The organism is Cohnella endophytica (assembly GCF_003628305.1).
GTDB lineage: Bacteria > Bacillota > Bacilli > Paenibacillales > Paenibacillaceae > Cohnella > Cohnella endophytica.
In genome coordinates this window covers 115343-576715 of sequence record NZ_RBZM01000005.1, presented here as the reverse complement: position 1 = coordinate 576715, position 461373 = coordinate 115343, and the positions used below count along the sequence as shown (strand labels likewise).

Sequence of the window (461373 nt, the reverse complement as noted above, 5' to 3'; positions counted from 1 at the left end):
TCGAAACGGGCCGTCGTCGCGTCGATCTCCGTGAACTTGGCCTCCGAGCGGAACGGAGACATCTTGTTCTTCTTCGCTTCCTCCAGAATGACCCGAGCGGCTGCCGTTTTCCCTACGCCGGGAGGTCCATATACGATTACGTGCTGCGGATTGCTGCTGCACAGAGCCGCCTTGAGCGCGCGCAAGCCTTCCTTCTGCCCGACGATATCGGTAATCGAAGCGGGCCTCGTCTTCTCCGAGAGCGGCTTCGTCAACGAAATCGATCGAAGCTTGCGCAGCTTATCCATTTCTTTGCGCGACTCCCGGTCCACCGCGCTGCGATTGTTTTTCTGATTACGCAGCAAATTCCAAAAGTAAATGCCGATGACGACGGCAAAAAACACTTGTACGAGCATAAGCACCATGCTTAAGGTCATCCTTTTCATCCTCCCCGGTCATGCCCTCGGGTAAGATAAAAAAACCGGTACCCGGGCTCTACTTGGTAGTATTGCCCGAATCCCGGCACAATTAGTCACCATGGCGCGCTTTTTCCTTCTGATTGCAGTATTCGATCGCGAAATCCCGAAAGAGCTTAACCGCGGGCGATAAATAGCGTTTATCTTTCCTTACCAGCACGACGTCGCATTTACAATCCTTGTCCTTTATGGCTATCCAATGCATGTTGGGCAGTTTTAGTCCGGCCGAAGCAGGCAGCAACGCAACCCCGAAGCCCGCTGACACAAAGCCGGCGACCGTCTGCAAATCTTCCGCGCGGTATTTGACGCTCGGTTCGAATCCGGTTCGGCGGTAAGCAAGCTCCAGCGATGCCCGAAACCCGCAGTTAGAGCTTTGTTCGATGAACGGTTCGCCTTCCAATTCCGCCAAATGCACTTGCTTGCGTCCATCCAGATGGTGTCCGGAAGGAACGACGGCGTACATTGGCCTCGTGAACAAGGGGAGTTGCGATAGGCCGATTTCGTTCGATCCCGGACAAGTCATGCCAAGATCGCTCTCTCCGGATTCCAAGGATTCGCGGATCATCTCGTGATTGCCTTGTTCTAACCGGAACCGTATGCCCGGATGAGATTGCTGGAAGGCGCGGATAAGCTGAGGCACCACTTCGCTGCCTAGAATATTCAAATAAGCTAGGGAGACGAGTCCGGTGTCCGGGTCCGCAAGCTCGGCGAGCTCCCGTTTCCCGATCCGAATCTGCTCGAGGGCGGCCTCCACCCTTCTTGCGAACAGCTTGCCGTAACGATTCAACTGAACGTTCCGCCCGCTTCGCTCGAACAATTGAACGCCGAGCTCCTCCTCTAATTTCGCCAAGGAATGGCTTAACGCCGGCTGCGTCATATTGAGCGCTTCCGCCGCCCGGGTAACGTGCTCGGAACGGGCGACGGTCAGAAAGTACTCCATTTGGTTCAGTTCCATTCGCGATCGGTAGCCTCCTATTGAACTCATGCACAAGATTAATTTATATGATGAGAACAATAAATTAGACATTATGTATTGTCAAGTTTTACAATCAATCCACGGATGGACGCATCCGATCGCCGATAGGTTGGAAGGATGGAATGAATATGAGTTTGAAAGCAGCGGATACTTCGAATTCGCATGGGGAACGCAAGGGTTTCTCTCTGTTCTTATTGTGTTTCGGGGTATTCATGATTTATTTGGACGGTACGATCGTCAATGTCGCTTTGCCGAACATCCAACGGGATCTCGGCACGGGAATGCACGAACTGCAATGGGTCATCGACGCCTATGCGATCGCGTTCGCCTGTTTACTGCTTACGGCCGGTACGATCGGAGACGCCTTAGGACATAAAAAAGTCTTTCTCGCGGGCTTAATCGGCTTCACCCTAAGTTCCGTCCTATGCGCGGTCGCTCCTTCCATAGACGTCTTGCTCATCGGACGCGCGCTGCAAGGCGCGTTCGGTTCCGTCGTTATCCCGGTATCGCTTGCGGTCATACGCGGCATGTACGACGAACCGGCGGCGCGAGCGAAAGCGATCGGCATATGGGCTGCGCTCGGGGGCGTCGCGCTCGCCGCGGGACCCGTCGCCGGAGGTTGGCTAGTCGAAGCGCAAGGCTGGCAAAGCGTATTCTGGGTCAACCTTCCGATCGGGGCGATCGTTAGTCTGGCCTTGATCGCCAAGATGAAGGCAACGCCCGCGGACGGCTCCCGATCGATCGACTGGCTTGGGCAAAGCTTGATCATTCTCTGCATTGCCGCTCTAACGTTCGGGATGATCGAAGGCAATTCGCGCGGTTGGAACGATTCGATTATTATTGGCTCATTCGCTTTGTCCGCTCTATCGTTACTGGCATTCGTCGCCTGGGAGCTTCGGCATCCCTCGCCTTTGCTGCCTTTAAGGCTTTTCCGCAACCGCATATTCCTCGCGGCATGCTTAGTCAACTTCACTGCCTTCTTCGGGTTATTCGGCGTCCTCTTCCTGCTCACGCTCTACTTGCAGAACGTGAATGGTTTGTCGGCGATCGATACGGGCGTGCGGTTCCTGGCGCTTACCGTCAGCATTATGATCGCCTCCAGCTTTGCAAGCTCGCTAGCTCAGCGTATTTCACCGAGAACGCTGGTCCCATTCGGGTCATTGCTCGCGGCCGCTGCCCTGTTCGCTATGACAGGAATCGACGCGGACAGCGGGTACGCTAGTTATGGTTGGGCTCTTGCCTTGCTAGGTATCGGGGTTGCGATCGTCGGCACGTCGGCGACGATCGCGCTTATGACGTCGATGCCTCCGGCGAATGCCGGAGCAGCTTCGGGCATCGCCAACACGTTCCGCCAACTCAGCGCGGTCGTTGCGGTCGCCCTGTCGGGTTCGTTGATCGCGGGACCGCATAACGCCGGGGCTGTCACCGGTGCAGCGGATGCCGCCGTATCCCCGTTTATCGACGGGATGGGATCCGCGCTTTTTCTTGCGTCGGTCGTCTGCCTAGCCGGCGGCGTCATCTCCGTTTTCCTGCTTCGCAACAATTCTGCCGCTTCGCGATCGACATTGGCCGCAGCAGAGACAAATCGATCTTAGCTTGTAACGAGAAAAAGCTGTCCGCGGACTTTACGTCGCGAACAGCTTTTTTCTCCTATCTTCGATTAGCCTCGTTTAATCTCCAGCAACTCGCGAATATCGTCCTCCGACAGCGTCGAAAGCGCGGTCTCGCCCGATTGAATTACTTCGTCTATGAGATCCTTCTTCCGTTGCTGCAGCTCCAGCATCTTCTCTTCGATCGTCCCTTGAGCCACGAGCTTGATAACTTGAACGACCTTCTTCTGGCCGATGCGGTGCGCCCTGTCCGCCGCTTGTTGCTCTACCGCGGGATTCCACCATAGATCGAACAATACGACCGTATCCGCCCCCGTCAAGTTAAGTCCAGTTCCGCCCGCCTTCAAGGAGATAAGGAAAATATCTTTCGCTCCTCCGTTGAACTCGTCGCACATCGCCAACCGTTGGTCTGCCGGGGTCGAGCCGTCCAAATAGAAATAGGGCAGCTCGCGACTTTCCAGCTCTTGGCGGATGATGCCCAGCATCGAAGTGAATTGGGAGAAAATGAGCATTCGCTTACTGCTTCCTTGGCATTCCTCGATAATCTCCAGCAACTGCTCCAGCTTGCCCGAAGTTCCTTCGTAGCCTTCGAGGAACAGCGCGGGATGACAGCACAGCTGCCTCAGACGGGTGAGTCCCGCGAGTATTTTCATGCGGTTACGCTGGAACCCGCCTTCTTCGGCCAAATCCTTGACGATGTCGGACTGAAGTTTCTCCAGATAAGCTAGATAGAGCTGCTTCTGTTCCGTCGTAAGCTCGGACGGCTGAACGCTCTCGATCTTATCCGGCAGTTCCTTCAAGACTTCGCTCTTCAGCCTGCGCAGAATGAACGGCCGAACGATGCGCGCCACCTTGTCCCGGGACAGCTCGGAGAAAGATTTCTTCCCGCTGAATAATCCCGGGAATATCGCGTCGAAGATCGACCATAACTCGTCGAGCGAGTTTTCGATCGGGGTTCCCGTCAGCGCGAACCTTTGCCCCGCCCGCAGACGCCTTACCGCGTTCGAGGTCAAGGAAGCATGGTTCTTGATGGCCTGCGCTTCGTCCAGGAATAACGTGCGGAATTGTTGCTTCTCGTACCATTCGATGTCTCGGCGAAGAAGCGGATACGAAGTAATCCATACATCCGCATCCTTCATGTCGGACATGAGCTCGCTTCGCTCTTGGCGATCTCCGGCCGCGACGACCGTCCGAAGCTCCGGCGCGAACTTGTGGCATTCCCGCTCCCAGTTGTAGATCAGGGACGCTGGCGAGACGATTAACACGGGAGAAGGCTCGACGCCCTCCTCCTCGGCCGAATTTTTGCCGGATAGGATATAGGCAATGCTCTGAATCGTCTTCCCTAAGCCCATATCGTCGGCGAGAATTCCGCCCAGACGGTAGTGGGACAACGTCTTTAACCATTGAAAACCGTACTTCTGGTAATCCCTCAGCACAGGTTCCAATCCCGAAGGAATATCGAAATCCAGATTGTCGGGATTCCGCAGATTATCCCACAGCTTGCGGAGCGTCTTGCCTAGCGCAATGCCGGACGATCGCTTTCCGAATTGGTCCATCAGTTGAAAACCCCTGACGGCAGGCATCTGAATCCGGTTGCCGCTCATATCCGGCTTCTTTAAGTCGAGCTCGTCGAACAGCCGGTTGATTTCCCGGAAGCTCTCCTGCTCCAGGGACAAAAATTGCCCGCTAGGCAAACGATAATACTTTTTCTTCTCCACAAGATTACGAAGCAAATGCTGGATTTCCTGCTCTTCCATGCCTTCCATGTCAAAGGACACTTCCAGCCAGTTCGTCCCGACGTCGACGTCCAGACGCGCCTTCGGCTCGTATGCGACCGTACGCATGACCGTCTTGACGGAATCCGTCGCGAGCACTTCGACGTCATCGCCTAGCTGCGGCAATATTCCGTACAAGAAATCGTATAAGTCGTCTTCTTGGTCCAAGTACACGTCTTTGCCGTTGAACTTAAACGAAGCCCGTTCGATTAACGCCATAATGCGATTCTCCCGATCGAGATCCCGCATGAGAATGACGTCGTCCCTCGCGTTCTTCATCGCCCGTTGCGGCAAAGGCGTGATGACGATATCCCCGTATACGTATTCCAGCCGCGCAAGCAGCCTATCGTCTTCGAATTCCAAATAGAGACGTGCATTCAACGGCGGATTAACGATCCTGTCCGCGATTTGCGGCGAGATCTCCACGTTGACGAATTGCTTTAAACCGCGAACGACGCGGTCGATAAACGGCTCGATCTGATCCGAAGTGATGAGCAGACGCGTGCTTTTCTCGTAGTGGAACATTTTTTTCAAATCCGTAATCCGTTTCAATTGCTCCGGATCGGCTTTGAAGAGCAGCCCGCCTACGACGGCCACCCCGTAGTTGTCCATGAAGGTCGAATGCTTAAGTCCTTCGATTTCCAGCTGGTAGCCTTGGCTTCCCGCTTTGTTAAGCTGCGCGGCTATGGGGAGCTTCCCGTCCATTAACTCCATGCGATGAATACCGGCATGCTTATCCTCGAAGCTGATGTTCACGCGCTCGAGCAGCGGCATTATTTTCTCCCAGATGGCCGGAGGAATGACGAGCATCCTTTCTTCCCTGTAAGAATAAGAAGAGAAGGAATGGAACAGATCCTTGTACAGCTCCTCGGCGCGCATGGCTTCGATCAATAACCGGATAAACTGTTCATCGTGCTCCTTGAACACGTGCTCCGAGGGGTCGTACGAAAAATGCTTCGCAAACGACATCGAAGTGCCCGAATCGACGTTCTTCAGGAAATCTTTGATCTTCTGCACGATATACATTCTGGATAATCCGATCTTCAAAGAAACCGCGAACATAGGCTTGTTCGAGAAGCTCTTCATGATCTTGCACGCATATTCCACCTCTAGAGGCGTCGCGTCCATCAGATCGTCCTCGTACTCCTCGGGTTCGCTGTTCGCCGCCTGCCTGGACAAGACGCGGTCGTATAGAAAAATAACCTGCTTCGTCAGATGGGCGTCCTTCTCGGTTATGGCCTCATCCTCATCCGACTCCTGCCCCTCCGCATCGTCGGAGAGCTTCAATAGCACGGCTGCGATATGTTTGCAATACGCGAGCGGCGCATAGGCCGAGCATTCGCAGGAAGCCGCGATCTCGCCGGAATTATGGCTTGCGATTTCCACGCCGTAACGATTACCGTTGGTGCCTTTGACGACTGCCCGGTAACCGGATTCGCCGGGTTCCTTCTTCACGGACACGACTTGACCCGCGCGCAAATACGCTTCGCCTCTCATGAAAGAAGCCGGTCCGCATAACTCTTGAATCGTTTGCTTATCGAGCGAGAACTCTCTCGCGTCGCCTGTACGAACCATTATTCATCATCCCGCATTTCGTTCCGATTAGCTCAGAGGCATCGGAGTGTCCGTCGGAGCGGCGTAACCCTTGCTGTATTTGCTGTCGATATATTGTCTGATCTCCAAGTTCGACTTGCCTTGTTCTTTCAATTGGGCGGTTTCCATGGCGATCTGAAGGCAAACGTTGCATCTCGTGCCATGATCGTCCCATTCAATCGAGCCGTCTTCTCGCGTCTCATGAATAAAGCAATTCAAATTGCTTTCATGTCCGGCGCTTTCACCGCAGCCGCAATAACAAGGAATCCACTGTAACGTGCCCCCTAACTTGCCCGCCACTTGATAAGCGACTTGGACGGCAGTCGGTTGCTTCGCGAGGAAAGAAGGGAGTTTATCCGCCGAAGCGGTAATCTCCCTAATGTCCCCGTTCGCCGCGTGACTAATATGGCTATCCGCTTGCTTGTTCTCCTTGGCAGCGCAACCGGCGAGCACGAGCGCTCCCGCGCCAAGGACGGCAAACGTTATTTTCTTAAGCTTATCCATGTTTGCGCCCCGGAATAACGCCGGTCTCCGAATAGGACGCTACGATCTGGTCGATTTCTTTTTTCAGCTCGCTGACGAGGTCGGCTTCCGGCACTTTGCGAATCATCTCGCCGTAACGGAACAACATCCCTTCTCCCCGCGCGCCTGCGATGCCGATGTCGGCTTCCCGCGCTTCGCCCGGACCGTTAACCGCGCAACCGAGGACGGATACTTTAATCGGCACTTTCAGTTTCGACAAATATTCCTCCACCTCGTTCGCTACCGCGAACAAATCGATATCCAGCCTGCCGCAAGTCGGACAAGAGATCAGCGTCGGCGCATCCGTAATCAACCCGAATACTTTCAATAGTTCGCGAGCCGCTTTGATCTCTTCTACCGGATCCGCGCTTAACGAGATTCTCATCGTATTGCCGATTCCATGGTTGAGAAGCACCCCGAGACCCGCGGAGCTCTTGATCGTTCCGGAGAACAAAGTTCCCGCTTCGGTAATGCCGAGATGCAACGGATAACGGATCACTTCGGCCGCTTTCGTGTAGGCTTCGATAGCCATCGGAACGTCGGATGCTTTAAGAGAAACGATAATATCGTGAAAATCGAGTTCTTCGAGAATGCCGATATGGAACAAAGCGCTCTCTACCATCGCGTCGGCCGTAGGGTATCCGTACTTCTCCAGCAAATGGTTTTCCAGGGAGCCCGCGTTAACGCCGATACGAATCGGGATTCCGCGTTCCTTGCACGCTTTAACGACGGCTTCTACTTTCTCCCTGCGGCCGATGTTGCCCGGATTGATCCGGACCTTGTCGATTCCGTTCTCGATGGCTAGCAAGGCAAGCCGGTAATCGAAATGGATATCCGCGACGAGCGGGATGCTGATCCGACGCTTGATTTCTTTGATCGCTTCGGCCGCTTCTTTATTGTTAACGGTCACGCGAACGAGCTGGCAGCCCGCTTCCTCCAACCGCTTGATCTCGGCTACGGTAGCTTCGACATCCGCCGTCTTCGTCGTGCACATGCTTTGCAAGATGACTTGGTTATTGCCGCCGATCGTTAACTCCCCGACCTTCACGGCTACGGTATCGGTACGTTTGTACATAATGTTTTCTCCCCTGTATACGCCAAAGTCCACCCCGCACATGGGCGGGGTGGAACCGGCAATCTAGGCGAACTCCGCGCGGCCGAAAGGCCATCTGGCGGCTTTCGTCCTGCTCCCGTTACGCGCTCTCTTCTTTTTTCTTGCCCTTTTTCGTCGTAAGCTCGGGCGCGCTCTTGTCTTTGATGACCTTCTCGGTCACGAGACAAGTCACGACATCGTCGCGGGACGGGACTTCGTACATCACGTCGAGCATGACGCCCTCGATGATCGCACGCAATCCCCGCGCTCCCGTGTTCCGCTTGATTGCTTCGCGCGCGATTTCTTCGAGCGCGCCGCCATCGAACTCAAGCTTCACGTTATCCATCTCGAGCAGCTTCTGATACTGCTTGATAAGGGCATTTTTCGGTTCCGACAAAATACGGACCAAAGCAGGCTCATCAAGCGGTTCGAGCGTCGAGATGACCGGCAGACGGCCGACGAACTCCGGAATCAATCCGAATTTCAGCAAATCTTCCGGTTGCGCAAGGGACAAGTACTCGCCCGGCTTCATATCCTTCTGACCTTCCAGAACGGAACTGAATCCGATGACTTTCTTGCCGATACGGCGTTTGATCAACTGCTCGAGGCCATCGAACGCGCCTCCGCAGATGAACAAAATATTCGTCGTGTCGATCTGGATGAATTCTTGATGAGGATGCTTGCGTCCGCCTTGCGGAGGTACGGAAGCTACCGTTCCTTCGAGAATTTTGAGTAACGCTTGTTGAACGCCTTCGCCGGAAACGTCGCGAGTAATCGACGGATTCTCGGATTTGCGCGCTACTTTATCGATTTCATCGATATAGATAATACCGCGTTCCGCTTTCTCCACGTCATAATCGGCGGCTTGGATCAGCTTCAGCAAAATATTCTCGACGTCTTCGCCCACGTATCCGGCTTCCGTCAAGGAAGTGGCATCCGCGATCGCGAACGGAACGTTCAGAATTTTGGCCATCGTTTGGGCTAGCAGCGTTTTACCCGAACCGGTCGGTCCGACGAGCATGATGTTGCTCTTCTGGAGCTCGACGTCTTCGATCTTGGCTTGGGAATTGATGCGTTTGTAGTGGTTGTATACGGCTACGGACAACGATTTCTTCGCTTGCTCTTGGCCGATTACGTACTGATCGAGAATGTTGCGGATATCCTTCGGTTTGGGAATATCCTTCAGATCGAGCTCTTCTTCGTGTCCGAGCTCCTCTTCCACGATCTCGGTACACAATTCGATGCACTCATCGCATATATAGACGCCGGGTCCGGCTACCAACTTACGAACCTGATCCTGCGATTTGCCGCAGAACGAGCATTTTAATTGACCTTTTTCGTCGCTGAATTTAAACATGTAAACCCTCCTTAATCAACCGCTTCATCGTCCTAGGACGGAATTTCCGGGCATGCGCCCTTGGATCTTAGTGACTTATTTGCCGTCGGTCGCCAACGGAGCCGTAATGACCCTGTCGACCAAGCCGTATTGCACCGCGTCTTCCGCGCTCATGAAATTATCCCGATCGGTATCCCGCTCGATTTTCTCATAAGGCTGACCGGTACGATCGACGTAGATCTGATTAAGCTTCTGCTTCGTCTTGACGATCCAATCCGCGTGAATCTTAATATCGGATGCCTGGCCGCGAACTCCGCCGAGCGGCTGGTGGATCATGATCTCGCTGTTCGGAAGCGCGAAGCGCTTGCCTGGAGCTCCCGCCGTGAGCAACAAAGAGCCCATGCTGGCGGCCATTCCGACGCAAATCGTGGAGACGTCCGGCTTGATGAATTGCATCGTATCGAAGATTCCCATGCCGGCCGTTACGGAGCCGCCAGGGGAGTTAATGTAAAGGTGGATATCCTTCTCAGGATCTTCCGCTGCCAAGAACAGCAGTTGAGCGATAATGAGATTGGCGACATCGTCGTCAATCGCGCTTCCGAGAAAAATAATCCGGTCCTTTAAGAGCCTAGAATAGATGTCGTACGACCGCTCTCCGCGATTCGTTTGCTCGACGACCATAGGTACCAACATGTTACCAACCCCTTTTCTCATTGGACTTGAAATCTCGGTATTAGTTTAACACGTTCAAAACGGAATGTCATGTTGACGAGGCCCGGTCGGACGAACAAACCGTCGGAAGCCCGTCGAATATGTATGTAGGGTGAAAAATAAGGCACGCAGGTTAAGCGTGCCTTGACTATGTGTTCGGTAAAGCCCGTATTATTCTGCTTTGCTGTTGTCGACCAGGAATTTGACCGCTTTGCGAACTTTCAGATCCGCGCCCATGTTCTCCAGGTAGCCGTTTGCCGCGAAAATATCGCGAAGTTCTTGCGCGGGACGGTTGTACAGCTTGGACAGGTTATCCAGCTCTTCATCGACTTCCGCTTCGGATACTTCGAGGTTTTCCGCTTTCGCGATTGCTTCGAGAACGAGGTTGTTGCGAACGCGTTTCTCGGCGTCGCCTTGCATTTGCGCTTTCAGAGCGGCGGCATCTTGACCGCTGAACTGATAGTACAGATCCAAAGTCATGCCTTGTTGGCGCAGGCGGCTTTCGAAATCCTTCAGCATGTGATCGATTTCGGTATCGACCAGCACTTGAGGAACTTCGACTTCGGCGGCTTCGGTAGCTTTATCGACGATCGCCGTTTCGCGAGCGATTTCCGCGTCCTTCGCTTTGCGTTCTTGCAGCTTAGCGGACAGATCGGCTTTGTATTCGTCCAAAGTGTCGAACTCGCTGACGTCTTTGGCGAACTCGTCGTCAAGGGCAGGCAAGTTTTTGCGTTTGATTTCATGCAGCTTCACTTTGAACACGACCGCTTTGCCAGCGAGGTTCTCCGCTTGGTAATTTTCCGGGAAAGTGACATCGATGTCTTTCTCCTCGGCGATGTTCAAGCCGACGACTTGCTCCTCGAAGCCCGGAATGAACGATCCGGAGCCGAGCTCAAGCGCATAGTTCTCGCCTTTGCCGCCTTCGAACGGCACGCCGTCCAAGAAACCTTCGAAATCGATCGAAGTGTGATCGCCAAGTTGAGCAGGTCCTTCGTCAACGACGACGAGCTCCGCGTGACGCTGTTGCAGGCGCTCCAATTCGGCGGCGACTTCTTCGTCGGATACTTCCGCGTTCTCGGCAGGAACGACCAAGCCCTTGTAATCGCCAAGCTTCACTTCCGGCTTAACGGTTACTTTGGCTTTGAATTTGAAAGATTGGCCTTTGGCGAATTGCTCGACGTCCACTTCGGGACGATCGATCGGTTCGATGCCTTTTTCGTCGATCGCTTTCGTATAGGCTTCAGGAAGCAAAATATCGATGGCGTCTTGGTATAGGCTTTCGACTCCGAAGCGAGCTTCGAAAATGCCGCGCGGCACTTTGCCTTTGCGGAAGCCCGGTACGTTTACTTTCTGTACGACTTTGCGGAATGCCTTGTCCAATGCGATGGTAACTTGCTCCGCATCCACTTCAACCTCAAGAACCCCTACGTTCTTCTCTATCTTTTCCCAGTTTGCTGTCATTTTATGCTTTCCCCTCCGTAACATCTTGCCGCTTTCTGCGGCCGCTCACATAAACCACTCTATTATAGAACAACATCGCGCGCCATTCAAGGCAGAACTTCCTGCGCTAGGGCGCTTGGCGCGGATCGATCGAATATTGGCGTAACCAACGAAGTGCTTGCTCGTACCGAAAGCGCAATTCGCCCGTTATTCCGTATTGTTCCCGAATCCAGTCATCGCCATGTTGGCCGTGCAATTTTTCCATGAGCAGCTGATGCAACGCCGCTCCCCAAATATCGGCGGCGCTATCGTCATCGTCGATCATGCCCTTGTAGATCGTCGTTCCGTAAGCGATCTCCACGCATTCCTTCCACATCTCCTCGGCGAAATAGCTCAGCGTCGGATCGGAAACCTCGGCCGCGCTCCGGACCCGGTCGAGCGCCTGGTGAATGCCTTGGGGGTACTCCCCGAAAACGAGCGGAGTATCCGCCGCTTCCACCGTTAAGCTCTCGCCGTCCCTCCAGAAGGAAACGGGACCCGTTGCCCCTTGTTTCTTCAAAGCTTGCAAAGCCCGGAATTGCACCGGAGGTATGTATTCCTTCCTCGCGAGCCACTGACGCAGCGACAGCTCGATATCCGGGTGCGATACATGCATCAGTTGGGCTAGCACCAACAGTTGCTGCTCCGGATCGTCCCCATTATATAGAGAAGCTAATAATTGCGGGATATATTCGGCATCGGATTGCTGACGTTCGGCCAACCTGCTTTGAATCAAGCTGTTCTCGTCCTCATCCTCTTCCTCGTCTCCGCCGAAGGAAATCGTGCCGTCGATCGACCCGCTGACCGCTTCGGGAAACGCCGCGTCGAGCCATCCCAGCAATGCCTGCCACTCCGTATGGTGCTTCTCCGCCTCTCCTCGGCACTGCAGCAGGAATGCAAGCAAAACTTTAGCGTCTCCGTACCGCTCCGTCTCCAACATTCTCGTTAGCTGGATTTGATAATAATCCAAGGTTTTCGGAAATAAAACCAAATTGTCTTTCGTTCCGTCAGTCACGGGGTGACCCCCTCCAAATTTACCGGTTATGCTCTGGCGTTCCGTTCTCCATCGCTTATTGTCACCAGCCCCATGCGGCAAGTTCAGTCCATCGCATTATATCATGAACGGCATGCAAAATAAAAAACAGGCTGCGACACGTGCGGCCGGTTTCATTGCGTTCCGCAAGAAAATCATGCTATTATTATTGTACTACATACTATGCGGGTGTAGTTCAATGGCAGAATGCCAGCTTCCCAAGCTTGAGGCGTGGGTTCGATTCCCATCACCCGCTCCATTATGAATCTCATCGACAATTTATTCCCATCACCCGCTCCATTATGAAATCTCAAACGCATCATCCGCCGGACGTGCTAGCCGCGTTCGCGGAAGATGCGTTTTTTCGTTCATGCAGCGAAAAAAGAATTTTTTAGCTAGAAGAATTATCCTTGCGGAACAAAAACGATTGTGGTAAGATACTTTTTGCGTGTCTCAGTAGCTCAGCTGGATAGAGCAACGCCCTTCTAAGGCGTCGGTCGGGGGTTCGAATCCCTCCTGGGACGCCATTTCTAAATCCATCATCCCCGCCCGCCGGCCTGTTGCCGGCGGGCGGGTTTTCGTATAGGAGAGATACAGATGACGATCAAATCGGCCTCGCCTCGACAAGCGGCCTCCATTTCCAAGCTCGTATTGCTCGCAATCGGCAACATCGCTTATCAGTTAACGGGCGCGAATAACGATGCAGACGCTTTGGGTCGTCTCGAGGAGTTCATCGGATCGGAAGGCAATCGCTTCAGCAATTCCTGCATCCTCGTCGAGGAGCTTGACGGCAAACCCGTCGGAATGATTCTATGCTACCACGGCAAGGACGCGGATAAGCTTAACGAGCCCATTATCAGGCACCTCGAAGAAATCGGCGGAGGGAGCGAATTAACGCGAATCGATAAGGAAGCGGATGAAGACGAGTATTATATCGATGCTCTTGCCGTCGATCCCGCCTATCAAGGCCGAGGAATCGCCAAGCAATTGATCGCGGCCGCGGAAATCCGTTCCCTCTCGCTTGGCCACGACAAAATCGCGCTTAACGTTGAGCACGGAAACGAAGGCGCACACCGGCTTTACCGGAAACTAGGTTACGAAGCGGACAAAGAAATTACGATCAACCGCAAGCCTTTCAGGCATATGATCAAAAAGCTGGCTTCTACCTAAATAAGAGGCATTCCCGTTCAGGTCGCTTGCGGCCTTGTCGGGAATGCCTCTTTTCGTTGTTACGACTCGAAAGGATATCGCAAATTCCATTGCCAGCGAATGCCGTCCAACGTCCGCATGATCTCAAGCGTCTCGTCAAGCGGCATCGTCAGGCTCTCCGTTCGCCCTTCGCGCAAGCACGCCATCGCCTCCACAGCTTCGAACGCATACCCGCTACCGGAACGGCTATCCTCGTAGACGATCGGCTCTTCGCCCGCCACGCGAAGGGTCGCCGTTCGCGCCGCGAAAAATTCCGGGATATGGATTTGACCTTTCGTCCCGAGAATATAAGCTTCGTTAGGCATAGCCAATTGCACCGCCCCGTTCAACGAGGCCGTTTTCCCGCCTTCGTATTCCAGAAGCAAGGAGAACTGTTCGTCCACGCCCGTAGCTCCGATCCTAACGTTGCTGTGAACCCTGGCAGGTTGTTCTCCGAATACCATGGAAACGAACGACAAGGGATAGATGCCGACGTCCAACAACGCGCCTCCCCCCAGATTCGGATCGAGCAGCCGGCTTCCCGCTTGCCATTCGAAATCGAAGCCGAAATCCGCCTTGACCATACGAACTTCTCCGATCCGTCCTTCGGCCAACCATTGCCTGACTTGCGCAATCGCCGGCAAGTATCTCGTCCACATCGCTTCCATGAGAAAGATTTGATTTTCACGCGCGTAGGAAATCAACTCTTCGGCTTCCCCTGCGTTTATCGTAAAAGGTTTCTCGCACAATACCGCTTTGCCGGCGCGCAAGAAAATCATGGCGTTGTCCCTGTGAGCCGGATGCAACGTTCCGACGTATACGATATCGATATCCGGATCCTGGGCCAGCTCCTCCAAGCTTCCGTAAGCTTTCGCTATGCCGAACTCGCTCGCGAAGCTCTCGGCTTTCTCCAAGCTCCTTCCCGCAACCGCCGCCAAATGCGCGCCTTCCGCGTGGACAAGATCCTTCGCGAACTGTCTCGAGATCATTCCCGGACCCGCGATTCCCCATTTTATCGTCGTTGTCACATCGTCACCGTTCCTTTCCCTAAATAAGCATTCCGTTCATTATCTCACATATGCTGTGAAGTGGACATGCTTAAAGAAAGCGATCCGGCGGGTAATAGAACCTAAAACTTAAGCCCGATTCGAAGGAGGCTTCGCCATGAATAACAAGAACCGGACGACCGAGTTCGTTCGCTGCATGATATCCCGTTTCCAAGAAGACGACCTGCCTGCCTTGGCCGCCCAGCTAACCTATTACTTGATTCTCGCCTTTTTCCCTTTCCTAATTTTCGTCGTCAGCATCGTCGGATTCGCTCATCTGACCACGGAAGACTTAATGGGCGAATTGTCGCGCGTTCTGCCGTCCGATACCGCCGATGCCGTACGCTCGATCGTCGATGAAGTGACGGCGAACGAGAACGGCACCTTGCTGTCGATCGGCATGCTGGCCACGATATGGGCGGCTTCCAATGGGATGAACGCCATTATTAAAGGTCTCAACAAAGCCTACGACGAAGAGGAAACGAGACCTTTCTGGAAGGTACGGGGTTTATCCGTCGTCGCGACGATCGTGCTGGCGATCGTCATTCTTATCAGCATGCTGATGCTCGTATTCGGAAGGATCGTAGGCGAATGGCTTTTTCGCCGGCTCGATTATCCCTCCGCTTTCCCGTGGACATGGGGGTTCGTCAAGTTAGCCATCCCCCTTGTCGCCATGCTGGGCGTGTTCATGCTCCTGTATCGTCACGCACCCAACCGCCGATTGAATTGGAGCGCCGTCGTACCCGGAACGTTATTCACGACGATAGGCTGGATTATCTCATCCTTGGCATTCGCTTTCTACGTCAACCATTTCGCCAATTACACGAAAACTTACGGAAGTATCGGAGGCATTATCGTATTGCTCGTCTGGCTCTACTTGAGCTCGATAATCGTATTGCTCGGGGGCGAAGTGAACGCGACCCTCGCTTTCGCGAAGGAAGGCAAGACGAAATGCGAATCGAAAAAATTCGGCTTGCGGCTGCCGTGGCTCAACAATAAAACGGGATAACCCGATACTTATTATCGAATAACAAGATATCGACAATCAGGAGGTTCGTCTATGGGAGCATGGCTAATCTACGCGCTTTTGTCCGCGGCAACGGCGGCATTGGTCGCGATATTCGGCAAAATCGGGCTGAAGGACATCGACGCCAACTCCGCTACGGCGATCAGAGCGGTCATAATGGCGTTGTTCTTGTTAGGCGTCGTCGCCGTACAAGGGAAATTCCATCAGCTCGGGGAAATCGTCGCCCAGAAGAAGGCGATGTCCTTTATTTTGCTAAGCGGCGCATCGGGCGCGGCTTCATGGCTGTTTTATTTTCTCGCGCTGAAAGGCGGCAAAGTCGCACAGGTCGGACCGATCGACAAGCTCAGCGTCGTCTTGGCCGTCGTGCTGGCCTATTTCTTCCTCGGGGAGAAAATCTCGTGGGTGAACGCGCTCGGCGTCGCGATGATTGCCGGAGGGGCTATATTGGTTGCTTTGAAGGCATAAACGATACCTGCGACTCCCCAACTGAATAAGCCGCCTCTCCCGGGAGATCGGGAGGGCGGCTTGGGTTAGGCCGGACATTCACTTAGCGGTTATGAGGCTGCGCGGGACTGTTCTGCGCGGGATGGAAGGTGTTGTTCTTCAACGTCTCCTCCACGTACTCTTCGCCCTTCTTGGCGATTTGATTGCCTTTGTTTTTCTTGAATTTATCGGCCATAGGTTTCCTTTCACCCCCCCTCGCAAGATCATTGCAGAATGTTCATGTCCTCGATGTGCTTCTTTGTCTCTGGAGTCCCTAAACGGTATAACATTCCGTAAATGTCTTGAAGCAGCGCGATAAACGTCTCGTCCTCCGGATCGTCGCTAACCATCGGATTGCCGCTGAAGTGAAAAGCGTTGTCCTCGTCCGAATCCTGAATTTCCTCGAACAACTCTTGCAACTGATGCACTTCGTCGTCGTTGGCTTGGATGGCGAACTCGAAAGCGGCCGCCTCGCGGTCCTCCAATACTTGCCTGGCCCCTACCGCGACGTAATAAGTTTTCCTATTCGAGTCTTCCCTATCGTTATGTTCCATCGATCACGTACCTCTTTTCCCGGCGGCGCGCCGTTTGTCATGATATATTTTCTCCCGTCGGACATACATTTTATGCCTTTTTTCGCATATCCATCTTATGATCGTTTTTAGGGAGAGGAGGGTGGAGGTACATGTGTGGCATTACCGGATGGATTGATTGGAACAGCGACTTAACGACGAAGGCCAACGCGATCGAGAAAATGACGGAGACGCTCGAGTTACGGGGACCGGACGCGACGGGTACGTGGCTGTCCCGCCATTGCGCCTTCGGACATCGCCGGTTATCGGTCATGGATCCCGCAAACGGCGCGCAGCCGATGGTGCGACCCGCCAAAGGATCGGATATTCACGATTGCGTGCTCGTGTATAACGGAGAGCTGTACAATGCTCCCGAGCTTCGCAAGGAGCTCGAGTCTCTCGGTTATCGTTTCCGGACGACTTGCGATACGGAAGTTCTGCTGCTTGCTTATGTGGAATGGGGACCGAATTGTCTCGATAAGCTGAACGGCATTTTCGCCTTTGCCATATGGCAGACCGCCGAAGAAAAGCTATTCATGGCTCGCGACCGCCTTGGAGTCAAACCGCTATTTTATCGCCGCGAGGAAGGCAGATTCCTATTCGGCTCCGAGCCCAAATCGATTCTCGCGCATCCCGATGTTCCGGCGGAGATCGACGCCGAAGGGCTGGCGGAGCTGTTCGTCATCGGGCCGGCCAGAACGCCCGGACATGGCGTTTGGCGGAATTTCAACGAATTGAAGCCGGGCCATTTCCTCCAATACGACAGGAACGGAATGAAAACGTCCGCTTATTGGCGGCTCGAAAGCGCCGAGCACGCGGAAGATGTCGCGGGAACGGCCGAGAAAGTTCGCGAATTGCTCGCGGACACGGTCGAAAGGCAGCTCGTATCGGACGTTCCGATCTGCACGTTGCTGTCCGGAGGACTCGATTCCAGCGCTCTTACCGCGCTGGCTGTCGAATATTACAAGCGCACGGGGCAAGGCGACGTGCATACGTTCTCCGTCGACTACGTGGATAACGATAAACATTTCCAAGCTCACGATTTTCAGCCGAATTCGGATGCTCCTTGGATCAAGCGAATGACCGATTATTTGTCGACGGTCCATCATTCGGTTCAGTTCGATACGCCGGAGCTATTCCAAGCGCTCGAAGCCGCCGTGCTGGCCAAGGATACCCCGGGCATGGCGGATATCGACGCTTCATTGTATTTGTTCTGCCGGGAGATCAAGAAGGAAGCGACCGTCGCGATTTCCGGGGAAGCGGCCGATGAAATCTTCGGCGGTTACCCTTGGTTTCACCGCGAGGAAGCATTGAAGGCCGAGACGTTCCCTTGGTCGCTCACGACCGGTTTGCGCTCGAGCGTGTTGTCGCCGGAACTGAAAGAAAAGCTAAAACCTCAGGAATACTTGGCAGACCGCTATGCTCAAGCCGTAGCGGAAGTCCCCCATCTTCCAGGGGAAGATGAAACCCACAGAAGGATGCGGAGAATGTCGTATTTGAACATTACCCGGTTCATGCCGACTTTGCTCGATCGCAAAGACCGGATGAGCATGGCCGTCGGTCTGGAAGTGCGCGTTCCGTTCTGCGATCATAGGCTCGTCGAATACGTATGGAATATTCCTTGGGAGATCAAAGCCGCGGGCACTCGGGAGAAGGGCATTCTGAGAAAATCGTTGGAAGGCGTTCTGCCGGACGACGTACTGTATCGCAAAAAAAGTCCTTACCCGAAAACTCATAACCCGAATTATTTGACCGCGGTACGCACTCGATTGCTGGAAAGGTTGAACGATCCGTCTTGCCCGCTGCTTCCGCTGATCAACGAGAACAGGATCAGGGATCTCGCCGCGACGACGGATGCTAATTCCCATCTCCCTTGGTTCGGCCAACTCATGTCCGGACCGCAGTTGTTCGCCTATTTGCTTCAAATGGACTTCTGGCTGAGAGAGTACGAAGTGAAGCTCGTATTGTAAGTTCTTTACTACGAACGAAGAGACTATTCCAACGGGTCTGATCGACCTGCGGAATAGTCTCTTATTTACTTTCGTCGTTATTCGCCGATCAGAGTCAGCAGCTTGCGAAGAGCGTTCCCTCGATGGCTGATGGCGTTTTTCTCTTCCGGCGCCAACTCGGCCATGCTCTTGCCGCGCTCCGGCAACCAGAAGAGCGGATCGTAACCGAAGCCGCCTTCCCCCTTCGCTTCGCGAAGGATTTGCCCTTCGACCGATCCCTCCGCTTGCAGCTTGCTTTCATCCGCGGGATCGTACAGGACGAGCGCGCACATGAATCTGGCCGCGCTGAGCTGCGTAACGTCGGCTTGACCTTTTAATTCCCCCGCGTCTTCCAACCGCTTCAGTTCCCTTAGCAGTTTAGCGTTATTGTTCGCGTCGTTAGCTTCTTCTCCCGCATAACGCGCGGAATAGACGCCGGGCGCTCCATTCAGTTCGTCGACGCACAAGCCGGAATCGTCCGCCAGCACGGCGAAACCGACGATGTCCGCGACGGCCTTCGCCTTCAAGAAAGCATTGTCGGCGAACGTCTCTCCGGTTTCTTCGATGTCCGGGATTCCTTCGATGTCGTGCAAGTCTTTCACCAATATGCCAAGTTTGCCGAATGCTTCGCGAAATTCCTTGGATTTGCCGCGGTTTCGCGTCGCCAGCAGTATCGTATCTCCGGACTTGATCATGCTTTACCTCCGCCGATCCGTTCGCCAGCCGCTCCGAGCGTATCCTTCTGCATTTGAACGAGCTGTTGAATGGCTTCTTCGGCAAGCGACAGCATCTGATCTAGCTCCGCCCTCGAGAACGGCGCTTCTTCTCCGGTACCTTGTACCTCGACGAAAGCTCCCGCGCCCGTCATGACTACGTTCATGTCGACCTTCGCCTTGGAGTCTTCCTCGTAATTCAGATCGACGACCGGTTTGTCTTGAATGACTCCCACGCTGATCGAGGCGAGATAATCCGTCAACGGATATTTCTCGAACGCGTTCGTTCCCGACAGCTTGTGAATCGCAAGAGCTAACGCGATATATGCGCCCGTAATCGACGTAGTCCGGGTACCACCGTCCGCTTGGAGGACGTCACAGTCCAACGTGATCGTTCTTTCGCCCAGCGCGTGTAGGTTGACGACCGAACGAAGCGCGCGTCCGATCAAGCGTTGGATTTCCATTGTACGGCCGGTCAGCTTGCCCTTGGCGGACTCGCGTTGATTGCGGGTGTGCGTCGCGCGAGGCAGCATGGAATACTCCGCCGTTACCCAGCCCTTTCCTTGCCCCTTAAGAAACGGAGGAACCCGTTCTTCCACGGAAGCCGTGCACAGCACTTTCGTGTTGCCCGCTTCGATCAGAACGGAGCCTTCGGCGTATTTATTCGGATGAAGCGTGACCGCGAACTTCCGCAAGTCGCGAGGTTGTCTGCCATCGGATCTCATTTATTTACCTCCCAGATACTCAATCCCTCCTATTTTACCAAAGGTTGCCCGCAAAAGCACCCAACAACACATCCCGTCCGATCATCGCGTTCGGCGTATGATCCGGAAAGGCTGGGGCATTATACAGATGATGGAAAATAACGACGGAGGGGAAAAATCATGCTCGAGCAGATTAAGCAACTCTTCGACGAGTCGACGGATTTGTTTACGGAAACCCTCGATAACGGTTACTGGCCGATGGAGATCGCCTACTTCCCCGCCATGTGCGACGAAAGAATCAAGGACGGCATACTAATCCCTTACTCTTATCGGTTCGACCCGGACGAGTTCAGAAGAATGCTCCATTCCAATCCGAAATACGAACGAGCGGACAATCCGGACGAGTGGCCGAATTTGCTGCTTAAGGGTTACGCCTTGATTAAACTCGAGGAGACATGCTATTCCTTCAAATCCGATCGCACGCTTTACACGCAGCCGGACGAGACGCAGCTCGAATCTTCGCTTCAAGGCCCCCAATCCGCCTTTACCGAGGATCTCGAATTGAATGCGTACTTACTTCGCAAAAGATACAACGTTCCGACCTTGTCGGTCGAACCCTACGAGAAGGGGAGCTTGTCCCGAACCGCGATTTTCGTCGTTTACGATCGTAAGCTCGTCAATCCGAGCGTTCTGGAATTGCTGCGCAAAAGGCTTGATAAAGTTAACATAGAGCTGCTTCAGTCAACGGGCCAACTGATCAAAGAGTTAACCGACAAAAATCATCTCTTTTTCCCGACCCTCTTGCAGTCGGAACGTCCCGACAAAGTCGCCGTCATGCTTAGCCGGGGCAAGGTCGCCGTACTAATCAACGGCAGCCGGTTCGCTCTGCTTCTTCCCGTCCGTTTGTTCGATTTCATGCATGCGATGGACGACGACTACGAGTCGTTCTGGATTAGCCGCTTTCTTATCGTCATGCGTTATGTGGCCGTCTTACTAACCATTGTGCTGCCGGCGGCCTATATCGGCATCGTATCCTACAATCCGGAAATCTTCCGAATTCAACTCGCCTTTACGATAGACGGAAGTCGCGCGGGCGTTCCTTATCCCTCGTTTATCGAGGTGTTCATCATGCTGTTCATGATCGAGGCGCTCATCGAAGCGAGCATTCGGCTTCCGAAGTCCGTCGGTTCGGCCGCGACGACGGTCGGCGGTCTCATCTTAGGGCAAGCCGCCCAACAAGCGGGTCTCGTCAGCAGCATCATGATTATCGTTACCTCCGTAGTGGCCATATCCAATTACGTCATTCCGAACCATACTTTCAGCCAAGCCATTCGGCTCATGAAATATTGGTTCATCCTTATCTCCATGATCTACGGGGTAAGCGGCATCGCCGTATTATTCTTCGCTTTAATCGTCTATCTTTGCCATCTCCGCAGCTTCGGGGAGCCTTATCTCGCGTTCTATGGGGGGCAGAATGACCAGAAACCGCAAAGTGCGCAAAGGAAGAGTTGAGCGAGAATGGTTCGTTATTTCTACTACCACGTAATCTACGTCGGGCTGATCAATATCATGCTGTTCGTTCCGTATACGCTTATTCAAAATCGGTTTCACGGCGCGGTGCCTGCCATCGTCATTTCGATCTTCCTAGGGACGGCGTTGGCCTATGTAACGATCAGTCTCTATTTGAAATTTCCGGAGATGGGCCTGCCGGAAATTCTAAATACGTATTTGCCAAGAACGCTTGCTTTGACGCTAATTCTACTGACGACGGTTCTATGGTTCAGCGGCGGGATGCTCGTAATATATTCTTACTCGAGGACCATTCAACAATTTTTCAATCCCGACATGAATCCCTACCTCTTCTCGAGCCTTATGATCGCGGCGGCCATCTGGGGCGGCACCCGATGCACCCGAACCGTCCAATTCGCCCAGGAAATCGTCTTGTTCGCCTGCGCTCCCCTAATTCTCGCGTTAATCATGAAGGCGATTTTCAGTAAATGGTTGAGCTGGGACGCGATACGTATTACCGCGGGTTACGTCAAAACGATGCCTTCGTTCCTATCGCTAGCGGCGGCTATGTTCGTCTTCGCGGGCTTTAACACGCTTGCCGTATTCAACCGCTTGGTTCCCGCGGACACGAAAATCCGTTTTCGTTGGATCATTCCGGTGTTTTGCACGTTGATCATGCTCATTTCCTTTTTTGTTCCGATCGGATTTCACGGCACAGTAGGCGTAGGGCAATATGTTTACATTTGGAGCATAACCGCGGATTCGATGATCATGGAATACGGGTTCATTCAACGCGTTCTCTACGTTTTCTTGTTGCTTTTTACCGCCCTGACGCTCATGTTCGCCATGAATACGTGGCATTCGGCGGCGGAATTCCTGAAGTCTTGCCATCCCAAGCATCGGCCGAAAACCGAGCAATACCCCGTTCCCGCTTCCAACTGGTGGATTAACGCCTCCTTCGGCGGACTTACTTTGTTGTATGCCTTCTGGGCGGACGATAGTCGCAACGAGTGGACGAGCCATATTTGGCTTTATGCGCGGTTCTCCGCGGATCTATTGGCGGTAGTCGTATTCAGCTTGATTCTTCTTTTGAAATTACGACCGAAGCAGCAGAACAAACAAACCGTCCCGAAATCGGCAAGCTCGGATTCGTAGCGGCGTTATACGGGAGGAGAAGGCATGATATCGAAAAGAAAAATAATCGGAGTCTTCTTCTTGCTTGCTTCGGTAACGCTAATCCTCGGAGGCTGCGGCTTCAAGGATATCGACAAAAGGTTTTTCGTAGTGGCGATGGGCATAGATCCGGGTACTCGGAAAGACTTGATCAAGGTTACGCTGAGATTGGCCATTCCATCCTCGAAGATAGAGAGCGGCGAAGCGAAAACCGAGCTCGAATCGCTCGAAGCGCCCACGATCGCCGAAGCCATTAGACGGATTAAATCGCTCGTGGACAAGGAACTCGACTTCGGACATTGCAGGGTTATCTTATTCGGAAAGGAGACGTTGGAAAACGGCGTGCGGGAATCCACGAATTGGTTTCTTCGCAGGCGCGATATTCAGATGGTCGCATACGTAGGGATGGCGGAACCGAATGCTACCGATGTACTGCAGCTCAAGCCGCAATCGGAACGTTACCCCGGCAACTCTCTAATCTTATCGTTCGGAAGCGAAGGCACGGAATCTTCCTTCATCTTGACGGAGTATTTGTTCGATTGGACACGAAGATTGGCGGAAACCGGAACGGATGGTTTTTTGCCCGTCGTTCGTGTCGATAAAGACAAAAATTCCTACCAGATCGATAAGGTCGCTTTCCTCGACAAACAAAAGCTGCGCCTTTGCCTGAATGCGACAGAGACGCAGCTATTCAACATTTCGGCGAAAAAGTTCAGAAAATCCATCATTTCCGTCCCTATCGAGAACGTTCCGATCGTCCTTGCCCTATCCAGCGTAAGAACCCATATCGATTATAGCAAGGGGGAAATCCCCGAAATCACTTTGCGATTACGCGCAACCGGCATGTTGGAGGAAAGTCCTTCGAAATTCCTGAACGGCAACAATAGGGTAATCGAACAAAAGATTGAAAAGGCATTCAACGATCAGGTTGAAACTCTGCTCTATAAGATCCGCGATGCCGGAGTCGATCCCTACGGCTTCGGGTTGCATTACCTGTCCACTTATTTCGGAGATCATAAGATGTGGGAGCGCTGGAAAAGCGCTTATCCCACCATTAAATTTCATGTGAAGAGCCGGATCGTCATCGAGGAAACCGGGCTTGTGGAATAAAGGCTACCTACTCAACGCGTTCACGATTGCGGGACGGGTGACCGGATGATCGTAAGTCCGGTTAGCCGAATCGACCAGCGAATCGTTGCCGTTCATGGCGACCTGGACTTGGGGTTTGCCCGATGCTTCGGTAAGCGTAAGCACGAGAGCTTCCATCATCTCGGAAGGAACGGGTGACTCCGGCATCCAATCGTCGGATTTAAGCGATACTTGAACGGTGTCCGCCATATTCCCGAGCTTTTCGATCGTCATATCGGAGGTCAGCACGGCCTTTAAGGCGCTCGACGGTTTCGGACCGGCTATCAATTGCTCCAAGGCTGCCTTTGACGGATCGACTTGGCGGTTGACGAGACGGGTAACGGGGACGAAATAACCTTCTCCATCCTTGGATTGCGCCGAGAAGTAAAGCGTAACGCCCATGGAGCGGTTAATCTCGACGTTCGCCGCGGCTTCCACGTTAATTCCCAGACCGCGAGTAAGCACCGTATCCACCGGCAAGCCCGAGGCAGGCAGCGACCGAATCGGTTTGCCTCCTACGGATAACCGAGCCTTATTGATTCCCGGAAGTTCGGTAAGCGTCCATACGAGCGCTTCGATGACTTTCCGTTCTTGCGAAGCTTCGATTCCCGGTAACGGAGCCGCGAAGTCGACGGAAATCGTCTGCTGGGCTTTGTTCTCGGTAACTTTGTTAAGCTTCGTCCCTGCGGGCAGCACGGCTTGAAACCCGGGCGGGAGTTGATCGGCGAGTTGTTTGTTGACGGTCATCCAAGCGATCGCCTTCTGAACGGGAGATTCGGAAGATTTCGAATCCGCGTCCAGCTTGAGAGACATCGGCGCCAAATAACCGTTGCTATCCAGCAAGTAAACCGTGACTACGTCGTCGTTCTGCGATAACGTTCTGGTAGAGGTCCCGTTCAGCATAGCTTGTTCGATGTCGGACGGCGGCGGGTCGATGCTGGCCGATACATCCTTGTTCGCGACCGGAGTTTGGCTACAGGCGGATAGCAAGGGTAACAATAGTAGCAACGCCGGCCATTTCTTGAACCATTTTCCCCGATAAGACCTGATTTCCATGTACTTATCCTCCCTAGATATGAGAACTATGAGAATTATATGAGACGGCCGCCGTTTCTCCGCCGCTCTAATTGTAGTACTATGTATACGGGCCCTTGGGACAATTATGTATGTTTGTCCCGATCAAGTTCATGACGGAGGCCATAATGGCTTCGGAAAGAGGTGTCGTTCATGTCTCAACCGAACATGTACCGGCTAAACAGCAAAGATGTCGCGAAAGCGACGGAAGAATGGTTAACGAAACGCGGAGTTACCAAGGAACAGATCGGACAGCTAGTCATGCTGCTGCAGAAAGACTATTTTCCTGAACTTACGCTTGCGGAATGCGTCGTGAACGTAGAATCCGTGTTATCCAAACGGGAGGTCCAGAACGCCGTCCTCACCGGCATCCAACTCGACCTGCTCGCGGAGGAAGGCAAGCTTCTGCCGCCCTTGCAGGATATGATTGCTTACGATGAGGGCCTCTACGGCTGTGACGAAATATTGGCGCTTAGCATCGTGAACGTATACGGCAGCATTGGATTTACGAACTTCGGGTACGTGGATAAGTTGAAGCCCGGCGTATTGAAGAAGCTGAACGATAAAAACAGCGGAGAAATCCACACGTTTCTTGACGATATCGTAGGTGCGATCGCCGCCGCGGCATCTAGCCGTATCGCGCACCGCAAACAAGCGGAACGCGAAGCGGCTGCCGAGGAAGTTGCCCGGGAAGCGTCGCGGGAGTAAAGATAGAAACAAAAAAGCCGAATTAGTTGCTTTTGGGCAACTAGTTCGGCTTTTTTGTCCGGCTGACGGAATTTATCCGATATTGTCCGCTTCTTGATAACGAATCGACGCGATCTTGCCTTCTGAATCCGCCGCGCCCTCGATCCGTAATGCCATGCCCCGTTTGGCCATATACTCGAGATGCGCGATCGTCTCTGCCAACGCGAACCGCAAATTGTGCGTGTTGCTCCGTAACTTCTCGCCGAATAACAGCTCGCACATTTCGAATGCCGTCTTTTCCCCGCCCTTTAACATACCTGCCATTTTCGCCAGACGCCGCTCGTGATGTTCCAGCAGTTCGCCGATCCGTTCGCGATACTCCGGGAACGGGTCCCGATGTCCCGGGTAAACCATCGCGACTTCAACCGGCAACAGCAATCGCAAGCTGTCCATGAACGAACCCAGCGGATCGGGATCCCCGTTCGGCATCCATCCGATATTCGGGGTAATGCGGGGGAGCACCTGATCGCCGCATAGGAGTTTCCCTCCCTTACCCTCGTAGAACAATAAGTGTCCCGGAGCATGTCCTTCCCCGCCGAGAATGTCCCATTCGATTCCGCCCATTCGATGCGTATCCCCAACTTGCAGAAACCGAACATCCATCGGTTGAGGCGATACTTTGGCAACGAAACCGCTCATATGCTCCCTCATATCGCCGATCAGCTCTTCCGCCAACCCGTGGCGGATGAACGCTTGGGTCAACTCACTGGAGAACGTCTCGCCTTCTCCCCACAACCGAGCCGCGTTTTCTTTTGCTACCCGCGACATCCAGACCGGAGCCCCCGTCCGTCTTTGAAACCATCCCGCCATTCCGTAATGATCGGGATGATGATGGGTGAGCACGATCGAACGAATGTCTCTCCATCCGATTCCAAGTTCTTCAAGCGCGTATGTCCAGAACGTTTCGATCTCTTCCGTCCGCAGCCCCGGATCGATAAGAGTCCAACCGTTCCCGTCCTCCGATCGTTCGGGCAATAAGTAGGCATTGACCCATTTTAACGAGAAAGGAAGCGGGACTTTTACTTGCAACCACCCGTTATCCAGCTTCTTAATGGCATCCCCGAGTCCGTTCATCCGTTACGCCTCCCAAGCAGTACCCGTACGTTGTCTTCCCCGTTCCGCATCCTACGTAATCTTCGCCGAAGCTCTCCGTAAACCAGTCATCCATGAAGCTTGCTGCCCCCTGAGCGTTCTTTTCCATTCCATTATCATAACATCATTCGACACAAGTCCCAATACGATTAGGTCAATCACCGATAGATAGATGTCCTCATATGATGGTGTATTCTCGCTAGCCCCCGGGAAGGAAGCCTAGGAGAGCCTTCGCCACGACATACGCAAAGGTGGAAGGAGAACGAAACATGTCCACCCCGAAAATCGACGTCCAGGTCATCAGTTCAGGCGTACTGTCCGACGACGTCCTGATGCTGGGGGAATCCCTGATGAAGCAGTGGAAAATACCTGCCCAGCAGCATCTTGCCTTACAGTTCGGCTCGTTCCGTCACTCCGTCACCATCGTTCCCGTCCCTCGGTACGCAGGCATGCGCATTAGCCAGACGCTAGCCAGGCGCATGGGTATCTTCTCCGGTATGCCGCTCCGCATTCGGTACCAATCGGCCAGCAGGACGCTAGCGCTAGGTCCGTTGATCGGCGTATTGATCAGCCGGGATAACCCCGTGCAATCGGAGAAACCGTTCGGCGACATTACGATGTTCTGTCGTGAACTCACCGACGCATGCCGAGCACAAGGCGCCTACGTGTATTTTTTTACGCCGAACGCGATCGGATCCAACTTATCGACCGCGGAAGGATGGATATACACCAAAGGCTGGCACAAGATGCAGCTTCCGGCGCCCGATGTCGTGAACAACCGCCTTACGTCCCGCAAATTAGAAAATCGCCCGATCGTGCAGCAGTTCATGCGAGAGATCAAGAACCGTTACGGAGCCCACGTCTTCAACGAGAAATTTCTCGATAAGGCCGAAGTGTTCGACGCGCTGAAGAAAGATCCATCTTTGCAAAAATATTTACCCGAGTCCCATTCCTTGCAAAATTACACGATGCTCAAGAGCATGTGCGCCCGGTACGGCTCGGTTTTCTTGAAGCCGGTCAGAGGCAGTCTTGGCAAAGGCATTATTCGGCTATCCCGAATCGGTCCCGATAACTGGCAGGCTTCTTACGCTACCGTTAGCGGCACGAAACGGCAGTCGTTCAATAGCCTCGTCAAGTTGTTCTCCACGATCGCCGGCAAGATGAAAAGCGTGCGCTACTTGATCCAACAAGGTCTCAACCTCATCGAGATCGGCGGTCGTCCCGTTGATTTCCGAGCTTTAACGCAGAAAAACGCCAGCGGAAAATGGGTGATCACCTCGATCGTAAGCCGAACGGCGGATAGTCACCATTTCGTATCCAATCTTGCCAGGGGGGGAACGTTGTCCACGGTCAAGGAATCCGTCGCCAAGTCCAATCTTCCCGTCCAGTTTCGGGGAGACGCTTCCTCGCGCCTGTCAAGAGCGGCTCTGGACATCGCCAAGGGGGTCGACGCGCACATTCCGGCGCATTTCGGAGAGCTCGGGATCGATTTGGCCCTCGACAATGCGGGTCGCGTATGGCTTCTCGAAGTAAATTCCAAACCGTCCAAAAACGACAACACACCTCTTAAGGAAGGAAGAATCCGTCCTTCGGTACGGATGATGATCCAATATGCCCGTTACATTTCCGAATTCTAAGCCGTATCGCAACGTCGGGGGCAACGACGCGTTAGGCATACTCGTTTACGAGCGTGACGATGATCCTCCTTTCGCGGAAAGCTCGTTCATTCGGAGGCTCAACCAATTCGGATCCGCGAGAGGCATGCCTCTATTCGCTTTCGCTCCCTGGACTTGGGAAGAGCGGAACGGGTCCGTCAAAGGTTGGTCGTGGAACGACCGCGAGGGGCGATGGGAACCCGGCAGGAGAATGCTTCCCTCCGTCGTGTACGATCGGGCATGGCCCGAGACGGATGCCGAGAAGCTGCGCTATCGGCAAGCCGTGCGTCGGCTTCGCGAGTCCGTCAAGCTTGTGTTCTTGAACGGCAGATTGCCTAACAAAGGAAAAGTGTACGAATGTTTGGCCAAGAACCGGACGTTCTCCGCCTACATCCCCCCAACGGCCCTTTTTCGGGGATCCGCGTCCCTCTCCGATTGGCTGAGCAAGCATAGCCATGCCGCTTTCCTCAAGCCGATCGCGGGCAGCCAAGGAAGAAGGGTAGTTGCTATCGTTGTAGCCGAAGACGGGACTGTAAAGCTATCCGGCCGAAGGCAAGATAACCAGCCGTTCGAAGTCGAAGTCGCGAACGAAGCGACCGCGCTGCGCCGCATTGAACGTTGGATCGGCAGCCGTCCGTATATTATGCAGCCGTTCTTGGAATTGAAGGGCGACCATGGGGAGCCTTTCGATTTGCGCGCTTTGATGCAGAAAGGCGGAGACGGCCGTTGGTCGCTGACCGGCATCGCAGCGCGATGCGGATCTCCGGGCATGGTGACGGCTAATTTGCATGGAGGCGGCAAAGCATCGTCGGCGCGAACTATGCTTTCGCGCTTATTCGGGGATATTCGAGGCCGGGAGTTGTTTGAAGAGGCTACGAACATGTCGTACATGATCGCCGTCCGGTTGGAAAATGTCTTTGGGCGATTCGCCGAAATCGGCTTAGACTACGGAATCGACCGTAGCGGGAAGCTCTGGTTCCTGGAGGCCAACTCCAAGCCGGGACGCGCCGCCATGGTATCCGCGGGAGCGGAAGCCGCGAGAGCCGCAGCGGAACAACCGCTATCCTATGCCAGATCTATCCTGCTTCGACTTGCGACAACCGACACTCGACGATCGCCGCAGGGCAGAGGTTGCTCACTTGCGACAACCGACATGCAGCGATCGCTGCAGGGTAACGGTTACGCTACACCTGGGAGGGTAATTCATGAGTTTGACCATCTGTAACGTCCATTTCACACAGCAGCCGGAACGTATCGTTTGGTTCTCCAGTCCGCTTGCGAAGCTGCTCAAGCTGGGAGGACGTAAATCGGTTAACGTCAAGCTCGGCAAAGACATCGTCCCCGCCGCGGTGCGAACCATCAAGCGCACAGGTCACCATGTCTATCTATCTGCCGGTCTTAGGCGTTCCGTAAGAGTTCCAAAACCCGGTTACGTCTATCTAACCAACGACGAAGACGAGGATATTCAGCTTGGACCGTTGATTGGCGTATTGACGGACCATAACGGTAAGCGCTCGTCTTCGGCCCCGTTCGGAGAAAGAACCGGCTTCGTGAAGCAACTGCTTCAACTAGGGCAGAAGAAAGCTTATTTCTTCGCCTTCACGCCGCGCGATATTAATTGGCAGCAAGAAACGATCCACGGTTGGTTCGTCGACGGCGGAGGCGGTTGGACTCGTCGCGTCGTTCCGCTCCCCGATGTCGTGTACAACCGCCTTCCAAGCCGGCGCGCGGAGACCGGAACCGTCATGACAACGCTTCGCGAACGGTTCATCCGGAAACGGATACCGTTCTTTAACTGGAGCTTCTTCAATAAATCGGATGTCTATAGCATGCTCGACAAAGATACCGAAGCGCTGAAGCATTTGCCCGAATCCATCAACAATCCTTCACCCGAGAAAATCAAGGAATTGCTGGAGAAGCACCAATTTCTCTATTACAAACCGACGGCCGGCAGTCTCGGTATCGGTATTTACAGGCTCACTTTTCACCCTCGCAAAGGTTACTTCGTCCGGTATCGGCGCAATGGGGGCAACGTCTTGCTGCGGTTCAGCAACTTCAACAGCCTGATGAAAATGCTTCGTGCGCGGCATGGGGGCAATCTAAGCAGCTACGTCGTCCAGCAAGGTATCCGGCTAGTGGAAATCGAAAGTTGTCCGATCGACTTCCGGTTTCATATGCACAAGGACGGCAACAACGATTGGGTCGTCGCCGGCATCGGGGCCAAGAAGGCGGGACGAGGAAGCGTTACGACCCACATCAAGAACGGCGGCTCGCTCATGACGCCGGAGCAAGCGCTAAGCCGCACTTTCGGCGCAAAATCCGATGAAGTGCTGAAGGAAGCCAAGGAGGTCGCCATCCGTCTTTCCGAAGCGATCGAGAGAAACTATTCGCACACGCTGGGCGAGTTGGGCCTCGATATCGGGATCGACCGCGATGCCGCGGTATGGATGTTCGAAGCGAACGCAAAGCCGGGCAGATCGATCTTCAAACATCCTGCGCTGAAGGAGCAAGGAAAAGCCTCGCTAGAATATATTCTTGACCATTGCTTATATCTGAGCAAATTTCGCAGGAGGGATGAATCTTGAAATTACTTAAGCCCCCTCCTCCTCCAAAGTTCGAACCGATGGAAGCGACGACCGACAAGCCGGTCGTCGCGATTTTAACCATCGCAGACGATAGCCATTCGTTTCGCGGCAATCGCAGCAACTTCGCCGATCTGATCCAGACCGGCGAGCAAATGGGTTTCGTTACGTACGTCGTAACGACTAAACATTTGAAGCTCCATGCCTCGCGCGTATTAGGTTTTACTTATGTCACCGACGACGAGACTTGGGTGCAATCCTGGTTCCCTCGACCTCATGTCGTATATAACCGCATTCCCCTGCGGGAAGACGAACGGCTGCCCCGCGTAAGAAGGAAGTTAACCGCGTTGTCCAGGCAACCGGATATTCGCCTGTTCAATCGTCGTTTCTTCAACAAATGGTCTCTCTTCAAATGGCTGAACGAGAATAAGGCAACGAAATCGTTTATCCCCGAAACGAGAAAATTGACGGATGTTTCCGTACTGGCGAGCCTGCTGCGGAAACACAAAACACTTTACTTGAAGCCGGTTAGGGGCAAAGCGGGCGTTGGAATCATGACCGTTACGGTACAGCTAGAGAAGAGATCCCCGTATCGGCTGCAGATCCAGGAAGAGAAGGGAAGCAAAACCTACCCGTGCAGTACGATGAATCGGCTGTGGGATCGGATCGTAAAGCAATCCGACATTCTCGGAGAGCCCTACATCGCTCAGCAAGGCATTGCTCTCGCGGCAGTGAACGGCCGGCCGTTTGACCTCCGGGCGCTCGCTCAGAAAAACGGAGCAGGGAAATGGGAAATGTCCGGAATCGGCGCGCGAGTCGCCGGCGATTCGAGCATTACGACCCACGTACCGCGCGGAGGGAATATCGACGATCCGGAGAAGCTGCTCGTTTCGATCTTCGGCAAAGAGAAAACAAGCAAAGTGCTCTTGAAAGTACACAGAACCGCGCTCTCACTGGCGAAGCAAATCGAACGTTCATGCCATTATCGACTCTGCGAAATGTCCATGGACCTAGGCGTCGACATGACCGGGCATGTCTGGTTCTTCGAAGCAAATTCGAAGCCGATGAAATTCGACGAACCTCATATCCGCAATAAGTCGTTGGAACGAATATTCCAATACAGCCTTTACCTGCACCGCTTGAAGCAAACGTCCAAAGGAGGCGCGTCATCTTGACTTTGATAACGCGTTTCCGCTTCATCCTCTCGTCGCCGGCGCTCCCGTCACGGAGGCGAGACTCCCGATGACTAAGCCCGTGCTTGGCATCCTGACGCTTTATTTAAACAATTCCAAGAAACTCGAAGAACGACCGGTATACGAGAAGATGATCTCGGAGGGCAGAAAAATCGGGTTGTCCGTCTTCGTGTTTACGCCGCAAGACGTCGAAGATAACGAAGGCAAGATCCATGCGTTGATCTTCGATCCGGATGCGAAAAAATGGAGCCGGCGCTGGGTACGCTTCCCGAACGTCATCTATGACCGTTGCCGGATACAGAGAAGCGAACGGTTCCAGCAATTGCTGGCGTTCCGCAAACGTTATTCCCATCTCCAATTCCTTAACCGGCCGCTGCGCAATAAATGGACGGTCTATCGTACTTTGAGCAAGGTCGCGGCCTTTCGGCCGCATCTTCCGTTAACGAGAGCTTATCAATCCTCGGATGAAGTGGCTCAGATGCTCAAAAAATTTCCGACGGTTTATTTGAAGCCGATCAACGGAACCGGCGGTCGGGGCATCCTTCGGATCGATCGTTCGAGCGATGGGAATTTGCTGCTGCAAGGCCGCAACCATTCGCGGAGTATCGTGCAGCCACGTAACATTTCCAGGGGCAGTCTTTCATCTGCGCTCGGGAACTGGGATATGCACGGCGACAGCTATATCGTGCAGCAAGGATTAGACATCAAGCTGCCGAACGGGCGAATTCACGATTACCGCATGCTCGTGCAGAAGAACGGCTCCGGCGCCTGGGAAGTGACGGGCTGCGCCGGACGGGTCGGTCCGCTCCGTAGCATCACTTCCAATCTTCACGGCGGAGGAGTAGCCACCTCCATGAACTCGTTGCTCCGGCAGTGGATAGGCAACGAAGCTTCGATCGCCTCGGTTCGCGAAACGGCCGAAACTTTCGGAATCAACGTTGCCCATCACTTGGAAGCCACGTACGGAGCTTTATGCGAGCTTGCGCTCGACCTTGCGATCGACCGCAAAGGAAAAGTATGGCTCATCGAAGTCAATCCGAAACCGTCGAGGGAAGTGTTTAAGCAAGCGGGGGAACTCGAGGTGTATCGGAACGCCATCGTACGTCCGATCGAATACGCAATGTGGTTTTACCGACAGAAGAAAGAGGTGCGCAATCAGAGATCCGAAACGTCGGAGAACGTGGAGATGTTGAATCGACGGCAGCTCGTCGAATTAATCTCCGAGTACAGTCAATCATCCGGCCGACTGTATGCGCGTTATTAGAAACGAAATAGCCCCGAAGGTCCTGATTAGACTTTCGGGGCCAATTTAGATTGTTAACCACTTCGTTAGTTTTGCTTCAGAAGCCGAAGCAACTCCGGAAACGATTGGATAACGGCATCGGAGCCGTCCAATTCGCCATCGCGCCGGAAACCCGCGTAGTCGCACCCGACGACGAACAAGCCGTTGCGTTTGCCCGCTTCGACGTCGGACGAACGATCGCCGACCATCCAAGCGCTTTGGACGCCGTACGCGTCCAACAACCGGCGAACGAGATCGACTTTGGTCGCCGTGGCGAACTCGCCCGCGCTATACATCCCCTCGAACCAATCGCCTATGCCCTTGAGCGTCGGAACGCCTTTTACGTATTCCTCCAGACCGTTGCTGGCGATAAACAACCGGATGCCTCTCTCGCGAAGCTCCCTTAACGTCTCGATGACGCCGGGATACAAATGACCGCGTCCCGTCGCCAGCTCCTCCATCTCGTATTGCAGCAACAATACGTTCGCTCGCTCATGCGCTTCCGCCGATCCCTCCGGCATGACCCGCTTCCAAATATCCGAAAGCAGCATGCCCAGCGAACCGAGCAACGTGTCGATCGAAGGAAGCGGCAGCGTGTACAGTCCTTCCTCGCGAAGCGTCTCGAACACGCGTCGGTGAACCGTCTCCAGCAAAGTCTCGGTCTGGAATAACGTGCCGTCTAAATCGAATATGACCGCATCGGGCAAGATAGTGCCGTTTTCCTTGTTATCGTTCATGCGAGTCCCCCCGGAAGTTTTTATCCTATCCTACCTCATCATGCTCGCCGCGTAAAGAAAATCGGGTTGGATTGCCCGTCGCCGGAGCAGCAAAAAGCCCCCGAGTCGGGGGGCTTATCATGCTTGAAGCTATTAACGGCCGTAAGCTTTGGCATAACGCCGGATCTTCCTGAAAATGGACGGATCGCCAAGCTTCCTGAAAATATAGGGATCCGGCATCGTATTAACCTCGATGATCCATGGTTTCGCTGATTCGTCCAGTCCGACGTCGAGACCGATCTCGCATACTCTCGGAAATCTTCGCCTCAAAGCCTGTCCCGCTCGCATGCCCATTATTCGCAACGAACGGAGCTTCAAATCGGCTGCGCCCTTGCCCATATTGGCCGTTAACAGATTGGTCGGTGCCATTAGAGTTCCGCCGCTATGGTAATTGGTAACGATTTTGCGGGGAGCCGCGACTCTCCCGATGATACCCGTCGTCTCCCATGTTCTTCGCGGCGTCCATTGAACCATTACGCGAAGATCGAAACGGCGCCCCTTGTATTTCAACAATCGAATGCCTCGTTGAACCAAGTAATCCTTGCCTCCGGTACGTCTGCGAATCGCAGCGAATAGTTGGTCATACGTCTTGTAGGAAAGCGGCGTCAATCCGAGTTGAAACCGATATCGTCCATCGGCATGCTCGACTTTCATAACCCCGTTCCCATGGGTACCGACGTTCGGTTTAACGTACACCATGCCGTATTTCGCTAACATCGCCCCGAGACTCGATCGGTTCAAAGTAACGGTTGTAAGCACGAGAGGCTTTAACGATTTCTCTTGCAACAGCGCGGAAGTTTTTTTCCGCTTGCTCCCCACATGCTGCGGCAATTCGCATTCCTCCTGAATTCATATTGCCTCTTTCCGAATTCAGTGTATGTAAAGGCTTGTAATAGGGGGACAAAAACAGGCGATACTCTTCCAGGACTATCGCGACGCCCGATTGACAATCCGATGTTCCAAACTATGCTGATAATACCCGATTGACGCCGCCAACCACATCCCGCTGCACAAGTACCCCCCAACGACGTCGCTAGGATAGTGAACGCCCAAGTAGATTCGGCTTATCCCGATCGTCGCGGTCAGCAAACACCCGAACAATATCATCGCGAAGCGTCCGAACGGGTGTCGGATATGCTTCCAAAGCAAGAAACACAGAACCCCGTACAGGGTAAACGCGGCCATCGAATGACCGCTCGGAAAACTGAATCCGCTTGCCTCGGCAATTCGATGCAGCGTCGGGCGCTCCCTCCGGAACGCTAGCTTCAGCACCATGTTCAACAACGCGGAGCCGACGACGACGACTGTAAAAAACACAAGCTCAAGGCGATGCTTCAGAACAAAATACAAAAAAGCCATAGCGACCGCGGTAATGGCGACGACCGGAATTCCGGCGCCGATCGCCGTGAAAAACTTCATGAAACCCGTAAGCGAATTCGATTCCAAGCCCTGAACTTTCGCGATGACCCGATCGTCGAACCAAGCGATCGCATGCTCGCCGACCATAATCGCGATACCCGCGAATAGAAGTCCGCAAATTACGCTTAAGAGAAAGGAACGGGCGAATAATAATTTGACGTTTATCTTGATGCGAAACCCCTCCGTTATAGGACTTGCTCGGCTGCGACCGGAGTGCTTATCTTTTCTACTCGGTTGCGCCCGTTGCGTTTGGCCAAATAAAGCGCTTGGTCTGCCGCGCGGAAAAGTCCTTCCGCATTATCCGAGGCGTTCGGGAACAGGGCCACCCCGGCGGACACCGTAACGATATCCCCAGTGGGACTTTTCGTCTCCGACATCAGCTTGCAAATCCGCTCCGCATCCGCCAAAGCCGCTCCGATGTCCTCATTCGGCACGAGTACTACGAACTCCTCTCCGCCGAACCGGCAACAAATCCGATTATTGCTTAATTGACGCAGCATCATGCCCGACAAAAATTTGAGAACTTCGTCGCCCTTGTCATGTCCGAAAGTATCGTTGACCCGCTTAAAATGATCCAAATCCATCACGATGAGCGAAAAAGGCGTTCCTTCGGCGATCCAGCTCTTGAGAAAACGATCCATTGTCCTTCTATTGTGCAATCCGGTCAGAGGATCGGTCTGCGCTTCCAAGTATAGATTGTCCAATTGGGAACGGAAATGTCGGGTCGCCCTGCCGATTGCTTTGTGCAGTTCGTTGGCTTCGTAATTCAACCTATGAATGCGGGGCATTTCATCCCCCGCGCTATTCTTGGGCGACAATTGCGACGCGAACGTCGCCAGCTTGGATAACGGCGACGATAACATCCCGATCGCCCAATAGATTAAAGCCATGAATACAAGCAATGCGGGCAACATGTAAAGAACGAGCTTAACCACGAGCTTGCGGGATGCGGAAAGGACGATCTCCGTTGGCGTCTGGGCGACGATGCCCCACGACGCCGACTTGATATAGGCATAGCTGGCCAGCATGTCCACGCCTTTAGAATTAATTATTCTTTTAGACCCATTACGTCCTTGCAAGACCTCAATGATCGCTTCGTTACCTTTAACCTCCTCGCCGATCCGGCTATCGTCCGGATGGTACAGCAGATGGCTGGAAGAGCTCACGACATAAGCATAGGAACCACCTTCTTGATTAGGCGCGCTTCCTAGAAGCGTCTGGAAAATGTTCGTTTCGTGCAGCCGGATCGAACCGCCGATAAAGCCGATGTAATTGCCCGTTTCGTCGCGAAGAGGCTCGCTGACCATCACGATCAGCTTGTTAATCGCTGAACTGACATAAGGTTCCGATACGATCGGCCGTTGTTCATGAAGCGCTTGGACGACTCCGATGGAGTTGACTTTACTTCCTTTCTTGTTCGGGTCCATGTTGGACGCGTCTACGAGCAAGCCGTTTTTGTCGAAAATAAAGACGGCATTAAATTCGGAGTGACTGCGTTGGAAAAGCACCAGCTGTTCATGGAGATCCGGCCTTTCTAAATCGGTCGATAGAAACTGTCCCGTAACGGCAAGACTTGTTTTCATTCCTTCGAATAAATGATTCACGGTATCCGAGATTTTCTCGGCATACACCTGGTTTAATTGAAAGGTCATCCGAGTAAGCGATTGCTTCTCGCTTCGGTATGAAATAAACGAAGTTATGGTAAGCGTTGCCACAACCGTAATCAGAACGAGCGCGTTTACGATTGACCTAAGCTTGAATCCTCTATGTAGTTGCATACGCGCTCCCCTATCCGCCCGTTATTCTGAAAGCTATTCTCCATTCTATCCCGACAATTCGACGAAAATCTACTAAATCCTTGTCATTCATCAAAAAAAATAAGACTTTAGACCGACAAACAAACGGTCTAAAGTCACGATAAAGAGCATTATGACTATTTCTCGATCGGTTGATCTCTTTGAGCAAGCTTGCGAAGCCACTGGTTTAAGTCCACGCCGGTTAACGCCCCGACCGTCTCCGGCATCTTGGCCAACAGATCGGTTACGTAGCCCGTCACCTTGCCGGCGCCCCCGTTCGGTCCTCCGCCGCCGTCGACGATAACGATTTTCTCCGTCTTCGACAGCGGTTCCGCGATCGCCCTGGCAATCTCCGGAAACTTGTCGACGATCAGTTCGATAACGGCCGCTTCGCCGTATTTCCGCAACGCATCGGCGATTTTGTCTTTCGCTTCCGCTTCCGCGAGTCCTTTCAGTCTGATGACGTCGGCTTCTGCCGTACCTTCCGCTCTTTCCTTGTCCGCGTTCGCATTACCGGCTAAGCGAACCGATTCCGCTTCCGCCTTGGCCTTCGCTTCGATCTGGTAACGATCGCCTTCCGCCCGTTGCTCTTGAGCGAAACGCTCCGCTTCCGCCTGCTTCTTCACCGTCGCTACGAGTTCCCTCTCGCGGCGCTCGATCTCTTTGGCTTCCAGTTCGATCTGCTTCTCCCGCTCGATGACTTGGATTTGCATCTCCTCGGCTTTGACCGACTGCATCGAGCGGGCTTCTTGAAGCTTATAAGCTTGGTCGGCTTCCGCTTTCTTCATGTCTTGTTCTTGCTTGAAAACCGCTTTCTTGACTTCCATCGCTTTATTCGCCTCCGCGATGTTCGTCTCCGCCGTGAATTCCGCTTTTTTGCCGTCCTCCAACGCTTTGGACTTGGCGACTTGTTCGTCACGTAGCGCATTCGCCTTGGCGATCTCCGCGTCCCGCTTGACCGATGCGATCTGCGGCTGACCGAGAGCATCCAGATATCCGTTCTTATCCCTGACGTCACGGATCGTGAACGATACGATCTGCAAACCCATCTTGTTCAGATCGCTTGCGGCAACCTCCTGAACGTTCTTCGCGAACTCTTCCCGGTTCTTATAGACGTCTTCTACGGTCATCGTTCCTAGAATGGCTCTCAGGTGGCCCTCCATCGTCTGGGTGGCGATACTTTTGAGCTCCTCGTCCTGTTTACCCAAAAATTGCTCCGCCGCGGTGGATATCGATTCTTGGTCGCCCTTGATCTTGATTTGCGCCACGCCGTCGACCATGACGGGTACGCCGTGAACCGTGTATACTTCCGGCGTATGAATATCGAGAGTGTGCACTTGAAGGGACAGGAAAGAGGCATTCTGCACGACCGGCCAGACGAACGTGCCTCCCGCCTTGACGATTTTCATGCCATCGCGGGTGAGCGCCCCCGTCACGATCATGGCTTCATCCGCCTTTACCGTGCGATACCTGGAAGCGAATACGATAATTAATAAAAGAACAGCGATAATAATGCCTACCGGAATATACAACGTCGCGTCCATGTTTAACAAAACCATCCTCTCGTTTTCTCCATCTGTTGTTGTATCCTTAAAGCTTCTCCACTACGAAAGTACCTGCTAATTCGTCTACGATTCTCACTTCCGTGCCGTAAGGTATGTCTTGGTCCCCATTTCCTTTGGCTGGCGCGCTGGTTCTGGTACCTCCTTGCTCATATACGATCTCTCCCAGGCGTTTGGATTCGATCGAAGTAATCACCTTCGCTTCCAGTCCGATCATCATTTTCGCGGACAATGCCTCGCCTTTCTGCGCCGCATGCAACGGAATAACGACGAGGAACAATACGAGCGAAGATACGCCAAGCGCGGCAAGCAGGGACACGCTGGCAACGGGAATCGCGGTCCAATCGGTATTATGTAGCAGCATGTACCCGATTCCTCCGAACACGGTCAGGAACGTGGCGATGATCGTCGGCGATAAGAAGGGCAGTTCTCCCGTATGATATTCCAGTCCGAACAGATCCCCTACGATGGCCGACAATATCGCGTAGCCGACCCCGATGCCGAATAACGCGATCAATACGGTTTCCATTTTGGCATTCCCCCCCTTTCGTCGCAACTCGCTTCACCAAGTAATACGCTTTATGATATGGAAGGTTGCCCCTAATTTAGAAAAATAAATAATTCGTTCCTCGATAACGGCGAGGTCGTCATTCATGAGAACAATCAAAACAAGACGTATAAGCTTGCGGATTTAAGAAAAGGCTGAAAGTGCTCATACAAAGATAAAAACTCCCCGCCGAGGGAGTTTTCGCTCATTTGAAAGCTTCAATAAACCTTCTTCTGCTCCCTATCCGCTTTCAGCATCTCGACCGCTTCCTTGAACCGCAAGGAATGCACGATTTCCCGCTCGCGCAGGAACTTCAAGCTGTCCTGGATATCGACGTCGTCCGTGAAATCGATTAGCCACTGATAAGTCGTCCTCGCCTTCTCTTCCGCGGCGATGTCCTCGTAGAGATCGGCGATCGGATCTCCCTTAGTGGCAATGTATGCCGCGGTCCACGGCATGCCCGCCGCGTTGTTGTAGAACATCCCGCCGTCATGGTTCACGAAGTTCGCTCCGAGCCCCGCCGCCTCGAGCTGCTCGGGCGTCGCGTCCTTCGTAAGCTTATAGATCATCGTGGCGATCATCTCGAGATGCGCGAATTCCTCCGTTCCAATATCCGTCAGCAAACCGATAACCTTATCCGGTATCGAATACCGTTGGTTTAAGTAACGCAGAGCCGCCGATAGCTCGCCGTCGGCGCCGCCGTATTGCTCGACTAAGTAACGGGCCATTCGGGGGTCGCATTTGCTCACCCGCACCGGATATTGCAGCTTCTTCTCATAGATCCACATCCCCTCGCCTCCTCCTCACACTTGCCATGGCCACGGGGTTTCTACCCACTGCCACGGAAATCTGCTGAAGCTATGACCGAACTGCAGCAGCGGTCCATGCTTCATCTCGAACTCGGCCGCGATCTGTTGCCTCCGCTGCGCTAACTGATTAAACTGCTGCACCGCTTGCATATCCGTCGGATGGGTGTCCAAATACAATGTTAATTCCACCAACGCGAAATCCACCTTCTGAAGCTCTAGCAGCTCTCTGCAGTGGTCCTCGATGTTCCGCGTCGCCGGCTCCGGTTTCCTGCTTCTATCCTGACGTTCGTCGCGTTCATCGCGTTCGTTCCGTTCAGCCATTCGCCTTTCCCCCTTTAGCCATGCGTCTGGAAGGATACGGGCTGAAAAGCGCCGGCCACAATGTGCCGCGTTGCAACGCTTCCTCAAGCGTAAATTGCGGCAAGTTCATCGGTTGAAAATGAATATACTGATTCGGCGGAACGATATACCACTTTACGCGAATGGGCGGACAGGGATCGTTGGGGCTGACGAACGGCTTCCAATCTCTCCACTGGGCATCATACATGCGCTCTAACCTCCTCTGGCGCGGCGTATCGCTTAGCTCGCCGCTCACGCTTGCGTCTCCGTTTCTATCCTATGCCTTCCGGCGCCCGTTTCTTCCTGAAAACCAAAAGAAGACCAAGCAGCCGATTAACGCCGCATGGTCTAACTGATTTTAGAACGTCATTGAAACTTGATTTTGAAGTCGAACAAGCCAGCCTTGCGCATCGCCGAGAATACGATAACGACGATCGGTCCAAGGAATACGCCGACGACGCCGACGAGCTCGTACCCGACATATAAGCTGATTAGAGCGGACAGCGCCCCGATACCCACGGCGTCGCCCAATATTTTCGGCTCGACGATACGTCGAACGACCGTGATGACCAGGAACAAAATCACCAATCCAATACCGGTATACATATCTCCGAGAGCGATGCGGTATATTGCCCAGGGAATAAGAGCGGAACCGACGCCTAACACCGGTAATATATCCACGACGACGATAACCAGGGCGATCGCAAGCGGATAGCCCGTACCGATTAAGAGCAATCCGATGAAAGAGAGCAAATAAGTAATGAGACTGATGAATAATTGCGCCCGCAGAAAACCGAATACCGATTGACGAAGGCTTAGCAGCACTTGTTCGACCTGCAGCTTGGATTTTTCCTCGAACAAAGAAAGGAAAGAGTTCTTCATCATCGGCAAGCTTAACGTGAACAAGTATAAGGCAACTAGAAACACGATGAAGAAAATAAAGAAATCGGGAATTCCCGAAGCGAATCCGAACAAGATACCGGACATTTTCGCCGATAGTTGGCCTAATGCCGAAGTCATATTGGACAGCCATTGTTCGAGCTGATCGGGCACCGGATTTTCTCCATTATTGGAGTATCGCTGCGCTTGATTTAGAAGTTCGCGGATGTATGTATTCGCGCTTTCGAGCATATCGGGCAGCTTGTCGAAGAAGGTCCGCAGCTCGATGATCAGTTTCATCCCGATCAGTCCCAATAAGCCGAGCAATACGGTCGTGAACAGCGTGCTCGAGATCGTCGAAGCGGTTAGCCGATTCATTTTCGCTCTGCCCATCAGTAACAAGGTTAACGGCTCCAAGAAGATTGCCGTCACGAGCGCCAGCAAGAACGGCGCGCCGACCGTAAACAACAAGTACAAGAAAACGACGGAGGCGACCATTAAAAGCAAGGTCCGAATCGGCATAGCCTTTCCCCTCTCCCGCCTCCTGTGTCCCTATGAAGTTGAATCCTCTTGGTGCCTTTCCGGAACGGCGTTGTCCACTAACGCGATTTTATTTTTGTAAATATGCACCCGCTGAACTCTCAGACGTTCCGTTTGAGCGATCTCGAATACGTAATTCTCGTGGAATACTTTTTGCCCTTTGGAAATGTCGCCCTCCAGATGATTAAACAGCCATCCGCCGATGGAATCGACTTCCTCGTCCTGGATATCCAAGCCGAGCAGATCGTTGACGTCTTCAATAAGAATACGCCCGTCCACGGAAGTTAATTCCCCTTTCACGACGACCGTCGGCAATTCGTCGTCGAATTCGTCGTGCAGCTCGCCTACGAGTTCTTCGAGAATCGTCTCGGCGGTTAGCATGCCGGCCGTTCCGCCGTATTCGTCGATGACGATCGCTACCTGCGACTTTTTGCGCTGCATCAGTTTGAGGATTTTACTTACTTCCATCGATTCGGGCACGCTGAGTATCGGTCGCAAAAATTGTTTCAGGTCATGCTCTTCGTCCGGATCCGAAGTAAGCAAATCCGTAATATGTACGAACCCGAGGATCTGGTCTTTATCTTCAAGTCCGACCGGGTAGCGGGTATGCTTCGTCGCGTACACCAGCTTCATGTTGTCCGCGAAGGAAAGGTTGGAGAATAGGCAATCCATATCCGTTCTTGGTAACATAACCTCGCGAGCGACCCGGTCGGCGAATTCGAACACGTTGTCGAACAACGTCATTTCGTCCTTGTCGATGATGCCGCTCTTGGCGCTTTGGTTCATGAGAATTCTGATTTCTTCCTCCGTATGCGCCGCTTCGTGCTCGCTTGCCGGTTCTACGCCGACTAATTTCAGGAGACGATTGGCAGTGCCGTTAAGGAACCAAATAACGGGAAGAAATATTTTATGGAATACGAGCAACGGAGCGGATAACCACAGGGATACGCCGACCGAACGCTGAATGGCCAGAGACTTCGGAGCTAATTCGCCTAGAACGATGTGCAGGAAGGTGATGATGCAGAAAGCCACGGCAAACGCGATCGTATGAATGACCGTTTCGTCGGTCACGCCGAAATCGTGAAGCAAAGGAGTGATGATCAAGTCGGCGATCGCCGGTTCTCCCACCCAACCGAGACCGAGCGACGCAAGCGTTATGCCTAGCTGCGTAGCGGACAAATAAGCATCCAATCTTTTGTTCACCTTAAGAGCGTACTTCGCGCGCGTGTTGCCTTCGTTGTTTAATTGCTGCAACCGGGTTTGCCGCACTTTTACGAGGGCGAATTCCGAAGCGACGAAGAAACCGTTCAGGAACACTAAGAACAAGACAAGAACGACGTTCCAAATAATTAAACTCCATTGAAAGTGCAATTCTATCGTGCTCCTCCTTGTTTAACGTCCGAAAATAAATGCCTATTTTGCCTATAAGCCGGCTTTTCTGACCGTGAAATCGGTACCTCGGTAATACATGTCGGCGACTAACAAATTCGGCCCGCAGCAACTAGCCGTCTCGCAGTGGCAATTGACCGCTTGTTGCATCGGATGATCCCTCCATTTGGCGAATACGTCGTCCAGCTTCTCGCCGCGAACGTTGCCGAAAGGAGGCACGGAAGCGAAGTCCGTTACGTATACGTCGCCGCTGAACATATTAACATTTACCCGATTACGGCCATCCGGATCATTGCGTACGGTAACGTTCTTCGATTCCCTTAGCCTGCGCACCAAACGCCGTTCTTCCTCGTCTTCGCTGCAGGCGAAAAACGGCAAAGTGCCGAACAACATCCACATCTCCGGATTGCGGACGTCGAGCAAGGTCTCCACTGCCTCGAACATTTCCCCCCTTGTAATGGCTGGAAGGCCGGAAGCGAAAGAGCTCGGGTACATTGGATGGACTTCATGCCGCACGCAGCCCATTTCTTCGATTAACCGATGGATTTCCGCGATAGACCGATGCGTACGGTAATTGATCATTGATTCGGCCGAAACGAACAAGCCGCCTTGAGATAGCTTGCGCGCGTTGTCGACCATTCTTTCGTACATCTTCGAAGTCGTCTCGGGGCGCACGTTCCGTCCCGTTCGGGCGAACCCAATCTGATGAAAGTCCTCCGCTTGCGTATAGTTAAAGGATATGTGCATCACGTCAAGAAAAGGAGCGATAAGCTCGTATCTCTCGAAATCCATCGTTACGTTCGAGTTTAATTGCGTCCGGATTCCCCGCTCGCGGGCATATTTCAACACGGGCAGCAAAATGTTCCTGACCGTGTCCATGCTAAAGGTTGGCTCTCCTCCGGTCATGCTGATCGTCTCTAAACGTTGCACTTCGTCGAGCCGCTTAAACAACAAATCAAGCGGTATATGAGGCGCTTCTCTCATCGTTAGGCTATCTCCGACGGCGCAATGCTCGCATCTCATATTGCACAAGTGCGTAACGGTCAATTCTACGCTCGTAAGCTCATGCCGTCCGTAGCGTTGTAAGGAGCGAATCGGATCCCATGGGTCATAAGTCGGGGAAAGTCGTGTCCAGCCTGTCGGCGGCGCATAGGGAGCCGTCGCGGCCGGTTGGGTCAATGCATGCATCGTTCATACTCCTGTCATCTGATACGTTCCTTTTATTGTACTGGTCGGGAGACATAAAAACAAACGATAAGCATGAAATAAGCTGTCCCTCCCGCGGAAATCGCAACGGGGAGGACAGCTTTCATGTCGGTCTAGGCGGGCATCGGATTGCTCTGTTCGCTGCCTAACTCGATCTTGGAGATCAGTACGCTCAAATGTTTGGACAAATCCATATCGAAAGGAACCTTCAGTTCAACGCCTTCTTCGTCGGTTATAACGCGAATAACGGGACGATGGGCGCAAGTCGAGTTAATATCGCAGACAATCGCGCTTTGCCCGGTATTCAGCTTGACTGTTAACCCGATCGGGTAAATTGCCACTTTATCGCGGAAAGCACGCAACATTAATGTATCGTACAAGGTGCCGCTCCCCGAATAAAGGGCTTCGACCGCCTGGTGAGGAAGCATCGCTTTACGATACATCCGCTGGCTCGTCATGGCATCGTAAGAATCGACGATGCCAATCCACTTGGCGTATTCATGAATCTCGTCGCCCTTGATTCCCCGCGGATAACCCGAACCGTCGATCCGCTCGTGGTGCTGATAGGCGCAATGAGCGGACAGTAAAGGGATGTTGGGCTCGTCTTTCAACAAATAAAAGCCGCGTTCCGCATGTCGCTTCATCTCTTCGAATTCGCTGTCGGAGAGCGATCCGGGCTTAAGCAGTACGTTCATCGATATTTGGGTTTTGCCGACATCATGCAGCAGCGCGCCAAGCCCCAGCGTGACAAGCTGCTCGTGGGAATATCCGTATGACATGCCCAGAAGCGTCGTATAAACGCAAACGTTCAAAGAATGCCTGTATAAATAATGATCTACGGTATGCAAGTTCATCAGCATGATCATCGCATCTTCGTTGCGCCCTAGATCGTCCAAGATCATATGCATGGTTTCCCGCATCTTACGACCGACGTACGGATACGTACCGTTTTTGTTCCGATGGGGTTGATCCACGATATCTTTGAACGCGGCGCGTATCGTTTGCATCGTGCGCCGTTGCGTCTCTTCGCTAATCAACTCCGGAACGACCAAGCCTTCCGTTCTGGCATCCTGGACGTAGAGGAAGCTGATTCCGCATTCTCCCAATCGGCGAATCAACGTAGACGTCAGTTCGACGCCTTCAGCCAGAAGAACGATGCCGTCGTCGGAAAAGATTTTTTTGGCCAGTTTCATCCCCGGCCGACTTAATGAAATCGGCACCATGCGCATTTCGTCAATACTCCCTCCCTTGTCATACGATCATAAGCGGAAAGGCAAAACTTCCCATATAGTTAACATCGGTTATATTACCTCAAGTTTGAAGAGAATGCTATAGGAAGTGTTGCATTTTCCCACAAAAATCGACAAGTTTCGGCAGTTAAGGGTTAACGCATGATGAGCAGATAGAACAAAGCCGCCACCAAGAAGCGATACCACGCGAAGTATTTCAATTTAAGCTTTTGCAGCACCTTCAAGAAGGCGACGACCACAATCCATGCCACGAAGAAGGAAACGATAAAACCGGTCAGCAGGAATCCGATATCGATCTGTCCGGAACGGAAATTGTCGATATTGCTCAAAACTTCGTATCCCGTCGCCACCGTCATGATCGGAATCGCGATGAAGAAGGAGAAATCCGCGGAAGCGCGGTAACTGACGCCGCCCAGCATCCCCGCCGCGATGGTGGAACCCGAACGGGAGAAGCCCGGCCATAATGCGGATATGCATTGCAGCACGCCGATGAGCAAAGCCTGCTTGTACGAAATGTCGTCCATCGTCTCTGCAGTGCGTTTGATCTTTCCGGAATCGTACAACGCCTCCGTAATCCACATATATATCCCCCCGGCGACGAGCGCCCACAATACCGGAGCGGTATGGAACCCGATTTCCTTAATGAAATGTCGGAAGACGAACGCGATTCCGAGCGGGGGGATGATTCCAAGCGCAACGTGGATCAGATTCAGGCGCCGTTTCGGCAACGCGTCCACCGATAAACCGCGAACGGATTGTTCCCGTCCTAATCCGAATACTTGAAGAATTTTGCGACGATAGACGATCGCGATCGCGAGAATCGCTGCGAATTGAATAACGATTTCGAACGTTTTCAGTTGTTCCGGAGCTTCTTCGAAACCTAACAATTTATTCGTGAGAATCATGTGACCCGTGGAAGAGACCGGCAAAAATTCCGTTAAACCTTCCACGATCCCGAGAATGACCGAATCGAACCAATGCAACATGTTTAACATTCACTCCTATAAATTAAAATGATGATCTTCGATATGAACTGTACGGCCTCGGATCATTCGTAACGCCATCTCGGCATTCGGCAATCCGCGACCGAATCCTCTTCGTTAAGCGCCTTGGACAGCAGGTCGCGGATGAAATCGGGCAAAAAATAACGCACGTCCCGTCCTTCCTTCAACCCGAGGTAACCGACGCCGAACGAAAACATATCCAACGTACCTACCGTATATAGGCGTTCCGGATCTAAAGGGACTCCGTTCACATAGACGGACTTCACTTTCCGATAAGGAGCTTGGGCGAGATCGGCCGTAATAGCCAAGCCGTCTACGCACAACGACCCCAGTTCCTTACCACGAAACCCGAAGCCCCGTATTTCCATCTCTTGGAACTCCGACAACAAACTTTCCTCCAACGATCGGACGATCGTTTTCCCGTCGAGTTTGATCGCGCAAGGATTAATCGGAGACGGGCAAATCGCGTGAATCGTTTCCTCCGTCACCGGTCCGGCCGGCAATCCTTCCAAGAATTGCCCGGCGTTCACCAAACCGAGCTCAGCTCCCGTCAAGCGGCGAACCGCGCCGGCAAGCAAAGTGGGCAACGGCGATTCGCGGTCGTACCGCCGATCAAGCGGTTCCTGCAACAAAGCGATCTGCCGGTTCATATCGCGCTTCGCTAGCTCGCGGAATTCTCCGACCAGATCATCTATCCCCGCGTCTTGGAGCCAATCCTCCGTTGCCTTGCTTCCTCCGGTGATCTTCCCGAGCTTCCCGTCGGCTCCGATCTCAAGCTCCAAATGTCCGACATAAGCTCCGAATTTACCCGCCGCGCAGATCGCCGTCCGTCCGACGGTTAACGGCACCTCCAATAGGTGGTGCGTATGGCCGCCTAGAATAAGGTCGATTCCCGGATTTCCCTCCGCAAGACGCTCATCGAACCGCAATCCGAGGTGGGATAACACGATAAGCACGTCCACCTCCGGTCGCAGCCGTTCTACCTCTCTCGAGACGATCTCGAACGGATCGGCTACGTTCCAGCCCAGAAGCTTATAGTAGCTCTCATACGCCGCCGTCGCCCCGATAAAACCGAGCCGGATGCCCGATTTCACGAGTTTTAAAGTGGGAACCATCCATCGCGGTTGAGCTCCGGTTTCCTTCATGGTCATATTCGCGCAGACGATCGGAACGGACGTTTCATGGAATATTCCGTTCAATTCGTCCAGCGTGTAGCTAAGTCCTTCGTTATTGCCGAACGCAACCGCGTCGTAGCCGATACGTTCGAGCAGAGCTACGTTGACGGCTGCCTTGGTGCCCTCCGTTTCCATTCGGGCGCGATCGAGAAAATCTCCGCAATCGACGACAATGAGCCGATCGGCGTCAACGGCGTCTTTCGTCTGGGCGATGTAACGGGCGATGCGGGAAGCTTCTTCGAAATGACTATGTAAATCATTCGTATGCAGCAAAGTCAACGTAACTCCGGGCCTCATCGTCGTCATCGCGCTTTCAACCCTTCGGTCAGCTGGTCGCGGTCTTCGGCCGAAAATGAGCCTTTCGCCAGTTCGGTCATCGCATAAGTTGTTGTTAAGTTAGTCTGGCCATTCAGCAAAATTACGGTCAAGGACAAATGGGTTCTCTCCTAACCGCCGATCTGCGACATCCGCCGCTCCGTCGGCACATGGCTTTGATGTTCTCCCGCTAGCAAAGCGGCCATCTCGTGATTCTCCGGCTTGATATTCATCGCTCTATGGAATAGCTCTTCCATCGCATCGGGCGACCCGATCGCGGGCTTGACGTTTAATTCGTCTACCCAATATAAGCAAGGTTTAAGATGTCCGTCCGCCGTTAACCTTAACCGGTTGCAGTTCTTGCAGAAATGTTCGCTGATCGGATGAATCAAGCCGAACGTTCCCGCTCCGCCGACGATTCTCCAGTTCTCGGAGGGCCCGCTTCCCCCAGGCCCTTCCGCGCGTTCCAATTCATACCCTAGGCGGGCTGCTTCTTCCAATACCCGCGTAAGCGGAAGGTAATGACCGCGCCAACCTGCGTCGTCGTGCCCGATCGGCATGTATTCGATAAACCGTACGTGCAACGGTTGCTCTATCGACAACTTCAGGAAACGACCGATCTCATCCTCGTTTACTCCCTTGAGCAGCACGCAGTTCAGCTTGATCGGATTCAGGCCGGCCTCGGCGGCAGCTTCGATGCCTTCCCATACTTTGTCGAGATTCCCGCGCCGGGCAATGAACTTAAAGCGCGCGCCGTCCATAGTATCCAGGCTGACGTTGACGCGCGTAAGTCCGGCTTGCTTTAATCCGGCCGCTTGCGGCGCAAGCAACAGACCGTTCGTCGTTAGAGAAATATCTTCAACGCCCGGAAGCTCCGCGATTCCCGCGACCAGTTCGTTCAAGCCGGGCCTTACGAGCGGTTCGCCGCCGGTAATCCTGAATTTACGAATGCCGAGTTTCGCCGCGGCCGAAGCCACTTCAAGGATGTGAGAATAGGACAAAAGCTTATCTTGCTCCATGAAAGTCATGCCCTCCTCGGGCATGCAATATAAGCAACGGAGGTTGCACCGGTCAGTAACGGATATACGCAAGTACGTATGCTCTCTACCGAAACAGTCGAATAACCGCGACATTACGCAACCCTCCCAGACCCTCTCTAATGTCCCTCTAGCATAACATTTTCGGGGTTGATATGGTATGCTTGACGAAAGGAATGTTTAAGGTTTCACGGAAGGAAGTTGTGCTTAACGATGGCTAATAGATGGACGATAGCCCTATTCGCGGGGCTTGCCGAGCGGTTTGGAACCCGCTCTTTGCAACCTTCATGGGAGCATGAATCGTTGACTGCGGGGCAGTTGAAACGATTGTTGGCCGAGCAATTCCCCGAGCATGCCGACCTGCTCGCGATATGTTTCGTGGCGCGCAATCAAGCATACGCCAATGACGAGGCCATCGTCGAATCCGCGGACGAACTCGCCTTATTACCCCCGGTGTCCGGAGGCTCCGGCGATTCCGATGAACTTGATCCGGTATCCGGGAGCATTCCGCGTTATTGGATATCGGACAAGCCCCTGGATACGGGAGAAGCCTTAGCGAGAGTGTATCACCCCGATCACGGCGCCGCGATCGCATTCGTCGGAACGACTAGGGAATGGACGCAAGGTAAACGAACGGTCACTTTGCAATACGAAGCTTACGTCCCGATGGCCGAATCCGCGCTGGCGCGCATCGGGGACGAGATCGGCGAGAGATGGCCCGGCACGTTGTGCGCGATCGCCCATCGGATCGGAACGGTAGGCATCGGCGAGATCAGCGTCGTTATCGCCGTATCCTCCGCGCATCGCGCGGATGCTTACGACGCTAGCCGCTATGCGATCGAACGGCTTAAACAAGTGGTGCCGATATGGAAAAAAGAAGTCTACGAGGACGGTACGGAATGGAAGGGGCATCAGCTGGGCCCATGGGATCCGACAACCTCTCTCGAATGATCGCGAAACGGGAAAGGATGACTACGATGGGCGCAGACGCTCGTTATGCGAGGCAAGTTCGTTATCCGGCAATCGGGGAACATGGACAAGCCAGGCTTCTGGCGGCTTCCGTCGCGATCGTCGGCGTCGGAGCCCTCGGTTGCGTTACCGCGAACCATCTGACTCGTGCAGGTATAGGCAAGCTGACGCTGATCGATAGGGACATCGTCGACCGTAGCAACCTGCAACGTCAGATGTTGTACGATGAGAGCGACGCCGATGCCGGCATGCCCAAAGCGATCGCGGCAGCGAATCGGCTGAAGGCGATTAACGGCGACATCGAGATATATCCTCACGTGGCGGATCTGTCTTCGTTTAATGCGGAAATGCTCCTTGCGGGAGCAGATCTCGTCATCGACGGCTCCGACAACTTCGGCGTTCGATACCTGATTAACGAATATAGCGTAAAACTCGGCGTGCCGTGGATCTACGGGGGGGCGGTAGGCGCTTCCGGAATGACGCTAACGGTCATTCCGGGATCTACGCCGTGTTTATGCTGCCTGTTCCCGGAACCGCCTCCCGGGGGAACGCTGGATACTTGCGAGACGGCCGGCGTACTCTCGCCGATTATCGATACGATCGCCTCGGTACAAGCCATGGAAGCCATCAAGCTGTTAATCGGCCAACCTGAAGCTTTGCACGGCTCGTTGATGCAGATCGACCTCTGGCAGCACCAATGGCATTCCTTGTCCGTGGACGGCGCGCGTAAGCCGAACTGCCCGGTATGCGGCCTAAGGCGTTTCGATGCGCTTGACGGAGACGCCCCGCTCGAAGCGATGACGGCTTCCCTCTGCGGACGGAATACCGTACAAGTGACTCCGTCCCGCCAACTTACGCTGGATCTCGGGACGTTACAAAATCGTCTGGTCAAAGCAGGCCGCAGCGAATTGAATCCCTATTCTTTGCGTCTGCATCTGCCGGACGGCATTTCGTTCTTGCTATTCGCGGACGGACGCGCCCTTGTCATGGGCACCGACGAGCCGATGATCGCCCGCCGCGTCTATGCGGATCTAATGGGCGAGTGAAATCGGCTCAATCTTGTCCCGCGAAAATCCAGCCGACTTTTATGATACCGCTTCCAACATGCCGGAATAGTTAGTCCCGCTCCCGATTGCCGTCATTTTTTATTGTTTTTATCTAACTATTTTTGTTGTTGCACGAATTAGCAATAGTTGGTAGCATAGAAATTAAGAAAATTTAATCTAATTTCGTCGTATTATCGAATATCCTGTCGAGGTGTCAGATGAGAGTCCACATAACAGACGTGCGATCGGGAGACCAATTATCCGAGGATATCTTCAACTCTTTCGGACTGAACGTCCTTTCCAAAGGGACGATTCTTAACGACAGAGAGATATCGAGAATGTATCAGCACCAGATTGATTTTATCGAGATTCAACGGCGCCCGGGAACGGCTCCGGCTGAGACGGAGAAAGAAGATAAACCGAACTCGAATTATAATCCTTTGCTCCGCCCGCTGTATCACGACGCGGTCGCCGGCGCCGAGCAATTATTCACGCGCGCTTTGGAAGAGGGAAAAATATACGAAGACGACGTTAAGGAAAGCTTCCAGCCGCTAGTCGATAATTTCCGCGCGGAACGTGACGTTGTTTCGTTGCTGCTGATGCTGAATAGCCAAGATGATTACACGTACCAGCATTCGGTGCAAGTAGGTATGTTGAGCTATTACATCGCCCGCTGGCTGGGTTGGAACGAAGAAGAAACGGTAAGGGCGGGCAAGGCGGGTTTCCTTCACGACGTAGGCAAATGTAAAATCGCCGACGCCATCTTGAACAAACCCTATAAGTTAACCGACGACGAATACGATGAGATCAAAAGCCATCCGCAATACGGATACGAGATTCTCAAAAATTCTTTCGATGACCCCGGGATCGCCCTTGCCGCGTTGCAACATCATGAGAGAATCGACGGAAAGGGATATCCGCTCGGCCTGACGGGAGATAAAATCCATCCGTTAGCCAAAATCGTAGCCGTAGCCGACGTATACAGCGCTATGATTTCTTCGAGGGTATACAGCGACAAGAAAGACTTGCTGCAGGTTTTGCGCGAATTGTTCGATCTCAGTTTCACTGAACTCGATCCCGAAATTACGCACACTTTCATCCGCCATATGATTCCGAATTTCATCGGCAAGAGGGTCGAGCTTTCTTCCGGAGAGTCGGGAACGATCGTAATGTCGAACCCAACCGACTTCTTCCGTCCTCTCGTGCAGGTTGACGAACAATTCATCGATCTTTCCGTCAAACGCGACTTGGAAATCAAACAGGTATTCATGTAAAGGATCGACATAAGACCGACCAACAAGAAAAGCGCCTAAGGCGCTTTTTCTTTTTGTTATCCTGCCCGGATTATGTTTTGGGTTTTCTATGCCGAAGCAACTCGGAAACGGTAACCATCTTAAAGCCTCGCTTCTTTAGTTCCGGTAATATCGTTCGCAGCGCTTGAACGGTTTGCGTGGATCCGTCCACGTGATCGTGCAGCAGAACGATGTCGCCGTTGCGCGCATTGTTCAGAACCTTGTTCACGATCCGGGACACGCCGGGAGCTAGCCAGTCTTGCGTATCCTGATGCCAGGACCATAGAATAACCGTATACCCGTTTTTCCTCACCGTATCCACGACCGTATCGGTGTAGAAGCCGCCGGGAGGTCTAAACCATTGACAGTTCTGTCCGGTTAAATCGATGATTTGGTTTTGGGCTTGCTCGAGCTCCTCGACGATTCTTTTCCTGCTGACTCCTTTCGTAAAATACAGATGGCTATACGTATGGTTGGCAACCTCATGTCCTTCCAATGCTTCCCGTCTAACGACTTCGGGGAACCGCTCCATTCGTTTCCCGACGACGAAAAAGGTTGACTTCGCGCCGTTCTCCGCTAACAAGTCCAATATTTCCGGCGTCGTCTTCGGATTCGGCCCGTCGTCGAAAGTAAGCGCGATGAGTTTCTCCTCCATAGGCACTTCCCAGACGATATCCTGATGCGCTTCGTAATACTTTCTCGATTTGTGGACCGGCTGGTTCTCGTTGGAGAATCCGCACGTCCACACGAGACTGGCTGCCATTATAGCCAGGAGTACGGGCTTCCATTTCCGCGTCACGTCATAACCTCCAACAGACTTGATTGTCATCCTGTAGGTTGCGGATTCGAAGCGGAAAACATGCGTTTCATAGTCATTTGAAGAAATAAACGAAAAAAACCCGGCTCGCCCTGTTCAGGGCGAGCCGGGTTTCCTTATTGCGCTTAGTAAGCTTAGCCGATACTGCCTTCCATCTCGAACTTGATGAGACGGTTCATTTCTACCGCGTACTCCATCGGAAGTTCTTTCGTGAACGGTTCGATGAAGCCCATGACGATCATTTGCGTCGCTTCGGCATCCGTCAATCCGCGGCTCATCAGATAGAACAATTGATCTTCCGATACCTTGGATACGGTAGCTTCATGCTCGAGCGTAATGTTGTCGTTCATGATTTCATTGTAAGGAATCGTATCACTCGTCGATTGGTCGTCGAGGATAAGGGTATCGCACTTGATGTTCGCTTTCGCGCCTTCGGCGTTGCGACCGAAGGAAGCAAGACCGCGGTACGTGACTTTGCCGCCGTGCTTGGAGATCGACTTGGATACGATCGTGGAGCTCGTATCCGGCGCCAAATGGATCATTTTCGCTCCGGCATCTTGGTGCTGGCCTTTGCCCGCTACCGCGATGGACAAAACCATGCCTTTCGCTCCGCGACCTTTCAGAACGACCGCAGGATATTTCATCGTCAGCTTGGAGCCGATGTTGCCGTCGACCCACTCCATCGTCGCATTCTCTTCGGCGACGGCGCGTTTGGTGACGAGGTTATAGATATTCGGAGCCCAGTTCTGGATCGTCGTGTAACGGACGCGAGCGTCCTTCTTCACGATAATCTCGACGACCGCGCTATGCAGGGAGTTCGTGCTGTAGACCGGAGCCGTGCAGCCTTCGACGTAGTGAACGGAGCTGCCTTCGTCGGCAATGATCAGCGTACGCTCGAATTGTCCCATATTCTCGGAGTTGATGCGGAAGTACGCTTGAAGAGGCACCGTGCATTGAACGCCCTTCGGAACGTAGATGAAGCTTCCCCCGGACCATACCGCGCTATTCAGCGCCGCGAACTTGTTGTCCGCCGGCGGAATGACCGTACCGAAATATTCTTTGAAAATTTCCGGATGCTCGCGGATCGCGGAATCGGTATCCATGAAGATAACGCCTTGCTTCTCCAGATCCTCTTGCATGCTGTGGTATACGACTTCGGATTCGTACTGCGCGGATACGCCCGCGAGGAACTTCTGTTCCGCCTCGGGGATACCTAGTTTATCGAACGTAGCTTTGATTTCTTCCGGCACTTCTTCCCACGTTTTCCCTTGTTTCTCGGAAGGTTTAACGTAGTATTGGATGTCTTCGAAATCCAGATCGTCCATGTTGCCGCCCCACTTCGGCATTTCCATCTTGCGGAATTGCTCCAGCGATTTCAGGCGGAATTTCAGCATCCATTCCGGTTCGCCCTTCATCTCGGAAATCGTGCGGACGATTTCTTCGGTCAGACCTTTACCGGATTGGAAAATGGCTTTGTGCTCGTCTCGGAACCCGTATTTATATTCTTCCATTTCGGGCATTTGCTTCGCCAAGTTCATCAACCTCCTCGTTTATTCTTCAATGCCTTCGTGCTTGCCGTGTCCGTGTTCGACGCCTTTGCGAAGCGCGTTCCAAGCTAACGTAGCGCACTTGATTCTTGCCGGAAATTTATTGACGCCAGATAAAGCCTCGACGTCTTCGTAATCTTCGAAATCGACCGTTTCGCCTTTCATCATCGCGGAAAATTTGTCCGCGAGCTCCAGCGCTTCCTCGCTCGTCTTACCCATGACCGCTTCCGTCATCATCGATGCGGAAGACATGCTGATCGAGCAGCCTTCCCCCGTGAACTTGACGTTACGGACGATGTTGTCCTCGAGCTGGAGCTGCAAGGAAATGCGATCGCCGCATGTCGGATTGTTCAGGTTGACCGTAACGGAGTCTTGCTCGAGCTCTCCGCGGTTCCGCGGCGTTTTGTAATGATCCATGATGACGCGGCGGTACAAATCATCTAATTGGCTCATAACCGAAAAACTCCTTTGTCTTCACCAGCGATTCGGCCAGCCGGTCGACATCGTGCTCGGTATTGTACAGATAGAAGCTCGCCCTTGCCGTCGCGCTCACTTTCAGCCATTTCATAAGCGGCTGCGCGCAATGATGACCGGCTCGGACGGCAATGCCTTCCGTATCGAGCACCGTCGCTACGTCGTGAGGGTGAACGTCTCCAAGATTAAAGGTAACAAGGCCTACTCTGTCTTCGAGAGGACCGTAAATCGTCAAGCCTTCAATAACGGATAAACGTTCCATCGCGTATTGGGTGAGTTTTTGCTCGTGATGATGGATATTATCGAGACCGACCTGCTCTAGAAAATCGATGGCCGCTCCGAGTCCGACTGCGCCGGCGATCATAGGAGTGCCGCCTTCGAACTTCCAAGGCAACTCTTTCCAAGTCGAATCGTACAGATCGACGAAATCGATCATCTCGCCCCCGAATTCGATCGGCTCCATGTTCTCGAGCAGCTTCGCTTTCCCATAGAGTGCCCCGATTCCGGTCGGACCGCACATCTTGTGCCCCGAAAAAGCGTAAAAATCGACGTCCAGCGCTTGTACGTCCACTTTCATGTGAGGCGTGCTCTGAGCACCGTCCACGACGATGATCGCACCGTTCTTGTGCGCGATCTCGGCGATTCGGGCGATCGGGTTGACCGTGCCGAGGACGTTGGAAGCATAGGTGATCGCGACGATTCTCGTCTTCTCGGTCACGGTCGCTTCAACGTCCGCTAGCGTGATCGTACCGTCGGGTTGCAATGGAATGTACTTCAGCGTCGCTCCAGTCGCCTTAGCGGCTTGTTGCCATGGAATCAGGTTGCTGTGATGCTCCATCTGGGTAATGACGATCTCGTCGCCCTCACGGAGCTTCTGGCGTGCGTATCCAGATGCAACGAGATTCAACGCGGTCGTCGTGCCCCGAGTAAAAATAATCTGCCTCGAAGCCGGCGCGTTCAGGAACCGGGCGACCTTCTCCCGGGCTCCTTCGTAAGCGTCCGTCGCGCGCGAGCCGAGGGTGTGAACGCCGCGATGAACGTTGGCGTTGTCCCACTCGTAATAGCGCTTGACGGCTTCGATAACCGACCGCGGCTTCTGAGTCGTCGCCGCGTTATCTAGGTATACGAGCGGATGTCCGTTAATATCCTGATGAAGAATCGGAAATTCCGCTTTTAGTGCGATGGGATCCAGCATGTTTAGCCCAGCTTTCTTTCGAGGATGCGGTGCAATTGCTCGCGCAGCCCTTCCAGCGGGATTTCGGAAACGACCGGATCCAGGAATCCGTGGATAATGAGGCGCTCCGCTTCTTTACGGGAAATTCCCCGCGACATCAGATAGTACACTTGGTCGGCGTTGACTTGGCCTACGCTGGCCGCATGGCCCGCTTTAACGTCGTCTTCGTCGATCAGAAGAATCGGGTTGGCGTCTCCGCGAGCTTTCGGGCTAAGCATCAGAACTTTCTCCGTTTGCTGTCCGTTCGCTTTCGTAGCGCCTTTCTCGATCTTCGTGATTCCGTTGATGATCGCCGTTGCTTCTTCTTTCATGACGGCGCGCGTAATCATATCGCTCTCGGTAGAACGGCCGAAGTGTACCGCTTGAGTCGTAAGGCTCATGCGTTGGCTTCCCGTGCCGATGGAAATGATTTTGGAGTCGGATGTCGAGCCGTTGCCTTTAAGCACCGATTTCGTATCCGTGATGGAATTGCCGTTATGCAAGTCCCCGATAATCCACTCGATGCGGGCATCGTTGTCGAGCACCGCGCGGCGGTAAGAGATATCGATCGCGCTCGCGTCCAACTGATGAACGGCCGCGTATTGAACGAAAGAGCCTGCTTTGGCGAATACTTCTACAGCACTGTTATGAAGCAGCGTAGCGGACGTTTCTCCAAGGTTGGATGCGACTTGCTCGACGAACGAGAAGCGGCTGTTCGTTTCCGCGACGACGAGTACGTGCGGCATGAACGTCGCTTCCGCATCGTCCGCGAACAAGAGCGCTTGAATCGGCGCGTCGATTACGACGTTGCGCGGTACATACAGGAATACGCCGCCGTTCCATAAAGCGGCATGAACTGCCGCAAGCTTATGCTCTTCCTTCGCGTAATCCGTCATGAAGTACTTGCGGAACAACTCTTCATGGTTACGGGCGGCGTCTTCCAGACTCGTCAGAATAACGCCTTGCGCCTTCAGTTCTTCGGAAAGCTGCGTAAAAACGACCGAGGAATTGTGCTGTACGATCAACGCGCCGCCGGATTGTTCAGGCAGCAGCGCCGTAATGACCGCAGGCAGATCGGAAATGGAAGAAACGTTTTGTCCCGGACGATTCGTGCCGTATTGATCCAATGTCCAACGCGTAAGCGGAAGCTTCTCCGGCTTCGGCAGGTTGATTTCCGTAGCGAGTTGTCCGGCTTCTTCGCGCGAGGCGACTAGCCATGCAGGCTCGTTCTTGCTGCGGGAAATCGCCGCTGCCGCTTCGCGGCCGAAAGAGGTGGTTGGTGTGCTCATCAATGCTGTACCCCCTTCTTAAGCTTGGCCGACGGTCTCGTCGACGATGCCCAGTTCTTCTTTAACCCAATCGTAGCCTTCTGCTTCCAGACGGTGAGCAAGCTCGGGTCCGCCGGATTTCACGATGCGGCCTTGCATCATGACGTGCACGAAATCGGGAGTGATATAGTTCAGCAAACGCTGGTAGTGAGTGATGATCAGGAATCCGCGGTCTTCGGAACGCATCGCGTTCACGCCTTCGGCAACGATGCGAAGAGCATCGATGTCGAGACCGGAATCGATCTCGTCGAGAATGACGAGCTTCGGCTCGAGCAGCATCATTTGAAGAATCTCGTTGCGTTTTTTCTCGCCGCCGGAGAAGCCTTCGTTCAGGTAACGGTGCATGAACTCGGGATTCATCTCTAGCTCTTTCATCTTGCCTTCCATTTGGCGCACGAATTTAATGAGGGAAATCTCGTTGCCTTCGCCGCGACGCGCGTTGATCGCGCTGCGCAAGAAGTCCGCGTTCGTGACACCCGTAATTTCGCTAGGATATTGCATCGCTAGGAACAAACCCGCGCGAGCGCGCTCGTCTACTCCCATTTCCAATACGTCTTCGCCGTTAAGCGTAACGGATCCATCGGTTACTTCATATTTCGGATGGCCCATGAGCGCGGATGCCAGCGTGCTTTTGCCGGTACCGTTGGGGCCCATGATCGCATGAACTTCTCCGCCCTTGATTTGCAGATCGATGCCTTTAAGAATCTCTTTGCCCTCTATGGACGACTTCAGGCCTTGAATTTCGAATTGTGTAGACATTCCCTTACCTCCAGGTTTCTATGAGGATCGTTCAATAAATATCGATCCTTATTTATAATCATTTTAATTTGATTCTCACTGATTCTCAATAACAATTTTATGTAACCTTCGTGAAAAAAGCAAACCGGGCCTTTATCCGCTAGGGAGGAGAGGTCCGGAATGGGCAATTGCTAGCCTTGTATTCGCTTACGCACTTCGTTGGCGCGTTGCTCGAACTCGAGATCGTCTAATACCGGTTTCTTCGGCGCCGAACGAACGTCTTCGATCATCAGCCAAGATTTGCATCCGCCGTAGCTCTCGCGCATCGGAATCGTTTGAGGCGTCTCCAGCTTGTAGACTCGCAAGATCAACACGTGAAGCGGCTTCGTTTTTTTCCACTTCAGCCTCTCCTCCGCGTAATCCTCCGTCCAAATATGCAAATCTTCAAGTCTTCGCAAAGTCTCCGAATCGGAAACTTCTATATCATCCACGACTTCGGCGTAAGACGTAATAGGCACTTGCCCGGAGGCGCTCACAACTTCGGCTTGCTCGAGGTTAACCCATTCGCTCGCTTCCTGCTTCACCAGATGCGGCCGCTGGTGTTCGAACGAAGGAAACAAGTAGAAGTCCGGGCTTTCCAGCCTGAATTCTTTCGTTTCCTCGGATATACCGCCTTTACGCAGGACGATGACCTGACGGCCTTCCTCCAGCGCCTTGACGGCGACCGCCCATTCTCTTAACGCGATCGGATTGTCCATCTGTACGTTTCTCTCCCTTACTCCTAACGCTAAGGCTTATGGCTTCATTATAACATAGTTAGGACTGAGGCAGGTCGACGCTCATCTCGAGTTCGGGGAGGTATTCGAGCTTTGCGATCGGCCGCGTGAGAAACATGAGTTTCTCGTCCCGGGAAATCGGGCCTATCGAGACCGTATGATTAATAATGCTTTCTTCCGACCATTCGGCACGAATAATATTTCCTTTTTCGTCCTCGATGCCGAAAGTACTTTGTTCGAACGGATTCGCTCCTTCAGGGTCAAAGTGGATGACTGTTTTATCTTTCATATACTCGATGGAGGTAATCAGAAGATTTCCGGCTTCCCCTTGAGGCAGGATGAGCGGGTCGTCTTCGGTCGGCTGCGACGTTAACGTCGTTCTGAATTGCTTGTTCGCAACGTCGGACGTCAAATAATTTCTGAAAAAAGGTTTAAGAACGAGCTGTTTCGCTCCTTCCATAACGGCGAAGTAAGAAGGCCACACATCGCCGGACACGGTGTTTGAGGTCAAAGAATAGTAGCCCGAATCGGTTCCGTAAATGTTGCCTTGATCATCTGACAGCTCGACGCCGAACCCGACGTGCTCGCCTAAATACTTTTTTTCGAGGTTGAACCGATAGCGAAGCTGCGTGGATACGGGCGACAAGCTGATCCGGTCCAGAGAGATCGAGCCTATTTCGGACTTTTTTTGAATGTCCGTATCCACGTTAACGATATCGTTTGTTTTCTCGACACGGCTATCGATCCTCCACTCGCCGTCCTTCTCTCCGATATGTTTCACCATAAAAGTTAAGTCGAAGGTGCTTGGCCTATAATCCGTAAGCGCATGCGCGACCGCTCCTTCGTATTCGCCGGCTTTGATTTTTCTTTTCTCGAAGCGATACGTAGAATAAGAGTTCGAAGCTTCATCGGTGCTTCCGATCGTGAGACCGTCTATCCAAAGCGAAGTCTTGACGCCTGAAGCGTCGAAATCCTCTGCGGATCGCAACGTATACCGGAAGCGTAGCATATTTCCGTCGTATACGACGTCACTGACCGTTAAAGTTATGCCTTGATCTGTTACACTGACTTCGCGGACCGGACTCGATCGGTCGGAGTGCAACGCCTCCACGAAAGACGTTCCCCAGGCGGAAGACCGGACTCCGGGATCCGCTGAATTCGAGGGCTTCCCGAACGCGCCGATCCCTTCCGAAGAAAACAACGACGTCCCCGCGATTGCAAGTACCATAACGAGCAAGGAAGCCGCGGCTACATTGAAAATTCTAATTCGCTTGCTTCTTCGCTCCATCTCCTCTCTCTTCGGCAACCGATTCAACGTCATCTCGATACGGTCGTTCACGATGCCTGGCAACGGGCTGTTCGCCCCTTCGTCACCTTTTCTTCTGAGCATGCTTTCCATCTCACCGTAATTCATAGTCGATCCCGCCTCTCTCCTCGGACACGTTTAACCTTTTCGCCAGTTGCCGCCTTGCACGGTGCAACCTGGATTTCAGCGTTCCTTCCGATACTTCCATCGTTTCCGCGATTCTGCCGAGCGGCATGTCGGCGAAATAATGCAATTTGACCAGTGTTCTAAGAGGCTCTCCCAAGCGATCGACGGCACTTTGCAAATCCCAATCGGGCAACGCGGTCGCAACCCCCTGCTCCGGAAGATTGTCCATCGGAGAAACCTTCTTCTTTATGCGATAGATCGTCTGGCATTCGCGAATCAGGATTCTGAACATCCATGTGCGGAAATAGGCTTGCTCCCTTAATTTCGTTATACCTTTGTAAGCTTTCAATATTGCTTCCTGAATCGCGTCGGCGCAATCATTGTCGTTGTTCAGCAACGAACGAGCCATCCCGTAGAGCTCATTCTGCATAGCTCGGACAAGCCTCGCAAACGCGTCCCGGTCGCCGGAGCACGCAAGCTGTACGTCCGTATTCCAAGCTAATTCCGTTTCGGGCACTTGAACGCCTCCGTTCTGTCATTTCGTGGTTATATAGGTTAGATGCGGAAACAGTACGTTCGGTTCATTTTATTTATTGAGTTACTCCAAGCTAGTTGTACGTTAGTCTGATCAAAATACAACTCGTCGGATGTACGATTCCGCGTCTGTAGCTCGACCAATCCCAACTACAGCTCGCCGCATGAGAGTTTTCGCAGCTGTAGTTCGACCAATCCAAACTACAGCTCGCCGCATGAGAGATTCCGCGCATGTAGTTCGACCAATCCAAACTACAGCTCGCCGAACGAGAGATTCCGCGGCAATAGTTCGACTAATCCCAACTGCAACTCGACGGATGAACATTTCCGAAGCTTATAGTCCGACCAATCCAAACTACAGCTCGCAGTGCCTATTACTTCTCTCACGCGAGCCCCCTCCAAATAGCGCCGCCCCCCGACGACCGCAGCACCTTTTCCCGTCAATAAAACGTTTCCATTTGCCCATATTATATCGTATAATTGAATTACTTAATTTGAAGGCCCTGTTGCCCGTCGATTGACGAAAGGCACAACCTCGGAGCGCTCGTTCGTTCCCCGGTTGCGCCTTTTTTTTCGTTATCACGCGGTAAACAAGCGCCTACTTCCCACCCAAAGGAGATCTCCCATGCTAAAAGAAGCGATCTACCATCGTCCGAAAAACAATTGGTCTTATGCTTATGATCTCGAGACGATTCACGTGCGCATTCGCACGAAACGAAACGACGTCGATCGGATAATGCTCATCTTCGGCGACAAATACAACTGGCATGCCATCGGCCATCAAGAACTTGCCATGAAAGTATTCGCGAGCGACGAACTGTTCGATTACTGGCAAGCCGAGGTCAAACCGACGTTCCGCAGGCTCAAATACGGGTTTAAGCTGCAGTCCGGAAAAGAGTCGATTTGGATGAACGAGCAAGGCTTTCATGACGAGGAGCCCGCCAACATTTATTTGTATTTCGAATATCCGTTCCTCAATCCGGCGGACGTGTTCTCGCCTCCAGCTTGGGTGAAGGACGCGGTATTTTATCAAATTTTCCCCGAGAGATTCGCGAACGGCGATCCCTCTATCGATCCGGGTAACGCTGAGCCATGGGGCGGCGAACCTACGACGTCGAATTTCTTCGGCGGCGATCTGCAAGGGGTTATCGACAACCTCGACCATATCGAGAAACTCGGCATTAACGCGATTTACTTCAACCCGTTATTCGAAGCGCCAACGAACCACAAATACGACACGATCGATTATTTGAAGATCGACCCCCAATTCGGCACGAACGCGAAAATGAAGGAGCTTGTGGAAGCCTGCCATGCTCGCGGGATCAAGGTGTTGCTGGACGCCGTGTTCAATCATAGCGGCAACCGTTTCCCGCCTTTCCTCGACGTAAAGGAAAAAGGAGCGGCCTCCAAATACTCGGAATGGTTCCACGTGAAAGATTTCCCGATCGAAGTCAAGGACGGGATCCCTACGTACGATGCGTTCGCTTTCGAGCCGCATATGCCCAAGCTGAATACGGAGAACGCTGAAGTTCAAGCCTATCTGCTCGAAGTCGCCCGCTACTGGATCGAAGAGATCGGAGTCGACGGCTGGCGCCTGGACGTCGCCAACGAAGTCGATCATCGGTTCTGGAGAAAATTCCGCGACGTCGTGAAGAAGGCGAATCCGGATGCGTACATTCTCGGCGAAATCTGGCACGATTCCCAGCCTTGGCTCGGCGGCGACCAATTCGATGCGGTCATGAACTATCCGCTCACGGAAGCGATGCTCGATTACGCGGTAAGGGGAACGCGCGACGGAAAGCAATTCGCGGACTTGGCAGGCTATCTGCTCGCCGCTTACCCGCAGCAAGCGACCGAAGCCGCGTTTAACCTGCTCGGCAGCCATGATACCCCCCGGTTGCTCACGCTCAGCAAAGGCGACAAGCGTCGGATGAAGCTGGCAACGGCGATTCAGTTTACGCTTGCGGGAACGCCGTGCATCTACTATGGCGACGAAGTCGGCCTCTCCGGCGGACAGGATCCGGGCTGCCGGAAGTGCATGGAATGGGACGAGTCCAAGCAGGATCGCGAACTGTTCGATTTCTTCGCGACATTAGTGAAGCTGCGTCGCGACCATCGCGCTCTCCGCGACGGAACGTTCGAATTGCAATATGCCGAACCCGGCAGTAAGTTGCTGGCTTATGCCCGCGAAGCGGAAGGAGAGCGTTTCCTCGTCATCCTGAACGCGGGCAAACGCAAAGCTACGGCGACCGTTCCGGCGGAGAAGGATTCCTCCGTGCCGATCATTGCACTAGGCGACGGCGATATCGCTCTGAAGGGTCATAAACTGCGCGTGTCGCTTCCTCCTCTTAGTTACGCGATCGTTAAACTCGTCTAACCTCAAGCAAAGAAAGCTGTTCCAAATCCGCGATGTTCTCGGAATCTTGGGGCAGCTTTTTTGGCGAACGAACAAGCCCGCCTGGCTGCTGCCAAGGCGGGCTTGAATGTTTCTTCGACGTTTCCCTCTCTCCCGAAGGGGGGGTCAGGAGCGGGCAACTCGGATCGGTTCAAAATTCCATTTAAGGCTTCAACACGACGGTCGTGTAAGGCGGTAGCTCCAATGTCGAGCCATCCAGACTGGCCCCGTCGTTCGTTGCTAGGCTTAACTTAGTAAAAAAGGTTTTCTGCGTTGCGCTCGTTTGAAGTTCAACCGTTTGCGACCGGCTCGACAGATTATGAACGACCAGCGCTTGTAGTCCGTCAGCCGAACGCACGTAGGATGCGATCGCGGAATTGCCTGTTTCGTAAGAAGCGATCGTTCCGCTTCGCAATGCCGGCTCCGAAGCTCGCCAGGACAGCAGTTGGCGATAGAGATTCAGAAGCGAGCGGGGGGACTCGTCTTCCGCTTCTACCGACACCGTGCCGTCGCCGCGATACTGGGAAGCTTCCCAAGTCGTCTCCTCGGGCGAACCCGGCTTGATCTTCCATGGGAACGGTTCACGAATGCGTTCGTCCGGTTTCGTACCTGTCATGCCAAGCTCTTCGCCATAGTAGATAAAAGGTCTTCCCGGCAAGGTAAGCAACATGGCTGCGGCCATGCGCGCATGATTCTCGTTGCCGTTCAGCGCAGTCATCGTCCGGGGTTGATCGTGATTAGACAAGAACGGTGCATCCATGAACTTGCCAGCGGACGATCTGGAGAACAGATCATGAATTCGGGATAACGTAAACCCGATATCTTGCGAGTTCTCCGTATCCGCCGAACCTAGCAATTGCTTTGCCAGATCGAAATTGAAAGCGGAGCTCAATGCCTCGTTAAGATAAGGAGCGACGACCGCCGCCGAGTCCCATACTTCGCCGACTAAATAGGCGTCCGGGTTAACCTCGTTCAGCCCTTGGCGGAATTCCTGCCACCAAGCGACGTTCTTGGCTTTGATCGCGGGCGAGTTAATGGTCGAACCGAAATCTCCGTAGATGTGCTTAGCCGCGTCCAGACGAAATCCGTCCACGCCTTGCTTCAACCAATATTGGCCGATCGCGATCAATTCCTTGCGAACTCAATTCCTTGCGAACTTCCGGATTGTCGAAATTCAAATCCGGCATCCCTTCCCAGAAAACGCCGAGATATTGGTCTTCGCCCCGGGAATGCCAAGGATTCGAGCCCGTAGCTCCGTCGGAAGGCGACGCTCCGCCTTCGCGCGCGCTGGCCCAAGTGTACCAATCGCGGTATTTGCTTTTTTTGCCTTTCGCGGAATCGACGAACCATGGGTGCTCTACGCTCGTATGATTCACGACCAGATCCATGAGGATGGCTATGCCCCGCTTGTGGGCTTCCTCGACCAGTCGTTTGAAATCATCCGGCGTACCATAGTCGGCGTTGATTCCGTAATAATCTGTAACGTCGTAACCGTGATAGCTCGGGGACGGTTGAATCGGCATCAGCCAGATCCCGTCCACGCCTAGTTTCTTTAGGTAATCGAGCTTCGACGTCACGCCGTTCAGATCTCCGATACCGTCGCCGTCCGAATCCGCGAACGATCTGACGAAAATCTCGTAATACGCGTTGCTCGGCCCCGATGCCTGGACGATGCCCGTTTCCGGCTTCGACACCTGTTGAGATGCTGTTGCGGAAGGCATTGTTGGATTCGAAGAATCCGCATTCTGACCGTTGCCGCCGTTATCGCAACCGACGAGCAACATCCCAAGCGCCGCAACCGAGGCTAATAGCAGGCAAACCTTACGGGAGCGCGTCTTCGCGTATACCGTCATCCTTTATTCGCTCCCGAAGTCAGTCCTTCCACGATGAAACGTTGCATCATCATGAATAGGATCGTAATCGGCAAGGCAACAAGAACGCAACCTGCCGCGAACATCGTGAAGTTCGCCGTCCGGAAGTTCGTGGCGAGATCCCACAAACCGACCGCGACCGTCCATTGCTCGCGCGAGCGAAGCAGAAATCTGGCCAATACGAAGTCGACCCACGCGCCGGTAAAGATCATTAGCGAAGTGTAGATGAGAATCGGCTTGCACAACGGCAGCATAATCCGCGTAAATACGGTCATATGGCTCGCTCCGTCGATGTGCGCGGACTCTTCCAAGCTCCGCGGAATCGTATCGAAGAAACCTTTTACGATAAACGTGCCCCCGATGGGAGCGCCGCAGGAATAAACGAGAATAAGAGCGGTATGCGTATCCAGCAAGTTAAATTGGTAGAAGAGCAGGAATACCGCGACAAGAGACATGAAGTTAGGAAACATGGTAAGCACTAAAATCGTCGATAGCGCCGTACGACGCGCTTTGAAGCGGAATCTAGACAATACGTAAGCAACCATCGTCGTTCCCAGCGTACCGAAAATCGTGCTATAAATGGCGATCTTCAACGTATTCCGATACCAACGTCCGAACACGAAGCTTTTGTCGTTAAACAGCGCGCTGAAGTGTTCCGTCGTGAATCGTTCCGGAAGGAAATGCGGGCTGTAGATCGACCCTCCCGGACGGAACGCGGATACGACGATCCATACCGCCGGGTATAGACAAATGATCGAAATAACGACGAGAAGGACATAGCTGACGAATAGCTTGATTCGGGTTCTCGAATTCCTCATTGCACCATGTCCTCCTCTTTGAACGATTTTGTCTGGCGATAGGTTAAGATCGAGATCGTCGCGATAATGACGAATATAATTATTCCGATCGCCGCGGCGAAATTGTATTTATTGTTATTGTAGGTCAGGCCAAAGAGCCAAGTCACAAGCAAATCGGTATGGCCAGCGAATTGATACTTGCCGTTCGCCGGTCCGCCGCCGGTTAGCAGGAAAATGGCATTGAAGTTATTGATGTTCCCGGCGAATTGGGTAATGAGCACCGGCGCGGTTACGAATAACACCCGCGGCATCGTGATTTTCCAGAACTTCTGAATCGCAGAAGCCCCGTCAACGTCCGCGGCCTCGTACAAGTCGCGCGGAATCGTCGTCAGTACGCCGAGCATCAGCACCATCGTGACCGGAATCCCGAACCACGAATTGATCAGTACGACCGTGAACTTCGCCCACCGAGGATCGGACAACCATCCGATCTTGTCGATTCCGAAGAACGCTAGGTATTGATTGATCGGTCCGAACTCTCCATTGAACAAGTTATTCATGATCAAGGCAGAACACAGTTGCGGAATGGCGTACGGAATGATGAAGATCATTCTCCACATTTTCTTGAATCGGATGCCCGGCTGTTGAATAAGCATCGCGACGAGCATGCCCCCGAAATAAGTCGTAGCGGTAGCCATGACCGCCCACTCGATCGTCCACAGTAAGACATTCCAGAACGTATAGCTCCAAGTTTTGAACGTAAGAAGATCGCTAAAGGTTTTGAATCCGACCCAGTCGACTAACGTCTTGGGAGGAATGTGAGTCGGTGCCGAATAGTTCGTGAACGCGATCATGATGCCGAAAATAATCGGCATGACGGTCAGGAACAAGACTCCTAGCGTCGGCAAAGTCAGCATCGACACGTGGAAATTCCGGTCGAACAGCGATTTCGCGGTCTGTCCGAACTTCGGGACTTTCCCGCCTACTTCGCGCAGCTTTGCAACGCGGGAGGCATCGCGTATCGTTTGAACGTAAAATAAAACGAAGATCGCGAATACGAGGAGAATGATCAATCCTTCGACCAGCAGTTTGATCGAATGATCGCCTTGTACGACCTGATACACTTTGCCTACTTTAACGCGAGTTTGGGCTTTCTCCCCGAGCGTTACGATTCCCCATACGGCACGGTACAAATGATTGATAAAATACCATAATCCGAGAGCATTGATCGCTAGGAACACGAGCCCCTTGATCAGTTGTCGATTATAGATTTGCCCAAGTCCTGGAGCAACGAGCGACAAAGCGGAAGCCTTCAGACTCATTCCACGCATCTACCGTTCTCCCCCTTCCGCAGAAAAAAATAAAGAGATCACCCGCCCGCATGGACGGGTGATCCGTAGACTCGATAAATTATTTCGTAGCCGCGTTGGCTTCTTGAATTTGTTTCACTGCGTTGTCGAGTGCCTCTTTCGGATCTTTGTTATTATCCCAGATGTCCGTCAGTGCCGCTTGACCCGCACCCCATACGTTGCCCATTTCCGGGATGGCCGGCATCGGGTAGGAGTTCTTGAATTGCTCGAGAATGCCCACTACGAGCGGATCCGCAGTTACTGCAGGATCTGCGGCTGCTTCGTTGTTCGAAGGCAAGAATCCGAGTTCCGAGTAGTACAACAATTGGTTTTCTTTCGTCGATGCGAAACGCGCGAACAATTTGGCTGCGTTCGGATATTTCGTGAACGAGCTAACCGCGAAGCCTTTAACGCCGGAGAACGATACGTTCGCTTTGCCATCGATCGTTGGTAACGGAGCGATTCCGAAGTCGATACCTTCTTTTTTCAGATCGGCGATCGCCCACGGACCGTTGATGTCCAGCGCGAGCTTGCCGCTTGTGAACAATCCTTTTTTCACGTCGAAAGTAGCATCCGCCGCTTTCATTGGAAGAATCGATTTCAGCTTTTGGAACATTTGAGCACCTTTGATCGCGCCTTCGTTGTTCAAGCCGATATCGTTCGCGTCGGAACCGTTCTTGCCAAAGACGTAACCGCCCGGCGTAGCAAGGAATTGGTACGCGTAGTAGAAGTTCGTGATTTCCCACATCATGGCGTACTGTCCGTTTTTATTGAAGGTTTTCGCGAACTCGATCACTTCGTCGTAAGATTTAGGCGGCTCGGGAATTAATTTTTTGTTATAGAAGAGCGCGTACGTCTCTACGGAACGCGGATAACCGTACAGCACGTCTTGGAAAGTGAATGCTTTGACGGAAGCTTCGGAGTTCTCCGAAGTCGTCACGTCTTGGAAGTAATCGTTCTCGAGCAAGAGACCTGCGGAAACCGCTTTGCCCAAGTTATCGTGGGGGAAGATCACGACGTCCGCTCCGACGCCGGCAGGACCGTCGTTGATTAGCTTGTTGACTTGATCGGGCTCGTTGACTTCTTCGACTTTTACCGGAATGTTGTACTGTTCGGTGAAAGCCTTCGCGACTTTATCCATATTCTCGCGGAATTCTTTGGATTCCCATACGACTAGAGTTGCTCCGTCTTCGGCTTTCAGATCGTCTGCGGGAGCTTCGGCGGATTCGCTTGCGCTTTCCGTAGCCGCAGGCGCGCTCGCGCTTTGGGAAGATGACGCTTCGTTGTTGTTTTTACTACCGCATGCCGTTAGAGCGAATACCGTCGTAAAGGCAAGGGACATGAGCAAAGCTTTCGATTTGTTCATAAAACTGAAGAACCCCTCTCTAGAATCAATAATGTTAGCGCTCTCTCCTAGTGCCGCAATGTTTGCCGATTCCTATCGATACTCGCCAAGGTTGTGCAAACGTTTGTACAAAACTTCGTACAACCGGTCGTTTCTGGCTGTATCCCGGCAATAACTAGATCTTTCGAAGAATGTAAGCGCTTTTGAAGATAACTTTATGATAATCGATTTCCGAGAAAAGTAAATCGTTTGCACAGATTATATAACTCCAAATTTCAAATAAAACAACCTACATCCTCTATAATTCTCTCGATATCTAATCCTTACTCAACTTGTGATGGTGTGCCATGTGTGGCACAATGAAACCACGCAATTGCGCAACGTTTGCATCCATTATTTATGCAAATTCTAAGTACAAGCTCGTCGAATTCGGATACAATGAAATCATTATGATTCATAAAGGAAGAGATTTAAGATGACCGTTACAATTAAAGACGTAGCCAAAAAAGCCGGTGTATCCGCTTCCACGGTTTCCAGAGTCATTGCGGAGCACCCTAGAATTAGCGCAGAAACAAGCAGGAAAGTAAAAGCGATCATGGAGGAGCTCGGCTATCATCCGAACCTGATGGCGAAAAGTCTCGTCTCCAGAACGACCCGAACGATCGCGGTCATCTTGCCTAAGCCCGCGGAAGAGCTGCTTCTGAACTTCTTCTTCTACGAACTCATTAGAGGCGTGCTCGCACAATTGACAAGAGCAGGCTATGATCTCTTAATGGCAGGCGGCAGCAACGAACAGGAAGAACTAGAAACGGTGACGCGGCTAGTCCGCGGCGGACGTATCGACGGACTTCTTCTCCTCTATTCGCGTTCTTCCGATCCGATCATTACGTTCCTTCGTAAGGAAAAGTTTCCGTTCGCGCTTATCGGTCGCAGTCTCGATTACGAGGACGTGCCTTCCGTGGATAACGATAACGTGCAAGCCGCCTACGATGCGACGAAGCATTTGATCGCCCAAGGCCAGAAGAGAATCGGTTTCGTTAGCGGTCCTACAAAGCTGGCCATGACGCAAGACCGCATGAACGGGTATTACAAAGCGATGGCGGAAGCGGGCTTGCCTTTCAAGCAGAGTTGGGTCGTCGAAGGCGAATTCCTGCTCGAGAGCGGCTATCGCGCGATGGCCTCCATCATGACGCAACCGGAGCCTCCGACCGCGCTCATCGTCATCGACGATGTTGTCGCGTTCGGCGTTCTGAAGGGACTTGCCGAGCTTGGCTACCGCATTCCGCAGGACGTGGCGATCGTAAGTTTTAATAACATCGCCCTGTCGGAGCTCACGATGCCGCCGATCTCCAGCGTCGACGTCGGCACCTACCAGCTAGGTTATACCGCTTCTCAGATGGTTCTGCGCATGATTCAACAAGAAGAGATCACGGCCCGCCAGATTATTCCGCATCGTCTCGTCGTCCGGGAATCGTCGCTTCGGACTGTTTCGTTAGCCTAATCCTATCCATAAGAACGATCACGATAACAGGAAGACCAACGCGCTTGAAGCGCCTTCGGTCCTCCTGTTTTTTCGCCGTCCGGATCATTGGAAATGCCTTACTTTAAACCATGCGGAAAGTGCTTTATACTTACATCTAGATCAATTCTCGAATAATACAACTTCACCTATCGGATAACCCTGTGGAGGCGACATATTATGAGCAACTATCATCCATTAACGGAAGCCGAAGCGATCGAGATCGCTCGATCGATTTCCGGCATTTTCGAACAGGAAGGGGAACTGCTAAGCCGCGAGATCGGCGACGGGAATCTTAACCTTGTCTTTCATGTGAGCCAACCGTCTAGCGGTCGCAGCTTGATCGTGAAGCAGGCGCTCCCTTACGCCAAGGTCGTGGGAGAATCCTGGCCATTAACGCTAGATCGAGCGAGAATCGAGAGCGAAGCGCTCATGATCGAGGAAAGGCTTGCTCCCGGTCTCGTGCCGAAGGTCTATCATACGGATAACGAGCTTGCCCTGACGATTATGGAAGACTTGAGCAGTCACAAGATTATGCGCCAAGGCCTGATCGAAGGCGGCATATATCCTCAGTTCGCGGAAGATATCTCCGATTTCTTGGCGAGAACGCTGTTCTTCACTTCCGATCTCGGGATGAATCAGCAAGAGAAAAAGCTGCTCGTACGCTCCTTCGCCAATCCCGAGCTTTGCAAGATCACGGAGGAACTGATCTTCGATCATCCCTATACGAACGCGGACACGAATAGCTTCGATTCGCATCTTCAAGCCGATGCCGAACAGTTATGGTCCGATGCTACGTTGCACTTCGAGGTCGCTCTGCTCAGGGAGAAATTCCTTACGCATGCGCAAGCGCTCTTACACGGCGATCTTCATACCGGCAGCATATTCATCACGCCTGAATCGACCAAAGTCATCGATCCCGAATTCGCCTATTTCGGCCCGATGGGATTCGATATCGGCGCGGTTCTGGCAAACTTGTTGCTTCATTACGCATCCCAGGAGCACTGGTCCGCGGAAGTGTCCGCGCGCCAAGAACGGAGGCAATATCTGCTCGAAACCGTTCGCCGGATTTGGGTATCGTTCGAAAGTAAATTCCGCGCGTTATGGGACGGACATGGAACGGATCGTATTTTCGGGACGGCCGGTTACCAAGACGACTACATGCAGCGTTTGCTTCAAGATACGTTCGGATTTACCGGAGCCAAGATGGTACGCCGCATCGTAGGTTTGGCTCACGTGGCCGATATCGATCGCATTCCGAATGATGAAACGCGCGCTAAAGCGCAAAGGTTGGCGTTATCGATCGGCACGGCATTAATCAAACAAAATCGTCAAGCTACTTCCATCGATCAATTGATCGATATCGCGGAGACCGCAAATAATACGCGAGTTTGAGTTCAGGAGGAGCATCACAATGAGCAATGAACGGCAACAAGAACGATCAGAGGTATTGCAATCCCTCCGTTGGGAGAATGACGCGTTATCGCTATTAGATCAGCGGCTTCTGCCTGAAGAAACGATCTATTTGCGTTTATCGACTCCGCGTGAGGTGTGGGAAGCCATTCGCGAGCTTAAAGTAAGAGGAGCTCCGGCGATCGGCATCGCCGCCGCATACGGCGTCGTTCTCGGCGCTAGAGAGCATTCCGGCACTCAGGATTCTTGGCTACCCGAGGTTATACGGCATGCCGAATATTTGGCCACGTCGAGACCTACGGCCGTTAATTTGTTCTGGGCGCTGGACCGCATGAAAGCCAAGGCGAAGACTCTGTCGGATACCGGAACCCCGACATCCGAAGCCGTTCAAGCTTTGCTCGACGAAGCTCGGCTTATTCAAGCGGAAGACGAATCGACGAACCGCTTGATCGGCGAGCACGCGCTCGCTTTATTCGAAGACGGAATGGGCGTATTAACCCACTGCAACGCCGGCGGTCTTGCCACCGCCAAATATGGGACGGCGCTGGCTCCGTTCTACTTGGCATTGGAACAAGGCATTCATCTTAAAGTGTTCGCCGACGAGACTCGCCCCGTGCTTCAAGGCGCCAGACTCACCGCCTTTGAGCTTCAACAAGCCGGCGTGGATGTCACGCTTATCTGCGATAATATGGCTGGACACGTCATGTCCAAAGGTTGGATTCAGGCCGTCATCGTAGGCACGGACCGCGTCGCCGCCAACGGCGACGTTGCTAACAAGATTGGCACGTACAGCGTCGCCGTTCTCGCCAAGGCGCACAACATTCCGTTCTACGTAGCTTGTCCTTTATCGACGATCGACTTGTCGACGCCAACAGGCGCCGACATTCCGATCGAAGAACGCCATTCGGATGAAGTGACTTTCGGATTCGGGAAGCGCACGGCTCCTCAAGGCGTTGCCGTCTATAATCCCGCGTTCGACATTACTCCGAACGAGCTCGTCACGGCGATCATTACGGAGAAGGGCATTATCAGAGCGCCATACAACGACAATCTGAAGCAATTGTTCGACCGTTGATTCGTCCCTGCCGGAAAACATCGGAGGCCGTTCAAGAAGTCGCTTGCGCCATGAGTCCAAGCGCTTCTTGGCCGCTCATTCCAACGTGAATCCCTATGGCTTGCGCGGCATCGGTGACGGATTCGAGCGGAGCCTCCAACAATTGCTCGAATGTCCTTACGCCAACGGCGCGTCCCGCGACGATATTACGATCCTTCAACTTCGTATTCAGCAGTTGAACGTCCAAGGCGCCGCACATAATATAACCGTCGCCGACCGAAATGGACAGCAATGTCGTCTTCGGAAGCAATACTTCGACGCCGACCGCCGACCAACCCTCGAACTGCATCGGAACGACCCTAACCATGCCTATCACCTCCCTGCCCTTGCACTGGCATAGGTTAATGCCATATAGCTTATGCGCCTTTCGATTCATTTTTCAGGGCTATTCTACCTAAAATTCGACATTGGGCGTTCGCCACGTGTTATAGTAGGAATTACGACATAGTATTCATGGACTACGGTTCACGCACTACCGAACAAAGAGAACAAGCAAGGGTTTGAAACAAGAAATACGATGGAGGCATCAACATGGATCGCCCAACTTATAATTCCGATGGCTCCTATACTTTTCAAGTCGAGATTCGTGTCTCCTCCACTAGCCATGGTGACGCGCTTCAACAATTAACGCGCGCATTGAAAGACGCCGATCTTGCGGAATTCCGCATATTATCCGAACGTTCGCCCGAAGGGAACGGAACGAAAAAAGCCGCCGTCAAGCCGATCATCGCGCAGCCCGATCCGCTCGAGCTTCGAATTCGCCAATATATCGAGAGCAATAAGCTCATTCGCCTGAATATTAACAAGGGACGCGGCGTGAAAATCAGCATGCCTTGCCGGGTCATCAACTTCGATTCCGCCACTCAATTGCTCACCGCCTATCACGTGGACGAGAAGCAAGTGTATACCGTCAAGCTGAACGAAATCGACGATTTCTTAGAGTAAGATCGTCCAAAAAGTAAATAAACCTCCGACGTTTCCGCCTTTAAGCGGAAACGTCGGAGGTTTATTTGTTGCGTGCTTAATCCTAAGCCGCTTCTAGGAAACGGTTCCTGCAGCGCGAATCGGATAGACGGGAAGCGCGGTACGATTATGCTTCTCCCTAAGCAGTCTCTGGGTTTTCTCGCTATCGAGCGGCGGACTGCCGAAATATCCCTGCATCTCATCGCAACGGTGGGAGCGCAGGAAATGAACTTGATCCTCCGTCTCAACCCCTTCGGCGATAACTTGAAGCTGCAGATTATGCGCCATGGCGATGATCGCAGCGACGATCGCCGCATCGTTCGGATCTTGATGGATGTCCCTTACGAATGAACGGTCGATCTTCAATCGGGCGATCGGAAGATTTTTCAAATAGTGGAACGAGCTATATCCGGTCCCGAAATCGTCAATGCTGATGTTAACGCCAATGTCCGTTAGCTCTTTCAAGCATTGCGAGGCTCGTTCAACGTCCATTGTCATGCTCTCCGTGATCTCGAGTTCCAAATACCGCGGCTCAAGCCCCGTCTGATTTAATATATCCGCTACCTTGCCGGTTAGATTGCGCTCCGAGAATTGCCTCATGGACAAGTTCACCGATACCGGGATCCGGGCCATCCCCTCTTCTTGCCATTCCTTGTTCTGACGGCATGCTTCTTCGAGCACCCATTCGCCCAAAGGCACGATGATCCCGCTCTCTTCCGCGGCAGGAATAAATTCTCCCGGCGGAACGAGGCCTTTCTCCGGATGATTCCAGCGAATTAACGCTTCCATTCCCACGATTTGTCCGGACGCCAGATCGTATTGAGGTTGATAATAGAGTAAAAATTCCTTGTTATGTAGCGCCTTGCGCATCTCATGCTGAATCGTCAGCTTATGTAGAGCAACATGGTCCATATCTCCGGAATGGAGCATGTAATCGTCTTTCCCGTTTTCTTTCACTCGCTGTAGCGCCATATCCGCTCGTTTCTGTATCGCGGTCGCGTCTTCGGGGCCGCCATTGTATACCGCGACGCCGATACTGACCGTAATATGAACCGGGATGCCGCCGAGCTCGAACGGTTCCACCAGCACGGCCATCATTTCGTCCAGACGAGCGTTCAAGTCTTCATCGCCGCTTGAACAATCCAGACAAGCGGCGAATTCGTCGCCTTCCATTCTCGCAAGCTCTCCGGGTTCGTTAAGAATGCGACTTAACCGCTCCGCGATCTGCAGCAACAGCATGTCGCCGAAATCCCTTCCGAATGAAGCGTTCACGAGCTTAAAACGGTCTACGTCCATATAACAAACTGCCAGTCGTCCGCTTCCGTCTCTTGCCGAATCCAACTTTTCCTGCAAACGGTTCGTAAAAAACCTTCGATTCGGCAACCCCGTCATATCATCGTAGTAAGCCATGTAGCGGATCCGCTCCACGGAGCGCTTGCGATCGCTGATGTCTTGGATGAACGCAAGTATGCCGATGGCTTTGTTTCTTCGAATCAAAGGCGAAGTATGGATATTCAGATCGATCGAATGACCAAGCTTGTGAATAATCTTGATTTCCTGCGAACATTTCTCTCCGTTAAGCGTACGGAGGAACATGTGTCGGGTAACTTCGTGAGAACTGGAATCTACCAACGCAGTGAACAACATCCCGTTCATATCCGACTTGCTAAATCCGACAAGATCGGATGGATCGCGATTGATATCGATGAAACGACCCTGCCTGTCGATTATCGCGAAAGAAATCGGACTGTTGTTGTATAATGAGTCTAATAATTCCATTTGGTAGGAAGGGCCGGTTGTTGGTGTCCGGTATTTATTGCGGGCGAACCACCAGCCCAACGAAGCGGCGCTTGAGGCCAAAACTGCTCCGGCGGCTACTCCCGCCAGCCAAAGTCCATTGTCGGACCATCCGTTCACTAGACTTCGTCCTTCCTCCACTTTGGGAAATCGTTCTAAAGTCTCATTTATCTTCATTATAAAACAATCTTTGCCGATGTATAGCTTTTTCCCACTTATACGGTTAACATTCGGGTAACATACACGCAAATAAGGGAGAGGCAGGATTTTGTAAATTGTTTCCGAGAGCGGCTTTTACTTCCGGCGTGCCGCGAAGGCGAGGCTGATCCAACCGGCGATAAACGCGACGCCTCCGATAGGCGTAATCGCTCCGAGCACTTTAACTCCGCTCAAAGCAAGCACGTACAAGCTACCCGAGAACAGTACGATCCCTATCGTCAGCAGTCTCGCAGCCCATAGCGCCGGCTTGTTGGCGGGCATTCTTTCAAGCAGTATCGCAATGAATAGAATGCCTATGGAGTGAAACATTTGATATTGAACCCCGGTTTTATAGACATCTAGATCGTCTGCGCTGATCCGATTTTCCAGCATATGCGCGCCGAACGCTCCGATCGCGACGGACAACATCGCAGCGATGGCCCCGATTTTCACGTACTTGTTCATGCGATTCACTTCCTTGTTCGAGTATTTGACTTAGGCATTATTAATCATAACGTTTAGAAGGAGTAAAGTCATGAACGATCAACGCGGCAATGATGAACAATTTGTAAACAAGCCGGTCTACGTCCCGACAAACGAGCCTTCGGGCAAGCCTGTCAGGCACAGCGGACTTGGCGTCGCTTCTTTCATTCTGGCCCTAGTCAGCATCGTCGCATTCATCGGCGTATCCATCGGCCTCTTGATCTTGCTAGCGAAGCAGGTCGACCTCGGCGCTTTATTCGACGGCAACGGGGAACTTACGATGACCGAAGAAGAACTCGCGGACAAAATCGGCCCCCTCCTCGGCTACTTGTTCATGTATCCATTCATTATCATCATTAATCTTATCGGGCTTATCCTCGGTATTATCGGGCTCTCCAAGTCCGGTTTCAAAAAAGTATTCGCCGTTATCGGAACCGTATTAAACGGCTTGGCCTTGCTCGCGATGGTCGTTCTCGTTATCGTAGCGATCGCTCAGAGAGGCTTGTAACATCTATATCTCGTCGGCGACTTCGAGAAAAGAACATAAAAGTGGCGGCTCCGCATCATGCGGAAACCGCCACTTCGCTTTATTTCACGGCTCCCGCCGTTATTCCGTTCGCGATCTGCCGCTGGAAGAAAATATACACGAGAAGCACGGGAACGATCGTCACGAGCAACGCGGCGAACAATGGCCCCCACTCCGTCCGGTATTGCATCTCGGCTTGCATGACTCCGATTTCCACCGGGAGCGTATATTGCGTCGGGTCGTTCACGAGAATCGTCCCGACGATGTACTCGTTCCAGATATTCAAGACGTTGACGATCGCGATCGTAATCAAGCCCGGTTGGGACAAGGGCAGCATGACCCGGAAAAACGTACCGTAATACGACGCCCCGTCCACGATGGACGCTTCCTCCAATTCCTTCGGCAACGCCCTGAAGAAACCGACGAGCACGAAGATGCCGAACGCCAGCACGCTCGAAGCGTAGACGACGATTAAACCGATCTTCGTATTGATGAGATGCATCGAGTTCATCAGGAAGAACAGGGGAATCAAAGCCAATACGAACGGAATCATCATCGAAGAGATATAGAGCAAGTAGAGCGAATTGCTGCCTCTGAATTTGTACCGTGCTAGCACGTATGAAGTTGTGGCGGACAATAAGAGTCCAAGACCGGTTGAGCCGACCGTTACGATCATGGAGTTCACGAAGTACGTGCCGAAATTGTACTTGCTCCACACGTAAGAGAAATTCGACCAGAGCAGCGGGAATTCCGGTAGCGACCAAGGTTTATTACGGAAAAATTGCTCATTGTTCTTTAACGCGTCAAGTAACGTCCATAGCAACGGATAGATCACGGATATGCCCCAGACGATCAAAAAAGCATAGAAGATCGCCTTTACGACCGGGTTCTTAAGGCCTGCGTTCATCTAGATGCCCCCTTTTAGCTCATCTCGACGGCTTCATGACGCATGAGCCGTTGAAGAATGATCGTCGTAATTAGCGACAATACCAGAATAACGAACCCGATCGATGCCCCGTAACCGAAGTGATATTGGCGGAACGCCATCTGGTACAAATACGAGCCCATAACCTGAGTACTATTGTCCGGTCCGCCTTCGGTCATGATCCATACGATAACGAACGAGCCGTTCAACGTCGTCATCATGATGTTTAAGATCGAAACCTTAATCTGTTCCCATACGAGAGGCATCGTGATATTGCGGAATTGTTTCCACTGACTCGCGCCTTCGATGCTAGCCGCTTCGTAGTAGGAAGCTGGGACATTCTGAATCGCCGCGATCAGCAAAATCATATAGAATCCGATTCCCGCCCAGATCGCCGGAGGCAAGAGCATCCAGATCGTGTGTTCCGTAAATCCCAGCCAAGTGATCGTCACTTGTTCTTTCGTGAACAGGGACAAGAACGCATTGAGAAAACCGATTTGCGGATTGTATATGAAGTTCCACAGCACGCCGATAACGACGACGGAAATTACGTTCGGAATGAAGAAAATCGACCGAAAAAAGCCGGCCAGCTTAAAGCCGAAACGGGTAAGCGCAACCGCGAAGAAAGTCGCGATGACCATAATGCCGATCACCTTGCCCGCGACGAGGAAATAATCGTTGCCGATGGCCCTCCAGATAATCGGATCGTGGAACATTTCCTTGAAGTTATCGAAGCCGATAAACTTTTTTTTGTTCGACATCCCGGACCAATCGTAGAAGGAATAATACAGCCCTTGCAGGACGGGGTAAATCGTGAACACGACAAAAAACACAAGCGTCGGGATGATGAATGATGCGATAAATACGTTGCGCTGCCACCTTGCCGTCCCTGAATTCATACTGCCCTACCATCCCTCCGGATAAATTCGCGGAGGATGATCGAAGCGTTGCCCCGATCACCCTCCGCTTAAGCTTGTTCAGACGATTTATTTACCGACTTTTTTAACGACGTCGGTTACGCGTTTGACCCATTCTTCAGGCGTGATCTTACTGATCGTAAGAGCATCCGTCGCATCCATCATCGCCTTATCCACGTCGGCGTTGTATGTGATGGTAGGTATAACAACGGTGTTCGGATCCGTCAAATATTTCGCCGCGTCTTTCACGAAGTTCGGCGCGTTAGAGCTGCTGATGTCGCCTTTGATATTGGAAGGCGCGCCGCTCAGCTCTGCCCATTGGGAAGCTTGCGCTTTGGAGAAGATGAATTGCATGAAAGCTTTAGCGGCGTCTTTGTTTTTGGCGTTCTTCGCGATCGCTACGGTAGCGGTGGAAGTGTTGGCAACGACCTTGCCGCCCGCGTCCTGGGTGACGGACGGAATGAAGCCGAAGTCGAAGCCTTGCGGAATGTCTTTGGACATTTCGTTCGGCAGCCACAGACCGTTCGGGATGAACGCGTCTTTGTTCTGCAAGAATAGCATTTGCGAATCGGTATGGTTGATCTGGATGGATGCCTTATCGATGAAACCTTTGTCGCGCAATGTAACGATTTTATTCAAGGCGGCAAGTACAGCAGGGCTTTCGTATGCTTCTACTTTGTTGGCCGCCATGTCTTGAAGAATCGTAAAATCGTTGTTGTTGGCCGATACGATCGCAGGATATAGAATCGAGCCATTGATATAGTAAGGATATTTACCCGTGTGAATAAAAGGAGTCATTCCGCTTGCTTTGATTTTGTCGCTTACGTCAAGGAAAGATTGGAAGTCGGTCGGTTCGGTCCAACCTTTTTCTTTGAACAGCGCCTTGTTCCAGAACACGCCCCATGAATTAAGAACGAGCGGAATGTTGTATACTTTCCCGTCGAATTGTTGTGCGGGCTGCGCCAAGATGTCGGTGATGAGATCGCCGTCGATGTTCTTGGCGTCTTTCAGCCAGTCGGTCAAATCCTCGAGTTGGCCGTCTTCTACCATTTGGCGATCGTTCAGGCCTGCTCCGTCGATGTATACGAAATCGGGCGGAGTGCCTCCGATCCAGCGCGGCTTCATTTGGTCGTTGATTTTCGGTCCGCCGGATTCTTTCACGTTAAGCTCGGGATTCGCCGCTTTGAAATCGGCGATGACTTTTTTCCACCATTTATCGCCGTAACCGCCGACGAAGTATTGAATTTCGAAATCGCCCTTTAGCTTGACCGTGTTGTCCGTCGATTCGGACGCCGGAGCGCTAGCCGACTCAGTTGCGGCCGGTGTCGACGCGGAAGGAGATTCCGAAGGAGATGCCGACGGGGACGCATTGTTGTTCTTCGAGCCGCAACCCGCAAGCGATAAAGCTGCGACGATGGCCGCGATGCCGAGCACTGTAAACTTTTTGTTCGATTTCATTAAAACAAACCCTCCCACGAATGATGTTTTACGCTTTTTCTGAATTCATAATCGAATCCTAGCGCTTGATTTCATCATAAGTTGAGAGGGCTGAAGTCTCTATCGAATATCTTCCATGAATTCTTTGTTTTCTTCCTAATCCGAAATCGGACGATAATCTAGTATTTTACCGTCCGCTCTTCGACTCCGCGAATTGTTGCAGCAGATCCAATGCCTGCTGCGGAGACGTATGCCCGTATAGAACGGCGTCACCCATTTTCCTTGCGTAATCCAATACCGCTTGCCAAGACGGCTCTTGCACGGGATAGAACTTGGCTTTGCTCAGCGCCTTCAAATTCTGCTTCATGCCCTCGTCGCGGCCGGCAAGTTGCTCGCCGACCGTCGTCGTAACGGGGAGGAAACCTTCGCGCTTGACCATCTCCTCGTAGGACGAATCGTCATACAGGAAATCGAGAAACTTGGCCAAAGCCTCTTTGTCCGTATGATCCGTCCTGAACGAGACCAGCACGTCGTGAACGCCGAAAGTGATCGGGGGCTCTCCGTCCTTGACCGGAATCGGTCCGACTCCCCATTTCAGATCGGGGAACTCCTTGGGGACGACCGAAGCGAAGTAATTGCCCGATATCATCATTCCCAGCTCGCCGTTCCCCAGAATGCGCTGCTTCTCGTCCCTCGTCGTGACGGTCGGTTCGGGATCGGTAAGCCCTTTGTCGAATAATTCCTTCAAAAAGGTTAAGCCCTCGACGTTGTCTGGCGAATTGATCGTCCATTGCCCGCCCTTGATCCAAGTTCCGCCGGAACCATAGAACACGTAAGATAGGGACGCCTGCGTCTCGTTATCCGTCAAGTCGACGCCGAATCCGCTCGCCGCCCCGGTCGCTTTGATCTTTCGCGCGTCTTCCATGAGCTCGGACCACGTTCGAGGCGGAGCCGCAATGCCGGCTTTCTTGAATAGTTCCTTGTTGTAATAGAGTTGTCTGATCGTAGCTACGTAAGGGATCGCATACTGCGTACCGTTCATTTGATCCATGTTCAGAAGATTAGGTTGGAGCTTGCTCTCGAGCTCCGGGGAAATAATGTCCTTGAAGTCGTTTAACAATCCGTCCTTGGCGAAATGCGCGTAGACGTTCGTATTCAGAAGATCCGGAGGCTGGTTCTTGCTGATCATCGTCGTATAGATCCCGTCGAGTATGTCCCAGTTCGCCACCTGCAGTTCGACGTGGATCAGCGGATTTTTTAACTCGAACTCTTTTACGAGCTTCTCCAATATCGGTTTCGTCTCCGAACTGTACTCGGCGGCGACGAATCGAATGAGTGCCCTCTTCTCCTTGGGAGACGGAACGGGCTCCGAGTCGGACTTCATGCACGAAGCAAGCGTGAACATAACGAGTAACGCGGCGGCAACCGCGACGAAACGCCGTAACTTGCGGGCCATGGGTTGCATAAGCAGCACGAATCCTTCCATTGAAAAGTTATTTATTGTTGATGAACGGAAACAAGAGCTTCTGGTTTTCCGGGGTGTACATATTCAGCTTCGTGATCACGTTCGATTCGATGTAAGTCGCGGGCGCTACTTTTTTCCGGTCTATGAGCCTCAATGCCGTCTTGACTCCCAAGTACCCCATGTTGAACGGCTTCTGCACGATCGCGGCATTTAACGTGCCGGACTCTAGGAGTTGGATTTCATCCACGGAGCTGTCGAATCCGATCAGATGGATGACGTCCGCTTTCTGCTGCTCTTCCAGCAGCTTGGCGACGCCCAATGTCGCCGATTCGTTCAGCGTAATAAACGTATTAAAAGGCTTGTCCTGAATGAGCAGCCGTTTGGCGATTGCGTATGCCTTATCTTCGGAATTCCCGGCATAATAGATTTCGTTCGCGCTTTCCTTGTTGCCTGCCAGCGATTGCTTAAGTCCCTCCAGCCGTTGTTGCGAGATTTGGGATTCCGGTGCGTCGCTAATGATCGCGATGATCGGACGGTTGTTCGTCTCGGTCAAGGACGTCTCCCCCGCCAGCCGTCCGGCTTCGACGTGGTCATTGGACACGACGACGGGAGCTGGTTTCATGTCCGGCGGCGTATCGATGACGACAAGCCTAATGCCGGCCGAGCGAACCTTGGCCAGAATTCCGGGCATTCGATCGTCGATCAGGGGCGCAACTACGATCGCATCCGGCTTCCGGTCGATCTCTTGTTCCAGAATTCGAATCTGATCATTGACGTCGCCTTCCTGAAGCGGACCTGCGACGGTGAGCTCCGCTCCCATTTCCTTGGCGGCCGCTTCCGCTCCTTTGTTGACCGCTTGCCAGAAATCCTGTCTCACGTTCAAAGACTTCAGGATAACGGTAACGTGCCGATCGTGATGGGCGGCACCGAAAATCATTTTATAGTATAGGGACGAATACAGCGCGACCGTGAACAAAATCAGGAACAGCGCGATCGTCCAACGTTGCTTGCGCATGGCCGTACCCCCTATTCGAGTTTGGGGATCGTAATCGTAACGCACGTACCGACTTCGATCTCGCTGCGAATTTGTATACCGTACTCATGTCCGAAATAAAGCTTGATTCGTTCGTTAACGTTGCGAATTCCGATTCCCTTGTCGCCTTCATGGCTCTGCCGCAACCGATTCAACTGCTCCGGCGTCATTCCGAACCCGTTATCCTCGACTTCGAAGACGATCTGATCGTTGTTCAGCCTGCCGCGGATCGTAATAAGACCGTCCTCGATCCCGTATCTGTTGCGAATGCCGTGGTAAATCGCGTTTTCCACGAACGGCTGCAACAGGATCTTAAGCGTCTTATACGGCAATATCGCTTCGTCGATATCGAGCGCGTAATCGAGCTCGTCGTTATATCTCATTTTCTGGATTAGCAAATAGTTGTTGATATGTTCGATCTCGACTCGAATCGGTACGAGCTCCTGATCCTTCGTAATGCTTGCCCGGAACAGCTTGGCAAGCGCGGAGGTCATGAGCACGACCTCTTCGTGCTGTTTCTGTTCCGCCATCCATACGATCGAATCGAGCGTATTGTACAGGAAATGAGGATTGATCTGCGACTGCAACAGCAGGAGTTCGCTCTTGCGCTTGCTCTCCTGGTTATGGATCATTTCCTCCATCAGGAACTTCGTTCGGCTTACCATCATATTGAACGAACGGCCCAACTGTCCGATCTCGTTCATCTGCCCGATCTCGGTCTGAATATCGAAGTTCCCTTTCTCCACTTGCTTCATGTCCGATTGCAGCTCTTTGATCGGCTTGGTCAAGCGGTGCGACAGCCAGACGGAGATCAATAACGAGATCATCAAGCCGCATAAAGAATAGAGCACGATGGAATTTCGCAAATCGGACGTGCTTGCGATCAGATCGTCCGAATAGGCGACGCCCGCGATCTTCCAACCGAAATTCGTATCCTGAACGGAATAGATGCGTTTGCCGTCCGCGTCATTGGCGACGAAGGAACTGCCGCTGGAAGCTTGAATCACTTCCGAGATGAGTTCCGTTCTCAGCTTGCTATCGATCAGCTGTTGCTGCGGATGGTAGACGATATTACCGGCCCCGTCTACGATGAATAAATATCCTTTCTTGCCTAGGTTAATATTGCTGCAGATGTCATTGATGACGCTTAAGTTCAGGTCCACGAGGAACACGCCTTCCGCCGTGATTCCGTCCGTGCTTTTCAGCTCTCTGCTTAACGAAACCACCCATCTATACTCGTTCCGGATAATGTTCTGCACGTGGGGTGCCGAGATAACCGACTTGCCGCCGGCTGCCTTGGCCGTCTTGTACCAAACCTGCTCTTGAAGCCGGGCGTTCGGGTTCAAGCTCGTGATCCGCCGATCGGAGACGAAACGTCCGTTATAACCGAACACCATAATTGAAGCGATGTCCGTGCGAGTGTATAGAATCGATTGGAACAAATCCGATATTCGCTTCTCGTACGTCCGGCGATCCTCCGAGCTAATGAAGCTATTATCGGATATGTAATATTTCACGTCTTTGTTCGTCATTGCGAGCAAGGATATATTTTCCATGTTGTCGACGTACGACTGGATGTTCATATTGACCTGCTTGATGATTTCCTCGATGTATCCTTTAGAATTGCTCTGGACGGCGTTGACGGACACTTGATAGCTTACGAGACTCGTGAGTACGATCGCGGCAAGAATGAGCAAAGAGAAAGCCAAGGAAATATTCGATTGGATGCTCTTCAGCGGGAAGAGGGGCACGCGCAGCTTTCGTTCTTTGGACATCTTAGGCACCGTTCTCCTTTAGCAGCTTCTCGCGGTAATCCTTCGGCGTAGCTCCCGCGTGTTTCTTGAACAATATGCTGAAGTAGTTCGGATCCTTGTAGCCCACCTGCTCGGCGATTTCGTAAAACTTCAAAGAAGTATGGTGAAGCAATTCTTTGGCTTTGCCGATGCGTACCCCGGTTAAATATTCAATGAACGTCTCCCCGGTATGTTGTTTGAACAAGAGGCTGAAATAACTCGTGCTCATGAGAACGTGGCGGCAGAGATCCTGCAGCGACATCTTCTCGTTCATATAATTCGTCCGGATGTATTCGACCGCGCGATGAATTTGCATATTCGTGAAATGATTGCGGTTGTCCGCGACGGTCGTAACTACGGAACGCACGATATCCTTTAACCAAAGCTCAACCTCGTCCAGCGTCTTGAACCGGTAAATCTCCATCAATCTCATCTGCCATTCGAGCGATGTTTCTTTATCGTCGACAATGAGCTCTTGAACCGTATTCATTAAAGTAAGAACGACCTTCTGCAATTGCAGGAAACAAGGCTCAACGGAAGTAAACGAGGTTTTGAGCTCGACCACGCCGTTCTCGATCAATTCGAAAGCTTCCTGAAGAGAACCGCTTCGAATCGCGGAAGCCAGCTTCCGATCCCAATCCAGGTTTGGGGATACGAACGAGGGCTTGCCTTCCAGGTCTAGAATACTCAATATCCGATTCTTGCCAAGGAGGAACCGATAATCTAGTACCGACAATGCGCTCTTATAGGACGTAGGCAATTGCTCCAGATGCTCCACAGCGCTTCCGATTCCGATCGTTACCGTGAACTTCAAGTATTTCTCGATATGATAACGGACTCTTTCCGCCAAAGAGAAAGCCCTCTCGTTGAGCATGCCCTCATTCTCGCAGCCCGACAAGATCGCGACCATCTTCTCTTCCCGCGTACGGAAGAACATGCTTTCTCCCTGCTCGTACTCTAGCGTTTCTTTGAAAATATCGAATGCGGCGAAGCGCAGAAACTCGGCATCGTGTTCGTAGGAATGAAGCTCGCGATCGCCGAAATCGTCGATATCGACGACCATGACGAGATGCAACGGGGCTACCGGCTTCAGCCCGAAGTAGGCGAACCTCTCCGCGATTTCCGCTCTGCCGAGGCCGACGGCGACAAGGCGCTCAAGGAAACGTTCCTTAAGCAACGGAAGACTCTGGCTAAGCTGGCTGTTCAGGCGACCGAGATCTTCCCGATGCTTCGTCTCCTCGTCCATCTCTCCCTTGACGCGATCGAGAAGACCGCGAATTTCTTTCGCCGTAATCGGTTTCAGGATAAAATCCGACACTTTAAGCCTAATCGCTTGTTGCGCGTATTCGAACTCGTCGAACCCCGTTAGAATGATCAATTTGATATAGGGATATTGCGCCGATATTAGCCCCGCGAGCTCTAAACCGTCCATGAAGGGCATACTGATGTCCGAGATCACGAGTTCCGGCTTATGTTGCTCTACGACTTCCCAAGCTTCCCGTCCGTTCGCGTAGTCGCCGATCAGCTCGAAGCCGTGATCGTTCCAAGCGATCGTATTTTTCAACCCGACCCGAACAACCGCTTCATCATCGACGATGATTACTTTATACATCCGTAATCCCCCAATTAAACCCGAAAGTGTAAGCGCTATAATATATGATTATGACTTATAATTCACCTGCTTACAAAGGTTAATTAAAGGAGTCATGCGTTCTCGCGTGGAATAGGAAAGAAGGAATGAATACCCACTTGCGACGGATGTCACCTTAGAAAGAAGGTTTGAAATTGAGCTTCTATTCGAAGTTTTTGCGCCAACTTTTCGTCAATTACGTCGTGGGCTCGGCGATCGCAGTGCTTGGCGTCGGAAGTCTGTTCATCTTCTCGTCTCTTCAGATTCCCCTCGTCGAAACTTGGCGGCTTGCCGGAATTTTATTTTTCTCGTTGCTCGTCATGCTTAGTTGCGAAAGGGTCGTCTTGCGTCGGCATTTAAGACCGATCCGTTCGACGTTCGAAAGCGGACCACTGACGTTGTCTCAGCTTCAGTCGAGTTACCTGCAGACCCACCGATTCCCGATTCTCGCCGTTCAGAGGATTTTCGGCCCGCATCTGCTTGGCCTCTCGATTCCCGGCATTTGCTTGGCCTTTGCTTCCATCCGCCAAGGCTGGATCGATATTCCCTACTATTACATAGGGTTTGCCGGCATCGGCGCGGTGCTCATCGCTTCACTCCACGCAATGATCGAATTTTTCCTTAACGTTCAGGCCATCCGGCCGATGCTTGACCATATTCATCGGACAGCGAAAGAACGCTTCGATGCCGATCTGTCCTTGGACGGCCGCGTGCTCGTCTCGATTCAGAAGAAGTTTCAGCTCAGCGCCTTCCTGATCGGCACGTTTCCGCTGTTTTTGTTCGCCCTTGCCGGGCAAATTCGCTTCCAGAACCTATCGGGGGACAAAAGCGTCGAATATTGGAAGTGGGCGGCGATCATTCTCGTCGTAGGCGTCGCTTTCTCCTCGCTGGGCGCCTGGTTGCTGTCTCGGGACATTCAGACGCCGATCCGCAATCTGTACGAATTGATGGGCGGAGTCAAGGAAGGCAACTTCGACAATCGCGCTCCCGACCTGTATTCCGATGAGTTCTCTAAGCTAGTATCCGGCTTTAATCACATGCTGGACGGATTGAAAACCCGGGAGAAGCTGAACGAACAGCTGCTTCAGAGTTACTTCACGACTTTGGCGGCCGCCTTGGACGCGCGCGATCCTTATACCGCCGGCCATTCGGAGCGCGTAGCGCAATATTCGGTGCGGATCGGCAGGCTAGCCGGAATGGATCCCTCGGACTTGGAGACGTTGCGCAAAACCGCTTTACTGCACGATATCGGCAAAATCGGGGTACGGGATGCGGTATTGCTGAAGGAAGGCAAGCTGACGGACGAGGAATTCGATCTTATCAAGCTTCATCCGGTGCTCGGCGAGAAAATCCTGCTGCAGATCGAACCCGCCGAAGCGATGGCCAAGCTGCTCCCCGGCGTACGTTCACACCATGAGCAATATAACGGCAGGGGTTATCCCGACGGCTTAGCCGGAGAAGCTATCCCTTATCCGGGGCGCGTTATCGCGATCGCCGATGCTTACGATGCCATGACGTCTGATCGCCCTTATCGGAAAGGCATGTCCCCCGAACGGGCGCTCGGCATTTTGGAAAACGGCGGCGGAGATCAGTGGGATCCTCACCTTACTCGTTTATTCGTGGAATGGGCGAAGTGCGAGTTGCTGCCGGTCGACAGGGCATATGCCGAAGTAGCAGCAAGCACGGAAGCTCCGACAAACATGGGAACGGAAAAAGCCTAGAATTAAGGAGCCGTTAAGCTTCCATTCACTTGTTCTTCAGCTTGGCTAGGTAAGATGAACTTACCCCAATGCAAGATAGATTGTTCGGCCCCGCAGAAATGCGGGTTGTTTTTTTATTTGGGACGAAAGGTTACTTTCTTTACGGCAGGCTTGAACTTTATTTGCATTAAGTTTCCTGCTTATTACGATCTCCTGCCCGAAATGGGGCTCGGTATATGGAGTTACTGCTCGAGACGAACTAACTGTTGCTTAAAAGGGACTCTAAGCACACAGTTACTGCTTGAGACGAACTAACTCTTTCTAGATAGGGACTCTCAGCACACAGTTACTGCTCGAGACGAACTAACTCTTTCTAGACAGGGACTCTCAGCACACAGTTACTGCTCGAGACGAACTAACTCTTTCTAGATAGGGACTCTCAGCATACAGTTACTGCTCGAGACGAACTAACTCTTTCTAGACAGGGACTCTCAGCACACAGTTACTGCTCGAGACGAACTAACTCTTTCTAGACAGGGACTCTCAGCACGGAGTTACTTCTCGAGACGAACTAACTGCTGCTTGAATGGGACTCTCAGCACTGAGTTACTTCTCGAGACGAGCTAACTCCTGCTTAAAAGGAACATTCAGCACGGTGTTACTACTCGGGACGTACTAACTCTTTCTTTAAGGGACTCTCAGCACGGAGTTACTTCTCGAGACGAGCTAACTCCTGCTTTAAAGGGACTCTCAGCACGGAGTTACTTCTCGAGACGTACTAACTCTTTCTTTAAAGGGACTCTGAGCACGGAGTTACTTCTCGAGGAGAGCTAACGGCTGCTTGAAAGGAACACTCAGCACGGTGTTACTGCTCGGGACGTACTAACTCTTTCTTTAAGGGACTCTCAGCACTGAGTTACTTCTCGAGACGAGCTAACTCCTGCTTTAAAGGGACTCTCAGCACGGAGTTACTTCTCGAGACAGGGTAACTCCTGCTTGAAATGGACTTTCAGCACGGAGTTACTTCTCGAGACAGGCTAACTGCTGCTTAAAAGGAACTCTCAGCACGGAGTTACTGTTCGAGACAAGCTAACTCCTGCTTGAAAGGGACTTTCAGCACGGAGTTACTTCTCGAGACAGGCTAACTCCTGCTTAAAAGGAACTCTCAGCACGGAGTTACTTCTCGAGACGCACTAAAATAGCCGCCTCTGTCGTCCATTACGGACTGCGAGGCGGCTCTTTAGGCGAATTGCCGAGTGGCGTGCGTTATTTCAGGACGAAGCTCGTCCGGCTATGGCCTTCTTTAGTCTTGCTGACTTCGAGTACGGCAGGGAAAGCTTGCTTCAACTCCTGCACGTGGGAGATGACTCCGATCATCCGTCCGGCACGCTGAAGATCGATTAGCGTCGCGATCGCTTTGCCTAGCGAATCCTCGTCCAGCGATCCGAAACCTTCGTCGATGAACATCATTTCGATCGATACCCCGCCCTGATAGGCTTGAATAACGTCCGTCATCCCGAGGGCAAGGCAGAGGGATGCGTTGAATTTCTCTCCGCCGGACATCGACTTAACGTCGCGATTCTGGCCCGTATAGGCATCGAATACGTCGAGGCCAAGACCGCTTTGCTTGCCCCGCGTTTCCAGCCGATCGCTGCGTTGCAGAAGAAATTGCCCGTTGGACAAGTCGTTCAGCCGCGCGTTCGCCGCGTTCAGAATCTGCTCCAGGAATTCGATGAGGATGTAGCGCTCGAACGAAATTTTGAGCGGATTGTCCCCTTTAAGCATCTGATAGATGTCGGCCACCTGTTGCTGCTTCTGCTCGAGCTCCCGGAACTGCTCGGCCGTTTTCTCGAGCGCGGCGAGCAAGCGCTGCGCTTCTTGTTTGTATCCGAGAGCAGCGTGCAACGATGCCGAAATCCGCTCCAGCATGCTCTTCAGCTCGGCGATTTTCTCTTCGAGCACGACCGGCACAGGACGCTCGCGTCCCGCAAGCTCCCGTTCCAGATCCGCGATTTGCTGCTGCAAGGTTGCCGACAAAGACTTGAACTGCTCGATAATCCGCTTGCGTTCGACCCGTTCCGCTTCCGCAAGCTTGGAGGCGCGATAGCCTTCGACGGTCTCGAAGCCCGCGCGATGCGTCTCTTCTTCGAACTTCAGGCGCGAGTCGGCGGAGAGTTTCTCCCCTTCCGCCAACTGGCTAGCCGCTTGCGCGGCATTCGTCCTCTCTTCTACAAGGCGAGCTTGACTGCTCTGAAGCTGACGTTGCGCTTCCTGCCAAGCGATCTGCAAACGGCCCGCGAATGCCGTCTGTTCGGCGATTCTGGCAGACAGCAGATCCGGCGTCCGCAGCGGTTCCGGGATTCGCGCCAGCTCGCTGTCCAGAAGCGTCGCCTTCGCGCTTCGGTCGACCGTAATCCGGTGCTGCTCCTGAAGCAATCGCTCGCGCTCGGATTGAAGCTGTTCGATCAGATGATCCTGCTTCTCCGCTTCTTGCCGGTATTCCGACACTTTCTCCGCTTGCTGCTTCAGTTGATCGGTCTCGATCCGAAGCTGCTTGCCTTCCGCTTCCGCGATCGCCAGCTGTTCCAGAAACGGCAGCCCCGTGAGGGCGTACTCTTCCATCAAGGCCTTCCGCTCCGCTATGCCGACGCCCGTCGCCGCCGCTTGCGCCTTTGCTTCGCTAAGCTCCTGTTCGGCTGCGCGAAGCTTGTCCTTCGCGGCCTGAAGTCCCTCACGCGAAGGAATGCCGGCGGTTCCGGATGATGCTTTGTTCGGGTGATCTTCGCTACCGCATACCGGGCATGGCATGCCGTCATGCAGGTGCGCGGAAAGCAAACCCGCCTGCCCTTCGAGCCAAGAAGTCTCCAACCGGTCATGCTCGGCTCGAAGCGCTAGCGCTGCGCGCTCCCGCTCGGCTTCTTGCTTGGCGCTATCCGCCAAGCGTCTGTCCAGTTCCGCTAGTTCCTTTAGTAGCTTATACTTGTTCTTCATACGCTCATATTGCTCAAGCTTGCCGGGAAGCTTAGATGCTTCTAGCTCGGCCGTCTTCAACCGTTCGGCTAACGCGCGTTTCTGCTGTCGGAGCTCTTCAACCCGACGCTCCGCTGCTTCGCGCTTCGCGAAGATCGAGCGCTCCTCCGCGGCGAGGCGATCGGCTTCGATTCTCCGCTCCTCCAGCGTCTGCACGATCGGCATCAGCTCGGCTAAACGCGCCAGCTCCAGATCCGCTTCCTTGCGCTCCGCTTCGCGGGCCTCCTCGACGCGATACCGCTCTTCCGCTACGGCATGGGCTCGCTCCGCCTCCGCAACGTCCAAGCGCTTGCGTTCCAGTTGCCCGCGTTTCAGTTCCGAGTGGCGTATCGCCGCCAGCGCGTGCTCCTCGTAAGGCTCGATCCTGGTGGCCAATTCCGCCAGGCGAACGAGCTCCTCGCTCGCCTTAATCTCCGCCTTCCGTTCATCCAACTGCGCGGCTTGCCGCCTTTTCTCCGCGAGCTGCAAGAACTTAGCTTCCATCGCCAGCGCCTCTCGAAACTCCGTCTCGAGTACGTTCAGCTTGTCCGAGAACGAGGCTCTCTCCCGCTCGATGTCGCCGGCCTGCCGCTCGTAGTAACCGATCTCGATTTCCAAACCCTCGCTTACTTGCGCCATGCCGATATACTCTTGCCGTAAAGTCGCCGTAAGAACGCTATCCTCCCGTTGAGGCAGCGTCTCTTGAGCTTGTTTAACGTATACGTCCTGCGTAGCTTTCGCTTGCTTCAACGCGTCCTGAAGCTCGCGATTATTCCGTTGGAACCGGTCCTCCAGCTTCTGGTACAATCCCGTCCGGAATATCCGTCGCAGGATTTCTTCTTTATTTTCCGTATCGGACGTGAGCAGTTTGCGAAATTCCCCTTGCGGAAGCATAACGATCTGGCTGAATTGCTCCCTTGTCAGCCCGATGACGGACTCCATCTTGATGTTCACGTCGGAAACGGTAAAACGGTCCACGCAAGGCACTTCGGTACCCGTCGTCGTCTCGTACAGTTCGGCTTTTCCGCCGGTTTCGTTCTTGTTCGTTCCTCTCCGGTGCGCCATCTGGCGAAATACGCGATACGTTCGTTGGCCTACCGAAAAATGATAGTCTACCGAAGTATGTATTTCATCGTCCGCGAAATGGCTCCTGAGCATACGCGTCTCCGAGCGGTCTTCCCCGCTTGCGCTACCGTATAAGGCGAAGCAAATCGCATCGAAGATCGACGTTTTTCCCGCGCCGGTGTTGCCGGAGATAACGAATAAACGACGATCCTCCAGCAGTCCGAAATCGATCGTCTCCGTGTCCCGATAAGGCCCGAAGGCGGTCATGCTTAGACGAATCGGTCTCATACGGCACCTCCCTCTTCCCGAAGGACGTCCGAATAGGCGTCGACGAACAGACGTTGTTTCTCTTCGGTTAACGGCACGCCTTTCACCTCGCGATAGAACGCGGCGAACAGCGCCACGGGATCTGCTTCTTTTCTGGAAGGTGTCGCAATGCCCGCTTCGTTAGATTCCCCAATCGCCGAAGTCGCCGTTCTTCGCTCAACGTGAAGCGCGTTCGGATAAGTCGCTCGGACCTTTTCCATCGGGAATAGAACCGGATCGTCGTTCAGCAACGTCACGAACACATAATCCTCGTTAGGCGTTTGCCGTTCGATCTCCTCGATCGGAGCGGCGACGCGGCGCATGTCCCTGCGTGGCTTTAAGTCTCTCTTCTCGACGGTTATCGCTCCGGAACCATCGATGTCCACGATTAAGAAGCCTTTGCGATGCGTCTCCTCCGAGATCGAATATTTGAGCGGCGAACCCGCGTACCGAATCGTCTCGTTCGCCACATGGTGCGCTTGGTGCAGATGACCGAGGGCCGTGTAGTGGAAGCTTCGGAAATGCTCGGAGTTCACGTACTCCGCGCCGCCGATGGATAGCGGCCTCTCGGACTGGCTCGTATTCTCCTCCGGCCTCGCCCCCGGAGTCACGAAGGCATGCCCGACGAACACTTGCCTCGCGGCCTTATCCATGTCCGCTTCGATCCGTCCGACAATAGCCTTCATCGCGTCGTCATGGGAACGAATATCCTCGTCCCCGTAGATGAATCTGACTTGCCCCGGATCAGCATACGGCACAAGATGGAAGTGCACCTCGCCGAATTCGTCACGAAGAACGACCGGTTTAGTCACGGGCTTCAGTTGCCCCGCCAAGTGCAGCCCCCGCGCTTCCATGATCGCCGTTCCGAAGGCGAGTCGATCCGGGCTATCGTGGTTGCCGGAGATCGCGAGCAGCGGCGTATCGAGTCCGATCACGATTTTCTCGAACAGCTCGTCTAGCAACTCTACCGCCTCCGTCGGGGGAATCGCACGGTCATACAAGTCTCCGGCGATGACAACCGCATCGGGCTTCTCCTTTTCTACCGCGTCTATTAATTGCTCCAACACGGAGCGCTGATCCTCCGTCATATAGACTCCCTGCACAAGTTTACCTAGATGCCAATCCGCCGTATGTATGAATTTCATGGGGCTAGACCCTCCCGTTCCGTCAAATCTCGCTTGATTATTCTATTTTAATCGATTCTCGCTCATTGTGGGAGCTAGCGGATGTTGGCAATTCAAAATGTACCGTATCCGCCGTGCGTAATGCGCACATCGTTTGGCCGCGCTTGAATATATTGAGTAATACATCCTTACAAAAACAAAGCGATAGGGGGTTGCCCATGAATCATCCCTCATTTATTTTATCCCGGGAAGACTGGTCGCTTCACCGCAAAGGATATCAGGATCAAGCACGCCACCAACAGAAAGTCCGGGACGCGATCAAGCAGAACTTGCCCGATCTCGTTTCGGAAGAGAATATCGTCATGTCCGATGGGCGCCAAATTATTAAAATACCGATTCGCAGTCTTGATGAATACCATTTCGTGTACAACACGAACAAGAAAAAACACGTCGGCCAAGGGAACGGCGACAGCCAAGTCGGAGACGTGCTCGGGGTCGATCCGACGCCGGCGAACGGCAAAGGGGAAGGCGCGGGCTCGGAACCTGGCGACGACGTGATCGAAGCCGAGATCTCCATCGCTGAGCTGGAGACGATGCTGTTCGAGGAACTGGAGCTGCCTTATCTCAAGAAGAAGGATAAGCAGCAGATCGAGGTCAAAGACGTGCGGTTTACCGACGTGCGGCGCAAGGGGATCATGTCCAACATCGACAAAAAACGGACGATTCTCGAAAACCTGCGGCGCAATTCGCGCGACGGACGTTCCGAGATCGGCGGAATCAGTCCGGACGACCTTCGCTTCAAAACCTGGGAGGAAATCGTCAAGCCGCAGAACAACGCGGTTATTTTGGCGATGATGGATACTTCCGGTTCCTTGGGTGTCGCAAAATTAACTATAGATTTTGGAGGTGGAATTATGAAAGCTCCTCTCTTCATCGTCTCTAAAGAAGATTGGTCATTACACCGTAAAGGCTACCAGGATCAAGCGAGACATCAACAAAAAGTCCGCGAGGCTATTAAGCAAAATCTCCCCGATTTGGTTTCCGAAGAAAACATTATCGGTTCCAATGGTCGGCAAATCATCAAGGTTCCTATTCGAAGCTTAGATGAATATCACTTCGTTTATAACAATGGAAAATTGAAGAATGTAGGACAAGGTAACGGTGATTCCCAGGTGGGCGATGTATTAGGGATAGATCCAACCGATGAGAAAAAGACAGGAACAGGGAAAGGTGCCGGCGATCAGCCGGGTATGGATTATTTCGAAGCAGAAATCGATATCACAGAATTGGAACAAATGCTCTTCGAAGAACTTGAACTCCCTAACTTCGAGAACAAGAGAAAAAAAGAACTAACCCAAAACGAACTCATCTATAATGATGTCCGTAAAAAAGGAATCGCCTCCAATATTGATAAGAAAAGGACCTTACTTGAAAACCTCCGACGAAATTCCCGTCAAGGCATTTCCTCCTTCGGAGGGATTTCTCCTGACGATCTTCGATACCGGACTTGGAACGAAGTTACCCGACCAAAATCCAGTGCGGTAATCTTCGCCATTATGGACACGTCCGGAAGTATGGGGAGTTATGAAAAGTATGTGGCCCGAAGTTTTTTCTTCTGGGCAACGCGGTTTCTTCGTTCAAAGTACGAGAAAGTAGAAATCGTATTTATCGCACATCACACCGAAGCGAAAGAAGTCACGGAAGAGGAGTTTTTTACTCGCGGCGAAAGCGGCGGGACGATTTGTTCTTCGGCGTATATGAAAGCTCTCGAGATCATTGATTCCCGTTACCCCTTGCCCGACTATAACATCTATCCCATTCATTTCTCCGATGGCGACAATCTTACTTCGGATAACGAACGGTGTACTCGACTAATTAGTGAGTTAATGAAGAAGTCAAACATGTTTGGTTACGGTGAGGTTAATCAATATAACCGATCCAGTACGTTGATGGCAGCCTACAAGCACATTGAAAATCCGAAGTTTATGTATTATGTCATTAAAGAGAAAAACGAGGTGTATCAGGCTTTGAAGCGGTTTTTTTACAAGTCAAAGTAATTAATGTCGAAATTTACGATTGGAGTCATTTGTCAAATATTTTGTGTAAACTATCTTAACGCTTCCCCTCGAGGGGGGGGATTTATTACAGACTGTCCGATGCGATCCGGATAGAAAACGGAGAGCTGCAGCAGCATTTGACCCCAGTATTGAACACGGCCTGTCCATTAGTGTGTGACATCCATTGTCGCTAGATAAAGCATTTTTAGCAACGATTCATCCGTCGGAAAAATGCTTTTCTCTTTCGTCACTTTGCGATGCTGGCGAAGTTAACTCTCGATGATATTGGTTGTGTAAATGAACTTGCGGATCTCAGGCGGATACTTGAAAAAGGTCGCGAGTTCGTCCCAGTTACTGCCCCAAGAGCGAATGATGAGCGGGTACTTACTGCCCCAAGTCTCCTCAAAGCGATCGAGTCCGACTAATACCATTTCCTCTGCTGCCGCTTTATATATCGACTTAAGGTCAGCCGTCACCTTCTTCAGATTCTTGTAAGAGACTTAACGGATGGAGGTACGGATCTGGTGAATGATGCACTTCTAGATGTCCGTCTTCGTATAGCAAGCTTGGATGGCTTGGGTGAAACCAGTTAGATTGTCTACACAGATAATCATTAAGGACGCTTAGCCAGAACTTGGCGGATACATTCTCACCAATGAGGATCCTGCACGCTACGGTTCTTTAGGTTACGCCGTGCAAGAACTGGGTGAACGCCTGCTCTATTGTCCCATAGATTCAATCGAGTAGGTAGGAGCGGCAAGCCCCTGAACCTCTCACTCCACCGTACATGCGGGTCCGCATAAGGTGGTTCCTTTAGGTTGGCGAGTTTCAAGGTAACGGGTTGTCAGACTGAACAGCCCTTGGTCGCTCCATTAGGAGCGGTTGAGGGCGTTGATTATGTTTCGGGACATTTCCCAACATCCGCGCCTAGAGTTTGCCATCATTCTTGCCGCCCATTCCGGAACGCCTAGGGCACGTAAGTTTCGGAGTCTAGATTTCGGTAACTTCCTCTGTTTCCATAAACACATCCATTCGTCGAGTCGTTCGCAGTGTGTTTGGGCGGATGCCAAACGGAAGTAGCCAATCCACCCCATTAGATAGCGGTTAAGTTCTTTCAAGCGGCTTTCCATTGAGATCCCCCGAGTACGCGAGGATATCTCTCTTACGCGTTTCCTTCTGCTGTTCCAGTTTCTTTGGAGCGATTCGAATCGCTGCACCTTTGTTCATTAGAAAGCTGAAGCCAAGAAACTTGCGGTTCAAAGGTCGGTCTACAGCGATTTTGTCCCGATTGACTTTCAGTCTGATCCTTCCCATCTACAAAGCGGACTACCAACTCAATCACACCCTCGCCAGCACGTTTACTTCGGACGAAGATGTTGCAATTGTCCGCATAGCGTGCTAAGTTCAGCCCTCGTTCCATTAGTTCTTTGTCCAAGTCGTGAGCAAAATGTTCGCTAAGAGCGGACTGAGCGGACCGCCTTGCGGCGTTCCTTCCTGCGTCTCTTGCCTCATCCCGTCGACCATTCCCTCGGCATTTAAAAAAGCTCGAATCAACTTTAAGACAAGCTTGTCCGAAACTTTTCTTGCTACCCTTGCCATGGGGATGTTTTGATTTACGCGGTGGTTGGTAGAAGACGGCCTTAGTTTGTTCTTATCGTGCCGTCAGCCCAATCAGAACACGACATGCGGATTTCCCGGATCGGGCTCCCCAGAGTCGTTCTCAGATCTGCTCGTTAGATCGTTGGATGAAGTAACTTTGGCTCCGGGAGACTGAACCATTCTCTGCCTCTCAAGTAAGACCAGAATAGCCGATGTCTTTGACTTCTTCGGGACCGAATCCATTCCCTTAATTTATCCATCATCTCGACCAAACTTTTACAGTAAAAAATGTGACATAATAAGGTCAATTAAACCCTTCATTATGCCACACTTTAAAAATTCAAATTCATTTCTGATGATTTACGCCATGCTGTAGGGTGTCTAAATCGAGAGATGAGGATCGAGTATCTGAGCCAAATTTTAGGGCTACCCTCATTGAAATAACATACATCTATCTTCAATTGCTGCCTGAAGACTTAGGGAGATTCCTAACCAAAAAAATACATTCCCTCTTCAAGGTCTTCTATTTCTTTCCCGAGAGTAAATTAGGTTGAGATTTCTTACTCAAGATATTAACGATTTCATTGCGTGCAAGAGCAGCATCGCTACGCATCGCCGGAGACGAGGGAAATCTCCGTCCATCTGATGGACAAGACGATGGCGGAAGCGATTGACCAGCAAAGAACGACAGACGAAGACTGATCTGCTATCAAGTCAGCATCCGGACGCAAAGCGCCTTCAGCTTCGGAGCCAATTCGTTCAGCTTTAGCAAACCCGCAGCGTTCGACTCGATCTGTTCCCGAACGACATCGGGCGAATCGACGCCCTCGAGATAACGCCCCAAATAATGAACGAATAAATCCAGCTTGTGAAGGCGCATCAGCAGCGGCACCGCTTCGGCCTCGTCCGATGACAGACGGGCCGTTTCACGCATGCCGCCGAGCAGCGCCTCCATATCGTCGATACTTGCATCAATGGAGATCAAGCCCGATAGCAGCACCGCCGGTTCCATCGCGCGAACATCCCTAGTGCATATCTCGAAGTCAAGGAAGGCCGCCACCCGGTCCGGTCTTTCGGGAAGAACGAGAATATTCGATGGGTTGATATCCCCGTGAATCAGTTGATGCGGCAACGCGCGAAGTGCAGGTGTTGTACGCAAGCAAGTTTCCCATGCCTCGTATAGGACTCGTAGTCCCTCGCGCAAGTGCTCGAAGCCTTCCGGCGGTCGGTTGCAGAACGCCTGCACTCGTTCCGGGCTACACGCCGGATGCGCCGCTTCCAACTCATAACTCGGAAAATAGGCAGGGGATTCGTTCATAACAACGTCATTAAGCACCTGCATAAGCCGGCCGGTCTGCCTTCCCGTATCGGCCACAACGCTCATGCTTGTCGGCCGCACCCCCTCTATATAGTAAAACAAGCAGGCATATTTCCCCGATCCGTCGGGCAGCTTTACATAGGTGGTTCCATCCGTTGAGAGCACGGGTATCGGCGTCCGGAACGGAAGTTGGCGTCTCGCCACCTCTATCAGAGCCGCATGTTCGAAACGGATTTTTGCAGCATCCCGGTGCGCGTCGTAAACGCGAAGCACCCATCTTCGCCCCTCCATTTCGACGAATCTCGTCGTGTTGTTCCAGCCCGTCTCTCCTTCGGACACGTGCCAAGATCTTCCCGGAATATACCGGGCTAACAGCTCGTCCCACATCTCTAATCGGTGTCCCCTTCCTTATGTACACTTCGCTCTATCGCCGCTCCTTCTTTTTCGATGAAAGTCAGAGCCCCCAGAACGCCACTCCAATCATACTGCTATTAGGAACTCACGGACGGATCCTACCGCATGGTTACGCCCGCTTGAAAAACATTGGATAATATGTGCCTATTTTATTTTGAAGGTTTCTACTCGTAAATAGGTTTGATTGATTTTGTTTAAAAAATAGATTGTGAATGTAAACTGCAACAATGTCAGACTTGTCACTCCCTAGTCATGTAGTCGCAAAAATCAGAAAAGATTCTGCATGCATGTCTTTGCACTTGCACCTTCGAGCATAAAAACCTCGCAACTGCAAAACAAACTGATAAGCACGCTAGCAATTGTGGACTTCAGATTTCCATGATCGCATTTGAGTGGAAAAAGTGCCCCCTGCTTCCACGTTATATACGTGATCATCACTTAGATCTCACCTTTAACGGTTATCGTAACCATGCCATTATTAGTGTTTTGGCTGATAAAGGATTACGAATTAGGCTCCATGAGTGTCAGAAATCCCAAATTAAAAAAGAACTTCGCCAACGAACTTTACGGGTTTCGCTTTTTCCAGATATAGAATTCGCAAAAAGAGGTAGCCACAAATATTATTTCTTGAATATTACCCACAACCTAGCTGAAGGCAGGATATGAGGCGATCTTCTGATCTTAATAAGTAAAGCCCCAAAATCAGGGTTTGCCAACAATCTAAACAGATCACACGGACCATCCCTTATCTTCGCTTCCTTTACTATTAATGCTCAAGTAACTGCTTCCATTTGATAATTTCTATACTATCTGGAAATTTTGAATTCAAGGAACAAACTGCCATCTCATAGTCATTTCCTATGAAATACTGCCGGAATCGCCAGTCTTCAGCGTCTGTCAATGAGTGAAAAAGTACCACACTATTGGTTATTTCCACTGAAAATGAATTCAGTGAAATGGAAAGTCCCATTCCTTTAGCCTTAATATAACTTTCTTTAACAGTCCACAGCTTATAAAAATACACAAGCATTTGATCAGCGGGTTGATCTCGTAGTTTTTCTACTTCTGATTTGGATAAAAAATGATCAACAATTGTAATGTCAATTGGTACTACTCTCTCAATATCTATACCTACTGGCCGATCATCAAACACTGCAACTATCCATTTGCCTGAATGGGATACATTAAAATGATAGGCAGGAAACTCAGGTAAAAAAGGTTTATTATAGTTGTTTTTCAAAATAACAATGTCCTCAATTAACAAACCCCATAATCTTAATAAATAATACCGAACCATTAACTCACTGAATATGGAAAGAATACGATCTTGTCTGTTACGCAACTTTATAGTTTTCTCCTGTCTTTCTATACTTACAAATGTAAGTAACTTTTCAATATCAATTTCACAATCTTCGATACTTGTAGCAACTATTTTCATCGAATTTCTCCGCATTGAAATAATAGAAATTGTCTAGGGAGAGTAAGACCTCTCCCTATTAAATTATTAATTTTAAAATACGCCCAATTTTAGCTGGTTAATACTTGTATTCTGAAATTGTTCAGTCGTTATTAACGTTATATTTTGCAATTTCTAGAAGGTTATTTTTAAATCCATGGAAGAGATTTATCATTTTCTTCTTGCAAAATTCTTGTTCATGATAAGTAATTCGAAAATGCATACAGCCGTTAAATGTGTAACCATAAACTGAAATTGGATCAAATAACTCCTCATCTCGATTAGTTAGATAGCCCCTTTCGTGGCTAAATGAAGAAAGCTTTATTTCTGTTTCAAAACTATTCTCATTACCGAGATCACCGACATAATTGAAGTTAACCTGGTGTCTATTATTAAAATTCAATTCTTTCGTGAGGGCTCTAGGTGATAAGTACTTCAAAATTCCATATCCAATACCTTTATGAGGTATTCCTCTTAATGTGTTTTTAACTAATTTAAGTTTACTTCCCAGATCTCCGCATCCATTGAATTGAAAAACAACTGGATACATCGAGGTGAACCAGCCAATTGTTCTTGAAACATTGATGCCATGAAATAATTCCTCCCGCCCATGACTTTCTAATTCAATAACCACTGACATACTATCTGACAATTCAGCGATACTAAGACCTAGCGCTGTTAGCAACAAATCATCTACCTCTGTATTATAAGCACGATGTGACTTCTTCAAAATTAGATCAGATTCTTCAACAGTAAAACTTAGCTGTAAAACATTCGAATCGATTACTTTACGTTTAGTAATCAAACGATCAGGCTTAATTGGTTTGACTTTCGTAGATTCTATTTTTCTCCAGTATTCAATTTCGTTTAACAGTTGTTGACTCGTAGCATATTCCCTTAAACAACTAGCCCAACTTTTAATAGATGATGTTTTTTGTGGAAATTTGATTATTTCGTTTCTTTTAGCTTGATTGTAACCTGAAATGAAATCTTCAGTTAAAATACGAGCCGACACGCCATCAACTAATAGATGATGAATAGTTAAGAATAAATGATCTCCGTCAATAGTATGAAAAAGGCCAATCACCATTGATGGTCCATGCTCCAAATCTAATTTTGATTGTAATTTGTTGCAAATACCTTGAACGTGAAGTATTTGATTATCATTGATTTCCGATAGATCAAACTCTTCGATAAAAAATTCATTTTGGCCGTTTGTCTCGTCTAAACCGTTGCACCATTGAACAATCTCTTTTTGATTTCGTTTAAAAATCATCCGCAATGAGTCGTGATGACTGATCAGAGATTTAAATACCAGCCCGACTAAATTTTTATTAAAACCTTGTTTGCAATAAAGCATTAATGCAAGATTAAGATCAGGTGCAAGCCCCCGTTCTTGTAAATACCATTGTTGTGCTGGGGTTGTTGAAACCTCTCCTTCAATTGAAGGATGGAGAACTGAAGTGATTTTCCTTTCTAGTTCCGGTACTAAGGTGGTGATTGTAGGAAAACGTAAAAGCTTTTTCACCTCCAAAAGCCATCCATTTTGGTGTAAATGTGAGACAATCTGTATTGCTTTAATAGAGTCCCCTCCTAATACAAAAAAATTATCATAAATTCCAACCCGATCAGTATGAAGTACCTTTTGCCATATAGAAGCCAGAAGTACTTCTATTTCTGTAACTGGTGCTACAAATTCGCGTGAATCTAGAATATTTTGCCGTACATCAGGCAGGGCTTTACGGTCAAGCTTACCATTTGAATTCAACGGCATTCGCTCAATAAATGTAATGTATTTCGGCACCATATATGATGGCAAACTTGCCCCCAGGTGCAAACGCAGTTCGTCTATCTTCACCTCTGATTCTGCCACGAAGTACGCGCACAATTCCCTATCCACGCCCACCTCATGCGCTACTACTGCTGCTTCTTTCACAGCCTCGTGCGCGATAAGCCGGTTCTCTATCTCCCCAAGCTCGACCCGGTATCCCCGAATCTTTACCTGATGGTCTATTCGTCCCAGATGCTCGATGGTTCCGTCAGGTAGCCAACGCGCCAAATCCCCGGTTCGATACAACCGCTCCCCAGGTCTAAAAGGATTCTCCACAAACTTCTCCGCTGATAAAGCAGGAAGATTTAAGTATCCTCTCGCCAATCCTGCGCCCCCGATAAACAACTCACCCGCAACCCCGATCGGTTGCAGTTCGAGGCTCTTGTTCACAATGTAGACTTGGGTATTGGCAATCGGCGTTCCCACCGTTATCCGATTCGAATCCACAATCTCCGCACTCGTGGACCATACCGTCGTTTCCGTCGGTCCGTACATGTTGAAGATGCGGGCATCCGTCAGCGACCGGAGCTTGTCCGTCAAGACAGGGGGAAGTCCTTCCCCGCCAAGCAATATCAGACGGATTTCACGCAATTGTTGTACAGCACATTCATCCTCGAGCAACAACCGCATCAAGGAGGGGGTCATCTGTACCGTTTCCGCTCGATGCTCACGAATCAATTTTGCTATCTGCTGCGGATTTTTCCGTTCCTCATCCGATGCAAGAATAACGGTCATTCCGCTACACAGAGCAACCCAACTCTCAAGTACAAAGGGATCGAACGTAAACGTCGTCAAGGACAAGAGGCGATTCGTTTCAGCCAGTGGAAGACTCTCCATCATTCCTGTTATAAAGTTAATGACGGACCGATGCTCCAACAAGACCCCTTTCGGCTTGCCTGTCGATCCGGACGTGTAGATACAATAAGCCAAGTTATCGGCGTTTCCACACCGCTGCAGTGGAACGATTGCATCCCTATCGGTCGCAATAGAAGCGATTGGCAGCACAAGACCGCCGAACGGAATCTTGGTATCAGGTTCAGGATGAATAAGCAAAATCTTTGTTTTACTATCATCCAGCATGTACACAATTCGTTCTTCGGGAAAATCGGGATCGATCGTCAAATAACCAGCGTCGGACTTTAGTATGCCAAGCATCCCAATGATCATATCAGGCGAACGTGTTGCCATAATCCCAACGATTTGATTCGATCCAGCACCATGCTCGATAAGAACCTTGGCAATCGCATTTGCTCTCTCGTCGATCTCCCGGTACGTTAATTCTCGATCTTCGAATACAACGGCTACACGGTTTGGTGTTCGCTTCGCCTGATCCTCGAATAGCTCATGGATCATTCGGTCTTCAGGATATTCAATCTGTGAATCGTTAAAGGCCGTTAGAATATTCCATTTTTCTATGCCCGTGAGAAGATCGATTTCACCTAACCGTAAATTCGGTTGTTCTGTAATTTGCTCCAGAAGTTGCAGCCAGTGTCCAGTCCAACGCCTAATTGTTTCCATATCGAAAAGCGATGTGCTGTATTCCCATGTAAACAACAACCCATTTGTCTGCTCCTCTACTTGCAAAGTCAGATCAAATTTCGCGACCGTATGATCCCACTTGTACGGTATCAACTTCAATTCGTCCAACATAAACTCTGCGCGTTCCATATTATGCAAAGCGAACAAAACGTTAAAGACCGGGGTGTGACTCAGATCGCGACATAACTCGAGTTTCTCTACTAGTGCCTCGAAAGGTATGTCCTGGTGATCGAATGCCTCGAGTACCGTTTCCCTGATTTCTTGAAGGAATGAACAAAATGTCTTATTGGCATGCGGATATCCATTTATCACCACCGTGTTAGCGAACATACCTACCATGTTATGAACATCTGCATGTAACCGCCCCGCGACTGGAGATCCAACGATGATGTCATCCTGTCCACTATAGCGTGACAACAGTGTTTGGTAAGCCGCAAGCAATACCATATAAAGTGTTGTGTTGCTCTCTTGCGCTAAGCGCTCCAATTTTTGCTTCAATTCGGAGTCTGCACGCATTTCCAAAATATTTCCCATGAAGTTCTGTATTGATGGTCGAGGCCGATCCGTCGGCAAATGCAGGACTGGTAGTTCTCCTGCTAGAGATTCTAACCAGTGCGCTTCCCGCTTGGCATACTCCTCGCGTTTCATCAGACTATTTTGCCAGTTTGAGAAGTCTTTATATTGGATCCGCTGCGCGGACAATACCATGCCGCTATAGAGAGCGTTTATCTCCCTTATCAATACGTTCCTAGTAACACCGTCAGAGATTATATGATGCATATCCACCGCCAGAAGATGTTGATCTTCGGCCACCTGCATGACGCCTAAGCGCAACAGAGGCGCTTCATCCAGGTTAAATGGTTGCACGAAAGCTGCTATCCACTTGTCAGCTTCTGATTCCTTACCAGACGTATGCGACATCGTAAACGGAACTTGCTCTAATATCTGTTGTTTCGGCTCTCCTTCGATCAGGATGAATCTAGTCCTCAAAGATTCGTGTCGAGCAATCAGTTCACGGAAGGCATATTCCAGACGCTCACGATTCAGCTTTCCCGCCAAAGTGAACACGGAAGGCATATTATAGGCTGTTGCATTCAGGTCCATCTGCTGAAGCACATACATTTGTTTTTGTGCTGACGATAAGGTGTAATACTCTTGATTTGGGGCTGGCTCGATACTACTATTTTCCGCATTAATATCATTTGACTGTATCCACTCTGCAAGCTGCCTCACCGTCGGAAGGCGAAACAGTTCCCGTAGCGGCACTGAAGTCCCCAATTCCCGATGCATACGTGATATAAGCGTCATCGCTTTCAGCGAATTGCCGCCAAGTTCGAAGAAATTGTCGTTGCACCCTACTCGATCCACCTTTAATATGTCCTCCCAAAGGAATGCGAGTTTGGTTTCGAGTTCGCTACGAGGTGCTGAAAAGCCATTCTCGATATTCAAAGCTTCCGTAGCTTGCAGGATAGGCAATCGAATAAGATCTTCATTCGTAACACAGGCAAGGGGTCCATAATAGGAATCATGTAGCAACTGATTTTTGTTTACCAAGTTTATTTCCCAGGTATTTCTCTGGATAAACTCATTTTTAACCCCTGAATCCTTCATTAGCTGAGACAATTGTAAGTTTTCGTTTCCTAATCTTAATGGCGCCTGGGTGAGAAAATCCTTCTGTGTAAAGCTTTCAGCATCGTAGTATTGAATATGCTTCACTTCATCTGGTATTTGATGCAAAGGCACATAGTAATGAGAGCACCCTAGCTCATCTCGAGTTTTTTTCCAACCACTGCGTTCGATAAACTCCAAAAATGGTTTGTTCTTTTCTGTTAGGATGTACGATGCTTCTAGCGCTTCCATCCCCTCTTCAATGCATATCCGTTTTATTTCGATCAGAACCGCATTCTCGACGTTTCTGCCCAATACTCTGCAGCTTAACAGGAAGGTGTCAATTACCAGGACACTATGTTTCCGTTTGAGTATCACGAGCCCAACGATTCCGTAATCCCCGAAGCGGTCGCGGACCTCTACGATAAGACATCGATAGTCAGAATGTGAGAGCAATTGGCGAAGTTCGCTCTCTGTTCGGCGAATAGTACTCAAATTGAATTGGTTTGTCCGTTGCGTCAATTCCGCTGCACGTTCAAGCTCCTCCTCAGTCAGAAGTGGCCTCATATCCATCTGTAAATCCAACCCAGATAAAAATTCATCAATCGAAAAAGAGGAATCCTGCACTTCCTTCCGTCTTCTTTCTGATGCATACATCTCGGTGCGTTGTTTGGCTTCTTTTGTAACGTTCAATCGATCAAACGCCCACACATGTTTTAAAAATGAAGGGATTTGATCTGAGTCGTATGGCAATTGAAGTGTCAATACTTCCGGGCAATGCATCATCATTTCGCTGCATTCCATCGCACTATCATCCACAAATACGAAGCTGTCTATACCGACATTCAATTCAAGAGCAAGATCACGTACATTTATGGACTTAGACTGCCAATTGATCTTCCAGGCAGCAAAGTCTTCTTTTTTCAAAATCATACCCGGATTGTTGTCGAACACCTCCCATACATCCAGTTCATTGTTTTTGCTGCTAAGTGCCAGAATCATCCCCTCATTTTTCCTATCGAGCATAAATCGCTGTAAAACCTCATAAGGACCCTCGATACTTACGCCCAAAGCCCCATCTTCTCCGCAAATACCCTTCCATAGTGTTTGATCGCAGTCGAGAACGATTACTTTGAACTGTGAAATATTGTTCCAAGCCACCCATTGACGAGCAATTGCCGTCCCCATTGCCGCGTAATACTCATCGCTGAACGGAGCATGCCCCAGTCTATCCTTCACCACATCAAAAATCTCATGAATCCCATACATATTAGCCAATTCGTTGAAATCAATCGTGTATACGTTCCGAATTTCTGCCAACTCTATTTTCCACCGCTCGTTCAATTGACCGAGTCGGCGCTTAACTGCATCGCTTAGAGACAAGTATGGTGAGATCGGGAATAGGCCAACGAAATAAGGAACTGGCTTATATTTTTCCCGAATCGCAGTAACGAGCTGTGCGTAGGTATTATCCAATTGCTCCAGTTGGTGATCTTCGGTTGTCAGGTCATCGCGCAACCAATCCTCAAAGCGGATCAACAGCACGTTTGCCCCCTTGTTCCCTGACAAAAGACTGGAAGTATCGAGAATTTCTTGAAATATTTGATTGTATGCCGCAAAACGCAAATTTACAGGAAGGTCGAACTCGTTCGTCCAATATTTCACGTAATCCTCTATTAGTTCTGCTGTGAACGTTGCACTTATCGCAAGGCACTCGTTGTTTTCCGAAACGTTCAGCCACCGCTTCGAAGACAAGACCGCTTCCTCCTCAGCGGAGAACAGGCAAATTTGGGCAATCGGAATCGTCGGATTCCTAACAATAGTGCGAATAAGCTCTTCAAAATGACTCATCAGTTGCCTCATACTGGCTTCCGTGAATAATTCCACGTTGTACTGCAAATCAAATTGCATTACCGCAGAATCTTTCTGCTCGAGATGTATATCCATCTTGAAGTCCAATGAGCTAGCTTGATTGTTAAGCGGAAATGGAGTAATCTGCAATCCTCTCAAAACCATATGCTCGACATTGTTTTCTTGATGAAAATTGAGCATGGTATCAAATATCGGATTTCTGGCAGGATCGGTTATCATGTTCAACCCATCGACCATATTGTCAAACGGATAATCTTGATGTTCGTATGCGTCCAGTAAATCTGCTGACGCATGTTCAACAAATTCCGTGAAAGATTGTTCAGCTTTTACTTTGAATCGGATTGGCAGGAAGTTGATAAACATACCGATCTGCTTTTCCAAATCAGCATGATTTCTGCCCGCAACTGTGGAGCCGATCATAATATCGTCTTGTGCGCTGTATTTGCAGAGTAAAACGGCATATAGCGACAGCAGCAACGTATTCATCGTAACATTGTACTGCCGAGCCATCTCCTGTATACGACTCACGTCCTCTTTGACCATCGTCAGCGATATGGTATTCCCTTTAAACGATCTTATCTTTCCACGATGGAAATCCAACGGCATTTGTAAAATCGGTAACCGTTTATTCAAACGTGTATGCCAGTACTCTCTCAGTTTGAAAAATGCCTCGGATTCATGCCATCTTCGTTCCCATTGCGCGAAATCTTTGTACTGGATCCGTAACGGAGGCAACATTAAATCGTTATACAACGCACTAAACTCTTTCACCAGAATACTCATCGTAACCCCGTCAGAGATGATGTGATGAAAGTCCATCGCAAGCAAATGTCGGTCCGTTAGCGCCAACACCCCGACACGTAAGAGCGGCGCAATATGAAGATCAAACGGGCGCACGAAGGACTGTACCCAATTCGCCGCTTCCTCTTCCGTCCCGACCGCGAAAGATATCGCAAAAGGAACGTCTTCAAGCACCTGCTGAACCGGCTCCCCCTCCGTTAGGACAAATCGAGTACGCAATGGTTCGTGCCTAGCGATCAGTTTGCGGAACGCCTCTTCCAGACGCACGCGGTCGAGCATCCCCTCCAGCGTCAGCACCACCGGCATGTTGTAGGCCGTTGCTTTCGGGTCCATCTGCTGCAGAACAATCATCCGTTTCTGTGCCGATGATATCGTGTAATACTCCTGCCGCCCAGTAGGCTCAATCCTTGCGTACTCTGAGGGGATCGCATTGGCTTCAATCCACGCTGCCAGTTTCTGTACAGTTGGATTACTGAACAGTTCCCGCAGCGGCACTATTGTCCCTAACTCGCTTTGAATGCGCGAAACGAGTGTCATCGCCTTCAACGAATGACCGCCTATTTCGAAGAAGTGATCGGTTATACCAACCTTCTCAATGGCCAGCACATCCTGCCAAAGGGCAATTATACGCTCTTCCGTTTCCGTAGTGGATACCGCATTCTCTACCGCACCGGGAACATGCTCCGGCGCGGAAAGCGCATTACGGTCAAGCTTACCGTTCGAAGTCAGTGGCATTCGCTCAATTGGCGCGATGAATGTCGGCACCATGTAAGACGACAGTGTCGACGCCAGGTGCGTACGTAGTTCATCTATATTGACAGGTGTCCCTGCCACATAGTAAGCGCACAATACGGAGTCTCCACTCTTATCCGCGCGGGCTACAACAACCGCCTCTTTGACAGCATCGTGCTCCAAGAGTCGGCTTTCTATCTCTCCAAGTTCGATCCGATAACCACGTATCTTTACCTGATGGTCAATGCGTCCCAGATGCTCAATGTTTCCGTCAGGTAGCCACCGCGCTAGGTCTCCAGTTTTATACATCCGCTCCCCAGGCTTAAATGGGTTCACCACAAACTGTTCCGCCGTCAATTCAGGTAGATTGAGGTATCCTCTCGCTAATCCTGCACCGCCGATACACAACTCCCCCGCAACCCCAATCGGTTGCAGGCGAAGGCAATCGTTCACAATGTAGACTTTGGTGTTCGCAATCGGCGTGCCCACACTTACCTGCTTTGGATCCACGATCTCGGCGCCTGTCGACCATACCGTCGTTTCTGTTGGGCCATACATGTTAAAGATTCTGGCGTCGGTTAGCGACCGAAGATTTTCCGCCATTTGAAGGGGAAGCCCTTCCCCACCAAGCAGTATAAAGCGCAGTTCACGTAAATACTGCGCGGCAATTTCATCCTCAAGCATCACCCTCATCAAAGAGGGTGTCATCTGTACCGTTTCTGCTTCATGATCACGAATCAATTTTGCGATTAGCTGTGGACTTTTTCGATCTTCTTCGGACGAAAGGATTACGGTAATGCCTGAGCACAGGGCAAGCCAGCTCTCCAGTACAAAGATATCGAACGTAAACGTCGTCAAAGTCAACAAGCGTTTCGTTTCGGTTAGAGGGAGACGCTTCGCCATCCCGGTTATGAAGTTCACAACAGAGCAATGCTCAAGCAAGACCCCTTTGGGTCTGCCAGTAGAACCAGACGTATAGATGCAATATGCGAGGCTATCGGCCTTTCCATATCGCGGTGTTCGAGCTGTCGCCTCTACATCAGTTGCAATAGAAGCGACCGGCAGTACTAAGCCGTCGAACACAATTTTTCTCTCCAGCTCTGGATGAACAAGCAGAATTTCGGAACCACTGTCTTCCAGCATGTATGTGATTCGCTCCGCAGGAAAGTCGGGATCGATGGGTAAGTACGCAGCTCCGGCCTTCAATACACCAAGCATCCCAATGATCATTTCGGGTGAGCGTTTTGCCATAATCCCGACGATGCGGTCCGGACCAGCACCTTGCTCGGCGAGAACTCGTGCAACAACATCGCCTTTCGCATCAAGTTCTGCATATGTCAAACTCTGACCTTCGAATACAACGGCAACACGATCAGGCGTGCGTTCTACCTGCTCCTCGAATAACTCGTGAACCGTCTTATTGTTAGGATAGTCGGCTGCGGTCTGATTAAAGCCCACGAGAAGTTGCTGCGTCTCCCATTCTGTCAACAAGTTAATCTCACTTAACTTGATGTCCGGATTTTGTGCGACTTGTTCCAAAAGGCGCAACCAATGCTGTGCCCAACGCTGAATCGTTTCTCTTTCAAAGAGTGCTATGTTATATTCCCATGCAATTTGCAGCGTATCAGTCGATTCCAGCAACGTCAGTGTCAAGTCAAACTTCGATACGGTGTGCTGTTGAAACTGGCTGAGTTTTAGACCTTCTAAATTAAACTCATTGATTGGTATATTTTGCATTGCAAACATGACGTCGAATAGGGGGTTGCGGCCAGCATCACGCTGCACATCCAATTTCTCCATCAGCACGTGTAGAGGCACATCTTGATTCTCAAATGCCCGTAATGTTGTATCCTTGATCTGCTCCAAGAAAGCCCGAAATGTCATCTCGCTTTGTGGGCGACCACGAAGAACCAACGTATTGACAAACATGCCGACGACAGACTCCAGATCCGTATGCGACCTGCCTGCGGTCGGCGATCCAACGAGGATGTCATCCTGCCCGCTATATCGCGACAATAGCGTCTGGAATGCAGCCAGCAGCACCATATAAAGCGTTGCTCCGCTTTGATGCCCCAATTCCTTTAGCATCCGTGTTAACCGCGCATCCCCCACAACCGTCTCGATATCACCGTCAAAAGTCTGAAGCGAAGGACGCGGTCGATCAGTGGGTAGCTGTAACACGGGCAGTTCCCCAGCTAAAGCATCTAACCAGTAAGTCTCCCACTTGGCGTATGCTTCGGTTTCGATCAACTTGTTTTGCCAGACCGCATAGTCTTTGTATTGGATCCGCATCTCAGGTAATTCTAATCCGTTATAAATCGCATTTAACTCGCTTACCAAGATATTCATGGAGGCACCATCAGAGATAATATGGTGCATATCCACCGCCATCAAATGTTTCTCCTCGTCCACCTTCATGACACCAACACGCAGCAATGGTGGTTCACTCAAATCAAATGGTTGTACGAAAGACGTAATCCAATCGCCAATCATGGCCTCGCTACCAGACTTATACGAAATCGTTAACGATACGTCTTCCACGATCTGTTGTTTTGGTTCCCCTTCAACAAGGATGAACTTTGTCCGAAATGATTCATGGCGGTTGATCAGATGACGAAATGCATGCTCCAGATGCTCTAGATTCAGTTGCCCCTCTAGCATCCAAATTGAAGACATATTATAGGCTACTGCATTCGGATCTATTTGCTTCAGCACATACATCTGTTTTTGCGATGACGTAAGCGGATAATACTCTTGAATCGTGGTTGGCTCGATTCTACTGATTACAGGAATTACTTCGTTCGACTCAATACAAGCGGCAAACTCCCGCAGCGTCGGATACCGGAACAAATCTCCTAGGGGAACTTTTAAACTCAAGGACTGCTGAATGAGTCCTATAAGCATCATTGCTTTCAACGAATGGCCGCCAATTTCAAAGAAATTGGCGTTAATACCGACTCGTTGCACTCCAAGCACTTCACACCAAAGTACGGAGAGACTTTTTTCCATCTCCGTAGCCGGTTTTTCATATACATCGGATTCGAATTGACGAATTGGTCTTAGGAGTGCCTTGTGATCTATTTTACTGTTTCGAGTTAATGGTATTTTCTCAAGCGGAATAAAGAATGTCGGTACCATATACGAAGGCAACTTTACCATTAAATGTGCACGAAGATCGTCAACACTGACGGGGAATTCCTTGATGTAATACGCGCATAGCATTTTGTCACCGTCAATGTCTTCATAAACATCAACGACAACCTCTTTAATCGATGCATGTTCTAGGAAACGGCTCTCGATTTCTCCCAACTCAATGCGGTAACCCCGCATCTTGACCTGTTGATCAATCCTACCTAAATACTCGAGTTTGCCGTCCGGCAACCAACGTGCCAAATCGCCTGTTCGGTACATCCGTTCGCCAAAGGAATTTTCAATAAACTTAGTGGTTGTCAAATCCGGACGATTCAAATAACCACGCGCAAGTCCTCTTCCGGAAATGCAAAGTTCACCTGGAATGCCGATCGGTAGAATCCGATTTGATTGGTTTACAATGTGCACAGAAGTTCCTGGGATTGGGTGTCCGATTGTTGGTTTTTGTCCAGCCTGTACGTCTCGTAGTATCGTTGATGTGACACTGCTTTCTGTAGGGCCATATTCGTTTGCTACTTCTACATCCTGCATTTTTGCCTTGCTACGGACAATCAATTTTTCCGGTAGCGAGTCCCCTCCCACTGTCACTAACCGTAAGGACAATTGTTCCGGTTTGATCATCTCTAGAAGCTGAGAATAAAAACCCGGAGTACAACAAAGCTGAGCTACCTTTAATAATTCAAGTGAATTACTAACAACATTTGGATCGATTACTTCGTCATCGGAAAGAAGCAACACTGACGCTCCGGCCAACAATGGAGAAAAAGTATGTAAAATCGAAGCGTCGAACGTAAATGAATACAATGGAAGAACAATGTCTCCACTTGATAAGCCGTATTCTGCACTGTGCCAATGCAAGTTGTTGGCAATGCTCCGATGCTCCACCATAACGCCTTTGGGTTGTCCAGTGGTACCTGATGTATAGATCACATACGCCAAATGAGATGGAAACGAAGTAGCGGGAAGGTTCTCTTCTAGTCCATCCCCCCATTCGAAAGAATCCATTTGGATAGTCGTTCCCGAATACGGCGTTATTTGTTTCGAACTTGTATTTGTCAATAAGATATCTACATTGCTGTCATCTAACATAAACTTTATGCGTTCTTGCGGATAACTAGGATCAATCGGAAGATAGGCTCCCCCAGCTTTCCATATGCCTAATATACCTACAAGTATTTCCCAAGAGCGATGCATTACTACTCCTACGATAACTTCTGGCCCGACACCCTTTTCTTGCAATATCTTTGCCAGCAGATTCGCCTTTGCATTCAGTTCACAGAATGTTAATCGTCGGTCCTCGAACAACACAGCCACTTCGTCTGGAGTTTGTTCCACTCGCTTTTCGAATAGTTCGTAAACTGTCCATTCTAGTGAGGCTTCTGACAAAACATTGTTAAACTCAGCCAACTGACGCTTTTCCTCTTCTGGCAGCAGGTCGATATCAGCAATTAACACATCTGAGCTCTCAGTAACCTCATTCAGAAGTTGCAACCAATGCTCAGTCCAGCGATCAATTGTACTCCGGTCAAATAGTGATGTGCTGTATTCCCACTTAAACTTTATTCCTAGTTCCTGCTCCTCGGCTTGAAGCGTTAAGTCAAACTTAGCGGTTAATTGCTTATGATTGTATGGTTGCAACTTCAGCCCGTCCAACGTAATCTCTACACGGTCAAAATTCTGCCAAACAAACATTACGTCAAACACAGGATTGCGGCTCGGATCTCTTTGCACACCAAGATTTTCAACCAGTGCCTCGAACGGTACTTCTTGGCGCTCATAAGCCCCAAGAGTTTTCTCCCTGATCTCATCCAAAAACGCCCGGAATGTCTTGTCAGCCTGCGGGTTAGCCCTAATAGCTAACGTGTTGACAAACATACCGGCGACATGATCGAGGTCTGCATGTAATCGACCAGCGATTGGTGAACCTACGATGATGTCCTCCTGACCACTGTGACGCGATATAAGGGTTTGAAATGCAGCGAGCAAAACCATATATAGCGTAGACCCGCTCTCCTTCGCCAGTCTATCTAGCTTCCACTTAAGATCAGCGTCAATGACCGACTCCACAACGTCTCCCAAGTAGCTTTGAACGGCTGGACGTGGCCTATCTGTCGGTAACTGTAGCACTGGTAGTTCGTCTCCCAACTGCTCTAGCCAGTACCTCTCCTGATCGTGATAAACTTCGGTTTTCATTCGCTCGTTTTGCCATACCGAAAAGTCTTTATACTGGATTCTCAATTGCGGTAGCTCTTCCCCGTCGTAAATTGCGCTAAGCTCTCTTGCCAAGAGATTAATAGTCATACCATCTGCGATGATATGGTGAAAATCCACCGCCAGAAGATGCCGATCCTCCGCAATTGTCATCATACCGACTCGCAAAAGCGGTGCCTCACTCATGTCAAAAGGTTGTATAAAAGCTTGCACCCAATCTGACACTTCTGAAGTCGTTCTGTTTGCATAGTTCAACTTAAAATGTACATGTTCCATCACTTGTTGCATTGGTATTCCATCCAAAAGGACAAACCGGGTACGTAATGATTCGTGCTGAGAAATTAAAATTTGGAAAGCCTGCTCAAGACGTGCATGGTCGAGCTTACCCTCAAGAATCCATACCACTGGAATATTGTAGGTAGTTGCTTCAACGTTCATTTGCTGCAGTACATACATTCTTTTCTGCGCAGACGAGAGTGGATAATACTTTTGAATCGGAGACGGTTCAATATTTGAATGGGAAAAGAACGTAGCATTCGCTTCGATCCACACTGTAATTTCTTTTACAGTTGAATATCGGAAGATTTCCCGAAGCGGCACATCCGCTCCAAGTTCACGATGAATTCGGGACACCATTTGCATTGCCTTTAGAGAATGACCACCTAACTCAAAGAAGTTGTCGGTCGTTCCAACTCGCTCAACACCAAGCACTTCCTGCCAAAGGCTCACGAGGCGCTCCTCCATTGGCGTACTAGGCTCCGTATAAATTTCGACACGGGTCGCAGGTTCCATATCAGGTAGTGCGTTGCGATCAAGTTTGCCATTGGAAGTCAGGGGCATTTGCTCCATCGGCGTGAAATATGTCGGCACCATGTAAGATGGTAGCGTTGCCGCCAGATGCCTGCGCAGATCATCGATTTTCAACTCAGATTCTGCCATAAAGTACGTGCACAATACCTTCTCTTCACCTATAACACGAGCCACCACTGCCACTTCTTTCACAGCCACGTGCTCCATAAGCCGGCTCTCTATCTCTCCAAGCTCAATCCGATATCCTCGTATCTTTACCTGATGGTCAATTCGCCCTAGATGTTCGATTGTTCCGTCAGGCAACCAGCGCGCTAAGTCTCCTGTTCGGTACAACCGCTCATCAGGCTTAAACGGATTTTCAATAAACTTCTCCGCTGTTAAATCAAGAAGATTCAAGTATCCTCTCGCCAATCCTGCACCGCCGATACAAAGCTCTCCCGCAACCCCAATCGGCTGTAGTTGCAAGCTTTCATTCACAATGTATACTTGGGTATTGGCAATCGGCGTACCCACGCTTATCCGCTTCGGATCCAAGATCTCTGCACGCGTCGACCATACTGTCGTTTCCGTTGGTCCATACATGTTGAAAATTCGCGCTTCCGTTACCGATCGAAGTTTTTCCACCAGTATCATGGGCAGCCCTTCTCCACCAAGCAATATCAAGCGGAGTTCACGCAAGTGTTGCGCAGCAAATTCATCCTCTAGCAAGAGTCGCATCAAGGAGGGAGTCATCTGTACTATTTCCGTTTCATGATCGCGAATTAATCTTGCTATCAGCTGAGGATTCTTCCGCTCTTCCTCCGACGAAAGAATGACGGTAATTCCGGAGCACAGGGCAAGCCAACTCTCGAGCACAAAGATATCAAACGTGAACGTGGTCAAAGACAAAAGACGTTTCGTGTCGGCTAATGGGAAATGCTTCATCATACCTGTTATGAAATTCACGACAGAGCGATGCTCCAACAAAACCCCTTTCGGCCTACCAGTAGAACCGGACGTATAGATGCAATAGGCTAGATTGTTAGCGTTCCCGTAACGCGACAGACGAACCGCTACATCCGCTTCAGTCTCAATAGAAGCGATCGGCAACATGAGCCCTTCAAATGAAAACTCAATCTCCGGTTCCGGATGAACAAGAAGAATCGTGGCTTTACTGTCTTCCAACATGTGTACAATTCGTTCTGCTGGGAAATCTGGCTCGATGGGTAAGTAAGCAGCTCCCGCCTTCAATATGCCCAACATCCCGATGATCATTTCAGTCGAGCGCTTTGCCATAATCCCGATGATGCAGTCCGGTCCAACACTTTGCTTAGCGAGAATCCGTGCAATGGCTTCAGCTTTCTCATCAAGTTCACGATACGTCAAACACTGGCCTTCGAATACAATTGCCACGCGATCAGGCGTTTGTTTCGCTTGATTTTCGAACAGTTCGTGGATTAGTTTGTCTTCAGGATAGTCGACCTTGGTATTGTTAAATGCCGTTAGAAGACTTGTTCTCTCTATATCCGAAAGTAAATCAATCTCACCAATTGGGGTTTCGGGTGAGTCTACAATTTGTTCCAACACCCGCAAATAACTTGTAGCCATCCTTTGGATCGTTTGCGATTGAAACAAGTCCGTGCAATAGCTGATATCGAAGTTGAGCTCCTTTTCATTTTCTATTACCTGAAACCCAACATCGAATTTCGCCATGTGATCGTCCAACTCGAAGGGAACAATTTTCTTTCCCTTCAGGTAAATTTCCGACCATTGATTCTGCATCACAAACATCACGTCGAATATTGGATGACGTGCGATATCCCGTGGTAGAGCAAGCTCTTGGACAAGTTGTTGAAAAGCTATGTTCTGGTGATCGAACGCAAATAAACAAACGTCTCTCAGTTCCTTCAGATACGTTAGGAACGGAATTTTATGCTTTGGGTTGCTTCGAATGGGTAGCATATTTACGAACATTCCGACCATATCTTCGGTTCCCGGCACAAGACGACCAGCAGTAGGTGTACCTACTACGATGTCCTCAGTTCCCCCGAACCTGGCAAAGAGGACCTTAAAAGCGGCAAGCAGCACCATAAAGATCGTCGTATTCGATTCCTCAGCCAGCTTCTTCAATTGATGCATTAAAAAAGATCCGGATTGAAATCTAAATCGTGCTCCCGCAAAGCTTTGTATCGCAGGACGTGGATAATCCGAAGGTAAATTTAAGACGGGGATCCCGTCACGGAACATTTCGAGCCATTCATTAAGCTGATCTTGATACTCGTCCGATTGAACCCTGCTTTGTTGCCATATCGAATAATCCTTATATTGCAGGAATGGAGTTGATAACTCCTTTCCTTCATACAATTGAACAAGCTCCGAAAGTAATATCGAGATGGACGTTGCATCCGCGACAATATGATGTATATCAAACAATAATAATCGTCGACCATCCGAATCCTTCACAAGACAAACCCTGAAGAGAGGGGCCGTTGACAGATCAAATGGTTTAACAAATGATCTATAATGCGAATCCAAATCCTTCTCATTACTCAGCAGTTCTGTAAGTACAACGTTCACATCCGGATGAATTAGCTGAACAGGCGTATCACCACCATTCATTGAAAACGAGGTTCGTAACGATTGATGGCGCTTAATAAGCTTCTGAAGTATCGCCAGGATACGACTGTTATCCACATTGTCTGGAAGCTCAATACCGAACGGTATATTGTAAGACGTAGAATTCGGATGCATCCGACTCATCATAAACACACGAAGTTGATCAGTCGTCAGTGGGACCTCATTCGTCAAAAGGACGGGGGTAATAGGCACCATACTTACAGGCTCCGCCTCATCAACATAAGCGGCGAGCTCACGAATCGTCTGAAGACGGAACACCTCACGAATCGGAACTTCCACCTGATAATCGCGCCGGATTGAAGTAACGAGTAGTGCTGCCTTTAGAGAGTCGCCGCCAAGTGTGAAGAACGACTCGTCTACGCCGATCCGTTCGAATTGCAGTAGGCCTCGCCATATTGTCAAAAGTTTACGTTCCGTTGAACTTATTGGCCCTGCGACCTGTCTTCCGCGCTCTGCCTGAAGCAATTGCCTATTGATTTGTTCTTCAATCTCGGCATATTGCCCATTCTGATATCGCATCGCAAGCACGTAACGTTGCATTTTGCCGCTAGTAGTCTTCGGAATCCGCCGAATGGGAATGACTGCATGCGGTTTAATTCCAAAAACTGCATTGATATGTTGCTTGAGTTGAAATGCCAGCGGAGTGAATAATTCTAGTTCTCCGTGCCAGAACACAAATAAGACGAGCAACTCCGTTGCCGTCGACTCTAACCTAACTCCGCATGCAGCAATGCGGCCAAGCGTGATGCCGTCATTCTCTTCGGCCACGCGCTCAATATCGTGTGGATACACATTCTGTCCGTTTATAAATAAAATATCTTTTGACCTTCCGGTGATATAAATACGGCCATTGCGTATTAATCCCAAATCACCAGTCTTCAACCACCCATCCGACGTGAAAGCCTGACGAGAAGCTTCATCATTACCGAAATACCCTCTCGTCACGTTATCGCCATGAAGTTGAATATGTCCAATGGTGTTTTCTATTAATTCCAGATCTTCATCGTCACAAATCCGTACATGACACTCATTAAGCGGTATCCCCAGATCTACAAACGACACACCATGACGATTTCTCGCCTTCAATGAGCGAATCTGATCACCCACCGCTAAATAACGGCGATCCAATAATAGCGGGTCAGCCCACTCATTTAGCGGTGCCATAGAAACCGTTAGTGTCGCTTCCGCCATTCCGTACGAAGGAACGATCGAGGTATTCGACAGCCCAAAGAGCTGAAGCCTCTTCATGAACCGCACAGACAACGAATGATCGATCGGTTCCGCGCCGTTAAGGATCATTCGGATGCCGGATAGATCCCAGTTTTCAGATTTTGCGTGTTGTTCATTAAACATCTGAAGAAAATATTGATAGCCGAAATTCGGAGAAGATAGAACGGTTGCCTTATACTGCTGTGCGGTAGTTAGCCAAAGAATCGGATTTCGTATGAACCGGGATGTTGGCATTAAAATTTGTGAAACCCCTGCAATGAGGGGCGTAAGATGAAATCCAATTAAACCGAAATCGTGCGTTAGCGGAAGCCAACTCAGTGTGCGATCAAGCTTACTGAGATGAGTGCTCGTGATGATCGACCGTGTATTAACTAACAAATTCCGGTGTGACACTATAACACCTTTCGGGTCGCCTGTGGATCCGGAAGAATATTGTATGAGGGCAATGTCATCTAATTTCGCCTTTATTATTACCCCGTCTTCCAGTATTTCCAAATATTCTTCTGCAATTGTTAGTGAGTCTTGCCAGAGTTTAATGGTACTCTCCCCAGAAGGCTCTATCCCTCGCGTAACTCGTTCCATAATAGGTGCCAATCTTTGCTCAGTCATGACTCGAGGGTAACCGAGTTGTTTCCAGATGTTCAAAAGTTTGCGTTTTCGATCGTCGTTTGTTCCGACTGTGACAGGCACTGGAATAATGCTTCCAAGCACACACGCCCAAAATGTATATAGAAACAACTCAACATTTTCAAGTTGCAAAATGATCTTATCTCCCGGCTGAATGCCTTGAGCCTGTAATCCGAATAAGTAGCGGCGGGAACGCTCGAATAGTTGCTTATAGGACAGCTGGGTTATGGTCTCATCATCGGAGATTATTGTAATTCCGCTTGCTTTCTGGGATTGCATTTCCAGGATATCGATTAAATCAATTGTTGGTGGCATTAACCTTTACACCCTTTTCTATGTATTCCTGGCCATTGAAAATATTAGTTCGGCTTTTGCTACAGTTTCGTCCCTAACGCGAATTGTTGCTTCGACCATGCCTTGTGCACTAAACCATTTGATGGACACGCACTCGATCCTCAGCTGATCTCCTGGAACAACTGGGTTGACGAACCTCGATTTTACAGCAGTTAGTAGAAAGCTAGCTGTGTCATCAATGTGGATCGAAGGGCTTAGCTTCCCTAATAAAATAGCGCTTTGCGCCATTGATTCGATGAGCAAAACGCCAGGATAAATTGTTTTATCCGGAAAATGACCAGGTATCATCCATTCATTACCTGTTATGTTTTTCCGGCATATTATTCTTTCTCCGGGCACAAGTGCTTCTACAACATCAATGAAAAGAAAAGGATACGATTGAGGAAGCAACTGACGCACCTCATCGTATGTGTATAACGGTTTCATTAGTGAGTCTCCTTGTCGTGACGATAATCAAAAGATCAATCATAGTAATGTTTCAAGTCGCTCTAACCAAAAGAGCACTGGAAGATCCGAACGTATCCTGGCTTGTAAGCAAAATATTTGAACCTGACATCTCCAAATTTCGTTTGGTAGAACTAAGTCCTGACAAGACATTCAAATGCTCAGTGTTTGGACTAAGGTTGACCGTAGGAGGCACGACCCCCCTTGTCATTACCCCAACTGCACTCAGAAGTTGGAACAATCCCGCTGCACCAAAAGTTTCTCCCAATGTTTCCTTCACGGTCATGATTGGCAGTTGATACTCAGAAAAAATATTATTAAGCGCAGTAGCTTCTGCCCGATCCTGGGGATTGCATCCATTGGCACTTGCAATGATTAATCGGATCTCTTCTTTTTTTAGACCAGATTTTTGCAGAACTTGTGTAATCGATCTTTCTAAGGCATTCGCCCGCCGTTCAGGACGTATGTCAGTTGAAAATGAGCTGCCCCATGAGACTAACTCGCCATATATATGCGCACCTCGAGCTTCAGCTTCTGACCTAGACTCAAGTACAGCGACAGCTGAGCCCTCTCCAGGCACGATACCTGAACTATTTGAATTAAATGGAACTCCTGCCGTGTCTGTTTCCTTGCCGGGTAACAATCCACTGTTTTCATAAATCCATAGTACCCTTGAGTTTAACTCCTCTACCCCACCGACTATTACACTTGTAGCCCGCTTATTGCGAAGCAAATTCATAGCATAACCGAGGGCGTCGATTCCAGCGTTTTGGCCGGTCGAGATCGTAGTATTGCAAGCACGAGAACGAATCCGTATCGCCAGATAAGAAGCAGGAGAATTTGCAAGTCCGTTCGGAGCTTCCATTGGGCTCACATATTTCGGACCCTCTGTAATTGTTGTGTGGTCAAAAACTACAGACGTTTTCACACCTGCAAAATTACTTCCTACGACTAGGCCTAACTGATCAGGTGCCGGCATTTGATCTTCTGACCAAGCGTCTCTGACAGCAAGTAAAGCTGCCCCCATTAAATACTTTGCACTTAGTGGCATGTACTGAAGTCCTTTTTTACCAAGAAGCTCTTCTGGATTCCAATTCTGAATAGGTATGCCGCTTACATTTTCCAAGGTAAAGAACTCATTGAGATAATTATTTAACTTCACACGCCCATTATGAACGTTCTCTAATGCGTCCCAAACATTTTCAGGGTGGCTACCAAATGCAGAAATAACCCCGAGACCTGTAATAACGATCGAATCGTGAGTGTCATTCATTTATCTATTCTCCCAAGTACAATAATGGATATGTTACCCCCAAAAGCAAATGAGCTACTGACAGCAACTTCGACACGAGAAAACATGGGTTCATTGGGAACTATGTTTTGAACGCATTCTTCGTCAGGTACTTCGTAATTAATGGTAGGCGGAATTATTGAATTATATATCGACAATGCACAGGCAGCTGCTTCAATGGCACTTGCCGCACCCATCGTATGACCAAGCATCGATTTAAGGGAACTAACCGGTATGGAGTCGATTAGCTCCCCGAATATTTTCCGAAGCGCCTTGGACTCAGTGGAGTCGTTTGCCTTAGTGCCAGTTCCATGCGCACTAACGTATGAAACATCTTCGGCTTTCACATTTGCGTCTGATAGTGCACGCTCAGTTGCTAAGATAGCTCCCAGTCCATCCGGATGAGGTGCTGTAGGATGGTGCGCATCGCAAGAAAGTCCATAACCTAAAAATTCAGCATAAATACGTGCACCGCGTTTTGAAGCCTTCTCTTGTTCCTCAAGGACCAATACTGCAGCCCCTTCGCTAACCATCATGCCCTTCCTGTTTTTATCAAATGGTTGGCAACGGTCAGGAGCAATTGCCCCAAGTCGGTGAAAAGTTGTGTAACAAAAACGTGATAAAGCATCAGAGCCACCGACCAAAACAATATCAGCCATACCGTCCTTTATTAGATCGGCTCCCCAGCTGATAGCGTAATTTCCTGCAGCACACGCTGTAGGGACCGTTAAATTCGGCCCTTCAAATCCCAATTCTGTCGCAACGGCAGCGGAAATATATGATATAGGGAAGTTCCGTATGTAATCAGGAGGTAACTTTGTTCCTTGTTTTTGGCGCCTGTCATGATCCTGTTCGATGATTGATCCATTACCAATAGTTGTTCCAATACAAACACCACTACGTTCCGTCAAGTATTCTTCTGAATGGAAAGCTGCATCTTCGATTGCCATTTTTGCAGCCGCGACAGCCAGTTGAGTTGTACGTGGGGCTGCTAATGGATCTAACAATCGCATATAGCTAGATGGATCTACATCTCTAACTTCCCCGCCGTTATGGACTTCGAACATTGAAGTGTCGAACCCTTCTATACGAGATGTACCAATACGGCCCTCACTGATAGCGGACCAAAATTTTTCTTTGCCCGATCCAACCGGAGTCAATACGCCGATCCCAGTGATTACAACTCGTTTGTTCATCTACCTCCTCCAACCTGACCGTTGCTTTCCATAATCTCTTTAACTGTGGCAACTAGTTGGTTAAATGTTGTCATTTGATGTAGATAGCTCTCTTCTATATCGATCCGATATTTCTTTTCTAGTCGAGCGACAATTTCAATAATCATCATGGAATCGACTCCCAAATCACTAATAAAGTTTTCATCATCTGTGAAATCATCAATTTCTATCGTTTCAGCAATAATGACACGAAGCTCATTTATTAATTGTTCTTGATTCATAGAATAATCTCTCCTCTTTTCAATACATACAGTTAGGCGCTTAATCCGCCGTCTATGGTAATCACACTTCCTGTAACGTAACTTGCTTGTTTTGATAATAAAAAACGAATGACATTAGAAACTTCCTCCGCAGTACCAGGTCGACCGACAGGAATTTGCGGTAAAATCTGTTCTCTTTGATCTTTTGGGATTTCTCCCCACAATTCCGTATGAATGAATCCTGGGGCAACAGCATTCACCGTAATCCCGAATTTTGCAACTTCTTTGGCTAAAGACTTTACAAATCCAATTTGTCCAGCTTTAGTGGCAGAGTAATTTGTTTGACCAGATACACCGATTTGACCACTAATCGAGCTTACACATACGATTCGACCTGACTTTTGCTTTATGAAGTCGAAGATGGCCGCACGCGCATAATTGAAGGTACCTTTCAAATTGACAGAGTAGGTAGTATCCCAGTCCTCCTCAGACATCATAAAAAGAAGTTTATCTCGAGTAATGCCAGCGTTAAGAACAAGCCCGTCAAGCCCGCCTAAAGTTTCCTTACATTGTTTGATGACTTGCCGAGCTTCCTCAAATTGTTGGACGTCTGCCTGAAATCCAACGTAGTTCCCTTGGAATGCCGATAGCTCGTTATATAGTTGTTCCGCCTGTTCTTTACCATTTCGATAAGTAAAAGCGACATTGGCACCTGCCTCTGCTAAAGAGAGGACCGTAGAACGTCCAATTCCCCTAGTCCCACCAGTGACTAAAAAATTCTGTCCATTTAACAAATTGTCTGGCCCTCCCCTTTGATGCGCTGACGTCGTCTTCTTAGAAGTAACATATTAGCTAAACGAGCCCCACCGACCATAACGCCACTATAACCGTGCCCATTTCGAGTCCAACCCCCAACCAAAAAAAGGTTTTTGATTGGTGTAACTTGGTTAACTCCGTTTTCTAACAATTGATCAACCGTTTTAGCCGACCCATATATCGCACCTTTGTAATGTCCGGTATACCGTTCTACTGTCATTGGAGTGGCTAATTCCGCATATTCTATTTTTTGCTTCACACCAGGATAGTAATGATCCATCCGGTTTATCAGACTCTTTAATGACTCTTCTTTTTTTGTTTCATACTCCCGCTCATCTAAATCGCACCAATCATCATAATTACTCAAAGTGAAAATCGAAACAGTAGACTTCCCTTGATCTCTGTAACCTTTTATTATATTTTCATAATAAGTTACACAAAATGGAAGCCGTTCTTCACGAGTGTGAAGCAAGTCGTCGGCGAGTGTTTTATAATCGTTGGTTTCATGAATAAATATTTCATGTGCCTCTTCTCCGTAATCATGTCTTAGATCTCCATTTAAGATGAGATATGCTTGCACAGTAGAACAGCTTGGTTCAACTTTTCTTATCTTTTCGGCATAATCCACTGGAAGTTTATCAAAACCGACCATATCTCTGAAAGTCTGTTGTAGGTCAGCATTTGAAACGATGTAATGACCTTTAAACTCCTCCCCCTTGTCGGTCACAACTCCGATTGCCACTCCATCTTCCGTTATTATTTTGTTTACTTTGCGCCGGTTTAAAATATGTCCACCATTTGATATAATCAAATCCCTTAGTAAGTTTGAAATCGATTGTGATCTATCAGTTGGGTAATACCCCCCATAAAGATGGTACTCAACCCATCCATTAACGAAATAAATAGCGGATAATTCATCGGGTGGTGAGCCAAAGTAGCCCCATAATGCGGAAATTTTCATTTGTAGTTGGGGAGATTGAATGAACTCATCAAGCATTTGTTTCAGCGTATAATTTTTGTATTTTCGAAATATTGTAGAATTTACTGGTAACCCCCTCCGCATACTTCGGAGTTCATCGTTTAATTTGATAAACTCATTAATGAGTGCTTTCAAACCATTAGCATCTTCATGATGTTGTTCAATAAGTTCTCGAAGCATTTGCTGATAATTTGAACCCGCCGAAAAACTTCCATTAGGGTAAACACAGCGATATAAGATCTCAGTTTTTTCAAGACGTAATCTATCATATATTCCAAGTTCTTGGAGCACATCATGTAACTGCCCCCCTTCTGCACAATCACTCATCGCATGGAGGGAGACATCGAATTCCCATTTTTTTCGACGAAAAGACGTAGCGAAACCACCCGTTATCGTATGCTTTTCCAAAATCGCTACCTTCACACCAGCTTTCGCCATATAGGCGGCGCAGACCAAACTACCCAGCCCTGATCCAATAAATATCGCATCATATTTTTCCAACAACTCAACGACCCTTCTCTTAATAATTTCTCACTATAAGATCTCTTATCCGAGCGATATCCTCTGGCATTACTGGTTTAAGCAGCAAATCAAACATTAATTGTCGAATATCTTCAGAAAATGTTGAAGATGCTGTGGTGAAAACAATCTTGGTATCTTGCTTAATTCGTTTGAGTTCTTTTGCTATCGTTAACCCCTTAATATGAGGCATCTCATTGTCAAGAAATACTAAATCAGGATTCAAAATAGTAATCTGTTCTAAAGCATCCTTTGAATTATGAAAAAGCCCTATTACATGAAAAGGCTGAGTCGTTGAAACAAAGCGATTCATCATCTCTAAAATTGGCACTTCATCCTCGATGATCATTACTCGAATCATCTGACTACCCCCATATTTGAAACATTTATTGACATGATTCTATTTTATACTGCTGAAAACAAATTTTTCCATAAGAGAAAATGTCGGTAAATGTCACTATCTGTCGAACAAAAGAAAACAATATTTATTCTTCACTTATGCTTCATCATTTTGCACTCAGCTGAATGGAGTAGATTGCCACTATAGAATTCGATTACTTTTTCATAAAAAGAAGCAAAGTTCAAGGTACGATGAATATTCTCGTTAGGCTTCCAAGTTTGCATCGCATGGAGAAGTACAAGATACAGCTCGTCTTGTAATTCATCAACTGTCGTGCCCGTTAAAAATAAGCGCCGAGCCATGACAGGCAGCCCTTTGATAATGAATTGGTATAAATATCGCTCGGTTAATTTATTTAAATAATCGTGCCACATTTCGCTTTACCCCTCCGCTTCAATCCCGCCGTATTGATACGTCCCCCGATAGAACGTTTCGCGGTCTAAGATACGTTTGACCTGAACGTCTGTAAATCGTTTCTCCTGACGAGTCAAGAATCCGTCCGCATTAAGCTGAACCGCGAGCCGCGACAACGACCATCGTGGAAAACAATCCCGAAGTTCAAACAGTCGCCGAACGACAACTGCTTGCTCTGGGTCAATCACAATCACTTTGCCGCCCCGTTTGGCAGTGTATCCATACGCCACACCGCCGCCCGCATACCCGCCTTGTTCGGCTTTTTTCTTCCTTCCGCGCATGAGCTTCATCGCGATTTCAAGCCGTTGATAACCGTCGAGCAGTTCCAACATGCCATTGACCAGAAAGTCGTTCGGGTCATGGGCGTAGATGCTGTAGTTCGGCTGTTCAATGGCAGTGACATCAACTATATGGCGTTTCAGTTCCCGCTGAATAAGTACCTTCGCCATATCCGAACGCCACAGCCGCGACGTGTTCAGCACAACAACCGCCGACACCCTCTGACCTTTCAAATCAGCAAGAATTTCTTGCAACCCTTCACTTTCGACGGTCAGCCCTTCTTCATCGACTGCAGCGCCGCTAATGCCTTTGTCCGCGTACACCTGCAACAGTTCCAAATCGTTCTGCTGACAGTGCCGCTCAATTTCCTCCACTTGATAGGCCAGGCTATATCCTTCTTTGGCTTGTCCATATGTGGATACCCGGACATAGCCGACGACTTTCTCCCTCAAGAAAATCCCCTCCCACCACAGTAATTGTAATTAATGTCTCGTTCACCCGTTTTCTGCGGATAACTTGTAGAACGCAAAAAGAACACCGATTGACACCGCCGAAGCGATGAAAACAAGTGTTCTAAGATGGATGTTTTATAAGATGAGAAGTTGCTAACAGCGATACTCTGCCTTCGCGCCCTCATTATTGCACAACCTATCGCCAATGGTCAACCACAATTTTTATGTTGGCTACACTATGCTTAGCACGATCATTTTCAAAACATTTCCTGAAACGCGAGTCATCGCATCTTCCAGTTGAAGCAGTCGACCGAAATTGTTATTTACATCCTTGTCCCATTCGTTCATCCGTTGCAGCATTCGAGCCTGACGGACGAATTCCATTTCAAATGGTTCCTTTACCTGTGCATCCGACTTCAATCCGTAATACTGGCGAATATGTTCTCGTTCCCAGTCCTCAAGTCGCTCCCACGTAATCGTTTCGTATTCTCCGGTTATTAACCGCCCTTTGTTGCCAAGCGCATTTTGAATCCCCTTCAACTTATCTGGTTGTTTTGGTCCAGTGCTTTTACCGCCATGCATCCGACATCGACTGTTTTTCATCGGGATATTGATGCAACGTGTTCCCTTTCGTCTTTGCACCGCAGAAGGCAGTCTGACCTTTCATCATGTTTGCGAACCTCCGTTTTTGTACCTGCATAGGGTTTGTGGATGAAAAAATACCGCTTGCACATTTTTCACAAGCGGCTGCTGGATACTGTATTCAAATGATCGGCAACTCTTATTTTTTCTTCATCATCTCGATATACGTGTAGACTTTCATGCCTTTATATTCGCCAGCGGTTATTTCAATTTGGGCTTTCCCTCCGCTTCGGCTGATAATCGTTACAGACGTTCCGTTCGGTATCGATATGACTTCACCCTTGTTCATCATCTGCTGAATCGCTTCTTCGTTACCTGCATTTGCATAGATCGTCAACTCGTCCATTTTTGCCTTTGTGATCGCCGACAATGCCCCGCCGCCTTTTGAGTTAATGACCGCATTCTCACCCGCGTTTACCAAACCGGAGGATGGCGCAAACGGCGCTTTTTGCCCATTCCCTTTCTCCATGAAGTTCAGTCCAACGACGACCACTATGCCGATTAACACAAACACGCCTAAACAGCCGAGACATCTTGTAGAAACGTGCCTTGCGATTTCGTAGTTGTGTTCGCGCCTATTCCATTCTGACTCGCATTCTTCTGTATCTTCTACACCCTTTCGACAACGGATATAGACAAAAGCATACAAGATAATGGCACTTATTAGTATCTTAAATAAAGATACTTTTCTATCAATTACGCCCCCACCTATCATTGTCTACACTCGTGTTAGAGGTGTTGTCAGTGGCAGATATTCGTAGTTTGGTAGGCTCCAGAATCCGCGATTGCCGGAAAGCGAGGGGCTTTCTCAAGATCAGCTTGCCGAGTTGTGTGGGTTTCATTATTCCTATATTGGGGGCGTAGAGCGAGGAGAGCGCAACATATCTCTTGAAAACTTGGCGAAGATCGCTGTAGCGCTGGAACTGGAACCGAAAGTGTTCTTTGAGTTTGATGCTCCCTTTCAACAACCTGCATCCGATAAGAAGGATGCGGCGCTTCAAGAAGTGCTTGCCATTCTAAAGGCGAAAGATGTTCGACATATTCAGATGACGAAGAAGTTGCTCGTCGAGATATTCAAGACATTTCCCCGCCAATGAGAACAAGTCGGTTAGCCGGCTTGTTTTTATTTTCACAGTAGCTTAATCGCGAATACCGTTCTCACGTTCCAGCCTTGCATCTGCGACGGTTTGTAACCTGACTCGGTACATTTTACCCTCGCGGGGGTGACGTGTCGCATTAACCGTTTCTCGCGGGTCGTTGGCAATCGGCTCTAACATTCCGTAAATAAGAAAAACCACATGGGAGTTGTTACGCTCGCATGTGGTCGAAACGGTTATTTATACAATACGAATAACTCTAAGATTACTAATATTATCGATATTACAATTGATGTTTTTTTGTATCTTTTTGAAACAAAGACTAATATGAAAATTAATAATCCCAGAAAAATACCCTTCATTATTCCAGCAGTCAATAATATTATTAGAATGGTTGTCGCAGTAAATATTGCTTGATTGATTCTTTTCATTTATCAAACCATCCTTCGAACCAAGTTCCATCCCAGAAACTCCTTCCCCACGAACCCTTTACTTCTATTGATGAATTCCCTTTCGTGTCAATAACATAATTCTTAGAGTTACCGTTGCTATCAGTTCGCCATATTATTGTAGTTGTAGTACCTATGTCATTTCCTCCTGGAATTACTAGACCAGCTGCTGAAGCTGATCCAACCCCAGCCCAATAACCTCCTCCTGAAGCAAAACTCACTACCGCACCAATGACCATTTTACCTAACTGAGCATTCCAGTATTGAGCACCGTTCACAGTATTCTGCTGATACCAGTACGTGTATCCTTTTTGTTGCTCGTAGATAACGTCACCATTCGCTGCAAGACCAATGGTCGTGTACTCCTTAGTTCTTTCGTCTTGAAACGTATGAGATAGATATGGTAGATCGGTTGACTTCAATACTTTCTTTTGGTCCTCTAAAGATAATGTTTTCTTTGCCAATGCTCTTTGTTCTTCGGCTATTTTACTTGCATCTTTCATTCCAGCTTTATCATTATTCTTCTTAGCTGTTTCATAATCTATTTTTGCTTGACTAATTTTAATATTAATATTAAATAGATTGGTATTTTGACCAATTGCATCATGACCACTTGGATCCCAAAATCTCAGTGGATTGTTAAAAACATACGTATACAAATTCAACGTCAGCGGATTATTTATCTGCCCCTCATACGTATCCTCATTAATAAAGCGCCCCATGCTTGGATCATAGTAACGAGCCCGAAGATAGTACAATCCGGTTTCCTTGTCGTAAATCTCTCCAGCATATTTGAATTCATTCGCAACCTCTTCGGTTTGTTGCGTGATATTCCCCCACTCGTCATACTCATAGGAATTGACGACTTTTCCGCTGGTGTCGATCATCTGTATGACATCACCATGACCGTTATACAAATAATAATAATCCTTATTCGTGGTTACATCCTTCTTGACCAGCAGCCTGTCTCCACGGACATAGTTCGCCGTAGCAACATTGCTCGAATTTACCTCGGAAATGACCTCTTGATTTGCATTGTATCGATATTGTTTGATAGTTGATCCTGTCGTCTTTCGATAACGGAGGCCGTCTGGTGAATAATCAAAGGTTGTTGACACACTACCTTTTGTTGTACTGGTTAATGTGTTGAATAAATCGTATTGATAACTTGTTTCGTCGAAATTAAAGGGCAAATCTCTCGTATCACTTAATGTCTGACGATTACCCTTAAGATTATACGTGTAGGCTGCAGTTGTACCATCCCAACGTGTAATACTATTCAATCGATTAAGTTTATCATACGTGTAGGAATTAGTCTTTGTGGTTTGATTAATCAAGATCTGAGAAATCGTTTCAATATTTCCATTATTATCATAGGTATAATTATATGACGACAATAGAGTAGTGCCTTTTTTATTCGTCATTGAGCTAATCCGATTCAGATTGTCATACACATACTCTGTACTTAGAATTGAGCCGTCAGTCAATGGCGGATAGGAGAGAGACTTTATCTGTCCATTCGGGTAATACAAATACTTGACATTACCAGCATCTGTATTGTCTAATGCCAACTGTCCATTGGTTTGAACTTTATCCAATCTAAGTCGATCATACTTAAATTGAGTAGTGAAGTTCGTTGATGCACCCCCCAAAATGTTATATTGAATAATCCGGTTGTTCTTATCATAACTAATACCAAGAATAGATGAATATGAACTGTTGGCCCCTTGCACTTCAATCAACGTTATTCGTTTTAAATAATCGATTTGAGTTGTCAACGAAGATGACTTAACACCATTATTATACGCTTCTTGCGTATCCAGCAAAATACCATTACTACCAATAATCGATTTGTTTTGTTGTGTGACCGATCCTGCCCCCGTTGCAGTGAGTAAGGTCGGTCGATTCTGTTCATCATATTGGTAAGCAAACAGAGTCCCATTTCGATCGGTCCTTTGCTGCAACAGACCCAAGTCATTGTATAGATAAGATTCTGTGTTGGACGAAGGATCTGATTTGGAAATCAGCCCACCCACTTCATTATAAGACTTTGTGCTGATCACTTTCGGAGTATCGGATTCATAACTTTGTACAGTCGTATTTGTGATTTGACCACTTGCATTGTAGGGGTATTTTGTAATTTGTCCAAGTGCATCCTTGACTTCGCTCAACCGATTCAGCGCATCATACGTATATTTCGTGGTCACACCCTCACTATTCAAATTCTTTTTGGGATCTGTATACGTAATTAGATTTCCTGCGATGTCATAAGTGTACAACTCAGTCAATGGAACCGTTTGATTGGGCCAATCCTTATACACCCTATTCACGAGCAACTGTCCCCATTGATCAAAGTCCTGCTCAACATAGCTGGACTTCAAGTTGTTTAGAGACTGATTGTTCCGATAAGCAGGGATATCCGTTGCCGCTATGAAATAATGAATTCCTTTGTGTAATTTCAAATTGCTCTCTGATACATATAAATTACCGAACGTATCCTTCGCTTCTTTTTGCGCGCCCCAAGCATCGTAAACAACTGTCGTTGTATTGTTCATCGGGTCAATTGCATATACTGCTCTGGTCAAATCGTCAAGACGATATTGTGTAATCTGAGCAATGCCATTGTTAGATTGCTGTGAATAACGTAGAAAGCCGAGTCCATCATAATAGTCATTTTGGTTCGATAACTGAGTCATCGCGTTGTTAGACACTTGAGTATACTTGCGTTTGGAACTGACAAGCAGAGAGTTAACGGAGGCATTCTCAGCATCTGCCCCTGATGGTACAAGAGAATTTACATAGCTTATTTCATCCACGACATCGTAACTAGCACCATTGGCATTGGTAAATCTCGGGTACTTAATTTGGGTAGGACGTCCAAGCGCATCGTAAAGGTAAGATGTAACCTTGCCATTACCGTTTGTATCGCTCTCCAATAGTCCTGTTCCCATAGTATAAGCCATTGTTTTCTTAACGACCTGTGTCACATTTTCTCCGGTAGTGCTCTTCGTAGTAAAATAGCTTCTGATTTCACTTGGATAGGCATAATTGGTAGTAACATCAAAAATCGTTTCGCTAATTGACGTCTTTCCATCGCCTAAGCTTTGCGTTGTTTTAATCTTATTAATTTTGCCCACTATATTCGAGTTTGGATCCGTACAGTTGGAAGTTAGCCCATTGCTATCCAGTGCTTCATAACAATAATTCGTCACTTCTCCTTTAGCGTTCGAATAACTCTTTAACCGTCCATTCGAATAATAATCGTATTGTTCTTTTAGGAGGATATTGTTGTTTTGATACCCACTTCTTGTTTTCAAGAAATAATACGTAGGATCGTACGTATATGAGGTAGTATATTTACTTTTGATTGTCGCATCATTATATTGTACCTGCGTCAACGGAGCTGTTTCGCCCTGGACCCCTCCCCAATCTGAGTATTGTTTACTCATATATAGTACATTTGGAGAGGAATCGCTGTCGCTGCTGTACTCCCTGCTTTCAATAGCTGTCGGCATACTCGTGTAAGTAGGATCGAATGCAACATAGTTGATCACTTTGCGTTCACCATTGGAGGCACGGTTTGAGGTGGAGGTAACCTGCCCTTGGTTATTAAAATTTGTAGTTGTGGCCATTCCACTGGTTAATGACGTACTCTGTATCGTTTGGGTTGTCGCATAGACAAAGCTGCTTGGGTTATAGTAGGGATTGGCTGGGTCATATCCCGTGTAATCCCCAGTATAACTATAATTTACGTGATTAAAATCACCACTTGCGATGTAGTTCTTCTTAACTTGGTTGTTCCTGGAAGTTGCTCTGTACTCTTCTCCAAATCCACTGCTACCCAATCTGCGAGTGACTTTTTCAAATTGATAGTTTGTGTAAGAGATAGTATCGTTTATTGATTGAAGAGGATGTAAACTAACCCAACCTGCATAGCTTGAATCGACCGAATTATTATAATCGAATTTATTGTTTTGAAAGTTGTGATAGTTAAATTGGGTGAGAGAATAATCTTGTTTTTGTATATACCATAAGAAAGGAGCGTATCCGTCGGGATTCCCATTAAAGGTGCAATTACCTCGGCTTTTCATATAAGTCACGGTTTGACTTACATTCCCGTTTAAATCCTTAACGGATACAATAATTTTCTCCCCATTGAAAGAAGAATCGGAATCTCTTAAAGTTGTATCGTAAGTAAAGGTGATGACTCTACCAAGTGAATCGGTAATAGATGAAATCACCTTATTGGTCTGATCGTCATAGGTTTGTCGATCCGTATGCTGAAAGGTTATGGTGTTATTGTATCGATCAACGATCCCAAGGAGTCGACCATCCGCTGCAAAATACTCTCTCTTTTTATTTGCGTATTCAAGATAATAGGAAGAGCTGGATTGACCATTGTTAAATAAACCTTGTGTATCTTGCACAAGCTTCATATCTTTGCCCTGGTAACCAATTAAGTGTGTAAAGTTATCCGGATTATTACTAGCATTGAAATCTATACGATAAACAGCTCCATCACCCTTGTGGTAATAAAGATATCCCCCTTCAGCTACTTGAATGGATGGGAATTGAAAAGCCCAGCCAGTGCCAAGATCATACCTGGAAAGCAAGTAATTTGCCTTTTTCAAATTACCCGAAATCCCAAATGTCATTTGGTAAGTGTATGCGTAATTGCTTTGATTAATAACACCGATATTCAAATCCAATCCGTCTCTTCCCGGCAGATTAATTTCAGTCTCCTTCCACACCAACTTTCCGGAAGATGGATCGATCATCTCACTTGTTCCGTTCCCATCCGAGTATTGTGGCTTAGTCGTTTGATTAATCTGCATCTGGGTAATTAAGCCGTTGTATATGCTGTTTGTATCCTGCGTATACATTGCAAAAAGTTGCTCACGTGAACTGATGGATTGCTCTAGAAGGCCGTCAGATGTGTATACTGGGTCCATTACAGATTGCTCATATTCATCATCTTGAATCACCGAAGGCGAACCACTGCTGGTCGCTATAGACGTATTTTTTCTCTCATCTAGATCCCTAAGGCCATTTGTTTCATAACTTTTAATAGATTGTTCCAATATACTTCCATTACTACTATTTGCTGCTTCCAGAATTTCTATCTTTTCTGCAGTATTTATAGTTCTTTTTTCGAAAAGTTGTTCGGCCTTTGGATTACTACGAAGGAGTTCCTTCAATTTACTCTCTTTTTCTGTCTTCAAGCTTGCTTCAATTTCATCCCATGTCTGTCTATTATCCCTTTTTTGATCAATCAATCCGCGTGGACTAGTCAGCCATTCATTTCCCAGTAGATCCGATAAATAAATGTCTTCTTCAGTCGCACCACCGAGGATAAGTTCCTCTAGATCTTTTTTGCTATAAACAAATTGATTTTGCTTGAGAAGTCGTTTGCCGATATTTTCCAGGGCCTTTAGATTAATTTTCTCCAGCTTTTGCGACCAGTCAGATTCATACACGGCTCCACTGACTGAGTTTGATTGTATAACGGGAGGGACAATTGCCAAAGGATCTTGTGTTTGCTTAATGTCCTGTTCTATTTGTTTCTCCAGCTGATTATTATCTTTTGCCCATGCCCCATTAGAGAAAAGCATAGAAAACACTAACAGTAATGAGGCAGTTTTTGAGATCATTTTTTTCATATTCCAAGCTCCTAACTGGATTAAAGTATCAACATTTAAGCATTGTTACATACCCCATACCCACACCGTGCCGTCCTGTTTGATGGACAGACTGACTTAAAACAGCCGTACCGCTACCACATTGCTTAACCCGGTAAGTTGAACTGGGGTTGTCCGTTGAGTCATGGTCCCGTAACCCAATTGACCGCTAGCGTTGGCCCCCCAAGCCCACAGTCATATCCGCACTCCGTGGCAATTTTCAATTCAAGACTACCTGAGTAGTAACGATGATGAGAGCCTAGTATTCTGAGCGAATACAGGTACTTCGATACTTGTAATAATTAAAGTGATTACTGAAATGGAGAGCATAATTATTAATTTTTTGTTTATTAATTTCATTGGTCAGTCTTCCTTTCTGATTTTGTATTCCAGTAAGAATAAAATTAAGGCATTGTTTTTGTAATTTTTTTAAGGTTACCATTTGAATCATATACAAAGTTTATCCTTACATCCGAAGTATAAAAAGAAGTATAAACAATAGATGCTAATCTTCCAGAATTATCATAATTATAAATAATTATTTTTGATACAATTATAGGTGTAGTTGAATAATTTCCTACACCAACTCCCAGTTGTCCATAGCTGTTATTGCCCCACGCATAAACCGTTCCGTTTTGTTTTATCGCTGTGGAAAATGCCGACCCTACTTTTATTTTAACTATGTTCGTTAAGCCATTGACTTGTAATGGACTTAACCTCTTCTCAGTTGTTCCGTCTCCCAACTGGCCATAATCGTTAGCACCCCACGACCAAACAGTTCCGTCTTGCTTGAGGGCTAGAGAATGATCACTAAAAGTAGCAACAGAAACAACGTTCATTAATCCATTAACTTGTACTGGAAAAAAAATTGTTCTATCGTTTGTACCGATACCCAATTGGCCATAATAGTTCTCACCCCAAGACCAAACAGTGCCATCATTTTTGATAGCCATTGAATGAATTTGTCCTGCTGCCACCGCCACTATATTCGACAAATTTAGCAACTGGACGGGTATTGATTTGTCAGTATAAGTCCCATTGCCTAATTGTCCATATTTGTTAGAACCCCATGACCATACTGTACCGTCTTGTTTAAGCGCAATTGAATGATCTCGTCCTAATGCAATAGCTTTGACATTCGTTAATCCACTGACTTGTTTTGGGACATTACTATCAGCAAAAGTACCATTACCTAACTTCCCGTAATTGTTATAACCCCAAGCCCATAATGTTCCATCTTGTTTGATTGCAAATGAAACATTTGACCTTGCAGCGATTGCCACAACGCTATCTAAGCCCTTAACTTGAACAGGTACATTTTTACCAATAAACGAGCCATCGCCCATTTCTCCGTACATACCTGAGCCCCAAGCCCACACGGTTCCATCTTGTTTTAATGCTAAAGAATGTTCATTACCCGCCGCAACAGCGATAACATCTGTCAGATTTTTAACTTGAACAGGAGTAGCTCTATTGACCATTGAACCATCCCCCAGTTGTCCTCTGGAGTTATTCCCCCATGCAAATACTGTTCCATCACTTTTTATATTCAATACATGAGCATTCCCATCTTCCAGGACAGGTATCGTTGTTGTCGGATCGATAATAATAGGGTATTGTAAGCCTTGATCATTTAGCGCAATTTTAATATTCGCATTATTCCCCTTTTGCATTATGGATACTTTCAACCTATCGTACTGTTTTCCCTTTCCTGAAGCATCCATCACCCATAATTGTGGAATTTGAAAAGCTACTTCACCATTCTTGTTAATAAAATCAATTGATCCGTCCGGATTCATTTTATAGCCCACATTTTTCATTACTACTTCAAATGAGTAAGTCTTTGGAGCAGTATTATTTGCTAAATTGATATACATTTTTAGCTGATCATTTTCCACTTGATACTGTAAATCAGTACTCTTCCATGCGTTTTTGTAGGTTATTTTATTTCCATCAATAGACCCAACTACACTGTTCATACCTTTCGCATAGTATGTTACAGAATCATCGGATACAGACAATGTAACCGATTGTTTGTGGCTCTTATTATTCAATCTCACTTTAAATTTATTGGCCAGCATACTATGTGTATAGTTAGGGTCACTGCTATCTTCTCGAATGGTCGTATCAATCTCTTTCAAGGCTTGTGCGTCAAAATAATTCAGTGAGTATGTAGAAGAGGTTACAGTGGTCGTACCGTCTTCATTGAGAAATGTTTTACTGTATTGGGTTCGTTCATCGACAAGTTCTACCTTTTGTGTAAAATCGTCTTCTTTCTGATCACCTTCATTTACATTGCTTTTTGACGCACTAGCTATTGATGATACGGACCCCAAAAAAATGCTTGTGATTAGCATAATAATTAATATCGATTTGAATCTTGAGTTTACTTTCACTATTCAACAACCTCCATTAGTATTTTTTGTCAAAGTTTAGAATAATTCAAAAGGGAATTTTTGTATACGGGTCTATTTTGTCGAATTTTGTTATATAATTACCAAATTACAGACAAGCCGATTCGATTCAACTTTTTCAATCATTCTTGATAGGTAAAAAGGCTGCGGATCCATGTAATCAGCTGATCGTATGCGAACGATAGACGCTTTCGGAACTATGGCTCCCTGCCGTAATCCATCTTACATTGGAAAACGAGAAGACCGAGAACGGTGTAGTTGAATTGGTTTTACTGTTATTGCCTAATTGGTCATATGTCCTGAATCCGTGACACCAGCCTCCCCCTCATTAAGAGGGTTATATGTAAATAATGTTAATTAGAGGTTTTTCTATTCATTTGGAGTTGTAAGTTCCGATACGGGAACAAGCCTCGTATCGTCGCGAACAAGACCTGGACACTGGCTGTTGAGATCCCCCTGATTCAAGTAAAAGCATTATATACACGCCGAGCAACGGAAAACCACGGACTGTTGCAGCCGAAGTTGAATTGAATGCTACGAGCATGACGAACGAAACGTATAGCCATGTAAATGATATTCTGAATGACCGTTCGAATTCTCCGGTATTGCACATTGCTACGGATGGGAGAATCCCCTTCGCGTAGACTCTCTTGACCAATAAATCGAAGAAGGTTGTAGGCAAAAAGACTAAATCGTTGGTTGAAAATATGTCGGCGGGCAGTCGCTCTAAATCCAGTTCAGATTTGATTTCACTGTGGAATTGTTCGCTCGTTCCATGATCACGATAAAGCACTATAACCAACTAAGACACACAACGAAGTGAAGTCCAGTAGATGATCACTTTAATGTCTGGAAATAAAAGCACTTGTCCATCCAGATCAATGTTTCGATGGATCACATGAAACACCTGACGAAGATCGCGATCGAATCCCTATTCGGGGAACTCCATGAATCCGATGTATTCGATCTTGCCTTTTCTTTACTCGTATGCGATACCTGTCACTACAGACGCGCAGATTTTTTGGCACTGTATTGCCAGCGTCCATTCGTACCAGAAGCGGCAGATCTGTCGCACGTTTTGCATTAGCGATGCTTTGTTCCAAGAACAGAGCCGTCCCTTTCTGTACTACCATCGTGAAGTTCCACATGGACGCCATAACCCTCTCGGCCCAAGTAAGCAAAGAGATTTTAATGTTCTTAAGGGAAGTTCCTATAGCGAAACACACAGTGTCTGACTCGTTTCGCACAAAGAAGGAGCTGAAGTATTCGCGAGAATCCGTGGTGTGGTTTCTCGTTGAACATACAAAACCTTCCCGTACTTTCCTCGCTATCTTCTGCACTCCGTAGACAGTTCAGCTTCTAAGCGACGTAAGTAGTAACCAAACTCTCCACTAATGGGCCTGCGAAAAAAAAGCAAATAAAGGGTTACCCCGGCGATATGGCTTTGCTAGCGGGGCAACCCCTATTACGAAATGCAAATTAAATGAGGTCGGATTTTTGCAGCAGTCTTTGAATGATCACCGGGACTTCAGCCCTTGTCATATAAGCCTTTGGAGCTAGCAGTGCGCCGTTTCTTCCCGAAACGATTCCGGCTTGCATGCATTCGGCGATGCTGTTTTGCGCCCAGTTTGATATGTCTGACGCATATCGTAATGATTAGATATAAGGTCGAACAAACCAAAGAGGAAAGGAGGAGAAAAACGATCTTTCTGACGGGGACGGTTGTTTGAGCGGCGGCCCCTTGAGATGCTTCTGATATGCTCCGGTATACCCTTGCGGCTTCACCGCTATCCTTTGCCGCGAGCTCCCTTGCGGGATATTCTGCTGTCGTTGCCCTTCGCGCGAACGCATCGTTTTCATCTCTCCTTTAAGTTCAGCCCTTCCGCAAGCCGTTGCAACCGCCTGCGTACTATGGCTTCTGCTGACTCCTGCAGATTCAGCGCGGCGTTTCCTCCGCGGTTACGAAATAACTTCGCGTAAATTCCGCAGGCCTCCCCAGATAAGAACGTCATCTTTCCGCCCGAGTTCGCCCAATTTTGCGGCCATAGTCTTTGGCAGCTTAGGATTTCGTCATGTCTTGGTGACTCATCCGGTTATGACCGCCTCAAATTGGATTCGTGTACCTCGAGCCGTGCTTTTGCCTCCGGCTTCCTTCAGATTCCGCCTCGCGACGGACACAGAAGGATACCATGATGGAGATTGATGTTCCGATGCCGGGTCAGCCTGTGCGAGAGAGACCATTAATTAAGAAGGGTGGGATTATCGAGCGGAATTTAGATTTCAGCTCAGGTACGTATAATGAGCAGCTTAACTATATTATTGCTTTGGGTAGAACTTTCGAGTAATAATATCTAAATGCCAACGGCAGCTAAATGAAATGACGGATTCTGTTGTTTTTACGGCTAGACGGAACAGTAGCGGTCATGGAGGAGAAAATAAAGCCCTTGACTGCTGCTGTTTTATTGAACTATAGTATCCGTTAGTTGAATGACTCAAGGTCGATTTCCGATAGCTTCCTGGTGACCTTATTCCACGCATTCGGCTTATTTATGTCCTGAAAACTCACCATAGATCTTTTTCATTCTTTCAAGGTGTGGTTTCAATTGCCGTAGCATATCCACTTTAACAGGTTCCATATGCTCTTGGTAAATTGCCTGATCTGAGGCTTCTTTTAATGACGAAATTGTATTTTCTAATGCACGAAGCTCCGTCGCCAGTGAGCGTAAGGATTCTCTGGTCCTGGTGTCTATCGTTTTAGGGTTAGACTTCCAATACGAGTAGCTTATACTGTATAACGGACGTCAAACATTCGCTTGAAAAGCAAGAAAAAACATGTCCTGCTGCTCATCTGTCGTCATTAACGTATTATTAATTGAAAGCTTAGGGGCAGCATTGTTTGTGTAGATATCGCAAAATTCAATGAGTGTTAACAGTTGCTCATTAATTTCTTCCGCTTGTACCTTAGCCTTATCAATCAATTGCCGAATCTTAGCAGGATCTTCATTTTCCTTCGACACGCTGATTGCCATCAGCGTGTCAGCAAGTGGAATCGTAGAAGAGGCGTGCTTCACTATATAGACAAACCCCGAATCGTTCTTCAGACGATAAAGTGAATTAAGGTTGTTGTACTTGTCCTCTAACGATCTGCATTCGCTTTCCTCAAACACTTTTCCTAACCGCACAATGTCCGCCTCCCCTATAGCTACAGTCTATTAAATTGGGAGGAACGACTCCAGTTTAATTAGAGGGCCTAGGAGTTTAAAAATGCTAATGTGACTTTCGTTTGTATTTCGTCAAGCTAAATTCCCCAAAATAATCGTGCATTTTACCCTATCATTACCGCGAAGATTTTGGATCGGATAATCCGTCAAAATCCGGGTTCAGTTAACTTCCGATAAAGCTCTAAGCATCCTTAAGAGAACAACCTTCAAAATCAAAGAAATATTCAATTGTGACATGTTCTTTATTAAAAGTCACCTTATTGATCAATTCATGCAAAACCTTTCTCATCCTTTCCTCCGTTAATTCAAGGCGGCAAAAGTCTTTTAATAGATGCACATACTTTGCACTCTTTTCAGTCTCAGTATTTAGGTTTTCAAGTTGTCTTCTTGATACTTCGATCTCATCATTCAATGCTTCGATTTGGCGTTTCTTATTGATCATCTCGTTTTGATACGTTTTTTCTTCGAATAGCTCTCTTTGTTTGAAGAAATCTAATTGCTCTTTCTTAAGTTTTTCTTGTTTATTTGTTCTCGAAACGATTTCCTGGTTTAGGCGTTGCATCTCAAATTCATGGTTTACGGTTACTGAAAACAGTTCAGAAGGGATCGTTTCTAATTTTCTTCTTATCGTTTTAACTATTGTTCCTTCTAGCTCATCCGCATTGATATTGGCCTGACTGCATTTATTCCGTCCGTATTTGTGATAAGTTTTACAGATATAGTAACGGTACGTCTTACCCTTATGACTTCGCTTTTGGCAAACCATTCCCTGTCCACATTCCCCGCAAAACAAAATACCGGTTAACGGATGATAAGCTCGTCTAGGTGTTCTGTGATGGCTTTTGGACAAAAGAATCTGTTGCGCTTGATAAAACACATGTTTATCAACAATTGCATCATGTGCATTCTCTACGATTTGCCATTCATCCTTTGAGATCCTAAGCTGAATTTTCTTCTTTGACATTTTCCCGTTTTCTTCATATTCCCGTTTCAATTTGTTGCGACGCGTTCCATGAATGACCGACCCTATATAAGCTTGATTTCTTATTATCCTGTTAATGGCTTCACGACTCCACATAAAACCATTCTTAGTTTGAATACCCTGATTATTTAGGTGCTCCGCGACCTTAAACGTACCCAGACCGTGGTTAACATATAGATCAAAGATCAATCTAGGAATCGGACTCCATTCTTCGTCGATTTCCAATTTTTTGTTCTCGGGATTAACAAAATAGCCGAGGGGAGGCTCTCCTCCCCATTGCCCCCTCCTCGCCTTCTGTTTCCGCGCGCTGCTAACGCGAGATGATATCTTTTTGCTTTCTTGCTCGGAGAGAACGGAGAGAATATCAAAGGTGATATTGTCCTTGTTCAACGAATCGTAATTGTCGTTAATAGCAACTACGCGAACCCCGTATTGTTCGAACATCCCGATAATCGCGGGATTTTCTTGTTTATCTCTGCCTACCCGGCTGACTTCCTTAAACACCAGTAGCTTAAACTTGTTCTCACGTGCATCCCTTATTGCTTGTTTCATTTCAGCTCGATCAAACACGCTTGTGTAGTATCCAGACACGGCCACATCACGATAGATAAGACAATCAGAAGTATCATAAGTACCGTCTAGCCTACTTATATACTCCTGACATTGACTCACCTGATTTTCAATCGACTCACCCTGTCTATCCGTGCTCACCCGTGCATAGATAGCGCACTTGATTTTTTGTGAGGTAAACATTTTACTCTTACCCCCTACTTCTGAACTTCTTTATCCAAGTGACTGCTTTTATTAATCTTCTTACATCTAATCATTTGAGTATTGGCAGGCAAAGGGTCAAACCACAGCATTGTCGCTTCAATTCCATCAAGCAGCTTATTACAAACAACAACTTTTCCTTTGAAGCGAATCGTAATTTGTTGCCGAAACGGGTCTACTGATAAAACTTCAGCCAATTTCACATTCGTTTCATCGATATTAAACCAACGTTCTTTTACAGCAATTCGGCATGAATAAGCTTCATCAAGAAATTCAATGCCTTTTTTTGAAATCAGAGCAAAACCGTGCATCATGTCACCGCCTCATGAGAATAAGAACATATGTTCTTATTCTCATGATTCCCTGACCAATTAAAAATAACCGCCTTGTTGACGGTTATTTTGTTATCTTTGATTTTCATCCGGAGGGCTACTTGTGTTCACACTGCTTTGCTTAATTAATTCCACCTTTACGACAAGACCCAATTCCACAAAAGCAAAATCGATTATTTTTTGCACAAGCCACTCACCGACAGGCTGCTCACCATCAACTTCATGTACAGTAAAGGGCATCTATCCAATCACCCCATAACTCGTTTACATATCTCTATGTAGATGGGTCTTTGTCCAATTCACCATTTTGTTCACGTTCATTCCAGATTTATTGCTTACCTAACTTAAGCAAATCGCGCTAATCGATTGGCGGTTTAGGTGTATCCTCAGTTGTCTTTTCTTCAGTTTGTAAAGCATTAAACATTGAATTTGAATTATTGATGGCTGTGCGCGAAAATAAAGATTTTGTAATGCATCAACTGCTTTCATTAAATGCTCAGAAAACGATCTCTGAGGTTATTGTAGAATTCATGGAGCACTTGAATTTGAATGTAAAGTTAGATGGAATAACTGAACGAACCGCAAAAAATTACTATTTTTTTTTGAAACCTTTTCACAACTTCATTTTGAATAACTACGCTACATTAGATATTCATAAACTCGATATAACCATATTTAAGTTATATTTAAAAACATGTAAATCCTTTAAAAACGCTGAAAAAGTAACTCCCTCTACGAGCAATACTTATTTAAAATTCATTCGCAAAATGATGTATTTTGCTATGGATCAAGGATACTTGTTTGTTAAAGATGGAGAGAGACATATTAAAAATAAATTTCGATGGGAGAAAATCGACAGAGAACCCAAGTGTATTCCCGATAATCTGGTCAAAGAAGTATTGAGAGCATCTACCTTTACAAAGAACCCATATCGTAACCATGCAATTGTCTGTACACTACTATCAACCGGTGCTCGGGTTGATGAGTTGGTAAAGTTAAAAGTCAGCGACATAAACTTTGAACGAAACAATGTCAAGCTTACTGGTAAATATAATAAAACCCGGTATGTAACATTGTATCCTCTCCCCCGCAAGATTCTGCTTAGTTATCTTGATTTACGCCAGGTTCAAGAAAACTCGGATCAACCTTTGTTTACAACACTTTATATGAAAGAAGAAAAACAAATAACCAAATCAGCAGTTCAAAAAATGATACAAAAATTATTCATTGATGTTGGTCACCCGCATGCATATAGCACGCATGGTTTTCGACATACTTTTGCCGTTAACTGCCTTAAGGCAGGAATGAAAATCGAATATATTGCTGAATTACTAGGACATAAACATATTGAAACAACGATGATATATACTAAGATGCTTCAAGAAGATCTATTAATTGAGGTTCAGAAATACCCGATACCTCTAGAAAAAGTGTTATTCAAACTATTTGGGATCGATGAAACATGAACCCACTTGTAATAGAGATTGATGACTCTCTCCTTTCTTCGAATCTCGCAGAAAAGACGAAAAGAAGTTATCGTATTCGTTTATATGAATTCGCAGAATATTTATCTAGATTAATTGATGAACCCATTGAAAATGTAAATCTATCGATGATTTACTATATGCAATATGATAATGACAACAAAATTTATGATCAGATTGATTCAACAATACTAGATGATTTTTTTGAGGCACACCTCTTTAAAGGTTACTTTTGGTTAGCTTCCATGAAATCAGCTCTTAGTACGTTATTCAAACATCTTAGTTTAACGAGTAACTTCGAAAATGTGATAGCATCGATTGAATTTAAACTTGAAGACCATAAGCCAGAACCGAAAATCAAGCGTGTTTTAAATCGTCAGGAAATTTTAAAGCTAGTAATGTGTATTATCAAATATAGCGACAACGTAGAATTGGACTGCCTCTTATTCGTCACTTTACTCTCTACCGGTTGTAGAATTAATGAAATCCTTAACTTAAAACGGAGAGACATTCATTCAGAAAACAATGTTTTTTTCTAAAAAAAACAAAAAATAAGCGTAGCATGTATGTTGTTACAAAGATTGGTTTAACACGCGCAATTGAAATTTATTGTCAACGGAACAACATAAATTCAGATGATTATATTTTCACTACTACAATTCGAAATAAAATTAAGCCTATTTCACAGCAACGTGCAAATAATATGCTGCGCTTCTACCTCGAAAAAGCCGGAATCCCACCAGCAAGAATTCATGATACACGGAGATCTTTTGCAACTGTTATGTATGAAAATGGGACTGACATCGATGTTATAAGACAATTACTCAATCATCAAACAATCAACTCCACAAAGATCTACATTGAAGATAATTATGTTCGAAACGCTACAATACAAATACCTATTCATGACACGCTATTTGCTTATGTGAGAACGTTGCGTACAGAGCCATTGCGTTGAAATCATCAATTGCAAAGAGGTGCATAAATCAGATGCATCTCCTTGCTGTTTATCGTAGTGCCTTGAATACACTCGACTTACTCAGTTGAAAGACCTTCAATACACTGCTCCCCCTCTGCTCTCTCATGCCTTAAAGAACGAATAATGTTTTAAACGACTACTCGGACCTTTACATTTCATTCATGATTGATAATTCCTCATAATCATCAACTACTCCCAGGCGTTTTAGATATTCTGTGCCTCCATCCACACCAACTTTGCCACAACTGCAAGTTTTGATGTCATAAACATCAACAGACTCTATAGTATCAAGACAATGCTTGAATCGAATTATATTCCGAATTATTTTGAATTTCATTCACTAACCATCCCTTCAAAGACTGTAAGTGCTGAACGTACAAGCACCTTCATCCATAATCTATCGCAAAGGAAACGTGGAACGTCATTAGATTTTCTCAAGCCCAACAACCGCTTACATCATTAACTTGTCATAAATTATGAATACTCCGGAGCAAATTGAGCCATCGTTCCGGTAAGTGAGAGCCACCTCTCCGGCATTTTTGAGCCACCCTTCCGGTGACGAGAGCCACCCGTATTAACCTCTTGCTAGAATGACTTTATACGTCGTCGGAAGACTAGCGCAAATCATTCGTGAGGAGCCATTCCTGTAATGAAGTAATTTGAGCTTTGAGCAAAAAAGCGCCACTCGGTATACTGAGAATCGTTCCGTCCAAAGAACATATCCCAATTACGAAAGAGGCGCTCATCATGAAGTATAAGTTGAAGCAGAAGCAGAATCAACGTATCACGCGAATTAACGAATCAACACTGGTTGTCGGAGCAGATATTGGCAAGAAGGTTCATGTAGCTCGCGCAGTAGACTTTCGCGGGATCGAACTCGGTAAAGAATGTGTCTTCAACAATGACGCAGAAGGACTGACGAAGCTATCGGCGTGGATGAAGGAGCTCGGGCAAGCACACGACAAGACCGAAATCGTGTTTGGCATCGAGCCTACCGGACACTACTGGTTTCCGCTCGCAGCTTTCTTGCAAGAGCAAGGCATTCAAGTCGTTGTCGTCAATCCGTCTCATGTGAACAAGACGAAAGAGCTTGAGGATAATTCGCCGACGGAAAGCGACTACAAAGACGCGAAGGTCATCGCCGAATTGATCCGGAACGGGAAGTACTCCGAACCGAAACTGCCGACGAAGGAGTACGCAGACTTGCGCATTCTGATGAATCTTCGGGAGAAAGTGTCGGCGAGTCTAACGCAAGTGAAGGGTCGCATCGGCAACTGGTTTGACCAGTTCTTCCCGGAGTATTCCCGCGTCTTGAAAGACTGGGACGGGAAAGCATCGCTGATGACCATGCGCGCATTCCCTTTGCCCGCTGATCTCGTCGCCAAGGGAGCCAGAGACGTCCTGGCCCACTGAAAGAAGGAAGTGAAGCGCGGTGTAGGGATCAAGCGAGCAGAAGAACTGCATGTCGCCGCTACCACTTCCATCGGGCTGACGGAGGGAACGGTTGCAGCACGAATGGAACTCAGCACGCTCCGGTAATGAAGACCTCACTTTCTTAATTTCGGGAGCTGCCGCATGCTGGTGGCTCCTACCACCGGAAGGGTGGCTCATTTTTCCCGGAGAACTGGCTCAACTATCACCGGAATGATGGCTCTAATTCACCGGAATATTCAAAATATATAGTCCATCGCCACTGTTATCTAACCAATACCACCTTATTGCACGATTGATCGTCATTTCCCCCACTAATAACATTTGCCTCCCCAAATTTCTTTAGTTAATTACGACACATACTGGAGGTGAACTGGTCTTGAAGGGGCCGCTTTTATTTTTCTAAAGAAGATTGGTCCCTGCACTGTAAAGGATATCAGGATCAAGCCGGAATCAGCAAAATCTAATTTTGTTCATCCGATTTGCACAAGAAATATCGGAATTGGGGATAAAAAAATGATGAGTAATATTCTACTCATCATTCTCGTTTATAATCAAAAACTGTTAAAAATTCACCAGCTTCTTTCATTTATATTTATAAGTTAATAATTGATATCAACTTTGATTTTTAGTCATCATACGATAATTCATTTATTGCAAGGTGCTGCATAAACGCCGCACTAGTATATGAGGCATACTCGTGATAATTGTCCCCTTTTTCAATATCTGCAAAATCACATACGGATTTAATCGATAAAACCTTTGGTGTTGGCCCTATGCCGTTGTATGCTGCAAAAAATACTCCATATGTTTCCATTTCTAAACCTAATAACTTTCTATGTTGTGTATCAATTAATTCTTTTACTACAGAACTATCCTGTATTACTGAAGATCCTGTTGCAATTGGGCCTACATGCATTTGCAACATATCTGTAGGTTTTTTAAATTTCCAATTTTCTCTTATTTTATAGAGAATATCATTAAAATTTTTATTAAGTTTTTCTTTTAATTTGACATCTAGAGGTAATTGGTGAGGCGCCGCTTGAAAAAGCCTACCTTTATCTCCATTTTCTCTAACTTTTCCGCTACCATAATCCCAACTTTCTGAAGCGATTAGTATATCTCCAAGATTAACTCCTTGATGTTTGTTTCCCGCGGCAATCCCGACCATTATTAAGTATTTGGGAGTAAAGTTGTAGATAAGTTTTGATGACAGTACAGCAGCAGCGGTCATTCCCATTTGATGTTGCATCGCAAGTACAACTCTAACTTTTCGATCCGCATTTTGAAACTGGGTAATGCTATACTCGGTAGGATCCCCTTTAATGCGCACATCCTCCCATTTCGAACTTAGTTCTCGTACACTTTCAAATTCCTGCTTTATCGCTGTAATGATGGCTAGATCAAAGTCATATCGCCTATCTTGAAGCATGTCGGCTCTGCAGTCGATCATATATTCAAGCTTGTTCTTTAATTTGTCTATCCACTCTGTAGTAACACTATTTACTTCCAATACAAAATACATATATTGCATAAAGAGATTAGAATGTTGTTTCAGAGAATCAGGTGATGATGTAATTCCAATAATCTCCAAAGGCTTTATTATCTTATCTGATTCAATTAGTTCTTCTAGTAATGTAATACCACCATTTGTATTTATTTCACCTCCAATTTTTAAAGGCAACTGAATATCAAGTAGCATTAAATCATATCTAACAGTATGAAGTGCAGATCGCGCCTCTTTTAAATCCAAACACACTTTTACCTCAACGGAGGGGTAATCATTAATTAAAGACATTATATTTTTAATTTTTGTAGAATCATCGTCAACTAACAATACTTTTAACAAATTACTTCCCCGCCTTTTCAGCAAAATATGAAAGTAGCTCTGTCTTCCAGTTTGAAAATGAGGCATTAAAATAGACAAGACCTAAATATGTCTCTGGGAAATCCTCTTTCAACATGACATGCAACTGATTAACATCAATTGCATCGGTTCCTTCCCCAAATACTCCGAATTGGGTTACTACTATTGTTGGAATTTTTAAATCTCTTCTATACATTTCTTCAAGGATATCTCTTCCTGCATAATGCCTAAAAGTATTTAAGCGGCCAAAAGAATTTTCCCTATCAAATGTAGGCATACTCATATCCAGCAAAATAAAATCTATCTCCAGGGTCAACATTGCTTTCATTCCGCTTTGATATGATTTTTTCCAATTTACTATAAAATGAGGCATATTGGTCGAAAAAAATTCCATTATCAGACTAGCCTTGTGTTCATCATCTTCAACCAAAAGAATGTTCATGAGAATTCTCCTTAGTAATGCCTAATAAGGTCTTATTATTAAACATTAACATAACTCTAAATTTGCTATCGTCTACAACATCTATTCCAATAAAGGCTTGAATTTCGAGAATATATGTAAATATTTTAGATATCTTTATGAACCCTGTGCCACCCTCTTTTGCAGAATAGTCCTTGATGTAGTCTTCATTGGCGATATTAGTAATAATTTTTTGAATATTTTCTTTTAATTTTATTATGTCCATATCACTAGATAGATTATTTTTCATTTCAATAATCATCTCTGATGTTTTATCATTCTCGATTATTGATATATCAACTTCTAAATCCGTTAAATTATGAAATCCGGAGTGTTGAACAGCGTTATTAAACAATATACTTAGAATATCTATGAGATAGGTAAACACAGTGCCAGAGAACACTGACCCACTCACTATCTCGGATGTAATTTTTATTTCTTTATATAGTGGGTTTAGCATTTCATAAGTTTCAATGAAGGTATCGACTAAGAGGTTGGCATCAAAATCACTATCATCCTTATTTTTCGATATTTTAAACCAATTTGATATTTTATCTAATTGGTTTTGGGCATCAACTCTACAGTTAGTTATTTTACTATGGAACTCTCTATGTATCTTCTCCGATAAAGATAATTTGTACTGCAAGTCATTAATTTTCCGTTCAAGAAGTTGAATGCAATTAATGAAGTAAAAACCAATTTCATCTTTAATTTTTGTTCTTAGAAGCGTTAAATTCTCTTCAGTCATCCTCCAGAGAAAAACTATAATAATATCGAAAAAATCTTCGCTATTCTTTACTGCCGAACTATAAAAAATTTCGTAAATGTTTCTCACAACTGCATCACTTAAAACATAGTTGAAAAAGCCTTTAACAGGTTTAATTTCAGTTAATATCCGAATCCATTCTGTATTTATTTCATAAATTTTCGAATCTATTTTCTTTGAAAAATCTTCAAGTACAATTCTTATTTGCTCTGTTTCCTCTTCGGTCAACTCGTTTAAAGTCTCACCCCAAAATGGATTAAGCTCATAACGCTCCGACTGGTGATTCCTTTTAGATAGAATCAAATTTTGATTCTCAAATGGGCTTCTCATTTCATTCATTAAAGCACCGTGACGAATCCTAGTACTTAGTGTTGCATCTAATCCATATTTATTGTTGAAAACAAATTGGTTACGAATATCGATTAATGCTTCTTTAAAAAATAAATAACTTAAATTTTCTTGATCTTTGTTTACCTTACCAAGTCCAAATATATCCTTGACATCTGAAAACTGTGTAATATCTATTCCTTTCAAATTTCGACTTGAAATACTAATATATCTCTCATATGCCTCTCTATACATGGAATCCTGGTCTTTTTTTATTCCATTGACATTAATATCGATTCTACTTTCATCTATTACTTTCACTTTATTGCTGATACGCAATTTCTGATTGATTTGACTTAGCTCTCTTACATACTCGTTTTCGTTTTCAGGATCAATGCTAATAAGTACTTGAAGAATATTTGTTCTTTCTCGGAGAACTTCTTCTTCGGTTTGAAACACCAAAACTAGTGATCCTATTATTTCTAAACTGCAAACATATCGTAAAAAGTAAATAAGTCTCCCCGTAGAGCAATTACTAGTAATACTATTTAATTGACTTGGTCTATCCACGCCGCAACAATCCAGATAATTAGATACAGATGGAAATACTGAACTATAATTACCCCGAGCGAACCTTTGCATTAGAATTGGTAAATCTATTAACTTTTTTATACTCTTATCGCGTGTTCTACGTAACAAGTGCGCTAAGTTACTGATATCCATTCTTAATGTTAGATTCCTATCGGATAAAAAAGTATTAACAAAAAGCTGCAATGCTTCCAGATGATCGTCATTTTGAAGATAGACATTATATAGCTCAACAGTTATCTTTTCTAAAAGATATCTGCCTACATGTTCATTAATTTGTTGGGATGCCTCTGATATATCTATTAATTTTTCTACGACAACCGATTTATCATACTTTTTATTGACAATTTCAGATATTATTGCATACCTCTGAAGACGCAATAATGGAATTGTTTTTTTTACTTTAGTCTCTTCAGAATTATCTGATAAAAGATAATGCTTAAACAACATTATTGTAGATGATTCAAAAGATAAAGTTCTGCTGACTTTGTTTAAAAAAGTTTCCTGGTTAGCCGTTGAGAGATAAGCTAAACAAAATCGAGGATTCACAATACAAGAATTTAATTGTTCAAGAATAATATAGCTTTGTTTTAGTTCATACTCATATCTCGATGACATAAAGCGATTGAGCGAATATCTCAATTCGCTTTTCAACATTAATATAGTATATTTTGATAAATTTCTTTGAACTTCTATTTGATTTTCTTTCTTTGTATATGCTAAAAATAGGTTTTTAACTAACGCCTCTTTTATGGATATATCAGGTAAATCTTCCACTTTAAAATCTAGGTACATCATTGACTTTGCGCAAATTTCAAATAACGCAAAACTTGGTTCTTTTTCAATGAGTTGTTTACTTCTATTTAAACAAACTTCATAATTCCCACTTGTATATAAATCTGTTATTTCGATCATTTCAATATCAGTTTGTCGTAATTTTAAAGGTATCGATGCGTCTAAATATCTAAGTATATTATCCCACCTTCTATCGTCAAGCGCAGAATAAAACAAAGGTAATATTTTAATAAGAAATACTTTAATTTCATTCATTTCTTGATTGTTTCCACTTATGAGTTGAATTTGCTGACAAACACCAAGAAGAGTTTCATATATGTCTATTATTGAAGAATTACCCTCTAAAAATAATATGTTAATTAAATCACTAACTGTATATTCATAAGGGTTTGCTAATTTAAAATTGAGGTATGAAGATAAGATATTAATATTTGAATATTGAGTTGCGATAATTCTATTGTAGTATTGAGTTAACGAAATATTCTTTTCTGCCTTATAACTATAAAAATCCGCCAACAAGGCAATAATAATGTCAGGGTTTAAAGAGTTAATTGAATTTAAAAATTCTTTGTTTTTTTCAATGCCACCGACATATTCTTGAAGTAGAAACTCGATTTCTAACCCCCAAATGGAGTACCCAAAATTCTCATTAAGAGATTTAAGTGTCTCCAAAGCAGTTGTATAATCTCCTAGAATAAAGCATTTCTCAATTATTCTTTTATGTTCAAGGTATTTTGATAATATATGTATTTGACTTTTAATTTTCGAGAATGACCAATACAGTTCTTTTTTTAATGAGTCTCCTAGATAAGATAAATCGCTTTTTTTTAATTCCCCATAAGTAGAAGGAGGTTCTCCAAAAATTTTACCCTCCAACTGATTCTTGCTGACAAAGCTTTGTAACTCATTCATCTGACTGAGAGTAAGTCTTTTCTTTATTTTGTAAATAAGTAATCCAGATTCATATTGTCCTTTAAGAATTGCCAGTTTTAAATTATTCAGATAATTTTCATTACTCATTTTGTGACCCCTTTAGAAAAAAATCCAGATTCTTACTAGTAATATTGTACCAAAAAAGGAGGTCGACAAATACCCACACGTAATGTCGAAATTTTTTATGATAAATGGACTACTATTGAAGTGAAAAGCAAGCATTCGAAGTGTTAATAAATATACAAGTTGCTAAAAGGGCTCAATATTCGGAATTCAGTAAATTGAATTAGCGCAGTGCCACATTCAAATATATCGGAAATTGAATTATATACCTTCCTGTTGCAGTATTCTGAAAATCCCCTGTTCTAATTCAGAGCCATGCAATACCCTCACCGACATACTAACTTAAATGGTTACTTATGCCATACCCATATCGATGGGCTCCTTCGAGAAATATTGCGCGCGTTCGTTTTTCTTCTGGATGAGCCGATTCTTGCGTCGTCAGTACGAGAAGGTCGACATCGTGTTCATCGCGCACCATACGGAAGCGAAAGAAGTGACCGAAGAGGAGTTTTTCACGCGCGGCGAGAGCGGCGGCACGATCTGCTCGTCCGCTTACATTAAAGCTTTGGAAATCATCGATAGCCGTTATCCTCCGTCACTATATAATATCTACCCCTTCCACTTCTCCGACGGCGACAACCTGACGAGCGACAACGAGCGGTGCGTGCGACTCATCAAGGAACTGCTGGAACGCTCGAACATTTTCGGTTACGGCGAGGTCAACCAATACAACCGGAGTAGCACGCTTATGTCGGCTTACAAGCATCTGGAGCATCAGCAGTTTTTGTATTATGTGATTAAGGAGAAAGCGGAAATCTATAATGCTCTCAAGACGTTCTTCCGTAAACGGGAAGACGCGGTTTAACCAAAAAGCGATCGCCTCCCCGATGGGAGCGATCGCTTTCTATTCGTCAATCGCATCGTTACACGATCTCGGCACGGATATGAAGGGATTGATAACCGCGAAAAATAATGGATTGTTTCCATTGGGGCTGGCCGATAATTTCCGGTTTAATCAGGCGTGTCACTAGCTTTCGGAGGGCAATCTCGCCTTCCAGCTTAGCCAGCGGAGCCCCCAAACAAAAATGCGGGCCAGATGAAAAAGACAAATGCTTGCAATCGGTACGAACGATATTGAAATCCTCCGGCTCATGGATGACAGAAGGGTCACGGTTTGCGCCGGCGAGCGCGATCATTACGACCTCACCTTGCTGCATCGCTTGACCGGCAAACACGAGCGCATCGCTAACGACCCGGTAGGCCATCAGTATGGGCGGTTGATAACGAAGAATTTCTTCCAGCGCAGCAGGAAACAATGCGGGGTTGCCTCGCAACATATTGTACATCTCGGGGTGATCCAAGAGCAGTTTATATCCGTTCGTAATTAGATTGCCCGATGTATCATGACCGGCAAACACAAGCAGCATGCAGGTGGCGACCATCTCTTCCGTAGTTAGCTGATCATACTTTTCTTTGGCCTCAATCAGCCTGCTGATCAAGTCATCCTGGGGGTGCGCCTTTCTGGTTTCTATTAGCGCCTCAAAGTATCGTTTTGCATCCTCGATATCTTTCGTCATGCTATCCATATTATCAATAGAAGGATTAAAGTCCATAAACCGGAAGAACGCGTCCGACCATTTCCGAAAAAAAACCCGGTCCTCCTTCGGCATACCGAGTAACTCGGCGATTACAAATGCCGGAAGCATGTACGAATAATCGCGGATTAGATCGAGTTGCGGCTTTGCTCGGCAATCATCCAGCAATTCGTCCGCGATGCTCTCGATGATCGAGCCCTGTTTCTGGACCATCCGCGGCGTAAACGCTTTGTTCACCAGATTGCGGAGTCTTGTATGATCGGGAGCGTCGCGAAACAGCATCATGTTTCGCATGAGCCCGATTTCAGGCGGGCTGTTCTCGGAACGAACGGTTTGATGACCGGACGTGTCGGCATTTTTAGCTTCCCGAACAAAACGCGCGTCTTTCAGTAGCGCCTCCGCTTCTTTATAGCCTGTCACAAGCCACATCGGTAGACCAAACAAATCCGTCATTAGCACAGGGTGCCGCTGCCTTGCTTCCCTGAAGACGGCATATGGATTCTCTATGAAATTCGCTGCAAAACCAGCCATATCATGTCTCTCCTCTGTATAGGAATAATCTATTCTATTTCTTTCGTAACCGTAATATGAACTTGCTTTCGTAGCCCGCGATCTGTTCTTTTTCTAAATACGGACTTCCCTTGGCCAATTTCTTTAGGAAATCTTTACCTAAAAGGCTGCAACACTTTGGACAATTTCTTCGTCATTGGTTGTGCAAATAACAACAGACGAAGCGAGTGTGGGGAAAAATGAAAAAAATCAGCATAGTATTCCTTTGTATGACATTCTTATTCGCGACGATGACCGAATCCGTCTTTGCGAACAAAATCATTGCCCCTGCTACCAAACAAGCGAAGGGTAAAGGATTCAGCCTCGAAATTCCCGTCGACTGGGTAGCGAAAAGCGCCAGCGACGGCGCCATTGCCTTTACGAAAGCAAATAACCTATACGTAGGGAAGGTTGAATTGCTCGGCTATACGAAAGGACAATCGGATAGCAGCCTGCTCCCGAATTATGGAACGGCGAGCAACGTAAAAACCGTAAAAGAGCTTGCGCTACCGGCCATTCAAGCAACGGTAACCTATAAGCCGGACCCTGCCAAGAAAACGCAAGTCAGCGATTTGCATTATATTCTTAAGGATGAAGCCCATAAAATAGCTTACGATCTCGTTTTTCGGTCGAGTGCCGTCGCTGAATCCAGCGCGTTAAACGTGGCGAAAAGCTTTAAGTTATCCAACCCTGTATCTTTCTCCCTGAAATCGGGCCAGAAGGAGATGGTCACCCGTTCAAAAGAAGGGATAACCGAGAAAGTCGAAGTGATTCCTTATACTTTGAATCCTTCAGGCATTTCCTTTAAGTTGGATACCGTTTTTAATGCTCCTTCCGTCGATACGGGCAACAAAAAGGTTACGTTCACCAAACCGATCGGGGCGAAAAGCAGTTTGATCATATCCTTGCAGGTCCTAGATGGAACGAAGCTAGATCAAGTCATGACGGCTCTGAATTCGGAATTTACGAAAGCCGGATATAAAAAAACGGGGAAAGTCGATCTGAACGAAAAAGGTTCCTTACCCGCTACCCTGGTCAACTTCAGCTCCAAAACGTCGTATGCCGGCTATACCCTCTATCCGCTCGATAAGGGCTTCCTAGTCATCAAACATGTATATCCGCTTGATGCGGGCGACGGCGCTGGCAGCATGCTCAATTCCCTTCGGGCTTCGTTAAAGCTATAAAAACAGAGATATCCTGGTAGCGGTTCTTTTGAACGCTTCCAGGATATTTTCATTTCTTAGTCTATATACAAATCCGCAAAATCAATTTTTCAATAGTTGTTCTACATCGAGCATAACGAGCAAGCGACCGTTCCCTATGTTCGTTACTCCTCGCAAATACTTAGATTCGACGCGGCCCACAAGCTCCGCGGGGGCATAGATGTCATCCGGATCGATGTCCATGACATCGTTCGCGGAATCGACGAATATGCCTACTTCCATCCCATTAAAAGCAACTACGATAATTCTTGTTTGGCTTGTCATGCCGGTATCTTCCAAGCCGAACATTCGGCGAAGGCTAATAATCGGAACGATTACCCCGCGCATATTCGCGACGCCTTTCACAAAGTCGCTCGTATTCGGAACTCGTGTAATGGGCATCGGCCTCTCGATCGTTCTAACCCGCTCGACTTCGATTCCATATTCCTTGTTTTCCAACGCAAATACGATAACCTTCATTTCTTTGCCCCCATTGTTATTGAAAAAATGCGTCCGTATCGATGATAAGCGCGACTTGACCGTCGCCGAGAATCGTCGCGCCGGATACAACGTCGGTGCCGGCCAAAAACTTCCCCAGCGATTTCAACACGATTTCCTGTTGCCCGATAAATTCGTCTACTTCGATCGCAAGCAGCTTGTCCGCTTTACGAGCGACAACCATATTGACGTTATCGTTGTATAATCGAACCTCTCCGGGAATCTTGAAATGGTCTAAAAGCGAAATAACAGGAATAATGCTATTCCGATAACAAATCGTTCGGATGCCGTGTACGCTGCGAACCTGATCCATGCGCACGGAAGTCGTTTCAACGATCATAGAAAGCGGAATCGCGTATTTCTCGGAATCGGTTTGAACGAGCAGCGCCGTAATGATCGATATCGTCAGCGGCAATTGGACGGAAAATTTCGTTCCTATGCCGCGTCTCGATTCGACCCTAACATGGCCGCCAAGCGACTCGACTTTCGTTTTGACGACGTCTAAGCCTACGCCGCGACCGGAAAGATCGGACACCTGCCCGGCGGTGCTAAAACCGGAAGCAAACAATAAAGAATAGATGTCTTCCTCGGATAAATTCGAAGCTTGATCCTGCGTAACCAACCCGTTCTGGATGGCTTTGGCCAGTACGGCCTCTCCGTTTATGCCGCCGCCGTCGTCTTCTATTTCAATGAATACAAGGTTTCCGCTATGAAAAGCACGCAAATGTATGGTGCCGGTTGCGGATTTTCCCGCGGCAATTCGATCAGCCGTCCGCTCGATCCCATGGTCCGCCGAGTTTCGAAGCAAATGAACGAGGGGATCCCCGATTTCATCCGCGACCGTCCGATCTAGTTCGGTTTCCACGCCGGTCATGATCAATTCGATTTTTTTGTCCAACGTCTTGGCGGCATCCCGAATCATCCGAGGAAATCTGTTAAAGACCGTATCAATCGGTACCATACGCAACTTCATCACGATATCTTGCAGAGAGTTGCTAACGAGCGACATATGTTCGACGGTTTCGGTCAACTCGGTCCGTCGAATTTCCGAAGCGAGTTGTTCCAGTCGGACGCGGTCGATTAGCATTTCGCCGAATAAATTGATCAAGGCGTCAAGACGATCGAGGTCTACGCGAATGCTGCGGCTTGCCGTCGCAACGGCGGCGGAGACGTTTACCGCCGTAACCGGTTTGTCAAGATTTCCGATTCGGGCGGGCTTCGCCGTCTCGGCGGGAATTTCCTTCGCAATCGTCGTTTCTTGATGCTGACCCTTTAGTTCAATTAGCGTTCCCCGAGTGATTCGAGAAACCTTAACGGCTTCGATTTCGGACACGTTGCCGATCATGGTTTGCAGCACATCTTCGTTCACCTTGGAGATAATAACAACGAAGAATGACCGGTCGAACATCTCCTGCTCGATTTCCTCGACCGATGGGGTCGACTTTATCACTTCCCCGTGCTTTTCGAGCAATTGAAACACCATATAGGCTCGCGCTGCCTTTAAGAGACTATCTCCCCGAATTACGACCTCCGTAAAGTAAACGCCGAAACCAGCTTCAAGAGAACGAATAAGAACGGAATATTGATACTCGTCCACATCGAATGGCGAATGCGATAATTCGGCCTTCTCCTCTTCCCCCGAGGCATGCTGTTCCCGACTTTCTCCATTCGCGATCAGCTTCAGCGACTGTAGGTTTGCCGCAACTTCGGCTCTTCCCGTCCCGCCCTGAACGATGTCCTGTACCATCGCTTGCAAAGCGTCGTTGCTTTTAAACAACTCATCGATAATGTAAGGTTCCAGTTCCAACTGCTTATTGCGCACCCTATCAAGCACATTTTCCATCTGATGCGTAAGAGACGCCAAATCCTCGTATCCCATCGTAGCGGACATCCCTTTGAGCGTATGCGCTGAGCGAAAGATGGAATGGACGATGTCAAGATCGTCGGGGTTTTGTTCCAGGCTAAGCAGGTTCGCGTTGATGGATTGCAAATGCTCCAACGATTCATCGATGAATATCGATAAGTATTGATCTACGTTCACGTTAACACCTCCCGCTAGACGATTGATTTACCCGAATGTCCGAATTGAAGAAGGAAAAGTTGTTTTTTCCGTTGTACTTTTCGCAATAGAGAGCCATATCTGCATTCTTAAGCAATGAAGTCATATCTTTACCGTCATCGGGATACACGCTAATGCCCATGCTCATGGAAACCAAGAGTTGTTGGCCTTCCAGTTGAACCGGCTCCTTTACACATGACATCAAACCGATCGCAACTTCGTTTGCGTCGGACCGATGATGGATCGGCAACACGAGAGTAAATTCATCCCCGCCGATTCGCGCAAGGAATCCATTGCCGTTTAGTTGCCGATTGATCCTGCTTGAGACGTATTGCAGAAAACTGTCGCCGGCCGCATGCCCCAACGAGTCGTTAATATTTTTGAAATTATCGAGATCGATCATGAAGATCGCATAAATATTGCCGGCATTAGCCTTATTCAACGTCGTTCTTAAATGCTCTTGAAAATGATTCCGATTAGGCAGTCCGGTTAACGTATCGTAATAGGCCAATTTTCTATTTTTCTCGTGTAAGATCAGAAATCGCCCGCTCATTTTTTTAGCTACGGCATAAATGATTCCGAACGAAACAACGAAAACGAACGCCATCATTGCCAGGATCTGATTTATCGTCTTTTCGCGCACGGACGTGTTAATTACGATAGTTAACACTCTATTTTTGGAAAGAGGTAGATAAAATTTCTTATAGCTTTGGCCTTTCATCCGAAATGAAACCGCCTCTCCTCCTTCCCTGGTTAATCTATCCTTACTCAGAATCGATTGATCTTCTTTTAACTTCATCTCATGCTTGCCGTATAGAATAGGCAAATCTCTTTGCGGTTCAATCACCGTCAGCGTTGCTTGGTTAAGGTAAGGTTCGATATTAAGCACGGCTATTTCGACGATATCATCTGAGCCTTTGATCATATCGTCGATTAATCCGTTCGAACCGAACGAGTCGATGAAGGTTTGCACGTTTGCCGCCGAGACATACGGGTTAATGATAAAATCGGTTGTGCCGTCGTAATAATAGGCATAAAGAAACTGCTCGCTGTAAAGCACGGATTTCGTCAGAGGTCCCGCCCAGAAATCGGGAGCCTTAAAGCCTTCGTTGACTTCCACGGGCTTATGCTCGAACAACTGTTGAAATGCTTTGAACCAATACCCCCAACCCTTGCTGCTCAAGCCTACTTCCTCGGGATCCGTTGATTTGCCGACGACAATATCTTCATCTATCCGGACAAATAGGGAGATGTCGGACAACCCCCATTCCTCCTTGAGTTTGAATAGTTCGGACTCCGTAATCGTCGACGCGGTTCTTCCCTGCAATTGCTTGGCAATCGCCTTGGAGACGGAATACATGCGAAGGTCGACAAGTTGCTCATAGGCATCCGCCGATTTGTCCGCTGCTTCGATGGCGCTTGTAATCAGCCCCGTGACGGACGATATCTCCTCCCGCTGTCCTACTTTGAATTTATTTTCAATCAAATAGAAAATGACGAGAAAGGTAGACAGACCGATCAAAGTAAAAGCTACTCCTAATTTGATAAAGATTTCGAGGAGAGATTCAGACTCTTTTTTGACCATTGAATACTCTCTCCTTAAGCTAGAGCCTTCATCACTGATTCCAGTACTCTTTCCTTCTGAAAGGGTTTGACGACAAAATCTTTAGCCCCTGAATAAATCGCCTCGAGCACCATGCCTTGTTGCCCCATCGCCGAACACATAACGACTTTTACAAGCGGGTTTATTTTTATTAGTTCCTTTAACGCCGCGATACCATCCATTTCCGGCATTGTAATATCCATGGTTACAAGGTCAGGCGTGCATTTCAAATAATGATGGACCGCATCTTCGCCATTGATCGCCTCGGCTATGATTTCATGCCCGCCTTCGGTTAAAATATTTTTGAGTACCATTCTCATAAATGCAGCATCGTCAACGACCATAATTTTAGCCATCGTTCTCTCTCCTAAATAAACTTAGTTCATACTGCGACCTGATTGTTTTTTTCAAGGGAAATGTAAATCTCGACCGTGCCGATTTCCGTCGAAATCGGCACGGCCATAAATTTGCTTCGGGAATGAATGATCGTGAACCCTTCTTGAATGATGGGATGCGTAATATTCACATCGATTCCTAATTCCGATAGTTCGATTGCAATGCCGCTCACGATCCAATTTCCGAACTCCTGCAATGCGCTCCAACACATGTCGTCTAATTGGCCGATTTCTAAACCTCCCATCATTCGGCCGATTAGGCTTTTGACCGTATCTAAATTCATCGTGCAGATGACTTGCCCGTCCATTTGACCCACGAGTTGGATGATGACTCCGATGTCCTTGCCTATATAAGATTCTTGCTGTTCCTGTTGACGAAGCGGTTGTGCGTTCAGCCCTAGATATCCCTTAAGAACATTTTCTCCGACTTTTGTAATGACTTCGAATTCATTGAGCATGTATGCCTCCATAAGATTAACGTTAGTACGGGTTGCGTCGAACACTAGAACTCTTTAGCTACAACAGACCGACCGTCGGTTTGTTGTAGCTAAACGAGCATTGACTTTTTCTCTATTCCTTCTATTTTGACTAATGCCTCGACTGCGCGTCTCCAGAACTGCGTTCCGGATCCGTTTATCAAGATGCTTGCCGCCCGTTCCGTCGTCATCGCAGGCCGATAAGAACGGTTAGTCGTCATGGCGTCATAAGCATCGGCCACTCCGACGATTTTAGACCAAATCGGGATCTGATCATCATATAGCCCTCTAGGGTAACCTTTCCCATCAGGGCGTTCATGATGATATAAAACGATCTCGATGATCACCTGTTTTTCGTCTTCCTTGATCAACGGGTAGTTGTGATATATTCCTCTGAGCAGTTCTTCTCCGATTACGGGGTGCCGCTTCATGATCGAATATTCTTCTTCGGTCAATGCGCCTAACTTATTTAATACGACGTCCGGAATACCGATTTTGCCGATGTCATGGAGTAAGCCTCCCAGGTAGATCGATCGTTGAATTTTGGGGTCCACGCCAAGCTCTATCGCGATTTTATTCGCGTACATGGCAACGCGTTCGCTATGGCCGGCGGTATAAGCGTCCCGCTTTTCCAATGATAGCGCAAACGCGGTTAACACCTGGTTATTCGCCACGGACAATTTACCGTTAAGCTCTTGCGATTCATTCATCGTTTCCACGATTTTATCCCTTTGCGATATGCCGATCGATCGCATTCCGAATCGTAGAATAACGAAGATCAGCAGAAAGGCTTGGGAAGATAACCTCCAGTAAAAACCGTTCTCCAATTGAGGCAGCAATCGGTTCACGAACAGAAAAGTACTGATGGAGAACGCATCCATCCAAACGAATTCAAAAGCTTTTTGTCGCCAGCGCTTCCCCTTCCAAGAGACGCTATATAACAAATGATAAGAAACGATCGTAACCAACTGAGTAGCGAATAGAGCAAGCATTATGCTTACGTATAATCCTATAAAAGGACTAACTAAAACGAGCTTTTTTGTCGTAATAAAAACAGGAATCATTACCGAGACTTGAAGAGCAAAAACAAGGAAGTTTTTGAAATAAAGCGGCTGCTGCTTTTTCTCATGCGAATAAATATACACGGTTAAATAGATCAAAATGGAATAGCCTAACAGCGGCAAACCCCCAACCCAAAGGCTTGCTAACCACGCGAACAGATGGCCGTCTTCCCGAAACTTGATCTTCAGGCTTGCATTCATAAAATAATAAATCGAGTAAGAAAAGAAATTAATGAATCCAAAGGCCACTAAAGTTGTGATATTCCAGAGAACCATCGAGGAGATTACTCCTATCTCATATTATTACTCGATTGATCATAATTAAGAGACTTTAAACTCGGCCGTAAGCTCCTGCAGCTCTTGCATCATTTTGGTTAGACGTTGGGCGGAGACGGAAATTTCGGTCATAGTCGCTTGTTGCTCTTGGCAAGATGCCGCCATAGTCTGAGAGTTCCCCGCGGCTTCCGCCCCGATTTTGGACAGCTCTTCGACCGTAGCCGTGACTTCCTCTGAGCCGGCCGACATCTGTTCGGAGGAGGAAGAGATTTCCTGGATCTGCGTAACCATCGAACGAATGTCGTTCAAGATCGAATTAAAAGAATCTCCCGCCTGATTCACTAGCGTTGTCCCCTTGCTAACGTTCTCCGACCCGACTTGAATGGATTGTACGGCTTCCGATGTGACGGATTGAATTTCCTCGATTAAATTTCTGATCTCTTCCGCGGATGATCTGCTTTGTTCCGCAAGCTTGCGAATTTCTTGGGCGACGACCGAGAATCCACGTCCATGTTCTCCCGCCCTGGCCGCTTCGATTCCGGCATTTAAGGATAATAGATTCGTTTGCGAGCTGATTTCCTGGATAACCGAAATGATTCGCCCTATTTTCGTCGCGCGTCCGCTTAATTTCTCTACGAGTTGCGCCGTATCGTTTACGGATTGATTCGCGACATTCATATCCAGTACGGCCTGCTGTATAATCTCATTGCCGTTGACGGCCTTATTCGAGGTTTGTTGAGAAACTTCCCAAACGACCGAACAAGATTCCGCGACCCTTTGTATACCGGTCGAAAGCTCTTCCATCGAACGAGCTGTTTCTTTGGAACCTACCATTTGGGTTTCCGCCCCGGCGGCTACATCTTCGATCCCCGACGAGATGGAATCCGCAGCGATGCTAGACTGCTCTGCGCTAGCCGCCAACTGTTGCGACGTATGGGTGACGGAAAGGGCATGTTTCGACACTTTGGAGATCATACCTCGAAGCAGCAATGCGGTACGGTTTAGATTTGCCATCATCTGCCCGAACTCGTCCTCGGTTGTAACAGGGATGGAATAGGTTAAATCTCCCTTGGCCAAAAAAGACGACATCTGATTTACTTTACTGATTTGATTCGTGATGTTGCGAGTGATCAAGTAAATTACGCTTACGATCAACACGATGCCAATCAAGCTTATAATGGCGAGTTTTAGTAGCAATGCATTAATGGGGCCGACCAATTCTTTTTCCGGAAGAGCCATGGCCAGAATCCAATTCGTTCCCGGCATCTCCTCGAAGTGAATGTCCACGACTCCTTCATTTCCCTTATAACTTGCCATTCCGGCCTTTTTCTCCAGCAGGATTTTCCCCAAATTCGCAAGATTAGTATCAGGGTCTTCTTGAAGCTTTACTTTCATGATCTTATCGGCATCCGGCCCCGCAAGATAAGTCCCGTTTCGGTCTATTAGGAAAGCCCAGCCGGTTTTCCCGATTTTGGTGTCCGTAACGATCTCTTTCATTTTCGTTAAAATGATGTCCCCGGTCGTTACCCCGATGAATTGGTCTTGCTCGTTATACATGGGAACGGTCGCCGTAACCATATCTACTCCGCGGACATCGTCAAGATAGGGATCGGAGAATAGCACTCCCTTTTTGTGGGCTACGGACATATAGAAGTCTTGATTCGGATAATCAAATTTAGGGTCGTTATATTCCTCGGACATGGCGATCTCGTTATCTTTCCAGTAGGCATAGGTCGAGAAATATTTCTGGCGCGAATCATATGCGTGCGGCTCTAAGAAAATCCCCACGCCGAACGTATCTTTATTCGTCAACAAAATATTATAGGTAAAATCATGGTACTGCTCCAAGGAGAACTCGCGATAATTGCGTTCAACCATCTTGGCGAAAATCTCGGGAATTTTACTCGATGCCGTTAATCTGTCTTGGATCTTATATTCGAGTTTACCTAGTTGCTCCTCTATTCCGGCTTGAGTTTTCACCACGATAATGTTGCGAGAATACACATAGGCCATTGATACGACGGAAACGAAAATGAGAATAATCAACGGCAGCATTACGAGTAAGGTTTTTGCTCTTACGCTCTTGAATTTCACGATCGGCCACTTCACCACGTACACCTCATTCTATAATTTTGAAAAATTATATTGCCGTTTCATAATATATACTCATAGTTTACCGTCAGTCAAGTAATTATGAATTTTCAGACAATTTAGATCGGAGAAATGCATCCGCATTGAAATTAGATGCTTCTCTTTGTTTATTTGGATATAATTCCCTTTATATAATTTTGATAAACTTCTTCCATCGTCATCTCCAGCGAGCTTGAACTTTCAAAAAAACTCCATCTGCTCATAATTCCAATGTAAATAATGACGAAGTCCTCCGCGATTCTTTCTGCGGTTACGCGTTTGCTTATTAGATCATGACTCTGGGCAAGCTCGAAATATTTAATCAATGTTTCTTTCAAGTTTCTAAACACTTCGGAAAGCATCGTGCGATACTTCGTGCTTATTGTTCCGAGATGAATGATATTTTGCGTAAGAATGGGCGTTCTATGGAGGTTTACGGCCATAGCCACGATAGCTTTCACAAGCTTGGAGAGGAAATCCCCGTCCAACGGGTAATCGTTTAACCGCTCATTGAGCACGGTTAGCTGGTTTATATCTACCTCGTACAAAATCTCCTCTTTTGATTTAAAATGAGAAAAAAAGGTTGTTTTTGTAACGCCTGCGTTTTGGGCGATCAAATCCACCGATACGTTTTGGTAATCACGTTGGCAAAAAAGCTGTAATGCCGATTCAATCAACAAGTTTCGATTATATTCCTTATTCCTATCTCTTCTCATTCATTCACCCCGCTTATTAATCTACCGCTGTGGTTATATTTATTCAATATCGTATCATCCCCTAATTAAGTACAAGTATATACTAATTATTACATATTTAATGCAAAAAAGAGATCAGCTCTCCATTATCCCGCCGCTCGTCATATTTTATTTGCTATCTGAAGGCTTGATAGTGTTTAATTTTAGTAGAGTTATGCGGAGAGGGGACATTGGTCTGCGCTATCTGAAAACGGAAATTCGGCAGCCGTTCGAATTTTTGTCCGCCGGACAGTTTAATGCCCTGCAACCCTGGACGCACGCACGCCGCGAAATCGACAGCTTTGAGATCATCATCGGTGCGAAGGGAACGCTTCACATCCAGCAACAAGAAGAGCGGTATGCGGTGGAGCCGGGTTCCGTTCTGCTCTTGCTCCCGGGCGAAACGCATTTCGGCTATCAACCTAGCAGCGGCGGGCTTATGTTTTATTGGCTTCATTTTCTATGCCCCGGTATTCCTCGAATTTGCGGGGAAGACGATTGGGAAAAAGTTAAACGTTTATCGCATACTAACGAATATCTCTCGGCTAAGAACGATTCCGTCTATTTGCCCGTCTTCTTTCGATGCGGCAATCTCGACAGAATCGAAATCTTGTTTAATCAACTCCAGCATCTCGCCAACTCCAAGCTCCGTCATCGGTACGCCCTGCACTATCTGGCTACTTCGCTGTTTTTGGAATTGGCGGAGCAAGCCGAATCGGGAGACGAGGAACGATCTACCCTCATGCCCGACCCGCTCGTCGCCGATATCGTAGAATGGATCCGCGTTCATGCCGCCGAGCCTCTAACCGTTTCTTCGATCGCCGATCAATACGGCTATAACCGCGATTACCTTTCCAGATTGTTTAAGAAAACGATGGGAATGAATTTGCAAGAATACATCCTCGTACAAAAGCTGTCCAAAGCGAAATCGCTGCTTTCCGGTTCCAACCGCACCGTCAAGCAAATCGCTCTTGAAGTGGGCATTCCCGACGAGAAATACTTTATTCGCCTGTTTCGCAAATACGAGCATTTAACGCCCACGGGTTACCGCAACGCTTATTATCGCAAGCATATGAATATTAATTAAAAGCTCAACGCAGCAGGAACCCTTCCCCTAGCGGATCGGACGGATCATAGACGAATTCGCAAGAACCGATCAGTCTTGCGCGGGCGCGAAGTTCCCATTCGAGTTTTCGCGCTCCGTTTATTTCTTCTACTCCGAGAACGATGCCTTCTACCCAGCCTCCCGATAACCCGTGAAAACGTAGCGGCACGCCGAGTATCGGATTGCGTCCGTGAATGGCGGCAAGGGCCGCGACCACTGCTCCGCCTTCAGGCGCCCTTAGAAGCTTTCCGTCCCGTGCGGCGACTGCGAGAATAAAGCTGTTCTCCTCCTTCTGATCCACGGCAAGCAGCACTTTCCGCGAAGATCCGTCAGCATTACGCATCGATTGTTCGAGCTTTGCCGCGTTTGCCGCCCGAAGGGGAACATCCGTGACGGAAGAGTCAAGGACATTGTACTGTCGATTGAAATGATCGACTCCCCTTATCGTTCGGCAGTGAAATTCTTCCGATTCGGCGCTTACTTTTATCGTTCCCTCAGCCGTTTCCCACCCGATTTCGTCCGTCCGTCGGAATACCCCCATCTCGCTCAAAGCTTCCGAAGCGCAAAGCGCGTCCCATTCGTCCGTCCGGCACGGCCCTTCCGCATCATAAACGATGAGACCGGCATCTGCGCGCGAGGAGGCGGTCACGACCCCGACGCGAAGCGCGGCATGGCCTCTCGGTTCCCGTTGGATCCATCGAACGGGCGAGTTTTCCGCGTGCCATAACCGTTCCGCTCTTGCCGTTATCGTTTCCGTGACGCCCAAGCTCGCGAAGTCGGTAATGATCCGCAAAGGCCAACCGGCGACGTGAATATCGAGCGAACGGACCATTTTCGTAAAATTCATCCTTCCTTCTCCCCCTCGTCTAATGTTCGTCCTGAGGTACGAATAGAAAGCCTTCGTTCAGCGGATCTTCCTCGTCGGAATAAAACGTGTGCATGCCCATAAGCCACGCCGAGCCCGTAATTTCGGTAACGACGGCAGGTAAGCTTCCTACCTTCGTCTGTTCAAGCACCCGTCCTCTGAAAACGGAACCGACGATGCTCTCGTGCACGAACGGCTTGTTCAGCCCGATTGCTCCTTGCGCGTATAAAGCAGCTAGCTTCGCGGACGTCCCCGTGCCGCACGGCGAACGGTCGATACCGCCCGGAGGCACGACGACCGCGTTGCGCAAATCGGAATCCTGATGTACCGGATCCGAATAAAATTCGACGTGCGTCACGCCGCGGATATGAGGAAATTCGGGGTGTTCCACGACGACGACGCGATTGATCTCCTTGCGGATTCTCACGGCTTTATCTACGATTTCCGCGGCATTGGATGGCTCGAGCGGCAACCCGAGTCTTCTGGCATCGACGATCGCGTAAAAATTGCCTCCGTATGCGATATCGCACTGCACCTCTCCAAGCTGCGGAACGTATACGTTGACCATGCTATGAAGAAACGCCGGGACGTTGCGAAACGTGACAGAAATCGCAGTTCCATTTATAACCGCAACCTCCGCCGTCACAAGTCCTGCGGGAGTGTCCAGTCGGATAACCGTAATCGGCTCCCGGACGGGAACGAGCCCGCATTCGACCAACGCCGTGCAAAATCCGATCGTATCGTGTCCGCACATGGGCAAATAACCGCCGGTTTCGATAAAGATAACGCCGACGTCGGCATCCGGATGGCACGGAGCGACAAGACAAGCTCCGGACATGACTTCATGTCCTCTCGGTTCGTTCATGAGCAACCGGCGGACGCCGTCGTGGAGATTTTTCATATCGAGCATTTTGTCGGCCATCGTCGCGCCTTCCAACTGCGGCAAACCGCTGATTACTGTTCGCGTAGGATTACCTCCAGTATGCGTGTCAATGGTACGGTACGCCCGAGTGGCTTTCATAACCGATATCCTCCTTTTTGTCATTGAAGCGATCGAATCGAAGCGGCGCTGCCGGAATGCAAGTCGTCGCCGCACCCGTTAACAACTCCCCCATCAGCTTGCCGGTAACGGCAGCTAAACTGATTCCGTCTCCTTCATGGCCCGCGGCGATGAAAAATCCGGGAAGACCATCGACCTCCGAGACGATCGGCAAATGATCCGGCGTCCACGGACGCAAGCCCGCGTATGTACGGATCAGTTGAAAATCCGCCATCGCGGGGTAAAATCGAATCGCTCGCCTGGCCATGCAGCTGATCACTTCCGGTCGAACCGACGTGTCGAATCCGACGAACTCCCTGCTGGAGCCGATCAAGAAGTTTTGGCTTTCGGTAGGCTCGAATACGAGCGCTACTCCGTATTTCTCGGTCATCGGATCAACTTTGCGCGAGCCTCCGAATTTGGACATTAAATAACCGAATTCCATCACTTTACGAATACCGACGGGCTGTCCGCGGGAGGCAACGATCAAATGTCCTTTGCGTGGAAAAACCGGGATCTCGAGCCCCACCATTCTCCCTATCATTGGAGCCCAGCATCCCGCGGCATTGACGATTTTAGACGTTAGCCAGCTTCCTTTGTCCGTTTCGACCGAATACCCTCCTTCCACGGGGGCGATGCTTTGAACGGTTGTGTGCAGATGGACGCGCGCGCCGAGGCGTTCCGCTTCTTCTGCCAGCGCATAGGTCAGAGAGTATGGATTGACCGTAGAGTCCGAGGCGCACTCGAGACCGCCCGGCAAATCGTCGGCAAAATAACGGGACTCCTGGCGTATATCGGAGCGATCTAGCATCCGGAACGGCAATCCGAGCGCGGCTTGCCTCGAGACCCAGTCGCGCGCCGCCTCCATCTCCTCTTCCGTCTCGCAGACGAAGATGCTCCCGGGAGCCCGATATTCGAATCGCTGGGGCAACGATTTCGCAAGAGACGCAATAATGCGCTGGCTTTCGACCGACATAAGACTGTCGAAACCGGGATCCTTGTCGATGACGAGAATGTTGCCGTCGCATCTCGAAGAAGTTCCTTGCGCCGCTTCGCCCCGCTCGAGTACCGCAACGGACAATCCCTCCTTGATCGCGAAATAAGCAACGGACATGCCAATGATGCCTCCCCCGATAATCAGCACGTCCGTGTTTTTCTTTAACGTCATCCGTTTCACCTCGAGGATTAAAATATTATTTACACGTCGATTTTACAGTGTAATAATTAGTTTACACATTGCACATGGAGGAAATCGACATGAGTCATTCGTTTAGCTCCATTATAGGAGTAAGCCCAGTGCTGCAAGCCACGATCGATGTGTCACGGCGACTTGCGCGAACCTCCTCGACCGTTCTGCTGACGGGGGAGTCCGGAGTCGGAAAGGAACTGTTCGCGTCGGCCATCCATTCGCTGCGAGAAGGAGCGAATTCCCCTTTCGTCGCGGTCAATTGCGCCGCGATCATGGAGAGCCTTGCCGAGAGCGAATTGTTCGGTTACGAGAAGGGCGCCTTTTCCGGAGCCGATCCGCGCGGCAAACCAGGTAAAATCGAGCTTGCCAGGGGCGGAACGCTCTTTCTCGACGAGATCGGAGATATGCCTCTCGCGTTACAGGCCAAGCTGCTTCGCATTCTCGAAGACCGCGAATATTATCCCGTCGGCGGAACCCGATCATTGTCCGTCGATTGCCGATTTATCGCCGCTACGAACAAAGACTTGGCTCGGCTCGCGGAAGCCGGAAAGTTCCGGGAAGACTTGTATTACAGGCTCGACGTCATCTCCTTGGACATCCCGCCCCTCCGCCGTCGCGCGGACGATATTCCGCTGCTGGCGGAAACCTTTTTGCGCCGATTCGGCATTGTCGAGCCCATGCCAGCGCAACTGATAACCGCGCTAACGGATTATTCATGGCCGGGAAACGTCCGAGAGCTTCGAAACGCGATGGAGCGGTTGAGCGTTTTCGCCGAGGATGGAAAACCGCGCGCGGAGCATTTGCCTGCCGCCGTTTTGCGCGCGACCGGGGCGGATACGAAGCCGACGGAAAGTCTCGTCGAATGCTCGCCGCTGCCGATCGACGGTACGTTGCCCGAGTGGCTGGCCGATTGCGAACGCAAGTATATCGAAGCGGCGCTAGCGGAAACGGGCGACAACAAACAAGCGGCCGCCCACAGGCTCGGCATCTCGCGCATGACGCTCTACAATAAACTTAGCTTGCTACTTGGCCGGAGCTCATCGGACTAAAGCCTTCGCAACTCCTTCGGAAAGCCCGTCAATTGTTCCGTAATGCCTTGATCGTTTACGTATAAGTCGTCTTCGATTCGCACGCCGCCGATTCCAGGCACGTAAATGCCCGGTTCGATCGTAAAAAGCATTCCCTGGACGATTGGACGGTTGTTCCAGCCGTGGATGGACGGAGGCTCGTGAATGTCCACTCCCAGCCCGTGACCGACGCGGTGAGGAAAATAGGAGCCATACCCTTGTTGATCTATCCAAGAACGGGCAGCCTTGTCGACAGACGAGAGCGGCTCTTCCGGACGTACCGCGGCGATCGCCCTGCGATTCGCTTCCTTGACGGTTTCATACATGCGTTCTTGCTCCGCCGAACCTTCTCCGACGATAAAAGTCCTCGTCATATCGGACAAGTATCCATGGCAACTCGCTCCCATGTCGACCAGAAGGAATTCACCCTCGCTAATGGCATGTAGTCCCGTTTCCCCGTGGGGATACGCCGAGCGAATGCCGCCTAACACGGTAGTCGCGAACGCGTTGCCTGCTCCCCCTTTAAGCCGAATTTGACGGTCGATTTCCTCCGCCAGCTCCCGCTCTTTCATTCCTCTTATGAATGTCGTTAATGCCGCTTCCAACGCGGCATCTGCGATTGACGCCGCTTCTTTCGCGAAGTCGGCTTCCTCCCGTGTTTTTCTCCCCCTCATCTCGCGAATTTCGTCTCCGATGTCCACGAATTCCGCTTCTTGCCATGACGCGAATAGTTCCTCTGCCAATTTCCAGGACACCGCGTCTTTTTCGATCCCCATGCATACGGGTTCGGTTTTACACGAATTCCTTAAGAGCTCCAAAGGAGGCTTGCCGTCCGGAATCGGGACAAGGCGGTCGACCCCAATCGCGCCTTCGGATTTCAGCGCGTCCAATTCGGGAACGAACAACGTCGTTTCACCGCCATCTGCAATCCAAAGCGCCAAAAACCTCTCCATTGGATCGGACCGAAACCCCGTCAAATAAGCGATCGAGGACGGCATCGTTACGATAGCCGCATCAATCGCGTTCGCTTCCAGCCAGCCCCGCAGTCGCTTCATTCTATGCCCGTAAGGCAAGGTCATTTTGTCTCCCACCCCCTTCATCGTCTGCAAACGAAGTCGCTCGCAGCGTTTGATAGTATGCAAAATTCATGCCAAAGCTTGCGGTGGCACGAATTTTGCATCATTTTAATCGTCAGTCGAGATTTTACTAGGGGGCTACCGTACATGGGTAACACGCCTTTCATCGTTTGCCGTTGCGAGGAAGTCACGTTGGAACAAATCATCGAAGTTATTGAACGCTATCATTGTTCTTCAAGGGAAACCAAGCTTCGCACGCGCGCCGGAATGGGGATTTGCGGAGGACGAACGTGCCGACCGCTTATCGACAGATTGACCGGACAAATGGATGCGGAAAAAGCAGCATATTCTCTCCCTCTTAAGGTTCAACCCCCGGTTCGGCCGATTTCTTTCGGGGAATGGGGGAGGGGCTCGTGAGCTACGGTAGAATCGAAAACCATCCGATACTCGGTCCGTTGCCTGAAACGCGCAGGGTTTGCTTCCTGTTCGATGGCCGGCCGATCGAAGCTCGGGAAGGCGAAAGTATCGCTGCCGCTTTGTTGGCTAATGGAATACGAACGCTAAGAGCTCACGAAGAACAGGGGACGCCAAGGGGAATCTATTGCAACATCGGCCACTGCATGGAATGCAGGATTACGATAGAAGGTGTTTCGGGCTTCCGCGCATGTCTATCGCTAGCATCCGACGGTTTGGACGTCTGTTCCGGCATCGTCCTTCCAACTCCTTTCCAGCCGGCAAAATTACGGGAAGGGGATGCCTACGAATGATAGATCGTTTAGACTTGATCGTTATCGGGGCAGGACCCGCCGGATTATCGGCCGCGATCGCCTCCGCCCGTTGCGGTTTACGCGTGCTCGTCTTGGATGAATTCCCGAGGCCGGGAGGACGACTGCTTGGACAATTGCATCAAGAGCCGGACGGATTTTGGTGGAACGGCATTAAAGAGGCGCAACAACTCGTTCGTCAAGCCTCCGAGAATAGCGTCGACATTCGTACCGGCGTTTCCGTCACCGCGCTGGAACAAATCGGGCAAACGGGATGGAAAATATGGACGAATAGAGGACCGTTCAGCGCCAAGCACGTTCTGATAGCGACGGGAGCCGCGGAATCGGCGTGTCCGTTGCCTGGCTGGACTCTGCCCGGCGTTATGTCCATCGGAGCGGCGCAAGTTATGACGAACGTGCAGCGCGTCCGCGTTGGTAACCGCGGCGTCGTCGTCGGCATGAACGTGCTCTCGATGGCCATCGTTTCCGAATTGCGTTTAGCCGGCATTGAGCTCGCAGCGATCGTTCTCCCGCCTAAAAATCCGTTAAACGTCCGCGCATCCGATCCGGGCGATGTACTTCGCTCTCTACTGCGCTTCGCTCATTTGGCTCCGAACGCTTTGTTTCGGTTCGGCGCCTCGTTTCTCGGAAACTCGCTTATGCAGCGAATGGCTCTGAAGTTATATCCGCGAAGAGGAATACGAATGTGGAACACTCCGCTGCAGTTGCGTCGATCCGCCGTCGAAATCGTCGGAGGGTCTTGCGTTGAAGGCGTACGGATCGCAGACATCGACTCCGAAGGCGTGCCGATCCCCGGCACGGAACGATTGATCGAGGCCGACTTCGTCTGCATCGCCGGAGGACTGTATCCGCTCGCCGAGCTCGCCGCCGTTGCAGGCTGTCCTTTTCGATACGCGCCGGAACTTGGCGGACATGTCCCCGCCCACGACGAAAGTATGCGAACTCCGCTTCAGGGACTCTATGTCGCAGGCAACATAACCGGTGTCGAAAGCGCGAAAGTCGCCATAGCCCAAGGCCAAGTGGCCGGTCTATCGATCGCGATCGATTCCGGCGTTCCCGATTCCCCCACCGAAACCGAGCTGCAAACCGCAATGCACAGAGTCAAGCAAATGCGTCGGGATGCACTCATTCAATTCGATCCCGACATTACGGCCTGTCGGAATCGAATGTATGGCACGAACGATGCCATCGGCTAACGCGCAATACGGGCCAGAGCAGAAATCCTTTGCTCTGGCCCGTATTTTTTTTAGCTATTAAACAAAGCCGATATTTCCGTTGCGCTCAGCGCCCGGTTGTAAATCCGGAAGTCGTCGAGTCCGCCGTTCAGGTAAGCATCTCCCGAGTACTGCGAACGCCCTAGGTAGTTTAAATTCGTGTTCCCGAGGCTCGACGGTTTAAGCGTCATGCTCGCGTTCGTCGCCACTTGTACGCCATCCACGTACAACGTGCCTGTCGTCCCGCTTAACGTCACCGCGACGTGTTTCCATACGCCCGTCGGAAACGCCGTCGACGTCGAGATCTGCTGTTCTCCGCCGCTACCGCTCGTCGTAATCGAGAACCTCAGCCCTGCGCCCCCCGGCCTCGGGGTCAGAAACATGTTCGTCGAAGTTCCCGTCCCGAAGTCGAATATCCGGGTCCAGTTCGACGTGTTGTTCACTTTGACCCAGGACGCGATCGTAAAGTCGTTTAACCCGCTGACGATGCCGGTCGGCAAGCTACCGTAACCGTTCGTTCCGTTAAAGTTTACGGAGTTCGCCGCATGACCCGCTGCCCAAGTAATGCCCCCGCTGAGCGTCGCGGTTTTGCCGTTGCCCGAAGCGTCGGCCCCCGTCGTTCCGCTCGTCTCGTTGAACAAGTATTGCGCGACTACGTCGGTCGGAGGCGTCGTTCCGCCTAGATTGATTGTGAACGACTTCGTAACCGGCGTGCTCATCGTATCGTAATCCCTCAACTGAACGGTAAACGTGTAGCTGTTTTGCGGCGCGCTACTCGAGACCGTCCCACTGATCGTACCCTTGAACCGGTCCAGCGTCAGTCCCGGAGGCAGCGTTCCGACCGTTACGTTCCAATCGTAGAAAGGCACGCCGCCCTTGGCGGTAAGCGTCTGCGAATACGCCGAGCCCTTCGTTCCGTTAGGCAAAGATGACGTGACGATCGAAGGCGCAAGGAACGGCGTCAAGTTCTTGTTCAGCTTCCAGCCCGCTTTTTCCGCGATCAGCAACGTGAGCTTCGTCAGCATCCAGCGCTTCGAAGGGAAGAAATGGGTCCTCCCTCCGTTTTGTCCGCTCAGTCGATCCCAGTATTGTTGGTCCGCGGGAATGTGATAACTGCTGTCGAGAGGAACCGCGTTGCCTTGATAGGAGACGATGGATGAATCCGTCCCTCCGGCTGCTTTATAAGCGGCTACGCCGGCCCAATCCGAGCTGAACACCAGTCCGTGCCCGAATTCGTGCATGATGACCGAGTAAACGTCGGTCGCGCAACTCGTCGTGCAAGTGGACGAGTCGTTCTGGGTCAAATACCATTCGTCGTCATTCAAAGACGTTTGAGCGGAAAAATTCGGGAAGAAGTCGAGAACCGTACCGATCGAACGATGGATCGGTCCTGGCACCTGCACGCCGTTCCGCTTACGGTATAACCCGTTCGCCGACGGCCAACCCGTCGAATACGGATCGTTTAAACCACGGAGAATAATCCATTCGCCGTTGTACGCGACATTGTTCGTTATATTCGTATTCCCGTTAAAGTTATCGTTGGGCACGTGATTCGTTTCCGCTCCCGTCGCAACCGTGTCGAACGAAGCCATGTCGAAGAAATAAAACCAATCCTTGATTGCCCGCTCGGCTGCCGCCTTGATACCCGGGTCGCTGAAATATTTCGTAATCGTATCGAAGCGATAATCGAACAGCAGCGGTAACGTACTTTCGGCATTGTCATCCTGATCGGTCACGCGGATCGGGATCGTCTGCGTACGGTTTGCTCCGCCGTTTTCCAGAATGTTCAGCGACAACGTGTAATTTTCGATTTCTCCGTTGCCTCCGACGCGGTCCGGATGAATTTCCAGTTTGAAATCCTTTTGTTCGGAAGAACTGGCAAACGTCAAGGTCTTGGACGCGCCCGTTGCCGATACCGTGCTCGGCAAATCCATCATTAACCGCGAGCTGCCCTTGGCGTTTAAGGTAATCGTTACCGGGTAGGAAGCGGTGACCGGAGGTTTGACCGTCAATTTAATGTACGGATTTGCCAAATAACCTTGCCAATCGACGAGCTCGATTCCGTTCGCGTTTACTTCCCGGCCAAACATGTCGATTACCGACGCCTCGTTTGCCGCCGACGCGGACGCTGTCTGAAGCTTATTTTTGCCGGCGATAGGCACGCAAGTAATTAAGAGGGCGCACAGCGCTAACCACAATATTTTTTTCACCAGGATTCCGCCTTTCGCATGGAATGTCTAGCTATTGAAAAGCGCGGTAATTTCGGAAGCGCTCAGCGCCCGGTTGTAAATCCGGAAGTCATCGAGTCCGCCGTTCAGGTAAGCATCCCCCGAGTACTGCGAACGCCCTAGGTAGTTCAGATTCGTGTTCCCGAGGCTCGACGGTTTAAGCGTCATACTCGCGTTCGTCGCCACTTGCACGCCGTCCACGTACAACGTGCCAGTCGTACCGCTTAACGTCACCGCGACGTGTTTCCATACGCCCGTCGGGAACGCCGTCGTCGTCGAGATCTGCTGTTCTCCGCCGCTGCCGCTCGTCGTAATCGAGAATCTCAGCCCTGCGCCCCCCGGCCGCGGGGTCAGAAACATACTCGTCGAAGTTCCCGTCCCGAAGTCGAATATCCGGGTCCAGTTCGACGTGTTGTTCACTTTGACCCAGGTCGCGATCGTAAAATCGTTTAGCCCGCTGACGATGCCGGTCGGCAAGCTGCCGTATCCGTTCGTTCCGTTAAAGTTTACGGAGTTCGCCGCATGACCCGCTGCCCAAGTGATGCCTCCGCTGAGCGTCGCGGTTTTGCCGTTGCCCGAAGCGTCGGCCCCGGTCGTTCCGCTCGTTTCGTTGAACAAATATTGCGCGACCACGTCGGTAGGAGGCGTCGTTCCTCCTAAATTGATAGTGAACGACTTCGTAACCGGCGTGCTTTTCACATCGTAATCTCTCAACTGAACGGTAAACGTGTAGCTGTTTTGAGGCGCGCTGCTCGAGACCGTCCCACTGATCGTGCCTTTGAATCGGTCCAGCGTCAGTCCCGGAGGCAGCGTTCCGCCCGTTACGTTCCAATCGTAGAAAGGCACGCCGCCCTTGGCGGTAAGCGTCTGCGAATACGCCGAGCCCTTCGTTCCGTTAGGCAGAGTTGACGTGACGATCGAAGGCGCAAGGAACGGCGTCAAGTTCTTGTTCAGCTTCCAGCCCGCGTTTTCCGCGATTAACAGCGACAGCTTCGTCATCATCCATCTTTTCGGCAAGAACAGATGATTGCGTCCGCCGCTTTGACCGCTGAGACGGTCCCAATATAACGGATTGGAATCCGAAATATGATAGCTGCTATCGAGCGGTACCGCGTTGCCTTGATAGGCGATGACTTCCGCGTCGTTAGTCCCGTTGCTCGCGACGTACGCCGCCATGCCGGGCCATGCGCTGTGATAGGCGACCGCGTGTCCGAACTCGTGCGCGACCAGTCCGAGCACGTCCGTCTGGCAGTTCGACGTACAGGAAGCCCCCGGCATTTGCGATAAATAGTAGTCCTCGTCGTTCAAGGAAGTAAACGGAGTAAAGCCGTCGTAAAAGTCCATAATCATGGCCAGAGACCGCGGAATCGGACCCGGCACCTGGACTCCTCCGCGCTTATGGTATTTGCCGTTGGTAGCAGGGAACCCGGTTGAATAAGGATCGTTGATCCCCCTCAGGAATACCCACATGCCGTTATAAGCTGCGTTGTTCGTGACCGTAATCGGATTCAGCCAGTTATCCCCGGGCAACGTAATGTTCTCGGCGCCGGATTGGACCGTATCGTAAGGCGTTTCGTCGAAAAAGTAAAACCAGTCCTTTATCGCCTGCTCCGTCGCGGCCTTCACGCCGGCGTTGTTGAAAATACCCGTGATCGTGTCGAAGCGGTAGTCGAAATTAAGCGGCATAGACGGCTGCGCGTTATCGTCTTGATCGAGCACGCGTATCGGGATCGTCTGCTTGTTCGACGTACCGTTGTTTTGCACGACCTGCAGGGTCAACGTATAGTTCTCGATTTCCCCGTTGCCGCCGACTCGGTCGGGGTGAATTTCCAGATCGAAATCTTGGGTCGTCGACGAATTGGCGAACGTAAGCGTTTTGGCAGCTCCCGTCGCGGACATCGTGCTCGGGTTGTTCATCATGAGTCGCGAAGTTCCTTGCGTAGTCAAATTAATCGTTACGGGGAAAACCGCGCTCGTTGGCGGTTTGACCGTAAGCTTGACGTAGGGATTCGCGATATACCCCTGCCAATCCACTAGGTCGATGCCGTTGTCGTTCACCGTTCTCCCGAAAATATCGACGACCTCGGCGATATTCGTAGCCGCATCTGCCTGGTTTCGCGGTACGAAAGTCAATAGCCCGAACATAAGAACGAAGCTTAAAGCAGCGATCAATCCTTTTCTAACCTGAATTTCCGCCTTTCCGCGAATAGCTTTCGCATCGTAATGTTTCATTACTTGAGCCTCCTCTTTTCTAAAATAAAAACGAAAGTCAATCATGGCTTACCCTGAAGACGACCCGCTTTACTATTCAAGCATGGGAACCACCTCCTTCAGCAAAAATGGATGGATCCGCGAATCCGCGACCGGACAAACGCGGAATGCGGAAGGCAACAAGCGTTCTTCTTCCCTATATTTCGCGACGGTACGTCTGGAAACGTTAACTCCTTCCTTGCGTAACAAAGCCGCGAGCTGCAAGTCCGTAAACGGGTTGCCTTTGTCCTCCTTGGCGATCAATGCCCGGATCCTGTGTTTGACCGAACGGGAGGAAACCTCATCTATTCCAACCCCGTTCAGTCCCGTCGAGAAAAAAAGACTTAAAGGCATTACTCCGTGCGGCGTATCCACGTATTTATCGCGAATGGTTCGACTGACCGTCGATAAATGAAACCCGGTAGACGCGGCAATTTGCTCAAGTTTGAGCGGTTTGATCGCCGCAGGCCCCTCCATCAAGAACGGCCTCTGGGCATCGGCAATAGCGACGATAACGGATCTAAGCGCGCGTCCCCGGAAACGAAGCATATCGTCCAATCGGTCCGCCTCTTTTCTTTTTACAGTCGCCCAATTTCGCCACTCGGCCGAACCGTCGTGAGCTTCCCCAAACAAACGGTGAAATTTCACTCGAAAAGGCCAAGCTTCGCGAACGGAAAAATCAGATTCCCCTCGGATTCCGGAAAGCCTCGCCTCCGGAAAAACAAAAGGGGTGTCGGCAACCGTAAACGCGAGTCCTGGACGAGGATTCAACGAGCGCAAATAGCGGATGGCTTGATCCGTCTGCGATTCCGTCATTCCCAAAGCTTTTCCGATCGCCTTCCTACGCCCTTTCGCTATGTTGCTTAAATGTTCCCGAATCACTCTCTCTATCCCGGGCGGAGCCGAACGATCCCGGGAAACCTGAAGTATCAGACATTCCTCCAAGGATCTCGCTGCCGCTCCAGCCGGCTCCAACGATTGGAGCAACCGCAATCCCAATTGGGCAACTTCAAGAGAAAAACCCCCGAGATTGGCCGCTTCGTCCAATGGGATGTCCAAATATCCCGACTCGTTCAAGTTTCCGGCCAAATAAGCCGCAACCCGTTTTACGCCGATCGGCGCATCGTCTAACCTCAATTGGAAGAGCAACTTTTGCTCAAGGGTTTCCACCGACTTGCGATTGGAATGGATATTCGGGAAATCTCGCGCCGAATCCGTATCGCGTTCATTCGTTTTTCTCCTTCTTCGCATTCGCGGCTCTTCCATGAATTCCAGCTCGATCAGCGGATTATCTTGTTCGACGTCCCTTAAATAAGCGAACAATTCGATCGCCGGCATTTGCAAAAGCTTCAGAGATTGCCGAAGCTCCGGCGCGAGCGCGCATCGCAATTGCGGCAACAAGGACATCGACATCGCCTGGTTCATATGCGGTCTCCTCCCCTATGCGATTCCTGGATGATTAGCGATATTGAATCGAGCAAGTTTTAAGATGGGTGTAGAATTCAAGGGCGGATTGGCCTTGTTCCCTCGTGTGGGAGCTGGAGCTTTTCATTCCTCCGAACGGAGCCTGATATTCGACTCCTCCCGTCTCCTGATTCACCCGTACCATTCCCGCTTCCGCCTCTTCCAGAAACCGGAATGCGTCCGACAAGTTTTTCGTGAATACAGAAGCGCTTAGACCGAAAACGGTGCGATTAACCAGTTCGATGGCTTCGTCGGTATTGTCCGCGGGCAATATGACGGCCAAAGGGCCGAACACTTCTTCTTGAACGAGCGCATGATCGGCGGATACGCCTTCCACGAGGAGCGGCCGAATATAATAGCCTTCGCCGTTCCCTTCCGCCTCCGGCGCGATTGCTACGGTTCGTGCTTCCGACAATGCCGTGTCTACATATTGATTGACGGATTTGAATTGTTCTTTGGAGGCAACGGGACCGAGGAAAGCCCGTTCGTCCCTCGCATTTGCCATACGAAGATTGGAAGTAGCCTTGGCTATCCTCTCCGCGAATTCGTCGTAGATTGTCCGATCGACGATAATCCGGCTTGTCGCCGTGCACTTTTGTCCCGCGGAACGAAATGCTCCGCTCACGATGGCGGGAACGGCGATGTCGAGATCCGCGTCGCGCAGAACGACGGCGGCATTCTTGCCCCCCATCTCCGTCTGGAACTTCAAATTTCTCGCCGCGCTGGCGGCGGCAACGCGTAACCCCGTCCCCGTCGAGCCCGTAAAGCTTATCGCGTCGATCCGCGCTTCTTCCAATAAAGCATTGCCGATGACGCTCCCTTTGCCGATAATCAAGTTCACCGTGCCTTCCGGTAATCGCGCAGCGGACCATATTTCAGCCATTTTGACGGCTGTCAGACAGGCATGTTCCGCGGGTTTCCATACGACGGCGTTGCCGCAGATCAAAGCGGGAGCGATTTTCCAGATGGGGATCGCGACCGGAAAATTCCAAGGCGTAACGATTGCCGCGACCCCGACCGGGACGCGTACGGAGTACTGCTTAACATGCGATTGGGACGAAGGAATCATCTGGCCGTTCGCTCGAACCCCTTCCCCCGCGTAATAACGCAGCAAGTTCACGCCCCTCGCCACTTCCCCCCGCATCTCGGCAATCGGTTTCCCCATCTCGCTGCTCGCCAGATTCGCCAATTCGGACGAGTGCAATTCAAGCAGATTAGCCATTCGATAAAGGCACTCGCCCCTTTCGGCCCCTGTCATCGCCGCCCACTTGGGCTGCGAGCGTCGTGCGGCGTCGACCGCGGATAACAATTCGGCTCTGCCCGACAAATGAATGATTCCGACCGTTTCGGCGACATCGGACGGGTTGCGAACTTCTATAACGCCCGCAGCCGGTTCAGACCACTCTCCGCCAATCCAGTTTTTCGTTTCCATATCGATTCGCTCCCCGTCTTTGCTTGGTATAAGGAAACGACGGAAGGACCCCCTGCCGTCGTCTTGTTCAGCGCTTCTTTCAAAGCCGGTTATTCGCTCAAGGCGTATTCGAAAGCTTCCCGTATTTCTGCCTGTTCCGCTTCCGTAAGCGGCAACCGGGGCGGCCGTGTTTGACCCATGGGCCGTCCGGCCAATTCCATGCCGTATTTGATTGCCTGAACAAGGCGGGGGCTTGCGTCCCAATGGAATAACGGTAAAAGTTTGCGGTAAATTTTTAATGCCTCTTCTAATTTGCCTTCCTGGGCCAACTTAAACATTTTCAAGCTCGCTGCCGGCAGAACGTTCGTAAGTCCCGCGATCCAACCGGACGCTCCGAGCAATCCCCCCTCCATCGCCAGGTCGTCCACGCCGACGAAGATTGTGAGGTCGGTTAATCTTTGAATATCATGTACTCTTCGGATATCTCCCGAGAACTCTTTAACGGCTACGACATGATCGATCGCGGAAAGCTTTTGCAAAAACGCAGGTTTCATGTCCGTCGGGTAATCGTGCGGATTGTTATATACGATGATCGGCAGCCCTACCGCCGAAAGAGATTCATAGTGATGGAACACTTCCGTTTCGGAAGGCCTATAGTTGATAGGCGGTAGCGCCATAATGCCCTTGGCGCCGGCTTGTTTGGCGTGCTGTGCCCATTGCACGGCCATTTGAGTCGAAGGCGCTGCCGTACCGACGACGACCGGCACGCGCCCCGCCGCCGCATCGATTACGGTCTCGACAACCCGTTTGCGCTCATCCGGAGACAAGGACGCGTATTCGCCTACCGAACCGGTCGGGACGATTCCGTCAACGCCTTCTTCGATCAGCCAATCCACGTGATTTCGCAAGCGAGGCAAATCCAACTCCAGATTCTCATCGAAAGGGGTAATGATAGCGACGTAAACGCCGGAAAAACGATTCATACGATTTCCTCCTCGTCATATCGCGGGTTGTTCCGCGGAAGTTATAAAGCGATCAATTGTTTGGGGCTCGAAGTAAGCACTTCGACGCCGCCTGCCGTGATCAGGACGTCGTCTTCGATACGAACGCCGCCGAAGCCCGGAATATAAATGCCCGGCTCGACGGTAAGCACGTTTCCAGGCTCGAGCACGGAGTCGCTTTCCTTGGAAAGCCTGACTTGCTCGTGTATTTCCAATCCGATGCCGTGTCCGAGGCCATGACCGAAATAAGAGCCGAACCCTCGGGAATCGATAATATCCCTGCCGAGAGCGTCTCCCTGTTTGCCGTTCATACCTGGCCGCAAACCGCGTATCGCCGCCTCGTTGGCATCAAGAACCGCGGCGTAGACGGACAAGTGCCGTTCGTTAGGCTCTCCGACGAATACCGTTCTCGTGACGTCCGACATATATCCGTTCACGATCGCTCCAAAATCGAGCGTCACGAATTCACCCCGTCCGACTTCTTTGTCGCTAGCGACGCCATGCGGCAACGCCGACCGGTAACCGGATGCGACGATAATGCCCGGCCATCCGCAATCGGCGCCGAGCAGCCGCATCCGGTACTCCAATTCCGCCGCTATTCTTCTTTCCGATACCCCTGGCCGAATAACGTTTAATACTTCGGCGAAAGCAACATCCGAGATACGCGCTGCTTCCCTAAGCGTCTTCACTTCATCTTCATCCTTGACATTTCGCAGCTTCTCCACGATATCTTCCGTAGGAACGCATTCGATGTCAGCCATAGCCGCCTGAAGTGCATGAGCTTGGCTGAGACTCAAATGCTTAGCCTCTACTCCCAGAGAACGAATACCGAGACTGCGCGCATAATCCGCGATCGATTCGAAGGGTTCCATTCCGTGAAGAGCTACCGTTAAAGCCGCCGCTTGATCCGTTGCTTGCGATAAATAACGGAAATCCGTCATAAGCAACGCTTCTTCTTGGCTTACGAGGACATAACCTGAAGTACCGGTAAATGCGGAAACGTATCTCCGATTCGGGCCGTGCGAAATCAAGATCGCATCGAAACCCTTCTCTTGGACGACCGACCGTAACCGCGATATTCTTGCTCTTGTCATCCGCAACGCCCCCTCCTTAGCCTTTGATCCCGGTAAGCGTAATGCCTTCGATAAAATAGCGCTGGGCGAGGAAAAAGAGCAGAATGATCGGAGCGACCATCGTTGCCGACGCGGCCATCAAGTAACCCCATTGCGCGTTATACAGCCCTTTGAAAGAAGCCAACCCGAGCGCCATCGTATATTTTTTTTCCGAGCTAAGATACAAGGTCGGCTCTAGAAATTGGTTCCACACGTCGTTGAACGAGAACACCGTAATGACGAGAAGCGCCGGTTTGGAAAGCGGCAAGATAATGTGCCATAGCACGGTCAGCGGATTGGCTCCATCCATATAAGCTGCCTCGTCCAGCTCGCGCGGAATGGTCATGAAAAATTGCCTCATCAGAAAAATCGCGAACACGCCTTGGCCGGTGTATACTCCCGCGCCAAACCACGAAGGCAACGACAACGGGATGAAGGAATCCAACGCTCCCAACTCGCGCCAAAACACGAACATCGGGATCAACGTCGCGGCTCCAGGTAGCATGCCCGTCGCGAGAAGCACGCCGAATACGATATTTTTCCCCGGCCATCTTAGCCTTGCGAACGTATAAGCGGAAATCATCGTCGTTACGAGCACGCCGCTTACCGTAAGCACTTCGAGAATCATCGTATTCAGAAAAAAACGCTTGAAAGGAACGGCCGTCAGCGCCTCCGGGTAGTTGCTCCAACGAAAGGGCTCCGGGATCCATTCGGGAGGAAAAATGAAAATTTGCGCGTTATCCATCAAAGAGCTTCTAACAAGCCATATCAAAGGCAGAATCATAAGCAAACTAAGCACGATGAGCGTAAAATACGTGAAAACGTTGGATTTCCCGATCATTTTCATGCGCGTGGATTTTTGCGGTTTCGCAAACGCCGTGCTTATTTGGCTCGCCATTATTTTCCGCCCCCTTCGTAATACACCCATTTACGGGAGGTCCGGAACGTAATCAGCGTAAGCGCGACGATAATAACGAACAAAATCCAAGACAATGCGGAGGCGTACCCGATTTTCGTTTCCGTGAAGGCGATACGGTAAAGGTAGACGACGTAAAGCAAAGTCGCGTTATTAGGACCGCCCTGCGTCATGACGTACACGCTGTCGAAGCTTTGGAACGCCCCGATCTGCATCATGACCATATTGAAAAATATCGTCGGCGTCATCGAAGGCAGGGTAACATGGAAAAACTTGCGCCAAGCGCCCCCTCCATCCACCTCGACCGCCTCATACAGATGGGTAGGAACGGATTGCAAACCGGCCAAAAAAATGATCATATAGTTTCCGACGCCCCATACGCTCATGAGCGCGATCGAAGGAATCGCCGTTTCTTCGGCGTATATCCATTGGCTGCCCGGCAACCCGAAATATTCGAAAATCGAGTTAAGCAACCCGAAATCGGGATTGAATAACCACAGCCACAGCATCGTCCCCGCGATCCGTGGAACGATGGAGGGTAAAAAAAAGATCGTACGGAAAACGGACAGTCCCTTCACTTTGCGATTAAGCAGCATCGCCAACCCGAAAGCGGCGAGTATCGCGACCGGCACGGTGGCTAAGACGTAATATACCGTTACGAAAAGCGATTTCGTGAACACCGGATCCTTCGTTAAGATCGTCTCGTAATTGTTTAAGCCGACGAATGAAGATTGTCCTCCGATATGCCAATCGGTCATGCTAAAAACAAAAGAGGCGACGATGGGACCAATGGCGAAAAACAGCAATCCGAGAGTGACCGGAAGCGCGAGTAGCATGCCCCAGCGGCGTTCCATCCTAAGCAGTCCGGACTTGTTGCGTCTCATCTTTCGCTCCCTCCTTCCGGGAATACGCTAAATCTCGATTGCCCGAGGACGGAACGGCCGCGGACATGGCCTCGCCCCGAACCGCCCTCAAGCGGTAACAATCCCGTTGTTATTCGTCCGGATATTTGCCCTTAATGAGCGGTTGGATTTGCGCTTGCAACTCGTCAAGAGCCGCCTGTGCCGTCTTCTTGTTCGTCCAAATCAAATCGAGACCCGGGGCAAGCTTGCTGTTGATTTCCGGCCAGTTTTTAAGTTTCGTCGAAGGCGATTTGACCGCGTATCCTTTGGTGTATTCGATTCCCGCTTGCAAAAACTCCGGAGGATGGGCCGGGTTGTCGGTCCACAGCTTGATCGCCGCTTCGTCCGTGTAATATTTTTCTTCCGTCGGCATCCAAAGCCCCGTTTTGTACAAGTCGACCTGCTCCGGATTGTTATGGTACAAATAAAACTCGAGAGCTTCGGCAGGGTGCTTCGTCGTATTGAAGACGACCGTCGTTCCCGCGAGAATAACCGTTTTCGGTTCTTTCAGCTTCGGTAGAACTCCGATGCCGTAGTGAAGCTTTGTGTTGTTCGTTAAATCAAGCAGCGCCCAAGTTCCGTCGAGCACCATCGCGACTTTGCGCGTTTGCAGGCGGACATGGTTATCCGGCATGTTTTGCTGTTGGATCAAATTCGGAGAAACATGGTTAACGTAAATCAAATCCTGAAGCTTCTGGAACACTTCGACGGCTTCCGGCTTGTTAAGCGCGTAATTCATGCCGGATTCGTCCAATATCCCTGCTCCGTTGCTCTCGAGAAGCGGCCCGTAAGTACCGCGGTCGGTACCGAAGGAGAAACCGTAAGTATCGATGTTTTTCGCATCGAAGCCGGGATCGTCGGGATGTTTGCCTTTTTTGTCCTTCGTTAACTTCTTGGCGACGGAGACGAATTCGTCCCATGTCCACGCTTTGGCCGGATCGGCCGGCGGTAGGGGAATTCCCTCTTCCGCGAAAATATCTTTGTTATAGTAGAGCACCATGACTTCTAGCGCGGTGAAGTTGGCTACAGCCTTGCCCGGCTCGGTGTACAGGTAGGAGGCTTTCAATTTGTTTTGTAGCTCTGGGTATTGGCCGTAATATTGGCTGAAATCGAGTAATCTGCCTTCGCTTCCCCATTGATTCGTTAAGCCGTCTCCTAAATAAGCGACGTCGGGCAACTCGTTGGCCGCCATCAGCGTGTTCATCTTCGTGTTGTAATCTCCGGGAACGTGCTCGCCCGTTACTTGAATGTACGGATGGGAATCGTTAAACGCCTTGATCATGTTCTCCATCGCTTTTTTCTCATCCGTGCTGCCCCAATACATGAACTTAAGCTTAACGACTTCCTTCGGCGATTCGCTGGCTTCGGATGCGCTAGGGCTGGCATCGGATGCGCTCGGGCTCGTTTCTTCGGTCGGCTGAGAGCTGCTAGCGGAAGGCTTCGTTTCATCATTGCCGTTCTTCGAGCTGCAGGCGGTTATTCCGACAAGCACGGCAGCTAACAGTAAGGAAAGCCACCTTTGTTTGCGATTACCTAGCATGCTTTGATCCCCTCTCAATGCGAAAATGATGTTTCCAAACTCTATTATCAAGCGTTTGCGATCTCGTATATATAAGGTTGCACCTTGTTCTCTTTGTTTTGGTTCGATTGTTTTCGATACGCGAATAAGAGAAACGATATCCCCTTAGCTCAGAGATACCGTTTCCGAAATTCCGAAGGCGTCCAGCCCGTATTTTTCTTAAAGGCGATGCTGAAATAATTCGTATCGCCGTATCCGACCGCTTCCGCGATTTGGGAAACCTTCTGCGTCGGATCCAATAGAAGCTCGCGGGCCCTTTCGAATCGAACGCGATTCAAAAAATCGGCGAAGCTTTCCCCCGTCACTTGCTTGAATCGCGAGCTGACGTACTTCGGGCTAAGATGCAAATACTCGGCAAGACCGTTTAGACTCGAGTCTTCGTGCAAATGGTCCCGGATCCAATGCCGCGCATCCTCGAATATTTTCGGAACCGCGGATTCTTTGGATTCCCGGATCCACTTGCAGACCTGCACGAAATAATCGGTGACGAAAGCGACGATCTCGCTCCCGGTCGTCATTCGCGACACTTCAAGAAGCGGGTCTTGGCGGTATCGAAAGTTACCGTCTGTCAATTGGCTGCTTTGCACGACGCGCATGACGTAGAGTACGAGCTGAGTAGCCATTAATTTCACTTGACGCGAAGGCATTCCGGCGAATAACACCGACCATTCTTGTAAAATCGTCAGGATGGCTCCGTCGTTTCCTGCCCGAATTTCCGACAGCAATATCAATTCTTTGTCCAGCAAGGTTCGATTCGTCGTCTCGGCAACTTGTACGCCTTCATACGGAATAATCTGCCCGCTCCCTACCCATCCTTTGTGTTCCGCGGCGTGCAAGGCTTCGCGATAGGCCTCGGGCACCCATTTCAACTCGGAGACAGAACGGCTCACCCCGATCGTTACCGGCACGCCCAAGTAATTCTTGACGACCGAACGAATACTTTTCGCGACTTCCGTTGCCGTTTCCCTGCCGACGGAAGAAAGCACGAATAACACGCGATCGTAAGACGTCGCCGCCCCGTGCGCATGAGCGTAAGTTTGAGCGGCTTCGAAAGTAAGCTTGGCGAAAGCTACTCCATACAACTGACGATCCTCCATAGTCGATACCCGCTCCGGAATCGCATCCATCTCGCAGCAAAGAACCACGAACGAAGGCGTTGCTTCAGCGAGCGGTGCCCTAGCCGCGCGAAGCGCTTCGATTGCATCGCTACACGGTCTTCTTTGCAGCAACAAATCGAGTAAAGCATATTCCTGCGTCATATACCGTTCTTGATTTTTCCTGGTGTCGTGGCTCTCGCTGAACCGTCTCCGTCTCGAAATCCGTTCCTCCGCCCGAAGCAACCCGGAGGTCAGCTCCTCTTTCGTAATCGGCTTCAACATATAATCGGCCGTTTCCAGCGTGATCGCTTCGCGGACAAAAGCCATGGAGTTGTATCCGGTCAAAAACAACAGTTGCGTTTCTTCGTCCTTTTCCCGAATGCGGCGAGCGACCTCAAGCCCGCTTAAGTCCGGCAGGTTAATATCGAGCAAGACGATATCCGGTTTGAGCTCTTCATAGAGACGAAGCGCTGTTTCACCGTCTTCCGCTGCCCCGACGGCTTCAATCGGCAATCCCGTTTGTGCGATTTGATGCTTTAGACCTTCGCGTATATGGTATTCGTCGTCAACGATCAGCAATCGCCACATGGGCTTTCCCTCCTTCGGATTTCGCTTCGCGGATCGGAACGCTTAAAGTAACCGTCGTGTATTTGCCATATTCGCTCGCGATTTGCACCCCGAATTCGGGTCCATAATGCCTGAGTCTATCGTGCACGTTTCTTAATCCGAAACCGATCGCCTTCCCTTCATTGGACGCGCCGTTCAACACGCTCCGAATTTCCGAAAGCCTTTCCTCGGGAATGCCGTTGCCATCGTCGCTGATCGAAAACCGCAAGCGTCCTTCTTCCTTAACGCCGGACAACATGAGATACACGACCTCTTTTTTCATTTTTATCCCGTGGTAAATAGCGTTTTCGACGATGGGCTGGAAGATGAGTTTCGGTACGTAATAAGAAAGAACTTCTTCGTCGATTTCGGAAATCCATTCGAACTTATCCTTGAACCGGAACTGCTGAACGCGCACGTACGCGCTCGCATGATCCGCTTCGTCGGCAACTCGGATTTCTTCGCTTCCTTGACTGAGCGCGATTCTGAAAAACTTCCCGATCGCTCCGATCACTTCGGACATTTCATTCTGGCCGTTCGCAAGGGAAAGCCCTTTGAGCGATTCCAAGGTGTTATATAAAAAGTGGGGATTAATTTGCGCCTGCAAGGCACGGAATTCCGCTTCTTTCCTTGAGAGAAGAGCTTCCAACACTTGATCGTTAAGTTGTTGGTTTTCTCTATGCATTCGCAAGAACCTTTCGCCGATTTGACCGACTTCGTCCATGGGGTCGAACGGAGCGTGGGCCGGAACGACTCCGGTAGTCGAACCCATCAGGCTTCTCAGACTGCGGAGAGGCCTGCGTATCGTGTTGCTCAAGCGATAGGCGATCACCCATCCGATGACGAGTACCGCGAGAAAAGTTTCGATCGTCCATTTGCCGATTTGGTTGGCGTCCCGGAACAGCGTGTCCGAATCCGCTACGTGCAGTAGCGTCCACTTATTCGTCTCGAGCGGAGCGTAGGAAATCATCGCCCGTTTTCCGTTCCAATCCGTCCAGCTCTTATCTTGCGTCGGTGTTCGAATCGCGGATTCGGCAACCTCTCGCAGCGCCCGTGAATCCGCTTGCGCTTTTTCGGGCATCCAGTAAATCGGGTTTCCTCCGCTGTCCACGATCCAAAATTGCGACTTCTCATCGGGCTTCAAAATCGATATTCCGCTGAAAAAGTTCGATTTCTCGATTTCGAGCATTAAAAACCCGAGATCTTCGTAGTTCCCTTCCGTGCGCCGAAGAAGCTTTCCCACGTAAAGATGCTCCTGGTCAACGGAAGATCCGTTAATATCTTTGAAAGGGGAACCGTCGTGCCACATGATGCGATTGTTCCGGCTAAGTCGATCGTAATAGATTCTGGCTTCTTGTAAGGTAGGAAGTCCCCCGAAGCGGATTGAATCGTTCCCTTGATAGAACGATTGAAATTCACCGCCGCTAGGGGCGTACACGAGGGTGGAGATAATATAAGGCTTCGTCTGCGTCTGCGCCCGGATGATCTTGTTCAATCGTTCCACGTTACGCAAATAATCGTAATCATCCGCCGGGCGCAATTGTAAAATCGTTTGTACTTCGGGGTTGCCGAGAATGGCGTTGGTCAAATCGTTGAGGTCGGAAATCGTTCGGTTCAAAAAATTTCCGCTCATTTGCCGCGATTGCGTCGCGTGTTCCTCCGCTTTATTGACGAGGGAGTGGACAGCGATCCGGTAAAAGGTAAACGTAAGGACGCACATAGGGACGATCGTGAGCAGCAATGTGAGCATGAGAAATTTGCCTCTAATCGTACGAATCTTCCATGTTCGTCCCCGGTGTCCGCTCATCGATCGCCCGTGCCCCTTCCGAATTAGGGATAAGTCGAATTCAGCAATCGCGTTCCCGGATCCATACCGCCATTTCGCCTTCCTCGCGATTAGCCCAAGCATAATAAGGAATTAATCGGACTTTCGTTTTTGTTTTTTCGAAACGCCTCGTCGTGTATAAATCGGAAGAAATACCCGCAAGCTCCGTTCTCCAAGCATCTTTCGACTCGATGACGTAAATGCCTCCAAGCAGATCCGCATCGAATTGTCCGTTAAATGCCGCGTCCGAGGACAACTGCAAGTCGCGAAGATTAGCGCCGTTGTCGGCTTCTTCCAAACAATAGACGACCGGACCGCGCTGAACCGCCACTTTGCCGTTGGCTTCCCGTAGCTCGGGATGCGACCTGATCAATTCGGCGCTCATATCCATGACGAGCTCCACTCGGTCGCCTTCATTCCATACTCGCCGGATTTTGATATATCCCTTCCCATCCGCTGCGACTGCATCGATTGTGGTTCCGTTTAACCGAACGGACGTCTCTCGAGACCAAGCCGGCAACCGAAGAGCAAGCGTGAATTCCGTCGAACTTTCCATTTGGACATCGATGCTGACGCTTCCCTTCCATGGATAATCCGTTTGTTGATGAACGGCTATTTTCTTCCCGTTGAACTGCTGCGCCGTTCGGCTTCCGATGTAGAGATGAACGTACAATTCTTCTTCATTCGTCGAATAGATATAGTTCCCGAGGGATGCGATAAACCTCGCGATGTTCGGCGGACAACAAGCGCAACCGAACCAAGGCTGACGGCGCGTCTTCGCCCCCGGAATGTCATCTCTCTGCCCGCTGATGACCGGCCAAACCTCAAGCGGATTGACGTAAAAATAGCTTCGACCGTCAAGCGATATACCGCTTAGCAAGCCGTTGTACAAAATCCTTTCCATGACGTCGGCATACCGCGAATCTCCTTCGATTTGCAATAAGCGGTGTCCCCAATTCAGCAAGCCGATCGAGGCGCAAGTCTCCGCGTAAGCTCGTTCATTCGGCAAATCGTAATCGAAAGAAAACGCCTCGTAATAATCCGAAGAACCTATGCCCCCCGTTATGTACATTCTGCTCTGAACGACATTGTCCCATAGTTTTTTGACGGCCGCGAGCAGCGATTCGTCACCGTATTCGTCGGCGATATCCGTCGCTCCGGCGAATAAATAGACGGCGCGAACGGCGTGTCCATCCGCTGTCGTCTGCTCTCTAATCGGCGCATGCGACTGAAAATAGTTCATCGGACGCCGGTCCACGCGTTCTTTTCTCCCCTTGCCTCGCCTCGCGTCCAACTCGACATCGAAGTATTTGGGATCTTGGCCCCGCTCCTCGACGAAAAACTTGGACATTTCCAAATAAGACGTTTTTCCGGTCAGTTTATACAGCTTTACGAGAGCAAGTTCGATTTCCGGATGGCCGCAATAGCCCGCTAGCTGATCTTCCCGCGACCCGAACGTCGCGACGATATGATCGGCGAATTTGCACAATATATCGAGCACCTTGGGCTTGCCCGTCGCCTCGTAATACGCGACAGCCGCTTCGATGAAATGTCCGGCGTTGTACATTTCGTGGTCGTCCCGAACGTTTTCCCATTGCTCGCCGGGTTTTTGAAGCTGATAATACGTGCCGATATATCCGTTTTGCATCTGCGCGCGACCGATCAGATCGATCGCTTCGTCCGCCAGCTTCTCCAAGGTCTCGTCCCGCTTCTGCTGCAGCACGAAGCCGACCGTCTCCAGCCATTTCGCCAAGTCGCTGTCTTGGAACACGTAGCCGTGGTGGCCGCCTTCCTTGCCTTCCGCGGCAGCTCGAAAATTAGCGATCGTACCGCTTGGTTCGGCTCCCTCCACGAGATCGTTCAACGCATTCCATTGATAAGGCACGACGATATCTCGGACGAGGCTTTGCCTCGGCTGCCAAAACCGATCTTCGATCGACGTCTGCGCGATTCCGGCGGGTCTCATTTTCCTCACGGACACTCTCTCCTCTCGTACTCTACACTTCCAAAGTACCATGCGCCGGAGAGCGATGTCAGTCCGTCAAAACAACACAAAAGGTAGATAAATCCGACTTGCTTGGGAGTTCTTCGCCCGCGGCGTGAGAGGCGGGCTAATAATAAAAGCGATCGCCCCCCCTATGGGAGCGATCGCTTTCTCGTAACCTTCATCAAACCGTTCTATAACCGTGTACCTGCAAGCCCCGAACGCCCGGTTTATACTTAAAGCAGCTACCGGCCAGAGGTTCTTTGCTCAGCTGTTCCTCGCTTAATCCCTCTCTAGCCGAGGTGATGAACAGTTCGTCCAGCTGTTCCCCGCCGAAGCAGCAGGAAGTCACTTGGGAGACGGGCAGCTCGATTTTTTCCAATTGCTCGCCCGTAGACGGATTCCAACGAGTAATGCAGTAACCTCCCCAATGGGCAACCCAGATCATTCCTTCGGCGTCCACGCACATCCCGTCCGGAACGCCTTGATCCTTGGGTATAGTTACGATAGCTTTGCGATGACCGAGCTTACCCGAGCTTGCCTCGTAATCCATGCGATGGACCTCATGCGTCCCCGTATCGATATAATACATTGCCTGATCATCCGGACTCCATCCGACTCCGTTAGAACAGCTTATGTCCGTGAATATCTTGCGAACGGTACCGTCTTTCTCCAAGCAATAGAAGGCTCCCGCTGCGTTCTCGCCCTTGACCGACATCGTGCCCGCCCAGAAACGGCCCGAGGAATCGCATTTACCGTCGTTAAACCTGTTATCCGGCAACTCGCTCTCGGGATCTACGATTTTCGCAAGCTGCTTTGTGTTACGGTCCAAGAAGTAGAAACCATCCTGCATCGCGCATACGAATCGTCCATCGTCGGCAGGAACGGCTGCGCCGATCATCCGGTCTAATTGAATGAGATCCTGATCCCCCGTGCGAGGATTATAGAAGCGGATTTGCTTCTCGATAATGTCGACCCAGTAATAAATGTTCTCGTCCTTCAGCCATACCGGCCCTTCGCCGAGCGTGGATATCGTTCCTTCTATTAACGCTGGTTCTCTCTTCATTCCCGCACCTCCGAAATTGTCTCTCCCATTGAACCCCGATTAATTCCCCTTCGCTTCCTGCACCTTCAACTGCTTGCCCTTGACCGTAGTGTTCTTCATGACCTCCAGGACATGCGGCCCTTTCCCGTTCAAGATTTCTATGAAAGTTACGCTGTCCTGAATCGTAATGATACCGATATCCTCCGCGGTTACCCCATCGATTCGGGCTAAAGTTCCCACGAAGTCCACCGCTCTCAGCTTCTTATTTTTCCCGCCGTTAAAATATAGCTTCATGATGCCTTTGTTAAGCCGTTCGTTCTTTTCCTTCCTGATCGTAGGCTGAACGCTAAGCTTTTTCTCGAAGGCAGGCTGCCGCAGTTCTACTTCGTCCTTAGAAGGCATTTTCCTTCTCGGAAGCTCGAATCCGACGTAACCTTCGATGTTTGACAGGAATTTTCCTTCTCCCGGAGTGGAGAGGCTGATGGCTTTCCCGGCCTTGCCCGCGCGGCCTGTCCGGCCGGTCCGGTGAACGTAGCTTTCGGCATCCTGCGGGAGATCGTAGTTAATGACGTGCGTGATGTTATCGATATCGATCCCGCGTGCCGCAACGTCCGTCGCGATCAAATATCTGAACAAGCCTTTTCTATACTCATTCATGATTTTGAAGCGGTCATCTTGCTCCATGCCTCCGTGTATTTTGCCGCATCTTAGACCAAGGGTGTCCAACTGCCGATAAACCTTGTCCACTTGCTCTTGGGTTCTACCGAAAATAATGCAGCTATCCGGATTCTCGACGACGAGCAGATTCAGGAGCAGCTTGGGCTTATCCCCTTCTTTCACCTCGATTACGGAGTGATCGATCAGCTCATTCGTTACTCCGACCTTTGACTCGATCTCGATATCCACTGGATTCCTCATGATGGAATGACAGAGCTTCTCCACGTCCTTCGGCAGCGTCGCCGAGAACAATAAGGTGACCCTTTCGGCCGGAAGCGTCTTGATGATTTTCTCCACTTGCTCGATGAACCCCATATTCAGCATCTCGTCCGCTTCGTCGATGACCAAATAACGAATTTGCTCGACGTCGAGCGTCCCCCTGTCGATGTGATCCATCACGCGACCCGGCGTGCCTACGATAACATGCGTTTTTTGCCTCAGTTGGGCGGTTTGTTTCGCGAAGGACTCCTTTCCATATAGGGAAGTCGCTTTAATCCGCTTAAATCTCCCGATATTCGTAATATCCTCGTTGACCTGCACGGCCAGTTCTCGCGTAGGCGTCAGAATAAGCGCCTGCGGCTTGTTCTCTTCCCACTCCACCAATTCGCAGACGGGTATCCCGAACGCGGCCGTTTTGCCGCTTCCCGTTCGGGACTTCACGGTAAGATCCTTCTTCTCTAACGCGGTCGGAATGACTTTGCTCTGTACTTCGGTTGGCTTCTCGTAACCCAGACCGTTAAGCGCCCGGATGATTTCTTGGCTTAATTTATAGTCGTTAAAGCTAATCTCGCTCATGGATATACCCCTCTAAGTCGTCTGCTCTCGGCTCTTATGAATACGAGTTAATCTTAGTTCATAGGGAGACAGGAAGCAACGGCTATCTAATCGCACCTGTCGAATAATGGTGATAAAAAATATTCGTCCCCCGCTAAAATACGACAACATCATTTCGATACATATTGTATCATTATCTTCAATTAGAATCTTACCCTAGAGGTGACAGTATGTCTTCTCATCCCGAATCCCCTCTGAAAATTTTATATACGGAGCCATCCGCCACGATTCGTCTGACGAATCGTCTTAGCGGCCAAATTAAGGCGTTGCCTCCCGGCAAGCGTATCGTCGTCGTCTGCATCGGCACAGACCGAAGTACCGGCGACTCGCTCGGTCCGCTTACGGGATCGCTGTTAAGCAAATATCGCTCAAGCTTGTTCGAGCTATACGGAACGTTGGAGCATCCCGTTCATGCTATGAACTTGGACGATACTTTGGCTAAGATCTCCCGCGATTGCGACGATCCGTACGTGATTGCCATCGACGCCTGCCTTGGCACGGTTTCGGGTATCGGTACGGTGTTCGTAGGAGACGGACCTCTTCGCCCCGGCGCCGGCGTTAACAAACAGCTGTCTCCCGTCGGCAACATACATGTTTCCGGCATCGTCAACATCGGCGGCCTGCTTGGTTATCACGTGTTGCAGAATACCAGGCTCCATCTCGTCATGAGCATGGCCAATCTCATCTCGCGAAGCTTGTTCGTCGCGATTACGCTAGCCTCCAATATCAAAGAAGAAGCGCCCTCCTTAAATCGGGGGGCGCTGTGAAAACTTATCGTTCGCTCTTGCATGCATCCATAGAATCCAGCTTGTTGCCTTCGTAATCGAATAACGTCAGGTTCGACCAATTGTTGGGGTGCCCGACGGACCATTCCTCTTGCGAAGGAATCCAAGCCGGCTCCCACCAATGGAAACCCGCGCCCATTCCGTCCGGCGTATCCCGGATGATCGCGATAAAATCGCGCAAATACGCTGCTTGTCCTTCGACCGTCGCCGGATAGCCCGCATGCAGCTGATCTTCCCGCTCTACGATGAATGCCCGGCCCTCGGCCTTGTTCAACGTCCATGGGTACGCCGTTTCGACGACGACGATCGGCTTGCGGAACCGTTCGGACGTAGCCTTCAGATTGCGCCGCAAATCTTCCAAAGTTCCGTGCCACCAAGGATAGAACGATTGGCCGATGACATCGTATTCGACGCCGAGGTTCTCGAACCGCTCGAAGAACTTCCGGGTGGACGGCCAATCTCCGCCCCGGTCGATATGGATCATGACCTCGCTTTCCGGAATCGTCTCCCGAACGGCGGCAACTCCCACCTGCACGAGCGCCGCGAAACGCCCCCACTGCTCGTCCGTGTCGTGCTCTCCGTCCACTCGTCCGTCGTTCCACAGCATGCCCGGCGTGATCTCATTGCCGACTTGAACCATGTCGGGCGAAGTCCCTTGATCCCTTAGAGCCGATAATACTACTACCGTATACTCGCTAACCGCCCGCAGCAGGCCATCGAAATCCAAACCCTCCCACGCCTTAGGCTTCCATTGGTTCGCAGGGTCCGCCCAACGGTCCGAATAATGAAAGTCCAGCAGGAAGTGCATGCCCGAAGCTTTGATTCTCTTCGCCATCGCAAGCGTACGTTCTAGGTCGCAGAATCCCCCCGCCGGCTCGTTCCAGATCCGCAGGCGTACGGAGTTAACGCCGCTCTCTTGCGCGATCGACAGAATATCTTTACGTTCTCCGTTCTCGTAATAACTACCTCCGCCCGCTTCGATCTCGTCGACGAACGAAAGATCCATTCCTTTTAGAAACTGATTTGGCATTTCTCCCGTTCCTCCCCTCTATTCCTTAACCGAACCCATAACCAACCCTTTTACGAAAAACCGCTGCAAGAACGGATAGACGATCAGAATGGGGAGCGCCCCGATGAAAATCTGCGCCGCGTTAATCGTTTTCTGACTAAGCAGATCGAACTCTTCCTTGCTGAAGCTCATCGAGCTCAAGTCCCGCGAGACGATTACCGTCTGCAAATACGTCGCAAGCGGATATTGTTCCTTTTTGCTTAAATATAGCAAGCCGTCGAACCACGAATTCCAATGCCACACCATCGCGAACAAACCCAGCGTCGCGAGCGCCGGAAGCGACAACGGCAAGTAGATGCGGAACAGGATGCCGAATTGCCCGGACCCGTCGATCAACGCGGCTTCCTCAAGCTCCTTCGGAATGCCCCGGAAGAAGTTCATGAGCAGGATCGTAAGCCATACGTTGACTGCGCCCGGCAAGATGAGTACCCAGAACGAGTCCATGAGATGAAGCTTCTGAATGACGATATAGAACGGAATGAGACCTCCGTTGAAGATCATCGTGAAGATGAAAAGCCAGGCATAGATGGAACGGCCTTTGAACTGCACGTTTTCTTTGGATAAGGCGTACGCCGCTAGACAAGCGACGAACAAAATGAGAAGCGTGCCGATTACGGTCCGTTTGACCGCGATCAACAACGAACCTAGGAACACGGGATTGTCGATTGTCTTCTTATAAGCTTCAACCGAGAAATTTACCGGCCATAAGCCCACAAGGTTGCCGTCCGCCGCCGCTTTCGCGCTGAACGAGACGGCGAATACGTGCACTAACGGTACGATGCACATTAGGGCAAGGAGGAGCAAGATCGTCGTGTTGATTACGTTAAAAACCCGGTAGGATGCCGTTTTGTGATACATGTCTCGATTCCTCCTTCTTTAGAAAACTCGGTAATTCGCCCATTTGTAGGCCAACCGGTACGAGATGACGATCAGGATCATGCTGATGACCGATTTGAAAAGACCTACCGCGGTCGCGAAACCGAAATTTCCGTCATTGATGGCGGTTCGGTACACGAACGTATCGATAATGTCCCCTTTGTCATAGACGAGGGAGTTATACAGGTTGAATATTTGGTCGAAACCCGCGTTCAGGATGTTGCCTAGCGACAATGTTCCCACGACGATCGCCATCGGAACGAGCGATGGAATCGTAATGTACCTCGTTTGCTTCCATCTGGACGCCCCGTCCACTTCTGCCGCCTCGTACAGAGAAGGGTTGATGCCCGCTAACGCCGCAAGGAATACGATCGTGCTGTATCCGAACTCCTTCCATACCTCCGAAGCCACGATCGTGACCCGGAACCAATCGCCGTCCATCAGGAACGGGATCGGGCCGATGCCGAAGCTGCCTAAGACGCGGTTGACGAGCCCTCCGTCCGTCGACAAGAAATTCACGAGAATGCCGCCTAGAATGACCCACGATAGAAAATGGGGCAAGTATACGAGCGTTTGAATGGAACGATTGAGAAAACGTTGACGCACTTCGTTAAGCAGAATCGCGAACGTGAAAGGTACGGCTAGGTTGAACACGATCTTGCTGACCGCGATGATAAACGTATTCATGATGACTTGAATGCTATCTTCCCTCTCGAATAACGCGCGGAAGTGGTCCAAGCCGATCCAAGCCGATTTGCTGAATCCAAGCCATGGCTTATAATCCATGAAGGCCATCGTAACGCCGGCCATCGGCAAGAAGTTGAATACGATCAGAAATACAAGCGCCGGCAAAACCATAAGGTGGAATGGCCAAGTCCGTCTGAGATAACCCATTATGATGCCTCCTTATGCAATATAGACGAATTATAGCAAAGCCACTTTCGGCGCAGTATCCAACAAACCCAACATTGATGGCATTATTGCAACCTCTTTGCGGATGGTTAACGGGTCGCGCGCGGACATGGCAAAAAGGCAGCCGGAAACCGGCTGCCCCTGTGCTCATTATTACTTCGTCGTCGCGTACCAGTCGTTGACTTCCTTCGTAATCTGATCGCCGCCGGAGGACTTCCAATTGGCGACGAATTTATCGAATTCGTCCACGCCTTTTTTGCCGTAGATAATTTCGTTGTACGCTTGAAGCTCGATTTTCTTCAAATAATCCTGTTTCGAAGACATCGTAGGCGTCGATGGACCCGTGAACATGTCGCTGATGCTAATGCCCGGTTGGGACAACAGGACTTTGGCCGCTGCCGGCGTTTCCGGTCCGTAGTTGTTCTTCACTTCTTTCTCTAGGCGTGTTTCAGGCTCTTTGCCGTCCGCCAGCGCGAGAAGGGACTTCATCTGGGCATCCGGAATGCGGGCGCCGTCTTTGACTAACCAATAGCGGTTAATGTTAACTTCCCCGCCCGGAATTTTATCCAAGTAAACCGGGTTGCCGCTTGCGTCTAGATCGTAATCGTATCCTTTGAACACGCCGAGATCCCACTGACTGCCCTTGGCCGGATCGGCCAGGTGCTCGAACAGGTAGTTCTGATACGTGAACAGCGCTTCCGGATTTTTCATGTCTTTGTTGATCAACGTAACTCCCGAAGTGAAGTTCGTACCGTGACGTCCAGCTTTGCCGTCCGGACCCGTCGGGATTGCGTAAGGCTTCCATACTGCCGTTGGTACGTTTTTCGCCGTATCGAGAAGCGGCCATCCGCTCATCCAATAAGGTCCAGGAATGATACCCGCCGTACCCGCAACCGCAGGCTCGGACGTCTTGTTCTCATCCCATAACGCGGCTTCCGCCGGGATATAACCTTTGTCGCGCCATAGTTTGATCGTCTCGAGCGCTTGCTTCGACGCAGGATTGATGGAACCCCACTCCAAGCTTCCGTCCGCGGCTACGTTCCATTGACCCGGAACCGTGCCGTAAGCTCCGAAGATCCAAGACGGATCGCCCATCCAGGTGTTCATCGTCGTCTTGAAGCCGATGGACAACGGTACGACTTTGTCCGGCTTCAAGCCGTCCGGATTCTGGTTCTTGAACGCATCCATGATCTTCTCTAGATCCGCGAGCGTCTTAGGTCCTTCCAGGTTCAGCTTGTCGAGCCAATCTTGGCGAATCCAGAGCAGGTAATCGTGGTTGTAGGCGTAGTCGAGTACCGGTATACCCATTTTCTTGCCGTCGCGCATGTAGGGATTCCATACTCCGGGATCGAGCTCCATCGCCTTTTTCCAAGTGTCGTTCGCGTATTTGTCGAACAATTCGCCGACATCTTGGAACATTCCCGTGTCGATCAAGTCTTGCGCCAATTGCGCATCGCCGATCGTGACCGTGTCCGGCATTTTCTGGCCGGAAGACATCGACAACCGCATTTTCGTTACGAAGGCGTTGTTCGTATCCGTAACGGACCAAAGCGAATTGATCTTGATGCCGAGCGTATCGAGCGCCCACTTCGTGGAAACGTTGTTCTCGATCGTCTCGCCGTTCTTGAATTTCAACGCCGGATCGACGCCCCAGACGGTCGAAATCTCGACCGGCGGATCATATTTCTCTTTATAAGGACTTGTGGATTCTTCGGTTCCCGATTCCGATGCGGAAGCGCTTGCGGGAGCGCTGGCGCTAGGCGAAGCCGCGTTTTTGTTGCCGTTGTTGCTGGAGCATGCGGAAGCGAACGTCGCGACGAGAGCGAACGTAAGCGCGAGCATCCATCCTTTGCGCGTATGGGCTTTCATATTTTTCCCCCTCAAGGTTGTGTATAATGCCTTCACGGTTCATTATAGGGGAGTGCCCGTACCCGGCCTATGTCGCACATCCAACATTTCTGCACCTTTGCCAACCTGTTATTGATCGCGGAATTCGTTCGGCGTCATTCCGTAGTGCTTTTTGAACATTTTGCTGAAATATTGCGGATTCTGGTAGCCGAGCTCTGTCGTAATCTCGTAAATTTTCTTGTTCGAATGCTTGAGCAAATACAAGGCTTTCTCCATCCGAATACGGATTATATAGTCTCCAAGGCTCTCGCCCGTCTCGATTTTATAGATTTTCGACAAATAAACGGGATGAAGGAACACCTTGTCAGCGATCGTCTTCACCGAAGTCTCTTGTCCCGAGTCGCCCATGACTAGCTCCTGCACTTGCTTCACGATGTGGCTCTTCGTATAGTGATCGTTCTCCGATAGCTCCTGCATCAGCTTATCCAGCATATCCGTCGCCCATGCCCTCAGCTTATCCGTCGAATGGACGGATGACGGGTCGAGCAGCGGATCCAATCCCGCCTCGTTGATCTGGTGTATGAATACGCCTTGCTTGTGAGCGATATATAAATACGCGTTCGTCATGGACAGCAAAGCTTCGTAAAGATGCTCCCGCGACACGGACATTTTGTCGAGCGAATCGAATACCTCGTTGATCTTGTCCCTGGCCGCCTCCCATTGCTTCGATTCAAGAAGATGAATGAGCGTCGGCGGACGGTAGAGGCTTTCCAGCGACTTGACCGACACTTGCTCGGCCGTCAGATTCTCCTGATAGATGGCCGCTGCCGGAAGATGGCTTTTGCCGTGCTGGAATGCCGTCGTCAACGCGCTTCGATAGGCGGAACTCAGTTCCTCCGGAAACACGAACCAGTGAGTAACCACGGTCGAGATGTCCCCTTTGAGAAAAGTGCGCACTTGATGGTGGAAGTCGTTCACGAAAGGTTCTAGCTGCGCTTTCGTCGGAATGTCCCCTCCGGCACCGGATGCCGCCACTTCCTCCCGTAGCGTGGCAAGAAGCACCAGGCAATCGTGAGGGGCTTTGCTATGCCAGATCCGATACTTGGAAGCAAACACCTCTTCGGCGATATTGCCGACCGCGTATTCCATCAACGAGAAAGAGTGCGCGTCGTAGTCTCTGAATTGCTTCCCAAGCTGGACGAGCATCATGAACGCCATATCGCCGACCTTCAGCGGAATTTCGTATTGCTCGAGCTTTCTCTCGATCGTGCTTCGAGAGCCTTGCTTTCCGAGCGTCAAGTCGCGCATCAGATTATCTTTCAGCTGAGAACGATCGGACTTCAACTCGTAGAGGATCCGATGCCGCTCTTCGGAATCCTCCCATTCGTCGCGCAAAGAATCGATCGCGTTGGCGACGCTGGTCATGAACTCGTTGTCGTTCACCGGCTTCAAAATATAGTCGAACACTTGCAGTTGAATCGCCCGCTTCGCGTATTCGAAGTCGGAGTGTCCCGTCAGGAGCAGGCTGCGAACGTTCGGCCAACGTTTGGCGACCGTCTGGACGAGCTCGAGCCCGTCCATCTCGGGCATCCGAATATCCGTCACCAGAATATCGATCTCCTGTTCCTCCAGAATGCGCAACGCTTCGGCTCCCGAGGAAGCCCGATAGACGGCGCGCATATTCAATTGCTCCCACGGGATCGTCATCGCCAAGCTTTCCGTGACGTAGGATTCGTCATCCACGAGCAATATTTCAATCATGCCGGTTCCTCCTTCTCTTGGTTGTTCGAGCTCTGGTGGCGCCAATTCAAGACGACCCGCAAGCCTCCCAGCTCGGATGGGCCGATCTCGATCCCCGCTCCCTCGCCGTATCTAAGCTGCAACCTTTGGTTCACGTTCCATAATCCGCAGCCCGTTTTCTCGCTCATCGGTTCTTCCAACTCGCGCGCGAGATTTATGCGGCCTTCTTCGTTTAATCCTTTGCCGTTATCCTCCACGACGATTCGAAACCAGCCCTCCTCCTCGGAGACCCCGATCTGGATAATTCCTTCTCCCGACTTCTCCTCGATTCCGTGCAGCACCGCGTTCTCGACGAGCGGCTGAATGACGAGCGGCGGTATTTCGATTTTCCTGAGCCTTGGAGGAAGCTCCACCGTGAAATCGAGCCGGTTTCTTCTCAGCTTCTGAATTTCAAGATAGCTGCCGACGAAATCCAGTTCGTCGGATAAGGACACGAAATCCCGCTCCTGCCTCGTCGTATATCGGTAATAGCTGGACAAATTCTGGGACATCGCCACGACCGCTTCGTGATTTTTCATTTTGGCCATGCTGGAGATGAAAGAGAAGCAATTATAGAAAAAGTGCGGGTTTATCTGCGATTGGAGCTGTTTCAGCCTCGCTTCCCTCACGTGAATCTGCTCCAGGTATACCTTCTCGAACAGCTCCTGGATTTGTACGACCATGGAGTTGAAGCGCATGAACACGAAGCTGAATTCGTTGTTGCCCTTCGGCTTCAGTCGTACGGAGTAATCCTCGTACTTCAGCTTCTGGAAACTGCCGACGAGTTGTTTAAGCGGCGATTGCACCTGCGCATACAAGACGTATGCGAGCACGAAGCTCATGAGCAGCAAGGAGCCGACAGTGAAGTAAAACATCCGGTTCGTCTGCACGATCGGCCCGATGACGTCGGATAGCGGAATATAGTCGATCAAGTACCATTCCGTCGTATCGGAATGTTGCGTATTTACCAAGTAATTAACTCCGTTCAGCTTGACGGTCTGATTGACGACGTCCATCGCATGCTCCTCTTCGAGTTGGACGACAAGCTCTTCCGCGACGGCGCGATTAGCCGAGCTGTTGTAGATTACCCCGGTATCCTTCTTATAGAAGAACGGATTGCGCCTGCCGTCGCTCTTGAACTTGTCGAGCATATCGACGATATTCCGGCTGCCGAATCGTACTTCGATAATGAGATTGGACTCCTGAGGCCGGTTAAAGGAGCTGAACGGAGCGACCGAGAACATTGAGAAAATGTATTGCCCCTTGCCGTCCCCTTGCACCTGCCAGCCTTGTTTCATCCGGCGCTTAAGCTCGGCATCGTCGTAAGCTTTCACGGCGTTCGAGGACACGACCCGATTCAGGATCGGCGAATAAATATAAAGCGAGCTCTGCCAGTTCGAGGAATTTTCTTGAATGCTGAGCTTGCGCTGAATCCGGTTGATTAACGTGATCATATCCAACGTCAACGAAGGTCCGGGACTCTCGAACGTATCCCGCAGATCGGAAATATCCGGGTCGTGGATCAATAAATTCGGCCACAAGGAGATCGATTCGATGTTGACGTTCACCTGGTTCTGGAAGAACAATAGCCTATTCGCGTTCGAGTCGTTCAGCTCGTCCCGCAACACTTCGGTGCTCGTCCGGTTGGAGAAAAAATAAAGCCCCATGATCGGCAGCAGCATAACGACGAAAATAAGGACGATTTTGGTGAACAGATTGATTTTCGGCATCTTAAGGATCGTCTCCGTTTCGTATTAGGAAAAGCAGGAAAGAGGTTGCCCTGTAATCAGGAACAACCTCTTGCTTAAATGATTTTATTATACGCGTTTCCCAAGCGGAGAGATAGGATGCATTTGCAACATTTCCGCACTTATCGCAAGCTTCGAGACAAACAACTAGTCTATGAAAAATTGAATACCTATCCGCGCGAAAATAATCGACCTCGCGTCAGGCGCAAACTTTGAGAGATACAAATAACCCGGCTGAGTGACGTCTTCCGTGAGGTAGGCCGATTGGTTGCTGCCGGGACGGCGGTTTTGGTTTAAGCCGTGAATGATCTTTTTTGCCGGCACGATGCCGAAAGGGTGTCCATAGTAGCTGTCATCCCCGATCTTGACCACATTCTCGCCACGCCACTCCGGCGTATCGGGGGAGAAATCGGGATTGTTGAAATAAAGAAGGTCACCTGGGTATGAATCCTTAATTCCCGTTTGCGTGTTTAACCCCAAATTATCGTCGGTTTCCCAGTCATAAAGAAGCAAACCGGAGAAGAGATTGTTGAAATCGGTCTCGCGGATCGAATCGAGCACTCCCTTATATAGAACGATTACGGAGGCGGTCGAGCATTCGGTGGCGTATTTGCTGCCGTTCGCGAAAATATCCCGGATTCCCGCAGCGGGCGTACTGTCGTCCTTGATCCGAAATCCGCCTTCATCCGTTAATTTCCACAGTCGCTCGTTGCACTGGGCCTTATCGAAGTTTGCAAACCTCAATCCGCTATTGCTTAAAGTATCGGCGGCGGCAACGATGGCGGCCCTTAGTGCCATTTCGAACCGCAAGTACTGAACGGACGGATAAGAGTAGGCGACTGAACTTTTCTTTTTCAGCTCATAAATTTTGATTGCAACAGGGGACCATGAGGTAGTATCCACGGTTGTCTGCTCGTCAGAAATCGTGATGATCTTAACCCACCTCCTGTTTATCTGTAGAGAGTATGCCGATGCGAGGATAGAAATGAATTGGGCAGAAATGTTAAAAACAGGATTGAGACGATTATTTATAGAAATAAATAGACATGGACATGAACTGGAAACCTATCTTATTTCAATACAGCATTCGTATTACCGGAAACCGGTGGGATGCCGAGGATTTGACTCAGGAAGCCATGATTAAATTGCTAGAGGCTGTCCGCGCAAAGCCGGATAGGCCCATAACCAGGGCATTCCTTTATCGAATTGCGATGAATGCTTGGATTGACGTTCAGAGGAAACAAACAATCCGCACCGTGCCTTATGGTCAAAGCCATGAAGAGGCGGCTTCGGATGGTTTGTTGTCCAGCCGGGAGTTGTTGGAGCAACTCGCGGAACGTCTGCCGCCCATAATGGCCGTTCTCCTATTGCTGATGGACGTGTTTGACTTTACTGCAAAAGAAACCGCGGAATTCGTGCGAATGAGGGAGTCCACCGTTCAAGTAACGTTAGGGCGTGCGCGTATGAAGCTCAAGCAATTGGCGCAGTTTGACCTCTCTGATCAACCGGCAACGAGTAGGAGTAAGGTTAAGAATTACCCGATGGATATGGATGCGTTGGTTGACGCTTTTCGCAGACGCGACCCTATCGCTATCTACCGTTCCTATCTCGGGTTAACCCAAGAAGGAATTCTTCTTACCCACTTTCGGACATTGGATACGCGATTGCATTTTACGTTCAGAGATCCCGACGGCAACTTGTTCAGGATCGTATCGAATTAATTTCAAGTTATTGTTTGGTTTTATTCGAATCTCCCGTTTATTCGATCGAGAGGATAAAATAATTGAAAGGATGTGAACGAGGTCGTGCGCGTTCATCGGACGCTTGAAAGGCGTGGAAGTTAAAAGCTGACTTAAGGGGAGTAGCCATATGAAAAACGTAAGCCGCATCGATACCGTGTTTGTTCCCGTAACCAATGTGGGCAAATCGGAAGAATGGTACCTGAAAATGTTTCAATTTCGAATCGTATATCGCTCCAATGACGGCCAGTATGTCGGATTTCGGTTCGATCAAGAAGGTCCGCTTCAATGCGGGCTAACGATTTACAAATGCGAAGCAATCCCGGAGCAGAAACATATTCCGTTTAATTTCTACGTCTCCGACGTCGAAGAAATGCATCGAATGTTGAAGGAAAGTAACGTCTGGGTGTCCGATATTCATGAGGGCGAAGGGATGAAGTTCTTCGACTTTGCCGACCCGGACGGCAATGTGCTCGGTGCCGTTACTTTTTAATGACTAGATAAGATAACGCAACAAAGACGCAGCGTCAGTCTAAGACTTCATTTACAAGTCTTACGGCTGCCGCTGCGTCTCTTTGGTCTTTCAATCAAACCTTATAAGGATAGATCAGTTCAAGAACCCTTCCAGCGCGATCGTCGGCTTCATGTCCGCTTGCCAAGCTCCCATGTTGTAGCCTCCGTTATACCCCGGCGTCGCTTCTGGTTCCCAATAGAAGACGCCCAGGCCTTTACCCCCGGATATATTCCGGATCTTCGTCTTGATATCGGAGACGAAGCTCTTCGCGGCGGCAGGCTGATTGTAATCCATGCCGATTTCGGTGATCATGACGCTTTTGCCATATCTGGAGATCATGTTGTTCGCATTGCTGATCGTTTGGGTGACTTTCGTCGACCAATCGGAACTGGTCGGATAGAGCGACATGCCGATGATATCGAAGGTCGCTCCGTTGCTGATCAGTCCTCCGATATTCCAGACGAACAAAGAGTTGTCATACCCGTTGGACAGATGTACGATCGTTTTCGTTCCGCTGAAAATCGATTTGACCGCGTTATTGCCCGTATTAACGAGCCACGCGTAATTCTGCATACTGAGCGACGCTTTGCCGTCATCCCAGAGCATGCCGTTGTTCGTTTCGTTACCGATCTGTACCCAGTCCGGCGTAACGCCCTTGCCCTGCATTGCGGTCATGACGTCTCTCGTATAGTTATAAACGGCATCCATCAATTGCTGGAACGTATAGTTTTTCCAAGCGGCCGGCTTCGTTTGCTTACCGGGGTCTGCCCATGAATCGCTATAATGCAGCGTGAGCATGACGCTCATGCCCGCATTCTTGGCACGCAAGGCCAACGCCGCGGCGCGATCCTTGTTCATATACCCGTTCCCGTAATCGCTGGATGGATTGACGAATACGCGAATTCTTACGGAATTGATCTGGTAGTCATTCTTCAGGATGTCGAGGATATCCCGTTGCACGCCGTTCTTGTCTTTCCACTTGGTGCCTTGCGCTTCCATCCCGGCCACCCAGCTGATGTCGGCTCCTTTGGCGAAAGCGGGCGCAGCTTCAGCCGTTCGCGGAGATGCGGCAGGACCGAGCAACAACGATACGACCAGTAATGCGGTAACGAACAAACCGATTCCCTTCTTCAGCATTTCAATTCTCCTTTGCTTCTTCGAATTCAGTATCGTTTCTCCACCGCTATACCGTTCCGTCGTCCCTCCTTTCCTCTCTTCAAAAAAAACGGCGTAGCCTCGAAATCCCGCGTCATCCGTACAAGCTACAGAATCTAGGTTTCGTGACTACCCCGTTTGGTATTGACTTTAACGTCGTTATCGCAGCAAATTGTACAACAGCTGTGCCGCTTCCGCCCGCGTCGTCGCCGATTGCGGCGCGAAGCGATTGTTTCCTTGTCCTTGGAACAAACCTAAGGCTTGAGCTTGGCTCACCTGAACGCCGGCCCAAGAAGCGATTCGATCCGCATCGGCAAAAGCGATTGAGCTCTCTGGCATGCTATCCCTTTCGTTCAGGTAACGGTATGCCCTCATTGCCATGACCGCCATCTCCTGACGGCTAATCCATTCATTCGGTCCGAATCGGTTGCCTTCCAAGCCTTTGACGATGCCAGCCGCTTGGGCTGCCCCCACTTCTCCAGCAAACCATGCATCCGACGCCACGTCCGCGAACGGTTGAGATGAACCGGCCTTAGGCTGTTTCAGTTTCAACGCGCGTGCCAGCATGGCGGCGAACTCGGCGCGCGTTATTTTTTTCGCCGGATCGAAGCGTTGCGCACCTGTCCCCTTCATGTAAAGCTTAGCCGCCAAAACATCCACGGCCTTGTATGCCCAGTGCGAAGCCGTTACGTCCGCGAACGGAACATGCAATTCGAGGACGGCATACGCGCTGAAATGATGGACTTTGGCCGTAATGAAGCCGTCTTTCCAAACGCCTCCAACGTACTCGATATTACCGTCGCCGGAAACGAAGTATACGCCTGCCCGATCGGAGAAGGCTTCGGCTCCTATCGCGAAGCGGAGCGTGATCGGTTCAGCGAATTCGGTCAATGCATTGGCAGAACCGTTATTTCCGACAAGGGATAACGTGAAATCGTAGACGTTACCGATGGAGCGAATGTCGGCGTTCGTTTTCTCCTTGGCACGATCCAACAGATCTTTCGCGGACGAAAGCTGCTTGAAGCTCACGGAAACATAGCCGTCCTGAACGTTCCCGCTTTTTTTCAATTCCGCAATTACGACAGCCGGAATGTCGATGACGAGGTTTGACGTTCTGAAACTAATTGAATGATCTCCTAACGCTTCCAGTGCGGAAGCCGGCAGACGAATCTCGGTTACGTCGGTCGGAATAGCGACGACCGCGCTTCCGTCAACGAAGCTTGCCAGGGCATCCGATTTAACGGTCCAAACTTTGCCGTTCGTTGCCGTTGTTCCGCCGTTTGAACCGGACAAGGTCGTCGCCTGAACGGAAGGCCCGTTCGAGGTCCAGATCGACGAGTCCTCGCTGGCTTCGACTTTGAACGAATACGCCGTATTCGGCGTCAAATCCGCGATAACCGCGTTCGTACCCGTAACGGTTTTGAGCAGCAAGCCGTCGCGGTAAATTTTGTATGCCGCGGCGGACGATGGATCGGCTAAACCCGACCAACTGAGCTTCAAGCTATTGCTAGATACTTCGGACGCTAGCAAGCTAGCGGAAGAAGTCCATACCGGAACGCTCGTTTGCTCGAAAAATTCAAAGGAATCGATCCATCCCCAAATATTCGCCGCCGTATCGACCTCGATTCCGAGCGTTGCTTTTCCGCCCTTAACGTGGATGTTCTCGATCGAATACGTTCCCCAGACGTTCCATCCTTTATTGACGATCTTCTCGGAAACGAGCCGGTCCCCGCCGTATCCAACGGCATACAAGTTAACCGAATTATCCTCGCCGTCCGGATCTTGCCCGGACACTTTGGCTTTCAGCGTATACGTCCCATCCCGCAACCCTTCCACGGTTTGGAAGAGCTTGAAGCCATAAGCGGATTCGGACCAATAGTTAACGGCACGCTGGCCGCTCTGCGCATTGCCCGGTTGGTTTTTGACGATCGCAGCCCCTGCGGTGCCCGTTAAGTCCCATCCCGGAATGTCCGCAGCATTCGCTGGAGGCGTCTCGAAGCCCGGATTGACGAGTAAATTGCGGTAAGCCGTGACCGTAATGTCCTGTCTGGCGGTCATTCCAGTGCCGGCGACCGTGCCCGAAACCGTAAACGTACCGACCCGGCTCAAACGATCTTGACTGATGGCCGACCACGTTACCGATGCTGTCTCGATGCTTCCTTCGTTGAAGAGCACGCCGACGGTTGCCGGGAGCTGGGAGGCAACCGTTGCTGCCGGTTCGTTCGCGGATACCGTAAGGCCATCAAGGGGCATGACCCGCACGGCTGCTATCTCCGGAAGCTGGTTCGCGTTGAACTTGAATGCATTCAAGGAAGACAGCGCATTGCCATGGGCGTCGAACATTGCCTGGTTATCCCATGCGTTGCCTTCTTTGACTTTCCAGCCCGCTTGATAATCGCCATTCGAGTCTTTAGGCACGGGAATCCAAGCCGGTTCCCAGTAAAACGCTCCGACGCCTTTACCGCCTGTCGTATGCGCGACCGTATTCATGACCATAGTGAATTCGGCCGCTTGTCCCTCGGGGGTTGCCGGAAAACCCGCCTTTTCCGCATCCGAAGCCTTCGCGATGTTGCCCCAGCCGTCTCCGTCTTCCAACGTTTGCGGGTGTGCCGTTTCGACGACGACGAGTTCTTTGCCGAAACGCGTTGCCAGATCGTTCAAGTTGTCCTTTAATTGTTTGAACGTACCGTGCCAATAGGGGTAGAACGAAAGTCCGATCACGTCGTAATCGACGTTGCGCGCTTTCATCGCGTCGAAGAAGCTGCGGAACTTCCCGTTATCGCCGCCTTCGGCAAGATGAAGCATGATCTTGACTTCTTTGCCGTCCGGGGTCGTGTCCCGTACGGCTTTGATCCCATTGCCGAGCAATTGCGCCAGCTTATTGTAATTGCTGATCGAGCCGTCAGGCAGCATCATCCCGGGGTTGATCTCGTTGCCGATCTGCACCATGTCCGGGTAAGCGTTCTCCTCCTTCAACGTGTTCATGACATTGGCCGTATACGAATAGACAGCGGCGTTCAGATCGTCGAAGCTAAGATCGGCCCAAGCCGCGGGTTTGACCTGGCTGCCCGGATCCGCCCAGAAATCCGAATAGTGGAAGTCGAGCAGCAGCTTGAATCCAGCCGTCTTTACCCTTTTCGCCATCGCGATCGTATGCGCCTTGTCGTTATATCCTCCCGCTTGTACAGGATCGTTCCAGAGACGAAGGCGTACGTAATTGACGCCGTTGTCCTTCAAGATCTCAAGCAGGTCACGCTGCTTTCCGTTCTGGTAGTACTTGCCTCCCGCGTCCTCGATCGCCTGTAGCGTGGAGATATCGGCGCCTTTAATGAAATCGCTCGCCGGCGTATGCGGAGTGTTCACGGTCGCCGTCGGTCCATTGTTGCTCCATAAGGAAGCCGCGTTACCCGCCTCGACCTTAAACGAGTAGGAAGCTCCCGGCGATAAATCGGTCGCCTGATACCTCGAAGCATTAGCAGGCAACGTAACCTTTACTTGCCCGTTCTGTAGGATGCGATAACCGGTTACGCCGACATCGTCCGTTGCTCCGGACCATGAAAGCACTACGCCTCTCGAGGTAAGGGACGATGCCGTCAGCGCAGCTTCCGACGTCCAAGAGGGGACAGCGCCCGAAGCGGCAGCGGTCGTTATCGTTGCCGATGGACCGGTCGTGCTCCATGCCTTTCCGCCATAACTAGCCTCGACCTTGAACGTATAGGACGTAGATGGCGTCAACTGGTCGACGAACAACGTCGTGCCCGTCGACGTTCCGCGCACGACACCTGCCTGATCGATCACCCTGTAAGACGTCACGTTCCCGGCATCGTTAACCCCCGACCATGCCAATGTTACCGAACTCGCGCCGATAGCCGTTGCTTCAACCTGTTTGTCGGCGCCCCACGTCGGGGAGGCTTGGACGAGATGGAAATCGACGTCGTCCAGCACGCCCCAAGCTTTCGAGGCGCCTTCGACTTCGATTCCGATCGTCGCCGTATCGGAAGCGATGACGATATCTTTGAAGATAATGTTACTCCAATTGCCGTAACCGGAATGCGTCGTCTTCTCGGAGTATTCCGTAACCCCGTTCTGGGTCACGAATAACCGAATGTCTCCCGCTCCCGAATCCCCCATCTCCCACGCGCCGAGCTGGTATACTCCCGGTACGAGACCGGTTATCGACTTGGAAACCGTAAATTGATAGGCAACGTCGGCATAATGCTTTAAGTATCTTGTGCCGGTATGAGAGTTAGTCCCCTCGCTGCTGATCGAACCCGCTCCCGCGGTACCCGAATATTGCCAGTCATTAGTGTTGGCGAAATCCCAACTTTCCTCGAAGCTCGGATTCGCAACCAAATTAACGGAACCGGCCGCGAATGCCGAACGAGGCGTTCCGATCGCCGATGTGATTACCGAAAACACGAGAATTGCCGATAATAAGACCGATAACGCTTTTCTCCCGATTTTCCCGTAAGCTATCATCCTAATTCCCTCCCATTTAAATGCTGACACTCTTCTACTTGTCTCTATGGACATTATTGTAGGAAGATCATCCTTAGGAAGGTAGAGTACGGAAAGAACATTTCTGCACCTTTCGCAAGCATTTGCATTCAAAACCTACCCAAGCTGCCTCTAAAAGCTTGCGACATTCGCCCGGCATGCCAAAAAGCCCGCGAATCGCGGACTTGCGCGATTCGCGGGCTCTCGTGATGAAGCAGCTACCCTTGGGAAGGAGAAGCTTTTCTTGCAGCGGGACGATTGACGATAACGATGCCTCCGACGACTAGCGCAAGCGCCGCCCAAACGAACAAATGAAGTTCCTCGCCCAGCAAGGCAGCCGACAGGAACACGCCGAATACCGGGATCAAGAACAAATACATCGAGATGCTACCGACCTTGTTGTACTTCATTACCGTATTCCACAGCACGAAACCCAGCGCCGAAAGCACGGCGAGATAGAGCAACATCCATGTGGCCTTACCCGTAAAGGAGAACGGCATCAATCCGGCCCCGCAAGCGCCGATAACCAACAAGGCAATCCCGCCTAAGAGCATCTGGTATGCGGTCATATATAAAATATCGAGATGTTCGGACTCCTTCTTCGACAGCACGTTTCCGAGCCCTCCGAAGAACATCGCAAGCAACAAACAAAGCTCCGCCGCGCCGAATTGAATCGATAAGTCTCCTTTGCTCACGCCGACTAGAATGACTCCGGCGAAGCCGACGGTAAGTCCGGCTACTTTACGCATCGTGATCCGATCCCCGGAATACATGAAATGCGCCAATAGGATTTGGAAAAAAGACGTCGTACCCGCGATGATCGAGCCTTGGACGCCCGTCGAGCCGCTCATTCCATAGTAGAAGAAAACATATTGAAGCAGCGTTTGGAACAGACCGATGCGTCCAACTTTCGACAGAGAGCCACGTTGGTAGCCGATCGGTCTTCCGAGCAATTTCATGAACAGTAAAATCAGGAGCGCCGCAAGCGTGAATCGGTACCCCGCGAACAAAATTTGCCCGAATACGTCGCTTTTTCCGATATCGAGTTCCTCGTAGCTTAATTTGACGAATGGAAAAGCGCTTCCCCACAGGAACGTCGCTCCCGCGGCCGCGGCCATGATTCCTAGCGGATGGGTAAATATTTTCTCTGTCGTAAGCTTCATTTCATGCTTCCCCTGTCTGTCTGCCATAATATCTAGTACGCAGACCATTATAAAGGGAGTCAGAACAAAGCGGAATCCTTTTAGGAACAATGCAATAAATTGGACGCATTCGATTCGGTCGCGCTATCGCGAAAAAACAGCCCAACGCCTCGCTTGCGCGAGTGCGATGAGCTGTTTCCGGATCCTACCGTTTACCCTTTGTGCGAAATGCCCGTTCCACCGCCGGATGAGCCGCCTTCCAACTCCCTCTCCTTGCGAAGGATCTCGGCCATCGACGTATTCAGCGCCGCTTGCGGTCCCGGGAAATGTTTCCGGTAATAGAGGAGGTCCATCGCGACCAGCAAGACGATCATTCCCGCCAGGGCGTATCCCGCCATCTCGTTCGGCGGAATGACCATGATTACCGAAATGAATATGATCCACACGATCGCGAGAGAGCCGAGTAGATCGCTGTATTTGCCCAAGTGCCAAGGACCAAGATGCTTGCTCTGGAATTTCCCTTGCGCCTTCGCGATCATTTTCAGCGCGATCGGGATGCCGTACGCGACATACAAACCGACCACGCTAACCGCCGTCATGAATGCGATGGTCGTATGCGTAGTGCCCGGATTCGATTTCTTGATGATGTAATCCACGAGCGCGAGCAGGAACGAGAGAATGACCGCCAGCCAGATCGCTTTCGCCGGTGTGCGGAACTTCTTCGAAATTTCCGCCCATTGCTTGCTGAGCGGCATTCCTTTATCGCGGGAAAAAGCATACATCATTCGCGAGAAGGAAGTGATCGAAGACAAGCCGCAGAACCACATCGCCGCTACGACTAGCCATAACATGACCCTGCCGAAGTCTCCGCCGAGCGCTTCCCGGATGACATAGATGAAGGCGTTATCCGAACCCGCCGCGGCTCCCGCGTCTTTAATGGACAGCGTGACGAACGCGAGCATGATAAACCCGAACACGAACGAATAAGCAACCGACGTGAAAATTCCCCAAGGAGCACGCACGCGCGGATTCACCGTTTCCTCGATCGTATGGGCGGACGCGTCGAAGCCCGTGAACGTCCACTGCGCCTGCAATAAACCGATCAGGAACGCGAACATGTACGGCTTATCGGAGAACGTCTGCCCGACGTGGAACAAATAATCTACGCTGTTCAAGCTACCCTTGGAGAAGAAAGCGAGAGATGCGACCAGCACGGCGACGACCCCGATATGGTACCACGCGGAGAAGTCGTTAAACTTGGCGACGATGCGGATCCCAATATGGTTTAGAATGCCGTGCGTGAGCAGTATGACTCCGAAGCAGATTAGAATCGTCGTTTCCGTGGACGTATATCCGAATACGTCGGAGAGCAACGGATCGGCGAACAACGAGACGGAGTAATCGATACCCGCGACGATCCCGATCTGGCCGATCAGATTGATCCACGCGGTATACCAGCCCCAACGCTTGTTCTTCAGGATGGAAGCCCAGTGATAGAGAGCTCCCGCAGTCGGAATCGCCGAAGCGAGCTCTGCCATTGAAGCGGCTACGATCATGACGAACAAAGCCACGAGCGGCCAACCGAAGCCCATCATGCCAGGTCCGCCGTAAGTCAATCCATGGCCGTACAAGGAAACCGCTCCGGTAAGAATCGAAATAATGGAGAACGAAATCGCGAAGTTGGAAAAACCGCCCATGCTGCGTAGGAGCTCCTGCGCGTAACCGAACTTATTCAAGTCCTGTTTGTCTTTTTCATGGTGATGGGTTTGAGTGCTCATCCCTTTACCCTCCTCGGTATTTTCACGACGGATCAGTTCATGCGTCTTTGCACCGGGCGTTACTTCCCGATGAAGCTTTCGTGTTTGCTTTCGTCGAAATTGCGAACGTTATTGCCCGCAAGACGAACGATCCACAGAGCGAACAAGCACGTGACCAAGATCAAAGCGATGCCGAAACCTAGCTCCATCTTCCCCACCTCCTCCATACCGACTGTCTTCTCGCGCTACATCTCCAGATTTATACCGCTTGTTTTCTGCTCTAGCATTTTATGTACAAGAGTACCGATGTAGGCGCCCGCTTCCACCGGAGGAGTACCTCCGGAATGGATGTTGGAGATGACCGTGCGGTCGCTTTCCACCGTTCCTTTGCGCGGCCGGTAGCAAATATAGGCGCTCATCGATTTCGAAGAGACGAGGCCCGGTCTTTCTCCGATCAACAGCACGAACGCGTCCGGTTGCAGCAATTCCCCGATCTGATCCATGACCGCGACTCTTCCGCCTCGGACGAAGAACGAAGTCCCCGCCCGAAGTCCGTAGGCATCAAGCGAGTCCAGCAACGCTGGATACACGTCCGCCAAGTTCGCGTCGATTGCATTGGCGCTTAATCCGTCGGAGACGACGATCTGTACTTGAGGCTGCGGTTTGCACGATTGGCGAATCATCGAGACTCCCGCTTCGGTGACGATTCTTCCCATGTCCGGTCGCTTCAAGTAATTTTCCGTATTTTCGTAGCGCGTCTCCACCGCGAACAAGCCGAAGCGCTCGAGCAAAGCAGCATTCGCTTCCCCGTAGATCGAATCGATCGCCGCCGCATGATCCCTGCGGAACTTCAACATTTCCTTCGTGAGCGGCCTCGTCCCCGTACGCCACACGCCGATGCGGGCAGGCGTGCTTTCTACGAGCTCGGTCAGTCCTTCCGCCCATCTGGGCAGGGGAACTTTAATCGTAGGAATCTCCGTCTCCCCGTCGATTGGCGTCATCGGCTCCATCCTCTCGGCCATGGGGGGCGGTAGCGTGTCCGCCAGCTTTTTCTCGAGCTCCGCCATGACGCGGTCGACGAATTGCTCCAATTGAAACGATGAGTTCATTCCCGTTCTCCTCCTTGCCGCGCTTTCAAAGGAATAGCGTCGGATCGCCAGCCTGCGAAGTCAGTTTCCCGTTCTCCATGATGCCCATGCGGTTTAACCAACGTTCGAACTCGGGAGCCGGGCGAAGACGCATCGTCTCTCGCAACGTCGCGATGTCATGGTAACTGGTAGACTGGTAATTCAGCATGCAATCGTCGGCCATCGGAGCGCCGATGATGTAATTCACCCCCGCGGCGGCTAGCAGCACGGCGAGATTGTCCATATCGTTCTGGTCGGCTTTCATATGGTTCGTGTAACAAACGTCCACTCCCATCGGAAGCTGCTGCAGCTTGCCCATGAAATGGTCCTCCAAACCGGCCCGGATGACCTGCTTGCTATCGTACAAATATTCCGGACCGATGAAACCGACGACCGTGTTAACGATAAAAGGCTTATACTTCCGCGCAAGTCCGTAACAGCGAGCTTCGAGCGTCACTTGGTCGATCCCGTGATGCGCCTCCGCGGATAACTCTGAGCCCTGCCCCGTCTCGAAATACCACAGGTTCGGCCCCGTACCGGTACCTTCCCGGCGGACCAGCTCGTCGGCTTCGTCCAACATCGCTACGTCGATGCCGAACGCGCGGTTGCCGTCCTCCGTTCCCGCGAGACTCTGAAACACCATATCGGCGGGCGCGCCTTGACGGATTGCCTTCATCTGCGTCTTGATGTGGGCCAGCACGCAGTTCTGCGTAGGTATATTCCATTTTTCCATCCCTTCCTTCGTCGCGTTCAAGATGTTCTTGACGCTATCCGCCGAATCGATGACGGGATTGATCCCGATAACCGCATCGCCGATCCCGTAGCTGAGCGCTTCGTAGAGGGAAGCCATGATTCCGGGCACGCTGTCCGTCGGATGATTGGGTTGGGCCCTGCCGGACAACACCCCGCGTTGACCGATCGAAATGTTGCAATGCGTGACGACTTCGATCTTGCCCGCTGCCTGCACGAGATCGAGATTGCTCATCAGCTTCGCCGCCGCGGCCACCATCTCGCTCGTCAACCCCCTCGACAATCTCCGGATCCGATCGTTATCCGTATCCTGACGCAACAAATACTCTCTTAGCTCCGCGATCGACCAATTGCGAATTTCGCCGAATATTTTCTCGTTGACGGCTTCTTCGATCACGCGGGATACTTCGTCGGTTTCCGGGGGAAGCAACGGATTGTTGCGGAGATCGGCCAAAGTCAGATCGGACAGAATGAGCTTGGCCGCGATCCGTTCCTTGGCATCCTCCGCCGCAATACCCGCTAGCTGGTCGCCCGACTTTTCCTCGTTCGCCTTCGCGAGCACTTCCTTTAAGCTCTTGAACTGATAGGTTCTGCCCAGCACGGTCGTCGCCAGCTTCAACCTTCCTTCACCCTTTCCCGCTATCGAAAGCGAGCGTCTTCACCACGACGGGGATCATCATCCCCGAGATCGGCTCTCCCAAATCGATATAATCCCCATGCTCTACCCGAATCTGATCGATGCACAACACTCTCGTCCGTTCTCCGCACCGTCTCTGGAGCGCTTGACCGAAAGCCTGCGCCATGTCGCGTTCGCAGATGACCGCAAGTACTCCGCAATGAGGAAAATAACGCGAATATTGCTCATGAAGCCGTTCGGCGAGTAATTGCATGAAAGCATAACCCGGCGCTGATCGGCCGGTGTCGATCGCGATCGCGAAAGGAGGAGACGACTCCCGATCGTACAAAGCCGCTCCCGTCCGCATCGTATCCGCCAATAATTCCGTAAGCCTGGACGGCTGTTCCCTGAGCGCCTCCCCGATCTCCGTTTTCAAAACCGGCAAGTTGCGGATCGGGAGCAGCTTCGCGTCCATGAAAACGGTCGCGCCGCTGATTTCGGTGCTTTGCATTCCCGCTCCGATTACGGTCGCCCTTACTGTCTCTTCAGGCAGAGCAATACGAATCGTCGTGTAATTTTCCATGCAGGCTTTGAGCGAATGGGCGAGCAAGGGACCCATATCTTGATACAGCGCCGTTTCGGCAAGGGTCTCCGGCGATTTGCCGTTCATCAGTTCCCCGACTCCCCCGGATACGCGCCATTCCTCGATCGCCGGACTCGCGGCAAGCGGTTGACCGAGCCGAAGCAAGCGGGCTTCCTCGCCGGTTCCGTCTCCCGTCAAATCCTCGAGCATCGCTCGGCACAGCTTAAGGCTTATTTCGCGGAGCCGTCCGAATGGAATCGTCGCTCCGGTTTGTAAAGCATACCCGTTAGCCTCTAACCAAGGGCGGATGGACGGGGAAATGAAGAGCAAGGTACCTTGCCGGTCCAATTGAATCAATTTTCCGCCGATGCGATAGGTGACCGTGGCGACGGCTTTCCCCCGCCGGAAGATCGCGACGTTCGCCGTCCCCCCGCCGACGTCGATGTTCGCGACCGCGCCTTTCGTCCGAAGCGACCGCAGATCAGCCCCGGCTCCTTTCCCCGCGAGTATTCCCTCCAAGTCCGCCCCCGCGGTCGCGACGACGAAATCGCCGGCTTGTTCGGCAAGCAGATGAACGATTCGGCTAGCATTCCGCTTCGTCGCCGTTTCTCCGGTTATGATGACCGCTCCCGATTTCAAATCGGACTTGGCGACGCCGGACTTCTGAAGCTCTCCGGAAAGCAATCCCCATACACGCTCCGCGTCGATCTCGTCCGTTCCGATAAGCGGCGTATCATAGATCGGGCTCGCGTACAACAACTCGCGTTCGGCGATTTCGTAACGGGGCAAGCTTAGCGCTCCCGATGTTCGCGCCAGCTTTAACCGGCTGACGATCAATTTCGTCGTGCTCGTTCCGACATCGATTCCCGCGCTCGTAATCCACGAAGATTCCATTCCGTTAATACCGTTCATCCCATTCATTCGCTCAACCGTTTCCGGCTAATCCGGATAACCGTTCCGAGCGACCTTCGAGAATATGCTCCGCGACCTGTTGCAAAGAAAGGCGGCTCTTCATGCTGGCTCCTCGCATTTTCCGATACGCTCCTTCCTCGTCCAAAGCATAGGCCTTCATGACGATGCCTTTCGCTTTCTCTACCAACTTCCTGTCTTCGATCGATTGCTTGAGCTGGGATAAGGCTTCCTTCATCTCGTCCATGCGTTCCTTCTGGCTAAGCGCGATCTCGATCGCCGGGATCAAGTTTTCCTCCGTCACCGGCTTGAGGAGATACGCCGTCACGCCGGACTGGCGCGCTTCTTCGACCGTTTCCTTCTGGCTATAAGCAGTCAGCATGACGATCGCGGGCTCGTGAAACTTGCGGATCAATCGCGCGGCTTTAATCCCGTTCATTCGCGGCATCTTCACGTCCATGAGAATCAGATCCGGCTTGCGGCAGGCCGCAAGCTCGATGGCCTCTTGCCCGTTCCTGGCTTCTCCGATAACGGAATAGCCGTGCTCCTCCAGCATCTCACGTATGTCCATGCGGATGATCGGATCGTCATCCACGAGCGCGATCGTCGGTTTCATGATCGCTCAGCCTCCTTCATCTTCCGCTTCCGCCGGATAATAGGCGACGGGAAAAGCGATTCGAACGTTCGTGCCCCGTTCGTCGGATACGATGCTGATATGGCCGTCCAAGTTTTCTTCGATGAGCGTTTCCGCGATTTTCAAGCCGAGATGCGTCCCGCCGCCTTCGGGTTCGGCGCTGGCGTCGATACCGCAACCATTGTCCGTAACCTGAACGTCGATAACGAGTCCCGTGTTCCTTATCGAGATGACGATTTCCCCTTGCGAACGTTCCCCGAACGCATGCAAGACGCAGTTTTGGATCAATTCGTTTAACACGAGCGCAAGCGTCGTCGCTACGTCCGATCGCAGATGGAGCTCGTCCCCTGTCAGCCGCACCTTCACCGTTTGGTCGGGTTTCGCCGACGACGATAAGATCGTTCGCGAGATTCGGTCGACCACGTCGTTAAAATGAATCGTATCCAGCCCTTCGTAAGCCAGCATCTCGTGAATGACGGCGATGCTGTTGATCCGGTTAATGCTGTCGCGGTACACCCTGGCGACTTCGGCCAGCTTCGTTCTGCGCATCTGAAGCCTCAATAGACTGGAGACGGTTTGCAAATTATTTTTGACCCTATGGTGAATTTCTTTAATGACGGCGGATTTGATCATGAGCTGTTTCTCTTTATCCTTAAGCTCCGAGATGTCGCGGATGAGCAGGAGTCCTCCGACCTTTCTGCCCGCGCGATAGATGGCGACTGCTTTCAACTCGAACGCAAGCTTGCCGTTCTGCAGCTCCCGGCACAGGAATCCCGTCGGCTCGAATACGTTTCGCCACTGCTCGCGGTCGAAGAACAAGCGCGTAATCTCGTCGCCGATCGCAATGCCAGGCTTGCCCATCTCATGAAGCAGCGTTCTTGCCCGGGGATTTACGTACGTCAATCGTTCTTTGTCGTCGAAAAGGATGATCCCCTCATGCATAAGGGATTGAACTCTACCTTCGGACATGGCCATCGCGAGCAAAGTTTCGCTAAGTTGCTCGGTCGTTTCCACCAATCGCTCCACGTTGCGTTCCTGCTCCACCTTCTCTGAAATGTCCTGTTCCATAATGAGCGCGCCGATGATCTTGCCCTGCCGGTTCGCGATCGGAGACACGTTCTGTTGCATCGCGATTTGCTCTTGGGAAATGCCGCGGGAACCGACGACGGCTTCGCCCGAGATCAGACTGAACATCACGGCGGGTTCGTTGCGGGCGTAAGCATGCTGACCGATGACGGAAGTTCGGTACAGAGATGGAGCAGTAGCGGGTTGCGCCTGCGCGACAACAAGGGCCGAACCTTTGTCCGGCAAAGGACAATCGATGAACACGTCCGCTTGGGACACATCCGCGATCAATTGCAAGTGACGCGCCAGAGCCTCGATCGTTTCCGCATCCTGCGCGCTAAGCAAGGTGTGCTCAAGACAAAGTTCCTTAATCGTTCCCATCGGCATCCCCCACCGTTATGAATTTGCTATGGATATGTCTATTGTGGCATAGGAGCGTGAGGTACGTTGTCGGATTCGGCTGTCGTTTCTTTACTTATTTTGCGGGCGGGCGAATTGCTCGAGCAGCGCACGAAGTCGTTCTATGCCGATGGAGGAGTGCGCGGAAGTCAGCGCGATCTCGCCTTGCGGCAATGCTTGTCTAAGCAGCGCGACCGCGCGGTCCGCGTTCGCTGAAGGATGATCCGTCTTGGTCACCGCGCCGATCGCGGGAATCGGGAACCCTCCGGCGAAACCTGGAGGGAAACCGTTTCTGTCGCGCGTGGCGTCCTGAACGAGCAAAACGGCAGATGCTTGGTGGGATGTGGCCATAAGCGAACGGTAGAAAAGCGGATTTTCCATATATTCGCCGGGCGTATCGATTAACCCGTCGTAGTAGATTAAGCTCTGCGTCTTCGCCACTTGTCCGGGCGAATCCGCTAACGCCTTGATTAGCGACGATTTGCCGGAGCCGACCGCCCCGATGAGCATGATTCTGCCCATCGGCTAAGACCTCGTGAGCGCCGCGATCGAGAACTGCAGCTTCTCTCTCAGAAACGTATTGACCGCCGCTAGCGCCATCTCAACGGCGGATACTTCGCCGGTTATGACGAGCGACCCCGTGAAGCGATCCAAATAACCGATGCCGACGTCGGCCGCTTTCGTGGCGACGTCCGCCGCGATAATCGCCGTTTCCGTCGGCGTCAACGTAAGGATGCCGATCGCGTTGCGCTCGTCGATTCCGAGCTTCGTATACAGTATCGGGTCCGGGTTCGCGATGACGTGGCATAAGGTCAATTGCTTGCCCGGAACGTACTCTTGGATTACCCGCTGCTTCTGCTGCTCTTCCAAGCCGTTTCCTCCTCGTCCGGTTTCTCCGGCATCACGTCGAAGCTGTCCACGATGCCGACGATCATCGCGTCGATCGGCACCATTCTGCCGCCGAACAAGATTCTCGCCGGACTGCCCCGGGATACGATCACCTTCTCTCCGACGCCCGCTCCGATGCGGTCCGCGGCGATGACGTGCTGCCCGGCGTCCGCGTTGCGGAAGTCGATCGGCTGAATGACCATGAGCTTCAGGTTATCCATCCCTTCCTCCTTCTGCGTTGCCCATACGCTGCCGATTACCCTGCCCAGGAACATGTCACACGCCTCCTTCGTCGGCGTAACGGATCGTTATACCGCGATCCTTCAGCATATCTCTCGCGAGAGGAGAAACGATCGTCTTCTTGGAAACGACCAGTTCGCCGAAAGTAGGGACAATGCCCTTGAGCTTGTCGCTCACCCATTGAGCGCTGACGAGTTTGCCTTCGAACGCGAGGCGCGACGGATCGTTATCGGCATCGGATCGAACTGGATTGTCCGTTTCCGTCTGTGGATGCGGCTCTGCCATAGCGACTGTTTCTACCATCTCCGATCGCTTGCGGCTTGAGACAAGTCGTTCGACGACAAGCTCGGCCAGCCGTTTCTGCGGAGCCAATTCCACTCCGTACATACGCAGTTCCTGCTTGTAATAAGAAAACAAATGAACAAACGGTTGCGGCAGGGAGATCGTCTTTAACGTTCGGCGGTCGGACCGCTTCAATCCGGGACTGTCCTCGCCGACGAGCACGAACTTCCCTTGAACGAGCGAGGCGAATACGATCTCTGCCTTGATCGTTCCCTTCATTCCGAGAGCCACCCTCGCGGCGTTATCCAGATCGATTTCCGGAATGACGATTCCGTCGTAATCTCCCGGGACCTCAAGCGGAGCGGGAGCGAATTCGTCGGCGGCCAGAATCCGTCCGGCACCGCCGCACTCGAGCTTATGCATGCCAAGCCAGCCCGAGGTTTCTCCGTCCAAAAATAAAATGTCGTGGCATACCCCGTGATTGCGCAAATGGATAAAATGATCGGTGTAAGCCTCATGCGCCGTGCTGTCGCAAAAAATATAGAGAACTTTCGGTTTCGGCCGCTGCCTGTCGGCGTCCCGCTTCCAAACCTCGAACAGCTCGAGGACGACCGATTTTACGAGCGGCTTGATCTCATCGTCCATCTTCACCGCAGCCCTCCTTTGAACAAATCCGCGATACGCATGTTGATTCCGACCAGTCGAACCCTATCTCCCGTACGAAGCGCGGCCGCATTGGCTTCATCCGTATCGATATGAAAGTCGAGCGAGAACCGGGGGCTTATCCGGGCGACCGCATCCGCGAAAATAATCGGCCGGTCCCCGAGCGTCTGCAGAAGCAACCGATCTCCCGGCTGAACGGACAATTCCTGCGCTTCTTCGGGCGACAGATGGACATGGTTACGCGCCACGATCAAGCCTTCCTCAAGCGAAATCGTTCCGGCCGGCCCGGCGAGCACGATCCCCGGCGTACCCCGAATGTCGCCCGAAAGCCGAACCGCCGGGGATACCCCCAACCGATAACCATCCGTTTGCGAGATCTCCGCTTGAGAAGAACCGCGAGCCGGTCCCAGAATCCGTACGCTAGGTATCGCCCCTTTCGGTCCGATCAGCGTCACCGTTTCTTGCGCCGCGAATTGGCCCTTCTGGGACAATTCCCTAAGGGGCTTTAACTCGTATCCGGTTCCGAATAGCGCCTCGACGTGTTCCGGCGACAGATGAACGTGGCGATTCGACACGCCGACCGGAATAAGCGAGGTACGAGAGACCGGCACCCCGGGGGTACGACGAAGCCCGATTCGCCTATCCTTCAGGAAATCCGCTGCCGCGGGAGTTACCCGATCGCCCTCTGCTAGCGGAAAAGGATTCGGAAGTCCATGCCCTTTGCCTAACATCGCCCTCAGGCTCTTTTCCGTAATCAGCGCCATTACGCCGCTTATCCTTCAAGCTTCGGAAGAATCGACTCGATATCGGAGTGCGGCCTTGGTATGACGTGTACCGACACGAGCTCTCCGATCTTCTCCGCCGCTGCGGCTCCCGCATCTGTGGCGGCCTTGACCGCTCCGACGTCTCCGCGAACCATGACGGTTACGAGCCCTCCTCCGACGTGCACCTTCCCTATCAGCTTTACGTTTGCCGCCTTGACCATGGCGTCCGCAGCTTCGATCGAGCCCACCAAACCTTTCGTTTCGATCATCCCAAGCGCCGTCAATTCTCCTGCCATTTCCCATTCCTCCTTATTGTGGTTGCATTTCGGCCAATACTTGTTTCACGATCTTAGTAACTTCTTCCCTCGTAATGCCGCCTTTGCCATAAATGTCGCCTAACGTCGCGACTACCCTCTCTTCCGCCTTCTGAGCAAGAGGGGGTTGGTCATCCGGTTCGGGCATTTCCCGAATCCCGAAAGCTACCCGTTTCACGTTAAGAAGATGTTGAGGCCCGATGTTGTCCGACGTGATGTTGCTTCCGAACGAGCCGCAGCCTAGCGTCATCGAGGGGAATATCCCGGTCGTCGCGCCGATGCCGCCGAACGTCGTTCCGCTGTTCACGACGATCCGCGAAGCGGGCTTCTCCAAGCCGAACGCTTCGATGATCTCCAGATCCTCGCAATGAATGCCAAGCGTATGGCCCATTCCTCCTTGCTCCAAGAGCTCGATGCACAGTCGACAACCCTCTTGCCAATCTCGAACCGTGTAGAGCGCTAGAACGGGACACAGCTTCTCGTTGGAATACGGATGCTCCGGTCCGACTAGGGATTCCTCCGCAATGAGAACCCGTACGTGGTCCTGGATCTCGATACCCGCCAACTCCGCGATCGCGCGCGGAGATTTCCCGACGACCTTCGGGTTCATCCCTTTGCCGGCCATGAGAATCGCGCCGACTTTCTCGTTATCCCGTTCGTTCAGGAAATAGGCGCCCTGTCGCTCCAGTTCTCCCATAAGCTCTCGCTTAATCGGTTCGTCCACGACGAGCGCCTGCTCCGAAGCGCAGATCGTGCCGTTATCGAACGTCTTGCTTTGCACGATTCGCGCGACGGCTTGCCGCAGATCGGCGCTTCGGTGAATATACACAGGAACGTTGCCCGGTCCTACCCCGTACGCCGGCTTGCCCGAGCTGTATGCGGCTTTGACCATGGCCGTTCCGCCCGTGGCGAGAATAACGTCCGTCAGCTTGTGTCTCATCAGTTCCTGCGTTGCTTCCAAGGATGGCCGCGTCAAGCAGTGTATGAGGCCAAGCGGTGCACCCGCATGTTCGGCCGCGTCGCGCATCGCGTTCGCAGCTTCAAGGGAACAACGCAGAGCGGACGGATGCGGGCTAATGACGATGGCGTTGCGTGCCTTTAAGGCGATCATGCACTTAAATAGGACCGTAGACGTCGGATTCGTCGAAGGTATGATCGCGGCTACGACGCCCATCGGCTGCACGATTTCCCATACCCGCTTTTGCTCGTCTTTGCGGACGATGCCGACGGTCCGCATATTACGGATAGCTTGATAGACGTCATGGGCTACGAACAGGTTTTTCGCCTTCTTGTCCGCCGGAACGCCGAAGCCCGTCTCCTCCACCGCCAGAGTCCCCAACCTCTCGGCTTCCTTTTCCGCGGTTATGGCCATTCGGGACACGATCTCGTCGATCTGCGATTGCGTCATTTTCTCCAGCAGCTTCTGTGCTTGCTTCGCTTCCTTCAACGCGTTTCTCGCTTCCTGGATGCCCTGCAAATCTCCGTCCAGCATCATTCCACCACGCCGCCCCTTTCCTCGTTATCCCGTTCGGTCAGGAGCTTAAGCAAGAGAGCTTTTTTCGCGGTCCCGATCTCTTTCGCCGATAAAGGAAAATCGGGTATTTGCCGCGCGAGAACGCGAAGCTGCGATACCGTTCGCTTGCCCAGCTCTGCCAATTCAGGTTCATTAGGGCCGTTCTCAAGTGTGATCTGGATCTTCTCTTCGAAAGAGTTATCCGTTGTCGGCTTGGGAAGCTTGGACCGTACCATGGCATACACGGAAGCATCCGGCCGGGCGATGACGTGGGTTGCCAACAATATGCCGACTTTCTTGGCCGCCTCCGCTCCGGCTTCAACCGCCGTCTTCACCGAAGACACGTCGCCAAGAACGTAAATCGTCACGATGCCGGCATCCGCCTTCTCGTAAGCGGTCACTTGTACGTCGGCCGTCTTCGCCGCCGCGTCCGCGGCAGCGAATAATGCGGGAATTCCTCGCGTCTCGATCATTCCTAATGCTTTCGTCGGGTCGGCCATTTCTTGTCACCGCCTCATTTCTTCGGATAAAGAGCCACATCGGACACCGCTTGGGCGAAAGCTTCCGCCGCCGCACTGCAAGCCGATTGACTGCCCGTCAGCAGCCCGCCGCCGAAATTCGTCTCCGTAGGCGGACCGTAAAATTGGCACAACCGCACGTCCGCCGCTTTCAGCGCGGCATCCAGCCCGAACACGGCTTCGAGCGGCGGCGCTATCAAATAAGCGAGTGGTTCGCCTTCGGGAATACCCGCCACATGGGACAAATAAGATCCCGTTCGCGAAATCACGTGAGCATAATACGCATGCGATTGCTCTTCGTTCAACGCGTAGAAGCATGCGCCGCTTTCCATCAGCCCGAGAGCCGCGTCCAACCCGCTTCTTACTTCCGCCGGCGTCTCCCCTCCGATAATGCCGATGAACTCTCCGGACAGAGGGCCCGAAGCATGTCCTGAGCCCGCATAGAATGAACGGGCATATACGACCTCTACCGCCGCCTTTTTCGTCGCTTCGTCCACCGCCGTATAACCCACGTCATCTACGGTCGACGTGAATAAGCCTAAGCTGCGGATATGCGGTCGAAGCTTTAGCTGAATCGCCAGTCCCGCGTCCACGTTCGGAATGATCCTCACGGCTAACGGAACTCCCCTGATCGGTTGACGGTTCACTCCCTTCACCTCTTCGCTTCTCGGAATCGATCGTCTGTCGCGGCACGACAAAAAGGTGCCCAGGCTCAAGAACGATACTCGTTCTCTATCCTAGGCACCATTGCCTACCCTGCTATTCTTTTTGGGGCTTGATTACTTATAAGTCTAATGCAAGCCCCTTTGGAGATCAAGAAGATTCATTCCCCAGAAAACGATAGAAAACGGCACGTTTCGCGCTCACCCTCCACTCCCCGCACTCATTTAGCTTGACTAACTCCAACTACAGCGCTCATCCTCCACTCCCCGCACTCATTTAGCTTGACTAACTCCAACTACGGCGCCCACCTTCCACTCTCCGCACTCATTTAATTTGACCAACTCCAACTACAGCGCTCAATATTAATTTCCTTTCAATACAAAAAGTCCCCGTTCCAACGCAATTAGCGTTGAAACGGGGACTTGGCAAATGAATTTAGTTATTAACCTTGGCGACCGTATAACGGTTCTCCGGAATCGGCAGCTCAAGGTTGCCGCGAAGCGTATCGGACTCGTATTCGGTGCGGTAGATGCCCCGCTCTTGCAGCAACGGAACGACGCGTTCGACGAAGTCGCTCAGAGCGTCCGGAGTCGAGGCGTAAATGATGAAGCCGTCGGCGGCTTCCTCCTCGTGCCAACGCTGAAGCAGGTTGGCGACTTTCTCCGCCGTCCCGATGAATTCGCTGCGCGGCGTCGCCGAGCGGATCGCCACCTCGCGAAGCGTCAGCCCCTGCTCGCGGGCGATCTGTTTGATCTTGTCCGTTCCGCTGCGGAAGCTGTTCGTGCCCAAGTCCCCGAGCTCAGGGAACGGCTCGTCGAGCGGGTACTGCGAGAAATCATGATGCTCGAAAAACCGTCCCAAATATTCCAAAGCTTTGTCGATCGTCACCAAATTCGCGTACTCCAAATATTTGCGCTCCGCATCTTCCTCCGTCTCCCCGATGATCGGCCCGATGCCCGGGAAGATCGCGATGTCGTCGCGAGAACGTCCCAATGCGACCGCGCGATCCTTCACATCCTTATAAAAAGCTTTCGCCTCTTCGATGTTCTCGTGACCGGTGAACACGGCATCCGCGCTCTTCGCCGCCAATTTCCTGCCGCTCTCGGACGAGCCCGCTTGGAAGATTACCGGATGCCCTTGCTTGGAACGCGCGATATTGAGCGGTCCTTGCACGGAGAAATACTCTCCCTTATGATCCAGCCGGTGCATCTTGGACGGATCGAAGAACACGCCGCTTTCCTTGTTCCGCTCGAACGCGTCGTCTTCCCACGAATCCCATAACCCGCGGGACACTTCCAAAAATTCCTCCGCGATCTTGTAGCGTTCGTCATGCGTCGGATGCTCCGGCTTACCGTAGTTTTTCGCGGAGCCTTCGAGTGGAGAAGTTACGACATTCCAACCCGCGCGGCCTCCGCTTATGTGATCGAGCGAACCGAACTGGCGAGACACGGTGAACGGCTCGCTATACGAAGTCGACAACGTGCCGACGAGACCAATGTTGCTCGTGACCGCGGCGAGCGCCGACAAAATCGTGATCGGCTCGAACCGGTTCAGAAAGTGGGGAATCGACTTCTCGTTAATATACAAGCCGTCGGCGATGAAGACGAGATCGAACTTGCCCGCCTCCGCGACCCGGGCTTGCTTCTTGTAAAATTCGAAGTTCACGCTGGCATCGACGGGAACTTCCGGATGCCGCCATGCCGACACGTTGCCGCCAACCCCGTGGATGATCGTTCCGAGCTTCAATTTTTTGCTTCTAGCCATTCGAATTCCTCCTTTAGGATGAACGCTTGATTGGTTAAGAGTGCAATAACGCCGTTCCCCTTAAATGCAGCCGGTAGCTCTTCACCAAGATGTCCCCGTTCTGGAACTCCTTGTCGTAAGCCCGTTCGAAGCCAAGCCGTTCGTAGAGTCGGACCGCCGAATCCATCATGTCCGAAGTGTGAAGATGAAGCGTGTCGGCCCCGCCTTCCAACGCCAATCTGGCGCTGGCGCGAATCAATTCCGTCGCAATGCCGAGTCCGCGAGCTTGGGTCGATACTCCGAGCAAACGAATTATCGGGTTATGAATTTCCAACTGCGGAGCGCCGTATGCCGTCTCGGAGGAGTCATATAGAAACACGCTTCCGACGATATCCCCATCCACCTCGGCGACTAGCCGATCTCTCGTCGTAGGGGCGTCGATTGCATGGAGAAAACTTTCCTTGTATTGCACCCAACGCTCCGAGGAGAGCGTATTCTCGTATTGCCCGTAAGCATCCAGCAACACCCGTATGATCGCTTCCCTATCGCTGTCCGCGGCCTGGCGTATGATGACTTTCCGATCCGTCATATCCTCCACCTGCTTTCGCTCTCGTTTTGTTTCGATCTTTATTCCGTTAGGCCGACATGCTTAGTCTCAGCTTTCTTAATGCGATCGATTTGCCCCAGATGATGATGAACGTGCGAGATGAACCCCTTAATGATCGTGGCCAGAGTTACCGTCTCGCCTTTGAAATTCACGCCCGTTTTGTTCCAATCCTCGGCGGTTAACCTGCGGAACGTCAAGCTATTGTAAATGAGCAAGCTGCGGAAAATACCCAGGACGTCCGAAGCGTTTCCTTCGTTCGCCTTCTGGCCGGCTACCCAAGAATCTTGGCCGAACGCGGGCAGACGAACTTCCGAGCCGGACAAAATCTCGCGCAAGCGGAATGAGACGACGATGTTATGGTCCGCCAGATGCGTTAGTACCTCCGTTACGCTCCATTGCTTCTCCGAAGGCTTCCATCGGAGTTGGTCTTCGGACAATCCTTCTATCGCTTGATGCAGCTGTTCGTAAGTATGCAAATACGAGTCGATATCGACCGGAGCTTCATGTTGGCTCATTGGATTGCCTCCTTCTTAATTAAAGCGAATTTGTTGATTTCGTTGGGGAGAACCGCGATAGCGAAAATAAATCAATGTCGCGCCCCCAACTTCCCAGCTCGATCCGGTCCGCCAACAGTTCTCCGACGGCGCTTGCGAACTTGAAGCCGTGCCCGGAAAATCCGCCGGCGAGTAGCACGTTCGGATGTTCGGGATGGGCGTCGATCAGGAAGTCCTCATCGGGCGTGATCTCGTATTTACACGCGACCCCGCGTATGAGTTCTCCGGCGGCGCCCGGCAAGAACGCCTCTAGCGCCGCTCGCAAATCCGCCTCGTCGTCGGGATAAGCCCCGAAAGGCTCAAGCGGTTCCCCCGGTTGCCAGGGAACGCCTCCGTCGTGCCGGCCGATCTTGACCCCTGCGCCGCCGATGCTGGGAAAACCGTAATAGCCCCCGCTAGCGTCGCCGTACGTAAATCCGGGAAAAGACCCGGCATCGAAAGAATCGTTTTCCGGCCGGAACCATCCGACAACCTTGCGTACCGCCCTAACCGGGACGTCGATCAAGGAAGCGAACGACCGATACCATGCACCCGCGGTAAGTACGACTTGGTCCGCGATGTATGACTCTTCTCCCGTTGTGACTGTCACGAAAGCTTTTTCCGGCCGGATGCCGGTGACAAATGTATTCGTAAGCAAACGGGCTCCCGCTTCCACGGCTAATTTCCGATAAGCGGTTATGCATTTCTCGCTGTACAAATATCCGGCATCCGGTTCGAACATCGCCCGATAATGGTCGGGAACGACAACTCCTGGCCAACGTTCCCGGATATCGCGAGCGGTCAGGTCTTCGATTCTCACGCCGTAGTTCGCGGCATCCGGGAATCGTCCTTCGTACGAGTAAACGTTCGGATCCGCGATATTAAGCACGCCCGATCGCTCCAACAGCTTTTCTCCCGTTGCGGCTTCAAGTTCGCGCCAACGTTCGTCAGCCCTTAGCGCGAGCTTCACGTACGTCGGACCGCCGCTGTAAGCGTGCCGGATCAACCGAGGCTCGCCGTGGTGGCTACCCATCGCATGCGGCGGATCGAAAGCGTCGATCAAAAGGGTTTTTAAGCCGCGTCGCGCTAATTCGTATCCGGCGCTCATTCCCATCGATCCCGCGCCTACGACGATGACATCGTATTGTTGCCGCATCGTCATTTCCTCCTATTGGCTTCCCGTGCTCAAGATCGCGTCCGAACTCGAATCATCCGGGTGCGAACCGTAAAGTTGCTCTAAGGCATCGACCGCCAGCGCGGAGAAAAACTCTGCAGCAATCGGCAGCGACCGCTCGTCAACGTCGAATGCGGGATGATGCCATTCCTGCGGCCCCGACGTACCCAAGAAGAAAAAGATGCCCGGGGTTTCCCTCAGGTAGAAAGCGAAATCTTCTCCCGCCGGGGAAGGCTTCGGCTCTACGATCGTCAAGCCGAGCGCGGCGGCCGTCTTGGCCGACCTTTCGGCCCATTTCGGATCGTTGACGACGGCGGGAGGTCCGACCAACCATTTGATCTTCGTCTCGGTTCCGAGTGCCGTCCCGACGCCGGTCACGATCTGTTCGAAACGTTCGCGCACCTTTAAGCGCACTTTCTCATCGAACGTTCTTAATGTCCCGTCGAATACGGCTTTCTCGGCGATAACGTTCCATGCCGTTCCGCTATTCAGCCTCGTAACGCTGATGACCGCGCTCTCCAAAGCGCTGACGTTGCGGCTGACGATCGACTGAAGCGCGGTAATGATATGGGCCGAAGCCACGATCGGATCGATACCGGCTTCGGGCACGGCAGCGTGAGTTCCGCGGCCTTCAACCTCTACGACGAAGCCGTCCGCCGCGGCCATGATAGGCCCGGATTTGATGCCGATCGTACCGACGGGCAAATCCGGCTTGTTATGCAAGCCGAATATCGCTTCGACGTCTTCCAAGGCGCCGCTCGCGATGACCTGCGAAGCGCCTTTAGCCTTCTCTTCCGCTGGCTGGAACAGGAATCTCACCGTACCCGGAAGCTCGTGCTCGCGTTGCTTAAGCAGTAACGCCGCTCCTAGCGCGGCCGCGGTATGGAAATCGTGGCCGCAAGCATGCATCTTGCCCTGAATTCGCGAAGCGAACGGAAGTCCCGTCTCCTCCTGAATCGGGAGCGCGTCGATATCCGCGCGGATGGCGATAACCGGCCCTCCGCGCGTTCCTCCGACCTCGGCCACGACGCCGGTCGCGAGCGGGTATTGCTCGGCGATTCGGATTCCCGCTTCGCCGAGCCAGCCCCGGATTGCCGCCGTCGTCTCGAATTCCTCGTGGGAAAGCTCCGGATTCTCGTGCAATCGCCGCCTGATCTCAATCAGCTTTCGTTCGAGCCGCTTCGCCGTTAAATCGCCCATTTTCGCTCCTCCTTCTCTATTTGTGGATCGCTCGTAACTTATCTCGTTATACCGTTTGTTCCTCGAAAGCTTCTTTTAACAATTGGAACGATCTTACCCGTTTCGCGAAATCCGGGATGATCGTCGTAAAGATCAGTTCGTCGGCGTCGTACAAGTCTCTTAACTCAAGCAATCTCTTGCGGACGGTTTCCTTCGTTCCCCGAGTAATATCCGCATCACGAACTTCCGCGGTATACGTCTCGCCGGCTTGCCTCGCGAACTCCTCCGCTTGTTCCAGCGAACCTACGTTAACCGTTTTGCCGCTGGCAAGCGTTACGCGAACGCTCTTGAAATGGCCTGCGATTTCGTTTGCTTCCTCCTCCGTATCGGAGGCAATGACGGATAGCGCCAGAATGGAAATCGGTTCCCGCCCCGTCTCGCGGTTGAAATGCTCTCGGTACGTATCGAACGCGGCCTTCGCCGCTTCCGGATCGTTGTTAATGAACAACGCGAACACGTAAGGATAACCTCTCTCGGCCGCTAAGCGAGCGCTCGAAAGACTCGTTCCGAGCAAATAGATTTCCGCAGGTTGCACCGGCAACGGATTCGCTTGCAAGCCCGCGAGCGGATGTTCTTCGTCCAGCTGACCATGTAGCAGCTTCTCGAGTTCGAGCAATTTATCGCCGAGCGTATCCGCTTCGCCGAGTCCCTTCTGCAGCGCCTTCGTCGAACGAGGAAGCCCGCCTGGCGCGCGACCGATACCCAAATCTACCCTTCCCGGGGCCAACGAAGCGAGCACGTTGAAGTTCTCCGCCACTTTGTAAGGGCTGTAATGCTGCAGCATAACGCCTCCGGAACCGATGCGGATCCGTTCCGTACGCGCGAGTAGATGGGAGATGAGCACTTCGGGGGAAGCTCCCGCCATCTGCGGCGAATCGTGGTGCTCCGATACCCAGAATCGGTCGAAGCCTAGAGATTCCGCGAGCTGCGCCAGCTTGATCGTATTGTTCAGCGCCTCGGAAGGCGTCTGGCCGGGAAAAACGATGCTTTGGTCCAATATACCGAATTTTAATGCCATCTATGATTCACTCCGTTCGGTTAAATAGAATAAGCGCTCTCGGACGTATATCTCGCCAGAAACTGTTTCGTCCTCTCCTCCTTGGGGACGTTGAAAATGACGTTAGGCGGACCTTCCTCGACGATGACGCCGCCCTCCATGAAGACGACATGATTGGCCACGTCCTGAGCGAAGGCCATTTCATGAGTGACGATGATCATCGTAATTCCTTCCTTGGCGATCTTGCGGATAACCCCCAGCACTTCGCCGACAAGCTCCGGATCGAGGGCGGAGGTCGGTTCGTCGAATAGAATGACTTCCGGATTAAGCGCTAGAGCCCGGGCGATGCCAACGCGTTGCTGCTGACCTCCGGATAACTGGCTCGGATACGAGTCCAATTTATCGCCTAACCCCACTTTCTCCAGCAGCTCTACGCTCCTCTTTCTCGCTTCCTCTTTCGGTATCTTTTGAACGACGACGAGCCCTTCCATCACGTTCTCCAGAGCGGTCTTATGGCGAAAAAGATTGTACTGCTGGAAAACCATCGCGCTTTTCTGGCGCAAAGCGTGAATGTCTTTTTTATGGGGTTTCTTGAAATGAACGGAGAATTCGTCGATCGAGATTTCCCCGTCGCTGGGTTTCTCCAAGTAATTGATGCATCTCAGCAACGTTGTTTTTCCCGAGCCGCTCGGTCCGACGATCGCTACGACCTCCCCTTTGCGGATGGTCAGGTCGATTCCCTTTAGCACCTCGTTGCGACCGAATGACTTCGTTATTCGCTTCAGATGGATCATGCGACACCTCCGCGGTTGTAGACGTTAATTCTTTTCTCGAGCAATGCGGTCCCTCTTTCGATCAAGACCGTCAAGCCCCAGAAGAGAAGCGCCGCGGCCAAATAAGCCTCGGGAAACTTCCAGTTGGTCGAAGCTACGATCTGCGCCTTGGCGTTGATATCGACGACCGAAACGGTAAAAGCGAGCGTAGAACCGTGCAACATTCCGATGAGCGAATTCGATAGATTCGGGAGCGCGGCGGCGAACGCTTGCGGGAATACGATTCGGCGAAGCGCTTGGAATGTCGTCATGCCTACGGAATAAGCGGCTTCGAGCTGTCCTTTGTTTACTGCCAGCAATCCGGAACGGATGACCTCCGCCAAGTAAGCTCCGGCCGTGATCGAGAAGGCGATATAAGCGAATCCGATCATCGGAATCGATACGGAGTTAAACGACCACCCGAACTTGTCGGACAAATGATCTAACAACATCGATAATCCGATATAGACGATCAGCAGATGGGTCAACATCGGAGTTCCGCGCACGAACGTTACGTAGGCGGTGCCTATTTGGCTAAGCACCGGCACTTTGTACATTCTCGATAAGGTGACGATCAAGCCAATGACGAACCCGCAGCTTACGGAGACGGCCGTAATATAAAGCGTGGTCGGAAGGGCGGGAAGCAAATCCAAGAACGCCGTCCAAATAAACGAGAAGTCCCATTTCATACGCCGGCGCCTCCTTTGCTTAACGCGATGTCCGGATCCAGTGTGCGGTTCAGCCATTTTCGGCCCATCGGTACTTTATCTTCTTTCGCGATCGGAGCTTCATGTTTCAGTAATCTCCGCTCCGCGAAGTTGAACATTTTCTCCAGGAAGAAGCTAAGAATGAAGTAGACTATGGCCAGCGCGAGATAACTTTCGAGCATGTGCCTTGAAACCGTGAATAGCGTCTGCGCTTTCCCCGTAAGCTCCATGACGCCCAACGTGAACGCTAAAGATGTATCTTTGAGCGTCGCGATAATGAGATTCGCTAAGATCGGAATCGAGATCGCGAGGGCTTGCGGAAATACGATGCGGGTGAACGCTTGGTATCCGGTCATGCCGACCGCGTATGCGGCTTCCACTTGCCCCCTATCCACCGCGGATACCGCGGCGCGAATGCCTTCGGAAAAATAGGCCCCGCTATGCAAGCCGTACGCCAGGATAACGAAGATCAACACCGGGACTTTCGTTACGTCGATCGATACGAGCTTCAGCAGCTCCGGCAACAAGTAATAGATCAAGAATAACTGGATCAAGATCGGCGTTCCCCGGAAAAATGAAGCATACACTTGGGAAAACCGCTGCAGCACCGGGACTTTGTATAATCGGGGAAGGGCGACGAGAAGTCCGACGCCCATTCCTACGACTATGGATCCGAACACGATAAGGAGAGAGATTCTGATGAAGGGCAGCAGCTTCAGGAAGTACTCGTATACGTAAGCGATATCGAATGGCGTACCCATAACCCGTCTTCATCCTTTCTTGTAGCGAACCTATTTCTCCGACTCGGTGGCATCGAAACCTAGCCATTGTTCGCTGAGTTTCTTAAGCGTTCCGTCTGCTTTCAGCTCGACGATCGCTTTGTCTACCGCATCTGCGAGAGCCTGTTGCTCCGGATCGTTCTTGCGGAAAAGGAACAGGATGTCGGATTCGCTTAGCTCTTTGCCGACAGTTTTCAGCTTGCCCGCCGTATCCAGAAGCGGAAGCACGAAATCCGCGGCAATGGTCGCGTCTACCCGACCGGAAGAGATTTGCTGAGCGATGTCGTTGGCGCCGCCGTTGGAATAGACGATCTTAAGCGCATTGTCGTGCGTCTTGTTATAGTTCTCGAGAATGGTGGCTTCGGCGCTTGTTGCGGTCGTGTAGAACTTCTTGCCTTTCAGATCGTCAAGCGTCTCGATCGGATCGTTGTTGTTTTTGGATACAACGATTTTGTTTTTCCAGTGCGCGTAAGGTTCTTTGTTGAATAGGTACTTCGCTTCGCGCTCCGGGTTTTTCTCGAACTCATGTGCGGCCATGTCGATTTTCTTCGTTTCCAGGCTGAGCAGGATGTTAGTGAAATCAAGCACTTGAAGCTCGAATTCGTACTCGGGCAGTCGCTTGTCGATTTCGCGTACGAGTTCGACGTCGAATCCCGTTAGCTTGCCGCTCTCGTCGAGGAAAGCGACCTTCGGAAACTGGTTGCCGGTTCCTACGATGATTTTCTTGACCTCTTTCGGCGCTTCGGAGCTAGCCGAAGTGGACTCGCTTGGCGACGCGTCCGAGGAGGATGCCGCCGGTTCCTTGGATGGGGAGTTGCTTGCGTTGCTGGCGTTGTTGTTTTTGCTACCGCATGCGGCAACCGTTAAGACGAGAATTAGGGCGATTGCTAGTAACGTTAATTTTTTCATGAGATGATCCCTCCACATTTCTTTTTATTAAACTCATAATTCCTAGCGGTTAAGTAAGAATTAATGTTGTGTTTAACAATATCACCATGCGGCAGCTTTGGATAATAGAGAAGTTCTATGGATCAATAGTAAAAAACGATAGGGAGATTGGCCCATGGGCAACGTGAACTTGCTCTCGCAAGGGGATCAATGCTGTACGAGAGTTTGATTCTAAAGGATGAATTCTGACCACTAGTCAAGTTTGGGCACGATTGGCGCGGCCAAAAGCGGAAACGGGTTCCGCTATTTCGATGGTTCGGGGGATTCCAGAGCGCATAACGGAACAGGGTTCCGCTATTTCGATGGTTTGAGGGAATCTAGGGCGCATAACGGAACAGGGTTCTGTTATTTCGGCGGTTCGGGGTAATCTGGGGCGTATAGCGGAACGAGGTTCCGCTATTTCGATGGTTCGGGGGAATCTAGGGCGCATAACGGAACAGGGTTCCGCTATTTCGATGGTTCGGGGGAATCTTGGGCGCATAACGGAACGAGGTTCCGTTAATTCGGCGGTTCGGGGGAATCTAGGGCGTATAGCGGAACGAGGTTCCGTTATTTCGATGGATTAGATGTGTTGGTGGCGCTTAGCGGAACTGGGTGCCGTTACTTCAACGGTTGGAGTAACTTCGAGGCACTTAGGGTTCCGGGAGAACCTTACTTCGGCGAGTCGAGCAACCTCGAAGCAATTAGTGGTGCGGGAGAACCTTACTTCGGCAAGTCGGGCAATTTCGAATCAATTAGTGGTGCGGGAGAACCTTACTTCGGCGAGTCGAGCAATTTCGAGGCACTTAGGGTTCCGGAGATCCATACATCGTCGAGTCGAGCAACTTCGAAGCAATTAGTGGTCTGGGAGAACCTTACTTCTGCGAGTCGAGCAACTTCGAGGCAATTAGTGGTCTGGGAGAACCTTACTTCGGCGAGTCGAGCAACTTCGAATCAATTAGTGGTCCGCAAGAACCTTACTTCGGCGAGTCGAGCAACCTCGAAGCAATTAGTGGTGCGGGAGAGCCTTACTTCGGCGAGTCGGGCAATTTCGAATCAATTAGTGGTGCGGGAGAACCTTACTTCGGCGAGTCGAGCAATTTCGAGGCACTTAGGGTTCCGGGAGAACCTTACTTTGGCGAGTCGAGCAATTTCGTGGCATTTAGTGGTCTGGGAGAACCTTACTTCTGCGAGTCGAGCAACTTCGAAGCAATTAGTGGTCTGGGAGAACCTTACTTCGGCGAGTCTGGCAACTTCGAAGCAATTAGTAGTCTGGGAGAACCTTACATCTGCAAGTCGAGCAACCTCGAAGCAATTAGTGGTCTGGGAGAACCTTACTTCGGCGAGTCAAGTAACTTCGAAGCAATTAGTGGTCTGGGAGAACCTAATATCGGCGAGTCAAGTAACTTCGAATCAATTAGTGGTCCGGGAGAACCTTACAACGGCGAGTCGAGCAACTTCTATGCAATTAGTGGTCTGGGAGAACCTTACTTCGGCGAATCGAGCAACCTCGAAGCAATTAGTGGTCCGTGAGAACCTTACAACGGCGAGTCGAGCAACTTCAATGCAATTAGTGGTCTGGGAGAACCTAATATCGGCAAGTCGAGCAACTTCGAAGCAATTAGTGGTCTGGGAGAACCTAATATCGGCGAGTCGAGCAACTTCAGAAAGGTCGTGATAAACGAGCAAGCAAAAACCGCCCAAGTCTCATAGACGAGGGCGGCTCGCTATTTTCAATTACGGAGTTTGGATGTTCTCTTTGGAACGGATACCGATCCATGTAATCTCTTCCGCCAGCTCCTCCGCCGCGTTCGTCAAACGATCGCGCAGCTCTTCGGAAAGTTCGAACCCGCCGCCTTCCAGGCGCTGTACCCACGCATCGATCGCGTATACGCCTCCGAGAATGTTCCTGCTTCCGAGCACGGACAACACCGGTTTCAGCGCATAGTCCAAGCTTAGCAAGTGAGCGATCGTTCCACCGATGAACAAAGGAAGCGTCGCTTTGCCTTTCAAGCCCGTCTGAGGAAGCAGATCGAGGAAAGCTTTCAAGACTCCGGTGAAAGAGGCTTTATAGACCGGGCTGGCGATTACGACGCCGCTGGCCGATTCTACCAAAGCTAGGGCCGCCAATATTTCTTCGTTTTTGAAGTCGGCGTGGAGCAATGCTTCCGCAGGCAGATCCGCTACCCGGACATGGCTGACTTTGATCCCTTTCTCGTTCCATTTGCCTTCTACGAATTCTACCAGTCCGTTCAAGCGGGACCCGGGCGTCGGACTACCGTGGATAATAACAATGTGGCTCATCGTAATTCCTCCTATTGGCGGTTAAGTTGTTTGCCGATTTCGATTATGGCATTCAGGAATTGTACGTGCTCCCCGAGGTTGGAGATCAGATTCGTCTGCAAGGAAATCCCGTCCGTCTCCGGAACGCGCAGAGGAATAAGCTTACCTTCGGAAATTTCTTGCTTCGCGCATAATTCGGGCAAAAAAGATATGCCCGCCTTACGGATAACCAGCTTCTTGGCCATCTCGGAATTGTCGGTCTGGATCTGGATGTTAGGCGGCTTGTCGAGATTCTCGAACACCCGATGGATTCTCAGCCAATCAAGGGCCCCGCATTCGAAGAACACGAGCGGCTGCTCGGCGATCTCTTCGACCGTCAGAAGCTCCGCGCCGACGAACGGGTGGCCTTCGTAAGCGTACAAAGTAATCGGGTCCTCGTACAGTTTCACGGAGTGCAAGTTGGGGTGGTTCACGTTCCGGACAAAACCGATATCGACCTCTTTGTTCAACACCTTGTTTACGATATCGTCGGTCACTCCGGTAACGATCTTGAAGCGGGTATCGGGAAACCTGCTTTTGAGTCCGGGCAGCAGTTCGGGAATCGTATAGTTGGATACCGATACCGTGCAGCCGATCCGAAACTCTTGAGGCAACGATTTTTTCCGGTGAACGTGCAGCTTGCCCTTCTGATAAGTCAACAGAAGCTGCTGGGCATAGGGCAAGAACCGTTTGCCTTCCTCCGTAATCTGAATCTGCTTGCCTTGCCGGTCGAACAGCCTGCAATCGAGCTCCCTTTCGAGCGATTGTATTCGCGCCGTCACCGATGGTTGGGATAAGTATAACGCTTCCGCGGCTTTATTGAAACTTCCGCAATGGATAACGTATACGAATGCCTCGATGTTCTCTATGTTAACAGGAAACACCCCCCGGCTATTCACAATGTTTTATTATCCAATAGGATAACTCGGATTTAAAATAAAGTAAAGCTATGTTTTCAGCTTCACTTGTCTTTTCCCCCATGGAGAACACGATCTACTACCTTACGACGACGTAAGCGAACCTTGAAGGAATCGGACAAAAACCTGGATTGTCCGCGTTCAGCACACCCGAGTACGTCGGATCCCTCTTGGCCAATTCCGCATAATAACTGCCTATGATATGATTGCCGGGAATCGAGCCGTTGTGGAAGGTGATCGTCTCCGGCGCGGTAATATGCTCGTAGTAATAAATCTTATCCCTTCTAGGAAGCTTATAGACCGTAGGAGGCAAATGCGTGACCACATCGAATCGGTTGTTAACGCGGTAACTCTTATCGCCTACGATAGCCTTGTAAGCCTGCGAGAACGTCGGATCTCCCACCCTAGGCGAACCGTAAGTATAGACGATCGGCTCGGAATGGCTCGAATTCACCGCAAGGTCCATCGCGCACAGCGTCGCTAACGCGCCTCCGAGGCTATGACCCGTCACGTAAATCGCTTTTTCGTTCGGCAATTCGTCCAAAGCGTCCAGAATCTTATCGCGCGCGGAATAATAGATGTTCGAAAACCCCCGATGGGTTTGACCGGCATCTCGCACGCATTTGAACTTCGATTGACTGGCTACGGCGTCGGATATCCAGTCCGTCGTCGAACTCGTGCCCCGGAAGGCGACGATGATTCGGTCATCGGATTCCAAAATGAATCCGAATCTCTCCGATACTCCCGCGAGTGATTTCGCGCGAATTTCTTGTACGAGCTTGAATCCCTCCGGGACGACGAATTGACCTTTCGGGTCGCTATAACAAGCATAGGTTTGGCTACAGACGGCAGCCAAGAAGATGGCTGTCCGGCTATCGTATCCGCTCATGCGATGGCTCCTCCTCCGCTTCTCTTCCGATACATTATGTCGGAAGGGAAGCCGGAGGTGCTTATGCCCTGCGGAAAAGTTGAAGCGACTCGCTTAACGATACTCTTTCGGGATACGACGGGCGACTTTCGTGCGAATCGCCGCGCGAATGACGCGATCGCGAAGCAACTCCACGACTTTCTGGTCGAACACGCTTGGCACGATATAGTATTTGTCCAGCTTATCGTCGGTGATAACGGACGCGATCGCCTCCGCCGCCGCGAGCTTCATCTCTTCGTTGATGACGCTGGCCCGACAGTCCAGAGCCGCACGGAAAATGCCGGGAAAGCACAACACATTGTTGATCTGATTCGGGAAATCCGAACGGCCTGTCGCCATAACCGCGACGATATCCTCGATCTCTCCCGGCATGATCTCGGGTTTCGGATTCGCCATCGCGAAGACGATCGGCTTAGGCGCCATACCCAGCACGTGCTCTCTCTTCAGCAAGCCGGCCGCGGATACCCCAACGAATACGTCCGCTCCTTGCAACGCATCGCTTAGCCCCCCCTGAACTCGGTTCGGATTCGTGCGTAGCGCGTAAGCGTCCTTCACGGGGTTAGAATAGGCCTCGCCCGCCACGAGTATGCCTTCTTTATCTACTCCGATAAGCTCTTTAATGCCTGCCGCAAGCAAAATCTCGCTAATCGCGACTCCTGCCGCGCCGATTCCGCATACGACCGCTTTTACTTCCGAAATAGGCTTGCCTACGATTTTCAGCGCGTTAATTAGCCCGGCGTAAGTAACGACCGCAGTTCCGTGCTGATCGTCGTGGAATACGGGAATGTCCAACTCTTCCTTCAGACGCTGCTCGATCTCGAAGCATCTCGGAGAAGCAATATCCTCTAAGTTAATGCCTCCGAACGAAGGAGAAATCTGCTTGATCGTCCGAATAATCTCCTCCGTATCCTGAGTGTCGAGACAAATAGGGAAAGCGTCAACGCCCGCAAGCTGCTTGAATAGCATCGCTTTGCCTTCCATGACGGGCATCGCGGCTCTCGGACCTATGTCTCCGAGTCCCAACACCGCCGTCCCGTCGGAGACGACCGCTACCGTATTGCGCTTGATCGTAAGCGAATACGCATTGTCCGGATCTTCGTAGATCGCCATGCATACGCGCGCTACGTCCGGAGTATACACGCGCGATAGATCGTCGCGGTTATGTATCGTTACCTTGGGCGTGACTTCGATTTTGCCTCCGAGGTGCAATAGAAAAGTTCTGTCGGACGTGTTAACCAGACGAATGCCGGGGATTCTCTGAATGGCGTCCGTTATTTTCGCGACGTCGCCCGCATCGGTAACGTTAACGGTAATATCCCGAGTGCTGCTCTCATGTCCGATATGAATCGTGTCGATCGCGATAATGTCTCCGCCCATGCTCGTGATGATATTCGCGACGAGCCCGAAATTCATGCGAGCCGTATCGATGTCCAGCCGCAGAATGACGCTATTCCCGCCTAACCCTTGCGCGTTGTTTGTCGCCATGTCCCGCATCCTCTCATATACAGATAATAATAATATCAACCAAATCAAGACCGTTCACACGGGAGGCTCGGCTTTGAAACCGAACACGAGATGATCATGACATATGCTTCAGGTTTGCGCAACTTTGACGTGTAGGTAAATTCAGTAAATAGAAATAAATGATTACCCCCGAAAAAAACCGTTCGCCCTCCGCAGGAAACATTCGGAGAACGAACGGATAATATTACTCGATCATAGTCAATTCCACGACCGTGTCGCGTTCGTCAGGCAACGGATACGTCAGTACTTCCGGTTGAGCGAAGTTGAAGAACGCGTCGTCCGGGTACAGGGCCGTGTTCCACGGACGGGAGACGAATACCTCGGAACCGTCCGACAGCAACCTTGCTTTCCCGATCCGTCCGGCTAAGCCCGCCAAGTTAATCGGTCCGACGCTCTCCTCGAACAAATGGGCGTATAGCTTGTTCCCCTTGCTGGTAAATCGGCCCCACTCGGGTTTCGGCAAGTCGGCTTGACCGCATCCATAGATGCTCGCGCCGTTGCGGGCCATCCACTTCCCGACTTCCGCCAGGATGGCGAGGGATTCGTCCGGAATTTCCCCTTCCGCGTTCGGCCCTACGTTCAGCAGCAAATTGCCGTTCTTGCTTACGCACTCGACGAGCTTGCGGATAATCGTCTTGGCCGACTTATAGGTTTTGTCGGAAGATCCGTAGCCCCAATTGTTATTAAGCGTTATGCAGGCTTCCCACGGAATGGAATTTCCTTCGTCGTCGGTTACCCCGCTCGGCGGGATGATCTGTTCCGGCGAAGCGAAATCCCCGGAAAAGAAGCTTGGGTTTTTCGTATAGATGCTGCCGCCCCCCTCTCCGCTTGCCTCGAGACGGTTATCAACAAGGATGTGCGGTTGAAGGGAACGGATCGTCTCCATCAGCTCGGTCGCCCGCCACTTCTCGGCCTTCATCTCATCGTAAGAGAAGTCGAACCACATGACGTCAAGCTTGCCGTAGTCGGTCAGCAACTCGCGGACTTGTCCATGCATGTAATCGAGGTACCGTCCGAAATTGTCCGGATCGCGTTTGTACGTTTCGTCGTCGCGCATCGGATGGTGCGTATCGCCGTAGGCCGGGTAATCGGGATGGTGCCAGTCGATAAGCGAGTAATACAATCCGACCTTGAGTCCTTCCGCGCGGAAAGCTTCCAAGAACTCGCTAACGAGATCTCTTCCCGCCTTCGTCTTCGTGGACTTATAGTCCGTCAGCTTGCTATCGAACAAGCAGAAGCCATCATGATGCTTAGCCGTCAACACGGCGTATTTCATCCCGGCGGCTTTCGCCGCTCTCGCCCATTCGCGAGGCTCGTATCGTTGCGGATTAAAATCGTCGAAATATTGCTGATAATCCTCCACTGTGATCCGTTCCGCGTTCCTTACCCATTCCCCTCTGGCGGGAATCGCGTACAAACCCCAATGAATGAACATGCCGAAGCGATCCTTCAAGAACCATTCGGTTCTGGCGGTTCTTTGTTCGATATAAGTTTGTCCCATCTCGTAAGCGCCTCCATTAATTCGGATATCCTCAGTCTAGCAACGATTTGCTATAATCGGAATGCAGGCGATTAGCTTACATGGGGATCGAATTAACCATTTGAGGTGAACTTAGTGGCGCGGTTTCATCCGGATTCAGCTTATATCGACGACCTGTTGCGCAACTTGCGGGTTCATCTTGTGGAAGCGCATTTCACCCAATGCTCGCCGGAATGGCGCGAGTTGAATTATATCCCGGATTATAATAAGTTTTATTTTATTTGCGAAGGAGACGGTTGGGTAAAGATCGGCGGGGAAGAGTTTTACCCCGTTGCCGGTCAATTGTGCCTCATGCCCGCGCATGTCGAACAATCCTACTCGACCATCAGCGACGATCCTTTCCGAAAATATTGGTGCCATTTTATCGCCTCGTTGGGGGAACTCGATTTGTTCCAGTGGCTGGAGGTTCCGTTCTGCATGGACATTCGGGACAACGCGCGAATGCTCGGCTTATTCCGAGAACTCGTCGAGCTGCACAAGAACGCCGATTTCATTTCCCGCATCAGGGAGAAGGCGATCTTGCTCGAGCTGATTGCCCATTTCCTGACGGAAGCCGATCCGCATATCCGCGTCGTGCCGGGCAGGGCCGAAGACGTAGATCGGCTAAACCGAATAGAACGATTCATCGACAACAGGCTAGCGGAGCATATCACTTTGGAACAGCTCGCGAAGCATGTCCATCTTCATCCGAACTACTTGGTACGTTATTTCAACAAACATTTCGCGGTATCTCCGCTTAAATATTTAAACCGCAAAAGAATGCAGAAAGCCAAAACGCTGCTAGGAACGACTTCGTTATCGATTAAAGAAGTCGCCGAGCTCGTAGGTTACCCGGACACGAATCATTTCGCCAAAGCTTTCCGTAAAGAAAGCAGCTTCAGTCCGACGGAATATCGGCTGCAAGCTGCTTCGAGATTGCCTTAATATCGATTCTCTCGTTCCGAAAAAAACCGATCCCCTGAATTCGGGAGATCGGCGGGTTGTGCGTCTATTACGCTTTATCCTCGGAAGGCTTCGGCGCAGGTTTGTTCTTCCGCTTCAGATGGTTCTGGTACGAAGCCTCGAGCAAACGGTTCATTCCTTCGGCGAACTCCTCGTCGGACGGGGACTTGTCGATCTTGGAATCCGGGAAACGGATATCCTTAATCTCCCAGTTGTTCGTCGCTAGATTGTGCTTGAAGCCCTTGGACAACAGGTATTTGCGTCTGTTGTCCTTATATTCCGGAGCCTTCGGTTGTTCCGGTCGACGCGCGGTCGGTTCCGGAGCTTCTTCAGGTTCGACGATCGGAGCCGGCTTGATGCCGCGGGCTTCGTCCGCTTTTCGTTTCTCGTGTTCCGCCAAGGAAATCGGCTTCGGAGGCTTGTTGCCCTTCATCCAGTCGAGATCGTAGCGCATTCTCGAATTTATGACGTAAAGCGATTTTCCCTTGATGTTTTCTTTCGGAATTTCATCGTACAGTTCCGTGCGTTTCTTGAAGCCTTCGATGACGCGTTTGATCTGTTCCTTCTCCACGTCGATCGGAACGACCTCGTTGCCGGGCATATAGACGTCGCACATCACGTGCTTGAACAGGAACTGTCCGAGCTCGGAGTCGAAGTAATTCGAAAATGTGACAGCTATTTCTTTTTTGTTGACCGTAATGGTTTGGTTCAAGGTGATCCCCCTCATGACTACTAAAGCTCGCTAACGCTTATTATATCCGATTCCGGGCGAAAGAGCAGTAGATACTGTAACATCATGCGGAAGAAACGTCAAATTTACGGAATGAAAACGATTTTCCCGGTGCTTTGCCGACTTTCCATGTAACGATGGGCTTCCGCTCCATCGCGCAGGGCGAATTGCTTCGGTCGTTCTATTTTCAGCTTGCGTTCCGCCATATCCGCGAACAGAGAAGCCGCCCGTCTAATACGTTCCTCCCTAGTCGTCACGTGGTTCCACAAATCGCCTCCGGTCAACGTCGAGGAGGTATCCATCAACATGCGCGGATCGATAGGCGGAGGATCGCCTCCGGCCATACCGTAGAACACGACCGCTCCCTTCGCCTTCACGGCCGCGAAGCTATCCAACAGAGTCGAACCTACGGAGTCATATGCGACGTTCAGACCGTCGCGTCCGACCGACCATTCCTGTGCCTTGCTCACCCAACTTCCGTCGTTTCCGTATAGCAATGTTTCGTCCGCGCCTGCGTCCATGGCCACTTGGCGTTTGGCATCGCTCGACGTGAGTCCCAGCACCCTAGCCCCTTTATTCTTGCAAAGCTGGATTAGCAATTGCCCGACTCCTCCGGCTGCAGCATGGACTAGAACTTCCTCGCCCGCGCGTACGGGATAGCTGTCGTTGACCAGATAATGCGCGGTCAATCCCTGCAACAGCACGGATGCGGCTTGTTCGAACGAGATGTCCGGCGGTAACGGAATCACGCGGTCGGCGCTAACGGCAACGAGTTCCGCATTCGCGTGAGGGGCGTCGGCGAAGCCAACGCGATCCCCCACCCGAATGCCTTCGACGCCTTCGCCTACCTGTTCAACTATACCCGCTCCTTCGTATCCCAGTATCCAAGGCGCTTGTCCCGCCAGATGATAATTTCCCCGGCGACGATAAATATCCGCGAAGTTCAGGCCGATCGCTCGCATACGAACGATTATGGACCCGGCAACTAACACTGGATCCGCCACCTCGCTCATATGCAGAACTTCGGGTCCGCCGAATTCGCGAAAAACCAAAGCTTTCATCTCATTCACTCCAAATGGTCAGGTTATTCGTCTATTAAAGCATAGCCTGCATCCGTATTGCCAATTCGATGACAATAAATCTGCCACTCTTTTAAGGTTTTCGCGACGTCGATGTGATAAGGTAGATTCGTAGATTTATCAATTTCTCCTTAACGGCGGGTGCATCTTGAAAACTTTTCTTCAACTCAACACGATTTTCCTAAGCATGATCATGGAAGCCATCCCGTTCGTGCTGCTTGGCGTGCTTATCTCGGGAGTCATCCAATCTTTCATCTCTGAACGATGGATCGCCCGCATTATGCCGCGAAACCGATTTCTAGCCTCCCTGTTCGGATGCAGCGTCGGCATCTTGTTCCCTTCGTGCGAATGCGGCATCGTGCCGATCACCCGAAGGTTGCTGAACAAGGGGGTTCCCTTAAACGCGGGAATCGCGTTTATGCTGACCGGACCGATCATTAATCCGATCGTCTTGTTCGCTACATATATCGCCTTCGGCAACGATTGGCATGTTGTCTTGATCCGTTCCGGAATGGCTTTCGCGGTAGCTCTTGCCGTCTCAATGTGCGTGGCGATCCTTTTCCCGGTCGTTCCGCTCCGCGTTAACGAGCAGCAAGTGGCGGCCACGGCCGAACATTCACCGACGGTCACGGTCAAGCAAGATCCGCTCCTTCCGCGTCTGGGCCATGTGCTTCTGCATTCCGTCGACGAATTTTTCTCCGTGGGTAAATATCTCGTATTAGGCGCCTTCATAGCGGCTAGCATGCAGACGTTTATACCGACGTCGTCTTTACTGCATCTCGGAAGTAATCCCCTCATGTCATCTCTCGTCATGATCGGGCTGGCCTTCACGATGTCGCTCTGCTCGGAAGCGGATGCCTTTATCGCCTCCTCCTTCCGCAGCACGTTCTCGATGGGTTCGATCTCCGCCTTTCTCGTATACGGGCCGATGATCGACATCAAGAACACGTTGATGTTGCTCGCCGCGTTCCGCGGTAAATTCGTCTTCGCTTTGATCGCGCTCGTAACCGTATTTACGCTAATCGGTTCCTTAATCGTCGGGAGGTTCGTCTAATGATCCGATTTTACATCTTGTTCGGCTTCGCTCTCATGTTCTCTCTCATTCATTTTCAGGGCCAGTTAAACAAATATATAAATACCCGCTATGCTTACTTGTCGGTCAGCGCCATCGTGTTGCTCCTCTTGCTCAGCGCTATCGAGGTCGTTCGCATGTATCGGATCGAGCAAGCGGAGAAAAAGAGACTTCAGACCGCTGCCGAACCTAATGATGAGCATCACGAACACGATCACGATCACCATCATGAACATGATCTCAATCACTCGCATAACCATGACCACGATCACTTCGGCCACTCCCATGGGTCATCCAACAGATGGAAAAGAGCGATCGGATACGTCATCCTGAGCTTCCCGATCTTCACGGGTATTTTCTTGCCCGTTCAGACGCTGGATTCCAGTTTCGTCAAAGCGAAAGGCTTCTCCTTCCCTTCGATGGATGATTCCATGTCGGATAAGAATCCGGGCCAGCATCAATTCCTCAAACCGGATTCAAGCGTGTTCTATGGGAAAGAAGGCTACGAAAAGGTTAAAAACAAGGAGTTGGCGGAATTCGCCGGACTAAGGGAGATCCTGCTCGACGATGTGTCGTATATGAAGGGAATGGAGGTTATTTATAACTTTCCGGGAGATTTCATGAACAGGACGATTTCATTCGACGGCTTTGCTTACAAAGGAGAACAAGTAGACGGAGAACACTACTTCGTCTTCCGGTTCGGCTTCATCCACTGCGCGGCCGATTCCGGCGTGTTCGGAATGCTGGTCGAATTCCCCGGCGGCACGAAGCTGCACGACGACGATTGGGTTCACGTGACGGGCAAGCTGACATCCGAGCTCTATCAACCTTTCAAGCAGACGATCCCCGTGCTTCGGGTTACGTCTTGGAATTCGATCCCCGCTCCCAAAGATCCATACGTATACCGGACGAATTAACTTCAAGGAGGCATCATCCCATGAATCTAGACAACATAACCGTACTCGACTTCGAGACTAGCGGACTCGATCCATCGCGCGACCGCGTCATCGAGATGGCCGCCATTCGCTGCTATGGCGGAGAGATCGTGAGTCAATTCAGTACGCTAATCCGCTTCGATGGCGTCCTCCCTCCCAAGATTACCGAAATAACGGGAATTACTTCCGGCGATCTCGTAAACGGAATGGACGAAGAAACCGCGTTTCGGATTCTTAATCGATTGCTTGGAGACAGCATTATCGTCGCCCATAACGCGATGTTCGATTTAAGCTTTCTTCATCACACCTTGCTAAGGTTAGCGAACCGGTCCTTTTCCAATTCGTTTCTCGATACGCTGACGATCGCCCGCGAACGCCATACATACCCGCATAACCTCAAAGAAATGTGCGACCGTTACGGCATCGTCCTGGACGGAGCCCACCGATCTCTGAACGATGTTATCGCTTGCTGGAAGCTGCTCGAGAAGATGAACGAGGAACGAAGCGTCGCCGACCATCTCAACGTACTCGGTTACATGAAGAAGTTCGGGATTCCCAAGTGGTATCCCCAGCATGCGAATATCGTGCCGGTCGAGATCAAGTACGCTTGAGGTCATTTCAAAAAAGAGAGCTGTTCCATTGGTCGTTGTCGACCGATGGGACAGCTCTCTTTTTAATAACGTTGAATGAGTTCCAGGAAGGCTCGTCCATACTTCTCGTATTTTGCGTCGCCGATTCCTTTAACCGACTTCATCGCGCGTTCCGTCTTCGGCATCGCGTCGCACATCTCCCGCAAAGTCGCATCGTGGAAAATAACGAACGGCGGCAGGTTCGCATCGTCGGCAATCCGCTTGCGCAGCCTTCTCAATTCGTCGAACAGCTCAGGATTGGCCACATAACCACTTCCGGACGAAGAGCCGGAGCCTCCCGATCTCGAAGACCGACTGCCGCTCCGCGAGACGGGAGCTTGTTCCGGTTCGACCTTGTAGTAAACCTCGGTTTCCCCTCGCATTACGCCAAGTACCTTCTCCGTCAATTGCACGACCGGGTAAGCCGAATCCGTCATTCGCAAATAACCGTCCGCTACTAGCGCATGAATAAGCTGCGTGAGCTGCTTCTCCGGAATCTGCTTCAACATGCCGTACGAACGCAACCTGTCGAAGTTGAATTGGCGTATTTTCGCATCGTTGGCGCCACGGAGAACTTTGGCGGTCAGCGTAACTCCGAAGCGTTGCTTCATCTCGGAAATGCAGGCGAAGACTAGCTTCGCCTCTCCCGTAACGTCTCTCCGCTCGCGCGTATCCGTACAGTTGGCGCACATTCCGCAAGGCTGCGCGTTGTCCTCGCCGAAGTATCGAACGATCGATTGCTGCAAGCACTCCCCGGTATGCGAATACTGGACCATCTCGTTCAACAGGCGATAATCGTTCGTTTTCCTTTCGTCGCCCGCTTCGCTCTGATCGATGAAAAATTTCTGCGTCACGACGTCCTGCGGCGAGAATAGAAGCACGCATTCGCCCGGATCTCCGTCGCGGCCCGCCCTCCCGGCTTCCTGATAATACGCCTCAAGGTTTTTCGGCATATTGTTATGGATGACAAAGCGGACGTTGGACTTGTCGATCCCCATCCCGAACGCGTTCGTCGCGACGATGATTTGAAGATCGTCCTTCTGGAACGCATCCTGAGTAATCGCCCGCTCCTCTTCCGGAAGTCCGGCATGATACTTCCCGACCGGAACCCCTAACGAACGGACGAACGAATACACGCTCTCCACCTCGCGACGGGTCGACGCGTAGATGATGCCCGCCTGATCCTTATGTTCACGGATGAAGCGCGCAACGTAATCCCGCTTGTCGGCATTCTTGACGACGGACAGCGATAGATTGTCCCGGGCGTAACCGGTCGTCACCCTAACGGGCTCACGCAACCTCAGCCGCTCAACGATATCGTCCTTTACAACGTCCGTGGCTGTCGCCGTGAAAGCGGCCATGACCGGTCTCGGTTCGATATCTCTGAGCAATCTCGTAATCGTCATGTAACTAGGACGGAAATCATGCCCCCATTGGGATACGCAGTGCGCTTCGTCTACCGCGATAAGCGGGACTTCGAGCTTGCGCACGAGCTCGCGGAAGTATTCCGATTCGAGCCGTTCCGGGGCGACGTACAGCAGCTTGTAATGGCCGGCCGCAACGTTGCGCATCCGCTCGTTCGTTTCTTTGACCGACAAAGAGCTATTAATGAATGTAGCCTCGATGCCGGCGGAATTCAGCGCATCCACTTGGTCCTTCATAAGCGAGATAAGCGGGGAAACGACGAGCGTAACTCCGGGAAGCAGAATAGCCGGAATTTGATAACAAATCGATTTGCCCGCTCCGGTAGGCATGATCCCCAGTACGTCTTTGCCGGACATTATCGCTTCGATCAGCGTATTCTGTCCCGTTCGAAATCGGTCGTAACCGTAATATGTCTTTAAGGCTTCTATAGCCGCCGGATTCATCCGTCAACCCCCTTGCCGGGGAAGCCAACTTGAGACTTCGCCAGTATAATAAATGCGCAGGACGTGCAAGGCTCGCGTACAAACCGTGTACAGCAGTTTACGATCCTTTTCTTTGCCGTAACGCGCCTCGGAAGCATCCCAGACGAGCACGGCGTCGAATTCGATACCCTTCGCCAAATAGGACGGCAACACGGACACGCCTTTCGGCAATTCCGCGGCGCCTCCCGTAATGAGCGTGACGGGCACTTCGTCGGGCAATCGCTCTTTCAACAGCGCCACGGCATTGCCGGTTTCGTGCGCCGTCTTCGTAATGACGCCGATCGTGCCGTAACCGCGACCCAGCATCTCCTCGATATCGAGCGCAATCCGTTCGCCTAATCGGCCGCCATCGTCGCAAGCCACGACGATCGGCGATTCCCCGCTACGATGAAACGGCGTAATGCTTGCCGCGTCTTCCGGTGCCAGAATACCTTTAGTATACTCCACGATCTCCTCCGTGGAACGATAACTCGTTGTCAGCCGCAGCACGGACGTCACTTCCGGAGACATAAGACGGGTCCATCCCCCGAAGCCGCCGCTTTCTTGGGACTGGACGTAGATTGCTTGATTGAAATCGCCAAGCACCGTTAATCTTGCCCTCGGATACCGGCGACGCAAATAAGCCGCTTGGAAGGGCGAGTAATCCTGCGCTTCGTCCACGAATACGTACTGGATGTCTCCCTCTACCTTGCGGAAGCCTTCCATCGCCTCCGAAATATACATAAGCGGAGTCGCGTCCTCATGATCCATCGTTTTGCGTCCGATCGTATCTTCGATTCGTTGCAGCATCCATTCCCATCCTTGCGGCAGCTTCCCGTCCGGAGAGCATGAAGCGAACAGCGAACGGCTCTCGAATAACTCCCGATAGATCGCGACCGCATCGATAAACCGATAACTCTTAACCGCCTTGACCAGCGGAGCGACGGCATCTTCGGCAACCCGCCTGCGAAGACGTTCTCCCATCTGTTCTTCATCGTCGAAAGCCTCGTCATGGAACCCGCCGCGACGACGAACGTCTACGTAGGCACGCTGAATATCCTCGCCGTCGACGAGTTCGGCCGCTTCTTCCACCCAGGCTTCGCCGATCTGCGAATCTACCCACTGTCGAATCCGTTCCAGAAGCCATCTCCTAACGGTCGCCGCCCTCGTGCCGAAACCGTCCGAAGCGCGGATCCCGTAAAATTGCTCGGATATTTCCGCGGCGGAGGCGATCGTCATCGCGCGGAATCTTAACGGGCGAAATCGGACTCCCTCTTGCTCGAGCCGTTTCAAATACCTTTCGACCGTAATGAAGAAGTGCTCGGAACCCTTGTATCGGACCGAACGCTCGCGCGCTTCCCCTTCGGGAGTCCCTTCCGCGGCGGCCAGCGCTTCCGTCTGAGCGAACAAGTCCTCGACCTCGTAACGCCGCCCGAGACGTGCCTCGATCAACTCGCGGAACGTCATCTGACGCATGTTGGCTTCCCCTAGATCGGGCAATACGCGCGATATATATCCTTTGAACACCGGATTCGGAGAGAACAAAATAATCTGGTCCGGCCCTAACGTTTCGCGGAAACGATATAACAAATAAGCGACCCGTTGCAGCGCCGCGGACGTCTTGCCGCTACCCGCGGCGCCTTGCACGACGAGCAGCTTATGCTTCTCGTCCCGAATGATTCCGTTCTGCTCCTTCTGAATCGTGGCTACGATGCTCTTCATCGACGTATCCGAGCCCTCGGACAAGACGGCTTGCAGAATTTCGTCCCCAACCGTCTCCGAAGTATCGAACATATGCTTGAGTTGCCCGCCTCGTATAACGAATTGACGTTTTAGCAAGAGCTCGCCTTTCATCTCCCCGTCCGGGATGCGATACGCGGCGGGACCCGGTTCGTGGTCATAGAACAGACTGGAGATCGGAGCGCGCCAATCGTACACGTAGAAGGTATCTCCGTCTTCGCCTACTAAGGAAGAACGTCCGATATAGATGACTTCCGGGCCGGAGCCTTGCTCCGCGAAGTCGATTCGCGCGAAATACGGAGAATCGAACTGCTTGGTTAATCGCTCGACCGCTTCGGATGCGACCTTATGGCTTCGCTCGCGTTCCGCCAGCAATTCAACCTGTTGCATGATGCTGCTCCACGTCTCGCCGACTTCCGTCGAATCGGAGAAATTCATCCGCACGTCATCCCAGAATTCTTGGCGGAACCCGACGACGTCTTCCCGGCGATCTCCGAGTAAGGCCAGCTCCTTGCGCATCCGCTTGCCGACCTGCTCGAGCACGACGAGCAGCCTCATCTCCTCTTCTTCGCGAGGCGTAATCGATTCGTTCTGCACCTTCTCCACTCCCAACAGTAAATCTTCGTATTCTATGTTGTATCATGCTCATTCCCCGAGCGCAACCATCCCGCCTCAATTCCTTTGCGCTTCGGGCACGGGAAAAGCCCCGCTCGACAATCCGTCGCGCGGGGCTTACAAACGTTTATTCAGGCCGTTTCTCTACCCATTACATTAATCTATTGCGCTACGCAACGATCTATCGCTTCCACTAAAGTCGCTTCGACGTGATCCGCGATCGACTTCAAAGCGTCGTCTCCCAGCACCCCGATGAGCACTGTCGGCTTCGGTAAACCGATGCGGGTCTTCCCTTCGATCCCGTAAACGACGATCTTGCAAGGCAGGAAATAACCCGCAAGCTCGTTCAACCCGAGAATGTTCGCCGCTTCCGCGGGATTGCACACTTCCAACACTCTATACTCTCCCGCGATCGCTTGCCCTTTCTCCCGCAGCTTCGCCGCGAGGTCGAAATGCCAGAGTACGCCGAATTTCCGCTCCGCAAGCTCGCGTTCAAGCATGACAATCGTGTCGTCCAAGCTTTGGCTGGATTCGACGGTGTAATGAAATTCCATGCGGCATATGTCCTCCCATCGCGTTACCGAATCAGCTTGCCCGACCATGAGACAATGCCGCCTTGCAGGTGGCCGATCTTCTCGATTCCGTAACCGCGAATGATCGAACCCGCCCGCTTGCTTCTCATTCCGCTACGGCAATACAGTAAAATTTCTTGATCCTTGGGCAACTTGCTAAGATAGCCCTTCAATCCCGACAGAGGCAAATTCACAGCCCCCGGCAAATGGCCTGAGTGGAATTCCGCCGGCTCGCGAACGTCGACGAGCATCGGTTCTGGCTTTTCCCTCAACTTATCGCCGAATTGCTCGGCGGTATAGTTCGCCATACCGCCCGCGGATTTGCGTCCGCGAACGATGAGCATCGCGATCGCGACGATTAGCAAAAGACCGACAACGGTTGTCGTATTCATCGTGCGCATCTCCCTTCGTCTTCATTCGCGGATACCGAAATCGTCAGCGACTTTTAACGAGAAGCTCGATCGCTTGTTTGACCATCCGTTTCGTATCCCCGCCCGTTTGATTTTCTTCGATGATGCACTGTTCCAAATTTTCGGCCACGATGGTCGCGATCGCTTTGTCGGCCGCGCTGCGAACGGCGGATAACTGGGTAATGACATCTTTGCAGTCTTTGCGTTCTTCCATCAGCCGCAGTACGCCTCGAACTTGACCTTCCAACCTCCGCAGCCGTTTTTTGATCTCATCGTTGTATTCGTACGCCATTCTCGCTCCGCCTCCTTGCGTCGTTATCGTTTTATATACCTAGATAGGTATAGTATAGACCAAAAAATAAGGACGTGCATCTTCCGCCTTTAGATAAACAAGTTCACTTTCGCATTCGTCGCGTCTCCGAGATAAGCGGCTACGCCCGCGTATTCCATGCCGTCGATCAGCTCTTCCTGCTGCAACCCGAGCAAATCCATCGTCATCGTGCACGCCACGAGCTTGACGCCTTGCTCTTGCGCGAGCTCGATCAACTGAGGTAAGGTCAGCGCATTATGTTTCTTTAAAACGTGCTTGATCATTTTCGGACCCATCCCGAGCATATTCATGTTGGACAAGCCGAGCTTGTTCGCTCCTCTCGGCATCATCCAGCCGAACATTTTCTCGAGCATGCCTTTATTCGTTTTCACGACTTCTTCCTTACGCATCGTGTTCAATCCCCAGAAGGTGAAGAAGATCGTCACGTCGTGATCGTATGCAGCCGCCCCGTTCGCGATAATGAACGCCGCTATCGCTTTGTCCAAATCGCCGCTGAACAGGACGATCGTCGATTTTTCTCTTTCCATTTCGTTGCATCCTCCCTAATCTTATTTAGATAAAATATCGAGCCATATTTTTACGACTGTTGCTACGATCAGCGCGATCAGAATCCATTGCAGCGCCTTCGTGTTCATTTTTTTGCTGATCATTGCTCCTAGCGGAGCCGCAATCAAGCTCGCGATAACCATGATGATCGATGGGTCGACCAGGATGTGTCCGCCCATGACCTTGCCGGCGGTCGTCCCGATCGACGAGATGAACGTTATGGCCAGAGACGAAGCGATCGCTACCCGCGTCGGAATTTTCAGGATGACGAGCATAACCGGAACGGTGATGAACGCCCCTGCGGCTCCAACGATCCCGGAGACGATGCCGATAATGCCGGCTAATGCGAACGCAACGACCTTGTTAAATTCGAGCTTGCTATAGTCGCCGTTGTCCTTGCCTTTTTTCGGAAGGAACATCATGATCGCGGCGATCAGCGCAAGGATCGCATAAGTCAAATTGATCGCGGAGTCGGACAGGAACTTGGAGCCGTAGCCGCCCGCGAAGCTGCCGATCACGATCGCCACGCCCATGTACAGGACAAGCTTGCCGTTGATGAGCCCTCCCTTGCGGAAGGCGAACATGCCGGACAGCGTGGCGAAAAACACTTGCACGGCGCTAATGGCCGATACTTCCTGCGCGGTATACGCAATGAAGCCGAAAGCGGGTGGAATGTAGAGCAGCATCGGATATTTAATGATCGAACCCCCGATGCCGACCATGCCCGAAATCATCGAACCTATGAATCCGATCGCGAACAACAGAACGATTAAACCGAACTCCATATGCATGACGCGCTATTCCCCCTTGTGTGATAGCGGAAGACTTGACCTCCGCTTACCCTTTCTTGATGACAAACCTGTGCACGCCGTCTTTCTCTTCATGCGAAACCCATTCGTTCTTCGACGATTTCACCCAAGCTTGAAAATCGTTCAAAGCACCTTTGTCCGTAGCGAAAAGCTCCATGAATTGTCCCGATTGCATGGCGTCCAGCGCCTTTTTCCCTCTTACGATCGGCATCGGGCACGCTAGCCCTTTCGCGTCTACTTGTACATCGATTTTCATTGTTTTCGTCCTCCTTATTTGTCGTGAACCGCGCAGCGGTTCGGTCCGATTTCCATGTCGCGTTGCTCGTCGTCGTTCGGCACGATGCGGCCCATGTTCGTCTGTCTGATCTCTTGATAAGCGTTCGGCTGCGACGGCAAATTCGTCGTGACCGTCTTCCTGAACTCTTCGTCGCTTGCGATGTTAAGTCCCGGATTCGACTCGTACAGATCACCCAGGCGAGCCGCTACCCGGCCGCCTTCTCCCAGCTCGCTCGTCTTGCCGAAATGGGCAGGCAGCACGAGCAAATCGCCGGAAAGCTCTTTGTACGTCGAATACAACGTTTTTCTCAAGTCGTCGGCCCAAGAGCCGGCGTTGCCCGCAAGATCGGGTCGGCCGATCGATTCGACGAATAAAATGTCGCCGCTCAGCAAATATTGATTGTCGATGACGATCGAGGTGCTGCCGATCGTATGCCCCGGGGAGTATACAGGACGAATGGAAAGCTCCGTGCGTCCGACCGTGATCCGGCTTTGTTCGTCAAGCGGATGATATTCGAATACGACTTCGTCGGCGTCCTTGGGCGGTAGCCAGTACGTTCCTCCGCTCTGCTCGGCGAGCTTGCGTCCGCCGGAAATATGATCCGCGTGCAAGTGCGTGTCAAGCGTATGCTTGATGACCGCGCCTTTGGACTTCGCGAATTTTTCGAACACGTCGGTCATCCTCAGCGTATCGACGACGGCCGCTTCGCCTTCGGACACTACCATATAGGACAAGCAACCTTTACCCATCCGTACGAACTGGTACAGTTCGCCGCCGTCCTTCAGGTCGCCGACCTTAACCGGCTCCAAGTATTCGCTCCAAGCTTTCATGCCGCCTTGGAGATAACGTACGCCTTCGATGCCGGCTTCTCCAAGCTGCTCCGCCACAAATATAGACGAGCCTTCCTTCGCGCAGACGACGAGAATGTCGCGGTCTTTCGGAAGCTTAGGCAACACTTCCTCGACGCCGTCGATCAGATCGAAGTAAGGAACGTTTAGGCTACCCACGATTCCGCCTTCGATTTTCCAATCGTCGTAATCGGACGTGTTGCGAACGTCGAGTATAAATAGAGGCTTGCTCTCGATAATCGCTCTCGTTACTTCCCTTGCCGTTATCGCGTTTGCTTTCGTCGTTGTGGTCATCGTTATTTCTCCTCCTTCGGCCCGTTCCATTCTGACATGCCCGGTACGACATTCGTTACGTTAAAACCCTTCTCGTTCAGGTGGAGACAGGCGTAATTGCTGCGCTTGCCCGTGCGGCATACGACGTAGATTTCGGATTCCTTCGACAACTCTCCATGTTTGTTATCCAATTCGCCAAGCGGTATCGATACTGCTCCGAGAATGTGCCCGAATCCGTACTCCGCGGGCTCCCGTACGTCAAGGACAACGATCGCGTCTTTGGCGTCCAGCTTCGCGATCAATTCCTCGTTGTTGATCGATCGGCCGTATGTCGCGTCCTCTTTCTCCTCTTCCGCCGACGCTTTGCGAACGAAGTGCCTTAGAACAGCCCCTTCGTGCAACGTGCCGAGATAATAATGGCCCGTATTCTTCGCCCAGCCTTGAATGTCCGCCAAAGAGCCTTTATCCGTCGCTTGCATTTCGATGACCTCGCCGGGTTTCAACCCGTCCATCGCTTTTTTCGTCCTGACGATCGGCATCGGACAAGCCAAGCCTTTGCAATCCAGTACCTGATTCGCGCTAAAAGTCGTCATTTTGTTGTTTCCTCCTTATTGGGTTGAAATCGCTCCCGACCAAGCGGACATGCCGCCGTCCATATTCATGACTTTCGAGAATCCTAGGCTCGCCAGATATTCGCAAGCGCTCGCGCTTCGTTTGCCGCTACGGCAAACGCAAACGATCTCGCGGTTCTTATCGATCTCGAAAGTCCTAACGTCTAATTGGTCCAGAGGGATCAGCTTCGCGCCCGGGATATGACCTTCCATGTATTCGCCTACTGAACGAACATCTATCATCTGGACCTCTTCTCGTCCGATCCATTGTTCGACCGTCTCCGGCTTAACGTTCGTCCAACCTTTCGTCTGCATCCTGTGTGCACCTCTCCATTCATTTTCATATACCCAATAGGGTATGTTTAATTGCACGCATATACCGTATGGGGTATGTTGAATATCATAAACGGCGTGCTCACTTTTGTCAACATACCCCCTAGGGTTTGATTCAATTAAGAATAATCGGATAGCGCAGCACGAATTGTCACACTCTCCGCGAATCACACATATACATAGGTTGGTAAAATCTTCGAATCCGACAGGGGGCTTGGCTCGGTATGCAACGAGATGAGGAACGGGTTGAACTGGAAAACGCCATCGCCGACATCACGGATATCGCCGAACGATTCGGGCTCGACTTCTATCCGATGCGCTACGAGATTTGCCCGTCCGATATCATTTACACGTTCGGGGCGTACGGAATGCCGACCCGTTTCAGCCATTGGAGCTTCGGAAAGACGTTTAACCGGATGAAAATGCAGTACGATCTCGGCTTAAGCAAAATTTATGAACTCGTCATCAACTCCAATCCTTGCTACGCCTTCCTTCTCGACGGTAACTCGCTCGTCCAGAACAAGCTGATCGTCGCTCACGTGCTCGCTCACTGCGACTTCTTCAAGAATAATGCCCGCTTCTCCGCTTCCAACCGCAACATGGTGGAGAGCATGTCCGCCGCCGCCGAACGGATTAGCCAATACGAAATCGAATACGGCGCTTCCGAGGTCGAACGTTTCCTGGATGCGGTCATGGCGATTCAAGAACACGTCGACCCCTCGATTCACAAGCCTCAGGGCTTAGATAAGAAACGCCGTACGCAGCTGCTCAGCAAACTGGACAAAGCCAACGATCGCCAGTCCGCACGACCCTCTTCCCCATACGAGGACTTGTGGAATTTGGAAAACTACGAGAAAGGCAATTCAGGCAATGCCCCTGCGGAGGAAACCGTCGACCCGCGCAAATTCCCTTCTTCTCCGGAGAAGGATATTGTTTGGTTCGTTCAGGAGTTCTCCCCCCATTTGGAGGATTGGCAGCGCGACATTATGAGCATTCTACGCGAGGAAATGCTCTACTTCTGGCCGCAGATCGAAACGAAAATCATGAACGAAGGCTGGGCTTCCTACTGGCACCAGAAAATCATGAGGGAGCTCCCGCTGACTAGCGATGAGACGATCGAGTACGCGAAGCTGAATTCCGCCGTCGTTCAGCCTTCGCGACATTCGCTGAATCCTTATTATTTGGGATTAAAAATATTCGAGGATATCGAGAAACGATTCGGACAAGAAAAAATATTCGAGGTACGCGAAGTGGATTCCGATCCTTCCTTCCTTCGCAATTATTTAACGAAGGAACTAACGGAGGAATTGGACCTGTATATCTTCGAGAAAAAGGGCCAAGAGTGGAAAATTACCGAGAAAGCGTGGGAAAAAATACGCGATCAAATGGTGTTCTCGCGCGTAAACGGGGGGTTTCCTTATCTTGTCGTGACGGACGGGGACTATCAACGAAACGGCGAGCTCTATGTCTTGCATCGGTACGAGGGAACGGAATTAGACTTGAAATACGTAGAACGTACCCTTCCGTATCTCGTTCAGCTATGGGGGAAGAACGTACATCTGGAAACGATATGTGACGACAAAAAAATACTGTTCAGCTGCGATGGCAAGAAAACGACGCGCAAACCCGCTTAAACTCGCTGCGACAAGAGAAGGGCAATTCGCTAAGCAAGCGAATTGCCCTTCTTCGTAATTCCATAGCGCCATAATACGTAAAAAATTACTCCCGTTCGATCAAGCGCATTAACATAACCACGATCTCTGCTCGCGTCGCGTTAGATCCGGGCATGAACGTTGCATTCGGGTAACCTTTGATCACGCCATTGGACGACAACACTTCCACGCTGTCCGCCGCCCATGACGGAATCTGATCCTCGAATGACTTGCGGTTACCCGCATCCGCATTCATCCGATAAGCATTCTGGAACAACACCGCAACTTCTGCACGCGTAACGAATGAACTGCCTTTGACATAATGCTTGCCATTATGCGCTGACCCGGTTACTAAGCCGTTCGCGTATGCGGCGGCAATGTAAGGCCTGCTCCATTCGGCCAGTTCGTTCCAATCGGCGAAGTACGCCGCCGCTGCGTCCAGATCAGACTGATTGCCAATAGTGAATTTCCGGGCTCTTACAAGCATCGCGATCGCTTCCTCTCTTCGCGTATGGCTGTTCGGAGCGAATACTTCCGGTGTCCGGCCGGCAACAATGCCCATCTTGTAAGCTTTTTCAATGGCCGCTTCAGCCCAAGGTACTTCTGCATGCACATCCTTGAAAGTGGACTTAGGCGGATTTCCATTGTCCGTCGAGCCGTCGGTTTGTCCGGTACCCGCTTGTCCGCCGCCCGTCTGCCCTCCAGGCGTGCCTCCTGGACCCGCTCCCGTTCCCGTTCCCGGGTTAGCTGGCGCGTCGCCCTTAATAACCGTGACGTCGTCTTGGGCAAAGTTGCCTACATAATCGATCGCCGTTAGGGTGAGATAAGCTTCCGTGTCCGCATCCAACGTACCGCTCATGCTAAACTTGCCCGCATCGTCAGCCGTCGTGCGACTTCCCCGACTGTCCAACACGGTCGCATTCGGCACCGTACTCCCTTGAATCTGATAGCGACCCTCAGAATCGGTCACAATCTTGCCATCCGGCCCTGTTTCGACGAACAAAGCCGGCGGAAGACGGTTGTAACGTACGGCCAGTCCGTACTCCGATACGTCGCCCTGATCATTCTCAGCCACGATCCGTATTAAGCTTGAACCTATATCTCCGTCTAAAGAGATCGGCACCGAAATCTGATTTTCATAATCGCCACTGGTATAAATCCGATAAACGTTCGGTATATTCGTGACTTCATTTATCGTCCCGTCGCTTTGCCAAACCGTGAACTTCGCGTTCAGGTTCTGGGATTGTCCGTCCTCGGCGCTTACGTAAGTGGTCGCGACATCCAGCTTGAAGCCGCCGTTCACAGTAAGCACGTTACCCATCAACAAATCGCTCGCGATCGCGCCCGAATTCGATGCGACATGAATGACTGGCGTCTTAACCAGCGGCACGTCTACAACGGTTGAAACCGTGGAAGCACCATAGATAAAAGACGCATTGGAGGCAGCGGGGTCGACGCTTGCATATGGCGTCACCGCCAGCTTGTAGCTGTTGCCCGGCTCCATGCCGCCGAAATCAAGATTGAATGTGCCGCCCACCGCATCGTCGGCCGAGATTTGATACTCGATCGGTCTGCCCGCATGCGCAATTCGGTTACCCGTCGGATTGCCGTCGCTGTCGACTTCATCCGTATACTTCAGAGGCGACATGACCGCGTTGCCATCGGCATCGTACAAGCGAACCAGATAACCGTCCGCATTGGAGACGGCGCTCCAGGTTGCATGGATCGTGCCGCCGCCGCCCGCCGATACCAATACCGCGCTTACCGAGTCGGGTGCAAGCGGGTTGACGACGTTCATAACTTGCTTCGCGTTCATGCTCGCATACGGAATCGTCCTTGACGCGTCGCTCTTCGGCGTTCCGATCAGCGTCACCCTCGGGTAATACTGACCGCTTTGCAAGTAGCTTAAGTCTTCCGCCGTAAAAACGTAGCTGCCGCTAACGGCTCTGTCCGTCACTTGCAAGGCATCGATATCGACCGTATGGATTAGCACTCCTGCGCTAGTATCGGTCGGATCATCGCCGTTGTCCGTCGACAAACGAACTTCAACCCGATAATCTTCCGTCGCGGTATCGAGACCTGTCAGATCCCAGCTTGCCGAACGGGCGACTGCGTTATATGTTGTACCGACGATCTTCGGAACCGGCGTAACGGCAATAACCGAACTGTCAAAAGGCTGACTGGACGAAATTGTCCAATCGCCGGTTTGTGCGCCCAAGCGAATCATAATCGTGTTATCGGACACGACCGCGGCATTTGCATTCGGATCATTATAGAAAGGCGTTCCGTCATTCAATGTTACGGGATACGTCAAGCCATACGGGTTGCCATCGGGGTCCAAGATGCTAATATCATCAGGATCGGCGGATACGAGTACGGCATAGTCATCCGTCAATCCCGCCGGGAACGTCACCGTATGAACCTTGCCCGAGCCATTCGTCGATATTGTCGGCGTAAGCGCAAACGACCTGAATTGACGACTAGGCGCGTCGCTCGAAGCGACCAACTTCACGTTGGAGAAAGAGTTTATCTGCCCGACCGCACTACCGTTCTCGTCGAACACGGTTTGCCCCGCCTGCTCTGTCTGCATTGAACTCAGGCTCCGTCTCCCTACGCTGACAGAGCCACTTCCGAACGCATAGTTCACCTTGAACCCGAGACCGATCACGCTGAACGTCGCATAGGCGTTCGTATTACTAAGGCCAACATCGCTGTTGAGCAACGTATACGGACCGATGGAGAACAGCCCTATGTCGAATTCCGGCACTTGCAGGCGACCACGAAGTTGCCCGTTCAAATTAAAGCTACCGCCTCTGGAATACGTGAGGTTGGCATTGCCGCCTGCCAGAATAACCGAGAAATTCTTCAGAATATTGGCGGCGACTTCCATTTGATACGATACAGACGTATTGGTCAAGTAGATCCCTGCTTGGAACTTGTCGAAGATTTCCATCTTAAGCAGCTTCGGCTTCCCGGACAGGCTGATCTGGGAAGGCCCGATCGCCAGCTGTACGTCAGAGAATTCGAGCAGACCTTTGCCGGGAAGCAAACTCCCGACTTCAAGATCGCCATTGATCAGAATCAAGATGGGGGCGACGCCCTTATAATTGCCGGTGATCGTGTCCGCTAGACCCGAGACCCCGCCGCCGACTCTTGTTAACTTCGCGATAGGCAGCGCGGGCGTAACCGGAATGCCGTCGCTTAATCCGACGACGATCTTGATCGTGTCCGGAATAAACTGACCGTTCGCGCCGTTCTTCTTTAGGCTCATTTCCGCCGCGAAATTCGCCAGCTTCGCGTCCATGTCAAAGGCTACGGAGTACTTGTTCTCGAACGTATCGATCGAACCTTCGGCCGTTGCGCTCAATCCGAAGCCGCCGAGCAGCTTTTTGGACATATCGTTACCGGTTGTAAAGGAACCATCCGCCTTAACCCCTTGGAAGTTCAAGCTTCCTTGACCGTCGACCCCGTATTGAAGCCGGTCGATATTGAGACCGATTCCCACGTTGCCGCTACCCGGCAGTGCCATTCCAAAGTACACTTTGCCATCGAACATAATCGCATTGCCTGTCAGCGTAGCTCCGGTAATTTTAGCCGTCATTCCGCTGCCTAGGACTGTCAATTGGTTCCGATTCTCGAATGCGACCTCGACATTCTGCTTGTCAGGGTCCAGTAAATCCCCATCCGAGTCTTTCGCATACTCGCTCACGTACTCGATGCCCTTCTCAAGCTCGATCGAACCATCGGATGCCGACAGGAGACTGAACGTGCCTGCGACCAGGTTAACTTTGTCCATCGTGATCTTGACACTGCCGTCGGCATCGTCGCGAACCCGAAGCTTGCTCTGTCCGGTTGGCAAATAACTCGTCAGCCCGCCGTTGATGATCGTCGTTCCGCTAAATTGATATTCGCCCGTCACGGTCGCGCTTGCCGTGAAACTGCCCTTCATCATAACGATCGGCTTGCGATCCCCGAGTTGTTGCGTCAATTCCTTCTCGCTTTCCGCAACGATGACGGAATGATTGAATTGCTTGTCGGATACAATCGCCATATTCCCGAACTTGGTATGACTCAAATTCTGAGCGGTTGCGATCGTGACCGATCGCTGTACGCCATTGATAGAGACATAGTAAGTGACATCCGTACTGTTGGATCGCATGCTAGCAGGTACGCTGACGACCAGCGAAGCGGATGTCGTTCCGGACACGGTTGCCGGCGTTGTCGGATTAGGCGAAGTGCCGAGGAACACCTCTCCGCGGCCGTCCATATTCGTACCGTATACGACAATGGAATTGAATACGCCCGCCAGCTTGGAATTCGGCGCGATGGATGCCATTGTTTTGATTTTGACTGCACCGGGAATTAATTCTACATTCATCGAATCGAATATCAATTCGACGGACTGGGTGGAGCTCTTCGTGACGGCCGGGCACGTATAGACGCTCTTCGTCTGGTCTTGCGCGTCGGTCCTCACGAAGATACACGGATATACGGTCTTGATGCTCGGATTAACCGAATCGCGATACATCACTTGCGGCTTGTAGATCTTGCTCGGGTCGTTCGGCGGTGCAAAGGTGAACGTAATTGCTTCATTAACATTGACCTTGACCGAATAATTCGAGAATTGTGCGGAGCTACTCGTGAAAACGGGAATCGAAATATTATCGAAATTGACGACCGCTTTGAGCGTCGCGCCGGCCACTAATGGAGCCGTTGAGGTATAGGGCTTGATGCTAAAATCGATCCTTGAAGCATAGGGATCAGTCGCTCTTCCCTGCTTGATGAGCGTGCTCGTGTTCTCGAACACTCGCCAGATCTGAATGCTGGATACAAATTTCGTCGGATCCGTGTTCACGATCTGTAAATTGATCGTATCGCCCGCATAATAAGCTTCGAGATCCTGAGTCGCTTGCGCGCCGCTGTTATTCTTAACTTCTGCTTCGATAGGATTCGAAACGATCCGCTCGACGAGAACCGTGACGATCGCATCTGTGAACGGCATCGCAAACGAATAAGTGCCATTTCCATTATCCGTCATCGGTAATACGACATTTAACAGCTCGGATCGCACTTCGATCCCGGTAACCTTGTATATCCGATGATCATAGCTGCCTGGATTAACAGTAATGATGTCGCCCGAATGATCCGTCGCTGATGCCCTCGCCGTCGCCTGCACGAGTGTGACACCTCCAGACAACGTCGGCAATACGACGCCCGGGATCGTTGCTCGCACCACGATGTTATGAGCAGCTCGGCCATCCGTCGATGTCACTGTTAAGAAGGCAGGTTCGTTCGGCATCGTGAAGGTATAGCGGAACTGATAGCTAGTCGTATTAAACAAGGTATTCTTCACAGGCGTCGTTTTGGAAGTTTGTTTACCCACGAGCTGTACGCCCGCCGGAATCAGCCCAAGAGACGAAGTCTTCATCAATAATTCGTCGCCTGGAAGGAAGTAAAAGTAGTTACCGTATTCATAGGGGTACGCGTTTCTTGAATTCGGCTGAATCGCATATTCGATCGTCGGACTCGTAAAACCTACCAAATTGCGGATATCGATTCGTAGAGCGGTGGCGGTATCTACCGTCACCGTAATCGTTCTGACGGCCGACAACGAGTTCTTGTTGATTGTAAGCTTCAAGCTCCACGGATGATTCTGGGCAACGCCGCTCGAAACCGCTTGTATGCTTTTAAGCATATTGTTGCCTTGATTGTCTAAGACGCGGATACTCTTCACCATGGCTGCCGTAAGCGGTGCGGATGGATCCGCCGTATCGATAGAATTGTTCACCAGCGTAATGCTGTAATCGTCCTCCGCGGCGACGGATAAACCCAGTGAAGGAATGAGAGTGTTGCCTGAATAAGCTTGGAAGTCGACCGTATTGTTCAAGCTGATCTTAACCGTATCGGTAATCGCCGTTGCCGGCCAAGCGACGATAATCGTCAATGTATCGTTAGGCAAGCTTGTCGTCGACACTTGTACCGTGAATGTTCCCGTGCCTAGGTTGGCAATGCTGATCGCATTGTACGCTCCCGCTGTCGCGTTGAATTGATATCCGGATACGGCGGTAAGCACGTACTTGGTCTTATAGCTCGTCCCGATCGCGAATATCCCGCCTGCAGGATTATAAGAGCTTCCGTTATCGGATGACCATCCGATGCTCGCGGTCGCATGATTGAAAACATTGCTTCCGTTCGTCTGCGCGGATCCCGTCAGCGGAGCCGCCGTTCCGATCGAGATGTCCGACGGCACGATGTTTACGGGTGCCGTAACCGGCCACGTGACAATTACCGTCAGCGTATCGTTGGACGAGCTTGCCGTCGATACCGTCGCGGCGAACGTGCCCGTGCCCAGATTCGCGATGCGACCTGCGAGATCTCTAGCTCCGTTCTTCCCGTATACGCCAGCAGTCGAATCGAACGCGTAGCCAGCCGAAGCTGAAAGTACGTATTTCGACTTATAGCTCGTAATCGCGGCGAATATGCCGCTAGCAGTCGCATAAGTCGTTCCGCCATCTCCCGACCAAGTAACGACCGCGGTTGCATGCGTAAACGCATTCGTTCCGTTCGCCTGCACCGCGCCCGTTACCGGAGCGACAGTTCCGATCGTCAGATCCGAAGACGAGATAGTTGCCGCGCCCGTCGCCGGCCATGTCACCACGATCGTCAACGTGTCGTTCGCCGCATCCGCCGAAGACACGTCGGCGCTGAAGGAGCCCGCGCCAAGGTTCGCAATCGCAACGGAGTTATAGGCATCAGCCGCCTGATCGAATCGATAGCCGCTTGCCGAAGTCAACACATACTTCGTCTTATAGACCGTATTCGGCGCAAGAAGGCCGCCAGCCGCTACATAATTCGCACCGCCATCGCTTGACCATGTGACGTTAGCGGTCGCATGAGCGAATGCGTTCGCCCCATCCGCCATGTTCTGGCCGGCCACTGGGGCAAGCGTCCCGATACCAAGATCGGCAACGGCGATCGTTGCGGTGGCTGTTGCCGGCCAAGTCACCGTAATCGTCAAGGTGTCGTTAGCCGTACTCGTCGTCGATACTTGAGCCGCAAACGTTCCGGTGCCCAAATTTGCAATCGCAATTCCGTTGTATGCACCAGCCGTCGAATCGAAAATATATCCCGTATCCGCGGTCAATACGTACTTCGACCTATAAGCTTTTCCGGGCGCGAACGTACCGCCCGCCGCAGCATAAGTGGCGCCATTGTCATTCGACCACGTCACGCTTGCGCTTGTATGCGGTAATGTATTCGTGCCGTTCATTATACTTTGCCCGGATACCGGAGCAGCCGTTCCGATCGACAACCCCGCCGCTGCAACAGTCGTTTGCGGCACTGCGGCCGTCTTCGGCCAAGTGATTTCCATCGTTAACTTGTCATTCGATGCACCGGATACGACCGCGGTATAGGAGCCCGAACCAAGATTGGCGATGCGACTCGTCAACGCCTTCGCGCCGCTTGCTCCGTATACTCCAGCTGCGGGGTCGAAAGAATAGCCGGCGGCCGCTGCGAGCACGTATTGCGTCTTATAAGTCGTTTCGTATGCATAGGTCCCGCTTGCCGCATTGTAACTCGTCCCGTTGTCGGCGGACCACTTGATCGTAGGCGATGCGTGACTGAACGTATTTGCTCCGTTCGTCATGGATGCTTCCGCAACCGGCGCTAACGTACCGACCGAGATATCGCTTGGCACGATAATTCCCGTCTGCGGCCAGATCACGTCGATGTACAAATCAACTCCGTCAGGACTGGTGACGTTGAACGTACCCGTGCCTAGGTTCGCAATCCGGCTTGATAAGTCTCTTGCTCCGCCTTTTCTGTACGCGCTTGGCGTGTCGAAGGCATAACCATTCGCCGCGAGGAGTTCATATCCTGTTCGATATGTCGTTCCGGAGACGAATGGATCGCCTACCGAAAGCGCCTTGGAGTAATTTGACGTATACCACTCCACATAATCGATCGCTCCGCGTGTGAATATGTTCGTTCCATCCGCCACGACGGCGAATGGCGCCGGTGCGGCGGTTCCGATCAGGATGTCGGCAGCATCGATGATGGCCTGTCCCGTTGCGTTTGCGGTCGATCCCCACATCACGACAAGGGTCAAGGTGTCATTAGCGCGCACTGTCGTATTGACGAGCGCCCCAGCCAAAAAGCCCGTACCCAGATTGACAATCCGGCTCGCCAGGGATTTCGAACCGTCCTGGTAGATTCGACTCGTATTGTCAAATGCGTACCCTGCGTCAGCCGTAATCACATATTTCGTGTAATAATTCGTGCTGGGTGCAAACGTACCGCTCGCCGGACTGAAGGATCCGCCGGTAGCAGACCAGGTGATGACTGTAGAGGCATGATTGAACGTATTTGCGCCATCTGCAATCGCTGCACCTTTCACCGGAGCAATCGTACCAATTGAGATGTCTGAGGGCTCAATCGTTGCATTCGGCCACGTAACCACGACGGTTAACGTATCGTTTAACGTGAACGCCTGACTTACGGTCGCCGTGAACGTCCCCGAACCCAGATTGGCGATCCTGCTCGACAAGTCTTGCGCCCCGCCCTTTTGATACGCTCCTGCGGCAGCATCGAATACATGGTTCAAATCCGCCGTGAACACATAACGAGTATGATAGATCTTACTTTGCGCAAAAGTTCCGCTGGCTGCAGCATAGTTGGTTCCGTCCGTGGACCATTTTACATCCGTTACCGTTCCGCCGCCGAACTCGATCGTTCCGTTGGCTATGCTCGCACCGTTGAGCGGCGCAACCGTTCCGATCGAAATTTCAGCCGCGGCAACAGCGGTTTCCGCCGATGCGGTGAGCGGTAGAATCGTAAATAAAAGTGCAATCGATAGGAACGTCGATACTAGCTTCGTAGCGATTCTTGTTCTCATGTACGCTCGCAATCTATTCATGTTGTCCTCCTCTTGATAGAACTAGGCCAATTTTATATAAGATGCGACAAAAGCACATCTATAGAAAGTTATAGACGCGAATATAAACGCTCACGATGTCGGAAAAAGTCGTATTTCCTCTTGCGAACAAATGAGTAAATAAAAGCACGAAGTGCAACTAGCATAAGCAGTGAAAACCTCCTAAGCAGTTTTCTAAAGGTCCACCGCATTGGCAGGGATCCAAAATTGCCGCTACTCATGCCTATCATTTGCTATACTGCAATCAACGACGTCTTTGGCGTTCTTAGACGCTGGAGACGATTTGCGGAGACGATACAGACAATGATAAGCAAGAGACTTATAAATCTGTATCGTAAACAAAAGCCCCGAATAACCTGCACGGTGCAGGATCATCGGGGCGTGCTTCGCCACTCTAATTGAAATATTGTATGGAGCTTAGCTTCGGTAGGCCAACCAAACCTTTTTGTACAATTACTTCATATAAAATCAGGCTTTGAATCACCGATATACTTCACTTTGTGCGATAAATCGTATAAAACTCAATCTTCGTCGGTCAAACTCAGCCAATTTGTATGATTCATCGTACAAAATCCGAAAATCCGGTGCTGTCCAAACATATTTTGTGTGAAAAATCGTACAATATGCCCCGACCACATTAAAAGCAGAGTTTCTAGTTCAAAACATATTACAAATTAATAAATTTGCAGGCGCAGCTCTCTAATGAGAGAGTCTGCGCCGTGAGATGACAAGCTATCTGGAAACGTCTATCAGCTTAAGATCGATGTTGCGGCATACGGTCAGCATTCTAAGAATCATCGCTACCGCCTGCTCGCGAGTCGAATAGGCTTTCGGATAAAACATGCCGTCTCCCGCACCTATAACAATATCCGCTTCGGCCATCTGGTCGATAGATTGACGCGCCCAACTGTCGCTCGTGTCCGAGAAATAGGTGTTGCCGGTAGTCTGACCGAAAACGATCAACCGTGCCAGGATTGCTGAAATTTCCCCGCGAGTAATTTGCCGGTCAGGCTTGAATGACCCGTCGCCCATACCTTGAATAACGCCAGCGGCTGTCAAAGCGTCAATTGCCGATCCAGCCCAGTGATCTTTCGTATCGGAGAACATCGTGCCCGAATAGCTAGTCGTGTCAAAATATAAAGCATTCGCCACCATCGCGACAAACTCGGCGCGAGTAATATTATCGCTTCCGTGAAAGTTTCCGTCAGGTCTTCCTTGGATTATACCCAATTGCCGAGCGACTTGAATCGCTTCGGAACTCCAATGGTCAGCCGGGACATCCAAAAACGGCTTTAGTGCAGTCCGGTTAAGAGCAGCTTGATCCGCTTCCTTGACCTTCTGAACATTCGTGATTTTATCATTGAGAATAGGTCCATCGGATGCAGGCGGTGGCGTAGCCTTATCGTTTGCTCTCGTAACCGTCACAGTATACATTTGTGTCGTCGTGCCGTCCTGTGCCGTCACTGTAATCGTAATCGGGTTGTCCCCCACGCTCAGGCTAATCGCTCCAGATGCAACGCCGCTCGGCACGGGTATGCCGTTAACTTTTACCGTCGCGGTGCTGTCGCTTACCGTTGGCGTTACCGTGATACTGCTCACGCCGTTCGGCACGCTGGCCGTGTAACTTGTCGTGCCCGACGTAAATATCGAACTTAAGCTGCCGCTCGACAACGTCAAACTGTTCAAGTTCGCATTGTGACTTCTGCTGTCGCTGCTACTGCCGCCGCTGACAGTTGCCGAGGCTCTCGTAACCGTCACAGTGTATGTCTTCGTCGTCGTGCCGTCCTGTGCCATCACCTCAATCGTAATCGAGTTGCTCCCCACGTTCAGGCTGATCGCACCAGATGCCGATCCGCTCGTCACGACCGTGCCGTTAACCTTCATCGTGGCGGTGCTGTCGCTAACTATCGGCGTTACTGCGATGCTGCTCACGCTATTCGCCACGCTTGCCGTGTAGCTCGCTGTGCCCGACGCAAACGCCGGGCTTAAGCTGCCGCTCGACAGCGTCAAGTTGTTCAAGCTCGCGTTGCTGTACGGCGCTCGCGTGACCGTCACGGTGTACGTCTTTGTCGTCGTACCGTCCTGCGCCGTCGCTACGACCGATATCGTGTTGCTCCCCACGCTCAGGCTGATCGCTCCCGATGCCGATCCGCTCGATACGACCGTGCCGTTAACCTTCACCGTGGCGGTGCTATCGCTCACTGTTGGCGTTACCGTTATGCTGCTCACGCTGTTCGCCACGCTGGACGTGTAGCTTATCGTACCCGATGCAAATACCGGGCTTAAGCTGCCGCTCGACAGCGTCAAGTCGCTCAAATTCGCATTGCTGTTCGAAGCTCGCGTCACCGTCACGGTATACGTCTTCGTTGTCGTGCCATCCTCCGCCGTCACCAATACCGTAATCGGGGCATTGCTCCCGACAGCCAGGTTGATCGCTCCCGATGTCGAGCCGTTCGTCACGGGAACGCCGTTGACCTTCACCTTCGCGGTACTGTCACTCACTGCCGGCGTTACCGTAATGCTGCTCACGCTGTTCGCCACGTTGGCCGTGTAGCCTATCGTGCCTGATACAAACGCCGGGCTTAAGCTGCCGCTCGATAACGATAAGCTGTTCAAGTTCGCATCGTGGGATTGACCCACTTTTCGAATCACATTATTATTCGTATCCGCTATGATTAGATTTCCACTGCTGTCAATAGCTAATCCAGATGGACCGTACAATTCGGCCGACGTCGCCGCTCCCCCATCTCCCGAATAGCCATTTGACCCATTTCCCGCCACCGTGCTGATGATGCCTGTCGATTGATCTACTTTCCGAATTAGAGGATTACTCCCCTCCGCTATATACATATTATCGCTGCCATCAAAAGCTAATCCAGATGGAGAGTACAATTGGGCCAAAGTCGCCGCTCCCTCGTCTCCCGAATAGCCACTAACCCCCGTGCCCGCCACTGTGTTGATGTTTCCCGTTAATTTATCTACTTTTCGGATTCTGGCGCCACGATTATCAGCAATATACAAATTCCCCAAGCTGTCAAAAGCTAACCCGTACGGGAAATCCACTTGAGCGGACGTCGCCGCTCCCCCGTCTCCTCCAGAGCCTCTGACCCCATTTCCTACCAACGTGCTGATGTTCCCCGTCAATTTATCCACTTTCCGAATTCTGAAGTTATTCGCATCTACGATATACAGATCACCCACGCTGTCAGTAGCTACTCTGTATGGCATACTCACTTGGGCAGACGTCGCCGCTCCCCCATCTCCCGAATAGCCGGCGACCCCATTGCCCACCAACGTGCTTACGATGCCCGACGGATCTACTTTCCGAATTCGATGATTACCCGTATCCGCAATATACAGATTCCCGTCACTGTCAATGGCTACTCCTCTCGGGCCATTCAATTGGGCAGACGTCGCCAATCCTCCGTCTCCCGAATAGCCAAATGACCCGTTGCCCGCCACCGTGCTGATGTTCCCCGTCGATTTATCTACTTTTCGAATCCGATGATTAGCCGCATCCGCTATATACAGATTCCCGCTGCTGTCAATAGCTACTGCCCAAGGGACTCTCAATTGAGCCGACGTCGCTGCTCCTCCGTCTCCCGAATAGCCCCCAGACCCATTGCCCGCCACCGTGCTGATGATGTCGCTGCCACTGCCGCCACTGCCAGTTGGTGAGGCTCGCGTCGCCGTCACCGTGTACGTCTTCGTCGTGCCATCCTGCGCCGTCACCGCGATCGTAATCGGATTGCCCCCCGCCCCAACGCTCAGGCTGATCGTTCCCGATGCCGAACCGCTCGTCACAGTCGTTCCATTAACCACCACTGTCGCGGTGCTGTCGCTTACCGTCGGCGTTACCGTAATGCTGCTTACGCTGTTCGCCACACTTGCCACGTAGCTCGTCGTGCCCGACGCAAACGTCGGGCTTAAGCTGCCGTTCGACAACGCCAAACCGCTCAAGCTCGCGTTGCTGCTTATCGCTCGTGTCAGGGTATACGTTTTCACCGTTCCATCCTCTGCCGTCACCACGAGTGTAATGGTGTCCCCCACGCTCAGGTTTATGGCACTCGATGCCGATCCGCTCGTCACGGGCGTGCCATTAACGGTAACCGTTGCGTAACTGTCTCTTACTGTCGGCGTTACCGTGATGCTGCTCACGGCGTTCGGCACGCTTGCCGTATAACTTGTCGTAGCTGGATTAAATGCCGGACTTATACTCCCGTTCGATAACGTCAAGCCGCTCAAGCTTGCATCGTTGGATGGGCCTACTCTTCGTATCCTTTGGTTATTCGAATCCGCGATATACAGATTCCCGTTACTGCCGATTGCGATTGCATAAGGGTAGTTCAACTGGGCAGACGTCGCCGATCCTAAGTCTCCCGAAAAGCCGGCTGACCCATTGCCCGCCACCGTGCTGATTTTCCCTGTTGACATATCCACTTTCCGAATGCTGTGGTTACCCCTATCTGCTATAAACAAATTACCGATGTTATCAATAGCGATTCCCCTTGGGACATTCAATTGGGCTGCCGTCGCCAATCCTCCGTCACCCGAATAGCCGGTTGACCCTTTGCCCGCCACCGTGCTGATGTACCCTGTCGCCTTGTCCACTTTCCGAATGCGATTGTTGCCCGCGTCCGCGATATACAGATTCCCGTCGCCGTCAATTGCCACTCCCGACGGGTAGTACAATTCGCCTGCCGTCGCCAACCCTCCGTCACTTACTCCGTCTCCCCAACCCCAACTGGCGGGGTCACCGTTGCCCGCTACCGTGGTGATCGTGCCCGAGGTGTCTACTTTTCGAACACAATTGTTAGCCGAGTCCGCGATATACAGATTCCCGATGCCGTCAATTGCCACTCCTAACGGTTGAGACAATTGTGCCGACGTCGCCGATCCTCCGTCGCCCGAAAAGCCTGCAGATCCATTGCCCGCCACCGTGCTGATGTTCCCTGTCAGCTTGTCCACTTTCCGAATTCTGCTATTAGACATATCCGCTATGTACAGATTATCGGAGCTGTCAAATGCTATTCCATAAGGGATGCCCAATTGGGCAGCCGTTGCCAATCCTCCATCCCCCGAAAAGCCGGGAAACCCAGTGCCCGCGACCGTAGTGATGATGCCCGAAGACGCATCTATTTTCCGAATCCGATAATTTTGCGAATCCGCAATATACACAGTCCCGGTGCTATCAATAGCTACTCCGTAAGGATTGTAAATGCCGGTCGACGTCGCGGCTCCCCCGTCTCCCGAGAAGCCCATCGCCCCCGTACCCGCCACCGTAACGATAATGTTTCGGCTAGCGGCATAGACCTTTCCCCCGAACCCTTCAGGCAGAGGTGTCATCATGAACAGAAATACCAATATATAGGTCGTAACCTGTTTAATCTTCTGCATGCTTGTTCCCCCTATTAGAAAATACCAAGGGTAATTCTATATAAAAAGCGACAAACGTACATCTATAGAAAGTTATAGATTCGACAAAATACCCTCTATTTGTCAAAAGAAGTCGTAGTTTTTCCTGATTAAATACAAATAGACTGTCACCGATTTCCAAATGAAATCAGCAACAGCCTAGTGTTCGTGAGACAGATTGATGAGCTAATTTAATAGTTGAAGTTCCCTTGCCTTTTTGATTGCTTGTACTCTTTTATTGACTTGCAGTTTCCCATAAATGTTATTCGCATGGCTCTTTACGGTTCCTTCCGTAATGTCCAAATCCAATGCGATTTGTTTATTGGACAATCCTTCAGCCATGAGACGAATAATCTCCAGCTCGCGACTCGTTAGCAATTCGACCAGAGTCTCCTCTAATTGATCTGCATTCGCAATTGAATCCCCATGGCTCTCTAATTGCCATAACCTTTGATAAACCATTCGTGAAAATATCATTTCGAGCACTTCTAATCGCTCCGCCGTAAAAGCATCGCAAATTAAATTATTTTCCAAATACAAAACCCCGCTCCGGTGATCCGCATAACGAACAGGCAAACAGAGAATCGATCTAGGCTGCTTTTCTTGGATGTAAGGATCTGTTGCAAACAGACTCTGGCTTGCTTCGCCAAGAACAACAGACTCCCTCGTTCTCATGACGAATTCAACCACCGAAGCAGCATACTCGCCTATGCTATCTATGGAAGTAACCCGTTCACGGTTGATCTCTTGCTGAGCCTCTATGACGCATTTCCCCTGCTTGCTGAGTAGGACAAGCCCTTTCTCGGCGCCGGCATTACGGATAGACAACTGAAGGAAGGTATCCAGCAACTCCGATTCTGCCAGATCCCCGGATTTGATTTTATGAGCTTGCCGAAGTACCGCCATATCCAGATCTCTTCCTAGTTCAGCATGGGAATTGCTGTTTGCCTGCTGCTTTTCCTTCACTGTACTTCTATCGGGACCTTTAGCTTCGCCCCATTCTTTGAATGAAAGTGCGGCAAGGGCTGGATAGCGTGCTTGCAAGCGATTTACCTTCCCGGTTGCTCCCCACCTGAAGTAAGCCTCGCAAGCATTCCGCAAATATACTTCAGCCAATGGATGATTGTTCAATGCTAGATGAAAGTTAGCTGCCAGTTCCGCGGCAATCGCTTCATCTCGTGGATAGCCCTTTTCTTGAGCCCATTGAATGGCTTGATCATACAGCTTCGCTGCCTTCGCATGATCGTGATTTAGACGCGCCCATTCCGCCAGCATCAGCTTATATTTGGACATGGTGCTCTCCGGAACGACCTTTGTCCATAACTTCATCCGAGCCAGCAATTTATTTATAACTTTACGATAGCTGCTTTTTACAGAATCCGAAGCGCCGGGATATTCAGCTATGATTGCCAAAGCATGATAGAAACAGTGTCTCTGATTGAAAGACAGCACGCTGTGATTCTCGATTTTTACGGATGCTTCAGCCAGAGCCACAGCTTCTGAATAATGGGCATATAAATAATAAACCTCAAGCTTGCAAGTGTAATAGAAATAGAGATTTGATTTATACGTTTCGTTGACGATTTCTTCACGATGCAGTTCGCCCTCATCGAAATGCTCGCTATTGAAAGTTATTTTCGAATCGGTGGCGCTTTGTAAAATATGTACGTATTGCTTGGTTAGGTAAAGCACCCTTAGGGTCATAACGTCCAGCGCTCGAACCCCTTTTTCCGCGTATACATGACATAGTTGATGCAAATATCGTAGATCTTCACTGCCCGAAATCAATTGCGAAGATATCGCGTAACCTGCATAAACCAGATCTCCGCCTTCCAAGCTTAACTGTCCCGCTTTTTGAAAATAACGGTCCGATTGCCGAGGCTGCAAGAATTGTAAAATCAATCCCATGATGCAATGCATTTTTCCTTGTAATAAGACACGATCTATTTTCTCCGAATGATGGAAGGCAACCTCAACTAAACGCAAGGCCGGTTTATAGAGCTTTAATCCGAAGCACAAAGCGATCGCATAAGAACCGAGCGCAATTGAAAAAGCTTCCGAATTTCCATGCTTTAACGACATTCGTACATATTTGGCAAGCACAATGGCAGACAATTTCTCATTGACAATAAACAGAATGGACGATGAGGCCATGACAATATCCGCAAGCGCTTGCTGCCTGGGATCGTGACTCATCGGCAATCCCTTTAAAAGACCCCGTTTTCTCGCAAGCCGTAATTGCGTCTTCGTAACCTCTGTCAGGATGGAGAGACTCGAAGAATTCGAAGGGATATGCAAACCAAATTCCGCCATCGCTTTAAGAGCAATACGACAAGCTTCACTCTCTCTTTTGCGAAAAGCAAACATCGTAATCTGGATGACGTAGATCTTGGCCCGATCCGCCGGATTGTTCACATATAGCAGCAACTGATCCAGTTCAGCCTCCGCTTGCTCAAAATAACCGCAAAAATAGTGGCATTCCGAGCTTTCAAGCAAGAGATTCGAATACAGTGCATCCTGCCGGGACCATCCTTCGCCCTCAACCAATCGTGTCCCCTTCTTCAAAAGTTCCAATGCCTGGCCATATGCAGCGGAAGCTTTCGCCCTTTTTCCCGCTTGAAGGTTAAGCTGAGCCAATTGATCCATTTCCGCAGGATCAGTCATATACTCACTGCCTGCATTCAAATGATGTACGAGTTCGAACAAAAGATCGCCGGCGTTGTCCGGATGAAGAAACTGCAGCATCGAACGGCCGATTTTTAAGTGAATCCGCTTTTTTTCATCATGCGGCAGCAGCTCGTAAGCAGCTTCCTGTACTTGATCATGCTGGAACCTATAACGGTTTTCTTCGGCCACTATCAATCCTCCGCTTACCGCCGGCAGCAAGTCTTGTTCCGTATGCGTGCTGGATTTCCCATAGAGGGTTGAAAGCATCATAAGATCAAAAGAGCTCCCCAGACAGCCCGCCAACCCCAGAATATGCCGAGTTTCCTCCGGAAGCGTTTCAAATCTTTTCATAATCAGATCAATGACATCATGAAACCCTTCAAGTTGCCCAATCCCCTCAAGATTCCAAGTCCAACGCTGCTGATTAGGGTTAAAAGAGAGGAGACTTTGATCATAGTACGTTTGCAGCATTTGTGTGATATAAAAGGGATTTCCTGCTGATTGCCGATTAAGGACCTCCGCCAACGGTTTTACTTCGCTTGCATCGTCATGCAGCATGTCCGCGACATATCGGACAACATCCGAATGCCCAAGTGCACGGATATTCATAAAATGACTGCCGGTATCCAAGGAATCGGAAGGTTCGAGAAATAACGTTCTGAACGCGTGGCTCTCATCAAGTTCATCATCCCGATACGTTCCGATAATCAACGCACAATTAAGCGATGCATGGTTCCATAAATCCCGGAGCAGTTGAATCGAGGCCGAATCCGCCCATTGTAAATCTTCTAACCCGATCACGAGTGGATGCAGTTCGTCTGCAAAGGCCTTGATCAGATTGCCAAAAAGCATCCGAAATCGGTTTGTCGCTTCCAATGGAGACAAATTCTCGACCGGCCGCTGCTCTCCGATAATCCAGGTTAACTCGGGAATCACTTGTGTAAGCACACTCCCGCTTTGCCCTAAAGCTGTTAACAGCTTCGTTTTCAATCGCGCATGCTGATCTGCCCCGCCCGCCAAAATCTGCCGAATCAGATCCGATAAAGCCGTAACGAGCGCGGCATACGGCTTGGATTCCTGATGCGGTTCATATTTGCCTAAGACCACATAGCCCTTATTTTGTATCACGTGCTTTTGAAGGGCTTTGACGAGCATGGATTTACCGCTTCCAGCACGGCCGCCAATGAATAATAGCGCTTTGGAGCCTGAACAGGAGCACTCATACGAATCCTTAAGCTGCTGCCATTCAAGATCCCGGCCATAAAGCCGATCAGGCAACCGAAATCGGCCGCGTACATCAACTTCTCCCAATAGAAAGGGATCAATCGCTCCTTTCTCGATCCATTGATCGGAGCATTTGTTCAGATCGTCATGGAGACCGTACACGCTTTGATAGCGATCTTCGACTGATTTGGAAAGAAGCTTCATGACAAGGTCATTCAACACTTGCGGAATACCGGGGTTAACCGTGCGCGGAGGAACTGGCAGCATGGCCATGTGGGCATAGATCCAATCACTAACCGTATTTGCTTTTAACGGAAGTTCTCCCGTTAGCAGCTCATAGAAAAGAATGCCTACTACATACAAATCACTGCGTAGATCCACTTTCCGTTTCATGCGGCCCGTATGTTCTGGAGAAATGTAGGCAAGCTCTTCATTGGAAGCGCTATGCTGCAGTTCCCGCCTAAGCATCAATTGCCCGTCTTCGAAGCTAATCAATAAATTTTCCGTGGTAATTGAGAAGAAACCAACCTCGTTCTGATTCCGCTCTCGAAGCATCTCCATGACTTGTAAAGCTATGGAAAAAAATTGTTGGATAGTCATCGCATTGGCATTAATAAACGATCTTAGCGTCAGTTCATTTGCCTCATTCAAGCCCTTAAATCCCCCATGTCCATAGTGCTGAGTGTGTTTTTCTAATAAATCTATTCTATCTCTTTTGGTAAAAAAGTGCATCTTGCATCTTTTTGTAAGCACAGCAGAAGAGGCTGCCATAAGTCATGAAATGGACAGGCAATTCGCCAGTGAGCGAATTGCCTTTTTTCGTTATGTATGCGTAGGAAGGACCGGATTTGTCTAACCTTAAGGTATACAGAAAGGAGCGAATCGCCATGACAACTTCATCCCAACCTCCGGTAGCGCAATCCCAGACGCCGACGCCGCAGCGTCCAACGTCTTTTCCACCGCAGCACCAGAATCGGCAGCCCGGAATCGAGCTCAACATGAACCCCGCGCCCGAAGCGGAGTCGCCGATCTACAAACCTGCCGGTAAGCTGATGGGCAAGGTGGCCATCGTTAGCGGAGGAGACAGCGGAATCGGACGAGCCGTATCGATTATCTACGCCAAGGAAGGCGCAGACGTAGCCGTCATCTACTTGAACGAAGACCCTGATGCCGACGAGACGATGAAGCAGATCTCCGCCGAGGGGCAGCGATGCTTGCTTCTGCGCGGAGACATCGGAAAGCCCGAATTTTGCAAGCAAGCCGTAAATCAGACCTTAGAAGCATTCGGCCGTTTGGATATCGTCGTGAATAACGCCGCCGAGCAGCACCCGCAAGACAAATTGGAGCAGATTACCCCTCAGCAGTTGGAGCGGACGTTCCGTACGAACGTGTTCGGAATGTTCTATCTCACTCAAGCCGCGCTGCCGCATATGTCCGCAGGAGCGACGGTCATTAACACGGCTTCGATCACGGCTTACCGCGGAAGTCCTGCGTTGCTCGATTATTCCGCAACCAAAGGCGCCATCGTCTCATTCACTCGATCCTTAGCCATGAACGTCATCGGACAAGGCATTCGCGTGAATGCCGTCGCTCCAGGTCCGATATGGACGCCGCTAATACCCTCGACTTTCGATGCCCAGAAGGTCGCGAATTTCGGTTCCGATACCCCGATGAAACGTGCCGGACAGCCCGATGAACTTGCTCCCGCTTATGTGTACTTAGCTAGTGAGGACTCGTCCTATATGGCGGGACAGGTACTGCACGTAAACGGCGGGGAAGTCGTGAACGGGTAAACTTGCTTCCCATTACACGACGGCCCCGCCGTCGTTGGTACGATTATACGTGCGCTACTGTTAGTTTTACCGATGTAAAGTCCGTTCTGTAATAGCGTATGAGCACGGCTGATCCGAGGGCGACGAGGAAGGTATATAACGCAAGCCACGCCCCGGTGCTTCCCCAGTCGAAGACCGTCACGAATAAATAAGTGAGCGGAACGAACATGAATATGCTGAGGACAAATGAAGACCTCATTAAGAACGTCGTGTCCCCGATGCCTCTTAATCCGCCTGCATAGAAGTTGTAGAATCCGTCGAAGATCTGCAAGTAAGCGGAAACTTTAATCAGATGCGCCGCCAATTCGTACACTCCCGGGTCGTTGCTGTACAGCTTCGCGATCGGAACGGACCAGATCATCTCCACCGTTCCGAGCGCGACCAGGAAGATCGTACCCAAGATCGCGGCGTTCGTTCCCGCCGCCTTCGCTTCTTTCGGCCTTTGCTTGCCAAGCTCCTGACCAACCAAGATCGTTGCGGTCGAACCGAACGCGAACGCGGGCATGAAGCCGAACGACATGATGCTGAGCGCGACCTCGTTAGCCGCGGCGGCAAGATCCCCAAGCGTCAGAACGAACATCGTGAAGATGTACATGGACACGCTCATCGAGAATTCTTGCAAGCCTAATTTCCCGCTTTCTCGGGAAATCAGCTTCAGTTCTTTCCAATCCGGTTCTTGCAGCTTTCTTGTCTGATACCGTTTGTGCATCGGACCTAAGAATACGATGAGACAGATTAACAATTGCACCGCTTCGCCGATCAATAAAGCATAACCTGCGCCTATAATCCCCATATCCGGCAATCCCCAATGACCGTACGTTAGCCCGTAAGTAAGCCCGACCATGAGAACGTTGGCCAAAATCGAGACGATCATCGACGTGCGCGTATCGCCTACTCCCCGGAAGAAACCATGGAACACGAAGCTGATGATCCCGAAAGCCATCGCATAGAAGCGGAGTTCCAGGTATTCCCCTCCCGTTGAGATCAGCTCCGAAGAACCTCCAGTCAACTTAAGAACCGCTCCGCTCGCCAGCCAGCCCGCCAAGGTTATGATTACCCCTACACCAACGCTAACGAAAAGCGCGAGATACATCCTTTGCATCCCTTTGCGCATTTCCTTGGCTCCGAAGTTCTGCGCGACAAGATAGTTAACCGAATGGCCGATCCCCGAAAAGATCGCAAACACGTTGTACATAATAATATTGGATACGCCGACTACGGCAATGATTACGAATCCAAGATCTCCGACGAGTATCAAGTTGATCGTTCCCGTTAAAGTCTGCGTCGCGAAAGCGAACAACGACGGGAGCGCCAGCATTAAAATGCCGATCCAACTCTTGAAAAGCTTCATGGTGTCAAACCATCCCCACTGACTAAGATGTCCCCATTCTGCCTGAGTTGCGTACTTAAGTCAATGAACGGAAAGGTGAAGTCTTTGTGCAATTGTGCTCTATTTACATTACCGTTTAATCGCGTATATTCTTAGCCGTCGGTAATCGGCCGTCCATGCGCCGTCTTGGTAGAGCGAATGATGTTGCTTTCTCATCCGGTCGGACGCGTCGCGAATCCATTGCTCCTTTTCCGATTCGCCGGCTTGGGGGAACATCGCATGTCCGAACATCCTCAGCCAGCCTTTCATTCCCTCTTCGCCTTCCTCAAGACGCGTCGGACGATCGAAGTGAATCGCGTTCCTGATTTCTAGTCCGTATTTCTCAAGCAACGAACAATATTCCCCCATCTTCGGAAAATACCAAGGCATGACAAACGCATCTTCCCGACCATACTCGCCTAAAGTTTCTTTCATTGCTTCAATAATCGTTTGCACATTCCCGTATCCGCCCAGTTCAACGACCAGCCTCCCTCCGGCTTCGAGACCGCTCGTCAAACTTTCGGCCGCACCTTCGGCATCCTTCATCCAATGCAATGCCGCATTGCTAAACACGGCGTCATACGGCTTCTTCGCTCGCCATTTCGTGACGTCCGAGCATTCGAAAGTAAGTTGGGGATATTTGTCGCGCGCTCTCTCGACCATTTCCGGGGAAATATCAACGCCATGCACATCAGCCCCTGAGGCTGCGATTCGAGCAGCCAGGTCCCCCGTGCCGCATCCGAAATCGATAATCCTTTCCCCGCTTCGCGGCTTCAGCCATGAGATAAGTTCCTCGCCGAACAGCGAGACGAATCCCATCGACTCATCGTATGTCCCCGCCTCCCAGTGAACCTTTTGATTTGCATCGTTGGACCTTGTCATTGCCATCCCTCCTTGTATGGTTTGCTCATAAGGCAGATATACCACGCAAGGGTATATAGGTGAAATATATAAAATCTATACATTATATAGTTGTTGTCTATAAAGAGATGATCTCATTATTAAAAACCAAAAAACCAAACCTCGGCGGTTTGGCGGGCACTCCATCTGATTGCGCTTACTTTTTCCAAAACAACGATGGCTTCGGAAATGCTTTGTACGCTTCTTTCTGTTCTTTGGCTAAGTGCTCAACCTTGCCTACGTTGGCCTCCGAGACGGTCGCGAATTTGCTATCCTTAGTCACTGGATGCTCGAAATAAACCTTTCGCGCCTTAGGATCAAATGATTTAACGTGATTCATGTTGACTATGTTCGTCCTGTCCAGACGTTCGAAGCCTAAATCCTTGAATAAGATAAGCAATTCATCCAATGTCGTGGGATAGAAAAACATGCCGTCCTTCGTATAGAACTCGGGACCATCCGCAGTTGGCTTAATCGAGATGAGATCGGCAATGTTAATCGTGCATGGATTCCCGTCGCGGTCCAATAAGCGGATTTGATCGTTCATGTTTTCTTCCCCTTTGCTGTTATTGTGTCTTTTTCAACTCTTCTGGAATTTCTGGACGGTGAATCATAAAGAGACTCGCCGTACTTACAAATACAGCAGCTACCAATACTAAGATCTTCGAAATCATGACTGCAAAATCCCGCTTCATATTCCCACCTCCTTATTAGGTATTAATAAAGTAAGTGACTGAAAAAAAACAGCTAGAGTTACAGTTGATGACACGATTATAACACTGGAAAGCACTATAATCGTAGCAACAATTTTTAATAAAGGAAAGTACTTGCTGTCGATACGCGCGTGATTAGCAATATTAGCTGGCGCATAAATAAGTACGATGATAAGGCTAATTACGCTTAGTAGAACAAAATAATTGTGCGAGAGTTCGATCTGAGTGGAGACGAAGATAATTATAGTTGAAACAATCGAACAAGTAATGGAATTTTTAAAATGATAACCGCCTGAAAAAAACCTTAACACGGAAAATGCGATAAGTCCCATGAGTGCTAAAAAAACCGAATCTGTACAAATTGCAAGTACAAGCACAAGGACAAGCGTAATGAGATTATTCAATAGTGCTTCGATTGAAAACTTCATTACTTCCACGCTTGCCGTTTGATTAGGTTCCAGATTCTTTATCTTTATTGCAAGCTTTAATGCCATGTTCTCAATCATTCCGCTCATCCCTCCTAACAGTTAGATATAACAATACAACCAGAGTACTAAGTAAAATTATAGAGACTAACAAGTAAGGAGGTTTACTAATCGTAATAAACAAAAAGTTAGCAACGAACACAACAAAAATTGCGATAATTAAAAAGAAAATAAAAACTTTGTTTTCTTTTATGTAGGTTCTTCCGTTTTTCAATCTACTTTTATTTTCTACGAAACTAAAGCCACCCTTATTACTCCAGATGACTAGTGAAAATACCAGCATAAGAAAAGCAGATGAAACTTGCAGGATATACCCATCATCAGTATTCATTAAGTCAGTTAATATTCCCGTATGCAAGTACAAACCCGCAGTCATCCATTGGACCATAAAATTAATAATGTATCCTGTTATTACAACAACCGTGGCGTTAAATAAATGAACCCTAAGAAAAAACATCACGAATAATATAATAAAGATAGCTTGAACTAAAGATGAGGTAGCCTGCAAAAATTCAGTTTGCAGAGAGTTGGATACAAGACTTAGTACTACAGAGAATACACCGAACTTTAGGATGTTCTCTCTTATGTTAAATCTAAATAGAACAAAAATAAAAAAGAAAAATGATAAATTTTCTAGAGTAGAGAAAAACATGAAACCAGCAAATTTCATTGTGTTAGAGCCTCCGCGCATATGTTTCATGTACATAAGTTCAACTTTACAATTCTATTTTATCATTATTCTTAGAAAACGCATCCATATTTTCTTACATAATTAACGAAATAATACTCCATATTCCCTATGTTTAATGGTATAAAGGAATTACTCTAAGAAATATTTGGGAGAGAAAAGTTGTCATGCAGGAATTTATTACATTCTTAAAACTTGATCTCCTAGTTTCGCAGCCTCAATTTTTTGTGTATTGGTTATTTTGTTTCTCTTTTCTCGATCCTTTACCGAAAAATTTATATAAAAGATTGGGTATTATTACCTTATTACATTCCGTATATACCGACTCATTAATTCTTATACTTCCTGCTCCCTTGATTATTATAAATACGCTTTTGGCAGGAACAGTACTATTATTTTTCGTCTTCAGGGAACTTAGCACTAAAAAGAAATTAGTCCTTCTGTTCTTTACCTTGTTTTTTGGAATTTTAATGGATTTAATTCTAACCGCAATCGCAATATATATCTTTAAGATCCCTTCGCACGAGAATATGCTCAAAGATAATCTCTACCTGATGATTACGATCATTTTTCCACAATTAATTATTACGTCTATTGCTAGTTATTTTATTCGTAATAAAAAACTGCTTTCAGCAAATCGTTTATTTTCCGCCCTAATAGGAATTGAAAAGAATATTATTTCTAAGTTGATTATTTTGATTGTTTTTCAATTTATTATTTTGGCGATTCTTCAATATTTTCAATTGTTCCCTAATGAAGATCACCATTACCTTAATTCCATTTTGATATACGTCCTTATTTTCATCAGTATACTTGCCCTCGTCTCCATGTTCCGTCTGCTTCTCCGAACAAGAGAACAAGCAGCCAGGATGACGCAAGAGGTTTATGTTGAAGAAATCAATGATATGTTCACCTCTATACGTGGACAAAGACATGATTTTCTGAACCATGTGCAAGTTATTCATACGATGTCTCAGATGGGAAAGAATGATCAACTCAGAACATATGTGGCAGCACTAGTAAAGGAAACTCGCGACGTAAGCGACATTGCGTATCATTCTTTGCCGGCTCTGGCAGCATTCGCCAAAGCGAAAACGACTGTCGCAATTGGTAAAGGCATAAAGTTCACTTGCGATCTACCTGACAATTGGAACTATCATGAAACAACCGTCAAAGTTATCGATATCATTAAAATTATCGGTAATCTCGTTGATAACGCTTTCGATGTGTCAGACAGTATTTCACCAGAACTACGGGAAGTCCATGCAACTATCCGACTGGAAGGGACATCTATCATAGAACTTATCGTTTCAAACCACGGTCCCGTCATTCTAGACCATGATAAAGAACGTATTTTCGACCCTGGTTATACTTCGAAAGGTGAAAGCCACTCCGGCCTCGGACTTGCCATCGTGCAAGAACGAGTCAAACATTACAATGGAAAATTGGAACTACACTCAGACATAAAAAAAGAACAAACAATAGGTACAACTACATTTCGAATTTCTCTCCCTCAGACATCTGTTTGAGCGCATTAGAATTTTGATTATCAGGATTTGAGGAGCGAGGAAGGTATCATGGACGAGTTTCTTAATTTTATAAAGCTCGATATTTTAATTGCTCAACCGCAAACTTTTCTCTGCTTGTTGTTTTGCTTTTCTTTTTTAGATCCACTGCCTGCTAAGCTGTACAAAAGAATTGCGATTATCTCTATCACCCACTCAATCTACACCGACATTCTTATTCTGTATCTGCCGTTGTCTCTGCATTTAATCAATTCACTATCGGTAGGCGCAATCCTGCTTTTTGTCGTATTCAAAGAAATACCCATTAAAAAGAAACTATACCTCTTATTATTTTGGTTCGCTGTCGGTATTATAATGGATTTGATCTCCAGCTCTTTAATGATCTATATATCCGGAAGCGTCACCCACGCCGAACTGATCCGCGAAAATGTATTCGATATCATGATGTGTGTGTACCCGGAGTTATTGGTTCTGTTCGTCATCTCTTGGTTTATACGGAACAGAAACAATTACTCTACTAAGAAACTATTCTCGATCGTCTTGAATGACGACCGTAAGACGTTAACAAACGTAATTTTGCTTATTTGCTTTCAATTTTGCCTGCTTGGATCGATACAACTGATCTTATCGACGAGTGATAGTTATAACCCTTTTCTTAACGGTAGTCTGATTCTAATCACGATTACCGTAAGCGTCCTGGCCCTCGTTTCCATCATCCGCCTGCTCGTCCGCACAAGGGAGCAAGTGGCCCGGATGACGCAAGAGGTGTACGTGGAAGAGATTAACGATATGTTTACGTCTATACGCGGGCAAAGGCACGACTTTCTTAACCATATGCAGGTCATGCATACGATGTCGCAAATGGGCAAGAACGAGCAGTTAAATACCTATATCAGTGAATTGGTCAAGGAAACCCGCTCGGTGAGCGATATTGTCCACCATTCTTCGCCGGCTCTGGCTGCTTTCGCGCAATCGAAGACGACGGTCGCAATAGGCAAGGGCATCGGGTTCACTTGCGAACTGCCTGACAATTGGAATATGCAAGAAACGACCGTCAAGGTTATCGATATTATCAAGATTATCGGAAATCTCGTAGACAACGCCTTCGACGAGACCGAGACGCTTCCGCAAAATCAACGGCAGGTTCATGCTTCGATACGCATAGACGAACGAAATCGTATTGAACTCCTGGTGTCGAACAGAGGACGTCATCTATCCGATAAAGACAAAGATCGAATGTTCGCTCCCGGTTATACTTCCAAAGGCAACGATCACTCCGGCCTTGGACTTGCCATCGTTCAGGAGCGAGTCAAGCATTATAATGGCAGCCTTGAAGTCCAATCCGAAGAAAATCCAGTTCAAGCTGTCGGCACGACTATATTCAGAATTACTCTGCCACAAGCGCAAACATAATTTGTACACCTAAAGTAAATCGAGGAGCGTAGCCCTAAGATGAATGACATCATAAACTTTATAAAACTAGATATCTTTGGGTCGCAACCGCAAATTTTCGTTTATTGGTTGTTTTGCCTCTCTTTTCTTGACCCCGTGCCCCCAAAACTAATGAAACGTCTTTTCTTTATCGCTGTCATTCATTCCGTCTATACGGATTTGATGATCTTAGTGCTCCCTTCGTATGTTCATATTATTAATTCACTCTTGATTGGATTGTTCTTGTTATTCGTATTCTTCAGAGATGTCAGCACGAAGAAAAAACTCATCGTCTACTTATTCATCATGATATTTGCCATCGCGATGGATCTCTTGTTAACGGGGATTATGGTCTATGGCTATGGAGTAGACACTCGTGAAGAAATGGTTACGTCAAAGTATTTCGAATTGCTATCCGTGCTTTATCCGCTATTAAGCGTGATTTTTATGGCTTCCTGGATCATACGCCGACGCAAGCAATTCCCTGGCAAAAAAATATTCGCAATTTTCGTCGAGTTGGAAAGAAGTACGATAACCGCAGTGCTAGCGCTCATTTTACTGCAATTCTTTCTACTGGGTACGCTGCAAATCGTACAAATAATGCCGGAAAGATATGATGTACCTCTTAATTCCACCTTGATCTATGCTACTATCGTTATCAGCCTGCTCTCTCTCGTCACGATTATCCGTCTGCTCGTCCGAACAAGGGAGCAAGCGGTCCGGATGACGCAAGAGGTGTACGTGGAAGAGATTAACGATATGTTTACGTCTATCCGCGGACAAAGGCACGACTTTCTTAATCATGTTCAGGTTATACATACGATGGTGCATATGGGGAAAACGGAGCAGTTGAAATCGTACGTAAATGATTTAGTGAAGGAGACGCGCTCCGTCAGCGACATCGTTCATCATTCTTCTCCAGCCTTGGCGGCTTTCGCGCAAGCGAAGACGACGGTCGCCATTGGCAAGGGCATAGCGTTCACTTGCGAACTGCCCGATAATTGGAACATGCACGAAACGACCGTTAAGGTTATCGATATTATCAAGATCATCGGAAATCTCGTAGACAACGCCTTCGACGAGACCGAGATCCTTCCGCAGGATCAACGACAAGTCCATGCGTCGATTCGAATAGACGAACAGAAACGCATTGAACTTCTGGTATCGAACAGAGGGCGCCACATTTCCGATAATGACAAAGATCGAATCTTCGCTCCCGGTTATACTTCCAAAGGCAAGGATCACACCGGCCTTGGCCTGGCCATCGTTCAAGAACGAGTTAAGCATTATAAAGGCAGCCTTGAGATTCTGTCGAAAGAGAACGAGTTACAACCGCTCGGAACGACCCAATTCCGAATCACTCTCCCGAAGACATCTGTATAAAATCTCCTCTATGCCCACATTCTTTGCCTTTACGAAGAAACCGCTCTCTCGGAAAATAAGGTGAACGACTTATTCTCATAGAGTCCCGCGATCCCAAGCGGAAACTCTATCACCGGGAGAGTGACAGATGAAAGGTCATGCAACGCGTCTATGCATCGTGATGCTGCTCTTCGTCGTCGGATTCATCTCGATTCCGATGCAAGAAGGCCACGCAGGCAATGAGATCAAAGTATTCTACAACGGCAGCCGTATTGTTTTCTCCTCGCAACCTGTTCAACTCGGCGGCAATACATACGTCGAGACCCGTCCGTTCATCCAGTCTCTCGGCTTGCAAGTCGCCTGGACCAGCAAGACGAAATTCAAGCTTACCAAACCCCAAACAACGATCGAAATGGAATTAAACAACAGTTCGGCAACCATCAACGGCAGCAAAATAACGTTATCCGCCGTACCGACGCTCAGAGGTTCGAAGCTGTTCCTCCCCGTTCGGCCAATAGCGACAATTCTTAATCTAACTCTGAATTGGAACGCCGCTACCAAAACAGTAGAGCTTGCATCGAGAACGACAACGACGACGCCCCCTACGCCGTCCGTTCCAAGTTCATCCTATCGAATAATCGGCTATTATCCCTCTTGGGCGCTCTATCAGAATTATGATGTCTCGCAGATCGGTTCAACGGGCTTGACCCACTTAAACTATGCTTTCGCAAATATTAAGAATGGTCAGGTCGTACTTGGCGACCCTGCCGCGGATCAAACCAATTTCGATCGGCTAACCAAGCTCAAAAAAGCGAAACCGGGTTTGAAGACGCTCATCAGCGTGGGCGGATGGGGTTGGTCCGGCCAGTTCTCGGACGTCGCCGCGTCGATCTATTCACGCAATCTATTCGCCGATAGCGTTGTTAGCTTCATCCGTAAATATGGTTTCGACGGAGTCGATATCGACTGGGAATACCCCGTTGCCGGAGGGTTGTCCAGCAACAAGGTTCGACCTGAGGATAAAACGAACTTCACGATGCTACTGAAAGCGATCCGCGACAAGCTGAATGCCGCGGGAACGAACGATGGCAAGAAATACTTGCTCACGATCGCGGTCGGCGTATCCGAGGATAACATTCGCAACATCGAGACGGCGAAGTTAAATTCCCTTGTCGATTGGATCAACTTGATGACCTATGACTATCATGGCAACTGGGACCAGGTTAGCGGACACCAAGCGCCCCTCTACGCCGATCTCAACGATGCTGGAAGCTCGAAGGGGAATATCGATTACGCGGTTAACACTTACTTGAAAGCCGGGGCTTCCGCTAAAAAGTTAATCGTAGGTATTCCATTCTACGGGCGGAGTTGGACAGGATGCGGCCAGTCGAATCACGGCCTGGATCAGAGTTGCAAAGGCGTTGCGGACGGCGTCATAGCGGACGGCATTCACGAATACGGAAACTTGATATCAAAGGGATGGATTAATGGGCAGGGGTATGTCCGGTACTGGGATAACAACGCGAAAGTTCCTTGGTTGTTTAACTCTTCGACCGGAACGATGATCTCGTACGAAGATCCCGAATCCATCACCTACAAGGCAGCCTACATTAAGGCCAAAGGACTTGGAGGAGCGATGGCTTGGGAGCTAAGCCAAGATTCCAAGAACGCGCTGCTTAACAAACTCGTTCAAGCATTGAAATAATGTATTAAATTAGAATTGCAACGCGGAGAGGCAGCACAATAGCGATAGGCTATTGTGCTGCCTCTTTATCTATTCAATCTATTATTCTCCCACGAACCGATTCGTCAACGAGCCGAGCTTCTCGATCTCGATCGTAACGACGTCCCCCGGCTTCAGATAGATTTGTTTCTCCGGCGGATAACCGAGCACGACCCCTTCCGGCGTTCCGGTGAGAATAACGTCTCCAGGTTCCAGCGTGAGATGCTGCGAAATATAACTTACGATCTCGTCGCAAGCGAAGATCATATCCGATGTGTTGGACTGCTGGCGTACTTCCCCGTTGACGGTCGATTTAATGTTCAACCGATTCGGATCGCCCACCTCGTCCGCCGTAACCAAATACGGTCCGAGCGGGCTGAAATCATCGCCGATCTTGCCAAGCATCCACTGCGGCGTGCGCATCTGCAAGTCCCGAGCCGACAAGTCGTTGACGCAGCAGTAGCCGAACACATGATCCAACGCGTCTTCTTTCGACACGTACTTCGCTTTTTTCCCGATGACGATAACAAGCTCGGCCTCGTAATCCAGTTTATTCGTAACGCGAGGTATCGCGATGTCGCGGCCATGGGCGGTAAGGGTGTTCTGGAATTTATTGAAGAGGATCGGGAATTCCGGAATAGGCGCGTTCGTCTCTTCCGCATGTTTGCGGTAGTTCAGTCCGACGCAGATCATTTTTTTCGGATCCGTGACGCACGGACCGAACTCGAGATCGGATTCCCGCAGCCATGCCGCGCTACTCGCGGAAGTAGATGCGACGAGGTCGGAGATCGCGCCGAGAGCGGAAACGCCTTCCTCGATGACGGACATAACCGAATCGGGAACGCAAGCACCAGCTTCCTTAGCGGCTTCCGCTACGTCCAACACTCCCTTTTCCGTCTTTACTCCAAGCGATGTTACGCCTTGCTTTACGAATGTAAGAAGTTTCATAAGTACGATTCCTCCGTTAACGGGATAATAGGAACTAAATTGTAATCAACAATCATGGCTATGCGTTTTTGCCGAAAGTGACGCCGCCGTCGATGTAGAACGGGGAACCCATCATGAACTTCGACTCGTCCGAAGCGAGGAACAAAGCCGCCTGGGCGACATCGTGCGGACGCCCCAGATCGCCGCTCAGTTGACGCGTCTTCAAGGACGCGATCGCCGTTTCGGGATCGTCATACGACGTTCTTAAGTAGTTCTCTACGAAAGGCGTAAGAATCGTTCCCGGCAACAACGCGTTCACACGAATGTTATATGCCGCATAATCGACCTGCATCGATTTCGTAAGCGCGAGAACGGCCCCCTTCGTCGCCGCGTAGGAAGCGCGCTTGGCTAATCCGATCTCGGCGATGCACGAGGACATGTTAATAATCGATCCTTCGCGTTGTTCGATCATAAGAGGGATCACAAACTTGGAAGGCAAGTATACTCCGCGTATGTTCACGTTGATCACGCGATCCCATGCTTCCGGCTCGATCTCGTGAAGCACGCCAACCCCGCTGATGCCCGCATTGTTAAAGAGCACATCGATACGGCCGTATTCGAGCTTAATCTCCTCTACCATCGCGGATACTTGTTCGGGTTTCGTCACGTCGGCGCCGATGAATATCGCTTCGCCGCCTGCATCTCGAATCATTTTGACCGTTTCCTCGCCCTTGACGGCATCAAGATCGTTGACAACGACACGAGCCCCTTCTTTCGCGAACAACAGCGCGGAGCTCTGGCCGATTCCCGATCCCGCGCCGGTAATCAAAGCGACTTTATTCGCTAATCTTGCCATATCTAATCTCAGCTCTCTTCCTTAGTGAATGGATAAAGACAGACTAAGTCTCTTCGCTAGCGCTTGTACTTCCCCGATTGCCTTATCTCGGGTTTCATTCCATTTGTGAACAGCGATCGAAGCGCTTACGGCAGCCACCGCGCTTCCGTCGGAAGCCAAGATCGGCGCGGCGACGCAGCAGAAACCCATGACGGATTCCTGTTCCTCGATCGAATAACCGGCCATTCTTATCGCTTTCAATTGGGGGGCGAGCCGAGTTAACGATGTTATCGTATTCGGCGTAAGCTCCTCTAACGGGTCGTGCAACGTTCGTTCGAGCGCGCCTTCCGGACTCCACGCAAGCAACGCTTTGCCCAGCGCCGTCGCATGCGCGGGAAATCTCATCCCGGGTTCGGACACGATCCGCACCCGGGAAGGCATCTCGACCTTCTCCAAGTAAAAAACTTGGTCTCCGTCCAGCTTGGCGAGTTGAATCGTTTCCTGCAATGAATCCCTAGTCTTGGCCGCTTCTTCGAGAAACCGTTCCTTTAGGTCGAATTGTTCTAAAAACGCATGCCCAAGACTCCCGAGAACATGCCCGAGGATATAGGCGTCGTTCTGTCCTTTGCCGACCCAGCCAAGCTGCTCCAACGTATGAAGCAGCACGAACATCGAGCTTTTGTGAATGCCCAAACGATTGGACAAATCCATTAATTTCAGCTTGCCGGGCTCCTTGGCTATCTGTTCCAGGATGAGATGGGTTTTCTCGACGGCGGGAGCCCAATATTTCCGTTGATTGATAGTATCTCCTCCGGTTAGTTTAATATAATAAACCATAGTTTATTATGATCTACCGTAAGTTTATTCCCCTTTCCGAATTTCGTCAAGACAAAGAGACTATCCCCAAGGTCATTCTCGCCTTGGGAATAGTCTCGCGGTATGTGATCGGATCGGGTAAATAAATCTTATCTGTTAAGTAGACTGCCCACGTAACGCAGCAATTCATTCGCGCACACGGGACAGTAATGGTGCTCGTCAATGAGACGCTTTGTTACTTCGTTGATGCGCTTTAGCTGGCTCTCGTCGGGCGTCTTCGTCGAGGTCGTGATTTTGACGATGTCCTTCAAGTCCGTGAACAGCTTTTTCTCGATCGCTTCGCGAAGGCGGTCATGCATGCTGTAGTCGAACTTCTTGCCTTTACGCGAATAGGCCGAGATCCGGATCAGGATTTCTTCGCGGAAAGCTTTCTTCGCGTTCTCGGACACTCCGATCTGCTCCTCGATCGAGCGCATGAGCCTCTCGTCCGGGTCCATTTCTTCGCCGGTCAGAGGATCTTTGATTTTCGCCCAATTGCAATACGCTTCGATGTTATCGAGGTAATTCTCGAATAAAGTTCGCGCGGACTCCTCGAAGGAATACACGAAAGCCTTCTGGATTTCTTTCTTCGCCAGATTGTCGTATTCCTTGCGCGCGACGGAGATGAAGTTCAAATACTTCTCCCGTTCCTCCCGCGTAATCGAAGGATGCTGGTCGAGTCCGTCTTTCAAAGCGCGCAGAACGTCCAAGGCGTTAATGCACGGCAAATCATGTTTAATGAGCGCGCTTGAGATCCGGTTAATGACGTAGCGGGGATCTATTCCGGACATCCCCTCTTCCACGAACTCGTTTTGCATCTCCTTCAGGTCGGCTTCCTTATAACCTTCCACCTCTTCGCCGTCGTACATTCGCATTTTTTTGACCAAGTCCATGCCTTGTTTCTTCGATTCCTTCAATCGGGTCAATATGGAGAAAATAGCGGCGGCTCGCAACGCGTGCGGAGCGATATGCACATGGCTCATATCGGATTGGCCGATCAGCTTCGTATATATTTTCTCTTCCGCGGATACCTTCAGATTGTAAGGAACCGGCATAACGATCATTCTGGATTGTAGCGCTTCGTTTTTCTTGTTGGAAATGAACGCCTTATACTCCGATTCGTTGGTGTGCGCCACGATCATCTCGTCGGCGCTGATCAACGCGAACCGTCCAGCCTTGAAATTCCCCTCCTGGGTCAGCGATAGTAGATTCCATAGGAACTTCTCGTCGCATTTCAACATTTCCTGGAATTCCATCAATCCCCGGTTCGCCTTGTTCAACTCCCCGTCGAATCGATACGCGCGCGGGTCCGACTCCGAGCCGTACTCCGTAATCGTCGAGAAATCGATGCTCCCCGTCAAGTCCGCGATATCCTGCGACTTAGGGTCCGACGGGCTGAACGTGCCGATGCCGACGCGGTTTTTCTCCGATATGAGCACGCGTTCAATCGGTACCTGCTCGATATCGTCATCGAACTCGGTACGCAAACGCATCTGGCAGGAAGGGCATAGATCGCCTTCGATTCGCACGCCAAGCTCCTTCTCGACCTCCGAGCGCAGCTCATTGGGAATCAGATGCAACGGGTCCTCCTGCATCGGGCAGCCTTTAATCGCATATACGGCGCCTCGCGGCGAACGCGAGTATTGTTCCAGCCCTTTCTTGAGCAAGGTGACGATCGTCGATTTCCCTCCGCTGACCGGTCCCATCAGCAGCAATATCCTTTTGCGCACGTCAAGCCGTCTCGCCGCCGAGTGGAAATATTCCTCCACGAGCTTCTCCATCGTCTGGTCGAGGCCGAAAATCTCGGAGTTGAAAAACTTATATTTTTTACTACCTCCCCGCTCCTCGACACCGTGGGAAACGATCATATCGTACACCCGGGCGTGAGCGGTCATCGCCGGAGTATTATCGCGGCGAAGTAGATCGATGTAATCCCGAAACGTCCCCGACCAGCTAAGCTTCTCGCTCTCGGCCCGATACTCTGAGATCCGACTGAAGATGTCCATGCCGCTTCCTCCTCGCTACCTTCTCTACTCTTGACCTGACGTAATACATACTTATGCGGGGAGACGGACGAATTTGACCTGACATTGTTCAGACACGCTCTAATTCGCGGGAAGCATTATGCTATAATGACGATAATTCAATGCTTCCCGCAACTTGAAGGAGGGAAACCGGTTGGCCGTCAAACTAGAAACCGAGCTGTATCCGCCGGTCAAAGGCTTTTTCGAAGAGCGAGGTTACGAAGTCAAAGCAGAAATTAGGGGCTGCGATCTTGTCGCCTATCGGGCGGACCGAACGGATCCGATTATCGTTGAAATGAAAAAAACGTTCACCCTGCCGCTGCTGCTCCAAGGCGCGGACCGGCAGAAAACCGGTGCCGAGGTGTGGCTAGCCGTGGAACGCAACCGGACGAAAAAGGGCGCCCACAACCAGCGTTTCGCCGAGATCGCCGCGTTGTGCCGAAGGCTGAACCTCGGATTTCTCACGATCACGTTCTACCGCACCAAGAAACCCGTTATCGACGTTTGGTGCGAGCCCGTATCCTCCCATGCCGGCACGGCTTCCCCGATCGCGTCGGAACGGCTTACTCCTTACTCTGTCGCTCCGATCCCGGGAGGCCGCAAGAAAGCCAAAGCCGCGAAGCTGATGCAGGAATTCAACGCGCGAAGCGGCGACTACAACGTCGGCGGCAGCACGAAGCGCAAGCTCATTACCGCGTATCGGGAAAGGGCGATTCAATGCGCCCTTGCACTGGACTGCCATGGACCTTCCGCGCCAAGAACCGTTCGCGATCTAACCCACTGCCCAACCGCGGCCTCCATGCTAAGAAGCAACTATTACGGTTGGTTCGCGCGCGTAGCGAAAGGAATCTACGATTTAACGCCAGCAGGACGCAGCGCGTTGGGCGAATACGCGGGAGTGACGCAAGTCTGGGCGAAACAATTTCCTTGGGCGGAGAAATACGTCCAACGGGAGCTCGAAACGGAACCGGAAGGAGTCATGGTTTAATGCGCGAACAAGAAATCGAAATCGGAACGATCGACGCCTTCGGCGAATTGCCTGCGGAAATTACGCTGGAGCATACGCCTTATTGGCTTGTCCGGACGTCCGCGGGTGAATATCGCCTGCTGCTCGCCGTATGTCCTCATGCCGGAGGAGACATACGCCCGTTGAACGGCATGCTGATCTGTCCTTTGCATTTCTGGACGTTCGATTCCGAAACCGGAAAATGCCTGAACGATCCGGACGAAAGACTGATGCAGCGGACCGTCCTCGTCAGGGACGGGCGATTGTTCGCTATCGGCGATCTTGTTTGACGCGTGGCTAACTTCTCGACCATCGTCCCGTGAATTCTCCCACGCTCTCCGCAAGCCTTTCGATCCCGAGCTTCATCTGCCGTTCGTCGGCGTACGCGTGCGTAATCCGAATCGTGTTCATTCGGGGGTCCTTGGCGTAATAAGGCGCTCCCGGTTGGAAAATCAGTCCCTTCAGCCACGCCCCGCGCAATAAGGCTTCGCCATCTACTCCGGCGGGCAGATTCATCCATAGATGCAATCCCCCTCGCGGCTCGACCCACGTCATATCCGGTATACCCCTTTGCCCTAACAACTCCGTCAGCCGCCTCATCCGTTCTCTGCATTGCACCCTCAACATTTCGTGTAAGGGCTCTAATGGCAACTCCTCGATCAGGCGCGACAAAGCTCTCTGTTCCAGTTCGCTAATCGCGGTCTCTTTGTCCGTATATCCCTTTTGACCCTGTCTTGACTGAGTATTCCGGCGCTCCGGCGCCCCGATGATCCAACCGATTCTCAGCCCCGCGATTAACCCCGGAGGCAATTGACCTATCGATAACACTCCGGCCTCGGTTCTCTTTGGCCGCCTCTTCCCTTCCGGTTCGTAGAGTAACGATTCCTGCCGATCATCCGTGACGAGCCATACGCCGGCCTCCTGGCACCTTTCCTGGCAAGCCAGCTTATTCTCCGGACTCCAATTTGCGCCTTCCGGATCGGTACAAGACGGAGCGACATACACTAATTTGGGTCGATGCCGGTACAAAGCCGTCGTTAAAGCTTCGGGATCCAAACCCCGCCGATCGCCCGCGACGGCGACTACGTTCATTCCCGCCTTACGAAAAATTTGAAGCGCCGTTCGGGAGGTTAATCTCTCCGTCAATACCGTGTCTCCCGCGACTAGCAAATGTCCGACGATCCAAGCGATCGAACCGTCCGCTCCGTTCGTCATGGTCAAGAGGCTGCCGTTGCCTCCCGTCCTCTCCTTCAGAAAACCTTGAGCAAGCTGCGTCTTGAGCTTCTCTTCCCCGTGAGGCTCCGCCTTCCTTTCAATCGCTCCCAATCGTTCCGTAGCGGTTAGAGCCGCCGCGGCTTCCACACGCTCCTCCCAATCCGTCGCGGAAACCAACCCATCTTTAGGCCATCCGCCCATCCAATTGATTATGGAACTCAAGGCGATCCCCTCCCTTGACGATCTCGGCCTCGGTTCATTTATATGTCCGACGAAGCAAAAAAACGACCTCGCGAGAGCAAGGCCGTTTCGTTTCACGGTTGTTCACAACATTTTGCGTTTTCTTTTTTAAAGGGGTTGGTTATAATAAGTGTAGTCAAGCGGAGGTGTGGAATATGTTTCTAGTGGAAACGGCTGAAAAAGCGGCAACTAAACTATTCGGAATGTCCAATCAATTTTGGATCGTAATCCTTGTACTCGTACTGTTCGTGGCTGCCATCTTGACGTCTTCCTATAACGAAGATAAGACGAAAGGGCTGTAATAGCGGCCGAAGAGCCGGAATCCTACTTGGTTAGTCGGATCCGGCTTTTCTTTACGAATTATCCATAACAAAAAAACCGTCCCCTGGAGGGGGACGGTTTTTTTGTGCCGGTTATGTTTACAGCCCGTGCATATCTTTCACGCAAGAAGCGCACACATAGCGCTCCTTGAAATCTCCGACGCCTTCCATCGAAGAACAGAAAACGCAACGAGGCCGATAACGTTCCAGAATGATATGATCTCCTTGGACCAGGATCTCAACCGGATCCCCTTCATTCATTTGATATCGTTTACGCAACGATTTCGGTAGTACGATACGTCCTAATTGGTCTACCTTGCGAACTACGCCTGCAGGTTTCAATGCAGTACCTCCATTCATACGCTATTCTAGCTAGTTATCTCGAAACCTTTTAGCCACTCTATAGCGTTCTATAAAAAGTTGTAATACCCTTCCCAGTATCCGATTTGCTTAAGATCGTGCAATAATTCGACAAAGAATTGACGAAAAACAGAAGAAATTGTCGATTTATGTAATCAAGATAAAGGAAAGTCGTTTTGCCGCAACGCTTCGAATACAAGAATCGCAGCCGAATTCGCTAGATTCAGAGACCGGACCTTGTCCGTCATCGGAATTCGCATGCACGTTTCCGCATGCTCGTCGAGCAAAGCCTGCGGCAAGCCGGCCGTCTCTTTCCCGAATACGAAGAAATCGCCATCCCGGAATTCAAAGTCCGTGTATCTCTTCGTCACCCTTGTGCTCGCGAAAAAAAATCTTCCTCCGGGATTCGCCGCTTTTACTTCCTCGAAGGAATCGTAATACGTAATATTTACCGCATACCAATAATCCAAGCCCGCGCGCTTCAACACCTTGTCGTCCGTAGAAAATCCGAGCGGACGTACGAGATGAAGATGGGTTCCCGTCGCGGCGCACGTTCTCGCGATGTTGCCCGTGTTCGCCGGAATTTCCGGATTAACGAGCACGATGTGAAAAGACAATGCCATGACCTCCTAGATGCTACGTTGCTTATCTAGAATAGCAAAAGTTCCGCAAAATGAAAAATAGCGGCTTCGCGCCGCTATTTCCAACGATCGTAATAGAGCTCGATTATTGCGCGTTGCGGTTCTGGAAATCGCGCATAAAGTCGGCGAGCGCGCGAACGCTCTCGAGCGGAACCGCATTGTAGATCGAAGCGCGCAAACCTCCGACGCTGCGGTGTCCTTTCAAGCCGACGAAGCCTTGAGCTTCCGATTCTTTAATGAATTGCGCTTCCAGTTCCTTGCTCTGCATCGTGAACGTTACGTTCATGAGCGAGCGGCTTCCCAGCTCGGCGAAACCTTTGTAGAACCCGTTGCTGCCGTCGATCGTGTCGTAAAGCAATGCGGCCTTCTCGCGATTGATCGCTTCCATGCCCGCGGCTCCGCCGTTCGACTTTATCCATTTGAGCACTTCGCCCATCATGTAGATCGCGAATGTCGGAGGCGTGTTGTATAAGGAATCGTTCTTGGCGTGCGTATCGTATCTGAGCATTGTAGGAACAGTAGTAGAAGGCTTGGCGACAAGCTCTTCGCGGATGATGACGATCGTTACGCCCGAAGGTCCAAGGTTTTTCTGCGCACCAGCGTAGATTACCGCGAACTTGGAGACGTCGATCGGACGGCAAAGGATATCGCTCGACATATCGCCGATAAGAGGAACGTTTCCCGTGTCCGGGAATTCCGACCATTGGGTGCCTTCGATCGTTTCGTTAGAAGTAATGTGCAAATACGCCGAATCGGGAGCGTAATTCAATTCGCCGATCGAGGGTATCCGTTTATAAGAATCGGATTCCGAGGAAGCCGCGATCGCCGTTTCTCCGAACAGCTTCGCTTCTTGGATCGCTTTCGTCGCCCAGCTGCCCGTTGCGACGAACGAAGCTGTCGCGCCCGGACGAAGCAAGTTCATCGGAATCATCGCGAATTGCGTGCTTGCTCCGCCTTGAAGGAACAAGACTTTGTATCCTTCCGGAATGGAAAGCAACTCTCGAAGCAAAGATTCCGTTTCGAAATGAACCTTCTCGTAGATTGCGCCGCGATGGGACATTTCCATCAAGGACATGCCGCTATTCTCGAATTCGACGAATTGTCCTTGGACTTTCTGCAATACATCCAACGGCAGCGCCGCCGGACCGGCATTGAAGTTATAAGCGCGGTTAGCCATTTCGTTCCCACCTTATCCTGATTTCATAATAGGCTTATCATATCAGAGCATTACTCGGAAGAGCAACCATCAACTGCCCTTAATGCACGTAAAAATATCAAAATTCCGAACGAAAGCGGTATCAATGATGAATAATTTTCGTCTTTTCCTCGGTTTACGATTGCCGCAAGGCCCTTCGGAGGCTCTAACGAACAAAATGGCAGGTCTCACCGAGTCGGGAATCGTCTTTCGCCGCTGGACGCATCCGGCAGACCTGCACGTCACGCTGCATTTTCTTGGCGACACGCCGGAATCGAGCGTCGCCGCCATCGACGCCTTGACGGCCGAAACCGCGGCCGCAACGGCTCCATTCGCGCTAACGCTGACGGAGGCGGGCACCTTCGGCCCGCCGTCTGCGCCGCGCGTATTATGGTGCGGCTTGGCCGAGTCGGCCGGCGCACCACAAGAAGGCGCGCTAGCCGCGCTGCACGCGGCGCTTGGCGCGCACCTTGCCGCCTCCGGCTTCGCGACGGAGGCGAGGCCGTTCCGCGCGCACGTGACGCTTGCGCGCGGGGGCGCCGCCGGGAGCGATCCGGCGGCGCTTATGGCGGCATGGCGAGCCGTAGCCGACGCCGCGCCCGAGAGCTTGTCGTGGACGGCGGACGATGTCACGCTGTACAAAACCCATCTTGGCCGACAGCCAAGCTATGAAGCCATCGGCTGCTATGCCTTTGGATCGAATGATGACTCCAAAGGAAAAAACGCAAGCTCCGCGACTAGCGCGGAGTTTGCGTAGGAAAGACATTCATTATTTCATTAAACGCGTAAATACGATAAGCCGCTTCAAGTGCTCCTTTTTTTTCCGGTCGAATTTCCCCGTGCACGTAATCAAATTCAGCCTGGCCTCGTCGGTTTTACCGAAAATACGCGCGATCGGCGCATCGGCGGTATTATAGGCTTCAACGGAAACGACGCTGAATACCAGATAATTCCCGGCCGAATTCGATATAATCACGGGATGCCCGGGCTTTAGCTTTTTCAAGCCGTAGAAAACCGCAGGCCCCGTGTAATTATCGACATGCCCGGCAATTACGGCATTGCCGATCTGTCCCGGTTTGACCGTCCGCAGCACTCCGACGCGCTCCGGCGATCGGGGGACGTCCATTTGTCCGTTGCGTAACACCCCGACGGGATCTACGCGCGACTTAATGTTGACGGATGGAATCAGAATGGTGTTTGGCAAGATCGGTTTGGACTCAGGTTGCTTCACTTGTTTGAGCTCTGACTGCTTGATTGAATTGGCAAGCGGCCTGGGCGAAGGCATTTCCGCCTTCTCGGTAATTCGTTCCGTTTTGAAAGGACGGCTATCGAGAACTTCGGGCGGATCCGACCGGGAATGAATGGAGCTATCCGACATTTCCGGGTCGGGTGGTTTAACTTCTTGCCCGCATCCGCCGCACACGAAAAGTAACATTGTCAGGACGAAAAAAAACCGTATCTGGTTCATCTTCCTATCCCCAATGCAACAAAAAGAGGGAAATTCCCTCTTTTCGTCGGATTATTCGCTAATTCCGCCGTAACCGGTTTTCGGCAATACTTTCGGCGTAGTTTCTGCTTTCGCCTTAAATTTATTTCCCTTCAGCATTTTCCCTTTTTCCACGCTTTTCGCATGTAGTTTTCCTTTATGCACGCTTTTCGCGTGTACTTTTCCTTTATGCACGCCCTTCATATGCGTCGTTTTATGATGCTTTTGATGCTTGTGATGCTGATCCTTCACTGGAGCAGCAGACGCCGCCGTCGCACCCGTAAGAAAAATACACGCTGCAAGAAGAGCAATACTGGCTTTTTTCATTCGGTTTATTACCTCCTTTGATTGTGCGGAGTAAGGCTCCACCTGTATTAAAGTGTTCCGAACACCGCCGTTTCATAAGAGGATTATGTTGGTCATTTTTGAACTTTCTAAGAGTGACCTTCGTTATGCCGCTTTAGCAGCGTGTTTCTGCCGACGCGGTGCGTATGCGCGCGGAGCAGGCTCGCCTTCACGAGCTCCTTCTCGATGCCAAGCTCGGCTGCCGTCGTTGGCCCTCCTACATCCCTTAATCGCGCTCGTAACGAGTCGGATGAGGGTAGAGCATCAAGCGCTTCGACTAACCCCGGTACCCCCGTAAGCTCCACGTCCGGGCGCCACTCCGAGTATTTCTCCGCGATGATGGCGCAAGCTACGCCCACCTTCGCTCCATGCAACAATTGCTTGGATTTACGGCGCAATAGCTCCATCTCCCAATCATGCGACAGATGGTGCTCCGCCCCGGAGGCCGGATGGGATGCCCCGAACAATAGCATCGCTAACCCGGACAGCAGCAACGCTTCCATCAGGCGCTTTACTCCTTCTTCACTGCCCGCGGAGATGGACTCCTGAGCATCCTCGCACCACTGGAGCGTTTCCCGCGTAAGTGCCGCGGTTGCCGGGCAATAGGCTTCCCCGCCTACCGCATGCGAAAACTTCCAATCGAATAACGAAGTATGCTTGCCGATCATGTCCCCGAATCCGGCTGCGACCATAGTTTGCGGAGCCTTCCCGTAGATGTCCGGATCCGCGAATAAGGCGACCGGCGCGCCGGTATAGATCGTTTGCTTAAAGCCCCTTAGAATGATCGGCGCACCCGCCGAAGTGAAGCCGTCCACCGACGGGGCCGTAGGTACCGAAACAAACGGTTTTCCTACCCTCGAAGAAACGAAGCGCACGATATCGTGCAATGTCCCGGAACCAAGCACCACGTATGCGTCCACGGTGATCGGAATATCCACCATCACTTGAACGATCGCTTGCTCGTCCGCAACAACGTCACCCTGTTCGTCCGAGCGAACCTTACATAGCTCCGTTTGAATTCCAGCTTCATGAAGTTTCTTCCTTAGTCGTTCGCCGAACAAGTTATAAATTACCTCATCCGAAACAATGCCTACCGTCTGCCATTTCTTGCTTTTCGAATAAGTCGCCGCTCTGCCTAGAGCGCCTGGTTCCGTATCGATAAGTTCAATGGAAATGTCATGATGGTGGCCGCAACCGCAATTTTTCGCCGCTTCTCTTACTTTTCTAAGAAGATCGCTCATGAAACCCCTCCTGCATACCCTTATTTTTCTCCCATTATACCTCTCGTTCTGCCTTTATTTCCTTAAAACGCGCAAAAAAGCTCCCCGCGAAGGGAGCTTTATGAACCGAACGGATTAGCAATCGAAGTAGAGGCCATACTCATGAGGATGAATGCGGATGGCTACTGCTTTTGCTTCAGCGCGTTTAACGTTAACGTAGTTCTCGATAAATTCTTTCGTGAAGACTCCGCCTTCGGTCAAGAACTCGGAATCGGCTTCCAGAGCGTCAAGCGCTTCGTCCAACGTTCCAGGGACGCTGCGGATTTCTTTCTTCTGCTCGTCGGACAGCTCGTAGATGTTCGTATCGAATGGTCCATAGCCGAGGGCGGATGGATCGATTTTGCGTTTGATTCCGTCCAGACCTGCCATCAGCATCGCCGCGAAAGCAAGGTAAGGGTTAGCCGTGGAATCCGGCGTACGGAATTCGATGCGGCAGCCTTTAGGCGTAACCGCCGCAACCGGGATACGAACAGCCGCGGAACGGTTACCTTTGGAGTAAACCAAGTTAACCGGAGCTTCGTAGCCAGGAACAAGACGTTTGAACGAGTTCGTAGACGGGTTCGTGATCGCGATCAGCGCAGGTGCATGGTGGAGAATACCGCCGATGTAATGCAACGCCAATTCGCTCAGATTCGCGTAAGCGCCTTTCTCGTAGAACAAAGGCTCGCTGCCGTTGAAAATCGAGGAGTGAACGTGCATTCCGCTACCGTTGTCTCCGAATAGAGGCTTTGGCATGAAAGTTGCGACTTTGCCGTATTGGCGAGCAACGTTGTGCACGATATATTTGTACTTCATCAGATTGTCCGCTGTAGTCGTAAGCGTATCGAAACGGAAGTTGATTTCCGCTTGGCCGGCCGTCGCCACTTCATGGTGATGACGTTCAACTCGCAGGCCCGCTTCTTGCATCAGACGAACCATTTCGCTACGGATGTCTTGTTGGGAATCAACTGGAGCAACCGGAACGTATCCGCCTTTAACGCCGATTTTGAAACCAAGGTTTCCGCCTTCTTCTTTACGGTTCGTGTTCCACGCCGCTTCTTCGGAATCTACGAAGAAGGAAGAAGAATTCATCGTGGATTCATAACGAACATCGTCGAAGATGAAGAATTCGGACTCGGGAGCGAAGAAAGCAGTCGTTCCGACGCCCGTCGTTTGCAAATATTCTTCCGCTTTGTGAGCGATCGAACGAGGGTCGCGCTCATAACGTGCGCCATCCGGCGTGTGGATATTACAAATTACAATTAATGTCGCATGAGCCGTGAAAGGATCCACATATACCGAATCCGTATCCGGCATCATAACCATATCGGATTCTTCAATGCCACGGAAGCCCGTGATTGACGAACCGTCGAATGCCACACCGTTGACGAAAGTTTCCGCATCTACTTCGGGTGCAGGCAATGTAATGTGATGTGCGCGACCTGCAAGGTCGATAAAACGGAAATCTACGAACTCGATGTTCTTTTCCTTGATCAAATCCAATACTTGTTGTACTGACATGTGAATTTCCTCCCCATTTCCGAACATTAAGTGTGTGAAACCGATCTATTGTTCAAGTTTTCACTGAACTTATGAAGTTATTATAAAACTCCTCCATAAAAAGCGTCAATACTTATGTAAGGTATTTTTTGTGGCTGTGTCAGCATTGCTCACAACTTCATTAAAAGTTCATAAATTCCGATTTTCGCCCGCCCACTCTGCTCTCTCGGGTTTTTGGCAGTAGCGATTCTCCTCATTCTTCTGTTAGCGCTTTCTCGTTTTATTCGAAAACCTAACATGGAAACGCAAAAACAACGTATCGATCGCTCACGGGGATAAGCGGTCGATCCGTTGTTTTTGAATCGCACTTTTATTTACTCCAAGTAGTAAACGCTTCTGCAGGAGCTTTCTCCGTGTCGAATCGTTTGCCTAAAAGCGGAGCCAATTGTTCCAGCTCCTTGAGCAAATTCGCGAACTGGTCGGGGAACAACGATTGTACGCCGTCTCCCGTAGCCGAATTGTCGGGGTCTGTATGCATCTCGATAATCAGACCGTTCGCTCCGGCGGCTACCGATGCCTTGGTCATCGTCTCTACGAGCTCGCGACGGCCTGTCGCGTGACTTGGATCGGCGATTACGGGCAAGTGCGATAGCTGCTGAATAACTGGGATAGCAGCTAAGTCGAACGTATTGCGGGTATATGTCTCGAACGTGCGAATTCCACGCTCGCATAACATCACGTTTGGATTGCCGCCTGCGAGGATGTATTCCGCCGCATTCAGCCACTCGTCGTATGTGGAACTGAATCCGCGCTTAAGCAATACGGGATTCTGAATCGTGCCCAGCTTGCGAAGAAGATCGAAATTCTGCATGTTCCGCGTGCCGACCTGCATGATGTCCGCATATTCCGCGCACACGTCGACGAACTCGGGAGCCATAACTTCGGTAATCGTCAGAAGACCGTATTTCTCGCCGGCGTCCTTCATCCATTTCAAGCCTTCGATGCCGATTCCTTGGAAGCTGTAAGGACCCGTACGCGGCTTAAACGCGCCACCGCGAAGCACTTGACCTCCGGCAGCTTTGACCAGGCGAGCGATCTCGTCGATCTGTTCCGGCGTTTCCACCGCGCATGGACCGCCCATGACGATAAGATCGTCTCCGCCGATCTTAACGCCTTTGACTTCGATTACCGTATTGTCGGGATGGAAGTCGCGGCTAGCCAATTTGTAAGACTTGGAAATCTTGATTACGTTCTCTACGCCCTTCATGGAGCGAATATGCTCGGCCAGAGATGGCTCCGCTTTGCCGATAATGCCAATGACGGTACGGTCAGTACCGCGGGATACGTGCGCTTGCACGCCTGATTGCTCAATATGGCGGACGATTTCCGCAATCCGTTCTTCGGCGATGTTAGGGGAAGTAATAACGATCATGATGCTCACACTCCTGATTGAATTAACGCGTATCCGCTTCGACGCTTATACGCTTTTCAGCACTAAAGTAAATATAACGGATAAGCACATTCTCGTCAAGCCCGAATCGCTAAAGACTTCGGCGATAGGAACGAGCTTTCCCATCGCAATTAAAAAAAGACCGGGCAGTTAAACCGCCCGGTCCCCAAACCTTATTAAACTTATTTCACCAAGTTATAGATGACTTGCGCGGCTTCGGCGCGGGTCGTTACGCCTTTCGGCGCGAATTGGCCCGGCGCGCGTCCGTTGACCAGTTTCAGGTCGGCCGCAGCTTTAACATAATTGGCCGCCCAAGAAGAGACGCTATTCATGTCTTTGAATGGCGAATCTGTATATTGGCCGAGTTTTTTGCCCGTTTTCACTTCGTATGCCTGCATCAGCATCGTCACCATTTCCTCGCGGGTGATTTTGCCGTTCGGATCGAAGGTCGTCGGGCTCTTGCCTTTGACGATTCCGGCTTGGAAAGCGATGGCGACCGATTTGGCATACCAGGCATTCGTCGGAACGTCGACAAACTTGATTGGAGCTTCTTTCGTCAGCTTGAGCGCATTCACGAGCAGCGTCGCGAATTCCGCGCGGGTGACCAGACGGTTAGGCTCATAAGTCGACGGACTTGTTCCGTTCACGATTTGTTTCGCGGCCAATTCCACAATGGCGTTATACGCCCAGAACTTCGCAGGAACGTCTACGAACGCCTTCGTGACTTCGAGCGCCGCGTATTTGCTGAAGTGGTTGATTGACGCAGTCATTTCGCCATTGCCGTACACCCCGCCAACGTACTCAAGCGCTCCGCCGTCGGAGATGTTGAACACGCCGGTTTTGGGAGAATTAAAGTTTGCATCGGCTTTGAACCGAATCATCATCGGTTGATCGAACTGCGTTAGAGAAACGGTTTTCCCGCCAGCGGAAGTCATCGACAAGCCGAAATCTACCACTTGGCCGGCAAGCTTGATTGCAGCGTAAGACGATTTCTCTGTCTTAGCGATCAGAGCGTTCGCGTCCGCTGTAGAAAGCGGCGCCAGCTTGAGCGTAATGACGCTGTCTTTCAAATCGGCCGTCGACATTTTTTCCGCTAATTGCTTGAACACAGCGGATGGGATTTCGAGACTGAAACCATCCGTATGCACGACGAATTTGTTCGAAGACAGCAACTCGCTTGCATTGGAAGGCAGCTTCAGTTCCGTTGTACCCGCAGGAAGATCGATCGTTACTTTTCCTTGCACGGCATGAGACAGTTGATCCGCCGTTACCGTTACGCTTGTTCCGGTATTGCCGCCGGTATCACCGCCACCGCCACCGCCGCCTCCGCTGTTCGTCCCGGCAACGTCCACGACCGACTTCACTCCGGCCGTTTCAACTTTGGAAGCCATCTGACTATCGACGAGTTTGACATCCTTGAACTCGATCGAAGCTTTCCCTGTTTCCTTGGCCTTAAAGGTAACAGTAACGAAGGTCACATCTCCGTCATCTCCGGGAGTCGCCCCCGTTTTCGTATGAGCGAACTTGATATGGCCGCCCGCTTCATCGACGATGGGAACAGAGAATCCTTTGATGTCGGATTTCATGTCTACATAAATAAGCCTGCTGGCGTCATAGTCCAAATTAATTTCGTACCCGTATACATCATTGAGGTGCTGCCCTTTAACGGCAACCTCTATTTGATCGCCCTTTGACGGTTTGTCATTCGAGATGGCTAGAGAGTATGAAGGAGCCGCTGCCTGCGCGATGAAGGATGGCAGGAAAGATACAACCAGCAATACGGCCAAGCCGTAGGAAAGCATTTTGCGTACCATTGGTTATTATGCTCCTTTCGCACAAGATTGGCGGAGGAAGCGATCTTGCCTTCCCCCGCAATCTTATACGGAATGCTTATTTAGATACCTTGAGTGATCTTTCTTGCAACCATGGACAAGTCGACGATGTCGATAATGCCGTCGTTGTTGATATCCGCGATCTTAATAAAGTTCCAATTCGGATCTGCGGAAGTTTTGCCATAATGCATCGCTACGATAGCCAAATCACCGATACTAATAATGCCATCGCCGTTCAAATCTTCCTTCATTCTCGGAACGACCGAATCCGAGAATGTTTGCACCGCAGTCGTCAGAGCCGCGATCGCTTGATCGACTTGCTGCTGCGTGGCGTTGTCATTGCTTGCTACAGCTTTAGCGCTGTCGATCGCCGTTTTCAATGCCGCTTTCGACTCTGCCGAGTATTGACCGTATTTCGTACCGACAACTGCCGCATCGTAACGGTTCTGCGCATCGGTAATCAATGCGTTCAATACATCTTTGTGAGCTGCCACGAACACTTTGAAGGTCAAGGAGGTCGAGTCGAGCTTCGTCTCCGTACCATTGCCGATCGCTACGACCGCTTTGGATACGGTAATGGTTGCGTCGGCGGATTCGGTGAGCGCTTTGGCCGTAAATTGCAGCTTCAGCAAATCGCCGTCCGCGTTAACGCCTTTGTTTTCTCCTAAGCTAGCAACGACGAACCGGACTTCTCCGTTAGATTCGGTCTGATCCGCGATAACCAATCCGTCCTTAACCGGAGTAGCGGAAACGAAAGTTACCTTAGTTGGATCGTACTGGACAACCAAATCTTGCGCATAGATCGTGCCGTCTACGTTTTTCAGTCCGTAAGTCACATCGAACGGAGTGCCGCTAACGACTTGTCCGGAACCCGATAGTACGACTTTGGTCGATTGCAGCGTCGCGCTTACGGTAACCGTACTTGATGCGGTAAATCCGCCATCGACGGTCGTAACTGTAATCGTTGCTGAGCCTGCTGCAATCGGCGTTACTTTACCTGTGTTATCTACCGTTGCAACAGCCGTGTTGCTGGATTTCCAAGTGACGGCAGTGTTCGTTGCGTTGCTTGGGTTAACCGTTGCGTTCAGCTTCACCGGCGTTCCGCCGGCTTTGAGGCTGAGCGTCGATTGATCCAATTTGACGCTTGTCACCGCTACGTCGCTCGCGCCGACTTTTTTCAATTCTTTCGTATCCCGAACGCGCAGGCGATCGCCTCCGCTGAATTTGCCGGATAGGCCGACAGCTTCAAGCGTATCTCCGACTTTCAGCTTCGGAATCGGTCCGCTTTGGTTGATGATATAACCGTCCACGAATACGAGTACGTCGCCGGAACCGTCGTTGACGATATAGGAGGTGTCATCCGGAATCGAAGTCACCTTACCGGTAACTTTGACCAACTGACCCTGATATTCGTCGCTAACCGACTGCTTCGTACTTACCGCTTTCGGCTCAACAGGCGTCCCCGAGCTTACTTTTACGATACTGTTGTCAAACTTGTCGAACTCGATTTCCGTATTGTTCTCGAAAATTTTAATATGACCGTATACGCGTACCTCATCGCCGAGCTTCAAGCTGCCTACCGGCACTTCGTTAAATGCCATAATACCGCCGGTAGCATCTTGAACGTATGCCGAGTCGAAGAATACACCGGCCGCCGTCGTCACTTTACCTTGGATGAGCACTTGCGTGCCGTCCGGAAGCTTGCGAGCATCCGCGATGTTCGTCACCTTCGGTTCAAGGTGCGACAGCCAGTTCACTACGTTCAGCGCAAACGGATCGTTGCCTTTCGGGCTAAACGTCTGATCCATTTGCTTGTCGTTGAAGATGTTCATCCCCGATACGACAACGCGTCCTTTGCCTACTGTCTCGGAAGCGATAAGCGGAATAGCGGATCCGCCGGTCACATCGGTCAGCGCGGGTCCGGTTTTACCTTTGGACGTCTGTACGTTGTATTGCGCGCTTCCCGCCTTAATGGTTGGGGAATCTTGGAACGTCGTTTCGTTACCTCTTACAAGAACCGTAACCGTATCGCTGTTCGTAAGGGCGACTTTTCCGCCGGAACCGTCGTTCTTGGCAAGGCTCGAGCCGCTGTAGTACTCGATAGTCGATACGAAATCGGTCAGGTTGTTGCTAACCGGAGTCGGATGCGCCCGAACGGAGAAGTTCGAGGTGAGCGGCGTTGCCCAGAAGTTGCCGTAAGCCGTCTCGTCGAACACGCCGTCGTCGTTCACCATCAGGGTAGAACCGACGCCCGACAGAATGGAGTTCAAGTTTTGGTTCGAACCGCCAAAGTTGCTTTTCTCGGTAAGAAGCAGTGATCCTCCGTTCGCGACAAACTTGTTGATCGCCGCGATCTCGGATGCGCCGTATGCCGTAGAAGGATGGGAAATATACAGTACGGTTGCGTTGCTGAGTACCGCGTCGGTAATCGGCAATGCATTCTCGGCAACCGTGTATCCTTGCTGTCTCATCATTACAGTGAACAGCTTCATATTATCCTTGTACGTTCCGGCATCTTTGGTCGAATTTTCATTTTGTTTGGATGCATCGATCAAGACCGTTTTTCCGAGCGGCGCTTTGATGCTGAACGCTTGCTCGTATTTGTTATCTCCGAGATCGTTGTCCGACGAGGAGAGTACAACGACGATCTTGTGTTCCCCGGCGACCGGAGCCGCCCACGTAACCGATGCGGTTGCGGAAGCATTCGATTTGAGCGAAGCAATCGCGGCATCCCCGATGAAATGGCTCGCATCTACTTGATCGTAATAGAAGTGAGCTGTTACGTTCGTTACGTCTACTGTACCGAGGTTGCTGATTCCCGCTTGCAGATTGGCGGAGAATCCTCCTACGATCGCTCCGTCCGTTGCCGATACGTCGCTGACTTTAACCGACACCGGCTCTACCGGCGACCAGATTGGCGAAGAGTACACTCTGTCGCCGTCTTTTTGCGTTACGCGTACGACGAACCATTGCTGGCCGCCCGCAACGTTGACGTTCGGTTTCCAGTTAAACGATGTCGAATCCGAAGTCGGCGTATACGTGTCGATAACTCTTCCGCCGTTCGTAACCAGTTCGACTTTCGCGATATTGTCGTTGGACGTCGTTTTCAGGAAGCTGTATTTCGGATTGCTCTTTTGCTCCAGCACGGGGTCGCTGCCGGTAATGTTAAACTGCAGATCTTTCGTATCCACCGTCGAACCCATATACCAGCCACTAGCCGTAACGTCCAGCTTGGCGTTAGGATCTTCGGTGAAGTAGACGTGCATTTTTTTCATCGCATCCAGCAAAGATTCCTGAGTCAAATCTTTCGCTACGATAACGGTGCGCTGCTTCGTTTGGCCCCATGTCGCATCATGGTTGTCTTCGCCGTAAGTCGGCGATACGTGCCAACCCAAATCGAGCGCGTTGAAAAACTTGTCTTGCGCGTTCGCATAGGAATAGTTACCGGAACCGTTCCCTACCTCAAGCATCGTGAAGAGGCGATCCACGTTTTTATCGTAAGGAATGAAATTATCGAACGCGTTGGCCGACATTGCCGGGTGGTTAAATTGAGCGACGACATCGTCGTACGTCAGCACCCATGCGTAATAATTTTGCAGCTTTTGGTACTGGCCTCCGTTTTGCACGCGGTCAATGAAGTTCGTCGTTCCGAATACGTTGGAATGTCCCCATGTCGTCGAGGTCATTTCGAACGCCGGGAATACGACGAAGCTTCCGTTTTTCGTGTATTGGTTCGCCAAGTCTTTCGTTAGCTGCCAATCCGAACCGCCTTTGCGTTCCGGCATGCCCTTATGATCTACGGTGTCCGTGCCGACCAATTTCGCATCGATATCGTGCGAGTGGTCGGAGAAGGCGAACCAATCGTAGTCATGCGCCAAAGCCGCTTTCAAAGCGTCTTCCGGAGCGCCCGCCGCGTCATGCGAAATGTTCGTATGGTTGTGCGTCGTACCGCGATAGTGATTGCCGCCCGTAAATCTCGGCAAAACCTTAAACGTCCAGCTGTAGGTCGACGGATTGCCGAGCTTGTCCTTCGACGTCACTTTTACGGTGTGCTCGCCTTCCGTCAAGTCGTCGCTAGTCGTCAACGTCAACTTAATTCCGCTTTCCGTCACGACGGCTTTCGAAGTGAAATTGACATTGTCGATAGAGATCGTAGCGGTAGCGGCGTCGACGCCGTTCGGATCGTCCATGCTGACGGAGATGACTGGATGTTTCGTCTCCAATTGATCCCCGACTAGCGGAAGCGGATTGGAGTATTCCGGCCCGTCTTTATCTTGAACGATATCGATGGCGATCGGTGCTGCCGCCGTGCCGACGGATTTCGTTTTGCCGCCGCCGACCGCTTCGATATAATACAGAAGCTTGCCGGTCGGCATGCTGCCTTTCAAAATTTTACCGTTATAATTGAGTCCGTCCGCGGATGCCATCGGTACCGCCGTATAGGAGGAGCCTCCTTGGCCTTTGTACCAGATCGTTACGGTGTCCGCGAATTTGGCGCTCGCTTTGAAGCTCGCGTCAACGCCGGTGTAAGCTTTAAGCAGCGGCGTGTGATCCAATTGCAATTCTCCGCGAATATCGGAAGCATTGCGAGGCAGAACGTAATACCCGCTCGTATACGGAGAAGTCAATTTGTATTGTCCTACGATCCCCGTAAAGGTGTACGTTTCGCCCAACGTCACGGCGCCGCCGGCGACGTCGATGCCGGAAGTCGGCACGATGCGAACGTTAGCGGAGTTGCCCGCTTCATCGGCTACCGTAATGTTATACTCCGGTCCGGAAGTCGGCACATTCGCGACTTTCCCCGTGAAAGTAACCAACTTGCCTTCCAAAGGCTCCGCTTTCGCATACGCATTCAAAGAGTCCAGCGTAACCGCGGCTGCCGTAAGAGGGGTGGCCGTGCCCAGATCCGTCACGGAAACGGCGACGAATTGAGCCGTACTTGCCGTAAAGGCGACGGTGCCCGCCACTCTTACTTTGTGTCCCGGTTGAATGGCGAAGGTCGGATCTTTGGCGCCGATGACGCTGATACCGCCCGTTGCATCCTGAATATAGAAGCTAGTTTTTTCGGTGCCAAGCGCTTTATTCCCGGAAGTCACGACGCCCTCGACGGTGGTCGCGTATCCGATATTCAGCAGAAGACCGTTCGCATCGTTCGTGCGAAGCTGCCCGATCGGAACGACCGCGCCCGCGTTCGGCGTTTTGTCTACCCGCGAATAGACGCTTTCTTTCTGGGAAGCATCCGTGTACGTCACGTAAACCGATTGGTTCGGGTTGGTGATAGTAGTATTGAATGAACCATCCGCACCCGAAGTCGTTTGTCCCGCAACCGTAACGTTGCCGCCGTTTTCCACATATACCTTAACCGTTGTCGAAGCCGGAACTGAACCGGCAGCGCCTGTTACAGCCGTATTCGTCAAGCCGATTTTCGAAGCATCCGGAGAAAGCATGGATTTGGTGTTCCTGAATTTAACTTCTTCCGGATTCGCCGTGCTATTCGGCGCGTTGATAACGAAATCCTTGGAAACGTCTTTGGAGAAAAAGCCGTTGCCCAAGCCGAAAGCTGCTCTTGGTTCGGAACCCACATCCGTCTTGCGAAGCAATGTTCCTCCACCGATCATGGACGAATAGTAAGGAGTTCCCCAGTGATCGGTTTTCGTCGCAAAGCTTGTGTTCGTTCCGTTGCCGTAAGCCACGATATCGATCGCGTTCGGATCGTCTTGGCTCGATAAACCGGTCGTCGAATTCGCGAGAGCGAGAATTCCGCCCGCGGATCCGCTCGGGTTCAACGTAGTCGTTTGATCCGGCGTGATCGGAAGATCGGCGCCAGTCGTGCCTGAAGCGCCTCCGACAAGATAATATCCATGCGCTTTAATCGTACCGGTCAACTTGGTGCCAGCGCCAAAGCTCGTACCTGTCGCCGATACATAGATGAGCGCCCATTGATTGTTAAAGTTGATATCGCGGTCCGTATTGTTGTAAAGCTCGAAAAGTTTGTTTTTGTAGAAAGCGCCGCTATTGCCGCCATTCGCGTAAATCTGGCTAATGACGACGTCGCCCGGTTGGAATGCTCCTCCCGAGACGGTCAAACTAACGCTTGCTTTATCGCTTTCCAACTTGCCGTTTTCTTTGGCGGCTACATTAACCGTCGTTTTATTGCCGGAATTCGAAAGAGTTGCGCTGAACGAACCGTTCGCGGCAGCCGTTGTCGTCCCTGCAAGCGAATTGTCGGCGAAATAAACGTTAACAACCGCGTTGTTGGGAACAGCGCCCGCAACCCCGGTCACCGTGGAAGCGTTTACGAACGTGATTTTGCTGGCGTCCGGTTTCGCCGATTTTTGAACCGATACGTTTACTTTGTCGCTTGCGTCTTTGCCTTTCTCCGTAGCGGACACCTGCACGGACGCATTCTGGCCCGGATTGCCGAACGTAAGAGCAAAGGAGCCGTCGCTCAAAGCGGTTGTCGAACCCGCTAGCGAGTTGTCTTGAAAGTAGACGTTAACCGTCGAGCCGCCAGTTACCGCTCCCGCCGCGCCCGTAAGCGTTGTATAGTCATCGCGGAGCGTAATCAAGCTTGCCGTTGGGTTTGCGGACTTCTCCGATGGAGGAGGAGTTTCGGTCCCGCCGCCGCTTAAAGCCGGTTCTACCGGACTGGACGAATTGCGGATTTTCGGCGTCGCGGTCACGACGAAGTCCGTTTTGTTATCGTCATTATCCCAACCGTTACCTTCGCCGCTTGTCAGAACAGGATCGTTTCCTAAGTTCGTTTTGCGCATGAGCGCCGTTGTTGACGAAGGCGCCGCCGTTGGACCGGAACCTTCATACCCGGTCGCTGTCGTTCCGTATCCGACAACGTCTACCGCGTTCGGATCGGTAACGCCGGTGATCCCCGTCGTCACTTTAGCCAGGGCCACTTTACCCGCCGTTCCCGACAAGTTGATCGTACCGGTCATGTCCTCGGTCACGGGGAGATTCGGTCCGCCGGCCGTCGTTACCAGCTTGATCAAATAGTATCCGTGCGCTTTTATCGATTGCCCGGATGGAATGGCGTTTTGTTGCGTAAACGCGCCAGTCGCGGATGCATATTGGATGGACCAGCCGTCTAGAGCGACATTGCCGTCCGTTGGATTGTATAGTTCAACATAATCGCTGCCGTAAAGATTAGTTGCGCCGTTGCCGCCGAATATTCCACTAATGACGACATGATTGGCCGCGGCGGCTTTCGCCGCAGGGAGCCATCCGTTTGGCAAAATGATTGTTGTCAGCATAATCGCTGTCATCGCAAGGCTGTACCACTTCTTATGCTTGCTTACCAAACTAGACATTCGATGTGACCTCCCATGATCGTTTTCTTGCACCAAACATCCAACAAATGATAAAATAACAAACAGCTTCACCTTGGCATGGTAAAATAAGCCATCGCTAAAGAAGCTCGCCAAGCCGTCTATCAATGCTCCCCGCCAAAGGTCATTTGATAGCGGCTTCTTTCGTTCCATCGAACATCGACATCCCCGTGCGACCCGTGCTCGCTAAGCAACACCCCCCTAACTGTGAACATTTGTAAATACATCTGTGATCATTATGTGAAGATAACTTCACTATAAGAGATGGAATTCGGTTTGTAAATTACATTTTACATAGTTAACATTTCTAAATTTATCCAATAAATATCGAGGCAATGAAAACATTTCCTTGGAGTATTTCACATAATTTCAGGATCGACAAAAAAAAAGAAATCGCTTTTATTAAAATGGATTTCCGCCATTTACAAAAAGCGATTTCTTTGGGTTTTCATCGATTTCGATACTAGCTCGCAGGAACCACGGTAAAGGTGCATTGCCCTTTGCCTGGCCCTAAATTAAAGGTATAGGTTCCCGGATTCGGGTTGTTAATAAGAAAAATATTATCTCCGGGCTTAAGCGAATTGTCTACGTCCAACTCCGCAGACGTTAATTTCCAATCCTCCCCGGAATTCGCAGGCACATGAAAGATGGCTTTAATCATCGTTCCCGACTTAAATTGAGTATTCCGGGGCGACAAGCCGGCACTGGTCACTTCGATCGTCGCCACTTGCAAGTCGTTCTGCTCGTCATAGGTTGCGGCCTTCGACTGCGGCAGCCCGATTTGCGCGGATAGGATGCGATCCTTCTGCGTCGTAATCAGAAGCGCGACTACGACAACTCCGACGCCAAGCGCAACGGCTCCGGCATATCCAGGTTTATTTTTCGCCTGCGAAGAAAGCTTCTTGGAGGCTGCTTTCTTGGGCTTATCGGACGCTGTTTCTTGATTCGTCTTCCACTCGCCGAATTTTAGCAGCAAATACATTAGAACGATATAGATCGTATCGGCAATCAATATCGGTTTATCGCTTGCGAATACCATCTTTCCGATAGCCGCCCCCAGCAGCGCGCCAAGCACTCCGGCCAGGGCGGCATTCAAGCCGATCTTCCTTTTGAACAAGAGACCTACTGTCGCCGTGGCAACGGCAGCGAACAAAATACCGAATCCCATGGAGAGGTAGAGATCGTAATCAAAAGTTTGAGCGAAAATAAATCCGAAAGCCATGCTTGCCGTAAAGGATAAAAACGTTCCGACAAATGCACGAGCGAATTCGTCCATGCGTTCATTCCGTCGCGCGATAAAGAAAAGGTTATATCCCGCAAACAAAGCTATAACGATCATACTTCCGTAATTAAGCAACAAGATATGAACCTCCTTTAATCGAATATAAGCCTACGTTATAACTTAGAAGCGAAGTTCCAATCCGGATACACATAAGGAACGTTGGAAACGTGGGCAGGCTCGATTTGATCGACATCGATCTTGATCACTTTTAATTCGTGGAAGGTCGTCGAATCGATCGTACCTGTTACCGTAATCCAACTATCGTTTTCGAACTGGCTCGCATCCGGCGAATCGACGATGATTCCGTAAGGGGAAATATCGGCGATACAGTGAGTCATGGCCATTCTGCCGATGATGAATTGGGACTCAGGCATCCCGTCTTCGCGGTATACGAATCCGGTAATTTTAATGGTCTTGCCTTTGAAATTATCGGCGAATGTATTCATGGCCTGCAATTTCTCGATAAACCATTCGTCTTTCATCTCGATTACATTTTGTTGGTAGAGCACCATGCCCAATTTCGCGTAATCCTTATTGTAAGGTTCCGTTTTAAACAAACTTCTTATCGCGGGATCCTCATTGCCTTCAAGCTCCACCAGTTCTGCGGGAGCTGAGCCTCCGTTAACGGATACGCCGCCTAAATTCATGCCCCGCTGATTAGCGAGCGATCCGGCAAGCGCTTTGTTCGGAAGAAGGGAGCCCAGCAACAGTGGCAAAAGAAACATTCCATAAATAAGAACGTTTTTCCACAACGAACGAGAAGGCTCGTGGCTGTGGTGATCGTCATCTTCGTGGCCATGACCGTGGTCATGATCATGATCATGTCCGCAATTGCAGACGATAACTTCCCGCTTCAACGAAATAAAGGAGATGTAAAACTGGAACAGAGATACGACCAGCAATCCGATACCCGCTATCTTCAAATAAATGGTCAGCTTCGGCGTAACGTACAGCAGAATATCGCCCGTCAACACCAAGTAACCGATCAAGCTAGCGAAGCCGAGCAAAATGATGGCCCGTAAAAAATTGTGTACATCCGCAATGCCGATTTTTTTCATGCGCTCACCTTCTCATCATGGCGTCCTATCCTGCTTTTATTTAAATAACGTCATTTCCAAAATGATCGTTCCCACGTAGACGAAAACAAACACCAAAATGCTCATCAATACGACGAACCTCGTTTTGAAAACGGCCAGCATCATCAGAAGTCCCTTTAGATTCAACATCGGCCCGAAAACCATAAACGCGACGAGCGAACCTTTCGAGAATGTGGTCATGAACGATTGAGCGACGAACGCATCGGACGTGGAACAAAGCGAAAGAATAAAGCCTAAGCCCATCATGATCAAATTAGAGCTACCTTGACCTTGTCCCAAAGCGACCAAGCTGCTCTGAGCGACGAAGGTTTGCAAAAGACCTACGAGCACGGAACCGAATATCAAATATTTGCCCATGTCGAAAAATTCGCTAACCGTATGCCCCATCAATTCGACGATTTTGTTTGGACGCGGATGGCGATGATCGTTATGTCCATGCACATGAACATGCTCATGCGGTTCGGAATGATGATGCGAATGCGAATGAGCCTGAACACTCGGGTTCGAATTGCCTTTAAGCTGGTCTTTGTTCACGAAACGATAGACGATCAAACCGATGACAAGCGCAACGGCGAATGCCAGTCCCATCCGGGCATACGCGATTTCCGGTCGTGAACGAAAAGCGGTCAAAGTTGACAAGAAAACGACCGGATTCAAGATCGGGCCAACGAGAATAAACGTCGTCGCCGCGTACAGAGGCATGCCTTTTTTGATCAATTTCCGTATGGCGGGAACCATTCCGCACTCGCACAAAGGGAAAATGATTCCCAACACGCTGGCGGTAATAATCCCGAGTATCGGATTTTTCGGAATGACCCGTTGAATCATTTGATCGGATACGAATACTTGAATCAACGCGGATATGAACACGCCGATCAAAATGAATGGCATGGCTTCCAAAATAATGCTGATAAAGACGCTTTTGAAAATTTGCAGCTTCGGATTGTTTAAGATCGTTCCGGGAGCGTTCGCCGAAAAGAAGTACAACAGCAATATTAACGCCAAACCAAGACCGGCTATCGTATTGCTGTTCCAGTTATTCGGCTTCTTCTCGGTAGCCGTATTAGCCAATACTTATCCCACCTTGTTTTTGCGTTGTAGGCATCTACGCTATCAACCGTTCAAATAGCCAAATTCCGCCCAATAGAAGCGCTACAGAAGATCCGAAAACAACCGCGCGTCTAGAAAATTTCCAACGGTGCATCATATATAAGAGCGGCAGAAGGAGCGCTACGATCGTAATTTGAACGGCTTCGATCCCAAGGTTAAAGCTGATGAGATTAATGCCCAGCTCCGATCTTGGAATATCCATTTCCTTCAAAATATCGGCAAAACCCATTCCGTGAATCAATCCGAAAGCGAAGGTCACCATCCAGCGTTTCTTCACGTTCTTGCTGAATATGTTATCCGCTGCAACGTAACAAATACTAAGCGCGATCATCGGCTCGACGATAATGGGCGAAACGTTGATCCATCCTAGAACCGTCATCGTAAGCGTAGCGCTATGCGCGATCGTAAATGCGGTGATCATCGTAGCATATTGCTTAAATGTCTGTCTGGCGATGAGCAACGAGAACAAGAAGAGCAAATGATCGTATCCGGACAAAATGTGATTCATGCCCAATTTGAAAAAGGAAAACCAGCCCGAAGTCGAGGAACTTACCACTCCCACTCCTGTTCCCGTTTGACTTTCTTGATGAGCCTGAAGATCCGGTTTGAATCCTTCGTACTCGTCGCCTGTGACCAGCATTAGCCACGAGCGATCAGTTCCGCTTAGCGCGGCCGTGCTTTTCATGTCGCCATAATTTATCGTAAGCAAGTTAACGTAATTCGTTTTCTTATCGTTTACATACAGATCATCCGACAACGCAATCGTATCCGAAGCGGATACCGACGGATAAAGAGCTTTGAAGATAACCTTCGTCGCGTCGCCTTTTCTGTCCAAAATAAAGCTTTCTACTTGAGTCCAGGGGATTTCTTTATTATTGATGCTAAGCTTCACATGGTCTCTGATCAAATTGACCATATGATCCTTGATCGCGTCGAATTCTTCCTGCTCCAGCATATAGTTTTTGTTCGTATCCCCGCCGATTAATTCGATAACGGACAATTCATCCAACGCGTAGACGAGTTCCGTCTGCGTTTTGGTCATCGTTATCGTGGAGTAAGCGGCACTATAAGCATGAGCTTGAGCAGATTGCTGTTTAAATGGTGCAACCGCAATGAATATGACTATTAACAAGCAAGCAAATACGCGAAACAAGGATTGCGGCTTATTCAAAATTTATCCCCTCCTGATTGTACAATAACATCTTAGAAGGAAAAGACGCCATCCTAATAAGAATGGCATCTTATCCAAAATTCGTATTATCGTTGCAACAGACTATAAATCACTTGTGCTGCCTCGGCTCGCGTCGATACGCCTTTCGGCACGAACATGCCTGCCGAGCGGCCGTTGATCAGCTTAAGCGCCGCGGCTTCCTTCACGTACGCAACTGCCCAGGACGAGATTTGCGCTTCGTCCGTGAACGTTACGCTTGCTCCGGTCGGGGTTTTGCCGTCTAGAAGCTTGTACGCTTGCATCATCATCGTAACCATTTCTTCCCGCGTGATTTTGCCGTTCGGCTCGAACGTCGTTTCGCTCTTGCCTTTGACGATTCCCGCGTTGTAAGCAATAGAGATTGCTTCCGCGTACCACTTACCCGCCGCGACATCGGTGAATTTGCTGGTGCCCGATTTGGTCAAACCCAATGCTTTCACGAGCATCGCGGTAAATTCCGCGCGCGTGATCGCACGTTCAGGTTCGAATGCAGTCGCGCTCGTGCCGTTCACCAATTGTTTCATCGCCAGCTCTTGAACGACATTGTAGGCCCAATATTTCGCCGGCAGATCAACGAAGTTCTTCTTCACTTCAAGCAATGCATACTTACTGAAGTGATTGATCTGCGCGACCATTTCTCCGTTGCTATATTCTCCTCCGATGTATTCTAATTTACCATCATCGGAAATATAGAAGATTCCGGTCAATTTCGGGTTTACCGATGGATCGACCTTCAACCGGATCGTGATCAGTTGAGTAAACTGCGTCAGTTTCTCCGTTTTACCGTCCGCCGTAGTGATTGTAAGACTGAATTCATACACTTCGCCTACCGCTTTGATCGCGTTGTTGGAAGCATCGGCTCCTTTGCCGATAAGTGCATTCGCTTCCGTTGTCGCCAACGGTTCGAATTTCAGCGAGATCGTACTGTCTTTCTGCTCGGAAGCGGATAGCTTGCTTTCGAGTTGCTTGATCAGATCGGATGGGATGTTCAAGCTGAGCTTATCCGATTTGATTTCGAGAGTGTTTCCTTTCAACTGGTCTGCGACAGTGACCGCCAATTTTACTTCCTTCGTACCGGCCGGTACATCGACTGTTGCTTTACCTTTGCCGTCTGCAACCAGCTTTTCGGCAGATACGTTCACCGTCCCTGGTGTCGGTTCAGGAGTCGGTTCAGGATCTGGCGTTGGCTTTGGCGTCGGACCAGGATTTCCATCTCCGGGATTGCTGTTTGTTACGGTTATCGTGCTTGTTGCCGTCTTCTGACCGTCAACCGTTGTCACGGTTATTATGGCCGTCCCTGCCGACACAGCCGTCACGATACCGTTACTATTAATAGATGCAATGTCCGGTTTGTCCGAACTCCACGTCACTGATTTGTCAGTTGCGTTTGCAGGCGTAAATATCGGCAAGAGTCCGTAATTCACTCCGCCTACCGTCAGATTGACCGCGGAATTGTTCAATGAAACTCCGGTTACCCGAACGATCGGCGCGACCACATGTACGGTTGCGCTGGCCGTAAAACTGCCTTCTGCTGTCTTCACCGTAATCGTTGCCGTTCCCGCGCCAACTGCAGTCACTTTGCCGTTGACCACTGATGCGATTGTTGCATCGCTCGTCAACCACGTTACCGTTTGGTTTGTCGCTTCGTCCGGTTTAACCGACTCCGTAAGTTGATAATCATCGTCGCCGACCGTCATATTGAAGTCCGATACGCTCAACGTTACGCCGGTGACGCTAACCGGAACCGCGCTTACATTAACCGTTGCGCTTGCTGTAAAATCGCCATCTGCCGTCTTCACCGTGATCGTTGCCGTCCCTGGCGTTACAGCCGTTACGACACCGTTGGTGTTAACTGTTGCAATCCCAGGCTTATCCGAACTCCAAGTAACTGTTTTGTCCGTTGCATTAGAAGGCGTAAATATCGGTGAAAGCTCATATTCCGCTCCGCCAACAGCAAGATTAATCGTGGAAGTATTCAACGAAACACCGGTTACAGGTACGATAACCGCACTTACGGTAACCGTTGCGCTAGCCGTGAAATTGCCGTCTGCCGTCTTCACCGTGATCGTCGCAGTTCCCGGTGCTACCGCCGTAACGACGCCGTTTACGCTAACAGCTGCAATCCCAGGCATATCCGAACTCCAAGTAACCGTTTTGTCCGTTGCATTAGCAGGCGTAAATATCGGTAAGAGTCCGTAGTCCGTTCCGCCAACCGTCAGATTAAACGAGGAAGCGTTCAGTGATACTCCGGTTACAGGTACGATAACCGCACTTACGGTAACCGTTGCGCTAGCCGTAAAATTGCCGTCTGCCGTCTTCACCGTGATCGTTGCCGTTCCTGGCGTTACAGCCGTTACGACACCGTTCGTGTTAACAGTTGCAATCCCAGGCTTATCCGAACTCCAAGTAACCGTTTTGTCCGTTGCATTAGTAGGCGTAAATATCGGTAAGAGTCCGTAGTCCGTTCCGCCAACCGTCAGATTAAACGCGGAAGCGTTCAGTGATACTCCGGTTACAGGTACGATAACCGCACTTACGGTAACCGTTGCGCTAGCCGTAAAATTGCCATCTGCAGTCTTCACCGTGATCGTTGCCGTTCCTGGCGCTACCGCTGTCACTTTACCGTTGTTCACTGTCGCGATGTTCGAATCGCTTGTCGACCACGTTACCGTTTGGTTTGTCGCTCCGGCCGGTTTAACCGATTCCGTAAGTTGATAATCGTCGTCGCCGACCGTCATATTAAAGTTGGTGGCGCTCAGCGATACTCCGGTGACGCTTACCGGCGTCGCGCTTACGGTAACCGTTGCGCTGGCCGTAAAGTTTCCGTCTACCGTTTTCACCGTGATCGTTGCCGTTCCTGGCGCTACAGCCGTTACGACACCGTTAGCGTTAACAGTTGCAATAGCTGGCTTGTCCGAATTCCACGTTACGGTTTTGTCCGTCGCATCCGTTGGAGCTACGTTAGACAACAGCGTGTAGCTGCTTCCGCCGACCGCTAGATTAAAGGCCGATGTGTTCAACGTTACTTCAGTGACACGAATGTCGCCTTGAGTAAAGGTTAACAGCTTAATCGCGCCAGGAAGAACGTCTCCTTTTGCCTTCACCCGTACCTGAACGCTGAAATTGCCGTTTAGATTCGGAGCTCCCCCTGGGTTATATGATACCCATCCGGCATTGTTGATGTTGTACTCCATCGTGGAATTGATTCCGGTAATCACCTTGCTCACATCATCCGCGCTTACGTTCGGAGCAGGTGACAACGGAATACCGTTAATAACAACATCATCAAGTCTATTTGTTCCGGCTGAACTGAAATTACCACCACCAGTAGAAGCAGTAGATGTATTGAGCCATCTGACATGTACATTCGATTGATTATTTGCCGATGCTGGCAGTGATGCGTTATTCAATACGCCGCTATTCGTCCAAGTTGCGTTAGCAACGACAATAGAAGCATTCGGCACATCAAACCACGTCGTCCCATTCAAACTATATTGCAGTTTAAAATCTCTAGGTCCGCTTGCAGAACCATACATTTTGGATGAAACCTCGATATACGAATAGTCTGTCGTATCGAATGTTGCTTCCCAATACGAGGGTACCGGTATCCAGGAAGTTCCTGCTATTGCTCCAACCGCGGATCCGGATGCCCCTCCCGAATAGGCTGGATTTGCCGGAATAGCTCCTGTAAGCGTAACGGTTTTAATTCCCTTATTCGCTGGGGAACCACCGGAAGCAAATTCATTTTTCGCTTCAAAATCCCATTTTGCCACAATGGCAGGGACTTTTATTTTAGCACCATCAGCCGTTAGGTCTGTCCATCCGATAATTTTGTTATTTCCGTCAACGGATACGATGTAGATATGTTGTCCGGCCGTCACATAGATGTCCTGATTCGCTAACAACTGCTTAGAATAATCAGTCGCTAACTCCCCGGATGCAGGTCTATAGCGGGAATTTAATTGTCCAACGGCGTATTTTAGATTACCTGCAGCTACCGTTGTTAATTTAGTTCCTAAAGTATCCCCGACTGCCAACGTAAACCCGCTTAAATCCGATGCCGGAGTGTTGAAATAGAGATTTTTTATTTGACCCTCGAGCACGTCAGCATAAGCCTTGAACCGAATTTGTACGTTGTGCTCGCCGCTAAAAGTCGGAGGACTCGCGGGAACAAATGTGATCCAGCTCGTATTGTCGATATTGTATTCCATTGTCGGCATGGAGGCCAATGGAATTGCAGAATCGTTGCTCACGATAGTAGAGTTTGAAATATCAGCTCTAACATTTGGCGCAGTCGGAATCACATTAATCGTTGCCGATGCTTTCATTCCGCCATCCGTGGAATCAGCCGAAATGATTGCGGTTCCCAACCCTACTGGTGTAACGACTCCGTTCGTTACTTTCGCAACAGATTCATTGCTTGAAGTCCAAGCAAAAGACGAATAGGTCGCATTCGAGGGTTGAACGGAAGCGGTGAGAGTAAACGACGGATCTCCTAATGTCATGACCTTCGAATCGGAGCTTATGGTAATGCCGGTCACCGGAACAAGCGCGTTCGTTTTCTTCAGTTCCGATGTGTCGCGCACACGAATACGCGTGCCTCCGGAGTAACCTCCGCTTATTCCAATGACTGCAATTTTGTCGCCTATCGCAAGCTCCGGAACCGGAATTCCGCTCTGGCTCGCAATATAACCGTCTACGAAAACGGTAACCGGTCCGGATCCGTCATTAATAATAAACGAGGAGCTATCCGGAATGCCGACAACGGTTCCAAACACCTTAACTAACTGTCCCATGTTGGCTGCCGAAACTGAGGCTGCCGTGGACACGCTCTTTGGTTGAACCGGTGAACCCGAGCTGAGTTTAACGATACTATTCGCGAATTTATCGAATATTAACTCGAAATTGTCTTCAAAAACTTGGATATGTCCATAGATGCGAATGGTATCACCGAGTTTTAAAGATCCCGGCGGCACTTCATTAAACGCCATTATTCCGCCAGTATCATCTTGCACATATGCGGCATCGTAGAATCCTCCGGCAGCGGAGGTCACTTTACCTTGAACGACAACGGCAGTATCTACGGCTTTTGTACGTGCCTCGCCGATCGATATGACCTTTGGTTCGCGGTGGGCGAGCCAACTGATCGTGTTTAATGCAAACTGAGTATTGTCGTTAGTTCCTTTCAACTGAATATCGTTAAACAAGTTCATTCCGGCAACGATTAATCTGCCATCGTTAATTTTCTCCGCTGCGACCAAAGGAATTTTCGAACCGCCGGATGCACCGGAGCCTACTTTGTAGTTAAACACGCCAGCAGGAGCGCTCTGTTGGAACGACGATTCATTCCCTCGCACTAAAATTGAAATATCACTATTTTCAACGAGTGCCTCTTTGACGTCGGCTCCGTTGTTTCGAGCTAAGCTCGTTCCGCTATAGAAATCTAGTCCACTGACAAAGTCGGTCAAATAGTTATCCAAAGGAACAGGATGTGCCTTTACTTTGTATTCATTTGCAAGAGGCGGGTTATAGAAGTTTCCGTATGCTGTGTCATCATAAACCACATCTTTGTTAAATAAGATCTTTGAGCCTATTCCCGATAATAAAGAGTTTAACGCTTGATTATTGCTATTTTCCGAAAGGTAAATCGACCCGCCGCTAGTCACAAAATCTTTAACTGCGGTAGTTTCCGTAGTCGAATAGGTTGATGCGGGATGTGTAATCACTAGTATTTTCGCGCCGGCTAATGTTGCTGCCGTGATGTCCGCTCCCGTATTCTCTACTACTGTATACCCCTCTTTGCGAAGTAGTGTAGTAAGAGTTTGCAAATTATTAACGTATGTCCCCGTATCTTTTGATGAATTTTCATTCTTATGCGAAGCATCGATTACGATTTTTATCCCCAAAGAAGGTTTAATAGTAAAAGATTGCTTGAATTTATTCGTTCCTAAGTCGTTACCGTCTCCGGCAGTCAGCACGACCGTGATATCGTGAGGCCCTTCAATAGGTTCTGACCATATGACTTCCGCTGTTGTGGATTTATTTTTTTGCAGGGAATCGATCATCACTTCCCCGATTTTATTGCCTAATGTAGGATCATCCATGTAGAAACTTGCTTTTAAATTGCCCACATTGACGACGCCCATATTACTAATACCAGCCGTTAATTTAACCGGAACGCCTCCGGTAATGGCTCCGCCTTCCGCAACTACGCTAGTTACTTTAACGTTCAACGGATCGGTCGGTGTCCATATCGGCGCCGAAAACAATTTATCGTTATCTTTCTGAGTGACGCGAACGACAAACCATTGCTGTCCGCCGCTCACGGTGATCTCATCCGGTTTCCAGTTATACGTTGTTACGTTTTGGCTTGATAAATCAATAGAATCGATGACTCTTCCGCCATTCGTGACTAGTTCGATTTTCGAGATGTTGTCGTTTTGGGTGATGGATGGTAACAAATAGTTATACTTGGGATCGTTTCTATTCTCTAATACCGGATCGCTTACGTTAATATCGAATTTTAGCGTCTTCGTATCCGTAATAGAACCCATATACCATCCGCTAGCCATCACATCCATCTTGGCATTCGGATCCTCGCTCATATACACATGCATATTACGCATTGAGTCCAAAAGAGATTCTTGAGTTAAATCATCCGCAACGATAACCGTGCGTTTTTTCGTTTGGCCCCATGTCGCGTCATGGTTATCTTCGCCATAAGTAGGAGCAACATGCCAGCCTATATCAAGCGCAGTGAAGTATTTATTTTGCGTATTCGAGTATGAATATTGTCCAGAACCGTTACCCACTTCAAGCAAAGTGAAAAGTTTATCTAATGTTTTATTGTAAGGAATAAAATTGTTAAAGGAAGGATCCGGCGCGTTTGGATGGTTAAACTGCGCCACGATGTTGTCATATGTCATCGTCCATGCGTAATAATTTTGTAGATTCTGATAAGTTCCGTCATTTTGCATGCGATCGATAAAGTTATCCGTTCCGAAAACGTTGGAATGCCCCCAGGTCGTCGATGTCATTTCGAATGCTGGAAATACGACAAACTTTCCTGGATTCTTTTGATTATAGAGCGCGGCCAAGTCTTTTGTCGTCTTCCAATCGATGCCGCCCGTTCGTTCCGGCATTCCGTTATGATCTTTAGTATCCGAACAAACTGCCTTTTTGGTATTGGGGTCAATTGGGCAAGCGTCAATATCATGGGAATGATCGGAGAAAGCGAAATAATCGTAATCATATTTCATCGCTTCCGTTAAAGCCTTCTCCGGAGTTCCTTGAGCGTCATGGGAAATATTCGTATGGTTATGCGTCGTACCCCGGTAATGATTCCCTCCAACAAACCTCTTCGCCACTTTAAACTGCCACGAGTAGGGTAGTGAATGATTTCCTAACGAATCATCCGCTTCAACCGCAACCGTATGCACGCCTTCCGTCAAATCGGTAGTAAGGGTCAGCTTTATCTGATTATCTGTTATTGTCGCCTTATTCGTGACGTCGGTGCCATCAAGTTTGATTTTCGCAGTCGAGATGTTTACACCGCTTAAATCAAACATCGATACGGAAATAACGGGATGTTTTGTTTCTATTTCATCACTATTGGCAGGGGACGGATTTGAGAACGTCGGCCCTTCCGTGTCTGTTCCCGCAAGCAATGTGAACGGTCCGGCCTTCAAGCTTTTGCCGTCACCTTGCGCTACGATTTCGTAAACCATTCCTCCTTCCGAAGGAACCATTTCTGCCGAAATTATACCGTTGTAATTCAGATTGTCTGCGGAATCCATAGGAATCGGAGCCCGGTAAGTCGCCTCGCCTATAGCTTTATAAAATATATTCACAGAATCTGCGTTTTTGACTATTGCCGAGAATGGGAGACTAATGCCCGTTAGAAGTTTATCCATCGGGATATGCGATATCGTAAGCTCTCCTCTAATATCAGTAGCGCTTCTCGGCATTAAGTAATAACCACTTGTATATGGAGTATAATCTTTCGATTGTCCGAGAATACCCGTGAAAGTATAACTAGAGTCCTTTTCGACTACTTGGCTCACATCTAATCCTGTAGAACCAACTAATTTTACAACAACCGCATTATTGCTTGCATCGGTAACTGTAATCGTGCTGTCAGGAGTCGACGGTACGACGCTCGTAACTTTACCGTAGAATTTAACCAATTTTCCTTCTAAAGGTTCAGCCGTAGAAAACGATAATAAATCGGTTATATTCACCATTTGAGTCGCAGGTAAAGAATCTTGTCCTAGATCAGTAATCGAGCTTGCCAGGAATCGCGATTGACCTTTGGCAAACATCAAACGGCCGGATACTTGATATTTATTTCCTTTTTTAATGCCGCTGGAAGCAACTACGTTGAAAACGTTGATCCCGCCGGTTACATCTTGCATATAAAAGCTGGTTTTATCCGTACCTAGAATCTTATCATCTACAGTTGCCACTCCAGTAATCGTAGCCGATTTACCTATATTGAGCGGCAATCCATCTTTATCATTTAGTAAAAGCTGTTGAATGGTTACAGCATTTAGATTTATTGTTCCAGTCGCGTTGGGAAAGGCGTTGTTTCTAGGATTAGCTGTAACTAAAACAAAATCGTTTTTATTCGATTTGCTGTCCCAACCATTGCCGTCTCCGGAGTAATCCGGATTCGCGCCTGAGTTCATTTTACGAGTAATCGCTAGAGTCGTTGGAGTCGTTTCGGCTGTTGATGTTCCCGTTCCATCAAAAGAATCATTCCCTGTTCCGTAACCAACAAAATCAATTACATTCGGGTCTGTTTTTACGGTAATAGCAACGGTACTTTTAACCAATGCAATTTTTCCACCGGCTGCAGCGGGTGCAATACTAGTATTGCTTAGATCAGGAGTTGGCAGTTCCACGTTCATATTAACCTGCGATTGACCACTTATTAAATAGTAACCATTAGCAGGTATAGTACCGCTTAATGGATAAGCTGAATAAGACGTTCCAGTCGCAGAGGCAACTTGAATCGAATATCCAGCTAAGCTTACAGAAGCATTAGTTGGATTGTAGAGCTCAATGTATTTGTTTTTATAAGTGCCTTTAGTCGCTGTAGGAAAAACTTGGCTTATCACAACATGGGTCGACATCGCCCCTGCCGCTGCCGCTTGCTTCACATTTCCTACCGATAAGCTTGCAGGAAACATCAATGTGATTAATAGGATGACCGTCATTGATAGATTAAACCACTTCTTTTGCTTTCTCATCGAATTAAACATATGATTCTTCCCTCTCTCAACAAACTAAATTGATAGCGTTTTCATGCATTTGAAAAAACTGTCATAAATTAGTGAACAACTGTAAAATATGTACTTTTACATCTGTGCTACATAATAAATATATGGCATTAGTTCTACGTTGTAAACCAAAAATCGACAGAAAAATAGAAATTTATTTCAATGAAGTCGTCATTAAATTTCAACATTTTTTAAAATTCTTTTGTTAGATTAAAAAGGCGAAGATGCCATGATCGTTCTGACATCTCCGCCCCAATTAACGTTTACTTCTTCAAGATAGGAAACAAGCTATAAATCACTTTCGCAGCCTCTGCCCGCATTGTTACGCCTTTCGGTACGAACATGCCCGCCGAGCGGCCGTTGATCAGCTTAATTGCCGAGAAAGCAATACCCAGGCGTTGTAATCCGCCTGGGTATGCGTGGTAATCCGATAGTATTGCTTATTGTCCGAGAATATTAGAAAGCATGCGGACAATTACCGCTACGGACTCAGAGCGGGTTGCAAACCCGTTCGGTTCGAATTGACCGTTACCCACTCCGTTTACGATACCTGCCGTAGCGAAGGCATTTACCGCATCCGAGTACCACGAAGTCGATACATCGGTAAAGAGCGAAGATTTCGGCGTAACGAATTTCGTCAAACGGGAAAGCATCGATACCATCTCGGCGCGGGAAATATTTTGATCCGGATGGAACGTGCCATCAGGATAACCCTTTACTACCCCTGCACTTACAAGCGCGTTGATAGAGTCTTTTGCCCACGAGTTTTGCGTATCCGAGAAGGACGTTGAGCTCGTAGCAGACAAACCGAAGGCTCTAGCGAGGAGGGTAGCGAACTCAGCGCGCGTGACACGCTGATTCGGATGGAACGAACCATCCGTATAGCCACTAACAATACCCAGCTGCGTAGCGCGATTAATGACATCCGTGCTCCAGGAAGTTGCAGGTACGTCCGAGAATGATTTTACAGGGAGCGTTAAAGAGTTGCTCCAATTTGTCAGCAAGGAATCCGATTTCACCGTATCCAAAAGAACTGGACGAAGTGCCGTAGGAATAGTCGGAAGTTGCGGTTCCACAGGCGGTGTTACCACTGGTGGAGTAACCACTGGTGGAGTCACGACTGGCGGTGTTACCACAGTGCCACCATCCGAAGAAACGATCGTGACATTGAAAGTCGCTGTCTTGCCCCCAAATGTAACGGTAACGGTTTTAGTTCCTGCAGTTCCGCTATCAAATCCGCTGATATTGGACGATGTGATTTCAACAGGAGCGCTCGTTCCGTTATTGTAAGTTCCTGTGACAACCAATCCTGCAAGATCCAAGCTTTCTCCAACATTAAATTGCGTTTTTGTAGGTGGAGTTTCCACTGCTATGCTTGTTAACGAGATGTTCAAGATCGTGACATCGAAAGTCGCTGTCTTGCCCCCGACTGTAACGGTAACGGTGTTAGTTCCGGCAGTTCCGCTATCAAATCCGCTGATATTGGACGATGTGATTGTTAGAGTAGCACTCGATTCGTCATCGTACGTTCCCGTGACAACCAATCCTGTAAGAACCAAACTTTCTCCAATATAATATTGCGTTTTTGTAGGTAGAGTTCCCACTGTTATGCCTGTTAACGAGATGTTCAAGATCGTGACATCGAAAGTCGCTGTCTTGCCCCCGACTGTAACGGTAACGGTTTTAGTTCCGGCAGTTCCGTTATCAAATCCGCTGATATTGGACGATGTGATTGTTAGAGTATCACTCGATTCGTCATCGTACGTTCCCGTGACAACCAATCCTGCAAGATCCAAACTTTCTCCAACTTTATATTGCGTTTTTGTAGGTGGAGTTTCCACTGCTATGCTTATTAACGAGACGTTCGTGATCGTGACATTGAAAGTCGTTGTCTTGCCCCCAACTGTAATGGTAACGGTTTTAGTTCCTGCAGTTCCGCTATCAAATCCGCTGATATTGGACGATGTGATTGCAACAGGAGCGCTCGTTCCGTTATTGTACGTTCCTTTGACAACCAATCCTGCAAGATCCAAGCTTTCTCCAATTTTATATTGCGTTTTTGTAGGTTGAGCTGTCACGGCTATGCTTGTTAACGGGATGTTCGCGATCTCGGAACGGTCTCTGACTCGGATTCTCGGGTGCATGTCCGAATCGCTGAAAACCTCCCCGATCGAAGCCAGGCCGACGACGGATACTCTCGCTCCGTCCGTAATGAACGGAAGAGTCGTTCCGCTCGTGATATATCCGTTAATGAATACAGTCGCAGGGCCTGTACCGTCATCGATCGTAAATTGGTCGATGATTCCATTCGGCTCTTTGATGACATTCGACACGACGCCCTCTGTTCTCACCAAAAGTCCGGTATTGTCGGATAACATGGATGCCGCTGTCGTGAGATTAGTAGGAGCGAGCTTATTGATAGTTGAATTAAGAACAGTGAATTTTTTGTTGGTGACGTTCAACTGTACTTCGCCTTGATAATGCGAGATCGTACCTGCAAACCTTGCTTTTTGTCCTTCCAGTATGCCTGAGGCAACCGGGAATAGATTGATACCGCCCGTTGCGTCCTGCGCATAAATAGAGTCGAAGAAACCTTTGTTTGTAGTTGGACCTGCGACTTGAGTATTTACCTCACTCGTCGTAGTTGCTTCAATTATGACATCCGTTCCATCCGGCAAGTTCTTGGCGTCGGCAATGCTTGTGACTTTAATCGGATTGACCAATTTATAAAGATTATCCATTAAATTGTAATTGACATACGGCAACGTCGCTGCATTTTCTAAAGTTACCTGTATTTCGAAGTTACTCATAAATGATCCGCCGGCAACAACGACAAGAGAAGTTGTACCATTCGAATGCGTGACAGTTTCAGATGCCGCCAGCAGTTTTTCTTCGGGGTTTGTTGCTACCTTGCTGTTTGGATTTACATATTTAGGTATATAAAGCCCTTGAGAATTGCTTATTCCCTTGTCCGTTTTATACGTTGTGGTTCCTATAAGGACCGATACGTAGGGAAAAGTAGGATGTTCCGGCGTCGTCCCATATCCAAAGTTGTCATTGTCGTTTTCAGACGAATAAGTGGTTGGGAAGCCAAAAACAAGCGGGCTGACCGTTGCCGGCAGCGTTGAGGTTCTCTCGCCGGTCGTTGGATCTACTGCGTAAATTGTTGAGCCTGAGTATTGGCTGTAGGTCTGTCCTTCAACGACGCCATCCAGCAACGGATTAGCCATATTGAACTCAGTCGGATACAAACGATAGGCTTGACCTCCGTTTTTAACTTCGTCCAACACCTCATCGTCTCCTGCGCGCAGCGTGGATCCGATGGCTGCCAGGACGTCATTCTGCAGCTCGGCCATATGTTTCTTTGGTGAAGTCGGATCCGCGTTTGAGGCTTCTCCGAAGTCTGCGATACTTCCGAATACAAGCGTATTACCGTTTTCCGAGAATGCTTTCAACGCCGCGATTTCCGCTACCGTATAGTTTGTCGGAATAGGCCATGGAGCTACGTTTTTTCTAGTAGGAGCATTCAAAATGATCATTTTGTATTTAGGATTGTTGGTAGCGGCGATTAATTCCGACGGCGTGTTCAACTGTACAACCCTCACGCTGTTTGTCCCCGCGAGAGTCATCATATTGGCCATGGAATTCGGATAGCTTCCTCCGCTGACATACTCATTGCCGTGTGCTGCGTCAAGCCCGACATACAATACGGAGTTAATATCTACAACCTTCATTGTGCTGGTCGTCGTATAAGTTTTATCGTCACCGTTCACCGTAATTACGGCACTGATCGTGACGGTTTTGGTTCCAGGAGTCGTCGGTGTATAGCTAAATACATGCGAAGCGACACCGAAGGATGCGATGCTTGTGCCAAGAGTAACCGTTTTGTTGGCAGCAGTATCTCCGTCTACGGTATATGAAATAGACTTAAGTGTGACGGGTGCACTTTCATTATTGAAGAAGTCTGTTGTTAAATTTAACGCCTCAGTTGTAACAGGCATGACCGAGCTGTTGCTTACCGAGGTGATTCCGACCTTCGGTGATGAACCAAGCCAAATCGGTGCGGTGACGGCTACAAAGCCTTGATTGTCCGTGATGATCGCGAAGTAATAACCGGCAGAAGGCGCCGTCATCGAATAAGTGTAATTAACGTTACTGGTTCCGACAGGGTAAGTCTGCTTATTTACAATTTTCCCTCCGGCGCTTATCAACTGGACGGATGCGATATTACTGTTCTCTGTGCCAGGCTTTTTATTGGTTGCTGTTACCGTAATGTTTGCGTTAGCAGGGGGAGAATTCAAAATAGCGCCCATGCTGTAGGTGTTCGTCCCGTCATTCAGATGATAGGTGACATCCAAATCCCTATTTTCCGTCGACCATACTGAACGATCTCTCAACGCCTGATAAATTCCACTCAGTGTAAAATCGTTCGTGTAAACGACCGTCGCAGCGGTATTGGATGTTCCCCAGCCCTTTTTATGATTATCGCCGTTGTTTGTCGGGGCTACATGCCAGCCTTTATCTAAAGCCAAAATAAACTGGTCGACAGACCGGAAGTATCCGCCGGAGCCGATGGCGCCTTCGCCATTGCCTGCTTCAACAAGAGAAACTTTATTGTCAATCGCATTGTCAAAATAACCAAAATTTGCAAAGTTGCCGAATGTAGCTCCGGGATGATTTAACTGTGTAATGGAGCCCGGCGTACCCTTAAGCATTTGATAATAGGCTTGAAGGCCACCATCATTTACTTTGTTATTTAAAGTAGCGTTGTTGCGGCTGACAAAACCAGTTGTGTTAAACGTATTTATGTGTCCCGGGCCGCCGGACCATGTCATCTCATAACCGTAATCGGTCACGAAATTAGGAGTGGCTGCGTCTGTCGCCGCCTTTTTGCCGTTAGTCCAAGCGACGTTGGCTGCGTTGTAATTGTTAATATTGGGATCCAAAGCGACATTGTAAGATGCAGTATCGAAAGAGTTGGAGTGGTCTGTTACGATAAAGAAATCAAATTTGCCCTGGTCTCTCGCATAAATGTACGCCTCATCCAAGGTTCCTTGACCGTCAGAGTTCAACGTATGCGCATGAAGTGATCCGTAATAGTTCTTTTCCCCGCCGACAGCTTTCTTGGCCGTATAAGCGAAGTTTGAAAGATCGCTGTCCAAATAATTGGCAAGGGTTGCCTTAGCAGCTATTCTTACCGGGAAGAAAGTGGGATCCAATGTGATAGGTGCTGTGTAGGTTTGATCGGCTGTACCCACCAGAGTCCCGTCTGTGGAAGTAAAAGAGTTTCTATAGATAGAATAAATAATCGTTGAACCCGGCGTAGCCGATGATAAAGTAATTGGAGTTGTGGTAGAAATTGCACCGCTTCCTGGGCTTGCGATTACATCAGCGGTCTTGCTTTGCGTATAAATAAAAGTTTGAGCCGCCGTTGTATACGAGCCGTCTGAAGCCGTTGCCGTAATCGTCGCCTTTCCGCTTTGGAATGCGTCGACTGTAATATCAACAGAATTTCCAGTAGTTGTTACAGGAGAACCTCCATTTAAGGTATACGTTATTGTCGCTCCTGTTGTTACTGTGGCAAGTGTCACCTTGGAATTAAGCGGCACTGCTGTTCCGGTAGGTTTACTAGTGGTCAAGAATTCAACGGTCGGTGCTGCAGCAGCGACGATATCGGCAGTGTTTGTGGAAAGCAGATGTGGTCCGTTGAAAGGAGCAGCGCTGTTATAATTCGCAATGGCTTTTGTAATGTTGACATAACTTCCTGCTGTACTCGCAGTACCATTGCTGCGCAAGGTTTTCGTCACGCCTGCTTGGCTTACGGTGTGATTATATAAGGTTCCCGTAATGGTTCCAGCGATAGTATCCAGTTTGACCGTATCGAAAGAGACCAGCATTCCCTCATAGGTTCTGTCCGCAAGCTGACTGAACATAATTTTGATCGGAGTTGGAAGAGTTGGATTGCTCTTACGTACAACGACATTCGCTACCGCATCGTCCGGAACAATCTCCATCAAGCCGTTATACGACGATGTTTTCCCATAGACATAGATTTCTTTGCCCACATAGGAGGAGAAGTTTGCGCCGGATTTATAGATAACGATACCGCTGCCGACATTCATCCCGTCCTGAATGTACAAGGTCGTATTCCCGTTCAAGTACGTGCCGATGCCTTTGACCCAGACATATTGCCCATCAGCAAGCGTTTTGGCATTTGCATTCGATGAGATGGTCTGTTGATTAAAGGATAATGTAACGGCATCGGACGGCAGAAGCCCCGGCGACTTCGCTACAGCCTTAACGACAAACGGGTTTGTTCCTGTAAAGCCGCCTTCGGAAAGAGCTGTGAAAGGCGCCGTGTATAATTTGGTGGAGCCGCCCGCTGTTGTCGCCGGAGCCGTACCGTCTGTTGTGTAGAAAATTTGCGCGGTCGCATCTGTATTGGACAAAGTGATCGGTGTCACATCCAATATGGCGCCAGCTGTATCTGGTGTTGCGGTTACCGCAGGCGTAGTCAACGCCGGATCCTTGGTTCCGTAGAGTTGAATGTTGTTGATATTGCTAGTACCGGTTAAAGCTATTGTGCCACCGTTTTGGGAAACTTCAGATCTTTGAATGATACGGATAAATAACTTATCTTGATTGGCTGCCCCTGCCGGCAAAACCATACCAAATTGCTCAAGAGCTGTGCTCTCGATTTTAACGGAATAGTTTTTGTTTGTCGTGCTGTTGGTTCCAACAATTGTCCCAAATTCGTTCCAGACTGTTCCGTCCGTGCTCCACTCTGTATTAAAATCACGAGGACCAGTACTGGAAGAACGTGCGCCAAAATTAAAAATCAGATCCTTAAATCCGGCGGTGGACGTCTTGATATACCAATATCCTATATCCGTCTGCCCCTTGAAACCTACGGTAGATTCTGCGTAATTGATGGATGAAGAACCATAGGTAAATCCTGAAGTTTTTTGAGTATTACTAATAAATAATTGCAAAGTTGATTGGGAAGAATCCGGTGCTGTCATGAAATAACCGCTTGTTGCTCCAAATGTTCCATTCGCAGAAGTTACTTGTCCTGCAGTGGTGTAGCTCCAAGTCGCAACATCCGTTTTCCCGACAGTAGTTTGCGGCGGATTTTCAACGGATTTGTTGACGTCGATTGCAGCGGATACGGTTGCCGCCGGTAATATCGGCAAAATGCTGCTGAGTACTAATGAAAACGACATGACAATACTAATCAGTGATTTCTTAAATGATCTCATGTCCTCGCTCCTTGTTGAATGATTTATTGTAAAATATTCGCATGAAATGAAAGGATCCGAAGAGCCAGCTGGATAGCGATTTGACCTCCCCTTTGTCTCGCTGCCTCCTCGATGGTTTCATTTGTGCTCATATTTTCACAAACAGTAAGTATGGATAGAGCCTCTAAACCATTAGCGGTTTCGTTCAACTTATAAATGGGAGCTGTCGTAAAATCCAAAACCTTAGAGTCTTGGCTTATCCTATATTTTTTATCAATTAAATAATGATCGTCAGTGGTAGTTACACAGTTTTGCACTTGTATATTCGTTTCTCTTAGAATCGCTTCTGTATTTTGAAGCATTTTTCCTGAGGCATCATAGCATTTTCCATTTTCATAGGCTTTATTTATTAATACTATCGAACCAATCGGCAAGCCTGGATCGTTGGTAATGCAATCCCCAAAATAAACAACACGCTTTATTTGATTTTTCAAACAAAGCTCGGTTAAATAAGCCATTGTTGATGTTTTACCGATACCAGCAGATAAAACAATGATGGGGACATTATTAAATGTTCCTGTTAGACCCACTTGCCCTCTTGTTTCCGTGAAAATCTCTACATGGTCCAAGTAGTGAGCCGCAATCATTTTCACTCTGTAGGGATCGTCGGTAAGGAAACAAAGGTCTGGTAGAATAAATTGAAATCTATCCAGTAATTTCATATCCGTTCGACAAGCCATAGTCCGCCTAGTATAAGGGCCACCGCGGAACACGCAACAACCACGTGTCTCGAGTGCTTCCAGCGATAAAGAAGAGCTAACGCGGGCAACACCATGGCAACGATGGTCACCTGAACGGTTTCAATCCCGACATTAAAACTGATCAGATTCACCGCCAATTCGCTCTTCGGAATGTTCATTTCCTTCAAGATGTCCGCAAAACCCATCCCATGGATCAGCCCGAAGAAAAAGGTCAAAACCCACCGGTAGCTGACTTTCTTGCGAATCAAATTGTCCAAAGCGACATAACAAATGCTCAGCGCAATAAGCGGCTCCACAATACGAGAGGAGATATCGATCACACCAGTGACGGTCAAGGCCAAGGTAATACTATGCGCAATCGTGAACGCTGTGATCGTCCCCGAGTACTGCTTGAACGTTTGCCTTGCGATGAGCAGGGAGAATAAGAACAAAAGGTGGTCGTATCCCGATAAAATATGATTCATCCCCAGCACGAAAAAAGACAGCCAGCCGTCCGTCACTCTTGATGAAGCTGCCTCCTCGGGCTGTTGCTGCTGAGGTGACTCATCGCCTGACTGCAAACCGGAAAAATCATTTTCCGTCATTTGCAGCGACCAGGTCCGGTTGCTGCCCGCGAGTGCCGCTGTACTTTTCTGGGCTCCATAATAAATCGACAGCAGGTTTACGTAATTGCTCTTTGTGTCATTCATATACAATTTATCGGTCAGCTGGATAGACTGGGTTGCCGTTACCGCCGGGAAGGAGGCTTGCAGAACCGCCTTTTTGCGGTGCATACTGAAACTCTCAATTTGGGTCCACTCCGCGCTTTCTCCGTTTATTTTCAAAACGACGCTGCTCTGCAGAATCGCTAGCATCTTCTGACTCACTGCAGCGAATTCCTCTGAATCGAGCGTTCCGTCATCGTTTGTATCGCCCCCCACAAGCTCTATGACCGATAAGTCATCGAGTGCATAAATAAACTCCGTCTTCGATTTATAAAATTCCAAAGTCGAGAAGGTCGCGCTGTAGCCATGAGCATCTGCTCGATGCTCAAATGACAGAAGTACTAGCAGCGCCATAAAAATTGACAGAAAGAAACGCCCTCGCCAAACCGCCATGTTTGCCCTCCTTTTCTGTTTCTGCTTCTAGTTCTGCAGAAATCGGTAGTAATACTGTCCAGCTATTTACGAGGGTCCCAGATATATTTCCCGGTTCTATCGATATATCCAATCCTGTCATCGGACAAGCTTACTTTTGCAATTCCATTTCTAAATTCTCCGGCTATATTGCGTTTTAAATAATTATCCTCGACTTTCGTAACAACCGGATCAATACTAAGTTTCCCTTCCTTATTCATATACCCGCCAGCCCCATCAGCAATAGGAACTAATCCTTCTGAAATCAGTGTCTCTTCATAGTTATCATTTAAAGTCGGGCCAATTTTATATGCTCCGGATTGATCTATATATCCTATTGAATATTCGTTGATGCTGTCGCCCACGCATACCTTTGCAAGCCCTTCTGAAAAACGATATGCCCTTGCATATTTAGGTTCTATCTTCATATTGCCCTTTGTATCAATATATCCGTACTCAACAGTGGACCGTTCCTTATTCTCCACTCCTACGGCTGCTAAACCTTCCGAGAAGCTTTTGCCGGAAATATATTTACTCGCGTCAATTATTACTCTTCCTGTCTTGTCGATATACTCGTAATAATTCTTATCGTTCTTTACCAAAGCTAAGCCATCTGAAAAGCTATAAGCTTCATTATATTGATATGGAATGATAATTTTCCCATAACGATCAATATACCCATACTTTTCAGTTGGCTCATCTTGCACTAATATCATACCTTCACTTTGCGTCTGCAAACCTCTTCCGTTGAACAGCATAGAAGCGATATTCATATCAAGAGGTAATGTGTGTAGAACTTTCCCTGTTCTATCCAGGATGTAGTAAGTAAGATCATACGTCATTTCATCTACTATAACCGCACCGGCCACATCTTCATTAAACGCGGTTATAGATGAATATTCCGGCTTTACTACCATTTTTCCGGCATTATCGATGGCGCCATATTTTACACTATCATCTTCCTTTGAATCATTGCTGCCATCTGGACTATCTTTTATTTGAACGATGCCGATACCATCATGAAAATCATCGGCCCATGCATAAGTCGGTTCTACGACGATCTTCCCTTTTTTATTTATGTAGCCCCATTTTCCATCGACTTGTATAGGGTATAACATTGCTTTTGCGTCGCTCTTCTTGTTTGCAATGATTATCGTCGCTAAAATAATGAAAATGATGAATAAAGCCCCTATGATGATTACTCTTTTTTTCATTTATCTGTTGTCCTTTCCTAATCAACACGCCTCTTTACATACAAAACATTATGATGCTAACGTATTTTGCGATGAAATAATAGAAATGTTAAAAAATATGAAAAAAATATGAAACTCATTCAGCGATGCTGCGTAATAATCATTAAGCGTGCTGAATTAGCACAGCTCTTTTGTGAATGGGAAAAAACCCAAACACAAAAAAAACTCCCGAGCCGTTATCCATGCGCCCGCCAAAGCCAATGGATAACGGCCTTACTATTTTCCTGACCATTCTTCCTTCTTACCATCATCATGAAAAGTTGTGCCAAAGTCTCATTCAACCTTCTAACGCCCTTGAATTCCTCCTTAGAAAACTTTCCATTTTTTCAACACTTAATTGAACAAATGTAAAAAACATAAATAGCAAATGTAATAACTACCTACAATATAACGGACAAGGATTGCCTTGTAAACTAAAACTATTTCATTTTAGAAATGCGCTACACACACAAATGAAAACGCTTTATTAACACTCGCTTTACAGTGCGCTTACGAATCATGCGATTAGAGACCTTGACGACTATTTCTAACGTTATTTTTTACAATTCGTAACATTGAATTGTGAAATAATGACAACTCCCCCATCAGTTACTCTCTAAAATTTAATATTCCGATCATAAAATAAAAAAAAGCCGCGAGGCTTCCGCCACCGCGACTTTTTTATTCTCCCAAACGTATAGAATCTAGTTTCGCCCGATTCGCTTTCCGCTTCTCTTTGCGTTTGGCTTTAAAAGCGTTCAAGCTATACCGAATCGGGAAGTAACAGAGTAAACCGAGAATGATCCCATCGACGATTCCGCCAACGATGAGCTTCAAATTCGTTAACAGCAAATGATTAACCCACTCCGGAAATATAGGGAATTGAATCGAAAGATGCTTCGGTAGAATCCAGCCTCCGACTTTGGAGTTGGGGTACATCATCGGGATGTAGATGACCTTGCCGAAGACGAAACCGATTAATGCCGCAGGCAAGTTGCCTCTAAGCAGGTAACACAAAGGAAAGATAAGGACGAAAGCGAACCCCAATGTCGGCAAGGTAAACATCTCGATGGCGAGACCGATCGCAAAACCCATCGCGACGATGGAAGCTCCGCCCTTAGCCCGGATCAACATCATATATTTGTACTTCAGCCAACGGCGTAACTTTTGAAGACGTTGCATGGGTTGCTCCTTCCTTGGAATGAAACCGCGAATCTTTTGTGCTAGGAGTTACCCTCGGCCGCTTTGATTTTTACGTTCGGTAACAGTTTATTCGGATTCACCGTACGTTGGATCGGCCAAGTGTCCGGATTGTTCGAATCGAATTGCTCCAAATAGGCGATAACTTCCTTCGTAAGCGCGGTAGGCGTCGACGCCCCGGAAGTTACGGCGACACGTTCGAGTCCCATAAGCCATTCCTGCTCGATCTCGGATACGTCCGCTACCCGGTAAGCGGGCACTCCCGCGATTTCCTGGGATACTTGAGCCAAGCGGTTAGAGTTGTTGCTCCGGGGATCCCCTACGACGATGCAGAGTTGTGCCTCACCGGCTTGTTCGGCTACCGCTTCCTGCCTAACTTGCGTAGCTAGGCATATTTCGTTGTGAATTTCCGCTGTCGGGAAGGCGGCAAGCAGCAGCGCCATTAAATGTTTGATGTCCCACTGGGACATCGTTGTTTGGTTCGTAATGATAATACGTAAAGTATCCAATTTCAGTTTCAAAATATCTTCTTCACGTTCAATCAGATGAACATGACCCGGCGCGATCCCGATCGCGCCTTCCGGTTCGGGGTGGTTTTTTTTCCCGATATAGATGACCTCGTAGCCTTCGCTTACCTTCTCCCGAATGAGATCGTGCGTCTTCGTTACGTCCGGGCAGGTAGCATCAACGACGGTCAATCCTTTCTCCTTAGCTCTTCTCCGAACTTCCGGGGATACTCCGTGCGCCGTGAAAATAACGGTGCCTTGTTCGATTTTCTCCAGAATTTCCATCCGATCGCTACCGTCCAACGTAATGATGCCCTCATCCTTGAACGCTTCGGTCACGTGGCTATTATGAACGATCATTCCCAATATATAGATCGGCCGAGGGAGATTTAGGTTGCGGGCAGTCTGCAAAGCGAGCACCATCGCATCCACTACTCCATAGCAGTAGCCCCTCGGGGATATTTTTACGACTTCCATCTCTAACGCCTGCTTTCTCGCCCGTATTCCGATCGATATATCGAGAGTGCCGGGCGTTTCATCTCTTTTGTCTATTATAGCTTATTACATGTACCGATAAAAGGAGACCGGCAAGCAAAAGACGGCAAGATCGTCCCGTTGCGCAGGACGTCTTGCCGCCTTCAAGCCTATCCCTCTATGCAAGTTCTTTTTTCGCTATTATCGGCAGCCACAACGTGAACACGGTGCCTTCTCCAAGGCGTGTCATCACCTCGAACTTGCCGTGATGAAGATCGGCGATCCATTTCGCTATGGATAGCCCCAGTCCGGTACCCGACGTTTCTCCCCGGGACACATCGACGCGATAAAAACGTTCGAAGATATGCGGGACTTCTTCCGCTCCGATTCCGATTCCGGTATCGGCGACCGATAAACCCACGGAATTGCCCGATTTCGTGGCGTACAGCCTTACGCTGCCCGCAGGAGTGTATTTAAAGCCGTTCTCGATCAGTATAAAGAGCAGTTGCAACAAATAATCGCGATTCCCCCACACTTCAACGTCTTCAAGAGCGTCGATCGGCCCGACATGCCATTCCGCTTTGCGGGGCAGGAACGCCGCGCGACGAGCCGCTTCTTCCGCCAAAGCTTTCAAGGGCACGCTCTCCATCTCGACGGAGTATCCCGCATCGGCTCTAGCCAGCGCAAGGAGATCGTTAACCAAGCCGCTCATCCTACGAGCTTCGTCCGCGATATCCCGGATCGATTCCAGGGACATTTCGCGTTTCTCTTCTTCCGACAACACGTGTTTACCTTCACGGACGTCTTCCGTTTCCTCTATTCCATCGCCGAAGCGTTCGTCCGCCTGCCAAATTTTCTCCAACAAATCCACGTTGCCCCTAATCGTTGTAAGAGGGGTCCTAAGCTCATGGGACGCATCCGACACGAACCGGCGTTGAGCCGTGTTAGAGTCTTCCAATGTCTTGTAGGCGCATTCCAGCCCCGTCAGCATTCCGTTCAGCGTATCGGTCAACCTGCCGATCTCGTCGTTCGCCTTCTCGCGTGGAATGCGAATTCCAAGCTCCAAGCCGCTCTGAATGCGCTCGGCCGCTTGAGTCACTCGGTTGATCGGTTGCAAAGCTTTGCGAGAGAGGAACATGCCTAACAGGAAGGCGGCGATGACGCCGGCGACTCCGGAGAACCATATGATTGTCCGCAGTCTTGAAAGCAAGAGCATCTCTGAACGGGAAAAGACACCGGTCTGAAGCAGAGCGACGACATTATCTTGATATTTGTACGCAGTTTCCATGATCAAGAATGGCGCTCCCTCCACCTCGACGTTGACGAAACGGGAATTGTAATGGATCTCGTCTTGCCTGGAGTGGGGGAACGTAAGCTCGTCGCGTTGCGGGCTTGGCCGCATGTTGTTCGATTTCGTGCTAACCGTACCTTGAACAGAACCCATATAATTAACGACTTGGATATAAATATTGCTGAATGTAATGCCTCTCGGAGGGACTAGGCTGACCTGCAGCTCGTTGTCGCGCGTCAATCCCATTTCGGTCGCTCTGGATACCTGCTTCAGTTGATCCTTTAATTCGCCCATCGTGTTCCGTTGTACGATACCGTAAATGATAATTCCGAATGCGATCAGCGCGACCGCAAGCAATCCCGAATACCACAGCGTCAATCTCAGCCGGATGGACATCTCAGCTGTCTCCCTTCAGCACGTAGCCGGCGCCTCTCACGGTTTGGATCAACCGTTTCTCGCCGCTCTCCTCCAGCTTCTGCCTAAGCATCGCGACGTAGACCTCGAGCACGTTGGACTCCCCGCTATAATCGTAACCCCATATCCGTTCCATGATCAGATCCCTGGACAGGACTCGTTTCGGATTTTGCATGAACAGGTGCAGTAAGTCGAATTCCTTGGCCGTTAATTCGATCCGACGGTCGCCTCGCAGCGTCTCGCGTCCATCTACGTCGAGCAGCAGATCGTCATATCGGAAATAGCCGATATCGTCGGTCTTGTCGGAACGTCTACGCAACAGCGCGCGCACGCGCGCCATCAATTCCTCTAAGGCGAAAGGCTTCACCAAATAATCGTCCGCGCCCATATCCAAGCCTTTAACTCTGTCCGTTACTTCATCCTTGGCCGTAAGCATGAGAACCGGCGACGTAATTCCCGCTTCGCGCAGCCGCCGGCATACTTCCCAGCCGTCCATCCTCGGCATCATCACGTCCAAGATCACGAGATCGACCTGCCTCTGGCTGAGCAACTTCAGTCCTTCCGCGCCGTCGGGCGCGGTCGTAATCTCAAACCCCTCGAACGCCAAGCTGCGCCGAAGCAGTGCCGTAATTTTCTCATCGTCGTCAATGACCGCGATATGGGGTCTCATAGGGCTCGTCCTCCTCTTACAACGAAGAGCGGGATAACCAATTCGTTCGGTTTCCCGCTCCACTGCGCTTCTCTATTCGGTATCTTTTATTGCTTGTTGGTATATTCGTTTTTGTCGCCGATTTCGACGGTGACTTCGATCTTCTTACCGCTGCGGATGACGTCGAGCGTCACTTTATCGCCAACCTTGCTCTTCTGAATCTCGGCGATTAAGGTATCAGTGGTCGCGTAATCTTTGCCATTCATACCCGTAATGACATCATATTGACGCAAGTCGCCCTTGTAAGCCGGAGTATTGAACATAATCTCCGTAACGAACGCGCCTTTCGTATTCTCGTCGATCTCCAGACGCTGCGCGATATCTTTAGTTAGATTCGTCAGGGTAGCGCCGATGAACGGAGAAGGCTTAACCGGTATTTTGGTATTATTCTTCAAGTTCTCGAGAACGGACTGGATCGTGCTCGTCGGGATCGCGAAACCGATTCCTTGCGCTTGGGAGCTAACGGCGGTGTTAATCCCGATTACCTCGCCTTGCAAGTTCAGGAGCGGTCCGCCGGAGTTCCCCGGATTGATCGAAGCGTCCGTCTGCAGCAAATGCTCGTAATTGCGGGTGCCGCTCGTATCGTCGATTTTGATCTTACGCTCGTTGGAGCTCAGAACGCCTACGGTAACCGTATGCTCGAAGCCGTACGGATTCCCGATCGCGACTACCCAGTCTCCCATGTTCAGATTACTGGAATCGCCCAATTTCAAGGTGGGGAAGTCGGTGCCTTCGATTTTCAAAACCGCTAGATCGAGATCAAAGCTGGAACCGAGCAATTTGGCCGTGTAAGGCTTATCGTGACCCTCAAGCGTAACTTTGATCTCGCTCGCCCCGTTAATAACATGTTGGTTCGTCAAGATATAACCGGTGGAGTCGAAAATAAAGCCCGATCCCATGCCGCTTGGCTGTAATTCACCTTGTGTTCCACCGTTGCCGCTATTCCCGCCATTATTGCCGCTACCGTTATCCCCGAAAAATTGGCGGAAGAAATCGTCGTCCCAAAGGCTACTTCCGCCTTGTTGTTGCGCCGCGTAAGTCTCGATCTTCACGACCGCCGGAGAGGATTGCTCGAAGATCTTAGCGATGTTATTAGGCCGGACGACATCTCCCGCGTTGCTTACCGTGCTGCTCGCCGGTTTGACGGCTGCGTCCTGGACGATCGAACTTCCGCCGAACGTAGTGTTGCTGAACCAATTCCCCTTATCGGACGCATACATTAATCCGCCGACGACGATGACCCCTGCCATGAAAGCCGCGAAAATTGCCCGGAACGACGAACGACGCGGAGGCTTAGCCCCCCAATCATTACGCGCCGGTCCTCCCGAAACGGTGAACGGACGATATTCTTTCGTTGCGGACGGCGTTACGTCTACGGTTCTAGACGGCTCAGGTCCGTAAGACGGCTGAGTAGGCCCGTATGGACCGAATGTATAAGGCTCGGATTCCCTGCGCACATCCGCGTACGGGTCGTCCCTCTTCTCCTGATCGTATGTGAAGCCCTGCAGTTCTTCCGGTTTTTTGTCGTGATCTTCCATATATTATGCCTCCTTGCGCCGCACTAGGCTAGCGCCGTTCTTCATTTCATATTTGTATCCTAAACCAGTTTCCTTAAAACTATCTTAAACGGAAATGAAGACGAAGTAAAAGCGCCCACAAAAACGTACTTCCTATGCAATCATGAAGAAACGGCACTTGCGTGCCGCTTCGGTTATGCCGGATATAGGGCTTCCACTTCGTTTAGCTTTCGCTTGGCTTGCTCGATCCATCGCGATTCGATCTCGTCGTCGGGATCTACGGGGGAGGAGAATTGATCCATGAAGGCCCCGAGAGCACGAGGTTGTGCTTCGTGATCCTCCCCTTCGTTGTATAAATGCTTTAACACATAGGGTTCGCCGAATTGAATCTGCGTATCGCTTCGCGGGGCTTCGCTATCTAGATTGCCTACCGTCACCTCGAACGGGAGCCGCAACCAAACCTTATTCGCATCGTCGAGCGCGCAGTCGAATGAGCCGTGATCGTAGTCCCAATTTCCGCCGAGCGTAAAACCGTGCCCCTGTAGCGCGTCCTTAGATTCCAAATAGTCGGTTACTTGCGTGGTCAACGTGGAAGAGAGGTTATGCATATCGGGGAAACCCCCTTTTTTTTCTTACTAGAATATCCCTTCGCGCGACATTTATCCTTCTTTGGCCCAACCTTTTCGATGCGCAAATATGGCAAGCTGAGTGCGATCTTCCAATTCGCATTTCATCAATAAATTGCTAACGTGCGTCTTGACCGTTTTAATGCTGATATGCAGTTCGTCGCCGATATCTTTATTTGTCCTGCCTTCCGCAATCAATAACAGCACTTCGCGCTCCCGCTCGGTCAACCCTTCCACGTCGGGGCTCGCGGACCGCTTGCGCAGCCCTCTAGTTAACGCTTGGGATACATCGCCGCTCATGACCGGCATATTCTTGACCGCCCCTTGCATCGCATAGATCAATTCTTCTGCCGAGACGGTTTTGAGCACATAGCTGACGGCTCCCGCTTCGATCGCCACTACGACTTTTTCGTCTTCGAGGAAGCTCGTCAAGATGATGATCCGAAAACCGGGGTAATGTTCAAGTAATGCCCGCGTAGCCTCGACGCCGTTCATTCCCGGCATCATCAGATCCATGAGCACGATCTGCGGCAAATCTCCACCGTAGCCTCCGTTTCTTAAAGTCTCGATCGCATCTAAGCCACTGCTCGCTTCTCCGATGACTTCAAACCGGGAATCCAGAGATAAATACGTTCGCAATCCCATTCGAACCATTTCGTGATCGTCAACGATAAGTACCTTCCATGGGGCAACCGACAGTTCCGACATCCGTATCCGCTCCTTGTTTCTAATGAGGTCGACTCCTGGTCGGCCTTTATTCGCCGAATTTAGGGAACCATACGCGCACACGCGTACCGGCACCCGGTTTCGTGACGATTTCAGCTTCGCCTCCAAGCTTCTGCGCCCGTTCGCGCATCGTGAACAACCCATATGCACCTTCGCGTACCTGCTCTCCCCTGAAGCCTGTACCGTTATCTTCTATAGATAAGGAAATTTGCTTGTCCGTTTCACCTAACATAAGACGGACGGTTTTGGCCTCCGCATGTTTGACTACGTTGGCCATCGCTTCTTGGATAACGAGGAATAGTTGATGTTCCTTCGCCTCGGATAACCGTCCACGTAATTGGATCTCCAACGTTCCCTGTAATCCGTTTTGCCTGCAGTAATCCGGAAACCAACGGTTTAAGGCTTCTTCCAACGTTTTTCCTTGCAGCTCCATCGGCCTTAACTGAGCGATCAATCCGCGCATCTGACGTTGCGCCGTGGAAGACATTCCGATGAGCTGCTCCATCACCTTCTCCGCATGCTCCCGATCCCGTTCCAGCAGCTTCGGTAACGAAGACGCGGACATGTGAAGCGCGAACAGCTGCTGACTCACGGAATCGTGAAGGTCTCGCGCCAGCCGCTTTCTCTCTTCCAGCACGGCAGCCTCATGCGAAGTCGCTTCCTCCATGACGTCTTTTTCTCCAAGCTGTTGAAGCAGCTTAAGACGCGATTCCAACTGTCCGAGCATCTCATTAAACTCTCGATTCACGCCCGCGAACGCGTCTCCTTCGACGACCGGCAGCCTTGAATCCCAATTCCCCGCCGAAGCCTGCTTCATCGCGAGAAGCATTTGCTCCAGCTTTCGCTGGGTGCGTTGCCCGACCCAATAAGTCAATCCGATTTGTCCTAGGACGATGACGAACGTCCACCCGAACCAAGTTTCCAACCGCGGGGGATTATACATCAAGCCGACCCAACCGTAATAGACGACGGTTAACAAAATCAGCGTCATGAGACCGGAATGGATGGCCGCCTCCCACTTGCTCGTTCGGACTCGCTTGATCATCCCGTTAACCTACCTTCGTAACGCGTACGTCGCCGATTAAACTACTAACGACGAGCACCACGCGTTTATCGGAGTCCGCATAGCCGGGAGTCGAGACGGACATTTGGTTGAACAATCCTCCCCGCTTCTCTTCGAGTACCTTCACGTCACCGATCAAGCAACTGGAGATGACCCGGATCCCTATGCCGATATCGTTCGGGACATACACCTTCACGTCGCCGATAAACGAAGAGATATTGATCTTGGTCTCGCCGAACGGGATCTGGGCTTTCGTTAGATCCAACGTCGTATCTCCGATAAAATGCGATATGTTCATCGGGCGCAATTCCCAGTAATCGCTGCCGAAGTGCGCGTCCCCGATGAAACGGCTGTGATTGTCGCGATCTGAATGGTTCCAATCGCGATCGTTCCACCAACCGTGCCGATCATGATGACGATCATGGCCTTCATTCGATTTTCTATCGACGAAATCGGAATTGTTCGGCTGCTGCGAAAATGTTTTGTCTAAAGAAATTTTCGGTTGCTTAGGACGCTCGAATTCATCCCATTCCGGCGGCGCGGGAGGGGGTCCGGATGGCGATGGCGGCACCGGAGGGACGATCGGGTTCCATCTCTCCCTATTCCTTTCGCGGCGTCTCCGCCTGCCGGAACGACCGTTACCGCGTAAAATAAAACAAATACCGAAGATAATAATCGCAACGGGCGCTATCATCCGCACGACATCGGAGAGATCCTTATGGAACCACATCAGGTTTCGTCCGAGGAAATAGAAGCCTGCCGCTATCGTAATGCCGTTCCAACAAACCCCTCCCTTATGTTGGAGCAACAATCCTTGCAAGCCTACGACGATCAATATGATCGGCCAGTACGTCGAGAAGATTTCCCCGATGCTCAAATCCGTAATTCCCAATTGGTTGCACAAATAAATAACGCCGACCGCCACGATAAGGGTTCCCCATAACATGCGGTGTACGATCGATGAATGCATGGCCTTTTCCTCCAATGATTGCTAACGTCTTATCCTGTTACCAGTATAACGAAACCGTCGCCAGGGACAACAGCGGCGGGGGACGTAACTTCGCATCGGTCTCCAGACCGAGGCGCATTGATTCTCCATACGAATACATGTCAATTATTATTACATTATCCGTTGACTTAGGTAACTCCCCACTATATAATGAGTTCGAATTTATTCGACGCATGTGAGATATTGACGAGAGATTAGGTGATAAAAGGATGGATATCGAGCAATTATCACGTGGCACGGATACGATCTGGGTTGTCCTTACCGCTGCGATGATCCTGCTGATGGAAGGCGGATTCGCCCTTCTGGAAGCCGGATTCGTCCGCCAGAAAAACGCCGTCAGCATCATAATGAAAGTATTCGTCGACATCGCGTTCGGAGCGCTCGTGTTCTACGCCATCGGATTCGCTTTCATGTACGGAAAAGACGAAGCCAGCTTAATTGGCCTAAGCGGATTTTTTATGGGAGGAGACCTGACACATCTTTCCTTGAATATTTCCCACGATACGTATTGGCTGTTCCAGTGCGCGTTCGTAATCGCGGTTATCTCTATCGTTTCCGGCGCAGTTGCGGAACGTATCCATTTTCGAGCTTATATCTTATATACGATTTTCATGACCGGGTTGATCTATCCGATCTCGGGCCACTGGATATGGTCGTCCAACGGATGGCTGGCCAAGCTCGGAATGATCGACTTTGCCGGATCGGCAGCCATTCATGCGCTAGGCGGCTTCGCAGCTCTTGCCGCGGCTTTATTCATCGGTCCCCGAATCGGCAGATTCGGTCCGGACGGGAAAATCAATATCGTCCCTCCATCCAATCTCCCGCTCGCGTCCGTCGGCGCCTTCATCCTTTGGTTCGGCTGGTTCGGCTTCAATTCGGGCAGCACGCTTAGCGCAACCAACGACAATATCGGCCACATTGCCGTAACGACTATGCTGGCCTCCGCGGCCGGTTGCGCGACATGTATTCTGTTCACGATGTTCCGTTACCGGAAAGCGGACCCTCCGATGGTCATCAACGGTGCATTGGCGGGGCTTGTCGGTATCACCGCGGGCTGCGCCTTCGTCTCCGATGCCGCGGCGATCCTGATCGGCTCGGTTTCCGGAATCGCCATGGTACTCGCTAGCGAATGGCTGGAGAATCGCGGTGTCGACGCCCCCGTCGGAGCCTTCGCCGTACACGGGATTAGCGGAAGCATCGGTACGATCGCGGTCGGGTTGTTCGCTATGCCTGGTACTTCCGCTTACTCCGGACTCCTCTACGGGGGCGGCTGGCATTTGCTCGGCGTCCAAGCTCTCGGACTACTCGTCGTTGCCGTATGGGGCTTCATCTTGACCTGGCTCGTTCTTAAGCTCATCCGGAAGTTTCAGCCCGTGCGCGTTTCGCGGGACGAAGAGCTGGTCGGATTGGATATCGGCATTCATGGCGTTCCCGCCTACAGCCAAGAACACGATTTCCTCGATATCGAGAAGCTTAGAAACAGTTAAATCCGCAATTGCAAATAGCAGCCGCAAGGGCTGCTTTTTTATATTTTCTATTCGGTTATCCATCGAGGTGATCTGGAATCTCGGCCGGGACGGAACCGCTAAACATCGCTTGATAATTAGACACTTCAAGGCGAAGCGTTCTCGCCTTCTCTAACGGTCTCTTTACGTAATGAATATATTCAAGAGCAAGATGATGGTCCGGTTTCTTGCCCGATAACATCCGGCGAAACGCGGACATGGAACGATAAGCTTGCTCCTCGAGACTTCTACGTCGTTCGTACCGCTCTACCATTTGTTCGATTTCCGCGATTTCCTGTTCTCGCTTAGCGATGAGCGCCGCCAACAAGGAGTGGATTTCCGCGGTTTTTCGCCGGGAAACCGCCTCCCCCGGGAGCGAAGGCACTGCCTCTGTCATCCCCGATCACCTGCCTGGAATTTAATCATGCTACCGTAATGTCTATTCCGACGACCCCGTATGCCGAACCATCTCCGCGTTTCAGAGGCATGGATACCGTCAAGCAAGGTTTCTTCGTAATTGCGGATATATACACTTCCGAGACAAACGTCTCTCCGTCCATCGCGTGCTTCCACCACTCGCGCCCCCTGGCGTTAAGCAAGCCGGCGGCCGGCTCCGAATATACGAAGGAACCGTCGCTCCGATTGGACCAGACCGCTTCCATTCCTTTCGTACGATCGAGCCAGCTTCCAAGGAGTTTACGATGAGTCTCTTCCGTCATTCCGGCAAGCTCGGGATCGGCTATTATAGCGCGCAACAGATCGATCCATCTCGTCGTATCTGCCGCTACCGACCCCATCCACAACCTGCCGCCCGCGGTTTGGACCGCTTCGACAAGCTCGTCGGAAGATTCTTTCAGTTGCTTGGATACCCGTCCTAGATTGCCGATCTCCGCACGTTGCCGCTTATTCTGCTCTAGCGTGTTATCCACGCTGCCGATCGTCAATCCCACGGATTCGACGACTTCTTCCAGCATTCCGTTCGCGGCCGTCGTCCGTTCCGTTTGCTCGATCGCGAATTCCAAAGTTTTACTTACATGCTGATCTACTTGGAGAAAAGAGTTGAAGATCACGTCCATCTTTTCGCGGGTTTTATTCATTTCCGCAAGTCCCAGAGAAACGGATTTTTTCTCCTGATCGACCGAACCGACCACTTGGCGAATACCTTCGCCGATATTTTGTACGATACCGGTAGAACGTTTGACGGCTTGCCCGCTCTGTTCCGCGAGCTTCCGGATTTCTTGGGCTACGATCGAGAACCCTCGACCGTGCTCCCCCGCATGAGCCGCCTCGATTGCCGCGTTTAACGCCAACAAAGACGTCTGGGTTACGATTTCTTGAATGAAAGCGTTGATTTCCGTAATCTTTGAAGCCTGGGCAATCAGCTCGTTGACGCGTTCTTCCATCGCTCCGTGATTTTTGGAAAGGTCGTTCATCACTTCGTCCGTATGGTTGAGGGATCGGCATACTTCAACGACGACGTCTCTCGTAACCCGGCTTTGCGAGCTGAGCTCTTCCGTTGCGCCTCGAATTTCCTGCGAAGCCGCGGACACTTCTTGAAGCGCGGAGAAAGCTTCCTCCAACCGGTACATTGCCGTCTTGCTGTTGTTCCGAAGATGCTCCTCTTGTTCCGAAGAACGATTGGCGATCGAGTTCAGTTGCCCCATACTCGATTCCACTTCCGACACGGCGGCTTGAAGTCGGTCAGAGATAACGACGGCCTCTTCGATCAAGTGACGAAGCGCATCGGGTTTCCCCGCATCCTGAGAATTCCCTTTCGACGATGGGCCTTCCGATTGAATCGGACGAGCAATCCGAAGCTTGCGAATTTGTTCCCCATTTTTCTTAAGCCAATGCTGCCATTGCGCCATCTCTCACCACTCCAACCCCATCATTTGTCGAGTTGCGTTAGTTTTCCTAACATTATAACTCGCAAATATGCAAAAAGAAAGAGACCCTTGGGGTCCCTCTCTAAAAAACGCGATTTTTAGTTAACTTTCTTCCCACAACTCATCCAGTCAACATTAACGATTGGATTGATTGTTACTTTTCTGGGCGGCTTTATTCGCCGCGCCGGAGCTTCCGTTTTCGGAAGCGAATTCCGTCTGGAAGGCGTTATTGTTTCCCGATTTTTGTTTTTTGTTTTTACCCACTGTTTTCCTCACCTCCACCCCTAGGATGGACAGAGAGGAATTCGATTATGTATATCTGTTGTCGTCTTCGAATCGAGTTTTAATTTTTGCTTTGCTGCGGTGAATCCGGGCTTTTACGGTGCCGACGGGCAATTGCAGCACGGTCGCGATTTCGGCATCCTTCAACCCGTAATAGAACTTATACAGAAGCAGCGTACGCGTTACAGGATCCAACTGCCCTAACAGATCGGACAGTTCCATCATCGATTCCGGGTCATAATCCGATCTCGTGCTGGCAATCTCTACTCCCGGATGATCGTCGATTCTTTCGTGGCGCCTTGCCCGATTCGCGTTCGAGGCTAGGTTGGATGCGATGGCTTTGGCCCAAGGAATCAGCTTCTCTTTGTGACGTAGCGTGGATTTCTTCTCCAGGATCCGTACCCAAGCTTCCTGTACCACATCGACCGCATCGTTCTTATGCCATAGCTTATGGCGAACGACTTTAAGCATTTGGGAATACAGTTCGCCTAACACTTCATCTTCTGACCAGAACGCTTCCGGAATATTAGAATCACGGAGGAAATTCATGTATCCAGCCACTCCTAAAAGGATGCATATTTGAAGTATTTATATTCTATCATAAACGCAATAAAAAGAGAATATTTACCATTTAATAGTAAATATCCGACATGTAATTATTAGAAGAGCTCATAAACAAAGCGCCCATAAGCAGTTAATGTTTATGGGCGCTTTTATAATAATATGCAATTATTTTTAATCGATGCGTTTGGATGTAATTTCGCCTGTAATTCGTTCCACGAATTGTTCGACCGATTGCGCTCCGAGATCCCCTTCGCCACGGCGGCGAACGGATACGGTGCCGTTAAGGGATTCGTTTTCTCCGATAACGAGCATATACGGTACTTTCTCTAACTGGGCTTCGCGAATTTTATATCCCAGCTTTTCATTGCGCAAGTCGGATTCGACGCGAACTCCGGCGCGTTGCAGTTTCTCTTGGACTTCTTTTACGTAAGGCTCGTAGACCGGATTGACCGGGATCAGCTTCGCCTGCACCGGCGATAACCAGAGAGGAAGCGCGCCCGCGAAGTTCTCCAGCAAGAACGCGGTCATGCGCTCCATCGTGCTGATGATGCCGCGGTGGATGACGACCGGGCGATGCTTTTTCCCGTCGTCGCCGACATACTCCAACTGGAAGCGCTCAGGCAATAGGACGTCGATCTGCGCGGTGGACAAAGTCTCTTCTTTGCCGAGAGCGGTTTTGATCTGCACGTCGAGCTTCGGTCCATAGAATGCGGCTTCGCCTTCCGCTTCGAAGAACGGCAAGTCCAGCTCTTCTGCGACTTCGCGCAGCATCCGCTGCGTCGTCTCCCACATTTCGTCGTCCGGCCAGTACTTTTCCGTGTCCTTCGGATCGCGGTAAGAGAGGCGGAAACGATATTCCTTGATACCGAAGTCTTCGTACACTTGGCGAATCAAGTTCACGACGCGGGTGAATTCTTCTTTGATCTGATCCAGACGGCAGAAAATGTGGGCGTCGTTCAACGTCATGGCCCGTACGCGATGCAAGCCCGTCAAGGCTCCCGACATCTCGTAGCGATGCATCGTTCCGAGCTCCGCCACGCGTACCGGAAGATCGCGATAGCTGCGCATCTCGCTCTTGTACACCATCATATGGTGAGGGCAGTTCATTGGACGCAGTACCAGTTCTTCGTTATCCAGCACCATCTTAGGGAACATGTCTTCCTGATAGTGCTCCCAGTGGCCCGATGTCTTATACAAGTCTACGTTCGCGAGCACCGGAGTATAGACGTGCGTATAGCCCAATTTTTCTTCCAGATCGACGATATAGCGCTCCAACGTTTGACGAACCTTCGCGCCGTAGGGAAGCCAGATCGGCAAGCCCTGACCGACTTCGCGGGAGAACGTAAACATTTTGAGCTCGCGGCCCAATTTGCGGTGATCCCGTTTCTTCGCTTCTTCGAGGAAATGCAGATGCTCGTCGAGCTCCGCTTTTTTGGCGAACGCCGTGCCGTAGATTCTCTGCAGCATCTTGTTCTTGCTGTCTCCGCGCCAGTAAGCGCCGGCAACGCTAAGCAGCTTAAACGACTTGATGCGGCCGGTCGAGGGCAGATGCGGGCCGCGGCAAAGGTCGAAAAATTCGCCTTGGTCGTAGATCGTGATCGCCGCGTCTTCCGGCAAATTGTTGATTAACTCGATTTTGTAAGGATCTGCGATTTCCTCGAAAATGCGCAAAGCCTCCTCGCGACTCACTTCGCGTCTGGAGATCGTTAAGTTTTCCTTGACGATTTTGTCCATTTCCTTCTCGATCAGAACGAGATCTTCCGAAGATATCGGTTGCTCCATATCGATATCGTAATAGAAACCGTCTTCGATGACGGGTCCGATTCCGAGCTTAACCTTATCTCCGCCGTAGATGCGTTTAATCGCTTGAGCCAACAAATGCGCGGTGCTGTGACGCATAACTTCGAGCCCGTCGGCGTTATCCAACGTAATGATTTCCAAGGCTACTTCGCCCGATAATGGCGTATTCAAGTCCACCACTTTACCGTCTACTTTGCCTGCGACCGCGACCTTCTTCAAGCCGGGGCTAATCGAGAACGCGACGTCTTCGACCGACACGCCGGCATCGTACGAGCGAACCGCGCCATCCGGCAATTTTACTTGAACAGACATTCCGAATACCTCCTAATCGTATTTTGGGAAACAAAAAAACACCTCGTCCCGAAAGGGACGGGTGCTCTGTGCGGCCCGTGGTTCCACCCTCCATTAACCGATACAGCGTACTCGGTCCTCTGGCATGAGATATCGGTCATGATCCGGCTAGGAATACTAACGCGAAGTATCTAAACTTCGCGAATTCATCCCGGCTGCTCGAAAGGGGTCAATGCAAGTCGGTTGCGGAAGGAACTTTCAGCCTAGGTTCCTCTCTCTGGTCCGTCCATCTCCGGCATCGTTGGCTTTCTCAACGCTTGGGGTTTGTGGATTGATATCGATCATTATATCGAGCTTAAGCGGGTGCAGTCAAGTGGCACCGAAATATCTTATCTAATGAGCGGGCAAGCCGGGATACACCGCCGCGCGGTCCCCGAATATACCCATGATCGTTCGGATTACCTGGGATTCCGGCTCGGGCGTGTGGATATAGAGCTGTCGTGGAGAAGCCGCCAACAGTCGGCTTACGACCCTGCTTTCTTCCTCCTGTTCTTCTTCGCCAAAGCTTTCCATTGCGTCGCTTTTATCGTCGGAAGCGTCTTGCTCGAGCGGACGCATCTCTTCGTCCAACAACCGGAAGGCATGACCGCCGCCATGGAGCACATGCACGGTCGAAGTTTTCGCCTCCTGCCATTCCACCATCGTTTTCAAGAGCGACATGAACTCCTGGTATTGCTTCTCCATCAGTCTTTCCTCGATCGCCGTTTCCGCCGCCTCTTGCACTTCGGCACGGTACTCGGATAAGCGGAATCGAAGGAAGCCATCCAGGTGAATTCGCTCATTATCCTCCAGATAATGGGAGAACCGAATTGCGAGCTTCTGAAGTCGGCGTTCCCTGCCCCGTCCCATCCAGTTCTCCCCGATTTCAGGCTCCCCGTCGAGCAAGGAGACGGCTTCTCCGATGAGAGCATCGGTTTCCACCTCGTCCTTAAGGCCGAACCGCGAACGGAACATGCCGCGAAGCAACGAAGGCTCTTGATCGGATAGCGTATATTCCGCAAGCACGCGACCCACCCTGTCGCAATAGCTTTTTTTGTCTTGTGGTCCGGGTCCCAAAGGAAATTGGCAGCGTATCATTCCGTCTTCCTGACATAACTCCCACTGCACGCTGTCCACGGGATTTTCCGTTCCTACGAGCGTTCGGTTGAGCATGCCTGCAAGACGTTCCAGCGAAGGGTAATCATTCCCGTGTTTCACGACGAATTCCACCTTCTTCAACTCCTCACCTCCAACCTCCGAGCTTGATACTTACTATATGGTGACCCAAAAAAGGATATACGATGGCTTATTGGATATGGTATATTTTATGAAGTTTGATTGTGAAAGGAAGTCCTTATGCCTTTGCCCTCGCTCGAAATTAATCAAGCCCGTTGGAATCGCCTGCTCCTTAAGAGCTACTGGGCCGTCCTGATCATCTCCGTCCTATTGGAATGCTCGTTCTTACTCGTCACGCAACTCCCTGCGGGAGAGTTCATCCCCTCCTATATCGTAAGGCCGACGGCGATCATGGCTTTCATCGTCGTGCTCGCGGAAATCGGAGTCCGTTATTTGCCTAAGCACCACGACTACGTGTTGATTACTTCGGCCACGTTTCTTACGGTCACGATCACGGCCATCCATTCCTCATTGGAGTATCTCCTGTTCTTTCTTTTTTTCCCCATCATGATCAGCATTTTTTATTTCCAATATAAAAAGTTGCTCTTCGCTATTTTTAATACCGTTATCTCCTTGCTGTTCTTGCACGCTTTTAATTCCGATATCCACCAGAGAGTTTCTTATGTCGGCGTACTGACGATGGCTTCCATTCTGCTCGTCTATAGCGGGATCGCGTTCGGAGTACTGGCCCGAGGCAGAGAACTTCTGAAGCATCTTCACACTTCCTACGAATCCAACCAAGAATTGCTAGTCCGAACGATCTTGATGGACAAGCTGGCGAAGACGGATGCGCTAACCGACACCTATAACCATATGGCTTATCACGAATTTACCGATCATCTCGTCGTACAAGCGGACAATGACCGAATTTCCCTTTACTTGGCCGTCATGGATATCGATAATTTCAAAAAGGTAAACGACACTTACGGCCATAAAGCCGGAGACGAAGTATTGCGCAGCGTCGCCTCGATCGCCCGGTCCAAGGCCGGCATTAACGACATCGTCGCCCGATACGGAGGGGAAGAATTCGTCCTGTTATTCACGGAGAAGAGCTTTCAAGACGCGTTCGACCTTGCCGAGGAAATCCGGCAAGCCATCGCCGCGACAAGTCATGAAGCGATCCATGGGCTTAACGTAACGGTTAGCATCGGACTGAACGCCTATTCGCCAGGCATGGGCAAAGAAGTTTTGTTCCAAGGTGCCGACGCGGCCCTGTACGATGCGAAGCATTCCGGAAAGAACCGCACCGCACTGGCCGCAAGCGTGTACAACAATTCGAATTTCAAGGCTTAGTACGATAAAAAGCAAAGGAACTGCCGAATCGGCGGTTCCTTTGCTTTTTAGGTATCGAAGGTTATGGGGTAATTAGTTCTGCATGACGAAATCGTGAGCTACCGTATCGTTCTCATGATAAACCTTAAGGGTGCGGTATTTCGTATCCCGTTGCGCGGGAATTTTGCCTGCTTCGCGGATGATCTGCAACGTAGAGCTAATATTTACCTTGTGCGTCGTTCCCGCGGCGGAGACGACGTTCTCCTCGATCATCGTGCTGCCGAAATCGTTGCATCCGTAAGATAACGATAGCTTGCCGATCTCCGGCCCCATCGTAACCCATGAAGATTGGAAGTTAGAAATGTTGTCGAGCGCGATACGGCTTATCGCCAGCGTCTTCAAGTATTCCTCCGGCGTTGCTTTAACGCGCTTCATGTTCGTATTCTCCGGCTGGAACGTCCATGGAATAAATGCCAAGAAGCCGGTGGAAGGATAGCCGTTGCCGATGCACTCGTCTTGCGCTTCGCGAACGCGGAGCAAATGCAAAGCTCGCTCTTCCATCGATTCGCCGAAACCGATAACCATTGTCGCCGTCGTATTCATGCCGATCTTATGGGCGGTCGTCATGACGTCCATCCAGTCGCGCCAAGTGCCCTTGAGACGGCTGATCTTCTGGCGCGTCCGATCGTCGAGAATCTCCGCTCCTCCGCCGGGAAGCGAATCCAATCCGGCTTCGTGAAGCTGACGCACGACATCCTCCAGAGGAATATTGCCGGCAACGACCTGCATCTTGCGAATTTCCGCGGGCGAGAACGAATGCATCGTTATCTGCGGGAATCGCACCTTGATCGCGCGCAGCAAATCCAAATAATAGCTAAAGGGCAAGTCCGGATTCGTGCCACCCTGCATAAGAATTTCGGTTCCTCCGACATCGATCGTCTCCTGGATTTTCTGGAAGATCAGATCGTCGGAGAGCACGTAGCCTTCCTTGGAACCCGGCGCTCGATAGAACGCGCAGAAGCGGCAATACACGTCGCATATATTCGTGTAATTGACGTTACGGCCGACGACGAACGTCGTAATCGGTTCGGGATGTTTACGTTGCATCAGCAAGTTCGCCGTATGTCCCATCTTCTCTATTTCATCGCTCTCGAACAACGCAACAATATCTTCCATTTGGAGTCTGTTGCCTTGCAGAGCACCCTCTAATATCCGGTCCACTTGATTCATATCGGACCCTCCTTCGTACATGACTTAAGTCCTTGTCTTCCGATTGTTCCATCGTAACACAAAAACACCGCGGTAGTCACCTTAAGAGGCGACTAACCCGCGGCGATGCTGGATTCTGACTTTCGTTTCCTGGAACATCTCTCTTTCGTGCTCGTGAAGCAGAACGTTCGGCCGTGCGAAATAGAATCCTTGCCCCATGTCCACGTCTAGCTTGAACAGCATGTCCGCTTCTTCTTCGCGTTCTACGCCCTCGGCCACGATCTCGCAATTCATCTCGCGCGCGGCCGTTACGATCGCCCGAAGCAACGATTCCTTAACCGCGAACCTGTCCACGTGCTGTATGAAGGCCCGGTCGATCTTGATCAGCTCCGGAACGAGCTCCCCGATCCACTGCAGGCTTGAATATCCCGATCCCGCATCGTCGACGGCAAACCGGAAACCGTGCTTCCGATAGGTGCGCAAGATTTCGATCATCGCGTTCATGTTCGTAATCTGATGGCGCTCCGTTATCTCGAAATAGACTTGTTGCGGGCTTAGCGGCGGATGCCTCTCCAGACATTGCAGCACGTGCGTCAAGAACAACGGATGCGTCAGCGTAACGGCCGTCACGTTCAGGAACACGGGTTCCCTGATCTTACGGGAGGCGATTTCTTCCAATGCGCGCTTGACGACGAGAAATTCAAGTCGGCTTAGCAGCCGCGTCTGGGCAGCGAACTGGAATAACTCGTCCGGCGAATGCAACGCCGTTCCTTCGGGTCCGCGAGTCAATATCTCCCATCCGTAGACGTCGCCGCTCGTTAGGTTCATGATCGGCTGCGCCAGGACGTTGATGGAGCCCTTCTCTAGCAGATGCTCCATTTGTCCGCGCAGGGCTTCCATCTTAGGCGTGATGACGCCTGTCGCTATCGCCAATGCCGCTTGGTAGCTTTCCTCCAGCACGCGTTCGGCGGTAAGCTCTTTGCATGCGTATCCGACCGGAACGGAAGCGGAAACGATCTTGAGGCAGTGTCTCCACTCCGGAAGACTGCCTGCCAATCCGATCTCGAGATCGTTGCGTATCCGGTCTACTTGCTGTTTCAACACCGGCGGAACGAAAGATCCGCGATCCTTCGCTTCCAAATTTTCCGTTATGAGAATAAAATCCATTTTTTCGAACTGATCGATTGCGATAACTTGCGGATCGCCGATGACTTTCGTCGCCGAGTAGCGCAAATGTCTGCGGCAGCTTTCCTGCAAGCGTAATTTCGCATCCTCCGGCACCTCTTCATGCAGAGGGGAGAAATCCAAGCGAAATACGGTTAAATAACATTCCGCGTTTTGTTTCAACTTTCTATTTAGCAAGGAAACGACGGGACGGCGTAATGTGAAATCCGGGGGGAAATATTTCAAGGAGCGATCCGGGAGCAATAACTTGAAGGTAAGTAATAACCGATCGGTCAGCGTTCGGATATTCACGATCCATCCTCCTTGTGTAGACTATGGCTAGATTGCCATTATTGTAGCATGTTTTTAGGGCTTGTAATAGATAAATATACCAAAAAACCGCAAGAATTCTGAATATTCTCGCGGTTTTTTGATTATTTATTCAATTTGTGTCGAAGATACCGCATCGGAAAATTTCCCCAATGCTTCCAGCAATAACGAACGAGGACATGCGATGTTCACCCGCAAATATCCTTCGCCTTGTTTACCGAATACGGAACCTTCGCTAAAAGCGACACCGGCGACTTCGAACATCAAACGTTTCAACTCTTGCGGCTTCGTCGAGATCGCCGTGCAATCCATCCAGACGAGGTATGTACCTTCCGGTTTGATGACTTTAACCTGAGGAAGACGTTGACCGACCAATTCAAGCAACGCGTTCAAATTGCCTTCCAGATAGACGAGCAATTGTTCAAGCCATTCCTCGCCGTGCGTATAGCTGCTCTCGACCGCCGTAAGACCGAAGTAGCTTTCCATATGGATGGACAGCGTCTTAAGCAACGCATTGTATTTCCTGCGGATCTCCTCGTTCGGAATAATCACGTTAGCTGCTTGCAGGCCGGCAAGATTAAACGTTTTGCTTGGCGCGATGCAGGTTACGGAATGTTGTGCGAACTTCTCCGACAAAGAAGCGTAAGGAGTATGCTTATGTCCGCCGAACACGAGATCGTGATGGATCTCGTCCGCTACGACGAACACGTTGTAGGTCTCGCAGATTTGTCCGATTCGTTCAAGCTCCTCCCGCTTCCAGACGCGTCCGCCGGGATTGTGAGGAGAACAAAGAAGCATCAGCTTGGCTCCGGCTTTCGCTTGTTGTTCCAACAACTCGTAATCCACCCGATATTGGCCGTCCTCAAGGATCAGCGCATTGTCGACGACGTTACGTCCGTTCATCTTAATAACGTCGTAGAACGGGTAATACACTGGAGATTGAAGGATGACGCCGTCTCCCGGTTCCGTTAATACTTGTACCAGCAAGCTTAATGCGGGAACGACGCCGGGACTCGAAGTGATCCAATCTTGCTCGATTTTCCATCCGTGACGTTTGGAGAGCCAGCCGATTATCGCATCGTAGTAACCTTGATTGCGTACGGTATAACCGTAGATTCCCTGCTCGGCTCGGGCAACGATCGCTTCCACGACTTCCTTGGGCGGTTCGAAATCCATGTCCGCCACCCAGAGCGGCAAAATATCCGGGCGACCGAACAGCTTCTCGGATTGGTCCCATTTATAGGAAGCCGTGCCGGTCCGGGGCATTCTTTTGTCGAAATCATATTGAGTTGACATAACGCGTACCTCCTGCTGTTCGATTAGCCGTTAATTTCGCGTTCGGCGGCTTCGATCGCTTGCCCAAGATCGTTCTTGATATCGTCGACATGCTCGATTCCTACGGAGAAGCGAAGTAGACGATCGTCGACTCCTACCGCTTGGCGAATCTCCACGGGAATATCGGCGTGAGTCTGAATGGCCGGGTACGTCATGAGCGACTCCGCTCCGCCAAGACTCTCCGCGAAAGCAATAAGCCGAATATGGCGAAGGATCGGCTCGATCGTCCGGGCATCCTTCATCTTAAAGGAAAAAATGCCCGTATTGCCCGAAGATTGCGCCTTCTGGGTATCATGCCCCGGATGATGAGGCAATGCGGGATAGTACACTTCTTCGACGGACGGATGGGTTTTTAACCACGTCGCGAGCTCCGTCGCGTTATATTGATGACGCTCCATGCGAAGCGCCAATGTTTTCATGCCTCTCATGAGCAGCCAAGAATCCTGCGGACCGAGTACCGCTCCGATCGAGTTGTGAAGAAACGCGATATCGGCGGAAAGCTTCTCGCCTTTGGTAACGATCAACCCGGCAAGCACGTCGTTATGGCCGCCCAAGTATTTGGTCGCGCTGTGGACGACGATGTCCGCTCCTAGCTCCAACGGGCGCTGAAAGAACGGCGTAAGGAGCGTATTGTCGACAATCGTCAGCAATGCGTTATGCTTAGCCCAGCCCGCTACCTTCGCGATATCCGTTACCATCATAAGCGGATTCGTAGGCGTTTCGATCAGAATCGCTTTCGTGTTCGGCTTACGGTGCGACTCCAACGCATCCAAGTCGTTCGTGTCCACGTAAGAAGCGGTTACGCCGAACCTAGTCATGATTTTCTCCAACAAACGGTAAGTGCCGCCGTACAAATCCAGCGATACGAGCAAGTGATCGCCTTGGCTGAACAATGCGAACACGACTTGCAGAGCCGCCATTCCGGAACTGCAAGCGAAGCCCGCGTCCCCGCTCTCCAGGTCCGCGGCTGCCGCTTCCAGAACGGAGCGTGTAGGGCTCTTGGTCCGCGCGTAATCGAATCCCGTGCTCTGGCCTAGCCGTGGATGACGGAATGCCGTCGCTTGATAGACGGGGAAGCTGACCGCCCCGGTTTCCGGATCGTTCTGCGATCCGATTTGCGCTAATCGACTCTCGATATTCAAATGTTCCATGATTCCTCCCAAATTAACGGCTTCGCCGAAGTGCTAGCGCAACTTGATTTTATTCGCTTTGCCGAGCTCGAACGGCGTTTCTTGATAAACAAAATAGTTCAACCAATTAGAGAACAACAGGTTGGCATGCGCCCTCCAAGTCGATACCGGTAATTTCGAAGGATCGTTGTCCGGGTAATAATTTTTGGGAATGTCGATCCGAAGACCCTTCGCCTTGTCGCGATCGTACTCCCACTTCAAGGATTGCGGATCGTATTCGGAATGTCCCGTGACGAAAATCTGCTTGCCATCCGAGGATGCCGCGATGTATACGCCGGCTTCCTCGGACTCCGACAGAATCTCCAGGCCGGCCGCATTCTCGACATCCTCTCTCAGCACTCCCGTATGACGGGACTGCGGGACGGAGAACTGCTCGTCGAACCCGCGCAGCAGCTTCGTGTTCGGCTTCGTTACGGTGTGCGGGAACACTCCGAACATCTTCTCCTCGAGCGGATATTTCGGCACGCCGAAGTGATGATACAAGCCGGCTTGCGCGCCCCAACAGATGTGGAACGTCGAAGTAACGTTGCTTACCGTCCAATCCATAATTTCTTGCAATTCTTCCCAGTAAGTGACTTCCTCGAACGGAAGATGCTCTACGGGAGCGCCCGTTATGATGAAGCCGTCGTACTGTTCGTCCTTGATCTCGTCGAACGTTTTATAGAAGCTTTCCAGGTGTTCCGCGGAAGTATTCTTCGAGATGTGCGTCTTCGGGTGCAGCAGCACCGCTTCCAGCTGCAGCGGGGTGTTCCCGATCAGTCGAAGTAGCTGGGTTTCCGTCGTTTCTTTGGTCGGCATCAAATTCAGTATCGCTATTCGCAAGGGGCGTATATCCTGATGGTAAGCGACGCTTTCATCCATCACGAAAATATTTTCCTCCGCGAGCACTTCCTTGGCCGGTAAATGGTCTGGTACTTTGATCGGCATGTTCTTTCCTCCTCTTAGAGTGCGAATTAAGCAAAATAAAAACGACCCAAAATGAGATAGGGTCGTGTCGAAATCGTACGCGCGCCCCTCTCATCTGTCAGAAACGATACGTTTCCGCAAGATTTAGCACCGTGCGCATAAAATCTACGTCGGTTGCCGGGCTTCATAGGGCTAGTCCCTCCGCCTGCTCTTGATAAGATGGCAATACCTATTCGGTTGTGGGTAAAACTATCTTTAATGTACCCGAAAAACGGGGGGGAGTCAAGATGTGACATGCCCGTATTGGCGAACCTTTTACCGCTTCGGTTATCGCTTATTTTCTCCTTGAAAGGTACCGAGGTGAGGATTATACTTAACACGTCAATGACGACTGTATATTTAAGTCGCGATTCGAACATAAAGGGGGGAACCGGACATGGAAGGCGATAATCCCAGGCCCATGGAGCAAAAAATGATTAACGCAGGACTCACTCCCGCAACGGGGACGATTACCTTGTCCGGCTTCCTCGGCTAAGTTTTCTCTTACTGGCGGACTGCGTCCTGCATGAACCTTAACGGACATGCAAAGGAGCAACTCCCATGAAAATCAGATTGGTTAATAACGGCGTATTTACGCCGATCGACAATGTCGAAGAAACGCTTATTCCGCCGAAAGACGGCTTCTATTGGATCGATGCCGACTTGGAGGACCTTGCCGTACTCCAACCCCTGTTCGGACTTCACGATCTCGCCGTCGAGGATTGCTTGACGGAAGAAGAGCAACGTCCTAAGCTCGAGATTTACGAGAACCAATATTTCCTCGTCATTAACAGCATCCGTTTCGACGATGAAGAAATTTTCTTGCGCGCCTTGAACTTATTCCTTGGCCGTCATTATTTAATTACCGTTACCCGGCAGAAAATCAACGAGCTTCGTAGCGTCAAGCCTATTCTTTGGGAGCAGGAAGTCGATTCTGCCGACCGTTTCCTATACCACCTCGTCGACATCGTCGTCGATAACTACCTCACGGTCGGAGATCGGATAGAGGCGAGAATCGAAAGCCTCGAAGAAGACATCCTCATGCATACCAAGAAGTCCCATCTTACGGAGATCATCGGTCTTCGAAGCGAAATCCTATGGTTGAAGAAGGTGCTCGGACCGCAACGCGAGCTTATCGCCACGTTGAACAAGAAGGACCTTCGTCTCATCGACAATCAATTGCAGAAATACTTCGGAGACATCTACGAGAACGCGGTTAAAATTTACGAGACGTTCGAAACTTACCGCGATCTGATGGGGAACTTACGAGAAGCCTACCAGTCGAGCCTTGCCAACCGGGCGAACGAAATCATGCGCGTGTTCACGGCGCTCACGACCATATTCATGCCTTTGACGTTCATAACGGGAATATATGGAATGAACTTCGACTTTATTCCCGGCATGCACTACCATATGGGTTCTGTCGTTCTCCTGACCCTCATGGCCGTCATCGGCTGCGGAATGTTCTACTTCTTCCGCAAGAAGGATTGGTTATGAACGCTGGCGCGGACCGGCGTAGCCCTATCCTGCCGCATCCAAGGGACTGACCTCGGGAATCCGAGGTCGGTCCTCTTTAGTTGGCGTTCCCTTTCGCGTACTTTGATTACATCGCCGCTCGATTCGTACGGCGGTAACGGATCCGCGCCATCCGAAGCTTCTCGTATTGCTTCTCCGTTTCTTCTTCGTTCGTTACCGTCTCGCCGTACACCTTTCGTAACAGCGGCTTCAGGTAACGGTCCCCGAGTTGTCCGATCGCAGTCTCGATTTGCGAGGCTTCTTCCGCATCCAACCCGACCAGTTCCTTCTCGACGATAGGAAGCACGTCGTATCCTTCCTCGTCCAGCCGCTCGATTCTTTCCACCAGCTTACGGCGGGGGCAGCTCAATTCCCGTTCCAGCTCCTCAAGCGTACGACCGTCGCGAATGCCTTGAAGCAAAGATCTCTTCTCCTTGACGACGGACAGCGCTTTGCCGTATTTCTCCTCCTTCACCTGGAACAACCATGAAGATAATTGATCTTCGCCGACCGCGCCGGGCACCCACGAATCCAACGGATAAACGTGGTTTCTTGGCAACTCCTTCAACAACGCAATGATCTCGTTTCCGTATCGTTCAACCTTTACTTTGCCGAAGCCAGGAATTTGCTCCAGCTCTTCGAGATTCTGCGGCAGGAATACGGCCAACATTTGCAGTTCGCGATTCGTCGCCACGATATAAGCCGACTTCTTCTCCTCTTGCGCCTTAGCTCTTCTCCACGTTCTTAACGCGGAGACAATCTCCTCGGCATCGCACGAATCCGCATAGCATTGCAACACTTGAATAAGCGGCGCGCGTTTCTCCCAGAACGGAGTTTCCTCCAGCATGCCGTCCAGAAGAGGTCTAAAGCCTTCCTTCATCTTGACCGCGACGCCGTGACGGAACGCGGCGAGCAGCTCTTCCCAGCTCATGCCTTCGTACCACAGTTGTTCCACCGATGAGGATTCGTGCCCGATTAACCGCCAGCCCGCGCTCCAAATCCCTTGCAGCTCCCCGATAAACACGTGCGCCCTTTCCTCCGTTTGTCCCGTTACCCGTTCGAACTGATTCAAAAATACGACCTGCATGATGAATCCTCCCTTAGCCGCCCTGCGCGGCGAATCGTTGGTCGTTCAAGATGCATACCCGGCCGAAAACGCAGAAAAGCACCTCCCGCCGATGGCGATGAGGTGCTTCCTCTATCGTGCAAACATGAACAAGTTAACCTTATCAAAATTTTCCAGGTTAGGCAAGACCCTTTCGATCCTTTATAATGGGGGAAGCAACCACGTCAAGGAGGACTTATACCGATGAGCATGAAGGATTTCGACTTCTTGTCGGACTCGACCGAACAGACGACGACCCGCTTCGTCACGTTCGTCACCCCGGGCTTGAAGAGATTCGATCTTGCGATCCTATCGACCAACCGATTCTACGGCAAGAAGCTCGTTACGGACATGATGTTCGGGCGCAGCGCCGTGCTCGGTCCGGACGATCTCGAAGAAGAAGGCGTTCTGGAATCCGTCTTCAAAATAAACGAAGAAGAAGCCGCCGAATTGGCGGAATTTCTCACGCTCGTACTCGGGGCCGTGAATTTCACCGACTAAACGACGGCCGGGACGGACATTCTATTGGAAATTACCCATCCGATTGGAGGTTTCCACCCTGTTCCCGTTTCGCTCGGAGAAAAAACAACGGACTAACGACCTGGCGACGGTCGAGTCCAGACGCAACGATCTCCTCGCCGAGGAATTTCCCGAAGGTCCCTACGGAGCGCCGATATTGACGGAAACCTTAGGCAAAAACACGCCATGGCGTGAAGACCAGCGGCCCCCTAACCCGTTCAGCTTCGAGAATCGCGAGCTGCACGCGGGCATGGACCGGGGGTATCCGGGAGATCACGATACCCATAGCGAAGGCGACGGAACCGATTTGTCTTAGTCGGTCCCGTTTAACGCAGGCAGCCCCCGATCCGGACATTCCGGAATCGGGGGCTGCCTGTTCGCTTTATTCGCAAATTTTGCGGTGCGTTCTTGCGCCTTGGTGGTTCGCTTCCATGGAAATGGCCAAATCCAGCTGCGTTTTGGCTTGTTCGTAACGCCCGAGGCCGATCAACCCTAGCCCCATCATATAACGGCAATGGATCTCGTTTCGCTTGTTCAGATCGTCTTCGAATACCAGGAAATCCGGGAGCGATACGGCGAAGTAATCGAATTTGACCTCGTCCCGCAGATGCTTCTCTCCGTAATCGATCAGCTTATTGAATCTACGGTTCGCTTCTTTCTCGTTGCCGAGCTTTAACCAAGCCATCCCCTGATAGAAAATCATATCGGGCGGCTGGTCGTTATAGTACGTCGCGCTGGCAGGTTCATCGAGACCTTGGGAGGCTTCGACGAAATATTTAACCGCTTCTTCCTGCCGGTTCAACCCTAAATACGCGCATCCCAAGTAGTAATGGACGTTGTTCTCTTGCGCGCCCGAAAGCTTGCCTTCTCCAAGGTTATCCGGATAGACGAGCGCTTCGCGGAGTAGCGTTATCGCCTGCTCGAAGCGACCTTCGTCCATCTCGCGTTTCGCCCATTCGACGCGGGCCAACACGTGCTGGCCGGTCGCCTTGCCCTCCCCGCCCTCCCAAGGATGGAAGTTGCGCGAAGCCAGCGCTTGAACGGCTTCCTCATGGCAGCCGACCGCGTTCAATAGCGAAACGCGCTCCAGATACAGATCGTCCCGCCTGTCCACGAGCTCCCGATGCCGCTCCAGCTTCTCGAGGCGGGTTTCCGCCGCGAAGCCGAGCTTCTTATACAACTGGTCAAGCTCGTAAAATACGCGCGCGTCCTGCATCCCGCAATCGAAGGCTTTCTCGAGCGAGCGAAGAGCGCCTTCGACGTCGCCGAGCTTGTTGTAATACGCAAGTGCCAAATTCCGATGAGCGGTCGCGAAGCCCGCGTCGCTCGAGCAAGAAACTTCCCAGTGGGCGATTGCGTCCTTGTGACGCTTCTTATCGTACATCCAGTTACCCAAGTAATAGCGGGCTCTGCCGTCGTTCCCGTCGGCGCGAACCGCGCTCTCCAGGACGAGCAGGTCGAAGAGGTTGTTCGGGAAGCAATAATCCGGTTTCGCCGATTTTCCTGCTTTCCGATGGGCTACGGCAGCCTCCGAACGACCGGCTCGCTCATGCAAGTAGCCTAGCGCGTAATGCACCATCGGGTAGGCTTCATCCCCTTCGATCCGCGCGATCCGCCCAAGCACGGCGATCGCTTCCTCGTAAAGCCCCGCTTCCGCATAGTCCGCCGCCAAGTTCAAGTAATTATGCGGATCGTTCCGCATCAACCGGGCCAACTCCGCCGCAGTCGCTTCCGAACGCGTTCGATCGCCGAGCTCGGCTTGCGCCAGAGCGAGCTCCCAAGCGGATCCGAAGTCCGCAACGTCGAGGCGTAACGTCTCTTTCGAGTACGAAGCCGCTTCCGAAGCTCTTCCCAGCTTGCGCAGCATTGCAGCATGAAGGTGTCGGGACTTATAGTTGCGAGAGTTGCGAATTAAGGAACGTTCGGTCAGCTCGAGCGCCTCCGAGTAAGCCCCTTTCCCGCAAGCGATGCGAGCCAGTGAGAAATAACCCGCGTCTTGCCACGCTACCGACCAGACCGATTTGTAGAAAGCGGCGAACGCTTCCTCTTCGCGGCCTTGCAGCTTCAGCGCCACGCCGAGCTGATAGAGCGCCTCGCTGTCGTAAGGATTCGGATTACGCCAAGCGAGCGACTTGACCGCCGTCCGGAAATGTCCTTCCGCCTCGGAGAACAACCCGCGCCTAAGCAGTAGCGTTCCATATGCGACGTTAATCCGGATATCCGACGGGTCGCGCTTCAAGCCTTCGAGATAATAAGCTTCCGGTTCGAACGTCGCGTGACGGTATTGTTCAAGATGCAGCCCCGCCAAATAAAGCTGCTCCGCCGTCCGCAGCTCAGCGGGCTCCGGAAGCGGCTTCGCGGCGTCCGGAACCTGCTCGACCGACGGCATCGCCGGCCGGTAAGAGACCAGCGCGCGCCCTGCCGCATCGCGAATGACGACGGTCAGCTCGTGCGCCTTGTCCGCCTCGTCGATCGATACGATCGACTTAAATGTCGACGTCGGCGACAAGTCGACCGTCGTCTTCAAGTACTCGCGATGTTTGCCTCGAAGTTCGATGACGGCGCCCGCAAATACGGAAGTCGCGTATGCCATTACGGTCGCCTGTCTGCTCGCTTCATCGACCTCGAGGTTGACGGCCGCGTCGATCGTGGCGTTCTTGACGACGCCGATTTCTTTGTAAGGCATAAAGTATTGCTTAAAGGATTTCTCCTCGTAAGGCTGCAGCCAAGTGAAATCCGGCTGGTTATCGGTGAACACGCCCGTCATTAGCTCGATATACGGGCCGTCCTCGTCGGTTAAGTTGCGATCCCATGCTTGGCCGAATTCGCCGTTACCCCACGTCCATTGCTTCTTGCCGGGCGAAATATGGTGATTTGCCACGTGTAACAAGCCGGCTTGAACCCCGTGATCGTATCCGCCGACGAAGTCGTAGTCGGACTTGTAGGCCATATAAGAAGTCGGAACGGGAATATTGCGGTAACGCGAAATATCGACTCCGGCGGAATAGTCCATTTTGTAGTACGTGCCCGTGGCGATCGGAAACCGGGATACGTCCCTCTTCCCATGGTCGAAGACGGCGGTTACGTCGGGAGGGAACACGGACTGCGTATGGTCGTTGACGGCCACCGCCGGATTCGCCCACCACAAGAACGTCTGGGAAACCGGAGTACGGTTGTAAAGCTGCGCTGATATTTCCAGATACGCCTTGCCGGGAAATAGCGTGAAGCCCGCCGTCACCTTCGTGCCGTACATCCGGTCGATCTCGCTTACCCATACCGTCGCGCTGCCGTCCTCGTTCTCGGTAAGCCGGTATTCCACGGGTCCGTAAGTGTTCGGTCGGTGGTGCTGCGGCCAGTTGAACTCGATCCCGCCGGAGATCCAGGGTCCCGCCAAGCCGACGAGCGCGGGCTTAATTACGCGATTGTAATAGACAAAATCGTAATCGTTCGTCTTGTCGAGCGCCCGGTAAATCCGACCTCCGAGCTCCGGCATGATCTCGATTCGCACGTATTCGTTCTCTAAGACGACGATCTTATAGCTTTGAAGCTTTTTCTCGTCCTCGATTCTATCGACGACGGGATGCGGATAGACTCTCCCTGAACTTCCTTGATAGACACGTTTCTCCAGAAACATCGGATTGCGGTCCGGCTCGCCGATGCCGTAAGTCGGAATCGAGGCGACTTCTTCCCTTATTCTAACGGCTGTTGCCTTTACCTTGCGCTGCTGCGTCAACTGGGTATCCCCCTTCGTATCGGATACTTTCACTTTACTCCGTAAAATCACTTGAACCAATCGACGGAATTCGGTTTATAATGGAGGATATTCGGATTTTATACTTGGATAACACCCGTTAAGTATGAATTTCTAATATTATAATGAACGATTCTCTGATTTCGATCGAGGTGCATAGAGTTGGAAGAGCCACGCAAGCCGGAAGGTTTTCCCGAGGAAAAGCTATACGTACTGCCTGATTATCTATCCGAAGAGTTGCTGCGACACCCGTTGGCGAGAGGCTTGTACGTCAGCGACATCGGGTTTTTCCCGAGAGCGGCATACCATTACCGGGAACGGCCCGAGGGCTGCGACAGCACGATCTTCATTTACTGCTACTCCGGGGAAGGCTGGATTGAGTTGGAAGGGCGATCGCAATCCGTAAGCGAAAGTACGCTAATCGTTATTCCGGCAGGTACGCCGCACCGGTACGGCGCGTCCCTCCGCGACCCTTGGAGCATCTATTGGTTTCACCTGAAAGGCGACTATGCCGCCGATTACGTCAGCCTGTACGGCCTCGACGCGGGTCCCTTGCGGTTGCCGCCAAGCGTGCAAGCCGATTGGACGGAAAGCTTCGGACGCGTTTATTCCATGCTGACGGACAAGCCTTACTCCATGCCCGTACAGGTGCACGTCTCGCAGACGATCGGACAGCTGCTCGGACGAATCGGATTAGGCGTCGGCGGCTCCGCCCGGGACAGAAAGCGGGAGCTCGATCTTGAGCGCGCGATCCGCTACTTGAACGATCGGCTCGCGGATACCGTTAAGCTCCCCGAGTTGGCCATGCATACCGGACTTTCCAAGCAGCATTTGATTTATTTGTTCAATCAGGAGACAGGTTTCCCTCCGATCGAATATTTCCTGCGGATGAAAATGCAAAAGGCCGGTCAGCTTCTCAGCTTGACCGGCCTATCGGTGAAGGAAATCGCCGCCTCCGTCGGCATACCCGATCCCTACTATTTCTCGAGGTTGTTCAAGAAACGAATGGGCGTCCCGCCGACGGAATACCGTAGCGCTCCGAAGGGATAGAAGGTTTACAATCGCTTCAATCGCAGCATCGAGCTCCCGTAATCCCCTCTTAGAGAAAGCGGATACCCTGCATTCATGAGCGTGGAGCCATGACGGACGATCGGTTCGCCACCGTCGAGACTAACTTGGTAGGACGCGCCGGGCTCGAGCCCTTGCAGGCGAAGCCTTCTCTCCTCCGCGCCGAAGTGTTGGGATTGCAGGAACGAGAAGACGACGGATTCCAGGCCGTCCCGGCTCACGTATTGGTAAGCGGCGAGGTTAGATCTGCCTAGCGGCTCCAGCCGATAGAGGTCTCCCTCCAGGACGACGTGCCGAATGTCCTTATACAGCTCGACGAATCCGCGCGCTTCCTCCATCTCCTCGTCGGTCCACTTTCCGATGTTCGCCCCGATGCCGAGTCCTCCCATCATGGAGCTATGGAACCGATAAGAGAGCGGTAAGCTCCTGCCGTTAAAGCCGTTCGGAGACTCCGTCACCCAGCACATCATGACCGACGGACTGTATGCGTACGAGAAGCCTTCTTGGATCGCCAACCGGTCGCGCGCGTCGGTATTGTCGCTGATCCAAGCCTGGTCCGCGTATCTGAGAATGCCCAAGTCGATTCTGGCGCCGCCCCCCGCGCATGTCTCGAACTCGACGTCCGGGAACCGGATCCTCAGCTCCGCCCATATTTCGTAGAGGTGATCTACGTGCTTTTGCCAAACAGGCAAACCTTCTTCGCCCGTTCCGGGCTCCGTCACCGAGCGGTTCATGTCCCATTTGATAAACTTGATCTCATAGGCGGAGAGCAACTCTGTCATGAACCCGAGTACGAACGCCTTGACTTCGGGAAGGCCGAGATTGAGCAAATGCTGATTGCGTAGCTGCGTGCCTTCCCGCGTCGGAAACCGATAGATCCATTCCGGATGGTTCCGGTACAGGTCGCTATCGGGATTGACCGACTCCGGTTCGACCCACAGGCCGAATTCCATGCCGAGTCCTTTGACCTCGTCGATAAGAGCCCGAAGACCGTTCGGGAACTTCCGAGGATTGACTTGCCAGTCTCCCAGCCCCGCCCGGTCGCTGTTACGGGCGCCGAACCAGCCGTCGTCCACGACGAACCTCTCGACTCCGAGCTTCGCGGCGTGGCGGGCCAGCTTGATCTGTTCCTCCGCCTGCACGTCGAACTCGGTCGCTTCCCAGGAATTGTACAGCACCTTTCTCGGCTGTCGCGCCGGGAAAATATGCCCGCGCTCGTACCCGTGAAGAAGCCGGCTCATTCCCCCGAAGCCTCCGCTCGAGAAGCCTCCCGCGAAGACGGGAGACGTGTACGTCTCCCCCGGAGCGATGACGAACGCCCCATCGAAATCATTCACTCCGCCGACGACGCGCACGTGTCCGAACGTCGACTTCTCCGCGACGATTTTCCAGTTGCCGCTCCATCCGAGTGCGCCGAACCAGACCCTGCCGTTCGTCTCGTCGGACCGGCCGTCGTCGATGGCGAACCACGGATTGGCGTGAGGACCGGTGAAGCCCCTTCTCGATTCGATCGTTTTCTTCCCTTCTGTCAGGATGGAGGAGCGAAGCTGATACTCACCCGCCCATCGACCCGCTACATGAGTCATTCGATATTCCGGCAGCGCTTGAATCGACCAGACGGCGGCCATCACCTGCTCGATCCGCACGGGAAGCGCTTCTTCGTTACGGATGCGAATGAAGCGTTCGATGATATCGTGCTCCGCGTACGCCTTATAGTGAACGTCGACCCGGAAAGCATAATGACGATCTGCAAGCCGTATCTTCAATTCATCGTCCCCGACAAGTTCATACCCCGCATAATCGAGCTTCAAATCCCGAACGCCGTCTCCGAATTCGACCTTTAAGCCCGGCTCGGCGTAGTGGCTTCCGCCCCAACCCCCGAATTCCTCCGTCTCACGATCCACGTCCGCGTCGAACGAGCTGTGATGTCTCCCCTTGAGCAGGAAATCGCATTCCGATGCCTCAACGGGCTCTCCCCAGTACAGATGCTGCACCGTTCCTTTCTCGTTAACGCCGAACAAATAAGAGGAGCGTTGAGTGCGGATTTCGAACAGGCGCTGTCGTTCCAAATAAGCGATAGACAAAGCTGCCACTCCTTTTTTTCTCTATCCTTTGATCGCCCCGGCGGCGATCCCTTTAATGATGAACCGTTGCATGAACAAGAAGAATACGACGATCGGAATCATGCCCATAACCGCGTAAGCGAAGGCGAGATTCAAGTCGCTGCTGTACTGTCCGAAGAAAAAATATTGCTGAAGCGGAATCGTGCGATAGTGCTTGTCTTGCAAATACAACAGCGGTATAAGGAAATCGTTCCAAATATACAGCACGTTCAGCACGAACACAGTCGCCGTCACCGGCTTCAACAAAGGCATCACGATCCGGACGAAAATGCCCGGCGTCGAGCAGCCGTCGATCCGCGCGGCTTCCTCGATTTCCCGCGAGATGCCTCGCACGAAGCCGGTAAAGAACAGTACGCCAGTCTGAACGCCGAAGCCGCCGTATATGAGCATGATTCCCCAATGGTTATTGATCAGATGAAGCGATTTGCCTAATTTGTATAGAGGAAGCATCGTCACCTGGAACGGCACCATTATCCCGGAAAGGAACAGCAAAAAAACGAAGTTGTAAAATGGCTTGTTGCCCCTTGCCACGGCATAGCCGCTTAACGCGGAAACGACAATGATGAGCGTTACCGACAGTAAAGTAATGATCAGGCTGTTCGTAAGGGCAGTCGGGTATTTCGATGTTTCCCAAGCATGGACGAAATTCGAGAAGTTAAGGCTTGGCGGGAGCGCGTAAAAGGAATCGAACGATTGCTTAGCCGTCTTCAACGCCATCAGCAAAGCCACGTAAAGCGGAAACAAGAAGACAATCGCCATAAGGGCGACCACCCCGAGTACGATGATTCGGGTTCCCTTCATTACAGATCCACCTCCCGTTTTCTAAAGATGGACACCTGCACGACCGTTACGATGACAAGTATGACGAAAAAAATCATCGACAACGCCATGCCGTAGCCGGCCTTGAACGACGAGAACGCGGTTTTGTAAACAAACGTAGTAATGACTTCCGTGGCGAATCCCGGACCCCCGTTGGTCGTTACGAGCACAAGGTCGAACACCTTAAGGGAACCGGTCAGCACGAGCAGCATATTAATCGTGATGGAGGGGGCGAGCAGAGGCAGCGTCACGTTTCGAAGCACATGGAATGCGCCCGCTCCGTCGATCCTTGCGCTTTCAAGCAGCTCTCCCGGTATGCCCTGAAGGCCCGCGATATAGATGATCATAGGGGATCCGATGCCCTGCCAGACGGCGATAACGATCAAACCGAACAACGCGTAGTCTGGATTTCCGAGCGGACTCGTGACGTCCAAGCCGAAATAAGCGAGCAGTTTAGGAAAACCTTGACTATAGTTGTAGCTCCATACGAACCCCGCAAGCACGACCGAGATGATGCTCGGCAGGAAAAATACCGTACGGAACAGATTTTTCAAGGGCAAGTAGCTATCGAGTAACAACGCGAATAGCAAAGCCAAAATATTGACGAGAATCGTAAGGATGATCGCATATTTAAACGTGTTTCCAAGGGCCGTCCACATGTCGGGGTCTCGGACCGCATGCACGTAATTATCCCAGCCGATATAAGTCAACTTGCGAGAAATCCCGTCCCAATTCGTAAAAGAATAGCGTCCCCCCGTGATCAGGGGCACGATGACGGCAAGCGTGAACAAGAGCACGCCCGGAATCAGGAATAACACGTACCAGAATTCGCGTCTTATCGTTCTTTTGAGCAGTTCCATGGGCCGTACCCCCTTCTCGACCGAAAAGGCATAGGCCTCGCCTATGCCTCTCGAATCGTCATGCGATGTCGTTATTTATGGTTTTTCGCGATCCAATCGTCCAGGTCCTTAATGATTTGATCCGGAGTCGCTTTTTTGAAAAACACTTTTTGCACGTATTGCGTGAACTGCGAAGACCAATCGATCGACGTCGTAATGTACATTTGCGAATTGTATAATTGGCCATTGTCGAAATAAGGTTGAAGCTCGCTGACCGCCGGTGCGATATCGGCTATCGCGCCTTTCACGTAACTGAGCGTGTTCGTGTTTTTCACCCATGCGTCGCCGCCTTCTTTGCTGGACATGAACGCCAGGAATTTCAGCGCGGCGTCCTTATGCTCCGAATTGCTATTGACGGCGAGCGAGGCGTCCGGATTGAACTCGAGCTTGTTGAGGCTTTCGTCGTTGCTGAACGGATACGGGAAGTAACCCATGCCCGTATCGTACAGCGCCTGGTTTTTCTTCTGGATGTCGGCGAGCGGCCAAGTTCCCATGTACATCATGGCGGCCTCTTCCTTCGCGAACAAATCTACCGCGCCGTTGTAATCCACGCCCAGCTGGTCCTTGTTGCCGTATTTGTACATATCGAGAGCGTGCGCGATAGACGTCTTCGTCGCCGGATTATCGGCGAATTTCGCTTCGCCCTTCTCCAGCTTATCGAAGAAGTCCGTCTGCTTGTCGACGAGTACCGTGTTGCTCGGGAAGTCGCGGCCTATCCACATGCCGAGCGGCCATCCGTCTTTCCAGCCGAGGGCGAACGGCGTTTTGCCGGAGTCTTTGATCTTCTGCGCAGCCGCGATCAATGCGTCGTACGTTCTCGGAATTTCGATGCCGAGGTCGGCGAATATTTTCTTGTTATAGAACACCGCGATCGGTCCGGCGTTCAACGGCATAATGTAGTTTTTACCGTCGGTCGCCTGCTCCTGGAGCACGTTCGGCTCGAAATTCGACATGAAGTCCTTGCCCGTGAGATCTTCCAGGTAACCTCCGTCGTGGAACAGCTTCGTTTGGCTGCCGGCGTTTAACGTGAACACGTCGACGATATCTCCGCCGGCCATCTTCGTCTTGAGCAACGTATAGAAATCGTCATATTTCACGGGTTGAACGTCGACCTTGATGTTCGGATTCGCCGCTTCGAACTGCTCGACGATTTTGGCGACGCCGTCGGTCACGTCGCTTTTGAAATGCATGAACGAGATCGTGACCGGCCCCGCTTCTTCCGATGCGCTTGCCGAAGCGCTAGCCGTGCTCGGCTCATCGCTAGCGGATGCGGACGCGGAAGGGCTATCTGCTTCTTTATTGTTGCCGTTGCTTCCGCAAGCGGACAGCAGCATCGTCAGCAGCGCGGCGGTTAGGCCGAGTCCTAGTTTCTTTTTCATTTCCATTTCCCCTTTGTCTCGAGTATCGATACGGAACGAGCGTCCTCGTTCTGAACCTAATGTACCGTCTCGGCAGTAACCCGCGGAATAAAATAAATAGTCGATACGATGTTCAATTTTTTGCGTGCGGTTTTTCCGGTGCATGAGATTCCCGATATTCCGAGGGGGTAAGACCGGTAAATTTCTTGAATACCTGGCTGAAATACCGCTGATTCTCGTATCCTACCAGCTCCGAGATGTCGCTGATTTTCCGATCGGACTCCAACAGCTCGCATGCCTTCTCCATCCGCTTGCGCGTGACGTACTCGATGAAATTCTCGCCCGTTACCGTCTTGAACTGTTTGCTCAAATAGCTTGGATCGATATGAAAGCGGGTCGCCACGTCGATCAAGCTCACGTCCTCGAAATAATGACGTTCCAAATACGCCGCGACCTCGCGAATCGGATTGACCGATTCGGACGATGCCCGATTTCCGATATGTTCTTCGATCGCCGCAGACAACGCTTCGACGAACGTTCGTAGCCCTTTGTCGCTCAAGATGCCGTCGATCTCGTGCAGTTGAAACACGCCCGGATAGGCTTGGTCTATTCCTTTCAACTCGCTCCCGGCGATATCGACGAGTTTGCGGATTTCTCTTTGACCGTCGCGAATCGTCATTCCCTGCGTCGCATCGGCCTTCCGTAGAAACTCGCCTAGCAGCTTGCGCACGGAGGTTGCTTTACCCGCCGCCATCGCCTGCTGAAGCACCTTCGCCTCGAAGCCGTTCAGCACTTCGAATGCGCTCCCCGTCTCGCGTGAACCGTCATCCGCTACCATGGAATATCCCATTGCGCCCAGCGGGTTATCCCTCAGCCTCTCGTTCGCTTCTTCGAACGCTTCCGGTAATTGGTCGAGCCTCGCGCGCAAGGAGCTAAGCCCCGCGACGACGGCCGAATCCAACATACGGCTAACAGCTTCGTGAAAAGGAACGAGAAGCTGCCTGATTCGTTCGCATCCGTAGTCTGAATCGGGGAAAAGCACGCATAACCTCGTTTTATCGTCCGATTTGTATACGAGAGGCTGGTCGTCTCCCATGATTTCGCGCAGCATGTTCTCGACGCTGTACATTAGCAGATCGGAGTTGCCGTGGAATTTGGTCGCGGATAGCTCGCGGAACCGGCGGAGCCTGCAAACGGCCAGCCGATAGCCGGACTGCCCAGGAGCGGGGAGCAGGTCCGCCGCTTGGGCCACGATATCGGACGCGTTCGCGATACGTCGCGCCGTTACATGCTGAAGGAACGTCTCGGTCCTCAGCATGCGCATTTCGCTCGCGAACTTTCGCCTCTCTTGCGCGCTCAAGTGATCGCGGCTCGCCTCCATCGCTTTGATCATCGCGTTCTTCAGATCGGACAGCGACACCGGCTTCAGCACGTATTCGCACGCTTGGAAGGTTACGGCCGCTTTCATGTACTCGAATTGGGAATGGCCGCTAATGACGATGACTTTGATCTCGTTATGCCGATGATACAGCGTCTCGAGAAACCGCTGTCCGTTCATGACCGGCATGTTCATATCCGTAACGATAATCTGGGGCTTGCTGATCGGAATGAGCTCCAGCGCTTCCGCGCCGTTGCGGGCTTCCACTACGACTTCCGCGCCTAGCGCCAACTCGTCGATCATCTTGCTGACCGATTTCCGTCCCCAAGGTTCATCGTCCACGACCATGACTTTAAGCATGCTCTTCGCCCCCTTTTCGATAGGGAATCCGGATACGGATCGTCGTTCCCGCGCCCGATCCGCTATCAAGCTCCAAGCCGTACGATTCCCCGTACACTAAACGTAACCGCTCGTGCACGTTTTTTAAGCCGATCGAGATGCCCGCGAATACCTCGGACGACCTCGTCTCGAGACCATTTCTCAAGGCCGCGAGCTTCGCTGCATCGATGCCCGGACCATTGTCCCGAACGGAGAGAACCAACGTATCGTTATCGGCTGTTGCCTGCACCCGAATAAGCAGTTGTCGCTCCTCCGGTCCTCCCAAGGCGTGGACGACGACGTTCTCGATAATCGGCTGCATAACGAACCGAATTACGGGTGCGTCCATCAGCTCGGCGGGCACGTCGAATTCCGTCTGAAGCGAATCCTCGAACCGGAATTGCTGAATATATAAATAGTTGCTTATATGCGCAAGCTCTTGCCCGATGGTAGATTCCATGTTCCCTTCGTAGAAGCTGTACCGGAACATATCGCCGAGCGCCCGACACATTTCGTGGATGTCGTAATCTCCGCCCAAGACGGCTTTGCCGCCGATCGTCTGCAAAGTATTGTACAGAAAGTGAGGATTAATCTGCATTTGCAGGGCAAGCAATTGGGCTTCCTTGTTCCGAAGCTGCATTTGGTATCTCATCTCGATCAGCTCGCGAATTTTCTCCGTCATGAAGTTGAAATTGCGAGTCAACTCCGAAATATCGTCGCGATACCGATTCGGCTGTTCCAGCGTCACGTGAAAATTGCCGTGCCGGACTTTCTTCATCGCCTGGCCGAGCTGTTGGATCGGCCTAGTCAAATATTGCTGCGCGAGCAACGACAAGAGCGAGATGCACGCCATCGCGAATAGGAACGCGCCGATCGTGATTCGCAGCGTATTCGTGCGATGCCGCGACAGCTCGTCGTTCGGATAGACGATCGAGAGGGATAAATTCCCGTTGTCGAGATAAGACGTGCCGACGAGCAGATCCTTATCCTTCACGAACCGGATTAACTTCGGATTATTTTTGGCCTTCGAGTCGGGCAACGCGTATCCCGGGACGATATTGGCATATTTATCGTTCGTCTCGTAGAAGGTTTCCCCGCCTGAATTTTGCAGCGTGATCACGTTCGGTTCGCGATTGTTCGCTTCGATGATTTTTTTCAGCTCCTTCTTCTGAATATAGAAGACGAGCGAACCGATCTTACGGTGGTAAAAGGGTTCGTATATCGTTATCGCGTAGACGAAAAAGTCCTGGCTCAGGATATCGTCGGAGTAAGTGAACGACAATGAGTGCTGGAACGGCAAATCGAGCATGTCCCCGAAATGGGGAATGCTCTGGTTGAATGGGATCGAATCGTAGCTCGCCGCTCTCGACCAATAATCCCTCAGTTCGTTGTCCTTCCCGAATACCATGATTTTGATGATCGCGTCCTTGTTCTTGTTGGTGACGAGCAGATAGTAGTTTTTCAGCTCTCCCCCGACTTTGAAGTCATCGTCGGTAACGTTTCCGCCATGCTCCATGAAGTTAAGGATACGGCTGAAGCCGTATACCTGAAGGGCGGAAGACGAAATATCGCGAAAATATTGATTAAGAAAACCGGACAAATATTCCGCGTTCTGGTCGGTGCTCTTATACATCGTCCGCTCTAAAGACCTCGTGCTGGACTCGTAAAAGAGGAAGGACAGCACGAGCATCGGAATCAGGGATATGAGCACGCTGCTCCAGACGATCTTCGTCCGTATGCTCCGATTGACGAACAACCATTTAATCATGCTAGTCTCCCCGGCCTCTCCTTTATCGTACGGTTAGTTCCAAGTACCACCTGTATCGCCCTCCGGCTTCGACCGTGGCTGCCTCGTCCCCGCTTATCGCATAGGCAAGATCGTCCATTCGTCCGGTGGCGGGCTCAATCGCGAAATGATAATGACCGCCATAGCCGCCGTAATTGGCCCAGATCGCCAAATAGGGTACCCGCTCCGCAGGAAAACGGAACTCGACGGCTTCGCCTGATACCGGATCGCTTAGTTCGGCCCATCCGCGCTTCAGCTTATCCGTAAAATAGTATTTTTCCGCATACGATCCCTCCGGCGGTTCGATGACGCTTAAATCTACGCCAACCTCCGGGATGGGCCAGGGTCGTCTGTCCCCGAATCGGCCAAGCCTAAAGTCTGCCGAATAAGAAACCTCGATTTCTCTCAATTCCTCCGGGACGCGCAAGCGCATCCCTTCTTGGGCGCGAAAGAGCGGATGTGCCGCCCAGAGGAACGAAAACGGAGAAGCTGATTTATTGGTCAACGTATAATCGATTCGTAACGTATTTTCCGATGAGAAAGTATAAATCTTGTCCAACGAATAAGGAAAGCGCTCTCCATTTACGCTGCAACGCAGCTCTTTTCCCTCGGCTTCTGCCCTCCATGCGAGTGACCATACTTCCCCGTGATCAGGAACCGATATGCCTTCCCATGGGTCTTGGGGATATACGCAAGCGTTAATGCCCGGGAACATCTCGTCCCATCCGCTCTCGTCCGAATCTCCGAACGGAGAGGCATAGCCGCGATTGCCGAGCCGCTTGCCGCTGCTCCAGAGCCATTCCCGCCCCGTCGCCCGGTTCAGGAGGGACACGGCTTTCGCTCCAAGCGCCGGAACCACGGTCACGGATAACTTGGAGGTGCCGCCCGTCCAAGCTTCAAAGCCTGATTCGTCCTTCTTCTCCCAACTCTCCAACCTTATCCCCCGCTTTGCCCGGATTGGGCCGCATGATAGCAACGCCTTGAGGCGTTTAAGAATTATAACGCCCGGACCGTTTTCGCACAATTCAATATTTCGGCTAAGGGATGTTTAATTTTTTGTTCTCTCTAACCCTTGCAAAAAAAACATCCCGTGAACGCAAGCGCTCCCGGGATGGTTCTAACCTACATAGCGAAAATATCCAAATCCTCCGCCGGATGTCCCTCCAGCAACTTCGTTAATCCGCCGAACTCCAACTCCTCGAACTTACGGATCGCGGATGCCCGGCTCAGCTTCCACAAACAATTTGCCAATTCGCACTCGACGGGAACGTCGAGCTTGATCGTCGCCAAGCTTCTGGAGAGATGCAACATATCGATATCGTTCTCGATCTTCGTTCTAATCCCCTTAGTCAGCGACTCCAAGTTGCTTAGAATGCCTTCGATCGACCCGTAATCCTGCAACAGCTTTAGGGCCGTCTTCTCTCCGATCCCCTTGACTCCGGGGTAATTGTCGCTTACGTCCCCCATGAGTCCCTTCATATCGATCACTTGCGGCGGCGTGAGCTGTTTGTCGCTTAGCAACAATTCGAGGTCGTAGACCGCGTAGTTCAGCTTGCCCTTCTTCATGATGGCGACCTTCACTTTATCAGTCACCAGTTGCAGCATATCGTGGTCGCCCGTCAGAATAACCACGTTCGAATGTTCGCCGAAACGTCTCGACAGCGTTCCGATGCAATCGTCCGCTTCATAACCGACGATGCCGACGTTCTGGATGCCCATCTCGGCGACGACCTCTTTTACGAGATCGAATTGAGGAATCAGCTCCAACGGCGCATCCGGGCGATTTTGTTTGTATTGGTCGTAGTGCTCGGTACGAAACGTCGATTTCCCCATATCCCAGCAGCAAATCGTATGAGTCGGCTTAAACGTGTTGATCGCGTCGAAAAAATATTGAATGAATCCGTATACGGCATTGGTAGGCAGCCCTGCGCTCGTCTTGCGAATGTAACCCGTATACGAGGTCGCGTAATAAGCCCGGAACAACAGCGCCATTCCGTCCACGAGCAGAATCGTATTCTCGTTGTTATCGTTAGCGTGCATTCTCATCTCTCCCTTCTATTCGGATCCAACCGGCTCTGTAGAGCCGATGAATCCGCCGATCCGTTGCGCCGCGTCCAGCAATACGCTCTCCGACTCCACCAGCGCGAGCCGGACGTAACCTTCTCCGAGCGCGCCGAACGCGTTGCCGGGTATCGAAGCGACACCCGTGGAGGCGAGCAACGATTGCGAGAAAGCTCGCGAAGACCAGCCGGCCGGAACCTGGGCCCACAAGAACATCGTTGCGTTGGGCAAAAGTACGTCCCAGCCTTGCTCCCTTAACGCGCCCACGAAAGCGTCTCTGCGACTCTCGTACAAACCGGCGATCGGCTTCGGCGAATTCATGTCCATCTCGAGCGCCGCGATTCCCGCCGCTTGCGTGCCGAGAAATACGCCGAAATCGATGTTGTTCTTTAATTCTCTTAAAGCGGACAGCGCTTCTTTGTTACCGACCGCGAAACCGAGTCTAGTGCCCGCAAGATGGAACGACTTGGACATCGAGTGGAATTCGATCGCGATATCCGCTGCCCCCGGAATTTCCATCACGCTCGGAGGGCGAATTCCGTCGAACGCCATTTCGCTGTACGCGTTATCGTGGACGAGCAATACGCCGTGGCGGCGTGCCGTATGGACCGCGCGTTCGAAGAAGGCCAAGTCCGCCGTAACGGACAACGGGTTGCTCGGATAGTTCAGGATCATGAATTTGACTTTGTCCCATACCGCTTGAGGTATCGCTTCGAAATCGGGCAAATATCCATTCTCCGCCATCAAAGGCAATGGAATCGCCTCGACCCCGGCAACCGCAAGACCCGCACCGTACACCGGGTAACCCGGATCGGGAAGCAACGCCGCGTCTCCCGGATTGCTGATCGCGAGCGGCAGATGCGCCAGCCCGTCCTGAGTCCCCATCAGCGAGAGAATTTCGCTCGTAGGATCCAACCGGACTCCGAAGCGGCGATCGAACCATCGCGCGACCGTCTCGCGGAAAGCCAACGTTCCGTCCGTTCCCGGATAGCTGTAACTATCCTCGCGCAAGCTAGCTTCAGCCAACGCAGACCTAAGGAGCTCGTGCGGAGGCTGGTCAGGACTGCCGATATCCAGATTGATGACGGATAGTCCTCGCGACCGGGCTTCCCGTTTCCATCCGGCAACCTCCGCGAATATCGCCGAGCCCAGACGATCCAATCTTGCCGATCTAAAGCGCGGGCCGCTCATCGCCCGAACCACATCGGACCGACATCGGCTTCCCGGAATCCGATAGAAATTCTTTTGCCGTCCGTAAGGATAGGGCGTTTTATCAGCATTCCGTTCGAGGAGAGCAACTTAATCTTGTCAGCTTCCGTCATTCCCGGAAGCTTGTCCTTCAGACCCTGCTCGCGGTAGGCGTCGCCCGAAGTATTGAACCATTTCATAATCGGCAAGCCGCTCAGCTTAATGAGCCGCCCTAACTCTTCAGCGCTTGGAGGCGTTTCGCGAATCTCGTGCAAATCCAATTCATAACCATGCTCGCGCAGAGCTTTAATCGCACCCTTACAAGTACTGCAGGTCGATAAATGATACATTTTCAACGGCTCGCTCACTTCGTTCTGCTCCTCGTCCATTATAATCAATTGCCGCTCCAACCTCTGCATGTCCTCGGGCAATACCGCTTCAAGGCGCATCGGCTCTCCGGTTACCGGATGGTCGAAGCCTAATCGGGCTGCGTGCAACGCTTGTCTCCCGATCGTTCCGGACAGTTTCTCCGCAAGACCGGAGCCCGTCCATCTCTCGTCCGTATAATAGCTATCCCCGATAATCGGACACCCGATCGAAGTCATATGGACCCGGATCTGATGCGTTCTACCCGTGCCGAGGCGGATATCGACCGCGCTCGCCTGACCCTCCATATAAGTCCGCGAGACGCGAAAGAAGGTTTGAGAAGGTTGTCCGTCTTCGCGAACGACGCGCCGATGGGGATCTTCGGTCTGTCTACCGATCGGGGCGTTAATCTCGCCTTCCGGTTCGGACGGTGTACCGTATACGTAAGTGCGGTATTCCTTGATCACTGTTCCTTCCATCATCTGCGCGGACAATTGCTGCTGGGCTAACGGGTGCTTGGCGATGACGACCAGGCCGGAAGTGTGCTCGTCCAATCGGTGTACCGGGCGGAAACGAATACGTTCTCCCCGCTCCTGCCAATAATGCATGACCCCGTTAGCGAGCGTGTTCAAATAATGTCCGGTTGTCGGATGAACGATGACTCCCGCCGGTTTATTCAAGACGAGCAGGTGATCGTCTTCGAATACGATATCCAATTCCATCGGCTGGGGAAGAATCGTCTCCGATATTTCCTCCTCCATCCTCAAGCTGATCACGTCGCCTTCGGATATTCGATGATTCGGCCACACCTTCTCGCCGTTCACGGATAATCCTTCATCCGACGTCTTTAACTTCACCATCAACCGCCGCGAGATGCCGATCCGGTTACGGAGCACGTCTCTGAGCTTGCGCCCTTCGTCCGACTTGTTCGCGACGATCTCGATCGGCGCGTAATATTCGGCTTTGTTTTGATCTTCTGTCGTATGGTTTGATTCCGTCATTCCGTCGTTGTCCTCCGGCGAAACACTTGCGCGCCTCGTTCATATTCCACGTCGATCGTTTCCAGTCTAGCGTTGGCCGCGCGTGCGGCGGCGAAGAAATAGTCGGACAGACGGTTCAAGTATTTGCGTACCTCGTCCGGGCATGCCTGTTCGGCGGCCAGCGTAACGACTCTTCTCTCCGCGCGGCGGCAGACGGTCCTGCATACGTGCAGCAAAGCTGCCTGCTCGCTTCCTCCCGGCAGAATGAATCTCGCGATCGGGGGGGTCTCCGCTTCGTAAGCATCGATCCAGCTTTCCAATCGTTCCGTCATTTCAGGTTTCACTTTCATCTTCTCGGACTCCGGAACGGCGTAAGATAGATCCGATCCGCAATCGAACAGCTCATGCTGGATAAGCAAAAGTTGTTGCAGCATGTCTACCCATTCACCTACTGCTTCTCGAGAGATAACGGAAACCGCCTGACCGACGAAGCAATTCAATTCGTCGATCGTCCCGTAGGCTTCCACCCGCGCATCGTCCTTCGTCACGCGTCCGCCTCCGATGACCGAAGTCTTGCCTTCGTCGCCCGTTCGGGTATATATTTTCATTCGTTAGGAACCCCCTTCGCTTGGTTGATCCGATAACCTTTCACTTCGGTTGCCATTCCCGAAGTCATTCGATAGAATACCTTACTTTCTTCCGTCAGCCTCCGGTTAGCCTTGGACAGCCTGCGGGCATACGACAGCTCGCGAGCGCTTACGCTCAATCCGCCGAACGCCTCCTCCGTCACGACGATCAATTTGCCTTCGAAGGAGAAAATCGCTTTAAGCGCTTGTTCCCAAGCCGCTTCGATCCGATCTTCGGCTTCCGGTTGCCTATCGTCGATTCGGTAATACAAGCCTCTTAACCAACCCGATAGACTGTCCAAAAGTAGCACGCGGCGGTCCGCCCGGAATATATTCGATTCCAGATTAATCGAGTTCAATTTGTTCGCCAGCATGTCGTCCGCATCCGATTCCGCCCAGAGAAAGGAAGCGTCGTTTCGCGACGAACAAGCTAACGAATCCGTCCTATTTTCGTTTCCGGGAAAAGGGGAGCAGCTCAAACGAATGCCTTCATGGCCGACGGTTCTCGCCAATTCCTCCGCGAAAACCGACTTCCCGCTCCCGATTCCGCCGGTAATGGTCCACAGCATGTGCTCTCCCCTTTCCGCATTCAAGTGTAAAAAAGAGGCCGGCGAATTTCACCGAACCTCCTCCCGACTCAAGAGAACCTGTTTCATATATTCGTTAATTTTCTGATCCAGTCGACGGCTAAGTTCCATCACGGAATCGGCGATGAAGGAATGCTCTTGCAGGAAAGTTTCCGTCATTTCCTTGCGCAGCCGGTCGATTTCTTCCGTCAAATCCGCCATCCGATTCGGTTTCAAAGAGATGATGGGTGTTTCGGCACGATTGGAAGATAAATATGGATGTTCTGCCGCGGCCATGTGACGCCCCCTTCTCATGTCGAAAATCGATACTCAGCGGGTTGAAAACCATGGTTATTATAGCAGAACATTTTGTAATTGAACATCTCTTTTGTAAAATTAACCGTCTTGTTCCAAAGATCTGAGAAATGTCCCAATTCGATCCAATGCTTCCGTCAATTGAGTTACCGATGTGGCGTAACAACAACGAAGGAAACCTTCCCCGCCTTTGCCGAACACATGGCCCGGAACCGCAGCTACGTTTGCTTCCAGAAGCAGCCGTTCCGCGAATTGCTCGGACGTCATTCCGGTCGCTTGAATCGAAGGAAACGCGTAAAAAGCGCCTTGCGGTTCATGGCATTCCAGTCCCATTTCGCGGAAGCCCTTCACAACGAGCCTGCGTCTCTGGTTGTAAGATTCCATCATGCGGTCTTTTTCTTCCATCCCGCTCTTGGTCAACGATTCGATCCCTGCGACTTGCGCCATAGTGGATGCGCACATGATCGTATATTGATGGATCTTCAGCATCGCGCTAATGATGTCGCGGTGTCCGCACGCGTATCCCAAACGCCAACCGGTCATCGCGAATGCTTTGGAGAAACCGCTGACGAGCAACGTCCGGTCTTTCATACCCGGAAGCGCGGCGAAGCTGACGTGCTTACCTCCGGTAAAAGTGAGTTCGGCGTAGATTTCGTCGGAAATGACGATCAGGTCGTGTTCCTCGACGATTTTGGCGATCGGGAGCATTTCCTCGTACGTCATGATTGCGCCGGTCGGATTGCTAGGATAACAAAGGATGAGTACTTTCGACTTCGGCGTGATCGCCGCCCTCAGGCTTTCTTCGGTCAGCTTAAACTGGTCCTTCGCGAAAGTCTCGATCCCGACGGGAATGCCGCCGAGCAAAGTCGTAATCGGCGAATAAGGAAGATAGCTCGGCTCGGGAACGAGAACTTCGTCTCCCGGCTCGATGAGTGCGCGCAGCGCCAGATCGATGCCTTCGCTGCCTCCGACCGTGACGATCATCTCGTTCGCCGGTTCGTATGTCAATTGAAATTGATTGGATAAGTACTGTCCGATCGACTCGCGAAGCTCTAGAAGTCCCGCGTTCGGGGAATATTGCGTTTTTCCTTTTTCCAGGGAGTGGACGGCCGCATCTCTGACGCGCCACGGCGTAACGAAATCGGGCTCGCCGACGCCTAGCGAAATAATGTCTTTGTCTTTGCTGGCGTTTACCAAATCGAAGAAACGACGGATTCCCGACGGCGGAATCGCGCGCGCGTGGGCGGCCAAATAACTATTCATTCCGCCGCTCCGTTGCAGGGGTGCCTGTGCCTGAGGGACAAGCGGCTTTTCCTGGTCTTTTATCATCGGTCATCATCTCTTTCTTCGCGATTGGGCTCATAGATTTGCTTCTATTGGTAATTTAAGGCGATACAAGAAGGCGGTGATCGTCCTCGAACTCTTCGAAAATAATGCCGTCCTGTTTATATTTCTTAAGGATGAAAAAGCTCTTGGTGGAGATGACCGATTCAATGGTGGACAGCTTGTTGGATACGAAAGAAGCGACTTCTTTCAAGTTTTTTCCTTCGATTTCGACCAGCAGGTCGTAAGCGCCGGACATCAAGTAAACCGATTTTACTTCCGGATATAAGTAAATGCGTTCCGCGATGCTTTCGAAGCCGCGCCCTCTCTCGGGAGTGCACTCCACTTCGATTAGCGCCGTCACTTTCTCGTCGTCGACTTTGCTCCAATTCACGACTGTCGCGTACTTCACGATAACGTGGTCCTTTTCCATTTCCGCGATCGCGGCGGAGACGTCTTCTTCCTTGGCTCCGAGCATCGTAGCGATCGTCGCGGCGGACAAACGGGCATCTTCCTTAAGCAAATCCAAGATGCTTAATTTGAAATCGTTCATCATGATCCCTCCTGAATTACTCTTCATCATACATCAAATACAGGCTGCGTGAAAAGTTAAATAAGGCAACTTTCAAAAAATCCCCGCATCGGCTATGTCTGCCGATCGGGGAATGAAGAACGGGAATATCGAAGGCGCGGATCAGTCTGTTACTGGTAGGCCGGCATCGCATTACCGCTTGCCGAGGCTTGCGCCATATTCGCGTTCGCGGCTTGGGTTTGCTGCACGAACTGATTCGTTTGCTGTTGAATCTGCTGATATTGCTTTAATTGCTTGTCCACTTCCGGCTTGATGACGGGGGACGACGCGTTATACATATTGGCGCTTTGCATCGCCATATAGAGCTCGCCTTGCATCGTTAGCGTGGTGTTGAGCAGTTGCGTGAACATCTGACGGATTTCCGGACATACGGATTCGGTAGCCGCCGTGGCGTACTCCCTCGTAACGCGCTTCAGATCGGACAATACCGTATACGCCATGTCCGCTTCGGGTAAAATCGGTTGATTAAGCATATTGACCTCCTTAGGCTTGTGGCTGGGCAGGCGCCATCGACTGATGTTGCTGGACGGCGCTAAGCAAAGTGTTGTAATGCTGCGTATGAACGTCGATCATATGCGAGCAGGCTTGTTGAACTTGCACGTTCGTAATGGTAGCGGCCGCGATCGCGCACTGCTTGATCAATAAATCCTCGTTGGACATGGAATCGGCGATATATTCCAATTCTTTGCCGGTCATGGCTTGCATCATCTGCGGAAATCCCCTCCTGTTCAAGCGTTTGGCCATCGAGATCTAGTCTGCGATGAAGCCGAGCAGGTTATTCGCGCTTATATCGAAAAACGAGGGCAGTCCCGAAGATCATGTAGCTGATCTTCGGGACTGCCCTCGTTACATTCAGAAGATTCCCATGCTGAGATAACGTTCTCCCGTATCCGGAGCGATGCAGAGAACGCGTTTACCGGCTCCCAGCTTGCGGGCGACCCGCAGAGCCGCCCACACGGACGCACCGGAAGATGGACCCACCAGCAGGCCTTCCGATCTGGCCAGCCGTCTCGTCGTCTCTAGAGCGTCTTCGTCCGTCACTTGAATAATCTCGTCGTACACCGTTGTATTCAGAATGCTTGGCACGAAACCCGGGCTAGTCCCGACGAGCTTGTGCGGCCCGGGTTGGCCTCCGGACAGGACGGGAGAACCTGCTGGTTCGACTACCGCGACATGCAGGCCGGGAAGCTTCGCCTTAAGCGTTTCGCCCGTACCCGTAATCGTACCGCCGGTTCCAGCCGTTGCGACGAACGCGTCTAATCTTCCATCCATCTGCTCGAAAATTTCGATTGCGGTCGTCGAACGGTGAATATCCGGATTCGCGGCGTTCTCGAATTGATTGGGCATATAGCTGCCCGGATTTTCCTGCAATAACTCGCGCGCTTTGGCGATCGATCCCGGCATGCGTTCCGCGGCCGGGGTCAATACGACTTCCGCGCCGTATCCCCGAACAAGGGCGATACGTTCCGCTGTCATATTATCCGGCATGACCAGAATGAGGCGATATCCTTTGGCCGCCGCGTACATCGCCAAGCCGATGCCCGTGTTGCCGCTTGTCGGCTCCACGATCGTGCTGCCGGGGCCGATTATTCCGCGCGCTTCCGCGTCGATGAGCAAACCGGAGGCGGCGCGGTCTTTGACGCTTCCGCTCGGGTTCATTTTCTCCAGCTTTACGTATACTTCAGCGTCGTCCGGACCTGCTAGTCTCTGCAGCCGAATCGCCGGAGTGTCGCCGATCAGCTCGATGACCGATCGTACCATTCTCGTCATTTCTCGTTGCCCTCCGTGGGCTCCAAGCTTAAACGACGCACGACCTGGTGCCGATGCGCATCTCCCAAAATCTGTTGAACGGCGAAGCACGAAGGACATACATACATCGTCAGCGTAAACGGAGCTTCGATTACCGCATCTCCGCCCAACGTTTCGGACGTTCTATGCCGGAATTGATTGGCCGAGATCAGCAGTTCGCCGGATTCGACCATGTACTCCCTGCATACCGGGCATTCGGGCACTAATTCCTGCTCGTTCAGCAGTTGTTCGACCGTTTCCTCGAATTGCTGCAGCTCGTCGTTCGGTTCGACCAAAGTCTCCTCGTCGACCCAGCTCAGGTCCTCGTCATCGATCGAAATAACGGTAGCCTGATCCTCTCCCGCATCGTCTTCCTCGTCATCGTATTCATCCTCATCTTCGCCGATGTTCAGCTTAAGCGTACGGTAACCGTCAAGCTCGTTATCGCATACCGGACAATACTTTTCCGGCTCTTGGCCTTCTTCCTGAATAATCTCACTTTGGCACCATGGACAGATTACGACGGCCATATGATTTTTACGCCTCCCTCATCATGTAGATAACTCCGATAACTACGAACAGTACGGCCAACGCGAAAAGCGTGCCCCATAAATATTTCATTCCTTTGTCCTCCGTTATGTGACGGCAGCGCCAATAATATAAGAAAGCGAAACCGAGATCACCATCGCCAGTAATCCGACCGCGCGGTTATCCTTCTCGATCTCTTCGTCGATTCGGAACACCGGCGTCAAAAACTCGAATAAAAAGTAGGCCACCAACAGGAGCACGAAGCCTACCGCCGCCCATAATAAGCTATGATAGATCGAATCCTTGGCCTCGATGGAGAAGCGAAAAATATTGCATATTCCGAATATTTTTCCGCTTGTCGCCATGGCCACGGATAGATTGCCCTTACGAATCTCGCTCCAGCCGTCGTATTTCGTTACCCACTCGAATGCCGCGAGAAATACGATCAACGCCAATATTCCAACCGAGAAATACGCTATCATCGCCGGAAAAGGGTGAGACAATAAGGAATCTACCATTCCGTCCATGAGTGATGACCTCCCGTTAGTGAAGCTCGGCCACGGATACCCCCGCGCCGCCTTCCCCGAATTGGCCTAGCCGATAGCTCTTCACGTGCTTATGGCGTCGCAGGAATTCCTGAACTCCCGTTCGCAACGCTCCGGTTCCCTTACCATGGATAATGTACACTTGGCCGAGGTTGGACAGAAATGCTTCGTCTAGGAATCGATCTACTTCCATGATCGCCTCGTCCAGCATCATCCCTCGCAAATCCAACTCCGTGCGAACGTTCTCGTCACGAGAACGCTTGACGATCGTCGCCTGAGCGATCGGGGCTTTACTCGATGCGGACTTTCGCATCGGTTCAAGATCCGCTAAAGCTACTTTCATCTTGAGAATGCCAAGCTGAACCATCGCTTCGGAGCCGCCGATCAATTCCACGACATGCCCCTTCTGGCCGCCCAGACTGAGCACTTTCACTTCATCTCCCGACTCGATCTTGCCCTGCTTGGCGCCGGAAGAACGATTCGGCTTCGCGACAGGCGACGGCACGGCGTCTTCCAACCTGCGCCGAGCTTCGATCAACTTGTGTTCCTTCACCGAAGCGCCCTCTTCCAAAGCCAGTCGACGAAGATCCCCAATGATTTCTTCCGCCTCGCGCTTCGCTTTGGAGATCGCTTGCCGCGCTTCCTCTCGCGCGTTCTCCAACAACTTCGCCTTTTGCTCTTGCAGCTTAAACCGTTCCTCTTCCATATCGGATTGCAATTTCTCCACTTCCCGGCGCATCCTCTCGGCGAGTTGACGTTCGGATTGAGCCTGCAGGCGATCTTGCTCCAAGGAAGCGATCATCGAATCGACTTTGAGCTCGTCTTCGCTTACCTCTCCGCGGGCATGGTCGATAATGCTCTTCGGAAGTCCTAACCGTTCCGCGATCGCGAACGCGTTGCTTCGGCCCGGAACGCCGACGAGCAAACGATAAGTCGGCCGAAGCGTGGCCACGTCGAATTCCATGCTTGCGTTGATGATCCCTTCGCGATTGTACGCATAAGCTTTCAACTCGCTGTAATGCGTCGTCGCGATGAGCCGACACCCCAGCTTCTGCAGATGCTCCAGTATGGCGATCGCAAGCGCGGAGCCTTCCGCCGGATCCGTGCCCGCTCCTAATTCGTCGAGCAGGACGAGGCTTCTGCGCGTCACTTGGTTCAGCATCGAGATTAAATTCGTCATATGGCTCGAGAACGTGCTTAAGCTTTGTTCGATGCTTTGCTCGTCGCCGATATCGGCGTAGATGCCATCGAATACGCACAGCTTGCTTCCGTCTTCCGCGGGAATGAATAAACCGGACATCGCCATTAGGCTAAGCAGCCCGATCGTCTTCAAGGAGACGGTCTTACCGCCCGTGTTCGGTCCGGTCACGATGATCGAGGTGTACGTTTCCCCTAGCTCGATGTCGATCGGAACCGCTTGCTTGAACTCGATGAGGGGGTGACGGGCTTTATGCAGCAGCAGTTTGCCTTCGTCGTTCATTTCCGGAAGCGTCGCATGGAGCGCATGAGCCAGTGACGCCTTGGCGAAAATAAAATCGATCATCCCGAGGAGTTCCGCGTCGCCCGTCAACAAATCGGCGCGTTCTCCGACCTGTTCGGTCAGCTTGCGAAGAATGCGTTCCACTTCGTTCTGTTCCTTGATCTTAAGTTCCCGCAACTTGTTGTTCATCTGCACGACCGCTTCCGGCTCGATGAACAAAGTAGCTCCGCTTCCGGATTGATCGTGCACGATCCCCCCGAAATGCGCGCGGTACTCTTGTTTTACGGGAATGACGTACCTGTCGTTTCGCATCGTGATCAATGCGTCCTGCAACATTTTCTGCACGGATGAAGATCGGACTAAGCTTTCTAACTTCTCCCTCGCCCTGCCCGCGTTGATTCGAATATCCCTGCGGACCGAAGCCAGCTCGGGACTAGCCGAATCCAGCACTTCGCCTTGCTCGTCGATGCAGCGGCGGATATCGTCCTCCAACGCTTTGTAATCCGTTAACGGCTCGCACAAATCGGCTAGCAGCGGCAATGCGGTTTCTTCCCCGGCCAACGCGATAAACCGGTTAAGCCTGCGGGAACCCATAATGAATTGGGCAACTTCCATAAGTTCCGGCGGCTGCAGAATGCCTTGCAGCTTCGCCCGATACAGGGAAGAACGAATATCCGTTATTCCTCCGAAAGGAGCCGTGCCTTTCAGCGCGACCGCACGCGAAGCTTCATCGGTCGCAGCCAGTCGGCGTTGCACGACGGAAAGCTCGCGGGATGGGGAAAGCTTCTCCGCTTCTTCTCTGCCTAAGCTTGTCGAAGTCAGTCCGATCAGCCTCTGCACGATTTTATCGTATTCCAATGTATGTAAGGCCTTGTCGTTCACGGCGGAATTCATCTCCTTCGCCCTCTATTATAGCCGAATCGTTTGATCTTGCGAAACCTTCCACTCATACGGGTTTAAATCTAAGGGCACACTACCGGATAAGGAGGTCGATAAAATGAATTTTCTTGGAACAGTCGTTCGCTTTATCGTCTCGGCCATCGTATTAATGGTGGTGGGATGGTTGGTACCCCAGTTCTCCGTGGGAGGCTTCTGGAGCGCTCTCATGCTTGCGGTCGTAATCGCCGTTCTGGGGTGGGTTATCGAAGGGATTTTCGGCAAAAGGGTCACGCCGTTCGGCCGCGGCATCGTCGGGTTCCTATCGAGCGCGCTAGTGATCTGGTTAGCCCAATTCGTAGTGGGCCATGTTCACGTATCCGTAGTCGGCGCCCTAATGGCTGCGCTCGTAATCGGGATCATCGACTTGTTCATTCCCGTATCCACTCCTTATGAAGCGATGCACCGCCGCCGGGATTAAACGGGACTAAAAGATCTGGCTGGCGAGAAACGCGACGATATCCTTTTTTCCGTTCCGCGGAAGGGGTTGTCATCGCGTTTTTCGCGTTGATTGGTACGATCCGCCGAATTAAGGTTCTACCAGACCACTAACTATCCCGCATGAGCACGATCCGCAGAAATAAGGTTCCGTCAGACCACTAACTATCCCGCATGAGCCCCATCCGCCGAAATAAGGTTCTGACAGACCACTAACTATCCCGCATGAGCCCCATCCGCCGAAATAAGGTTCTGACAGACCACTAACTATCCCGCATGAGCCCCATCCGCCGAAATAAGGTTCTGGCAGACCACTAACTATCCCGCATGAGCCCCATCCGCCGAAATAAGGTTCTGACAGACCACTAACTATCCCGCATGAGCCCCATCCGCCGAAATAAGGTTCTACCAGACCACTAACTATCCCGCATGAGCACGATCCGCAGAAATAAGGTTCCGTCAGACCACTAACTATCCCGCATGAGCACGATCCGCCGAATAAGGTTCTGCCAGACCACTAACTACTCCGCATGAGCCCAATCCGCCGAAATAAGGTTCTTCCAGACCACTGTTGGTTTTTTCGGCAATGAGAGCCGGCGGGTCGCTGAAAGGAAGCTGCTGTTAATTTCATTTTTCCGCCACGGTTGGCTCGTTCCGCCTTACCTTACCTATGGTACAATATGGGCTGACGGGAGCTAATCTCGCTTGCGGGAGATTCGAAGCGTCCGTAAATCAAAAGTCCGGAGGGATAAGGAAATGCAAAGAAAACTCGCTTTACTACTTACGTTAACAGCATTGGTGCTGGCGCTAGCGGCATGCGGCGGCAACAAGAACGATACAGCATCGGAAAGTCCGGCCGGCTCGCCCGCCGAGGAAACGGCTTCGCAGGAAATCGTCATCAACGCGACGACATGGGCATTCGACAAAACCGAATACGATATGCCTAAAGACACGCCCGTTAAGCTGACGCTTAACAACACCAAAGGCGCTCACGGAATCGAAATCGTCGGACAGGGCATCGAAATTCGCGGCAATAAATCGAAAGTCGTCACTTTGCCTGCGGGCACGTATGAGATCCACTGCAGCATTATGTGCGGCAGCGGCCACAAGCAAATGATCTCGAAGCTTGTCGTAAGCTAATCGAATGATCGACAAAGCGGTTCGCCCGGCTCGAATGAGCGAAGGGCGAACCGCTTTTTTTGTCGTTCTTCGGTATGGCTTACGTGTGTTCCAGCAAATCGATCCACTCATTGTACTCGTTCTGAAGCTTCGCGTAGTCAACGCCCAGCGCATCGTGCTCCCGCTTCAACTCCGCTAGCTCGGATTCTAGACGTTCGCTCCGCTTCGCCAGCTCGCGCAATTCCTCTTGCGAAGCGGCTTCGACTTCCGCCTCGCGGGCTGGTGCTGCCGCCGCTTCCGCGAGCGCAGCCTCCAATTCTCGCTCTGCCCGTTCCGCGGCCGCGCGCAATGCCACGCCCGCATCGCTCAACTCGGCGATACGATCTTCCAACGCCGCCGCGCGATTGTCCGCGGCTATCCGATCTTGCTGCGCGGACGCGAGTCGAGCTTGCATTTCTTGCATCGAGTCGCTCCACGCTTTCTCCCATGCATCCCGCTCGCCGATTTGCCGCGCGAGCTCGTCGCGCTCTTGCTCGGCTTTCTCGATCGCCGCGGACAGCGCGCTTTGCCGCTCGGACGTCTGCTCTTCGACTTCCTGCAGCATTTCCTGCTGTTCGATGACGGTTCGGCGTTGATCTTCGGCGACTTTGGCCCAATGCTCCACGTCGCTTTCGAGCTGGCCGGTTATCCGTTTCCACTCGATTTCCTGAGTCGCCAACTTGTTTCGTTCGGTACTAATCGTCTCAAGCTCGGACTTCACCAGCTCGAGCTCCTCCGAATAAATGGCTTCGATATCGTTTGTTTCAGAGTTCGCTTTGTTTTTGATCTCTTGAATTTCTGCATCCTTCTTCTCGACGATGGACTTGAGTTCTGCCGTTCTCCGTTGATCCGACTGTTCCAGTTCGTTGATTCGCTTTAGATCCAGCTCTCGGATTTCGTCTGCTCTGGCATTTTCGGCTAATGCTAGATCTTCGGCGCGTCCGGCTTTCTCCGCGCGTAATTCAGCGGCCAGCGTTTCCAATTCGGCGGAATACGCTTCTAATTCTTCCGCATGCCTGCTCGATAATGTCTCAATCTCGGAAACGTGCACGCTAACTTGCTCCGATAGCCGAGTCAGCAGTTCTGCCCGCTCCACTTCGAATTGATCGACAAGCTCGGCGGTTTCCGTCTTGGCGTTCTCCAGCTCGCTAACCGCTTGAATGCGCATTTGCTCTAACTGTTGCTCGTTAAGAGCTTTGGCCGCTTCGAGCTCTTGCGCAGCTTGCGATTTCACCCGCTGGTACGCTTGGTTGGCTTCCGTCTTGATTCTTTGCAGCTCGTTCGCGGCTTGTTCTTTCAAGAGCGCAAGCTGGCGAGCGGATTCCGCCTGCAGCTGTTCGCGTTCCTTCTCCGCGTCCGACCCGGCGCTATCGAGCCGATCCTGTGCATCGATACGCTCCAGCTCTAACTGCTCCGCGGCCTTTGCGATCGCCTGTTCTAGCTCCAGCGCGGCTTGCGCCTGAACCGACTGCAACTGTTGCGCGGCATGTTCCTTCGCGCCTTCAAGCTCCACTGCCGCGATCGCTCGAACTTCCTCAACCTCCAACGTCGCGAAAGCTTTTGCTTCTTCCAATTCAAGAGTTGCCTGCGCTTGAGCCTGTTCGCGTTCTTGAACCGCTTGAAGCCGGACGCCTTCCAACTCTTGTGCAGCCTGCTTCTTCATGTTATCCAAATCCAGCGAGGCTTGAGTACGCACGCGCTCCAGCTCTCGAGCAACTTCTTCCGCTTGCTCTTGAGCCCTTCCCAGCTCTTCGCCCGCTATCGTCTGCGCTAGCTCCAGATCTTGCGCAGCTTGAGCCCGCATGTTTTCAAATTCATGGGCAGCCTGAGCACGTACGCTTTCCAATTCATGAGTAGCTTCCAAACGTACTTGATCTAGTTCTTGCGCCGCGTGAACTCGTTCTCTCGCCAGTTCTTCCGCGATTGTTTCTGCTTGCGCCTGTGCTTTCCCTAGCTCTTCCGCGGCTTGAGCTTTGGTTCTCGACAGCTCCTCGGCAGATTGCGCGAGCGAGCTTTCCAGCTCCCGCGCTGCCTGCGCCCTAACTTTCTCTAGTTCTTTTGTCGCTTGGGCGCGCGCAAGCCCTAGATCCTCTTCTGCCCGGTCCTGAAGCTTAGCCAACTCTTGGGCTGCCAGCGATTTCGCGGATGCCAAGCGTTGCTCGGACTGCGCCTTCAAAGTTTCGATTTCCTCAAGCGCAAGAGTCTGTACGGAGTTGAGTTCCTCTTCCGAGCGAGCCTTGACAGCCGCTAACTCTTCCTCGGCCGAGGCTCTTACGGAAGCCAGCTCCTGCACAGTATCCTCTTGAAGCCCTTCGAGTTCCTCGATCCGTTTCTTGTAACCGACTTCTTCCTTAAGCAGCTGCTCGCTTTCCCTGCGCACCCGCAGCAGCTCTTCTCCCATATTGACCGCGGCTAGCACCGCTAGCTTCGGCAGATCCAAGCGGGGCGACCCGCTATTGATTTTACTCATTTGCTCGTTGACCAGTGCGGCTACCCGTTTCATATACTCCGTGCTGGTGTGGCCCGTTAGCGTATATTGCGTTCCATATATGTCAACGGTCACACGCGTTTTGTCGTTAGCGTTCACAGCGTGATCCTCCCATTGCGTTCATTGTTATGTAACCTTATTGATGTCCATTCGTTCGCTTTTCGCATTCGAGAATTAAGATAGAAAAGCAGCGAACCATCTTCCGCCAAGCGGCGTCTTGATGTATTCGCTGCCTCTGAGCCCGTTTCCTGCCTGAGTTTTTGCTATTTACGAAGTTCCGCGCCGAAAGATTGTTCCAATTGAGTCAAAACCCGGTTATGGGTTTCGATAACTTCCTCGTCCGTCAACGTACGTTCCGCATGACGGTAGACGAGCGCTATCGCAATGCTCTTCTTATCGCTCGCAATCCGATCGCCCATATAGACGTCGAATACTTTCACGGACTCCAACAATTCGCCTGCGGAGGCTTCGATCGCCGCCGTCAAAGCGCCGCCTGTTACGTTGCGTTCGACCACGACCGCAATGTCCCTCTCGATAGCCGGATAACGCGGAAGCGTACGGTATTCGATGCGACGGTCCGCGTATTCGTAGATCGGCGCAAGCTCGATTTCGGCGACATAGGTATCGGGAAGATCGAATTCTCGCTGGACATCGGGATGCAGTTGACCGACGTAACCGATCGTTTCCGTACCGCGTTCCGTATGAATCCCGATCGACGCCGTACGTCCGGGATGGAAGCCTTCAGGCTGCGCGGCAAAGTAAGAGATCCGTCCGGCAAGCCCCAGACGTTCGAACGCTTTCTCCAAATAACCTTTCGCGTCGTAGAAGTCGACGGCTTCGGCCGTCCGGTTCCAACTTGCCGTGCGGCGGTTGCCGCTCAGCAGCAAGGACAGGCGAGGCTTCTCCTGCGGTAACCGCGTTAGAGCCTCCTCGTCCGTATGGTAAACGTTGCCGATCTCGAACAACGCGATATCGTTATTTTTGCGAGTAAGATTATAAGCGGCCGCTTCGATCAAGCTCGGCAATAGAGTCGTGCGCAGCACGCTCCGCTCTTCGCTCATCGGCATCGCAAGCGGAATCGGTTTCGCTTCGCCCGATAGCTCTCCGAATAATCCGGTGCGTTTCTCCGACGTTACGGAGTAGCATACCGCTTCGTGCACGCCCGCGCCCGTCAAGATCTGGCGCAGTTCTCTGCGTATTTCCTGCGACTTCGTCAGCTTGCCCGCCGTCGTCGGTCCTTCGATCAGCGTCGTCGGAATCTCGTCGTAGCCATGCAGGCGAGCGACTTCCTCGACGAGATCGACATCGCGGCTAATGTCTCCGCGACGAGAAGGTACCGTAACCAGCCAAGCGCCATCTCCCTTCGCTTCAGCCGGGAATTGCAGACGGGAGAGGATCGTCTTGACTTCCAAAGAAGAGAGCTCCGTCCCGAGCATTCCGTTCACGCGGTCGAGCGATAATTCCACTTGAACCGTCGCCGGCGAAGAAACTTCCGCCTCCGCGATTCCTTCGGTTACGTGTCCTCCCGCGTACCGAGCGATCAGCCCGGCCGCGCGATCGAGCGCCGAACGTACGCGGCCCGCGTCGACTTCCTTCTCGAAACGCGCCGAAGCTTCGGACCGCAAGCCCAGTTGACGCGAAGTGCGGCGAACCGTGCCTCCATCGAACTTCGCCGATTCCAACAAGATTTCCGTCGTCTCTTCGGACACTTCCGAATTCAAACCGCCCATTACGCCAGCTAGAGCGATCGCCTTCTCCGCGTCCGCGATCACCAGCATTTGCGGCTCGAGCTTGCGTTCTTGACCGTCAAGCGTGACTAGCGTTTCGCCTTCGCGAGCAAGGCGGACATCTACCTTGCCGCCGGCTACTTTCGCCGCGTCGAACGCATGTAGCGGCTGGCCGTACTCCAGCATGACATAATTCGTGATGTCCACGATGTTGTTGATCGGGCGAACTCCGGCGGCGATCAAGCGATTTTGTATCCATTGGGGAGCCGGAGCGATCTTGACTCCTTTGATGTAGCGAGCCGTATAGAGCGAGCAAAACTCATCCGCGGTAATTCCTACCCGTACATGGTCGGAAGTTACGTCGCTGGCCGGATGAATGTCTTTCTCCGGCTCCGGAAGCTCCAGAGGACGACCGGTCAATGCCGCGACCTCGTAAGCCACTCCAAGCATGCTCAAGCAATCCGAACGGTTAGGCGTCAGGTCCAATTCCAAAATGGAATCGTTCAAGGCAAGGACGTCCAGAATATCGCGCCCGATTTCGGTATCCGAAGGCAATACGAGAATGCCTTCTTGTTGTTCCTTAGGCAGCAGCTTGTCGTTGATTCCGAGCTCGCGCGCGGAACAGATCATGCCTTGCGACTCCACGCCGCGAAGCTTTGCCCGCTTAATGTCCAGTCCGCCGGGGAGCTTGGCGCCGACCATTGCGACCGGCACCTTCATGTCGGCACCGATATTCGCCGCTCCGCACACGATTTGCAGTTCCTCGCCGGTACCTACGTCTACTTTGCAGACGCTTAGCTTATCCGCATCCGGATGCTTCTCGCGCGAGGTCACGTAACCGACCACGACGCCGCTAACTCCCGCGTTGCGGGAAGGAACGGAGTCGATCTCGATTCCTCCGCGCGTCATCATTTCCGCCAATTGTTGAGCGTCAATGCCGCTCAGATCGATATAATCGGATAACCACCGATAAGATATGTTCATGGGAAACTCCCCTCATTTTATCCATAGTAATGGGCCCGTCGCCCTTCGTTCGTGTAAGCTCTGCCGTGCGACGTCGTCACATTTTCGCGAATTGATTCAAGAATTTAGTATCGTTCCCGTAGAAATGGCGGATATCGTCGATGTCGTATTTCAACAGCGCGATCCGCTCCACGCCCATGCCGAAAGCGAAGCCGGTCACTTCGTTCGGGTCGTAGCCGCCGTGCTCGAGCACCTTCGGATGTACCATGCCGCAGCCGAGAATCTCGATCCAACCGGTGTGCTTGCACATCCGGCAGCCACTGCCGCCGCATTGGGCGCAAGTAACGTCGACTTCGGCGCTCGGTTCCGTGAACGGGAAGAAGCTCGGACGCAGCCGAATTTGCATTTGCGGGCCGTACATTTCTTGCACGAACTGCAACAAAGTACCTTTAAGATCGCTCATCCGAATGTTCGGTCCGATCACGAGCCCCTCGATCTGGTGGAACATGAACGAATGCGTCGCGTCGTCGTCATCGCGGCGATAAACCTTACCAGGGCAGATGACCTTCACCGGCGTCTTGCCGTTCATCGCTTTCATCGTGCGGATTTGCACCGGCGACGTGTGCGTGCGAAGCAGGATCTCGTCCGTAATATAGAAGGAATCTTGCATATCCCGAGCCGGATGGTTCTTCGGCAGGTTCAACGCCTCGAAATTGAAATAATCCGTTTCGACTTCGGGTCCTTCCGCGATCGTGTAGCCCATTCCGATAAAAATATCTTCGATCTCCTGCGCGACTTTATTCAACGGATGAACGGAACCCGTGCCCACCTCTTTGCCCGGCAACGTAACGTCGATCGTCTCCGCTTGCAGACGATGTGCGGTTGCCGCGCGATCGAAGCCTTCTTGTTTCTCCGCGATGACGGCCTCGATGGCCGCACGAACTTCGTTGCCCACTTGCCCGATTACGGGACGCTCTTCGGCACTAAGCGCGCCCATGCCGCGCAAAATTTCCGTCAACTGCCCTTTCTTGCCTAAGTACTGTACGCGAAGATCGTTTAAGCTTGCAGCGTCGGCGACGCCTTGCAATTGCTCCAGCGCCTCGACCCGAAGCGCTTCTAATCTTTGTTTCATACCCAATCTCTCCTTATCGCGTTTAAATACAAAAAAGGCCTTCTCTCCCGTAAGGGACGAAAAGACCGTGGTACCACCCTTTATCGGAATGCCGTTGCGTCGCATAAGTGACTTGCCGACGCCCTTGCGCTCATGCGCCGGACATTCCCTCATCATGCGGCGTAACGGGCCGCGAGCCGGTTCCCCCTACTGACGCGACGGTTAAGTCGGACGTTCAGAGGACTGCTCCGGAGAGAATTTCGGCAGCCTGTGTTCTTAGGAACGCTCCCAGTCCATGGCGTTCCCTCCCTGAAAGAAGGCACTGCTTACTTGTCTCCATCAATGCATTTTGATTTATCCTCTATTATAGGGCAAGCGAAACTCAGTAGCAAGCCGGAATGGCCGCGTATTCGCCCGATTTCGAAGGTATTTGCCGATTCAGTCGAAGGAACGATTCCTTACTCTTCTTGATAACCTTCTGCTCGTAGCCTCGGACTTTGATCCAGCCTGCATTTACTGCAGGTATTTTTATGGAAGTTTCCGTTTTTCGCTCCCCAACCTGCATTTCATACATGTCAATTTGCTTATTTCGCTCTAATTTTACCTTTTCCCCAAAATCGCCTGTACGATTTGCAGGTTGGTAGTACCATTTCGCCGAAATAAGAATTCCCACTGTACTTTTTGCAGGTTGCACTGCGTCCATCTAGGGCTGAAGGGATACATCGAAAAAAACGACCGTCCGGCATGGAGGCCGAACGATCGTTTTGTAGTATCCGTTATGCCCGTTTCCGGAACAAAACTACCAGCAGAGCCAGCAAGCCTGCCGCGAGTCCCGCGATCGATAGCGACAGAGTCAGCGTATCGCGACCTTCGTCGCCGTGCTCTTCCTCTGTAGCCGCGGACACGCCGTGGCCATGGCCATCGCCGGCTACCTTAGCGGTAACCGTCGTAACGGATGCCGGCTTGTCGGCGTCGGCAGCTCCGGTCCATTCGACGACTTCGCCGTCCGAATACGTCTGATAGGCTTTCCATACGAGTTCCTTCGCATCGTCGGCCACTTTACCTTGCATCCGGAATTCCGCGAACTCCGTAGCTCCGATTCCCGCCGAGTCCGCTTTCCACGTGATGCTGACGACTTTATCGCCGGCGCCCTTCTCGAATGCGTACGTCCAGCCCGGCTTCGCCTCGACGCGGCTTACGTCCGCGCCTTCCGGAATCGCGACCTTCACCTGAGTCGTCGCCGCGTCTTTCTCGGACGGAACGCGAACCGTGAACACTTGATAGGAGCCCGCGGGTACTTCCTTCGGTTGAACCGTGACGTGCGCGCTGGCAATGCCCGCGAACGCAACCGTCAATAATAGAACGAGAACGAGAGAAATGCTTTTTTTCATGGGAATGAATCCGACCTTTCCTGTACGGGTTAGTTGATATTCCCAAGTATAGCCCGTATCGTACCGGCCCGCATGACTCGAAAGAGTCATATCGGGGCCAGGTTTGTGACGATCTCGCGAACGCCATCCTCTTGAAGCCTAATCCGTCTCCACCATGCCCCGTTCGTAAGCGTAGCGGGTTAATTGTACCCGGTTATCTAAGTGAAGTTTCTGCAAAATGTTTTTGAGATGATTTTTGACGGTGTGCTCGGACAGGTTGAGCGATGCGGCCACTTCGCGGTTCGTCTGTCCGCGGGCGACTTCCTGCAAAATCTCCTTTTCCCTGGGAGTCAGCAGCTCGCCATCGCTTTCCTTTTCTCTGGCAACCGTCCCGACGTTGGCTTTCCTCGAAGAGAACTCCCTAAGGATGGACATCGCGATATCCGGATTAAGCGGCGTTTCGTCTAGCGCGACCGCTCGCAAATAATCTCTCCATGCGGACGGATTCAAGTTTTTGAGGAGGTACCCTTGCGCCCCCTTCTTCAGTGCTTCGAATAGGTGCGCCGCATCGTCGGATACCGTAACCATGACGATCTTCACGGCGGGGTTCGCGTTCTTGATCGATTTCACCGCTTCCAGTCCGCCCATCCCCGGCATCTGGATATCCATGAGAACGAGATCGGGAATAAGCCGGACCGATTGTTCGATCGCTTCCTCGCCGCTGGAAGCTTCCCCGACGATTTCGAAATCGGACATCGCGGACACGATCGTGCGCATGCCTTCGCGCGCGTGCCTATGATCGTCCGCCAATAAGACGCGTACTTTACCGCTCATTGCGCTCCTCCTCCCCGCTTGCTTAACTCGACGACCGTTCGGTTCCCCCGGCGCTCCGCCAGGAAAGCCCAACCGATCCCCTTGGCGCGATCTCTGACCATACGCAACCCGAATCTTCCGGGCGCGTCCAACGGGTCGCATGCAAAACCGATGCCGTCGTCCTCGACCGCGCAACGGAAACCGCCGAAGTCGTCCTTTTCGCCGATCACGAATACTTGAGTCGCTTTCGCATGCTTGCGGACGTTCATCAACGCCTCTCTAACGCAGGCGTGAAGCTCCACTTTTTCTTTATCCGACAAACTCCCGTCCGGAATGCTCCAATTGAAATCCGCCCGCGCTTCCGTAATCCCCGCAGTTTCCCCTAACAATTCACGCAACGGCACCACCCACGCTGCCGCTGCGGGAGAAGGCGGCTGCCGCAAATTCGCGATCGCCTGCCGCACGTCCTCGTGCATGACCCGAACCGTTTCCCTTAAGCCATCGGCCAACGATTTTACCGGTCCTTCGACCTTCAATTCATCCAATTGATCCAGCTTGACCGCCAGCAAGAACAACGACTGCGAGATTCCGTCGTGCAGCTCCCTCGCCAGCCGTTCCCGTTCTTCCAACGCGGCGTTCGCTCCCTTCTCCCGTTGAAGTTCGCGCTGGGATTGTTCGAGACGCGAGAACAAGCTTCTTACCACGGTGAGCGTCACCGCAAGCACGATAAACGGAGCGAGGAAGTTGCCGAGATCCATCGACAAATAAGGCAACAGGAACGCATGGCGTACGTATTCCCATAGTCCGATCGTTAACGTCGGAATCAACAGAATGAGCCATTTGAGGCGCCTGCCTTGATTGCGGTTCTCCATCGTATCTCCTCCTTGCTCCATCAATCGTGGATTGCTTAGTAGATCCTGTATGTCGTTTCCACGACGCGCTCGTTGTCGTCGGCATCCGTTACCCTAACCTGCATCTCCCATTGTCCGGCGAACGGAAGAAACGGTCCGGTCGCCTGATAAGTCGATTTCTTATAATCCGGGAAAGCGTCGAGTTCTTCGTCATTGTAAGCTTCAAGAGGCACATCGATGAAACCCATGTCTTTTTTGCCGAGCGGCAGCATGCGAAGTTGAACCTTCTTCGGTACGCCTTCGCCGACGCTCTCGGGCAACCATATTTTCAAGTTGAACTCGTTATCGCCCGGCGCGTTAGGCGTAACCCTTAACGTCACGTGCATTTCCGTGCCCATGCGGTGGAAATTCAACGGCTCGTTCGATGGAAGGGGCGTCTGATAAGTCAACACCCCGACGCTAAGCACGATCGCGGCCAATAAGCCAGCATCGATCTTCAGCAAATATCCGCGAGGGAGTTCGCCTTTGCCGAGACGCAGACGGATTAAGAAAGCGGTGATCGCGACCAGTACGGAAATCGCGGCTTTGGCGATCAGCCAGTCCCCCCACGGCGTATAGAACAAATAATCCAGCTTCGGCAGGAAGGCTAACGTGGACAAAATTCCCGTTACCCATAACGCCAAGAAAGAGATCAACGCCCACTTGGAGAAAACGACGGCGAACCTTCCCGCTTCGGGCCGCTCCTTGAACCAGATCGCAAGCAGCAGTATCAATCCTCCGCCCCAGAGCGAAGCGGCGGCAAGATGCACGAAATCCAAACCGACCGTATAAACCAATGGTTCGAACGCCGCGGCATGACCCGACCACGCTTCGATGAACAAGGCGACGGCAGCCCAGAACAATCTAGCTTGGAAACCTAGCGACGGCAACAGCGGCGCGGCCAAGGCAAGCAAGACTTCCGCCAAATACAACTTCCCGATCGTCGTCTCCGTCAATATCCGCCCCCATTCGGAGATGGGTTCTCCCTGGGCCAAGTCCTGAAGACCGAACACGACGTACGCAAGCGTCGCGATCAAAGCGAACTTGCCCGCCAAGCCGATCGTTCGGTTGTGAGTCTCCCTCACGACTTCCGGGACTTTCCGCCGCAAGCTCCATAGCGCGAGGCCAGCTACCGCAAGCAACCCGGCGTAATACAGGATTCTAGTAGCGTACAGCAGGAAAGATTGTTGGGTTAAACCGGCACTACCGTGATTGTGGGAATGTCCGACCTGCTTATGCGGATCTAATTGGCTCGCGTCCGGCAGCGGGGCGGGATTGCCCACGGTGAAGACGTACGCCCCCGATACGGGATGCCCATCCGCCGATATGACGGAATAGCTAACCGTATAATGTCCTTCGCCAAGCTTCGGCAAGGCGATGCGAATGGTTTTACCTCCGTCTAACGACTCCGGCTTGCCTTTCGCGATGTCGCGGGAAGATTCGTTCAGCACCTGCAGCTTCGTTCCGCCGCTATCCAGTCTCTCGTTAAACGTAAGCTCGACCGTGGACGGACTCGCTTCCATTTTCGCGTTCGCTTTCGGCGAGGTTTGCACGAGTTCGGCATGCGCATCCGCTTGGCCGGCCGAGCTTAATAGGTAGAACAATCCCAAAGCGAACAACATGGCCAAGCGATATATTTTCTTATGAGTTTTTGCGCTTATGCGATTCGATAAATTCATGACGACTGCCTCCTGCTCTCTCTTCTAGCGCTAGCCGTTTGCAACAACATTTGATTCTATCGTACCCGAACGGGAGTGCCCGTTCAACTTAACGACGTCGGTTCACGAAGAATACATTTTTTCAAGAAACAAAAAAACCGCATGATGCGATGACTCGCAAATGCGGCTGCTTATCTATTCCCCCGAATCTTGCTCATGCGGGCGTTTCCTTGTGATCCAGCTTTACCTTGCCCCCATCGAACAGAGCGACGAATCGTTCCGGAGGCACGGGACGGGAGTAGTAAAAACCTTGAGCCTCCTGGCACTTTAATTGCTTCAGGAACGCGGCCTGGCCGGCGCTCTCGACTCCTTCGGCCGTTACTTTCAAGTTCAGGTTACGGGCCATCTCCGAGATCCCCGAAACGATCGCCGCGTCATTGCGGTCGGTCAGCAAGTCGTTCACGAACGAGCGGTCGATCTTCAGCTTATCGATCGGGAACCGCTTCAAATAATAGAGAGAGCTGTATCCGGTTCCGAAGTCGTCGATGCTGATCCGTACCCCAAGCGCCTTCAACCGCTCCAACATTTCCGTAGCGAAAGTAACGTCCGCCATGATGCTTTCCGTAATCTCAAGCTCGAGCCATTGCGACTCCAACCCCGTCTCTTCCAACACTTTGGCAATCCGTTGACATAGGTCATGCTGACGGAATTGGCGTATCGATAAATTAACCGACATGACGATCGGAGGAATGCCTTGAGCTTGCCAGCTCTTCATCTGGCTGCAAGCTTGGCGGAGCACCCATTCTCCGAGCGGAAGAATGAACCCGTTCTCTTCGCAGAGCGGAATGAATTCCGAAGGAGGTATTTCTCCGCGCAGGGGATGACTCCACCGGAGCAGCGCCTCGGCGCCGACCAAGTGCTCGTGCTCCAGATCGACCAATGGCTGGTAAGCGAGATGAAACTGCCCCAACTCCAAGGCGATTCGCAAGTCGTTCTCGAGCAACAGCTTTTCCTTCGCCTTCAAGTTCATCTTCAGTTCGTATCTCTTCCAGCTATTGCGCGACTCCTTGGCGCTATACATCGCCGTATCCGCATTCTGCAGCAAGAGATCGAGCGAGTTGCCGTCATCCGGATAGAGGGCCATGCCTACGCTGCTCGTAATGTGGAAAGCGGATAAACCGACTTTGATCGGCAATTCGAACAGCTCGACGAGGCGTTGCGCGGCTTTTTCCGCTTTTGCCACTTCGTCGATGTTGCTCAGCAATAAAGCAAATTCGTCTCCGCCTAACCGGAACACGTTCTCCGGTTTCTCCGCGAATTTCGTCAGCCTCTCGGAAACGGAAATTAGCAGGCGATCCCCGAATGAATGTCCCATCGAATCGTTAATCGTTTTGAAGCGATCCACATCTAGCCATAACAGCGCAAACCGGTTCCCGGCATGCACGGAATGCGCCATCTCCGCTTTCACCCGTTCAGCGAATAGGCGCCGGTTGGAAAGCCCCGTAAGTTCATCGTGAAAAGCCAAATAGTTGATGCGCGCCTCGGTTTTCTTTTGCCGCTTGTAAGGTTCCTCGATCAGAACGAAATAAATTCCTTGCAGCAAGAAATAATAGCCGATCAGCTTAAACGCTTCTCCGAACAAATTTTGTAGCGAACCGATCTCGGATCCCATCGAACTCTCGATTTTGGAGAAAAACAGCCAAATTAGCGCTTGAACGATCGTAAGCATCGAAGCCGGTCTCTCTACGCGGTGGCGGTAGAAAACGACGACGATCGCGATTGCGTAAAGAATCAGTGTCGTTACTTGTTGCACGGGTGCCAGGCGATCGATAACAGATCGGTTCCATCCATCGATTTCGAAAACGACGATGGCGATGATGGCGACGATTCCGACTACGGGAATAATCGCGTATAACCGTGCTCTTCGCTTAACGATCGAATTATTCAATGAAAACACGATAAGAATCCCTAACGCGCCGACCAACTGCGAGATCCAATTGAATAGAATGCTCGGGGTTGATTCGCTGGCGGGATCGTATAGAGGCATTCCCTCCGAACTGATCGCGTGAAGCAAATCCAGCAATCCAACCCCCGCGAACAGGGCGGCCATAGTGAGTCGTTGCCTGCACAGCGTAGGAACGAATATCATTAAGCCGAGGATTAAAATAGCGAAGCAGATCGAGAAAGCCAAGGACTCTAGAATGATATGCGCCGCATGACGATTAATCGGAGCGAATACTTCGAATAACTCTTGATTTCCCCACTGTATGCAACCAAACACGGCAGCCGCCGCGATAACCATCCACATCGTTTTCCATTCGGCGCGATTAATCGACATTCAAGTGCCTCCGACGAAATACCTAATCTAGGTAGAAAGACTCTAAATCCCTCTCTAACCTTTCCACGCGGAACTTCCATTTCCTGCTTCTTGGAAAATAAATCCGACAATCTTTCGACATTATTCGCCTATTTTCTTGTCGGATGATGAATGGCAACGCCGGATTCGCGCAAGCTCTCCGCGATCCGCTTCGCATGCTCCGCCGCATAGGGCGCGTCTCCGTGAAGGCATATCGTCTCGCAACGGCCAGCCAAGGCAAGCGATACCGCTTGGCGGGCAACCGCCTCCGCATCCGAGAGCACGGAGCCGGGGACATTCCTGGGCAGCAGCTTCCCATCGCCCGTATACGCCCGGTCCGCGAATCCTTCGGACACGAATCGGATGCCGATTTTGTTTGCCGCTTCATGCAGGCAACTTCCGCTCAGCCCATAAATGGACAAGGCGGGGTTTAGAGAACGGACGGCGTTCGCGATGGATAAAGCCAACTCATCGTTTCCGGCGGCCATATGATAGAGCGCTCCGTGCAGCTTGACATGACTCAACTCGCCGCCGGCCGCCCGGACGAATGCCTGCAGAGCTCCCGCCTGATAGAGCACGAAGTCTGCAGCCTCCTCCGGAGTTACCTTCATCTCGCGGCGTCCGAAGCCCAAACGATCCGGCAAGCCGGGATGGGCTCCGATCGCGACGTTCTTCGCCATGCAAGACGCTACCGTCGCACGCATAATATGGGGATCGCCCGCATGGAATCCGCAGGCGATATTCGCAGAGGTCACATCGTCCAAAAGCTTCGTATCCGCTCCCCATTCGTAGGCTCCGAAGCCTTCGCCCATATCCGCGTTCAAGTCGATCGTAATCATCCTTGCGTACCTCCCTCACTTTCCTAGCCGCGGGCGCGAATCCGCACCCCGGCCTTTAATATCGCGATATCCCGCTCCCTATGCCTTAACGCGCGCTCCGCAGTTATTAAGTCCACGAACTCGAACGTAAGCAGGTCTCCCGGCGCGGCTTGCGCGAGCAAGGGAATATCCGCGCGAATGACATGCGCGATGATCGGATATCCGCCCGTCGGTTGACACCCTGCAGTCAGAATGATCGGTTGTCCGCTCGGCGGAACTTGGATCGTTCCCGGCACGACGCCGCGCGATTCGAGCTCATCCTCGAACTCCCGTTTTAACGGATGGCCGGATAATCGCATCCCCATTCGATCCGAAGAAGCATCGACTTTGAAGGGTTCCTCGAAAAGCGTTGCCTTCGACTCCTTAGCGAATTGTTCCCATTCCGCGCCCAAGAGCACCCGAATCGTAAGTTGGAGCGGTTTCCGCAACGGTTGGACAGCGAATGGAAGACTTTCCTCCCAACCTTTCGCGCTCCAATCGGTTTCGCTCCAGCGCAGGCCGCTATCGTCCGCCTTGCTTCCGAGCTTTTTCATCAGTTCGCGGGAAAGAGGAGATAGCGGCATAACGCCGATCGTATCTCCCGCGATCAAAGCTCTGCCGAAGCCTCCGCCTATCCGAGCCCTTGGATCCGTACTGCGGCTTCCTAGCACTAGCGGCGCGTCGAAGCCTCCGGCGATCGCGACGTAAGCCCGACATCCGGTCAAAACCGACCCGAAATCGATTCGCGTCCCGCCGCGCAACAATATCGGTTTATTTAGCGGTAAGCCGGCTCCGTCCACGGTTGCGCGCAGATCCGCTCCGCATATCGCGATCAAGATATCGCTTTCGACGAGATAACTGCCTCCGATCAAGGTCAATTCCAGAACGGCGGCAGCTTCTTCGTTGCCTAACAGAAGGTTGGCTTTGCGCATAGACGTCTCGTCCATCGCGCCGCCGACCGACACCCCGTAAGCTTGCCATCCCGTTCGCCCGAGATCTTGGATCGTCGTTAACAGTCCCGGCTTGATCACGCTTAAAGCGCTGTTGCTTATCCGCTCTCCGCTACCGCTGTCATGTGCGAACGCAGGCGTGGGTTCATTCGGAACGACCGGTATTTCCGCATCCGCCGATACGGGAATGAACTTAACCGTGTCCCCTTGCGCGAGCAGGAACGGGCGCTCCGCTTCCGGTCTGAACAACGGGACGGGCGTTCTGCCGATGATCTGCCAGCCTCCCGGCGACGAGACGGAGTACACGCCCGTCCGGTTGCCGGCAATTCCGACCGAGCCTGCCTGCACCGACATGCGAGGCGTGTCGCGCCGCGGCTGAGCCAACGAATCGTGCAAACCGCTCAAGTAAGGGAATCCCGGCGCGAAACCGATCATCGCGACCTCGTACCTCGTTTCCGCGTGACGGTCTACGAATTGCTCTATCGACAACCCGCTTCTTCGGGCGCACTCGGCAAGATCGGGACCCGCATCTCCGCCGTAGATGACAGGAAGCTCTACATGCCTCAGCCGATGCTGCTTCAAGCCCTTTATTCCTTGCAGAAGCCGAACGGCTTCTTCCGCCGCCTTACCCATATCGTATTCGCCCGACTTCATATAGAAAGCAATCGTCCGCGAAGCCGGGACCACCTCTTGCAACCAAGGTAAGATTAGCTCGGCAAGTGCCCGCGCCATGCCTGCGACGGTCGAGGATTCGACCTGCTCCTTCCATCGCAAAAGGAAAGCACGATCGCCTAGCTGCTGAATGTCGATAGCAGATTGGTTCATGGAACCGCCCCCTTTCTCAACTTCCGTTTGCATGCTTTTCGAAATACGCGTTACAATCAATATATCGGTAAGAAAGGAATGGTTCAGAAGTGGAAACTTACGATTTGGCGGAGCTCAGCGTCGCTCAGGGCCCGTTGACATGGAATCTCGTTTTCTCGCGCGCCAAGCTAATGATCGTATCGGAATACGGCTCGCGCTTATGGTATATCGACATCGACGGCATGACCGACGTTGCGCTGTTGAAACGATTCGCGGAATCGCATGAAATCGAAGTCGAGGTCAAATCGACGACGATCGGAGGACGGCATTTGGAAGGCAAAGGATTTTTCCATCCGAACCCGCAGCACCGCGCCGCCGCCATTCGCGGAGACGGACAGTTGGAAGGGTACGGGCAAGAATAGCGGCTATCGCAATCAAACCGAAGGCAGGAGGCTGAGTCGCATCATGAAAGGTTGGATCGGCGGATTAGCCAAGCTGCGCTGGGCGATCGTGATCGCCTGGCTCGCGGCGGCTACCCTCTCCTTCTTCTATTTACCCGACTTGCAAGCGATCGTACGCAACACCGAACAGAAGTTTCTGCCGGCCAGCGCCGAGTCGGTGCAAGCGACGCATCTCATGCAACGGATCAATCCCTCTTCGCGTTCGCTCTCGAACGCGGTTATCGTTCTCTCTCGCGATAAAGGGTTAAGCACCGCGGACCTCGAATGGATGGACGACTTGCTTCGACGAATCGATTCGGACAAAGAGGAGCTTAAAATCATAAGCGTGCTCTCCGCCGCAACTCAGCCGGAGCTCGCGGAACGGCTTCGAAGCCATGACGGCACGACGATTCTCGCGGTCGTCAATCTGCCGCGCGCGGATTTCGACGAAGAGACGAAAATCGCGCTTAATAAAATCAAGCAGTTGCTCGAAAGCGTGCCTAACGGCGCCCAAGCCCGGCTTACGGGCACGGCGATGCTCTCTCAGGACTTCCAACAATCCTCGGAAAACGGACTTCGCCGCACGGAGGCTTTAACCGTCGGCATCGTGTTGCTGATTCTGTTGATCGTTTTCCGCTCGCCCGTCACTCCGCTCATTCCTTTGGTCACGATCGGAATCAGTTTCATCCTATCCAGAGGCTTGATCGGGTTCGCGGCTCGATTCGGCGTTCCCGTATCCCATTTTACGGAATCTTTCCTCATTGCCGTATTGTTCGGCGCAGGGACGGACTATTGCATTCTCCTGCTTCAGCGATACCGAGAGGAATTACGTTCGCAAAGCGATGGCAATCGAGCAGTCGCCTTAACCAAAGCCATGAGCGGAGTAACGAGAACGATTCTGTATTCGGCAAGCACGGTATTCGCCGCTTTCGTCCTTATCGGTTTTGCCGAATTCGGCTTATACCGTTCCGCCGTAGGCGTCGCTATCGGCATGGTCGTAACGGTAGCCGCCGCATTAACCTTAACGCCTGCTTTGATCCTTCTGTTCGGTCATTGGATCTCCGGAAATAAACGAGTCTCGCCGGATCATGCCGAAAAAGAATCCCGAGTATGGGCGAAGCTCTCTTCATTATGTTCGAGGAAATCGGGGCTTGTCCTGCTCTCTTCCTTCATCCTTCTTCTGCCCTTGTCTCTGCTTTTCCAAGGCAAACGTTCCTTCGACGACATCTCGGAGATTAATCCGCAGTCGGATTCCGTTCAAGGCTTCCGCCAAGTGGAGAAAGCGTTCGGCATCGGCGAAGCCTTTCCGGTTACCGTCGTCGTCACTTCGATGTTATCGATGCGCTCTTCGTCCGGTCTTGCCGCGCTGGAGCAAGCAAGCGCTACGCTTGCCGCCGCCGAAGGGGTAAGCGAAGTAAGAAGCGCCGTTCGGCCCTTAGGCCGCAAGCCGGAACAGTTGACCGTCCCGGGGCAACTTAAAGCACCGAACGTCGGAGACATCGTACAAGCGATCATGAACGAACAACAAACTCTCATCGAGGGTCTCAAGACGATCGCGCTCGGCGCCGTACCGCTTAGCCATGGCTGGATCGGCATCGTTCCCGCCGTTCGGTTGTGGGAAGACGGATTGAGCAAGCTCGTCCTGTCGCAACTTGGAGGACTCAAGCGCATTTCCGGCCCCGAAGGAAGAAACGAGGGGACGAAACCGATTTCCGCGGAACGTCAAGCGGCCATGGATTATTATATCTCTCCCGACGGCCATACGACGAAGTTCGAGCTTATCTTGAGCACGAATCCATACTCCGCCGCATCGATGGACGCGATCCCGGTAATCGCAGGTCAGCTGCGCGATAGCTTGGATGCAACGGCGCTTACGGATCCGCAAGTATTCGTCACCGGAGTGTCCGCCAAGTATAACGAGCTCCGCGGGATTTCCTACGTCGATTTTATCCGAACCGCCGCGCTCGTATTAATCGGCATTTTCGCCGTTCTGGTTTTGATGCTGCGCTCGATCATAGCGCCGCTGTATGTCTTGCTTTCGCTAGGGATTAATTACTTCGTTACGATGGGCATTACGGAGTTTGTATTCGTGAAGGCGTTGGGGTTCCCGGGTCTTTCCTGGACGGTGTCGTTTTTCGTCTTCCTCGTAATCGTGGCGCTTGGGGTCGATTACAGCATCTTCTTAATGGCGAGGTACAAGGAAGAATACAGACCTGGTCATAACGCGGCCGCCATGGCCAAAGCGATGCGCACGACGGGAGGAGTCATCGGCTCGGCCGCCGTCATTATGGCAGGGACGTTCGGCGCGCTAAGCTTCTCGGGCGTGGACACGCTCGTTCAGATCGGCATCGGCACACTCATCGGACTGTTGCTATACGCGACGATCTTCATGACGCTCGTCGTACCGGCATTCTCGTTCTTACTCGGCGAACTCAACTGGTGGCCGTTCAAACGCGATTCTTCCCTCTAGGTAACGCATGAACGCTTCCAGTTCCAATTGCTGCAGCCATTCGAGCAAGTTCCGCGTATACTCCTCGCCGATGTGATTCGTCTGAATGGCGATCGCTTCGATGAACAAATAAGGGTTCCAACTACCCTGAGCGACAATCTGTCCGAACACTTTATTCAACGGGCCTGGAGGGTTCCGCTGCTGCCGGAGAAAGCTTGCCGCCCTAGATTGAAGTCCATGGAACGCGGGGTGGTCTCCCGCCATTCGAAACCAAATCTTGGCGTTGCCGAAATCTCCTTCGCGTCTGTGCACGATGCCATGAAGCGCGGCGCTCGTCGGGCTATTCATGGGCTCGACGATACGGTGCGCGGCGGCTAAGCTGTCGTTCCATAGGTGAAGCGCCGCTTTCCAAGCTCTGGCGGACGACCAACCATCCGGGCGATCATTCGCCATTTCCGATTCCGAGAGCGCGGCAATCTCCTCGTCCACCCCGGGATGCCAAATATAATCCGGCACGAGTGAAGGTAGGCTCTTGCGTTTCATCAAGCGGACAAGCAATCGATTGCGATTATCCATCCTGACTTCTCCTCCATAAAATACCATCATTTTACAAAACAATAGCTTATATAGCGGTTTTTGTCGAGCTTTTTCGAACGAACGCCCAAACCAAACAAGGAGCTAGCCCTCGTCGTCGCGCGGACGATAGGGCTAGCTCCTTGTTCAAGGTTGCATGAGAATCGGTTATTGTTTGTTGTACACTTCGGGAGTCGTCATCTTGTCGTAGAACTCCGTGAATTGATCGCGTTTCGCCGAAGCGCGCCATCCCATCGCCGAACGCGGGTGCTCGTCGAGCGTTCCGGTGATCATGTCGGGGATCAGATAACCCCATTCGTCTTTCTCGCGAAGCTTGATCATATGCTTCTCGATCATGCCGAGAACTGGACGAAGGCTGTATTCCGGACGAGTCAGCTTGGCGAGCAGCAGCTCGGTAGGCGTGTTGCCCGCGGCGCGGCCCATTCCGTATACGGATGCATCCAAGAATTCAACGCCAAGTTGAGCGGCCGTGAGCGTATTGGCGAACGCAAGCTGAAGATTATTGTGGGTATGAACGCCAAGGCGTTTGTTCTTCAGCGAGCGGCGGAACTTCTCCACCAGGAAGCGCATATCGTCAGGATCCAAGCTTCCGAAAGAATCCACGATGTAGACGACGTCGATCGGGCTTTCGTTGATCATGGCGAGCGCCTCGTTCAACTCGTTGTCCATAACGCCTGAGAGCGCCATAATGTTGATCGTCGTCTCGTAACCGCGCTCGTGGAACAAGGTTGCCAGTTCGATGGCTTTAGCCGTGTCGCGAGCATAGCAGGCCACGCGAATCAGATCCAGCATGGAATCGCTGCGGAGCAGCACGTCCGCTTCATCCACCCGTCCAACGTCGACTAGGGCGGAGAGCTTCGTATTTTTCTTTTCTTTAATAACTTTGCGCAAGAAGTCGTCGTCCAAGAATCTCCAAGGACCTTCCGTGCCTTCGCTCTTCAGCAGCTTCGGAGAGTTCTTATAGCCGATTTCCATGTACTCGACGCCTGCGGCGTTTAAGGATTCGTACAAATCCTGGACGAACTCCACGCTGAAATCCCAATTGTTAACGAGCCCTCCGTCGCGGATGGTGCAATCCACGATTTTGCAGTGATTCGTCTTGCTATGTACCGTCATATCCTTGAATTCTCCTTTTTTAAGCAACCTTGCGTCGTAGTCGAAACATAATGATTATTAGTTTACATCAAACCGATTATCTTTGCCACCTCTAAACATCCGCTAAGACAACCGATAGACGATATCTTCGCCTTCGCAGTCGATTTTTAGGCTTCTGCCTTCCAGAAACCACACGTCCTTGCTCTCCATATAGAAGGTAATCAATTCCGCGACCGTCGTCACGGCCGCATCCAGCGGAGTATCCCTCGTAATGCCGAACGCGAAAGGCTTCTCCCCGCCGCTAACGTAACGCACGAATACCCGAACGGATTCTCCGTCCCCGATTCCCCATTCCCCTTTGAAGCAAGACAGCGCGGAAGGCGTAACGATCAATTCCATATCCAACACCTCATTGTTCCATTTTGGGTACTCTTACATTTTACATCCAATCCGGCAATAAAGAAACGAGCCATCTTCATCGAAGAAGGCCCGTTTCTACGCATTTATATGATTTCCTCTGAATCAAGGCCACAAGCGATTCATACGTTCGTTGCCTTAAGGCATCATGCGTCCGCGGGAAGTAATGTAGAGATGGTACCACTCCTCGCGGGTCAGTACGACTTTGGCGGCATCGCCGCACGCGACGATCCGCTGCGGATTGGCCGTGCCGATGACCGGTTGGATACGGGCAGGATGTCGCATTAGGAACGCAAGCACGATCGCTTCCTTCGTCGCTTCCTTCTCTTCCGCCAACTTGGCGACCATGGCCGCAGTCTCTTGAACCGCTTGGCTCTCGTTCGAAATATCCTTGCCGCTATATAAGCCCTTGGCCAACGGAGCCCATGATTGGAGCTGCACGTTGTTCAACCTGCAGTATTCGATCGTCCCTTCCGGGAAGCTACTCAACTTGCCCGCTTCTTGATTGACGTGAACGACCGAATCCAGCCAATCCAGCTTGAGCAAGCTCATTTCCAACTGATTCGCCACTAACGGCTCGTCCAAGCTAGCTTGCAGCAGATTCATTTGCGCGGCACTCATATTGGAGACGCCTAGGCTTCCGACTTTGCCTGAGGATTTCAGAAGTCCGAACGCTTCCGCTACTTCTTCCGGCTCGGCGAGCGGATCCGGGCGATGCAGCAGCAAGACTTCGATTTTCTCGACGCCCAGACGGGAAAGAATACCGTCTACGCTGGACACGATATGCTCCTTGGAGAAATCGAAACGCGTCCGCGGATAATCCTCGGTTCCAAGTCGAATGCCGCACTTGGATTGAATCAGAATCTTGTCGCGAAGCTCGGGACGTTCCTTCAGCACCTCTCCGAATACTTTCTCCGATTTGCCGAACCCGTAAATGTTGGCATGATCGAACATATTGATGCCGATCGACATCGCCGCGTCTATCGCGTCGTGGGCTTGCTTAATGTCTTCCTTCGTCAAGGGATTGGAATTCCAGCCGCCTCCAAGACCCATGCAGCCCAGAACGAGCTGGCTGGCGGAGAAGCCGTGTTTATTCAAAGGGATCGTTTGGCTCATGATCGAGTACCTCCTAATAAAGTTCTTTGCGCGTTCCGTTTCAAGCCCATTATAACGAAGTCGGACTTTCCGCGTAAGAACTATACTAAAGCGTACTAAGTAACTATCGCTTTCCCCGGATTAAACGAAACGCCCCGGAGCCGTCCCATAGTGTTGCTTGAACAATTTTACGAAGTAGCTCTTGTTATCGTAGCCAAGCTGCAGAGCGATTTTCTCGACGGTATGTCCCGATTCCCCGAGCAGCTCTTTCGCTTTCTCCATCTTGAGGCGGGTCACGTATTCGATGAAGTTTTCTCCGCTCTCTTTCTTGAACAGACGGCTAAAATAACTCGGATTGAGGTGAAGATGATCGGCGACTTCCTCAAGCGTAATTTTTCTGTGCAATTGCAGTTGTACGTAACGCTGGGCATCGACGATTTCCGTCTTCTTGCTTTTCTTGGAGATTTGCTCGGCTTCGGCGACGGCTTCCTTCATGAAGAGCAACAACCAGTCTCTGACCTCGCTTACGTTCAGCATCCGTCCAAGGTCGTGCTGGGCCTTTTCCTTGTCGAAGTAGCGACTGAACTTGAGCTTCAGCCTCATGTCGAGCGCCAGCTTCCAGACGAATTGCTTCACATCGGAAGGCGGGAATTTGCCGCTTCTGACAAGAGAGAAGAACGAGTCCACGACGGACTCCGACTCCGATCCTCCGTTGTTCTCGATGAGCAATCGGTTCAATCGTTCCGCGACATCGGAATAATGCTGGAACAAGTCCTGTTCCGTCGCCGATGCCTGGCGTTGTTGGATTTCGGAGTATTTCAGAACGACCGGTTTATGGGAATAGAACAATTCGTCCGTTTCAAGCAAAGCCGCGGTTTGCCTCTTCAGCTCCGAACCGCCGGACACCATCTCGCCGACGAGCACGGACAGCTCGATCTTCAAATATTTGGAGAAAGCCTGCTGGATGACGTTAGAGATGCGCACCACTTTCTCGAAAGGGTTCACGACCAGCTCCTTGCGGCATGCGCATAGGAGAAAAAAGGTTTGGGAGGAATAGCCGACGAACATTAAATTCTGTTCTTCCCGAAGCAGCTCCTCCGCCGCGTTCTCCGCGATGAACTTGACCATCTCTTCGTTATTGTAGCGAATGATCGCATCGTGATAACGATGAATCCGGCAGCATACGGGAATGAAGTGACCCTGCTTGGCGTTTAAGCCGAATTCCTGAAGCTGCTCGAAAAGCTTGCCATCTTCGGACACCGGATACGAAAGCAAATCCCTTAGCCACTTTTCTTTTCTCGCGGATTGGCTCTTATGGGCCTGATCGTGCAAGCGATCGACCTGAAGCTTCAATCGTCGCTCGTCGTCGATACCTCTTTTGGCCTTGCCGATGAGCTCCTGCATGCTTTCCAGCGTCAACGTTTCTTTTAGCACGTAATCCTGTACTCCGAGCTGAACCGCTTGTTGGGCGTACAGAAATTCATCGTGGCAAGATAAAATGACGAACCGAGATTTCGTCGCCTTCGCCTGTAGCTCCCGAATGAACGCCAAACCGTCCATTCCGGGCATGCCGATGTCGGTGACGATGAGATCCGGCACCGCTTCTTTGCAATGTCCAAGCGCGTCGTACGCGTTCGTGAACGCGCCCGCCAATTCGAAGCCCATCTCTCCCCATGGGACCAATTGCTTCAAAAATTCAAGCACCGCTACGTCGTCATCCACCAGAATGGCTTGGTGCATCCCCATTCCCCTCTCTAGCATTCAGCGGGATTTTCAATAAAATCGATAGTCCGGAGCCCGGCGTACTATCCAGCTCCATGGCGAACATCTCGCCGTATATGATTTGCAGCCGCTCGCTCACGTTTTTCAACCCGATTCCGGACATCGGAGTTCCGCTCTTGATTTCCTTTAGCTTCTCCTCTGATATCCCGACTCCGGTATCTTTAATCTCGATAAGCAGGAAAAAAGCATTTTTCCATGCCGAGATCGAGATTTCTCCCTGTTTCTGTTTCAGACCATGAATGTAAGCGTTCTCGATCAGGGGTTGAAGCGTGAACCTGGGAATCGATTCGAGCAGGGAATCGGATGCAAGATTAACCGTGAGCGTGACTCCTTCGTGGTGCCTGAAATTCATGAGCTGCATATAATGTTCAACCGTGCCGACTTCCTCGTGAAGCGGTACGAATTCATTGTTCCGGTTAATGGTCATCCTCAGCAATGTCGACAAAGAGCCGATAATGCCTCCGATTTCGTGTTCGCCCTTCAGAATCGCCCTCATTCGGATAGAGTTAAGCGTATTGAATAGAAAATGAGGATTGATCTGGGCTTGCAGCAATTCGAGTTCGGCCATGCGCTTCCGGTTCTGCTCCCACTCGATCTGACGGATCATCTCCTCGAACCGATCGAGCATCTTGTCGAAAGCCGAGCCCAGGTGTCCGATCTCGTCTCGCCCTTGCACGTTGGAACGTTCTTCCAGAAACCCTTTTTCCACCTTGGAAGCCGTCCGCGCCACCCTCATAATCGGTTTGGTCCATTGATTCAGGAAGTAGAGAAGCACGATCGCGAAAATCATGAAGAACACGATCTGCAATATAAACACGTAATTAAACACGTTGCCTATCTTGCTCGTAACGGAATGATAAGGCGTCAAACTCCGCATGCTCCATCCGGCGAAAGGCAAAGGATGGCTGACCGATAAGTACTCTAGACCGTTCCACATCACGACATTGCCCGTGCTTGACTCCTTGAACGTCAGGCCGATCTGGTCGGCGTTCGTGTGCGAAATGATTTTACCGTCCTCATCCAGAAGCATCATCACTTGGTCGGCGGCGTATTTGGAAAAAATCTGACTGAATTGCATCTCGGGCTTGCTCATAATGATATAGGCGTTGGGGCTATGATTGTACAGCTGAAACGTGCGCACGATCGTCACCAAATTCGGGGTCTTCTCGGCATCCGCTTTGACGTAGTTGCGTTGCGTACCTAGCCAAGAAGTCGTATTGGTCGGCTCCTTCGACAATTTCTTAAGCCAGGGTTCTTCATACATAGAAGCTAAATCGTTCTTGTAAGTCGAATAGTTAGTAAAATATAGTCCGTTCGGAAGCAAGATCGTTACATACGTCTGCCCGCCGAAAAACGTGATGCGCTCCAGCTTCTCCGCGATTTGCTTAAAGGAGAAAAAGTCCACCGTTCCGGTATTGTCCTTCTTGTACTTGGTCCATGCCACTCGTAAATCCGTGATCATCTCGCTGTCGTATTGAATGGAGTTGAAGGCGTTGATCATATCCTTCATAAGGTTGGATTCGTAGAGCTCCGCTACTTCCAGCGATTGCTCAGACTTGGCGACCGCCTTGTTCTTCAACTCGTTCTTGGTGTAGAGTCCCGTCAGCACCAGCGTGAGGACGGTCGGAAGCACGAGGCATAAGAGCGAGGTGATCATAAGCTTCTGTCTCCAACTAAATACAGGAAATCGCATTCCCGTAACCCCCAATCCGCAGCGGCAATGAAAAAAGGGGATGCCGTACAGGCATCCTCCTCGTCATTATAAAATTGTTGTTACTTATTTGCATCAATAATTTTCTGGAGATTCGTCTTGATGCTCGCGATCGTCGAATCGATATCGGATACTCCAAGCATATATTTATCCGCTTCCGCGATATAAGCTTTCTCCAAATCGCCCGCATAAGATACGGTAATCGGAGGAACCGGCAATTTCGTAACGCTAAGCGTATTGATGAGCGACGCTTTGTCGATCATGTCCGGAGATTTGGTAGCCGAAACGATCTGATCGACTTCCGAAGCCAAGTCTGCTTTCTTCCATGCGGACAATTGCTTCGTTAACGACATGCCTTCCGTGGACAAGTACCGCAGGAACTTATACGATTCTTCCTTGTGCTTCGACTTCGAGGAAATGACGAGCGGATCCGCTCCGCCGTAAGAATAGATTTCGTCGCCTTTGTTGTTCGTCGGCCATGGAGCGAACGCCGAGACGAACGTCGCAGGGATTTTGTCCGTGCCGCCCGCTTCGGAAACCATCCAAGGACCGGTCGGCAGCATAACTCCGCGTTGTTGGAAATATTGGTCGCGGTAAGGGATCTTCTGCGTGATGACGTCTTGGTAAGGAGTCGCGGACTTATCCGTCTTCTCCATCGCATAACGAAGTTCCAAAGAGCTCTTCATGAGAGGGTTGTCGGCGTTCAGGTTCAATCCGTCGTCCTTCATGATGCCTTGATCTTGAGAAGAACTGTACAAGTTCAGCAAGAAGTAGTCTTTCCACTCGTGGAAATGGGCGCCATAAGTCTTGGTCGGGCCATCGCCCTTCGTCAGCTTCTTCGCGTAGTCGCGGAATTCGTCCCATGTCCAGCTAGTCGGAACCGCAAGACCCGCTTCATCGAGCTTCGCTTTGTTGAGCAAGATGAACCAAGGGCCGAATTTGCCCGGCAAGGAGTATCTTTTGCCTTCGTACTTCTGTTGCTCCGCTTTATACTCGTCCTCGTATTTCACGCCTTCTTTAGCAAGGTAATCATCTACCGGTTCCAGCATGCCGTTGGAAGCGCGTTGCGCGAACGCGGGCGCCGAGTTAAGCGTGAAGACGTCGAATGTGTCTCCGGAAGCGTACATGAGATCGATTTTTTTGATCGATTCATTGGAATCGTTCTCCACGAGCGGCGTGTAATCGACGTGGATTTCCGGGTATTTCTGCTCGAACGCGTCGATCGCGGGTTGGTACACAGAAGCTTTCTCCCAGCCTAGGAACTTGATCGTAACCGGCTCTTTGTTAGCCGAAGGACTTGCGCTCTGGGAAGCGCTCTCCGAAGGGCTTGGAGAATTGGAAGCATTGTTGCCTCCGTTATTGTTGTTGCCGCAGGCGGACAATACGCTTGTTGCGATTACTGCGGTTGAGACGATCGATAACCATTTTCTTTTCATACCGTAAACCCTCCCTATATGTTGAAAGCACTTTTATTTACAATCTAAAATTATCATTTTTGGTTTAGCCGCCAGAGCGCCTATTTTTACTTATTCGAAAATATTTTTACCCTTTTACCCCGCCGAGCGCGACGCCTTCGATAACTTGCTTCTGGCCGACGATGAAGATCACGATTAGCGGAATGATCGCGGATACCGTTCCCGCCATGATCAGGGAGTAGAAAGCGCCGCTCTCCGTCGCGAACTTCTGGATGCCGATCTGAACCGTCGCGAGCTTGTCGCTGCGCAGGAAGATGAGCGGATTCGCGTAGTCGTTCCAAGTCCAGATAAACCGCAGTATACCATAGGTTGCAAGCGCTGGTCTTACTAGAGGAAGCGCGATTCCCATGAACAAGCGGGGGTGTCCGGCGCCGTCCATTCTTCCCGCGTCCAGATAATCTTTATGGATACCCATGAAAAACTGTCGAAGCATGAAAGTACCGAGCGCACTGAACGAGCCAATGATAATCAAGCCCGTGTGACTGTCGAACAAGTGCAGCCATTTGAAAATCAAAAACTGCGGCACGAGGATCGATGCGCTGGGAACCATGAACGTCATGAGTACGATGACGAACAAAAAGTTTTTGCCGCGGAATTCCAGATGCGAGAAGCCGTAAGCGGCCATGCTGGAGACGAGGAGCGATAAAAGCGTCGTAAGAACCGTTACTTTGATCGTGTTCCAATAATACAGCGCGAATGGATGCTCTCCGGACCAAACGTCCTTATAGTTCTCATAAGCGTTCCAATGCTTCGGTATCCAGTCGATCGGATATTTGAATACGTCGATCTCGGGCTTGAACGATGCCGAAATCATCCACACGAACGGCAAGATGAAGGCGATGCCGACGAAGGCAAGCAGGATCGTCGCGATCCATTTGCCGATTTTATTTTGTTTATCCATATGCCACCTCGATTCTAGTCTTTTGCTTTAGTAGTTCACCCAGCGTTTTTGGACGTTCAACTGCACGAGAGTAATGAGAAGCACGCATCCGAACAGGAACCAGGCGATCGCCGATGCGTATCCCGTCTTCAAGTTCTCGAACGCTGTCGTGTACAAGTAATAAGTAATGACGGAAGTCGAATAAGCGGGTTTCCCTTCCGTGAGCACTTTAATGATGTCGAACGATTTGAACGTGCTGATGAGACCGGTCACGAGCAAGAAGAAAGTCGTCGGCGAGACGAGCGGAAACGTGATCTTCATGAACCTCGTCCAAGAACCGGCACCGTCGATGTCCGCGGATTCGTACAAATCCCTCGGAATCGATTGCAACGCCGCCAAGTAAACGATCAAGCAAAAACCGATTCCGATCCACACCAGAATGATCATGACCGAAGGCAGGGCGTAATGAATATCCGCGAGCCACAAGGGCGGATTCTTCACGCCGATCGCCAGCAGGAACTGGTTAATCGGACCGTAGGACGGATGGAACAATAGCTGGAACACGATCGCCACGGCGACGATGCTGGAGATGTAAGGCAGGAAAAAGATCACCTTGAAAAAGCTCTTAAAAAAAACGAAGCGATCGATGACGACCGCGATAATAAGCGAAAGCACCAATTGAATCGGAACGACGAGCAGCAAAATAAGATTATTCTTCATGGAAATGCGAAAGACGTTGTCGTCGAACAGCATTGAGTAATTCTTGAAGCCGACGAATTTGATTTTGTCGAAGCCTGCAATGAAGCTCCAGTCCGTAAAGCTAAGGACAAGCGATAGGAGAGTCGGTATGATCGTTAGCACCGTGAGTCCGATGAATAGCGGGCCCACGAATATATAACCCGCCAGATTCTCTTTCCGAGCGCCCCGAGCCGGCTCCACCTGCTTAATTGTCGTGTTGTCCATCCCATACACCCCGTCAGATAGATTTGATCTAACTGTTATGGTACAGAAAAACGGTCTTGCGGATAAGGAATGAAAATGACCGATTTGAAAATATCTTTACCTGTCAGACAAGTTGAGCTTAGCCCCTAAACGAAGCAAAAAAGCCCATCCCTGCCGCGGGATGAGCTTACGATACGTAACAAGTTATACTTTATGTCTTAGCCGGTTCGAATAGGTCGGGTTAGAGAGCTCTTGAATCGGATTCGCCGACTTCCCTGGCGTTTCAACGGAAGACAACCGTTCGCTCAATTCGGCGAACCATTGTTCGTCTCGCGTCGCAAGGGCGATATCGATTAGGCTTCGGATCGCCTCCGGTTCCTCCAATGAGATCGGAGGAAGTTTCCTGAGCCAATGGACGAGCGCCGTTGCCGGCTGTCCCACCGATTGCTCGTTATCCGAACGCACGACGAACAACTGAGCAAGCTGCTGCGCTTCGTCCAATGACTCGATAAAGCCATGCACGAACTCCCCGTTCCTTGTTTTCGCCTGTACCCAATCGCTTACCTCGAATTTCATTTACGACACCACCTGTCCGGGAAATTGAACTTCTGCGGAAATTAACTGTAACAGAACCTATTACATTTAACTCTTACTGTAATATTATCCGTTACAGTTGACGATGTCAAGGGATGTATTCCATAGATGCTGCAAGGCTTGGCAGACATGCCGGGAATTGCAAAAACACCTTCAATCCACGAATAATGGAATGAAGGTGTTTATTTCATTTATACAACGAAATTTGATTGTAAGTTGGTTGCGGGGGCAGGATTTGAACCTGCGGCCTTCGGGTTATGAGCCCGACGAGCTACCGGGCTGCTCCACCCCGCGAAAGTATAACTGAGCACGGCGATCAATTACGTCGACCGGAGTTCCTATACTATAGCAAACCTCACCGAAAAGCAAGGTATTTATTCGGGAAAAATGTTAACATTAAAAAATATTGATCCTAAAAGGTCCTAAACTTCAAGAAAAGCGGGTTTTATTAGATGGCGCAAAGTAATAACCGGTCTTACCGTTTCAGTGAATCTCCCTTGTGGGAGCTGCAACGTTCTTATTACGAAGAGCAGGGAATCAAGGCTTGGCAAAGCGAAGAAGTCCCGCAATACATCACTAGCAATCCGACTATTGCGGCTGCATACGCAGAAATTATTTTCGGGTTTCTTCAAGATAGAGCCCAAGCCGGTCAGATCTCGGAGCCCGTAACGATCGTTGAGCTTGGATCGGGATCGGGCCGTCTGGCGTTTCAAGTTCTTAAGGAACTGTGCGAGCTCAAGGAATATGCCGGAATTCCTCTGCCTTCTTTTCGTTACGTGATGAGCGATTTAGCCGTTAATAATATTGCTTACTGGGAACGTCACCCTGGCCTTCTCCCCTACACTGAGCAGGGAATTCTGGATTTCGCTCATTTCGATGCCGTTAAGGATACGGAACTGCGCTTGTTGCGGTCCGGCGTCCGTATTCAAGCAGGGGATTTACGCCAGCCTTTACTCGTCATCGCAAATTATTTTTTCGATAGTATCCCGCAAGAATTGATTTACGTGGAAGAACGCAAAGTTTACGAATGCAAAGTTACCCTTCGTTATCCGGAACAATCTTCGAAGCTTAGCGCATCCGAAATATTAGGGCAAACGACTGTCGAGTACGATTATGTCCGGTCTGACGAATTCGAACGGGTATCGTACCCGTACCGCGATATTATTGAGCTATATAAAGAAAAGCTCGAGGATTCCCATATCCTCTTGCCAGCGATTGGGATAGGTTGTTTGGAAAGATTAGCCGCGTTATCGCAACAGGGATTTCTATTGCTCACCGCCGATAAAGGAGACCATCGATTAGAAAAGTGGGAATTCTCCGAGCCGCCTAAGATCATACATCACGGTAGCTTTTCGTTAACCGCCAATTATCATGCGATTCAAGCTTTTTTCGAGCTCAAAGGAGCTCAGACGCTCTTCCCTTCACATCATCATAACGATTTGAATATAGGCTGCGTTCTTTTGCTCCAACACCCGATGAGCTACGCCAATACGAGATTGGCCTATCGGAGATCCGTGGATCGTTTTGGACCCGATGATTTTTTCAGCATGAAGCTATGGTTTGACGGACAGTTGGATCGCATGGAGCTACGCCAAATCCTTGCGGTCTGGCGATTGGGCCGCTACGACGCGGAGTGGTTCCTGCAAAGCCGTAAGCGCATTTCTGTTGTGCTACCGACGAGTACCGAAGACGACATGGACGATCTTCGCAGCGGAATTCGCATCATGTGGAACTCTTTCTACTCCATGGGAGGGAAGCTTGATTTAGCTTTGGAGTGCGGAATGGTACTCTATCAGATGGATTTATTCGAAGATGCGTTGGAGTTCTTCGAACGTTCCGTGGGCCGGACGGAGTCTTGCGCGAGCGCGGATGTTCTCTATAACTTGGCTGTTTGTTCTTATGAGGTCGGGAATTCGGACGCCGGATTGGACTATGCGAAAAGAGTATTAGTCTTGCAACCCGACCATGAAGGAGCTAACGCGCTTCGAGTGCTTCTTGAAGTTTAATGAGGAGCTGCTTTGCGGCAAGCTCCTCCAATTTAGTTCCTCTCTAGCGGAGACTAATCCTTCATTAGCTGCTAACCGAAGGAGAACTCGTTTTGCGCGCTTCTCGAAGCATCAACAATCCGATTAACAAGGATGCAACGCCAATAATGACTAGCAGCGCTCCGATCTCCAGACTGTAGGCTGTCAGCGATCCATTCCGAAATGCCATTCCACGGATTAATCGGTTAAGCCAGTTCATCGGCAACGCCCATGCGGTGACCTGAAAAAACTTCGGGAACGCAAGCGGGGTCAATTGAATCCCGGTAGCTAGAAACGACGGATATAAGACAAGGCTTGTTCTTGAACCCACTTTGGAAGCATCTTTGGCCGTATACCCAATCAATATCCCCATAAGAGACAAGGCAAAAGAATAAACCAGCAATGGGATAATAAAAAGATAAGGCTCCGCTTCAAACCGCATATTTCCTACTTGCTTTAGTAGTCCATAACTAAGGAGTAAAGAAGATGTACTCAGAACAGCATACGGTGCGCTGCGAACCCAGAGCTGAACAGGCGACATGCCGTTTGCAAGCAACTTCCCTTCTTTGCGAAGACGAGGCGCAATCGATCCGGCTGCGCTAGTTGTCATCATTAGCACGATGATATTCACGAATCCAAGAACCATAAAACCGACATAACTTGTCGTCGGATTAAACAGCATTCGCTGTTGGAGAGATAACGGAGAGATAAGCCCTTTGGCAGTTTCCGCATCCATTCCGCTTTGCCCCAGGCGTGTCATGGAAAGAGTCGTATTTTCCGTTGCGAGGATCTCCTGTATTGCGGTTCGGATCCCCGTTAGCCCTGAGGGCATCGTGTTATCCATAAGAATCCCGATATTCGAAGACTTCCCTTGCAGCTTACGCAACTCCAGTTGATTAGGAAGCATAATGACCGCTACAGCCTTCTCGTTCGCAAGCAAGGTGTCGGGGTCCATTCGGCTCGCGATTACATTCGTGACCTTCATATACTGGGACGCGTTAAATTTCGCAATCAGTTGTCGCGAGTAAGCGCTGTGGTCCTCGTCAATAACGACAATCGGCGATTTGTTGATTTGGTTTTTCGAGAACATTAACCCAAAAAACAATGCCGCAATCAGCGGGCCGATAAAAATCGCAATAAGGTACTTGCTGCCAGCTAAGTACTTCCACTCCTCAGTCAGCGATTTCATCAAAGTCCACCTCCGCAGTCATACCCGGAAGAAGATCGGAGTTTGAATCGACGGATATTCTGACAAGAAACATGCTTAAATCAGCCTGCCCTCTCTCGCGCGTCATGCGCAAGCTGGCAAATTGAGGAGCGGCCGAAATCGAAGCGACTATGCCCTTAACCTGGGCAGGACGATTCAAATACGGAAAATGAACATTGACGCTTTTATTGACCTCAAGCTTCTGAATTTCCCCTTCTTGAACATAAAGGTCAGCATAATAGTTACTCTTCTGCACAACAGCAACCGGCATTCCCTGCGTGAGCTTATCTCCCGGTTTTACAATGATTCTGCTAATCCATCCAGCATCCGGAGAAGGCACGTCCACTTCGGCTCCTTCTTCCGACTTCACCTTGAATAGAACTTCTCCCTGTTTGATGGGATCGCCTGGAGCAGCGTTGATTTTGACGATTGTCCCCGGACTTTGGTCATACACGATCGTCCTCTGCTCCGCCTCAAGCACGCCTTGTTTTCTGCTCTCCGCTTGACTAACCGCATCTTTGCCTTTAGCGGCAAGAAGCGCCCCTCCCGCAATAACCACGACCGCAATTCCAATGTACAAACCTACTTTAAGTTTCATTGTTCGATCTCTCCTTCTCTCCGTTTTTAAATATGATGATCGTAATATATTATAATCATCATATTTTAAACCGGTCAATGGCCCTTAAGAAAATTGACACCCTTTATTATGATGACTATAATATTTTAAAACGGAATTATACGTATCGGAGTGATTACGATGCCTTATCCTGAAGGCCATAAACAAAAAGTTAGAGGCAAGATCATCGAAAGCGCCGCTCAAGCTTTTCGTACGAATGGAATTCGCGACATAAGCGTCCCTTTCATTATGAAAGGAGCCGGACTGACTCATGGAGGGTTCTACTCGCATTTTGACAACAAAGAACAACTTGTCGGCGAAGCCTGCCGTTATGCTATCAACGATACGATTGCGCTTCTGCAGAAAGCCGCTGACCAGGAGAAACAAGAACCTCAAATCAATGCCATCATTGGTTACTATTTAAGCCCGTATCACCGTGACAAAACCGAGATGGGCTGTATCCTTCCTGCCCTTTCCAGTGAAATTTCCCGTTCCTCGGATGAGATCCGGCAGGTGTTCACCCGCGAGCTTGAACGCATGATCGAATTTATTTCCAATGCGGCACAAGTAGACTCGGCCACAGGTAGCGCACTGCTTAGTACGATGGTTGGAACGCTAGTACTGGCACGATCCGTTAGTGATTCTAAACTCAGCGACAGCCTTCTCTCCGCAGGCAAGCAGCAAATCAAAGGGTTAATTAAGAGCTATGTTGCAACCGAGCTTTGAGGCGCAAAATCAAAAAAGCGGCATCTCTGCCGCCCTACGGGGAAAAGGAGCATGTATAGTGATCCCCCCTTTTTATCTATTCAACAACAATAGAAAAAGAACAATCATGAGAATGACGCACACGGCGTAAAACCCGCTAAGGCGAGCCAACTTCATACCGGTGCGTGCGAAGTACCCGTTGTTTTCCTCGCGATTGCTTTTCGAATGTCCGATCAAAAACGTAGCGATGACTCCCGCACCTATGACGAGAACGACGACTGCCAATTGCCAATACAAGTGTTTTCCTCCTTCGGCGTACTCCGTTTAATTATTATACTTAGCGGTCCAATTCATTACACCAGCCAATTCCCCACGTATATTTACCGGCCAATTTCATTATTTACCCGTAGGAAAGTCAACGCCGATTTTTTTAAGTCATGCGAGTGGTATGATAAAATGCGTATGGACAGGTTAGTATGACGAGTCAAGGGGATTGGAATATGTGGAAGCCCGATCGAAACAGCAAGAAAGCACTTTATGAGCAGATTGCCGACCATCTAGAGCAAAGAATATCGTATGGCGAGTTTCCCCCTGGCAGCTTGCTGCCTTCCGAGAGGAAACTCGCCGAACAACTGGGCGTGAATCGAAGCACGGTTGTGTTGGCTTTCGCGGAGCTTCGATCCTTGGGAATTATCGAGAGCCGTACAGGAAGCGGAACACGTGTTAGTACGAGCAAATGGGAAGCGACCCCCAAACATACGCCGAATTGGAGCCGTTTTGCCGAAGGTGGAAGCTTCCTCCCTAACCCGCCTTTCATGAGACGGATTAGGGAAGCGTTGATTCAGCAACCCGATTTAATCGATTTTGCGAGCGGAGAACTCGCCGCGGATTTGGCGCCGACAATTGAACTCGCTCAATTGATGAAAGAACATAAATACACCTCTTATTTGGGCTACGATAACCCTCAAGGATCCACCCTTTTAAGACAAGAATTGGTTGATTATTTGCAGCGTTATCGGGGCATACGGACCACCGAATCGTCCATTCTCATCACATCCGGCTCCCAGCAATCCTTGTATCTCATTACTCAATGCCTGCTGTCCCCCGGGGATGCTGTAGCCGTAGAAGATCCCTCCTACTGTTATTCCCTTCCCATGTTTCAATCGGCTGGACTACGTTTGTTTCGTCTTCCCGTCGACGAGCATGGCATTCAGCCTGATGACGTTCGTTCGTTGTACAAGAAACATCGGATCAAGATGGTGTTTTTGAATCCGAATTTCCACAATCCTACGGGAACAGTGCTTTGCGAGGAGCGCCGTCAACAGCTGCGCGATGTAACCAGCGAACTGGGACTTCCGATCGTTGAAGATGACCCTTTCAGTTTGACCGCATATGACGGGCTTCCTCCCAAACCACTTAAAGCGTTGGATGACATCGGATCGATCCTCTATATCGGCTCTTTTTCCAAAATCGCTGCGTCCGGCTTGCGAATAGGCTGGATGGTGGCGCCAAACTCCATCGTTAGTAGATTAGCCGATGCACGACAGCAAATGGATTTCGGTCTAAGCATCATTCCGCAACAAGTAGCAGGACAGTTTATCGGTTCCCATTACTTTGAACCGCATCTCGATCGTTTGCGTATGGAGTTGCGATTCAAACGGGATTTGCTTATCGAAGCATTGGAGAAAGAGCTTCCTGGTCAGATCCATTACAAGGTTCCCGATGGAGGCTTGCACTTATGGTGTAAATTATTTAAGAAAATGAATGATAGCAAGCTGCTTGAAGAGTCCATAAAGAGAGGCGTCGTGTTTGTTCCAGGCAGCGTCTATGGGTCGGACTCGGATTTCGTCCGATTCACCTTCGCCAGACCCAAAACCGAAGACATAGGTCGTGGAATTTCACTATTCAGCGAAGCTTACCGGGAACTGAACGGCTAGTCGAAAATGCATGGAAACACCCACAGGAATCATGCCCGTGGGTGTCCGTATTACTCCCCGTCCTTGATCATGTATGCTCCCCCGAGGGTTACCACTGCAACTCCTCCGAACATTAAGACAAATAATAACGTCATACAAATGACATCAAACATATTGACCACTCTCCCCCTAAACAAGTCCCAGTTCATATGCATTGGGCCATTGAAGATCATAACTTGTTCTCAAGTCTCTGTGACCATCCAATTCATTCATGAGCAAACCGACCAATTTGGCCTATCAAACAAATAAAAAACCGCCCAACAATGGGCGGCGTTCTTACTTGAAGAGACGGCTTATCTTTAATTAGACTTATGGGAAGGCACTCCCTTATTTGCTCCGTACTGAGCTTGAAGTTGTCGCGTCCGGAAGACGAACGGGGCGACCGCGAGCGACAAGACCAGAAGCGCCATTCCGGCGAAAGTCGTCACTCCGTAACTCTGTACCCATTGGGGTCCGTTCGATACTTTATCGAATAACCAACCTCCCGCGATCGGACCGATGAAGCCCGCGATTCCCGTGAGCGCCGAGAACACGGCAACATACATCGGTCTTTCCGATTTCGGAGAATCTCCGATCAAGAAGTTGAAGACAAGCAGGTTATAACCCGCGAATCCGAATCCCAGAAGCGCATGTACGACGATCAGAATAAGAATCGCAGGCAGTATCGCCATGCCCGCCCATACGGCGCAAGAAGCCGCGATTAGCGGGAACGTCCAGAGCAGCAACGTGTTGGTGGAGTATCGGCTATTCAGTACGCCCCAATAATAATAGCTGACCATCATTACGATATTTTGCAGCATGATAATCAACGTCACTTTGCTCGTGCTCATATCCATGATCTCAAGCATGATGTAAGAGAAAAGCGGGATAACGACATTTTGCAGCAGGATAAAAGTAGAGATAAACAATGTAGCCGAAAGAAAGCGACGATCCGCGAAAGGCCTGACGAACATCCTCATGGATCTTCCGCTTTCCGAGGGCTGGAACGGAGGATTCGGATATCTCGACAACGCCCATCCGTTCCAGAAGACGCACGCCGCGCTGATCGCGAATAGGACGGTAAAACCTTTCGGTCCCGGCAACCATTCCATCAACTGGCCGCCCGCGAACAAAGTCAGGCAGACGACAGCCCAATGGATCGTATTGCGAATGCCGAAATATTTGCCCCTTATCGCCGTCGGCACGACGTCGGCCATTAACGACGTCCAGATGACCCCGCCCGCTTGTCCCGAGATCATCGACACGAACCAAACGGCAATATACACCGGAATCCAAGCATCGTTCGCAAAGGCGAGCGGGATCAGCCCCGTTGCCACCCATAACGTACGATGAACGACGCCGAATAAAGTCACGTAAAAACGACGGTTCTGCCAAGACTGCATGGCGAAGGCGATAATGATCTGGATGAGAAGCGCAAACGGCGGAATGGCAAGCACTAGCCCGATATGGAAAGCCGTAAATCCTAAATAGGTCAAATAAACGGTCTGCAGCGGACCGCCAAGCAAGTTCCCCAGTATATTCGCCGGAATTCCTTCGATTAAAGAGATCCGCAAGCTTCTCCGGTTTTCCGACATCCCCTGCCGGCGTATCGCTAATGACTGCTTAAATCCTCTGAGCAATGTGCCCATCGCTTGTTCCCCCATGTTGAACCGGTTCCGTTCCCCTGCCTTTAATCCACCGACGCCGCATCGCTAATATATTCGAGAAGCGCTCGAACCATAACTCCGGTACCGCCCTTGGTCTCGAACCCTCGATCGCTCCACATCCAGGCCGTACCGCCGATGTCCAAATGAATCCACGGCACCTCTTCGGCGAACGAGCCGATGAACATCGCCCCGGCGATGGCTCCGGCCCAAGTGCCTCCGTGATTTTTCAGATCGGCGACATCGCTTTTCAACAATCGTTTGTATTCCGGGTACGTGGGTAACGGCCATACGTATTCCCCTACGCGTCGAGCGGATTGAAGGAACGTCTGAAGCATCGTTTCTTCATTCGAGAACGCCCCCGTCGTTATGTCCCCTAGCGCATGCATAACGGCTCCGGTTAGGGTAGCAACGTCGATTAGTCGCGTCGCGCCTTCCTTGATCGCCGTCGTCAATCCGTCCGCGAGCACGATTCTTCCTTCGGCGTCGGTATTCAACACTTCCACCGTCTTGCCGCTGTACGTCGTAATCACGTCCCCGGGCTTGAACGCACTCCCCGACGGCATATTCTCCGCTGCGGGAATGACCGCGACGATGTTCAGTGCCGGCTTCCTCTCGCCTACAGCCCACATCGTGCCCATAATGGCCGCAGCTCCTCCCATGTCGGAGATCATCTCCTCCATGCCTAACGCGGCTTTGATGGAGATTCCGCCCGTATCGAAGGTTACGCCTTTGCCGACGATTCCCAATGTTTCCTGGGAATCCGGATTGCCGCGATGGCGGATGACGATCATCCGAGGAGCGTTAACGCTCCCCTTGCCGACGGCGAGCAGTCCGCCCATCCCTTCGGCGGCGGCTTCCGATTCGTCGTAAATCCGGTAATCGAGTCCATAACGCTCCGCTAACAAGCGCGCCTCGTCCGCCAGCTTCGCCGGAGTAAGCAAATTCGCCGGCTCATTCGTCAGTTCCCGCGCGTAACATACGGCGTTAGCCGACCCATATCCCATGCGCAAGCCATCATCCCATTCGGGCCGGGGCGTTCCTTGGGGCAATACGAACTCGATATGCTCCAGCAAGGACTGGGCTCTACCGGAATTCGAACGACTGTTTCTCCGATACAAGCCGAGCAGCAAGCCTTCCATGATCGCAGCCGCAGCCGCTTGCGGTTCATGACCGGGAATCGCTTGCGTAACGCCTTGCGGAACCAAGAGGACGGCCTTTTTCATTCGATAATCCACCATAACCGTACCCGCGTTCCCTAGCGCATCCCTTAGCGCTTTCATCGTGTACGGGCCGGTCTCTGTGCCCAAGAATAACGCATATCTCTGCGGAAGAAGCCCAAGCGTAGGGATGATCGCCGTTTCTCCAGGCTTGCCTAGAAAAACGTTCCTTTTCGCCAGATCCCGCAAATTACGATCGATCTCCGGATGCAGCAGAAGCCGATCGTCAGTCGTCGCGGAATGATCCGCAAGCACGATGATAACGTCGGCAGCCTGTTCCTTTTCATTCGTGACTTTATCCGTCAATCCCCATTGAAGAGGCCAATCCGTCCATAACATGCCTAATGTCCCACCCTAAGAGAAAATCTCGTCCTCCCCAGATTCTACTCTTTTCCTTCGACATATGGCAAATACAAAAGAAATTCCGTTCCCTCGTCCAATTGACTATCGACGTGTATCGTTCCGCCGTGATTGCGAATAATTCGATAACTTACCGATAGACCTAAGCCCGTCCCGGCTTCTTTGGTCGTGAAGAAAGGATCGAACAGCCGGTTAAGAGTCGCCCTCTGCATTCCTTTTCCGTTATCTCTAATCGTGATGAGCGCGTACTTGCCTTCCTTGCGGGAGGTAATCACGATCCGTCCTTTGCGTTGATCGTCCGTCTCGACGATTGCATCAAGCGCATTCTTGATCATATTCAACAAAACTTGCTTAATCTGCTTCACGTCCACCGCAATGGTGAGGAACGGATCGTAAATCTCATGCTGGATCTCGACACCCTTCATGAGTGCTTCGCTGTCAGAGAGGAGAACCGTTTCCTTTAACAATAAACCGACCAATATTTGCTGTTTCATCGGCGCCGACGGTTTGGAAGAGTTCAGAAATTCGTAAATGATATCGTTCGCCCTGTCGATCTCCGATAGGATGATCCTTCCGTATTCCTGCTTTCCGACTTCCTTCAAATAAGGATTCAACAACTGGATGAAGCCTCTGATCGAAGTTAGGGGATTACGAATCTCATGGGCGATAGCCGCGGCGATTTTACCGAGCATGGCCAATTTGTCATTCTGAAAGGCGGCTTGTTCGATCTGCTTATATTCCGATACATCTTTGACGCTGACCAGATAGTCGCCGTCCAGCTCTTCGATTTGCGATATGCTTACTAAGAGGAAACGTCCGTTCGCGTCCTGAAATTCTCCACGGAATTTTCGGTAGCGCACCATTTCCTTGTACATCCTCAAAAAACTTCTTCGGATCGTTAGTTGAAGATTGGCATGGAAAAACAATTGATACAAGGAGCTCCCGATCAACGATCTTCTCGGAGCCTGCAGCATCTTCGACATCGGAACGTTCAGAAACCGCAGATTACCCGCTCCGTCGAACAAGGCGACTCCCGTGTCCATATGCTGAAGTACCGTCTCGAACGTATTGGGGCGATTTTCTTCCATCGAAGCGGAGTGAATGGCGCTCGCGCTAGCCAGAAGCCGCTCCGTTTCGGCTTGTTCTTTCGCTGCCGCGGCACGGTCCGACAGACGCAAAGAAAATAACAGCTCGGTAACAAACAAAAGAGACCGGTGAACGAACGTCATCCGATCCTCTGATTCCGCATAGGAAAGCAGCAGTTTAACGCTTTCTTCGTGATGCTCAAGTATCGTTTCGGCCGGTAACCCGCGGAGTTCCTGCAACAAATATTCCGTATCCGGTCGAACATTGTGGTTTCCGCTTTGAACAAACTCAGCAAGCATCGGAAAATAGCGCGTTCTCCACCCGTCCATTCGAGTATTCCCCCGTCACCAAAGCTCGTTCTCGCAAGACAAAGATGAAATCAATCAAATCATATCCATTTATTAGGAGTACTGTCAACGGGAGATGTTGTCGAGCTATGGCGAACGTTTCTATTTGTCTTGATTATCCTTACCGTTGCGACCGCCTTTCCGTTGATCTTCTCGGCCGTCTTTGTCGGATTGATGCCGTTTGACCTCATGCTTGTTTTTATGATCGCCGTCTTTTTTCTTGTCTTTGTTCTTATTGCGGTCTTTTTTTTTGTCGTCGTTCTTTTTGTCATCGTTCTTTTTGTCGTCGTTCTTATTTTCGCTCTTTTTGTCTTCGTTCTTTTTGTCTTCGTTCTTAATGTCATCGTTCTTTTTCGAGTTTTCTCCTCCGTGCTTGCCTCCTTGCGTGTCCAAACCCGGTCGCTTATCTTCGTTGCCTTGTTTTTTGTCGTCGTTTTTATCTTTCTTATCTTTCTTATCCTTTTTATCCTTTTTATCTTCGTTATCGTTGCCGTTAACCGGCTTGATCTCGTATTTCTTCATCACTTGCTTAACGCCGCCCCAAGATTGGGCAATGTCTTTAAGCGATTCCTTCTTAAGCTCGTCGAGAGATACATCGTGACCCCCGCGGCGGGAGGCAATCCAGAAAGCCATTTTACCTGAGGAGATGCCGTTGGTCTCCGCTTCCTTCCTTATTTTCTCGGGTACCGAGATCAACGTAACTTCAAGCTTAGCAAGCGTGTCGTCCTTGGCGGCCTCATTCAAGATTGCGGCCATCTTTGTCGTTACGTCTTGCTCCCATTGCTTCCCTGGCGCTCTTACGGCTACGCTGGCGATCACGATATCCCGATCGTCTGAAGCCAAGAAATGCTGGGCCACCAAATTGGCCGCAAGATCGTTCATGACCGCTTCCAAATTCCTGCCTTTATATTTCAATCCGGAGACGATCGTCTCCGCGTCCGCGTTCACCGCGCGAAGCTCTCTTACTCTTTCCTTGGCGTCCAGTCCAAGCTCGATGCTCGGATTGATGTCCATCGACACGTATGCGACGACCGGCGGCGTACGGAACATCAAGAAACCGAACAATACGAGCAAGACGACCGATACCAATGCGCCGGTTTGCAACAATCGCTGACGAATTCTTGGAATTGCCCGGTGCAAGAGATAATCCCCGACTTCCGTGCCGATCTCGTACTGGGCCTGTCGCTTCGCCCTTACGAACTGTCCGTCCGGCGTCAACAAAACGGCCGTTTTCTTATCCAATGCCATTACCGTTCCGCGATTCATGATGTTTCCCCCTTTCCGCCACGATCCAACCCGATATATTCTTGTAAATAGGGATAAGTCCCGTAAGCGATTAAACCGACGGCGATTAAATATTTGCGATGGCGTTCGGCGGTTTTTCTCGAGATGGCTTCAGCCTCGCATAGCTCTTTGATCGGCAATTGCTTTTTCTCGCGAACGAAACGAATTAATCGCTCGTCCTCCGCCAGCCTTCGTCCTATCCGAAGCAAGGCTTCCCTGGAATCTTGATGGCGCGGCGAATGATCGGCCAAATCTCCGAAAGTAATCCCGAACTCCGCAAGTTCTTCGGTTAATGCCAGGATTTCCGCTTTTCGTTCGTCCGCCGTCCGTTCCCGATCGTAGGCTTCCATGGCTTGCGCCGTTTCCACCCGATTAATCGGTCCGTCGCCTTCTTCCGTTTCCTGCTCGAACGCGCTATAAGGAACGACCGCCGAATGCTTGCTTTCCTGCCGGACGTAATCGATCAATCGCCGTTGAATGACCGTTTCCGCGAAGCCCAAAAACAACCTGCCGCCCTCCGGCGAAAATCCGGTTATCGCTTCGTTAAAAGCGGCAAGCGCCACGCTATAGGCGTCATCCTGCTTCGGATCGACGTAGCGGCGATAAAATCGGCTGGTTGTCTTGACTATGTATGGATGATATCGACGAATAAGCTCATTGCGCAACGATTCGTCTCCCTGCTGAATTCGCTCGACTAGGCGCTCCGGTTCATCCCCCTCGTTCGGGGAACGCGAAGGACGATTAGGCGAGTTCAGCCATTTCTTCAATAGTACGAGCAGCACCCGCTCACCCCACATTTATACTATTCGTTTCCCGTCTCGATTTTCGGGGGGTGTCCCCGCAAATAAAAACAAAGACTGCCCCAAGCAGAAAAAATTCTACTTAAGGCAATCCTAGGTTGTTCGCGCATTCCTATGCCCTACCCGGTCAGGCGATTAGATCGCGTTTCCCGGAGCTCGTTTCATTTTTAACTTATGACGCCTTTGGCTTAATACCATCAAACGCTTCTTCAGCTGTTGTTCCCACTCTTGATCTTGGATTTCCTTCGCGAACGTGAGCAGATCGAGCGACATGTCGATCTGGTTCTGCACGATGAGTACCGGGTCCTCCTCTTCGTTGTTCACGCAATTCTCGTGAAGAGCTTTGTCGGACTCGTCTACGTAGTCGTGGAAGTCGACTTCAGATGCTCCGTCGCCATGCGCGTATTCGGCCAATATCTCGTACTCGTTCTCCACCATGTAATGTACTTCGATCCGATGGCACACCGGGCAGAATAAAATCGGTACGTTGTGAATCCGCGTCCGGTAATGCTTAAGCGTACCCTTCGTTCCAATCATGCTGGCTCCGCAACAAAAGCTCATCGCCTTCCCCTCCTTCACGTCGGCAGTGTTATTCTTCTCACTATATTCTCTACCCATAAACACAATTCCTGCCACATGACCATCGTAAGAGTCCAAAAAACTCCCCGGAACATTCGTTCCGAGGAGCCTTCTTGTCTTGCTGGCCTGCGTTGCTTATTATTTCGCGACGAGGTTTTTGTCTCCGGCTTTCCAGTTCATCGGGCACAACCCGCCGGATTGCAGAGCTTGCAGCACGCGAAGCGTTTCTTCGACGCTGCGACCTACGTCGTTATGGTTAACGACTTGGTATTTCAATTCGCCGTCCGGATCGATGATGAACAAGCCGCGCAGAGCAACGCCTTCTTCTTCGATCAGAACGCCGTAATCGCGAGCGACTTGTTTCGTGATGTCCGCGCCGAGCGGATGGTTCAATTGGCCGAGACCGTTGTCGTTCTTAGGCGTATTGATCCAAGCGCGGTGGCTGTGGATACTGTCGACGCTGACGCCGAGCAATTCCGTGTTCAAGCCTTTGAAAACCTCGCTAGCTTCGGAGAGAGCCGTGATTTCCGTTGGGCACACGAATGTGAAGTCCAATGGATAGAAGTACAATACGAGCCATTTGCCCTTATAATCGGACAAGGATACTTTACCGAAATCTTTGCCGTCACCGTTCGCCGTTTCCAATGTGAAGTCCGGTGCAGGACGACCTACCAAACGCTCTGCCATGTGTAATTACCTCCTGGAAGCCCGACCTTGTCGCCAGTGCTTTCTGTTCGTTAGCCACGTTAAAAATGGTACCATTCGTGGACAACGTAGTCAAGATGATAACTATTCCTTTTTTATAATAATTATAATTTAACGCGTCATTGCGGCAATGATCAGGTCGCCCATTGCGGTCGTACCGATCGCTTTGCTCTTATCGACGGCGATATCGCCCGTGCGATGGCCCGCATCAAGGACGTTTTTGACTGCGGTTTCGATCAGCGTAGCCGCTTCTTCGTATCCGAACGTCAAACGGAACATGAGCGCGACCGACAGAATCGTCGCGATCGGGTTCGAGATGCCTTGGCCCGCAATATCCGGCGCGGATCCGTGTACCGGCTCGTACAATCCGAAGCTGCCTTCGCCGAGTGAAGCCGAGCTTAGCATGCCGATCGATCCGGTCAACATAGCCGCTTCGTCGCTCAAAATATCTCCGAACATGTTCTCCGTTACGATAACGTCGAAGCTCGAAGGACGGCGAAGCAATTGCATCGCGCAGTTGTCGACCAATACATGCTCGACTTCAACGTCCGCATACTCGGGAGCGATGCGGTTAACCGTTTCTCTCCACAGGCGGGAAGTTTCGAGAACGTTAGCTTTATCTACGGAAGCAAGACGTTTGCTGCGTTTCTGCGCGACTTCGAACGCTTGACGTACGATACGTTCGATTTCCGTAACGTTATATACGCAAGTGTCGACCGCTTCTTCGCCTTGCGCGCCTTCCCGGCGGAATTTCTCGCCGAAATAGATGCCGCCCGTCAGCTCGCGTACGACGATCAGATCCGTGCCTTCCAGTACTTCCGGTTTCAGCGTCGATGCGTCCTTCAGGCAGTCGAATACGACAGCAGGACGGATGTTGGAGAACAAGCCCAATGCTTTGCGAATGCCAAGCAACCCCGTTTCCGGGCGAAGTTCTTTCGAATTGTTATCCCATTTCGGCCCGCCTACCGCGCCAAGCAATACGGCATCGGCGTTACGGCACATTTCGAGCGTGTCTTGCGGCAACGGCGTGCCTCTCTCGTCGATGGCGATTCCGCCGAACAAGCCGTGCTCGAGCTCGAATTGGTAACCGAACAGTTCTTCCGTGCGTTTCAATACTTTTACCGCTTCCGCTACGACTTCGGGACCGATTCCGTCTCCTGCGATGACGGCGATTTTTTTGATTTCTGGCATAATGATCGTTCACTCCAATTTTGGATTTAGTGTAGTTGTCCGTTGAGACCTTCTCTCAATTGTAATACACTTGCACCCATTGGCAAAATAGATAAAAACTATTGGTTCGATAGGTAGGGACTATGGAAGGGGCGATCCTAATCCTTACGTTGTCGCCTGAGTGTCCAAAATGCCAAGAGACCGCCTTGGACTTTGGATCCATTGGACGGCCTCTTCGCATAATCGCTAATTGTATTATTATTTCACCAGCACGGTTTCCATCGCTTGCGACAATCGCTTCATGCCAGCAACGGTGCCTTCGAAATCGTTATGCGTAAAGTTCATGCGCATTCTGTTCCTAGGGGAATTGTCCTCCGCGAAGAAAGAAACGCCCGGCACGAACGCGACCCCAAGATCGACGGCTGTCTTAAGCAACTCACCCGTGTCTACCGATTCCGGAAGCTCCAGCCAGAAGAACATGCCGCCCTTCGGTTCGTTCCACGTAACGCCAGGCCATTGCTGTTGCTTGAGCTGATCGGCCATCTGACGCATGCGAATTTCGTATTCCTTGCGGACGAATTCGATGTGACCGTCGAGATCGAAGTGCTCCATCAATTGATAGAGCGTCTGCTGGTCGAGCGAGCTCGAATGCAAGTCCGCGGCCTGCTTCGCCCTGGCCATGTGGCGGATAATATCCGGATCCGCCATGACCCAGCCGGTGCGCAGCGCCGGGGCAACCGTCTTCGAGAACGTGCTCGTATAGACGACGCATGAGCCGGCCGGATGCTGATCGAGCGAGAAGATCGAAGGATAAGTAACCGACGCGTCGCCGAATTTGAGCTCTCCGTAGGGATCGTCTTCGAGAATGAGGGAATCGCTCTCGCGGCATAGTTTCAATACGCCTTGGCGTCGCTCCAAGCTCCAAGCCTGGCCCGTCGGATTGGAGAACGTCGGAATGACGTAGACAAGCTTGGGCCGATATTGCTTCAGCTTCGACTCCAAGTCCTCCAATACCATGCCGTCTTCGTCCGTTTCCACGGATACGAGAGTCGCGCCGTAAGAACGAAACACTTGCAATGCGGACAAATAGGTCGGCTTCTCCACGAGAATGACATCCCCCGCGTCGATATAGATCCGGGAAAGCAAATCGATTGCTTGCTGCGAACCCGTAGTTAAGAGCATATCGTCGGGCGTGACGGTAATTCCCTTTCGGCCCATCCACTTGCAGATACTTTCCCTTAGCGGCAAGTAGCCTTCCGTCAAGCCGTATTGCAACGCTTTATTGCCTGCCGCGAGCACTCTATCGAACGCTTCGCCGATAGCCGCGACCGGGAAATGCTCCTCCGCGGGCAGTCCGCCCGCGAACGAGATGATCGATTTCTTCTGCGTCAGCTTCAAGATTTCGCGAACCGCGGAAGAGGAGAATGTGTCCAGCCTTGTAGAAAAACGATAGTTCATCTGAGCGCTCCCCATTTCAATTAGATCAGCGTAACGTTATCGCGACGATTGCGGGCAGGCGCGTTGCGTTTGTCGACTAGCCTGTTCAAGGCATCCACGTATGCGCGAGCGCTTGCTTCCAAGATGTCCGTGCTCACCCCGCGGCCTTGCGCGGACGAATCTCCTTGCTTGAGCACGACGTGCACTTCTCCGAGCGCGTCCGTGCCGTCCGTAACGGACTTGATCGTGTAGTCGTCTAGCTCGACTTCTTCGCCGGTCAGCTTATCGATCGCTTGATAGATGGCGTCTACGGTACCGTTGCCATCGGACTCTTGCTTCACGATGCCTTTCTGCGTTTTCAGCGTAACTGTCGCGCTCGGCGTCGCGTGGCTGTCGAACGATACGACGAGCTGTTCCAACGCGAACACTTCCGGCGTTTCGATGATCTTCTCTTCGATCAGCGCGCGAATATCTTCGTCCGTCACGTTTTTCTTGCGGTCCGCGACATCCTTGAACTTGCCGAACGCGGCGTTCACTTGATCTTCCGTGAGGTGCTCGTAACCGAGATCGATCAGCTTCTCGCGGAACGCATGGCGTCCGGAATGCTTGCCGAGCACGAGTTTGCTGTCCCTCAGGCCGATCGTATCCGGAGAAATGATCTCGTAAGTCGTTTTCTCCTTCAACATGCCGTCTTGGTGGATTCCGGATTCGTGCGCGAACGCGTTAGCCCCGACGATCGCTTTGTTGCCCGGAACGACCATGCCGGTCAGTTTGCTGACAAGGCGGCTTGTGCGCGCGATTTCCTTCAGGTTAAGGGAAGTCGTCGCTTGGAAATAATCCGCGCGAGTAGCCAGCGCAAGCGCCACTTCTTCGAGCGCCGTGTTGCCCGCGCGTTCGCCGATGCCGTTGATCGTGCCTTCGATTTGGTCGGCGCCGTTCAAGATTGCGGCCAGCGAATTCGCCGTCGCCATGCCGAGATCGTCATGACAGTGCGCGGACAGTTGGATGTTCTCGATTCCCTGCACGTTTTCTTTTAACGTTTTGAAAATATTGCCGAACTCGGCAGGATTCAAGTAACCGACCGTATCCGGAATGTTCACGACCGATACGCCTTCGCGTACGGCCAGCGACGTGACTTCGCATAGGAAGTCCAGCTCCGTGCGGCCGGCGTCCTCCGCCGAGAACTCGACTCTGCTGAAATATTTTTTGGCGTAACGGATTGCTTTCTCCGCCGTTTCCAATACCTGCTCTTTCTCCATGCGAAGCTTGTGCTTGCGATGGATCGGGGACGTAGCGAGGAAAATGTGAATCGCCGGGTCTTCGGCGCCCTTCAGCGCTTCGTACACCGCGTCGATATCCTTCTCGACGGAACGGGCAAGTCCCATGACCGATGCGTTCTTGATCGCGCGCGCGACCGCGTTGACGGCGGCCAAATCTCCGGGCGATGCCGCCGGGAAGCCGGCTTCGATGCGATCGACGCCCAGTTTCTCGAGCTGCAAAGCGATTTCCACTTTTTCTTGCGTGTTCAGGTTAACGCCGGGAGACTGCTCACCATCGCGTAACGTCGTGTCGAAAATATAAATTTTTCTCATGGCTGATCTGTTCGCACCTCCTGAAACCTACCGTGACTTTGTTCCTCATTATAACATACCGATTGTCGGCATTTAACAAAAACCCCGGCTGGCTATGCCGGGGTTTCGTATCGCTTGTCCGTTATTTATTTCTTGATCCAGTGCATCATTCCGCGAAGTTGAGCGCCGACCACTTCGATCGGGTGCTCCGCTTCGTTGCGGCGGGTAGCCGTCAGGAACGCACGTCCGGACAGGTTTTCAAGGATGAAGTCGCGAGCGAATTTACCTTGTTGGATATCTTCGAGAACGCGTTTCATTTCTTTTTTCGTTTCGTCCGTTACGACGCGAGGTCCGGTAACGTAGTCGCCGTATTCAGCCGTGTTCGAGATGGAACTGCGCATGGAGGACAAGCCGCCTTCGTACATCATGTCGACGATCAGCTTCAACTCGTGCAAGCACTCGAAGTAAGCCATTTCAGGAGCGTATCCCGCTTCGACAAGCGTTTCGAAACCTGCTTTAACGAGAGCGGTTGCGCCGCCGCACAATACGGCTTGTTCGCCGAACAAGTCGGTTTCCGTTTCTTCGCGGAACGAAGTTTCGATAACTCCCGCGCGCGTGCAGCCGATGCCTTTAGCATAAGCCATACCGATTTCGAAAGCTTTGCCCGTTCCGTTCTGGTGGATCGCGATCAGTCCCGGTACGCCGAAGCCTTCGACGTAAGTACGACGAACCATGTGGCCCGGGGATTTAGGAGCAACCAGCAAGACGTCAGCGTCAGCAGGAGCTACGATTTGTCCGAAATGTACGTTAAAACCGTGGGAGAACATGAGAGCTGCGCCTTTTTTGAGGTTAGGCTCGATTTCGTTCTTATATACGCTAGCTTGGGTCTCGTCCGGCATCAAGATTTGAACGACGTCCGCTTTGCGAGTCGCGTCGCCAACGGAAAGAACTTCGAAACCGTCATTGCGCGCGCTGTCTGCGGATTTGCCTTCGCGAAGACCGATGATAACGTTCAGACCGCTGTCGCGAAGGTTTTGCGCTTGCGCATGACCTTGGCTACCGTAGCCGATTACCGCGATTGTTTTGCCTTTAAGAACGCTGAGATCAGCGTCTTTCTCGTGAAAAAGATTAACTGCCATGGGATTGTGTTCCTCCTTAAAATGGTTGATAAAACGAATATGTCGACCCTCGAAGCGGGCGTTCCAAGGGTGGCGCTAACGCGCCATCGCGCCGTCGTACTAAAGTCCGACGTTCCCCTCGAACCCCCGCTTCGATCGGGCGTTTATTTCTATAATGTTACTTCGTCATAAGGTGAGCCGTTTCTTACTTGACGCCTCTGTTCATTGCCGTGACGCCCGTCCGCGACAATTCGCGAATGCCGTAGGGCTTGAGCAGCTCGATCATCGCATCGATTTTCTCGGAATCGCCAACGACTTGAACGATCAAGGACACTGGACCGATATCCACGACCGCTGCGCGGAAAGTTTCCACGATGCCGAGAATTTCGGGGCGGACGGAAGGCTCCGCGCCGATCTTGATCAACCCGAGTTCCCGGCCGACCATCGGAGCTGCGCTGATGTCGATAACCTTGATCACGTCGATCAGCTTGTACAATTGCTTCTGGATTTGCTCCAACGTATGATCGTCGCCCGCAGTGACGATGACCATACGGGATAATCCCGGTTCCTCCGACGCGCCGACGGTAATGCTCTCGATATTGAACCCGCGGCGGCCGAATAGGCCCGATACCCGTTGCAGAACTCCCGGCTGGTCGTTAACTAATATCGCTATCGTAAATTTACGGTTCATTCGGAATCCCCCATGATCATCTGATCGATCGTGCTTCCTTGGGTAACCATCGGATACACGTTCTCATGCTTGCGGACAACGAATTCGACGACCGCAGGCCCCGGATGATTCAATGCTTCTTCCCATACGCTGCGCGCGTCTTCTTTGTTCGAAGCGCGGAACCCTTTTACTCCGTAGGCCTCGGCAAGCTTCACGAAATCCGGGCTACCCGAAAGGTCGATATGGCTGTAACGGTTATCGTAGATGAGCTCTTGCCATTGGCGAACCATTCCGAGCACTTGGTTGTTAATGATAACAACTTTAACCGGAATGTTGTTGATCGCGCAGATCGCAAGCTCTTGGGCGCACATCTGCATGCCGCCGTCTCCGTTGATCGATACGACCGTTCTGCCGGGATTGCCCATCTGTGCGCCGATCGCCGACGGGAATCCGAAGCCCATCGTTCCGAGTCCGCCCGAGGTTACCCAAGAACGCGGTTGCTTGAACGGATAGTATTGCGCCGCCCACATCTGATGCTGACCGACGTCGGTCGTCACGATCGCGTCGCCGTTCGTCGTCTCGTGAATCATCTGAATGACCCATTGAGGCTTCAACTCGGTATCGGAATCGATATACTTGAACGGCTTCTCCGCGGACCATTCGGCGATTTGTTTGCGCCAGGCATCGGCTTTCCCCGCGTACTTCGCGATGGCGTTCGCCTGCTGAAGCACCGCCTTTACGTCTCCGACGATCGGAATGTCCGTAGGCACGTTCTTGCCGATCTCCGCCGGATCGATATCGATGTGGACGATCTTCGCATGTGGCGCGAAACCTTTCAGCTTGCCCGTCACGCGATCGTCGAAACGAGCGCCGATATTAATGAGCAAGTCGGCCGATTGAATCGCCGTATTCGCCGTCCATGTTCCGTGCATTCCCGGCATTCCCATGTGCAGCTCGTGGCCGCTTGGGAAACCGCCCAATCCAAGCAATGTCGTCGTAGTCGGAATGCCCGTCTTCGTGATGAACTCGTAAAGCTCCTCGTGGGCTCCCGAGTATACGACGCCGCCGCCGGCTAGAATAACCGGTTTCTCGGCTTTCTCGATCGCTCGGATCATTTTCTCCACTTGTTGCTTATTCGGTTGAACCGTCGGGTTGTACCCGCGAAGATTAACTTGGGTTACGGGTTGGAACAACGTTTTTTCCGCGGAAACGTCTTTCGGAATATCGATGAGCACCGGACCTTTCCGTCCGCTGTTCGCAATATGGAAGGCTTCGTGAATGACTCGAGGCAGATCCTCGGCCTTACGTACCAGATAGCTGTGTTTCGTAATCGGCATCGTGATCCCTACGATATCCGCTTCTTGGAAAGCATCCGTACCGATCAGGGTCGTCGCTACGTTACCCGTGATGACGACTAGCGGTACTGAATCCATATATGCAGTTGCGATACCCGTGACCAAGTTGGTCGCGCCCGGTCCCGAAGTCGCGATACATACACCCACTTTGCCGGTAGAACGCGCATAACCGTCCGCGGCGTGAATGGCACCTTGTTCGTGTCTCGTCAACAGATGCTGGAAATCCGAAAAGCCGTGCATGGCATCGTAGATGAACAGTACCGCGCCGCCCGGATAACCGAAGACGCACTCTGCTCCCTCCAGCAATAAACTGCGAAGCAGTATTTCAGATCCCGTGATCACCTCGGGCTTGCTCCACTTCTCGATCAATTCTTCCTTGGACTTCATTTGAACACCTTGAGCACTCATCTTTTTTCCTCCTTTCAACAAATCAAAAAGCCTTTCATCCCGACGCCAATATGGCTATCAAGGGACGAAAGGCTGTTGCTTCCGCGGTACCACCCGAGTTTGCCGCGCATCTCGCGATGACGGCCTTATAAAGTATGAGTTCCAAAAAATCAAGGAACGTTCATACTCTAAGCGCAATAACGTGCGCTAATCCGATTCACCCTATTACGCCGTTTAGGCGGTTCAGGCGAACAGCTCCGAGGAGACTTCGCTTACAGGGGTTAAGGTATCGGTTTCAGCAGGTCCGATACTCTCTGCGCATAAGAGCCCTATCGCTTTATCCTCATCACGGCTATTTGCTTTGCAGTCGATTTAGACATTATTATATTCTTCGCTAAGGCATTCGTCAATACACATCTTAGCCGTTACCGATCAAATTACTTTCTCATACGTTGTACAATCGGCAACCGTTCGTAATCCGGGCCGAGCGACTTCGTAAGGGGGAGGTGCCCTGTTTGATACGTTGGAGACAACCGCGGGACGATAAGGGCATCGTCGAGCTTGTCCGCACGCAATTGGTTCCGATTTCCCCATGGCAACATCCCCGGGACAGCCGCTTGCACTATGAGATCGCGCGACGCATGCGCAGAGGAGCCACTCTCGTCGTCGCCGAAACCCGCAGGAGTTCGCCGTTCGGCTTTCTTCATATGGAATTTCGCGGCACGGTTCTATTCATCGATCTGCTTGCCGTCGATTCCTCCCGTCAGAACAAACATTGGGGAACCGCGCTCATGCGCCGGGCAGAGCAATACGGGCGCAAGAAAGGCTGCACCACGTCGCGGATATTCGTGGATGAGGGCAACTATCGCGCTCTCCGCTTTTACGCCAGACTCGGTTATACGACGATACGTACGATCGATGCGCTCAAAGTGATCGAAGTCGCCAAGCCTCTGTACAACTGAAAATAACGACAAAGAACAGCGGACCGATGCCCATCGGTCCGCTGTTCCCGTTACTTTCTAGATTACCACCATCCGCCGTCAAAGCCGTCATAACCGTAACCGCCGTAACCGTATCCGTCCCCATAACCGTAACCGCCATCAACAGCCAACACATCGAACAAGACCAACGGAAGAATCAATTTAATTTGCGCTTTCTCACCTTTTGGTTGCTCCAACGCAACTCGGTTGCCTTGGATTCGAACTAACTTGCCGGAAGCAACGGATCCGTCTTTGCGAACGGCATAGATTTGTTTGCCGATAAAATGGCTTGCCTGCGATCGAGTAATTCGCGACATTACCCAACACTCCTTCCTTGGTGTTCATTGGTTGCGAAACGCGAAAGACGACAATCGGATATCGGGTTTGATCAACGTCTCCGTTGTCCTGTTAATGTATGGCTTGCACGCTTGTCGTGCATGTACATCTGTCCCTCAGCGGGAAAATGGGGCTTGCCGGCCATACGGGATACTCATGTATTTTGCAGGTCATCCAACGAGACTTGTTCGTTCGTCGGAAGTCATGTATCATACTAACCAAAGCTGGTCGCGAAGCACGCGCCGTTCATCCGGAACTCTCCGGGCGAGCGGCGTTTTTTTATTGATAAGGAGGAATGGATATGGCTGTTGCGAGTAGGGATGCTTCTTTTGAAGTTGCCTATGGGGAGTGGATGGCCGGGCATACGAGGAAGAGCTCGGGGGAACGGAAACGAAAGTTAACGAAGGGTCTGAATCACGCGCAGAAATCGTTCATCGCCAAGGTGTGGTGGCCGAACTTCTTCTCTTTTAACGCCCTGCACCCGGAGTACGAGGTTACGGATTTTAAGGATGGGTTTCGTTATTTGGACTTCGCATGGGCGATGCCGGGCATTAATGTCGCGATAGAGATCGACGGATTCGGTCCCCATTGGCGGAACGTTGACCGATGGAAATTCGCCGACAATCTCTTTCGCCAAAATCATCTCGTGCTCGACGGTTGGATCGTTTTGCGCTTCTCCTACGACGATATCGCCGAACATCCCCGCAGATGCCAGCAACTCCTTATGCATGCAGCCGGCAAGTGGGGGATTGATAAGTCTTCCGTCACCCTTGATATCGATGATCCTGTCGACCGGGCAATCGTAGCCTATGCGGAGCGAAACCGTTCCCCTTTCTCGCCGACTTCCGCCGCAAAGGAACTCGGATGGCATAGGACAACAATCAACCGACACATCGTCGGTTTGACCAAGTCAGGTTACTTGAATGCTGCTTCCTCCGGAAAGAAACGAACGACGCGTTATGTTCTTGGAAAAGGAGTAAAGTAGCGGAGTGCATCTTATTCGCCGCATCCAACACACTTTCACTCACCGAAGTAGCGGAGTGCATCTTATTCGCCGCATTCACCACACTCTCACTCACCGAAGTAGCGGAGTGCATCTTATTCGCCGCATTCACCACACTCTCACTCACCGAAGTAGCGGAGTGCATCTTATTCGCCGCATCCACCACATTCTAACTCACCGAAGAAGCAGAGTGCATCTTATTCGCCGCATCCAACACACTTTCACTCACCGAAGTAGCGGAGTACATCTTATTCGGCGCATTCTGCACTCTCCCATGCCTCCCCAACCGATCATCACCGCAGAAAACAAAAAAAGCCCCAGTTGCCCGGGGCTTGTCCGAACGCGAGGCCGAAGCCTACGCGTTGATTTTTTCTTTGGCTGCGCCGGCAAGGGAGTTGAACGCGCCGATGTCGTTCACTGCCAGGTCGGCAAGCATTTTGCGGTTTACTTCGATACCGGCCAATTTCAGGCCGTGCATCATTTTGCTGTAAGACAAGCCGTTCTGGCGAGCCGCAGCGTTAATACGCACGATCCACAATTTGCGGAAGTTCCGTTTCGTCTGACGACGGTCACGGTATGCGTACATAAGGGATTTCATTACTTGTTCTTTAGCTTTCTTAAACAGGCGATGTTTCGCGCCCCAGTAACCTTTTGCTAACTTCAACATTCTATTGCGACGACGGCGCGTGACGAATCCGCCCTTGACTCTTGCCATGATTCATTACCTCCCGGAAGTGTTCATATAACGAATTATCGATAGTTTATTTCAGGTTTGCGAGTTGTTGCTGCATGCGGCGAACGTCGCCTTGCGCTACCAATGGTTGGCCTGCCAATACGCGCTTAGCGCGACCGGATTTGTGGGACAACAAGTGGTTTTTGTAAGCTTTGAACCGTTTTACTTTACCGGTTCCGGTAATTTTGAAGCGATCTTTCAAGCTGCTATGAGTTTTCATCTTAGGCATGAATTGTATCCTCCTGTCAGTGGGCTTTCGGAGCCAAAATCATAATCATGCTGCGGCCTTCCAGCTTAGGCATGCGCTCAACAACACAAATTTCTGCTACTTCGTTCGCGACCCGCTCCAAGATCTTCTGTCCGAGCTTGGCATGCGTAATTTCGCGACCGCGGAACCGCACGGAGCATTTCACCTTGTCGCCTTCGTTCAAAAATTTCACAACATTGCGAAACTTCGTTTGATAGTCGTGCTCTTCGATGTTCGCACGAAACCAAACTTCTTTGAGGTCGACGATTTTCTGATTCTTCCGAGCTTCCTTTTCTTTCTTCTGCTGCTCATAACGGAATTTGCCGTAGTCCATGATGCGACACACAGGCGGTTTGGCCTGAGGCGCAACGTTAACTAAGTCGAGATTCGCGTCAATGGCCATCTGCATAGCTTCACGAAAAGGTTTGATCCCGATTTGTTCGCCTTCTGGGCCGACTAGTCGGACTTCCTTCGCCCGGATTTCCTCGTTGATCTGATGATCCTTGCTAATAATGTTCCACCTCCGAAATAAACTCTTATTATTGAATGGTTGAGACAACATAAAAAAATACGAGTCGCATCGACCCGCATCCTAGTCCAAACGTATCGGCCACGCGAACAATCCATCGTCCGCATTTCCCGTATCGTCGGCTACGCAAACCCGTCAGCCGAAGCCAATCAGGTGAGAAGCGGGTGCTTCTGCTTGCGCGTGCTGAATAATTCTTAAATCAGTCACAACGATCACTATATCATGCTCCGCGCAGGAAGTCAACGCGTACCCTGCAAAAAATGAAAAGAGGGTTTCCCCGGGCCATTCCCGGGGAAACTCCGAGCTTCCTTACATTTGTTTCCCTTGCACTTCTTCCAAGCGAAGCACGCGGGTGTGCTGAGTATGGCTCCATGTTTTGTTGTTCTGCGTAAAGAAAGCATAGAACGTAATCGGCCACCACGTGAAGAAGAAGATCGGGAACGTAATCAGCCTAAAGTACACGCGCCAGTTCACTTTCTCGAGCAACATCGCCAGCGGTACCTGCATGTAAATGTACAGAGATATAGGAACGGCCAGCCATACCGGCGCGAGCGAGTAGATGGAAACGAAATGCGGAGCTCCCGGCAGCAAGACGTCGAACCACAACGTAGCCGTCAGCAGGAAACCGATCAAGAAGTTATAAGCGTTAAAGACATAGAGCGCGGCATCGATCTTGACCATGCTGCGTTCCTTGATTCCTTGCCATAACAGCGGAAACATGTAACGACGGGTAACATCGAAATGCCCTTGCATCCAACGAAGACGTTGGCGGGAAGAAGCTTTGAACGTAATCGGCTTCTCGTCATACACGCGCGCGTCGTAGTTGAACTTCGGATAGATGTCGCGCTGGATGCAACGGATCGTGAATTCCAAATCCTCGACCAGGCTCGTTGCCCCCCAACCCATTTCTTTCAGCAGCTTCGTCTCGAAGCACATCCCCGTTCCGCCCAGGAAATTGGATAACCCTAAATTGTATCGCGGCATCTGCCACAGGCGGTTGCAGAACCAATAGTTAATCCCGTTAGCTGCGCTAACCCAGGAATCATGCGGGTTTTTCGTGTCCAAATAACCTTGGATGACTCTGTTGCCGTTGCACAGGTCCTCGTTCATGTATTGAAGGAAGTCCGTCGCGACGAGATTGTCGGCATCGAACATTACGATCGCATCGTATTGCTTCGGATGTTTCCACAATTCCTTCAGCATCCATTCGATCGCGAAGCCTTTGCCTCGTTGGTTCGGGTTCGATCTTTCGCACGCGTGCACGCCTTCGTACTTGCGAACGATATTCGCCGTACCGTCGGTGCAATTATCGCAGATGACGAAAATATCGAACAGCTCGCGCGGGTAGTCCATTTTGAGCAAATTCTCGATTAATGCGCCTACGACCGTTTCTTCGTTATGGGCGGCAACCAGCATCGCGAACGATTTGGTCGGCTTATGCGTGATCCGCTCCCTCTTGCGATACCACCCGAAGAAAGACAAAATCACCTGATACGCGCCAATGATGAAAAACAACACTTGAACGACCAAAAGAAAATCGTTAAACATATTCAGTTGTACCCCCTAGATCCCTTTTTTCTTTTTCTCTGTTTAGTTTCTTTTTCTCTGTTTGGTTTCTTCTCCGACACTTTCTCGATCAACCTTTTTTACCCTTGCGACTCCTCCCTGAAAAGAGAACTTCTTGATTTTCTTCGGAATGCTTCTTTTTGTCAAAAGGTTATAATACCCGTATTCGCGACTGACGGCCCTCATCGGCGATTAACTGTGGGATAGCTGCGCATGTAATCGAGATTTCTCCGCTTTAGCTCCCCTTTCCGGCGATTTGCATGCCTTTTCTATCCGTGGACCTATCCCATGTTCACAATAAGTTTACGAATGGGAAGCGGACAATGTTGCGGATTCCATCTTCGTCGACGATTCTATGCTCGTCATAAGCTCCCGGAAAATCCCCTCCCATGACCGCGTACGCGCCTCGAGCAAACCCGTAGCGGATAATCTGGCTCGCAAGGCGGGGTCGCGGTACAAACGCTCCAGGCTTCCGGCGAAAGCCTCCGAACTGCCGGGATCGCAGAGAAGACCGTTGATTCCATCCCGGATCGTATCCGGAACCGCCCCGCCGGCGGCTCCGATGACCGGCAAACCGCAGGCCATTGCCTCCAATACGACGTTGCCGAAAGTCTCCGTCGCCGAGGGGAATATCATAACGTCCGAAGCTGCCATCCACAGCCGTAGCCGATCTTGGGGGACCGAGCCGAGAAATCGAGCCCGGATCCCTAACCGCTCGGTTAACGACTTCATCTCTCGGGAAGCAGGACCATCGCCCGCGACGACGAACTCGATATCGGCCCCGGTTGATTCGGACATGCGAGCGACGGCTTCCGCAGCGACTTCCGGTTGCTTCTCCGGAGCTATTCGCCCGGCGTACAAAATGACGAATTTCGCGTTCGACAATCCTACCTCCGTCAGAAAATTCTTACGATCTTCGAGCGGATAGAACCGACGGATATCGACTCCCCGACTCCAGATTTCGAGCCCTTCCCACCCGTCTTGACGGCATTCTTCCAGCACGGAGCTCGAAGGAACGTAGATTTTTCCGCAAGGCTTGTGAAACCAATGCAAATATCTCCATAGAAGTTTGCCCATCCATTGTAAATTGTAAAACGGCAAATACCGCGCGAAATGCGTATGATGAGACGCGACGAGAGGAATGCCGTGTTTAATCGCCAGGCGACGGCCGACCACTCCCGTACCGAAAGGGGTCGCGACATGCACGACCGTGGGGTTGAAGCTCAGGAACTTGCGCTCGACGCTACCGGTCTGCGGCACTGCCAGCCTGCATTCGGGATACAGGAAAAACGGAAGGCTGATCAACCTTTCCGCGACCTGGGATACATGTTTTTCCCTGCGCGGTCTTGAAGGAGCGAACACCATACACTCAACGCCTTGCTTGCGCAAATAATCGATCCATCTCCCTAACGTCTTAGCTACGCCGTTAACCTCCGGTTCGTACGTATCGGTAAATAAAGCCAATCGCATTTCCGCCATACGCATTCCCTCCTCGCCCGTTTCCTTTATTTTACGGAACGGACATTAACGGGATATCAACCATGCGTTAATACTGGCGTGACAATGGAGCTGTATGCTAGAGACAGGAAGACCAAATCGGCCCCGGAGCCGACCGGCCCCACGGCCAGAGGAGAGCGATCATGAGTCGAATCTACCGCTTGCTTCAGGAAGTCGAACGCCCCTTATTCCTGCACGTCAACATTCGTTGGAACCGCTCGACGTTAAATTTGCTCTTTCACGTATTGTCGCTCATCGCGGGGGCTACGTTCAGTCTTTGCCTATCGTTAGCCGCCGGAATATTCGCGCCCCAGCCTTGGAGTCACGCCGGTTGGTTGGCGTTCGCGGCGGTCGTGCTCAGCCATATTCCCGTCGCCATCGCCAAACGAAGCGCACCGCGCTTACGTCCCTATCAGGTGTTCCCGCAAACTAACACGAATAGGCGTCCGTTGAAGGACCCCTCCTTCCCGTCCGGTCATACCACGGCCGCTTTCGCTATGCTTACGCCATGGATGCTCGCCGAGCCCAAGCTCATCCCCATACTCCTGCCGGTCGGAATAGGCGTTGCCTTATCGCGAATCTACTTCGGCCTTCATTTCCCAAGCGACACGGTTGTCGGTGCGCTGTTAGGCAGCTCTACCGTGCTCCTTCTCTCCGTTTGGATTTAACCCGCTCAAAAAATAACGCGTTTGCCCTCCCCGGGCAAACGCGATTTACATAACGGCCCTACCCGGCTCTCACCCGGGTAGGGCCGTTCATTGTTCTATTCGTCCGACTCCGAATCCTCGTCTTCGTCATCGCCGGCTTCGTAATTTTTCGTCGTCCCTCTTCTTAATTGAGCTGCCAGATCCTCTGCCACGAGGCGACGATGCTCCTCCTGCACTTTAGGCCCGACTACCGCTTCCAGCCTATAAATCGGCATGCCCTTAGCGACAAATTTACTCTCGTATTCGGTTAGAACAAGATCGTCCCGAAGGCTCTGTCGATGCAAATCAAGCGAGATGTTGCGCATTTGAATCTCGGCTGCGGAGAAGCTGTTGAGCGAGAATTCGAATAGGCTCAAAGAATCCGTCTTGAAGTGGATTTCTCCTATATCATTTAGCGCTTCTTTATACATCATCAGAAAACGCGGATGCGTCAGCCTCCGTTTGCCATGTTTCGACTTCGGCCAAGGATCGCTAAAGTTCAAATAAACGCGCTCCAGCTCGCCGGGCTCGAACATTTTGTCCAGAAATTCCACGTTCCCGCGCACTAGCGCTAAGTTCGGTACCTCGTCCATTCCTTTTTCGTCTTTCCACAGCTTTCGCGCTTTCTCGCTGCCTCGTTTCAGCAATTCGTCGTACATATCCATCCCGATATAATTGATATTAGGGTTATTGCCGCTTAAACGGCTGATGAATTGCCCTTTGCCCATGCCGCATTCGATATGGATCGGGTTTTCGTTGCCGAAGAACTCGTGCCAACGCCCTCTTAGCTTCTGAGGCTCCAATACTACGAGATCCGGTTGCTTCTCCAAGCTTTCCCGAATATTTTTTTTGCCGCGAAGTCGCATTTCTTAATCCTCCCACAACACTGCGTCGTTAATCGTCAATGACTCTTATTGTGCCTAATGTGTCGTCCGTTGTAAAGAGAGAACGTCCTGCCCGTAAAAAAACAAGACAGGCCTACGACCTGTCTTGTTCCGCTGCGTCAATACGCGCCTATTGTTCGATCGGTCAGCCGTGAGCGCCGGCTTCTGCGCCCGAAGTCGAGGCTGGGCCTTGCGTTTTGTCTCCGCCCAAAGCAAATACCATTACTTTAGGTTTCGTGCCGCCGGATGTCGTTACTACGTACTGTTTGCCGTCCTTAGTAAAGATGGAGGGAGCCGACATGATGTTATCGCCGATCGTTTGGAACTCCCAAATGATTTTGCCGGATTTAATATCCAGCGCGCGGAACTTACCGTTTAACTCGCCATAGAACGCGATTCCGGTTGCCGTGCTCGTGAATCCACCGCGCATCTGATCGTCCGTATCGTATTGATAAGCGATTTTGCCCGTATTCATATCGATTGCGGTTACCGTTCCGTAAGGCACGATATCCGCGGGAGCTTCCGCAATCGTCGTTCCGAACGGAGAGGTTTTTTCTGCTCCTTTTTTCTCGGCTACAATCTTGCTCGGAGCTTCGATTCCCGGAATTAGAACGTAATTGGAATCCGGATCATAGGTTTCAGCCGCGAAGTTTTGTCCGCCGTATACGCCAGGATAGATCAATACGCCTTCCGGCGTCGGATTCGGATGATCGATCTTCTTGGCGAATTTAACGCCGTCGTAAATCCTCTCGCCCGTAGCGGCATCCAGCGCCCACCATTGCCCGGATTTACCGCCATGAACGACAACCTTGCGTTCGGCTCCATTGATCTTCGCTTTAATCAGCATCGGAGTAGAAGCGGCGTCATAGTCCCAGAGGTCATGGCTGATCTCTTGCTCTGCCCAGATCAATTTGCCGTTGCTGCTATCCAAGGCAACTACAGAATCCGTGTAAGGATTCGCGCCAGGTCGATCCGCTCCGTAGAAATCCGGTGCCGGGTTACCTGTACCGAAATACATGATTCCCGTTTCTTCGTCGATCGTGACCGGACACCACACCGCGCCGCCGCCGTTATAGATGGCCGTCTTCAACCAATCTTGGCCTTTAGGCGGAACCGTCCAGAACGGAGCATCCCAAGCCGGAGTTAAATCGCTAGCTTTATAAGCCATAACGAAGCCTCGTACGCCGTTATCGCCGCCGCTGCTTCCGATATAGAGGTTACCTTTGTAGTATACGGGGGCCGTTGTCTCATAATATCCGTTAGCTACCGTTACGCCATCGACCGCATCGGCGATTTTGATGGCCTTGGTTGTTTTACCCGTTTTAGCATCGATAGCGATCAGGCGGTTGTCCAAGGTCAGCATGAACACTTGACCCTCGGCTACCGCAACGCCACGGTTTGCTACAATGTATAGGTTTTTGGAATTTTCCATCAGCTCGGCATCAGGCGCCCAATGCCAAATTTGTTTACCCGTCGTCGCTTCGAACGCGAACACATGGTTCTTGGAGGTCGTCGCGTATAACACGCCATCCACCACTACCGTAAAATTCTGATTGCCGTTTGGAATAGCAGCATCCAAATCCTTGAAATTCGCCGACCAAACGACCCCCAAATCTTTAACGTTATCTTTCGTGATCTCTGCGTAAGGGACATGGCGCGTGCTGGCCAAGTCGAAGTGAACGTTCGGAAAATTCGCGGACTGACCGGCTTGAGTCGGCGACGCGGAAGCGGAAGGAGATACGGAGGCGGATGGAGACGTAATGTTATTGCCGTTATTGCCGTTATTGCTGCAAGCGCTCAAGGCAAAGGCTGCCATGACTAATGCGGTTGCAACAGATACGATTTTCTTCACAACGTAGTTCCCCCTTGTTTCGAATAGGAATTGCCTAAAGTCAAAGTTCCCAATTTTATACTGAACCATGCACGAACGGACAAATCCCTCTATCAACGTAGAGGTTAGAGGAATAGGTATCCTCGTTCCGGGGTATTTTATTGATCATCGCTTATCCAACTCAGGAGGGTCATACGAAGATGAATAAGAAAAAAGGTCTATTTCTCGCGCTTGTCGCATTGGCAACCCTATCCGCGCTGAGCGCGTGCGGCAGCAAGAATAATGCAAATAACGTATCGCCTTCCCCAAGCGCTCCCGCGCCTTCCGGAACGACTGCGGCGGGCGGAACGCAAGAAATCACTCTTCATGCGAAAAACTGGGTATTCGATCAAACGGAAATCAAAGTCAAAAAGGGCGATGCCGTTAAGGTGACTTTAGTTAACGATGAAGGGGCGCACGGATTGGCAATCGAAGATTTTGGCGTCAATATCAAGAACGGGCAAACCGCGGAGTTCACGGCCGACAAAACGGGGACCTTCGAGTATCATTGCAGCATTCAATGCGGTCAAGGACACGACAACATGACCGGCAATCTTATCGTCGAATAACAAAGGGATTGGAAGCCGTCTTAGCGACAGCTTTCAATCCCTTTTTCGTCAACTAATTTAGGGGAGCGATTCCGACAGGATCGCTTTTGCTTGGAGCTGGAATCCAGGAGGATGGAACGGAGTCCCCTACTTTTATCTCCGTATCGGAAAATCTACTCATTGCCGTTTGGTAAAACAACGGCGATTTGTCCCATTCGGCTTTGGCGATCTTCAGAACGAACGAGCCGTCTTCTTGAGGCAAGCTGATCGTATACGCCACGGAAGGATCTATGGACAAGCCGATCGCCTGCGCCCAATAAAGCGCGCCCTTAGCCGGTTTGCTTACCAATGTCGGCGGTTGATCGACGATCGTTGTCCCCGTCTCCGGAAGAATGATGTCCGTATTCACGCTTGTACCTTCCGGGAACCGATACACCCTCCCTTCCGGAAGCGTATACTGAACATCTCCGACATGAACGTTCAAATACAAGTCCTCGTCATCCTCGGGAAAATAATACAGCCTGTACTCTCCCTTTTCGTTCGCGGGTTCGGAACGCGACCAGCCTTCGCCCTTATCCCTCGTAAAGCTGACCATAGCGCCTTTGACCGGTTTTCCTTGCGCATCCTTCACGACGCCTTGAATAACATACTTATCCAAGGTTGTTTTCGGATAAGTAAATCCTTCTTCGACAACGGCGCGTGCGTGGACTTCTACCTGATCCGCCTTGTCGGGATCCGCTTTAACTTCCGTTACTTGGATCGGATAGTAAACGTCGATTCGGCCGGACGCCGACTTCAATGCTTCTTTGGTCGAGCTTCCGACCGCTTTCCCCTCTACCGTTGCTTGCTCCGCGTTCGATACTTGTAACGGAATGCTTTGCGGGATGCTCCGATCTACCAGTACCTCGAATAAGCCGTTCTCATCCGTCGTCATATTGCGTTTGCCCGCTATTCCGACCACAACGCCTGAAACCGGCTTCCCGTCGGATAGCACTTTGCCCTTTACCGGCAGTAATTGAGAGTTATCCATTTTCCAAGTAACGACGGGTAACGTAGTTTGATCCATTTGAATCGTTACCTGAGAAGGTGCTTCCTCTGCCGTTTCCGTTGCCGTTGCCGTTGACGGCTGCGTCGGCTCTGTATTCTCGTTGTTGTTCGTACATCCGGCTAGCAGCGTACCTACCACCGCAACTCCTGTTAGCAGGATTAGCGTAAGTCGTTTTTTCATAACAATTACTCCTTTTTTAGCAAACAAGGCAGACCAGCAGGTCTGCCTTGTTTGCTAATCCTAATTATACCCTTTTAGGTTGCCGATCAACCGTGAGCGCCTGCTTCCGCACCCTCGGTAGGGGCAGTGCCTTGCGTTTTGTCTCCGCCTAAAGCAAATACCATTACTTTAGGTTTCGTACCGCCAGAAGTCATCGCAATATACTCTTTGCCATCTACCGTAAATATAGAAGGCGCGGACATGATGTTATCGCCGATCGTTTGGAATTCCCAAATGATTTTGCCGGATTTAATGTCAAGAGCGCGGAACTTACCATTCAACTCGCCGTAGAAAGCAATTCCCGTTGCGGTACTTGTAAAGCCGCCGCGCATTTGATCGTCGGTATCATATTGGTAAGCAATTTTACCCGTGTTCATGTCGATAGCCGTCACCGTACCGTAAGGAATAATATCGGCAGGCGTTTCGGCGATTGTCGTTCCGAATGGCGAAACTTTTTCCTCGCCGTCTTTTTGCCCTACAGCCATGCTAGGGGCTTCGATTCCAGGGATCAGAACATAGTTAGACTCTGGATCGTACGTTTCCGGAGCATAGTTCTGTCCGCCATACACGCCCGGATAGATTAATACGCCTTCCGGAGTCGGTTCCGGATGATCGATTTTTTTGGCAAATTGAACGCCGTCGTAGATTCTCTCGCCCGTAGCGGCATCTAGCGCCCACCATTGCCCGGATTTACCGCCGTGAACGACTACCTTGCGTTCAGCACCGTTAATCGTCGCTTTGATCAACATCGGAGTCGATGCGGCGTCATAGTCCCATAGATCATGGCTGATCTCTTGCTCTGCCCAGATCAATTTGCCGTTGCTGCTATCCAAGGCAACTACAGAATCCGTGTATGGATTCGCTCCAGGACGATCCGCTCCGTAGAAATCCGGTGCCGGGTTACCCGTACCGAAATACATGATTCCCGTTTCTTCGTCGATCGTGATCGGACACCACACCGCGCCGCCGCCGTTATAGATGGCAGTCTTCAACCAATCCTGGCCTTTCGGCGGAACCGTCCAGAACGGAGTATCCCAAGCCGGAGACAAATCGCTTGCTTTATAAGCCATAACGAAACCGCGTACGCCGTTATCTCCGCCGCTGCTTCCGATATAGAGATTACCCTTGTAGTAGACGGGAGCCGTCGTCTCATAATAACCGTTAGCTACCGTTACGCCATCGACCGCATCGGCGATTTTGATGGCCTTGGTTGTTTTACCCGTTTTAGCGTCAATAGCGATCAAACGGTTATCCAAGGTTAGCATGAACACTTGACCCTCGGCTACCGCAACGCCACGGTTTGCTACGATGTATAGGTTTTTGGAATTTTCCATCAATTCTGCATCGGGAGCCCAGTGCCATAATTGCTTGCCCGTTGTCGCTTCGAAAGCGAACACATGGTTCTTGGAGGTCGTAACGTACAACACGCCGTCTACGACCATCGTGAAGTTTTGGTTGCCGTTTGGAATCGTAGAATCTAGTTGTTTGAAATCGGCGGACCAGATTACGCCAAGCTCGTTAACGTTTTCTTTCGTGATTTCCGTGAAAGGAACGTGTCGCGTACTCGCCAAGTCAAAATGGACGTTCGGAAAATTTTCGAAGGTGCCCGTTCCCGTCGACGCGGATGCGGACGGAGATGCGGATGGAGATGCCGAAGCCGATGGGGACGCTTCGTTGTTATTCGAGCTTGAACAAGCGGATAACGCAAGACTTGTTGCCAGAATCGCGCTTGCAACCGTTAATGATTTCTTACTCAATGATGATTCCCCCTAATGAAATTTAATTACGCTAAGTACATCCAATCAAACCTTCCTAGGCATACGAATGGGAGCCGCCAAGGAATTTAATACTTCGGACACTTTAATCTTACTACTAAGGTACTTCTCGTTAAGTAATATACGCCTCACATTTAGGATAGTCAATAATACTTTAATATAACTTTGACAATGCTTTTGAACTGGAGTAGAATGTTTCATCGGACGCTTAACATTCTTACTACTAAGTTATTTAATATCAGGAGGTATTCCAAATCATGAAACTTAGAACTAGTATTTTCTTCACTATCGTTGCATTGGCCGCCATGCTTGCTCTAACCGCTTGCGGAAGTAACAACTCCAAGAATAACAATAGTTCGCCGGCTGCCAGCGCTCCTGCGGCTTCGGAAGGCGCGGAAGGCGGACAAACAATAGAAGCAACGATTGACGCAAGCAACTGGAAATTCGACGTTACCGAAGTTAAAGCAAAAGTAGGCGACACGCTTAAATTGACAATGAAAAGCTCCGAAGGCAACCACGGTATTCTCATTGAAGATTTAGGCGGAGTGAAAATCAAAAACGGCGAAACCGTAGAAATCAAACTCGACAAAGCCGGCACGTTCGAATATCACTGCAACATCATGTGCGGTCAAGGTCATGACAATATGACTGGAAATATTATCGTAGAGTAATCTTTCTTTAAACCAATAAAGGGATCGTCAACTGTCCGATCGGACGGTTGGCGATCCCTTTATGACGTGGTTACCTCAAGTTTATTCTTTCCTGATACTAATTAGTTTACCGTAGACTTGCTCCAGAAAAGCAATTTCCGCATCCGTAAGAACGCCGAAAATAGCATCGAAGGTTCGATCGCGACCCTCT

Annotated in this window: 360 protein-coding genes, 3 tRNA genes, 7 pseudogenes and 1 riboswitch (2 of these 371 only partly in view); of the genes and pseudogenes, 76 read left to right on the top strand and 294 right to left on the bottom strand. The window is 50.9% G+C overall.

Annotation, left to right across the window (positions count from 1 at the left end; all coding sequences use genetic code 11):
• Both lonB and D7Z26_RS12685 read right to left on the bottom strand, forming a co-directional pair.
• Nucleotides 1–416 carry the 5' end (the start) of an ATP-dependent protease LonB gene (lonB, locus tag D7Z26_RS12690; protein WP_120977327.1) on the bottom strand. The gene continues 1345 nt to the left of window position 1, outside the view, so the window shows 416 of its 1761 coding nt (coding positions 1–416); it begins with the start codon at nucleotides 414–416; its stop codon lies off the left edge, out of view.
• Between the two features lie 91 nt (nucleotides 417–507).
• Nucleotides 508–1410: a LysR family transcriptional regulator gene (locus tag D7Z26_RS12685; RefSeq protein WP_120977326.1), complete on the bottom strand. Its 903-nt coding sequence runs from the start codon at nucleotides 1408–1410 to the stop codon at nucleotides 508–510.
• Nucleotides 1411–1559: 149 nt separating this feature from the next.
• Here D7Z26_RS12685 and D7Z26_RS12680 point away from each other — a divergent pair, with 149 nt between their 5' ends.
• Nucleotides 1560–3026, top strand: coding sequence for a DHA2 family efflux MFS transporter permease subunit (locus D7Z26_RS12680; protein WP_158602289.1), 1467 nt, complete (start codon nucleotides 1560–1562; stop codon nucleotides 3024–3026).
• A 65-nt stretch (nucleotides 3027–3091) separates the two neighbouring features.
• Here D7Z26_RS12680 and D7Z26_RS12675 read toward each other — a convergent pair whose 3' ends face one another.
• The 7 genes from D7Z26_RS12675 to D7Z26_RS12645 form a co-directional block, all read right to left on the bottom strand.
• Entirely contained in the window at nucleotides 3092–6391 is a 3300-nt protein-coding gene (locus tag D7Z26_RS12675) for a DEAD/DEAH box helicase (RefSeq protein ID WP_120977324.1), read from the bottom strand.
• A 27-nt stretch (nucleotides 6392–6418) separates the two neighbouring features.
• Nucleotides 6419–6913 carry a PCYCGC motif-containing (lipo)protein gene (locus tag D7Z26_RS12670; protein WP_120977323.1) on the bottom strand — a complete coding sequence of 165 codons (495 nt, stop codon included), beginning with the start codon at nucleotides 6911–6913 and terminating at the stop codon, nucleotides 6419–6421.
• Complete coding sequence (gene ispG, locus D7Z26_RS12665; protein WP_120977322.1) at nucleotides 6906–8006, bottom strand: flavodoxin-dependent (E)-4-hydroxy-3-methylbut-2-enyl-diphosphate synthase; 1101 nt, start codon at nucleotides 8004–8006, stop codon at nucleotides 6906–6908. The genes D7Z26_RS12670 and ispG overlap by 8 nt, the downstream gene beginning before the upstream one ends.
• A gap of 118 nt (nucleotides 8007–8124) precedes the next feature.
• A complete protein-coding gene (gene clpX, locus D7Z26_RS12660) occupies nucleotides 8125–9381 on the bottom strand; it encodes an ATP-dependent protease ATP-binding subunit ClpX (protein WP_120977321.1) in 1257 nt (418 codons plus the stop codon).
• 75 nt (nucleotides 9382–9456) lie between these two features.
• Complete coding sequence (gene clpP, locus D7Z26_RS12655; RefSeq protein ID WP_120977320.1) at nucleotides 9457–10053, bottom strand: ATP-dependent Clp endopeptidase proteolytic subunit ClpP; 597 nt, start codon at nucleotides 10051–10053, stop codon at nucleotides 9457–9459.
• Between the two features lie 189 nt (nucleotides 10054–10242).
• Nucleotides 10243–11532, bottom strand: coding sequence for a trigger factor (tig, locus tag D7Z26_RS12650; RefSeq protein ID WP_120977319.1), 1290 nt, complete (start codon nucleotides 11530–11532; stop codon nucleotides 10243–10245).
• Nucleotides 11533–11638: 106 nt separating this feature from the next.
• Complete coding sequence (locus D7Z26_RS12645) at nucleotides 11639–12565, bottom strand: hypothetical protein (RefSeq protein WP_120977318.1); 927 nt, start codon at nucleotides 12563–12565, stop codon at nucleotides 11639–11641.
• Between the two features lie 203 nt (nucleotides 12566–12768).
• Between D7Z26_RS12645 and D7Z26_RS12640 the strand changes: the two genes are divergently transcribed.
• The 3 genes from D7Z26_RS12640 to D7Z26_RS12630 all read left to right on the top strand — a co-directional run bounded on the left by D7Z26_RS12640 (nucleotide 12769) and on the right by D7Z26_RS12630 (nucleotide 13753).
• Nucleotides 12769–12842, top strand: a tRNA-Gly gene (locus D7Z26_RS12640).
• 191 nt (nucleotides 12843–13033) lie between these two features.
• Nucleotides 13034–13110: transfer RNA gene (locus D7Z26_RS12635), tRNA-Arg, on the top strand.
• Nucleotides 13111–13180: 70 nt separating this feature from the next.
• Nucleotides 13181–13753: a GNAT family N-acetyltransferase gene (locus D7Z26_RS12630; RefSeq protein ID WP_120977317.1), complete on the top strand. Its 573-nt coding sequence runs from the start codon at nucleotides 13181–13183 to the stop codon at nucleotides 13751–13753.
• Between the two features lie 59 nt (nucleotides 13754–13812).
• Here the strand turns inward: D7Z26_RS12630 and D7Z26_RS12625 are convergent, their stop codons facing one another.
• Nucleotides 13813–14799, bottom strand: coding sequence for a Gfo/Idh/MocA family protein (locus D7Z26_RS12625; protein WP_120977316.1), 987 nt, complete (start codon nucleotides 14797–14799; stop codon nucleotides 13813–13815).
• Between the two features lie 136 nt (nucleotides 14800–14935).
• Between D7Z26_RS12625 and D7Z26_RS12620 the strand changes: the two genes are divergently transcribed.
• Both D7Z26_RS12620 and D7Z26_RS12615 read left to right on the top strand, forming a co-directional pair.
• Nucleotides 14936–15826 (top strand): YihY/virulence factor BrkB family protein, encoded by an 891-nt coding sequence (locus D7Z26_RS12620; RefSeq protein WP_120977315.1) that lies wholly within the window; start codon nucleotides 14936–14938, stop codon nucleotides 15824–15826.
• Nucleotides 15827–15877: 51 nt separating this feature from the next.
• The gene (locus D7Z26_RS12615) at nucleotides 15878–16309 is read left to right on the top strand and encodes an EamA family transporter (RefSeq protein ID WP_120977314.1); all 432 of its coding nucleotides are present in this window, start codon (nucleotides 15878–15880) and stop codon (nucleotides 16307–16309) included.
• 82 nt (nucleotides 16310–16391) lie between these two features.
• On the opposite strand, the gene D7Z26_RS27960 is transcribed toward D7Z26_RS12615, so the two are convergent.
• Both D7Z26_RS27960 and D7Z26_RS12610 read right to left on the bottom strand, forming a co-directional pair.
• The gene (locus tag D7Z26_RS27960; RefSeq protein ID WP_267901003.1) at nucleotides 16392–16523 is read right to left on the bottom strand and encodes a hypothetical protein; all 132 of its coding nucleotides are present in this window, start codon (nucleotides 16521–16523) and stop codon (nucleotides 16392–16394) included.
• 28 nt (nucleotides 16524–16551) lie between these two features.
• Nucleotides 16552–16881, bottom strand: coding sequence for a hypothetical protein (locus D7Z26_RS12610; protein WP_120977313.1), 330 nt, complete (start codon nucleotides 16879–16881; stop codon nucleotides 16552–16554).
• A 131-nt stretch (nucleotides 16882–17012) separates the two neighbouring features.
• On the opposite strand from D7Z26_RS12610, the gene asnB reads away from it, so the two are divergent.
• Nucleotides 17013–18869: an asparagine synthase (glutamine-hydrolyzing) gene (asnB, locus tag D7Z26_RS12605; protein WP_120977312.1), complete on the top strand. Its 1857-nt coding sequence runs from the start codon at nucleotides 17013–17015 to the stop codon at nucleotides 18867–18869.
• Between the two features lie 77 nt (nucleotides 18870–18946).
• On the opposite strand, the gene D7Z26_RS12600 is transcribed toward asnB, so the two are convergent.
• Together D7Z26_RS12600 and rph are read right to left on the bottom strand one after the other, a co-directional pair.
• Nucleotides 18947–19582: an XTP/dITP diphosphatase gene (locus D7Z26_RS12600; protein ID WP_120977311.1), complete on the bottom strand. Its 636-nt coding sequence runs from the start codon at nucleotides 19580–19582 to the stop codon at nucleotides 18947–18949.
• Nucleotides 19579–20325: a ribonuclease PH gene (gene rph / locus D7Z26_RS12595; RefSeq protein WP_120977310.1), complete on the bottom strand. Its 747-nt coding sequence runs from the start codon at nucleotides 20323–20325 to the stop codon at nucleotides 19579–19581. Before rph ends, D7Z26_RS12600 begins: the two co-directional genes overlap by 4 nt.
• Nucleotides 20326–20484: 159 nt before the next feature.
• On the opposite strand from rph, the gene D7Z26_RS12590 reads away from it, so the two are divergent.
• Genes D7Z26_RS12590 through D7Z26_RS12580 form a run of 3 tightly spaced genes read left to right on the top strand, consistent with a single transcriptional unit; the run spans nucleotide 20485 to nucleotide 24096 of the window.
• Complete coding sequence (locus tag D7Z26_RS12590; protein WP_120977309.1) at nucleotides 20485–21816, top strand: spore germination protein; 1332 nt, start codon at nucleotides 20485–20487, stop codon at nucleotides 21814–21816.
• A 6-nt stretch (nucleotides 21817–21822) separates the two neighbouring features.
• Nucleotides 21823–22968, top strand: a complete 1146-nt coding sequence (locus D7Z26_RS12585; RefSeq protein WP_120977308.1) for a hypothetical protein — start codon at nucleotides 21823–21825, stop codon at nucleotides 22966–22968.
• Between the two features lie 24 nt (nucleotides 22969–22992).
• Nucleotides 22993–24096, top strand: coding sequence for a Ger(x)C family spore germination protein (locus D7Z26_RS12580; RefSeq protein ID WP_120977307.1), 1104 nt, complete (start codon nucleotides 22993–22995; stop codon nucleotides 24094–24096).
• Nucleotides 24097–24099: 3 nt separating this feature from the next.
• On the opposite strand, the gene D7Z26_RS12575 is transcribed toward D7Z26_RS12580, so the two are convergent.
• Complete coding sequence (locus D7Z26_RS12575; RefSeq protein WP_120977306.1) at nucleotides 24100–25170, bottom strand: GerMN domain-containing protein; 1071 nt, start codon at nucleotides 25168–25170, stop codon at nucleotides 24100–24102.
• A 171-nt stretch (nucleotides 25171–25341) separates the two neighbouring features.
• On the opposite strand from D7Z26_RS12575, the gene D7Z26_RS12570 reads away from it, so the two are divergent.
• Nucleotides 25342–25896 (top strand): phosphatidylglycerophosphatase A family protein, encoded by a 555-nt coding sequence (locus D7Z26_RS12570; RefSeq protein ID WP_120977305.1) that lies wholly within the window; start codon nucleotides 25342–25344, stop codon nucleotides 25894–25896.
• A 72-nt stretch (nucleotides 25897–25968) separates the two neighbouring features.
• On the opposite strand, the gene D7Z26_RS12565 is transcribed toward D7Z26_RS12570, so the two are convergent.
• Nucleotides 25969–27009 (bottom strand): MBL fold metallo-hydrolase, encoded by a 1041-nt coding sequence (locus D7Z26_RS12565; RefSeq protein WP_120977304.1) that lies wholly within the window; start codon nucleotides 27007–27009, stop codon nucleotides 25969–25971.
• Between the two features lie 287 nt (nucleotides 27010–27296).
• Here D7Z26_RS12565 and D7Z26_RS12560 point away from each other — a divergent pair, with 287 nt between their 5' ends.
• The 5 genes from D7Z26_RS12560 to D7Z26_RS12540 all read left to right on the top strand — a co-directional run bounded on the left by D7Z26_RS12560 (nucleotide 27297) and on the right by D7Z26_RS12540 (nucleotide 33721).
• Nucleotides 27297–28664, top strand: a complete 1368-nt coding sequence (locus D7Z26_RS12560; RefSeq protein WP_120977303.1) for a YheC/YheD family endospore coat-associated protein — start codon at nucleotides 27297–27299, stop codon at nucleotides 28662–28664.
• Nucleotides 28639–29907, top strand: coding sequence for a YheC/YheD family endospore coat-associated protein (locus tag D7Z26_RS12555; RefSeq protein ID WP_120977302.1), 1269 nt, complete (start codon nucleotides 28639–28641; stop codon nucleotides 29905–29907). The genes D7Z26_RS12560 and D7Z26_RS12555 overlap by 26 nt, the downstream gene beginning before the upstream one ends.
• A complete protein-coding gene (locus D7Z26_RS12550) occupies nucleotides 29888–31267 on the top strand; it encodes a YheC/YheD family endospore coat-associated protein (protein WP_120977301.1) in 1380 nt (459 codons plus the stop codon). Before D7Z26_RS12555 ends, D7Z26_RS12550 begins: the two co-directional genes overlap by 20 nt.
• Nucleotides 31264–32439 carry a YheC/YheD family endospore coat-associated protein gene (locus D7Z26_RS12545; RefSeq protein ID WP_325050452.1) on the top strand — a complete coding sequence of 392 codons (1176 nt, stop codon included), beginning with the start codon at nucleotides 31264–31266 and terminating at the stop codon, nucleotides 32437–32439. Before D7Z26_RS12550 ends, D7Z26_RS12545 begins: the two co-directional genes overlap by 4 nt.
• Nucleotides 32440–32506: 67 nt before the next feature.
• Entirely contained in the window at nucleotides 32507–33721 is a 1215-nt protein-coding gene (locus D7Z26_RS12540) for a YheC/YheD family endospore coat-associated protein (RefSeq protein ID WP_120977300.1), read from the top strand.
• Between the two features lie 65 nt (nucleotides 33722–33786).
• Here D7Z26_RS12540 and D7Z26_RS12535 read toward each other — a convergent pair whose 3' ends face one another.
• The 17 genes from D7Z26_RS12535 to moaA all read right to left on the bottom strand — a co-directional run bounded on the left by D7Z26_RS12535 (nucleotide 33787) and on the right by moaA (nucleotide 49878).
• A complete protein-coding gene (locus D7Z26_RS12535) occupies nucleotides 33787–34476 on the bottom strand; it encodes an HAD family hydrolase (protein WP_120977299.1) in 690 nt (229 codons plus the stop codon).
• A 132-nt stretch (nucleotides 34477–34608) separates the two neighbouring features.
• On the bottom strand, nucleotides 34609–35346 hold the full coding sequence (locus D7Z26_RS12530) for a YheC/YheD family protein (RefSeq protein WP_120977298.1): 738 nt from the start codon (nucleotides 35344–35346) through the stop codon (nucleotides 34609–34611).
• 96 nt (nucleotides 35347–35442) lie between these two features.
• Complete coding sequence (locus D7Z26_RS12525) at nucleotides 35443–36021, bottom strand: phosphatase PAP2 family protein (protein ID WP_120977297.1); 579 nt, start codon at nucleotides 36019–36021, stop codon at nucleotides 35443–35445.
• A 98-nt stretch (nucleotides 36022–36119) separates the two neighbouring features.
• Nucleotides 36120–37712: a sensor domain-containing diguanylate cyclase gene (locus tag D7Z26_RS12520; protein ID WP_120977296.1), complete on the bottom strand. Its 1593-nt coding sequence runs from the start codon at nucleotides 37710–37712 to the stop codon at nucleotides 36120–36122.
• A gap of 155 nt (nucleotides 37713–37867) precedes the next feature.
• On the bottom strand, nucleotides 37868–39289 hold the full coding sequence (locus D7Z26_RS12515; RefSeq protein ID WP_120977295.1) for a flotillin family protein: 1422 nt from the start codon (nucleotides 39287–39289) through the stop codon (nucleotides 37868–37870).
• A 31-nt stretch (nucleotides 39290–39320) separates the two neighbouring features.
• Nucleotides 39321–39821: a hypothetical protein gene (locus D7Z26_RS12510; protein ID WP_120977294.1), complete on the bottom strand. Its 501-nt coding sequence runs from the start codon at nucleotides 39819–39821 to the stop codon at nucleotides 39321–39323.
• A 236-nt stretch (nucleotides 39822–40057) separates the two neighbouring features.
• On the bottom strand, nucleotides 40058–40627 hold the full coding sequence (locus tag D7Z26_RS12505; RefSeq protein ID WP_120977293.1) for a manganese catalase family protein: 570 nt from the start codon (nucleotides 40625–40627) through the stop codon (nucleotides 40058–40060).
• Between the two features lie 15 nt (nucleotides 40628–40642).
• Nucleotides 40643–40969, bottom strand: a complete 327-nt coding sequence (locus tag D7Z26_RS12500) for a spore coat protein CotJB (RefSeq protein WP_120977292.1) — start codon at nucleotides 40967–40969, stop codon at nucleotides 40643–40645.
• The gene (locus D7Z26_RS12495) at nucleotides 40962–41195 is read right to left on the bottom strand and encodes a spore coat associated protein CotJA (protein ID WP_120977291.1); all 234 of its coding nucleotides are present in this window, start codon (nucleotides 41193–41195) and stop codon (nucleotides 40962–40964) included. Before D7Z26_RS12495 ends, D7Z26_RS12500 begins: the two co-directional genes overlap by 8 nt.
• A gap of 158 nt (nucleotides 41196–41353) precedes the next feature.
• Nucleotides 41354–42388, bottom strand: a complete 1035-nt coding sequence (gene ytvI, locus D7Z26_RS12490) for a sporulation integral membrane protein YtvI (RefSeq protein WP_120977290.1) — start codon at nucleotides 42386–42388, stop codon at nucleotides 41354–41356.
• A gap of 30 nt (nucleotides 42389–42418) precedes the next feature.
• The gene (locus D7Z26_RS12485; RefSeq protein ID WP_407643506.1) at nucleotides 42419–43777 is read right to left on the bottom strand and encodes a hemolysin family protein; all 1359 of its coding nucleotides are present in this window, start codon (nucleotides 43775–43777) and stop codon (nucleotides 42419–42421) included.
• 51 nt (nucleotides 43778–43828) lie between these two features.
• Nucleotides 43829–44983: a radical SAM/CxCxxxxC motif protein YfkAB gene (gene yfkAB / locus D7Z26_RS12480; RefSeq protein ID WP_120977288.1), complete on the bottom strand. Its 1155-nt coding sequence runs from the start codon at nucleotides 44981–44983 to the stop codon at nucleotides 43829–43831.
• A 131-nt stretch (nucleotides 44984–45114) separates the two neighbouring features.
• Complete coding sequence (locus tag D7Z26_RS12475; protein ID WP_120977287.1) at nucleotides 45115–46230, bottom strand: HD-GYP domain-containing protein; 1116 nt, start codon at nucleotides 46228–46230, stop codon at nucleotides 45115–45117.
• Between the two features lie 155 nt (nucleotides 46231–46385).
• Nucleotides 46386–47237: an undecaprenyl-diphosphate phosphatase gene (locus tag D7Z26_RS12470; RefSeq protein ID WP_199731698.1), complete on the bottom strand. Its 852-nt coding sequence runs from the start codon at nucleotides 47235–47237 to the stop codon at nucleotides 46386–46388.
• 62 nt (nucleotides 47238–47299) lie between these two features.
• A complete protein-coding gene (locus tag D7Z26_RS12465) occupies nucleotides 47300–48736 on the bottom strand; it encodes a bifunctional metallophosphatase/5'-nucleotidase (RefSeq protein WP_233566844.1) in 1437 nt (478 codons plus the stop codon).
• The gene (locus tag D7Z26_RS27955; protein WP_267901002.1) at nucleotides 48733–48864 is read right to left on the bottom strand and encodes a hypothetical protein; all 132 of its coding nucleotides are present in this window, start codon (nucleotides 48862–48864) and stop codon (nucleotides 48733–48735) included. The genes D7Z26_RS12465 and D7Z26_RS27955 overlap by 4 nt, the downstream gene beginning before the upstream one ends.
• A 12-nt stretch (nucleotides 48865–48876) precedes the next feature.
• Nucleotides 48877–49878, bottom strand: a complete 1002-nt coding sequence (gene moaA / locus D7Z26_RS12460; protein WP_120977286.1) for a GTP 3',8-cyclase MoaA — start codon at nucleotides 49876–49878, stop codon at nucleotides 48877–48879.
• Nucleotides 49879–49995: 117 nt separating this feature from the next.
• Between moaA and D7Z26_RS12455 the strand changes: the two genes are divergently transcribed.
• From D7Z26_RS12455 to D7Z26_RS12445, 3 genes are all read left to right on the top strand, one after another.
• Nucleotides 49996–50733 (top strand): molybdenum cofactor biosynthesis protein, encoded by a 738-nt coding sequence (locus D7Z26_RS12455; RefSeq protein WP_120977285.1) that lies wholly within the window; start codon nucleotides 49996–49998, stop codon nucleotides 50731–50733.
• A 26-nt stretch (nucleotides 50734–50759) separates the two neighbouring features.
• Nucleotides 50760–51797 (top strand): ThiF family adenylyltransferase, encoded by a 1038-nt coding sequence (locus tag D7Z26_RS12450; protein ID WP_120977597.1) that lies wholly within the window; start codon nucleotides 50760–50762, stop codon nucleotides 51795–51797.
• 218 nt (nucleotides 51798–52015) lie between these two features.
• On the top strand, nucleotides 52016–53071 hold the full coding sequence (locus tag D7Z26_RS12445; RefSeq protein WP_120977284.1) for an HD-GYP domain-containing protein: 1056 nt from the start codon (nucleotides 52016–52018) through the stop codon (nucleotides 53069–53071).
• A 70-nt stretch (nucleotides 53072–53141) separates the two neighbouring features.
• Here the strand turns inward: D7Z26_RS12445 and D7Z26_RS12440 are convergent, their stop codons facing one another.
• From D7Z26_RS12440 to D7Z26_RS27950, 10 genes are all read right to left on the bottom strand, one after another.
• On the bottom strand, nucleotides 53142–53852 hold the full coding sequence (locus D7Z26_RS12440; RefSeq protein WP_407643514.1) for a polysaccharide deacetylase family protein: 711 nt from the start codon (nucleotides 53850–53852) through the stop codon (nucleotides 53142–53144).
• A gap of 188 nt (nucleotides 53853–54040) precedes the next feature.
• Nucleotides 54041–55444: a Fe-S cluster assembly protein SufB gene (gene sufB, locus D7Z26_RS12435; RefSeq protein WP_199731697.1), complete on the bottom strand. Its 1404-nt coding sequence runs from the start codon at nucleotides 55442–55444 to the stop codon at nucleotides 54041–54043.
• A 12-nt stretch (nucleotides 55445–55456) separates the two neighbouring features.
• Nucleotides 55457–55906, bottom strand: coding sequence for a Fe-S cluster assembly sulfur transfer protein SufU (sufU, locus tag D7Z26_RS12430; RefSeq protein WP_120977281.1), 450 nt, complete (start codon nucleotides 55904–55906; stop codon nucleotides 55457–55459).
• A complete protein-coding gene (locus tag D7Z26_RS12425; RefSeq protein ID WP_120977280.1) occupies nucleotides 55890–57122 on the bottom strand; it encodes a cysteine desulfurase in 1233 nt (410 codons plus the stop codon). The genes sufU and D7Z26_RS12425 overlap by 17 nt, the downstream gene beginning before the upstream one ends.
• Nucleotides 57123–57124: 2 nt before the next feature.
• Complete coding sequence (gene sufD, locus D7Z26_RS12420) at nucleotides 57125–58429, bottom strand: Fe-S cluster assembly protein SufD (RefSeq protein ID WP_120977279.1); 1305 nt, start codon at nucleotides 58427–58429, stop codon at nucleotides 57125–57127.
• 18 nt (nucleotides 58430–58447) lie between these two features.
• Entirely contained in the window at nucleotides 58448–59227 is a 780-nt protein-coding gene (gene sufC / locus D7Z26_RS12415) for a Fe-S cluster assembly ATPase SufC (RefSeq protein WP_120977278.1), read from the bottom strand.
• Between the two features lie 170 nt (nucleotides 59228–59397).
• Nucleotides 59398–59964, bottom strand: coding sequence for a DUF1802 family protein (locus D7Z26_RS12410; protein ID WP_120977277.1), 567 nt, complete (start codon nucleotides 59962–59964; stop codon nucleotides 59398–59400).
• Between the two features lie 58 nt (nucleotides 59965–60022).
• Complete coding sequence (locus tag D7Z26_RS12405) at nucleotides 60023–61396, bottom strand: DUF4179 domain-containing protein (RefSeq protein WP_120977276.1); 1374 nt, start codon at nucleotides 61394–61396, stop codon at nucleotides 60023–60025.
• The gene (locus D7Z26_RS12400; protein ID WP_233566841.1) at nucleotides 61383–61931 is read right to left on the bottom strand and encodes a sigma-70 family RNA polymerase sigma factor; all 549 of its coding nucleotides are present in this window, start codon (nucleotides 61929–61931) and stop codon (nucleotides 61383–61385) included. Before D7Z26_RS12400 ends, D7Z26_RS12405 begins: the two co-directional genes overlap by 14 nt.
• Nucleotides 61932–62200: 269 nt before the next feature.
• Nucleotides 62201–62335, bottom strand: a complete 135-nt coding sequence (locus D7Z26_RS27950) for a hypothetical protein (protein ID WP_267901001.1) — start codon at nucleotides 62333–62335, stop codon at nucleotides 62201–62203.
• Between the two features lie 238 nt (nucleotides 62336–62573).
• Between D7Z26_RS27950 and D7Z26_RS12395 the strand changes: the two genes are divergently transcribed.
• Entirely contained in the window at nucleotides 62574–64325 is a 1752-nt protein-coding gene (locus tag D7Z26_RS12395; protein ID WP_120977275.1) for an alpha-glycosidase, read from the top strand.
• Nucleotides 64326–64506: 181 nt separating this feature from the next.
• Here the strand turns inward: D7Z26_RS12395 and D7Z26_RS27945 are convergent, their stop codons facing one another.
• The 5 genes from D7Z26_RS27945 to D7Z26_RS12375 form a co-directional block, all read right to left on the bottom strand.
• Entirely contained in the window at nucleotides 64507–65472 is a 966-nt protein-coding gene (locus D7Z26_RS27945; protein ID WP_267901000.1) for an alpha-amylase family glycosyl hydrolase, read from the bottom strand.
• Nucleotides 65408–66196, bottom strand: a complete 789-nt coding sequence (locus tag D7Z26_RS27940; protein WP_267900999.1) for an alpha-amylase family glycosyl hydrolase — start codon at nucleotides 66194–66196, stop codon at nucleotides 65408–65410. The genes D7Z26_RS27945 and D7Z26_RS27940 overlap by 65 nt, the downstream gene beginning before the upstream one ends.
• Complete coding sequence (locus tag D7Z26_RS12385) at nucleotides 66193–67032, bottom strand: sugar ABC transporter permease (protein ID WP_120977274.1); 840 nt, start codon at nucleotides 67030–67032, stop codon at nucleotides 66193–66195. The genes D7Z26_RS27940 and D7Z26_RS12385 overlap by 4 nt, the downstream gene beginning before the upstream one ends.
• Nucleotides 67029–68342, bottom strand: a complete 1314-nt coding sequence (locus D7Z26_RS12380) for a sugar ABC transporter permease (RefSeq protein ID WP_120977273.1) — start codon at nucleotides 68340–68342, stop codon at nucleotides 67029–67031. The genes D7Z26_RS12385 and D7Z26_RS12380 overlap by 4 nt, the downstream gene beginning before the upstream one ends.
• 79 nt (nucleotides 68343–68421) lie before the next feature.
• Nucleotides 68422–69726, bottom strand: a complete 1305-nt coding sequence (locus D7Z26_RS12375) for a sugar ABC transporter substrate-binding protein (protein ID WP_120977272.1) — start codon at nucleotides 69724–69726, stop codon at nucleotides 68422–68424.
• 454 nt (nucleotides 69727–70180) lie between these two features.
• On the opposite strand from D7Z26_RS12375, the gene D7Z26_RS12370 reads away from it, so the two are divergent.
• The 3 genes from D7Z26_RS12370 (at nucleotide 70181) to mtnA (ending at nucleotide 73712) form a co-directional block, all read left to right on the top strand.
• Nucleotides 70181–71206 (top strand): LacI family DNA-binding transcriptional regulator, encoded by a 1026-nt coding sequence (locus D7Z26_RS12370; protein WP_120977271.1) that lies wholly within the window; start codon nucleotides 70181–70183, stop codon nucleotides 71204–71206.
• 198 nt (nucleotides 71207–71404) lie between these two features.
• A complete protein-coding gene (gene mtnK / locus D7Z26_RS12365; protein ID WP_120977270.1) occupies nucleotides 71405–72619 on the top strand; it encodes an S-methyl-5-thioribose kinase in 1215 nt (404 codons plus the stop codon).
• 19 nt (nucleotides 72620–72638) lie between these two features.
• Nucleotides 72639–73712: an S-methyl-5-thioribose-1-phosphate isomerase gene (gene mtnA / locus D7Z26_RS12360; RefSeq protein ID WP_120977269.1), complete on the top strand. Its 1074-nt coding sequence runs from the start codon at nucleotides 72639–72641 to the stop codon at nucleotides 73710–73712.
• A 31-nt stretch (nucleotides 73713–73743) separates the two neighbouring features.
• Here mtnA and D7Z26_RS12355 read toward each other — a convergent pair whose 3' ends face one another.
• Nucleotides 73744–74058: a YunC family protein gene (locus tag D7Z26_RS12355; protein ID WP_120977268.1), complete on the bottom strand. Its 315-nt coding sequence runs from the start codon at nucleotides 74056–74058 to the stop codon at nucleotides 73744–73746.
• A 224-nt stretch (nucleotides 74059–74282) separates the two neighbouring features.
• Between D7Z26_RS12355 and D7Z26_RS12350 the strand changes: the two genes are divergently transcribed.
• Nucleotides 74283–74696 carry a hypothetical protein gene (locus tag D7Z26_RS12350; RefSeq protein ID WP_120977267.1) on the top strand — a complete coding sequence of 138 codons (414 nt, stop codon included), beginning with the start codon at nucleotides 74283–74285 and terminating at the stop codon, nucleotides 74694–74696.
• A 93-nt stretch (nucleotides 74697–74789) separates the two neighbouring features.
• On the opposite strand, the gene D7Z26_RS12345 is transcribed toward D7Z26_RS12350, so the two are convergent.
• The gene (locus D7Z26_RS12345; RefSeq protein ID WP_233566835.1) at nucleotides 74790–76631 is read right to left on the bottom strand and encodes a putative bifunctional diguanylate cyclase/phosphodiesterase; all 1842 of its coding nucleotides are present in this window, start codon (nucleotides 76629–76631) and stop codon (nucleotides 74790–74792) included.
• Between the two features lie 174 nt (nucleotides 76632–76805).
• Nucleotides 76806–77174, bottom strand: a complete 369-nt coding sequence (locus D7Z26_RS12340) for a DUF423 domain-containing protein (protein ID WP_120977266.1) — start codon at nucleotides 77172–77174, stop codon at nucleotides 76806–76808.
• 70 nt (nucleotides 77175–77244) lie between these two features.
• On the opposite strand from D7Z26_RS12340, the gene D7Z26_RS12335 reads away from it, so the two are divergent.
• Nucleotides 77245–77700: a hypothetical protein gene (locus tag D7Z26_RS12335; RefSeq protein ID WP_120977265.1), complete on the top strand. Its 456-nt coding sequence runs from the start codon at nucleotides 77245–77247 to the stop codon at nucleotides 77698–77700.
• Between the two features lie 79 nt (nucleotides 77701–77779).
• Here the strand turns inward: D7Z26_RS12335 and D7Z26_RS12330 are convergent, their stop codons facing one another.
• The 7 genes from D7Z26_RS12330 to D7Z26_RS12300 form a co-directional block, all read right to left on the bottom strand.
• Entirely contained in the window at nucleotides 77780–78625 is an 846-nt protein-coding gene (locus D7Z26_RS12330) for a carbohydrate ABC transporter permease (protein WP_120977264.1), read from the bottom strand.
• Nucleotides 78626–78639: 14 nt separating this feature from the next.
• Nucleotides 78640–79542, bottom strand: coding sequence for a carbohydrate ABC transporter permease (locus D7Z26_RS12325; RefSeq protein ID WP_120977263.1), 903 nt, complete (start codon nucleotides 79540–79542; stop codon nucleotides 78640–78642).
• Between the two features lie 87 nt (nucleotides 79543–79629).
• Nucleotides 79630–81018, bottom strand: a complete 1389-nt coding sequence (locus D7Z26_RS12320; RefSeq protein ID WP_120977262.1) for an ABC transporter substrate-binding protein — start codon at nucleotides 81016–81018, stop codon at nucleotides 79630–79632.
• A gap of 166 nt (nucleotides 81019–81184) precedes the next feature.
• Entirely contained in the window at nucleotides 81185–82462 is a 1278-nt protein-coding gene (locus D7Z26_RS12315) for an extracellular solute-binding protein (protein WP_158602288.1), read from the bottom strand.
• Nucleotides 82463–82490: 28 nt separating this feature from the next.
• On the bottom strand, nucleotides 82491–83477 hold the full coding sequence (locus tag D7Z26_RS12310; RefSeq protein ID WP_120977260.1) for a substrate-binding domain-containing protein: 987 nt from the start codon (nucleotides 83475–83477) through the stop codon (nucleotides 82491–82493).
• Nucleotides 83478–83488: 11 nt separating this feature from the next.
• Complete coding sequence (locus D7Z26_RS12305) at nucleotides 83489–85270, bottom strand: cache domain-containing sensor histidine kinase (RefSeq protein ID WP_120977259.1); 1782 nt, start codon at nucleotides 85268–85270, stop codon at nucleotides 83489–83491.
• Between the two features lies 1 nt (nucleotide 85271).
• A complete protein-coding gene (locus tag D7Z26_RS12300) occupies nucleotides 85272–86900 on the bottom strand; it encodes a response regulator (protein WP_120977258.1) in 1629 nt (542 codons plus the stop codon).
• Between the two features lie 173 nt (nucleotides 86901–87073).
• Here D7Z26_RS12300 and D7Z26_RS12295 point away from each other — a divergent pair, with 173 nt between their 5' ends.
• Entirely contained in the window at nucleotides 87074–88639 is a 1566-nt protein-coding gene (locus D7Z26_RS12295) for an HD-GYP domain-containing protein (RefSeq protein WP_120977257.1), read from the top strand.
• 1245 nt (nucleotides 88640–89884) lie between these two features.
• Here the strand turns inward: D7Z26_RS12295 and D7Z26_RS12290 are convergent.
• Entirely contained in the window at nucleotides 89885–92980 is a 3096-nt protein-coding gene (locus tag D7Z26_RS12290; protein ID WP_120977256.1) for an AAA family ATPase, read from the bottom strand.
• Nucleotides 92977–94143, bottom strand: coding sequence for an exonuclease SbcCD subunit D (locus D7Z26_RS12285; protein WP_120977255.1), 1167 nt, complete (start codon nucleotides 94141–94143; stop codon nucleotides 92977–92979). The genes D7Z26_RS12290 and D7Z26_RS12285 overlap by 4 nt, the downstream gene beginning before the upstream one ends.
• Before the next feature lie 197 nt (nucleotides 94144–94340).
• On the opposite strand from D7Z26_RS12285, the pseudogene D7Z26_RS12280 reads away from it, so the two are divergent.
• Both D7Z26_RS12280 and yhbH read left to right on the top strand, forming a co-directional pair.
• Nucleotides 94341–95000: pseudogene (locus tag D7Z26_RS12280) on the top strand (DUF444 family protein); the annotation flags it as partial.
• Nucleotides 95001–95036: 36 nt separating this feature from the next.
• Nucleotides 95037–96179 (top strand): sporulation protein YhbH, encoded by a 1143-nt coding sequence (yhbH, locus tag D7Z26_RS12275; protein ID WP_120977594.1) that lies wholly within the window; start codon nucleotides 95037–95039, stop codon nucleotides 96177–96179.
• Nucleotides 96180–96229: 50 nt separating this feature from the next.
• On the opposite strand, the pseudogene D7Z26_RS12270 reads toward yhbH, so the two are convergent.
• The 16 genes and pseudogenes from D7Z26_RS12270 to D7Z26_RS12195 form a co-directional block, all read right to left on the bottom strand.
• Nucleotides 96230–96842, bottom strand: a pseudogene (locus D7Z26_RS12270) (IS256 family transposase); the annotation flags it as partial.
• A gap of 209 nt (nucleotides 96843–97051) precedes the next feature.
• Nucleotides 97052–97309: a group II intron maturase-specific domain-containing protein gene (locus tag D7Z26_RS27770; RefSeq protein ID WP_233566833.1), complete on the bottom strand. Its 258-nt coding sequence runs from the start codon at nucleotides 97307–97309 to the stop codon at nucleotides 97052–97054.
• A 1178-nt stretch (nucleotides 97310–98487) separates the two neighbouring features.
• A complete protein-coding gene (locus D7Z26_RS12260; protein WP_120977254.1) occupies nucleotides 98488–99483 on the bottom strand; it encodes a phosphotransferase in 996 nt (331 codons plus the stop codon).
• 793 nt (nucleotides 99484–100276) lie between these two features.
• Nucleotides 100277–100948 (bottom strand): 4'-phosphopantetheinyl transferase family protein, encoded by a 672-nt coding sequence (locus tag D7Z26_RS12255; protein ID WP_158602287.1) that lies wholly within the window; start codon nucleotides 100946–100948, stop codon nucleotides 100277–100279.
• Between the two features lie 121 nt (nucleotides 100949–101069).
• Nucleotides 101070–120308 (bottom strand): non-ribosomal peptide synthase/polyketide synthase, encoded by a 19239-nt coding sequence (locus tag D7Z26_RS12250; protein ID WP_120977252.1) that lies wholly within the window; start codon nucleotides 120306–120308, stop codon nucleotides 101070–101072.
• Between the two features lie 18 nt (nucleotides 120309–120326).
• Nucleotides 120327–120773 carry a 3-hydroxyacyl-ACP dehydratase FabZ gene (fabZ, locus tag D7Z26_RS12245; RefSeq protein WP_120977251.1) on the bottom strand — a complete coding sequence of 149 codons (447 nt, stop codon included), beginning with the start codon at nucleotides 120771–120773 and terminating at the stop codon, nucleotides 120327–120329.
• A 52-nt stretch (nucleotides 120774–120825) separates the two neighbouring features.
• Nucleotides 120826–122064, bottom strand: coding sequence for a beta-ketoacyl-[acyl-carrier-protein] synthase family protein (locus D7Z26_RS12240; RefSeq protein ID WP_120977250.1), 1239 nt, complete (start codon nucleotides 122062–122064; stop codon nucleotides 120826–120828).
• Entirely contained in the window at nucleotides 122061–123278 is a 1218-nt protein-coding gene (locus D7Z26_RS12235) for a beta-ketoacyl-[acyl-carrier-protein] synthase family protein (RefSeq protein ID WP_120977249.1), read from the bottom strand. The genes D7Z26_RS12240 and D7Z26_RS12235 overlap by 4 nt, the downstream gene beginning before the upstream one ends.
• Entirely contained in the window at nucleotides 123275–123538 is a 264-nt protein-coding gene (locus tag D7Z26_RS12230) for an acyl carrier protein (RefSeq protein WP_120977248.1), read from the bottom strand. Before D7Z26_RS12230 ends, D7Z26_RS12235 begins: the two co-directional genes overlap by 4 nt.
• Nucleotides 123539–123570: 32 nt before the next feature.
• Nucleotides 123571–124311, bottom strand: coding sequence for a 3-oxoacyl-ACP reductase FabG (fabG, locus tag D7Z26_RS12225; protein WP_120977247.1), 741 nt, complete (start codon nucleotides 124309–124311; stop codon nucleotides 123571–123573).
• Entirely contained in the window at nucleotides 124305–125816 is a 1512-nt protein-coding gene (locus tag D7Z26_RS12220; RefSeq protein ID WP_158602286.1) for a phytoene desaturase family protein, read from the bottom strand. The genes fabG and D7Z26_RS12220 overlap by 7 nt, the downstream gene beginning before the upstream one ends.
• A 16-nt stretch (nucleotides 125817–125832) precedes the next feature.
• A complete protein-coding gene (locus D7Z26_RS12215) occupies nucleotides 125833–126192 on the bottom strand; it encodes a response regulator (RefSeq protein ID WP_120977245.1) in 360 nt (119 codons plus the stop codon).
• A gap of 131 nt (nucleotides 126193–126323) precedes the next feature.
• Entirely contained in the window at nucleotides 126324–126605 is a 282-nt protein-coding gene (locus D7Z26_RS12210; RefSeq protein ID WP_120977244.1) for a hypothetical protein, read from the bottom strand.
• A gap of 6 nt (nucleotides 126606–126611) precedes the next feature.
• Nucleotides 126612–127376 (bottom strand): recombinase family protein, encoded by a 765-nt coding sequence (locus D7Z26_RS12205; protein ID WP_120977243.1) that lies wholly within the window; start codon nucleotides 127374–127376, stop codon nucleotides 126612–126614.
• Between the two features lie 231 nt (nucleotides 127377–127607).
• Nucleotides 127608–127979, bottom strand: coding sequence for an HGGxSTG domain-containing protein (locus D7Z26_RS12200; protein WP_407643505.1), 372 nt, complete (start codon nucleotides 127977–127979; stop codon nucleotides 127608–127610).
• A gap of 178 nt (nucleotides 127980–128157) precedes the next feature.
• Entirely contained in the window at nucleotides 128158–128733 is a 576-nt protein-coding gene (locus D7Z26_RS12195) for a hypothetical protein (protein WP_120977241.1), read from the bottom strand.
• Nucleotides 128734–128762: 29 nt separating this feature from the next.
• On the opposite strand from D7Z26_RS12195, the pseudogene D7Z26_RS12190 reads away from it, so the two are divergent.
• Nucleotides 128763–129115: pseudogene (locus tag D7Z26_RS12190) on the top strand (helix-turn-helix domain-containing protein).
• Between the two features lie 427 nt (nucleotides 129116–129542).
• Here the strand turns inward: D7Z26_RS12190 and D7Z26_RS12180 are convergent.
• From D7Z26_RS12180 to D7Z26_RS27300, 8 genes are all read right to left on the bottom strand, one after another.
• Nucleotides 129543–135224: an RHS repeat domain-containing protein gene (locus D7Z26_RS12180; RefSeq protein WP_120977239.1), complete on the bottom strand. Its 5682-nt coding sequence runs from the start codon at nucleotides 135222–135224 to the stop codon at nucleotides 129543–129545.
• 96 nt (nucleotides 135225–135320) lie between these two features.
• Nucleotides 135321–135437, bottom strand: coding sequence for an RCC1 domain-containing protein (locus D7Z26_RS27935; RefSeq protein ID WP_120977238.1), 117 nt, complete (start codon nucleotides 135435–135437; stop codon nucleotides 135321–135323).
• A gap of 209 nt (nucleotides 135438–135646) precedes the next feature.
• Nucleotides 135647–137638, bottom strand: a complete 1992-nt coding sequence (locus tag D7Z26_RS12170) for an RCC1 domain-containing protein (protein WP_120977237.1) — start codon at nucleotides 137636–137638, stop codon at nucleotides 135647–135649.
• Nucleotides 137639–139135: 1497 nt separating this feature from the next.
• The gene (locus tag D7Z26_RS12160) at nucleotides 139136–139291 is read right to left on the bottom strand and encodes an S-layer homology domain-containing protein (protein WP_267901009.1); all 156 of its coding nucleotides are present in this window, start codon (nucleotides 139289–139291) and stop codon (nucleotides 139136–139138) included.
• A gap of 1166 nt (nucleotides 139292–140457) precedes the next feature.
• Complete coding sequence (locus tag D7Z26_RS27755; RefSeq protein ID WP_233566829.1) at nucleotides 140458–140838, bottom strand: hypothetical protein; 381 nt, start codon at nucleotides 140836–140838, stop codon at nucleotides 140458–140460.
• A gap of 220 nt (nucleotides 140839–141058) precedes the next feature.
• Complete coding sequence (locus D7Z26_RS12145; RefSeq protein WP_120977234.1) at nucleotides 141059–142612, bottom strand: recombinase family protein; 1554 nt, start codon at nucleotides 142610–142612, stop codon at nucleotides 141059–141061.
• Between the two features lie 14 nt (nucleotides 142613–142626).
• Nucleotides 142627–142944, bottom strand: coding sequence for a hypothetical protein (locus D7Z26_RS12140; RefSeq protein ID WP_120977233.1), 318 nt, complete (start codon nucleotides 142942–142944; stop codon nucleotides 142627–142629).
• Nucleotides 142945–143034: 90 nt separating this feature from the next.
• The gene (locus tag D7Z26_RS27300) at nucleotides 143035–143202 is read right to left on the bottom strand and encodes a hypothetical protein (protein WP_158602285.1); all 168 of its coding nucleotides are present in this window, start codon (nucleotides 143200–143202) and stop codon (nucleotides 143035–143037) included.
• A gap of 200 nt (nucleotides 143203–143402) precedes the next feature.
• On the opposite strand from D7Z26_RS27300, the gene D7Z26_RS12135 reads away from it, so the two are divergent.
• The 3 genes and pseudogenes from D7Z26_RS12135 to D7Z26_RS28100 form a co-directional block, all read left to right on the top strand.
• Complete coding sequence (locus D7Z26_RS12135) at nucleotides 143403–144428, top strand: tyrosine-type recombinase/integrase (RefSeq protein ID WP_120977232.1); 1026 nt, start codon at nucleotides 143403–143405, stop codon at nucleotides 144426–144428.
• Nucleotides 144425–144985 carry a site-specific integrase gene (locus D7Z26_RS12130; protein WP_120977230.1) on the top strand — a complete coding sequence of 187 codons (561 nt, stop codon included), beginning with the start codon at nucleotides 144425–144427 and terminating at the stop codon, nucleotides 144983–144985. Before D7Z26_RS12135 ends, D7Z26_RS12130 begins: the two co-directional genes overlap by 4 nt.
• Nucleotides 144986–145002: 17 nt before the next feature.
• Nucleotides 145003–145404 (top strand): annotated as a pseudogene (locus tag D7Z26_RS28100) (tyrosine-type recombinase/integrase); the annotation flags it as partial.
• A gap of 169 nt (nucleotides 145405–145573) precedes the next feature.
• On the opposite strand, the gene D7Z26_RS12120 reads toward D7Z26_RS28100, so the two are convergent.
• Nucleotides 145574–145762: a DUF7695 domain-containing protein gene (locus D7Z26_RS12120; protein WP_120977226.1), complete on the bottom strand. Its 189-nt coding sequence runs from the start codon at nucleotides 145760–145762 to the stop codon at nucleotides 145574–145576.
• Between the two features lie 410 nt (nucleotides 145763–146172).
• On the opposite strand from D7Z26_RS12120, the pseudogene D7Z26_RS12115 reads away from it, so the two are divergent.
• A pseudogene (locus D7Z26_RS12115) lies at nucleotides 146173–146958 on the top strand (IS110 family transposase); the annotation flags it as partial.
• Nucleotides 146959–147484: 526 nt separating this feature from the next.
• Here D7Z26_RS12115 and D7Z26_RS12110 read toward each other — a convergent pair.
• The 3 genes from D7Z26_RS12110 to D7Z26_RS12100 are packed head-to-tail and all read right to left on the bottom strand — an operon-like array spanning nucleotide 147485 to nucleotide 152679.
• A complete protein-coding gene (locus D7Z26_RS12110; RefSeq protein ID WP_158602284.1) occupies nucleotides 147485–148705 on the bottom strand; it encodes a phosphorylase family protein in 1221 nt (406 codons plus the stop codon).
• 1 nt (nucleotide 148706) lies between these two features.
• Complete coding sequence (locus D7Z26_RS12105; RefSeq protein ID WP_120977222.1) at nucleotides 148707–149165, bottom strand: response regulator; 459 nt, start codon at nucleotides 149163–149165, stop codon at nucleotides 148707–148709.
• Nucleotides 149146–152679: a hypothetical protein gene (locus tag D7Z26_RS12100; RefSeq protein ID WP_120977220.1), complete on the bottom strand. Its 3534-nt coding sequence runs from the start codon at nucleotides 152677–152679 to the stop codon at nucleotides 149146–149148. The genes D7Z26_RS12105 and D7Z26_RS12100 overlap by 20 nt, the downstream gene beginning before the upstream one ends.
• 346 nt (nucleotides 152680–153025) lie before the next feature.
• On the opposite strand from D7Z26_RS12100, the pseudogene D7Z26_RS12095 reads away from it, so the two are divergent.
• Nucleotides 153026–153520 (top strand): annotated as a pseudogene (locus D7Z26_RS12095) (DUF444 family protein); the annotation flags it as partial.
• A gap of 58 nt (nucleotides 153521–153578) precedes the next feature.
• On the opposite strand, the gene D7Z26_RS12090 reads toward D7Z26_RS12095, so the two are convergent.
• Nucleotides 153579–154781 carry a cytochrome P450 gene (locus D7Z26_RS12090; RefSeq protein ID WP_120977218.1) on the bottom strand — a complete coding sequence of 401 codons (1203 nt, stop codon included), beginning with the start codon at nucleotides 154779–154781 and terminating at the stop codon, nucleotides 153579–153581.
• A 218-nt stretch (nucleotides 154782–154999) separates the two neighbouring features.
• Between D7Z26_RS12090 and D7Z26_RS12085 the strand changes: the two genes are divergently transcribed.
• Nucleotides 155000–155983: a hypothetical protein gene (locus tag D7Z26_RS12085; protein ID WP_147423850.1), complete on the top strand. Its 984-nt coding sequence runs from the start codon at nucleotides 155000–155002 to the stop codon at nucleotides 155981–155983.
• 81 nt (nucleotides 155984–156064) lie between these two features.
• On the opposite strand, the gene D7Z26_RS12080 is transcribed toward D7Z26_RS12085, so the two are convergent.
• The 8 genes from D7Z26_RS12080 to D7Z26_RS12045 form a co-directional block, all read right to left on the bottom strand.
• Entirely contained in the window at nucleotides 156065–156481 is a 417-nt protein-coding gene (locus D7Z26_RS12080; protein WP_120977214.1) for a chemotaxis protein CheW, read from the bottom strand.
• A 16-nt stretch (nucleotides 156482–156497) separates the two neighbouring features.
• Nucleotides 156498–158540: a chemotaxis protein CheA gene (locus D7Z26_RS12075; protein ID WP_120977212.1), complete on the bottom strand. Its 2043-nt coding sequence runs from the start codon at nucleotides 158538–158540 to the stop codon at nucleotides 156498–156500.
• Nucleotide 158541: 1 nt separating this feature from the next.
• Nucleotides 158542–160143 (bottom strand): GGDEF domain-containing protein, encoded by a 1602-nt coding sequence (locus D7Z26_RS12070; protein WP_120977210.1) that lies wholly within the window; start codon nucleotides 160141–160143, stop codon nucleotides 158542–158544.
• Nucleotides 160144–160157: 14 nt separating this feature from the next.
• A complete protein-coding gene (locus D7Z26_RS12065) occupies nucleotides 160158–160517 on the bottom strand; it encodes a response regulator (RefSeq protein WP_120977208.1) in 360 nt (119 codons plus the stop codon).
• 26 nt (nucleotides 160518–160543) lie between these two features.
• Nucleotides 160544–161014, bottom strand: a complete 471-nt coding sequence (locus D7Z26_RS12060) for a chemotaxis protein CheX (RefSeq protein ID WP_158602283.1) — start codon at nucleotides 161012–161014, stop codon at nucleotides 160544–160546.
• A gap of 89 nt (nucleotides 161015–161103) precedes the next feature.
• Nucleotides 161104–162369, bottom strand: a complete 1266-nt coding sequence (locus tag D7Z26_RS12055) for an HD-GYP domain-containing protein (protein ID WP_120977204.1) — start codon at nucleotides 162367–162369, stop codon at nucleotides 161104–161106.
• Between the two features lie 45 nt (nucleotides 162370–162414).
• Entirely contained in the window at nucleotides 162415–164478 is a 2064-nt protein-coding gene (locus tag D7Z26_RS12050) for a methyl-accepting chemotaxis protein (protein WP_120977202.1), read from the bottom strand.
• 149 nt (nucleotides 164479–164627) lie between these two features.
• Nucleotides 164628–165215 (bottom strand): TetR/AcrR family transcriptional regulator, encoded by a 588-nt coding sequence (locus tag D7Z26_RS12045; RefSeq protein WP_120977201.1) that lies wholly within the window; start codon nucleotides 165213–165215, stop codon nucleotides 164628–164630.
• A gap of 172 nt (nucleotides 165216–165387) precedes the next feature.
• On the opposite strand from D7Z26_RS12045, the gene D7Z26_RS12040 reads away from it, so the two are divergent.
• Nucleotides 165388–166320, top strand: coding sequence for an AraC family transcriptional regulator (locus D7Z26_RS12040; protein WP_158602282.1), 933 nt, complete (start codon nucleotides 165388–165390; stop codon nucleotides 166318–166320).
• Nucleotides 166321–166324: 4 nt separating this feature from the next.
• Here the strand turns inward: D7Z26_RS12040 and D7Z26_RS12035 are convergent, their stop codons facing one another.
• From D7Z26_RS12035 to D7Z26_RS12025, 3 genes are read right to left on the bottom strand one after another with little or no spacing between them, the layout of a single operon-like run.
• Nucleotides 166325–167185 carry a proline racemase family protein gene (locus D7Z26_RS12035; protein ID WP_120977197.1) on the bottom strand — a complete coding sequence of 287 codons (861 nt, stop codon included), beginning with the start codon at nucleotides 167183–167185 and terminating at the stop codon, nucleotides 166325–166327.
• 19 nt (nucleotides 167186–167204) lie between these two features.
• Nucleotides 167205–168224, bottom strand: a complete 1020-nt coding sequence (locus D7Z26_RS12030) for a proline racemase family protein (protein WP_120977195.1) — start codon at nucleotides 168222–168224, stop codon at nucleotides 167205–167207.
• Nucleotides 168193–169410: an NAD(P)/FAD-dependent oxidoreductase gene (locus tag D7Z26_RS12025; RefSeq protein WP_120977194.1), complete on the bottom strand. Its 1218-nt coding sequence runs from the start codon at nucleotides 169408–169410 to the stop codon at nucleotides 168193–168195. The genes D7Z26_RS12030 and D7Z26_RS12025 overlap by 32 nt, the downstream gene beginning before the upstream one ends.
• 89 nt (nucleotides 169411–169499) lie before the next feature.
• Here D7Z26_RS12025 and D7Z26_RS12020 point away from each other — a divergent pair, with 89 nt between their 5' ends.
• On the top strand, nucleotides 169500–170480 hold the full coding sequence (locus D7Z26_RS12020; RefSeq protein WP_158602281.1) for a sigma-54 interaction domain-containing protein: 981 nt from the start codon (nucleotides 169500–169502) through the stop codon (nucleotides 170478–170480).
• On the opposite strand, the gene D7Z26_RS12015 is transcribed toward D7Z26_RS12020, so the two are convergent.
• A complete protein-coding gene (locus D7Z26_RS12015) occupies nucleotides 170477–171577 on the bottom strand; it encodes a M24 family metallopeptidase (RefSeq protein WP_158602280.1) in 1101 nt (366 codons plus the stop codon). The two genes, D7Z26_RS12020 and D7Z26_RS12015, sit on opposite strands and share 4 nt — an antisense overlap.
• 144 nt (nucleotides 171578–171721) lie before the next feature.
• Here D7Z26_RS12015 and D7Z26_RS12010 point away from each other — a divergent pair, with 144 nt between their 5' ends.
• From D7Z26_RS12010 to D7Z26_RS12000, 3 genes are read left to right on the top strand one after another with little or no spacing between them, the layout of a single operon-like run.
• Nucleotides 171722–171991 carry a (2Fe-2S)-binding protein gene (locus tag D7Z26_RS12010; RefSeq protein ID WP_120977188.1) on the top strand — a complete coding sequence of 90 codons (270 nt, stop codon included), beginning with the start codon at nucleotides 171722–171724 and terminating at the stop codon, nucleotides 171989–171991.
• Nucleotides 171988–172341, top strand: coding sequence for a (2Fe-2S)-binding protein (locus D7Z26_RS12005; protein ID WP_233566825.1), 354 nt, complete (start codon nucleotides 171988–171990; stop codon nucleotides 172339–172341). The genes D7Z26_RS12010 and D7Z26_RS12005 overlap by 4 nt, the downstream gene beginning before the upstream one ends.
• Complete coding sequence (locus D7Z26_RS12000; protein ID WP_120977184.1) at nucleotides 172338–173555, top strand: NAD(P)/FAD-dependent oxidoreductase; 1218 nt, start codon at nucleotides 172338–172340, stop codon at nucleotides 173553–173555. Before D7Z26_RS12005 ends, D7Z26_RS12000 begins: the two co-directional genes overlap by 4 nt.
• A gap of 50 nt (nucleotides 173556–173605) precedes the next feature.
• Here D7Z26_RS12000 and D7Z26_RS11995 read toward each other — a convergent pair whose 3' ends face one another.
• The 14 genes from D7Z26_RS11995 to D7Z26_RS11930 form a co-directional block, all read right to left on the bottom strand.
• Nucleotides 173606–175783, bottom strand: coding sequence for a LamG-like jellyroll fold domain-containing protein (locus D7Z26_RS11995; protein ID WP_407643504.1), 2178 nt, complete (start codon nucleotides 175781–175783; stop codon nucleotides 173606–173608).
• 27 nt (nucleotides 175784–175810) lie between these two features.
• Entirely contained in the window at nucleotides 175811–178033 is a 2223-nt protein-coding gene (locus D7Z26_RS11990) for a LamG-like jellyroll fold domain-containing protein (RefSeq protein WP_158602279.1), read from the bottom strand.
• Between the two features lie 72 nt (nucleotides 178034–178105).
• Nucleotides 178106–179476, bottom strand: coding sequence for an RNA polymerase factor sigma-54 (gene rpoN, locus D7Z26_RS11985; RefSeq protein WP_120977182.1), 1371 nt, complete (start codon nucleotides 179474–179476; stop codon nucleotides 178106–178108).
• 34 nt (nucleotides 179477–179510) lie between these two features.
• Entirely contained in the window at nucleotides 179511–180947 is a 1437-nt protein-coding gene (locus D7Z26_RS11980; RefSeq protein WP_120977181.1) for an aldehyde dehydrogenase family protein, read from the bottom strand.
• Between the two features lie 89 nt (nucleotides 180948–181036).
• Nucleotides 181037–181909: a dihydrodipicolinate synthase family protein gene (locus tag D7Z26_RS11975; protein WP_120977179.1), complete on the bottom strand. Its 873-nt coding sequence runs from the start codon at nucleotides 181907–181909 to the stop codon at nucleotides 181037–181039.
• Between the two features lie 41 nt (nucleotides 181910–181950).
• Nucleotides 181951–183021 (bottom strand): M24 family metallopeptidase, encoded by a 1071-nt coding sequence (locus D7Z26_RS11970; RefSeq protein ID WP_120977177.1) that lies wholly within the window; start codon nucleotides 183019–183021, stop codon nucleotides 181951–181953.
• A 16-nt stretch (nucleotides 183022–183037) separates the two neighbouring features.
• Complete coding sequence (locus tag D7Z26_RS11965; RefSeq protein ID WP_407643503.1) at nucleotides 183038–183937, bottom strand: carbohydrate ABC transporter permease; 900 nt, start codon at nucleotides 183935–183937, stop codon at nucleotides 183038–183040.
• Nucleotides 183937–184839: a carbohydrate ABC transporter permease gene (locus D7Z26_RS11960; RefSeq protein ID WP_120977174.1), complete on the bottom strand. Its 903-nt coding sequence runs from the start codon at nucleotides 184837–184839 to the stop codon at nucleotides 183937–183939. The genes D7Z26_RS11965 and D7Z26_RS11960 overlap by 1 nt, the downstream gene beginning before the upstream one ends.
• A 109-nt stretch (nucleotides 184840–184948) precedes the next feature.
• Complete coding sequence (locus tag D7Z26_RS11955) at nucleotides 184949–186397, bottom strand: ABC transporter substrate-binding protein (protein WP_233566823.1); 1449 nt, start codon at nucleotides 186395–186397, stop codon at nucleotides 184949–184951.
• Nucleotides 186398–186546: 149 nt separating this feature from the next.
• Nucleotides 186547–188121 carry a response regulator gene (locus tag D7Z26_RS11950; RefSeq protein WP_120977172.1) on the bottom strand — a complete coding sequence of 525 codons (1575 nt, stop codon included), beginning with the start codon at nucleotides 188119–188121 and terminating at the stop codon, nucleotides 186547–186549.
• Nucleotides 188099–189946, bottom strand: coding sequence for a cache domain-containing sensor histidine kinase (locus D7Z26_RS11945; protein WP_120977170.1), 1848 nt, complete (start codon nucleotides 189944–189946; stop codon nucleotides 188099–188101). Before D7Z26_RS11945 ends, D7Z26_RS11950 begins: the two co-directional genes overlap by 23 nt.
• Nucleotides 189947–189986: 40 nt before the next feature.
• The gene (locus D7Z26_RS11940; protein ID WP_120977591.1) at nucleotides 189987–191930 is read right to left on the bottom strand and encodes a glycoside hydrolase family 127 protein; all 1944 of its coding nucleotides are present in this window, start codon (nucleotides 191928–191930) and stop codon (nucleotides 189987–189989) included.
• A gap of 202 nt (nucleotides 191931–192132) precedes the next feature.
• Nucleotides 192133–193014, bottom strand: coding sequence for an SMP-30/gluconolactonase/LRE family protein (locus D7Z26_RS11935; RefSeq protein ID WP_120977168.1), 882 nt, complete (start codon nucleotides 193012–193014; stop codon nucleotides 192133–192135).
• Between the two features lie 39 nt (nucleotides 193015–193053).
• Nucleotides 193054–194505, bottom strand: coding sequence for a DEAD/DEAH box helicase (locus D7Z26_RS11930; RefSeq protein ID WP_120977166.1), 1452 nt, complete (start codon nucleotides 194503–194505; stop codon nucleotides 193054–193056).
• 209 nt (nucleotides 194506–194714) lie between these two features.
• On the opposite strand from D7Z26_RS11930, the gene yyaC reads away from it, so the two are divergent.
• The gene (gene yyaC / locus D7Z26_RS11925; RefSeq protein ID WP_120977164.1) at nucleotides 194715–195311 is read left to right on the top strand and encodes a spore protease YyaC; all 597 of its coding nucleotides are present in this window, start codon (nucleotides 194715–194717) and stop codon (nucleotides 195309–195311) included.
• A gap of 4 nt (nucleotides 195312–195315) precedes the next feature.
• Here the strand turns inward: yyaC and D7Z26_RS11920 are convergent, their stop codons facing one another.
• The 7 genes from D7Z26_RS11920 to D7Z26_RS11890 form a co-directional block, all read right to left on the bottom strand.
• Nucleotides 195316–196359 carry a glycoside hydrolase family 53 protein gene (locus D7Z26_RS11920; RefSeq protein ID WP_120977162.1) on the bottom strand — a complete coding sequence of 348 codons (1044 nt, stop codon included), beginning with the start codon at nucleotides 196357–196359 and terminating at the stop codon, nucleotides 195316–195318.
• A gap of 18 nt (nucleotides 196360–196377) precedes the next feature.
• Nucleotides 196378–197256 carry a carbohydrate ABC transporter permease gene (locus D7Z26_RS11915; protein ID WP_120977160.1) on the bottom strand — a complete coding sequence of 293 codons (879 nt, stop codon included), beginning with the start codon at nucleotides 197254–197256 and terminating at the stop codon, nucleotides 196378–196380.
• An 18-nt stretch (nucleotides 197257–197274) separates the two neighbouring features.
• Complete coding sequence (locus D7Z26_RS11910; protein ID WP_120977158.1) at nucleotides 197275–198168, bottom strand: ABC transporter permease; 894 nt, start codon at nucleotides 198166–198168, stop codon at nucleotides 197275–197277.
• Nucleotides 198169–198339: 171 nt separating this feature from the next.
• Entirely contained in the window at nucleotides 198340–200055 is a 1716-nt protein-coding gene (locus tag D7Z26_RS11905) for a type 2 periplasmic-binding domain-containing protein (protein ID WP_120977156.1), read from the bottom strand.
• Nucleotides 200056–200163: 108 nt separating this feature from the next.
• Nucleotides 200164–201795, bottom strand: coding sequence for a response regulator (locus tag D7Z26_RS11900; RefSeq protein WP_120977154.1), 1632 nt, complete (start codon nucleotides 201793–201795; stop codon nucleotides 200164–200166).
• Nucleotides 201792–203543: a sensor histidine kinase gene (locus D7Z26_RS11895; RefSeq protein ID WP_120977152.1), complete on the bottom strand. Its 1752-nt coding sequence runs from the start codon at nucleotides 203541–203543 to the stop codon at nucleotides 201792–201794. The genes D7Z26_RS11900 and D7Z26_RS11895 overlap by 4 nt, the downstream gene beginning before the upstream one ends.
• 165 nt (nucleotides 203544–203708) lie before the next feature.
• On the bottom strand, nucleotides 203709–204485 hold the full coding sequence (locus D7Z26_RS11890; RefSeq protein WP_325050454.1) for a protein-glutamine gamma-glutamyltransferase: 777 nt from the start codon (nucleotides 204483–204485) through the stop codon (nucleotides 203709–203711).
• A 122-nt stretch (nucleotides 204486–204607) separates the two neighbouring features.
• Here D7Z26_RS11890 and D7Z26_RS11885 point away from each other — a divergent pair, with 122 nt between their 5' ends.
• Together D7Z26_RS11885 and D7Z26_RS11880 are read left to right on the top strand one after the other, a co-directional pair.
• On the top strand, nucleotides 204608–205282 hold the full coding sequence (locus D7Z26_RS11885) for an RNA polymerase sigma factor (protein WP_199731695.1): 675 nt from the start codon (nucleotides 204608–204610) through the stop codon (nucleotides 205280–205282).
• 148 nt (nucleotides 205283–205430) lie between these two features.
• Nucleotides 205431–205793: a VOC family protein gene (locus D7Z26_RS11880; protein ID WP_120977148.1), complete on the top strand. Its 363-nt coding sequence runs from the start codon at nucleotides 205431–205433 to the stop codon at nucleotides 205791–205793.
• Nucleotides 205794–205907: 114 nt separating this feature from the next.
• Here the strand turns inward: D7Z26_RS11880 and D7Z26_RS11875 are convergent, their stop codons facing one another.
• From D7Z26_RS11875 to D7Z26_RS11740, 29 genes are all read right to left on the bottom strand, one after another.
• A complete protein-coding gene (locus tag D7Z26_RS11875; protein WP_407643513.1) occupies nucleotides 205908–206948 on the bottom strand; it encodes a glycoside hydrolase family 53 protein in 1041 nt (346 codons plus the stop codon).
• 180 nt (nucleotides 206949–207128) lie between these two features.
• On the bottom strand, nucleotides 207129–211448 hold the full coding sequence (locus D7Z26_RS11870; protein WP_158602278.1) for a glycosyl hydrolase 53 family protein: 4320 nt from the start codon (nucleotides 211446–211448) through the stop codon (nucleotides 207129–207131).
• Nucleotides 211449–211684: 236 nt separating this feature from the next.
• Nucleotides 211685–212629, bottom strand: coding sequence for a DMT family transporter (locus D7Z26_RS11865; protein ID WP_120977142.1), 945 nt, complete (start codon nucleotides 212627–212629; stop codon nucleotides 211685–211687).
• A 191-nt stretch (nucleotides 212630–212820) separates the two neighbouring features.
• Nucleotides 212821–214386 (bottom strand): amino acid permease, encoded by a 1566-nt coding sequence (locus D7Z26_RS11860; protein ID WP_120977140.1) that lies wholly within the window; start codon nucleotides 214384–214386, stop codon nucleotides 212821–212823.
• 59 nt (nucleotides 214387–214445) lie between these two features.
• Nucleotides 214446–214574 carry a hypothetical protein gene (locus D7Z26_RS27930; RefSeq protein WP_267900998.1) on the bottom strand — a complete coding sequence of 43 codons (129 nt, stop codon included), beginning with the start codon at nucleotides 214572–214574 and terminating at the stop codon, nucleotides 214446–214448.
• 36 nt (nucleotides 214575–214610) lie between these two features.
• Nucleotides 214611–215474 carry an ethanolamine ammonia-lyase subunit EutC gene (eutC, locus tag D7Z26_RS11855; RefSeq protein ID WP_120977138.1) on the bottom strand — a complete coding sequence of 288 codons (864 nt, stop codon included), beginning with the start codon at nucleotides 215472–215474 and terminating at the stop codon, nucleotides 214611–214613.
• Between the two features lie 25 nt (nucleotides 215475–215499).
• Nucleotides 215500–216861: an ethanolamine ammonia-lyase subunit EutB gene (locus D7Z26_RS11850; protein ID WP_120977136.1), complete on the bottom strand. Its 1362-nt coding sequence runs from the start codon at nucleotides 216859–216861 to the stop codon at nucleotides 215500–215502.
• A gap of 7 nt (nucleotides 216862–216868) precedes the next feature.
• Complete coding sequence (locus tag D7Z26_RS11845) at nucleotides 216869–218362, bottom strand: ethanolamine ammonia-lyase reactivating factor EutA (RefSeq protein WP_325050451.1); 1494 nt, start codon at nucleotides 218360–218362, stop codon at nucleotides 216869–216871.
• Between the two features lie 4 nt (nucleotides 218363–218366).
• Nucleotides 218367–218966: an ANTAR domain-containing response regulator gene (locus D7Z26_RS11840; RefSeq protein WP_120977134.1), complete on the bottom strand. Its 600-nt coding sequence runs from the start codon at nucleotides 218964–218966 to the stop codon at nucleotides 218367–218369.
• 6 nt (nucleotides 218967–218972) lie between these two features.
• Nucleotides 218973–220430 carry a sensor histidine kinase gene (locus tag D7Z26_RS11835; protein WP_120977132.1) on the bottom strand — a complete coding sequence of 486 codons (1458 nt, stop codon included), beginning with the start codon at nucleotides 220428–220430 and terminating at the stop codon, nucleotides 218973–218975.
• Between the two features lie 90 nt (nucleotides 220431–220520).
• Complete coding sequence (locus D7Z26_RS11830; RefSeq protein ID WP_120977130.1) at nucleotides 220521–220970, bottom strand: EutP/PduV family microcompartment system protein; 450 nt, start codon at nucleotides 220968–220970, stop codon at nucleotides 220521–220523.
• Nucleotides 220971–220973: 3 nt separating this feature from the next.
• The gene (locus D7Z26_RS11825) at nucleotides 220974–221318 is read right to left on the bottom strand and encodes a BMC domain-containing protein (protein ID WP_120977128.1); all 345 of its coding nucleotides are present in this window, start codon (nucleotides 221316–221318) and stop codon (nucleotides 220974–220976) included.
• Entirely contained in the window at nucleotides 221291–221611 is a 321-nt protein-coding gene (locus D7Z26_RS11820; protein WP_120977126.1) for a EutN/CcmL family microcompartment protein, read from the bottom strand. Before D7Z26_RS11820 ends, D7Z26_RS11825 begins: the two co-directional genes overlap by 28 nt.
• Nucleotide 221612: 1 nt before the next feature.
• Entirely contained in the window at nucleotides 221613–222503 is an 891-nt protein-coding gene (locus D7Z26_RS11815) for a hypothetical protein (RefSeq protein WP_120977124.1), read from the bottom strand.
• A gap of 2 nt (nucleotides 222504–222505) precedes the next feature.
• The gene (gene pduL / locus D7Z26_RS11810) at nucleotides 222506–223285 is read right to left on the bottom strand and encodes a phosphate propanoyltransferase (protein ID WP_120977122.1); all 780 of its coding nucleotides are present in this window, start codon (nucleotides 223283–223285) and stop codon (nucleotides 222506–222508) included.
• Nucleotides 223286–223293: 8 nt separating this feature from the next.
• Nucleotides 223294–223581 carry an ethanolamine utilization microcompartment protein EutM gene (gene eutM / locus D7Z26_RS11805; RefSeq protein WP_120977120.1) on the bottom strand — a complete coding sequence of 96 codons (288 nt, stop codon included), beginning with the start codon at nucleotides 223579–223581 and terminating at the stop codon, nucleotides 223294–223296.
• A gap of 13 nt (nucleotides 223582–223594) precedes the next feature.
• Complete coding sequence (locus D7Z26_RS11800) at nucleotides 223595–225094, bottom strand: acetaldehyde dehydrogenase (acetylating) (RefSeq protein WP_120977118.1); 1500 nt, start codon at nucleotides 225092–225094, stop codon at nucleotides 223595–223597.
• A complete protein-coding gene (locus D7Z26_RS28000; RefSeq protein WP_120977116.1) occupies nucleotides 225091–225612 on the bottom strand; it encodes a BMC domain-containing protein in 522 nt (173 codons plus the stop codon). Before D7Z26_RS28000 ends, D7Z26_RS11800 begins: the two co-directional genes overlap by 4 nt.
• A gap of 14 nt (nucleotides 225613–225626) precedes the next feature.
• Nucleotides 225627–226277, bottom strand: coding sequence for an ethanolamine utilization microcompartment protein EutL (eutL, locus tag D7Z26_RS11790; RefSeq protein ID WP_120977114.1), 651 nt, complete (start codon nucleotides 226275–226277; stop codon nucleotides 225627–225629).
• Between the two features lie 451 nt (nucleotides 226278–226728).
• Complete coding sequence (locus D7Z26_RS11785; RefSeq protein WP_120977112.1) at nucleotides 226729–228057, bottom strand: LLM class flavin-dependent oxidoreductase; 1329 nt, start codon at nucleotides 228055–228057, stop codon at nucleotides 226729–226731.
• Between the two features lie 34 nt (nucleotides 228058–228091).
• Nucleotides 228092–228625 (bottom strand): GNAT family N-acetyltransferase, encoded by a 534-nt coding sequence (locus tag D7Z26_RS11780; protein WP_120977110.1) that lies wholly within the window; start codon nucleotides 228623–228625, stop codon nucleotides 228092–228094.
• 38 nt (nucleotides 228626–228663) lie between these two features.
• On the bottom strand, nucleotides 228664–229158 hold the full coding sequence (locus tag D7Z26_RS11775) for a DinB family protein (RefSeq protein WP_120977108.1): 495 nt from the start codon (nucleotides 229156–229158) through the stop codon (nucleotides 228664–228666).
• Nucleotides 229159–229177: 19 nt separating this feature from the next.
• A complete protein-coding gene (gene solA, locus D7Z26_RS11770; protein WP_456064394.1) occupies nucleotides 229178–230332 on the bottom strand; it encodes an N-methyl-L-tryptophan oxidase in 1155 nt (384 codons plus the stop codon).
• Nucleotides 230333–230344: 12 nt separating this feature from the next.
• Nucleotides 230345–231550, bottom strand: coding sequence for an amidohydrolase (locus D7Z26_RS11765; protein WP_120977104.1), 1206 nt, complete (start codon nucleotides 231548–231550; stop codon nucleotides 230345–230347).
• A gap of 46 nt (nucleotides 231551–231596) precedes the next feature.
• Nucleotides 231597–232607, bottom strand: a complete 1011-nt coding sequence (locus D7Z26_RS11760; protein WP_120977102.1) for an LLM class flavin-dependent oxidoreductase — start codon at nucleotides 232605–232607, stop codon at nucleotides 231597–231599.
• A 20-nt stretch (nucleotides 232608–232627) separates the two neighbouring features.
• On the bottom strand, nucleotides 232628–233380 hold the full coding sequence (locus D7Z26_RS11755) for an amino acid ABC transporter ATP-binding protein (RefSeq protein WP_120977100.1): 753 nt from the start codon (nucleotides 233378–233380) through the stop codon (nucleotides 232628–232630).
• A complete protein-coding gene (locus D7Z26_RS11750) occupies nucleotides 233377–234087 on the bottom strand; it encodes an amino acid ABC transporter permease (protein ID WP_120977098.1) in 711 nt (236 codons plus the stop codon). Before D7Z26_RS11750 ends, D7Z26_RS11755 begins: the two co-directional genes overlap by 4 nt.
• Nucleotides 234084–234866, bottom strand: coding sequence for an amino acid ABC transporter permease (locus D7Z26_RS11745; protein WP_120977096.1), 783 nt, complete (start codon nucleotides 234864–234866; stop codon nucleotides 234084–234086). The genes D7Z26_RS11750 and D7Z26_RS11745 overlap by 4 nt, the downstream gene beginning before the upstream one ends.
• 30 nt (nucleotides 234867–234896) lie before the next feature.
• Nucleotides 234897–235793 (bottom strand): transporter substrate-binding domain-containing protein, encoded by an 897-nt coding sequence (locus tag D7Z26_RS11740; RefSeq protein ID WP_120977095.1) that lies wholly within the window; start codon nucleotides 235791–235793, stop codon nucleotides 234897–234899.
• 1173 nt (nucleotides 235794–236966) lie between these two features.
• Here D7Z26_RS11740 and D7Z26_RS11735 point away from each other — a divergent pair.
• Nucleotides 236967–237344 (top strand): hypothetical protein, encoded by a 378-nt coding sequence (locus D7Z26_RS11735; protein WP_120977093.1) that lies wholly within the window; start codon nucleotides 236967–236969, stop codon nucleotides 237342–237344.
• 204 nt (nucleotides 237345–237548) lie between these two features.
• On the opposite strand, the gene ssuE is transcribed toward D7Z26_RS11735, so the two are convergent.
• From ssuE to D7Z26_RS11710, 5 genes are all read right to left on the bottom strand, one after another.
• Complete coding sequence (gene ssuE, locus D7Z26_RS11730; RefSeq protein ID WP_120977091.1) at nucleotides 237549–238115, bottom strand: NADPH-dependent FMN reductase; 567 nt, start codon at nucleotides 238113–238115, stop codon at nucleotides 237549–237551.
• An 11-nt stretch (nucleotides 238116–238126) separates the two neighbouring features.
• Nucleotides 238127–239032, bottom strand: coding sequence for a LysR family transcriptional regulator (locus tag D7Z26_RS11725; RefSeq protein WP_233566821.1), 906 nt, complete (start codon nucleotides 239030–239032; stop codon nucleotides 238127–238129).
• A gap of 97 nt (nucleotides 239033–239129) precedes the next feature.
• Complete coding sequence (locus D7Z26_RS11720; RefSeq protein ID WP_120977087.1) at nucleotides 239130–239939, bottom strand: lipase family protein; 810 nt, start codon at nucleotides 239937–239939, stop codon at nucleotides 239130–239132.
• Nucleotides 239940–240032: 93 nt separating this feature from the next.
• A complete protein-coding gene (locus D7Z26_RS11715; protein ID WP_120977084.1) occupies nucleotides 240033–241463 on the bottom strand; it encodes an NAD-dependent malic enzyme in 1431 nt (476 codons plus the stop codon).
• Nucleotides 241464–241686: 223 nt separating this feature from the next.
• A complete protein-coding gene (locus D7Z26_RS11710) occupies nucleotides 241687–243003 on the bottom strand; it encodes an alpha-L-fucosidase (protein WP_120977082.1) in 1317 nt (438 codons plus the stop codon).
• 114 nt (nucleotides 243004–243117) lie between these two features.
• Between D7Z26_RS11710 and D7Z26_RS11705 the strand changes: the two genes are divergently transcribed.
• Entirely contained in the window at nucleotides 243118–243966 is an 849-nt protein-coding gene (locus D7Z26_RS11705; protein WP_120977080.1) for an AraC family transcriptional regulator, read from the top strand.
• Nucleotides 243967–244033: 67 nt separating this feature from the next.
• On the opposite strand, the gene D7Z26_RS11700 is transcribed toward D7Z26_RS11705, so the two are convergent.
• Both D7Z26_RS11700 and D7Z26_RS11695 read right to left on the bottom strand, forming a co-directional pair.
• On the bottom strand, nucleotides 244034–244696 hold the full coding sequence (locus tag D7Z26_RS11700; protein WP_120977079.1) for a hypothetical protein: 663 nt from the start codon (nucleotides 244694–244696) through the stop codon (nucleotides 244034–244036).
• 104 nt (nucleotides 244697–244800) lie between these two features.
• A complete protein-coding gene (locus D7Z26_RS11695; RefSeq protein ID WP_120977077.1) occupies nucleotides 244801–245775 on the bottom strand; it encodes a quinone oxidoreductase family protein in 975 nt (324 codons plus the stop codon).
• A gap of 205 nt (nucleotides 245776–245980) precedes the next feature.
• On the opposite strand from D7Z26_RS11695, the gene D7Z26_RS11690 reads away from it, so the two are divergent.
• Genes D7Z26_RS11690 through D7Z26_RS11680 form a run of 3 tightly spaced genes read left to right on the top strand, consistent with a single transcriptional unit; the run spans nucleotide 245981 to nucleotide 248411 of the window.
• On the top strand, nucleotides 245981–246847 hold the full coding sequence (locus D7Z26_RS11690) for a permease (protein WP_233566889.1): 867 nt from the start codon (nucleotides 245981–245983) through the stop codon (nucleotides 246845–246847).
• Nucleotides 246847–247782 carry a TIGR03943 family putative permease subunit gene (locus D7Z26_RS11685; RefSeq protein ID WP_120977073.1) on the top strand — a complete coding sequence of 312 codons (936 nt, stop codon included), beginning with the start codon at nucleotides 246847–246849 and terminating at the stop codon, nucleotides 247780–247782. Before D7Z26_RS11690 ends, D7Z26_RS11685 begins: the two co-directional genes overlap by 1 nt.
• 20 nt (nucleotides 247783–247802) lie before the next feature.
• On the top strand, nucleotides 247803–248411 hold the full coding sequence (locus D7Z26_RS11680) for a 3'-5' exonuclease (RefSeq protein ID WP_120977071.1): 609 nt from the start codon (nucleotides 247803–247805) through the stop codon (nucleotides 248409–248411).
• A gap of 62 nt (nucleotides 248412–248473) precedes the next feature.
• Here D7Z26_RS11680 and recQ read toward each other — a convergent pair whose 3' ends face one another.
• From recQ to D7Z26_RS11625, 11 genes are all read right to left on the bottom strand, one after another.
• Complete coding sequence (recQ, locus tag D7Z26_RS11675) at nucleotides 248474–250297, bottom strand: DNA helicase RecQ (RefSeq protein ID WP_120977068.1); 1824 nt, start codon at nucleotides 250295–250297, stop codon at nucleotides 248474–248476.
• Nucleotides 250298–250300: 3 nt separating this feature from the next.
• Nucleotides 250301–252652, bottom strand: a complete 2352-nt coding sequence (gene helD, locus D7Z26_RS11670; RefSeq protein WP_120977066.1) for an RNA polymerase recycling motor HelD — start codon at nucleotides 252650–252652, stop codon at nucleotides 250301–250303.
• A 179-nt stretch (nucleotides 252653–252831) separates the two neighbouring features.
• Entirely contained in the window at nucleotides 252832–253224 is a 393-nt protein-coding gene (locus D7Z26_RS11665; RefSeq protein WP_120977064.1) for a DUF302 domain-containing protein, read from the bottom strand.
• 23 nt (nucleotides 253225–253247) lie between these two features.
• On the bottom strand, nucleotides 253248–253634 hold the full coding sequence (locus D7Z26_RS11660) for a rhodanese-like domain-containing protein (RefSeq protein WP_158602277.1): 387 nt from the start codon (nucleotides 253632–253634) through the stop codon (nucleotides 253248–253250).
• Between the two features lie 43 nt (nucleotides 253635–253677).
• Nucleotides 253678–253944, bottom strand: a complete 267-nt coding sequence (locus D7Z26_RS11655; RefSeq protein ID WP_120977059.1) for a metal-sensitive transcriptional regulator — start codon at nucleotides 253942–253944, stop codon at nucleotides 253678–253680.
• Nucleotides 253945–254033: 89 nt separating this feature from the next.
• Entirely contained in the window at nucleotides 254034–254510 is a 477-nt protein-coding gene (locus D7Z26_RS11650) for a DsrE/DsrF/DrsH-like family protein (protein ID WP_120977058.1), read from the bottom strand.
• A gap of 21 nt (nucleotides 254511–254531) precedes the next feature.
• Complete coding sequence (locus D7Z26_RS11645; protein WP_120977056.1) at nucleotides 254532–255320, bottom strand: sulfite exporter TauE/SafE family protein; 789 nt, start codon at nucleotides 255318–255320, stop codon at nucleotides 254532–254534.
• A gap of 46 nt (nucleotides 255321–255366) precedes the next feature.
• The gene (locus tag D7Z26_RS11640) at nucleotides 255367–255594 is read right to left on the bottom strand and encodes a sulfurtransferase TusA family protein (protein WP_120977054.1); all 228 of its coding nucleotides are present in this window, start codon (nucleotides 255592–255594) and stop codon (nucleotides 255367–255369) included.
• Nucleotides 255595–255608: 14 nt separating this feature from the next.
• Nucleotides 255609–256757: an MBL fold metallo-hydrolase gene (locus D7Z26_RS11635; protein WP_120977052.1), complete on the bottom strand. Its 1149-nt coding sequence runs from the start codon at nucleotides 256755–256757 to the stop codon at nucleotides 255609–255611.
• A gap of 2 nt (nucleotides 256758–256759) precedes the next feature.
• A complete protein-coding gene (locus D7Z26_RS11630; protein ID WP_120977050.1) occupies nucleotides 256760–257329 on the bottom strand; it encodes a sulfurtransferase TusA family protein in 570 nt (189 codons plus the stop codon).
• 15 nt (nucleotides 257330–257344) lie between these two features.
• Nucleotides 257345–257662, bottom strand: coding sequence for a rhodanese-like domain-containing protein (locus tag D7Z26_RS11625; protein WP_120977048.1), 318 nt, complete (start codon nucleotides 257660–257662; stop codon nucleotides 257345–257347).
• Nucleotides 257663–257904: 242 nt separating this feature from the next.
• Between D7Z26_RS11625 and D7Z26_RS11620 the strand changes: the two genes are divergently transcribed.
• A complete protein-coding gene (locus D7Z26_RS11620) occupies nucleotides 257905–259314 on the top strand; it encodes a SpoVR family protein (protein ID WP_120977046.1) in 1410 nt (469 codons plus the stop codon).
• A gap of 85 nt (nucleotides 259315–259399) precedes the next feature.
• Here the strand turns inward: D7Z26_RS11620 and D7Z26_RS11615 are convergent, their stop codons facing one another.
• The 3 genes from D7Z26_RS11615 to D7Z26_RS11605 form a co-directional block, all read right to left on the bottom strand.
• The gene (locus D7Z26_RS11615; protein ID WP_120977044.1) at nucleotides 259400–268249 is read right to left on the bottom strand and encodes an S-layer homology domain-containing protein; all 8850 of its coding nucleotides are present in this window, start codon (nucleotides 268247–268249) and stop codon (nucleotides 259400–259402) included.
• Nucleotides 268250–268999: 750 nt separating this feature from the next.
• Nucleotides 269000–273664 carry a cadherin-like beta sandwich domain-containing protein gene (locus D7Z26_RS11610; RefSeq protein ID WP_120977042.1) on the bottom strand — a complete coding sequence of 1555 codons (4665 nt, stop codon included), beginning with the start codon at nucleotides 273662–273664 and terminating at the stop codon, nucleotides 269000–269002.
• Between the two features lie 204 nt (nucleotides 273665–273868).
• Nucleotides 273869–278224 (bottom strand): helix-turn-helix transcriptional regulator, encoded by a 4356-nt coding sequence (locus D7Z26_RS11605; RefSeq protein WP_158602276.1) that lies wholly within the window; start codon nucleotides 278222–278224, stop codon nucleotides 273869–273871.
• Between the two features lie 236 nt (nucleotides 278225–278460).
• Between D7Z26_RS11605 and D7Z26_RS11600 the strand changes: the two genes are divergently transcribed.
• Nucleotides 278461–279366 carry an SDR family oxidoreductase gene (locus D7Z26_RS11600; RefSeq protein WP_120977038.1) on the top strand — a complete coding sequence of 302 codons (906 nt, stop codon included), beginning with the start codon at nucleotides 278461–278463 and terminating at the stop codon, nucleotides 279364–279366.
• Nucleotides 279367–279409: 43 nt separating this feature from the next.
• Here D7Z26_RS11600 and D7Z26_RS11595 read toward each other — a convergent pair whose 3' ends face one another.
• From D7Z26_RS11595 to D7Z26_RS11570, 6 genes are all read right to left on the bottom strand, one after another.
• The gene (locus D7Z26_RS11595) at nucleotides 279410–280756 is read right to left on the bottom strand and encodes an MATE family efflux transporter (RefSeq protein WP_120977035.1); all 1347 of its coding nucleotides are present in this window, start codon (nucleotides 280754–280756) and stop codon (nucleotides 279410–279412) included.
• 108 nt (nucleotides 280757–280864) lie between these two features.
• Nucleotides 280865–281656, bottom strand: a complete 792-nt coding sequence (locus D7Z26_RS11590) for a class I SAM-dependent methyltransferase (protein ID WP_120977033.1) — start codon at nucleotides 281654–281656, stop codon at nucleotides 280865–280867.
• A 175-nt stretch (nucleotides 281657–281831) separates the two neighbouring features.
• The gene (locus D7Z26_RS11585; protein WP_120977031.1) at nucleotides 281832–282221 is read right to left on the bottom strand and encodes a LytTR family transcriptional regulator DNA-binding domain-containing protein; all 390 of its coding nucleotides are present in this window, start codon (nucleotides 282219–282221) and stop codon (nucleotides 281832–281834) included.
• 19 nt (nucleotides 282222–282240) lie between these two features.
• Nucleotides 282241–282369: a cyclic lactone autoinducer peptide gene (locus tag D7Z26_RS11580; RefSeq protein WP_120977029.1), complete on the bottom strand. Its 129-nt coding sequence runs from the start codon at nucleotides 282367–282369 to the stop codon at nucleotides 282241–282243.
• The gene (locus tag D7Z26_RS11575) at nucleotides 282366–282893 is read right to left on the bottom strand and encodes an accessory gene regulator B family protein (RefSeq protein WP_158602275.1); all 528 of its coding nucleotides are present in this window, start codon (nucleotides 282891–282893) and stop codon (nucleotides 282366–282368) included. The genes D7Z26_RS11580 and D7Z26_RS11575 overlap by 4 nt, the downstream gene beginning before the upstream one ends.
• Nucleotides 282886–283542: a hypothetical protein gene (locus tag D7Z26_RS11570; protein WP_120977025.1), complete on the bottom strand. Its 657-nt coding sequence runs from the start codon at nucleotides 283540–283542 to the stop codon at nucleotides 282886–282888. The genes D7Z26_RS11575 and D7Z26_RS11570 overlap by 8 nt, the downstream gene beginning before the upstream one ends.
• Before the next feature lie 185 nt (nucleotides 283543–283727).
• On the opposite strand from D7Z26_RS11570, the gene D7Z26_RS11565 reads away from it, so the two are divergent.
• The 4 genes from D7Z26_RS11565 (at nucleotide 283728) to D7Z26_RS11550 (ending at nucleotide 289584) form a co-directional block, all read left to right on the top strand.
• On the top strand, nucleotides 283728–285089 hold the full coding sequence (locus tag D7Z26_RS11565; RefSeq protein ID WP_120977023.1) for a sensor histidine kinase: 1362 nt from the start codon (nucleotides 283728–283730) through the stop codon (nucleotides 285087–285089).
• Between the two features lie 375 nt (nucleotides 285090–285464).
• Nucleotides 285465–286499 carry a sensor histidine kinase gene (locus tag D7Z26_RS11560; RefSeq protein ID WP_158602274.1) on the top strand — a complete coding sequence of 345 codons (1035 nt, stop codon included), beginning with the start codon at nucleotides 285465–285467 and terminating at the stop codon, nucleotides 286497–286499.
• A 150-nt stretch (nucleotides 286500–286649) separates the two neighbouring features.
• Entirely contained in the window at nucleotides 286650–287900 is a 1251-nt protein-coding gene (locus D7Z26_RS11555) for a sensor histidine kinase (RefSeq protein WP_158602273.1), read from the top strand.
• Between the two features lie 127 nt (nucleotides 287901–288027).
• On the top strand, nucleotides 288028–289584 hold the full coding sequence (locus tag D7Z26_RS11550; protein WP_120977017.1) for a glycosyl hydrolase family 18 protein: 1557 nt from the start codon (nucleotides 288028–288030) through the stop codon (nucleotides 289582–289584).
• A gap of 81 nt (nucleotides 289585–289665) precedes the next feature.
• Here D7Z26_RS11550 and D7Z26_RS11545 read toward each other — a convergent pair whose 3' ends face one another.
• From D7Z26_RS11545 to D7Z26_RS11530, 4 genes are all read right to left on the bottom strand, one after another.
• A complete protein-coding gene (locus D7Z26_RS11545; protein ID WP_120977015.1) occupies nucleotides 289666–290550 on the bottom strand; it encodes a fumarylacetoacetate hydrolase family protein in 885 nt (294 codons plus the stop codon).
• A 58-nt stretch (nucleotides 290551–290608) separates the two neighbouring features.
• Complete coding sequence (locus D7Z26_RS11540) at nucleotides 290609–291385, bottom strand: SDR family NAD(P)-dependent oxidoreductase (protein WP_120977013.1); 777 nt, start codon at nucleotides 291383–291385, stop codon at nucleotides 290609–290611.
• A gap of 21 nt (nucleotides 291386–291406) precedes the next feature.
• Nucleotides 291407–292201, bottom strand: coding sequence for an IclR family transcriptional regulator (locus D7Z26_RS11535; protein ID WP_120977011.1), 795 nt, complete (start codon nucleotides 292199–292201; stop codon nucleotides 291407–291409).
• Between the two features lie 128 nt (nucleotides 292202–292329).
• Nucleotides 292330–294225 (bottom strand): PrkA family serine protein kinase, encoded by a 1896-nt coding sequence (locus D7Z26_RS11530; protein WP_120977009.1) that lies wholly within the window; start codon nucleotides 294223–294225, stop codon nucleotides 292330–292332.
• A gap of 172 nt (nucleotides 294226–294397) precedes the next feature.
• Between D7Z26_RS11530 and D7Z26_RS11525 the strand changes: the two genes are divergently transcribed.
• Complete coding sequence (locus tag D7Z26_RS11525) at nucleotides 294398–295231, top strand: DUF2161 domain-containing phosphodiesterase (RefSeq protein WP_120977007.1); 834 nt, start codon at nucleotides 294398–294400, stop codon at nucleotides 295229–295231.
• Nucleotides 295231–295539: a Rieske (2Fe-2S) protein gene (locus D7Z26_RS11520; protein WP_120977005.1), complete on the top strand. Its 309-nt coding sequence runs from the start codon at nucleotides 295231–295233 to the stop codon at nucleotides 295537–295539. Before D7Z26_RS11525 ends, D7Z26_RS11520 begins: the two co-directional genes overlap by 1 nt.
• A 7-nt stretch (nucleotides 295540–295546) precedes the next feature.
• Here D7Z26_RS11520 and D7Z26_RS11515 read toward each other — a convergent pair whose 3' ends face one another.
• Entirely contained in the window at nucleotides 295547–296686 is a 1140-nt protein-coding gene (locus tag D7Z26_RS11515; protein WP_120977003.1) for an aminotransferase class I/II-fold pyridoxal phosphate-dependent enzyme, read from the bottom strand.
• A 173-nt stretch (nucleotides 296687–296859) separates the two neighbouring features.
• On the opposite strand from D7Z26_RS11515, the gene D7Z26_RS27295 reads away from it, so the two are divergent.
• Nucleotides 296860–297006, top strand: a complete 147-nt coding sequence (locus D7Z26_RS27295) for a hypothetical protein (protein ID WP_158602272.1) — start codon at nucleotides 296860–296862, stop codon at nucleotides 297004–297006.
• Between the two features lie 117 nt (nucleotides 297007–297123).
• On the opposite strand, the gene D7Z26_RS11510 is transcribed toward D7Z26_RS27295, so the two are convergent.
• The 3 genes from D7Z26_RS11510 to serC all read right to left on the bottom strand — a co-directional run bounded on the left by D7Z26_RS11510 (nucleotide 297124) and on the right by serC (nucleotide 299202).
• Nucleotides 297124–297366, bottom strand: a complete 243-nt coding sequence (locus D7Z26_RS11510) for an AbrB/MazE/SpoVT family DNA-binding domain-containing protein (protein WP_120977001.1) — start codon at nucleotides 297364–297366, stop codon at nucleotides 297124–297126.
• A 173-nt stretch (nucleotides 297367–297539) separates the two neighbouring features.
• Nucleotides 297540–298001 (bottom strand): tRNA (uridine(34)/cytosine(34)/5-carboxymethylaminomethyluridine(34)-2'-O)-methyltransferase TrmL, encoded by a 462-nt coding sequence (gene trmL, locus D7Z26_RS11505; RefSeq protein WP_120976999.1) that lies wholly within the window; start codon nucleotides 297999–298001, stop codon nucleotides 297540–297542.
• Nucleotides 298002–298110: 109 nt separating this feature from the next.
• Entirely contained in the window at nucleotides 298111–299202 is a 1092-nt protein-coding gene (serC, locus tag D7Z26_RS11500) for a 3-phosphoserine/phosphohydroxythreonine transaminase (protein WP_120976997.1), read from the bottom strand.
• 127 nt (nucleotides 299203–299329) lie between these two features.
• Here serC and thpR point away from each other — a divergent pair, with 127 nt between their 5' ends.
• Nucleotides 299330–299977 (top strand): RNA 2',3'-cyclic phosphodiesterase, encoded by a 648-nt coding sequence (gene thpR / locus D7Z26_RS11495; RefSeq protein ID WP_158602271.1) that lies wholly within the window; start codon nucleotides 299330–299332, stop codon nucleotides 299975–299977.
• 12 nt (nucleotides 299978–299989) lie between these two features.
• On the opposite strand, the gene D7Z26_RS11490 is transcribed toward thpR, so the two are convergent.
• The 26 genes and pseudogenes from D7Z26_RS11490 to liaF all read right to left on the bottom strand — a co-directional run bounded on the left by D7Z26_RS11490 (nucleotide 299990) and on the right by liaF (nucleotide 348254).
• Nucleotides 299990–300688, bottom strand: coding sequence for a class F sortase (locus D7Z26_RS11490; protein WP_233566819.1), 699 nt, complete (start codon nucleotides 300686–300688; stop codon nucleotides 299990–299992).
• Nucleotides 300689–300739: 51 nt separating this feature from the next.
• The gene (locus tag D7Z26_RS11485) at nucleotides 300740–301033 is read right to left on the bottom strand and encodes a hypothetical protein (protein WP_120976993.1); all 294 of its coding nucleotides are present in this window, start codon (nucleotides 301031–301033) and stop codon (nucleotides 300740–300742) included.
• Nucleotides 301034–301140: 107 nt separating this feature from the next.
• Nucleotides 301141–302292, bottom strand: coding sequence for a sn-glycerol-1-phosphate dehydrogenase (locus D7Z26_RS11480; RefSeq protein WP_120976991.1), 1152 nt, complete (start codon nucleotides 302290–302292; stop codon nucleotides 301141–301143).
• A 114-nt stretch (nucleotides 302293–302406) separates the two neighbouring features.
• The gene (gene glnA / locus D7Z26_RS11475) at nucleotides 302407–303831 is read right to left on the bottom strand and encodes a type I glutamate--ammonia ligase (RefSeq protein ID WP_120976989.1); all 1425 of its coding nucleotides are present in this window, start codon (nucleotides 303829–303831) and stop codon (nucleotides 302407–302409) included.
• 349 nt (nucleotides 303832–304180) lie between these two features.
• Entirely contained in the window at nucleotides 304181–305242 is a 1062-nt protein-coding gene (aroF, locus tag D7Z26_RS11470; protein WP_120976987.1) for a 3-deoxy-7-phosphoheptulonate synthase, read from the bottom strand.
• Nucleotides 305243–305442: 200 nt separating this feature from the next.
• Nucleotides 305443–307074, bottom strand: coding sequence for an S-layer homology domain-containing protein (locus D7Z26_RS11465; RefSeq protein WP_120976985.1), 1632 nt, complete (start codon nucleotides 307072–307074; stop codon nucleotides 305443–305445).
• An 80-nt stretch (nucleotides 307075–307154) separates the two neighbouring features.
• A complete protein-coding gene (locus D7Z26_RS11460) occupies nucleotides 307155–314414 on the bottom strand; it encodes a DUF4350 domain-containing protein (RefSeq protein ID WP_158602270.1) in 7260 nt (2419 codons plus the stop codon).
• A gap of 481 nt (nucleotides 314415–314895) precedes the next feature.
• Nucleotides 314896–315792, bottom strand: coding sequence for a cupredoxin domain-containing protein (locus D7Z26_RS11455; RefSeq protein ID WP_120976981.1), 897 nt, complete (start codon nucleotides 315790–315792; stop codon nucleotides 314896–314898).
• A gap of 35 nt (nucleotides 315793–315827) precedes the next feature.
• Entirely contained in the window at nucleotides 315828–316772 is a 945-nt protein-coding gene (locus tag D7Z26_RS11450; RefSeq protein ID WP_120976979.1) for a TIGR03943 family putative permease subunit, read from the bottom strand.
• A 36-nt stretch (nucleotides 316773–316808) separates the two neighbouring features.
• On the bottom strand, nucleotides 316809–317882 hold the full coding sequence (locus D7Z26_RS11445) for a permease (protein WP_120976977.1): 1074 nt from the start codon (nucleotides 317880–317882) through the stop codon (nucleotides 316809–316811).
• Between the two features lie 34 nt (nucleotides 317883–317916).
• Nucleotides 317917–319092 carry a HupE/UreJ family protein gene (locus D7Z26_RS11440; RefSeq protein WP_120976975.1) on the bottom strand — a complete coding sequence of 392 codons (1176 nt, stop codon included), beginning with the start codon at nucleotides 319090–319092 and terminating at the stop codon, nucleotides 317917–317919.
• Nucleotides 319093–319178: 86 nt separating this feature from the next.
• Complete coding sequence (locus D7Z26_RS11435; RefSeq protein WP_233566816.1) at nucleotides 319179–326858, bottom strand: Ig-like domain-containing protein; 7680 nt, start codon at nucleotides 326856–326858, stop codon at nucleotides 319179–319181.
• A gap of 1050 nt (nucleotides 326859–327908) precedes the next feature.
• Nucleotides 327909–328265: pseudogene (locus tag D7Z26_RS28095) on the bottom strand (lamin tail domain-containing protein); the annotation flags it as partial.
• 587 nt (nucleotides 328266–328852) lie between these two features.
• Nucleotides 328853–335671: a bacterial Ig-like domain-containing protein gene (locus D7Z26_RS11430; protein ID WP_120976971.1), complete on the bottom strand. Its 6819-nt coding sequence runs from the start codon at nucleotides 335669–335671 to the stop codon at nucleotides 328853–328855.
• Between the two features lie 23 nt (nucleotides 335672–335694).
• Nucleotides 335695–336372, bottom strand: a complete 678-nt coding sequence (locus tag D7Z26_RS11425; protein WP_267900997.1) for a phosphorylase family protein — start codon at nucleotides 336370–336372, stop codon at nucleotides 335695–335697.
• Nucleotides 336369–337508 carry a HupE/UreJ family protein gene (locus tag D7Z26_RS11420; RefSeq protein WP_120976967.1) on the bottom strand — a complete coding sequence of 380 codons (1140 nt, stop codon included), beginning with the start codon at nucleotides 337506–337508 and terminating at the stop codon, nucleotides 336369–336371. The genes D7Z26_RS11425 and D7Z26_RS11420 overlap by 4 nt, the downstream gene beginning before the upstream one ends.
• Before the next feature lie 62 nt (nucleotides 337509–337570).
• Complete coding sequence (locus tag D7Z26_RS11415; RefSeq protein ID WP_120976965.1) at nucleotides 337571–338740, bottom strand: WG repeat-containing protein; 1170 nt, start codon at nucleotides 338738–338740, stop codon at nucleotides 337571–337573.
• 699 nt (nucleotides 338741–339439) lie between these two features.
• Nucleotides 339440–339940, bottom strand: a complete 501-nt coding sequence (locus D7Z26_RS11410) for a DUF2062 domain-containing protein (RefSeq protein WP_120976963.1) — start codon at nucleotides 339938–339940, stop codon at nucleotides 339440–339442.
• Between the two features lie 41 nt (nucleotides 339941–339981).
• Nucleotides 339982–340941: a 4-hydroxy-3-methylbut-2-enyl diphosphate reductase gene (locus D7Z26_RS11405; RefSeq protein WP_120976961.1), complete on the bottom strand. Its 960-nt coding sequence runs from the start codon at nucleotides 340939–340941 to the stop codon at nucleotides 339982–339984.
• Between the two features lie 175 nt (nucleotides 340942–341116).
• The gene (locus D7Z26_RS11400; RefSeq protein ID WP_120976959.1) at nucleotides 341117–342625 is read right to left on the bottom strand and encodes a sensor histidine kinase; all 1509 of its coding nucleotides are present in this window, start codon (nucleotides 342623–342625) and stop codon (nucleotides 341117–341119) included.
• A 1-nt stretch (nucleotide 342626) separates the two neighbouring features.
• Nucleotides 342627–343313 carry a response regulator transcription factor gene (locus D7Z26_RS11395; RefSeq protein WP_120976957.1) on the bottom strand — a complete coding sequence of 229 codons (687 nt, stop codon included), beginning with the start codon at nucleotides 343311–343313 and terminating at the stop codon, nucleotides 342627–342629.
• Between the two features lie 86 nt (nucleotides 343314–343399).
• Complete coding sequence (locus D7Z26_RS11390) at nucleotides 343400–344890, bottom strand: S1C family serine protease (RefSeq protein ID WP_120976955.1); 1491 nt, start codon at nucleotides 344888–344890, stop codon at nucleotides 343400–343402.
• A 173-nt stretch (nucleotides 344891–345063) separates the two neighbouring features.
• Nucleotides 345064–345477 carry a YugN family protein gene (locus D7Z26_RS11385; RefSeq protein WP_120976953.1) on the bottom strand — a complete coding sequence of 138 codons (414 nt, stop codon included), beginning with the start codon at nucleotides 345475–345477 and terminating at the stop codon, nucleotides 345064–345066.
• 51 nt (nucleotides 345478–345528) lie between these two features.
• A complete protein-coding gene (locus D7Z26_RS11380) occupies nucleotides 345529–346203 on the bottom strand; it encodes a response regulator (RefSeq protein ID WP_120976951.1) in 675 nt (224 codons plus the stop codon).
• Between the two features lie 46 nt (nucleotides 346204–346249).
• Entirely contained in the window at nucleotides 346250–347266 is a 1017-nt protein-coding gene (locus D7Z26_RS11375) for a HAMP domain-containing sensor histidine kinase (RefSeq protein ID WP_120976949.1), read from the bottom strand.
• 4 nt (nucleotides 347267–347270) lie between these two features.
• Nucleotides 347271–348254, bottom strand: a complete 984-nt coding sequence (liaF, locus tag D7Z26_RS11370) for a cell wall-active antibiotics response protein LiaF (protein ID WP_120976947.1) — start codon at nucleotides 348252–348254, stop codon at nucleotides 347271–347273.
• Between the two features lie 248 nt (nucleotides 348255–348502).
• Here liaF and D7Z26_RS11365 point away from each other — a divergent pair, with 248 nt between their 5' ends.
• Nucleotides 348503–349780: an ammonium transporter gene (locus D7Z26_RS11365; RefSeq protein ID WP_120976945.1), complete on the top strand. Its 1278-nt coding sequence runs from the start codon at nucleotides 348503–348505 to the stop codon at nucleotides 349778–349780.
• Between the two features lie 55 nt (nucleotides 349781–349835).
• Here the strand turns inward: D7Z26_RS11365 and D7Z26_RS11360 are convergent, their stop codons facing one another.
• The 6 genes from D7Z26_RS11360 to D7Z26_RS11340 form a co-directional block, all read right to left on the bottom strand.
• Nucleotides 349836–350195 carry a hypothetical protein gene (locus D7Z26_RS11360; RefSeq protein ID WP_233566810.1) on the bottom strand — a complete coding sequence of 120 codons (360 nt, stop codon included), beginning with the start codon at nucleotides 350193–350195 and terminating at the stop codon, nucleotides 349836–349838.
• Between the two features lie 25 nt (nucleotides 350196–350220).
• Nucleotides 350221–351666: a methyl-accepting chemotaxis protein gene (locus D7Z26_RS11355; RefSeq protein WP_120976943.1), complete on the bottom strand. Its 1446-nt coding sequence runs from the start codon at nucleotides 351664–351666 to the stop codon at nucleotides 350221–350223.
• Between the two features lie 153 nt (nucleotides 351667–351819).
• Nucleotides 351820–351948: a hypothetical protein gene (locus D7Z26_RS27925; RefSeq protein ID WP_267900996.1), complete on the bottom strand. Its 129-nt coding sequence runs from the start codon at nucleotides 351946–351948 to the stop codon at nucleotides 351820–351822.
• 45 nt (nucleotides 351949–351993) lie between these two features.
• Nucleotides 351994–352515: an RNA polymerase sigma factor gene (locus D7Z26_RS11350; RefSeq protein WP_120976941.1), complete on the bottom strand. Its 522-nt coding sequence runs from the start codon at nucleotides 352513–352515 to the stop codon at nucleotides 351994–351996.
• A 186-nt stretch (nucleotides 352516–352701) separates the two neighbouring features.
• Nucleotides 352702–354642, bottom strand: a complete 1941-nt coding sequence (gene thrS / locus D7Z26_RS11345; RefSeq protein WP_120976940.1) for a threonine--tRNA ligase — start codon at nucleotides 354640–354642, stop codon at nucleotides 352702–352704.
• Between the two features lie 372 nt (nucleotides 354643–355014).
• Complete coding sequence (locus D7Z26_RS11340) at nucleotides 355015–355890, bottom strand: putative sporulation protein YtxC (RefSeq protein ID WP_233566885.1); 876 nt, start codon at nucleotides 355888–355890, stop codon at nucleotides 355015–355017.
• Between the two features lie 126 nt (nucleotides 355891–356016).
• Between D7Z26_RS11340 and D7Z26_RS11335 the strand changes: the two genes are divergently transcribed.
• Entirely contained in the window at nucleotides 356017–357129 is a 1113-nt protein-coding gene (locus D7Z26_RS11335; RefSeq protein WP_120976936.1) for a GGDEF domain-containing protein, read from the top strand.
• Between the two features lie 72 nt (nucleotides 357130–357201).
• On the opposite strand, the gene mqnC is transcribed toward D7Z26_RS11335, so the two are convergent.
• The 5 genes from mqnC to metA all read right to left on the bottom strand — a co-directional run bounded on the left by mqnC (nucleotide 357202) and on the right by metA (nucleotide 363263).
• The gene (gene mqnC, locus D7Z26_RS11330; RefSeq protein WP_120976934.1) at nucleotides 357202–358338 is read right to left on the bottom strand and encodes a cyclic dehypoxanthinyl futalosine synthase; all 1137 of its coding nucleotides are present in this window, start codon (nucleotides 358336–358338) and stop codon (nucleotides 357202–357204) included.
• Between the two features lie 81 nt (nucleotides 358339–358419).
• Entirely contained in the window at nucleotides 358420–359793 is a 1374-nt protein-coding gene (locus tag D7Z26_RS11325; RefSeq protein ID WP_120976932.1) for an EAL domain-containing protein, read from the bottom strand.
• Between the two features lie 126 nt (nucleotides 359794–359919).
• Complete coding sequence (locus D7Z26_RS11320; protein WP_120976930.1) at nucleotides 359920–361107, bottom strand: MalY/PatB family protein; 1188 nt, start codon at nucleotides 361105–361107, stop codon at nucleotides 359920–359922.
• Between the two features lie 23 nt (nucleotides 361108–361130).
• Nucleotides 361131–362297 carry a PLP-dependent transferase gene (locus D7Z26_RS11315; RefSeq protein ID WP_120976928.1) on the bottom strand — a complete coding sequence of 389 codons (1167 nt, stop codon included), beginning with the start codon at nucleotides 362295–362297 and terminating at the stop codon, nucleotides 361131–361133.
• 33 nt (nucleotides 362298–362330) lie between these two features.
• On the bottom strand, nucleotides 362331–363263 hold the full coding sequence (gene metA / locus D7Z26_RS11310; protein ID WP_120976926.1) for a homoserine O-acetyltransferase MetA: 933 nt from the start codon (nucleotides 363261–363263) through the stop codon (nucleotides 362331–362333).
• Nucleotides 363264–363350: 87 nt separating this feature from the next.
• Nucleotides 363351–363463, bottom strand: a riboswitch (SAM riboswitch).
• 379 nt (nucleotides 363464–363842) lie between these two features.
• Between metA and corA the strand changes: the two genes are divergently transcribed.
• Entirely contained in the window at nucleotides 363843–364778 is a 936-nt protein-coding gene (corA, locus tag D7Z26_RS11305) for a magnesium/cobalt transporter CorA (protein ID WP_120976924.1), read from the top strand.
• Nucleotides 364779–364884: 106 nt separating this feature from the next.
• On the opposite strand, the gene D7Z26_RS11300 is transcribed toward corA, so the two are convergent.
• The gene (locus D7Z26_RS11300; protein WP_120976923.1) at nucleotides 364885–365883 is read right to left on the bottom strand and encodes an HRDC domain-containing protein; all 999 of its coding nucleotides are present in this window, start codon (nucleotides 365881–365883) and stop codon (nucleotides 364885–364887) included.
• A 222-nt stretch (nucleotides 365884–366105) separates the two neighbouring features.
• Between D7Z26_RS11300 and D7Z26_RS11290 the strand changes: the two genes are divergently transcribed.
• Both D7Z26_RS11290 and D7Z26_RS11285 read left to right on the top strand, forming a co-directional pair.
• On the top strand, nucleotides 366106–366402 hold the full coding sequence (locus D7Z26_RS11290) for an SAV0927 family protein (protein ID WP_199731694.1): 297 nt from the start codon (nucleotides 366106–366108) through the stop codon (nucleotides 366400–366402).
• Between the two features lie 43 nt (nucleotides 366403–366445).
• Nucleotides 366446–366736, top strand: coding sequence for a hypothetical protein (locus D7Z26_RS11285; RefSeq protein ID WP_233566807.1), 291 nt, complete (start codon nucleotides 366446–366448; stop codon nucleotides 366734–366736).
• A 66-nt stretch (nucleotides 366737–366802) separates the two neighbouring features.
• On the opposite strand, the gene D7Z26_RS11280 is transcribed toward D7Z26_RS11285, so the two are convergent.
• Nucleotides 366803–370153 carry a DUF5107 domain-containing protein gene (locus D7Z26_RS11280; protein WP_233566805.1) on the bottom strand — a complete coding sequence of 1117 codons (3351 nt, stop codon included), beginning with the start codon at nucleotides 370151–370153 and terminating at the stop codon, nucleotides 366803–366805.
• Nucleotides 370154–370333: 180 nt separating this feature from the next.
• Between D7Z26_RS11280 and D7Z26_RS11275 the strand changes: the two genes are divergently transcribed.
• Nucleotides 370334–371221, top strand: a complete 888-nt coding sequence (locus D7Z26_RS11275; RefSeq protein WP_120976917.1) for an AraC family transcriptional regulator — start codon at nucleotides 370334–370336, stop codon at nucleotides 371219–371221.
• A 5-nt stretch (nucleotides 371222–371226) separates the two neighbouring features.
• Here the strand turns inward: D7Z26_RS11275 and D7Z26_RS11270 are convergent, their stop codons facing one another.
• The 21 genes from D7Z26_RS11270 to D7Z26_RS11170 form a co-directional block, all read right to left on the bottom strand.
• Nucleotides 371227–373332, bottom strand: a complete 2106-nt coding sequence (locus tag D7Z26_RS11270; RefSeq protein WP_325050449.1) for an alpha-galactosidase — start codon at nucleotides 373330–373332, stop codon at nucleotides 371227–371229.
• 12 nt (nucleotides 373333–373344) lie between these two features.
• On the bottom strand, nucleotides 373345–374163 hold the full coding sequence (locus tag D7Z26_RS11265) for a carbohydrate ABC transporter permease (protein WP_120976913.1): 819 nt from the start codon (nucleotides 374161–374163) through the stop codon (nucleotides 373345–373347).
• The gene (locus D7Z26_RS11260; RefSeq protein ID WP_120976910.1) at nucleotides 374163–375041 is read right to left on the bottom strand and encodes a carbohydrate ABC transporter permease; all 879 of its coding nucleotides are present in this window, start codon (nucleotides 375039–375041) and stop codon (nucleotides 374163–374165) included. The genes D7Z26_RS11265 and D7Z26_RS11260 overlap by 1 nt, the downstream gene beginning before the upstream one ends.
• Nucleotides 375042–375112: 71 nt before the next feature.
• On the bottom strand, nucleotides 375113–376459 hold the full coding sequence (locus D7Z26_RS11255) for an ABC transporter substrate-binding protein (protein WP_120976908.1): 1347 nt from the start codon (nucleotides 376457–376459) through the stop codon (nucleotides 375113–375115).
• A gap of 112 nt (nucleotides 376460–376571) precedes the next feature.
• Nucleotides 376572–378176: a response regulator transcription factor gene (locus D7Z26_RS11250; protein WP_120976906.1), complete on the bottom strand. Its 1605-nt coding sequence runs from the start codon at nucleotides 378174–378176 to the stop codon at nucleotides 376572–376574.
• Nucleotides 378169–379962, bottom strand: coding sequence for a sensor histidine kinase (locus D7Z26_RS11245; RefSeq protein ID WP_120976904.1), 1794 nt, complete (start codon nucleotides 379960–379962; stop codon nucleotides 378169–378171). The genes D7Z26_RS11250 and D7Z26_RS11245 overlap by 8 nt, the downstream gene beginning before the upstream one ends.
• Nucleotides 379963–379984: 22 nt before the next feature.
• Nucleotides 379985–380914, bottom strand: coding sequence for an aldose epimerase family protein (locus D7Z26_RS11240; RefSeq protein WP_120976902.1), 930 nt, complete (start codon nucleotides 380912–380914; stop codon nucleotides 379985–379987).
• 188 nt (nucleotides 380915–381102) lie between these two features.
• Entirely contained in the window at nucleotides 381103–382020 is a 918-nt protein-coding gene (locus D7Z26_RS11235) for a 5'-3' exonuclease (protein ID WP_120976900.1), read from the bottom strand.
• Nucleotides 382021–382035: 15 nt separating this feature from the next.
• Nucleotides 382036–383232 carry an aminotransferase class I/II-fold pyridoxal phosphate-dependent enzyme gene (locus D7Z26_RS11230; protein ID WP_120976898.1) on the bottom strand — a complete coding sequence of 399 codons (1197 nt, stop codon included), beginning with the start codon at nucleotides 383230–383232 and terminating at the stop codon, nucleotides 382036–382038.
• Nucleotides 383229–384596, bottom strand: a complete 1368-nt coding sequence (locus D7Z26_RS11225) for an RluA family pseudouridine synthase (protein WP_158602268.1) — start codon at nucleotides 384594–384596, stop codon at nucleotides 383229–383231. Before D7Z26_RS11225 ends, D7Z26_RS11230 begins: the two co-directional genes overlap by 4 nt.
• Nucleotides 384593–385183 carry a cob(I)yrinic acid a,c-diamide adenosyltransferase gene (locus tag D7Z26_RS11220; RefSeq protein ID WP_120976896.1) on the bottom strand — a complete coding sequence of 197 codons (591 nt, stop codon included), beginning with the start codon at nucleotides 385181–385183 and terminating at the stop codon, nucleotides 384593–384595. Before D7Z26_RS11220 ends, D7Z26_RS11225 begins: the two co-directional genes overlap by 4 nt.
• Complete coding sequence (locus D7Z26_RS11215) at nucleotides 385180–385770, bottom strand: bifunctional adenosylcobinamide kinase/adenosylcobinamide-phosphate guanylyltransferase (protein WP_147423848.1); 591 nt, start codon at nucleotides 385768–385770, stop codon at nucleotides 385180–385182. Before D7Z26_RS11215 ends, D7Z26_RS11220 begins: the two co-directional genes overlap by 4 nt.
• Before the next feature lie 48 nt (nucleotides 385771–385818).
• Nucleotides 385819–386064, bottom strand: a complete 246-nt coding sequence (locus tag D7Z26_RS11210; RefSeq protein WP_158602267.1) for an aspartyl-phosphate phosphatase Spo0E family protein — start codon at nucleotides 386062–386064, stop codon at nucleotides 385819–385821.
• Between the two features lie 99 nt (nucleotides 386065–386163).
• Complete coding sequence (locus D7Z26_RS11205; protein ID WP_120976890.1) at nucleotides 386164–387411, bottom strand: aminotransferase class I/II-fold pyridoxal phosphate-dependent enzyme; 1248 nt, start codon at nucleotides 387409–387411, stop codon at nucleotides 386164–386166.
• Nucleotides 387412–387466: 55 nt separating this feature from the next.
• Nucleotides 387467–387958 carry an Lrp/AsnC family transcriptional regulator gene (locus tag D7Z26_RS11200; protein WP_120976888.1) on the bottom strand — a complete coding sequence of 164 codons (492 nt, stop codon included), beginning with the start codon at nucleotides 387956–387958 and terminating at the stop codon, nucleotides 387467–387469.
• Nucleotides 387959–388107: 149 nt separating this feature from the next.
• Nucleotides 388108–388470 carry a spore coat protein gene (locus D7Z26_RS11195; RefSeq protein ID WP_120976886.1) on the bottom strand — a complete coding sequence of 121 codons (363 nt, stop codon included), beginning with the start codon at nucleotides 388468–388470 and terminating at the stop codon, nucleotides 388108–388110.
• A 10-nt stretch (nucleotides 388471–388480) separates the two neighbouring features.
• The gene (locus D7Z26_RS11190; protein ID WP_120976884.1) at nucleotides 388481–388705 is read right to left on the bottom strand and encodes a hypothetical protein; all 225 of its coding nucleotides are present in this window, start codon (nucleotides 388703–388705) and stop codon (nucleotides 388481–388483) included.
• Nucleotides 388706–388849: 144 nt separating this feature from the next.
• Complete coding sequence (gene cysK / locus D7Z26_RS11185) at nucleotides 388850–389767, bottom strand: cysteine synthase A (RefSeq protein ID WP_120976882.1); 918 nt, start codon at nucleotides 389765–389767, stop codon at nucleotides 388850–388852.
• Complete coding sequence (locus D7Z26_RS11180) at nucleotides 389764–390315, bottom strand: hypothetical protein (RefSeq protein ID WP_120976880.1); 552 nt, start codon at nucleotides 390313–390315, stop codon at nucleotides 389764–389766. Before D7Z26_RS11180 ends, cysK begins: the two co-directional genes overlap by 4 nt.
• 105 nt (nucleotides 390316–390420) lie before the next feature.
• A complete protein-coding gene (locus tag D7Z26_RS11175; protein ID WP_120976878.1) occupies nucleotides 390421–390840 on the bottom strand; it encodes a DUF350 domain-containing protein in 420 nt (139 codons plus the stop codon).
• Between the two features lie 16 nt (nucleotides 390841–390856).
• Nucleotides 390857–393220 carry an endonuclease MutS2 gene (locus D7Z26_RS11170; RefSeq protein WP_120977584.1) on the bottom strand — a complete coding sequence of 788 codons (2364 nt, stop codon included), beginning with the start codon at nucleotides 393218–393220 and terminating at the stop codon, nucleotides 390857–390859.
• A gap of 115 nt (nucleotides 393221–393335) precedes the next feature.
• Here D7Z26_RS11170 and D7Z26_RS11165 point away from each other — a divergent pair, with 115 nt between their 5' ends.
• On the top strand, nucleotides 393336–393695 hold the full coding sequence (locus D7Z26_RS11165) for a phage holin family protein (protein WP_120976876.1): 360 nt from the start codon (nucleotides 393336–393338) through the stop codon (nucleotides 393693–393695).
• 773 nt (nucleotides 393696–394468) lie between these two features.
• Nucleotides 394469–394852 carry a cupredoxin domain-containing protein gene (locus D7Z26_RS11160; protein ID WP_120976875.1) on the top strand — a complete coding sequence of 128 codons (384 nt, stop codon included), beginning with the start codon at nucleotides 394469–394471 and terminating at the stop codon, nucleotides 394850–394852.
• 79 nt (nucleotides 394853–394931) lie between these two features.
• Here D7Z26_RS11160 and zapA read toward each other — a convergent pair whose 3' ends face one another.
• From zapA to pxpB, 10 genes are all read right to left on the bottom strand, one after another.
• Complete coding sequence (zapA, locus tag D7Z26_RS11155) at nucleotides 394932–397457, bottom strand: cell division protein ZapA (protein WP_120976873.1); 2526 nt, start codon at nucleotides 397455–397457, stop codon at nucleotides 394932–394934.
• Between the two features lie 164 nt (nucleotides 397458–397621).
• Nucleotides 397622–400069 (bottom strand): phenylalanine--tRNA ligase subunit beta, encoded by a 2448-nt coding sequence (gene pheT / locus D7Z26_RS11150; RefSeq protein ID WP_120976871.1) that lies wholly within the window; start codon nucleotides 400067–400069, stop codon nucleotides 397622–397624.
• Between the two features lie 76 nt (nucleotides 400070–400145).
• Nucleotides 400146–401180: a phenylalanine--tRNA ligase subunit alpha gene (gene pheS / locus D7Z26_RS11145; RefSeq protein WP_120976869.1), complete on the bottom strand. Its 1035-nt coding sequence runs from the start codon at nucleotides 401178–401180 to the stop codon at nucleotides 400146–400148.
• Nucleotides 401181–401935: 755 nt separating this feature from the next.
• Nucleotides 401936–402550: a YcnI family copper-binding membrane protein gene (locus tag D7Z26_RS11135; RefSeq protein WP_120977583.1), complete on the bottom strand. Its 615-nt coding sequence runs from the start codon at nucleotides 402548–402550 to the stop codon at nucleotides 401936–401938.
• A gap of 138 nt (nucleotides 402551–402688) precedes the next feature.
• A complete protein-coding gene (locus tag D7Z26_RS11130) occupies nucleotides 402689–403363 on the bottom strand; it encodes a response regulator (RefSeq protein WP_120976866.1) in 675 nt (224 codons plus the stop codon).
• Nucleotides 403360–404214 (bottom strand): sensor histidine kinase, encoded by an 855-nt coding sequence (locus D7Z26_RS11125; protein ID WP_120976864.1) that lies wholly within the window; start codon nucleotides 404212–404214, stop codon nucleotides 403360–403362. The genes D7Z26_RS11130 and D7Z26_RS11125 overlap by 4 nt, the downstream gene beginning before the upstream one ends.
• Before the next feature lie 35 nt (nucleotides 404215–404249).
• Nucleotides 404250–405911: a copper resistance CopC/CopD family protein gene (locus tag D7Z26_RS11120; protein WP_120976863.1), complete on the bottom strand. Its 1662-nt coding sequence runs from the start codon at nucleotides 405909–405911 to the stop codon at nucleotides 404250–404252.
• Nucleotides 405912–406104: 193 nt separating this feature from the next.
• Nucleotides 406105–408228: a putative bifunctional diguanylate cyclase/phosphodiesterase gene (locus D7Z26_RS11115; RefSeq protein WP_120976861.1), complete on the bottom strand. Its 2124-nt coding sequence runs from the start codon at nucleotides 408226–408228 to the stop codon at nucleotides 406105–406107.
• A gap of 128 nt (nucleotides 408229–408356) precedes the next feature.
• Nucleotides 408357–409085 (bottom strand): LamB/YcsF family protein, encoded by a 729-nt coding sequence (locus D7Z26_RS11110; RefSeq protein ID WP_120976859.1) that lies wholly within the window; start codon nucleotides 409083–409085, stop codon nucleotides 408357–408359.
• A 23-nt stretch (nucleotides 409086–409108) separates the two neighbouring features.
• A complete protein-coding gene (gene pxpB / locus D7Z26_RS11105) occupies nucleotides 409109–410878 on the bottom strand; it encodes a 5-oxoprolinase subunit PxpB (RefSeq protein WP_158602266.1) in 1770 nt (589 codons plus the stop codon).
• Between the two features lie 89 nt (nucleotides 410879–410967).
• Between pxpB and D7Z26_RS11100 the strand changes: the two genes are divergently transcribed.
• Together D7Z26_RS11100 and D7Z26_RS11095 are read left to right on the top strand one after the other, a co-directional pair.
• Nucleotides 410968–411279, top strand: coding sequence for a hypothetical protein (locus D7Z26_RS11100; RefSeq protein WP_120976855.1), 312 nt, complete (start codon nucleotides 410968–410970; stop codon nucleotides 411277–411279).
• Nucleotides 411280–411322: 43 nt separating this feature from the next.
• Nucleotides 411323–413767 carry an MMPL family transporter gene (locus D7Z26_RS11095; protein WP_120976853.1) on the top strand — a complete coding sequence of 815 codons (2445 nt, stop codon included), beginning with the start codon at nucleotides 411323–411325 and terminating at the stop codon, nucleotides 413765–413767.
• Here the strand turns inward: D7Z26_RS11095 and D7Z26_RS11090 are convergent.
• From D7Z26_RS11090 to D7Z26_RS11040, 11 genes are all read right to left on the bottom strand, one after another.
• Nucleotides 413717–414322 (bottom strand): hypothetical protein, encoded by a 606-nt coding sequence (locus D7Z26_RS11090; RefSeq protein ID WP_120976851.1) that lies wholly within the window; start codon nucleotides 414320–414322, stop codon nucleotides 413717–413719. The two genes, D7Z26_RS11095 and D7Z26_RS11090, sit on opposite strands and share 51 nt — an antisense overlap.
• A gap of 165 nt (nucleotides 414323–414487) precedes the next feature.
• A complete protein-coding gene (locus tag D7Z26_RS11085; protein ID WP_120976849.1) occupies nucleotides 414488–415456 on the bottom strand; it encodes an aldolase catalytic domain-containing protein in 969 nt (322 codons plus the stop codon).
• A gap of 102 nt (nucleotides 415457–415558) precedes the next feature.
• Nucleotides 415559–415834, bottom strand: a complete 276-nt coding sequence (locus D7Z26_RS11080; RefSeq protein ID WP_120976847.1) for a HesB/YadR/YfhF family protein — start codon at nucleotides 415832–415834, stop codon at nucleotides 415559–415561.
• A 156-nt stretch (nucleotides 415835–415990) separates the two neighbouring features.
• Nucleotides 415991–416968, bottom strand: a complete 978-nt coding sequence (locus tag D7Z26_RS11075; protein ID WP_120976845.1) for an aldo/keto reductase — start codon at nucleotides 416966–416968, stop codon at nucleotides 415991–415993.
• A 120-nt stretch (nucleotides 416969–417088) separates the two neighbouring features.
• The gene (locus D7Z26_RS11070; protein ID WP_158602265.1) at nucleotides 417089–418687 is read right to left on the bottom strand and encodes a helix-turn-helix domain-containing protein; all 1599 of its coding nucleotides are present in this window, start codon (nucleotides 418685–418687) and stop codon (nucleotides 417089–417091) included.
• Nucleotides 418662–420386 carry a cache domain-containing sensor histidine kinase gene (locus D7Z26_RS11065; protein WP_158602264.1) on the bottom strand — a complete coding sequence of 575 codons (1725 nt, stop codon included), beginning with the start codon at nucleotides 420384–420386 and terminating at the stop codon, nucleotides 418662–418664. Before D7Z26_RS11065 ends, D7Z26_RS11070 begins: the two co-directional genes overlap by 26 nt.
• 116 nt (nucleotides 420387–420502) lie before the next feature.
• A complete protein-coding gene (locus D7Z26_RS11060; protein ID WP_120976839.1) occupies nucleotides 420503–421876 on the bottom strand; it encodes an ABC transporter substrate-binding protein in 1374 nt (457 codons plus the stop codon).
• Between the two features lie 106 nt (nucleotides 421877–421982).
• Nucleotides 421983–422816, bottom strand: coding sequence for a carbohydrate ABC transporter permease (locus D7Z26_RS11055; protein ID WP_120976837.1), 834 nt, complete (start codon nucleotides 422814–422816; stop codon nucleotides 421983–421985).
• 27 nt (nucleotides 422817–422843) lie between these two features.
• On the bottom strand, nucleotides 422844–423758 hold the full coding sequence (locus D7Z26_RS11050; protein ID WP_120976835.1) for a carbohydrate ABC transporter permease: 915 nt from the start codon (nucleotides 423756–423758) through the stop codon (nucleotides 422844–422846).
• A gap of 183 nt (nucleotides 423759–423941) precedes the next feature.
• The gene (locus tag D7Z26_RS11045; RefSeq protein WP_120976833.1) at nucleotides 423942–424313 is read right to left on the bottom strand and encodes an IDEAL domain-containing protein; all 372 of its coding nucleotides are present in this window, start codon (nucleotides 424311–424313) and stop codon (nucleotides 423942–423944) included.
• A 235-nt stretch (nucleotides 424314–424548) separates the two neighbouring features.
• A tRNA-Met gene (locus D7Z26_RS11040) sits at nucleotides 424549–424625 on the bottom strand.
• Between the two features lie 158 nt (nucleotides 424626–424783).
• Here D7Z26_RS11040 and D7Z26_RS11035 point away from each other — a divergent pair.
• On the top strand, nucleotides 424784–426337 hold the full coding sequence (locus D7Z26_RS11035; protein ID WP_120976831.1) for a tetratricopeptide repeat protein: 1554 nt from the start codon (nucleotides 424784–424786) through the stop codon (nucleotides 426335–426337).
• A gap of 64 nt (nucleotides 426338–426401) precedes the next feature.
• On the opposite strand, the gene D7Z26_RS11030 is transcribed toward D7Z26_RS11035, so the two are convergent.
• Nucleotides 426402–427544, bottom strand: coding sequence for an ABC transporter permease (locus tag D7Z26_RS11030; protein ID WP_120976829.1), 1143 nt, complete (start codon nucleotides 427542–427544; stop codon nucleotides 426402–426404).
• Nucleotides 427528–428160, bottom strand: a complete 633-nt coding sequence (locus tag D7Z26_RS11025; RefSeq protein ID WP_120976827.1) for an HlyD family efflux transporter periplasmic adaptor subunit — start codon at nucleotides 428158–428160, stop codon at nucleotides 427528–427530. The genes D7Z26_RS11030 and D7Z26_RS11025 overlap by 17 nt, the downstream gene beginning before the upstream one ends.
• A 159-nt stretch (nucleotides 428161–428319) precedes the next feature.
• On the opposite strand from D7Z26_RS11025, the gene D7Z26_RS11020 reads away from it, so the two are divergent.
• Nucleotides 428320–428904, top strand: coding sequence for a TetR/AcrR family transcriptional regulator (locus D7Z26_RS11020; RefSeq protein ID WP_120976825.1), 585 nt, complete (start codon nucleotides 428320–428322; stop codon nucleotides 428902–428904).
• A gap of 72 nt (nucleotides 428905–428976) precedes the next feature.
• Here the strand turns inward: D7Z26_RS11020 and D7Z26_RS11015 are convergent, their stop codons facing one another.
• A complete protein-coding gene (locus tag D7Z26_RS11015; RefSeq protein WP_120976823.1) occupies nucleotides 428977–429180 on the bottom strand; it encodes a hypothetical protein in 204 nt (67 codons plus the stop codon).
• Nucleotides 429181–429383: 203 nt separating this feature from the next.
• On the opposite strand from D7Z26_RS11015, the gene pdxR reads away from it, so the two are divergent.
• Complete coding sequence (pdxR, locus tag D7Z26_RS11010) at nucleotides 429384–430820, top strand: MocR-like pyridoxine biosynthesis transcription factor PdxR (RefSeq protein WP_120976822.1); 1437 nt, start codon at nucleotides 429384–429386, stop codon at nucleotides 430818–430820.
• Nucleotides 430821–431158: 338 nt separating this feature from the next.
• Here pdxR and D7Z26_RS11005 read toward each other — a convergent pair whose 3' ends face one another.
• The 13 genes from D7Z26_RS11005 to ilvB all read right to left on the bottom strand — a co-directional run bounded on the left by D7Z26_RS11005 (nucleotide 431159) and on the right by ilvB (nucleotide 446612).
• The gene (locus D7Z26_RS11005) at nucleotides 431159–432487 is read right to left on the bottom strand and encodes an MFS transporter (protein WP_120976820.1); all 1329 of its coding nucleotides are present in this window, start codon (nucleotides 432485–432487) and stop codon (nucleotides 431159–431161) included.
• Between the two features lie 41 nt (nucleotides 432488–432528).
• Nucleotides 432529–434061: a leucyl aminopeptidase gene (locus tag D7Z26_RS11000; RefSeq protein ID WP_120976818.1), complete on the bottom strand. Its 1533-nt coding sequence runs from the start codon at nucleotides 434059–434061 to the stop codon at nucleotides 432529–432531.
• 44 nt (nucleotides 434062–434105) lie between these two features.
• Nucleotides 434106–435497: an ATP-binding protein gene (locus tag D7Z26_RS10995; protein WP_120976815.1), complete on the bottom strand. Its 1392-nt coding sequence runs from the start codon at nucleotides 435495–435497 to the stop codon at nucleotides 434106–434108.
• Nucleotides 435498–435617: 120 nt separating this feature from the next.
• Nucleotides 435618–436781, bottom strand: a complete 1164-nt coding sequence (locus D7Z26_RS10990; RefSeq protein WP_120976813.1) for an anti-sigma factor domain-containing protein — start codon at nucleotides 436779–436781, stop codon at nucleotides 435618–435620.
• Nucleotides 436778–437581 carry an RNA polymerase sigma-I factor gene (gene sigI / locus D7Z26_RS10985; RefSeq protein ID WP_120976811.1) on the bottom strand — a complete coding sequence of 268 codons (804 nt, stop codon included), beginning with the start codon at nucleotides 437579–437581 and terminating at the stop codon, nucleotides 436778–436780. The genes D7Z26_RS10990 and sigI overlap by 4 nt, the downstream gene beginning before the upstream one ends.
• Before the next feature lie 153 nt (nucleotides 437582–437734).
• Complete coding sequence (locus D7Z26_RS10980; protein ID WP_120976809.1) at nucleotides 437735–438160, bottom strand: hypothetical protein; 426 nt, start codon at nucleotides 438158–438160, stop codon at nucleotides 437735–437737.
• A 156-nt stretch (nucleotides 438161–438316) separates the two neighbouring features.
• A complete protein-coding gene (locus D7Z26_RS10975; protein WP_120976807.1) occupies nucleotides 438317–438865 on the bottom strand; it encodes a peroxiredoxin in 549 nt (182 codons plus the stop codon).
• A 129-nt stretch (nucleotides 438866–438994) separates the two neighbouring features.
• The gene (gene leuB, locus D7Z26_RS10970; RefSeq protein WP_120976805.1) at nucleotides 438995–440074 is read right to left on the bottom strand and encodes a 3-isopropylmalate dehydrogenase; all 1080 of its coding nucleotides are present in this window, start codon (nucleotides 440072–440074) and stop codon (nucleotides 438995–438997) included.
• A gap of 237 nt (nucleotides 440075–440311) precedes the next feature.
• Nucleotides 440312–441511, bottom strand: coding sequence for an aminotransferase-like domain-containing protein (locus D7Z26_RS10965; protein WP_120976803.1), 1200 nt, complete (start codon nucleotides 441509–441511; stop codon nucleotides 440312–440314).
• A gap of 20 nt (nucleotides 441512–441531) precedes the next feature.
• Complete coding sequence (locus D7Z26_RS10960) at nucleotides 441532–443082, bottom strand: 2-isopropylmalate synthase (protein WP_120976801.1); 1551 nt, start codon at nucleotides 443080–443082, stop codon at nucleotides 441532–441534.
• Nucleotides 443083–443207: 125 nt separating this feature from the next.
• On the bottom strand, nucleotides 443208–444230 hold the full coding sequence (ilvC, locus tag D7Z26_RS10955; RefSeq protein ID WP_407643512.1) for a ketol-acid reductoisomerase: 1023 nt from the start codon (nucleotides 444228–444230) through the stop codon (nucleotides 443208–443210).
• Between the two features lie 154 nt (nucleotides 444231–444384).
• Nucleotides 444385–444870 carry an acetolactate synthase small subunit gene (ilvN, locus tag D7Z26_RS10950; RefSeq protein ID WP_120976797.1) on the bottom strand — a complete coding sequence of 162 codons (486 nt, stop codon included), beginning with the start codon at nucleotides 444868–444870 and terminating at the stop codon, nucleotides 444385–444387.
• Nucleotides 444867–446612 carry a biosynthetic-type acetolactate synthase large subunit gene (gene ilvB / locus D7Z26_RS10945; protein WP_120976795.1) on the bottom strand — a complete coding sequence of 582 codons (1746 nt, stop codon included), beginning with the start codon at nucleotides 446610–446612 and terminating at the stop codon, nucleotides 444867–444869. The genes ilvN and ilvB overlap by 4 nt, the downstream gene beginning before the upstream one ends.
• A 494-nt stretch (nucleotides 446613–447106) precedes the next feature.
• Here ilvB and D7Z26_RS10940 point away from each other — a divergent pair, with 494 nt between their 5' ends.
• The gene (locus D7Z26_RS10940; RefSeq protein WP_158602263.1) at nucleotides 447107–447553 is read left to right on the top strand and encodes a GNAT family N-acetyltransferase; all 447 of its coding nucleotides are present in this window, start codon (nucleotides 447107–447109) and stop codon (nucleotides 447551–447553) included.
• 62 nt (nucleotides 447554–447615) lie between these two features.
• Here the strand turns inward: D7Z26_RS10940 and D7Z26_RS10935 are convergent, their stop codons facing one another.
• Complete coding sequence (locus tag D7Z26_RS10935) at nucleotides 447616–447888, bottom strand: 50S ribosomal protein L33 (RefSeq protein WP_120976791.1); 273 nt, start codon at nucleotides 447886–447888, stop codon at nucleotides 447616–447618.
• Between the two features lie 320 nt (nucleotides 447889–448208).
• On the opposite strand from D7Z26_RS10935, the gene D7Z26_RS10930 reads away from it, so the two are divergent.
• On the top strand, nucleotides 448209–448892 hold the full coding sequence (locus D7Z26_RS10930; protein ID WP_120976788.1) for a helix-turn-helix domain-containing protein: 684 nt from the start codon (nucleotides 448209–448211) through the stop codon (nucleotides 448890–448892).
• A gap of 373 nt (nucleotides 448893–449265) precedes the next feature.
• Here the strand turns inward: D7Z26_RS10930 and rplT are convergent, their stop codons facing one another.
• The 5 genes from rplT to D7Z26_RS10905 all read right to left on the bottom strand — a co-directional run bounded on the left by rplT (nucleotide 449266) and on the right by D7Z26_RS10905 (nucleotide 453464).
• Nucleotides 449266–449625 carry a 50S ribosomal protein L20 gene (rplT, locus tag D7Z26_RS10925; RefSeq protein ID WP_116062642.1) on the bottom strand — a complete coding sequence of 120 codons (360 nt, stop codon included), beginning with the start codon at nucleotides 449623–449625 and terminating at the stop codon, nucleotides 449266–449268.
• Between the two features lie 46 nt (nucleotides 449626–449671).
• Nucleotides 449672–449872, bottom strand: coding sequence for a 50S ribosomal protein L35 (rpmI, locus tag D7Z26_RS10920; RefSeq protein WP_120976787.1), 201 nt, complete (start codon nucleotides 449870–449872; stop codon nucleotides 449672–449674).
• A gap of 16 nt (nucleotides 449873–449888) precedes the next feature.
• Nucleotides 449889–450452, bottom strand: coding sequence for a translation initiation factor IF-3 (infC, locus tag D7Z26_RS10915; protein ID WP_233566803.1), 564 nt, complete (start codon nucleotides 450450–450452; stop codon nucleotides 449889–449891).
• Nucleotides 450453–450728: 276 nt separating this feature from the next.
• Nucleotides 450729–451967 (bottom strand): glycosyltransferase family 2 protein, encoded by a 1239-nt coding sequence (locus tag D7Z26_RS10910; RefSeq protein WP_120976785.1) that lies wholly within the window; start codon nucleotides 451965–451967, stop codon nucleotides 450729–450731.
• A gap of 321 nt (nucleotides 451968–452288) precedes the next feature.
• Nucleotides 452289–453464 (bottom strand): glycosyltransferase family 4 protein, encoded by a 1176-nt coding sequence (locus D7Z26_RS10905; RefSeq protein ID WP_120976783.1) that lies wholly within the window; start codon nucleotides 453462–453464, stop codon nucleotides 452289–452291.
• A gap of 161 nt (nucleotides 453465–453625) precedes the next feature.
• Between D7Z26_RS10905 and D7Z26_RS10900 the strand changes: the two genes are divergently transcribed.
• Nucleotides 453626–454150, top strand: coding sequence for a phosphatase PAP2 family protein (locus D7Z26_RS10900; protein ID WP_120976781.1), 525 nt, complete (start codon nucleotides 453626–453628; stop codon nucleotides 454148–454150).
• Nucleotides 454151–454245: 95 nt separating this feature from the next.
• Here D7Z26_RS10900 and trmB read toward each other — a convergent pair whose 3' ends face one another.
• Nucleotides 454246–455034, bottom strand: coding sequence for a tRNA (guanosine(46)-N7)-methyltransferase TrmB (gene trmB, locus D7Z26_RS10895; RefSeq protein WP_120976779.1), 789 nt, complete (start codon nucleotides 455032–455034; stop codon nucleotides 454246–454248).
• A gap of 163 nt (nucleotides 455035–455197) precedes the next feature.
• Nucleotides 455198–456904, bottom strand: coding sequence for a pyrroloquinoline quinone-dependent dehydrogenase (locus D7Z26_RS10890; protein ID WP_158602262.1), 1707 nt, complete (start codon nucleotides 456902–456904; stop codon nucleotides 455198–455200).
• Between the two features lie 179 nt (nucleotides 456905–457083).
• On the opposite strand from D7Z26_RS10890, the gene D7Z26_RS10885 reads away from it, so the two are divergent.
• Nucleotides 457084–457491 carry a cupredoxin domain-containing protein gene (locus tag D7Z26_RS10885; RefSeq protein WP_120976774.1) on the top strand — a complete coding sequence of 136 codons (408 nt, stop codon included), beginning with the start codon at nucleotides 457084–457086 and terminating at the stop codon, nucleotides 457489–457491.
• Nucleotides 457492–457543: 52 nt separating this feature from the next.
• On the opposite strand, the gene D7Z26_RS10880 is transcribed toward D7Z26_RS10885, so the two are convergent.
• Complete coding sequence (locus tag D7Z26_RS10880; RefSeq protein WP_120976772.1) at nucleotides 457544–458698, bottom strand: carboxypeptidase-like regulatory domain-containing protein; 1155 nt, start codon at nucleotides 458696–458698, stop codon at nucleotides 457544–457546.
• An 86-nt stretch (nucleotides 458699–458784) separates the two neighbouring features.
• Nucleotides 458785–460494 (bottom strand): pyrroloquinoline quinone-dependent dehydrogenase, encoded by a 1710-nt coding sequence (locus D7Z26_RS10875; protein WP_120976770.1) that lies wholly within the window; start codon nucleotides 460492–460494, stop codon nucleotides 458785–458787.
• Nucleotides 460495–460769: 275 nt separating this feature from the next.
• On the opposite strand from D7Z26_RS10875, the gene D7Z26_RS10870 reads away from it, so the two are divergent.
• Entirely contained in the window at nucleotides 460770–461183 is a 414-nt protein-coding gene (locus D7Z26_RS10870; protein ID WP_120976768.1) for a cupredoxin domain-containing protein, read from the top strand.
• 81 nt (nucleotides 461184–461264) lie between these two features.
• Here D7Z26_RS10870 and D7Z26_RS10865 read toward each other — a convergent pair whose 3' ends face one another.
• Nucleotides 461265–461373 carry the final stretch of a MarR family winged helix-turn-helix transcriptional regulator gene (locus tag D7Z26_RS10865; RefSeq protein WP_120976766.1) on the bottom strand. The gene runs 326 nt beyond the window's last position, so 109 of the gene's 435 nt are visible here — the last part of the coding sequence; its start codon lies beyond the right edge, outside the window — the gene reads right to left on this strand; its stop codon occupies nucleotides 461265–461267.

Bases quoted from the DNA above. Each gene is read 5' to 3' on its own strand.
- D7Z26_RS12685 (WP_120977326.1), bottom strand. From the start codon at position 1,410: ATGGAACTGAACCAAATGGAGTACTTTCTGACCGTCGCCCGTTCCGAG.
- D7Z26_RS12680 (WP_158602289.1), top strand. From the start codon at position 1,560: ATGAGTTTGAAAGCAGCGGATACTTCGAATTCGCATGGGGAACGCAAG.
- D7Z26_RS12675 (WP_120977324.1), bottom strand. From the start codon at position 6,391: ATGGTTCGTACAGGCGACGCGAGAGAGTTCTCGCTCGATAAGCAAACG.
- D7Z26_RS12670 (WP_120977323.1), bottom strand. From the start codon at position 6,913: ATGGATAAGCTTAAGAAAATAACGTTTGCCGTCCTTGGCGCGGGAGCG.
- ispG (WP_120977322.1), bottom strand. From the start codon at position 8,006: ATGTACAAACGTACCGATACCGTAGCCGTGAAGGTCGGGGAGTTAACG.
- clpX (WP_120977321.1), bottom strand. From the start codon at position 9,381: ATGTTTAAATTCAGCGACGAAAAAGGTCAATTAAAATGCTCGTTCTGC.
- clpP (WP_120977320.1), bottom strand. From the start codon at position 10,053: ATGTTGGTACCTATGGTCGTCGAGCAAACGAATCGCGGAGAGCGGTCG.
- tig (WP_120977319.1), bottom strand. From the start codon at position 11,532: ATGACAGCAAACTGGGAAAAGATAGAGAAGAACGTAGGGGTTCTTGAG.
- D7Z26_RS12630 (WP_120977317.1), top strand. From the start codon at position 13,181: ATGACGATCAAATCGGCCTCGCCTCGACAAGCGGCCTCCATTTCCAAG.
- D7Z26_RS12620 (WP_120977315.1), top strand. From the start codon at position 14,936: ATGAATAACAAGAACCGGACGACCGAGTTCGTTCGCTGCATGATATCC.
- D7Z26_RS12615 (WP_120977314.1), top strand. From the start codon at position 15,878: ATGGGAGCATGGCTAATCTACGCGCTTTTGTCCGCGGCAACGGCGGCA.
- D7Z26_RS27960 (WP_267901003.1), bottom strand. From the start codon at position 16,523: ATGGCCGATAAATTCAAGAAAAACAAAGGCAATCAAATCGCCAAGAAG.
- D7Z26_RS12610 (WP_120977313.1), bottom strand. From the start codon at position 16,881: ATGGAACATAACGATAGGGAAGACTCGAATAGGAAAACTTATTACGTC.
- asnB (WP_120977312.1), top strand. From the start codon at position 17,013: ATGTGTGGCATTACCGGATGGATTGATTGGAACAGCGACTTAACGACG.
- D7Z26_RS12600 (WP_120977311.1), bottom strand. From the start codon at position 19,582: ATGATCAAGTCCGGAGATACGATACTGCTGGCGACGCGAAACCGCGGC.
- rph (WP_120977310.1), bottom strand. From the start codon at position 20,325: ATGAGATCCGATGGCAGACAACCTCGCGACTTGCGGAAGTTCGCGGTC.
- D7Z26_RS12590 (WP_120977309.1), top strand. From the start codon at position 20,485: ATGCTCGAGCAGATTAAGCAACTCTTCGACGAGTCGACGGATTTGTTT.
- D7Z26_RS12585 (WP_120977308.1), top strand. From the start codon at position 21,823: ATGGTTCGTTATTTCTACTACCACGTAATCTACGTCGGGCTGATCAAT.
- D7Z26_RS12580 (WP_120977307.1), top strand. From the start codon at position 22,993: ATGATATCGAAAAGAAAAATAATCGGAGTCTTCTTCTTGCTTGCTTCG.
- D7Z26_RS12575 (WP_120977306.1), bottom strand. From the start codon at position 25,170: ATGGAAATCAGGTCTTATCGGGGAAAATGGTTCAAGAAATGGCCGGCG.
- D7Z26_RS12570 (WP_120977305.1), top strand. From the start codon at position 25,342: ATGTCTCAACCGAACATGTACCGGCTAAACAGCAAAGATGTCGCGAAA.
- D7Z26_RS12565 (WP_120977304.1), bottom strand. From the start codon at position 27,009: ATGAACGGACTCGGGGATGCCATTAAGAAGCTGGATAACGGGTGGTTG.
- D7Z26_RS12560 (WP_120977303.1), top strand. From the start codon at position 27,297: ATGTCCACCCCGAAAATCGACGTCCAGGTCATCAGTTCAGGCGTACTG.
- D7Z26_RS12555 (WP_120977302.1), top strand. From the start codon at position 28,639: ATGCCCGTTACATTTCCGAATTCTAAGCCGTATCGCAACGTCGGGGGC.
- D7Z26_RS12550 (WP_120977301.1), top strand. From the start codon at position 29,888: ATGAGTTTGACCATCTGTAACGTCCATTTCACACAGCAGCCGGAACGT.
- D7Z26_RS12540 (WP_120977300.1), top strand. From the start codon at position 32,507: ATGACTAAGCCCGTGCTTGGCATCCTGACGCTTTATTTAAACAATTCC.
- D7Z26_RS12535 (WP_120977299.1), bottom strand. From the start codon at position 34,476: ATGAACGATAACAAGGAAAACGGCACTATCTTGCCCGATGCGGTCATA.
- D7Z26_RS12525 (WP_120977297.1), bottom strand. From the start codon at position 36,021: ATGGTCGGCGAGCATGCGATCGCTTGGTTCGACGATCGGGTCATCGCG.
- D7Z26_RS12520 (WP_120977296.1), bottom strand. From the start codon at position 37,712: ATGCAACTACATAGAGGATTCAAGCTTAGGTCAATCGTAAACGCGCTC.
- D7Z26_RS12515 (WP_120977295.1), bottom strand. From the start codon at position 39,289: ATGGTTTTGTTAAACATGGACGCGACGTTGTATATTCCGGTAGGCATT.
- D7Z26_RS12510 (WP_120977294.1), bottom strand. From the start codon at position 39,821: ATGGAAACCGTATTGATCGCGTTATTCGGCATCGGGGTCGGCTACGCG.
- D7Z26_RS12505 (WP_120977293.1), bottom strand. From the start codon at position 40,627: ATGTGGATCTATGAGAAGAAGCTGCAATATCCGGTGCGGGTGAGCAAA.
- D7Z26_RS12500 (WP_120977292.1), bottom strand. From the start codon at position 40,969: ATGGCTGAACGGAACGAACGCGATGAACGCGACGAACGTCAGGATAGA.
- D7Z26_RS12495 (WP_120977291.1), bottom strand. From the start codon at position 41,195: ATGTATGATGCCCAGTGGAGAGATTGGAAGCCGTTCGTCAGCCCCAAC.
- ytvI (WP_120977290.1), bottom strand. From the start codon at position 42,388: ATGCCGATTCGGACCTTGCTTTTAATGGTCGCCTCCGTCGTTTTCTTG.
- yfkAB (WP_120977288.1), bottom strand. From the start codon at position 44,983: ATGCATGCATTGACCCAACCGGCCGCGACGGCTCCCTATGCGCCGCCG.
- D7Z26_RS12475 (WP_120977287.1), bottom strand. From the start codon at position 46,230: ATGCGCATGGTGCCGATTTCATTAAGTCGGCCGGGGATGAAACTGGCC.
- D7Z26_RS12470 (WP_199731698.1), bottom strand. From the start codon at position 47,237: ATGTTGCATTGGTTCGATTCGGTCATTCTCGGGATCGTGGAAGGTTTA.
- D7Z26_RS12465 (WP_233566844.1), bottom strand. From the start codon at position 48,736: ATGACGACGATGAGGCCCGGAGTTACGTTGACTTTGCTGCATACGAAT.
- moaA (WP_120977286.1), bottom strand. From the start codon at position 49,878: ATGTCGCGGTTATTCGACTGTTTCGGTAGAGAGCATACGTACTTGCGT.
- D7Z26_RS12455 (WP_120977285.1), top strand. From the start codon at position 49,996: ATGGCTAATAGATGGACGATAGCCCTATTCGCGGGGCTTGCCGAGCGG.
- D7Z26_RS12450 (WP_120977597.1), top strand. From the start codon at position 50,760: ATGGGCGCAGACGCTCGTTATGCGAGGCAAGTTCGTTATCCGGCAATC.
- D7Z26_RS12445 (WP_120977284.1), top strand. From the start codon at position 52,016: ATGAGAGTCCACATAACAGACGTGCGATCGGGAGACCAATTATCCGAG.
- D7Z26_RS12440 (WP_407643514.1), bottom strand. From the start codon at position 53,852: ATGGCAGCCAGTCTCGTGTGGACGTGCGGATTCTCCAACGAGAACCAG.
- sufB (WP_199731697.1), bottom strand. From the start codon at position 55,444: ATGAACTTGGCGAAGCAAATGCCCGAAATGGAAGAATATAAATACGGG.
- sufU (WP_120977281.1), bottom strand. From the start codon at position 55,906: ATGAGCCAATTAGATGATTTGTACCGCCGCGTCATCATGGATCATTAC.
- D7Z26_RS12425 (WP_120977280.1), bottom strand. From the start codon at position 57,122: ATGCTGGATCCCATCGCACTAAAAGCGGAATTTCCGATTCTTCATCAG.
- sufD (WP_120977279.1), bottom strand. From the start codon at position 58,429: ATGAGCACACCAACCACCTCTTTCGGCCGCGAAGCGGCAGCGGCGATT.
- sufC (WP_120977278.1), bottom strand. From the start codon at position 59,227: ATGTCTACACAATTCGAAATTCAAGGCCTGAAGTCGTCCATAGAGGGC.
- D7Z26_RS12410 (WP_120977277.1), bottom strand. From the start codon at position 59,964: ATGGACAATCCGATCGCGTTAAGAGAATGGGCGGTCGCCGTCAAGGCG.
- D7Z26_RS12405 (WP_120977276.1), bottom strand. From the start codon at position 61,396: ATGAATTACGGTGAGATGGAAAGCATGCTCAGAAGAAAAGGTGACGAA.
- D7Z26_RS12395 (WP_120977275.1), top strand. From the start codon at position 62,574: ATGCTAAAAGAAGCGATCTACCATCGTCCGAAAAACAATTGGTCTTAT.
- D7Z26_RS27940 (WP_267900999.1), bottom strand. From the start codon at position 66,196: ATGACGGTATACGCGAAGACGCGCTCCCGTAAGGTTTGCCTGCTATTA.
- D7Z26_RS12385 (WP_120977274.1), bottom strand. From the start codon at position 67,032: ATGAGGAATTCGAGAACCCGAATCAAGCTATTCGTCAGCTATGTCCTT.
- D7Z26_RS12380 (WP_120977273.1), bottom strand. From the start codon at position 68,342: ATGCGTGGAATGAGTCTGAAGGCTTCCGCTTTGTCGCTCGTTGCTCCA.
- D7Z26_RS12375 (WP_120977272.1), bottom strand. From the start codon at position 69,726: ATGAACAAATCGAAAGCTTTGCTCATGTCCCTTGCCTTTACGACGGTA.
- D7Z26_RS12370 (WP_120977271.1), top strand. From the start codon at position 70,181: ATGACCGTTACAATTAAAGACGTAGCCAAAAAAGCCGGTGTATCCGCT.
- mtnK (WP_120977270.1), top strand. From the start codon at position 71,405: ATGAGCAACTATCATCCATTAACGGAAGCCGAAGCGATCGAGATCGCT.
- mtnA (WP_120977269.1), top strand. From the start codon at position 72,639: ATGAGCAATGAACGGCAACAAGAACGATCAGAGGTATTGCAATCCCTC.
- D7Z26_RS12355 (WP_120977268.1), bottom strand. From the start codon at position 74,058: ATGGTTAGGGTCGTTCCGATGCAGTTCGAGGGTTGGTCGGCGGTCGGC.
- D7Z26_RS12350 (WP_120977267.1), top strand. From the start codon at position 74,283: ATGGATCGCCCAACTTATAATTCCGATGGCTCCTATACTTTTCAAGTC.
- D7Z26_RS12340 (WP_120977266.1), bottom strand. From the start codon at position 77,174: ATGAACAAGTACGTGAAAATCGGGGCCATCGCTGCGATGTTGTCCGTC.
- D7Z26_RS12335 (WP_120977265.1), top strand. From the start codon at position 77,245: ATGAACGATCAACGCGGCAATGATGAACAATTTGTAAACAAGCCGGTC.
- D7Z26_RS12330 (WP_120977264.1), bottom strand. From the start codon at position 78,625: ATGAACGCAGGCCTTAAGAACCCGGTCGTAAAGGCGATCTTCTATGCT.
- D7Z26_RS12325 (WP_120977263.1), bottom strand. From the start codon at position 79,542: ATGAATTCAGGGACGGCAAGGTGGCAGCGCAACGTATTTATCGCATCA.
- D7Z26_RS12320 (WP_120977262.1), bottom strand. From the start codon at position 81,018: ATGAAATCGAACAAAAAGTTTACAGTGCTCGGCATCGCGGCCATCGTC.
- D7Z26_RS12315 (WP_158602288.1), bottom strand. From the start codon at position 82,462: ATGCAACCCATGGCCCGCAAGTTACGGCGTTTCGTCGCGGTTGCCGCC.
- D7Z26_RS12310 (WP_120977260.1), bottom strand. From the start codon at position 83,477: ATGCGCAAGCAACGTTGGACGATCGCGCTGTTCCTGATTTTGTTCACG.
- D7Z26_RS12305 (WP_120977259.1), bottom strand. From the start codon at position 85,270: ATGTCCAAAGAACGAAAGCTGCGCGTGCCCCTCTTCCCGCTGAAGAGC.
- D7Z26_RS12300 (WP_120977258.1), bottom strand. From the start codon at position 86,900: ATGTATAAAGTAATCATCGTCGATGATGAAGCGGTTGTTCGGGTCGGG.
- D7Z26_RS12290 (WP_120977256.1), bottom strand. From the start codon at position 92,980: ATGAGACCGATTCGTCTAAGCATGACCGCCTTCGGGCCTTATCGGGAC.
- D7Z26_RS12285 (WP_120977255.1), bottom strand. From the start codon at position 94,143: ATGAAATTCATACATACGGCGGATTGGCATCTAGGTAAACTTGTGCAG.
- yhbH (WP_120977594.1), top strand. From the start codon at position 95,037: ATGAAAGCTCCTCTCTTCATCGTCTCTAAAGAAGATTGGTCATTACAC.
- D7Z26_RS27770 (WP_233566833.1), bottom strand. From the start codon at position 97,309: ATGGAAAGCCGCTTGAAAGAACTTAACCGCTATCTAATGGGGTGGATT.
- D7Z26_RS12260 (WP_120977254.1), bottom strand. From the start codon at position 99,483: ATGTGGGACGAGCTGTTAGCCCGGTATATTCCGGGAAGATCTTGGCAC.
- D7Z26_RS12255 (WP_158602287.1), bottom strand. From the start codon at position 100,948: ATGAAAATAGTTGCTACAAGTATCGAAGATTGTGAAATTGATATTGAA.
- D7Z26_RS12250 (WP_120977252.1), bottom strand. From the start codon at position 120,308: ATGCCACCAACAATTGATTTAATCGATATCCTGGAAATGCAATCCCAG.
- fabZ (WP_120977251.1), bottom strand. From the start codon at position 120,773: ATGAAACCGTTATACACATACGATGAGGTGCGTCAGTTGCTTCCTCAA.
- D7Z26_RS12240 (WP_120977250.1), bottom strand. From the start codon at position 122,064: ATGAATGACACTCACGATTCGATCGTTATTACAGGTCTCGGGGTTATT.
- D7Z26_RS12235 (WP_120977249.1), bottom strand. From the start codon at position 123,278: ATGAACAAACGAGTTGTAATCACTGGGATCGGCGTATTGACTCCGGTT.
- D7Z26_RS12230 (WP_120977248.1), bottom strand. From the start codon at position 123,538: ATGAATCAAGAACAATTAATAAATGAGCTTCGTGTCATTATTGCTGAA.
- D7Z26_RS12215 (WP_120977245.1), bottom strand. From the start codon at position 126,192: ATGATTCGAGTAATGATCATCGAGGATGAAGTGCCAATTTTAGAGATG.
- D7Z26_RS12210 (WP_120977244.1), bottom strand. From the start codon at position 126,605: ATGTGGCACGATTATTTAAATAAATTAACCGAGCGATATTTATACCAA.
- D7Z26_RS12200 (WP_407643505.1), bottom strand. From the start codon at position 127,979: ATGAAAAACAGTCGATGTCGGATGCATGGCGGTAAAAGCACTGGACCA.
- D7Z26_RS12195 (WP_120977241.1), bottom strand. From the start codon at position 128,733: ATGATAGGTGGGGGCGTAATTGATAGAAAAGTATCTTTATTTAAGATA.
- D7Z26_RS12180 (WP_120977239.1), bottom strand. From the start codon at position 135,224: ATGAAAAAAATGATCTCAAAAACTGCCTCATTACTGTTAGTGTTTTCT.
- D7Z26_RS12145 (WP_120977234.1), bottom strand. From the start codon at position 142,612: ATGTTTACCTCACAAAAAATCAAGTGCGCTATCTATGCACGGGTGAGC.
- D7Z26_RS12140 (WP_120977233.1), bottom strand. From the start codon at position 142,944: ATGATGCACGGTTTTGCTCTGATTTCAAAAAAAGGCATTGAATTTCTT.
- D7Z26_RS27300 (WP_158602285.1), bottom strand. From the start codon at position 143,202: ATGCCCTTTACTGTACATGAAGTTGATGGTGAGCAGCCTGTCGGTGAG.
- D7Z26_RS12135 (WP_120977232.1), top strand. From the start codon at position 143,403: ATGGCTGTGCGCGAAAATAAAGATTTTGTAATGCATCAACTGCTTTCA.
- D7Z26_RS12130 (WP_120977230.1), top strand. From the start codon at position 144,425: ATGAACCCACTTGTAATAGAGATTGATGACTCTCTCCTTTCTTCGAAT.
- D7Z26_RS12120 (WP_120977226.1), bottom strand. From the start codon at position 145,762: ATGAAATTCAAAATAATTCGGAATATAATTCGATTCAAGCATTGTCTT.
- D7Z26_RS12105 (WP_120977222.1), bottom strand. From the start codon at position 149,165: ATGAACATTCTTTTGGTTGAAGATGATGAACACAAGGCTAGTCTGATA.
- D7Z26_RS12100 (WP_120977220.1), bottom strand. From the start codon at position 152,679: ATGAGTAATGAAAATTATCTGAATAATTTAAAACTGGCAATTCTTAAA.
- D7Z26_RS12090 (WP_120977218.1), bottom strand. From the start codon at position 154,781: ATGGCTGGTTTTGCAGCGAATTTCATAGAGAATCCATATGCCGTCTTC.
- D7Z26_RS12085 (WP_147423850.1), top strand. From the start codon at position 155,000: ATGAAAAAAATCAGCATAGTATTCCTTTGTATGACATTCTTATTCGCG.
- D7Z26_RS12080 (WP_120977214.1), bottom strand. From the start codon at position 156,481: ATGAAGGTTATCGTATTTGCGTTGGAAAACAAGGAATATGGAATCGAA.
- D7Z26_RS12070 (WP_120977210.1), bottom strand. From the start codon at position 160,143: ATGGTCAAAAAAGAGTCTGAATCTCTCCTCGAAATCTTTATCAAATTA.
- D7Z26_RS12065 (WP_120977208.1), bottom strand. From the start codon at position 160,517: ATGGCTAAAATTATGGTCGTTGACGATGCTGCATTTATGAGAATGGTA.
- D7Z26_RS12060 (WP_158602283.1), bottom strand. From the start codon at position 161,014: ATGCTCAATGAATTCGAAGTCATTACAAAAGTCGGAGAAAATGTTCTT.
- D7Z26_RS12055 (WP_120977204.1), bottom strand. From the start codon at position 162,369: ATGGTTCTCTGGAATATCACAACTTTAGTGGCCTTTGGATTCATTAAT.
- D7Z26_RS12045 (WP_120977201.1), bottom strand. From the start codon at position 165,215: ATGAGAAGAGATAGGAATAAGGAATATAATCGAAACTTGTTGATTGAA.
- D7Z26_RS12035 (WP_120977197.1), bottom strand. From the start codon at position 167,185: ATGAATTTTACGAAAATGGTCCGTTCGCTCGATATTCACGTCGCCGGT.
- D7Z26_RS12030 (WP_120977195.1), bottom strand. From the start codon at position 168,224: ATGAAAGCCACTCGGGCGTACCGTACCATTGACACGCATACTGGAGGT.
- D7Z26_RS12025 (WP_120977194.1), bottom strand. From the start codon at position 169,410: ATGACGTTAAAGAAAAACACGGACGTGCTGATTATCGGGGGAGGCATC.
- D7Z26_RS12020 (WP_158602281.1), top strand. From the start codon at position 169,500: ATGAGTCATTCGTTTAGCTCCATTATAGGAGTAAGCCCAGTGCTGCAA.
- D7Z26_RS12015 (WP_158602280.1), bottom strand. From the start codon at position 171,577: ATGACCTTGCCTTACGGGCATAGAATGAAGCGACTGCGGGGCTGGCTG.
- D7Z26_RS12010 (WP_120977188.1), top strand. From the start codon at position 171,722: ATGGGTAACACGCCTTTCATCGTTTGCCGTTGCGAGGAAGTCACGTTG.
- D7Z26_RS12000 (WP_120977184.1), top strand. From the start codon at position 172,338: ATGATAGATCGTTTAGACTTGATCGTTATCGGGGCAGGACCCGCCGGA.
- D7Z26_RS11990 (WP_158602279.1), bottom strand. From the start codon at position 178,033: ATGAAACATTACGATGCGAAAGCTATTCGCGGAAAGGCGGAAATTCAG.
- rpoN (WP_120977182.1), bottom strand. From the start codon at position 179,476: ATGAACCAGGCGATGTCGATGTCCTTGTTGCCGCAATTGCGATGCGCG.
- D7Z26_RS11980 (WP_120977181.1), bottom strand. From the start codon at position 180,947: ATGGAAACGAAAAACTGGATTGGCGGAGAGTGGTCTGAACCGGCTGCG.
- D7Z26_RS11975 (WP_120977179.1), bottom strand. From the start codon at position 181,909: ATGAATCGTTTTTCCGGCGTTTACGTCGCTATCATTACCCCTTTCGAT.
- D7Z26_RS11970 (WP_120977177.1), bottom strand. From the start codon at position 183,021: ATGACAAGAGCAAGAATATCGCGGTTACGGTCGGTCGTCCAAGAGAAG.
- D7Z26_RS11965 (WP_407643503.1), bottom strand. From the start codon at position 183,937: ATGGCGAGCCAAATAAGCACGGCGTTTGCGAAACCGCAAAAATCCACG.
- D7Z26_RS11960 (WP_120977174.1), bottom strand. From the start codon at position 184,839: ATGAGACGCAACAAGTCCGGACTGCTTAGGATGGAACGCCGCTGGGGC.
- D7Z26_RS11955 (WP_233566823.1), bottom strand. From the start codon at position 186,397: ATGCTAGGTAATCGCAAACAAAGGTGGCTTTCCTTACTGTTAGCTGCC.
- D7Z26_RS11950 (WP_120977172.1), bottom strand. From the start codon at position 188,121: ATGTGGCGATTGCTGATCGTTGACGACGAATACCATATACGCGAAGGT.
- D7Z26_RS11945 (WP_120977170.1), bottom strand. From the start codon at position 189,946: ATGAGCGGACACCGGGGACGAACATGGAAGATTCGTACGATTAGAGGC.
- D7Z26_RS11940 (WP_120977591.1), bottom strand. From the start codon at position 191,930: ATGAGACCCGCCGGAATCGCGCAGACGTCGATCGAAGATCGGTTTTGG.
- D7Z26_RS11935 (WP_120977168.1), bottom strand. From the start codon at position 193,014: ATGAAGAGAGAACCAGCGTTAATAGAAGGAACGATATCCACGCTCGGC.
- D7Z26_RS11930 (WP_120977166.1), bottom strand. From the start codon at position 194,505: ATGAGCGAGATTAGCTTTAACGACTATAAATTAAGCCAAGAAATCATC.
- yyaC (WP_120977164.1), top strand. From the start codon at position 194,715: ATGTCTTCTCATCCCGAATCCCCTCTGAAAATTTTATATACGGAGCCA.
- D7Z26_RS11920 (WP_120977162.1), bottom strand. From the start codon at position 196,359: ATGCCAAATCAGTTTCTAAAAGGAATGGATCTTTCGTTCGTCGACGAG.
- D7Z26_RS11915 (WP_120977160.1), bottom strand. From the start codon at position 197,256: ATGTATCACAAAACGGCATCCTACCGGGTTTTTAACGTAATCAACACG.
- D7Z26_RS11910 (WP_120977158.1), bottom strand. From the start codon at position 198,168: ATGGGTTATCTCAGACGGACTTGGCCATTCCACCTTATGGTTTTGCCG.
- D7Z26_RS11905 (WP_120977156.1), bottom strand. From the start codon at position 200,055: ATGAAAGCCCATACGCGCAAAGGATGGATGCTCGCGCTTACGTTCGCT.
- D7Z26_RS11900 (WP_120977154.1), bottom strand. From the start codon at position 201,795: ATGATTGAAATATTGCTCGTGGATGACGAATCCTACGTCACGGAAAGC.
- D7Z26_RS11895 (WP_120977152.1), bottom strand. From the start codon at position 203,543: ATGCCGAAAATCAATCTGTTCACCAAAATCGTCCTTATTTTCGTCGTT.
- D7Z26_RS11885 (WP_199731695.1), top strand. From the start codon at position 204,608: ATGGACATGAACTGGAAACCTATCTTATTTCAATACAGCATTCGTATT.
- D7Z26_RS11880 (WP_120977148.1), top strand. From the start codon at position 205,431: ATGAAAAACGTAAGCCGCATCGATACCGTGTTTGTTCCCGTAACCAAT.
- D7Z26_RS11870 (WP_158602278.1), bottom strand. From the start codon at position 211,448: ATGATAGCTTACGGGAAAATCGGGAGAAAAGCGTTATCGGTCTTATTA.
- D7Z26_RS11865 (WP_120977142.1), bottom strand. From the start codon at position 212,629: ATGAAGCTTACGACAGAGAAAATATTTACCCATCCGCTAGGAATCATG.
- D7Z26_RS11860 (WP_120977140.1), bottom strand. From the start codon at position 214,386: ATGAGCACTCAAACCCATCACCATGAAAAAGACAAACAGGACTTGAAT.
- D7Z26_RS27930 (WP_267900998.1), bottom strand. From the start codon at position 214,574: ATGGAGCTAGGTTTCGGCATCGCTTTGATCTTGGTCACGTGCTTGTTC.
- eutC (WP_120977138.1), bottom strand. From the start codon at position 215,474: ATGAACTCATCGTTTCAATTGGAGCAATTCGTCGACCGCGTCATGGCG.
- D7Z26_RS11845 (WP_325050451.1), bottom strand. From the start codon at position 218,362: ATGAATGGGATGAACGGTATTAACGGAATGGAATCTTCGTGGATTACG.
- D7Z26_RS11840 (WP_120977134.1), bottom strand. From the start codon at position 218,966: ATGAAACCGACGATCGCGCTCGTGGATGACGATCCGATCATCCGCATG.
- D7Z26_RS11835 (WP_120977132.1), bottom strand. From the start codon at position 220,430: ATGGGAACGATTAAGGAACTTTGTCTTGAGCACACCTTGCTTAGCGCG.
- D7Z26_RS11830 (WP_120977130.1), bottom strand. From the start codon at position 220,970: ATGGGCAGAATCATGCTCATCGGGGCGGTCGGCTCCGGCAAATCGTCG.
- D7Z26_RS11820 (WP_120977126.1), bottom strand. From the start codon at position 221,611: ATGTTCCTGGGCAGGGTAATCGGCAGCGTATGGGCAACGCAGAAGGAG.
- D7Z26_RS11815 (WP_120977124.1), bottom strand. From the start codon at position 222,503: ATGGACGATGAGATCAAGCCGCTCGTAAAATCGGTCGTCCTCGAGCTG.
- pduL (WP_120977122.1), bottom strand. From the start codon at position 223,285: ATGGCGCTGATTACGGAAAAGAGCCTGAGGGCGATGTTAGGCAAAGGG.
- eutM (WP_120977120.1), bottom strand. From the start codon at position 223,581: ATGGCAGGAGAATTGACGGCGCTTGGGATGATCGAAACGAAAGGTTTG.
- D7Z26_RS11800 (WP_120977118.1), bottom strand. From the start codon at position 225,094: ATGATGCTGGACGGAGATTTGCAGGGCATCCAGGAAGCGAGAAACGCG.
- D7Z26_RS28000 (WP_120977116.1), bottom strand. From the start codon at position 225,612: ATGGCCGACCCGACGAAAGCATTAGGAATGATCGAGACGCGAGGAATT.
- D7Z26_RS11785 (WP_120977112.1), bottom strand. From the start codon at position 228,057: ATGGCTAGAAGCAAAAAATTGAAGCTCGGAACGATCATCCACGGGGTT.
- D7Z26_RS11780 (WP_120977110.1), bottom strand. From the start codon at position 228,625: ATGACGGATCGGAAAGTCATCATACGCCAGGCCGCGGACAGCGATAGG.
- D7Z26_RS11775 (WP_120977108.1), bottom strand. From the start codon at position 229,158: ATGAGCCAACATGAAGCTCCGGTCGATATCGACTCGTATTTGCATACT.
- solA (WP_456064394.1), bottom strand. From the start codon at position 230,332: ATGCGGCAACAATACGATGTCATCGTCGTAGGCGCGGGATCGATGGGA.
- D7Z26_RS11765 (WP_120977104.1), bottom strand. From the start codon at position 231,550: ATGGGCGATTTAACGGCGAAGCGGCTCGAACGAAAGCTGATTGAGATC.
- D7Z26_RS11760 (WP_120977102.1), bottom strand. From the start codon at position 232,607: ATGGCATTAAAATTCGGTATATTGGACCAAAGCATCGTTTTTCCCGGC.
- D7Z26_RS11755 (WP_120977100.1), bottom strand. From the start codon at position 233,380: ATGATCCATCTGAAGCGAATAACGAAGTCATTCGGTCGCAACGAGGTG.
- D7Z26_RS11750 (WP_120977098.1), bottom strand. From the start codon at position 234,087: ATGAAATGGGACTTCTCGTTTATTTGGACGGCGTTCTTGGATTTGCTT.
- D7Z26_RS11745 (WP_120977096.1), bottom strand. From the start codon at position 234,866: ATGGGTACGCCATTCGATATCGCTTACGTATACGAGTACTTCCTGAAG.
- D7Z26_RS11740 (WP_120977095.1), bottom strand. From the start codon at position 235,793: ATGAAAAAATTAACGTTACTAGCAATCGCCCTAATTCTCGTCTTAACG.
- ssuE (WP_120977091.1), bottom strand. From the start codon at position 238,115: ATGAGCCACATTGTTATTATCCACGGTAGTCCGACGCCCGGGTCCCGC.
- D7Z26_RS11720 (WP_120977087.1), bottom strand. From the start codon at position 239,939: ATGAGCGGATACGATAGCCGGACAGCCATCTTCTTGGCTGCCGTCTGT.
- D7Z26_RS11715 (WP_120977084.1), bottom strand. From the start codon at position 241,463: ATGGCGACAAACAACGCGCAAGGGTTAGGCGGGAATAGCGTCATTCTG.
- D7Z26_RS11710 (WP_120977082.1), bottom strand. From the start codon at position 243,003: ATGGGACAAACTTATATCGAACAAAGAACCGCCAGAACCGAATGGTTC.
- D7Z26_RS11695 (WP_120977077.1), bottom strand. From the start codon at position 245,775: ATGAAAGCTTTGGTTTTTCGCGAATTCGGCGGACCCGAAGTTCTGCAT.
- D7Z26_RS11690 (WP_233566889.1), top strand. From the start codon at position 245,981: ATGATCATGGAAGCCATCCCGTTCGTGCTGCTTGGCGTGCTTATCTCG.
- D7Z26_RS11685 (WP_120977073.1), top strand. From the start codon at position 246,847: ATGATCCGATTTTACATCTTGTTCGGCTTCGCTCTCATGTTCTCTCTC.
- D7Z26_RS11680 (WP_120977071.1), top strand. From the start codon at position 247,803: ATGAATCTAGACAACATAACCGTACTCGACTTCGAGACTAGCGGACTC.
- recQ (WP_120977068.1), bottom strand. From the start codon at position 250,297: ATGAATCCGGCGGCTATAGAAGCCTTAAAGACATATTACGGTTACGAC.
- D7Z26_RS11665 (WP_120977064.1), bottom strand. From the start codon at position 253,224: ATGGAATTTCATTACACCGTCGAATCCAGCCAAAGCTTGGACGACACG.
- D7Z26_RS11660 (WP_158602277.1), bottom strand. From the start codon at position 253,634: ATGAATACGACAACCGTTGTCGGTCTTTTGCTAATCGTCGCGATCGCG.
- D7Z26_RS11655 (WP_120977059.1), bottom strand. From the start codon at position 253,944: ATGGCGTACGAATACAACGATGAGATCAAAAAACGGCTGCGGAGGTTG.
- D7Z26_RS11650 (WP_120977058.1), bottom strand. From the start codon at position 254,510: ATGGAAAGAGAAAAATCGACGATCGTCCTGTTCAGCGGCGATTTGGAC.
- D7Z26_RS11645 (WP_120977056.1), bottom strand. From the start codon at position 255,320: ATGCATATGGAGTTCGGTTTAATCGTTCTGTTGTTCGCGATCGGATTC.
- D7Z26_RS11640 (WP_120977054.1), bottom strand. From the start codon at position 255,594: ATGAAAATCGATGTACAAGTAGACGCGAAAGGGCTAGCGTGCCCGATG.
- D7Z26_RS11635 (WP_120977052.1), bottom strand. From the start codon at position 256,757: ATGACCACAACGACGAAAGCAAACGCGATAACGGCAAGGGAAGTAACG.
- D7Z26_RS11630 (WP_120977050.1), bottom strand. From the start codon at position 257,329: ATGACGACTTTTAGCGCGAATCAGGTACTGGATTGCAAAGGCTTGGCT.
- D7Z26_RS11625 (WP_120977048.1), bottom strand. From the start codon at position 257,662: ATGCAGACGAAAGGTTGGACGAACGTTAAGCCGGAGACGGTCGAACAA.
- D7Z26_RS11620 (WP_120977046.1), top strand. From the start codon at position 257,905: ATGCAACGAGATGAGGAACGGGTTGAACTGGAAAACGCCATCGCCGAC.
- D7Z26_RS11615 (WP_120977044.1), bottom strand. From the start codon at position 268,249: ATGAATAGATTGCGAGCGTACATGAGAACAAGAATCGCTACGAAGCTA.
- D7Z26_RS11610 (WP_120977042.1), bottom strand. From the start codon at position 273,664: ATGCAGAAGATTAAACAGGTTACGACCTATATATTGGTATTTCTGTTC.
- D7Z26_RS11600 (WP_120977038.1), top strand. From the start codon at position 278,461: ATGACAACTTCATCCCAACCTCCGGTAGCGCAATCCCAGACGCCGACG.
- D7Z26_RS11595 (WP_120977035.1), bottom strand. From the start codon at position 280,756: ATGAAGCTTTTCAAGAGTTGGATCGGCATTTTAATGCTGGCGCTCCCG.
- D7Z26_RS11590 (WP_120977033.1), bottom strand. From the start codon at position 281,656: ATGACAAGGTCCAACGATGCAAATCAAAAGGTTCACTGGGAGGCGGGG.
- D7Z26_RS11585 (WP_120977031.1), bottom strand. From the start codon at position 282,221: ATGAACGATCAAATCCGCTTATTGGACCGCGACGGGAATCCATGCACG.
- D7Z26_RS11580 (WP_120977029.1), bottom strand. From the start codon at position 282,369: ATGAAGCGGGATTTTGCAGTCATGATTTCGAAGATCTTAGTATTGGTA.
- D7Z26_RS11575 (WP_158602275.1), bottom strand. From the start codon at position 282,893: ATGATTGAGAACATGGCATTAAAGCTTGCAATAAAGATAAAGAATCTG.
- D7Z26_RS11570 (WP_120977025.1), bottom strand. From the start codon at position 283,542: ATGAAATTTGCTGGTTTCATGTTTTTCTCTACTCTAGAAAATTTATCA.
- D7Z26_RS11565 (WP_120977023.1), top strand. From the start codon at position 283,728: ATGCAGGAATTTATTACATTCTTAAAACTTGATCTCCTAGTTTCGCAG.
- D7Z26_RS11560 (WP_158602274.1), top strand. From the start codon at position 285,465: ATGATCTATATATCCGGAAGCGTCACCCACGCCGAACTGATCCGCGAA.
- D7Z26_RS11555 (WP_158602273.1), top strand. From the start codon at position 286,650: ATGAAACGTCTTTTCTTTATCGCTGTCATTCATTCCGTCTATACGGAT.
- D7Z26_RS11550 (WP_120977017.1), top strand. From the start codon at position 288,028: ATGAAAGGTCATGCAACGCGTCTATGCATCGTGATGCTGCTCTTCGTC.
- D7Z26_RS11545 (WP_120977015.1), bottom strand. From the start codon at position 290,550: ATGAAACTTCTTACATTCGTAAAGCAAGGCGTAACATCGCTTGGAGTA.
- D7Z26_RS11540 (WP_120977013.1), bottom strand. From the start codon at position 291,385: ATGGCAAGATTAGCGAATAAAGTCGCTTTGATTACCGGCGCGGGATCG.
- D7Z26_RS11535 (WP_120977011.1), bottom strand. From the start codon at position 292,201: ATGGTTTATTATATTAAACTAACCGGAGGAGATACTATCAATCAACGG.
- D7Z26_RS11530 (WP_120977009.1), bottom strand. From the start codon at position 294,225: ATGGACATCTTCAGTCGGATCTCAGAGTATCGGGCCGAGAGCGAGAAG.
- D7Z26_RS11520 (WP_120977005.1), top strand. From the start codon at position 295,231: ATGCGCGAACAAGAAATCGAAATCGGAACGATCGACGCCTTCGGCGAA.
- D7Z26_RS27295 (WP_158602272.1), top strand. From the start codon at position 296,860: ATGTTTCTAGTGGAAACGGCTGAAAAAGCGGCAACTAAACTATTCGGA.
- serC (WP_120976997.1), bottom strand. From the start codon at position 299,202: ATGGCTAACCGCGCTTATAACTTCAATGCCGGTCCGGCGGCGCTGCCG.
- thpR (WP_158602271.1), top strand. From the start codon at position 299,330: ATGAATAATTTTCGTCTTTTCCTCGGTTTACGATTGCCGCAAGGCCCT.
- D7Z26_RS11490 (WP_233566819.1), bottom strand. From the start codon at position 300,688: ATGAACCAGATACGGTTTTTTTTCGTCCTGACAATGTTACTTTTCGTG.
- D7Z26_RS11485 (WP_120976993.1), bottom strand. From the start codon at position 301,033: ATGAAAAAAGCCAGTATTGCTCTTCTTGCAGCGTGTATTTTTCTTACG.
- D7Z26_RS11480 (WP_120976991.1), bottom strand. From the start codon at position 302,292: ATGAGCGATCTTCTTAGAAAAGTAAGAGAAGCGGCGAAAAATTGCGGT.
- glnA (WP_120976989.1), bottom strand. From the start codon at position 303,831: ATGTCAGTACAACAAGTATTGGATTTGATCAAGGAAAAGAACATCGAG.
- aroF (WP_120976987.1), bottom strand. From the start codon at position 305,242: ATGATCGTTATTACTTCCCCTAACATCGCCGAAGAACGGATTGCGGAA.
- D7Z26_RS11465 (WP_120976985.1), bottom strand. From the start codon at position 307,074: ATGGTACGCAAAATGCTTTCCTACGGCTTGGCCGTATTGCTGGTTGTA.
- D7Z26_RS11460 (WP_158602270.1), bottom strand. From the start codon at position 314,414: ATGTCTAGTTTGGTAAGCAAGCATAAGAAGTGGTACAGCCTTGCGATG.
- D7Z26_RS11450 (WP_120976979.1), bottom strand. From the start codon at position 316,772: ATGAAAAAAATCGGCATTGCGGATGTACACAATTTTTTACGGGCCATC.
- D7Z26_RS11435 (WP_233566816.1), bottom strand. From the start codon at position 326,858: ATGGTTTACGAAATCGTAGCGCAAGGTGACGGCAAAAGCTTGAAGGCC.
- D7Z26_RS11430 (WP_120976971.1), bottom strand. From the start codon at position 335,671: ATGAGATCATTTAAGAAATCACTGATTAGTATTGTCATGTCGTTTTCA.
- D7Z26_RS11425 (WP_267900997.1), bottom strand. From the start codon at position 336,372: ATGAAATTACTGGATAGATTTCAATTTATTCTACCAGACCTTTGTTTC.
- D7Z26_RS11420 (WP_120976967.1), bottom strand. From the start codon at position 337,508: ATGGCGGTTTGGCGAGGGCGTTTCTTTCTGTCAATTTTTATGGCGCTG.
- D7Z26_RS11415 (WP_120976965.1), bottom strand. From the start codon at position 338,740: ATGAAAAAAAGAGTAATCATCATAGGGGCTTTATTCATCATTTTCATT.
- D7Z26_RS11410 (WP_120976963.1), bottom strand. From the start codon at position 339,940: ATGCAACGTCTTCAAAAGTTACGCCGTTGGCTGAAGTACAAATATATG.
- D7Z26_RS11405 (WP_120976961.1), bottom strand. From the start codon at position 340,941: ATGGAAGTCGTAAAAATATCCCCGAGGGGCTACTGCTATGGAGTAGTG.
- D7Z26_RS11400 (WP_120976959.1), bottom strand. From the start codon at position 342,625: ATGTCCATCCGGCTGAGATTGACGCTGTGGTATTCGGGATTGCTTGCG.
- D7Z26_RS11395 (WP_120976957.1), bottom strand. From the start codon at position 343,313: ATGAGACCCCATATCGCGGTCATTGACGACGATGAGAAAATTACGGCA.
- D7Z26_RS11390 (WP_120976955.1), bottom strand. From the start codon at position 344,890: ATGGAAGATCACGACAAAAAACCGGAAGAACTGCAGGGCTTCACATAC.
- D7Z26_RS11385 (WP_120976953.1), bottom strand. From the start codon at position 345,477: ATGCATAACCTCTCTTCCACGTTGACCACGCAAGTAACCGACTATTTG.
- D7Z26_RS11380 (WP_120976951.1), bottom strand. From the start codon at position 346,203: ATGTCGGAACTGTCGGTTGCCCCATGGAAGGTACTTATCGTTGACGAT.
- D7Z26_RS11375 (WP_120976949.1), bottom strand. From the start codon at position 347,266: ATGATCAAGCGAGTCCGAACGAGCAAGTGGGAGGCGGCCATCCATTCC.
- liaF (WP_120976947.1), bottom strand. From the start codon at position 348,254: ATGCATTCATCGATCGTACACCGCATGTTATGGGGAACCCTTATCGTG.
- D7Z26_RS11365 (WP_120976945.1), top strand. From the start codon at position 348,503: ATGGATATCGAGCAATTATCACGTGGCACGGATACGATCTGGGTTGTC.
- D7Z26_RS11360 (WP_233566810.1), bottom strand. From the start codon at position 350,195: ATGACAGAGGCAGTGCCTTCGCTCCCGGGGGAGGCGGTTTCCCGGCGA.
- D7Z26_RS11355 (WP_120976943.1), bottom strand. From the start codon at position 351,666: ATGGCGCAATGGCAGCATTGGCTTAAGAAAAATGGGGAACAAATTCGC.
- D7Z26_RS11350 (WP_120976941.1), bottom strand. From the start codon at position 352,515: ATGAATTTCCTCCGTGATTCTAATATTCCGGAAGCGTTCTGGTCAGAA.
- thrS (WP_120976940.1), bottom strand. From the start codon at position 354,642: ATGTCTGTTCAAGTAAAATTGCCGGATGGCGCGGTTCGCTCGTACGAT.
- D7Z26_RS11335 (WP_120976936.1), top strand. From the start codon at position 356,017: ATGCCTTTGCCCTCGCTCGAAATTAATCAAGCCCGTTGGAATCGCCTG.
- mqnC (WP_120976934.1), bottom strand. From the start codon at position 358,338: ATGAATCAAGTGGACCGGATATTAGAGGGTGCTCTGCAAGGCAACAGA.
- D7Z26_RS11320 (WP_120976930.1), bottom strand. From the start codon at position 361,107: ATGTCAACTCAATATGATTTCGACAAAAGAATGCCCCGGACCGGCACG.
- D7Z26_RS11315 (WP_120976928.1), bottom strand. From the start codon at position 362,297: ATGGAACATTTGAATATCGAGAGTCGATTAGCGCAAATCGGATCGCAG.
- metA (WP_120976926.1), bottom strand. From the start codon at position 363,263: ATGCCGATCAAAGTACCAGACCATTTACCGGCCAAGGAAGTGCTCGCG.
- corA (WP_120976924.1), top strand. From the start codon at position 363,843: ATGAAAATCAGATTGGTTAATAACGGCGTATTTACGCCGATCGACAAT.
- D7Z26_RS11300 (WP_120976923.1), bottom strand. From the start codon at position 365,883: ATGCAGGTCGTATTTTTGAATCAGTTCGAACGGGTAACGGGACAAACG.
- D7Z26_RS11290 (WP_199731694.1), top strand. From the start codon at position 366,106: ATGAGCATGAAGGATTTCGACTTCTTGTCGGACTCGACCGAACAGACG.
- D7Z26_RS11265 (WP_120976913.1), bottom strand. From the start codon at position 374,163: ATGAAGGGAACCCGAATCATCGTACTCGGGGTGGTCGCCCTTATGGCG.
- D7Z26_RS11260 (WP_120976910.1), bottom strand. From the start codon at position 375,041: ATGGAACTGCTCAAAAGAACGATAAGACGCGAATTCTGGTACGTGTTA.
- D7Z26_RS11255 (WP_120976908.1), bottom strand. From the start codon at position 376,459: ATGAAAAAGAAACTAGGACTCGGCCTAACCGCCGCGCTGCTGACGATG.
- D7Z26_RS11250 (WP_120976906.1), bottom strand. From the start codon at position 378,176: ATGCTTAAAGTCATGGTCGTGGACGATGAACCTTGGGGACGGAAATCG.
- D7Z26_RS11245 (WP_120976904.1), bottom strand. From the start codon at position 379,962: ATGATTAAATGGTTGTTCGTCAATCGGAGCATACGGACGAAGATCGTC.
- D7Z26_RS11235 (WP_120976900.1), bottom strand. From the start codon at position 382,020: ATGCACGCTAACGATAACAACGAGAATACGATTCTGCTCGTGGACGGA.
- D7Z26_RS11230 (WP_120976898.1), bottom strand. From the start codon at position 383,232: ATGAGCGGCCCGCGCTTTAGATCGGCAAGATTGGATCGTCTGGGCTCG.
- D7Z26_RS11225 (WP_158602268.1), bottom strand. From the start codon at position 384,596: ATGACGGAATCAAACCATACGACAGAAGATCAAAACAAAGCCGAATAT.
- D7Z26_RS11220 (WP_120976896.1), bottom strand. From the start codon at position 385,183: ATGAAAATATATACCCGAACGGGCGACGAAGGCAAGACTTCGGTCATC.
- D7Z26_RS11215 (WP_147423848.1), bottom strand. From the start codon at position 385,770: ATGCTGTGGACCATTACCGGCGGAATCGGGAGCGGGAAGTCGGTTTTC.
- D7Z26_RS11210 (WP_158602267.1), bottom strand. From the start codon at position 386,064: ATGGCCGCGGCAGAACATCCATATTTATCTTCCAATCGTGCCGAAACA.
- D7Z26_RS11205 (WP_120976890.1), bottom strand. From the start codon at position 387,411: ATGATAAAAGACCAGGAAAAGCCGCTTGTCCCTCAGGCACAGGCACCC.
- D7Z26_RS11200 (WP_120976888.1), bottom strand. From the start codon at position 387,958: ATGAACGATTTCAAATTAAGCATCTTGGATTTGCTTAAGGAAGATGCC.
- D7Z26_RS11195 (WP_120976886.1), bottom strand. From the start codon at position 388,470: ATGCTTAATCAACCGATTTTACCCGAAGCGGACATGGCGTATACGGTA.
- D7Z26_RS11190 (WP_120976884.1), bottom strand. From the start codon at position 388,705: ATGATGCAAGCCATGACCGGCAAAGAATTGGAATATATCGCCGATTCC.
- cysK (WP_120976882.1), bottom strand. From the start codon at position 389,767: ATGACGAGAATGGTACGATCGGTCATCGAGCTGATCGGCGACACTCCG.
- D7Z26_RS11180 (WP_120976880.1), bottom strand. From the start codon at position 390,315: ATGGCCGTCGTAATCTGTCCATGGTGCCAAAGTGAGATTATTCAGGAA.
- D7Z26_RS11175 (WP_120976878.1), bottom strand. From the start codon at position 390,840: ATGGACGGAATGGTAGATTCCTTATTGTCTCACCCTTTTCCGGCGATG.
- D7Z26_RS11165 (WP_120976876.1), top strand. From the start codon at position 393,336: ATGAATTTTCTTGGAACAGTCGTTCGCTTTATCGTCTCGGCCATCGTA.
- D7Z26_RS11160 (WP_120976875.1), top strand. From the start codon at position 394,469: ATGCAAAGAAAACTCGCTTTACTACTTACGTTAACAGCATTGGTGCTG.
- pheT (WP_120976871.1), bottom strand. From the start codon at position 400,069: ATGAACATATCTTATCGGTGGTTATCCGATTATATCGATCTGAGCGGC.
- pheS (WP_120976869.1), bottom strand. From the start codon at position 401,180: ATGAAACAAAGATTAGAAGCGCTTCGGGTCGAGGCGCTGGAGCAATTG.
- D7Z26_RS11135 (WP_120977583.1), bottom strand. From the start codon at position 402,550: ATGAAAAAAAGCATTTCTCTCGTTCTCGTTCTATTATTGACGGTTGCG.
- D7Z26_RS11130 (WP_120976866.1), bottom strand. From the start codon at position 403,363: ATGAGCGGTAAAGTACGCGTCTTATTGGCGGACGATCATAGGCACGCG.
- D7Z26_RS11125 (WP_120976864.1), bottom strand. From the start codon at position 404,214: ATGGAGAACCGCAATCAAGGCAGGCGCCTCAAATGGCTCATTCTGTTG.
- D7Z26_RS11120 (WP_120976863.1), bottom strand. From the start codon at position 405,911: ATGAATTTATCGAATCGCATAAGCGCAAAAACTCATAAGAAAATATAT.
- D7Z26_RS11115 (WP_120976861.1), bottom strand. From the start codon at position 408,228: ATGTCGATTAATCGCGCCGAATGGAAAACGATGTGGATGGTTATCGCG.
- D7Z26_RS11110 (WP_120976859.1), bottom strand. From the start codon at position 409,085: ATGATTACGATCGACTTGAACGCGGATATGGGCGAAGGCTTCGGAGCC.
- pxpB (WP_158602266.1), bottom strand. From the start codon at position 410,878: ATGAACCAATCTGCTATCGACATTCAGCAGCTAGGCGATCGTGCTTTC.
- D7Z26_RS11095 (WP_120976853.1), top strand. From the start codon at position 411,323: ATGAAAGGTTGGATCGGCGGATTAGCCAAGCTGCGCTGGGCGATCGTG.
- D7Z26_RS11090 (WP_120976851.1), bottom strand. From the start codon at position 414,322: ATGGATAATCGCAATCGATTGCTTGTCCGCTTGATGAAACGCAAGAGC.
- D7Z26_RS11085 (WP_120976849.1), bottom strand. From the start codon at position 415,456: ATGACGGTACATAGCAAGACGAATCACTGCAAAATCGTGGATTGCACC.
- D7Z26_RS11080 (WP_120976847.1), bottom strand. From the start codon at position 415,834: ATGGAATTGATCGTTACGCCTTCCGCGCTGTCTTGCTTCAAAGGGGAA.
- D7Z26_RS11075 (WP_120976845.1), bottom strand. From the start codon at position 416,968: ATGAGCCAAACGATCCCTTTGAATAAACACGGCTTCTCCGCCAGCCAG.
- D7Z26_RS11070 (WP_158602265.1), bottom strand. From the start codon at position 418,687: ATGCACCAAGCCATTCTGGTGGATGACGACGTAGCGGTGCTTGAATTT.
- D7Z26_RS11065 (WP_158602264.1), bottom strand. From the start codon at position 420,386: ATGATCACCTCGCTCTTATGCCTCGTGCTTCCGACCGTCCTCACGCTG.
- D7Z26_RS11060 (WP_120976839.1), bottom strand. From the start codon at position 421,876: ATGAAAAGAAAATGGTTATCGATCGTCTCAACCGCAGTAATCGCAACA.
- D7Z26_RS11055 (WP_120976837.1), bottom strand. From the start codon at position 422,816: ATGGATAAACAAAATAAAATCGGCAAATGGATCGCGACGATCCTGCTT.
- D7Z26_RS11050 (WP_120976835.1), bottom strand. From the start codon at position 423,758: ATGGACAACACGACAATTAAGCAGGTGGAGCCGGCTCGGGGCGCTCGG.
- D7Z26_RS11045 (WP_120976833.1), bottom strand. From the start codon at position 424,313: ATGAAATTCGAGGTAAGCGATTGGGTACAGGCGAAAACAAGGAACGGG.
- D7Z26_RS11035 (WP_120976831.1), top strand. From the start codon at position 424,784: ATGGCGCAAAGTAATAACCGGTCTTACCGTTTCAGTGAATCTCCCTTG.
- D7Z26_RS11030 (WP_120976829.1), bottom strand. From the start codon at position 427,544: ATGAAATCGCTGACTGAGGAGTGGAAGTACTTAGCTGGCAGCAAGTAC.
- D7Z26_RS11025 (WP_120976827.1), bottom strand. From the start codon at position 428,160: ATGAAACTTAAAGTAGGTTTGTACATTGGAATTGCGGTCGTGGTTATT.
- D7Z26_RS11020 (WP_120976825.1), top strand. From the start codon at position 428,320: ATGCCTTATCCTGAAGGCCATAAACAAAAAGTTAGAGGCAAGATCATC.
- pdxR (WP_120976822.1), top strand. From the start codon at position 429,384: ATGTGGAAGCCCGATCGAAACAGCAAGAAAGCACTTTATGAGCAGATT.
- D7Z26_RS11005 (WP_120976820.1), bottom strand. From the start codon at position 432,487: ATGGGCACATTGCTCAGAGGATTTAAGCAGTCATTAGCGATACGCCGG.
- D7Z26_RS11000 (WP_120976818.1), bottom strand. From the start codon at position 434,061: ATGTTATGGACGGATTGGCCTCTTCAATGGGGATTGACGGATAAAGTC.
- D7Z26_RS10995 (WP_120976815.1), bottom strand. From the start codon at position 435,497: ATGGACGGGTGGAGAACGCGCTATTTTCCGATGCTTGCTGAGTTTGTT.
- D7Z26_RS10990 (WP_120976813.1), bottom strand. From the start codon at position 436,781: ATGAATCGCGGAACGGTAATGGCATTGGATAAGAAAACGGCCGTTTTG.
- D7Z26_RS10980 (WP_120976809.1), bottom strand. From the start codon at position 438,160: ATGAGCTTTTGTTGCGGAGCCAGCATGATTGGAACGAAGGGTACGCTT.
- D7Z26_RS10975 (WP_120976807.1), bottom strand. From the start codon at position 438,865: ATGGCAGAGCGTTTGGTAGGTCGTCCTGCACCGGACTTCACATTGGAA.
- leuB (WP_120976805.1), bottom strand. From the start codon at position 440,074: ATGCCAGAAATCAAAAAAATCGCCGTCATCGCAGGAGACGGAATCGGT.
- D7Z26_RS10965 (WP_120976803.1), bottom strand. From the start codon at position 441,511: ATGAACTATCGTTTTTCTACAAGGCTGGACACATTCTCCTCTTCCGCG.
- D7Z26_RS10960 (WP_120976801.1), bottom strand. From the start codon at position 443,082: ATGAGAAAAATTTATATTTTCGACACGACGTTACGCGATGGTGAGCAG.
- ilvN (WP_120976797.1), bottom strand. From the start codon at position 444,870: ATGAACCGTAAATTTACGATAGCGATATTAGTTAACGACCAGCCGGGA.
- ilvB (WP_120976795.1), bottom strand. From the start codon at position 446,612: ATGAGTGCTCAAGGTGTTCAAATGAAGTCCAAGGAAGAATTGATCGAG.
- D7Z26_RS10935 (WP_120976791.1), bottom strand. From the start codon at position 447,888: ATGTCGCGAATTACTCGATCGCAGGCAAGCCATTTTATCGGCAAACAA.
- D7Z26_RS10930 (WP_120976788.1), top strand. From the start codon at position 448,209: ATGGCTGTTGCGAGTAGGGATGCTTCTTTTGAAGTTGCCTATGGGGAG.
- rplT (WP_116062642.1), bottom strand. From the start codon at position 449,625: ATGGCAAGAGTCAAGGGCGGATTCGTCACGCGCCGTCGTCGCAATAGA.
- rpmI (WP_120976787.1), bottom strand. From the start codon at position 449,872: ATGCCTAAGATGAAAACTCATAGCAGCTTGAAAGATCGCTTCAAAATT.
- infC (WP_233566803.1), bottom strand. From the start codon at position 450,452: ATGTTGTCTCAACCATTCAATAATAAGAGTTTATTTCGGAGGTGGAAC.
- D7Z26_RS10910 (WP_120976785.1), bottom strand. From the start codon at position 451,967: ATGTTTAACGATTTTCTTTTGGTCGTTCAAGTGTTGTTTTTCATCATT.
- D7Z26_RS10905 (WP_120976783.1), bottom strand. From the start codon at position 453,464: ATGGCGGAAATGCGATTGGCTTTATTTACCGATACGTACGAACCGGAG.
- D7Z26_RS10900 (WP_120976781.1), top strand. From the start codon at position 453,626: ATGAGTCGAATCTACCGCTTGCTTCAGGAAGTCGAACGCCCCTTATTC.
- trmB (WP_120976779.1), bottom strand. From the start codon at position 455,034: ATGCGACTTCGCGGCAAAAAAAATATTCGGGAAAGCTTGGAGAAGCAA.
- D7Z26_RS10885 (WP_120976774.1), top strand. From the start codon at position 457,084: ATGAATAAGAAAAAAGGTCTATTTCTCGCGCTTGTCGCATTGGCAACC.
- D7Z26_RS10880 (WP_120976772.1), bottom strand. From the start codon at position 458,698: ATGAAAAAACGACTTACGCTAATCCTGCTAACAGGAGTTGCGGTGGTA.
- D7Z26_RS10870 (WP_120976768.1), top strand. From the start codon at position 460,770: ATGAAACTTAGAACTAGTATTTTCTTCACTATCGTTGCATTGGCCGCC.